Origin of the sequence: Nonomuraea sp. NPDC049028 (assembly GCF_043197735.1) — a bacterium.
In the GTDB taxonomy this organism is placed as follows: Bacteria; Actinomycetota; Actinomycetes; order Streptosporangiales; family Streptosporangiaceae; genus Nonomuraea.
In genome coordinates this window covers 395,399-856,771 of record NZ_JBICTR010000001.1, presented here as the reverse complement: position 1 = coordinate 856,771, position 461,373 = coordinate 395,399, and the positions used below count along the sequence as shown (strand labels likewise).

Below are 461,373 nucleotides of genomic sequence, written 5' to 3'. Positions count from 1 at the left end.
GCGACCCCCGAGGACAAGCCGTGGAGTGACCTCGCGGTCGCCGCAGCGGTCCACTCCATGCGCGAGGACCTCGCCCGGTCATGGACGCTGGCGGAGCTGGCATGCCTGTCGGGGTTGTCGCGAGCATCGCTCACCCGGCGGTTCGCCCGTGTGATGGGGGAACCGCCGCTGGGCTACCTGCGACGGCGACGCATGGAGCTGGCCGCGCGCCTGCTGCGGGAGGGCGGGGAGCCGCTGGTCGCCATCGCCAGGGAGGTCGGCTACACCTCGGAGTTCGCCTTCTCTCGTGCGTTCTCCCGAACCTTCGGCGTGGCGCCCGGCCGATACCGTACATCGGCCTCGCCCGATCTTCCCGCACCGTGAACGGGCTCGGCGACGATCAAGAGGGTGTGCCGCTCCGGGGAGTCGAACCCCGAACCTCCGCCTCCTGAAGGCGGCGCCTCTGCCAGTTGGGCCAGAGCGGCTTGTTAGCCCCGGGCTCGGCTGGCGTGGGCCGAGCCCGGGACTGGGGCTGTATCCAGCCGGGGGGCGCCATTCCCGTCGGCCAGACCGATGCCCGCGGCCCTTCGTTCCGTGGGCCGTCGTCCGTGAGATGAAAAAAGCCGCCTCGGAAGGCTTCCGGGCGGCGTCGTCTCTTTGCGAGGGATCACCCGGAATCCGGACCCAGGAGCTCAGGAAGCAGTTCGAGCAACTTCGCGTAGGTCACTGCGCTGCCTTCCTGTCGTGGTGGACGCTGTCCACGGTAGCCGGGTGATCGCGACGGGTGCCACGTATTTTCCGCCGGGGGATGTCGAGGCCGCGCGGACGGCTTCGACCTATTGGGGACCGACCTATTGGGGACCGACATATTGGGTATCGACGCGGACGCGACCACATGGAGGCCACCGGTGAAGTACCTCATCCTGATCTACAGCAACCCGACGAGCAGGGCGGTCTGGGAGACGCTGAACGACGAGCAGCGCATGAACTTCGGGCGCGGCCACATGTCCTTCACCGAGGAGCTGGCCGCGTCCGGAGAGCTGATCGTTTCGGAAGGGCTGGCCGATGTGTCGACGGCCAAGCGGGTCGCGGTACGCGAGGGCAGGACGATGACGAGCGATGGGCCGTTCGCCGAGGTCAAGGAGCATTTGGCCGGGTTCTATCTGATCGAGTGCGACAGCATGGAGCGGGCGGTGGAACTGGCCGCGAAGGTGCCCGACGCGGCCTTCAACGAGGTGGAAGTACGGCCGATCTTCGACATGAAGGGGCTTGAGCTGTAGGAGGAACCAGCGGCGTGGGTGGCGGCGGGCTGGGATGATGCTGAAGGTGACCAAGGAATCCCCGGCCCCGCGCCACCGGGTGCTGCTCGGCTCACTGGCCGGTGCCGCCGTGGTGGCCGTGCTGGCGGTCGCCGCGCTGACGAACCAGGGCGAGCCCGCCGGACGAGCCGCCCCGGCGGCCGCGAGCTCGCGTGATTCCGCAAACGCGAGCATGGGCACGGACCCGAGCGCGAGCACGGGCGGTTCACCCACTCCGGCGGGTCCCACCGGCGGAGCCGAAGCGACCGCCACGCCCACTCCGACGAGTTCGGTGCAGGTCTGGGAAGGGCCGACCCCGCCACCCGTCGACCCGAACCTGTCCAAGGGCTCAGCGCAGGCACCGGTCACGATCGTCGAGTTCGGCGATTTCAAGTGTCCCAACTGCCGCCGATTCGCCCAGCGAATAGAGCCCGTGCTGAAGAGCCGCTACCTCGACACCGGCATCGTGCGGATGTTCTGGCGCGACTACCCGATCAGGGGACGCGACTCCGTACGGGCCGCCGTCGCCGCCCGCGCCGCGTCCCGGCAGGGCCGGTTCTGGGAGTTCCATGATTCCCTGTACGCGGGCGAGCGACCCCGGCTCACCGACGCCGACCTGCGCTCCGTGGCCGCCAAGATCGGGCTCGACCTGGCCAGGTTCGACGCCGACCGCCGTGACGAGTCCATACGGCGGGTCGTGGACGGCGACCTCGGCTTCGCGACCGAGCTCGGCCTGCCCGGCACGCCCGCGTTCCTGATCAACGGTGAGGTGCTGTTCGGCGCCCAGCCGGTGGCCGCGTTCGAGAAGGCGATCGAGAAGGCCCGCCGCGGCGGATGAGCGGCATCGGCTATGCCGCCGCGTTCCTTGGCGGTCTGTTCTCGCTGGTCAGCCCGTGTGGGGCGCTGCTGATCCCGGCCTTCTTCGCCTACGCGTTCCCGGGCCGCCGCCAATTGGCCGGCCGCACCCTGCTGTTCTACGTGGGGCTGTGCGCCGTGCTGGTGCCGCTGGGGATGGGGTCGGCGCAGGTCAGCCGCCTGTTCTACGGCCATCAAGAGCTCCTGGTCACGGTCGCCGGCTGGGCGCTGATCGGGCTGGGTGTGCTGCAGGTGGCCGGTCAGGGCTGGACGATCGGGCCGCTGGAGCGGCTGAAGGGGCACGTTCGAGGTGATTCGGCCGGAGCCGTGCTGGTTCTGGGGGCGGTGTCCGGGCTGGCGGGGTTCTGCGCGGGGCCGGTGCTGGGGGCGGTGCTCACGGTCGCGGCGGCCTCCGGCGACGGGCTGCGCGGAGCGGTGCTGCTGGCCGTCTACGCGGCGGGCATGGCGGCCCCGTTGTTCCTGCTCGCGGGCCTGTGGCAGCGCTATGACCTCGGCGGCCGGCGCTGGCTGCGCGGTCGCGGACTGCGGCTGGGACGGCTGCGGCCGCACACCACCTCGCTGCTGTCCGGGCTGGTCTTCGGCGGGCTCGGCGTGCTGTTCCTGCTCTCCGACGGCACCCGCGGGCTGGCCCTGCCGATCCCCGAATCCTGGGAGGCCGGGCTGGAGGACCTCGCCGCGGCCGCCCAGGACGTACTGCCGGACCTGCTCGTCGTCGGAATCGCGGCGCTCACCGTGGCCGCGATCACCGCGTGGCGCCTCAGACGCCGCTGACGGGCACGGGGTCACTTGCCGCGCATCACCGCCGGCTCATGGCGGCGCAGCATGCGGGCGACCAGGAAAGCGCAGACGACCGCGAGGATGGCCAGGACGCTCATGTCCAGGAACCAGGTGCCGAAGTCCTGACTCCACAGAGGGTCCGGCGGATCCTGGACGTGCGGGATGAGCTGCCCCACGTCGAGCGTGCCCGCCAGCGCGGCCAGCGCCCAGCGAGCCGGTACGAGCCAGGAGATCTGCTCCATCACCGGCTTGCCGTCCAGGTGCACCAGCGCCCCGCAGAAGACCAGCTGGATCAGGGTGACGAGCACGAGCAGCGGCATGGTCATCTCGCTGGTCTTGGCCAGCGCGGAGATGAGCAGGCCCACGGTCATCGCGGTGAACGACAACAGCGCGACGGCGAGCGCGAGCTCGGTCATCGGCGCGGTGAACACTCCCTTGTCGTACGTCGCGACATTCAGCATCGCCACATAGGTCAGCACGACGCCCTGCGCCACGGTGATCACGCCGAGCACGAGCAGCTTGGAGCAGAGGTAGGCCGATCTGGACAGCCCGACCGCCCGTTCTCGTTGATAGATGGCGCGTTCCTTGACCAGTTCGCGCACCGAGTTCGCGGCGCCGGTGAGACAGCCGCCGATGCACAGGATCAGCAGCAGGTTGGCCGCGTTGCCGTTGCTGTTCGGCCGGCCCATCAGGTCACCGGTCGGGACGACGCGGGCCAGCAGGCCCATCACGATCGGCAGGGCGATGGTGATGCCGAGGAACAGCCGGTCCGCCACGATGCCCCGGCAGTAGCGGCGCACCAGCGTACTGAGCTGCTCGGGCCAGCTCTGCGGTTTCGGCGGGATCTCTCGCCGTACGGGACGTCCCGTCGAAACCGGCTCGATCATGTCGGCCGCGATGTACGTCTGGTACGGCGACGACCGCGCGTACTCGCCGGCCCAGTCCTTGGTCGCGTCGTCGAAGGCCAGGAAGACGTCCGCCCAGTCGGTGAAGCCGAGGAACGGCAGCGCCTCCCCGGGCGGACCGAAGTAGGCGATCTTCCCGCCCGGCGCCATCACCAGAAGCCGGTCACAGATATCCAGATTGGCGACGCTGTGGGTGACGACGGCGACAGTACGGCCGTCGTCGGCCAGACCCCGCAGCATCTGCATCACCGACTTGTCCAGCCCCGGGTCCAGACCGGAGGTCGGCTCGTCGAGGAACAGCAAAGACGGCTTGGTCAGCAACTCCAGGGCGACGCTGACCCGCTTGCGCTGGCCGCCGGACAGCGAGGAGATGCGGTTGTTCTTCCGATTCTCGAGCCCGAGCTGCTGGAGGACCTCGTCGACCCGCGCCTTCCGCTCGTGCTGCCTGGTGTCGTCGGGGAAGCGTAATTCCGCGGCGTAGATGAGGGCGCGGCGCACGGTGAGCTGGCTGTGCAGGATGTCGTCCTGCGGCACGAGGCCGATCCGTGAGCGCAGCTCGGCGTAGTCGCGGTAGAGATCGCGCCCATCGTACGTGACCATGCCCTGGTCGGCGGGGCGCAGCCCGGTGAGCGCGCGCAGCAGGGTGGACTTGCCCGAGCCGCTGGGACCGATGATCGCCAGGAGGCACTTCTCGCCGACCGGAAACGACACCTGGTCCAGGAGCACCTTGCCGCCCCCGACGGTGACGGTGAGTCCGTGCGCCTGGAGGCAGACCTCGCCGGTGTCGGCGTACTCCGTGAGCGTGTCGCCCACGAGCTGGAACGTCGACGTCCCGATGCCGATGAGATCGTCCGGGGAGACGCGGGCCCGCTGAACGAGCCGGCCGTTGACGTACGTTCCGAAGCGGCTCCCCACGTCGACGATCTCGTGGACGCCGCCGGCGATCCGGAGCTCGGCGTGCTGGCGCGATACCCGCAGATCGCCGACCACCACATCGTTCTCGGGAGCCCGGCCGATGCGTACGACCTGCGCGCCGTCGAGGCTCCTGACGGCGGCCGGCGCACGCCACTGCCCGCTGTGCGGGAAGCGGACCGTAGGCGTCGGCTGGATCTCGGGTGCGCCGCCCTTGTCTTCGGAGACGGTACGGAAGCTGACGAGCCCGCCCTCCGACGGGTGCCCGAGGCCGATCCTGGTTCCCGGACCGACGATGACCCGCTGGACGCGGTGGCCGCTCACGTACGTGCCGTTGCTGCTGCCCGAGTCCTCCAGGATCCACTGACCGCCCTCGAAGCGCAGCATGGCATGCGTACGCGAGACGTGATCGGCGTCGATGACCACATCCGACCCCGGATCACGGCCTAACCGGTACGAACGCCCCGGATCGAGGGTCACCGATGTGTCATGGCCTTCGACGACAAGCTGCGTCACGTGACCGCCTTCCCACAGGAACGAGAGGTGACGTGAGTGACTCTCCGTCGAGCCTCAAATGGTTCACCGTAGACAGGATCCCCGAAAAGCGGACCGCGCCGCGAGCCTGCGGCTGACCGGCCGCACGGGTCACGCCCGCTGCCGGGCGCGGAAGCCCGCCGCCTTGGCGCGGTTGCCGCACTCGTGCATGTCGCACCAGCGCCGCGACGACCCGCGCGAGGTGTCGACGTACAGGCGGGTGCACACCTCTCCCCCGCATTCCTTGATCTGTACGGCCCGCGGCCCCCCGAGCAGCTGGACCGCCTCCCTGGCGACGGTGGAGAGGGCGGCGGCGAGATCCCCCGCACGCTCGACCCGCCCGGCGTCGTTCAGCAGCACGGACGCCGGCGGCCCGGCGGCGACCCGGTTGACCAGCAGCCGATCGTCGGCCGCCACCCCGGCCCCACCGACAGCGGGCCGGTCAATGGTGTCCCCCGCCGCCGGCCGATAGAGCGCCAGCCGGTAGATGGCCTCCCGCAACGTCTTCCCCGCCACGAGATCGGCGTCCACGACCGTCGGCGGGACGTCGAGAATGCCCGCCTCGACCGTCCACCGCGCCAGGTCCGCCGGCTCGCGCAGCAGGTCACGCCGGTCGGCCCGGCGGTGCTGCAGGGTGCCCGCCAGGTCGAGCCCCAGATTGCCGCTGATGAAGGTGAAGCTCGTCACACCCTCATAGTAACCATGTTGACAGGTTATGCGAGGACACGGAACAGTGACATAACCGGGTTAAGGGGTTATGGAGGGTGTGCCGTGGCGGTCAGCGTTATGGAGGCCAGGAGCAAGGCGCCGGCCCTCATGCCGTCCCTGTTCGTGGTGATGTGGAGCAGCGCCTTCATCGCGGGGGTGATCGGCGTCGGGGCGGCGCCGCCGTTGCTGCTGACGTTCGCCAGGTTCGCACTGGCGGGGCTGTTGCTCGGCGCGTTCGCGCTGGTCGTGCGGGCGCCGTGGCCGCGCGGCCGGCGGCTGGCGCACGTGGTGGTGTCCGGGATCCTGGTCCAGGCGGTGCAGTTCGGCGCGTTCTACTCCGCGATCGGCCTGCATGTGCCCGCCGCGGTCGTGGCGTTGGTCCAGGGTCTCAACCCGGTGGTGATCGCGCTCGTGGCAGGACGGCTGCTGGGCGAGCGGGTGAGCCCGCGCCAGTGGGTGGGCTTCGGGCTCGGCGCGGCCGGGGTGGGGCTGGCGGTGGCGGACCGGTTGAGCTTCTCTCTGGCCGGGGTGGCGTTCTGCGTGGTCGGGCTGCTGGGGTTGAGCCTGGGCACGATCTACCAGAAGCGGTTCGCCGCGGACATGGACGTGCGGACGGGCACCGCGACGCAGTTCCTGGTCGGCGCGCCGCTGGTGGGGCTGGCCTCGCTGGTGTTCGAGACGCCTCGGGTGACGGACTGGGGCGCCTTCTCGGGCGCCGTGGGCTGGCTGGTGCTGGTCAACTCGATCGGCGCGTTCCTGCTGCTCAACACCATGTTGAAGAACGCACCCGCGAGCCGGGTGAGCACGATGTTCTTCCTCACCCCGTCGGTCACCGCGGTGATGGCGTGGCTCCTCGTCGGGCAGTCGCTGCATCCGCTGGCGGTCGCGGGACTATTGGTCGGCGGCGCCGGCGTGCTGCTGGCCAACCGGCGCTGAGCCTCAGCCCGGCAGGGAGCTGGTCCACGGTACCCCCGCGCGGGTCTCCGGCGTCTCGATGCGGAAGCGGGGCAGGGACTCGGGGAAGTTCTCCCTGATGTAGGTCACGAGATGTTCGCGTACGTCGCACTTGAGGTCCCAGGCGGAGGGCGAGTCGGCGGCGCTCATCAGCGCCCGCAGCTCGACCAGCCCGTTCGGCAGCACGTCGGTGACCTGGAGCGTCCAGTCCTTCTGATCCCACAGCGGGCTCTCCTGGATGAACCGGTAGAGCTCCTCGCGCAGCTTGCCGATCGGTATCGACCAGTCGACGCGCAGGAACACCACGGCGAGGACCTGGCTGCCGTGCCTGGTCCAGTTCTCGAACGGGTTCTGGGTGAAGTAGGACACGGGCAGGACCAGGCGCCGCTCGTCCCACAGGCGTACCACCACGTAGGTGAGCGTGAGCTCCTCGATCCTGCCCCACTCGTCGTTGACCACGACCACGTCGTCGAGGCGGAGCGCGTCGCTGAAGGCGAGCTGGAGCCCGGCCAGCATGTTGCCGATGGTCGGCTGGGCGGCGATACCGACGATGGCGCCGGCGATGCCCGCCGAGGCGAGCAGCCCGGCGCCCAGCGCTCGGACCTGCGGGAAGGAGAACAGCATGGTGCCGATCGCCAGCACGACGATGGTCACGGCGGCGACGCGGCGGACCAGCCCGATCTGGGTCATGATCCGCCGTGCCCGGCGATTGCGCTCCCCCTTGACGAGGACCAGCCGGTCCAGGACGACGTCGGTGAGGGCATAGCTGGCCTGGACGATCAGCCAGGTGACGCAGGCGATGGTGACCAGGCCGAGCACGCGGTCGATCGTGCCGCCGAGCTCGCGTAGGCGGACGCTCTCGCCGATCATCCCGGGCGAGAACACCAGGTTGGCCGCCACCACGACCCCCACCGAGTACGCCGCCCAGGTGCAGTGCTCCACCAGGTGCCGGGCGAGCGCCCATTTGCGGCCCGCCCTGACCAGCAGCCTCCTGACCACCTCCACCACGAGAATGGCGCCCGCCACCGAGATGGCGAGAATGAGCCAGTCAGTCGGCGACTGCACGTTCATGCCCCCTATGTCTTAAAAGATCTCGTCAAAAGTCACATTGCCCTCAACAGCCACTTGGTATGCGGAGACACGCCGTTCGAAGAAGTTGGCCAGCTCCTGGACGTCCTGCAGCTCCATGAACCCGAACGGATTGGCCGTGCCGTATCTCTGCGGCAGCCCGAGCCGAGCCAGCCGCTGGTCGGCGACATATTGAAGGTAGTCGCGCATCTGCTCGACGCTCATGCCGGGCATGCCGTCGCCGCACAGATCGCGGGCGAAGGCCAACTCGGCGGCGACGGCCTCCTCGATCATGCGGGTGACCTGCTCCCCCAGCTTGTCGTCGAACAGCTCGGGCTCCTCGGCCCGCACGGTGTCGACGACGCTGAAGGCGAACTCCATGTGCATGGACTCGTCACGGAACACCCAGTTGGTGCCGGTGGCCAGCCCGCCGAGCAGGCCCCGAGACCGGAACCAGTATACGTAGGCGAACGCTCCGTAGAAGAAGAGCCCTTCGATGCAGGCGGCGAAGCAGATCAGGTTGAGCAGGAACTGCCGCCGCTCGTCCGCGCTCTCCAGCCGCCGCAGGCCGTTGATCGAGTCGATCCACCGGAAGCAGAACTCCGCCTTGTCCCTGATGGACGGAATGTGCTCGACGGCGGCGAACGCCTTGACCCGTTCCTCCAGGTCAGGCAGGTACGTGTCGAGCAGCGTCAGGTAGAACTGCACGTGTACGGCCTCCTCGAACAGCTGCCTGCTGAGGTACAGGCGCGCTTCGGGGGCGTTGACGTGCTGATAAAGGTTGAGCACGAGGTTGTTGGCCACGATGGAGTCGCCGGTGGCGAAGAAGGCGACCAGCCGGTTGATCAGGTGGCGCTCCTGCGGCGTCATCCTGGCCAGGTCGGCGAGGTCGGAGTGCAGCTCCACCTCCTCGACGGTCCAGGTGTTGCGGATCGCGGCGCGATAGCGCTCGTAGAAGTCCGGGTAACGCATGGGGCGCAGGGTCAGGTCCATGCCGGGGTCGAGCAGCATTGGGGGTCTCCGTTCGAGGGGGTCTACTACTGGCAGGCTTCGCAGGTTTCCGGGTTCTCCAAGGAGCAGGCGACGGCGTCGAGCGCGATCGTCGTCTGCGCGATCGTCGTCTGGGCGATCCGGGTGGCCGGGCGTGAGCGCAGGTAGTAGGTGGTCTTCAGGCCCTGCTTCCAGGCATAGGCGTACATCGACGACAGCTTGCCGATCGTCGGGCTGGCCATGAACAGGTTGAGCGACTGCGACTGGTCGATGTACGGCTGACGGGCCGCGGCCAGGTCGATGAGCGCCTTCTGCGGCAGCTCCCAGGCCGTCCGGTACAAGGTCTTGAGGTCATCGGGGATGCCCGCGATGTCCTGGACCGAGCCGTCCGCCCGCTTGAGGTCGTCGCGCATCCGCTGCGTCCACAGCCCGCTAGCCTGGAGGTCGGCCACCAGGTAGCGGTTGACCTGGAGGAACTCCCCCGACAGCGTCTCGCGCTTGAACACGTTGGACACCTGCGGCTCGATGCACTCGTAGCAGCCGGCGATGGAGGCGATGGTCGCGGTCGGGGCGATGGCGACCATCAGCGAGTTACGCAGCCCGGTCGCGGCGATCTTCGCGCGCACCTCGTCCCAGCGCGGCGACGCGGCGGCGCCGTAGTGGTCGGGGTGCAAGACGCCGCCCGCCGCCCTGGTCTCCTCGTACGACGGATGCCGGCCGCGCTCGACGGCCAGATCGGCGGAGGTGTCGTAGGCGGCCAGGGCGATCTCCTCGGCGACGCGGGTCGACAGCCCCAGCGCCTCGGGCGAGTCGAACGGCAGCCGGAGCGTGAAGAAGACGTCGGCCAGGCCCATCACGCCGAGCCCGATCGGCCGCCAGCGCTTGTTGGCCGCCTCGGCCTCGGCGGTCGGGTAGAAGCCCAGGTCGATGGTCCGGTCCAGGAAACGCACCGCCGTACGGACGGTCGCGCGCAGCCGGGCCCAGTCGACGCCCTCGCCGGTCAGGTGGGCGGCGAGGTTGATCGAGCCGAGGTTGCACACCGCCGTCTCGCCGTCGCTGGTGACCTCGAGGATCTCGGTGCACAGGTTGGACAGGTGGATGACGTTCTCGGGCCGGGCCGTCTGGTTGGAGGTGCGGTTGGCGGCGTCCTTGAACGTCATCCAGCCGTTGCCGGTCTGGGCGAGGGTGCGCATCATCCGGCCGTAGAGGGTCCGGGCGGGCAGCTGCCGGGTGTAGCGACCGTCGGCCTCGTAGGCGCGGTAGGCGCGGGTGAACGCCTCGCCGTACAGGTCGGTGAGGTCGGGGACCTCCTTGGGGTCGAACAGCGACCAGACCTCGTCGGCCTCCACCCGCCGCATGAACTCGTCCGGCACCCAGTTGGCCAGGTTGAGGTTGTGCGTACGCCGGGCGTCCTCGCCCGTGTTGTCGCGCAGCTCCAGGAACTCCTCGACGTCGGCGTGCCAGGTCTCCAGGTAGACACAGGCCGCGCCCTTGCGGCGCCCGCCCTGGTTGACGGCGGCGACGGAGGAGTCGAGCGTACGCAGCCAGGGCACGATGCCGTTGGAGTGCCCGTTGGTGCCCTTGATGAGGGATCCGCGCGAGCGCACCCGGGTCCACGCGATGCCGATGCCCCCGGCGTACTTCGACAGCCTGGCCACCTGCCCGTAGCGGTCGTAGATCGACTCCAGCTCGTCGCGCGGCGAGTCGAGCAGGAAGCACGACGACAGCTGCGGCCGGCGCGAACCGGAGTTGAACAGCGTCGGCGAGCTCGGCAGGTACGACAGCGTGGACATGAGGCCGTACAGCTCGGCGGCCTCGGCGACCGTCTCCGACAGCCCGCAGGCCACGCGGAGCAGGAAGTGCTGCGGCCGTTCGAGCACGGTCCGCGACTCCGGGTGCCGCAGCAGGTAGCGGTCGTAGACCGTACGCAACCCGAAGTACTCGAAGCGGTCGTCCGCCTCGCCGGAGACGAGCGCGTCGAGCTCGGCGGCGTGCGCGCCGACGAAGGCGGCGAGCGAGTCCTGGATCAGCCCGGCGGCGTGGCTGGCGGCGATGGACTCGGAGAAGGTCCGCACGCCGTGCCCGGCCGCCTCGTCGGCGATCTCCTCGGCCAGGAGCCGGGCGGCGATCCGGGAGTTGGCCGGATCGGTGATCACTCGTGCGGCGGCCTCCTCGATCGCCAGCCGCCGGTCGACGGTGGTCGGCTGCCGATCGACGGTGGCCGGCTGGTGATCGGCCGTGGCCGGCTGGTGATCGGCCTCAATGATCTGCGTCACGTGCTCTCTCCTCGCGAGCTCATCCCCGTGAGGGCGCGTGAGAGCACGGCGGCCCTGGACTCCACGGCCGCCGACGCCCCCGGCCCTCCCTCGAGGCCATGGACACTTCGATGGGCGGAGCCGGCTGGCTCCCCCAACGTCGCCGGCAGGTCTTCGGGCTCGCGGGCATGGTCGATCATTCCTACTGGCCGTCGCTTCCCGGAGATCTCCAGTGCTCGTGACGGCGGTCGTTCCCGCTCACCGCTGCGGGGCAGCCCCGGAATCGCACCGGGTTCCCTTTTGCTCCGCCCCGAGGGGCGAACCAGCGACGAGCAGAATCCTACATCTAGTGGCCCTTGGCGCAACTACCCCAGCATGTTGTGTCAGCGGTGTCGAGCATGCCCAGATCGCGGAGCACGGCCCTGGTCCTGCCGATCTCCGAGGCCAGCCACTGTTCGAAGTCGTCGCCGCTGAGCGGGATCGAGGTCCATCCCTCCGCCCGGCAGGCCGCCCGCCACGAGTCGGACCCCGTGACCTCGTCGCAGAGCCGGATGGCGACGGCCTTGCCGTCATCGGTCATGCCTTCGGGCCCCACGGCCGCGCACCAGTCGGCGAAGTCCACCCGCACCCCGCACTCCAGCAGGCTCGGCGCCTCGATGCCGTCCACCCGGCGCGCGCTGGAGACGGCGAGCACCCTGACCAGGCCCTTGCCGATGGCGCGGCGCCAGTCCGCGAGCGTGCCGGTCGCCGCCGCGGCCTTGCCGCCGAGGAGCGCGGCCGAGGCCTCCTCGCTGCCGGGAAAACCGGTGTAGTCGACCTGCCGGGTGTCGGCGCCGAGGCCCTTGGCGATCAGCCCGAACAGCAGGTGGTCGGGCTCGCCCTGCGGGCCGCCCGTCAGGGGCGTGCGGTCGGGGTGGGCGACCAGTTGCGCGCCGAACTGGTCGAAGGTGGCGAACTTGGAGTGTGCGGGCACCACCACCACCTCGATCTGGCCGGTGAGCCGGGCCAGCGGCGTGGCGGTGTCGAGCAACGAGAGCCCGTTGTTGAGCTCGGTCGCGGCCAGCGCGGGCAGCCCGGTGACGGTGATCCGGGTGACGGGCGGCGTGCCGGAGACGGGGAAACCGGCGTCGCGGGCGGTTTTGACGAGCGTCTTGGCGACGCGGGCCCAGCGTCCGGCGCCGGGGACGATCGCGAACCGGCCCGAGAGGCCGGCCGCGTTGACGGCGCGTCCGCCGAGGCTCCCCTCCGTGCCACATCCTGTCGCGCAGGCCGCCACCGCCAGGCCGAGCGCGAAGAACCCCCGTCGGCGCATGGCGTCCTCCCCTCGCACCCCATAACTACCCCAGGTCACTGACACTTAACGCACTGTTACACATCAGGGTTGTCATTATCAGGGATCACGAAAAGTCGGGAAGAACTATGATGTTTTCTCGCCCACACCGACGAGCAGGTACGACGGCAGCGAGGGCTCGCTGACCAGCCTGGGCCGGTCGGGACGCCAGTCGGGGGCGTGCACCAGGCCCGGCTCGACCAGCTCGAAGTCCCCGAAGAACGCCCGAATCTCCCTCGGAGTCCGGTCGGTACCCGCCCCGGCCGAGGTGGGCCGGTGGAGCGGCGTGGCGCCCTCCTCGAACCGTCCCCGCGAGGTCGCGTGGGTGAGCACCAGGTAGCTGCCGGGCGCCACCGCCTCGCGCAGCCTGGTCACCATCTTGCCCGGGTCACGGGCGTCCGGGATGAAGTGCAGGATCGAGACCAGCAGCACGCCCACCGGCTCGTTCAGGTCCAGGAAGCGGGACGCCTGCGCCAGCACCTCGTCGGGGTCGAGCAGATCGGCCTGGACGAAGACGGCCCGGCCCGCCTCCTCCAGCAGCGCCCTGGCGTGGGTGGCGACGACCGGGTCGCGATCGACGTAGACGACTTTCGCCTCCGGCGCCACCTCGTGCACGTTGCCCTGGGTCGGCAGCCCGCTGCCCAGATCGAGGAACTGGCGGACGCCCGCGTCCGCCAGGTGGCGGACCGCGCGCTGGAGGAAGGCCCGGTTGGCACGCGCCAGCAGGACGGCTTGCGGGAGCAGCTCCGCAAGCCGGTCGATCGCCTCGCGGTCGACGGCGTAGTTGTCTGTGCCGCCGAGCATGTAATCGTACATTCGTGCGAGATTTGGCGGTTGACCATGAAACTCGGGCACAGTTTCGATCTTAAGTCCTGCCGGTCCGCTTATCACGGGCTATGTGCCTATTGTGGCCGCCGTGTCGTAGCAGTTACTCGACTGTGACGCTCTTAGCCAAATTGCGCGGCTTATCCACATCGCGTTCGAGCGCCACGGCGGCGTGGTACGCCAGCAGCTGCAGCGGGATCGTGAGCAGGATCGGGTCCAGCTCGATCTCGTTCTTCGGCACCACGATGACGTCGTCGGCCAGCTTGGCGTCGGGTTCGCGGTGGCCCACCATGAGCACCTTGCCGCCGCGGGCGCGGATCTCGCCGAGGGTGGTGAGGTTCTTGTCGAGCAGTTCGTCGTCGGGGACGATCGCCACCGTCGGCATCTCGGGGCCGATGAGGGCGAGCGGCCCGTGCTTGAGCTCGCTGGCCGGATAGGCCTCGGCGTGGACGTACGAGATCTCCTTGAGCTTCTGCGCGCCTTCGCGGGCCACGGGGTAACCGCGGACCCGGCCGACGAACATCATGCTCGGATAGTTCGCGTACTTCTTCGCCAGCTCGGCGATCTTGTCACCCTGCGCCAGGATCTCCTCGATCTGGCCGGGCAGCCTGCGCAGGCCCTCGCAGACGCGGCGGCCATCGGCGGGCGAGAGGTCGTGCACCCGGCCGAAGTGCAGCGCGAGCAGCGCGAACGCCAGCGACGTCGAGGTGAACGCCTTGGTCGAGGCGACCGAGACCTCGGGCCCGGCGTGCAGGTAGATACCGCCGTCGACCTCGCGGGCGATGGCGCTGCCGACCGCGTTGACGATGCCGATGACCCGGCCGCCCTTGCGCTTGAGCTCCTGTACGGCCGCGAGCGTGTCGTAGGTCTCGCCCGACTGGCTGATCGCGACGTAGAGCGTGTCGGGGTCGACGACCGGGTTGCGGTAGCGGAACTCACTGGCCGGCTCGGCGTCGGCCGGGATGCGGGCCAGCTCCTCGATCAGCTGCGCGCCGATCTGGCCGGAGTAGTAGGCCGAGCCGCAGCCGATGATCTTCACCCGGCGGAAGGAGCGGGTCTCGCGGGCGTCCATGTTCAGGCCGCCCAGGTGCGCGATGTGGAAGCGCTCGTCGAGGCGGCCGCTCATGGTGCGCGAGACCGTGTCGGGCTGCTCGGAGATCTCCTTGAGCAGGTAGTGCTCGTAGCCACCGGTGTCGTAGTGCCCGGCGTCCCAGTCGACGGTCAGCGGCTCCTTGGCGGTCTCGCGCGCGTCGCTGGCGAAGGTGTGGAACCCGTCGGCCTTGAGCACGGCCAGCTCGCCGTCCTCCAGGTGCACGACCTGGCGGGTGTAGCGGACCAGGGCGGCCACGTCGGAGGCGGCGAACATCTCCTTCTCGCCGATGCCGAGCACGATCGGGCTGCCGTTGCGGGCCACGACCACCTCGCCGGGCCGCTCACTGTCGACGACCGCGATGCCGTACGTGCCGACGATGCTCTTGAGCGCCTTGCGTACGGCCTCCTCCAGCGTGTCGGTCTCCTCGACCGTACGGGCGATCAGGTGCGCGAGCACCTCGGTGTCGGTCTCGGAGACGAACTCCGCCCCGTCGGCGGTCAGCTTGGCGCGCAGTTCGTCGGCGTTCTCGATGATGCCGTTGTGCACGACCGCGATCCGCTCGTCGGACGACAGGTGCGGGTGCGCGTTGACGTCGCTGGGCACGCCGTGCGTGGCCCACCGCGTGTGACCGATGCCGAGGGCGCCCTTGAACCTGGGGGGTACGACCTTCGCCAGGTCGGCGACCCGGCCTTTGACCTTGCGTACCTTGAGCCCCTTGTTGGACACGACGACACCGGCCGAGTCATAGCCTCGGTACTCCAGCCTTTGCAGCCCCTCCAGCAGGATGGGCGCCGCATCCTTCGACCCGACATAGGCCACGATTCCGCACATACGACGCTCTCCTCTGCTTTTGGGGCTTTTTCTATCTTTTGTCCGCTTTTATCCGTACACGATCCTGCGCAGTTGCCGGAGCGACAGCTCCGGCGGCGCCACCCGGCGCCCGCGCAGTTCCGCGGCGACCCTGGGGAAGATCTCGTCGTTGGTCAGACCGCGAGACTTCAGCTCCCCGTGACGCCGCCGTACGAACTCCTCGACCGGCTCGGAGAAGTACGACAGCACGTCGGCCACCACGCGCGCCGCCTCGCCGGGACCGAGACCACTGGTCCTGACGAGGTGGGCGACGAGGTCTTCGTAGGGATGCCGTGCCAGGGACACAGACGAGGACACTACGCAGCTGGGATGCGACACGCTAATATTCTGCCCGAAATCGGGCAGGATATTAGCTAAAGCACGGCCGACCGACCCCATCCCTTACTGAGACGACGGCAGGCGAAGGCTCCGGCCGCCGCGCCGAGGGCGATGAGGACGGCCGCGGGGCCCACCGTGGCGGCCACGTCGCCGCGCACGGCGGCCTGCAGCATGGTCGTCGCCCAGTAGCCCGGGGAGGCGGGCGCGATGGCCTGCGCCCATGACGGCATGAGCGCGTACGGCACCAGCGCCCCGCCCAGCGCGCTGACCGACAGGGCGCCGATGTTGCAGAGCGTGCTGAGCTCGCCATGGCTGCGCACCACCGCGGCGAGCGCCGTACCCACGCCGAGGAGAGCGAAGCACCACGCGGCGACGGCCAGCCCGAGCGGCCAGAGCGGCCCTGTGGGCCGCATGCCCACCGCGAGGACCCCATAGACCAGCAGGACGACCTGCTGGACGGCCAGGATGGCGAAGACCGGCAGGGTCTTGCCGATGATCAGCTCAGGCATGCGCGCCCGAGTCGCCCTGATCCGATCCCAGGTGTGCCAGACGCGCTCGGTCAGCACGGCGGTCGCCACGTCGGCCATCGACAGCACCGAGAACATCACCAGCAGCCCGGTCACCACCTGCGCGGGCTGGCCGATCATGGACTTGAAGACCAGCATGAGCACCATCGGCATCACCAGGTAGCTGACCAGGTGAGCGGGGTCGCGCCTGCGCAGCAGCACGTTGTGCCCGACCAGCACCGCGATGCGATGGAGCGAGTCACGCGACATGGGACAACTCCTTGTAGAGGTCGTCGAGCGACGGCTGGCGGATGTCGATGCCGCGTACCGGCCGGTCGAGGCCGCGCAGCAGCTCGGCGAGCGTGGCCGTCGGGTCGGCCGTGGTGACGGCCAGCTCCTCGTCGTCGTCGAGAACCACCCGCACCTCACCCGGCAGGCCCTTGAGCAGCTCCTCGCCGGTGCCTCTGGCGATCACCCTGCCGCCCTTCGCGACCGCGATCGTGGCGGCCAACTCGGTCAGTTCGGGCAGGTAGTGGGTGGCGTACACGACCGTGGCGCCGTTCTCGGCCCGGCTGCGGACGGCCGCGAGAAGGGCGGCCCGCGTCTCGGGGTCGGCGCCCACAGTCGGCTCGTCGAGCAGCAGAACGGCGGGGTCGGCGACCAGCGCGGTGGCGGCCTGGGTACGGCGCTGCTGACCGCCGGACAGGACGCTCACCCGCCGGTCCAGCTCGTTCGTCAGCAGCATCTCCTCGGCGATCCGGTCGATGGCCTGCTTGAGCGCCTGGCGGCGCAGCCCCGCGAGGCCGCCGAAGAAACGCAGAGTCTCGCGGACGGTGACACTCGGGTAGAGCGCGAGCTGCTGTGGCGCGACACCCATTTGGCCGTCGATCACCACATTTCCCGACTCGGGAGTGATGAGGCCCGAGGCGATCTCGAAGAAGGTCGTCTTGCCGGCGCCGTTGTGCCCGACCAGCCCCGCGATCTCTCCCGGCGCCACCTCCAGGCAGAAGCCGTCCAGCGCGGCCACCCCATTGAAGCTCTTGACCAGTCCCGTCGCCTTGAGCATGTCTCCCGCTCCTCCCCGGTCTACCTTGTAGACTGCTCTACACCGTAGACTGAGGCGGTGCGGAAACTCAAGACCGAGCGGCAACCGGAGATCCTGGACGCCGCCCTCGCCATCGCCGACGAACGCGGACTCGACGCCCTGACCATGCGAGCGGTCGCCGAACGCATCGGCCTGACGCCCATGGCCCTGTACGGATATTTCCGCAACAAGGATGAGCTGCTGGACGGACTCGTCGGGCGACTGCTGACGTCCCTCCCGACAGGCCCGCCCGGCGAGTCGTGGGACCAGCGGCTGAGCGCGTTTGCGTGGGCCACCAGGAGGCTGGCCCGGGAGCATCCCAGCGTCTTCCCGCTGCTGTTCGCCCGGCCCTCGGTCACGCCCGACGCGGTGCGGGTGGTGGACTGGATCTACCAGGCACTGATCGACGCGGGGGTGCCCGACGCAGAGGTGCCGCGGATCGAGCGCATGGTCAGCACGTTCGTGCTCGGCTTCGCGACGTCCGAGGCGAACGGGCGCTTCTCGGCGGCCAGTCACGACGTCCGGTCGCGCCGGGCCCGAGGCGACTTCCCTGCCCATCAGCGACTGATGCCCTACCTCGACGCGCCGGCCGACCTGGACGCGGAATTCGCCGCCGACCTCGCAGACCTCGTCCGCGTCATCCGCCCCGCCTGACCCATCTCTTTCGGCGACATGGTTACGCTCGGTGTTTTCACCGTCGCTTTCTGTTCCGCCGTGTGGAGGTCCTCTTGTTGCTGTGGGTCGTCGTCGGTCTCACCGCGTCCACCGTCGCCATGCCCGGATTGCCCGAACTACCGGACCTGCCGGACATGGGCGGCGTGGGGCATCGGGTTGACGCGAGCCGCCAGGGCGATTTCGCGGCGGCGGCGCGGGAGTTCGGGGTGCCGGAGAGCGTGCTGCTGGGTGTGTCGTACCTGGAGTCCAGGTGGAACGCGAACAGCGGAGCACCCAGCGTGGCCGGCGGCTACGGCCCCATGCACCTCGTGGACGCGCCGGGCGTACCTGGAGGCGCGCATGACGGGGTGTCCGCGCGGGAAGCGACGCTGCGGCTCGCGGGGCGCCTCACCGGGCTGGCGCCCGCGCGACTGCGCGCCGATCCCGCCGCCAACATCCGCGGCGGTGCCGCCCTGCTCGCGTCCTACCAGCGACGCCCCAGCGCGAACCCCGCCGACTGGTACGACGCGGTCGCCCGCTACTCGGGCGCGCACGACCCGAACGCGGCCCGCGCCTTCGCCGACGAGATGTTCGCGGTGATCCGCGCCGGAGCCACCCGCCGCACAGACGACGGCCAGCCGGTACGGCTGGCAGCCATCCCCACCCTCCGCCCACCGACCCATCTCCACCCACCGGGCCGCCTCACCTCAACTGCTCGCCTCCACCCAGCAACCGACCTCCACCCAGCGGCCAAGCACCACCCATCAACCCGCCCCAGCCCAGCCACTCATCTCCACCCAGCCGCTCACTTCCACCCACCAGCCCGCCTCGGCCCAGCAACCCGACTCACCCCAGCAGCCCCCCTTCGCCCAGCGGCCCGCCTCAGCGCTCTATCGGGTCTCACCCCGCTCGGCCCCAGCGCAACCCATGTGGCAGCAGCACGTGTGCCGGGAGGACACCCCTCAACCTCACCGAAGACCACTGGAGGCTCCTCGGCGTCATCCGAAATCACCGACGCCCACTACCCACCTCCATTCCCAATCCCGCTCCCGGCCCCGGCCCTGACCCCGGCCACGACTGACGTGGCACAACCCCAGCCCAACGTGGCACAACCTGTCGCCGACCAGGCGCAACCTGCGACCCCAGGAGACCAGCCGCCGGCACCTGGAACGAACACGAGCCATCCGGCACTCCCAGCCCCGAACACGGCGAACGTCGAATGCCCCGCCTCACTGGCCTGCGAGTGGATGCCCGCCGCCTACAAACGCACCGGCAAGGGCGACTACGGCAACCACGACACCCTGAACGGGCCGAGACGCATCGACTACATCGTGATCCACGACACCGAGGGCACCTACGGAGGCGTCCCGTCGATGGTGAACGACCCGGAATACGTGAGCTGGCACTACACGATCCGCTCCAGCGACGGACATGTCGCCCAGCACGTACGTACAAAGGACATCGCCTGGCATGCGGGCAACTGGGATATCAACTCCCGCTCCATCGGCATCGAACACGAGGGCTACCTGGCCAGCGGCGGCACCTGGTACACGGAGGCGATGTACCGTTCGTCAGCCAAACTGGTGAAATATCTGGCCGCCAAACACCACATCCCCCTCGACCGCGCCCACATCCTCGGCCACGACAACGTCCCTGGCCCGAGCCCCGAAACGCTCCCGTCCATGCACGAGGACCCGGGACCGTACTGGGACTGGGCACACTATTTCGACCTGATGGGCAGCCCATTCAAAAAGGCCAAGAAGGGCACATCGATCATCATCCGCCCCGCCTACGAAACCAACCAACCGCATTTCACCGGCTGCACCGCCAAGCCCACCAACTCCACCGGAACCACCGAGGACACCGAGCCGGCAGAGCCCGCCACTCCCACCAAGTCTGTCAACCCCACCGAACCTGCTGCCAAGTCCGCCAAGCCCGCTAAATCCGCCAAAACCGCCAAAGCCACCGGCCCCTGTCCCCCGCACGGCGCCTCAGCGGTCTTTCTGCGAACAGAACCGCGCGAGGACGCCCCCCTCGTGGACGACATCGGCAAACGCGTCGGCAAGCCCAGCACGTACAGCGTCTACGACCACAGCGCCCGCGCCTCGACCGGCCAGCGATACGCGGTGGCGGCCCGGAAGGGCGCCTGGACGGCCATCTGGTATCTGGGCAGCAAGGCCTGGTTCTACAACCCCGCCACCGCCCCCACCGCCATCCCGGCGCGAGGCCCGCTCGTCACCCCCCGCACGAAACACGTCAGGGTGTACGGCCGCGCATACCCCGAAAAATCCGCCTACCGCAGCACCGTCGCCTACCAGCCCTCGACCCCGCTCGACTACGTCATGCACCCCGGCCAGTACTACTCGCTCGGCCTCACGCTGCCCGGCTCGTACCACGCGACGAACTCCTTCAACCCGGCCAACCACGTCACCGTCACGGGCAAGGACCGCTACCACCAGATCCAGTTCGGCCACCGCGTCATGTTCGTCATGGCCAAGGACGTCCGTGTGACCCACCGAACCCCACCCATCCACGTGACCCACCGACCCCCGCCCGCCCGCGTAGCCCACCGACCCTCACCCGCCCATGCAACTCGCTGACCTCCACCCACCACATAACCCACCAGACCTCACCCACCAAACCCCACCCGTCACGTGACCCGCTGAATCTCGCCCCCACACCCGCTCACCGCACACGGGCACTCCCCGAAGGCGATATGGTTTTCCCGTGGCCGGTACGTCGCCGGAAACACGCGGAAGTGGCTCAGTGGTAGAGCATCACCTTGCCAAGGTGAGGGTCGCGGGTTCGAATCCCGTCTTCCGCTCGGAGTTCAATCTCCTGGTGGAGTGGCCGAGAGGCGAGGCAGCGGCCTGCAAAGCCGTCTACACGGGTTCAAATCCCGTCTCCACCTCGGTCGCTGGACAGCGGACCCTCCCGGGTCCGCTAAAGTTAAGTGTGGCACCACGCGGAAGTGGCTCAGTGGTAGAGCATCACCTTGCCAAGGTGAGGGTCGCGGGTTCGAATCCCGTCTTCCGCTCGGAGTTCAAGTAACTCGATAAGGACGATTAGCTCAGCGGGAGAGCGCTTCCCTGACACGGAAGAGGTCACTGGTTCAATCCCAGTATCGTCCACCAGGCTCCATAACAGATCAGGCCCGACTTGAGTTAAAGCCCTAGATCACGGCACATGCCGGGATCTTGGGCTTCTTGTCGTTCCGGGGCGACCATGGCTGCTATCAGCACCGGCGGCGACGGGGTGCCGTCGGCCACGCGTGAGACTCGATCACAGGTATCGACGCCGACCCCCTGATGGTTCGGACTGGCCGCTATCTGCTCCGGTCGCCGGGGATCGCCGGAGCAGCAGTGGCTGGGTGACGTGCAGAAGATAAACCGCCGAAGCCGAGCTGCCACCGCATGAAGGCGTACACGGCGACACGTTCGGCGATTCCCGGCGGCATCATCCCGAAAGCCGCCAGCCAGATCAGCGCGGCCGCGATTCCCACGATGCCCAGCACGACACCGCCGGTCGCGGACATCACCGTCGGCGACTGCGTGGAACTGGTGGACACCTTGCGTCGGGTTCATGTCCGTGGATGCCAGCGGTCTCGGCATGCCGATCGCCAGGAGCAAAGATCATTGAGCACTGAAATCGCACATACAACTCGCCTGCGGTGACATTACTGTGAGCGGATGAATGAGGAGTTGACGCCGCAGGTGTTCTCGAATCGCTGGGCTGACGCCGTTGGTTCCGGCGGCCAGGGTTCGCCTCGTGATCTCTGCGGGTGCATCGAGCAGACCAGCACCAAGCCGCAGCGAACGACCCGCTTCCACCGAGAACACCAGGACACCACGGCGCCCGGATGGATCCGCCTTCTCGAACTGATTGAAGAGGCAGCAGCCGACAGACGGGAGGTCTTCAAGCCGCTGGTCGAACTCACCGCGGAACAGCGGCGCCAGGTCGTCACGCTCCCGCCGACCATCGCCGAACTCACCTCGGTGAAGCACCTCGTGCTCTACGGCAGCAATTTGGTGCGTATCCCGCCTGAGATCGGCGCTATGCGAAGCCTCGAGGAGTTCACCCCGTACACCTCCTACCGCCTGCACTGGTTCCCGTACGAGATCACCCGGTGCCCCAACCTACAGCGCAGCACGGTGAGCACCCGCGCCCTCTACGGCAACTACAAGCGGCGGCCGCCCTTTCCGCTGTTGTCAGCCGCAGCGGCCAGCACCCAAGGCGTTGGCCTCGAAGACCTAGACCCCGGTGTGTGGGGTGCCGCCGCGATCCGTACGTGCAGCGTTTGCGATCAGCACATCGAAGGCGTGAACCTCCGCCAGGTCTGGATCTCCCTATGGACGTCGGGCGCTGACATTCTGCCCTTGCTGGTCAACGCCTGCTCGACGACATGCGTCGAGGCGCTTCCCGTGCCTGCCGAAGGCTACGTCCAGATGCCGCACACGGGCGGACCAAGCGTCGAGCAGCCCTCAGCCGGCCAACGGCCTCGCTGACGTGGCGCGGGCCCAGCAGAAGCCCGTAGTTCAGGGGCCACGGGCGGCATGCGGCCGTGGGCCTTGGCATCCGCACCACGCGTGGTGATCGATAAACTCGCGAAGGTGGGCTGCCGCGTGGCCGTCAACCAAGATCGAGAACAAGTTCAAGAAGTGTGCGTCAAACGCCCTTCAGAACACGATCCAGTGCCGCCCGGCCTGCGGGTCCCCAGTGCGGCTTGCCGCCGGGAAGGCCCCGATCTCGTTCTGCCCCATGAGCATCAGGACGAGGCTCTTCATAGCGGCCAGCCCGCGGGCGCGCCGGAGACAAGTCCGCTCCCGCACCGGCTCGGGGGTCACCGGCAGCTCAGGCCGACCGTAGGCAAAAGGGGTGTCCGGCCGGGCTGGCGTAGACTCTGCCGCCTTTCTCGGATGCGGGGTCGACGTCGTCCGTGGGCAGCAGTCGGCGCGCACCCGCCTCGAGCGCCAGCCTGTCGGTGGTTACGAGGTCGTCCGTCGTCAGATCGACGTGTATCTGCTGCGAGTTGCCCTGTGGCCACGTCGGGGGGACATGCCCCTGAGCCCGTTGGATGACGAACATAGGGAACCCGTCGGCCCGCAGGAAGTGGTGAGTTGCGGTCTTGGCGATCGAGCCGCCCAGCAGCCGGTGCCAGAACGCGCTCTCGGGCTCCAGTTCGGCGGCGTACAAGCCATGGCCCACGTGATCGCCGGCGCACTCCTAACCTGACGAAGCGCTACGACCACCGATACCCAGCGGTGGCGACGAACTGCTCTACCGAGCTCTAGTCGGCCTTCCGGACCTCGAGTGCGTCAGCGGCTGTCTCCAGTGCGGCGAGGTGCTCGTCGACCGAGCGGAGTCCCGCCCGCATGGTGTTGATGGCGACATGAGTGGCTCCGGACTCCTGCCACTGCCGGGCCGCCTCGCGTAGCTCCTCGGCGTCGCCCGTCCAGCTGACCCGGCCTTCCATGCCGAGCGTGGCGGGGTCGCGGCCCGCCTGTGTGGCGGCCTCCGCGACCATGGCCTTGGCCTCGTCGAGCTTCGGCCCCGGGGACATCTGCGGGAACCACCCGTCGGCCAGGCGTCCGGCGCGGCGGTACGCCGGGGGTGACTGCGCGCCGAACCAGACGGGGATCGGCCGCTGCACGGGCAGGGGCGCCAGCCCCGCGCCGGTCACCCGGTCGAAGGTGCCCTCGAACGTGAGCGACGGCTCGGTCCACAACCGGCGCAGCAACGCGACCTGCTCGTCGATGCGCTTGCCTCGGGTGCTGAAGTCCTGGCCGAGGGCTTCGTACTCCACCTGGTTCCAGCCCAGTCCCACGCCCAGCCGGAACCGGCCGGCGGTGAGCAGGTCGACCTCCGCGGCCTGCTTGGCCACCAGGGCCGTCTGCCGCTGGGGCAGGATGATGATGCCCGTGACGAGCTCCAGCGAGGTCAGCGCGGCGAGGTAGCCGAACAGGACCATCGGCTCGTGGAAGGTGGTCCGCACGTCGTAGGGGCCGTCCCAGCCCTGGTGGACCGCCGGATCGGCGCCTACGACGTGGTCATAGGCCAGCACATGCCGGAACCCGAGTTCCTCGACCCGCTGTCCGTAGGCCCGTACGGCGCCCACGTCGGCACCGAGCTCGGTCTGAGGAAAGACGACACCGATCCGCATGCGTGGCTCCCGTCAAGATCCGGCGACTCCTGACCATCATCGTGTACCGGTGTCGATCATCCAAATACGACACAGGAGTCGCCGGTCCCCAAAAGGATGGCTAGTCCACCTCCGCGACCGCCCGGCCGAACTGGGCCGAGTACAGGCGGGCGTAGGCGCCGTCCGCGGCCAGCAGCGACTCGTGCGTGCCCTGTTCGACGATCCGCCCGTTCTCCATGACCAGGATCAGGCTGGCGTCGCGGATCGTGGACAGCCGGTGCGCGATCACGAAGCTGGTACGCCCCTCGCGCAGCGAGCTCATCGCCCGCTGGATGAGCACCTCGGTCCGGGTGTCGACCGAGCTGGTGGCCTCGTCCAGGATCAGGATCGCCGGCTCGGACAGGAACGCGCGGGCGATCGTGATCAGCTGCGTCTCGCCCGCGCTGACCGTCGCGCCCTCCTCGTCGATCACCGTGTCGTAGCCGTCGGGCAGCGTGTGCGCGATGCGGTCGACGTGGGCGGCCTCCGCGGCGGCCTCGATCTGTTCGCGCGTGGCGCCCTCCGCCCCGTAGCCGATGTTCTCCGCGATCGTGCCGCCGAACAGCCAGGTGTCCTGCAGCACCATGCCCATGTTGGCGCGCAGCTCTTCCCTGGACATCTCCGCGATGTCGACGCCGTCGAGCGTGATACGACCGCCGGTCACCTCGTAGAAGCGCATGATGAGGTTGACCAGCGTCGTCTTGCCCGCTCCCGTGGGGCCGACGATGGCCACGGTCTGGCCGGGTTCGACGGTAAGCGACAGGTTCTCGATCAGCGGCCGGTCCGGATCGTAGCGGAAGGACACGTTCTCGAACGCCACACGGCCCCTGACCTGTTCGGGGCGCGCGGGCTTGGCGGGCTCCGCGGACTGCTCCGGGGCCTCCAGCAGCTCGAAGACCCGTTCGGCCGAGGCGACACCCGATTGCACCAGGGTCGCCATGCCGGCCACCTGGGTCAGCGGCTGGCTGAACTGCCTGGAGTATTGGATGAAGGCCTGCACGTTGCCCAGCGAGATCGAACCCGAGGCCACGTTGAACCCGCCCACCACGGCGACCAGCACGTAGTTGAGGTTGCCGATGAACATCATCGCCGGCTGGATGAGCCCGGAGATGAACTGGGCCCGGAAGCTGGAGTTGAACAGGGCCTGGTTGTGCTCGTCGAAGGCCTCGGCGACCTCCTTCTGCCTGCCGAACACCTTGACCAGCGTGTGCCCCCCGAACATCTCCTCGATGTGGCCGTTGAGCTTGCCCGTCGAGGACCACTGCTTGATGAACTGCGGCTGCGACCGCTTTCCGATGACCGTGGTGACGTAGACCGACAGCGGCACCGTGACCAGCGCGATGATCGCCAGGATCGGCGAGATCCAGAACATCATCACCAGCACGCCCACGACCGTCAGCACCGACGAGATGAGCTGGCTCATCGTCTGCTGCAGCGTCTGCGCGATGTTGTCGGTGTCGTTGGTGGCGCGGCTGAGGATCTCGCCGCGCGGCTGGCCGTCGAAGTAGCTCAGCGGCAGCCGCGCCAGCTTGGCCTCGATCCGCTCGCGCAGCCGGGACGCCGCCCGCTGCACGACGATCGTGGTCAGCCGGAACTGTACGATCCCGAGCAGCGCCGCCACCAGGTAGAGCGCCAGCACCCAGCCCAGTACCTGGGCCAGCGCGGTGAAGTCGATGCCCTGGCCGGGCACCACGCTCATCGCCGACACCATGTCGGCGAACGTGCCCTGCCCCCTGGCGCGCAGCCCCGCCACGGCCTGCTCCTTGGTGATCCCGGCGGGCAATTGGGCGCCGATGATGCCCGAGAAGATCAGGTCCGTGGCTTGGCCGAGGATCTTGGGACCCGTCACGGTCAGCGCGACGCTGGCCGTACCTAAAGCCAGGATGACCGCCAGCATCGCGCGCTCGGGATGCAGCAGCCGCAGCAGGCGGCGGAACGAACCGCCGAAGTCGTGCGCCTTCTCGGCCGGCCCGGACATCATCCGGCCCGGCCCGAAAGCGGGCGCGGGGCGGCGCGCGGGCGTCGGGGTGGTCATGAACCCTCCTTCCTTGATCGCATAACGCTCGGTCGCATGATCAAGGTGCTGTGCAGGTCGATGAGTTCGGGTTCGGTCATGCCGCGGCCTCCTGTTCGGTGAGCTGAGACAGCACGATCTCCCGATAGGTCGGGCAGGTCTCCATGAGCTCGGCGTGGTCGCCGCTGCCGACCACGCGGCCGTCGTCGAGCACGAGGATGCGGTCGGCGTCGCGGATCGTGTTGACTCGCTGGGCCACGATGACGATCGTGGCGTCGGTGATCTCCTCGGCCAGCGCGGCGCGCAGCCGGGCGTCGGTGGCGTAGTCGAGGGCGGAGAAGGAGTCGTCGAACAGGTAGATCTCGGGCCGGTGCACCAGCGTCCTGGCGATGGCCAGGCGTTGGCGCTGGCCGCCGGAGACGTTCGTGCCGCCCTGGGCGATCGGCTCGTCCAGGCCCTCGGGCATCGCCTCGACGAACTCGCGGGCCTGCGCCACGTCGAGGGCCCGCCACAGCTCCTCGTCGGTCGCGTCCGGCCTGCCGTAGCGCAGGTTGGAGGCGATCGTGCCGGAGAAGAGGTACGGCGACTGCGGGACCAGGCCGACCGCCCGGGAGAGCACGGCCGGATCGAGGTCTCGTACGCTGACGCCGTCGACCAGCACCTCGCCGGCGGTCGCGTCGAACAGGCGCGGGATGAGGTTGAGCAGCGTCGTCTTGCCGCTGCCCGTACTGCCGATGATCGCGGTGGTACGGCCCGGCCGCGCCGCGAAGCTCACGTCGCACAGCACCGGCTCGTCGGCGCCCGGATAGCGGAAGTCCACCGACCGCAGCTCCAGCTCACCGAGATGGCTCTCCGGGGCGACGGGGGTCGCCGGCGGGTGGACGGTCGGCTCGGTGTCGAGGACCTCCTCGATGCGCTCGGCGCAGACCTCGGCCCGAGGGATCATCATGAACATGAACATCGCCATCATCACCGACATGAGGATCTGCATCAGGTAGGAGATGACCGCGGTCAGCGCGCCCACCTGCATGCTCCCGTCGGCGATGCGATGGCCGCCGAACCACACCACGGCGACGCTCGACACGTTCACCACCAGCATGACCGTGGGGAACATCAGCGCCATCAGCCGCCCGACCCGCAGCGACACGTCGGTCAGCTGGTCGTTGGCCACCGCGAAACGCTCACGCTCGTGCCGGTCGCGGACGAAGGCCCTGATGACCCGGATGCCGGCGATCTGCTCGCGCAGCACCTGGTTGATCCGGTCGATGCGCTCCTGCATCGTGCGGAAGAGCGGACGCATGCGCATCACGATCAGGCCCACGATGACGAGCAGCACGGGCAGCACAATGAGCAGCAGCGACGACAGCGCCACGTCGTGGCGCAGCGCCAGCACGATCCCGCCGACGCACATGATCGGCGCGGCCACCATCATCGTGAACGTCATCAGCACGAGCAGCTGGATCTGCTGCACGTCGTTGGTGGTCCGGGTGATCAGGGACGGCGGGCCGAACCGGTTGACCTCCTGGGCGGAGAAGTCCTGGACCCGGTGGAAGATCGCGGCTCGTAAGTCCCGGCCCAGGGCCATCGAGGTCTGGGCGCCGTAGTAGACGGCCACGACCGAGCAGATGATCTGGATGAGCGTCACCCCGAGCATCACCAGCCCGACGCGCGCGATGTATCCGGTGTCACCCTTGACGACGCCGTTGTCGATGATGTCGGCGTTGAGGGTGGGGAGATAGAGCGTGGCCAGTGTCTGCACGAACTGGAAGAGGACGACGAGCGTGATCTCTTTCCCGTACGGCCTGAGCTGTGCCCGCAAGAGACGGAGCAGCATCAAGAAGTGCTTTCTGTCGAAGGAGTGGGGGAAGGCCGCAGGAGCAGCCCGTCGAGCAGAACGGAGACGATCTCCGCGTCGTCCATGTCGCCGAACTCGCCGCCCTGGCCGAAACCGCGATGCACACTCACCGCGATCAACATCAGGAGCAGCTGTGCCGTGGCCTCGGGAGAGCGGCGCAGCCGGTCGCGGTCGGGCTCGAGCAGAGCGGCGAGCGCGGCCAGTATCTGACGCCGGCTGTCCATCATCCGCTCGCGGAACTCGACGTCGTCGACCATCAGCTCCTTGGGGCTGGAGATGAGGTTGGCGTTGGCGTTCATTCCCGCCCGCAGCATCGTGACCGCCTCGCGCAGCCGCGCGCGCAGTTCGGTCGTCGTGCCGATGCCGGTCAGTGCGGCCACCGCCGATTTCGGGTCGAACGCGCTCATCAGCGCCGCCCGCACCAGCGAGGCCTTGTCGGGGAAGACCCCGAAGATCGTCCCCTCGGCCACGCCGGCGGCCTCGGCGATCTGGCGAGTGCTCACCGCGGTGCCGTACTCGCGCAGCAGGGGCAGCGTGGCGGCGATGAGTGTGGCCCGACGCTCTTCTGGCGCCATGGCCGGCACCCTGCGCCTCTTCGTCATGCGGACGATCCTAATGAGCGAGTACTCACTCGTTCAAATGGTTTTCCGCCAAACCCTTGGTGCGGCGTCACGCTTCCGTCTCAGCCCGAGTGACGGTCCGTGGTGGCTGGGGTCCTTCTGGAGGGACCCCCTGCGGGGGAGAGAAGAAAACGGTCCGTCGCGGCTGGGCCCGATGGCGGGATCCTCCTCCCGGGAGCGGAAGAAGACGGTCCGTCGTGGATGAGGCCCCAGGAAGGGGCTTTTTGCACGTTTTGTGGAACTCGCTCGGGTAGTGGGGTGTTTCGGAGACTTGAGGAAACATTGTGGAGATCGAACGTAAGTACGATGTCAACGGCCCCGTCGAGATCGCGATCGAGGACTTCGCCGGCCCGGACGGCAAGGTCACGGTGGACGAGCCGGAGACGTGGCGGCTGGTGGCCGACTACGTCGACACCCCCGCTCTGACGCTCGCCGCCCACGGCATCACCCTGCGCCGCCGCCGGGGCGGCCAGGACGCCGGGTGGCATCTCAAGTTGCCGGTGGCCAAGGGGGCCAAGCGGGAGGTGCACGCGCCGCTGGGCGCCGGTGTGCATCAGGTGCCCGCCCGGCTGACCGACCTCGTCGCCGCCCATCTCCGCGGGCGCGACCTCGTGCCGGTCGCCACCCTCCGGACCACCCGCACGACGCGCAAGCTGCGCGACCAAGAAGGCCGGGTGCTGGCCGAGGTCAGCGACGACGTGGTGGAGGGCCGCCGTCAGAACGCCGACCGGCCGCCCGTCTCGTGGCGCGAGATCGAGGTCGAGCTGGTCGACGGCCGCATGGACGTGCTCGATGCCGTCGAGAGCAGGCTGCGTGACGCCGGGCTGGCGCCGTCGCCGTCCGGCTCCAAGCTGGCGCGCGTGCTGGGCGCCGACCTGCCCCCGGAAAGCGGCCGCAATGACGGGCGGAGCGCCAGGGCGGTGCTGATCGCGTACGTGCGGCGCCAACGCGGGCAACTGCTCGCCAACGACCCGCTGGTACGCCTGGCCGACCACGACGACGACTCGGTGCACGACATGCGCGTGGCCCTGCGGCGCATCCGCAGCCTCCTGCGCACCCACGCGCGGCTGCTGGACGGCGACCGGATCGGCCCGCTCGACGCGGAGCTGAAGTGGCTGGCCGCCGAACTTGGCACGGTGCGCGATCTTGAAGTGCTCACCGGCCGATTCGCCCGCCGCCTCGCCGACCAGCCCGCCGCCGGTCCCCGGGATGCGGAATGGCCTGCCGTGCTGGCCGAGCGCGAGCACAAGGCCAGACGGGCACTCAAGAAGACGCTGCGGACACCGCGTTACTTCGCCCTCCTGGCCGCCGTCGACGATCTCATCGCCGACCCGCCCTTCCACGGCAAGGCGAACCACCGGCCCTCGGCCCTGGTGGCCAGGAGCTGGCGCAAGGTCCTGGCCAAATACGCCAAGGCCGAGCAGCTGCCCCCGGGCGAGGAGCGCGACCAGGCCCTGCACGCCACCCGCAAGGCGGCCAAACGCGCCCGCTACACCGCCGAAGCCGCCGCCGACGTGCTCGGCAAGCCCGCCGCGAAGCTCGCCAAGCACGGCGAACGACTGCAGGACGCCTTCGGCCGCCGCCAGGACGCGCTGGTCGCCCAGCAACAGCTCACCCAGCTCGCCACCAGGGCGAACCTGTCGGCGGCCGACGCCTTCACCCTCGGCCTGCTGCTCGCCGAGGAACGTCACGAGGCCGCCGAGGCGTACCGCGCCCTCGCGCCGATCTGGAAGAAGGCCGCCAAACCCAAGCTTCTGCGCGCCCTCGCGAAATGATCAGTCACGCGTATCGGGAGGCTCCCCGTCCGCGGCTCGGGCCCGTTCACCGACCCACACGGCGATCTGGGCGCGTGAGTTGAAGCCGAGCTTGTTCAGGATGTGCTCGATATGCCCCTCGGCGGTGCGCGGGGCGATCACCAGCGCGGCGGCGATCTGCTTGTTGGTCATCCCCTGGGCGACCAACTGGGCGATCTCCGTCTCACGGCGGGTGAGCCGCGCCGGCTCAGCCTTCGCCGCCTTCTCACCCTGAGGCGGCTCCTCCTGGAGCGCGTAGCCGAGCGCCTCGTCGTAGGAGAGCCGGGCACCCCGCTTGAACTCGGTGTCGAAGGTCGCGTCCCCCAAGGCGGCGCGCGTGCGACTCTCGCATTCGTCGTGGTAGCGGACCAGGTGCCCGAATCCGGACAATGCCGCGCCGATCGAGCTCCAGACCGTCTCCAGGATGCCCAGCAGCCGGGCGGCCCGCTCGTAGTGCTGCTCCGTCTCGGCGATCCAGGCCAGCACCTCGAGGTTGACCCCGACGCCCAGCGGATCGTCCAGCGAGCGGTTGAAGACCAGGCTCTCCTTCTCGAGTTCGGTCGCGCGGCGGAGGTCTCCCTGCCGCCACACCTCCACGCCGAGCGCCATCATCGTGTACGCCTTGTGCCACCCCTCCCCATAGGCGTCGCACACGGCCAGGCAGTCGTCGCCCAGGGCGATGGCCTGCGAGGAGTCACCCAGGTAGGAGTGCGCGAGGGACAGCCGGATGAGGGCCAGGGCCAGGCCCACGGGGTTCTCGGTGTTCCGGTGGTGTGCCACGGCCTCCTCGTACAGCCCGATGGCCATTTCGGTGTCGCCGCGGTACATGGCGATCATGCCGGAGTAGAGCGCGACGTACCCGCGGACCAGCTCATCACCCAGCCGCTCCCCCAGGACCCGGCTCTCCTCCAGCATGGCCGCGGCGGCGGTGATGTCGGCCTGGATGATGGCCAGCCAGCTGTTGGCCCACAGCGCCCTGGCGCGTACCTCACTCGGCTCGGTGTCCAGGGCCAGCCCTCGGTCCAGCCAGCGCCGGCCCTCGCCGAGGTAGTAACTGGTGATCCAGTGGTAGAGCAGGTCGGCGGCCATGCCCAGACCGGCCCTGATCTCCGCCGGGTCGCCGTAGAAGCTGTCGATGGCGGTGCGCAGGTTGGCGTGTTCGAGCTGCAGCCGGTCGAACCAGGCCACCTGCGAGGGGCCGAACAACTGCGCGTGGGCCCGCGCCGCCAGTGCCCGGTAGTAGGCGCGGTGTCGCCGTTGCAGCGCGGGCTCCTGGCCCGAGGCGGTGAGCCGTTCGCGGCCGTACTGGCGGATGGTGTCGAGGAGCCGGTATCTCACGCCCCGGCCATGCTCCTCCCGGAGGAAGACGGACTTGTCGACCAGGCCCATCACCAGGTCGATGACCTCCTCGCGGCTGATGCCGTCGCCGGAGCAGACCGCCTCCGCCGCCTCCAGGTCCAGCGTGCCGGCGAACACCGACGCGCGCTCCCACATCAGCTGTTCCTGCTCCGAACAGAGGCCGTAGCTCCAGTCGATCATCGCGCGCAGCGTCTGATGGCGCGGCAGCGTCGCCCGCGAGCCCGCGGTGAGCAGCCGGAACCGGTCGTCCAGCCGGTCGTGGAGCTGCTGGAGCGACAGCGCCCGCAGCCGCACGGCCGCCAGCTCGATGGCGAGCGGCAGCCCGTCCAGCCGGCGGCAGATCCGCAGCACGAGGTCCCGGTTCTCCTCGGTGACGGCGAACGCCGGCAGGACGGCCCGGGCCCGCTCGGTGAACAGCCGCACCCCGTCACACTGCATGAGCGCCTCGGCGGACATGCCCGGGCGGTCGGAGTCCGGCAGCGGAAGCGTCGGCACGGGCAGCATCTGCTCGCCGCTGATGCCCAGCGTCTGCCTGCTGGTGGCCAGGATCCGCAGCTCAGGGGCGGCCCGCAGGAGCATGTCGGCCACCACGGCGCACTCGTTGACCAGGTGCTCGCAGTTGTCCAGGATCATCAGCGTCTGCTTGTCGCGCAGGTGGCCGACGAGCACCTGCAGCGGCGGGCAGACGGTGTGGTCGCGAATCTCCAGGGCCTCGGCCACGACCTGGGCCAGCAGTTCCGGATCCTCCAGGGAGGCGAGCTCGACCAGCCACACCCCGTCGCGGAACGCCCGCCGCACCTCGAGCCCCACGCGCAGGGCCAGCCGGGTCTTGCCCACCCCGCCCACGCCGATCAAGGTCACCGCCCGGGATGCGGACAGCAGCGTTTTGACCTCGGCCACCTCGTGCCGACGGCCCACGAAACTAGTCACCTCGGCCGGCAGCCACCCACTCCGCTGCCGCCGGGACTCCCCTGTTGCCATGACGCGCCCTCGTGCCGGCTCGGCCAAGCAGGTCACCACCGTGCTGAATCCGGGCCCTTAACTACCTAGGTTATGCCCAGACCGTTTTCCGGTGCACAACGTGATGAAGTGGACATAGCCTGGTGGTGAGTGATGGCGCGATTACAGCAGCGCCACAAGGCAGGATGGACGCGGAGGTGACCGGTTCTCCGGAACGCCGGCGGGCAGAAGGACCCGGCATCGTCGGGCGCAGGCATGAGATGTCCGCCGTGCGGCGCATGTTGGGCCAGACCCGGTTGCTGACCCTGACGGGCACCGGTGGAGTCGGCAAGACCCGGCTGGCCGTGCAGGCGGCCGAGGCCCTGCGCGGGGCGTTCGCGCATGGAGCCGAGCTGGTCGAGCTGGCCCCTCTCGAGGATGGCGATCTTCTGGAGTCGGCCGTGGCCACGGCGCTGGGCCTGCGCGAACAGGGCCCCTGCTCCATGACCACGCTGGTGGACTACCTGGCCGACAGGCGGATGCTGCTGGTGCTGGACAACTGCGAGCACCTGCTGGAGGAGTGCGCCCTCCTGGTGGACCGCATGCTGCGCGGCGCCCCCCGCCTGCGGATCCTGGCGACCAGCCGGCAGGCGCTCGGCGTCTACGGCGAGCAGGTGCTGCACGTGCCGCCGCTGACGACATCGGATCCCGGCGAGGCGGTACGCGACATCGCCCGCCACGACGCGGTCCGCCTGTTCGCCGAACGCGCGGCGCGGGCACGACCCGGGTTCACGGTCGACGCGGCCAACGCCGCGACGGTGGCCCGGCTGTCACAGCGCCTGGAGGGGATCCCCCTGGCGATCGAGCTGGCCGCGGTGCGGCTGCGCACGACGCCCGTGGAGCAGTTGCTGCGTGAGCTGGACGAGCACTTCGAGGCGCCGGTCGAAGGCGCCCGTTCCGCCCTGCCCCGGCACCGATCGCTGCGCGCCACCCTGGACTGGAGTTTCGGGCTGTGCTCGCCGGCCGAGCAGCGGCTGTGGAGCAGGCTGTCGATGTTCGCCGGCGGCGTCGAACTGGAGGCCGCGGAGGCGATCTGTCCGGGAGCGGAGAGCGAGAAGGAGGATATCCAAAAAGAGGATATCCAAAAAGAGGATGTCGTCGATCTGATCGCCGGCTTGGTGGACAAGTCCGTACTCATCGCGACAGAGCGCGACACCGGGGTGTATTACCGCATGCTCGACAGCATCCGCTCATACGGCCGTGAGGAGTTGTCTCCGGCCGAGGTGAGGGCGCTGGGCCGGCGATACGTCGAGTATTACCGGGGTGAGGTCGAGCGGCACCGGTTGGATCGGCTCTCTCCCCACCAGCTTGTGGGGTTCAGGGCCCTGCAGCGTGAGCTGCCCAATCTGCGCGTCGCGCTCGACCTGTGCTTCGGCCGGGCGGGCGAGGCGTCCGTGGGGCTGGAGATCGCCTCGGCGCTGTGGGTCTTCTGGATCATCGCCGGCTCTCTCACCGAGGGCCGGCACTGGCTGGATCGTGGCCTGCGGCTCGTACCGGAGGCGAACTCCGCCCGGGCCCACGCCCTGTGGGTCGACAGCCTGCTCGCCCTCCATCAGGGCGACCTGAAGACGGCCCTGCCGCAGCTTGAGGAATGTCAGATCCTGGCCCGGCGGCTGGGTGACGAGTCGGCTCTCGCGTTCGCCACCCAGGTCTCGGGCATCGCCGCCTTCTCGGCAGGAGAGCCCCGGCGAGGTCTCGCGCTCCTGGAGGGGGCCCGCGCCGGGCACCTGGCCTGTGGAGACGTCGACGCCGCCGCCATCAACCGGTTCTACGCCGCCGCCTACGGCGCGGCCGAGGCCCCGGAGCTCAGCATCACCCTGGGCGACTGGTTCCTCGCGCTGTCGGACGCCCGGGGCGCCCAGTTGTCGCGCGGATACGCGCTGTTCGCCCTCGGCATGGCCGCGTGGAACCAGGGCGATTGGCGCAGGGCGGAGGCCCTGATGAGGGAGGCGGCCGAGTTGAGGAACATGCTCAACGACCGGTGGGGCCTCACGCAATGCCTGGAGGTGCTGGCCTGGACGGCCTGCGCGCAGGGCCGATACGAACGGGCGGCCACGATACTCGGCACCGCGCATCCGCTGTGGCGGGCGATGGGCGCCTCACCGACCCGGCTGTTTCCCCACGTACGGGGCCACGAGCAGTGCATGGCCCGCGCCCACGAGGAACTGGGCGGGCGGGCGTTCGCGGCGGCCTTCCGCCAAGGGGCGCGGCTGGGGCTGAAGCGGACGATCATGTACGCGATCGAGGGGGACGACGGCGAGTGACCCTGACCGGACCCCCACCGACAAGACGGGACGCCGGGGCCGATCTCAGCGGTGACCCGATCGGCTCCGGCGTCCCTCTGTTCAGGGGGTTCCGTAATGATCGTTTATTCAGTATGGCAACCTCCGTCCTGATGGCGTCCGCAGATCTGGCCGATCATCTTTGGTGCGGATAGGACTTTTGCGGACACGGATTTGGCGCATGGACTCTCTCTCGTAACCTTTCCGGATCATGGGCGAGTGGGCCCGGGTTTCAGCACTGGCGCGCGCCGACAGGCAGTTCGCACCAGACGACCTTTCCCCGATGGGTGCGGATGCTTCCCCAGCAACACGACAGCGTGTCGACCAGGTGCAGACCGTGCCCCCTCTCCTCGTCCGGGCGGGGCGTACGCACCTGAGGCAGCTCGGGATTCGTATCCTCGACCTCGAAGCGCAGCAACCCGTCCTCAGCGGAGAGGCTGAGATCGACGGTCCCTTTCACATATTTCAGCGCGTTGGTGACCAACTCGCTGACCAGCAGTTCGGCGACCTCACCCTGGCCGTCGAAGCCCCATTGGGACAGCAGCGCACGTGTCAGGTGGCGTGCCTTGGGCACTGAGCCGAGCTGGTGCGGGAGCCTCCATGAGGCAGCCCGCCGCGTGTCGGCAGGACAGTCGTTCTCGACCCTGGCCGCGAACCGGTGTCGCTCATGTGCACCATCCCCTTGCGACGCAGACCCCATCCCTGCTCCAAGCAGTAGGTGACGAAAGATTTCGCCTCGCGGTCGGGAACGAAGGGGGGTGGACTTAGGGGGCTGATGCTTGTACATGGCTCGCAGCCTCGATCCTCACTTTCGGCGGAATTGGTACTTTGGCGACTAGCCTTCCTCACACCCCGCGATGACGAGAGGTGAGAAATCCCCATACGACTACCTATTTCGACTACGTAGGTAGTCCCCGGGACACCTACCTACGCGACCTGACTGATCATGCCCAGCCGGTATCTTTCTGTAGTCGTACAGTTACGTTAGGTAGTTTTCGCTGATGGGCATCGGTGCAGAGGGTCCACTCCTGATCGAAAGGAAGCCGATGCGCATCCCCCTCACCGACCCCGCGAAGATCGAGCACGCCCGGCGGATCCTCAGCGGCGAGGAGCAGGAGGAGCTGCACGTCCTGGGCCGGATCATCAAGAGACCGGCCCCCTACAACCCGTACTGGAGCTTCCACTACGACCCGGACACGATCAGCTTCTTCGCGCTGGCCATCGAGGTCTGCGACGCCACGGTGACCTACACCGAAGAGCATCTCGATGAGGCGTGCGGCGCCTTCCTGCCCGGCTGCTTCTTCTGCCCCTGGACGTCCAGGCTGGTCCGCGAGGTCCCCGCCCCCTGAGAACCCAAGAGCCACTCCCCGCACCACCGAAACCTCCGCGGTCACGCCCGCGGAGGTTTCGGTGTGAACGGGCCCCTCAGCTTCGTTCGGCAGAAACTTGACCATGGTCACGGAAGCGCCTTACGTTCGAGCGATGAATCTCACAGGGAAAGCAGCCGCCACCGGTCGTACCGACTCCCGGTACGAGAACCCGGGAACCTCCGGACGTCCGGCATGAACGTCGACGAGCTCGTCGCGATCGACGTCCACACGCACGCCGAGGTGTCCAAGGACGGCCACGGCTCGCTGAGTCCGGAGCTGTTCGGCGCGTCGGCGGAGTACTTCAAGGGGCACGCGCGGCCGGGCATCCCCGAGATCGCCGCCTACTACCGCGAGCGGAAGATGGCCGCGGTCGTGTTCACCGTGGACGCCGAGCACGCCACAGGTCACCCGCGCATCTCCAACGAGGAGGTGGCGGCGAGCTGCGCCGAGCACGCCGATGTGCTGATCCCGTTCGGCAGCGTGGACCCGTGGAAGGGACGGGCGGGCGCCCGTGAGGCGCGCAGGCTCGTCGAGGAGTACGGCGTGCGCGGCTTCAAGTTCCACCCCAGCATCCAGGGCTTCGCGCCGAACGACCCGATGGCCTACCCCCTCTATGAGGTCATCGAGGAGCTCGGGGTGCCCGCGTTGTTCCACACCGGGCAGACCGGCATCGGCGCGCGGGTGCCGGGCGGGGGCGGGATCCGGCTGAAGTACGGCAATCCGATGCTGGTCGACGACGTCGCCGTGGACTTCCCCGAGCTGCGGATCATCCTGGCCCACCCGTCCTTCCCCTGGCAGGACGAGGCGCTCGCGGTGGCCACGCACAAGCCGTACGTCTACATCGACCTGTCCGGATGGTCGCCGAAGTACTTCCCCCCGCAGCTTGTCCAGTACGCGAACACGCTGCTCAAGGACAAGGTGCTCTTCGGCTCCGACTACCCGGTGATCACCCCCGACCGCTGGCTGGCCGACTTCGCCAAGCTCGACATCAAGCCCGAGGTCCGTCCGATGATCCTCAAGGACAACGCCGTGGGCCTGCTCGGGCTCCGTCCATAACTCCCGATCATGGGCGTCTCTAAATCACATTAAAGACAGCCGTATACATAAAAGGGCGGCATAGTGTCTTTTTGCCCTGTTTGTCATCATTGAGACAGAGCCTGTTTCGGACAGGCCAGCTCCCCGCCCAGCATCGGTCCCAATTTTCTGACCTGCCATTTTCCGAAGACGCTTCAGGACTCCTATATTCCCGCTGGTTCCATACCAGAAGTCAGGAAGCCCAGAAAATATTGCGGGTCCGGCCCGAAATATGATCGGTTACGATCGTGAGAAATTTTCTCATCGTGGGCGGCGGGGTGGCCGGCGCGAGCGCGGGATACTTCCTCGCCGAGTTCGGCACCGTGACGCTGCTGGAGATGGAGCACGCTCCCGGCTACCACGCGACCGGACGGTCCGCCGCGCTCTTCTCGGAGTACTTCGGCAACCCGGCCGTACGAGCGCTCACCACGGCGAGCCGATCGTTCCTCACCACGCCACCGCCCGGTTTCGCCGACGGTCCGCTGCTCACCCCGCGCGGCGTGCTGACGCTGTGTCCCGTAGGCGCGGAGGAGCAGTTCGCCGAGATGCTGGCCGACGGGCTGTCGGCCCCGACCCCGGTCCGTGAGATCGACCACGATGAGGTACACCGGCTCTGCCCGATCGTGCGGTCCGGCTGGTACAGCCGCGCCATGCTGAAACCCGGGGCGATGGACATCGACGTGGACGCGCTCCACCAGGGCTTTCTCCGGGGCATGCGGGCGCGCGGCGGCCAGGTGATCACGTCGGCGCGGGTGCGGGGGCTGTTCCGGCGGGACGGGCTCTGGCACGCGGTGACCGACGCGGGCGAGTTCGCCGCGCCGATCGTGGTCAACGCGGCCGGGGCGTGGGCCGACGAGGTGGCCGGGCTCGCCGGGGTCCGGCCCATCGGCCTGCGGCCGCTACGACGCACCGCCTTCCTCACCGACCTGCCCGAAGACAACAGCCTGCCCGAAGACAACGGCCTGCCCGAAGACAACGGCCTGCCCGAGGACAACGGCCTGTCCGAAGACGCCGAGCTCCCCCAGGGCCTCAGCGCGGCCCGGTGGCCGATGGTCACCGACGTGGCGGACACCTTCTACTTCAAGCCCGAGTCGGGGCGCCTGCTCGTCTCACCCGCCGACGCGACCCTGATGCCGCCCGGTGACATCCGTCCCGACGACCTCGACATCGCGATCGGCGTGGAGCGATTACAGCGGGCCACCACGTTGGAGATCCGCAGCGTCCGCCACGCGTGGGCCGGCCTGCGCAGCGTGGTGGCGGACGACACGCCCGTGGTCGGCGAGGCCCCGGACGCACCGGGCTTCGTCTGGCTGGCCGCGCTCGGCGGTTACGGCGTGCAGACCGCGCCCGCCGTCGGCCGGATCGTCGCCGCGGCGGCGACGCGCACCCCGCTGGACGTCGCGTACGACCACCTCTCACCAGAACGCACTCATCTGGAACGGCATGGAACGCCTACGAGTAGGGCGGCATTCCTAACGGAGAGGTGGAAATGACCGGACAGCCGACCGGCAACGACCAGGAAGGGTCCCAGGGGCAGCAATCAGCCCCTTCCGGATTATCGATCGAATCCCAGAGCTTCGCCGGCCGCGCGGTCGACTTCGGGGTGTTCCGCCCGATCTCCGCGTTGATCGAGGAGCAGACCGACCGCCATCCCGAGCGCCCCGCGGTGTCGTTCGAGGGCCGGATGCTCACCTACCGGCGGCTGGACGAGCTGGTGAACGGCCTGGCGGCCACACTGACCGGGCACGACGTGGGCAAGGGCGACGTGGTCGCGGTCCTGCTGGTCAACTCTCTGGAACTGCCCATCACATATCTGGCGCTGATGAAGCTGGGCGCGGCGTTCGTACCGCTGGACCCCTCGTGGCCGGAGGACCGGATCCGCGGCACCTTCGGGGTGCTGCCGGGCGGGCCGATCCTGTGCGCCACCGCAGACGCGCTGCCACGGGAGTTACGGCACCGCGCGGTCACCGTCGAGGTCGACCGGATCGTCCCGTCACCCCGGCGCCCGGCGGTGCCCGTGGGCCCCGATGACCTGATCTACGGCTATTTCACCTCGGGCACCACGGGCACGCCGAAGTGCGCGATGAACCGGCACGCGGGGCTGACCAACCGGTTTCGCTTCATGACGCGTTACTTCGCCGCGACGGGCGCGGACGTCGTCCTGCAGAACAGCAGGCACACCTCCGACTCCTCGCTCTGGCAGCTGTTCTGGCCGCTGACCACGGGCGGTCACACCGTGCTGCCCGTACAGGAGGAGTTCCTCAACCTGCGGCACACCATCGACCTGATCGCCGAGTACGGCATCACGACCGCGGACTTCGTCTCCAGCGTCTTCAACGCGCTGGTGGCCATCGTGGACAGCGACGAGCAGGCGCTTCGGAAGCTGTCGTCGCTGCGGCGGCTCGTCGTCGGCAGCGAGGCGGTCAATCCGCGCGCGGTGCACCGGCTGATGGCGCTGCTCCCGGGCCTCCAGGTGACCAACGGCTACGGGCCGACGGAGGCGTCCATCGGGATGGTCTTCCACCCCGTGTCCGCTGCGGATGGGGACACGATTCCGCTGGGCCGCCCGATCGACAACTGCTTTGCCGTGGTGGTCGACGACGACCTGCGCCCGGTGCCGCCCGGCACCACCGGCGAGCTGGCCATCGGCGGCGAGTGCCTCGGCGAGGGGTACTTGGGCGACGCGGCGGCCACCGCCAAGGCGTTCGTCCCCAACCCGTTTCCGGAGATCATCCCCGGCCCCCGGCTCTACCTCACCGGGGATCTCGGCCATCTGGACCACGAGGGCCGATTGTTCTTCTCCGGGCGCAAGGACTTCCAGGTCAAGATCCGGGGCGTCCGGATCGAGCTGGGCGAGATCGAGGTGGCCGCCGAGAGGTGCCCCGGGGTCCGGCAGGCGGAGGTCCTGGTGGCCGAGCAGCGGGGTACGAAGGCGCTGGCGCTGTTCGCCTCCGGCACCGGTCTCACCGAGGCCGCGCTCAGCGAGCACCTGCGCCGCACCCTGCCCAGGACCAGCATGCCCCGCTACTTCTTCCTGCTGCCGGAGATGCCGCTGAACGACAACGGCAAGGTCGACCGCGGCCGGCTCCAGGCGGTCCTCGACGGCAGGCTGGCCGAGGACACCGCCCGGCTGGCCGAGAGCGCGCCGACCACGAACCTGGCCGACCAGGTCCTGCGGGCGCTGCGCTCGGCGCTCGGCCGGCCCGGACTGACGGGCGACACGCACTTCGCGGAGGCGGGCGGCGACTCCATCCAGGCCCTGTCCGTCGTGCACATGATCACCGCGGAGTGCGGTGTGCGGGTCGACGTCAAGGATCTGTACGACCACCCGACCGCGAACGAGCTGACGCCCCTGATCGAGGCCCGGCGGCGCGACGGCGTGGCCATCGAGGACGAGTCCGTGCTCATGGCCCACGACTCGACGGTGCCGGAGGGCGAGCCCATCCGGCCCGCCGACAGGTCGGGCAGGCTGCGGACCGTGCTGGTCACCGGGGCGACCGGCTTCGTCGGCAGCCGCCTGGTCCATGAGCTGCTGGCCCATACCGATCTGCGGGTTCGCTGCCTCGCGCGGGCCGCCGACGACACCGGCGCGACCGCGCGGGTCGTCGGCGCGCTCCTGGAGCGGGGTCTGTGGGAGCCGCGGTTCGCCGACCGGCTGGAGGGGTACGCGGGCGACCTGGCGTTACCGGGCCTCGGGCTGACCGCCCGGACCTGGGAGCACCTGGCACGTACGTGTGACCTGGTGCTCCACAACGGCGCACTGGTGAACTTCCTGTTCGACTATCGCGCCCATCGTCAGGTCAACGTGCGCGGCACCATCGAGCTCGTACGGCTCGCGATGGCCTACCGGCCCGTGCCGGTGCACTACGTCTCGACGCTCGGGGCGCTCCAGGACGAGGCGCTGCGGCACGACGACCGCCTGCCGGAGGACTACGAACCGTCCCTCGCCAGGACGCCCGCCGGCGGGTACGGCCGGTCCAAGTGGATCGCCGAACGCTACCTCGCCGAGGCCCGGCGCCGGGGCGCGCTGGTCACCATCCTGCGGCTCGGCGAGGTGATGCCGAGCGCCGACAACGGATATCCGAATCCGGTGGCTTTCACCCATCTGCTGCTGTCGGCCTTCCTGCGGCTGGGCGTCATGCCCGAGGTCGCCACGCGCTCCGACTACACCCCGGTCGACTATGTGGCGGCCCGCGTGGCGGCGGCGGTGTGCGACGACGGCGCCTGGGGCCGTACGCTGCACATCTTCCGCGCGGAGAGCGTCAGCTTCGACGACGTCCTTGCGCGCGCCGGCGCGGTCATCGCGCCGATCCCGTGCGGGGACTTCGTGACGCTGGTCCGCGAGGCGGGCCGGGCCACCGCCGATCGCGAACTGGCCGCGCTCGCGTCCCTCCTGCCCGCTCCGGAGGGCACGAGCGAGGACAAGCTGAAGCGGGCCTTCGCCAGGCTGCTGACCGACAACCCCGCTCTGTTCCGCAAGGACGAATGCCGCCGGCTGGAGCAGCGCTGGCAGCTCGACGACGGCGGCCTGGACGGCTCGATCACCGCGTACCACGCCCGGCTGGCGAGCGGGAGCGGGGACGGTCGCGCGGTGAAGGGCCGCCCGCTGATCACCACGCGACAGAGAGGCTAGGGATGCGACACCGCAAGATGGGGAACCTCGGCTGGGCGGTCAGCGAGGTCGGATACGGCATGTGGGGCATCGGCGGCGGCCCCGGCAACTTCACCGGCTGGGACTACGACCTCGCCCCACGCTGCCTCGACGAAGCCGTGGCGCTGGGCTGCGACTTCTTCGACACGGCCTGGGTGTACGGCCGGGGCGTCAGCGAGCAGATGCTCGGCGCGCTGCTGCGCCGCCATCCCGACCGGAAGCTGTACGTCGCCACGAAGATCCCCCCGAAGAACCGCGAATGGCCGCCGGGACCGGACGACACCCTCGACGACGCCTACCCCGCGGATCACATCAGGGAGTACACCCATCGCAGCCTGGACAACCTCGGGGTGGCGCGCATCGACCTGATGCAGTTCCACACCTGGGAGGACCGGTGGGCGGCCGACGAACGCTGGCAGGAGGCGATCACCGACCTCAAGCGTGAGGGGGTCATCGACGCGGTCGGCATCAGCGTCAACCGGTGGGAACCGGCCAACTGCTTCGCCGCGCTCGACACCGGCCTCATCGACGTCATCCAGGTGATCTACAACATCTTCGACCAGGCGCCCGAGGACGAGCTGTTCGACCGCGCGCTGCGCGACGGCATCGGGATCATCGCCCGCGTACCGTTCGACGAAGGCACCCTCACCGGCACGCTGAGCGCCGACAGCAGCTGGCCGGAGGAGGATTGGCGCAGCACGTACTTCTGCGCGGAGAACCTCGGGCCGAGCGTCGAGCGGGCCGAGCGCCTCAAGGCGGCCCTCCCCGAGGGCACCTCGCTGCCCGAGCTCGCCCTGCGGTTCATCCTCAACCACCCGGCGGTCAGCACGGTGATCCCGGGCATGCGCAAACCGGCCCACGTACGGGCGAACTTCTCGGTCAGCGACGGCCGGCCGCTCGACGACGCGCTGCTCCAGGAGCTCCGCCGGCACCGCTGGGACCGCGTCCCGGCTTGGTGGTCCGGGTGAACCCGCTGATCGTCATGTGGGCGCACTCCCGCTCGGCCTCGACGGCGTTCCTGCGCATGATGATCGAGCGCGGCGACGTGACCGTTCTGCACGAGCCGTTCCTCGCCCTGACCGAGGAGGGCGCGGTGCCGCTCCCGTCCCTGCACGGCGGCCGGGCGGTGGCGCGCTCGGAGAAGGAACTCCTCATCGGCCTCAGGGAGCTGGCTCGCGTGCGGCCGGTGTTCGTCAAGGAGGTGCTCGACTACGACTACGGCTACCTCTTCGACCACCCCGAGGAGCTCGCCGGGATCGTCCACACCTTCATCGTCCGCGATCCCAAGCCGACCATCAGCTCGCACTACGCGATCAAACCGGCGGTGACCCGCGCGGAGATCGGCTACGAGCGGCTGTACCGGCTGTTCGAGCTGGCCTGGTCGGCGACCGGGCGCAGGCCGCTCGTCATCCGCACGGAGCGGCTGGTCGCGGAGCCGGCGAAGGTGGCCGAGGTCTTCTGCGCGTACGCCGGTCTGCCGTTCCTCGCGCACGCGCTCACCTGGGACTCCGGAGACCGGCCCGAGTGGCAGCGGACCCGCCGGTGGCATCTCGACGCGATCGGCAGCGCCGGCTTCGAGGACCGCCGCAACAGCTACCCGGACACCGTCGACAACCACTCCGCTCTGAAGGCCTTCTACGACCACCATCTGCCCTTCTACCAGCGGCTCATCCAGCACGACTTCTGACCGGGAGGCCCCATGTCAACGGACACCGCCCCAGCCCCCACCGCCGTGAAGCAATCTCCGGGCCAGGCGTTCGCGCGGGCGTTCGCGGCCGACCCCGGCCGCGCCGAGGTGACCTTCGACTACACCATCACCGAGGCACACGAGCCGACCAAGGACAGACCACGGCTGACCGTACGGAACCTGCTCAAGGTCCGCCCCACCGACGACATCGCCCGGTTCTGGACGGAGTCCCGGCCCACCCCGGAAGAGCAGAAGGCGGTACGCGGCTCCGACGTCCGCCGGGAGGCGGCCTTCAGGTTCGGCATGGGCGAGGCGGGGGTGCACCCGATCCGGGCGTGGGTGCAGATCCCCGACGGGCTGGCCGACGACCCGGACGCGCTGGCCACCTTCCTCGACTACCGATTACTGGTACGGCTCGCCACCGCCGAGAACCTCGCCCTGACCAACGCCCTGCTCGACCACCCGGAGATCGCCCGGCTCCCCTACGACACCGACTACGTCACCGGGGTCCTGACGGCCTGCGACGAGGTCGAGCAGTCGGGCGCCACCCCGCACGCGATGATCATCAACCCGAACGACTACTACCACCGGCTCGTCGGCCGCAACGGCCTGCTGGCCGACCTGGCGGCGGGCAACGGCATGAAGATCAGCCGCAACCGGTGGATCAGCCCGGGGTCCGCCCTCGTCGGCGACATCTCGGTGGCGGCCAGGCTGCTGGACGCCCGTCACTCGGTCATCCGGGTGGCCGAACCGCCGCCGGGCACGTTCGCCCGGCCCGGGGTGGCCGTGTGCGCGGAGGTGTACGAGGGGGTGGCGGTCCATCTCCCGGCCCTGTTCTACCTCGTCACCCCCGCCTCGTGACCATGGCCCCCTTCGTCGCACGACCGTCTCGGTTCCTGTGACGGTCCATGGTGGCTGGGGTTTCTGGGGCGAGGTACCCCCTCCGGGGGAGCAGAAGAGGACGGTCCGTGGTGGCTGGGGTCCCTGGAGAGGGACACCCCCTCCGGGGAGCAAAAGGGTGGCCTCCTCCGAGGGAATGGAGGATAAAACCCGTAGGCGATGAATTGCGGTAAATGCCGTACGTTGAATTTCGTGCAGATCAGCAGACGAGGGCGTCCGCGGGGCGCCTGATGGAAGGCGGGCGAGCGTGACGGACACACATGAGGAATATCGGCGCAACGGTTGGTGGCGAAGCGCGACTTTCCTGGATGACCTTCGGCATAACGTGGCGGCATTTCCCGGCAAGCCCGCGCTGATCAGCCGACGGGTCGCCGACGGCCGTACCGACGTCGTCACCTACGCGGAACTGGACCGGCTGACCGACCGGATCGCCCACGGCCTGATCCGGCTGGGCGTACAGCCCGGGGATTATGTCGCGATCCAATTACCCAATCGCCGGGAGATGCTGCCCCTGACGCTGGCCTGCATCAAAGTCGGCGCGCGTATCGCGCCGCAGTTCCCCATCTACCGGCATCGCGAGCTCGACTTCATGATCCGGCTGACCGAGGCGCGCGTCTTCATCACCGTGAACCGCCTCGGTGACCTGCCGACCGCCGAGACCGCGATGACGCTCGCGAGCGAGATCCCGGCCCTGGAGCACGTCGTCGTGCTCGGCGGCGACGGCCCGGCCGGGTCCATCGGATTCGAGGAGCACCTCCTCGACCCCGAACCCGGTGACCCCGCGGACCTGGCCGGGCGCGCGCTGGGTCCGGACGATCCCTTCCTCATCCTGTTCACCTCGGGGACGACCGGAGAGCCCAAAGGCGCGCTGCACAGCCAGAACACCCTGCATGCCGCCATCCGCGGCTACGGGGACGCGTACGGCCTGGACGACAGCCTGGTCATCATGACGGCGCAGACCTCCATGCACTATGTGGGCCTGGTGATGACGTACCTGCAGGCGTTGATGCTGGGCGGCACCGCGGTCACGGCCGACATCTGGAACCCCGGCGTCTACCTCGACCTCATGGCAGAGCACGGCGTCACGATGTATTACGGCACGCCGCCCTTCGCCCGGGAGATCAGCGAGGAGCAGAAGGCCAACCCGCGGAAGATCCCCACTCTGCGGATCTTCGTGTCCGGCTCGGCGCCCGTCCCGCCGCACCTGGTGGAGCAGGTGAGCGAGATCCTCGGAGTACGGGTGTACGCGCTGTGGGGCATGACCGAGAACGGCGGCGTCACCATGACCCGGCCCGAAGACCCGCCGGAGCGGGCGGGCGAGAGTGACGGCACCGTCGTCACCGGCATGCAGGTGCGCATCGTCGACGAGGAGAACCAGCCGGTCCCGGCCGGCGAGATCGGCGCGCTGCAGGTACGCGGCGCGGCCCAATGCCTCGGCTACTACCGGCGCGAGGAGATCTACGCCAACTCGCTCACGCCGGACGGCTGGTTCGACACCGGCGACCTGGCCCGGGACGACGGGTACGGCGGCGTGCGCATCTCCGGCCGGACCAAGGACGTCATCATCGCCAACATGTGCCTCAAGCTGCCGGTGAGCGACATCGAGGCGCTGCTGGGCAGGCACCCCGCCGTCCGCGACATCGCGCTCATCGGCATTCCGGATCCGAAGCTGATCGAGCTGGTGTGCGCCGTCGTGACACCGTCCGGCGAACCGCCCACGCTGGAGGATCTGCGGACGTACCTCAAGGACGCCGGCGTGAACAGCTGGTTCTGGCCCGAACGCCTCGAAGTCGTCGAGGCCATGCCACGGACCGTCACGGGCAAGATCCGAAAGGTCGAGCTCCGCGAGCAGTACGGCGCGGCGTCCAGCTGAGGTGCGCGGATCCCGGGCGCTCCCCCTGGCGGTGCTGTGCGGGAGCGCCTTTCTCGGTGCGATCGACGTACAGCTGGCCAACATCGCCTTCCCCGACATGCTCCGCAGCTTTCCGAGCAGCGGGCTGCCCGAACTCTCGTGGGTGTTCAACGGCTACGCGATCACGTTCACGGCGGCGCTGCTGCCGGCGGGCGGCCTGGCGGACCGGTTCGGCTATCGGCGGGTGTTCCTCGCCGGGCTGACGGTGTTCGTGGTCGGCGCCGCCCTGTGCGCGGTCGCCCCCTCGGCGGGCATCCTGATCGCGGCCAGGGTGGTGCAGGGCGTGGGCGGTGGCGTGATCACCCCGCTGACGCTCGCGCTGATCCTGCCGTACTATCCGCCGGAACGGCGCGGCACGGCGATCGGCCTGTGGAGCGCGACGCAGTCGGTGGCGACCGCCTCCGGGCCGTCGCTCGGCGGTCTGCTGGTCGCCGCCTGGGACTGGCGTACGGTGTTCTTCCTCCACCTGCCGGTCGGGCTCGTCGTGCTGTTCGGCGCGTGGCGGACCCTGGCACGGACGCCGCCGTCCACCCCGTCACGGATGCCGGACCTCATCGGTCTGTTCCTGCTGGTGGCGGCCATCGGCCTGCCCTCGCTGGCCATCGTGCAGAGTGACGCGTGGGGGCCGGGCAGTCCGGGTACGATCCTCGCCCTCGTCGCCGGTGTCATCGTCGGCGTGCTCTTCGTCCGGCGGTCGCGCTCCCACCCCGCTCCCATCGTGGACCTGAAGATCCTTCGGGCACGGGGCACCCAGCGGGCCAACCTCGCGATGTTCCTCCTCGGGCTGGTGATGTTCGCCCTTCCGCTGGCCAACATCCTGTTCCTCACCAAGATCTGGGGATATTCGGAGGCTCAGGCGGGGCTCGCCGTCACTCCCGGCGCGGTCGTACAGGTGCTCACCGCACCGCTCGCCGGGCGACTGGCGGCCAAGACCGGGCACCGCAGGCTGGCGTTGGGCGGGGTGGTGCTGCTCTCGCTCGCCACCGGCTACCTTGCGGTCGCGGCCGGGGGCGGTCAGGCGTACCTCGCGGTGGTCCTGCCCGCGGTCGTCGCCACCGGGATGGGCGTCGCCGTGCTGGTCAACGCGCTCAGCGGTGCCGCCGTCGCCGAGATTCCGCCCGCCCGGCTGGCCACCGGCACCGCCATGTCCGTCACCTCGCGCGCCTGTGGGGCGGTCATCGGCGTCTCCGCGCTCGTACTGGTGCTGTCGGGGGATCGCCTCGGCTCGACCGCCGCGTACCACGGTGTCTGGGCGACCATGCTCGGGCTCTGCGCCCTCATCGCCGTCGCCGCCTCGGGGCTGCGCAGCCCCGAGGCACCCGCCACGGCGGACGCCGGTCGGCGCGAACCCGGCTCGAAGACGCCGTGACGGACGCCGTCCCTCAGGCGGGCGGCGTCCCTCAGGCGCTGTCCCTCAGGTGCTGGTCCTCAGGTGCCGGTCCTCAGGCGGGGACGACCTCGAAGCGGCGGTTGGTGAGGCTGGGGTTCTTGGCGCGTACGGTCTTCACCCGCTCCGCGCCGATGACCGCGGACGCCACTCCCGGAGCCTCGCCCGCCGAGGCCGCTATCTGGCCCATCGGGTCCACGACGGCGCTGTGGCCGGTGCAGGTCGGGCCGGTCTGCCCGCAGGCGATGACGTAGGCGGTGTTCTCGATCGCGCGGGCGCGGGCCAGCGTGATCCAGTGGTCCTCCTTGGCGGGCCCGGCGACCCACGCGGCGGGTACGACGAGCGCCTCGGCCCCGGCGTCGACCAGGAACCGGGCCATCTCGGGGAAGCGGAGGTCGTAGCAGGTCATGACGCCGAAGGTCAGGTCGCCCAGGGTGAAGATCAGCGGCTCGGGCTTGTGCGCCTGGACCCGGTCGGACTCGCGGTAGCCGAAGGCGTCGTAGAGGTGGACCTTGCGGTAGACGCCCACGAGGTCACCACCGGAGTCCACGGCGATCACGGTGTTACTGGGCTTACCGAACCCTCCAGCCGACGCCTCGGTCGCGCCAGGCCCTCCGGTCTGCCCCTCAGCCATGCCGGACCCTCCCGCCGGTGCCTCGGTCATGCCGGCGACGACGGCGATGCCGTGCTTCTTGGCCAGCGCGCGGATCGTGGTCGCGAAGGGGCCGTCAAGGGGTTCGGTCTCCGAGACGATGTCGGCTGTGACGTCCGAGTTGGAGTACATGGCGTTCTCCGGCAGGACGATGAGCTGGGAGCCCTGGGCCGCCGCCTGCTCGATCAGTGCGGTGGCCGCTTCCAGGTTGGCGGACTTGTCGGTGGTGGCGCCGAACTGGCCGACGGTGACGAGCATGCTGTGTCTCCTAACGATTGCGGGTGAGTTCGCGGGTCTGGTCGAGAGCGGCCCGGAAACCGGCCATGATGGCGCCGTGCTCCATGGTCAGGACGAGTTGGTCGGCGCCGTTCGCCAGCGCGAACGCCTTCTCCTCCGCCGACCACGCGGGCAGCACCCAGGGCTTGCCGGCGGCGCGGGCCGCGTCCGCCACGATCTTGAGGTCGGCGAAGTCGCCTTCCGACCGGCTGTAGGCGCCGCGCTCCCGGCGCAGGGACAGGTCACTGGGGCCGACGAAGACGCCGTCGACCGTGGGGAGCGCGAGGATGTCGGCGATCTGCTCCAGCGCACCGGCGTCCTCGATCATGGGGTAGACGCGGGTCTCGCGGTCCTGCCGGGCGGTCCACTCGTCGTCGAAGCCGCCATAGCGCGTCGTACGGCCGCCCGCGAAACTCCGGTCACCCAGCGGCGGGAACTTCCCGAACGCGCAGATGGCGGCCGCGTGCGCGACGCCCTCGATGTGGGGCACGACGACGGCGGTGGCGCCGAAGTCGAGGGCCTGCTGGATCGGGCCCCGCTCCGGCCCCAGGACCTTGGCCAGCACCTCCAGGTCGAGAGCGCGCAGGAACGGGATATAGCGTTCCAGATCGGCCAGATCGAACGAGCCGTGTTCGATGTCGAGGACCACCGCCCCGTAACCCAGGTCCGCCACGATCTCGGCCGCGGCGAAGCTCGGACCGGACAGCCAGGCGGCGTATCTCCGGTCTTGCTGGTCCTGCAATGGATACTCCTAACAGAAACTGGTATACGCTGTGTATACACATGAACATGGGGGGTGGCATGGATTGGGAACCGGACAGGGTCCCGGCGACGACGGCCGGTGAGCGTGCTTACCGGTGGACGAGGGAGGCGATCCTCGGCGGCCGGTTTCCTGAGGGTTCCTTCCTGGAGGAGAAGCTGGTCTGCGACGAGGCCGGCGTGTCGCGGACTCCCGTCCGGGAGGCGTTCCACCGTCTGGCGGCCGAGAAGTACATCGACCTGCAGCCCAGGCGCGGCGCCCAGGTGCGGAGCGTCACGGCCGGCGAGCTGTTCGAGACCTACGAGATGCGGCAGGTGCTCGAGATCCACGGTTTCCGGATCCTGTGCGAGACGAAGACCGACATCCCGGCGGGCCTGTCCGCGCACCTGGACCTGATGGAGGAGCCCTCGACGCTGGCGCGGTGCCGGGCCGGCGACCGCGACGCGATCGCCGAGCACGCGAAGATGGATTTCTTCTTCCACTATTCGTTTGTGAAGGCGACCGGCAACACCGTCCTGACCGACCTGTTCACCAGCCTCCAGCCGCGCCACCAGCGGATCGGGGTCAGCGCGATCTCGCTGCGGCCCAACCGGCTGGCGGTCATCGGCCCGGAGCACCGCGCCCTGCTCGCGGCGCTGACCGAGCACGACTTCGAGGCCGCCGAACGTACGCTGCGCAACCATCTGCGCCCCGACGAGTCGGTGGTCTCCCGCCTGAAGTGAACACCCGATAGACAGCTCGATCACTTCGCCATGGCCCGCCACAGCTCGCGGCGCTCGGCCTGCTCGGCGGGATCGGGCACCGGCGCCGCCGCGACGAGCCGCTTGGTGTAGTCGGTCCGCGGCTGGTTCAGCACCTCACGAGCCGGGCCGTGCTCGACCAGCCGCCCGTGCTGCAGAACGGCGACGTCGTGCGCGAGCAGTTCGACGACGCCGAGGTCGTGGCTGATGAACAGGCAGGAGAAGCCGAGCCGGTCCTGCAGCTCCTGGAACAACCGCAGGACGGTGGCCTGCACCGAAACGTCGAGCGCCGAGGTGGGCTCGTCGGCGATGAGCAACTCGGGCTCCAGCGCCAGCGCGCGGGCGATCCCGACGCGCTGCCGCTGACCGCCCGACAGCTCATGCGGAAACCGGTCGGCCCAGCTCTTGGGCAGCTCCACCTGCTCCAGCAGGTCCAGCACCCGCTCGCGTACGGCGGCGCGACCGGCGTACCGATTGATGATCATCGGTGCCGCGATCGAGTCGCCGATCGACCGGCGCGGGTCGAGCGAGGAGCCCGGATCCTGGAAGACCATTGAGTACGTCCGGCGGAAGTCGCGCAGTTGCCCGGCCTTGAGCCCCGTCACCTCGCGCCCGCAGATCTCGATCGCGCCCGCCGAGGCCCGCGCCAGCCCGACGATCGCCCGGCCGATCGTGGACTTGCCCGAGCCGGACTCCCCCACGAGACCGAGGACCTTCCCCTTCTCGATGGCGAAGCTGACGCCGTGCACCGCTTTGAAGCCTTTGCGACCGAGCCGGCCCGGGTACTCGACCTCGAGATCGGTGACCCGCAGCGTCATGCCATCAGCGGGCTCGGCCGGGGCGCGGGCCGGTTCCGCCTGCCCGCGCCGGGGTACCGCGGCCAGCAGCTTGCGGGTGTACTCGTGGCGGGGGTCGGCGAACAGCCGGGCGACCGGCGCCTCCTCCACGACCTCGCCCTGCTTCATCACCACGACCCGGTCGGCCAGGTCGGCGACCACTCCCATGTCGTGGGTGATGACGATGACCGCCGAGCCGAGGTCCTTCTGCAGGCGGCGCAGGAGCTCCAGGATCTCCGCCTGCACGGTGACGTCGAGGGCGGTGGTCGGCTCGTCGGCGATGATGACCTCCGGCGAGCCGGAGATCGCCATGGCGATCATCGCGCGCTGCCGCTGACCGCCGGACAGCTGGTGCGGGTAGCTGTCGATCCGCGACTCCGGCTCCGGGATGCCGACCTTGCGCAGCAGTTCCAGAGTCCGCGAGCGGGCCTCGGCGACGGGCAGGCGCTCGTGGCACTGGATCGCCTCGATGATCTGCTCGCCGATGGTGTAGACGGGGTTCAGCGCGGTCATCGGCTCCTGGAAGATCATCGCGATCCGCTTGCCCCGGATGGCGCGCAGCGGCTCCTCGCCGAGGCCGATCAGCTCGGTGTCGCCGAACCGGATGCTCCCGCGGCGCCGCGCGTTCGGCGCCAGCAGCCCGAGCACCGACATCGAGCTGACGGACTTGCCCGAGCCGGACTCCCCGACCAGCGCCACCACCTCGCCCTTGGCGACCGAGAAGCTGACGTCTTTCACCGCCGTGGTCCACTCGCCCGCGATCTGGAAGTCCACCGAGAGCTGCTCGACCGAGAGGATCGTGTCGGTTGTCATGTGTCTCCCCAAATGCTCATGCAGGGCTACTCGGCTTTGGTGTTGCGGTCGTACTCCTGGATGGCATTGGTGTTGCGGTCGTACTCCTGGATGTAGGCGGAGCAGAAACCGATGACCCGCTCGATCCAGATCTCGCCGATCTTGGCGTCGCCGAGGCTCACGTCGCCGGTGCAGCCGGTCTCGCTCACCTCGGAGAAGTCCCAGAAGACGGTCCCGCGTACGGTCTGGCCGGGGATCGCCGTCTCGAGGTAGCTCGTCGGCGTCCAGCCGCTGCCGGACGCCAGGCCGCCCGGGACGGCCAGCTCACTGCGCACCTGCTCGGGGAACATCGCGAGCATCGCGGAGTGCTCGGGCTCGGCGCCGTGTCCGTACGCCGTGGTGGGGTCCTCGTACACGTCGCGCATGAGCGCGTAGCCGAGCTGCCACGGGTACAGGTGCCCGATCAGCACGCCGAGGTCGCGGCGCGCGTCGAGGGCGGCGCCGGTGACGGGCCCGACGTTGCCGCCGTTGTTGTCGACGATGATGATGCGCCGGAATCCGGACTGGACCAGCGCCTCGATGATCTCGTACGTGACGTTGCGCAGGGTCGCCTGGCTCAAGGAGAGGTTGCCGTTGTAGCCGCGGAAGGTGCCGGAGTGCCCGTAGTGGAGGGCCGGGGCGACATAGCACCCGTTCTCCGCCGCCAGCTTGTCGGCGACCCATTCGGCCACGATGGAGTCCTCGTGGATGGGCAGGTGCGGGCCGTGCTGCTCGACGGCGCCGATCGGCAGCAGGATGATCGGGTCCCGTTCCGCCAGCTCCTTGACCTGGGTCCAGGAGAGCTCACCGAGCCTGTGGGTGGAAGGGAGGGTCATGTGGTGGTTCCTTTCGGTTGGTGCCACGACTCGGTTGGTGCCACGACTCAGCTGGTGCCACGGCGGCGCGGGTCGAGCAGGTCGCGCAGGCCGTCCCCGAACACGTTGAGGGCGAGGACGACGAGGATGATGAGCACGGACGGGTAGATCAGCAGCGTCGGCTGGACCTCCAGGAAGTCGCGTCCCGAGCCGACCATCGTGCCCAGCGAGGGCAGCGGCGGCTGCGCGCCGAGGCCGAGGAAGCTCAGTCCGGCCTCCATCTGGATGGCGAAGCTGACCGACAGGCTGAGCTGGACGATGATGGGCGCGGCCACGTTCGGCAGGATCGTCCCGGCCAGGATGCCGGCCGGTTTCGCGCCCATGATCTTCGAGGCTTCGACGTACTCCAGGTTCCTGATGGACAGCACCTGGGTGTACACGATCCTGGTGAATCTCGGGATGTACAGGACGCCGATCACCAGGACGACGTTCACCAGGGCCGGTCCCAGGATCGCCACCACCGCGATGGCCAGCACGATCGGGGGGAAGCTCAGCAGGACGTCGATGCCGCGCATGATGATCGTCGAGACCCAGCGGCCGACGTACCCGGCCACGAGTCCGAGCGCGACGCCGATGACCGCCGCCACCAGGACCGCCGACAGGGCCACCCCGAGGGAGACCCGCAGCCCGATGAGCAGGCGGGACAGCACGTCGCGGCCGAAGTCGTCGATGCCCAGCGCCGCGCCGGAGGTCAGCGGCTTGCCGACGATGTCGCGGTAGTCGTACGGCGCGAGGAACGGGGCGAACACCGCGACCAGCGCGACCAGCAGCAGGAAGGCGCCCGCGACGGACGTCCTGCGGTTGGCCAGCAGCCGCCGCAGGAAGGTCTTCCTGTCGGCGCTCGTGATCGCCGGTGCGCCTGACAGCACAGTGGCCATGATCAGTTGTCCTCCGCCCGGGGGTCGAGTGCCCTGACGACCAGGTCTCCGACCAGGTTGACCAGGATGACGATGGTGGCCGCGGCGAGGACGACGGCCTGGATGACGGGGTAGTCGCGCTGCCCCACGGCGTTCATGAGCAGGGAGCTCATCCCCGGCCAGCCGAAGATGGTCTCCACCAGGACCGTGCTGCCGATCAGCGTCGTCAGCTCCACCGTCGTCACGGAGACCACGGACAGCATCGCCGTACGCAGGGCGTGCCGGTTGATGACGCGTTTCTCCACCAGCCCCTTGGCGCGGGCCGTACGGACATAGTCGGCGTTGAGGGTCTCCAGCATGGACGCCCTGGTCATCCGGGTGACCACGGCGCACGAGGCCGCCGTCAGCGTGACCACCGGCAGGATGAGGATGTGCAGGTGCGTGAGGGGATCTTCGAACGGTGAGGCGAAGCGCGCCGGCGGCAGGATCGGGATGAGGATGGCGAACACCAGCAGCAGCAGTGTGCCGACCACGAAGACGGGCAGGGAGATCCCGAAGATGGACCCGGCGACCAGCACGTGGTCCGACGGCTTGTCGGCGCGGGTGGCGGCCATCCGGCCTAGGACGATGCCGACCACCAGCGAGACGGCCAGCGCGATCAGGACCAGTTCCAGCGAGTTGCCGATGCGGGAGGGCAGGTCCTGCATCACCGGGCGCCCGCTGATCAGCGAGGTGCCGAGATCGCCCTGGAACAGCCGCGCCCAGAAGCCGATGAACTGCCCGAAGAAGGGTTCGTCGAGGTGCATCGCCAGCCGCGTCTGGGCGATCTGCTGCTCGGTGGCCGCCTCGCCCAGCACCGCCTTGGCGGGATCGCCCGGGATGAGGCGTACCAAGAAGAAGACGATGGTGCCGACGAGGAGCAACTGCAGGATCGCCTGCGCGAACCGCTTGGCCAGGAATCGCCTCACGCCGTCTTCTCCATCCAGGTCCGGCGCAGGGCCGTGGCGGTCCAGGCGCCCTTCGGCGGGTGCTCGTATCCCTTGACGTAGGTGTAGTGAGCCTCGCCCTGCTCGCGGCGGACGGTGTAGGTCATCGGAACCAGCTCCAGCGCCCGCTTCTCGATGTCGAGGTAGATCTCGTCGCGCAGGCTCTGCTCCGAGGTCTTGCGCCCCTGGGCGAGCAGCTCGTCGATCTTGTCGTCCGCGAAGTCGAGGTACTTGGCGAAGGTGCCCGTACTGCCGATGAAGTCGCCCAGCGACGCGGGGTCGCCGAACTTCGGCGCCGTCCCCCAGGAGTGGACGGGGAAGACCTTGTCGGTCACGCTGGCCCGGAAGGTCAGCCATTCCTGCTGCGTGAGGTTCACGTTCAGGCCGGCCGCGCGCAGGCCCGGCAGCATCGCCTGGGCGGGCCGGGCGATGACCGAGTAGGAGCTGGTGGTGACCACCGGCAGGGTCAAGCCCTCTTGCCCGGCCTGTTTCAGCAGGAACCTCGCCTGTTCAGGGTCGTACGGCATGGTCCCGTCGAGCCCGCGCGCGTACGGAGCGAACGTCTCCGACATCAGGGCCCCGTCCATCGGCCTGCCGTGCCCGAGCAGCGCGGTGTCCAGAACCGACTGCCGGTTGATCGACATGGCGATCGCCCTGCGGACCCGCACGTCATCGAAGGGCCGCTTGCTGGTCACGAACCCGACGAAGCCGAAGCCGAAGGTCTTGTCCGAGGCGAACCGCAGCCGGGGGTTCTCGGAGATGACGCCGACGTGGGTGGCCGGGACATAGTCGATCATGTCCACGGTCGCCGTGCGCAGGGCCATCACGCGGGCGTAGTCGTCGCTCATCGGCTGGAAGACGATGCCGTTGAGGTACGGCAGGCCGGACTCGAAGTAGTGCTCGAACCGGACGAAGGTGGTGCTCACTCCGGGTATGCGCTCCACGAACCGGAACGGGCCGGTGCCCATGACCTGCGTCTTGGTGTTCGCCCCCGCCTCGATCCACTTCTTGGAGACGATGTTGGTGGTGGGCGCGGCCAGCGCGAACGGGAAGGCCACGTCGGGCTGCTTCAGGGTGAAGGCCACGGTCGTGGCGTCGGGCGCCTCGACGGAGGTGACCTGCGTGAGCAGCGGGCCCGACGCCGCCGCGGTCTCCTTGTCCATCATGCGGCGGAAGGAGAAGACCACGTCCTCGGCCGTCATCGGGGAGCCGTCGTGGAAGGTGACCCCTGAGCGGAGCTTGACCTTGTAGGTCAGCTCGTCCGCCCAGCCGAACTCGGTCGCGAGGTCCCCGACGATCTCTCCGGCGCCGCTGTACTGCACCAGCCCGTTGTAGGCGAGTTGCCGCAGGTAGTCGGAGGCGCTGCCGGTGCTGAGATGCGGGTCGAGGTTGGCCGGGTCCGTGGAGAGACCGAAGTACAGGATTCCGCCCCGGCTCGGGCCACCGTTACCGGCGCGGACCACCTGCATGGATTCGGGCAAGGTCGTGGGATTGCCGCAGGCCGCCAGGGTGGTGGTACCCAGCGCGGCGGCACTGCCTGCGAGAAAGGTCCGCCTGCTGATTACTGCCATGACATCTCCACCTCGTCGGCGCTTGGAGGATGCATCAGGTATGGCCCAGGTATACATGGCGTTTACCTCAAGGGTCAACGGGTTGCGGGCTAGCCGAATGTGCGGTAGGAGCTGGGCGAAAACCGATCTTCAGAAAGGCCCGGATCGCCGATGCACTCGCCCATTCCCCGCCCGGAGTACCCTCGGCCCGCCCTGATGCGTACGGACTGGCTGAACCTGAACGGCGAGTGGCAGTTCGAGATCGACGCCGGCGACTCCGGCCTCGAACGCGGACTGGTCGAACGCGAGCTGTCGGGCCGGATCACCGTCCCCTTCGCCCCGGAGAGCGAGCTGTCCGGCATCGCGAACGTCGACTTCATGGAGTCGGTCTGGTATCGACGGACGGTCCGCGTTCCCGAGGCATGGGCCGGTCGCACCGTGCTGCTGCACTTCGGCGCCGTCGACCATGACGCGACCGTCTGGGTCAACGGGCACGAGGTCGTCCGGCATCGAGGTGGTTTCACCCCGTTCACGGCCGATCTCACCGGCGTGGCCGCGCCCAGCGAGGACGCCGTGATCGTGGTCCGGGCCCGCGACAGCCGCCACAGCCTGCAGGCACGCGGCAAGCAGTCGAGGGAGTACGCCAACGCGGGCTGCCTCTACACCAGGACGACGGGGATCTGGCAGACGGTGTGGCTGGAGCCGGTCGGCGGTGTACACGCCCGCGAAGTGCGGGTCGTGCCCCAGCTGGCGTCGGCCGGCTTCGACGTCACCGTCCTGCTGCCGGCCAACCGGCCCGGCCATCGTGTCCGGCTCCGGCTCACCGAGACCTACGATCACGACACGAACGGTCCGGCCGGCGCCGTCCTGGCCGAGGCGGAGGTGCGCGCCGATCTCGACCTCTCCCCCAGGCTCACCCTGCGGCTGCCGGAAGGCTCGGTCAGGACGTGGTCTCCGTCGGATCCGCACCTGTACGGGCTGAGTGTCCAGATTCTCGACGCGGCCGGGGTCGTGGTCGACGAGGTCAGGTCGTACGCGGGGCTGCGCTCGGTCTCGATCGACGGGAACCGGTTACTGCTGAACGGCCTGCCGGCGTTCCAGCGGCTCGTACTCGACCAGGGATATTGGCCGCAGTCACTGATGACGGCCCCGAGCGACCGCGCGCTCGCCCACGACATCGAACTGGGCATCGCGGCGGGTTTCAACGGGGCCCGGCTGCACCAGAAGGTGTTCGAGGAGCGATACCTCTACCATGCGGATCGGCTGGGCTATCTGGTCTGGGGAGAGTTCGGCGACTGGGGTGTCGACACCTCCGGACCGGCCGGGGACAACCAGCGACCGACGGCCTCGATGGTGACGCAGTGGCTCGAAGCCGTGCGCCGCGACCTGAGCCATCCGTCGATCGTCGGCTGGTGCCCGCTGAACGAGACCTCGCAGATCCTGACGGACCGGATCACCCAGCTCGACGACGTGACACGGGCGATGTGGCTGGCCACGAAGCTCGCCGACCCGACGCGCCCCGTCCTGGACGTGTCGGGTTACGCGCACCGCGTCGCGGAGACCGATGTGGTGGACTCGCACGACTATGAGCAGGATCCGGCGGTCTTCGCCGCGAACCACGCCGGCCTCGCCTCCGGGCGGCCGTTCATGAACACGAGCCCGGATGGCCCGATGTCCGCTGCCTATCGGGGGCAGCCGTACTTCGTCAGTGAGTTCGGCGGCATCTGGTGGGTCGCGGGCACCGACGAGGGTGGCGATGCGCTTGACCGGTCGTGGGGGTATGGGGTTCGTCCGGCCGGGGAGGAAGAGTTCTACGTACGGTTCGGCGGCCTTGTCAGCACATTGCTCGATAATCCGGACATGTTCGGCTATTGCTATACACAGCTCACCGATGTGTTCCAGGAGCAGAACGGCATCTATACCTTTGATCGCTCCATGAAGCTCGATGTCGAAAGGATCCGCGCGATCCAGGTGCGGCCCGCCGCCTGCGAACGGCGGTGACGCGTACACGAGGCAGCCTTGGCTGAGCGGGCGGCGTTCAGTCGGAGTAGCGCCGCTGTCTCACGCTGGCGGCCAGTGCGGCGGCCCTGGCCGCCTCTGTCGGGGTGAACGGCAGAGCGGGGCGGCTGACCAGGAGCGCCCGTTCTGGATGGACGGAAATCACCAGAGTGGTGCCGGACTCGCCGCTGTCGGCGAGGGTGTCTCCGGGGCGTCGCCACTGGACGTCCGGGGCGCGCAGCAGCTCCGCCATCGCATGGGGCAGCTGCTCCGGGTCGTCGCTGACGGCATGGGCCAGGACGAGGGCCTGGACCCCGGGGTCGACCAGGTCTTTGACGTAGGCGCGGACGATGACGATGTCGAGCCCGCCGGCCTTCTCGACCGCCGACCGCAGGTCCTCCTCGCTCAGCTGCGTAGGCGCCTCGACGACGAACTCGTCCAGGGCGTCGCAGCCGGACGGAGAGATCGCGCTGCTGCCGGTCGCGGCGATGTGCAGGGCCAGCACGTTGCAGTCCAGCCTGGCGAACGCCGTGGCCAACTCCGCCAGACGGCCCGGCCGGTCGACCACCCGCGTGCGGATGCGCCACAACTTCATCGGCCGGCCTCCCTCGATATCGATCACCTCAGCGGCTTGGCGCTCGGTTCCCCATCGTTTGTGGCCTTCGCGGCCCAGGCGTTTGCGGCCGGGTCGTCGGTGGGCCAGGCGTTTGTGGACGAAGGTGAACATGATGAGCCCCGCACCGAGGGTGATCAGCACCGCGGGGCCTGGGGCGGAGTGCCCCATAAGAGTGGCGAACAGGTGGGCCAGACCGACCGCGACGAAGAGCACCGCCAGTTCTACGACCTCACGCTTCCACGAGGCGGCGGCCTGCTCAGGAGTGTGCGCCCGATCTACGTCTTTCGCATCGCTCATGCGGGCAGGATGGCAGTCCGCTGTTTCGCAACCACGCGACGTGCGGTTTCACCGACATTAACCCTCGCCAGGAGCGGCCGGGCTCGCGACACATGCCCTCAATGCGACGAGCCGGGGCCCGCACCTCTTCAGGTGCGAACCCCGGCTCGTCGTGCGTGACCAGCGTCAGGCGGGAACGATGTTCTCGGCCTGCGGGCCCTTCTGGCCCTGCGTGATGTCGAAGCTGACCTTCTGGCCTTCCTGCAGCTCGCGGAAGCCCTGGGCAGCGATGTTGGAGTAGTGGGCGAAGACGTCAGCGCCGCCGCCGTCCTGCTCGATGAAGCCGAAGCCCTTTTCAGAGTTGAACCACTTCACGGTGCCAGTCGCCATGTCGATCTCCTTTAGGATAGGCGAAATAGACAGAACCCGCAGGTCACGGGCCCCACGTCGCCGAAATGACCCATCCGGAAATGACCGGCAAACAAAATGCGCCTGAGGGCTACGTCCCGTCAGGCGCACACAAAGTTCATTTGGGTACCAGAACTGCAACTGAGACCAGCCTACCATGGCCGCCACGCCGACGTGTCGGCCCCGCGTCGGCGTGCCGCTCACGATCGGCGAGGCGCCGGGGGCGGAGAGTGGGGACAGCGGGAGCGAGACCCCCGACCCACCGGTGCGAGCGGGTCAGGGCTTCCTGGCGATGCCGCCGTACATGAGGCGCTGGCCGACACTGAGCTCCTCGGGGACGGTGTCCTCGGGACGCCACAGGGGCAGCGGGACGACGCCGGGCTCGACCAGCTCGTACCCGTCGAAGAACGAGGTGATCTCCTCGGGAGTCCGGAAGCGGCCGGTGCCGAGCAGCGCGAGGAACTTCTTCTCCGCGTCACGCGCGTCCTGGGTGGCGGAGCAGAAATGGGTGATGAAGAGGTAGCTGCCGGACGGGACCGCGGCCATGTACTCCTCGACGATGCCCTTCGGGTCCTCGCCGTCGTGCAGGTGGTGCAGGATGCCGACCAGCATCACGCCTACCGGCTGGTCCAGGTCGATGAGCCGCTGGACCGTCTCGTCGGCCAGGATCGACTTCGGCTCACGCAGGTCGGACGTGACCACCCCGGTCCGGTCGTTCTCGGCCAGGATCGCCCGTCCGTGGGCCAGCACCATCGGGTCGTTGTCGACATAGACCACGTGCGCGTCCGGGTTGGCCCGCTGCGCGACGTGATGCGTGTTCTCCACCGTCGGCAAACCGGAGCCGAGATCGATGAATTGCGTGATGCCGCGCTCGACGAGAAAGCGCACGCCCCGGCCGAGGATCTCCCTGTTGTACGTCGCCACATCGTAGATCTCTGGGACGACTTTCACGATCTCGGCGACGAACGCGCGATCGACCTCGAAGTTGTCCTTGCCGTTGAGCACGACGTCATAGGCCCTGGCGATGCTGGGCCGGGTGGTGTCAATGCCATTTGCCCATAAGTCCGACTTTTCGGTCACGGTGGACTCCTCGCGAGATCGGGAACAGTCGAAATGATCATAAGGCCGTTGAATGATCATATGCCGGGCAAGGCGGGAGGCGGGGGTTCCTGGACATGCCATTTGAGGAATGTTGGGGTGATTGATGACTTATGTCGGATCTAGTCTGAGAGGGACCTGCGCCAAATGTCGACAGGAGGAATGTCATGACAAGGTTTATGGATGTCCACCACGACATGGTGGGCATCACTGACGAGCAACTCCGTGAAGCGCACGAGGCCGACCTCGCGATCCAGAGCGAAGAGGGCGTGTCCTTCATGCAGACCTGGGCGGACCCTGAGGAGGGCGTCATCTACTGCCTGTCCGACGCACCGAGCGCGGAGGCCGTGCAACGCATTCACCAGCGGTCGGGCCACCCCGCCGACGAGATTCACCCCGTGCCGCTGGCTCTCTGACCGCTCGCCGGGGAGCCGCCTCCACCGGGCATGCACGATCGAGCCCACTGCCGGCAGAATCACCTGCAGCAACGGCGGAGATCGCGTTAATTGTCGCGGCGGACTGATCCTGCCCGTTGAAGTCGAAGCCCCGTCCACGTACGCGTACAGCCGCCGGCTTTTCGAAGCGCCCGACCTGACATCCTGTACAGCCTGCCGCCGCTCGCCCTCGGCGCGGTCGGGGAGTGGCCGGAGCGGCACCGGTACAACGACATCTGGGACTCGTTACGGATGGAGTTCGACGCCGGCATCAAGATGGCGGAGGACCTGAGTGATCGGGTGTTCGCATCCGAGCGCCGCGGCGGAGGGCCGGGGCCGCGTCGCCGGGGTCGGGCGTCTGGAGTCGAGGCTCGCCAACCTGAGCGCCCAAGGTGACTCAATGTCCCGGAGGTGGCCGAAGGAGACCGCGCCGTTCCGGGAAGCGAGCCCGGACGGCTGGAAGCGGCACCTGGTGAATGGCTACGCCGGTACGGAGGAGGATCTGGCAGGGCCAAGTCCGAGCTGGCGAGCTGGAGCAAGACCACCGATGCCAACCTGAAGAAGGCACAGAGATTCAGTTGGTCCGCGGTGGCCGCCGGGCTCGCGTGGGCGGCGCTGGTCATCCCGTCCGACGAGACCCTGGACCGCGCGGTGCTCGGGTGGGAGGACCTCGCCTGGCAACTGGGGAGATCTTCGGCCAGGACACGGCGGCGGTGCGCGAGGCGGTGCTGAGCTCGTGGCAGGCGGCAAATCGGCTTCACGAGTCTGAAGGCCGCTGCCTGAGCAAACCCGGCCCAAGTGCCGGACCGGCGGCAAGCCCGCCTCCCCAGGGCGAGTGGAACATTCCTGTCCCTCGATGTCACGCCTCAAGGTCAGAGGCACGCGGAGGGCATCGGGAGCACCATGATCGATGAGACAGGGATCGATGGGACAGACGGCCGCGAGAGCAAGGTGCTGATCCGGCTGGTGGGCTCGTTCGGGGTCGAGAGGGACGGCCTGCGCGAAACGGTCGGCGGGCGAGCCGGGACACTCTTGAAGCTGCTCGCGGTCGAGCGCGGCCACACGCTGCCCACCGACCGCGTCGTAGATGTGCTGTGGCACGACTGCCCGCCGAAACGGCCGGCGGAGAACGTCGCCACGTTGGTGAGCAGGCTGCGCAGGACTCTCGGCCCGGAGGCCGTGACAGGCGGCAGGCGGGGCTACCGGCTGGGCCGGCCACCGGCGGTGAGCGTGGACCTCGACGAGGCCGCCGCGCTGACCGCGGAGGCGGAGGGCCGGCTGGCGGTGAACGAGGCGGCCGCGGCCGTCGCCGCGGCGACGCGGGCGATCGAACTGCTCGACGACGGGGTCATCCTGAAGGGCGACTGCGACGCCCCTTGGGCGGCGGCGGCGCGGGGCGAGGCGGCCGGGCTGCTCAGGCGGGCACTGCACGCGGCTGCGACAGGGGCGCTCCGGAACGCCGAGCCGGAGCGGGCACGGCGGGCGGCGGAGTCGGCGGTGGCCGCGGATCCGTTCGACGAGGCGGCGCACCGCCTGCTGATGCGGGCGCACGCCGAGGCGGGCGAGCCCGCGCGGGCGTTGCTGGCCTACGAGCGGCTGCGCGACGTCCTGGCGGCCGAGCTGGGCACGGACCCGGCGGCAGAGACACGGGCGGTGCACTTGGCGATCCTGCGCGAGCAACCCGCCGGCCCCCCGGCCGCGGAGAGGGATTCCGCGTTACCCGGGCGGGAGGAAGAGATGACCATGATCTCCCGGGCCTGGGCGGCGGCCACGACGGGGCGGACCGGGGTGCTGCTGATCGTGGGTGAGGCGGGCATCGGCAAGTCCCGGCTGGCCGCGGAGACGGTACGGATCGCGCGGGCCACCGGCGGGATCACCCTGGAGGCGCAGTGCCAGGAGATCGAGCGTTCGCTCTTCCTCCAGCCGTTCGCCGACGCGTTGACGCCGCCGGTCACCCGTCTCACGGAGTCCGTGCTCCTCGACATGATGGGTGATGCGGCGCAGGCGCTGGCCGAGCTGATCCCGGAGGCGGCGCTGCGGCAGGGGCGCTACGGCTCGGCTGGGCAAGTCGCCGGGCGCAGGTCCACCTATGAGGCGGTGGCCGCGTTTCTGCGGGCACTGGGGGCCAGGAAGCCGGTCCTGCTGGTGCTGGAGGACCTTCACCTGGCCGGCAAAGAGACCGTCGAACTCGTGCACTACCTGGCCCGCCGGGTCTCCGGCGCGCGCCTGCTGGTGGTCGTGACGGCACGCTCGGCGGAGAACACGGCGGCGCTGGAGGCGCTCGGGCATGCAGCCGTCCGGCTGGAGCTGGGGCCGCTGCCCGCGCGGTCGGTCGCGCGGCTGGCCGCAAGGAGCGGTCAGGGCAGGTGGGCGGACGACGTCTTCCGCCGGACACGCGGTCACCCGCTGTACGTCGTCGAGCTGCTGCGCGGCCTGGCGGCGGGTGAGCACGGGGTGCCGGCGGGGCTGAGCGCGGCGGTACTCGCGCGGGTTCACCGGACCGGCTCGCTGGTGGAGCGCCTGCTGCGGGCCGCCTCGGTGTTCCGGGGTACCTTCGAGCCCGCGCTGGCCGGGGAGCTGCTCGGCCTGCCGCCGCAGGTGGCCGCCGAGCTGTGTGAGCGCGCGCTGAGGGTGGGATTGCTCGTGGTGACGGGCAGCGGGTACGAGTTCGCCAACGAGGTGACGCGGGAGTCCCTGTACGCCGCCACGCCCGTCCCGACCCAGCTGGTCTACCGCCGCCGTGCCGCCGATCTGCTCGGCCACCGCGACAACAGGCCGGTGCTCAACGGCCGGAGCCACCACCCCGAACTCCGCTGAGAGGGAGCTCGTCGGCGTACATGCGGGCCTGCAGCTCGTACAGCTCCGCGTATCGACCGGATCGGGCGATCAGCTCGTCGTGCGTGCCCTGCTCCGCCAGCGCGCCCTCGTGCAGGAGGTAGATCCGGTCGGAGTTGCGTACGCTGGCCAGCCGGTGCGTGATCAGGATGACGATCCGGCCGGTGGCGAGGCGGCGCAGCGACTCGTACACGGCGAACTCGGCCTTGGCGTCCAGCGGCGCCGTCGGCTCGTCCCAGATCAGTACGGGCGCGTCGCGGAAGACGCCGCGGGCGACGGCCAGCCGCTGCCACTGACCGCCCGACAGTTCCTGTCCGCCGCGGAAGTACTTCGAGAGCAGCGTCTGCCAGCCGTTGGGCAGGTCGGCCACCACGGTGTCGGCGCCCGCCAGCTCGGCGGCGGCGCGCAGCGCCAGGTCGCCGGGGTCGTCGCGGCCGTGGCGGCCGGCCCGGACGTTGGCGCGGGCGGTGTGCGGCCATCGGATCGGGTCCTGGAGCACCATCATGATCCGGTCGCCGACGCTGTGCGGGTCCATCTCGCGGATGTCCACGCCGTCCCAGCTCACCTGCCCGTTCGTGGGCTCGTACAGGCCCGCGATGATCTTGGCGAGCGTGGTCTTGCCGGAGCCGTTCTCGCCGACGAGGGCGATGGTCTGACCGGTGCGGACGGTGAGGTCGATGCCGCGCAGCGCCTCGCGGGTCCCGCCCGGGTAGCCGAACTCGACGCCGCTCAGCGTGATCACCTCCGGCGCGACCGGCGCCAGACGGGTGCGGGTGGCCGCCGCTCGGCTCCTGGAGGCGGCGTCGTCGACGAACTCCTGGTAGTCCGCCACGTACATGCCCTGCTCCAGCAGCTGGTGCGCCGAGTGGACCAGCCGGCTGAGCGCGGCGTTCGCGGTCCGCACGGCTATCACCGCGCCGCCGGCCACCGCCAGCGGGATCCAGCCCGCCTGCAGCAGCAGACCGAGCACGGTGAACGTGATGGCGGACATGAGCCCGGTGAGCGCCCGGCCGACGGTGCCGACGCGTACCTGGCCCGCCTTCACCCGTACCTCCTGGTCGCGCAGCGGGTCGGCGACCTCGGCGTACTCCCGCAGCAGGAACTCCTCGGCCTGGCAGGCGCGGATCTCCGGCGCGGGGTCGCGCTGCGTGCCCAGCTCGGTGATCATCTGGACCCGGCGGTTCAGGGTGACCGTACGGGTCATGTGCGCGTACGCCAGCCGGGCCGAGCGCTGCACCGTCCAGGCCGACGGAAGTACGCCCAGCGCCAGCACCGGAAGCAGCGCGGCGTGCAGGACGGCCAGCCCGGTGAACGCGGCGGCGAACGCCAGCGCCGCGCCGACGAGGTCGACCAGGTTGTCCACGGCCCGCGCGAGGTGGAACAGGCCCCGATCCCGGGCCCGCTGCATCCGGTCGTAGAACCCGGCGTCGTCGTAGGCGGCCAGCTCGACGCGGAGCCCGGCCGCGAACAGCTCCCCCTCCGCCATCCGGCGCACCGCGGGCGTCAGCCGGGCGTACGCGGCCGCGATGGCCGTCTCGACCGCCCCCCGCAGCAGGTACGCCCCGCCGACGAGGAGAATCAGGGGCAGCGCGGCCGCCACCACCTCCACGGTGGGGCCGGTGGCGAGCAGCCGTTCCAGCGCCCCCGTGGTGGCCAGCAGGCCGAAGGCCGTGGCGGCTCCCGACACGACCTGGAGCAGGACGACCGTGACGGCCTGCCGGGGGGCCGCCCGCGCCACGATCGCGAGCACCGCCCGGCTGGTGGCCGGCAGCCGGCGGCACATCCGCCAGAACCCCATGTCGCCCGCGTCGTCGAGTTGCCAGTAAGGCGACACCATTTCATGGGCATCTTCATGGGCATCGGCGGACGCGCTCAAGACGGCTTCACTGTGCTGGAGACCGGGCCGGGGTCGGGCAGGAGCACCGAGGGCAGTGGGCATTCGGGATGCATACGGAGCAACTGGTACGCGACTCCGCCGAGCCCCGGCATCAGCCCCGGAACGAACGCGTCCCTGGCGAACCCACTGACCGGCCCATGCTCCTCGACGCTGCCGAGCAGGTGGGCCTCCAGCCGGGGCCGGTCCAGTCCGCCCGCGCCGAGCCCCGCGGTGACGGCGAGGTCCAGCACCTCCCAGGCCCCGAAGTCGCCGTGGCACAGGGTGTGGTTCCAGCCGATGCCGTCGGCCTGGCTGGACTGCGCCGCGCGCCGCAGCAGGTCACGCAGCCGTTCCGGGTCGCCGCGGCCCTCCATGAGCTGGTCGGCCGCCACGACCGCGATCCCGACGGACCCGTGGCACCACGCCGCCCCGATCTGGTCCGGGCCGCGCAGGTCGCGCCAGCTGCCGGTCTCGGGGACGTACAGGGTCTCCTCGTAGGCGAAGGCGGCCTCGGCGACGCTCGCGCAGTCGGTGTCGCCGGTGGCCGCCGCCAGCCGGGACAGCGCCCAGCCGATGCCGGTCGCCCCGTGCGCCAGGCCGCCGATGCCGTCGGGGAAGCCGTCGATCGTCCAGCACGCGGTGTCGCCGCGTACCTGTGCCGCCGACACCAGTTTGCGGCCGATCGTCCTGGCCAGGTCCCCCGCGTCGGCGTTGCCCGCGCTCTCGTGGAGCCGCAGCAGGGGCACCACCGCGCCCGCCATGCCGCGCACCAGGTCGAGCGACGGGTCGGAGTCCAGCGCGGCGGGCAGCTCGCGGACGAGGTTGGCCGACCGCGAGAACGCCTCGGCCGGCTCGATCACGCCGAGGCGTACCAGCAGCAGCCAGCCCCAGATCCGTGAGGCGAGCCCGAGGTAGCCGCCGGCGGGCGCGGGCCGGCGCGTCTTGATCTCGGCCCGGTCCTTGGCCCACTGCTCCTCCGCCATCCGCACGGTGCGCAGCACGTCGGCCAGCAGTTGCCCGACGTCCGGAACCGGGTCGGCCCGTCCCGCCTCCATCTCACGCAGGTAGCCCGCCAGCAGCACGGCGATGCCGGCCGCGCCGCCGTACATGTCGAGGCCGAGCGGCAGCACCGCCCATCCGGTCGGGTTGAGCACCGGCGCGATCCAGGTGACGGTGCCGTCCTCGGCGCGTACGGCGGCGTCGGACAGCGATCGCATGATGTCGGCCGCCAGCGCCCGCCGCCTGCGGTCCAGGTCGTCGGTGTTCAGTACGGCCGGGAGCAGGCGCCGTTGGTCGGGTACGCCGCCCTCGTTCAGGTACGCGCTGACCAGGGCGGACTGGATCACCTGGTGCTCCAGCGCGAGGTCGGCCGACCGCCACCGGTCCAGCGTCCCGGCGATCAGGTCCTGGGCGGGACCCCACTGGGTGCCGCGCGGCCCGGTGAGCCGGCCACGACGTGGCGTGGTGGCGAAGAACGGCACGTCGCCGTCCAGCAGCTCCTCGACCTCCGCCTCGATCACCTCGGGGTCGTCCGGCCGGCCGGGCGCGTTGGCCGCCTGCCTGGCCAGCAGGTCCGCCGCGCGCCGCCGGGCGGCGGGCTCGTCGTGCAGCGAGTGCGGGTGCCAGAGCATCCGCTGCAGCTCGGCGTAGCTCTCGGTGGACCTGAGTACGACCCGGATCGGCAGGTCGGCGAACTCCCCGAGCCACCCCGCCAGCTCGCCGCCCTCGTCGAGCTTCCTGAGCCGCCCGGTCAGCCGGGTGAACCCGTCCACCACCAGGTCCCAGTGCTTGCTCAGCACGGGCTCCGGGCTCGGGTGGTTGAGCGAGAGCGGGACGCGTACGGGCGCGAGGCCGATCCGCGCCTCGTCGGTGCCGACACCGAGAATGACCGGCAGCTCCGTGACCGGCTGCTGGCCGGGCAGTGAGCCGATGGCGGACATGTCGACGCCGCGCCAGCCGAGCGCCAGCCCCCGGCCCGGCAGCAGCCCGGTGCCCAGCACCGAACCGCCGATCAGCGCCCCCGCCCGGTCCGCCGCGAGCCCGTAGCCGGAGACGCGCGTAGGCGGCTGGGGCGTGAACAGCGTCTCGCAGTCCACGACGGTCGGGATCGGTCCTGCGGCGATCAGGTTCTCGGCGTGCAGGTCGGTGCCGCCGATCAGCCGCATCACGGCCAGCCAGTGCCCGAGGTTGCGGTAGAAACAGCGCATTTCCTCGTCGTCGGCGCAGTACCGATGGGCGACGTGCTCGGCCCAGCCGTAGCCGTCGCCGCTCACCACGTCGGGGACCCTGATCCGGGTGTCGGCGGGCTCGTCGGCCAGCAACCGGCTCAGCAGCCGCGCCGCGGCCAGGTCCACGGCGACGGATCGCGGCTTGTAGACGACCTTGCCCGCGGCACAGGTCAGGATCGCCACGCTCTGCCCGCCGCGATGGCTGTCGCCCGCGCCGAACTCGACGCTCACCAGCTCCCCCGGATCGCCCCCCTTGGCCTGCCCCGGCTCGCCCCCCTCGAGCGGCCGGAGCAGTGTCGTGAGCAGCGGGCGGTCGGCGGCGAAGCGGCAGGCCAGGCTCATCGCCGCCGCGCACCTGTGGCCGATCAGCCGTCGCAGGCGTGGGAGCAGGGTCGGGTAGTGGCCGCCCAGCGACTCCCAGAACTCCGGGTTCGCCGCCTGGGACTCCCAATCCCGCCACCTGGCCTCCGGGTCGGCGCCCGTGAGCCTGCCGGTGATCCTGGCCGCGTTCAGCTCCAGGAGCAGCACCCGGTTGGTCCTCATGCGCACGGTGTTCAGCAGCGCCGTGGCGGCGCCCGTGAGTACGGCCCGGCGCTCCGTTTCCGCCAGGCCCGCGACGGACCCGAGCCGGGCCGCCAGTCGCTCCAGTGAAGGTTCGAGCAGGCGGTCCAGCACGGTGTCGCTTACGGTGTATTCCCCCATGTCAGGTCAGCAGCACAAGCGCCCGGCGGAGGCGCTGCAGGCGGTGCCGCAGCCGCCCTCGGTGAGCGGAGGGGGAGGCGGGTTGCAGCCCGACGCGGCGAGGATGGATTCGAGGGTGATGTCCGCTTCCGCGTACTCACCGCTGGCGAACAGCGGGCCAGCCGGGTTGTCCCATCCTTCGACGAGCTGCGTGCCGCTCCGCCAGCCGGCCACGATCCGGTCGGCCTGCTCCGGGGTCAATTTGGGCATGAGATCGGTCCCTTCCTTGAGCCGAACAATCCGCTCAAGATGCTGCCAACCGACGTTGCAAATCCGTTGCAGCCGGGACATCGAGCGTGGGATCAGTCTTCTTCTGCCTGGACTTCCGCCAGGACGCGCTGGGCGACGGCGAAGGCGGCGTTGGCGGCCGGGACCCCGCAGTAGATCGCCGTCTGCAGGAGCACCTCGCCGATCTCGTCGGGGGTCAGGCCGTTGCGCAGGGCCGCGCGCACGTGCATGGCCAGCTCGTCCAGGTGGCCGCGGGCGACCAGCGCGGTCAGGGTGACACAGCTGCGGGTACGGCGGTCGAGGCCGGGCCGGTTCCAGATCTCGTCCCAGGCGTAGCGGGTGATGAGGTGCTGGAAGTCGCGGGTGAAGCCGGTGGTGGCGGCGACGGCCCGGTCCACGTGGGCGTCGCCGAGCACCTCACGCCTGGTACGCATCCCGGCCGCGTGACCGGAGTGACCGCCCAGATGGCCGACGATCGCGGATGTGACGGTGTCGGCCCGCTCCACACTCGCCAGGTGGGCCGCGCCGGGCACCACGCGCAAGAGCGCCCCGGGGATGCCTTGAGCCAGCGTGAGAGCCTGGTCCAAGGGCGTGGCCGGATCGTCGGCCCCCGCGACGATCAGCGTGGGGGCGGTGATGGCGGCCAGGCGTCCGGTCAGGTCGCAGGACGCGATGGCGGTGCAGCAGGCCGCGTACGACTCGGCGTCCACGCGTTCCAGCATGTCCGTCACCCAACGGCCGTCGTAGCCGGCGGTGAACCAGCGGGCCGCCAGCACCGGGGCGAGCTGGGTCACGCCGGAGGCACGTACCAGCGCCGCCCGCTCCAGCCACGGACCCGGCTCCCCGAACCGCGCCGACGTACAGCACAGCACCAGACTCCGTACCCGCCCCCGCCGACCGGCCTGCTGCCGACCGGATTGCTGCTGACCGGCCGCGATCGCGGTGGCAATCGCGCCGCCGAGGGAGATGCCACCGACCGCGAACTCTCCGTCCTGCGCGTCCTCCGTCTCGTCCACCAGGTCCAGTACGGCCCGCGCCAGGTCGTCGATCGTCAGGCCGGAGGTGGCGGGAGCCGAGCCGCCATGGCCCGGCAGGTCGTACCGGAGCACTCGCCACGACTGGGTGAGCGCGCTCAGCTGCGGCTGCCAGATGTCGAGCGTGGTGCCAAGCGACGGCCCGAGAACCAGCAACGGCGCGCCGGCGGGCCCGTCGACGCGGTGATGCAGCTTCATGCTCACGATCACTTCCGGTAGTCGTCCGGGACGCGGCGCTCGCGGTGTTCGGCCGGGACGCTGCGCTTGCGGTAGTCGGAGGGGACGCGACGCTCGCGGTAGTCGGCCAGGAGACGATCGACGAGTTCCGGCGCGGCGCCCAGGTAGCCCTCGGGGTCGAGCAGTTCCTCGGGTCCCTCCAGCGGGCCCGGACGGCTCAGCGCCTCGTCGAGCGCGTCGCGGCCGAGGTGGACCGCGAGCCGTTCCGACACGATGCGCCCGCCGGTCAGACAGGCGTTGTCCCGCATCCTTTCCGGGAACACCTGGAGCCCGGCGACCAGCTCGGCGGCCGTCTCCGCGGCGCCGCCGGTCAAGCGGAGGCATTCGCGCAGCGGCGACCACTCCGCCTGCCAGGCGCCCGCGGCCCGCTCGTGCTCCCCCGCCTGTCCCAGCAGTTGGGCGTACGCGGGCACCTGGAGCGCCGCCGACCGGATCAGCACCGACAGAGCCGGGTTGCGCTTCTGCGGCATGGCCGAGGAGTTGCCCCGGGACGACTCGGCCACCTCGCCGACCTCGGTCTGGGCCATGAGGATCACGTCGGTCGCCACCTTGCCGAGCGCGCCCGCCGCACCGGCCAGGGCCGCGCCCAACTCGCCGACCACGGACCGCTCGGCATGCCACGGCGCGAGCGGAGCGACCAGCCCGAGCTCCTCGGCATACAGCTCGACCAACCGAAGCACCCGCACCTGCGCACTCTCGCCACCACCGGGCTCAGCATCGGCGGCGCGGCCTGGTTCGGTGCGGGCGCCTTCGACGAGGGCGGCTAGAGTGCCCGCCGCGCCGCCGAGCTGGGCGGGCAGGCGTAGCGCGCTCAGCCGGTCGCGGGCATGCAGGAGGCCGGTCAGCCAGCCCGCCGCCTTGAGCCCGAACGTCGTCGGGACCGCCTGCTGGCCCAGCGTGCGAGCCGCCATCAGCGTGTCGCGATGCCGCTCCGCCAGCCCGGCGAGCACGTCCATGGCCGCGTCCAGATCCGCCACGATCAGGCTGATGGCACGCGCGGCGACCAGCATCGCGGCCGTGTCACAGATGTCCTGGCTGGTGGCTCCCCGGTGGACGAACACCGCCGCCCCGACGCTCCCGGAGGAGGCGGGGGCTTCGGAGGAGGTGCTGGTTTCGGCGGCGGTGACGGCAGTTTCGGAGGCCCCGGCTGCGCTGACGGCTTTGCGCAGGTCGGCGACCAAGGGGACGACGGGGTTGGCGGCCTGTCTGGCTCGCTGGGCGAGGTCCGGTAGGTCCGCCGTGAACCCCGAGGCCACCCGGTCGATCAGGGCGGCCGCCGCACTGGGGATCAGCCCGGCGCGCCCCTGCGCACGGGCCAGCGCCGCCTCGGCGTCCAGCATGGCGCGCAGCCAGGCCGCGTCCGACGTCACCGCCTCCACCCGGGTGCCCGCCCGCACCGGCGCCAGCAGCCCGCTGTCCGCAGCAGCCCCGCCGGCAGTCCCGTCAGAAGTCAAGGAACACCGTCTCCCCATCCCCCTGGAGCCGCACGTCGAACCGGTACCGGTCCCCCGACCCCGTCGCGATCAGTGTCCCCCGCCGTTCCGGCTCCAAGCCGTCCAGCAGCGGATCAGGCAGATCCTCCAGGTAGACGCGGGTCAGCAACGACCGCAGCAACCCCCGCGCGAACACCTGCAACGACAGGTACGCCCCCTCAGGCCGCGCCGTACGGAAGCGAAACGAACCATCCGGATCCGTAGCGCAACGCCCGAAGCCGGACACTTCCCCATCGCCCCGCAGCAGCGCGCCGCGGTCGCCGGTGCGGCCCAGCCAGAGTTCCAGCAGCGCGTCCGGCACCGGCTCACCGGCGCCGTCCAGGACGCGGCCGGTCAGCATGATCGCGCCCGCGTGTCCGGGAGGCACCAGCTCCCAGTCGTGCGGGTACGGCAGCGCATGGCTGAAGAACGGCCCCACGGTCTGCGAGGGCGTGAGCTTCATGAAGGCTCCCTCCTGGGAGGGCGTGAGGTTCATGACGACTCCATCGGGGTTCGGCCCAGCACGATGTCGAAGGAGTAGCCCAGCGACCATTCGGGCTCGGTCAGGTCCATGGAGAAGGCCGAGACGAGCCGTTGCCTGGCCGGTTCGTCGGGGATCGACTGGAGGATCGGGTCGAAGGGCATCAGCGGGTCGCCGGGGAAGTACATCTGCGTGACGAGCCGCTCGGTGAAGGCCCGCCCGAACACGGAGAAGTGCAGGTGCGCCGGCCGCCACGCGTTGTGGTGGTTGCGCCAGGGGTAGGCGCCGGGCTTGATCGTGACGAACCGGTAGCGGCCGTCCTCGTCGGTGAGGCAGCGGCCGGCGCCGGTGAAGTTCGGGTCGAGGGGGGCTGGGTGCTGGTCGCGTTCGTGGGCGTAGCGGCCGGCGGCGTTGGCCTGCCAGAGCTCCACCAGCGTGCCGCGGACCGGTTTTCCGGCGGAGTCCAGGATGCGGCCCGTGACGGAGATGCGCTCGCCGAGCGGCTCCCCGGCGTGCTGTCTGGTCAGGTCGGAGTCGAGCGCGCCGACCTCGTCCTGGCCGAAGACCGGGCCGGTCAGCTCGATCGCGTCGGGATCGCTCCTGAACGCCACCGGTGGCCGCGCGGGCGCGCGCAGGATCGTGCTGCGGTAGCCGGGGCTCAGGTAAGGAGGATGGGTCATGGCCGCCCTTCAAAGTTGATCATGGAAGCCCCACGTAGTTCTCCGCCAGCGTCGTGGCGGCCGCCTCGGAGGAGGTCACGTAGTCCAGGTAGGACAGCTGCAGCCGCCGCCCGTAGTCGTCGTCGGAGTCGAACGTGTGCAGCAGGGTCGTCATCCACCAGGAGAAGTGCTGGGCCCGCCAGACCCGCTTCAGGCAGGACTCGGAGTAGGCGTCGAGCAGGTCGGCCGAGCCGGTGGAGAAGAACCGGTGCAGCGCCTCGGTCAGGACGCGTACGTCGGCCACAGCGAGGTTCAGCCCCTTCGCGCCGGTGGGCGGCACGATGTGGGCGGCGTCGCCGGCGAGGTAGAGGCGGCCGTACTGCATGGGCTCGGCGACGAAGGCCCGCATCGGCGTGACGCCCTTGTCGAAGATCTCGCCGGTGTCCAGGACGAAGCCGGGTACGGTCTCCAGCCGCGTCTTCAGCTCGGCCCAGATCCGCTCATCCGGCCATTCCGCCACGGTGGCGTCGGGCGGAACCTGCAGGTAGAAGCGGCTGACCGTGGGCGAGCGCATGCTGTGCAAGGCGAAGCCGCGTTCGGTCCTGGCGTAGATGAGCTCATCGGACGAGGGCGCCACCCGGGCCAGGATGCCGAGCCAGGCGAAGGGATAGTCCCGCTCGAACAGCCGCAGAACGCCCGGCGGGATGGACGGCCTGGACACGCCGTGGAAGCCGTCGCAACCGGCGATCACGTCGCAGTCGAGCCGTTCGCCGCCGAACGTCAGGTACGGCTCGGCCTCCAGCGCATGCACGGCCACGTCCTCGATCTCGAACCGCACGTCGCCGCCCGCCTCCAGCCTGGCGGCGATCAGGTCCTTGACCACCTCCTGCTGGCCGTACACGGTGATGGACCGGCCGGGCACCAGCTTCTCGAAGGCGATGCGGTGGCCCTGCCCGCCGTACCTGAGCTCGATGCCCCGGTGCGGCAGGCCCTCGCGCAGCAGCCGCGCGCCGACGCCCGCCTCGACCAGCGTGTCCACCGTCCCCTGCTCCAGCACGCCGGCGCGCACACGGCGCTCCACGTACGCGCGACCGCGCTTCTCCAGCACCACGGAGGAGATGCCGCGCAGGTGGAGCAGGTGGGACAGCAGCAGACCGGCGGGCCCCGCCCCGATGATCCCTACCTGAGTGCGCATGAGGGAAGCATCGTGCTTCGGGCACCGATTGTTCGAGCTGACCCTTCCACTGAGCGGAAGAATTGTGCAGGATTTGCGGTATGTCAGGCGGATCCCAGGGACGGACGGTGACGTCCAAGGTGCTCGCCATCCTGGGCGCGTTCGACTCCGGGCACCCGCAGCTCACGCTGACCGACCTGGCCAGGCGCAGCGGCGTACCGCTGAGCACGGTGCACCGGCTGGTCGGCGAGCTGGAGGAGTGGCAGGCGCTGAGCCGCGCGCCCGACGGCCGGCTCCGCATCGGGCTGCGGCTGTGGGAGCTCGGCCAGCTCGCCCCCGCCAAGCTCCAGGACCTGGCCCATCCGTGGCTGCAGGAGCTGTTCGCGAGCACCGGCGAGAACGTGCACCTGGCCGTCCGAGACGGACTGGAGGTCCTGTACGTGGACAAGGTGGCCGGACGGCGGGCCGTGCCGATCGTGTCCAGGACGGGCGGGCGGCTGCCCATGCATCCGACGGGCGTCGGCAAGGCCCTGCTCGCCTACGAGCCCGAGTGGTTCGTCCGGTCGTACCTGGACCGCGTGCTCGAACGGCCGACCCCGCACACGATCACCGAGCCGGGGCGGCTGGCGCGCGAGCTGGCCACCGTACGCGCCCAGGGGTACGCGCTGACGTACGAGGAGATGACGCTCGGCTCCTGCTCGGCCGCGGCCCCGGTCCTCGTCGACGGCCGGGCCATCGCCGCGCTCGGCATCGTGCTGTCCTCCAGGCGCGCCCGCGAGCTCCCCCGGCTGGTCGAGCCCCTGCTGACCGCCGCGAACGGTATCGCCAGAGCGTGCGCCGCCACGCCGTAGCCCTTGCCCAGAACTGCCCGTGGGCCATAACGTGCTCCGGTAAGCGCTTTCCAAAGGTCTCCAAAGGAGGTCGCCCGTGCCGTCCCCCCTGCGCGTCGCCATCGTCGGCGGCGGCGCGATCGCGAGCTTCGCGCACATGCCCGCCTTCCAGGAGTTGTCTGACGACATCGAGGTGGTCGCCGTCGTGGACGCGACCGCCGAGCTGGCCCAGGCGTTCGCCGACCGGTTCGGCGTGCCGTACGCCTCGGACGACCTCGAAGGCATGCTCGCCGAGGTACGCCCCGACCTGGTCGACGTCTGCAGCCCGCCCTCCCTGCACGCCGCCCAGGTGGCCGCCGCGCTGCGCGCGGGCGCGTGGGTGTGGTGCGAGAAGCCGCCGTGCCTGTCGCTGGCCGAGTACGACGCCATGGTCGCGGCCGAGCAGGAGGGCGGGCCGTACGCGGCGATCGTGTTCCAGCAGCGGTTCGGCTCCGGCGCGCAGCACCTGCGGCGGCTGATCGAGAAGGGCGCGCTCGGCACCCCGTACGTCGCGCACTGCCAGACCACCTGGTACCGCGACGACGCCTACTACGCGGTGCCGTGGCGCGGGCGCTGGGAGACCGAGGGCGGCGGCCCGGCGATGGGCCACGGCATCCACCAGCTCGACCTGCTGCTGGAGCTGCTGGGCGAGTGGAGCGAGGTACGCGCCATGGCGGCCAGGCTGGCGCGTGACGTCGAGACCGACGACGTCACGACCGCGCTGGTCCGCTTCGAGTCCGGCGCCCTGGCCACGGTGGTCAACAGCGTGCTGTCGCCGCGGCAGGTCAGCCACATACGCATCGACCTCGCCGACGCCACGCTGGAGCTGACCCACCTGTACGGCTACACCAACGACGACTGGACCTGCACCCCGGCCGAGCACGCCGGCCCGATCGAGTGGCCGCCCGCCGAGGACGAGCCCACCTCCCACCTGAAGCAGCTACGGGCCCTGGTGACGGACCTGCGCGCGGGCCGGCGGCCGCGGGCCAGCGGGCGGGACGGACGCCGGTCGCTGGAGCTGATCACCGCCATGTACAAGGCGGCGCTGACCGGCGGTACGGTACACGCGGGCGAGGTGGGCCCCGGCGATCCCTTCTACCGCAGCCTGCACGGCGACACCCCCGGATGGAGCCCCTCATGAGCGCGATCGTCTTCGAGGCGCACGGCGTGGAGCTGATGCGCTACGTCCACGAGCCCGACCCGCAGCCGTTCGAGGCGCCCAAGCCGTACATCCACCCGATGCGTACGCTGGCCGGTGACGTGGTGACCTCCTACCGGCCGCACGACCACCGCTGGCACAAGGGCCTGCAGCTGACCGCCTCGCACGTGTCCGGCCAGAACTTCTGGGGCGGCGGCACCTTCGTCCGCGAGGAGAAGCGCTACATCGACCTGGACAACAACGGCACGATGCGCCACGACACCCTCGACGTACGCGAAGACGGCCTGTCGGGGCAGCTGACCTGGCGCAGCTCGCGCGGCGAGCCCTGGGTGGAGGAGCGGCGCGAGCTCACCGTCGAGGCGGTCGACCCGGCGAACGGCTCCTGGGAGCTGGTCTGGCACACGACCCTCACCGGCCTGCGCGAGGAGCCGCTGCGTTTCGGCAGCCCCACCACGCACGGCCGCCCGCTCGCCGGATACAGCGGCCTGTTCTGGCGCGGCCCGCGCTCGTTCACCGGCGGCGAGGTGCTCGGCCCCGACGGGATGGGCGGCGAGGAGATGATGGGGCAGCGGGCCCGCTGGCTGGCCTTCCAGGGGCGGCACGACGAGGTGGACCGGTCGTCCACGCTGATCTTCGTACCGGAGCCGGGGCCGGAGTCGCACTGGTTCGTGCGCAGTGGCCCGTTCGCCGCCGTCAACCCCTCATGGGCCTTTCACCAGGAGTTCGAGCTGGCGCGCGGCCAGACGATCGCCCGCCGCTACCGGATCGTGCTGGCGACCGGCTGGTGGGGCACCGAGCGGATCGAGGAGCACCTGGCCAAGCGCCGAGCCGCCGACTAGTCGGCGAGCCGCTGCCCACGCGGCGCAGGCGGCTGATCACCGGGCGCCTGGCTAGTCGCCGAGCCGCTGGATCCGGTCCTTGAACAGGGTGGTGGCGATGGCGGCCCGGTGCGGCTGGCCCTTGATGAACGCCTGGGCGAAGCTCTTGGCCTGGTCGTAGGAGACCTTGGCGGGCAGCGGCGGCTCGTTCGGGTTCACCTCCACGTCCACCAGCGCGGGCCCGTCGTAGGCCAGCGCCTCCTGGACCGCGGACACGAGGTCGCCCGCCTTGGTGACCTTGACCCCGAACCCGCCGCAACCCCGGGCCCAGCCGGCGAAGTCGCCCGCCGGCTCGGGGAAGCGCACGCCGTGCTCGGGGTAGCCGAGGACCATCTGCTCCCACAGGATCTGGCCGAGTGAGCGGTTGTTGTTGATGACGACCTTGACCGGCAGACGCTGCTGGGCGGCGGTGAGGAATTCGGCCATGAGCATGGCGAACCCGCCGTCGCCGACGTACGCGATCACCTGCCGGCCCGGGTAGGCGTGCTGCATGGCGTTCGCGTACGGCAGGCCGGGCGCCATGGAGGCCAAGTTGCCCGACAGGTAGAACGCGCGCCCGCCGCGGATCGTCCAGTGCCGGGCGGCCCAGGTGGCGATCGTGCCGCTGTCGCAGGTCATGATGGCGTCGTCGGCGGCCAGGTCGTCGAGGACCGACACCACGTACTGGGGCGCGATGGGGTCGCGGTCGGCGTTCTCCTGCGCGTCCATGTCCGCACGCCACTTGACCATTTTCTTCTGATATTTCGCCAGATGGGAGTTCCCGTCGCGGGCGGAGAGCAGCGGCAGGAGGGCACGCAGTCCCTCCTTGGCGTCGCACACCACCGGCACGTCGGTGGCGATCCGCGCCCCGGCCCTGGCGGGGTCGGCCTCCAGCTGCACGACCCGCGTCCCTCCCGGCTCCGGCAGGAACTTGGAGTAGGGGAAGTTGGTGCCCACCATGAGCAGGACGTCGGCCTCCTCCATCAGGTCCTCGCTGGGGCGGGTGCCGAGCAGCCCGATCCCGCCCGTCGTGTACGGCGATTCGTCGGGGACCACCGCCTTGCCGGGCAGCGTCTTGACCACTGGCGCGCCGAGCGTCTCGGCGACCGCCAGCACCTCATCCCTGGCGTGCAGCGCGCCCGCCCCGACCAGGATGGCGGGCCGTTCGGCCGTGTTGAGCACCTCGGCCGCCAGCTGGATGTCCTCCTGGCGGGGGATCCCGGCGGGCGCCAAGTAGACGGGCGCCGTCTGCGGGGTCCTGGCGGGCGCCACGTGCTGCCAGGGGTCGGCGTCCGCGTCGGCCACCTGCAGGTCGTTGGGCAACGTGAGGTGGGCGACCCCGCGCCGCGCGTACGCGGTGCGGATCGCCACGTCCACCAGCGCCGACAGCTGGGCCGGATTGGTGATCATCATGTTGTACTCGGCCACGTCCGCGTACAGCCGATCCAGCTGCACCTCCTGCTGGTAGGCGGTGCCCAGCACGGAGCTCTCCTGCATCCCGGTGATGGCCAGCACGGGAGCGTGGTCGAGCTTGGCGTCATAGAGCCCGTTGAGCAGGTGGATGCCGCCGGGGCCCGAGGTGGCCAGGCAGACGCCGATCTTTCCCGTCGCCTTGGCGTAGCCCGTGGCCATGAAGGCGGCGGCCTCCTCGTGGTGGACCAGGACGAAGCGCACCTTGTCGCGATGGCGTCGCAGGCCCTCCATGATGCCGTTGATGCCGTCGCCCGGCATGCCGAAGACGGTGTCGACGCCCCACTCGGCGAGCCGCTCTACCAGGGATTCCGCTGCTATACGTGCCATGACCCCGGCCCTACCCCCGACCGGGGTAGGCAGACCCTTTGACCAAGCATGCGCTGAATTTCGGTGTCATTTCGGGAGAATTCCCAGGCTGCGGGTAGGGGCGGGGAATGCACATTCTGGTCACGGGGGCAACCGGCACGCTGGGCAAGGCCGTGGTGCCCACACTCCTCAGGACGGGTCACACGGTGCGAGCGTTGAGCCGCCAGGCGCACTCGGGCCGGGACGTCGAATGGGTATGGGGTGACCTGACTGGGGGCAAAGGCGTCTACAGCGCCGTGCGGGACGTCGACGCGATCATCCATCTCGCCACCTTCGCCCGCAAGGGGCACCGGGCCGGCTCCGTCGACGTCGCGGGCACCGCGGTGCTGCTCGACGCGGCCAGGGAGGCCGGGGTGCCTCACCTGGTGTTCACCTCGATCGTCGGCGCCGACCAGGCCGCGACCGGGTATCTCGAGGACAAGCTCGAAGCCGAGCGGCTGATCAGGGAGAGCGGGATCGGCTGGACGATCCTCCGCTCCACCACCTTCCACCAGCACCTCGACCAGCTGCTCCGGGAGCTGACCGCCTCCTACCCCGCGATCCCGGTGGACCGCACGCTCCCCTGGCAGCCGGTGGACCGCTCCGAGGTCGCCGGGTATCTGACCGATTTGGTCGCCGCCGGTCCCGAGCGGGGCGTGATCGAATATGGCGGGCCCGAGGTGATCGGCATGGACGCGGTGGTCAGACTCTGGCTGCAGGCCAAGAGGCTGCGCCGTCTGCTACTGCCGGTGCGCTATCCAGGCGGCAGGTGGGCCGCCCAGCGGGCCGGCTGGCACACCACGGACGCCACGCCACTGGGGCGGATCACCTGGCACGACCACCTCTTCCCCGCACCGCCCGAGCCGTCGGACGACTTCGCCGTCGAGCACACCGCCTCGCCGACCAGCCCGGCCACCCAGCCGGACCTCGACCCGAACGCGCACGTCTACGGCGGAGACGACGGCTACGAGCGCCCGACCCGCGCCTGACCCGCCTTAAATGGTCCAGGGGTCGTAGTCGACCTCCAGCGGCTCCTGGGCGGGTCGCTGGGCCTCCGGGACGTGCTGGAGGTTGACCCGGATGCGGTACCACACGCTGCTGCGCCCACGCATGCCATCGACGAGCACATCGGCGGGCTGGAGGTGGCCGGCCACCTCGGTGTGCCTGGCCTTCCACCGCTCGAACCCCGCCAGCGCCTCGTCCTTGTGCTGCGCCCTGGCGATCTCGACGACGGGAAGATCCTCGCGCTCGGGGGCGGGCCCCTGCGACTCGGCCAGCTCCAGCAACGACTCCAGGCCGCCCGCGTGCAGGTCCATGTCCGCCCACGGGTCGCCCAGCTCGGCGAACCTCTTGGGGACCGTGTCGATCGTGTGGTCGCCCGGCCGGCAGCCCGGCACCTCGTCCCAGGTCAGCGGCGTGGAGACGCGGGCGTCGGCGACCGGTCTGACCGAGTAGGCGGAGGCGACCGTACGGTCATAGGCGTTCTGGTTGTAGTCGACGAACACGCCGTGCCGCTGCTCCTTCCACCACCGGCTGGTGGCCACCTCGGGGGCGCGCCGCTCGACCTCCCGGGCCACCGCCTCGGCCGCCCGGCGCACCTCGGCGAAGGTCCAGCGCGGCTCGATGCGGGCGTACACATGAAAACCTCGTGATCCCGACGTCTTCGGCCAGGCGGTCAGTCCGTGGTCGGCCAGCACCTCGCGGGAGACCTGCGCCGTGCGCAGCACGTCGCCCCAGCGCACGCCCGGCACCGGATCGAGGTCGATGCGCAGTTCGTCGGGGTGGGCCAGGTCGGCGGCCAGCACCGGGTGCGGGTTGAGGTCGACGCACCCCAGGTTGACCGCCCACACGATGTGGGCCGTCTCCGTCGCGACGACCTCCTCGGCGCTGCGCCCGGAGCGGTAGCGGAGCTCGGCCACCTGGATCCAGTCGGGCCGCTTGGCGGGCGCGCGCTTCTGGAAGAACGCCTCCTCCTCGATGCCGTGCACGAACCGCTTGAGCACCATCGGCCGCCCGCGGACGCCGCGCAGCGCGCCCTCACCGACCGCCTGGTAGTAGCGGATCAGGTCGAGCTTGGTGTGCCCGCTGGCGGGGAACACCACCTTGTCGGGATTGGTGACGCGGACTTCACGCCCTGCGACCTCGATGTCAGGCATGAGGGTCACGATACGTGGCGCCCCCGACAGATCAGGCTCGGCTCCTCGCCTCCCAGAAGGCGAGTCCGAGCCGCCGGTACGTGGCGATCGCCACCCGCCGGTGCTCGTCCGCCTCCCCGGTACGGCCCAGCCGTAGGGCCAGCGCCGCGAGGACGTCGCGGACCGAGCCCCAGGCACCGCTGCCCATGCCCATGACGATGAACTGGTCGGCTACCGGCAGCAGCCGCTCGTACAGCTCCTCCGGGTCAGGTGTGCCGAGCCGGGCGGCGATGAGGCCCCAGATCGGGAACAGGAAACCCCCCGACCAGTCGTCCCGCAGCTCCGTGCCCCACCGCGCGATCAGCGCCCTGGCCAGTTCCTCCTTGCCCACGTCGAGGGCGGCCAGGATGGCGAGCGGCCGCATCGGGGTCATCTGCGGGAGGTCGCTCGCGGCGATGAGGTCGTCGATGATCTCGGCCACCCGGCCCTGGCCGCGTCTGCACGTGTAGAGCGTGGCCAGTCGGCGGGCCTCCGCGCCCCACGGGCTGGCACCGTACTTGAGGTCCGGGAAGTCGGCCACCAGCGCCTCCGCCTCGGCCCAGCGGCCGTGCAGGGTGTGTCCGCCCGTCTGCGCGACCCGGACCATGGCTTCCAGCTCGGGGCGGCGTACCTCCTCCAGGACCCGCTCGCAGCGGGCGAGCTCGCGCTCCCACTCGGCCAGGTCCCCCGCGCGGAGCAGGCAGGACATTCGCAGGCCGCCGGCCACCAACCGGGCCTCCCTGGTCAGCCCTGGAATAGCCAGCATCTCGTCGGCGGCGCGCAGCCGGGCGGGGTTGTTCCCCATGACGAACCCGGCGATCAGATAGTTGTTCAGCGTCCTGGCCAGCAGTGCCGGGTCGCCCAGCGCGCGGGCCAGCTCCACGGCGTCCGCGGCGAGTAGTTCGCCCTCGGCGCGGCGCGGGCCGTAGTGGAGTTCGACGCCGAGCGTGCCCAGCAGCGTGGCCCTGGCGTGGTCGTCGAGCGGGCCCGCCAGCAGGTCCTCCAGGACCGACACCATCTGCTCGTCCACCACGCCGTACGGCCGCCAGTTCCACACCGACAGCCCGCCGAACGCCGATACCGCCGTCACCAGCGCGTCGCGGTCGCCGAGCCGCTTGGCCGCCGCGATCGCCTCCGTCAGGTCGTGCATGGCGCCGTCGGCGTCGCCCACGGTACGTCGAGCCTGGCCGAGCTCGGTCAGCAGGTGGCAGCGGTCGGCCGAGTCGCCGGGCGGCAAGTGCGCGACCGCCAGCTCCCAGAACGTGACCGACTCGGTGTAGCCGTGACGGGCCACCGCCTCCCGCGCCGCGGCGACAGCATAGGCCACCGCCCGCTCGGCGCCGCCCAGCTTCGCGGCCGCGGCGAAGTGGCCGGCGAGCTGGGCGGGGTCGGCGCCGGGCAGGGTCTCCAGGTACGTACCGGCCCTCAGGTGCAGCCGGGCTCTGGCCAGCCGGGTGAGGCCCGCGTCCAGCGCCTGGCGTACCAGGGCGTGCGAGAAGCGGTAGTCGGCGGGCCGCGCGTCCTCGGTCAGCAGGCCGACGGCGACGGCGGGCTCGGCGAGGGTCATGACCTCCTCGATCGGCCGCTCGGTGAGCGCGGCCAGCAGGTCGACGGTCACCTCGCGGCCGGCCACCGCGGCGGCTCTGAGCAGGTCCTGCGTGGCGGCGGGCAGCCGGGCGAGCCGCCGGTCGATGACGTCGCGGGCACCGGCCGGGACCAGGTCCCGCTCGCTCTCCGGCAGCAGGAGCAGCTCGGTCAGGTAGAACGGGTTGCCGCCCGAGCGGTCGAGCATCGCCACCGGATCCGCGTCCACGTGGCGCAGGCGCAGGTAGTCGAGCACCTCGCCGGCGTCAAACGGCGCCAGCGGCACCCGGTGGCTCTCCCGCGCCAGCGCGCCCAGCGTCTCGCGCAGCTGCTCGGGGTGGTCGCCAGGCTCGGGCCTGAGCGTGACCAGGACGAGTGTGGAGGTACGGGCGAGCTCACCGGCGACGTGGCCGAGCAGCCGCAGCGACGAGACGTCGGCCCAGTGCACGTCCTCCAGCACCAGCAGGAGCGGGCCGCCGCGCAGCCGCGACACCACGCCGTCGTACAGGTCGAACAGCTCGGCCTGCGGTTGCGCGGGGATCAGCCCGGTCTGGGTCCAGGGCCAGAAGGGCGGGGCCGTCTCGCCGTCCAGGCAGCGTCCCCAGGCCGTCTGGAAGCCGCGCGCGGCGGCCACCTCGGCGGCGGCGCGCGCCAGGCTCGTCTTGCCGATGCCCGCCTCGCCGGTCACCAGCAGCAGGCCGCCCCTCCCCCGGCGGGCCTCGGCCAGCAGCTCCTCGACCAGGTGCAACTGTCCGTCCCGCGCGATCAGCCGCTGACCGGCCGTGCCTCGGCCGCTGACCGAGTCGTCCGCCGACGCACCGCTTCGAGCGGCAGTGTGCGTAGTGAAGGCGGTCTGGGCGGTGAAGGCGGTCGGCGTGGTGAAGGCGGTCGGGGCGGTGAGGCCGGGTGCGGTGAGGGTCATCAGGTCGGGCGACTGGTCGAACACCGCCTGTTCCAGCCGCTTCAGCTCCGGCCCCGGCTCGATGCCCAGCTCGCCGTCCAGCAGCGACCGGACCCGGCGCAGCGCCCCGAGCGCGTCCGCCTGCCGGCCCGCCCGGTAGAGCGCCAGCACCAGCAGCGCCCAGGCCCGCTCCCGGTAGGGATGGGCCTCGACCAGCGCCTCCAGATCCGGCAGCCCGGCCTCGCCGAGTGCCAGCCGCGCCTCGAACCGGTCCTCGGCCGCCCCCAGCCGCAGCTCCTCCAGCCGGTGTACGGCCCGCCGCGCGAACTCCAGGTCGGCGAACTCCCCCAGCAGCTCACCCCGCCACAGCCCGAGCCCCCGGTCGAGCACCTCCAGCGCCTCGGCGTACCTGCCGCCTCGCAGCACCCGCCGCCCGTCCTCGGCCAGCGCGGTGAAGCGGCCCGCGTCGACCTGTCCCGGCGCGATGTCGAGCAGGTAGCCGGGCTCGCGGGTGAGCAGCAGGCGGGGCGGCGTACGCGGCTTCCTGTCAGGTTCCAGCACGCGGCGCAGGTGGGAGACGTACGCCTGGAGGGTCGCCGTCGCCTTGGCCGGCGCCTCCCCGGCCCACAGTTCCTCGATCAGCCGGTCGAGCGGCACCACCCGCCCTGGTGAGAGGGCCAGCACGGCGAGCACGGCCCGCTGCTTACGCGTGCCGAGATCGAGCCGAACACCATCGGCGGAGTCGACCTCAAGCCGGCCGAACAGACGGACATCCACAAACCCCAAGTCAACCCCAAATCCCCCTCAAATGGTAAAACGCACACTTGGTCCCATGAATGACATCAAAGTGAACGGCAACCTTCTGCTCCCCGGCGACGCGGGCTTCGACGCGGCCCGCAAGCCCTGGAACCTGGCGGTGGACCAGCCGGTGCGCGCGGTGGTCGAGGCGGCCGACGCCGACGACGTGGCCGCCGTGGTGAGCTACGCGAGGCTCAACGGCCTGGCGGTCACCGCCCAGCCGAGCGGCCACGGCGCCTCCGGCGACACCGACGGGACGATCCTGCTCAAGACCACGCGTCTGGGCGGCGTGCGCGTCGAGGACGGCGTCGCGCGGGTCGGCGCGGGCGTGAAGTGGGGCGAGGTGCTGGCGGCCGCGGGCCCGCTCGGCCTCACGGGCCTGGCGGGCAGCTCGCCGGTGGTGAGCGTGACCGGCTACACGCTCGGGGGTGGTTTGAGCTGGTTCGGGCGCAAGTACGGCTTCGCGGCCGACAGCGTGCGGGCCTTCGAGGCGGTCGACGCCGCCGGGGACCGCGTCAGGGTGACGGCGGAGTCGGATCCGGAGCTGTTCTGGGGGTTGCGGGGCGGCGGCGGCGACTTCGCCTTGGTCACCTCTCTGGAGTTCGGCCTGAACCCGGCCCCTGAGCTGTTCGGCGGGCGGATGATGTGGCCGGTCGAGCGGGCTCGGGAGGTGTTCGAGGCCTTCGCCGAGACCACCGCCGACGCGCCGGAGGAGCTGACACTCTGGTTCGACCTGCTGAAGTTCCCCGGCGCTCCGGTGGGGTACGTCGCCGTCGACGTCACCTTCCTCGGCGAGCACCCCGGCGCCCTGTTGCGCCGCTTCGACCGGATCGGCGGGCTGATCAGCGACACCCGGCGGCCGACGCCGGTGGCCGAGCTGGGCTCGATCTGCGCCGAGCCCACGGACCCCAGCCCGGGGTCGGGCCGGTTCGAGCTGCTCACGGGGCTGGAGGGCGTGGCGGACGTGCTGCTCGGCGCGCCGATCGACCCGCTGATCAGCGTGCAGGTCCGGCACCTGGGCGGGGCGCTGGCCCGGCCCGCCGAGGGTGGCGGCGCCGTGGGGCACCTGGCCGAGCCGTACTCCGTGTACATGTTCGGCCGGCCGTCGCCGGACACGGCCGAGCGCATCACCGACCTGACGAAGGCGCTCGTGCCGCACACGAGCGGACGTAAGACGTACACCATGCTGACTCAGGGCGAACGCGCCGCATCCGTCTTTCCCGCGAGCACGCTGGCCAGGCTGCGCGACCTCAAGCGGGCCCGCGACCCGCACGGCGTGATCCGCGCGAACTTCCCCGTGCTGGGGTAGTGACCGCGGGGATGGGACGTCGCGGCCTTCGGTCCGGTCGAGTCGGCCGGACCGCCCGGCCACAACCGGGGTCGCTAGAAGGCTCCGTGGCGGCCCGCGCCCGCCGCGAAGCGGGCGGCGCCGCCGACCGCGTCGGGCAGGGACACCAGCCCGTGGCGCAGCTCGTTCCGCATCGCCTCCCGCTCGGGCAGCCCGTCCTGCTCCAGCGCCGACAGCCGGTCGCCGCGCAGGCAGGTCTGCGGGAAGCCGGCGATCTCGCGGGCCAGCTCCTCCGCCTGGCGCCTGGCCGTGCCGGTGGGGACGACGCGGTTGGCCAGGCCCATCTCGTACGCCTCGCGGGCGCCGACCGGACGGCCGGTGAGGATCAGGTCCATGGCCCGGGAGGCGCCGATGAGCCGCGGGAGCCGTACGGTGCCGCCGTCGATGAGCGGCACGCCGAAGCGGCGGCAGAACACCCCGAAGACCGCGTCCTCCTCGGCCACCCGCAGGTCGCACCAGAGCGCCAGCTCCAGCCCGCCCGCGACGGCGTGCCCGGCGACAGCGGCGATGACCGGCTTGGACAGGCGCATCCTGGTCGGCCCCATCGGCCCGTCGCCGTCCTCGCCGACGTGATTGTCGAGCGTCTTCAGGTCGGCGCCCGCGCAGAACGTGCCGCCCTCGCCCCAGAGCACGGCCACCGCGGCGTCGGACTCCTCGAACGCCCTGAACGCGTCGACCAACGCGTCGGCGGTCTTGCGGTCGACCGCGTTGCGGACCTCCGGCCTGCTCAGTATTACGGTTGTGACCTGGCCTTCTCGCTCCATGCGTACGGTCATGGCTGCCTCCGTGATGGGTGGTCGCCGGAACGTGAGCGTACGGCGGCACCGGAGGTCACGCCAGCGCCGGATACGGCCACCCGTATCTGGATTTTATTCCCCCAAGCGGTCGAGGGAGTCGGGGCGGCCCGAGCACATCGTCGGTGACCAGGGCGCGGGCCGTGCCGCCCGGCCATCTGCGCGGGCAGACGAGCGACCGGTACGTCGCCACATGAGGGAAGCGCCGAGAACGGGCTGAGGAGCCAGATTCGCTCCTTTATGCACCGCGAATATATCCTCAGGGTATAGTCCGTCCACATGATCGACTCCCCGAACCGCGCCACGCCGGACGACGGCCATGGCGAGCTGCGCGAACCCCGGCGTCGTGGCCGGCTGGCCATCATCACCGGGCTCGTCACCGTCCTGGCCGCCACCGGACTCGTCCAGGCCCTGCCGGCCGCGGCGTCCCAGACGGTCACACCATTCCTGCCCGCGCCGACCGGCTCCCGGCCGGTCGGCACCACATCCCTGTACATGAAGGACACCTCGCGCCCCGACCCCTGGGTTCCCACCGTCAAGTACCGCGAACTCATGGTCTCGCTGTGGTATCCGGCCAAATCGCCAGGCCGCGAGCGAGCGCAGTACATGACGGCGAAGGAGTCCGAGCTGCTGCTCAAGGACGGAAAGATCACCACCATCCCATCCGACACGCTGAGCAAGACGCGCACCAACGCCTTCACCGACGCCCGTCCCGCCGGGCGCAGGCACAGCCTGCCCCTCGTGGTGCTCTCTCCCGGGCACAGCAAGCCCCGCAGCGAGCTCACGGGCCTCGCCGAGGAACTGGCGAGCCGGGGGTACGTGGTGGCGGCCATCGACCACACCTACGAGAACGTCGCCACGACCTTCCCGGACGGACGGGTCACCACCTGTGTCACGTGCGAGATCGCCAAGGGGCAGGGCTGGTGGGCGAAGCTGGAGAAGAGCCGGGCCGCGGACGTGTCTTTCGTGCTCGACCAGCTGACCGGCAAGCACCCGAAGTGGAAAGGCGCCGGCCTGATCGATACGTCGAAGATCGCCATGGCCGGTCAATCGGCCGGCGGCGCGAGCGCCGTCACGGCCCTGCTGGAGGATTCCCGGCTGCGCGCCGGCATCGACATGGACGGAACCGTGGAGAGCACAGTCCCCGCATCCGGGCTGTCCCGACCGTTCCTCTTCCTGGGCAAACCCGCGACCTACACGCCGGGCAAGAGTGGGGCCGCCTCGTGGGAGCACGTCTGGGCGGGACTGACCGGCTGGAAGCGCTGGCTGCTGATGTCCGGAGCCGTACACCTGTCCTTCACCGACCTGGGCGTGCTGGTCGACCAAGCCGGCATCGATGTCGGCGCCGACATACGCGGCGCCCGCGCCATGAGCATCACCCGCAAGTACGTCACGGCCTTCTTCGACCAGCACCTGCGCGGCAAGCCTCAGCCCCTGTTGGACAAGTCCTCGGCGAGCTACCCCGAGATCACGTTCTGCAGCCCGCCGGAGAAGACCTGCGCTTGACGCGCTCGCCGAGTAGCCCAGAGACGGACGTAGCGCGGCCTCTCACAGATCGATGACGAGGCGGGGCGACAGCGAGCGGGACACGCAGGCGTACATGCGACCGGGCGCGGCGCCGATGTCGTCGCGATGCTCCGGCTCGCCCTCCAGGACGGTGAGCTCGCAGCTGCCGCAGACGCCTTCCCGGCAGCCTGCGGGCACGGGGAGGCCGGCGTGGGTCAGGGCGGCCAGCAGCGACTCGTCCTCGGGTACCCGTACGGTCCGTTCCGATCGTGCGCACACCACGTCGAACGCGGTGTTGGCCGCGAACGTCCTGGCCGTCGGGCGGAAGCGCTCGGTGTGCAGCCGCTCGGCCGGAAAGACGGCCTCGGACGCGGTGAGCAGCGAGGCCGGCCCGCAGCAGTACACGACGGTCTCCGGTCCGAGGCCGGCACCGAGCGCGGCGAGGTCGGGGCGCCTGTCGCGCTCGGTGGCGACGATCGTCACCCGCTCGCCGTACGCGTCGCGCAGGTCGCCGGCGAAGGGCATGGTGGCGTACGTGCGTCCGGTGTAGACCATCGTGCCGGACGCGCCCTCGTCGACGGCCGCCCGCAGCATCGGCAGGATGGCGGTGATGCCGATCCCGCCCGCCAGGAAGAGGTAGTCGGGAGCCGGGACGAGCGGGAAGTTGTTGCGCGGCAGGGACACCTCCAGCGTGCGGCCCGGCCGGAGATAACGATGGATGTAGTCGGAGCCGCCTCGGCTGAGCCGTTCGTGGCGCACCGCGATGCAGTAGCGCCCGCGGTCCGCCGGGTCGCCGCACAGGGAGTATTGCCTGGTCAGCCAGTTCGGCAGGGCGAGGTCGATGTGCGCGCCCGGCTCCCATGGAGCCAGCGGACCGGTCGCGCCGCGCAGGGTGAGGGCGACGACGTCCTCGGCGACCCGGTCGATGCGGTCGAGAAGGGTGAGCTGCATAAGATGATCACTTCGGGTCTCGGTCAATAGAGTTTCCGGTAGTCCTCTTCGAGGCTCGCTTCGATGAGCCGCGGGTCGATGTCGAGCCCGAACTGCGCCGCCGCCACCTCACCGAGCGTCGGGAGCTCGTCCGCGAGTGCCTGACTGGCGGGATCCCACAGACGGGAGCGGATGAGCGCGCGGCCGCAGTGGAAGTAGGCCTCCTCGACGTCGACGACGAGGGCCAGTTCGGGCTCGCTGGCCTCGATCTGCATCCGGGCGAGCACGTCGGGCTCGTCGGTGGCATAAGCGCGGCCGTTGACGCGCAGACTCTCCCGCGAGCCGGGAATGAGGAACAGCAGCCCGATCCCGTCGTTCTCGGCGAGGTTGCGGAAGGAGTCGGCGATCTTGTTGCCGGACCGGTCGGGGATCGCGAGCGTGTGTTCGTCGAGGACCTTCACGAAGCCCGGATAGTCGCCGCGAGGCGAGCAGTCGGCCCGGCCCGAGGCGTCCGCGGTGGCCATCGCCAGGAAGGGCGAGTGCGCGATGAAGAGGCGGATGTGCTCGTCGATGCGATCTTGGATCTTGTTCGCGACCATCGCGTCGGGTTCGCCGAGCCGGGCACGGACCTCTTCCATGGACACCTCGCGGGGCCGCCGCCAGGGCTCGGCGAGTGGCGCATTTTGCCTGCTCATGGCACTATTATGAGCAATTATTCAGTTCTTGCGCTACTCGCTTTCGCACTCTTCGGCAGGAGGTCCGCGGTGTCGGAGAAGCAATGGCTTCACCCGCGCAAACAGCCACGGCAGGCCCGCGCCGAGCTGACCCGCCAGCGCATACTCAAGGCGGCTGCTCACGTTTTCGCCGAGTACGGCTACGCCGCCGGCACCACCAACCGGATCGCCGAGCGGGCCCGCGTGTCGATCGGATCGCTGTATCAGTACTATCCGAACAAGGACGCCATCCTCCTGGAGCTGATGGCCGGCCATTTCGACAGCGGCGCGGCCGAGGTCGCCCGCCGCCAGGCCGAGGAGCTGCCCGACACCATCGAAGGCGTCATGCGCGTCTTCGTACAGGCCGCCATCGCGAACCACCTGGACGACCCGCAACTGCTGCGCATCATGGTGGAGCAGGCGCCGCGCTCCCAGGACCTGATGAAGAAGGTCTACCAGTTCAAGGACGCGCGGGTCGCCTATGCCCGCGAGCTGCTGCGCCGCTATCCCGAGGTGCGGGTCTCCGACGTCGACACCGCCGCCCGGATCATCAACGCCTCGATCGAACTGGTCGTCCACCAGGTCATCGCGGAGCACGAGCCCATCGACCCGAAGCGCCTGGAGGACGAGCTCGTCGCGATGTTCACCCGCTACCTGACGTCGGCGTGATCAGCGCCTTCCGGCCGCGTCAGAGTGTGAGAGCGCCCGCGAGAAGATCGTCAAAACGGTCCAAACCCTCTGCCGGGCGGTCGATCCCCCGCAACGGACCATGATCCGCGAGGTGCGCGTCGGCGTAGAGCCGGGCCACCAATGCCTTGCGGTCGGTGCCCAGCTCCCGGGCCTCCCAGGCCGCCTGCTCCAGCAGCAGCGCCGCCGCGTAGACGTCCGCCATGTACGTGGCCAGCGCGAACAGCTGCGCCTCCGCCGCGACGGGGTCCAGGGAGGACCAGGCGGTGATCGCCTTTCGGAGGTCCTCAACGCGGCCGCGAACGAGAGACACGGTCTCCGGGCCGACGGACGAAGCCGGGTCGACGGCGGAGACGAGCCGGTCGAGGAAGGGCTCGTGGGCGTTCTCGCGCAGCATCGCCCGCCGCACGTCGAGGCACAGGATGTTGTCGCCGCCCTCCCAGATCGGGTTGACCTGGGCGTCGCGCAGCAGCCTGGCCACCGGCCACTGCTCGATGTAGCCGTTGCCGCCGTGCACCTCGATCGCGTCGCTGGCCGCCGTGACGCCGAGCCGGGCCGTCCGCAGCTTGATCAGGGCGGGGGCGATGCGCAGGCGTGGTCCGACGAGGCCGTCGAAGACGAGTGCCTGGGCCGCCTCGACCTCGACGATCAGCTCGGCCAGCTTGCGGCGCATCAACGGCTGTTCGATGAGCGGCCGGCCGAACGCCTCGCGAGAGCGCGCGTAGCAGAGCGACTCGACCAGAGCGCGTCTGGCCACGCCGACACCCATCATCGCCACGCCGAGCCGGGAGGCGTTGGTGAGCTTCATCATCGTGCCGAGCCCCGAGCCGGAGCCGGCCCCGGCCAGCAGGAACGCCTCCGCGTCGGCGAGCTCCACCTCGGCCGAGGCGACGGAGCGGGTGCCGAGCTTGTCCTTCAGCCGCCTGATCCGCACCCCGTTGCGCGAACCGTCCCGGCGCTCCCACAGCACCAGGAACGGCGCCACGTCACCCTCGGGAAGCCGGGCGAGCACGACGAAGGCGGAGCCGTTGGCGTTCGAGGCGAACCACTTGAGCCCGGACAGCAGCCAGGAGTCGCCGTCGGGCACCGCCGTGGCCTCCAGGGCGGCCAGGTCGGAGCCGCCGGTCCGCTCCGTGAACATCTGAGCGGCCTCGCCGGAGTAGAAGCCGTTGGCGAAGATCGCCCGCACCCGGTCCCGTACGTCCTCGGGCGCGTGCCGCTCGGCCAGGGAGACCACCATGTCCCCGCCCGTGCCGAGCGCGCAGCCCATCCCGATGTCGGCCTGGTCGAGCAGGTACGTCCAGGCGGCGGCGAGCACGGCGGGATTCGCGCCGTTCGCCCGGGCCTCCTCGGCGAACGCCGGTGCGGTGAAGTTGTTGGCCATGAGGGCGTTCCTGGCCGTGTGGAAGGAGGGCGGCATCACGACCTCACTGACGTCCCGGCCCCACTTGTCGTACTTCTCCAGCCGCGGCGGGTGCCGATCGGTCTCCTCCGCGCACTCGGCCACCGTGCCGCCCATCAGCGCGCCCAGCTTGTCCAGGTAGGGCGTGGCCCAGGCGAAGCCGTCGCCCAGGTGGCGCCGCATGAGCAGTTGCAGCGTCGGATCGCAGCTCCACCAGTTACGTCCCGTCGCGCCCTGATAGCGCTCGGTGGCGTATCGGTCGCTGCTGTCGAATGATTCGATGAGATAGCGCCCCATACCCCGGACATTACATATACTCGACACGCGATGGAAGAGCGTAACAATCTCAGTGCGAGGTCGGCTGTGCTGAGCGCGCTGCTCGGCAGCCATCCGCCCCGGCTGGCCGCCCGCCACCTGGTGCGCATCGGCGCGCTGTTCGGCATCGCCGAGGGGACCGTACGGGTGGCGCTGTCACGCATGGTGGCCGCGGGCGACCTGGTCCAGTCCAGCGGCCGCTACACGCTGTCCGACCGCCTCATCGAGCGTCAGGGCAGGCAGGACGAGAGCCGCGAGCCGCACACCAGGCCGTGGGACGGCACCTGGGAGATCGCGGTCGTGATGGCCGAGCGCCGCGCCCCCGCCGACCGGGCCGCCTTCCGGCACACGATGACCGCGCTACGCCTGGCCGAGCTCCGTGAGGGCACCTGGCTGCGCCCGGCCAACCTGCTGCGGCGGTGGCCCGAGAGCGTCACCGCCCAGTGCACGCTGATCGACGGCCGCCCGCGCGACGACCCCACACCGCTACTGTGGGACCTCGACGGCTGGGCGGGCGAGGCGCGCCGGCTGGAGAGCGCGCTCGACCGGGCCGAGGGCCTGACCGAGGGGTTCCTGGTGTCGGCGGCGGTGGTACGCCACCTGCTGGCCGACCCGCTGCTGCCCGAGGAGCTGCTGCCCGGCGACTGGCCGGGCCCTCGGCTGCGCACCCGCTACGACGACTTCGACCGCCACTACCGCGAGCTGCTGTACCGGCACCTCGGCGATTGACAGCACCTCACAGATTGACCGCGAAGATCACCCGCTTGTTCCTGAACTCGGTGACGCTCCACAGCCTGCCGCCCTGCACGGTCAGGTCCTCCGGCCCGATGGGATAGGGGCGGGTGACGAGCTTGCCCTCGGTGCTGACGTGCAGCTTGCCGTTGGTGTTGCCGTCGGCCGCCTGGCTCATGTACCACTTGCCGCCGCTGGAGAGCGCGCCCTGGATCTTCGGCAGGCCCATGACGTAGGCGTCCCTGGGCACGCCGCCGCTGAGCTCCAGGTCCCAGCGGGCGACGCGGCCGTTGGCGTCGTTCTCGTGGTATTCGCCGCAGATGAGGGTGTGCGGGGTGGTGCTGCGGTCGATGGAGGCGAACGAGAAGAGGGCGCCGGTCGTGGCGAGGCGCCAGGAGTCGCTCTGCGGGATGACGTAGCGGTAGCCGAAGGCGTTGTACTTGCCGCCCTGACGGCCGATCCGCGTCGGATCGCCCAGGTCGTTCTGGGCGGTGCGCAGGTCGAGCAGGTGGTTGAGGTCGAAGACGCGCAGCCCCTTGGTCGTGTCGGCCACGTAGAGCAGGTCGCCGTGCCAGGCCACGCCGCCCGCGTGGATGTTGATCGCCGCGTACGACCCGTCGGGCTTGGCCTCGACGAGGAGCGCGTGCTGGTACTTCAGCGTCTGCGGGCTGAGGAAGGTCACCCTGATGCCGCGTTCGACGACGGGCGGCGACGGCTTAAAGTACCAGCTGGCCACGAACACCGGGACCCCGGCGGAGCCGGAGTCCTCGCCGCAGGTCAGGCCCTGCGGATACCAGTCGGTCGTGTCCTCGTCCTTGGCGTCGAAGGCGTACCAGTCGACCGGTTTGGGGTTCATCGAGCCCAGCGCCCCCGTCGCCCCCTTGCGCTCGCCGGTCCGGTTGGCGTGGGCCAGCACCGCCTCCACGGAGACGGCGCCGATGCCGCTGGCCAGCTTGGCCGCCCCCTCGGCCAAGGTGCCCGTAGCCCTGCGTAAGGTGAAGGGCGTCTTGTCGATCGGAACCATCCCCGGTGCAGCCATACTTCCCTCGCTTTTCCGTCGATGTCTCGTGTATTCGACGGATCAGCGGCCGCGAAAGTTCGGCTAACTCCAGGTATGTACGGGTTGACCGGAAAGGGCGAGCTCGTGATAGCGCCGCACCAGCCGCTCCGCGTCGCCACCGAACTCGGCCAGCGTTTCGCGCTGCCACGCCGCTCCGGTACGGCGCAGCCGGGTCCGCTGCCTGATGACGTCCAGCGCGCCGTCGGCGTCCGACGGCGTGACCCCGGCCGCGAGCAGCCCCTCCCTGGCCTCGGGCAGCAGCTCGAGCACCAGGTCGGCGGCCGCGAACTCACCGTCCCGGCCGGGCCAGGACAGCTTGGCGTCGAGCCCGTGCATGGCTGCCCGGTAGAAGTTCTGGTACGCCTCGGCGAACGCGTACTTCGTGAGGTCCCGCTCCGCCTGCGACATCGTCAGTCCGATGAGGAACGCGGTGTTGGCCGCCATGTCCGCGCACGACGGCCCCGCGGGCAGGGCGCGCATCTCGATCCGCAGGTGGCCGCCGTCTGACGGGTCGTAGACGGGCCGGTTCCAGTGCCAGATCGTGCCCTGGTGCAGCCGCAGCTCGGGCACGTCCAGCGGGTCGGGGTTGTCCGTCATGTCGGGCAGGACCGGGTCGTAGTCCCGTACGTACCGCTCGAACAGCTCGTAAGCCCCCTCGCGCACCCAATCAGACCCGAACGTGACCCGGCCGTCCTTCCGATAGCGCCGTTCCAGGTCCCGGTCGTCGGCCGCCTCCTCCATCAACGCGATCCTGGTCTCCTCCCGCAGCTGCCTGCCCAGGAAGAACGGCGAGTTGCCGCAGGCCGCCAGCACCGGCCCGGTGGCCAGCTGCGCCGCGTTGAACAGCCGGGCGAACCGGTCCGGCGGCGTGCGGATGTGCACCTGCCACGAGGTGTTGGCGCTCTCCAGGATGACGTCCTCGACCGCCAGCTCCAGGTCGTCGATCTTGACCAGGAACGGCTCCAGCCGCAGCCGCCGCAGCCCCCGGCTCATCGCCCGGTAGCGGTTCTGGTCGCTGATCGCCTCCTTGGTGAAGTCGTCGGCGCTCAAGGTGGGCAGGATGCCGATGGGCACCGCGCCGCCACCCTCGACCGCCCGGTCCACGCTCGTCAGGGTCTCCTGCACCTCCGCGCCCAGCTGCTCGAACGGCCGCCCCTCCAGCGGCACCGGAGTCAGGTTGACCTCCAGGTTGAAACGGCCGAGCTCCAGGACCACGCGGGAGTCGCCGAGCGCGTCGCGCACCTCGGCGTTGCGCGGCAGCGGGCGGCCCGCCTCGTCGATGAGGAACAACTCCAGCTCCGCGCCGATGGTCGTCGGCCCCGCGCCGAAGCCCGGCCTGTCGAGCAGCTCGCGCAGGACGCCGAGCTGCTCGTGGAGACGCTCTCCGAAGCGGGTGTACTCCGCTTCGGAAAACCGCTCTTTGTCCAAATCTTGTCCCATGCCTCCTTACTGTCCGGACATATCCCTTCCACACCTCACCAAGTCAGCGGGCCGTCCTCATCCAGGAAGGCGCCGGTCGGGCCGTCGGCGTCGAGGGTGGCCATCCGTACGGCGATCGTCGCGCCCTGCTCCGGCGTGCGCGGACCGGTGTGCCCGTTGAGATCGGTGGCGCAGTAACCCGGGGTGACGGCGTTCACCTTGATCGAGGTGTCCCATAGCTCCTTGGCGTAAGAGACGGTGATCATGTTGAGCGCGCTCTTGGAGGAGTTGTAGGCCATGAGGTTGCGCTCCCAGAGGCGGCTGTCCGGGTCCATCACCATGGACAGGGAGCCGAGCTCGCTCGACATGTTCACGATCCTGGCCGCCTCGGCCTGGCGCAGCAGGGGCAGCATCGCGTTGGTCACGGTGACCACGCCGAACACGTTGGTCTCGTACACCTGCCTGAGCTCGTCAGCGCTGATGGCACTGGGGCGCGGGTCCTCCGTCCAGACCATGACCCCAGCATTGTTCACCAGGATGTCGAGCTTGCCGTACTCCTGCTCGATCCACTTGGCGGCGGCCTGCACGCTGTCGGCGTCGGTCACGTCGAGCCGCACGTACGGCTGGCCGATCCGCTCGGCGGCGGCCCGGCCGCGCTCCTCGTCGCGCGCCCCCACGATGGCGGTGACGCCGCGCTCGCCGAGCAGCCGCGCGATCTCGAAGCCGATTCCCTTGTTGGCACCTGTGATGAGGGCTGTTGTCGTCATGGTTCAACGCTCTCGTGGATCGGGCCGCAGCGTGAGAGACCTCCTTAGGCTGGGATCGGTGGTACCACCCAAGAGGCCACGATCTGCCCGAAGATAGAGGGATGGACCGCAACAAACTCGCCGAGTTCCTCCGCAGCAGGCGCGCCCGCGTCACGCCCCGTGACGTGGCGCTGCCCGAGGCCGGGCGCCGTCGTACGCCGGGCCTGCGCAGGCAGGAGGTCGCGCAGCTCGCGGGGATGTCGATCGACTACTACATCCGGCTGGAGCAGGGACGCGGGCCCCATCCGTCACGCCAGGTGCTCAACGCGCTGGCCAGGGCGCTCATGCTCAGTCAGGACGAGCGCGGCCACCTGTTCAACCTGGCCGGCCAGGCGCTGGAGACGCCGCGCATCAGGGCCGACGTGCCCGAGGCCATCCTGCACCTCATCTCCTTCCTGGAGGAGGTGCCCGCCTATGTGGTCGACGCCAAGTACGACATCCTCGCCTGGAACCCGCTCGCCGGCGTGGTCATGGGCGATCTCGACGCACGCTCGCCCGACGATCTCAACGTCATCCGCTGGGTGTTCCGCTCCTCCGACATCGGCGGGTACTTCGAGGACGAGGAGAGGAGCCGCTTCGCCCGCGGCTCCGTGGCCGACCTCCGCGTCGCGGCGGGTCGTTACCCGGATGACCAGGGCCTCCAGGCGCTGGTCGCGGAGCTGCTCGCGTTGAGTCCCGAGTTCGCCGAGATCTGGGCCAGGCACGAGGTGGCGGTCCGCCGGCACAACACCAAGCGCCTCGACCTCCCGGACCTCGGCGTCATCGACGTGACCTGCCAGGTCCTGGCCGTGCCGGACCGCGAGGACCTGCGCCTCGTCATCTACACGGCCGAACCAGGCTCACCCTCGCACCAAGCCTTGCGCAAGCTGCGGCAGTTGACCCTAAGCTCATGAGATGCGAGCCGTTGCGTTTGACCTGTTCGGTGGGGAGCTCGACCTGCGCGAGCTGCCCGACCCCTCGCCCGCGCCGCACGGGGCGGTGATCAGGGTCGAGGCGACGGGCCTGTGCCGCAGCGACTGGCACGGCTGGCAGGGCCACGACCCCGACATCCGCGTCCTGCCCCACGTGCCGGGGCACGAGCTCGCGGGCGTCGTGGAGGCGGTCGGCTCCGAGGTGCGCGGCTGGCTGCCCGGCGCCAGGATCACCGTCCCGTTCGTGTGCGCCTGCGGATCCTGTACGGCCTGCGCCGCCGGCCAGCAGCAGGTGTGCGAGCGGCAGACCCAGCCCGGCTTCACCCACTGGGGCTCCTACGCCGAATACGTGGCGATCGACCACGCCGACGTGAACCTGATCCCGGTCCCCGAGGAGATGGCCTACGTGACGGCCGCCGGGCTCGGCTGCCGCTTCGCCACCGCCTTCCGCGCCATCACGCAGGTGGGGGCCGTGCGGCCGGGCGAGTGGGTGGCCGTGCACGGCTGTGGCGGGGTGGGCCTGTCCGCCATCATGATCGCCACCGCGGCCGGGGCGCGCGTGGTGGCCGTCGACATCAACACCGACGCGCTCCAGCTCGCCGAGCAGGCGGGCGCCACGCACTTCGTCGACGGCTCGGCCGGTGACGCGGGCGCCCAGGTCAGGGAGCTGACCAGGGGCGGGGCGCATCTGTCGATCGACGCGCTGGGCAGCCCCCAGACCTGCGTGGCCTCCGTCGAGAGCCTGCGCCGCCGCGGCCGGCACGTACAGGTCGGCCTTCTGCCCGGCGCGGCCACCCCGGTGCCGATGGACCGGGTGATCGGGCATGAGCTGCGGCTGCTCGGCAGCCACGGCATGGCCGCGCACGACTACGCGCCGATGATGGAGATGATCAGGGCCGGGATCCTGCACCCCGACCAGCTCGTCACCCGGACCATCGGGCTCGCCGACGCGGGCAAGGCCCTTTCCTCGATCGGCAGCGTGCCCGGCGTGACGATGATCACCCCGCGCTTCCCCCTGTAGCGGCCGCTTGGTATGCCGCTGACCGCTTTGCAGGGGATGCCGGATACGTCAGACTTGTAGGCTCACAGGCTTGCTGGCTGACCGTGAGGACAACAGTGATCCGAACCTTGCTCGCTGAAGACATGCATCTGGTGCGAGGAGCGATCGTGGCATTGCTGGCCTATGAGGAGGATATCGAGATCGTCGCGGAGGTCGACCGGGGTGATCGCATCCTCCACGTCGCCCAGACGGTCCGGCCCGACGTCGCCGTGCTCGACGTCGCGCTGCCCGGCAAGGACGGGCTGGAGGCCGCCGGTGAGCTGCACGACAAGCTGCCGGAGTGCGGCGTGCTCATCCTCACCGGCGTCGGCACTCCCGGGCTGCTGAAGCGGGCCCTGGACGTGCACGTGCGGGGGTTCATGGCCAAGGACGCGCCGCCCGGCCGGCTCGGCGACGCCATCCGGAGAGTGGCCGCCGGGGAGCGGGTCATCGACTCCGAGCTGGCGATCGCCGCGATGAGCCCACCGGAGGCGCCGCTGACGGAGCGGGAGCTGGACGTGATCGGGGCCGCGGCCGAAGGGGCCACGGTGTCGGAGATCGCCGCGTCGTTGTTCCTCGCGGAAGGAACGGTCCGAAATTACCTCCACCGGAGTACGGCGAAGCTGGGGGCGCGCAGCCGGATCGACGCGATCCGCATCGCCCGCGAGTCCGGCTGGATCTGACCCCGCCCGCTGGAGACCGGCGACTTAGGGCATCGGTTCCAGGCCGGTGTGGGCGGCGGCGAAGGCGAGCACGTCGGCGGCCAGGGCGATCGATCTGCTGACCGCCCTGGCCCCGTGGCCGACGTCGCGCTCGTGGCGCAGCAGGATCGGCCGTTCTCCCGCCGTCGCCCATTGCAGGGCCGCGCACATCTTGCGGGCGTGCATCGGATCCACCCGCGAGTCGGCGCCGGAGACCGTGAACAGCGTCGCCGGGTAGTCGATCCCCTGGTGTACGTGGTGGTAGGGCGAATAGCCGAGCAGCCAGCCCAGCTGCTCGGGAAGGTCCGCGGAGCCGTACTCACCGGTCCAGGCCGCCCCGAGCCCCGACCGCTCGTACCGCACCATGTCCAGCAGCCCCGCGGAACACACGACGGCGGCGAACAGCTCCGGCCGCCGCGTCATCGCGGCCCCCACGAGCAGGCCGCCGTTCGACTCGCCCCAGACGGCCAGCTGACCGGGGGTCGTCCACCCGTCGGCGATCAGCTTCTCGGCGGCGGCGGTGAAGTCCTGGAAGACGTTCTGCTTGCGGTCCAGCATGCCGTCGCGGTGCCACGCCTCGCCTTCCTCCCCGCCGCCGCGCAGGTTGGCCACGGCCAGTACGCCGCCTGCCTCGACCCAGGCCAGGGAGTCGGCCGCGTACCCGGGGGTGAGCGACATCCCGAACCCGCCGTAACCGGTCAGGATGGTCGGACGGGGGCCGCCGGGGTGCGGGCCCGCCACGACCACCATGCGGACCCGGGTCCCGTCGGCGGAGACGTACTCGAGCTGGTGACTCTCCACCCGCGAGCCCGTCACCGCCGCGCCGCTCGCGGCCGGTGACCAGCGGGTCGTCGTTCCCTCGCGGGCGTCGTGGCGCCAGACCTCCGCCGGGGTGACCGCGTCCGTGTAGACGAACCACGCCTCGTGGCCGCCACCGGGACGCGCGGTCAGCGAGGCGATGGAGCCGCTGCCGGGCAGCGGGACGGTGCCGGTGCGCTCACCCGTTGCGGCGTCGTGGACCGCGAGCTCGCCGACCGCGTGGCGGGTCCTGGCGATCAGCAGCCGGCCGCCGTCGAGCAGCGTGAACGTCCCGAGAACGGCCGCGGGGTCCTCGGGCACGACCTCCTCCCACGCGGTGGGGGCGGCCGGGTCGGCGACGCAGAGCCGGCGGCGGGGCGCGTCCTGGTCGGTGAGGATGTACAGGCGGCCGTCCGGGCCCATCGCCGCCGCGGCGCGCGCCGCCACCCCCTCCTGGATCACCTTCAGATCAAGGTGCTCGGGCGGGCCGGCGGACAGGTCGGCGAGGTAGAGGTCGTTCCGGGCGGGGGTGCCCGCCGAGATCACCAGCCAGCGCCCGTCCGCGCTGATCTGCAGGCCGTACGAGAGCGCGCCCCGCGTGAAAACCTGGACGTCGCCGCCGTTTCGCCGGTGCAGGTGTACGCCCTGGTGGAAGCGGACGTAGAAGAACTCCCTGCCGCCGGGCAGCCAGGCGACCGGTGAGTAGCGGCAGCCGCCGATCGGGCCGTCGACGATCTCGCCGGTGGCGACGTCCATGACGTACAGGTCCGCCCGCTCGTCCCCGCTCCTCGACAGCTGGTACGCCAGCAGGCGCCCCTCCCAGTCGGGCTGCCAGTCGTCCAGCGTGGTGAGACCGGTGGCGTCGAGCTCCATGGGGTCGAGGACGGCCCGGTCGTCGCAGTACAGCACCGGGTGCTCCTGGCCCGCGGACTGGGACAGGTGGAAGCGCCGGTCGCCACGCCATACCGGCGGGGTGGTCATCCCGGTGACGCTGAGCTCGGTCAGGCGCTTCTGGAAGTGCTCGCGGAGAGGCAGGCCGGCGGCGTGGTGCCGCCAGAGCCGGTCCTGCTCGGCCTGCCAGCCTTGGGTGGCCGGATGGGCGGCGTCCTCCAGCCGGCGGTAGGGGTCGGTGACGAGGTGGCCGTGCAGCTCCTCGACGAGGGACAGACGCTCTGCGTCCGGATATTTCATGACACGGGCTCCGGTTGCCAGTGGCCGGCCAGGTCGGCGTAGGTGGGTGAGAGGCGCACCAGCTCGTCATGCGTGCCGACCACGGCCTGGCCGGCGTCCATGAGCAGGATGCGGCGGGCCCGCGTGGCCGAGGTGAGGCGGTGGGCGACGACGATCAGCGTGCCACCCCGCTCCGCGAACGCGGCCTCCACCCGCGCCTCGGCGGCGGGGTCGAGATGGCAGGTGGCCTCGTCCAGGATGACCAGGCGGGCCGGGGCCAGGTAGGCGCGTACGAGGGCGATCAGCTGACGCTGCCCGGCGGACAGGGAGCCTGGGTCGAGCTCCGGCCCCATGTCCGCCAGCAGGCCGGTGGCGCCGAGCGCGGTGACGGCGGCCTCGACCTGGTGGGGTGGCGCGTCGCTCAGGTAGGTGAGGTTCTCGTGCAGTGAGCCGCGGAAGACGTACGCCTCCTGGGGGATCAGCACCCGTGTGGCGGGGGGCACGTCGGCGGCGGGCACTCCGCCGATCCGGACGTCACCTGCGTCCGGCTGGAGAAGACCGCTGACCAGGGCCGCCAGAGTGGACTTACCGGCGCCGCTCGGGCCGACGACCGCCAGGTGGTCGCCCTCGGGGATGTCGAGATCGAGACCGTCGATCACCGCCTCGGAGTGCGGCCCGTACGCGAACGTGACCCCGCTCAACCGCACACCGCCCGCGTGTGTCCGCCTCGATCCGGCCGTGGGAGCCTCGGACGACCGCCCCGGCCCTCCCCCCAATTCCTCGGACGACCGCGCCGAGCCGGCCGTGGGGATCGATCCCAGGACTACGGGCGGGATCGGCGCTGGGGCCGGGGCTGGGAGGCCGGAGGTGGCGATGCGGCGGAGGGTGGCCACGAGGCTGACGCCGCTGACGCCGAGGCCGTGGACGAGGCCGTTCAGGGCGGGGGCCAGCGACTGGGTGACGTAGGCCAGGGCGCCCACGACGACCCCCGCGCCCACGCCGCCGCTGAGCAGCCAGGGCGTACCGGTCAGGAGGAGCACCACGGGCAGCCAGGCGCCGACGGCGAGCGCGATCGTGCGCGCGGCGGTCACGCGGGCCAGCGCGCGCGCCGCCGACGCCTGCGCCTCGACCCGGTCGGCCAGCGCCGCGCCCACGCGGTCCTCCGCCCCGCAGGCCACGATGTCGCGCAGCCCCCCGGCCATGCCGGTCATCGACTCGGCGAGCAGTTCGTCGGCCATCAGGAACGCCCGCTGCCGCCGCGCCAGAGCCGGCAGCGACACCAGGAACAGCCCCAGCCCGGCGACGAACGGCGGCAGCACCAGCACCGCCGCCTGCGGAGCCAGCGTGAGCAGCCCCAGCACCACGCTGACCACGGTGAACGCGAACCCGCGCACAGTGGTGACCACCGCCGCGAAGGCGTCCCTGGCCAGCTCCACCTGGAGACCGGCCCGGGTGACGGCGGCGGTGTCCGGACGGGCGGTCACCGATTGGGCGGCCCGGCGCATGGCTCCGCCGACCACGTGAGTGAGCAGGTCGTCCCGGAACGGCTCCGCGACCGCCGCCACGGCGAGAATGATCTGGCGGGCGGCGACGGCGGCGACCAGCCACGCACAGCCGAGCGCCGCCAGCCAGACCAGCCCAAGGGCGGGGCGACCCGCCGCGAAGCCGTCCTCGATGGCGCGGGCGACGGCGTGCCCGATGAGGAACGCGGGCGCCGCCTCCAGCACCGACCACAGACAGAGACGTAGCAGCGCGTACGGCCGCCGCCGCAAGGCCTGCCAGAGCAACTGCTTCATGAGACGTCTCCCGATTCCCGGGGCCCCTGGAAGACGGCCCGGTAGTGCGGGTTCGCCCACAGTTCGTGGTGCGGCGCGTGGCCGAGCACCCTGCCGTCCTCCAGCCAGACGACCCGGTCGGCGCGGGAGGCCGTGGTGAGCCGATGGGCCACGATGAGCCGGGTCCGTCCTCGGGGGTCGGCGGTGAGGGCGTTGCCGACCTGGCGTTCGGTGACGGTGTCGAGGCTGGAGGTGGCGTCGTCGAGCACCAGGAGGCGCTCTCCTTGCGCGAACGCCCTGGCCAGGCCGATCCGCTGCCGTTCGCCGCCGGAGAGCGGGGTATCGGCCATGGGGGTCGCGTACCCGCCGGGCAGGCGGCGGATGAACCCGTCGGCGCACGCCGCCGTCGCCGCCGCGGGTACGACCCCCTGGTCGTCCGCACCGAGCCCGATGGCCGCGCCGACGGTGTCGCCGACCAGGACCGGCCGTTCGAAGGCGTACCCGATGGCCCGTCTCAGCTCGGCGCGGTCCAGCTCCGGCAGCGGTACGCCGTCGAGCAGCACCGTTCCCCCGGCAGGGTCCGCCAGCCGCGCCGCGAGGGCGGCGAGCAGCGACTTGCCGGATCCCGAACGCCCCACCACGGCCGTGACCGACCCACCGGCGATCACCAGCTCGTCCACGGCCAGACCGGGCATCGTGACCCCCCGAAACTCCACGCCGCCGAGCCCGTCAGGTGGTCTCGAGGTGCCGTACCGGGTGGTGGGCAAGCCAAGGACTTCGGCGACGCGTTCGGCCGCCGCGCGTGCCCTGGCCAGGCCGCCGATGTAGCCGAGCGCGGTGCTCAGTGCCGCGCCCAGGACCGCGTACCTCGCCGCCGCGTACAGTTCGCCGATCGTGAGCTCGCCGGCGGCCAGCCGGAGTCCGCCCACGGCGAGTACGGCCACCTCCACCAGCGGCACGACGAGGCCCGCCTGGACACCGGCCGAGGCGTTCGCCCGCCACAGCGCCATGCCGTGGGCCCGCAGCCGGTCCATGGGCGCCAGGACCCGGCGCGTCTCGCGGTCGGCGGTCCCGGCGGCGGCGATCGTCCGGGCGCCGCCGAGCGCGTCCACCAGCCGGGCGGCGATCTCGCCCTGTACCTCCTGGTAGCCGCCCGCGATCGTGGTCGTGGCCCGGAGAAAGGCCCGCAGGACGAGCAGGATGAGCGCGATCCCGGCGACCAGCGTCGCGGTCAGCACGGGATCGATGAGCGTGAGCGCCACCAGCGCGCCGAGCGTGGGGACGAGCAGCGCCAGCGCGCCGGTCACGGATTCGGGCGCCCGACCGGCCTCTTCGGCGTTCAGGCCGGCGCGGGTGACCAGCTCGCCTTCGGGGAAACGGCGGGTCGTGGCGGGGCCGACGCCCAGGACGTGACGCAGCACCGACAGGCGCAGCCGGGCGGCCGCGTACGCGCTGCTCGCGCCGCGTGCCCAGACCCCGGCGCTCTCGCAGAGCATGATCGCGGCCACGATCACCGCGCAGGCCGCCAGCCAGGACGCGGTATCGGGCCGGGCGGAGACGAAGCCGTCGACGGTACGGCCGACCGCGTAGGGCAGTGCCAGCTCGGCGGCCGCGCCCCCGATCGCCGTGACCGCGAGGACGGCGGGCCATGGGCCGCTTCGCCGTACCGCGTCCATCACCAGCCGGTCTCCGGCCCGCACGACCGTCTCCTTCATCTGGCGCAATAGAGGAAATGCCAGTGACCAATCCCCGCGCCGCCGTAAGCGACGCGGGGATCGGCGCTAATGTGATCAGTGACAAAGTGCGACACTGAGGTTGCTCGGGTGGCCTGAGTGACACGTCAGAGCGGTCAGAGTGCTGCCGCCACTGGCGACATCGCTGCCGGCCGGGGTCTCGAGACCCTGCAGGTCGAGAAGTACCATGGTTTACACCTCCTTCTGGGACTGGTTGGAGACAGGCCGCCGGTCGGCGGCGGCCTCGAGGAAGGGCAGGCGTCCCGGCTGTTCGCCCATCACTGTGCCGAGGGCGAACAGGACGCCTGCCGTTCCGGTCGCGAAATCCATGGAGAGGCGCAGCAACTGGTCGCCGGGGAAGGCCAGGCCTCCGCCGTACGGCAACGCGTGCCAGCGCAGACCCTTGATCTGAGCCTCAGAAGGACCATCGAGCCCGCAGCCGAGCGCGGCGACGATGCCCGCGCGTCCGGTGAACAGCCCCGGCTGGACGAAGAACCCCGACCGCGCGACCAGTCGCAGATCACGCAGCGCGGTGGCGAACTCCTCGTCCTCCCGGTGCCTCAGGTAGCGGGCGAGCACCAGGCCGATCCCGACGGACCCCTCGTCCAGGTACGGCAGCAGCCGCCAGCCCTGGTTCACCTGGAGTGAGCCGTCCTCGGCCGCGCGGCAGCGGCGCAGGTCCTGCCGGAGCGCGACGGCGGCCAGGTCGAGCAGCGCCGCGTCACCGGTGCGCTCGTAGGCGTGCAGGAACAGCAGGGCGGGTCCGCAGGAGCCGTACATGAGCCCGGCCCGCGGATTCGTGCCGCCACTGAGCTCAGGGACGTCGTCGGCGCCGCCGAGCCGGTCCGCGCAGATGTCGACCGCTTTGAGCGCGCTCCGTTCCAGCTCGGGCTCGCCCAGGTGGAAGAGGTTCAGCCCGATGCCGGACAGGCCGGAGAAGAGGGCCGATTCCAGGCCGTCCCACTTCTCACGCAGACTGATCTCGACCACGTCGAGCGCGTCCTGCCGGTGGCCGAGCAGGTCGAGGGTGTAGGCGATGCCGTGCAGGCCGTCGTAGAAGCCGAGGCCGGAGCCGGACACCGGGCGCTTGGCCCGCGCGAGCAGCCAGCTCTCGTACTCGGGGAAGCGGCCGGCTCCGGTCGCGGCCAGGGCGTACAGGACGCCGGCGGCGCCGTAGGCGAGGTTCAGGCCGCCGCCCGGCTGGAACTGGGCCACGTCGCCGGGGAAGAGCCGGTCGTCGCGGCCGGGTGTCGCGGATGTCCGGATGGCCCGGCACATCGCGGCGCGCAGTTCGGGCCAGGTGGCGCTGCCGGGCATCGGCAGGGCGCGCATCTCGCCGTCGTCGCGGTCGTCGCCCGCGATCGTGGACACGGCCGGCGCGATCTCGCGGGTGAAGGTGTCCGCCACGATCTCGCCGAGGTGCGCGACCTTGGCCCGGTGTAATGGCAGCATGATGGTGCACTGCGGGGCGAACAGCCCGAGCCGCAGGCAGGCCATCGCGTACCTGTCGACGTCGGTGCCCCGTCGGTCGGCCGGCGCCGCGTACGCGGGGTGGGCCAGCGCGGCGCGGCCGCCCTCCTCGGCGAGCGTGGCCACCTCGTAGTCGATGAGCACGACCCGGCCGCTCTCGGTCAGCAGGATGTTGTCGGGATGCAGGTCGCCGAAGACCACGCCGCGCTCGTGCAGCGACGCCAGCGCCCGGTCCACCCGATCCAGGGTGTCGAGGGCCCAGTCGGTGTAGCCGGCGAGGTCGTCCGGCGTGCACGTCGCGCGGGTCAGCGGGTATCTGTGCACCAGGCGGCGTTGCAGCGTGGTCCCGTCGACGAACTCCTGCACCAGGAAGTGATGCTCACCGAGAGTGAAGTAGCCGAGCAGCTCCGGCGCCGCGGACAGCCCGGCCAGGCGGCTCAGTATGTCGCGCTCGTGCGTCAGCCGCGCCACCGCGTCCCGTCCCGCGTTGTCGAGCCCGGCGTACGGCCTGGCCTCCTTCAGCACGACCCGATCGCCGGTTCGCTGGTCACGGGCGAGGTAGACGCCGCCGCCGTTGGAGAAGTGCAGCACGTTCTCGATCTCGTACGGCAGGCCGGTCGTGGTCACGGCGTTGCGCGCGGCGAGATGAGGCTCAAGGAACTCGGGCAGCGTGGTCCAGGGCGGCACCGAGAACGTGGCGCCCCGCACGTCGGGCACGAGTTGTCCCCCGCCGTCCTCGACGGCCAGCACCCGCTCGCCGCCGGACAGGCAGTGCCGCTCGGCGAAGCCGCCGTAGCGGACGAACAGCGGTCCCTCGCCGTAGCGCAGGTCGCTCAGGATGTACGGGCCGCGTACGTCGCGCAGGAGTTCGTGCAGCTCTTTGAGAACGAGTTCGAGCTGGCTCTCGTCCCTGGGATAAATGGTGACCAGTTTGCCACTCGACGCCCTGGACGCGGCCTTGGAATTGAGCATGACCAGGACCGGCAGGCCGCGCAGGAACTTGAACGCGATCCCGCGGGGCAGGCAATAGTCCCAGACGGCCGCCAAGGCCCGTTCGGCGTCGTCCACGCGGGCCGAGACGTGAATCTTCCAGCCCTGGGAGGGCAGGGGCGCCACTCCACCCGGCGCGTAATAGCACCAGGTCTCCGTCGCCTCGTGCAGCCATCCTTCGGGGACCGGCCGGTGCGCGATGGGAAAGTCGGCGTCCTCGGCGGTGCTGTGCTCGAGGGTGTCGTAGAAACGACCGTCCGCGAGGCAGTACAGCTCATACTGGTCCATCCGGTGCGACCTCCCGTGCGTTGTCAATAAGAGAATGGCAACGCACGGACAAGGCGTCTAGTAACACACGACATTACCGAGGTGTGCTTACCTCATAGGCATTTGTGAATTTCACACGTTTGTTTATCTGGGGCACATATACCGAAAAGGTGAATTGCCCGCTGCGGACCGCGGTGATCTCCAGCCAGCCGCCCACATCGGCCATCCGCTCGGTCAGGTTCATCAGCCCTTGGCCCGACTCTCCCGCCCTGCGTACCGGGTGGACGCCGTCGTTCTTGATCGACAACCGGACCAGTTCGTCGCGTTCGAGCAGCTGGATGGCGCACTGTCGCGCCTCCGCGTGGCGCAGCACGTTGGTCACGCCTTCGCGCAGGGCGTGCGTGAGCGCGTCGGCGACGTCACCGGGCAGGTCGGGGCACGCCACCCGGATCTGGCACCGCACTCCCACCGACTCAAGCAGGGCGCGCGCCGAGCTCATCTCCACCTCCAGCGAGGAGCGCCGCCCGCCGTGGGCGACGGCCCGTACGTCCCCCGCCAGGGTGCGCAGCAGCTCGAGGGTCTCGCCGACCTCCAGCTTGGCCTTCTCGTTCTCCTCGTCCACCAGCCGATCGATGAGCTGCGTCTTCAGCACCAGGGCGGTGAGCCGGTGGCCCACCAGGTCGTGCAGGTCCCTGCTGAAGCGGCGGCGTTCGAGCGCCACGGTCGTACGGATGGCGTCGGTCCTGGCGCAGGCCAGCCACTGCGCCCGCACGGCCAGGCTCACCAGGGCGTACTCCATCAGGCCGAGCACCGGGGCGGCCAGCGCCCACCCACGGTCGGCGAGCCCCTCATGGGGAGCCGCGAGCAGGACCGGCCCGCAGCACACGGCCAGCGCCACCAGCGTGGCCGACCTGATGCGCCCGGCCACCACCAGCAGCGCGCCGGCCAGCAGCCCGCACATCGGCGTCCACGCCGCCCCGAACAGAGCCAGGGGCACGTACGTCAGCCAGGCCTGCACGCCGACCAGCCACCACCCCCCGGTCCTGCCGGCCAGCGTCCCCAGCACGAACTGGGCGTGCACGGCCAGCAGGAGGAGCAAGGCCACCGAGGCCGCCGGCGAGAATCCCGAGCCGGCGAGCTCTGCCTGCACCGGAACCGTCACGGTGAGCAGCCCCGCCATCAAGGTCAGCCAGGCCATGTCCAGAGGAGAAGAGGGAATGTCGCCGAGAAGACGCAGCCGAGGAGCCGGCTCGCTTCCTAATCCATTCACTTGTCCCCCGTCGCGCTGCGTCACGAGCACCGAACCGTCCGTTGTCCCTCTCCAATCGACCCGATGTACCGCGTTCTGTAAAGCGCAATGTCGGCTTCGAGCAGAACTTTCTGCCCGCACCCGCCTGACTTAGGCCGCGTGACGTCGTCATAGGGTTGCCGCTATGGATTACAGACGACTTGGTGACACCGGCCTGCGGGTCTCGCGCATCTGCCTCGGCATGATGAGTTTCGGGGATCCGGCCAGGCAGGAGTGGGCGCTGCCCGAGGACCAGGCCGAACCGCTCGTCCGCCGGGCAGCCGACGGTGGGGTCACGTTCTTCGACACAGCCGACGTTTACAGCGCCGGCGAGAGCGAGGTCGTGACCGGAAACCTGCTACGCAAGATCTTCCCCAGGCGCGAGGACTACGTACTGGCCACCAAGGTCTATTTCCCGATGGGCAAGGGAGGCAACGACCGGGGCCTGTCGCGCAAGCACATCTTCGACGCGATCGACGCCTCGCTGCGCCGGCTGGGCACCGACTACGTGGACCTCTACCAGATCCACCGGTGGGACGACGAGACGCCCATCGAGGAGACCATGGAGGCGCTGCACGACGTGGTCAAGGCGGGCAAGGTCCGCTACATCGGGGCCTCGTCGATGTGGGCGTGGCAGTTCGCCAAGGCCCAGCATGTGGCGCGGGAGAACGGCTGGACCAGGTTCGTGTCCATGCAGAACCACTACAACCTGCTCTACCGGGAAGAGGAGCGGGAGATGCTCCCGCTTTGCGCGGACCAGGGCGTGGGCGTGATCCCGTGGAGCCCGCTGGCGCGCGGCGTGCTGGCCCGCGCGGGCGCGGCCCAGTCGACGACCAGGGCCGGCTCCGACGCGCGCATCGACGCCCTCTACGACCCCGACAACGACCAGCTCATCCTTGACCGGGTGGCGGAGCTCGCGCGCGAGCACGAGCTGCCGGCCGCCCAGGTCGCCCTGGCCTGGGTGCTCCAGCAGCCGACCGTCACGGCCCCCATCGTGGGCGCCACCAAGCCGGGCCATGTGGACGACGCGCTCGCCGCGGTGTCGGTGTCGCTTTCTGACAAGGACCTGGCCTCCCTCGCGGAGCCTTACCGGCCGCGCGAAGTGCGTATGTAGCCCCGCGCCGCCGTCGCGCGCATCGGCCTCGCCGTTTGTCGGAGGGGATCCCTAAGCTGGCTCCATGGCTAGGGCTAACGATGATGCGGCGGCGGCGCTCTCCGAATACGCGGAGCTGTTCGCGCTGACCGGCGGCGACGCGTTCCGGGTGCGGAGCTACCAGAAGGCCGCCAAGGCGATCGCCGGGTTCCCCGAGGACATCTCGGTGGCCGACGTCCGGAGTGTGCCGGGCGTGGGCGAGGCGATCGCCAAGAAGATGGAGGAGTTCCTGCAGCGCGGGAGCTTCCGCCAGCTCGACGACCTGCGCGGGCGGGTGCCCGAAGGGGTGCGGCGGCTGACCCGCGTGCCGACGCTGGGGCCGAAGACGGCGATCATGCTGTTCGAGGACTACGGCATCGACTCGCCCGTGGCCCTCGGCGAGGCGATCACCTCCGGGCGGCTCGACGGCGTCAAGGGGCTCGGCCCCAAGACCCTCGCCAACCTCCTCAAGGGCATCGAGCAGCTCGAGCAGTCGGGCCGCCGGGTGCACATCGGCGTCGCCATGTCCCTGGCCGAGCAGGTGATGGCCTCGCTGAAGGCCGAGCGGATCGCCTACGCCGGGTCACTGCGGCGGATGAAGGACACGATCGGCGACATCGACATCCTGGCCGTGGCGCCCGAGTCCATCATGGCGGACTTCCGCGCCCAGCCCTATGTCGCGGAGATCATCGCGGCGGGCGACAAGAAGACGTCGATCCGCACCATGTCGGGCCTTCAGGTGGACCTGCGCGTGGTGCCGGCCCAGTCGTGGGGCGCGGCGATGCAATACTTCACCGGCTCGAAGGAGCACAACGTCGCCATCCGGGAGATGGCGGTGAAGAAGGGCTGGAAGCTCTCCGAATACGGACTGTTCGAGGGTGAGACGGTGATCGCCTCGGAGTCCGAGGAGGACATCTACGCCGCGCTCGGCATGCAGTTCGTACCCCCGCCCATGCGCGAGGACGGCGGCGAGGTGAAGGCCGCGCTCCGCCACGAGCTGCCGGATCTCCTCCAGCTCCCCGACCTCAAGGGCGACCTGCACACGCACACCAACCTGACGGACGGCATCGCCTCGCTGGCCGACATGGTGGCGGCGGGACACGCCCGCGGCTACCTCTACTACGCCGTCACCGACCACGCCCCCGACCTGGCCATGCAGCGGATGACCCTGGACAAGGCGCTGGAGCAGCGGCAGCAGGTCGCGGAGCTGCAACAGAAATATCCCGACATGCGGATCCTGCACGGCACCGAACTCAACATCGCCCCCGACGGCTCCGTCGACTGGCCCGGCGAGATCCTCCGCGAATTCGACGTGTGCGTCGCCTCGGTCCACTCGCACTTCGGCATGTCCCGCGACGAGATGACCCACCGCTTCATCGCCGCCTGCGAAGACCCGTACGTGGACATCATCGGCCACCCGACCACCCGCAAGATCGGCAAGCGCCCGCAGGTGGACGCCGACTGGGACGCCGTCTTCCGCGCGGCCGGCCGCACCGGGACGGCCATGGAGATCGACTCCTTCCCTGACCGCTCGGACCTGCCCGCGGACCTGGTCCGCCTGGCCAAGCACCACGGGGTGAAGTTCTCGATCGACAGCGATTCACACGCCATCCCTCACCTGGCCAACCAGCGGTTCGGCATCGGGATCGCCCAGCGCGCCTGGCTGACCACGGATGACGTCATCAACACCTGGCCGCTGGAGCGCCTGCTCACCTTCCTCGGCCGGTAGGCGCGGCCATCGCCTGCTCGCTTTCGTCGCCGACAGGCGCGGCCATCACCTGCTCGCCTTTCTCAGCCGACAGGCGCGGCCATCGCTCGATCGCCCGCGCGGAACGGGCTCAGGCGCGGTGATCTCTCAAGACACCCCCTGAGCCGCCGCGCCGCGCGACTTCTTCGCCACCTCCAACCTCAGGTGTGTGGCGAACGGAGACCCCAGCACCTGGGTCCGGTGCGGCCGGACCTGCTCGCTCCCGACCTCGAACAACCTGATCCCTTCCCCCATTGGTACGGGCGCCAGATGGATACGCAGGTCTGGATGCGCAGGTCGTCGATGAGCCCGGCACGTAGAAACCCGCCGTCCGATATCGGCCCCGCCACCGATCGCGACGCCCCGATCTCCGGCCACCGCCCGAGCCCGCGCCAACGCACTTTCAACACCATCGGTGAACACGCCCTCAACACCGTCAGTGACGAACGTGAACGGAGCCGTCCCTGACCCACTCCTCCGGCGGCTGAGTCATCACAAGACGGGGCAGTCCACCCGGAGAATGACCACCCACAGGTGGATGTGGCCACCAACGGATTACGCGAAAGTAGTCCCACCTTCACCCCACGAAAGGACGGCGATCATGCCACCGGCGCCCAAGCGATCGAGAGCCCGCAAGATCTGGACCCGGGCTCTCGCAGCACTGGCCGTGCTGCTCGTCGCCGCCGTCGCCGGCGTGGCGGTGGCCTACCCCTCCGTGGCCGCCACGACGTGCCCCGGCTGCTACGGCCTGACAGAGCTCCGCCCCGGTGTCTACATCGAGCGTGACCTATCGCCCCAGCAACGTTCACAGGTCAGCCAGACGGTCGACGCCGCCACGAAGAGGGTCGACACCTTCTACGGCGGCAGAAAGAGCTCACCCAGCCTGCTCATCTGCGCCACCGAGGAGTGCTACCAGCACATCGGCGGCCACAACGAGCGTGGCATCGCCGTTCTGAACCGCTCCGTAATGCTGTCGCCTCGCGGCCTCGACGCAGTGATCGCTTCACACGAGATGTCCCACGTCGAGCTCCACACCCGCCTCACCTCCGGGGCAGAGGTCCCGCAGTGGTTCGACGAGGGCCTCGCCGTAGTCGTCTCCGACGACCCCCGCTACCTCGCCCCGCGAACGACCGGCGACCGCTGTCTGGTCCTACCGACCGCTCCGTTGCCCGTCTCTTTAGACGAGTGGCTGAGTACGGCCAGCAAGGATACGAACACGTATGCCAAGGCCGCCTGCCAAGTAGACCGCTGGCTCCGAGCCAACGGGGATCGGCAGGGCTTGGAGTCCCTCATTCGGCACCTCAACACCGGCGAGACCTTCGACTCCCTCGTCCCCAATCGAGCACCCGATCATTCACCCTGAGCTCAACCTCGCCCATCAGCGTCCCCGAACGGCGGACCCGGAGAGCCTGCGCAAGCAGCCCATCAGCCACGCCCTGCGGGAAGCTCAGGCGGCCTGTGGGGGCGAATACAGCCACGGGCCGCGCAGGTCGAAGTAGGTGAGTTCGCCGTCGAACAGGTCCTTCCACTGCTCGAAGAGCTCCCGCATCTCGGCCGGGAGCTCCTTGCCCTCGCCGTCCCTGGCTGCCTGCTCAGAGGTGAAGTACGCGACCTCGGTGTATCCGCCGTCCCCGTGCAGCGCGGCGAACCCGCCGATGAGGTCGGGCCGGAATGCGGCCATGTCCCGCTCGCTCTGGGCGGTGATCTCCCGCATCCGCTGGAAGTCCCGGACCCGGCCCTGCATCACCTGGACGAACCCCGCCGCATCGGACCCGCCCTTCAGATACGTGTACGCCTCGGCGCAGTCGTGGAAGGTGACCTCGCCGCTGAAGAGCTTCTGGGTCTCGGCCCACCACTGACCCTGCTCCGGCCGCTCGCTGTTGCGCCGCGCCGCCTCCTGCGACTCGAAACGCACCGTGTTCACGAACATGCCGTCGTCCGTCACGCCGGCCGTCGTACCGAGCCAGCCGTCCACCCCTGGCGCGAGCTCGGCGTGCCATCGGTCCAACGCCGCCCGCATCTCGCCAACGTCCCCGACCTGTCCCTGAATGACCTGGATGAACATCGCGGCCCCCTCGCTGTGTACCTGAAATCCACGCTAGGAGTCCGCCCGTGAAGGTCGAGATGTCGAGGCCCCATGCCATGCCCAAAACTTGCCGCCGCTCCGTTGACCTCGGCCAACGGGACTCCAACCGAGGGGGTACTGCCAGTACACCTTTCGACAGGACCTGTTTGCCTGGACGTAAAGCCGGTTACCTGAAGGGGCACCGAACTCCTCGCGCAGGTCGACGCCGCCCGGCCTGGCCCACACCTGACACAGCTCACAACCTCGTACGTCTGAGAGAAACACCATGGAATTCGTCAAACAGCAGGCCACCACCAAGGCCCCCGCGGACTGGTTCACCGGCGACGTCTGGTTCGACGTGATCTACGCGGGCCAGGAGCCGTCCCGGATGCGTGCCAACATGGTCCGTTTCTCCCCCGGCGCCCGTACCCACTGGCACTCCCACGTACTGGGCCAAACCCTGCACGTCGTGTCCGGCGTCGCGCTGATCGGCACTCGCGACGGCACCGTCTTCGAAGCCCATCCCGGCCAGACCGTGCGCTGCCCCCCGAACGAGGAGCACTGGCACGGCGCCACCCCCGACCGCTTCATGGAGCACCTGGCCATGTGGGAAGGCGCGGGCGACGGCAGCACCGAAACCACCTGGAACGAGCCGGTCACCGACGAGCAGTACAACCGCGCCCGCAGCCACTGACCAGGTAAACCCGTCCTTCTTCCCGCTCCGACAGCAGCAGTGCCGAGGTACACCGGCGATCCCGGTCCCGGAACCCAGACCCGGTTCCGGGTCTGGGTTCCGGGACCCGATCTTGGTTCCGGTCTCGGTTCCGCAGCGGCCGCCGCGCCGCAGGGCCGAAGGACGGCCAGCGAAAGGATCTTCGATGACCGAGCAACCCCGGCAGATCGGCGGCGGACGCCGCATGATCGGCGATTTCGCGCCGAAGCTCGCCGAGCTCACCGACGACGTCCTGTTCGAGGACGTGTGGAATCGTACAGAGCTGGCCGCCCGCGACCGCAGCCTGATCACCGTCGCCGCCCTTGTCGCCGGCGGCGACGCCGATCAGCTCCGCTTCCACCTCGGGCGCGCCAAGGAGAACGGCGTCACCGAGACCGAGCTCATCGAGGCGATCACCCACCTCGCCTTCTACGCCGGCTGGCCGAAGGCCATGACCGCGATCACGACCGCGAAGCAGGTCTTCTCAGGTTGAGCCCCGAGACGAAAGCAGGTGGTGAACTCTTGAGCCGGATCCTGGTGACCGGTTCCGCGGACGGTCTCGGGCGTGCCGCAGCGGATGCGTTGTTGTCCGCGGGACACGACGTGGTGGTGCACGCCCGCAACCGGGAGCGTGCGGCCGGCCTCGACGCGCTGGTCGAGCGTGGGGCACACCTCGTGGTGGGCGACTTCACCGAGCGTGATGCCGTCCGGCGCATCGCAGCCGAGCTGAACGAGGCGGAGCCGCTCGACGCGGTCATCCACAACGCCGGCGTGTGGAGCGGACCCGCGGTCATGCCGGTCAACATCATCGCACCGTATCTGCTCACGGCCCTGGTGCGTGGGCCGCGCCGCCTGGTGTACCTGAGCAGCAGCTCGCATTTCGACGGGCGCCCGTCGCTCACCGGAGTCGACTGGCGAGGCCAGAGCGCCGGCTCGTACTCCGACAGCAAGCTGTTCGTCACCACGCTCGCGGCCGCCGTAGCTCGCCTGCGTCCCGGGGTGCCGAGCAACGCCGTGGATCCGGGCTGGGTGCCGACGAGGATGGGCGGACCGAGCGCACCGGACGACCTCGAGCTCGGCCATCAGACACAGGAATGGCTCGCCTCCAGCGGCGAACCCGAGGCCCTGACCACCGGCGGCTACTGGTACCACCGTCAGCGGCTGCAGCCGCATCACGCCGTCCACGACGAAGCGTTCCAGGACCGCCTCCTGCAGAGGTTGGCCGAGGAGACCGGCACCGCGCTGTGAAAGGCGACACGAGCTGGGCGAGGGAGCTGGGCGACGGAGCTGATCGACAGAGCTGATCGACAGAGCTGATCGACAGAGCTGATCGACGATGTCAGGCTCGACGGCGGCCCCCGCCCAGCGCCGAACCTGGCCCGGTTCATCTTCCTTGTCCCCCGTGCCCGCTTATTCCACGGGATAAGCGGCTTACCGCGAGCAGATGCGCCACGCCGGCCTGCACGGAAACCAGGCGACCTCCCCCGCGACCTCATGACGCCTCCTGCGCGATTCACCATCACCTGGAAAGGTGGTGGCGCCAGCCTGGCACGGACTCCGCCACAGCGATTAAATGGTTTCCCTGTAGGAAATACATGCTGTGGAGGTAGCGGCCCATGGAGCAAGCTCTTGCGACGATCGTCAAACTGCTGCCGGCCCAGCTGTTCACCGTGCACGACGGCAGCGCCGAGATGCGGTGGGAAGCCATGGCCGGGCAGGGATACCACACCCCTATAGACCGATTTTTCGTGCGAAATCATACGTACACGCCCCGCATCGACCCCACGACCTGGCGGCTGCGGCTCCACGGACCCGGGCTGCGATGTCCGGGCGAGTACGACTACGACCAGCTCCGTGCCATGCCGTCACGCACCGTCGACGTCGCGATCGAGTGCGCCGGGAACGGCCGACGCCTGTACGCGACGCAGCAGCGCAACCCCGCCCCGGGCACGCAGTGGGGACTGGGCGCGATCGGGGTGGCGCGGTGGCGCGGGGTGCCGCTCAGTTACCTGCTCCGGCACGCGGGACTGCGGCCCGATGCCGTGGACCTGCTGCCGAGCGGTCTCGACGCGCCGTTCGAGGACTACGGGCACGTACGCCGGCCGCTCCCGGTCGACAAGGCCATGGCCGACGTGCTCGTCGCGTACGAGATGAACGGCCGGCCGCTCCCGCCCGACCACGGATTTCCGGTACGCCTGGTGGTGCCGGGCTGGGTGGGAATAGCGTCGATCAAATGGCTGGGTGATATCGAGGTGGCGACCCGAGAGCTCACTTCCCCGTGGAACACCGTCTTTTACCGCGACGTGACGACCCAGCCGGTGAAGAGCGCTTTCGAGCTGGCGTGGAATGCGCGCCTGGTGGTCGGCCGGCCGCACATCCTGCACGGCAGATCGTGGTCGGGGCGGGGACGGATCGTCCGGGTCGAGGTCAGCGTAGACGGCGGACTGAGCTGGCGGCGGGCCGTACACCACGGCCCGCACCTGGTCAGCGCCTGGTTGCCGTGGCACATCGGCTGGACGCCCCGGCGGCCGGGGCCGTACGAGCTGATGGCGAGGGCGACCGACGAGACGGGCGAGACGCAGCCGCCGACGACGCCGCACCACCCGTTCGGATATCACTTCGACGCTGTCGTGCGGCACCCTGTTTCCGTTGTCCACGGATAGGGAATTGTCACCTATCGGGGGTGAGCTGCGTATTTACTAAATGATGGCACAGCGCATCCGAATTCATCTGGAAGACTCTCGCGGAAACGTCGCGGCAATCCTCGCATGTGATGGTGGCCAGATTCCGTGAGAAAGGGAGAGCAGATGCGCCAGCTCACCGCGCTCGACGCCCAGTTCCTCAACGTCGAATCCGCGACCACCGCCGCCAATGTGGCGGGCCTGGCGATCCTCGACCCCTCCAAGGGCCGTGTCACCCGTGACAATCTCGCGGCCCTGCTGCTGGAGCGGCTGCATCTGTCGCCGGCGCTGAGCCTGCGGCTGGCGGAGGTGCCGTTCGGGCTGGACCGGCCCTACTGGGTGCCCGACACCGAGTTCGACATCGGCAACCACCTGTTCGAGACGACACTGCTCCCGCCCGGCGGCGAGCGGCAGCTGGCCGAGACGGTGGCGGCGATCCACGCCCGGCGGCTCGACCGGGCCCATCCGCTGTGGGAGATGCACCTGATCAACGGGCTGGCCGACGGCCTGGCCGCCGTCTACACCAAGGTGCACCACGCGGCCATCGACGGCGTTTCCGGCGCGGAGACGCTCGCCACCCTGCTCGACCTCTCCCCCGACGCCCGCGACCCGCTGCCGGCCGGCTGCCGATCAGGCCGGACGCCGCACCAGGCGAACCGGCCGGACCAAACACCACACGAGACGGACCAGACGCCGGGCAAGGCGCTGGACCTGGTCCCCGAAGGGCAGGCGCCCGGCCTGGTGGGCATGCTGGCCGCCGCCGCCGTACAGACCGCGACCCACCCCATGCGCGCCATGCGCTCGGTGGTCAAGGCGGCCGGTGACCTCGACGCGATCCCCCTGGCCTCCGCCCTTCCCGGCTCGCGGCTGATCGCCAGGGCGGCCAGGTTCGTCGTCGGCGACGACACGCGGCGCCCCGAGCTGCCCGGCCTGACCGTCCCGCGCACGCCGTTCAACGGGCCGATCAGCGGGCGGCGCCATCTGTCGTTCGGGTCGGTCTCGCTCAAGGATGTCAAGAGCGTGGCCAAGGCCAACGGGATGAGCGTCAACGACATCGTGATGGCCCTGTGCACGTCGGCGCTGCGGTCGTGGCTGGAGGAGCGGAACGCGCTGCCCGACGAGCCGCTGGTCGTCGCGGTCCCCGTCGCGGTCCGTACGGCCGGCGCCGGGGAGACGGTGGGCAACCAGATCTCCGCCATGATCGCCCCGATGCCCACGAACGTCGCCGACCCGGTGCGACGCCTGCGGGCCGTCGGCGCCACGATGAGCGCGGCCAAACGGCGCTTCGCCCTGGCGCCGCCCACCTGGGTGAACGAGCTGTGCTCGCTGCTGCCCGCGCCCATCACCAGCCTGGCGACTCCGGCGATCTTCCGGCTTGCCTCGGTGACGTTCCCGCCGATCAACCTGATCATCAGCAACGTGCCCGGTCCGCAGTTCCCGCTCTACCTGTGCGGGGGACGGGTCCTGTCGTACTACCCGCTGTCGGTGCTGACCGACATGAGCGGCGGCGTGAACATCACCTGCTTCTCCTACGACGGCATGCTCGACTTCGGCGTGGTGGCCTGCCCCGAGCGGATGGACGACGTGTGGGGGCTGCTCTCCCACCTGGAGACGGCCCTCGACGAGCTGTCAGACGAGCGAGTGGGCGATGAGTTCCGCGACCGCGTCGGGATCGATCTGGTGGCCGGTTAGCTGACACAGGTTCTCCTGGTAGAGCAGTACGGCCGCGAACGTGGCCGCCGCCACCTCCAGCCGGGCCGCGTCGCCCCGAGCGCCCGGTAGCGCCAGCTCCAGCGCGAACCTGGCCCGGCTGATCAGCTCGCCGTTGAGCCGGCCGAGCCGTTCCTTGACCGAGCCGTGCGTGTCGGCCTCGCGGAACAGGATGCGGCGCATCGCCGGCGAGGCGCGCAGCGGCAGCCTGCGGGCCAGCCGCGACAGTGTGCCCGCCGGGTCGCCGGGCACCGCGTCGACCTCGTGGCCCTCCTCGACCAGCGTGCGTTCGTCGATGAGCGCCACCAGGACGTCGATCTTGCGCGGGAAGTAGTGGAAGATCAGCCCCTTGGGTACCGCGGCCAGCCGAGCGATGACCGCGGTCGGCGTGGCCTCGTAACCGCCACCGGCGAACAGCTCCTCCGCCGCGTCCAGAATGCGCGTCCGCGCGTCACCGACCTCCACAGCCGCACCCTAGCGTCCCCCTGTAGCCCCTGGTAAGGGCACGGAAGTCGACGACATCCTCACTGGGCGCCGATGGCCCGGCTGAGCATGGGGTAGGCCCGGTGCAGCTCCCGCTGCCAGGACTCGTGGTTGTGCCCGCCGCGATAGAAATGCGTCCGTACGGGCACACCCAGCCGCTCAAGCCGCCCCGCGAACGCCCGTGCGGCCCGGTTGGCGAGGTCCTCGACCAGGTCGCCCGCGCCCGCGGCCACGTACAGCTGAACCCCCTTGAGCTTCCCGGCCTGGTCGTAGGGGTTGTGGGCGCGCCAGACGGAGCGCTGCGCGGCCGGATCCCCCCAGACGCGCTTCCAGTCGGTGCCGAAGCAGCCGATCGTGGTGCCCGCCATAACGGCCTGCGGTACGCCGGGTTCGAGGATGTGCACGGCTCCGCTGAAGGAGGCCGCGGCCTTGAAGTACCCCTTGGCGGCGTACAGCATCGCGCCCTGACCGCCCATCGAGTAGCCCGCGACGGCCCGCTCCCGCCCGGCGCGGTAGCGGGATTCGAGCAGCGGCAGCAACTCCTTGAGGTGGTACGTCGCCCAGCGCGGCGGGCCGCCGTCGCCGCCGTTCCACCAGTCGGAGTAGCTGCCGCACTTGCCGCCGTCGGGCATGACGACCATCAGCCCGGAGTTGCGGGTGAGCGCGTCGACGTCGGTCTTGGCGGTCCACGAGGCGTAGTCGTCGAGGCCGCCGTGCAGCAGCCAGAGCACCGGCCAGTCGCGCCGCGACTCCCATCCCGAGGGCAGCAGCAGCCGTACCTTCGTGATGCCGGCCAAGGCCGGCGACCTGATCGTCAGCTCCATCCTGCGCTCGTCGAGCCGCTTCTCCTCGACGACCTCGGCCACCTCGCCCGCCCGCGCGCCGCTCGACGGAGCCGGCCGGGAGGCGGGCTCACGACCACGATGGAGCAGTACGGCCACCGCCACCACCACGAGAAGGCCGCCGACGACCAGGCAGCCGCGTAACCGGGGTGCCATCGAAGCCTCCCCTTTCGATGCGCGGATAATAGCCGGATGAGATCTTCTGAGTTGAGATCAATCGCCACCACGGACCTGTCCGTGTTCCCGATATGCCTGGGCACCAACGTCTTCGGCTGGACCGCCGACCGGGCGGCGTCCTTCGAGGTGCTCGACGCGTACATCGAGGGCGGCGGCAACTTCATCGACACGGCCGACGTCTACCCCTACTGGGCCACCGGCGAGTCCACCTCCGAGACGATCATCGGTGAGTGGATGGCGGAGCGCGGCAACCGCGACTCGATCGTGCTGGCCACCAAGGTCGGCATGCTGGAGGGCGTGAAGGGCCTGGCGCCCGCGACCATCCGTACCGCCGTCGAGGACTCACTGCGCCGGCTGCGTACCGACCGGATCGACCTCTACTGGGCGCACGTCGACGACAAGGACACCCCGCTGGCCGACACGCTGGCCACGTTCGGGCAGCTGATCGAGGAGGGCAAGATCCGCCACATCGGCGCCTCCAACTACGGCGCCGAACGGCTGGCCGAGGCGCTGCGGGTGGCCGACGACGAGGGTCTGCCGAGGTATGTCGCGCTGCAGCAGCAGTACAGCCTGATGGAGCGCGACTACGAGGGCGGGCTGCGCGACGTCGTGGCCGCGGAGGGGCTGTCCAGCACCCCCTACTCCACGCTGGCCCGCGGCTTCCTGACCGGCAAGTACGCCCCGGGGGTCACGGTCGACAGCCCGCGCGCGGGACAGGCGGCCAAATACCTGGAGACGGAGCGCGGGCCGCGGACGATCGAGGCCCTCACCAAGGTGTCCGCCGAGCACGACGTCGAGCCGGCGGCGGTGGCGCTGGCCTGGCTCGCCGTCCAGCCCACGATCACCGCGCCGATCTCCAGCGCCCGCGACGCCAGGCAGCTCCAGCCGCTCCTCACGGCGGCCGCGCTCACGCTGACCGCCGACGAACTACGCCTTCTGGACGAAGCCTCCCGCCCCTGACCACCTCACGACCGCCGGGTCGCTCGACAAGCCTCGGACCGGCCGAACCGGATCGAGCAGCGGGCGACCACGTCGCCGACCGGCCTGACCACGGGGAACCGGCCACAACTCATCGGGAGCTCCCACCTGGCTTCGATCTTGAAACTTCCCTGACGATCATGTGATACTTCACGCGATAGCTTACTTTTGTCAGGAATGTCCGTCATGTGAGACGGGGCGATGGAGGAGCACGTGCCAGCCAGCGCCCCAGGCCGCGCAGCCAGAACCCTGCCCTTCCTCCGCTCATTGGCCAGGCACGCGCGCACCCCCGTCCGCGCCTTCCAGGAGGCGAGTGACCGGGCCCGTGGCGAGCTCGTCCGGCTGAACATGGGCCCGTTCCGCCCCTACCTGGTGACCCATCCCGACCACGTCCAGCATGTACTGCGCCGCAACCAGTCCAACTACCTGCGCGAAGGCATGTTCTGGGACCCGCTCGCCCCGCTCATCGGCAACGGCATCCTGTCCGACGGCCCCACCTGGGCCGACAGCAGGGCGATCCTGCAGCCCCTGTTCACCGCCAAGTACGTCGACTCGCTGGCCGGGCGGATGGCCGGGATCATGACCGAGCTGATCGAGACCGTCATGGTCCCCGGGCGGCCGTTCGACATCGCCGAGAGCGTGTCGGCCATCGTCCACCCGACCATCGTGCGACTGCTGCTCGGCGCCAAGCTCCCCGCGGCGGACGTCGACCGGCTGGCGCCCGCCTACGACACCGGCGTCACCGCCAGGTCCATCCGGCTGCTGCTGCCGTTCGTGCCCCAGGGATTCCCGCTGCCCGGCGACCGGGCGTTCAAGCGGGCCATCAGGACCATCGACGACGTCGTGTATCCGACGATCCGCCACGCGCGGACGCAGGCGCAGGAGGACGGCGACGTCGTCTCGGCGTTGTGCCGGGCCCGCCACGGCGACGTGGGCGCCGACGGCGACCGGCGGATCCGCGACGACCTGGTGGCCATCCACGGGGCCGCCACCGAGACCTCCGCCACCGCGCTGACCTGGGTGTGGCCGGTGCTCGACGCCCATCCGGAGGTGGCGGCGAAGGTGTACGAGGAGGTCGAGCGGGTCGTCGGCGCCGGGCCGGTCACCACGGACCACCTGCCGCGGCTCACGTACCTGCGGATGTTCCTGGAGGAGTTGCTGCGGCTCTACCCGCCGGGCTGGATCCTGCCGCGTACGGCCCGCGCGGACGACGTCATCGACGGGATCAGGATCGAGGCGGGCAGCACCGTCGTGCTCAGCCCGTTCCTGACCCATCGGCTGGCGGACTGGTGGGAGCGGCCGCTCGACTTCCTGCCCGAACGGTTCGCGCCCGCGGACCAGGCTCATGGCGGGGGCAGGCGGCACCGCTACGCCTACTTCCCCTTCGCCGCCGGGCCGCACGTCTGCCTGGGGCCGCACCTGTTCATGATGGAAGCGCTGCTGCTGGTGGCGGGGGTCCTCAGCAAATACCGGCCGGTGCTGGACGCCGGCGGACCGGTCACTCCCCGGCCGGCCTCCACGCTGCGGCCGGCCACCGGCCTGTCGATGACGCTCGTGCCGGTCGGCCGCCGATGACACACTCCCCCACCGGCGTCCAGACGGGCGCCGGCTTCCGAACGGGCTCCCCAACCGGCTCCACGACCGGCCTTCCGGCTGACCCACCGACCGGTCCACCAACAGGCGCCGAGCTGGGCAGAACGTGCGCGCTGGCCGTGGAGTGCGCCCGTGACCTGTCCCGTCATGCCCGGCGGTACGGCGAGCTCTTCCCGGCCCGGCCGTTCGACGCGGGCTTTTTCCACTCCCTCGGGCTCGTCAGCGCCTTCGGCTCGCCCTGGGCCAGCACCGCCGAGCTCCGGGCGGTCAGCCGGGCGGCGCTGTGGGTGTTCGCCGTCGACCTGCGCATCGACCACATCGCCGAATCACGCGCGGAGGTCACCGCCCTGGTCGGCGACTGCCTGGACGTGGCCGGCGGCGCCACGCCCCTGAGCCCGATCACCCGCTTCCTCGCCGACCTCCGCGACGGCCTCCGGTACGGCTTCCCAGACGATCCCGAGGAAGCCGGTCGGCGACGCGACAGATCCCGTGACGGTTTCCAGAACGAACCGGCAGACGCCGCCTGGCGCGACCAGCTCGCGCGGATGCTGACCGCGATGGCCAAGGAGTGGGACTGGCGCGCCGCCGGAGCCCGGCCCGGCCTGGAGGAGTACCTGGACAACGCGGCCGGCACCGGCTCGTCCTTCGTCAACCTGTCGCACTGGATCTCCACCGGCGAGCCACTCGAACCGGCCAGCCGGGCCGGCGAAGAGGTACAGCGCTACCTACGGCTGCTCAACGACCTGGCGACGGCCGACAGGGAGGCCCGCTGGGGCGACGCGAACGCGCTCACGCTGGGCATCAGCCCTGCCGACGTGAGCGAGCGCATGGCCGGGATCGCCGCCCGGGCCGCCGAACTGATCCGGCCACTGCGGGCGACCGGCCCGCGCGCCGCGTACTACCTGGAGCGGCAGCTGACCTTCAACACCGGCTTCTACGGCATGTCTGACTACTGGGGTGAGCTGTGAACTACGCCCGCGAAGCCGACGAGCTGGTCGCCACGCTGATGGCCAGACCGTGGGGGCAGGTCTCCGCGTCGATCTACGAGACAGGACGCCTGGTCACGCTGGCCCCCTGGCTCACCGGCCACCGGGAGCGGATCGACTACCTGCTGGCCACGCAGCGGGCCGACGGCTCGTGGGGGGCACCCGACGGCTACGGCCTCGTTCCCACCCTGAGCGCCACGGAAGCGCTGTTCAGCGCACAGGCCGAACGCCCGGAAAACGGTTCACGACGCGAGACCCCGCCGAGCGGGGAACACCTCGGCCAGGCCGCGCGCAAGGGGCTCGACGCGCTGCGCGGCTGGCTGTCGCACCCCGTCGAGGTGCCGGACATGCCGGCCGTGGAGCTGATCGTCCCGTTCCTGATCACTCTCATCAACGCCCATCACCCCGGCGAACCACTGCCGTTGCCGTCGGGGATGGACTACTCGCGCGTCGAGCGCATCAGGCAGGCGGTCGCGTCGGGCGCGGAGTTGCCGCAGAAGCTGCTGCACGCACTGGAGGTGGCCGGTCCGGACGCGGGCGGCGCCCGCGCGGTGCGGCCGACGGCGATCGGCACGATCGGCGCCTCGCCCGCCGCCACCGCCGCCTGGCTCGGCAGCGTCCTGCGGCACGCCCCCGACCGGCCGGGTGGCGCGCTCCTGGACGCCACCCAGGCCCGATCCCACCTGGAGGCCGTGGCGACTCGCTACGGTGGCCCGGTCCCGGTGGGGCTGCCCATCACGGTCTTCGAGCGCGGCTGGGTGCTGAGCTATCTGGCCAGGGCGGGCGTCCCGGTCGAGGTGCCGCCGGAGATGGTGGCCGACCTCAGGGCGGCGATGGGCCCCTCGGGCACGCCCGCCGGTCCGGGGCTGCCGGCCGACGCCGACACGACGTCGGTGGCGCTGCACGCGCTGGCCCGGCTCGGCATGCCGTACGACCCGGAGATCCTGATGGCGTTCGACACGGGAGCGCATTTCTGCACCTGGCCGGGCGAGGACGGTTTCTCCATCAGCGTCAACGCGCACGTGCTCGACGCGTTCGGGGCGTACACGACGGCCCGGCCCGAGCGGGCGGGCTCCTATCGGCCGGTCATGGCACGCCTGGGCGCGCTACTGGCCGAGCGTCAGCAGCCCGACGGGAGCTGGGACGACCGCTGGCACGCCTCCCCTTATTACGCCACGCTGAGCTGTGTGCTGGCCCTGAGCGAGTATGGCGGGCAAGACCGGGCCCGGCCGGTGGCCAGGGCGCGTGACTGGCTGCTGGCCACCCAGCGGAGCGACGGCTCGTGGGGCCGCTGGGAAGGCACGCTCGAGGAGACCGCCTACGCCGTCCAGGCGCTCCTGCTTCCCGGTTCGGCCAGGAACATCGGCTACGAGCAAGCCGCCTCTCGAGGACACGCCTACCTGGTCCACGCGAACAACGGGCCAGACTATCCGCCTCTATGGCATGACAAGGACCTTTACAGTCCTTTCGCCGTGGTAAGAGCTGCCGTCCTGGCCGCACTCCATCTGGGCAGCAAAGTGAATTTGATAGGACAATAAGGGCATATCAGCATTTCAACTGATTGCGCTGGCTTGAGTACACTTTGCGGCGTTGCTAAGGTATGCCGCGTGCTCGGGCATTCAAGAAGCTCATCAATGCTCTGACTCCGGGCTTTACGCAATAATTCCTGCAGGATGGCTTCATATGCGCTTCCGTAGCTCTAGCGTGCGGACAAAAGTGACCGCCCTACTGGTGTCGCTGGTCGCACTGTGGGGGTTCGCCGCCTGGGTGACGCTGCGCGAAGGTGTGAACCTGATCGGTGCCACCACTGTCGACAGCGGAGCGGTGCAGCCGGCCGAACGGTTATTGGCCGAGCTGCAACGCGAGCGACGCCTCACGCTGGTCTCCCTCGGCTCCGGCACACGGATGCCCGACCGGGCCGTACGCGAGCAGCGCTCGAAGACCACGGCCGCTCGCGCCGAGTTCATCGAGTCGGCCACCAGTTCCAGCGTCGAACTGGCCGCCGACGCCTTGCTGACCCAGCGTCTGAACGAGGCGTACCGCAGCCTGGCCGACCTGGAGAACGTCAGGAAGGCGATCGACGGCGGCCGGCCGGATCGCCGCGCGGCGGCCGCCTCCTACAACGACATCATCGACGCCCTCTACCGCATGTTCGACGGTGTGGCCTCGCTCGACGACAAGGAGATCGCCAAGGATGCCCGCACGGTCCTGCTGGTGAGCCGGTCGAGCGAGTACCTGGCCCGCGAGGACTCGCTCGTCGCCGGGGCCCTGGCCAGAGGCGCCTTCACCGCCACCGAACACACCGACTTCGTGCAGATCGCCGGCGTCTCCCGTTTCAACCTGGAACAGGCCGCCCGCCAGCTCCCCACCGAGGACAAGGCCGAATACGACGCGTGGCTCAAGTCCAAGTCCACCACGCAGCTGCGCGCGCTGGAACAGCGGCTCATCCAGCAGGTCGACACGGGCCTGCCGCCGCCCGTGACCGGCGCCGAGTGGCGGGCCGCGGCTGAACCGGCGCGCGCGGGCCTGGAGAAGGTCATCGCCGACGGCGGCGACCGGCTGGTGGCCAGGGCCATTCCCGGCGCCATCGGGGTTCTGCTCCGGCTGCTCCTGGCGGGCGGACTCGGCCTGGTCGCCGTCGTGGCCTCCATCGTCCTGTCCATCACCACCACGAGGCAACTGCTGGCGCAGCTCAAGAAGCTGCGTGACGCCGCGCACGAGCTGTCCGACGAGCGGCTGCCCCGTCTGGTGGAGCGGATCGGGCACGGCGAGGAGGTGGACCTGGCGCGCGAGGCCCCGTCGCTGGACTTCGGTGACGACGAGATCGGGCAGGTCGGCCAGGCGTTCAACACCGTGCAGCGCACAGCGGTCAGCGTCGCCGCCGAGCAGGCCGAGCTGCGGCGCAGCATCCGCGACATCCTGCTCAGCCTGGCCCGCAGGACCCAGGGCCTGGTGCACCGGCAGCTGACCGTGCTCGACGTGATGGAGCGGCGTGAGACGGACCCCGAGGAGCTGAAGGAGCTCTTCCGGCTGGACCACCTGGCCATCCGGATGCGGCGCAACGCCGAGAACCTCATCGTGCTGTCCGGCTCCTCCCCAGCCCGTGTCTGGCGCCGCTCGGTGCCGATGGTCGACGTCGTACGCGGCGCGCTGGCCGAGGTGGAGGACTACACCCGGGTGACGCTCATGCCGATGGGCGACGTCGTGCTGCTGGGCCGCGCGGTGGGTGACGTCATCCACCTGCTGGCCGAGCTGATCGAGAACGCGGCCTCCTTCTCCCCGCCCTACACCACCGTCGAGGTCCGCGGGCAGCTGGTGGCCAACGGCTACGTGGTCGAGATCGAGGACCGTGGGCTCGGCATGAAGCCGGAGGACCTGGAGTCCGCCAACGAGCGCATCGCGGACCCGCCGGAGTTCCGCATCACCGGCACCGCGCGCCTGGGACTGTTCGTGGTGAGCCGCCTGGCCGGGCGCCACGGCATCCAGGTCGTGCTCAAGTCCTCACCGTACGGGGGGACCACGGTCGTGGTCCTGATCCCCCAGGAGCTCGTCCAGCTGGGAGAGGCGCCGGAGGAGGGCGATGAGCCGGCGCGGCTGCCCCGCAGGAAGGCGGTCACGACGGCGGCGCGGACGGCCGCTCCGGAGAACGTGCGCCGGCTGACGGTGGCTCCGCCCCGTGACCCCGCCGAACCGGAGCCCGCACGGGAGCGCGTCCGTCCGGGGTCTGAACGGGAACGCGTCCGCCCGGAGTCCGAACAGGAGCGCGTCCGTCCGGAGCCGAGGCGCGCGCGACCGGAGCCCGCACAGGATCAGCCCCCCGCCGAGTTCACCCCTTCCGGCCTGCCCTTGCGGGTGCCACAGGCCAGCCTTGCCCCCGCCCTGCGTGACGAGGCGCCCGCCACGCGACCGAACCCCGAGGAGGACGATGACGAACGCTCGCCAGAAGAGATCCGCGCGATGATGGGATCTCTGCAGTCGGGCACCAGGCTGGGCAGGACCGAAGCGGCCAAAATCATGGACGGGCTCGAAGGAGAGCAACCGGGAGGCGAGACGTGACACCTGGTTCCGGCACGGATCTGAACTGGCTGCTCGATGATCTGATCGGCCGGGTCAAGGAGGCCGAGCACGCCATCGTCCTGTCTTCCGACGGGCTGCTGATGGCGTCGTCCGCGGCGTTGCCGCGGACCGACGGTGAGCATCTGTCGGCGGTGGCCTCCGGGCTGCAGAGCCTGGCCAAGGGTCTGTCGGAGCATGTGAGCGGTGGCGTGGTCAAGCAGACGGTGGTGGAGTGGCGCTCGCGATTCCTCATCGTGACCGTGGCGGGTGAACGGGCGTGCCTGGCCGTCCTGTGCGCGCAGACCGCGGACATCGGCCTGGTCGCCTACGAGATGGCCATGCTCGTCGCCCGGGTCGGCCAATACCTCACCTCGGGCGCCCGCGTCGAGGCCGTGGCCAGGGGTGATCGGTGAACACCCCTGGCCACGGCCCCACGGACGGGCCCGAGGACGAGCACTGGGTCGATCCGGAGATCATCCGGCCCTACGTGGTGACGCGGGGGCGGACCCAGCCCACCCACGGCAAATTCGACCTGATCTCCATGGCCCTGGCCATCGGCCCGACGCCCGGTCCCGAGGCCGGGCTCGACCCCGAACATCTGTCGATCCTGCGGCTCTGCCGCGAGCCCAAGTCCGTCGCCGAGATCGCCGCGCACCTGGACCTGCCCGCGGGCACGATCCGGGTGCTCCTCGGCGACCTGTTCGACAAGGAACTCGTCTCGGCCCAGGAACCGCAATCCGAGGTGGACATGAACGATATGAAGATGTACAGGGCGGTGCTCGATGGCCTTCGATCGCTCTGACCGCCCGCGCCTGCCGACCGCGATCAAGATCCTGGTCGCGGGTGGTTTCGGCGCGGGCAAGACCACGCTGGTCGGCGCGGTCTCCGAGACGCGCCCCCTGCGGACCGAGGAGATCCTGACCGACCGCGGCATCGGCATCGACGACATCTCATCCGTAGAGGCCAAGCGGACGACGACCGTGGCGATGGACTTCGGCCGCATCACGCTCAGCCCCGACTACGTGCTGTACCTGTTCGGCACGCCGGGGCAGGAGCGGTTCTGGTTCGTCTGGGACGAGTTGGCCGAGGGCTCGCTGGGCGCGGTCATCCTGGCCGACACCCGCCGCCTGGCCGACTGCTTCCCCTCGATCGACTACTTCGAGCGCCGTGGCACGCCGTTCGTGGTGGCGGTCAACTGCTTCGAGGGCTCGCGGACGTTCGAGCTCGACGAGGTACGGCTGGCGCTCCAGCTGAACCCGTCAATCCCGATCATCATGTGCGACGCCAGGAAGCGCGACTCGAGCAGGGAGGTGCTGATCACCCTGGTACAGCATTCCGCCAAACTCCGCGCGGAGCCTGTGGCTCCTTGACGCCGGTCGGAGCGCGGCGGTCGTGGCTGCTTGACGCCGGTCGGTGCGCGGCGGATCTTGGCAGGTAACCGCTGCTGAGGGGGGCCGCCCCATGACGACGTCCGGCGACGACCTGCTGTCCGAGCGGGTGGCGGGCGGGATCCTGCCGAAGGTGCTCACCACGTTCGACATGGTCGCCATCTTCGTGGCGATCGTGCTGTTCATCACGAACGCCGCGGTGATCCAGAGCGCCGGTCCGGCCGCGTTCGGCTGGTGGATCATCGCGTTCGTCTTCGCGGCCGGGCTCGCCTACCTGCTGCAGGGCAACGCGGCGGCGACGAACCCGTGGGACTTCGCGGCCTGGAGCCCGTCGGCCGAGCACGGGATCAACCTCGGCAACTGGAGCTTCTTCGGCCTGGCGGTGCTCGCCTTGCTCGGCGTCGAGGTGCCGCTGAACATGGGCGTGGAGATCCGGCAGGACCGCGCGGTCACCCGCTACCTGCTGTGGGGCGGCTGCCCAGGGCCATCTCGCACGTCAACGCGCAGGAGGTGCCGGACGTGGCGGTCTGGATCCGCTCGTGGTGGGGCCCTGCTGTACCTGCTCGGCGCGGGCGGCAGACGAAAGGGCCCGGCCTGAGCCGGGCCCCTTTGACCAGCGGGTGTCAGTGCTCGGTGGCCTTCTCGGCGCCGACACCGGTGAGCGAGCGGACCTCGATCTCGGCGTACTTGGCCGCGTTGTACTCCTTGCTCAGGATCGTGCCGAGGTAGCCGAACAGGAAGCCCAGCGGGATCGAGATGATGCCCGGGTTGCTCAGCGGGAACCAGTTGAAGTGCGCCGTCTTGAACAGGGCCGTCTCCGAGCCGGACACCACCGGCGAGAAGATGACCAGCAGCAGGGCGGAGATCAGGCCACCGTAGATGGCGCTGACCGCGCCCGCGGTGTTGAACCTCTTCCAGAACAGGCTGTAGAGGATCGCCGGCAGGTTGCCCGAGGCGGCCACCGCGAACGCCAGCGCCACCAGGAACGCGACGTTCTGTCCCTGCGCCAGGATGCCGAGGCCGATGGCGACCGCGCCGATGACGAACGCCGAGATGCGGGCCACCAGCACCTCCTCGCGCTCGGTGGCGTTGCCGCGCCGGAACACGTGCGCGTACAGGTCGTGCGAGAAACTGGAGGAGGAGGCCAGCGTGAGCCCGGCCACCACGGCCAGGATCGTGGCGAAGGCCACCGCGCCGATCAGCGCCAGCAGGATCGTGCCGCCCGCCGAGCCGAGGAACGTCTCACCGACTGCCTTGGCCAGCAGCGGTGCGGCCGTGTTGCCCGCCTTGTCCGAGGCGGCGATGGCCTTGCTGCCGACCAGGGCCGCCGCGCCGAAGCCGAGGACCAGGGTGAGCAGGTAGAAGACGCCGATGATGCCGATGCCCCAGAGCACCGACTTGCGGGCGTCCTTGGCCGTCGGGACCGTGTAGAAGCGGATCAGGATGTGCGGCAGGCCCGCCGTACCGAGGACCAGGGCGAGACCGAGGCTGATCAGGTCGATCTTGCCCGCGAGGCCCTGCGCCTCGGTGCCGTACTTGAGGCCGGGGATGAGGAAGTTGCCGTTCTTGCCGCTCTGCGTCGCCGCGTCGCCCAGCAGGGACGACAGGTTGAAGCCGTAGTGGCCCAGCACCAGGAGGGTGATCAGGGCGGCGCCGGTCATCAGCAGCACGGCCTTGACGATCTGCACCCAGGTGGTGCCCTTCATGCCGCCGAACACCACGTACACGATCATCAGGGCGCCCACCCCGACGATCGTCCACGCCTTGCCCGAGGGGCTGGTGATGCCGAGCAGCAGGCCTACCAGGGCGCCCGCGCCCACCATCTGCGCCAGCAGGTAGAAGATGCTCACCGTGATCGTGGACACGCCCGCGGCGGTCCTGACCGGGCGCGGGCTCATCCGGAAGGCCAGCACGTCGGCCATCGTGAACTTGCCGGAGTTACGCATCAGCTCGGCGACCAGCAGCAGCGCGACCAGCCACGCCACCAGGAAGCCGATGGAGTAGAGGAACCCGTCGTAGCCGGACAGGGCGATGATGCCGGCGATGCCGAGGAAGGACGCGGCCGACATGTAGTCGCCGCCGATCGCCAGGCCGTTCTGCACGCCGCTGAACGACCGGCCGCCGGCGTAGTAGTCGGCCGCGGTCTTCGTCTGCCTGCTGGCCCAGAACGTGATGACCAGCGTGAGCGCGACGAAGGTGAGGAAGAGGATGGTGGCCAGGGTCTCGGACTTCACTGGGTCTTCTCCTCGACCTCGTGGCGGAGCTTGTCGGCGATCGGGTCGAGCTTCTTGTCGGCGTGCCTGGAGTACGCCCACGCGATCCAGAACGTGGAGACGAACTGCAGCAGGCCGAAGATCAGCGCCACGTTGATGTTGCCGAACAGCTTGATCCCCATGAAGTCACGTGCCCACCCGGACAGCACCACGTAGAGCAGGTACCACACCAGGAACGCCGCGGTCATCGGGAACGTCCACCGCCGGAAGCGCCGCTTCAGGTCCTGGAATTCGGCGCTCCCCTGAATCTCTTCATAGACGGATGCGTCATGTTGTTTAGTCGTCACGAGTCCTCCACTGTGATGCGGATCACGCACAAGATAGGAGCGAAACCTATCCTTCGTGGAGGCCCCTGGGGAGGCTGTTCGGCGAGCCGCCGCAGCTCAGCGCCTAGTTGGGAGGGAGTTGCGGCGAAAGGTCGCATCCACGCGATGAACGGTCACGACGACTAGCACCGGCGCCGCGATGAACGGTCACGGCAATTCGCGCCTGCATCGTGAACAGCCAGCCACGGCGCGAACCGGCCCGGCTCCTTGAGCGAGCTGACATCTCACCACCAGTAACTCATCTGCCACCTTGCCTCCTTACAGCACACTCGGGGCGAAAGGCCATCAAGTTCATACTTACTCTGAGTGATCAAATGACTACCCTGAGAGGCGATTGTGGTGAGCCCTCCCGCCATGCTGATGTGATCGGCGTGATTCCATCGGAGGATCGGCTCTTCCGCGAGCTCAACGCGGCGATGGGGCAGGGCGCCGGCCCCGACGAGCTGGGTGAGGCGATCTCGCGCGCCGTCTCGCGGTGGGTCAGTCATGACGCGCTGCGGCTGGTCGGCACCAGCCCGGCGACCGGGCTGGGGCTCGGGTCCTTCAGCTTCTGGCACCGCTACGAGCCGGCGCTCATCCGCGCGCTCGCGATGAGCCGCTACCTCGACGACGATCCGTGCCGCCCGGCCGCGCTCGCCCGGCGGCCCGTGCCGGTGGGCCTGGTGGGCGCGGGATGCGACGGCAGCCGCTGCAAGCAGCACGGCGAGGGGCCGTGCGACCTGCACGGCGACCGGCTGACGCGGGAGGTGCTGCTGGCACACGGTGCGGGCTGCGAACTCCGGCTGCTGCTGCGCGACTCCCGCGGCGTGTGGGGGTTGCTCGGGCTGATCCGCTCGGAGGGCGGGCGGCCGTTCGGCGCCGAGGACGCGGACAGAGCGGTACGGCTGGCCCCGGCGCTGCTGGCCGCGCTGCGCCGCTATGTGACCGTCGCGCCGCTGACCCCGTCGTTCCCGGTGCTGCCCGCGGGCCTGATCGTGATAGGCGCCGACCACGCCGTCCGCGCGGTCACGCCGCAGGCCCGCGCGTGGCTGGCGCAGATGTGGACGCCCGGCCGGTGCGACCTGCCCGACTGGCTGGCCGACACGTCGATGATCGGCCTGTCACTCGACACGCGGACGTACGCCCGCGACCCCGACTCCTGGCGCCCGCTGATCTGCGCGCCGGCGGCCAGCTTCGGCCGCTGGACGGTGATCGAGGGCCAGCCCCTCTCCCCCGACGGCGACGGCGATGTGGCCATCGTCATCCAGGCGGCCACCGGCCCGCTGCTGCTCCCCTCCTTCTGCGACTGGTACGGCATCACGCCGCGCGAACGGTGCGTCGTGGAGTGCCTGTACGACGGGGCGGCCCCCAAGCAGATCGCCCGCCGCCTCGACCTGTCGGTGCACACGGTCAACGACCACCTGAAGGCGGTGTTCCGCAAGACCGGCGCCAGCGGCAGAGACGAGCTCATGGCCGCGCTCACCGGCTGACGGTCGTCACCCCTTGACCGCGCCGGCCGTGAGCCCTTCGACGATGTAGCGGCGGATCGCGGCGAACAGCACCAGCGTCGGCAGCACCGAGACCACGGTGGCGGCGGCCATCGAGCCCCAGTCGATGTCGTACTGGGTGATGAAGGAGTTCATGGCGACGGGGATGGTCTTGGCGTCCTCGCTGTCGATGAACGTGATCGCCAGGAACAACTCGTTCCAGCACTGCACGAAGGCGAAGATGAACGTCGCGGCGATGCCCGGCAGCATCACCGGGATCACCACCCGGACCATGGCGACCAGCCGGGAGGCGCCGTCGACCTGCGCGGCCTCCTCCAGGGCCACGGGGACGCGCTCGTAGAAGCCGCGCATGATGATCGTGGAGAACGGCACCAGCATGGCGACGTACACGAGCATGAGCCCGGCCAGCCGGTTGAGCAGGTCGAGGTCGGACATCAGCAGATAGAGCGGGCCGAGCGCGATGAACAGCGGGAGCATCTGGGTGACCAGGAAGGCCAGCATGAGCGCGCCCCGCCCGGGGAAGCTGAAGCGGGCCAGCGTGTAGCCGCTGAGCACGCCGATCATGGTCACCGCCCCGGCCGCCACCAGCGAGACGAGCAGGCTGTTGAGCAGGTAGGTGCCGAAGTCGGCGAAGGAGAACAGGTCCGCGTAGTGCTCGAACGTCACGTTGCCCGGCCAGTATTTGATCGGCATCGAGAAGATCTCGGCCTTGGGCTTGAGCGAGGTTACGACGATCCAGTAGAGGGGGAAGAGCGTGATCAGCAGCCAGACGCCGAGCACGATCGCTTTGGCCAGGCGTCTCATCGGGCCTTCTCGAATCGGGTGGCGTTCAAGTAGAAGACGCTGAAGGCGAGCAGCAGGCCGAGGACGAGCATGCCGACCGCGCCCCCTCGGCCGTAGTCGCCGCCGATCACCTGCTGGATGAGGAACGTGGTGATGATGTCGGTGCTCCCCGCGGGTCCGCCGCCGGTCATCGAGTAGATCAGGTCGGGGAAGTTCAGGATCCAGATGATGCGCAGCAGCACGATCAGCGCCAGCGTCGGCCGGATGTGCGGCAGCGTCACGTGCCAGAACTGCCTGAGCCGTGACGCCCCGTCCACGTCCGCCGCCTCGTAGAGCTCACGGGGCACCGACTGCAGGGCCGCCATGATCATGATGGCGAAGAACGTCACGCCGTACCAGACGTTGGCGACGATGACCGAGGTCATCGCCCACCCGGGCGTCGCGAGGAAGCCGATGCGGTGCTCGATGATCCCGCTCCTGAGCAGCAGGTCGTTGATCACCCCGAACTGCCCGTTGAACATCCACCGCCACAGCAGCCCGATCAGGAACCCCGACATCGCCCAGGGGAAGAACACCCACGCCTGGTAGAGCCCCCGGCCGCGGAAGTGCCGCCGCAGCAGCAGCGCCAGCCCGAAGCCGAGGAAGAACTGGAAGAACAGCGACACGACCACCCAGGTGCCGGTGTTGCGGAGCGCCGTCCAGAACCGGTCCTCGGCCAGCACGGCACGGAAGTTCTCCAGGCCCACGAACGGCGTCGAGGTCAGGTCGAACAGGTTGTACTGCTGGAAGGCGATGATCGCGCCGCGGATGACCGGGTAGTACGTGAAGAGCACCACGAAGACCACGCCGGGCAGCAGGCACAGGGCGATGAACCTGGCCTTGCGGGTGGTGAACGCGGGTCTGGCCGATCCCACGCTCACGAGACCTTCTTCGCCTGGTCCGTCCAGAACGCGTCCCACGACTTGAGCACCTCGGCCGTGGTCTTCTTGCCGGTGAGCAGCGCCTGCACGTCACGGTCGGAGTCGACCTGGAACTGGCTCCAGCCCGGGTAGTCGACCGGCCGGATCGTGATCACCTGCTTGGGGTCCTGCTGCGCCTGAAGGTAGGCCTTCCAGGCGCCCTGGGAGAACTGCGGGTCGCCCTGGGCCTGCTTGGAGATCGGGATGAGCGAGTTGCCCTTGGCGAAGGCGATGCTCTGCTTGGCCTCCGACAGGAACTGCACCAGCTTGACCGCCTCCTTGGGGTGCTGGCTGAAGGAGGTCGCGCCCCAGCCGGCGTAGCCGACCGGCTGGAAGGCGTAGCCCGACGGACCCTTGGGGATCGGGGCCGTGGACCAGGTCTTGACCGAGCTCTCCTCGACCGTCTTGATCACTTCGGGGTCCTGGATGAGCATGCCGGTGACGCCCGAGGTGAAGCCCTGGACCATCTCCGGGTAGCCCCACGACACCGAGTCGGGCGGCGAGATCTCCTTGAAGATCTTCACGAACAGGTCCGTGGCCTGGACGGCCTCGGGGGTCGAGAAGATCGTCCGCTTGTCCTTGAGGAAGAAGGATTTCTCGGGGTTCAGGGCCTCGCCGTTGTAGGCGCTGATCATCTGGACGACGTAGTCGGCGCCGCCCTTGCCGCCCCGGAAGGAGTAGCCGAACCTGTCGCCCGAGGTCATCTTCTTGCCGGCCTCGTAGAGCTCCTGCCAGGTCGTGGGCGGCTGGGTCATGCCCCAGTCGGTCCGGTAGAACAGCGTGCGCTCATAGAAGCCGTACGGGATGAGGTACGGCTTGCCGCCGACCTCGACCGCCTTCTTCTGGGCCAGCTCGGTCAGGTCCGACCAGCCCGGCCAGTCCGTGGTCGGCAGTACGGCCAGCCAGCCGTTGTTGGAGAAGGACTTGGCCGTGTGGTCGCGGACCTCCAGGACGTCCAAGCCCTTCTTCGTCTGCAGGATCTGGGTGATCTTCTGGTCGGCGCTGTCGAGCGGCGGCGAGATCAGCTCCACCTTGATCTTCGGGTTCGCCTTCTCGAAGTCCGCGATCAAGGTCTTGATCAGCTTCGTCCGCTCGGGGCTGGTCAGGCTCTCGATCATGCGCAGCCGTACCTCTCCAGAGGACGACCCGGAGCCGCAGCCCGCGAGCACCAGGGTTGCCGCGACGAAGGACGCGAGGAGGGGGGTTCTCATCTGAGCCTCCAGAGAGGAAAGACAGCGCTGTCAATCACGCTAGGGGACTGGCACCCTCCAGCGCTAGACCGAGGTCCTTGATCAACGTATCGGCGGGTTCCAGCCCGACCGACAGACGGACCAGCCCGATCGGGATGCCCATGGTCGCTCGTACGCTCTCCTCGGTCGAGAGCGCGGGCGCGTTGACCAGACTCTCAAAGCCTCCCCAAGACACCCCGATCCTGAAATATCGCAACAAATCGATGAATGCTGCGACCACCGGCCGGGAGTCGGTGTCCAGTTCCAGGCTGAACAGGCTGGAGAAGCCGGACATCTGGCGAAGCGCCTGCGCGTGACCGGGATGCGAGGGCAGCCCCGGATAGTTGACCCGCCGCACCGCCGGATGATCCGCCAGGAACCCGGCCACCGCCAGCCCGCGCTCCTGGTGCGCCGCCATCCGTACCGGCAGCGTACGCAGGCCCTTGATCACCTTGGCCGCGTCGTGCGGCGACATGGCCGCCCCGTAGAGCTGGTACTCGGTCAGCGCCAGCGGCCTGATGAGCCGCGACGGCCCGATCACCACGCCGCCGACCAGGTCGCTGTGGCCGCCGATGTACTTCGACAGCGAGTGCACGACCAGGTCCACCCCGAGCGTCAGCGGCTTCTGGAACAGCGGCGTGGACCAGGTGTTGTCCATCACCGTCACCAGCCCCCGCTCCCGCGCCCAGGCGGTCACCTCCGCGATGTCCACGACGGCGTAGGCCATGTAGGAGGGCGACTCGAAGTAGAGTAGGCGGGTGCTCGCCGTGATAGCGCTGTCACAGCCTTCGAGGTCATCGACGTGCGTATGCGTGACGCCGAACTTCTCCAGGTAACGCAGGAACTGGGTGGTGGGCCCATAGACCGCGCCCAGCACCAGCACATGGTCACCGGCCTTCACCAGCGAGGAGATGGTCGCGGCGATCGCGCCCATTCCCGAGGCGAAACACTTGGCCCGCTCCCCCCGCTCCAGCGCGGCAAGCTTGCGCTGCGCCAGGTCGACCGTCGGGTTGGTGCCCCGCCAGTAGACGTAGCGCTCGTCCTCGTTCCTGATCGCCTCACCCAGTTCGCCGGCCGTCTCGAAGGTGAACAGGGAGTTCTCGAACACCGGCGGGTTGACCGCGCCCAGCATCCACGGCTCGTCCTCGCCCAGCCGTCCGCAGATCCATTCATCATCCATGGGGGCACCATATGACAGGCCACAAGGGAGCCATCAACCCGACCATGGCCGACGTCGCCAGGCGCGCGGGGGTGAGCCTGAAGACCGTCTCGCGGGTGGTCAACCAGGAGCCGCACGTGAGCGCGCCGCTGCGGCAGCGGGTGCAGGAGGCCATCAGCGCGCTCGGCTTCCGCCGCAACGAGGCGGCCAGCCGGCTGGCCCGCCGCGCCACCATGCTGACCCTCGGCCTGGTCATGGAGAACATCTCCAACGAGTTCTACTCCCGCCTGGCCAAGGCGGTGGAATCGGCGGCGGCCGACCATGAGGCGCTGGTCGTCTTCGGCTCGTACGAGGAGCGTCCGGAGCGGGAGCGGATGCTCGTGGAGTCCATGTACGCCCGGGGCGTCGACTCGCTGATCATCGTGCCGTCGGCCGCCGACCACGGCTGGCTCGGCGAGCACGGCGGCCTGACCACGGTGTTCGTGGACCGGGTGCCGCACGGCCTGGAGCAGGCGGACGTGGTGCTGCTGGACGACGTCAGGGGCGGCCGGATGGCGACGGAGCACCTGCTGCGGCACGGACACCGGCGCATCGGGCTGATCTCCGACGACGACGGGCTGAGCTCGGTCCACGACCGCGCCTCCGGCTACCGCGCGGCGCTGCGGGAGGCCGGGGTGGCGGTGGACGAGTCGCTGGTGGTGCGGGAGGTGTTCGACCCGTGGCGGGCCGGACAGGAGGTGACGCGCCTGCTGTCGCTGACCGACCCGCCGACGGCGTTCTTCGCCACCAACAACCGGGCCGCGATCGGCATCCTCCAGGCGCTGCGCGAGCGGCCCGAACGCCCGGCGTTCGTGGGCTTCGACGACTTCGCGCTGGCGGAGGTGTTCAACCCGGGAGTGACGGTGGTGCGCTACGACGTGACGCGGCTGGGCCGCAGCGCGGTGGACCTGCTCCTGGACCCCTCGGACCAGCCGCGGCGGGTCAAGGTACCGGTCGAACTGATCACCCGCGGCTCCGGCGAGCAGCCTCCTTGAGACTCAGGACGAGCGGGGCCGCCAGTCGCCGCGGTCCAGGTCCAGGTCCTCCGGGGTGTGCAGGCGGACCATGGTCCGCGCCACTCCCGCCGGGACCCGGTGCGGCGTCAGGAACGACACCGACACCATCACCGCGAACGCGATCGGCACCGTCCAGGCGGCCGGCTGGGCCAGCAGGGCGCCCGCGAGCCCGTCGTACGGCCCGCCGGTGATCGTGGCCAGCACCGCCGCGCTGGCCAGGCCGCCGCCCACGAGCAGCCCGGCCAGCGCGCCCGTGGTGCTGAGGCGGCGCCACCAGATGCCGAGCACGAGCAGCGGGCAGAACGACGAGGCCGCCACCGCGAACGCCAGCCCCACCACGTCGGCCACCGGCAGGGCCCGCGCCCACAGCGCCAGGGCCAGCGGCACCGCGACCGCCATGAGCGTGGCGGCCCTGAACGAGCGGACACTGCCCTTGAGCAGATCCTGGGCGATCACTCCGGCCACCGACACGGTCAGCCCCGACGAAGTGGACAGGAACGCCGCGAACGCCCCCGCCGTGACGAGCGCGGTCAGCAGGTCGCCCAGGGTGCCGCCGACCATCCGCTCCGGCAGGGTCAGCACGACCGCGTCGGTCCCCACCAGTTCGGGTACGTACAACCGGCCCAGCCAGCCGTACAGCGCGGGCAGCAGGTAGAACGCGCCGAGCAGCGACAGGACCACGAGCGTGGTGCGGCGCGCGGTCCGGCCGTCGGGGTTGGTGTAGAAGCGGACGAGTACGTGCGGCAGGCCCATCGTGCCGAGGAAGGTGGCCAGGATCAGCGAGTACGTCGAGTACAGGCCGTACTCCTTGCCGCCGGCGAGCGGCACCTGCCAGGTGGCCGCGTCGGCCGCGCTCACCGCGGGCGCCCCGTCCGCGCGCCACGCCATGAGCAGGAACACCAGCGGTACGGCCAGCGCCGTCAGCTTGAGCCAGTACTGGAACGCCTGCACGAACGTGATCGACCGCATGCCGCCCGACAGCACGTTGACCGCGACCACGGCCGCCACCAGCAGCCCGCCCACCCACACCGGCGCCCCGGTGACCGTCCGCAGCACCAGGCCCGCGCTCTGGAACTGCGGCATCAGGTAGAGCCAGCCGATGAGCACGACGAGCACGCTGGCCGTGCGGCGTACGGTCATCGACTCCAGCCTGGCCTCGGCGAAGTCGGGCAGCGTGTACGCGCCCGAGCGGCGCAACGGCGCGGAGACCAGCACGAGCAGCACGAGGTAGCCGCCGGTCCAGCCGACGGGCAGCCACAGCATGTCGGCGCCGAACGACAGGATCAGCCCCGCCACCCCGAGGAACGACGCCGCCGACAGGTACTCGCCGCCGATCGCCGAGGCGTTCCACAGCGGGCTGACCGAGCGGGAGGCGACGTAGAAGTCGGAGGTGGTACGGGAGAACCGGATGCCGAACGCCCCGATGAGCACGGCCGCCACCACCACGACGACGACCGCGGTGAGGCTCATGGGCGTTCGACCAGGTCGGCGAAGTGGCGCTCGTTGCGTTCGGCCTGCCGTACGTAGAGCCACGCGCCCACGACGAAGGCGGGGTAGATGAGGCCGGCGAGCACCGCCCACGGGAGCGGGATGCCCAGCAGGTCCGCCTCGCGCAGCTCCGGGATGGCCAGGAACAGCAGCGGCAGACCGCCCACTACGCACGCCAGCACCGTGCAGACGAACAGGGCCAGCCGGAACTGGGTGCGTAGCAGCGAGCGCATGTACACCTCGCCGAGGTGCGTCTGCTCGTCGATCTCGCGGGTGGCCGGGTAGCGGGGGCGGCGCGCGGCGGCGGTGCGGGGGCTCGTCACCGTGACCCGGCGCGCCGTGTCGTGGCGGGCGAGCGGCACCCGGCGGGCGGGGCGGGGCTCCGGGCTCACTCCGGCCGTCCTCTCTTGGCCCGGCGGACGAGCATGTCGCGCAGTTCGCGGGTGTGGCGGCGGCTGACCGGGATCTCGGTGTCGCCGACCCGGACCGTGCACTTGCCGGAGTCGATGTGCAGCTCCTCGATGTGCTTGACCGCGACGAGGTGGCTGCGGTGCACCCGGACGAACCCGGCCGAGGCCCAGCGGTCCTCCAGCGTGGCCAGCGGGATGCGCACCAGGTGGCTGCCCGCGGCGGTGTGCAGGCGGGCGTAGTCGCCGTGCGCCTCGACGTACACCACGTCGGCGCTGGAGACGAACCGGGTCACGCCGCCCAGCTCGACCGGGATGGTGTCGGACTCGCCGAGCTCGACCGGCACGTCGGCCGAGACGGCCACCCGCCTGATCGCCTCGGCCAGCCGTTCGGGGCGCACCGGTTTGAGCAGGTAGTCCTCGGCCTTGATCTCGAAGGCGTCGACCGCGTGCTCCTCGTACGCGGTGACGAACACGACCCGGGGCGGATTGGCGAACTGCGACAGCAGCCGCCCGAGCACCACGCCGTCGAGCCCGCGCATCCTGATGTCGAGGAAGACGGCGTCGATCGGCCGGCCGTCAGCGATGGCCCGGTCGAGCAGCTTCAGCGCCGCGGCGCCGTCCCTCGCGGTGGCCACCTCCCCGATACGAGGGTCGGCGCGCAGTAAGTACGACAGGTCTTCCAGAGCGGGTAGCTCGTCGTCGACGGCGAGGACCCGGAGTTGTGCCATACACAGTGATAAAACCGACAACAAAGATCGAGGTCAACGGGCCGAGACGCCGGGGTGATACTTCGGCAACCTGATGTTGACCTTCGTGCCCGCGCCGGGGCCCGTCTCGACGACCAGCCCGTACTCGTCTCCGTACACCTGGCGCAGTCGCTCGTCCACGTTGGCCAGCCCCACGCCGCCCGCGGGGGCTATCTCACCTGCGAGGATGCGGCGCAGCTTGTCGGGCTCCATGCCGAGGCCGTCGTCCTCGACGCTGAGGCGGCACTCGGCTCCGGCGTCCTCGGCGACGATCGTGATGCGACCGACGCCGTTCTTGCTCTCCAGGCCGTGGCGGACGGCGTTCTCCACCAGCGGCTGCAGGCACAGGAACGGCACCGCGACGGGCAGCACCTCGGGGGCGATGCGGAGGGTCACCTGGAGCTGGTCGCCGAAACGGGCGCGTTCCAGGATCAGGTAGCGGTCGATCGAGCGCAGCTCCTCGGCCAGCGTGGTGAACTCGCCGTGCCGGCGGAAGGAGTAGCGGGTGAAGTCGGCGAACTCCAGCAGCAGCTCGCGGGCGCGTTCCGGGTCGGTGCGGACGAAAGACGCGATCGTGGTCAGCGAGTTGTAGATGAAGTGCGGCGAGATCTGCGCCCGCAGCGCCCGTACCTCGGCCTCCATCAGCAGGGTGCGGGAGCGGTCCAGTTCGGCCAGCTCCAGCTGCGAGTCCACCCAACCGGCCACCTCCTGGGCGGCCCTGACCAGCCCCGCCGAGGCGTGCGGGCCGTAGGCCGCCAGCGCGCCGACGACCCGGTCGTCGGTGGTGAGCGGTACGACCACGGCGTGCCGGATCGGGCATTCGAGCAGCTCGCACTCGATGGCGAGCACCTGGGTGCGGCCGTCCTTCAGCGTCGCGCCCGCGTGCTCGAACGCCTGACCCGCGTGGTGCTCCCCCGCGCCGTCGTAGACGAGCAGCCGCTTCCCGTCGGTGATCGCCAGCGCCGACGAGCCGAGCAGCGTACGCAGGTGCCGCGACGCCTTCTGGACGGCCTCCTCGGTCAGCCCGGCGCGCAGCGGCGGCCCGGCCAGGGAGGCGGTGTGCAAGGTCTCGAACGTGGCCCGCTCGGCCGGGCTGGTGCCCAGCTCGCGCCGCCCGCGCAGGACCCTCCAGAGCACGATCGCGGGCACGCCCACGAGCACGGTCACCACGGCGACTCCGACCAGGTATTCCACGCCGCCGGAGCCTAGTGCCCGCCTTGACGCTTCGACAGTCCCGATCTACGTTCCGACAAAGAGCAAGGAGTTCCTGTCATGGGCCTCGATCCGAAGAACTGGGCCGGCCTGAAACCGTTCGGGCTCGGCGAGCAGAAGCCCAACAACTACCTCGAGATCTGGAAGGCCGTCCGCGAGAACCGCGGTCAACGGCGGTATGCCTGGCGGATCCTGCGTGACGGCGCCTGTGACGGCTGCGCGCTCGGCACCACCGGCATGCGCGACTGGACGATGGACGAGGTCCATCTGTGCAACATCCGCCTGCGGCTGCTGCGGCTGAACACGATGCCGCCGCTGGACGGCGGGCTGCTTTCTGACGTGTCGCAGCTGGCCGGCAAGAGCAGCGCGGAGTTACGCGACCTGGGCCGGCTGCCGTACCCGATGCTGCGGGAGAGCGGCGAGGCCGGGTTCCGGCGGATCGGCTGGGACGAGGCGCTGAACCTGGCCGCCGACCGGCTCCGGCAGGCCGGGCCGGACAAGTTCGGGCTCTACATGACCAGCCGCGGCGAACCCAACGAGAACTACTTCGCCGCGCAGAAGGCCGTACGCGCGCTGGGCGGCAACTCGATCGACAACGCGGCCAGGATCTGCCACTCGCCGTCGACCGTGGCGCTGAAGGGGTCGCTCGGCGTGGCCGCCACCACCTGCTCCTACGCCGACTGGATCGGCAGCGACCTGATCGTCTTCATCGGCTCGAACGTGGCCAACAACCAGCCGGTCGCGATGAAGTACCTCTACCACGCCAAGAAGGAGGGCACGAAGGTCGCGGTGGTCAACACCTATCGCGAGCCCGGCATGGACAAGTACTGGGTGCCGTCGAACATCGAGAGCGCGGTCTTCGGCACCCGGATCACCGACCGGTTCTTCCTGGTGAATGTGGGCGGCGACGTCGCGTTCCTCAGCGGCGTGCTCAAGATGATGATCGACAACAACTGGGTGGACCATGAGTTCGTCGACTCGCACACCGCGGGCTACGCGGAGCTGGCCGAGTCCCTGAGCAAGCGCTCGTACGAGGAGCTGAGCGCGCTCTCCGGGGCGTCGGAAGACGACATGCGCGAGCTGGCCAGGATGCTCCACGAGGCGAAGACCGCCGTGCTGGTGTGGTCGATGGGCGTCACGCAGCACGAGTTCGGCGAGGACAACGTCCGGTCGATCATCAACCTGGGGCTCACCAAAGGCTTCGTGGGCCGCGAGAAGTCCGGGCTGATGCCCATCCGCGGCCACAGCGGCGTGCAGGGCGGCGCCGAGATGGGCGCCTACAGCACGGCGCTGCCGGGCGGCCTGGCCGTCACCCCGGAGAACGCCGCCACGTTCGCGGAGCTGTGGGGCTTCGAGGTGCCCTCGTCGCCCGGCCGTACCGCCCCCGAGATGCTGGAGGCCGACCTGGACGTGCTGATCTCCAGCGGCGGCAACTTCCTGGAGGTCCTGCCCGACCCGGCCGCCTGCCGCCGGGCGCTGGCCCGGATCCCGCTGCGGGTGCACATCGACATCTGCCTGTCGAGCCAGATGCTGGTGGAGCCCGGCTCCGCGGTGCTTCTGCTGCCCGCCCAGACCCGCTACGAGATGATCGGCGGGGTCACGGCCACCTCCACGGAGCGGCGGATCATCTTCTCCCCCGAGATCCCCGGCCCGCGCATCCCCGAGGCCTGGCCGGAGTGGAAGATCACCACCGAACTGGCCGCCCGAACACGTCCCGAAATTTCGGAACACGTGCGCTATACCGGCACGCCGCAGATCCGCGAGGACATCGCCCGGTCCGTCCCCGCCTACGCGGGCATCGAGAACCTCAAGGCCAAGGGCGACAACCTCCAGTACGGCGGCCCGCTGCTCTGCGCGGGCTGGAAGTTCCCCACCCCCGACGGCCGAGCGCGCTTCTCGGTGGTCGAGGTGCCGCCGCTGAACCGCCCCGACGGCACGTTCGTGGTCACCACCCGCCGGGGCAAGCAGTTCAACTCGATGGTGTACGAGAAGCGCGACGCCCTCACCGGAGCCACCCGCGAGGCCGTGCTGATGAACCCGATCGACGCCGACCGGCTCGGCCTGAACGACGGCGACCCGGTACGGCTGAAGAGCGACACCGGCGAGCTGACCGGGCGGGTCGTGCGCGCCCCCGTCACGCCGGGCAACCTGCAGGTCCACTGGCCGGAGGGCGAAGTGCTCATCGACCGGAACAAGCGCTCGCCACAGGCGGGCATCCCCGACTACAACGCGGTGGTGAGGGTCGGATGAATCGCTGGTTACTCGCGGCGGCCGCGGTACTCTTCCAGCTCGCGCTGGGCGCCGTCTACTCCTGGAGCGTGTTCTCCAAGGCACTCCAGGCCAAGGCGAGCGACTTCGACCTCACCAAGGCGGAGGCCGCGCTGCCGTTCTCGGTGACGATCGGCATGATCTTCCTGGGCACCTTCATCGGCGGCCGGATCCAGGACGTACGCGGCCCGCGACCGGTCGCCCTGGCGGGCGGCGTGCTCTACTCGCTCGGCATCCTGCTGGCCGGCTTCGCCGCCGATCACTCCCAGTTATGGCTGCTCATCCTCGGCTACGGCGTCATCGCGGGCTTCGGCCTCGGGCTCGGGTACATCGTGCCGATCGCCATGCTGCAGAAGTGGTTCCCGGACAAGCGCGGGCTGATCACCGGGATCGCGGTGGGCGGCTTCGGCTTCGGCGCCGTGGTGACCTCGCCCGTCGCGCAACGGCTGGTCGAGGCCAACCCGGCGGTGCCGACCAGGGCGTTCCTCACGCTGGGCGTGGCGTACCTGGTGATGACGCTGGTGGGCGCGTTCTTCTTCCGCAACCCGCCGGCCGACTACCAGGTGGCCGCGACCGGGCGGATCGCCGCCAGCGGGCGCGAGTACACGCAGGGCGAGGCGCTGCGTACGCCGCAGTGGTACCTGCTGGCCGCCATCCTCTGCCTCAACGTGACGGCGGGCATCGCACTCATCTCGGTGATCAGCTCGGCCGCCACGTCCATCGCCGGCTACACCGCGGCCGCCGCGGCCACGCTGACCGGCGTCATGGGGCTGTTCAACGGCGCCGGGCGGATCTTCTGGGGCTGGATCTCGGAGCGGACCGGGCGGATGTTCGCCTTCGCCGGGATGCTCGGCCTGCAGGGGATCTGCTTCCTGCTGCTCGGCCACGCCTCGCAGGTGGCCCTGTTCGCGGTCCTGTCGGCGGTGGTCTACCTCTGCTACGGCGGCGGGTTCGGCACCATGCCCGCCACCGCGGGCGACTTCTTCGGCCTGCGCAACGCGGGCGGCATCTACGGGCTGATGATCGTGGCCTGGAGCGTCGGTGGGATCGTCGGACCGCTGCTCGCGGCCGCGCTCATCTCGGGCGACAACTACACCACGGCGTTCACCGTGATCGGGATCATCGCGCTGGTGGCCCTCGTGCTGCCGCTCGTCACCCGGCCGCCGAAGGCCGAGCGGGTCGTCACTCCGCAGGAAGCGCTTTAGCGATCAGCTCGGCGTAGGACCGCGCCTCCTCCTCGGAGGCGTACTTGGTGCGGGGCCAGAAGAAACCGCGCAACCCGTCCTTCGGGTTGCGCGGCACCACGTGGACGTGCAGGTGCGCCACGCTCTGACTGATGCGGTTGTTCATCGCGACGAACGTACCGGCCGCCTCCAGCCCCTCCTCGACCGCGCGGGTCACCAGCTGGACCCGCTCGAAGAAGGGGCCGACGTCGCCGAGCTCGCCGAAGGTCTCGACATGGAGCCTCGGTACGACCAGGACGTGGCCCTTGAAGACCGGGCGGACGTCGAGGAAGGCGACGACGATCTCGTCGGAGTGGACGATGTGGGCGGGCCGCTCGCCCGCGACGATCTCGCAGAACAGGTCGTTGCTCACCGGCCGACCCTACCGGGCCTTATCGGGCGGACTTGTCGGCGAAAGCCGTCCAGCTGGTCACGTTGGGCGCCGACCACTCCTCGGGCGCGTGCAGGAAGTGCTCGCCCACGTGCGCGCGGAGCCGGTCGGGCACCTCGGTCGTCTTGTGGCCGCGGCAGTGGTAGACCAGCCCGCCCTGGCGCTGCCCCATCGCCATCCACGGCAGCCACGGCGAGACCCGGCACCACGAGAACACGCACGGCACACTCGGCTCGCCGGAGTCGAGATCCTTGGCCGAGGCGAAGAACTGGAACAGCTCCAGCGCCCGATAAGTGTCACTGGCCGAGTTGTCGGGATAGTCGGCGACCTTGAGCGGCGACGGGTAGGCCAGCCGGATGTCGGCGTTGAAGACGACCTGGTCACCGAGCCTGGTGGTGGGCACGGGGTAGGCGCCGAAGCGCTGGTTGACCGGGTCGTTGAACACGTGCCGGACCTCGACGGACGCCCCCGTGAACGGGTTGTCCCAGGTGTCGATGATCTCGCGGGACTTCGGGTCGAGGTAGGCCGCGGCCTCCCTGGTCAGCATCTGCCAGCCGCCGTCGACCTCGACCGCCCTGGCCACGTTGACGCCCTCGAAGCCGAACAGATGGTGCGGGCCGTCGTCCTGCTGCCAGCCGTAGACGTCACCGGTCCACCACGAGATCGTCTCCGCGCCGTCGGTCGAGGCGCGCACTCGCATGAAATCCACAGGTCTCCCCCACGGGTGCTCTATTTGACGACGACCGCGAAGATCGCTTCGCCCGACTGCGCCTTGCTCTGCTCGTCGACCGGGCTGGCACCGGCGCGGGGGCAGCGCCAGCAGTCGTACAGCCTGATCTCGGTGTTGCCCGGGTGCTTGCCGTTGAAGACGAAGTAGCTGGTGCCGCCCGAGCCCGTCCCGCCGCCTTCGCTCTTGTATTCCTTGCTGATGAACGAGGCCACCTTGGCGTCGGGCACCGCCACGAGGCGCCACTGGTCACCGACGGACGGGTTGTCGACCACGGCCAGCGAGAACCGCTGGCCCGCGCCGACCTCCACTGTGACCGTCGAGCCCTTGGCGCCCTTGATGACCTTGCCGTAGTCGCTGACGGCCGACCCCGCGCCACAGCCCGTGCCGGCCCCCAACATGAGGAGGGCCAGCAGGGCGGTGGCGGCCGTTCGACGAATCACTCAGGCAGGCTATCGGGATCGGGGCTCACTTGCTCCTGTTGCGCCTCATGATCCGGCGCAGGACCAGGGCCACGAGGGCGCCGGCGGCGGCGATGACCAGCACGGGGCGCTTCCTGGCCTCCGTGGTGACCTTGTCGGCCGCGTCCTTGACCTGGTCGGGGGTGACATCTCGTACCTTGTCGGCCACCTCGGCGGCCTTGTCCTTCGCGACATCCGCCACTACGACGGCCTTGTCCTTCGCCAGTTCGGCCACGGCGGCCGCCTTGTCCTTGGCGACCTCGGCCACTTCGACGGCCTTGTCCTTGGCGACCCCGGCCACCTCCGTGGCCTTGCCCTTCGCCGCCTCCGCCGCGTCGTTCGCCCGGCCCTTCACGTCCGCCTTGTCGGCCAGGGCCGCCACGGTGTCGCCAAGTTCCTGACGGGTGTCCTTGATGTTTTTGTGCACGTCGTCCTCTTCCTCATCCTCGTCGTTGGCGTGCTCCGCCCTCACAGACTCCGTCTCGCCTTCCCGGGCCCCTACCGCCTCGGTGCGCTCGTCCACCACGGGGGGTTCGGGGATGAAGGTCTCGTGCTCCTGGCGGGCGGCCTCCGCCTTCATCGCGTTCTCCACCGCGCCCGGCCTGGTCGGCGGTACGTTGACGGACTCGTGGTCCGTCGGCATACCGACCGTCGTCCGGCGGGCGCCCACGTCCCCGGCATGCTGCTCGCTATATCCCTGCTCGCCGTATTCGGGGTCCGTCTCACTCATCGCCGAGCCCTCTCCTTGACCACGTCGATATCGGCCTTGACGCTGGCGATCGTCTCTTCCGGCACCAGCGGCGCGGCCTGCTTCACCTGGTTCTTGCCCATGAGACCCAGCACGGCGGCGACAACGAACAAGACACCCGCCACTATCGCGGCAGCCGCCCAAGCGGGCATCACCAGGGCGAGCAGCAGAATGACGGCGGCCACCAGAGCGGCACCGCCGAAGAACGCGGTCATTCCCGCGGCCCCGAACAGGCCCGCGCCGAACCCCGCCCGCTTGCCCTTCCGCGTGAGCTCCAGCCGCGCCAGCCGCAATTCATCCCTGACGAGCCGGGAGACCTGCTCGGAGAGATCGTTGACCAGCTTGTGGGTGTCGTTCACGTCGCCTCCTCTGCCGAGGAGGCGACTACCCAGCGAAGTGGCTTTCTATCACCGCTTGGCGGCTCGCAGCAGGAAGCCGACGACGGACAGAACCGGGGACTTGGGAACGTCGCACCAGTTGTCGGGCTGCTTGGGCTTGCTCCACGGGGAGGGCAGCTCACACGAAGGAGCCGACGGCTTGGGCCGTTCGCACCACGATCCGGGAGGATTCATATTTTCACTGTACAACTTCAGCTGCGGGCGCCACCGGAATCTTCACCGTCGGGCGTCGCCGAAATCGCCGGGCAGCGCGATGATGCCGGGCTGCGCGATGACGTGGGTCAACGGGGCCACCCGCCGGTAGGGGTCGCTCGACCCGGCCCGCTCCTCGCACTCCAGCAGCAGGTCCAGGTCGTCGGGGAGGGGCGCGTCGTCGGCCGCCAGGTCCGTGAGCACCCGCACGCCGTACCACTGCCGGACGCCCAGCCCTCGTACGGCCAGGCGCCGCGTCAGGTCGTCGAGCCGGTCGGCCCGCGCCCGGACGCCCAGGCGGTTGGTGTACGCGTCCGCGTCGAACGCCTCCCTGGCCGCCGCCCAGTCCCCCGTCATCCCGGGCCGCATCGCCAGCGCGTCGCCGTTGCGCACGAGCAGGGACAGCACCCCGCCGGACGCGAGCACCGCCGCCATGGCGGTCAGGAGCGGGTCGGGGTCGTCGAAGTACATGAGCACGCCATGACAGAGGACCACGTCGAAGCTCCCGGGCCCGAACAGCTCCCCCAGCCGCTCGGCGGGCGCGTGCACCACCTCGATGGCCATCTCAGGCTCGACCCGCTCCTTCAGCAGCCCGAGCAGATCACTGGACGCGTCGAGCGCGGTCACGCGATGCCCCTGGGCGGCGATCCTGAGCGCCTGGGTGCCCTGCCCGCAGCCCACGTCCAGCACCCTGGCCGGGACGGACGGGAGATGGGCCGCCAACTGTCGGCTCACCAGCTCCTGCCTGACCACGTCACGCAGGCTGCCCAGCCGCTCCCGCCACCGTTCCTCGCCTGCTGAGAACCCCATCACGAAGACCTTTCACAGAGTAAAACCACGGTCACGCAGTGTAGTATTTCCGATGACGCGAGCGAGAGGATGACCGCCATGGCCACCGGCACCACGCGCAGAAAGACACGCAGGCGTGCACCCGCACCTGAGCCCGGCTGCGACTCCCGACCTTCGCCCGCGTGGGGGCCGGGCTGGGGACGGTCCGGACCGACCCACACCGAGCTCAAGCGCGAACAGCTCTGGCAAACCCTCATCGGAGAGGGTTGGAGAGCCGAGATCATCCGTGGAAGGATCATAGTGAGCCCCTGGACGAAGAGGCGCCATGCGCAGCTGGTCCATCGCGTTCAGATGCAGCTCTTCGAGTTCGCGCTCGACAAGGGCTGGGAGTTCTACCAGACCTGGGCCGTTCACATCCCGCCCGATCGAGGCGACAAGCGGCTTCCTGATCTGCTGGTCGCGCCACCGGACAGTCCGGAGTTCGACGAGAACCAGGCCTACGGCCACGGCACGCTCCTGGTCGTCGAGATCACCTCCTCCGACAATCGGACCGACGATCTGCAGGTCAAGCCCGCCGAATATGCCCGGGCAGGCGTACCCATCATGCTGATCGTCGACGAATTCTCCGAGCCTCGATCGGTCACCCTGCTGTCGGACCCACGTGATGGCGAATATCGCAACATGACCAAGGTGGACGAAGGCGAGCAGGTGAAGTTGCCGGAGCCGTTCGGGGTCGAGCTCGACACCGGCCTGATCTTCCGCTGAGCAAGGCACCCAGCCGGGGGCGCAAGTACGGGGCCTGAACAGCTTGATGACGCGAGCGAAAGGATGACCGCCATGCCTACCGGCAGCACGTACGGGAAGGCACACGGGCACGACCCCGCCCCGGGTCCAGAGCGCCCGCCGATCGCCGCACCCACGTGGGGCCCTGGATGGGGCGCCCTGGGCCCCACGGACGAGGAGCTCCGCCGCGAACAGGTGTGGGAGAGACTCGTCGGGCAAGGACTGAGGCCGGAGATCGTGGATGGGCGGGTCTATGTGAGCTCCAGGGCCAAGAGACGGCACTGTGTCCTGGTCGACCGGCTGGCGGACCAGCTCTGCGACGTCAAGCGGAAGAACGGCTGGGAGTTCTACCAGTCCTGGGCGGTGCACATTCCGCCGGGGCGCGGCGACAAACGGCTGCCCGACCTCCTGATCGCCCCGCCGGGGAGCCCGGAGTTCGACGGCAACCAGGCCTACGGATACGGCACGCTGATGGCCGTCGAAGTGGTGTCGTCCGACAGCCGCGATGACGATCTGGAGGCCAAGCCGGTCGCCTACGCGCGGGCGGGGGTCCCGATGATATTGATCCTCGACGACTTCTCCACCCCACCGTCAGTCAGGCTGCTCCACGGGCTGTCCGACGGCGCGTACGATACCTCGATCGTCGTCGAGGCGGGGCAGCCGCTGCCACTGCCGGAGCCGTTCGGGGTCACGCTCGAGACCGGGCCCATCTTCCGCTAGGCGAGATACGCTGCCGAGATGCTGGTCGTACACGGGGTCTGGGCAGGAGACGCCCTCGCTTTCTGGGCAGAGGACACCGAGGGCACCTCGCAATCCGCCGACGCGCCCACCACCGGGACGACCGCCCGGCCCGCCACCGGGACGACCGCTGGAGCCGCTCGGCCGGACACCGGGACGACCGCTGGAGTCGTCGTGCGGCCGCACCCGTTCGCCGCGTCCGCTGTCGCGCTCGGCGATCTGCTCGGGCTCGCGTCTGCCCTGGCCGTCACGCTCCGTGAACACGCCTCCTCCGCTGAGGGTTCGCAGGGGGGCCTCACGGAACGGCGGCCGGCCGATCGGCTGCCTGCGGTCCCGTTGGACGGGTCCGTGCGCGGTCTGCGGTTGCTCCTGCCCGGTTCCGCCAAGGAGCCGCTGGCCTCGCCCGAAGCCGGGCGCCTGTCGGAGATCGTCCGGCCGCGCCTGCATCTGTGGGAGGTGCCCGCTGTCGTCCCGGCCACCGAAGACGCGCTGCGGGTGCTCGCCGAACACCCCGGCGCCGCCACCGTACGCCACTGGAGCGTGGTGGCCGAGTTCGCGCGCGATCTCGTACGGCGGGGGCGGGTCATCCCTCAGCTCATCCCCCATGCCCACTCGGAAGAGGCCGGTGGGCGGGCCGTGTGGCGGGCGGTGCTGACCGGGGCCGACGCCGCCTACTTCCGAGACCTCGCCCTCGCCATGCCGCCCGCCTGCCGTACCTCCGAGGTCGAGCGCCCCTCAGTGGAGGTGCTCGGGGCGGCGCTGGACGGGTTCACCGACGCGCTCGTCCGGGCGGCGCTCACCGAACCGCTCGTGACCGGCCCCCGTACGGGCCAGGAGCGGTGGCTGGCGGCGCTGACCGGGGCCGACGACAGCTGCCCGGACAGCCCGGAGCTGCGCCGTGAGCTGGAGGAGTGGCGGGCTTCCGTGGCCGCCGCGGACGGGGCCGCCAGGGTGTGCTTCCGCCTGCTCGAACCCACCGGCGATCTCGACCTCACGCCATCTGCCGACGACCTCAACCACCTGGATAGCACCGCCCCCGCCGACCAGGCTGGCGGCACCACTGGCACCGGCGCTGACGATGGCCGTGGCTGGCGGGTCGAGATCGCGTTGCAGGCCGCCGACGATCCCAGCCTCTACGTACGCGCCGAACGGGTGTGGAGCGGCGAGCCGGTGCCCGGCCTGCCCAGGAGTCCGGAGCGCGAGCTGCTGGCCGGGCTGGGCCGTGCCGTACGCCTGTACCCCGAACTCGACCGGGCTCTTCGGGTCGCCGAGCCGACCGGGCTGGAGCTGGACACGGCGGGCGCGTTCGGGTTCCTGCGGCAGGCGGCGCCGCTGTTGCAGGCCGCCGGGTTCGGGGTGCAGCTGCCGCGCTGGGCCGGCCGTACGAGGCTGGGGCTGAAGCTGACCACCCGCACCAAGAAGCAGAGCGCGGCCACCGCCCAGGGGTTCGGGCTGCGCGAGCTGGTGAACTTCCGGATCGACCTCGCGGTCGGCGACGAGACGATCAGTGAGGCGGAGCTGGCCGAGCTGGCCAGGCTGAAGGTGCCGCTGGTACGCGTCCGCGGGCAGTGGGTGGAGCTCGACGACCGTCAGCTCAAGGCCGCGCTGAAAGCCGTCGGGGGCGAGCGCACCGGCGAGTTGCCCGCCGCCGACCTGCTGCGTCACGTGGTCCAGGGTGACGACGAGCTGCCGCTGCTGGAGGTCGACGCCGACGGTGTGCTCGGCGATCTGCTGTCCGGCCAGGCCGAGCGGCGGCTCCTGCCGATGGCCACGCCCAGCGGCCTGGACGCGACGCTGCGCCCCTATCAGGAGCGCGGGCTGGCCTGGCTGAGCTTCCTGTCGGAGCTGGGGCTGGGCGGGGTGCTGGCCGACGACATGGGGCTGGGCAAGACGGTCACCACGCTGGCGCTGCTGGTCCACGAGCGGGCCGACACGCCGACGCTGCTGGTGTGCCCGATGTCGCTGGTGGGCAACTGGGAGCGGGAGGCGGCCAGGTTCGCGCCGGGGTTGCGGGTCTATGTGCACCACGGCAGCGGCCGGGACGCCCAGGCGATCGGCGACGCCGACCTGGTGATCACCACGTACGGCACCGCGCAGCGGGACCTGGAGACGCTGCGGCGGGTCGAGTGGCGGCGGGTGGTCTGCGACGAGGCCCAGGCGATCAAGAACAGCGGCACCCTGCAGTCCCAGGCCGTCCGGGCGATCCCCACGGGCACGCGGCTGGCCCTGACCGGGACACCGGTCGAGAACCATCTCGCCGAGCTCTGGTCGATCATGGAGTTCGCCAATCCGGGGCTGCTCGGGCCGCGGTCGCGGTTCAGGACCCGGTTCCAGGAGCCGATCGAGGCTCGCCAGGACGAGCAGGCCATGCGGGCGCTCAAACGGGCGACCGGCCCGTTCGTGCTGCGCCGCGTCAAGACCGACAAGTCGATCATCTCCGATCTGCCGGAGAAGATGGAGGTCAAGGAGTGGTGCCCGCTCACGCCCGAGCAGGCCAGCCTCTACCAGGCCGTCGTCGACGACATGCTGGGCAGGATCGACGACAGCGAGGGCATCGAGCGCCGCGGCCTGGTGCTGGCGGCCATGGCCAGGCTCAAGCAGGTCTGCAACCACCCTGCCCATCTGCTCAAGGACGGCTCGCTCCTGTCGGGCAGGTCGGGCAAGCTGGCCCGGCTGGAGCAGCTCGCGGAGGAGATCGTGGCCGAGGGGGAGAAGGCGCTGGTGTTCACCCAATACTCGGAATTCGGGACGATGCTCCAGCCCTACCTCGCGCAGCGGCTCGACCGGCCGGTGCTCTGGCTGCACGGCGGCCTGCCCAAGAAGACGCGCGACCGCCTGGTCGAGCGTTTCCAGCATGATGACGAGCCGATGCTGTTCCTGCTGTCGCTCAAGGCCGCGGGCGTCGGTCTCAACCTGACGGCGGCCAATCACGTGATCCACGTGGACCGCTGGTGGAATCCCGCCGTCGAGGACCAGGCCACCGACCGTGCCTTCCGCATCGGGCAGCGCAAGAACGTACAGGTGCGCAAGCTCATCTGCGCGGGAACCCTGGAGGAACGCGTGGATGAGATGATCGAGCGCAAGAAGGCCCTGGCCGAGAGCGTGGTCGGCACCGGCGAGGACTGGCTGACCGACCTGTCCACCGGCGAGTTGCGCGAGGTCTTCCGCCTGACCGCCGAGGCGGTGAGCTGAAATGGTGTGGTTCGAGGCCGCCAAGCCGATCAGGGTCGAGGGCGGGCTGCGGGCGCGCACACAGCGGGGTTCGATCGGCTCCACCTGGTGGTCGCGGCGCTTCATCGACATCCTGGAGCGCGTCTGCGACAAGGGCCGCCTGTCCCGGGGCCGCGCTTACGCCCGCGCGGGCCAGGTCCTGTCGATAGACCTCGCCCCCGGCCTGGTCACGGCGGCCGTCCAGGGCTCGCGGCGCAGGCCGTACGACATCAGGATCGAGATCGAGGCGTACGACGAGGCGCGCTGGACCGCCATCGAGGAGGCGATCGCGGCCCAGGCCGTCTACCGGGCGAAGCTGCTGGCCGGTGAGATGCCGACGGAGATCGAGGAGCTGTTCGCCGCGCTGGGCATCGACCTGTTCCCCCGGGACCTGGACATGGAGTGCTCGTGCCCTGACTGGGGTCTGCCGTGCAAGCATCTGTCGGCGGTGCTGTACCTGCTGGCGGAGTCGTTCGACGACGATCCGTTCCTGGTGCTGGCCTGGCGCGGGCGCAGCCGGGAGCGGCTGCTGGGGTCGTTGGCCGATTCGGAACCGGAGCCGATCGCGGTGCGGGACGTGCCGTTCGCCGACCGGCTGGCCGACTTCTACGCCCCAGGCGCCACCGCCCACCGGCCCGAACGGCGTCCCGGTGCGGCGGCGTCCGATCTCCTGCCCCGCGTCTTTCCGCCGCCGCGCGATCTGGCGGACCCGCTGGCCGCGGCGTACCGCCGCCTCGGCGAGCCCCCGCATGATGAGAGCCAACGGGGGGTATCGCCACCGGATGGCATGCCGTATCAGTGAATTGGTGATCGACTGTCGAGACCCCGAACGCCTTGCCGCGTTCTGGTGTGAGGTGCTTGGCTACGTCATTCTCGATCGGGAGGAGGACGGCAGCATCGAGATCGGTCCCGAGGCCGAAGGCTTCGGCGGCCTCCAGCCGACGCTCGTCCTCAGCCCGGACGACCATCCGAAAACCGGAAAACTGCCGCTGCACATCGACGTGAACCCCACCGACCGCGACCAGGACGCCGAGCTCGAACGCCTGCTGGCCGTCGGCGCCAAGCCCGCCAACGTCGGACAGACGGGCAAGGAGTCCTGGTACGTCCTGGCCGACCCCGAGGGCAACGAGTTCTGTCTTCTGCGCCGACGCCTGAGCGGCTAGTCGCCAAGCCTTAACGATCGTCGAAGTCGGCGGGCACCATGACGCGCACCCCGTTGGGCACCACGCGGAGCCGGATCGGGGTGCGCAGGCGCACTTCGCCGTCGACGTCGGCCGCCATCGGCGGGTCGGTCTCCAGCAGCATCTCCTGACCCATCACGAACGGGCCGCCCGCCAGGCTGCGCCAGCGGCCGGTCGTGGCGCGCACCAGCGTCTCGCCGAGCAGGCGCAGCTTCTTGCCCGAGCCGAGCTGGTAGGCGACCAGCATGCCGTTGTCGATGCTGACGTCCTTGGCCAGCTGCCAGCCGCCGTGGAAGCGGCCGTTGGCGATGTTGAGCTGGTGGGTGAACAGCTCGTGGCGCGTGCCGTCGACCGTGATGTACGCGCGGAACGGCCGGTGGCCGGGCAGGACCCGCAGAGCGGTCAGCGGGTAGGCGGGACGGCCGAGGATGCGCTTGAGCCACGGCTTGACCGTGCCCGCCACCTCGACGGACACGCCGAAGCTGGCCAGGTTGGCGAACGGCCGGTCACCCGCCATGCCGAGGTCGATGTCGGCCACCTTGCCGGTGGCGAACACCCCGACCGCCCCGGCCAGGTCGAGCGGCAGGCCCAGGCTGCGGGCGAAGTTGTTGGTGGTGCCCAGCGGCAGCACGCCGAGCGCCACGTCACGGTGGGCCACGTGGCGGACCGCCGAGGACAGTGTGCCGTCGCCGCCACCGACGATCAACAGGTCGGGCCGGGTCTCGAGAGCCTGGTCGAGCAGGGCGCGCAGCCGCTTGGGGTTGGAGACCGACAGCTCGGCCTGCGGCTCGAAGCCGAGGGCGTGGATCTGGTCGATCACCTCGAAGTAGTGCCGGCGGCCCCGGCGCGAGCGAGTGTTGACCACCACCGCCACCCGGCGGTCCTGGAGGATCGCCTCGGTGTGCTCGGTCTTGGTACGCAATTCGCTCATGGTCATCAATGGTAGGCGCGCGGAGCCCCCTCTGGGGCCAGCCGAAGGGGCCGCCGGATGACCCGGCGGCCCCTCGATTTACCTTTTCGGCCTTACTTCTTCGGCGGAATCACCTGGACTATGGCGCCCAGGTTGCCCGGCAGCGGCGAGACCAGCTTGAACTGGACGCCGAGCGCCTTGCCCTCGTCACCCGGGTTCCCGGTGCCGGCCACATGGCCGCCACCCAGGTCCGTTCCGTACAGCTCGGTGGCCGGGGTTCCGTCGACGTTCACGACGCGGGTGCTGTACGGCTGGTCGCCCTTGGACGGGACGACCACCGACGCGTCGAAGTCGCGGTAGAACAGGCTGCCGTTCTGCAGTTCCAGACCCGGGTACCAGGTCTTGGCGTCGGTGAAGTTCGGCACGCCCTTCAGCGCCGGGATGTCCGTGCAGTACTCGCTGAACGGCTCGTCCGCCGCCTCCAGGCACTCCTTGAGCGGGTACGTCTTCCCGAAGGAGAACGCCGCGTTGGACGACTGGGTGCGGCCTTCGAGGTTCTTGTGCCGCGTCGGGTCCTTGGTCGCCGCGGTGCCGGTGCGGCGCAGCGGATCGAAGTGCGAGTCCACGACCAGCAGGCTGCCCTTCGACCCGATGCTCGGCTGGAGATCGAGGTTGTTGGACAGCGAGTTGTTGGTGAACGTCGAGTCGCGGTACCACACCAGCAGGCCGGGGGCGTTGTACTTGACCTTCTCCACCTTCCACGCCCCATCACGGGAGTAGTTGGTGTCGTAGGCGTACTGCAGGCCCTGGTCGAACCCGTCGAAGTTGCGCCACTCGGCCAGGTAGAAGCGGGACACCTCGCGCGAGCCGTTGTTGATCGTCCAGCCCTGGCCGCTCGTGTTGGTGTGCGTGCCGCCGATGGCCTTCCAGCCGTTCTCGCCGCCTTCGACGTCGTCGCTCCACACGGCGGTGCCGCCGTTGGTGAGCTGGAAGTCGTCGGCGTGCCAGCCGCGCGGGGTGAAGGCCGCGTCGGTGTTGTACGCGAGGCGCAGCTTGATCGTCTTACCGGCGAACGCGTTCAGGTTGACGTAGTCGTGCCGCCAGCCGTTGGTGTTGCCGGTGAGCCCGTACTTCTTGTCGCCGAACGTCTTGAGGTTCTTGTTCGGGTCCGGGTAGCCGTCGGGCGTGGTGACCTCGTTGCCCGCCTCGTCGTAGACCTTCTGCTGGGCCCAGGTCTCGCCGCCGTCGGTCGAGACCTCGACGAAGCCGAAGTCCCAGTCCTGCTCGATCTCGTAGTTGTTCCACATCCAGAACCGCAGGTCGGTCCCGGCGGGCACCGCCACGTCACGGGTCAGCTTGACGTCCGCCCATTCCTGGTCCAGGCCGGACCACCAGGCGTTGGCGCCGCTGTGCGGGTCGACCATCTTCAGCGGCGTGGAGGCCAGGTTCACCCGGACGCCGTCCTGGGTGAGCTTGGGCGTCCGCGACGACTGTCCGACGGTGACCAGCTTGGCGGCGTCGCCCGGGTTGAACGTCTTCGGGTTCGCCCAGCCGAGCACCCACTTGTCCCACAGGCCCATATGGGTCGGCATCGACTGGAAGATCGGCCCGGAGTGCGAGCCGCTCGACATCAGGTCCCAGAAGTCGACGGCGGAGCTGGCCTGGCCCGAAGTGTCGTACAGGTCGGGCAGACCGAGGTCGTGGCCGTACTCGTGGGCGAAGACGCCGACGCCGGAGTCCTCCGGCTGCACGATGTAGTTGGAGATCTTCTTGTCGGTGCCGGGGATCTTGTAGCCGCCGGCCACCGCGCTGGAGTGCGCCCAGATCGCGTACGTGCCCTCGGCGCCGCCGTTGGACGACTTGTCCTTGCCCGCGTGCACCATGACCAGGTGGTCGATGACGCCGTCGGGCTCACTGAAGTTGCCGTCACCGTCGACGTCGGAGACGTCCTCGACGTCGTAGTCGGCCCACGGGAAGTTGGGCTGGCTCTTGGCCAGCGCGTCCACCGTGTCGATGGCGAGCTGGCCCGCGCCGAGCGGGTTGTCCGGGCTGCCGGTCATGTCCTGGGGAGCGCCACCGCAGGCCGCCGCGCCGTACCAGGCCTCGGAGTGCGGCGCCTTGATCCAGCCGACCGCGGAGCCGGTGACCGAGTAGGCGCCCTTGGACATCTCCTCGTACATCTTCTTCATGGTGAAGCCGGAGATGTCGATGCCGGGGCGGCCGTCGCGCGGGTCCTTCAGGTCAGGACGTACGCGCTGGGTGATGCCCTTGTCGGTGTAGAGCATCGTGTTGAAGTGCGAGGTGCTGAAGTCCTTGACCCAGAAGCTGTTGTTGTCCTTGTGCGGCAACGTCGCGGGGTCGGGGATGTTGTTGTGCAGCGGGCCGTTCTTGACCGTGCCCGCCGGCTCGACCACGCAGTCGTCGGGCGCGCTGTTGACCGTGCGCAGGCGGTTGTAGCCGGAGAAGTCGTCGTTGGCCTGCTCGTTGAACTCGACCAGGACGGTCAGCAGCTTGGCGACGCGGGTCTGCTTGGACTTCTTGAAGATGAAGTCGGCGGGGTTGCGCCCGGTCTTGATCGCCTCGTTCTCGCGGGCCGCGAGCACACGGGCGGCGGCCGGGTTGCCGCTGGTGAACTTCCTGTCGACCTTCTGCGCCGGGCTGAGCGAGCGGGCCTTCTGGTTGGGCAGGAGAGGCTCGTCGGGCGTCTCTTCGACGCTGGGCGGCGCATAGTTGATGTAGAAGTCGGACGCGCCCGGCTCGTACCTTGCGGCAGAGGCGGGGGCGGCGGGGACCGTCAACGCGGCGCCGAGGAGGGCGACCGCGGGTAATGCGGCTAACAGACGCTTTGTGCTGGGCACTGATAACCCTCTCTGCCCGGGATCGCCGGGCGCATGGCCACAGGGTGTGCAATGCCGGAATTTAGAGGGTTAGTAAAGCAAACGTAAAGAGCCCGGTTGAAATGTGATGAAACTAGAACAAAAGCAGCGCCCCAGTCACACCACCCACGATCGCCCCGCCGTAGCAGAGCACCGCGATCAGCGAGTCGTACCGGGCGATGCCGAACAGCTCCTCGCTGGTGAACCGGATCCGGTGCGCGGCGTGGAACAGGCAGAGCACGATGACCACGAGCAGCGCGAGCCGTACGAGGACGTTGCCCAGGAGCGCGCGCAGGTGCGCGACGGTCGGCCAGTCGATCACACCGAGCGGCATGAGCACGCCGAACAGCAGGACCAGCACGGGCAGCAGCAGCGCGGCGGCCACTCCCCCGCCGCTGAAGAGCAGCCACAAGTACGGCTCCAGCGTCCGCTTCACGGTGACCTCAGGATGAAGTAGGCGATCAGGACGGACAGGGCCAGCCACGCCGAATGGTTGCCGCCCTGGATCATCCAGGCGGGCACCCGCCAGCCGTCGAGCCGGACCACGGTGGCCTTCGGCGCCAGGTTCAGGAACGTGACGGCGTGGAAGACGGTCGCGACCAGGGCCACCACGTTGACGACGATCATCCAGGGCTGGGCGGCCAGGGCGGTGAAGTCCTGGAAGGTGCCGCCCAGCAGGGCGCCGACCAGCAGGAGCAGGAAGACGATCGTCCACGCGACCAGCACGCTGGTCAGCTCGCGCAGGACGAAGATCGTGTAGTTGCGGGTACGGGCGAACCAGAACGCGTCCCGCGGCGGCCGGTATGCGCTGGTCATCGCTTGCTCCAGGGCAGTACCGAGCGCAGGGCGGCGGTCAGCTTGCCGCGCTGGATCGCCTCGGCCGGGTCCACGTGCTTGGGACAGACCCGCGTGCACTCTCCGACGAACGTGCAGCCCCAGACCGCCTCCTCCAGGTTGAGCACGTCGAAGCGGTCACCCATGTCCCGGGAGTCGAGGTTGTAGCGCTGGGCCAGCGCGATCGCGGCCGGGCCGAGGAAGTCGGGGTTGAGCACGTACACCGGGCAGGCCGAGTAGCAGAGCATGCAGTTGATGCACATGCTGTACTGCTTGTAGGCGTCGAGCTGCTCGGGCGTCTGCGCGTACTCCGTGGTCAGCGGCAGCTCCTCGCCCTCTCTGATGAGCCACGGCCGCACCAACGACAGCTTGGCCAGGAAGTCGTCGATGTCCACGACCAGGTCCCTGATCACCGGGAAGCCCTTGAGCGGCTCGATCCTGATCGGCCCGTCGCCGTACTCGGTGAGGAAGGTCCCGCAGGTCAGCCGGGGCTCGCCGTTGACGGTCATGCCGCACGAGCCGCAGATGCCCATCCGGCACGACCAGCGGAACGACAGGCTGCCGTCGAGCCGGTCCTTGACGTAGTTCAGGCCGTCGAGCACGGCCCAGTCGGCCGTCAGCGGCACGTCGTAGCCCTGGAACACCGGCTCGCTGTCCTGACCCGGCCGGTAGCGGGCGATCTCCAGCCGGATCGTGCGGGTGGCCGCCGCCTGCCGTACGGACTCTTCGGTGTCAGTCACGTCCATAGACCCTTTCCCCCGGAGGCCAGCGGGTGATCGTCACGGGCAGCAGGCCGACCGACGGCGTGCCGTCGGGCGCGCGGTGCACCAGCGAGTGCGCGAGGTAGGTGCTGTCGTCCCTGGCGGAGAAGTCGGTGCGCTGATGCGCGCCGCGCGACTCCTTCCGGTTGAGCGCGCAGGCGACGATGGCCTGCGCGACGTCGAGCATGGTGTGCAGCTCCTGCAGGTTGATCAGCTCGGTGTTGAACGTCGTGCTGGCGTCGTCGACGCGCGCCTCTTGCGCGCGTTCGCGCAGCTCGGCGAGGGTGTCGACGGCCCTGGCGAGCACACCGCCGGTCCGGTAGATCCCGGCCGCGCCCTCCAGGGTGTGCTGCATCTCCTCGCGCAGGTCGGCGATCCGCTCGCCCTTGCCCGACGCGTCTCGCGCGCGCTCCAGCCGCCGCCGCTCGTCGTCCCCCTGTGTCCGTACGGCCTGGGGCTCGCCCTGCTCTTTGTGCTCTTTCGCGAACCTCGCGGCGGCCAGGCCCGCCCTTCTGCCGAAGACGAGGATCTCCGGGAGCGAGTTCGAGCCGAGCCGGTTGGCGCCGTTGATGCTGACGCACGCGGTCTCACCGGCCGCGAACAGCCCGGCGACCGGAGTGGCGCCGTCGAGGTCGGTGTGGACGCCGCCCATCATGTAGTGCACGACCGGGCGGACCGGGATGAGGTCGGTGGCCGGGTCGAGGTTCTGGTAGCTCTTGCACAGCTCGCGGACGAACGGGATGCGGGCCTCGATCTTGCCCTCGCCGAGGTGGCGCAGGTCCAGGTAGACGACCGGCCCGTACGGGGTGTCGACCGTGCGGCCGAGCTGCTGTTCGTGCACGAACGCCTGGGAGAGGCGGTCGCGCGGGCCCAGCTCCATGCTGCGCAGCTTGGGCGTCGGCGTGGGTTTGCCCAGGTCGTAGTCCTGGAGGTAGCGGTAGCCGTCCTTGTTGATCAGCCAGCCGCCCTCCGCCCTGGCCGCCTCGGTGATGAGGATGCCGGTGAACGGCAGGCCGGTCGGGTGGTACTGGACGAACTCCATGTCCTTCAGCGGCGCGCCCGCCCGGTAGGCCAGGGCCATGCCGTCGCCGGTCTTGATCGCGGCGTTGGTGGTGAAGGGGAAGACCCGGCCGCAGCCGCCGGTGGCCAGGATGACGGTCCTGGCGGCGATGGTCTCGACGCGGCCGGTCCTGATTTCGACGGCCACGACGCCGTGGACCTGGCCGTCGTCGACGACGAGCTTGGTGACGTACCACTCGTCATACCGCACGATGTCCCGATATTTCAGTGTTGTTTGGAACAAGGTGTGGAGAAGGTGGAAACCGGTCTTGTCGGCCGCGTACCAGGTGCGCATCCGCTTCATCCCGCCGAACGGACGGACGGCCACCCGGCCGTCCGGCTCGCGGCTCCACGGGCAGCCCCAGTGCTCCAGCTGGATCAGCTCCCGGGGCGCCTCCTCCACGAACGCCTCGACCGCGTCCTGGTCACAGAGCCAGTCGCCGCCGGAGATCGTGTCGTAGCAGTGCTCGTCGAGCGTGTCGCCGACGCCGATCACCGCGGCGGCGCCGCCTTCGGCGGAGACCGTGTGGCTGCGCATCGGGTAGACCTTCGACACGACCGCCACCGTGAGCGCGGGGTCCGTCTCGGCGACCGCGATGGCCGCGCGCAGACCCGCTCCGCCTCCTCCGACGATGAGCACGTCGATCATGTGCGATCAGCTCCCGTGGTCGGGTTGTATCGGGTCCTTCACCCGCTTGCCGTCATGGCGGATGGCGGAGAGGTGGATGCTGCCGTCGTGGTACTCGTGGCGGATCCTGCGGCAGCCGCAGTCGAAGAGCTGGTCGCGGATCACCAGGCCGTAGCCGTCGTCGTCGACGAGGCGCTCGCCGGCGGACTTCTTGCCGCAGGGGGCCGTCTCGGGGGTGAAGGGAGTCTTCGTGCCGGTCATCGCCGATCTCCTTAGATGGGCGAAACGTCATCTCCACACAAGCACCCGGACCTGCTTCGGAGAAGGCCCGGCTTTGGGCTGGCTTTCGAAGCGGCTCTTTGGCACGTGCCGGTCAGCCGGGCTGCTCCTCGGTCTCTTTCGAACCCTCTTCCCCAGTCTCCTCTTCCCCGCTCCCCTCTTCGAGTTCCTCCTTCAGCAAGTGCGGATAGTGCAGATCGAACGCGGGCCGTTCGGACCGGATGGGCGGGAGGAAGGTGAAGTTGTGCCGGGGCGGCGGACACGAGGTGGCCCACTCCAGGCTGTTGCCGTAGCCCCACGGGTCGTCGAGCGTCACCTTGGGCGCCCGCCTGGCCGTCTTCCAGACGTTGTAGAGGAACGGCAACGTCGAAGCGCCGAGTAGGAATGCCCCGATGGAGGAGATCTCGTTCATCCCGGTGAAGCCGTCGGCCGCGCTGTAGTCGGCGTAGCGCCTGGGCATGCCCATCGCCCCGAGCCAGTGCTGGATCAGGAACGTGGTGTGGAACCCGATGAACAGCGTCCAGAAATGCACCTTCCCCAGCCGGTCGTCGAGCATCCGCCCGGTCATCTTCGGCCACCAGAAGTAGAACCCCGAGAACATGGCGAACACCACGGTCCCGAACACCACGTAATGGAAGTGCGCCACCACGAAATACGTGTCGCTGATGTGGAAGTCGAGCGGCGGTGAGGCCAGAATGACCCCGGTCAGGCCGCCCAGCAGGAACGTCACCAGAAACCCGACCGCGAACAGCATCGGCGTCTCGAAAGACAGATGGCCCCGCCACATCGTGCCGATCCAGTTGAAGAACTTCACCCCTGTCGGCACCGCGATGAGGAACGTCATGAACGAGAAGAACGGCAGCAGCACCTGACCGGTGGGGAACATGTGGTGCGCCCACACGGTCATCGACAGTCCGGCGATCGCGATCGTCGCCCCGACCAGCCCGCCATATCCGAAAATCGGCTTGCGACTGAACACCGGGATCACCTCGGTGATGATCCCGAAGAACGGCAGCGCGATGATGTACACCTCGGGATGCCCGAAGAACCAGAACAGGTGCTGCCAGATCAACGCCCCGCCGTTGGCCGGGTCGAAGACGTGCGTGCCGAATTTACGGTCCGATTCGAGCACGAGCAGCGCCGCGGCCAGCACGGGGAACGCCATGAGGACGAGCATGCTGGTCAGCAGGGTGTTCCAGGTGAACAGCGGCATCCGGAACATCGTCATGCCGGGGGCCCGCAGTCCGATGATCGTGGTGATGAAGTTGACGGAGCCGAGAATCGTCCCGAGGCCCGACAGCGCGAGCCCCATGATCCACAGATCGCCGCCTATGTGCGGCGTGAAGGTGGCGGTGGAGAGCGGCGTATAGGCGAACCACCCGAATTCGGCGGCCCCACCCGGCGAGATGAACCCGGCCAGCACGATCAGGCCGCCGAACAGGAACATCCAGTACGCCACCGCGTTGAGCCGGGGAAACGCGACGTCAGGAGCCCCGATCTGCAAGGGCATGATCACATTGGCGAATCCCGCGAACAGCGGCGTGGCGAACAACAGCAGCATGATCGTGCCGTGCATGGTGAACAACTGATTGTAGAGCTGCTGGCTCACGAGTTGCATACCGGGCTGTACCAATTCGGCCCTGATCACCATGGCCATAATGCCCGCGACGAGGAAGAACCCGAACGAGGTGATCAGATAGAGATAGCCGATGACCTTGTGATCGGTCGTCGACAGCCAGGACACAATGATCTTACCGGTGCGCCGGCGTCTGACCTGCTCGATCGAGGTCTCGCGAACTGCCGTCACGAGTGCTCCCTCCTTTGCGGAGTGTGCTCTGCCCCCGATCCTCCAATTTCACGCCAACGATCGCCATACGGGAAGCAATTTTCAACATTCGCCGCACACGTCTTTGCCTGGCGCCCCTTTTTCGGTCCTTATGGCATGCACGCGGCGCATGGATTCCATGCGAGATCGTCGCTGGTGGACCAACCTCGGCCCCCGTAACGTTTCCCAATATGTCCCCCACCCCACCCTCCACTGACCCCTCCGTGAGACCTCCCACCGGCCCCTCCGTGGGACCTTCCACCGGACCTTCCGTGGGACCCTCCCCCACAGCTTCCGTGGGACCCGCCACCGGGCCCTCCATCGGCCTTCATATGCCGAACGGCTTCGCAGCCGCCGATCGCCAGGGCGCCGCCCGGGTGGCAAGGCTGGCCGAAAGCCTGGGCTACGAGTCGCTGTGGACCGCCGACCACATCGTCCTCCCCAGCCCCCGACCCGACTCCGCCCCCCTCGAACCGGACGCGCCGCTCCTGGACGCCGTGGTCTCGCTGGCCTTCCTGGCCGCCCACACCGAGCGCATCCTGCTGGCCACCGGCTGCGTCGTACTCCCCCAGCGCGACCCGCTGATCCTGGCCAAGCAGCTGGCCAGCGTGGACGTCCTCAGCGGCGGCCGCCTGATCTTCGGCCTGGGCGCCGGCTACCTGGAGCCCGAACTCCGCGCTTTGGGCGTCCCCATGTCCGACCGCGGCTCCCGCCTGGAGGAGTACCTGGCGGCCATCCGCTCCCTCTGGCAGGACGAGAAGCCCGCCTTCGACGGCCGGCACGTCTCCTTCAAGGACGTGGACGCCCACCCCCGCCCCCTGCAGCGCCCAGTCCCTGTCGTCATCGGCGGCCACACCCCGGCCGCCCACCGCCGAGCCGCCACGCTGGCCGACGGCTGGTACGGCTGGATGCTGGGCCTACGCGCCACAGCCGCCCAACTGGAGTCGCTGAGAGCCGTGTCGACGAAGCCCCTGCACATCTCAGTCACCCCCGCCCGCCGCCTCGATGCCGCCACCGTGAGGTCGTACGCGGACCTGGGCGTGGACCGCCTCATCGTGGCCACCCCACCGGGCCTGTCCTTGCCCGAGCTGGAATCTTTCATCCAACGAAACGCCCCAGCCGAATTCCTCACATAAGTCCCGAACCTTTCCCCACTCCCCGGCATCCAACTCCGCATGAACATAAAGAAGATCACCTTGCTGACCGGCAGCGCCCTGGTTACCGCCCTGCTGCTCCCGCCGGCGGCGGCCCTAGCCGGCCCGTCCATCCCGAAGAACTTCCTCCTGTACGAAAAGGAGGCCCGCAAGGACACCAAGCACGAGCACTGGCTCCTCTCCCAGAACGACAACCTGATCGAGGTGGAGAACATCCAGTGCTCGGGCGCCAAGCTGAAAAAGGACTGGATCGCCCGCCGCGACCTCACCTATGACCCGCACATGGGCGGCGGTGAGAAGACCAGCGCCGAACGCGGCGAACAGGTCTTCCTCTTCGCGAAGGCAAGCGCCGCCGAGAAATTGATGACCGAGTTCCGCACCCGCCTGACCAAGTGCGGCAAACTTGTCAAGGTAATCGACCCGAAAATCGGCGACGACTCGGTAGGCGCCTCGAGGGCCACCAAGTCGACGAAGTCCAATCCCGTACCTCAGACCCAGCAGTTCATCGCGGTCCGCAAGGGCGCGGCCATAGCCATTTATTGGGACCTGCACAACGACACCCCGGCCATCAGGACCCTGGCCAAGCACCAGTCGGACGCGACGAAGATGGCCGCGAAACTCTGCCGCATCGGCGGCTGCTGAGCCCCGCCCGTTACCCATTTGGGTGGTTAACCAGCTGATGCCCACCCCGGGCACAACGGGCTTCGCTTCATCAGCGCTCCGCGCTTTCGGGGCTCAGGCGCTTCTTCCAGTCGAGCCAACGGCTCGACCCCTGTAGGGCCTCGCGTTGCTCGGACTGCCTTCCTCAGGCGCGCCTTCGGCGCGCAACTCCCCATGGCTGGCTCTTCGAGAGAGTGGGCAGTTTATTGTGGCTGCTCACGCAGTTTGCTGAGTCGGCCGCCTTTCCATACGCCGCGACTCCGGTCCTTTGCTTCCAGCAGGCCCGCCGAGCCGATCATGTCTCTCAGATCATCACGGCGGGGCCTGACCATAGCCGAGTAAGGCCCGGCGTCCTTGGCCATGGCTCTTGCTTGCATCGACGGTGGTGTTTCAGGAGCCCTTCCCAGACCGGCCGGGCGCCATTCGGCATCACGATCTGGCTCCGTCCCACCCTAATCGCCAGTGGCGATCACGGTCGGCGAGCTGGCCTTGATGCGGCGCAGGCGCAGCAGGGTCCTGCCGTAGATGTAGGAGGGTTGCCGCGCGTGGCGGTCGAGACGCACCAGCCGGACCGTCCCTGTGGCACCAAGAGCCAACAAGCCGAGCGCTTCGGTCAGCAGTGCGGCAGCCCGTTCGGACTCAGCGGTGATGCCGCACGCTCCCCGGCCGGAGTGGTCAGTTGTTCGGCACCGTCATCAAGCCGGTCCCCGCCCTCGCCCTTCCGTCGCTGGCGCCCGACCCTGACCTGTACGAGCGCATCACCCGCGCCATCAAGAACCCGCCACGGGTCGATCTGGAAACAGTGCGATGGCTGGAACACTGCCTGGCCGAACACCGCCGCGTCGAGGACACCATCGGCAGCCGTCCGCTGCTACCACTCGTCCACGCTCAGTTGTCCACCGTGGCAGACCTCGCGAGAGGCGCCAGAGGACCGCTGGCGGACCGCGCGGTCGCCGTCCTCGCCCAGTACGCCCAGTTCATCGCATGGATGTGCCAGGACTCCCGTGACCATCCCGCCGCACTGGCCTGGTACGACCGCTCCCACGCCTGGGCCCTCGAAGCCGGAGACGCCTGCCTCGCTTCAACCACCCTGAACATGCGCGCCCACCAGGCATGGAGCCTCGGCGACGCACATCGCTGCGTACGCCTCGCCGAGGCCTCCCGCTGGCAGGACGGCCGGACAACGCACGGTGTGCGAGGCATGGCTGCCCAGATGGCCGGCAGGGGACACGCCCAGATGGGTGAGGCGAACCAGGCACGCACCAGACTCGCCGAAGCCGAAGACCTCATCAGAACCGCGGCCGAACACCCCGACGACGAGCCGCCCTGGATGTACTTCTACGGCGAGGGCTGTTTCCTCATGCAGTGCGGCATGGCCGAACTGGAACTCGGCGACGGCCGCCGCGCCACCGACTACATCGAACGCGGGCTATCGACCCTGCCCGAGTCTTATCGGCGCGATCGAGCATGGTTCGGGGCCTGCCTGACGCGAGCCCACATCATGCAGGGCGATGCCGAGGCCGCAACCGCCATCGCCTTGAACGTGATTCCGGATGCTGTAGCAGTCAACGCCTACGCCGTAGCCGAGTTCCGACGTGCCGCGCACGAACTGGCGGAGGCAAGCGCGTCCGGTGGACAGGCGATCAAAGACTCGCTTCTCGCCACATAGCGTGGGATACGTCGGCTAAGCGGTGCCTGCTTGGACTACTCAGGCCGCGTTGGTGCGGTGTCCGGAGAAGCTCACCCGGGTGTCGTCGTTGTCGAGGGCGATGTTAAGGGTGGCGTCAAGGGCCTCGGCCAGCTTGGCGAGAAGCGGCAGCGTGGGAACGGTGTCAGAGCCTTCGATCCGGGAGACCTTCGCCTGGGTGAGGCCCGCGCGGTCGGCCAATTCCAGCCTGAGTGAGCCCGAGTTCGGTGCGCCGATCGTACACCGCCTTCGCCAGGGCCATGGACAGCCGGATCTCGCGACGAGCCTCGGCCACGTCCTCCGGCTCGGTGAAACCCGCGGCGAGCTTGCGTTCGCGCAAGGTCTTCCAACGGCTGTGACCCATTGCTCCACCTCTCTTTCCTCAATGGCGCGGATGAACTCCTCGTGTGCTGGACCGTGTTCGGCCTCGCAGACCTTCTGAGCGAGCTTGGCGCGCCTGACTTCGGCGTCCTCCCGCATTCTCGTCTTGCGGAAGACGGTTAGCAGGACCGCGGTGCGGTTCGGCGTAAGCCAGTACGTAATGCGTATGGCAGCACCGTCGAGGGTGGGCCGCAGCTCCCGAACTCCGTCGCCCAGCTCATCTGGCGGAAGCAAGCCCTGGTTCCCAGACAACCGTGCCTCTCCCCGCAGCGGTCGGGCCCTCTGATCACCGGGCCTCGCCCCGCAGGATCTGCTCGAAGACATGCCTGGCGATCGAGGTCAACGTCCACGGGGTTTCGCGGACGGTTTGCTCCGTACGGTCGGTACGGCGGACGAAACTCTGACCAGCGGCGGCGCACAGTTCGTACGTCGTTTCACGGCATTCACAGGTGTGGGAGATCACCCGGATGCGTGACGCCCGGGGGGTGGGTTAATGCCAGGTCAGCTTGACGTGCTCCGGCGTGGGTGGCGCGACATGCGGGCCGTGAAAGTCAGCAAGCTCGTCGGCCGTCATGTCAGCGGGTCCTTCCCTCGAAGACCTCGACGAGGTTCTTGAGAGCGAGAGTCACACGGGTCATGACCAGGTCGTGGATGTGATCGCCGCCTGGCGGCAGCCGGTAACCGTGCTTCTCGAGGACGGCTTGGATCTCGGCCGTCAGGCGGGGTTCGAATCGTAGGTCCGTAACGGGGTTGGCCATAGGTCGGGCCTCCGGCATCCGATCAGGGTTCGCGGGCAAACTCAAGATCTCGGCGGCGTTGAGCGCACCATTACGGTCGTGTCGGGGTAGGTGCGGTATCTAACCGGCACGTTGGTCCCCTGGCGCGATCTCGGCCCAAATGACTTTTCCACCGCATGGGACGGGATAGCTGTTCCAGCGGCGGGCCAGGGCACCCACAGCGGCGATGTGCAGGTCGAGTGGCAGTGCGTCGGGTGCTGTGGGGTCGGTGTCCCACACGTCGATGATCAGTGCGTCGGCACGGCGGTGTACCCGGATGCTGACCACGGCGAGGGTTGTGGGGTCGATGTCGCTGTACCGGAGGTTCGCGTTGGGATGGCCGGTGCTCTCAACCGCGCGGGCGATCAGATGCGCGGCGACCTGCTCGGCGACATGTTCGAGGTACGGCAGGCCCCACAGCCGGGCGGCGATCCTCGCAACTTGTCCGCCGATGGTGATGGCGGTGTGCAGCGCCAACAAAGTGACCTCCGAGGCTGGGCCTACGGTGGGCGGCAGTGGCGTGAACCGGCCGCTCACGACACCCCCAGATCCCCGGCAGGAAACACCAGCGGTTCGGCTTGTCGAAGGTCGTGAGCGAGGGTGGGTTGCACGATGCACATGGAGCGCGTGGACCAACGCCGCCAGCGCCGAGCCCGCAGGCATGCGGGGCGGCATAGCCGACACCGGCCGCGCGTGTCGACGCGGTGCGGCCCATTGACCGCCAGCAGCGCCCAGGTAAGGCGCAACAGCCATCGTTCGGCAATGGCCTGCTCAACGATGATCGCGGGCGCCTCCGCCGCGATCACCTGACTCAGCAGTTGTTCCAGCTTCCAGCCGTGGACCGCATGCAAGCTCGGTGTGGTCATGGTGCGGTCCCGTCGTCCATGATGACCACCTCGCACCGGGTCTCTACCTCGATCAGCATGCGCATGCCTCGGTAGATGCCGTCGAACTCCGACAAGTGCCCTGGGGTGGGGATCACCACGGCGGTGATGTCCGGGCTGCGTAGTGCGTGGAGGAGGGCCCCGAACGCGGACCGGCGGAACGGGTGGCGGTCGGTGTAGATACCGACCAGGTCCAGCCCGGACCGGGTCGCGAACGCCCACAAATGGACTGTGACCTGGTCACGGTCAGCGGCGTTGGTGACGGGCCGAAGCCGCACGTACCCCACCGCCAACCGTTGCGTTGTGGGCAGGAGGGCAGATCCGAGCAGCGTTCCCGGCTGCGCGACCGGACCGGCCCTGACAATGGGGCGGCTGTCCCCCGCCGTGATCCCCTTGCGGGTCGCCGGCTCCGATGGTTCCAGGTGTGTGGCCACTGTGCCTCCGTACTCGTCGGTGAAGGTGCTCCCACAGTGACCAGCAGCCCACGCAGGGGCCATGATCGATGGCGCATACCGGCATGTGCCCGGCGCATATCTAGCTTCAGACAGTGAGCACGCGGTTACATTCGATGTGCAGGGATTCGCGGATCCGATGTGGCGGTGATCCCAAATGGCGGACACGAATGCTCGACGCTGTCGCGCATGTGGCACAACAAGGCTTGCGCGGGACAACACAAGCGGCCTGTGCGCGGCATGCACGACCGGCACGCGTGACACCACCGGTGTTCCCGATGGGCCGCCGAGGGTTTCGCCGGAGTTTTGGGATCACCCCGATATGCGGGCGGCGCTGGGCCGGTGGCATATGGGGCGGGTGATCGCGGCCTACCGGGCCCACCCGTACCACGGCCGCCCGCTACGACAGGAAACCGTGGCGGCGTGGGTGGGCATCACACAGCCCCAGCTCTCCCGGATCGAGAACGGCCCCACCATGGTCGACTTGGGCAAGCTGACTCAGTGGGCGCGGCTGCTCGACATCCCGGCGAAGCTGTTGTGGTTTCAGGTGCCCGAGCAGCGCGCCCTCCGCCCGGCGCATGTCCCCACTCCGGCACCGGCTGCGGTGGTGGAGGTACAGCCTGGTGAGGGGCCGGCCGGTGATGACATGGCGGCTATGCAGGGATGGCGGGTCATGGACGCCCAAATCGGGGGCGCGTATCTGTACGGCACCGTCACGGCGTACCTGCGTGACCAGGTGGCCCCCCGGTTGTTCGGCGGGGCTGGTGGCGCTGATGGTGTGGCAGTGTTCACCTCCGCCGCCGCGCTCACCGAAATGGCTGGGTGGATGGCGCATGAGGCCGGGCGCGATGAGGACGCCCGGCGGCACTTTCACCGGGCCTGGGATCTGTCCACGGTTGGGCGAGACCGGCATCTCGGCGTTCACGTGCTGAACAGCATCGCGCACCTGGCCCACCACCAGGCCCGCCCCGATGAGGCGATCAGCGTGGCTCAGGCGGCGGCGCGGGCATTGGCCGCCGGGCCACGTAACCCCGAACTTCAGGCGAAGCTATTGGCCACGCGGGCCCGATGCCATGCCAGCCTCGGCCAATCGCGGGAGGCGCGGGGGCTGCTGCACGACGCTGAGGTAGCCCTTCAGAGCACCCATGATGAAGCCCCGTCGCCGTGGGTGTCCTCCTTCGATCAGGGAGCGCTGGCCTGCGATGCCGCACGCTGCATGCGGCAGCTCGGCGACCTCCCCGCAGCCCAACGTCACGCCGAGCGCGTCCTGGAGCTTCGCCCCGCCGGTCGTATCCGCTCCCGCGCGTTCGGGAATCTCACCCGAGCCAGCGCCCTTATCGGACAGGGGGAGTTGGACCGGGCGTGCGCTGTCGCCAACGACGTGATCGCCTCCACCCAGGCGCTCGGCTCATACCTGGTCGTCCAGCAACTTCGTGAACTTCGCACTCTAATGAAACCCCACACCGCCCCCATCGCGCGCACCGTCGTTGAGTCTCTGACCGAGGCATTGCGGCAGCGCGTCTGGTGGTATCAATGGCTCACCGACACCCACCCCCGGCCTTACACACCAAAGGCACACCACCATGACCGATCCTGACCTCCGACCGCTGTATGAGCGTGACCCCGCCGTATGGCACGAGCACCTCGCCGAAGGCAACGCCCGTCAGGCGCGTAAACGGGTGGCGGCTGACGCGCTGATCCGCGACCGCTATGGCCGCGTCCTGCTGGTCGACCCCACGTACAAACCGGACTGGGACACCCCCGGCGGCATGGCTGAAGCCAACGAACCACCCATAGACGCGCTACGCCGCGAACTCGCCGAAGAACTCGACCTTCAGCTCCCCGAACGTATGACGCTGGTATGTGTCGACTGGGTAGCCCCGCACGGCCCGTGGGACGACCTATTGACATTCATTTTCGACGCCGGAACCCTCACGTCAGATGAAATCACCACGCTACGCATCACCGACGCCGAACTGGCAGCGTTCGATTTCTGCACCTCCGACCAAGCACAGAAACGGCTCCGCCCTTACGTCTGGGCGCGCCTGGCCGCCGCCATCACCGCCGCCGACACTGGCACCGTTGCCTATCTGCACAACGGCCGCCCCACCCCATAGGGTGTGTCCAGTTAACCGTACAGTCCTGTATCTGGTCGGCTGGACCATCACCGACGTCGATGAGCAGGCCATCGCCCGCCTGCCCGCTACCGCCTGGGCAGACCCACTCGATCAGGACGGCGGCCTCCAGCAGGGCTATCACGTGGCGGAGCTAACCGGCCTGAACCAGCGCGCCGACTGGCCGGACGGCATGCGACTGCTGGTACGCCGGGTGCGCCCCTCAGCCCGCCATCGCAAGAACCTCACCGCGTTCGAGACTCGGACCGGATGGAAGTACTCGATCATCGCGACCAACATCGGCCGCATGTGGGGCATCGCCGGCTCCCACCATCCGCAGTGGCTGGACGCTCTGGCCCGCGCGCACGCGGTGGTCGAGGACCGGGTGCGCGCCGGTAAGGCGATGGGCCTGCGCAACCAGGACTGGACCGTCAACCAATGCTGGATACTGGCCGCCAACCTCGGCCACGACCTGGACTGCTGGGTACGCCTGCTGACCCTGCACGATCAAGACGACTTGGAGTGCGCCGAACCGGACACCATGCGCTACCGGCTCTACCACCTGCCCGCCCGCCTGAGCACCCATGCCCGCCATCGCTACCTGCGGATCGACCGCACCTGGCCCTGGGCCCAGACCTTCGTCCTGGCCTGGCAGCGCCTCATCGACCTGCCCGCCCTCGCCTGAGGGCCGGACCCCATCTCAACAATTCAGAAAGGAGCCTCGTCCGGGACCGTGGAACACGGCGCCACCATTCGTTATGCGAGCCGCCCTTGGCTGATGCGATGTTGCGATGGGATCGACACAACACTCAATGATCCATCTGCCGCGACCTAGGAAAAGCATATAAATGCTCATGCGCATACGGCTACATGGAATCCTGCCCCGGTAGGTTGTCATCGAAGGTACGGTCCAAATTTCCCTTATTGTTTATGAGAGGACAGCGAAGTCGCCCCCGATTTGCTTGAGTCAGAAAATCTAGAATGCCGCCGCTATGTCTCCACATGAACACTCCATCCGAGGAGACTAGTACTTTCCACGAATCGGGATCACCGTCGGCCTCCCACAGGCATAGTTGCCCATTTTGCGTGGAACCCCATGGAATAATTCCGCCAGGGTCAGGATAGTGGGAGAAATAACGACTTTCGATGACGCTCCCGTCGTCGTCAACTACTTCTTGCGCTTCGTCGTCATCCGGCGCCACGTCGTGCAAGAGGCCCAGAATACCGTCACGCATCGATTCATCTGGGTAATCACCCGGATTTGGTACGAACAGACCCAGGAACGCATCGAACGTCAGACTGGCGTACCGATCCATTAGCTCCTTATAGTCGCTTGGAAGCCGCAGACCAAGATCCGCTTCAATCATACTCCAGTCATTCGCAGGCGCAGGCCTGACTGGAGGGCCAATAAGGCTCTCCAGATCAGCAAGTGTAACCATCTGTCACCGTTTTATTGAGATCGTTGTGAATGCACTCGTCGGAGACAGTTTCCCCGTCGATCGACGTTACCATTCGAAACCTGCTCGGAATTGTATTTCGGCCATCGTATTTGACCTCCACCCGGTAGTCAACCACCCCTCTTCCATTGACCTCCTGAACCGTTCTTCGTGCAGTATTTTCCACTCGCCTCATTGGCCCTCTATTGACGGTCGCTATGCAGGGGACGAGGTTATCTGGATCATCTCCAGAACCGCCTAGAAGTTTTCCAGCGACGACGTGGCATCTATCGTAAAGGTTAATTCTTGGGCGATGGGGATGGGGAGGATTATTGCTGGGCCAGTACCTTGGATCGACACTGGCGTCCTCACCTCCATCGAGATCGGTTGGTCTACAGTACCGCGCGGATCCGACAATGGGACGCCCTACTGGGTCGGTATCGTACCTTTTGAATGGTTCACAGTCAGGTTCCGGTTCGCCGCCGGGCGGGGGGTTCTCTGGTTCGGGCTCAGGGTCAGGCGTCGGTGCAGGTTCTGTCGTTGGCCGGTCTTCCGGAAGCTCGACGAAATCGGCAGAATCCAATCCCACAGGCTGCGCGATAGAATCAATTCCTACCACGATGATCAGGATCTCCTCGTCATCCTTCGCGGGATGGCCTTCGATCATGCATTTTTTACCACAGTTGTGCTTGTGTATTATCGGCCCGTATTCAAAGGCGGGGGACTTTGGACCGAGGTGCTTCGAACCGGGGTGCTTCGGATCGGGATGCTTAACGGGATTGCCGGTGGGCTTATAGCCCGTAGGCTTGACTGTCGAATTTGGTTGAGATGTGACGCTAACTTTGGTTGACTTCGGTTTCTTGACCTTCTCGGGTTTGACGCCTGAACCGCTATCGGTGTGGGGAATACGGCAGCCGTTAGAAAACTCTGCGCATTTTCCCGGGTTGCAAGTGTTAGTCCTGCCGGCACCGTCTTTGCACACGTCGTCGTCCGTGACACCTGGGTTACAAAGGATGGAGCCCGGAAAATACCTACAGACGGGATCGGGTCCGTGTCCCGAGGGGTCTGTATGGATGAGCGGGCTGGACTGTCCGTACCCGTAGCGGTTCATCCTGGCCGATGGGTTCGGTTCCAGGGTCCAGCTGTCCCGTGAGGTAAATGTGCCGGTGCTGGGCTGGTACCAGCCGGCGTGCATATTGGTTTTGCCGGTGTCCGGATCGGTGTATTCGCTCTGATAGCCCAGCCTGGGTTGGGTGCCGGTTTGGGCGGTGACTTCGCCGTAGGGGTTGTAGGCCGTGGTGCTGGCCAGGGCGGTTCCGGAGAAGGTACCGATCAGGTCGTCGTGAATGTCGGTCATGACCCCGAGGGCAGGGCCGCCGCCTTCTTGAGTGCTGACGAGGCCGCCGGAGGGGTCGCGGCCGTACTTGGCTTGGGTGGCGCCGTTCTGGTCGGTGATGGCGACGATGTCGTTGTCGAGTCCGGCGTAGGCGAAGCGTTGCTGGCCGCCGCCGGACTTTTGGCGCGTGGCCATGCGGTCGAAGGCGTCGTAGGTGTAAGCGGTGTCGCCGTCGTTGATGAGCCGGTCGAAGGCGTCAAACGTGAGGTTCCGGGTGGTGCCGTTCTTGGTCTCAGTGGCGAGGGTGCCGCGCGGGGTGTAGGTGTAGTCGGTGCCATCGCCGCTGGTCAGGCGGTTGCGCTCATCGTAAGCGTAGGTCTTGTTACCGACTTTGGTGCGGTTGCCGGACTTGTCCCATTCGTAGGCGGTGGTGGTGCCGTCGGGGCCGGTCCAGGAGGTGAGGCGGCCGGCGTGGTCATAGCCGTAGGTGTTGTTGCCGGCTCCTGCCGTCCCTGCGGTGATCTTTGAGGTGAGGTTGTCGTCTTTGTCCCACCCGTAGGTGATCTTGGCGAGTTGGCCGCCGGTGCTGTTTTTGAGGGTGTGGGTTTCGAGGCGGTCGGCGGCGTCGTAGGTATAGACCTGGGTGTTGACGGGTTGGTCGAGGTGATGGTGCTCAGCCGGTCGACCGTGTCGTAGGCGTAGGTGTTGGTGCGGCCGCTGACCCGGTCGGTGACCGTCTTGAGGTGGTTGTCGGCGTCCCAGGTGTAGGTCTTGTCACCGGCCACGATGCCGGCGCCCGAGCCGCTGACCTTGGTGACTCGGTTGAGCTGGTCGTACTGTCGGTCGAGGCGGACGCCGCCCGGCTGAATGAGGGCGGTCTCGTTGCCGGCTGCGTCGTAGGTGTGGGTCCAGGTGCGGTCGGCCAGGTCCGGGTGGGCGGTGGTGGCGGGCTCGGTCAGCGTCTCGATCAGGCCGAGGGTGTTGTAGCTGGTCCAGGTGGCGTTGCCGCGACCGTCGGTCAGGCGGGTGCGGGCGCCGGTGGCGTCGTAGCCGAAGCTGGTGGTGATCGAGTCGGTGGCCGAGACAGGCTCGACGAGCTGGGTGAGCAGGTCGGTGGCGTCGAAGGTGCGCCGGGTGATGTGGCCCTCGCCGGAGGTGATCTGGGTGAGGTTGTCGGCGGCGTCGTAACCGAATCCCTGGGACTTGACCGTCGCGCCGGCTTTGTTCAGGTATTTGAGGCTGGTCAGGCGGCCGGCCAGGTCGTAGTCGGCGGTGATGGAGTTGTCGAGCGCGTTGGATCTCTTGGCGGGCCGGCCGGCCAAGTCGTAGCTGTAAGTGTTGATGTGATTCAGCGGGTCTGTCTCGGTGAGGACCTGTCCAGCAGCGTTGACCTTGTAGTTGGTGGTCTTGTTGCCGGGCAGGGTCACCTTGGTGGGCGCGCCGGCGTCGTTGTACTCGAGCTTGGTGACGTAGGCAGCTGTGGCGGGTTTGCGTTCGATCGTGGTCTGGGTGACCTGGCGGCCGAGATCGTCGTAGGTGGCCTCGGTACGTGCCCCAGTCGGGTCGATCGCGGTCAGCATCTCGCCAAGCAGGTCGTACTCTCGAACCCATCGTCCGGCGGGCTGGCCCGGCGCGGATGGCGGGTCGGTAATACGGACGGGGTTGTCGAGCGCGTCGTATTCCAGGGTGGTGAGCTGGCCGCGCGGGTCAGTGGTCTTGATCACCCGACCGGCTGGGTCGTAGCCGTAGCTCGTCTGGGGAGTGAGCGTGCTGCCGCCGGGCGGCGTGTAGGGCGCGCCGGTCACTGAGGTCAGACGTCCGGCCCGATCGAAACCGGAGGTGGTGGTGCGGCCCTCCCCGTCGACGGCGTGGGTCTGGCGGCCCGCGCCGTCGTAGCCGAAGCGGGTGATGACGCGGCCCTGCTGGGCGGTGCCCGCCTTGTCGATCTGTGCGGGCGGCGCCTTGACTTCGACCAGTTGATTGGCGAGGTCGTAGCGCAGGTTGGTGGTGTAGGCGGTCGGGTCTGCACCCGAGGCGTTGCCTCGCCCGTCGGTCGTCTCGATCACTAGGCCGATCGCGGCCTGGCATGGCCGGGCCGGCGGCTCCGGTCTAACGGTGCCGCCGGCCGATGAGATCGTTCCCTCGACTCGCTAGAACGCGGTGATGATCTGCGTGAACTCGCAGTTGACGAAGGTGTCGGGTGGCCCCGACACGAGCCGGATATCGGATATGCAGTGATCGGTTCCGGCGCCGCCGTCAAGGGTGCCGCCGCCGTTCTTGCCGGTGAGCTGATCGGCGCCGCCCAGGCCCTGGATCTGGTCACGGCCGCCGCCACCGTCGATGACGTTCGGGCCCGCGTTGCCGATGAGCACGTCGTCGGCGGTGCCGCCCTCCAGGTTCTCGACATCCGCGGCGATGGTGTCCCGTGCCCCTTCGGGCCCGTCTTCGGGACCGCCGTCGTCGCCGGTCGCGCCGTCCAGGTCGGCCCGGATGGCGAGCCTGCCGCCTGTCTCGCCGTAGGAGACGGTGTCGGAACCGCCGCCGCCCTGCAGGACGTCGCCGCCGAATCCTCCGTCCATGGTGTCGTCGCCGGAGCCGCCGACAAGCTGGTCATTGCCGGTCTCGCCGAACAGGTGCGCGGGGATGCCGGTGGAGTTCGTGATCACGTCGTTGCCGTCCAGGCCGCGGATGCGGATGGACGGGGAGGCCCCGACCTGGCAGTGCGCTTCGTGCGGGGTCACCAGGGTGCATCCGGTGCCTGCGATGAGTGTGGCGGTGGGGTCGGTCAGTACGAAGGACCCGTTCTCGACGCGGACCGTGATCTGGTCGTCCACGCCAACGGGAGCGTCGTACCTGAGGTCCCCGAAGCCACGCACCACACCAGGTTGGCAGTCACCGTAACAGGGACGTGCCGCCATCGCGGGCTGCACGGCCACGACGGCCGGGAGAATGGCGAGCGCCGCCGCACCGCCGAGCAGCCGCATCATGCGGCGCGGAACCCGGTACGTCCGATCACGAATTCGTGTACGTGTCATCTGTCATCACAGCCCTTGGCATGGCTTGGGCGATGTTGCGACATGTGCGTGACCCTTCGTCGTAGGAGACGGCGCCTTTATTGGCATCCACCCAGTAGGCGTTCCACCGGGTTCCATCACCCGCCGCCTCGCCCAGCCCCACCGCCGACGGTTCCGCCTGCGGCCTTCACCTCGGCCTGGTCGTCGGCGGAGACCTTCGCGACCACGTTGCGGCGCGGTGAACGAGACACCTTTGGCGCAGCGGTCCGTGATCGGCGATGCGCGGGTGCGGGCCCTGGGCCCCCACCGGAACCGCACCCGGACGGGGAAACCGTGTGGATCAGCGAGTGCAGTGGACGATGCCCGCCAAGTTCCAGACGCCGAAGCCCGGCGGGGCACTGGCGGCGAAGTCGAAGGAGACAGGCGAAGAGGTCACGTTCGGCCGGAAGAACAGCAGGTGCGCCCCGAAGCCGACGCTCGAGATCGCACCGCCGGTCGCCTGGTACCCGCTCGGGCAGGTGGTCGTCACCTTCTTCTGGGCTGCGGCGTCGTTGCTCGTCTGATTCTCAACGACCAGGAAGTCGAAGAGGCGGTTCTCCCGTGCGCAGATCGCGTATGAGGCCACCTGGTAGGGGTCGGTGGGCGCGACCGAGAAATCGTCCTTCGCGGCCTCAGCGCCCACACCCGACGCGACGCCGTTCAGGTGGTTCGGCCCCATTGTCAGATCGAGCTGCCCGTGGGCGCCGATGAGCTGTCCACCCGACCCGATGACGTTCTTGCCGGGTGAGCAGTTGGCGAGCACCGAATCTGACGGCCTCGTCGTCGGCGGATTGACCTGCGTGATCACCTCGTATCCGGGCGGCGCGACGGCGCAGGAGACGAACGTCGACACTGCCCATGGTGCTGTCACCCCGATCTGGTCCACCTGGACCGTGACGACGAAGCCGGCCCCGGCCGCGTCAGAGATCGGGCGAGCCTCGGTGATGATGAGGTGTTGCCCCCCGGAGGTCTGGGCCCCACCGCCGAGCGGGACCTTGCCGGGCGAGCAGTTCACCCGCTGGGACTTGTTCACCAGGCTGAACGGCGACAGCACCGTTTTCACCTCGATCGACCCTGCCGGGATCGTCGCCGCCGCCGCAGGTTGCACCGTGAGGACCTGCGCGGCCAGAACGACCATGCCGAGCCAGATCGCTGCGTACCAGACTCGTTTCATGCACTGATGTACGGCTCTTGCCGCATTGGTTGTCATGTCCTAAAGACGTTCCGTCCCGTTCCATGACGGCCGGTCGGCAGCTTGCGGCGAGTAGACACTGCGCCGGTCAAGCATTCAGGCGCGCGCGGCGGGCACCTTTCGGCCGATCCGTGCCGCGTCCCGGACCTGTTCCAGCATGCGATGCCGTCGGGCGTCGTTCAGGGAGTCGGGAACGCCCTCCGCGTCCGGCGCAATGCGCCCGGTGATCTGCTCGCGCAGAAGCGCGTACTGGTGGACGACGTTGTAGGAGGGCTCGGCGGATCGCCCGGTCCACGTCAGCGACCGCTCGTAGCGGACGGGAACCGGAAGTTCGGTCAAGGTGCCGTCGCTTCCCCGGGCGGCGGACAGTACGCCCGTCGAGCCTCCCGGCCACGTCGTGGCCTGAACACTCAACGTGGGTTCCGTGGTCATCAAGTGGATGCCATTGCCGGGAGACATCGACGTCACCGTGGGCGGCGGCGCCTTGGGACAATCCCCGATCAGCAACCAGCCGGTCCCCTGCTCCTCAGGAGGATAGACATTGAGTTGGCAGGAATGTTCTGAACCACGCAGGGCGCCCCAAAGCGCCGGACGAAGCCCGCGGACCCCCTGCCCGGTCGGCCATCCACATGGCGGACCGATTCCTGCTCAGGGCCCCGCGTCTTCTATCCTTCGTATCCGACCCGATCGGAGGAGTAGATCCAGTGAACGCTCAGCGCGACTACGCCGAACTCGTCCAGCGTGGCCTTTCGCTCGACCTGACCCGGGGGAAGCCGTCGCCGCGACAGCTGGATCTCGCCAATGACATGCTCAAACTGCCGACGTCCTACAAGGCAGCCGACGGCACCGACGGGCGTAACTATGGCAACCTGCAGGGGCTCAGCGAGCTGCGGGAGCTGTTCGGGCCGTTGCTGCAGGTGCCGGACGAGCAGTTGGTCGTTGGCGGCAACTCCAGCCTGGCCGTGATGCACGACACGATCGTGCACGCGCTGCTCACCAAGGTGCCCGGCGCCGAGCGGCGGTGGGTGGAGGAGCCGGAGATCACGTTCCTGTGCCCGGTGCCGGGGTATGACCGGCATTTCACGATCTGTGAGCGGTTCGGGATCAAGATGGTGCCCGTGCCGATGAACGGCGAAGGGCCCGACATGGACGTCGTCGAGCGGCTGGTCGCCGAGGACGCGAGCGTCAAGGGCATCTGGTGTGTGCCGAAGTACAGCAACCCGTCCGGGGTCACCTACAGCGACGAGACCGTGCGGCGGCTGGCCGCCATGTCCACGGCGGCGTCTGATTTCAGGATTTTCTGGGACAACGCCTATGCGGTGCACCACCTCACCGACACCCACGCCGAGCTGGCCGACCTGCTGGCCCTGTGCGCCGAGTACGGCAACGCCGACCGGGCCTTCGTGTTCGGGTCCACGTCCAAGGTGACCCTGGCGGGCAGCGGGGTTTCGTTCTTCGGGTCCTCGCCCGCGAACGTGAAGTGGTTCCTGGCCAACACCGGCAAGCAGTCCATCGGGCCCGACAAGATCAACCAGCTTCGGCACGTCGAGTTCCTGAAGGACGCCGACGGGGTGGCCGCGCACATGCGCAAGCACGCCGAGCTGGTGTGGCCCAAGTTCGAGCTCGTCGACCGGGTGCTGGCCAAGGAACTCGGCGACCTCGGCACCTGGACGAGCCCGCAGGGCGGCTACTTCATCAGCCTCGAGGTGTCGCATGCCGGTGAGGTTGTGGCCAGGGCCAAGGCGGCCGGGATCGCGCTGACCCCCGCCGGGGCCACGCACCCCTACGGCCAGGACCCCGACGACCGGACGATCCGGATCGCACCCACCTATCCCGATCTGGAGGAGCTGGAGCAGGCCATCACCGGTCTGGCCGTCTGCGTCCGCGCGGTGGCCGAAGAGCGCGCCTGATCCCACAGTTCTCTCTAAGCCCGCGTACGCCTGACGCATCTGCGACTTCCGGTACGGCGACCCGTCGTACCGGAAGTGTGGGGCTAGCTAGCGCTGTGACGGAAACGATCAAGCCGGGACGGGCTGGGCGGCGCAGGGCGAGCCGGACCGGCTGCCGGCCACCTACCACCGCACCCACGGTGTCACCTACTTCCACGGCTGCTACTGCGTCGGCGACGACTTGCTGTGGGCCGTCAATCACCGGCGCAAGGGCAGCAACATTGGCTTCCCGGTCGTGTACCGCGGGGATTCTCCTCGAATGGGGATGGGGCGTTCGCTTCCCCTCTCAAGGATGAGTCGTCCCCCGAGTGGTGCACGCAGCCGGACATCCACGGTGTAGGGATGACCAGCCGCGGAACTCCGCACCCTTCCCCAGGACATGAAGGGAGCGCACTCGTTGTATACCTGTACGCCCACCGCCACCCGGGCGGCCGACTTCTCCTCCACCACCGTGTCCACCACCCGCTCGCAGAAGGTGCCATCGGGCCTCGGCCTGCTGAACAGCAGTTCCGCGCGCAGAGTGCGCCCGTCGGCCAGCGGTTCCACCTGGGCGATCCACTGCCAGTGCGGTTTGTTGATCTGCGCGGTTGCGAAGAGGACGGCGAAGGCGACCAGCAGCATCGCAAGGATGATGCCAAGCTTCCTACGGCGAGTGGCGAACATGAGGTGGTGTTGGGCGTTCCTGGTCAGCGAGATGACGGCTGTTCTAGCGCTGGGATTTCGCTGGTTCAACGCTTTCGTCTTCTGGGTGGTCATGGTCTCCGTGGCAGGCATGATCGTGGCCGGTGCTTTTATCCCCATGATTCGGCTGTTCTACAAGCCTATGGAGGGGATAGGGCTGATAAGGGGCCAGACTAACCGCGGGGCACGCAACTGCCGGTTGAGCATGGCCGTGTAGTCACGGAGCCGCTGCGCGGCGTCGTACACGACGGCTTGGGCCTGCTCAACGGGCAGCGTCCAGTGCGCAGTCGGTGGAGTGCCACTGCATGCCGCCGCCACGGGTACGCCCTTCAACGCGGGTGACCTGCTCGGGTACGGGTTCTACTGTGCCGCACGGATTACCCGGCTGGTTGGAACGCTGCGCAGTGTGATGGCGATTACCCGACATGGGGACGGAAGCGTTCTACACCACTGCCGCGCAGGTCCTGCCGACAATGTTGATAGCCCTGTCAGTCGAACTACTCCTACTGACGCAGGGGCGGGTACGTGAGTGGAAGGAGAAGGTCGCGAAGTGGGATAAGGAGAAGGTGTCGAAGAGGGGGCCCATGCCGTTTGAGGGTAGCGATGCGGCGCTCGGGCCGTTCTGGATCTATGTGCTACTGGCAGTGGTGTTCGTGGTTGGTGAAGTCGCAGCCTTCCTTGCGATTGGGGCGGGCTGGCGCAATGCGGGGACGTTCTGGACGGTTGGATCGTGCTTGCTGATCATGATCGTTGGCGCAGCGGGAGTACCGATAGCGCGCCTGGATGCCGCGCTGAGGTGGCGCTGAGGTGGAAAGGGCGCTGGACCGGCTAGCCGGTCCGTGCGGGGCCGAGCTCGACGGCCGGTGGCTCCGCGAGTGCGGCAAGCCGGACTGCGAGCGCGTCGTACCGCCGCCATCCTGGCCGGCTTCGTCAAAGAGGTGGGCGCCGAGGACACGGTGATCGTCGGACGGAGCCTGGGCGGTCGCGCGGGCGGATCCGGCGGGCGAGCCTGACCCTCCACGCGGCGCCGGACCCGGTGATCGCCCTCAAGCCACCCGGCCACCACGACGCGCCCCGCCCCCGGCCTGAGCACGGAACTCCCCGGAACCTCCCGGCACAGCACGGAACGCCTTCAGGGCAGACATGCGCTCCGCGTGTCACAAGATCCCCGAACGCTCAAGGAGCGAACGTGCGTCGAATCCTCTTCTCCGTACTCACCGGAATGGGCCTGATGCTGGCCCTGGTGATGGCTGCCACCGCGGCTCAGGCCGCGGCTTTCCCGTCCACGATCATCCGCAGCAACGGTGTCGTCTCACCCGCCAGATGCATCGGCCCGCTCAACGGCGGCACGGCTGACAACACCCCTGTGGTGCTGATGGACTGCAGTCAGGTCTGGCACGGCTTCGCGCCCGTCGGCGTGTCGATCGACAACTCGATCCGTCACTCCAGCGGCAAGTGTCTCAGCCTGGCCAACACCCAGAACCCGACTCCCCTCGGCACCCGGCTGATCCTGCGGACCTGCGCCGTCGGCGTCACGGGCGACCAGCAATGGACCTTCCGCGCGCTGACCCCCGGCGCCCCGGACAACGTCTGGATCCTGGGACAGCACTTCAGCTTCAACTGCGTGGCCCCGGTCGGCAACAGCACGGCCAGCGGTACCCCGCTGAGTGTGCAGAGCTGCAACTTCGGCCCCCTGCAGCAGTGGGTGATGCCGCCGAACCCGGGCAGCTTCGGTTTCTCCTTCGATGACGGAACGACTCCCTGACCGCCTGTAGGGTGAATGATCGGCCGTCCGCCTTCGCGTACTGACGATCACGAGAGCACCGCGTCCTCGGCTTCAACCCGGTGGCCGGCTCGACTAGCTAGATGGTGCGGGTCTGGCTCTGGCGGAAGCCGAAGATGTACTCGCGGGTCTCGCTCGGGTGGAACGACACCCCGACCCCCGGCTCGAACACCACGTTGTCCCGCGGGCAGTAACACAACCTCTCCCAAACGGTGAGCGCCTGCACCCGGGCGGGCGCCTCCGCCGTGTCCCGCTTGCGGGCCCCGTACGACCCCAGCACGAACAGCAGCCCGAACCCCCAGAACAACCCGGTCAGGCAGAACGGCGCGAGCAGCACCTCGGTCCAGTTCGCGTCCTTGCCCATCGCGATCACCAGCGCGGTCACCAGGTGGACCAGGGCGGCGACGCCGAGCAGGATGTAGCCCTGGTTCCTGGTCCACGCCGTGTAGTGGCGGCTGGGGAACGACAGCCAGACCGCCAGCTGCGTACGGCTCATGAGGTGTTTCGAGGCGCCCAGCGAGGCCGCCGTCGGCAGGTCCACGATGTCGCGCGTGGCGGCCATCCGGGCGCGGCCGATCCGGTACGTGGTGCCCGCCGCCACCACTCCAGGGACTGCGGAGACCTGGTCAGATCGGCTGCATACCGGACACGTGACTTCCACCTGGGCAGTCTGGCCTTTAGCCGCTGTCGGCGCAAACCGTAGAGTTTCCCATGTGAGACCCATTGATGCCTTGGTGAACGCCCTGCCCGAGGGGCGCGTCCTGACCGACCCCGACGTCATCGACTCCTATGCCCGCGACCGTACGTTCCTGGAACCCGGCAAGCCGCTGGCCGCGGTGCTCGCCACGTCGCGTGACGATGTGGTGACGACGCTCAAATGGGCGACCGAGCACCGGGTCCCGGTGGTGCCGCGCGGCGGGGGCACAGGGCTGGCGGGCGCCGCCACCGCCGGCGACGGGTCGGTGATCCTCTCCGTGGCCAGGATGACGGCGATCAAGGAGCTCTCCCCCGCCGACGAGATCGCCGTGGTCGAGCCCGGGGTGATCACCGCCGATCTCGACCGGGCGGCCAGGGAGCACGGGCTGATGTACGCGCCCGACCCGTCGTCGTACGAGATCTCCACGATCGGCGGCAACCTGGCCACCAACGCGGGCGGGCTGCGATGCGTGAAGTACGGCGTGACCCGCGACTCCGCGCTCGGCCTGGAGGTGGTGCTGGCCGACGGCCGGATCCTCGAGACGGGCCGCCGCACGATGAAGGGCGTCACCGGGTACGACCTGACCGGCCTGTTCGTCGGCTCGGAAGGCACGCTCGGCGTGATCACCTCGGCGACGGTACGGCTGCGCAGGGCACCGGACAAGCCGCCGGCGACGTTCGCGGCGGAGTTCGGCTCGCTGCGCGACGCGGGCGCGGCCGTGTCGGCGATCATGGCCGCCGGGTGCCAGCCGTCGCTGATGGAGCTGCTCGACCGGGCGACGCTGGAGGCCATCGACGACTATCGCAACATCGGCCTGGAAACGAGCACGATCGCCATGCTGATCGGCCAGTCCGACGCGTCGGACAGCGAGTCGGTCGTCAAGCGCATGGAGCAGCTGTGCGTCGACAACGGCGCGTCGTTCGTGGCGGTCTCCTCCAGCCCTCAGGAGACCGAGGAGCTGATCGGGCTGCGCAGGATGGCCTACGACGCCAAGGAGCGCCTTGGCGCGTGCCTGGTGGAGGACGTGTGCGTGCCGCGTTCTGCGCTGCCCGACATGATCATGGCGATCGAGGCGGCCGCCGTACGGCATGGCGTGAAGATCTGTACGGCCGCGCACGCCGGTGACGGGAACATTCACCCGGTCTTCATCTTCGAGCGTGGTATGACCGAGCCGCCGCCCGAGGTGTGGGCCGCGGCGGACGAGGTGTTCAAGCACGCTTTGCAGCTCGGCGGCACGCTGACCGGCGAGCATGGTGTCGGCGTCCTCAAGCGGCGCTGGCTCGGCCTGGAGTTCGGACCGGTGGCGCAGGAGATGCAGCAGGGCATCAAGGCCGTCTTCGACCCGCTTGGCCTGCTCAACCCAGGCAAAGCGATCTGAGTTCATCAAGCCGTGACCTAGCCCGGTCAATGGGGACACGACCTGCTCCGAAACGCTGACATCTTGCGTCAAAAGATGAAACATCTGATGGGTCCGGGCAACGCCCCAAGGGTCACGCTGGTAGCGTTTCGCACCATCTGTCGATTTGTTATACGTGGTCTTGGGGGTACGGCGTGAATCAGCACCAGCCGCTGGCGGCGGACGACCCGCGGCGGCTGGGGGCCTACGACCTCGTCGCCCGGCTTGGTGAGGGCGGCCAGGGAGTCGTGTACCTCGGCCAGAGTGACACCGGTGAGCAGGCGGCGGTAAAACTGCTGCACAACGCGCTGGTGGCCGACGCCGACGCCAGGAGCAGATTCCTGCGCGAGGTCGCGGTGGCGCAGCGGGTGGCCAGGTTCTGTACGGCTCCGGTGCTGCACGCCGACCTTGAGGGCAGCCGGCCGTACATCGTGAGCGAGTACGTACCGGGGCCGTCCCTCCGGCAGCTGGTGATCAACGAGGGCCCACGCCGGGGAGCGGCGCTGGAGCGGCTCGCGATCAGTACGGCGACCGCGCTGGCGGCCATCCACCGGGCCGGGATCCTGCACCGAGACTTCAAGCCCGCGAACGTCCTCATGGGGCCCGAGGGCCCCGTCGTGATCGACTTCGGCATCGCCCGAGCGCTGGACTCCCCCGGGGCGACGGCCACGGGCATGGCCATGGGGACGCCGTCGTACCTGGCGCCCGAGCAGCTCAGCGGGGCGGCCGTGTCCGAGGCGGCGGACGTGTTCGCCTGGGGCGTCACGATGGTGTTCGCGGCGACGGGCAAGCCCGCCTTCGGCGCCGACTCGATTCCCGTGGTGATGAACCGGATCCTGAACGAGGAGCCGGAGCTGGGCGGGATGGAGGGGGCGCTGGGCCAACTGGTGGCGGCGTGCCTGTCCAAGGACCCGTCGCAGCGGCCCAGCGCGGACCAGCTGATCGTGCAACTCACAGGGCAGCCGGCGCCGCCCGCGGCCGTGGACCCGCTGACCACGGGCCCGAACCGCCAGGGCACCGGTCCTCAGCCTGACATTCAGACGGGCGCCGTCATGGGCGCACCGGCGGGTACGGGGCCACAGCCGGGCGCGAACCCGCAGGACTCCTACCCCGGCCCCTGGATGCGGCCCGGCGCCGCCTCCCAGACGGGTCCGACCGGTCAGACCGGTCAGACCGGTCACTTCGGCCTTCCCGGCGCGACCAAGGGCGGCGCCCCGGCTCCCATGGCGGCGGCAGGTCCCTCGGCCGGATCACCCGGTATGCCCCAGGGCAGCCCCCCGAGCGGCCAGAACATGCCGCACGGCAGCGGGCCGGCCGCCCCCGGGATGCCCGTCGGCGGCCAGGGAGCACCCGGCGGTCCGATGCAGCAGCAGGGCCCCATGGCCCAGGGGGCAGGCGCTCCCGGTCAGCCCATGGGTGGCGCTCCGGGACAGCCCATGGGTGGCGTGCCGGGACAGAGCGGCGCTCCGGGGTTCGGCGCAGGCGGACCGGGCGGACCGGCATACGGTCCTGGCGGCCCTGGCCCTGGCGGTCCCGGCGGTCGTGGGCCTGGCGCGAGTGGGCCCGGTGCGAATGGGCCCGGTGCGAATGGGCCCGGTGCGAATGGGCCGGGGCAGGGGCCACAGGCGGCTGACGCCGGGTCGGCGAAGCAGCGCCGTACCCTGACCTTCGCCCTGACCGGCGCCGCCGCGGCGGCCCTGCTGGTCGTGGGCGGCGCGGTGATCGTGCAGGCCAACAGCGGCGGCATCCAGAAGGTGGTCGCCGTCGGCAACACCTCCGAGGCCACCCCCACCGACGGCTCCGGGGGCGGACAGCCCGTCGAGCCGCCCCTGACGGAGGACAGCCCGGTCGTCTCGCAGCCGGTCCCGACGCTGAGCGTGGAGCAGCCCGAGCCCACCAAGACCAAGACCAAGGAGCAGGTGATCCAGGACCCGAGCAGCCAGGTCCCGGTCACCGTCCCCACGGTCCCGCAGACGTCGAAGCCGACAACGCACAAGCCGGAGTCGGATCCCAAGCCCACCAAGCCCAAGCGCACCGACACGGTGGCCCCGGACCCCGGCCCCACGACCTCGCCCACCGAGGACAACACGGACGACCCGAACCCCCAGCCGACCACCAAGCCCACGACGAAGCCGACCGTGAAGCCGACCGTGAAACCCACGGTGAAGCCGACCGCCAGCCCCAAGCCGAACACCTTCAGCGCGACAGCAGTGTGCGGCTCCGGCTTCAAGGTGATCGACAGCCACGCGCTGGGCAGCTCCGCGACGATCTACCTGCTGTACGGCAACGGCAAGAACTGCGTCGTGACCATGTCCAAGCTGGTGTATCCCGGCAAGGTCTCGATGAACGCCACCCTCCAGGTACAGAACGGCGGCAGCGGCAGCAACCCGGGCAAGTTCACCGCCTACGCGGGCCCGGTGCGAGTGGCGGCCGTCAAGAAGTGCGTGATCTGGGGCGGCTCGTGGGGCACCGCGTCCTGGAAGTCCGGCTGGAGCCACTGCACCTGAGACAGCGGAACCCAAGCCCTCCACGACAGAAAGGATCGTCGTGGAGGGCTTTTCGCGTGCCGGACAAGCGGGTTACCCTAGTTGACGTGATCGTCAAGTCCGAGCTGACCGCCCGAGGACGGCGTACGAGGGACGCGCTCGTACGGGCGGGCCGGGAGGCGTTCGACGAGCACGGCTACGAGGCGGTGCGCATCGACGACGTGTGCGCCCGCGCCGGCGTCTCCCACGGCACCTTCTACACCTACTTCGACGCCAAGGAAGCCCTGTTCCGCGAGGTGGCGGCGGCGGCGGTCGGGGAGATGTTCACGGCGAGCGTCGTGGGTCCCGGCGTTCCCGGCGACCCGTACGCGCGCATCGAGGCGGCCAACCGGCTCTACCTGCGGGCCTGGGCGGCCAACTCACGGCTGGTCAGGATGCTCGAACAGGCCGCCACCGCCGAGGAGGGCCTGCGTGGCCTGCTGCTGGAGCTGCGCGAGGTGTTCGTCCGGCGCGGCGCCGAGGGGCTGCGGCGGTTGCAGGAGCAGGGACTGGCCGACCCGGCCCTCGATCCCCGGCTGACGGCGGTCATGCTGGGCGGGATGGTGGAGCACTTCGCCCACGTCTGGCTGGACCTGGGCGAGCGGGCCGACGAGCGGACGGCCGTGGAGCTGCTCACCAAGCTCTGGGCCAGGGCCATCGGATTGACATCGGCGTCAAGTTGGCAACAGGAGGGCGTGTGATCCGGAGCAGGCTCGATCCCAGCGGCGCCGACCATCAGGAGCGGCGCGCGGCGATGCTGGGCAAGCTGGAAGAGCTCGAGGCCGAGCAGGCCAAGGCGGTCGCGGGCGGCGGCGACAAATACGTGGAGCGGCACCGGAAACGGGGCAAGCTGCTGGCCCGCGAGCGGATCGAGCTGCTCCTCGATCCCGACTCCCCCTTCCTGGAGCTGTCGCCGCTGGCCGCGTGGGGCAGTGAGTTCCCGGTGGGCGCCAGCATGGTCACCGGGATCGGGGTGATCGAGGGCGTCGAGTGCGTGATCACCGCGAACGATCCCACGGTCAGAGGCGGCGCGTCGAACCCGTGGACGCTGAAGAAGTCGCTCAGATCCGCCGACATCGCGCTCCAGAATCGCCTGCCGTACGTCAATCTGGTGGAGAGCGGTGGCGCGGACCTGCCGACGCAGAAGGAGATCTTCATCCCGGGTGGGCGGATATTTCGGGACCTGACGCGAATGTCGGCGGCGGGGATCCCGACGATCGCGCTCGTGTTCGGCAACTCCACGGCCGGAGGCGCCTACGTGCCCGGAATGAGCGACTACGTGGTGATGGTGAAGGAGCGGGCCAAGGTGTTCCTCGGCGGGCCGCCGCTGGTCAAGATGGCGACCGGCGAGGAGTCCGACGACGAGTCGCTCGGCGGGGCCGACATGCACGCGCGCACCAGCGGCCTCGCCGACTACCTGGCCCTCGACGAGCACGACGCGCTGCGGATCGGGAGGCAGATCGTCCGGTCGCTCAACTGGCGCAAGCTCGGCACGCAGCCTCAGGCCGTACAAGAGCCGCGATATCCGGTCGAAGAGCTCCTCGGGATCGTGCCGCAGGACCTGAAGGTGCCGTTCGATCCGCGCGAGGTGATCGCGCGGATCGTGGACGGCAGCGAGTTCGAGGAGTTCAAGCCGCTGTACGGGGCCTCGCTGGTGACGGGGTGGGCGCGGCTGCACGGCTATCCGGTCGGGATCCTGGCCAACGCGCGCGGGGTGCTGTTCAGTGAGGAATCGCAGAAGGCGACCCAGTTCATCCAGCTCGCGAACCAGTCGCGCACTCCGTTGCTGTTCCTCCAGAACACGACCGGTTACATGGTCGGCAAGGACTACGAGCAGGGCGGCATCATCAAGCACGGCGCGATGATGATCAACGCGGTGTCCAACTCGACGGTGCCGCACCTCACCGTGGTTATGGGCGCCTCCTACGGCGCCGGAAACTACGGGATGTGCGGCCGGGCCTACGATCCGCGGTTCCTGTTCGCGTGGCCGAGCGCGAAGTCCGCGGTGATGGGGCCCGCGCAGCTCGCCGGGGTGCTGTCGATCGTCGGGCGGGCCTCGGCCGAGGCGCGCGGTCAGGTGTACGACGAGGAGGGCGACGCGGCCATGCGGGCGATGGTGGAGGCGCAGATCGAGGCGGAGTCACTGCCGTTCTTCCTGTCGGGGCGGCTTTATGACGACGGGGTGATCGACCCCCGCGACACCAGGACCGTGCTGGGGCTGTGCCTGTCGGCGATCAACAGTGCCGCGGTGCCCGAGGCGGCGGGATTCGGGGTGTTCCGGCCGTGATCACTCGTCTGCTCGTCGCGAACCGGGGTGAGATCGCCCGGCGCGTCTTCCGTACCTGCCGCTCGCTCGGCATCGAGACCGTGGCCGTCTTCTCCGACGCCGACGCCGGGTCGCCGCACGTGGCCGATGCCGACTACGCGGTACGGCTGCCCGGCGCCAAGCCTACGGAGACATATCTGGACATCGAGCGGATCGTGGCGGCCTGCCAGGCGGCCGGCGCCGACGCCGTGCACCCGGGATATGGGTTCCTGTCGGAGAACGCGGACTTCGCCCAGGCTGTGCTGGATGCCGGGCTGGTGTGGGTGGGTCCGTCGCCGGAGTCGATCGCGGCCATGGGGTCGAAGATCGAGGCCAAACGGCTGATGGGCGAGGCCGGGGTGCCGGTGCTGCCGTCGCTGACGGCGGCGGTCACGGAGTTCCCAGTGACAGCGTTCCCAGTGACAGGGTTCCCAGTGACAGGGTTCCCAGTGACAGGGTTCCCCGTGCTGGTGAAGGCGTCGGCCGGTGGTGGCGGGCGGGGTATGCGGGTGGTGCGCGACCCCGCCGAGCTGGAGCGGGAGATCGCGTCGGCGCGGCGCGAGTCCGAGTCGGCGTTCGGCGACGGGACCGTGTTCGTCGAGCCGCTGCTCGAAGGCGCCAGGCACGTCGAGGTACAGATCCTGGCCGACCGGCACGGCACCGTGTGGGCGCTCGGCGAGCGGGAGTGCAGCATCCAGCGCCGGCACCAGAAGGTCGTGGAGGAATGCCCCTCGCCCGGCATCACCCAGCGAGTCAGGGACGAGCTCTGCGAGGCGGCGGTCAGGGCGGCCGGGGCCATCGGATACGTCGGTGCCGGGACCGTGGAGTTCCTGGTCAAGGGCGATCAGGTGGCCTTCCTTGAGATGAACACCCGGCTCCAGGTCGAGCATCCGGTCACCGAGCTGGTCTATGGGGTGGACCTGGTACGGCTGCAGATCGAGGTGGCCGAGGGGCTGGCGCTGCCGGGCTCTCCGCCGCCGCCTGATGGGCATGCGGTAGAGGTACGGCTGTACGCGGAGGACGGGGACTATCTTCCGCAGACCGGGGTCCTGCGGCGGTTCGAGGTGCCCGGGGACGTACGGGTTGATTCGGGGGTGGAGGCCGGGTCGGTCGTCTCCGCTCATTACGACGCGATGCTCGCCAAAGTGATCGCTCATGGCTCGTCCCGGGATGAGGCGGTACGGAAGCTGACGACCGCGCTGCGACGCGCTCGAATCCACGGGCTCACCACAAACAGGGATCTGCTGCTTAGCGTCCTGACAAATCCTGACTTCAGGGCCGGAGACACGCACACCGGGTTCCTGGACGGACACCAGCACGGCCTGAGACGCCTCGATGAGCTGGCCGTGCTGGCCGCCGCCCTGGCACAGGCCGCCGCCAACCGGGCCGCCGCGCCGGTCCTGCGCAGCCTGCCCTCCGGCTGGCGCAACGTCCGGTCGCAGCCCTCGCGCGCCGTCTTCGACGAGGCCGAGGTCGTCTACGAGCCACTCCCCGACGGAATCGAGCTGGTCCATGCGGACCCGTCCAGAATCGTCCTGGAAAGCGGGGGCGTACGGCACACGTTCGACATCGCCCACTACGACGGGAAGGTCTGCGTCGACTCCCCCAGCGGTTCCGTCGAGCTGACGCTCGTACCCCGGCTGCCCGAGCCCGTCGAGCAGGTCGCGCCGGGCTCACTCCTCGCCCCCATGCCGGGTAGCGTGCTGCGGGTCGAGGTCGAACCGGGTGACCGCGTGACGAAGGGCCAGGCGGTGCTGGTGCTGGAGGCGATGAAGATGGAGCATCAGATCGCCGCGCCCGCCGAGGGCGTCGTCTCCGGCGTACACGTCGAGAAGGGGCAGCAGGTCGAGGCGGGCGCCGTGCTGGCGATCATCCGGGAAGGGGACTCATGACGAGCCTGGTCCACAAGGAGCTGGCCGGCGGCATCGCGACCATCACGCTGGATTCGCCGGCCAACAGGAACGCGCTGTCCGTGCGGCTGCTCGGCGACCTGGAACGCCGGCTGAACTGGGCGCTGACCGAGCCGGAGGTCCGGGTGATCGTGCTGACCGGCGCGGGCCCGGTGTTCTGCTCGGGCGCCGACCTGAAGGAGCAGCGCGTCGAGCCCGCTTCCGGGGTCGGCGACGCGCCGGTGACGGCGTCGTTCCCGGAGATCCTCTCGTTGATCTGGGAGAGCCCGAAGCCGGTCATCTGCCGCCTGAACGGCACCGCCCGCGCGGGCGGGCTCGGCCTGGTGGCCGCGTGCGACTTCGCCATCGCGCCGGTGACGGCCTCCTTCGCGTTCACGGAGGTACGGCTCGGCGTGGTGCCCGCGATGATCTCCGTGCCGGTCCTGCGCAGGCTCGATCCCCGGGCGGCGGCCGAGTACTTCCTGACCGGCGAGGTGTTCGACGCGGCCAGGGCGGTGGAGATCGGGCTGCTGACGCGGGCCGTACCCGCCGAGGAGCTCGACGCGACCGTGCGGCACTATGCCGGGATGCTGCTCAAGGGCGGCCCCGAGGCGCTGGCCATCACGAAGCGGCTGGTCAGGGAGCTGCCACAGGTTTCGTTCGAGGAGGGGCTGCGGCAGATGACCGCGCTGTCCGCCCAGCGCTTCACCTCTGAGGAGGGTCAGGAAGGCATCGCGGCCTTCATGGGCAAGCGCCCGGCCAAATGGGTTCCCGGCGTATGACCTTGCGCATCGCCAACTGCAGCGGCTTCTACGGTGACCGGCTGTCGGCCGCGCGGGAGATGGTCGAGGGCGGGCCGATCGACGTGCTCACGGGTGACTGGCTGGCGGAGCTGACGATGCTCATCCTGGCCGGCAACCGCCTCAAGGGCCGCCCCGGCTACGCGCCGACGTTCCTGACCCAGCTCGAAGAGGTCCTCGGCACTTGCCTCGATAAAGGCATAAAAATCGTGACCAACGCCGGCGGGCTGGACCCGGCCGGGTGCGCCGCCGCCGTACACGAGCTCGCCGCCCGCCTCGGCCTCTCCCCCAGGGTCGCCCACGTCACCGGCGACGACCTCACCGGCCGCGACCTGGACCTGACCAACGCCGACACCGGCGAGAAGCTCACCGCGACGCCCCTGACCGCCAACGCCTACCTGGGCGGCCGCCCGATCGCGGCGGCCCTGTCGGCCGGCGCCGACGTCGTGGTGACCGGCCGCGTCACGGACGCCGCCCTGGTCACGGGTCCCGGCATCTGGCGGTACGGCTGGGCACCCGGCGACCTCGATCCCCTGGCGGGCTCGGTGGTCGCGGGCCACATCATCGAATGCGGCTGCCAGGCCACGGGCGGCAACTACGCGTTCTTCCAGGACGTACCGGATCTGGCGCACTGCGGCTTCCCCATCGCCGAGCTGCACGCCGACGGCTCCTCCGTGATCACCAAACACCCGGGGACGGGCGGCCTGGTCTCGATCGGCACGGTGACGGCCCAGCTCGTCTATGAGATCGCCGGCCCCCGCTACCTCGGGCCCGACGTCGTGGCCCGCTTCGACACCATCATGCTGTCGGACGACGGCCCCGACCGGGTGCGCGTCTCCGGCGTACGCGGCGAGCCGCCGCCCGGCACGCTCAAGGTCGCGGTCAACTACCTGGCCGGCTACCGCAACACGATGACGCTGGTCCTGACGGGCCTGGACATCGAGGCCAAGGCCCGCGTGGCGGAGGAGGCGATCTGGGCCAGGGTGCCGAAGGAGTCGTTCGACTCGGTGGACGTCACGCTCGCGGACGGGGGGCTGCTGCGGATCACGGTCATGGACGCCGACCAGCGCCGGGCCGGCCGCGCCTTCTCCTCGGCCGTGGTGGAGACGGGGCTGGCCGGTTATCCCGGCTTCTACGGTCTCACCCCGCCGGGCAACGCGTCGCCGTACGGGGTGTACTGGCCGGTGCTGATACCGGCCGCGGAGGTGCGGGCCCGGGTCTTCCTGGACGGCGAGGAGGTGCCGGCAGTCACGGACCGTGAGTCAATGGCTCCCACCGCCTCCCCGTCTCCGCGGTCACAGCGGGCCGACGACGTGCGGCGGCCCCCGGCGCGGGTCTCAGGCGCCCAGCCGGCGGTTCGCACCCCGCTGGGCCGCCTGGCGGGTGCCCGTTCGGGAGACAAGGGCGGCAACGCCAACCTGGGGGTCTGGGTCGACACGGCGGAGCGGTACGACTGGCTGGCGGCGCACCTGACTACGGACCGCCTAAAGGAGCTCCTCCCCGAGCTGGCGGCCCATCGGATCACCCGTTATGAGCTCCCGAACCTCCACGCGCTCAACTTCGTCGTCCATGGCCTGCTGGGTAGGGGCGTGGCGGCCAGTCCTCGCATGGACCCCCAGGCCAAGGCCCTTGGCGAGCAGCTACGCGCCCAGCCGGTCGACGTGCCGGCGATGCTGCTGGCCTGAAAGCGGAATCCACTTGCCTGATCACAGTCCGTAGTTTTATTGTTACCGGCGGGATGACTATGCGGAGTCGCTAACTAGGCGACGGAGATCGTCATGGGTAAGCACGAAGGCGACCCCAAGAAGTACAAGCCGTACATTGCCCCCAAGGCCAAGGACGAAGACACCTTGTGCGGCGGAAACGGCAAGCACAGCGGCGGAAAGGGCGACAACAAGGACAACAAAGACAACGGGGACAAGAAGTGAACGCCCCCGGCCGAATCGAGCGGATGCTCGACGAGATCATGGCCGTTTCCCCACGCAGCAAGTGGGTGCTCAGCGCGCTGCGAGCCGTTCCCCGTCACCTGTTCATCCCGTCGATCGCTCAGGCGTTCGTCGGGCTGGAGGAGCGTGAGAGCATCATCGACCGCGACGCCGACCCCGATACCTGGTGGGAGGTGGTCTACTCCGACAGCGTGCTCGTCACCCAGCTCGATGACGGTGCCACCGAGATCCAGCTCGGCGCCAGAGGCTCCACCTCGTCCAATTCCGCGCCCAGCACCGTAGCCGACCTGCTCCAATGGCTGGACCCCGAACCCGCCCATCGGGTGCTCGAGGTGGGCACCGGCACCGGCTGGACCGCCGCTCTGCTCTCCCACGTGGTCGGCGCGACCAACGTCACCTCGATCGAGATCGACAGGGCCAACGCCGAACAAGCGGCCAAGAACCTCGTCGCCGCCGGAGTACAGCCGCATCTTCTCGTCGGCGATGGCGCGTACGGCTTCCCCGGCCACGCCCCCTTCGATCGGGTGCATGTCACGTGCGGCATCCACACCGTGCCCTACGCCTGGATAGCACAGTCCCGGCCCGGCGCGGTGATCGTCGCCCCATACTGTCCCGGCTTCGGCCTCAACAATGCGCTGCGGCTCGTGGTCAGGCCGGACGGCACGGCGATCGGCCGCTTCCCCGGCTTCGCCTCGTACATGATGATGCGCTCCCAGCGGTTGGTCGAAATCGGCGACTTCGACCCCGACCAGGCGCAACTGTCCACCACCAGGATCGACCCGCGCACCCTCGCCTACGCACCGGCCGGAGCCGACCTGGCGATGTCGACGCTTACCGGCCTGCAATCTCGCACCTACCGCGAGGCTGATTTCTATCGCATGTGGGTTATCGACGACAGCGACCGGTGGGCGGCGGCGACCTGGGAGCTGAAGGGGGACGACTACGAGGTCTTCCAGATCGGCGACCGGGCCGTGTGGCAGGAGGCCGAGGACGCCTACTTCCGGTGGGTGAGCTGGGGCGAGCCCGACCGTGACCGGTTCGGCATGACGGTCACCCCCGAGGGCCAGCACATCTGGCTGGACACGCCGGAGCGTGTCATCAGCCGATAGGTCAGAGTCATACGTGAGCCTCCTGGGCGCGCCAGCCCAGGAGGCCCGCGCCCAGGAGACCCGCGTGGACGCCGAGGGCCGAGACGCGCAGGGCCGGTGGACGACGGAAGGTGAGCAGGTCCGGCAGCCGTTCTCGGAGAGGCCCGATCAGAGTGTCGCCCGCCAGCGAGAGGCCGCCGCCGATGACGACCAGGTCCGGGTCGAGCAGCAGCGTGTACGTGGCCAGGGCCAGGGTCAGCGCCTCCACCGCCTCGTCCCAGACCGCCACGGCCTGGGCGTCGCCCGTCAGCACGCGGGCGACCACGTCGGCGGCGGAGTTCTCGCCGCAGCGGGCCGCGATGGCCGAGGCCGAGGCGTACGCAGCCAGGCAGCCGCGCTGGCCACAGGCACAGAGGAGACCGTCGGGCCGTACCGGGATGTGGCCGATCTGGCCGGCCCAGCCGGCGGCTCCGCCGTACAGGCTGCCGGAAAGGACCACCGCGCCCGCGATGCCGGTGCCGATGGGGAGGTACAACACGTCTCCCGACCCGCCGCCGTACGCCAGTTCGGCCTCCCCCGCCGAACGGACGTCGTGGCCGAGCGCGACCGGCAGGTCGACCTCGGTGAACGCCTTGACGGGCACGTCGCGCCAGCCGATCGCGGCGGAGAACACCGCGTGCGTCGCCGTCACCAGCCCCGGCACGGCCAGCCCCACCGCGACCGGCTCCAGAACCCCACCACCGGAAGAGCGTGCGCGGGACAGGTCCGTGACGAACGCCGAGATGGCGGCGATCACCCTTTCGGGGCCCTCGGCGCGCGGCGTGGCCCGGCGCTCCACGTACAGCGGAGTCCCGTCGCGGCCGACGAGGCCGCCCTTCAGCGTCGTCCCACCCACATCGACCGCCACCACGCATTCCACACGCCTAGTAAATCGTTTTGAACGAGCGGCCGAGGACCAGGAAAGATGTGCGGCATGAACCCGCGCCTGCTGTCCCGAGCCGACCTCGACGCCTGCACCCGCCTGGCCCAGGACCGCGAGTGGCCGCCCGAGCGGCACAAGTGGGGGCTGCTGTTCGAGGTCGGCGAGGTGTACGGGATCGACGCGCCCGACGGCGACGGCCTCGCCGCGACGACCATCCTGACCCGCTACGGCCCCGACCACGCCGTGATCAGCATGGTCCTCACCGCCTCCAGGTACGGCAGGCAGGGATTGGCCGGCAAGCTGATGGAGCATGTGCTGCGGCAGGCGGGAGACCGCGTCGTCTGGCTGCACGCGACCGAGAACGGGCGCCCGCTGTACGAGCGGCTCGGCTTCCGTACCGTCGGCAGGGTCGCCGCGCATACCGGTGTCTTCCAGGGCGAGCGTTCCGGCCGGACCAGGCCCGCCACGCAGGAGGATCTCGGCGCGATCCTGGCGCTGGACGCGGAGGTGTTCGGCACGGACAGGTCGGCGCTGCTGCGCCGCATGTTCGGTTTCGGGGAGCAGGTACGGGTCGCCGAAGGCGGGTTCGGGCAGGCGTGGCGCAACGACGGCAACGTGGTCATCGGCCCTGTCGTGGCACGCGACCAGGCGACCGCCGAAGCGCTGATCGGCGACCTGGCCCTGGACGTGGGCGGCGTCGTGCGACTGGATATCGACCTGGCCAAGGACGGCCTGATCAAGTGGGCGGATGCGCACGGGATCGGCAACCCGTGGCCGGTCTCGCTCATGGTGCTGGGCGGCGAGCTTCCTGGCGACCGGGCCCGCCAGTTCCTGCCGTACATGCAGGCGCTCGGTTGACCGGCCGAACGTGCCTCTCATAAGGTACTAGAACTTCATTCTACTAAAGGGCAGCGATGACCTCCACCCACATCGACGTCGGCGCCATCGACTTCGGCGCGCTCGGCGCCTGGATGGACGCCCAGGGCCTGCCCGGCGGCGACATCGGCGACGCCGTCCCGGTCCTCGGCGGCACGCAGAACGTCATGGTCCGCTTCGAACGCGGCGGCACCCCGTACATCCTGCGCAGACCGCCCCTGCACGCGCGGCAGCAGAGCAACGAGGTGCTGCGCCGGGAGGCGCGGGTGCTCGCGGCGCTGCGCGACACCCCGGTGCCCGCGCCGAGGCTGGTGGCCGCGCAGACGGCGGACGAGCCGGTCTACTACCTGATGGAGCCGGTCGACGGCTTCAACCCGTCGAACGGACTGCCTGAGCCGCACGCCTCCGACCCGGCGATCCGGCACCGGATGGGGTTGGAGGCGGCGGGCGCGCTGGCCGAGCTGGGACGCGTCGATCCCGCCGCGCTGCCCGGCTTCGGCCGGCCTGAGGGGTTCCTCGAACGGCAGGTGCCGCGCTGGCTCAGGGAGCTCGACTCGTACGGCCGGCTCGACGGCTATCCCGGACCCGACATCCCGCGTCTCGCCGAGACGGCCGAGTGGCTGGAGTGGCACCGGCCCGCGACGTTCACGCCGGGGGTCATGCACGGCGACTACCACTTCGCGAATCTGATGTTCGCCCACGACGGCCCCCGGGTGGCGGCGATCGTCGACTGGGAGATGTGCACCATCGGCGACCCGCTGCTCGACCTGGGCTGGCTGCTGGCCACCTGGCCATCGAACAACGAGCACGTCCCGGGCCTGCCACCGCCGGGAGAGCTCGTCGCCTACTACGCGGCGCTGTCGGAGCGCGACCTGTCGGCCATCGACTGGTACGCCGTGCTGGCCTGCTTCAAGCTGGGCATCGTGCTGGAGGGCACGCATGCCAGGGCCTGCGCGGGCCGGGCCCCCAAGGACATCGGGGATCGGCTGCACGCCACCACGCTGGCCCTGTTCGCGAGGGCCCAGGAGTTCATGGGAGGGCTGCTCTAAATACCGATTTTTCCCAAAACGATCACTTGTGTCCGCCCGAGTCATACAATTGCGCGCAATTGCAGTTGATGCTCGGGGAAGGATAGATATGCGGATGCGGTTCCTCGGCTCCACCTCGGAGGCGGGCGCCTGCCCCACCCTGTACGAGACCGATCGGGGCACGATCGTCGTTCAGGGCCTCGAACTCACCGACAAAGAAGCACTCGCGGACCTTCGTGACATCCTCGATGGCGAGACGGCAGTGGAGGTACCCCGCGAGCTCATTACCGAAATAGCCCGCCGAGTCCTGGCCGAAACTCCGGTAACCGCTTTCCCGAGCAGGGACGGGACACCCCCAGCGACCGATTGATCACAATTGCAGACCGGGTCTGGCATGATCCACGCAACCCGGTCTAGCCTCATGCGGTGACGTCGTTTCAGCAGGCGCGCGTCGACCTCGGCAGCCAGCTCCGCCAGTTGCGCGAAGCCGCCCACCTTTCGGGCAAAGAGCTCGCCGAAAGGCTGCGGTGGCAGCCGTCGAAGGTCTCACGCCTGGAGAACGCCCGGCAGACCGCCACAGAGGACGACGTGGTCGTCTGGGCGGCTGCCGTACAGGCGTCTTCGGAGACGGCCGACGACCTGATCCGGCAGTCCATCGCGCTGCTGGAGCGGCACGACGACTGGAAGCAGCGGCACCGCAGCGGCCTGGCCGCGCTCCAGGAGGACATCCGCGACCTGGAGGCCCGCACCAAGCTCTTCCGGGTGTTCGAGCCGGCGATCGTCATCGGGCTGCTGCAGACCTCCGAGTACGCAAGGCACGTCTTCCGCAAGGTCAAGCGCCTCTACAGCGCCGCCGACCAGATCGACGCGGCCGTTCGCGTACGGATGCAGCGCCAGGAGATCCTCTATGACCGCAGCCGTACGTTCAGGTTCGTCGTGACGGAGTCGGCGCTGCGCACCCGGATCGCGCCGCTCGACGTCATGCACGGCCAGCTCGACCGGCTGCTGGCGGTGAGCACGCTGCCGAACGTGGAGTTCGGGGTCATCCCGTTCAGCACCGAGATCCCCTCCTCGCCGATCAACGGGTTCTGGATCTACAACGAGGCCATGATCGGCCTGGCCACCATGACGAAGGACCTGGTGCTGCGCGACCCCGACGACATCGCCTTCTACGTGCGGGCGTTCGAGGACTACGCGAAGTGCGCCGAGTTCGACGAGGCCGGTCGAGACGTCATCATCCGCATTCTTGACGACTATCGGAAACAATCCTCACATTAACCATCGCAATTGCTTGCCTCCCACCACAAGATCGTGCAATTCTGTCGCGAGACGTTGCGGAGGTGATGCATGATGCTCGACACCGCGCTCAGCCTCGAGCGGTTCGCGTGGTATGCGCGACGACACGCCGACCTGGCGATTCAGAACGTCGCTCTTTCCAGCGACCCCGCTTATGTGTCCGTGCGTAATCGCTTCTCCGCGAACCTGGCCGAAACCGTCACTCTCTCCGAGAGTGGAAGTTTCATCACCTCATGGGGCTATCGGCTCGGCACGACGGACGACGTCGAGGGCGCGGCCGCCCGGCTGGCTTTCCTCCTGGCCGCACTGCCCGCGTAGCCCCTTTTTTAAGGCCCGTCGGGAAAGCGCCTTCCCTACTCGAACGACGAAGGCTCGATCCCGGCCTCTCTGGCCGCCGCCGTGTGCGCGTGGTCCAGCAGGCGGGAGCGGGTCAGGACCGCCGGGTGGAGGGTGTAGCGGATGACCAGGCCGTCCAGCATGGCGTCGATACGCTCGGCGGAGGCCGCCGGGTCTTCGCAGCTGAACTCGCCCGACTCCGTACCGTCCGCGAGGACCTGAGTGAGGGCCCCCAGCCACGCCGACTCGAGCTCCAGCATGATCTCGCTGACCGCCGGCTCGCGGAGGGCGGTGTTCCAGGCGTCGATCCACAGCAGCCAGCTCTGGTCGGAACGGGACTCCGGGATGTAATAGCGGAGAACCCGGTCCAGGCGCTCGACCGCGGTGCCGGGGCCGGCCGCCAGCTCCCCCAGGCGGGCGCCCTCGATGTCGAGGGTGGCCCGCAGCATGGCGGTGATCAGCTCGTCCTTGGTGGCGAAGTGATAGTGGATGAGGCCGCCGCTGACGTTCACCGACTTGGCGATGTCGGCGATCCGGGTATGGGCCAGGCCGCGCTCCAGGACCACCTTGCGGGTGGCCTCCAGGAGCTCGGCCCTGCGCTGGTCTGCCTGCTCGGCCCGGTTCGTACTCCGCACCGGGTCAGCCTATCCGCCCTCAGCAGCCCGCCTTGTAGAGGACCTTCTGGATCTCGGGGGTGTTCAGGTTCTGCTTGGTGACGATCGTGGCGTCGGTCGGGATCGAGGCGGTGACCGGCTGGCCCTTCACCGCGGCGACGGCCTGCTCGACACCCTTGGCGCCGATCTCGCCGGGCAACTGGGCGATCAGGGCGGACACGACGCCGTCCTGGAGCTGCTTGACCTGTGCGGGACCGGCGTCGAAGCCGACCATCTTCACCTTGTCCAGCTTGCCCGCCTGCTGGAGCGCGGAGCCCGCGCCGGTGGCGGAGTTGAGGTTGGTGGCGAAGATGCCGGCCAGGTCCGGGTCCTTGGCCAGCGCGGCGTTGACGATCTTGGAGGCTTCGCTGACGTCGTTGTGCGAGTACTGGACGCCGAGGTAGGAGATCCCCGGGTGGCTCGCCTTGATCTCCTGCTCGAACCCCTTGATCCGGGCGTCCACTGAGCTGACACCCGGGTCGGTGGAGATGACCAGCGCCTTGCCCTTGTCGCCGATCTGCTCGGCCAGCGCCTTCGCGGCGGCGGCGCCGCCCTTGACGTTGTCGGTACTGATCCGGGACAGCCCGATGCTCGGGTCCTCGACCACCGTGTCCACCAGAATGATCTTGATGTCCTGCTGCTTGGCCTGGGTGAGCGGCGCGATCAGCGCCTTCACATCGGTCGGCGCGATCAGCATGGCGTTGGGCTTGCTGGCGATCACCGAGTTGACGATCGGCGTCTGCAACGTCGGATCGAACTTCTGCGGCCCCTGTACGTCGAGCTGCACGCCCAGCTCCTTGGCCTTGGCCTTGGCGCCACAGGCCATGGTCTCGTAGAACTCCTCGCCGGCCAGCCCCTGGACGAGCGTTATCTTGGTGGGCCCACTCTGGGTTGATGTCCCACCACCACCACAGGCCGCGACGGTGAGCAAGAGCGTCGCGAGTGCCAGAGCCTTACGCATGACTGTCTCCTTACTGGTCGCGCCTGCCGCGCTGCCACTGGTCGACATAGACGGCGGCGACGAGCACGGCGCCCACCACCACCTGCTGCCAGAACGGCCGCACCCCGAGAATCTGGAACCCGTTCTGCAGCACCACCGGGATGAACACCCCGATGACGGTCCCGACCACGGTCCCCACGCCGCCGAACAGCGAGGTGCCGCCGATCACCACGGCCGCGATGGCCTGCAGGTTGTCGGTGGAGTGGGCGGAGACGCCGGTGATCCCGTACTTGGCGAGCGACAGGTACCCGGCCAGGCCCGCCAGCAGCCCCGCCAGGCCGTACACCTTGATCAAATGTTTGTTCACGGCCACGCCGCCACGGCGGGCCGCCTTGGCGTTGGAGCCGATCGCGTACGTGTGACGGCCGAACCGGGTGCGTGTCAGCGTGACGCCGAGCACGAGGGTGATCGCGGCGCAGATCCACGCGATCAGCGGCACGCCGAGCCAGCGCGCCAGCCCCAGGCCGAGGTTGAGATCGCCGGGCGCGCGCAGGTCCACGCCGCCGGTCAGCAGCAGCGCGCCGCCGAGCGACATGCCCAGCGTGCCGAGCGTCACGATCAGCGCTGGAATGCGGCCCTTGGCGATCAGAAAGCCGTTCAGCAGGCCCCAGGCCAGACCGGTCAGTACGGCGGTCACGGCGCCGAGCAGGAGTGAGCCGGTGGCGTCCATGAGTTTGGTGGCCGCGACCGCGCTGAACACCAGCACACCGCCGACGGAGAGGTCGATGCCCGCGGTGATGATCACGTAGGTCATGCCGGTGGCGAGCAGGAGCAGGATGGCCGCGTCACTGACGAGGTTGAGGAGGTTGAAGGAGGTGGCGAAGCTGGTTGGGCGCAGGATCGAGAAGAGGACCAGGAGGGCGGCTAGGACGGCGGCGATCCAGATGACTTGGCGGTCGCGCAGGCGGGTCTTCTCGGGGGCGCTCGCTTCGGGCGGCGTTTCAACTACGCTCACTTGGGCCTCCGCACAACGCTCACCTTTGTATTTCCGGCTGGTCGGTCGTCGCTTGCTCAGCGGCTTGGCCCTCCGCTGGCTCAGCGGCTTGGCCTTTGACCGGCTCAGTCGCTTGACCGGAGGCTTGCTCAGCGCCTTGACCCGAGAGCGCTTCCTCAGTGGCTTGTTCGATGGCGCCCGTCATGGCGCCGACCAGATCCTCCATCGAGACCCGCGCCGTCTCGAACCTGGCCACCCGCCGCCCGAGCCGCAGCACCTCAACCCGATCAGACACTGCCTTGACGTCCTGCATGTTGTGACTGACCAGCACCACCGCCACCCCGGTGTCCCGCACCCGGCGGATGAGATCGAGCACCTTCTGCGTCTGCACCACCCCGAGCGCGGCGGTCGGCTCGTCCATGAACACCACCCTGCGCGCCCACGTCACCGCCCGCGCGACCGCGACCCCCTGCCTCTGCCCACCCGACAACGTGGAAACAGGCGCACTCTGCGATTTGAGCCGCACCCCGAGCGTTTCACAGGCCTCTCTGGTACGGGCGCGCATGGCCGCGTTGTCGAGCAGCCCGAGCCGACCGCGCAGCCCCTTGTGAAGCAGTTCCCTGCCGAGAAAGAAATTGGCCGCCGGGCTCAGATCAGCACACAGCGCGAGATCCTGATAGACCGTCTCGATCCCGGCATCCCTGGCCTCCTCCACCGACCCGAACTCCACCGGCTCGCCATCCACGACGATCTCACCGGCGTCCGGCCCTTCGGCGCCCGAAAGGATGTTGACCAGCGTCGACTTCCCGGCGCCGTTGTCACCGACCAACGCGACGACCTCGCCGGGGAGCAGCGCGAAGTCCGCGCCGCGCAGCGCCTCCACGTGGCCGTAACTCTTGACGATCCCGCGGGCTTCCAGCAGCGGTGCGGACATAGAACTATCAAGTGCCGCGTATGACATCGTTGTCAACCCCGATCTTCACACGGCTTGGCATGGCCTCGTACGAAGTGCGCAACCATGCGTGACGATGACGATCGACCTTAGTGAAGATCATCGCCCGGGCACTCATCTCCCAGCTCCGTCTGCCAGGATTCGAGCTACCCGATCTATTCGATCTAGGAGAAGGGAGTCTCGACATGGCAGTGACCGACACTGGGATACGCCGATTACTCGCGGACTCGGGAGAGCAGCGCGGGTGGGTGTCACCCAGAACGGACCTGGTCACCGCGCTGCTGGGCGTCTGGTTCGGCATCGGCTTGATGATCGACGCCTGGGCGCACTCGAACCTGACGCAGCTGGAGACGTTCTTCACGCCTTGGCACGCGGCGTTCTATTCAGGGTTCGCCGTGGTCTCCGGCTGGATCATCTGGCAGGTATGGCGCAACGTCCAGACCGGCCGCCAGGGGGTCGCGGCGGTGCCCACGGGCTACCTGGCCGGGCTGCTCGCGATCCCCGGGTTCGCCGTCTTCGGGCTCCTGGACATGATGTGGCACACCTTCCTCGGCATCGAGACCACCATCAACATCCTGTTCAGCCCCTCGCACCTCGGGCTGATCGTGACGATGCTCCTCATCATCACCACACCGCTCCGATCCCTGTGGAACGCCCCCGGCCTTGGCCCGAGCCCTTCGCTGGGCCGGATGCTCCCGGCGCTGATCGGGCTCGCGTTCGCCACCACGCTGGTGTCGCTGTTCCTGGGGTACGCCGATGCCCTGCAGTGGAGCCCGGAGGGCATCGTCAGGGCCTTCTCCGACATGGAGGGCCAGGGCGCCGACCGGCTGGCCGCCGGCATGGTCATCAGCAACGTCGTCACGCTCGCCCCCGTACTGCTGCTGGCGCGTCGCTGGCATTTGCCGTTCGGCAGCGTGACCATCCTGCACGCTGTGGGCATCTTGATGTCGGGCGCGCAGACCGCGTTCGGGAACCTGCCGGTGCTGCTGACGTTCGTGGCCGCGGGCCTCGTGAGCGACCTGCTGATTCTGTGGCTGAGGCCCTCGGGCGAGCGACGGGGCGCTTACTGGGCGTTCGCCGGGTTGTCGGGCTTCCTCACCTGGTCGCTGTACATCGGGGCGGCGTCGGTGGCGGGCGGCGGGCTGCCCACTGTCACCGAGTTGTGGACCGGCGCGCCGGTCGTGGCCGGACTGGTTGGGCTCGCGCTCGGGGCGCTGTTCCTGCCCAACGCGGTCACTGCCGAGGCTGTTCGGCCCAGCGCGGCCGACGCGGAGCCGGTTCCGCCCAGCGCGGTCACTGCCATGCCGGTTCAGCCCAGCGCGACCGACCCTGACCCGGTTGCGTCCAGCGCGGCCGACGCCGACCGGGCATGATCCGAGTCCTCCGGGTCCTCTGTCTGGCCGCCGTACTGATGCTGGCGGGCGCCGCTCCGGCCGCCGCGCACAATGTCACGGTCGGAGCGGATCTGCGGATCGCCCAGACGATCGCGGGCACGGAGCTCACCATCGTGATCAAGGGTACGAAGCGGGTGCCCGGGCCTTTGCAGGTCGGTGTCATCGCCTTCCAGCCGGTGACCGACCTGCCGGTCGCCCTGGAGCTGCGCTCGGTCGCGGACGGGCGTACGGTGACGGGCGTGGCGCGGGCCGCGTACGAGCCTCAGTACACGCAGCTCACGGTGGACCGGACGGGCCCGCACGAGCTCACGCTACGGGCGGGGAACGAGACCGCCGTGGTGCCGTTCCGCGTCCTGGTGGACCGCGGGTCGGCGATAGAGCTACTGATCTACGGCGGCCTGCTGGTGGCGGCCCTGCTGATGATCGGCGGCCTGCTCACCGGGGCACTGGCCCGCCGCAATCAGGCGATGCTGCTGACCGGCGGCGCCGCGATCGGTTTGACGGTCGCCGCCATGGTCGTCATCTTCGAGCCACTACTCCCCGCCGCCCCACCCGACGGCGCCCCACCCACGGTGGCGCCGACGGTGGGAGCGGGTGCGGGAGCTGGGGCGGCGTCGGGGGCGCAGACCGGCGGCCGCCCGTTCGCGCAGGGCCGGATGGCGACGCTCCCGGCCCGCCCGGCCGCCGGAGAGGAGTTCACGTTACGGCTCGACCTGGTCGACGGCTCCACCGGCAGGCCCGTGGACGACCTCGTCCTGCACCATGAGGCCCTCGCCCACATGATCGTCACAAGCGAGGACGGGCGCTATTTCCGCCATATACATCCGCTGCGCACGGCACCGGGCCGGCTGGAGGTCAAGATGCGAGCCGACCGGCCGGGCCGGTATCTGGCGTACGCCGAACTGGAGCGCGAGGATTCCGGCGGGCAACTCATCACCGGCGAGTTCAGCATCAGCGGCGACACTTCTGTTGGGGCGGAGACGCCCGTTGAGACCGTCACGCCGCTCATGCAGCCCGCCGCTCCCGTCGCGGGCCGCCCAACGACGATCGGACTCAACACCTCCGGCACCCCACGCCCCTGGTTGGGCATGACCGGCCACCTGATCATCCGCAGCCAGGACGGCACCTTCCTCGGCCACGTACACGAGATGGGTACGCCCGGCCCCCGGCTCCGCTTCACCTTCAGCTTCCCGTCGCCGGGCCGCTACCTCGCGTGGACCCAGTACGCGACCGGCGACCACATCGTGACCGCGCCTTTCACCATCAACGTCACGGCATCGGGAGCCTCACAGTGAAGCGGGCTGCGGTGGCCGTCGCCGTTCTCGCGGTGGCAGTAGTGACGTTCCTCATCGTAGGAAGAAACTCGGCCCCCGACCCGCTCCAGGTGACCGCCAGAGGAACGCATTACGCCGCCACTGTCTCGATCGAACGACCGACCACGGGACGCGTCGTCGTGGACGTGCGGCTGACTTCAGGTGACGCGGACAGCGCGGCCCTGTCCGCCGTGATGCCCGCCATGGGCCACGCCATGCCGGAGATCGCCGCCCGGGAGCCGGAACCCGGCCACTTCGTCGCCGAGGGCGAGTTCTTCCAGATGACCGGCGTCTGGGAGCTCTCGATCCGACTGACCGGAGCTGCGGGCGAGGAGGTGCTGACCGTGAACGCGCCGATCACCGGCTGATCGGCGCGCGACCGGTCAGCCGCTACGTCAGGGCTTCAGCTCCTGCTCTGCTGGGCGCACGAGATCACCTTATTGTCCGGCGGATGACGCGAGCTGAATTACCTTGTTCCACTCAGATCGGTAAAGCGCGGCCGGCAATGAAAACCAATGATCGTACTCACCTTCCACCGCCTCTCCTTGCGCGATATAGACACGTTCATCGGACTGCCAGATCAAAATATGCCAACCTTGATCCATATCCCAATAGAGCGACTCAATCGATCCGGTTGGAATATCAGCCAGAGTCCATTCGCTGATTTCTGCCTTTACATTTTCCACCACGGAAACCGGACAATAATATTAAGCCCAGGGGCGAGAAAGCGAATTAATGACTCCATTCCCTCGCCAGCCAGCTCGATAGCGAAGTCCGCCGCGATGGGGAGCGCCTTAAGATCAAGGTAGCGGAGCTCGTCAAAGCTGTTGACCTGAAGTTTTGTCGCGCCTGCCATGAACATCCTTCAATTTCAGCGCCTCACGGATCAACGATCGTCTAACCGGATCTACGAATTCAACCTGGGCGCTGCCGCCATCGCCGCCTCAACGCGATATCCTCGCCACAAGGAATCACTCCAGCGCATGTTCGATGCACAAGATAATATCTTCCAGATCTTCCATAGAATCCCGAGAATAATCTGGGCGGCTTTCCGCAAAGTACAGAATGGCTTCCGAGTCGGTCCGCCGGCCTCCGCGACCAACCGCCTCTGACACTTGTTTTGGGATCAGAAACCAGTTGCGATCAGTCCGCTCCAATAGCCAGCCGACCCGTCCGCGGAAGGCGTTTACCGCGAGAGCCAACTGTTCTTCAAGAGGCTTGTCCCCTTGCTTGAATCGCCACACCAGCAACGGCGGACGCGGTTTTCCGTCAAGCGTTGGCCCAACTGCAATTCGCGCCCACTCCACTTCGCCTACCAGACCAAGAAGAGCCATGATTCGCGCTACAGCAGATCGATCATCCGCTTCCATTTTCGGATCATACCAAGGTTAGCCTCGATTCTTCAGTGGGCTTTGTTCTCTGAGTCGCTCCGCGGTTTACCTGGGCGACGAGCCGTGGTCGGCGGTCGGGTAGTGCGCACGATCGTCTCACGAGCGTGAGGAGCGCGGAGGCGACGAAGTCGCCACCGGCCCGTGTCGTTCACCCCTACGGGCCTGGAGAGCACCTCCTAGGCCAAGGAGGACGGCAAATGCGGGACTGCGGCGTCGGGACCGTTACGTTTTACAGTCCCTCGGACACGTCCTCTTCTGCCACCAGACTCTTACGTAGAATTTGGTGGCGGGGATGCGGGTTTTAGACTGCGGCCGAACCAGATGGTTTTCCCCATACCGCAGGGGACCGGTTCGTACCACCATTCGTCCGTGAGAGCAGCCACGATCGACAGGCCGCGGCCGTGGTCTGAGTCGTGTCGGGCCATGAGACATCGAGGTCTTCCAGCACCCTGGTCATAGACGTGCCCAGTCAACGCCTCGGGGGTTAAGCCCAAGTACAGCCTGATCGGAGGGGCTCCGTGGATCAGCGCGTTGGTGACCAACGCGCTGATGACCAGAGTGATGTCGTCGATCAGCTCGTGCAGATTCCACGAGGTAAGGGTGTCGCGGACCAGAGCGCGAGCCTGCCCGACGATTACTGGATCATCAGGCAGGTCCCAGTGCAGGTCCTGCTTGACATGCGCGGTGCTCGCCATCAAGCCGCCCGAAGACCACGTCGGCGGATGGTAGCGGTACTTGGGCGCATCATCTGACCTGCGGAAAGACCTACGGAAGCGCCTGAGGAAGCTGAGCGTGAACGCCATGGACACGTACCGTTCGGTATCGGTGACTGTGAATGGGTGTACTGATAGCCCCGCCCGGCATACGGGGCATCACGGGGCGGCATCCGCGTGCCCAACGACGGGGGCTGCCAGCGCCTATGGGCGCGGGTTGTGGGCGAGATAAGCGGGTCCGCGCCATATCTCCCTGCCAGTACCAGGTAGCAACTCGGCCAATGGGCGACTGCCCAGTTCGTGGGAGTGGGCGGCGAGCCGTTCTGCTGCGGCCTGCACGGTGGCGGCATACGTCCATAGGGGCGCGGGGCGCTCACGAGTGTTGGGGACGAGCCACCAGAACCACGTCCCGTCGGTGTGAACCAGCAGGCTGATGTAGATCGAGATGGTGACGTGGTCGCCTCGTAGTGGCAGGGCGAACGCAGGGATGTTGTGCTGCCGAGCAAGGGCCTGGATGAGCTCCGCGGCACACTTCTCCGCGAGTGAGGAGGTCGGCTGCGCGCTCACGGATTGGACGGTGGGCTTGTGGGCGTTCACGTTCTTACCTCGCTCTCCGGCCGGGTTGGCCCTCACCAGAATGACGAGCGCGAGCAGAGAGTGACAGCTGAATCACCCCACAGTCACACCACACCCTCTGTACGCTTGCGGTGTAGTAGTTCCAACACGAAGAGTTACGGTTGGATGTCTATGTCCAGATCAGCGGAGATTGACCCGGACGAGAGCCCGCGGGCCGCGTTCGCCTACCTACTTCGGCGGCTCCGCACCTCGGGCGGGCTGACACAGCGCGATTTGGCCCACCGGCTCGGCTACTCCGAAAGCCAGATCGGCATGGTCGAGCAGGGCCGGCGCCGCCCAACGCAGCATCTCGCCGATCTCCTCGATACCGAGTTCGGCGTCGAGGACTTCGGTCAGCTGTACGTGCGTACGACTTGGGCGGGCAGCCCGGAGCATTTCCGCGCGTGGCTCGATGAGGAGCAGGAGGCGACAGCGCTCCGCAGCTGGGAACCGATGCTGGTAACCGGACTCCTGCAGACCGAGGCGTACGCGCGCGCCCTGTTCGCCGCTGAACCCGGGATCACTCCCCAGGAGGTGGACGAACGCGCCGGGATGCTAATCCTACTTGTTCCATGATATTTATAAGCAAGGAAAGCCTGTCGAGTCAAACAATATGACATCAAGGTGCAAATTCTATTATAATGTCGAACACAGAGCTCTCTTGCGTTTCCATAAAGGCAACTTCGATAGACCTGCCATTTATTCGAGCGGTAGCACCGGCAATACACTTCGGGCATTCATCGCGTTTTTGCAAATCCGCTATAGGCTTCCACCCTCCTTCTACAAACTTATGGATTAGCGCCTCGCCATCCACGGCCCGATATACGGTAAAAGATAGCCACCCGCCTTCATCACCGGAATCGCAGCCGTCTAACTCCTCAACAGTGGCCGCTATTGAAGCAGGAACAAGGCCAGAAACGGCATCTTTAAGCTCGCTGGCCTGTCGGCGCGCTTCTTGTCGACAATTCGTTTCTGACGACAAGAACTGACAGCCCGCCAGCATTGCGGCCATTAAAATGCCCGCCAGCAGCACAGCCAAGCTTCTCGCGATATAAGTCAATGTTTAACCCACTTCTTGCAGAGTCTTATGCAGAGATGAAACCGACCATTCAAGATAGCATACCCGCAAACGATCGTAGGGTACTTGATTCATGCACAAGTCGGAACCTGACCCACCCTGTCTCGACACTCCCGAACCCTTGTATCATGAAGCAATCCCACGTTATACAAGTCAACTGCAATAGGGTAAAGCTGATCAAGCCATTTATCCATATCGAATCGCTGGCCACGCTGGAAGCTGAACTTATCCGCCACTATTGAATTCTTGCGATATGTACCTAGTTGCCCCTTGTGGTCTTTTGCCCACTCGCGAGAAAATGCATTATTATACTTATCAGCAGTCGTGTCACATTTTTTGGCCATTCTCCCGCAAGCCTGGCTGCCCTCATGTGCCGCCCCAAGGCCTTTCGCCACTCGTTCAGACATAAGATAGGCAAGGCTAACCTGCCACAAAAAATGGCGAATTGCATTCTTTTCGCTATTCATACTTTTCGTCCACTTTCGCTTATTCTCTACATAATCATCCACAGCATTGCTTATAGTAAAGGCCTGGGCACAGTCTGCGGCATTAGCAGCACACCACTTCGCCTCAGGAGTGCTAGGTCCTCCGCTCGACGCCCCATTACGGGATGGCCTTGAGTTCGATTGTCCCCCTTGCTGAGAGCCACTTGCGCCTTTAGATGAATATCCATCGATTACTTCCCGAATGAACTGCCAACGCTCAAGAAGAACAGCATTGGTGGCCGTTGGCGTATAGGTACGCATGTAAAGATCCCGCGCCAGCGCGCTACCGTCCCGGAACCCATCAGGCGCTTCCCTGCCGTTCGGCATGATCTTCCAACCAAGCCTGGCCAACTCTTGCTCACCAAAGTGGGGAAGATGCTCATATTCCCATCCAGGAGAGGTCACAAATGCATCCCACCACTGCTGATGTGTGGCCGTTTCCGAGCAGATGTTCCCGATACACACGTATCCACCGCCGCTAACGCAAGTACCCGCCCATGCACACATGTCACCGATTTCGTAATCGTCGCGGACGGAGCCGTACGGGGCACCCCGGACTCCTCCGACTGCCGACCCGGTGTAGGTGGGAGTATCCCAGGTCGAGCCGACGCCGTCAGTGATGACAGTGGCGTGCCCGGTTGGATCGATGCCGGTGAGAGGGGAGGCGTTTGCGTAGGTGTATCGGTTGGCTTGGACGGAGGGGTCGGGAGTGAGGGTGGCGATGTCGCGGCTGGTAAAGGCACCTGTGCTGGGTTGGTACCAGCGGGCGAGCATATTGACTTTGCCAGCGTCTGGATCGGTGTAGGCACCCTGGTAGCCAAGGGTGGTTTTCGGGCCGCTCTGGGCTGTGATGGTGCCGAAAGGATCGTAAGCGGTGGTGGTAGCCAGCGCGGTGGTGCTGTAGGTCGCGACCAGGTCGCCGTGCAGGTCGGTCAGCGTGGACAGGGCAGGGGTGGTGCCTTCTTGCTGGCCGAGCAACACTCCCCCAGCATCGCGGCCGTACTTGGCCTGCACGCCGCCGCTGCTGTCGGTAATGGCAGCCAGGTCGTTGGTCAGCCCGACGTAAGCGAAGTTCTGCTTGGTGGTGCTGCGGGTACGGGTGGCGACCCGATCGAGGGCGTCATAGCTGTAGAGGCTGTCGCCGTCGGCGATAAGCCGGTCGAAGGCGTCGAAGGTGTAGCTGGTGGTGGCGCCCGCCTTGGTTTGGGTGGCGAGGGTGCCGCGGGGGGTGTAGGTGTAGTCGGTGCCGTCGCCGTTGGTCAGCCGATTGCGTTCGTCGTAGGTGTAGGTCTTGGTGCCGGCTTTGGTGCGGTTTCCGGCCTTGTCCCACTCGTAGTTGGTGACGCTGCCGCCAGGGGCGGTCCAGGACGTTAAGCGTCCGGCGTGGTCATAGCCGTAGGTGTTGGTGCCCGCTCCGGCCAACCCTGCGGTGGTCTTGGTGGTGAGGTTGTCGTCCTTGTCCCAGCCGTAGTTGATCTTGGCGAGTTGAGTGCCGGTGCTGCTGCCCTTGCGCAGCGTCTGGGAGTCCAGCCGGTCGGCGTAGTCATAGGTGAAGATCTGGGTGTCGACCGTGGTGGTACCGGTGGTGGCGGTCAGCGAGGACAGGTTGTCGGCCGCGTCGTAGCCGTAGGTGAGTTTGCGGCCGGTGACCGGGTCGGTGGCGGTGGCCGGGCGGTTGTTGGCGTCCCAGGTGAAGGTGGCGGTACCAGCGGCGTCCACGCGTTGGGTGGGTTGGCCGAGGCCGTCGTAGGCGTAGCCGGTCAGCTGGGTTGTGCCACGCTTGATCGACAGGGGCAGGGTGCGGTCGTTGTAGTCGACGGTCAGGTCGCCGATGGTGGTGGGGCGGTCGGCCAAGTCGTAGCCGAAGGTGCGCTCGGCGGTGGCGACACCGCCGCCAGCGCCGCTCTCCTTGGTGAGCCGTCCAAGGTGGTCGAAGGTGCGGTCGATGCGCACCCCGCCGGGCTGGATGACGGAGGTCGGATTGCCTGCCGCGTCATAGCCGGTGGTCCAGGTACGGTCGGCTGCGGCCGGGTGGGCGGCGGTGGCCGGTTCGATGACCGTTTCGGCCAGTGCGAGGCTGTTGTAGGTGGTCCAGGTGGCGTTGCCGCGACCGTCGGTGAGCCGGGTGCGGGCGCCGGTGGCGTCGTAGCCGAAGCTGGTGGTGATCGAGTCGGTGGCCGAGGTCGGCTCGATCAGCGAGGTGGCGCGGTTGAGGGCGTCGAAGGTCTGCTTGGTGGTGTGGCCCTCGCCGGCAGTAACGCTGGTCTGGTTGCCGGCCAGGTCGTAGCCGGCGCTGGTGGTACGCCGGACCGTCGCGCCTTCCAGGTCCTTGGCGGCGATCTTGCGGCCGGCCAGGTCGTACTCGGTGGTGGTGGAATTGCCTCGCCCGTCGGCGCTCTTGATCAAGCGGCCGGCCAGGTCGTAGCCCATCGTGGTGGTGATCGCAGTGGCCGTGCCCTGCGCGACAATCTGCGTCTCGACTTCACCGGCCGCGTTCGGCGAGTAGTCGATGGTCTTGTTGCCGGGGGCGACCGTCTTGATGAGGAAGCCGGCCTGGTTGTAGGTCAGGTTGGTGGTGTAGGCGGCCGCGGCTGGCTTGCGCTCGATCTGCGTCTGGGTGACCTGACGGCCCAGACCGTCGTAGGTGGCCTCGCTGCGGGCGCCAGTGGGGTCGACGGTGGCCCGCTTCGCGCCGTCCATGTAGTACTCGATGATCGAGCGGCCTGGGGTCTGGCCGTCTGGGGCGGGGTCGGTGATGCGGACCTGGCGGCCGAGCTTGTCGTACTCAAACGTCGTGACGTAGCCGCGCGGGTCGGTGGTGGTGATCAGCTGACCGGCCAGGTCATAGGTGTGCGCGGTGGTGGGGGTGACGGCGCTGCCGCCAGGCGGGGTATAGCTGGGGGCGCTCTTACTGGTCAGCCGTCCGGCCTTGTCGAAGACCGAGGTGACCGTGCGGCCTTCGGCGTCGGTCTCGTGGGTCTTGGCGCCGAACGCGTTGTAGCCGTAGTGGGCGGTGGGGTGCGCGTCGCTGGATGTGCCGGCCTTTTCTACCTTCACTTGTGGGCCGCTCGCTTCGATCAACCGACCCAGCGCGTCATAGCGCATGGTGGTGGTGAAGTCGGCCGCATTCGCGCCGGTGGCGTTGCCGCGCGGGTCGGTGCTGGCGACGGCCAGACCGCGCTCGTCGTACGTGGTGGTGGAGACCAGGTCTTGGTCACCGTTCTCCACGGTGGTCTTGTTGGGCTGGTTGACCTTGTTGTAGGCGTACTCAGTGACCTCGGCACGGGTGGAGCCAGCGCCGGTACGGGTGGCCTTGAGCATGTTGTCGTTGGCGTCGTAGGTGAAGACCGTCTTGCGGGCCAAGTTGGCGGGATCGAACGTCTGCGAGGTCACACGGTTTGCGGCGTCATAGACGGACTCGGTGGTCGATTTTCCGCCGCCGGTCACGAGCTTGGTCTGGTTGCCCGCCTTGTCATAGGTGTGATCCTCTAGCACCACGTCCGTAGTGCTCGTGGCGTTGTTCAGCTTGACGTCATCGGCGATCTTCTGGGCCAGCCGACCGTCGGCGAAGTAGGTGAAGGAGGTTTTGCGGAGCATCACGTCCAGCTGCGCGGCCAGCCGGCCCCCAGGGTCATAGCTGAACGACTCCAGTGGCACATCCTTGGCCGGCTTCGGATTGACCGGGCTGTCCGTCCACCCCTTCAACGTGCGCGAGGCCAGCTGGCCGCGCTCGGTGTAGGCGTAATCCACCACCGCACCCCGCGCATCGGTAACCGTGGCCAGCAGGCCGAGGCTGTTCCAGCCCTGGCGGATGACACCGCCCTCGGGATCGGTGGTGGTTTCGAGCTGGCCGTGACTGTCATAGGTGTAGACCGTGGCGCGCTGAGCGTCACCGCCGGTCAGGTCGGCGATGGTGTCGCTGAGCTTGTTGCCGTCCGGGTCGTAGGCGAACGTGGTCCGCTTGGTGTGTGTGACCTGAGAGACCTCGTTCTTCACCCCCGGTTCCGTCTGCGTCGCGGGGCGGCCCAACGTGTCATAGGTGAAGGTGGTCTTCACCCCATCCGGATAAGCCTGTGACACTTGTGACTTCTCGCCTACCCGACCGAGAGCGTCGTAGCTCAGCTTGACCAGCAGGCCCGCCGGATCGGTCTGCTCGGCCAGATCTCCGGCAGCGGTGTAGCGGTAGGTCCATGTGTTGCCCCGGGCGTCGGTCTGCGACGCGGCCAGGCCTGCCGGGGTGGTGCCACCGCCGATGGCGGGCTCGCTGCCGTCGGTGTAAGTGGCCGTGACAGATCGGCCGTTGGGGAAATCCAGGGTTGCGGGGGTGGTCTGCTTGGTCTGCTCGCCGTACTGGTTGTACTCCAAGGTCGTGGCGTAACTGTTGTCTGCGTTGGAGGAGGAGCGGCCGTCGCGGACCGTGGTCAACCGGTCATTGCGTGGGTCGAATTCGTTGTCTTTGTTGACGTAGTAGTCGTAGTGCATCTCGTTCACCACGGGCGGGTCTGCTGGTGACGGGAATCCGTAGCACGCCAGTGGCAGGTTCGGGTTTTGGGGCTGGCATTGTAGGGAGGCGAGCAGGTTGCCGCGCTTGTCGTAGGCGAGCCTGGTGAAGATGCCGTTCGGGTCCTTGATCAGGAAGGGGTAGCCGCCGCTGTCGTATTCGTAGGTGGTCTTCAGGAGCTTTTGGTCGGTATAGGTTTTGGTGCGGTAGCCGCGCCAGGCGTCATGCTCGTTGCTGATCTTCTGGTTGGCGGGGTCGGTCACGGTGACGGTCGTGGAGCCGGTCTCGGTGTTGATCGGGGTGGGTTCGGCGAGTGTCCAGGTGCCGCCATGCTCATCGGTGTGGGTCAGCAGTCGGTCGCTGGCGGTGTTGTAGGTGTTGTTCGCCCAGACGCGGCCGGATGGCAGGGTGACCTTCGACAGCAGGTGCGGGGCGGCCAGGCGGGCCCCGTAGTGCTCGGTGACCTCGCCCACGCCGAGGGCGCGGTCGTAGAGGGCGACCTCGTCGATGTTGCCGACGAATCCCCACTTAGTGAGGTGATCATGCGATTCTGACGGTTTGCTGGCCGGCCAACTGGAGGTCACGCCCGTACCGATGGCCGTGTACGCCATCCAGTTGTGGTCGATCTTTCCGGTCAGGGAGCCGAGGGCGACCCCATCCAGATAGAGCGTCTGGCTGGTACCGGTGCCGCTCAGCACCGCGTGGTGCCATTGGCCGTTGTTTACCGCAGCGGCCGAGGTGATGGGCGAGTCGATATCAGCGCCACTGGTGTCGAGAGTGCGGAACTGGCCCCGCAGCTTGCCGTCGGTACCGACGGTAAGCAGCGGCGTACCGCCCTTGAAGAGAAAAGGATGTAGAACGTATGAGGGCTTCTCCCGCGCGGTGTAGGCCAAGGTGCCTGACGAAGTGGTCTTGAACCACAGCTCCAACGACAGCGGGCCAGACAGCCGAGCGAGGGCGTTGGCCGGAAGCTCAATCTCCGACTCGCCGTCGAGTGTGGCCGAAGTGTCGGTCGAGCCGATCAGCGCGCCCGGCTGATCCAGCGTGATCCGCGTGTAGGGAGCCGGCCCCAGACCCCAACCCAGGCTAGGGACCTCGTTTGTTCCCTGGGGCCCGCAAAGCGGGGGAAGGGGGCAGGGTGCCGTCGGCGTCGGAGTGGGCTGGGGGGCGGGTGCGCCCAGCCGCCAGTAGCCCACCGGCTCGTCGTCTTCAACCAGGCCCCGATACAGGGAGCCGGTGTTGTAGGCATAGGTCGTGCAATTGGGTGTCGGGCCCGGATTGCAGGTGGTGGTGAGCTTGTCCCCTTCATAGGAGTAGCTCCAAGTGAGCGGCGCGCCGTTGACGGGATCGGTGGACACGGTGGAGACGTGTGCCCCGTTCCAGGTGAAGTTCAGCGATCGGCCCACGGAGGTGGCCTTGGACAGTTTGCCGTCACTACCGTAGGTGAGCTCTTGAGCCAGCCCGCGAGCGTCCACGATGCGCGTCAGCCGCCCCTGACCGTTGAAGTGGTAGACGGTGGAGGACTTGTCCATCAGCTTCCACCCGCCGCCCGACACCGCGGCCAGCGTCGCATGCATCCCGGGCGGCGGCAGGTAGGAGCCATCACCCTTCGGCGAGAACCGCAGCCGCCGCCCATCGGGATAGGTCACCAGCAAACTCGTGCTCGGCTCCGCCTCAACGCGCATATCGAAACGGGTCGACCAACCGGCGCCGAACAGGCCGTCTCGGCGAGTATCCAGGCTGTTGTACGAGCGCACCACCGACAAAGCCGGACCCGCCGCAGCCACCGAGGCATCGACCACCGTGGTGGTGTAGTTGCCCGACACCGCCTGGAACTCTTGCCCACTTTTGTCACGGGTGGCCAGTTGCGAGCCGACCGAAGGCTGCCGTGTGCCGGTCACGAACGTCCGATAGGCCGAGGCGACCGTCTCTCCTGTCGCGTCGGTGGCTTCCACCTTCCAGGCATAGGTCCAGTCCCACTTGAGCGAGTCCGCCGGGACCTTCCAGGTATTCACCCCGGCAGCGAGTTGCCCGGAGTACGCCACCGGTAGACGCAACGTTCCGTCGGGCTCTGTCCAGTAGCACCACAGATCATAATTCGAACTTGACTGCTCGTCCTCGCTGGGTGCCTTGCAGACGGTGAATTCATACCGATACGGCGACTCGCCGCCATCGGCATGCGCCACCAGCGTCGGCGTCGCCGACCCCGACAGAGCCCCATTCAGCGGCCACATGTCATCGATCTCGGGGCCATCTTCCGACGCGTCCCTCGCCTCGGCCCGCGCCACACCCGACGGCAACACCGCACTCGCAGACTTTGTGCTCTGCGTTCGCGCCGCGATATCAGGAACAAGAGCACCCTTCGGGGGCTTGATCTTGCTTCTAGCTGCCTTCCCCGTCACGGGAGCCGTCGTCACGCTCGCGGGCACCAACGACGGCAAATCCTTGGTCACGCCCATCTGCTGCCGCGGCGTATCAGGCGTGCCCTGCGCCGCAGCGGCAGCATCCCGCGAGTCCGCAACGGCAGGTAGCACGGCAACCTGCGCCAGCCCCGGCATCAGCGCCAGGAAGACCGCGACACGCGCGATCAGCAAACGACGCCGTGCACGATCCCATGCCAAATACCGGCGCATACGCCGTCACACTCCGAACCACGCGGGGCGCCTCACAGCGCCGGACGAAGCTCCACCCACCCGGTACGAACCCGAAGGTTCTTGGCCCATGCGGCTCGGAGCAAGATTGCCAAACGGGCAAAGCGTAAGCTGCTCATAAAACGGACACAAGATCGATTTTCGCGATCAAGGATCACGGAACGCGACTTACCGCATGATCAGTCCTGCATGATGACATGTATGCGCATGACGGGCTAAGGAGTTATAGATCGCTCAGGTTTGCTGGACAGGAGAGGCGTTCAGGAGAGGCCGAGTCAAGTGCTGACCCTCATCGGCCTGCTGAACGAAGCCTGTGGGATCGCTCGCCTGCATACGCCAGAACTTCGGTTCCCTGGAAGCCCTGCCGCCCTTGAAGGCGCGCTTTTGGGGCGCCGCGTTGCTATTGATCGCGACGCCCCTTGGCTAGATCATGAGGAGCAGTCGTACAGCCCGTCCTGGCCGGTTACGGCCTTGCAGTTGGCCTGGACCCAGGTGGTGACCTCGCTGTTGCCCCTGCCGGGGCCGCCCCTGTCGTCGCCGCCCGCCAGCACGTAGCGGAGCTTGCCGGATGCCACTAGTTCCTTGAGGCGGGTGACGGTCATGGCGGGGTCACTGCCGGTGAAGCCGCCCATGGCCATGACCGGCTTGCCCGTGGACAGGATGATCGATGACGCCTGCATGGCGCTACTCACCGCGACGAGCCACTCGGCTTTGCCCTGGTTGGCCTCCAGGTAGGAGACCATCGAGCTGCTGACGTTGCCGTCGGGACCGCCGCCGCCCATTCGCCCGAACCGCCGCCCCGCGTCCTGCCCCTCCTGAGTCTGACCGTTCGGGGTCTGGCCGTTCGGGGTCTGGCCGTTCGGGAACTGACCGTTCGGGAACTGACCGTTCGGGAACTGACCGTTCTGCGGCTGGCCCTGGCCCATTGTCGGTGGCTGACCGTCCTGGCCGGGGCGCATCTGGCCGCGGAAACCGCCGCCAGGGCCGAAGCCCATTCCGCCCGTGTACGGTCCCGCTGTCGGGTTCGAGCCGTTGACCTGCGAACCCAAGGGCGACACCGCGTACGCGGCCGGTCCCGCGAGTCCGGCGATCACTGCCGCCGCCAACCCGACCGCGACCAGCCGGACCGCGATCTCGCGCCGGAATCTGGCCAGTACGAGTCCGGCCGTCGCAACCACGGTGGCGGCGAGCACCACCCAGGCCAGCCATGGCAGGAAGTCGGGAGTACGGCGGAGCACCGTGAACGACCACCCGCCCGTGACGGCCACCCCCAGAGGCAGCGTCCAGCCCCACACCCCGGACTGCCGGTACGCGTCCCACATGGCCAGTCCGCCGAAAGCGGTGGCGGCGGCGACGGCGGGTGCCATGGCGGTCGTGTAGTACGGGTGGAAGGTGCCGCTGGCGAAGCTGAACACCATGAAGTGCACGACGAGCCACCCACCCCAGACCAGCCACGCGGCGAGGCTTGCCCCAGGCTGAGCAGCGTACCCCGGAGCGCCAGCGGCTATGGGCGGGGCAGTGGCCTCGGACGCGATGCCATCCTTGGGCGCGGTGCCGACCTCGGGCGTGACCAGGCCGACCCAAGACGGGGTCGCCCCAGGTTTGGCGGCGGCGACGGAGCCCGAAGCGGCCCCAGGCTGGGCGGCGGCCACGGCATTCGTGCCCGTCTCGGCCCCTTGCGGCGCGGAGGGCTTGGCGCGCCGCCATCTGGCGGTCAGCGCGAACACCAGAGCCAGCCCGCAGAACGGCAGCAGCCACGAGATCTGGCCCGCCATCGTCTCGTTGAACAGCCGGCCGGCCCCGGCGGCACCGCCGAACGAGGCCCCACCCCCGCCGCCGAACCCACCGCCACCGCCACCGCTCTGGCCGAAGATGCGCCCGAGGCCGTTGTAGCCGATGACCAGGTCCCAGACAGTGTTGTCGGTCGAGCCCCCGACGTACGGCCGCGAGTCCGCAGGCCACAGGTCGACGATCACCATCCACCAGGCGCTCGACACCGCCATCACGGCCCCCGCCGCCAGCAGATGCCCGACCCGCTTGACCCCCGAAACCCGCGCACACAGCAGATAAGCCAGCGCAAAGGCGGGCACCACCAGATACGCCTGCAGCATTTTGACGTTGAAGGCCAGCCCCACGAACAGCGCGCCCACCAGCAGCGACCGCAGCCGTCCGGTCCGCAGCGACTCCAGGCAGAACCAGGCGGCCAGCACGAGCAGCAGCACCAGGATCGTGTCGGGGTTGTTGTCGCGGTTGATCGCCACCGTGATCGGGGTCAGTGTCATGACCACGGCCGCGATCAGGCCCGCCACATGTGCCTGCCGTACCTCCGAGTGGGCAGACACGACGACGGGGTACGCCCGTCGGACGGCGGAGAAGACCAGGCCAACGGAGGCCACGCCGGCCAGTGCCTGCGGGATCAGCATGCTCCAGGTCGAGAAGCCGAAGATCCGTGCTGACAAGCCCATCACCCACAGCGCCAGCGGGGGCTTGTCGACCGTGATGTACGAGCTGGAGTCGATCGCGCCGAAGAAGAACGCCTTCCAGCTCTTGGTGCCCGACAGGATGGCGGCGGAGTAGTACTCGTTGGCGTTGCCGCTCAGTGCCCAGGTGTAGAGGACGAGGGCGACGGCCAGGACGGCCCAGAGCGCGGGCCGGGACCAGCGGGGGTCCTCCGGGGCGCCGCGCCAGATCTGGGCTGGACGGGACATACGGCGGTGACTCGGACGGTCGAGGGTCGTGGTCATGACGTCCTCCGGCGAAGGTTGGCGAACGCGATGCGCATCGGTCATGACGTGCTCTGGCGCGGATGGAAGATCCGGACGCGCATCGGTCATGACGTCCTCCTGCGAGGGTTGAAGACCCAGACGCGCAGCAGCAAAAAGCGGACCAACGTGGCCAGCGCGTTGGCCACGACGACCGCCACCAGCTCCACCCCATGAGAAACCCCGTCCGGCAGCAGCGCCAGCACGCCGCTGGTCAGCGCCAGCCCCACGAGGAACGCGATCAGCCCCTCGAACTGGTGCCGCATGGCCCCCGCCGACCCCGTCACCCCGAACGTGAAGCGCCGGTTGGCGGCGGTGTTGGCCACGGCCGTCACCAGCAGCGCGATCGCGTTGGCCGCCAGCACCGGGATCGCCTGCCGCAGCCCCGAGAACAGCAGCAGGTACGCCAGCGTGCTCACCACGCCCACGACCGCGAACCTGGGCAGCTGCGCTGCCATCCCGCGCGGCAGCCGCGCCTGGGAGACGCGGGCGGGCACCGGGATGCGGGCCGCGCCGGACAGCGTCTTGCGGGCCACCCTGACCAGGCCGCGCAGGTCGTCCATGGCGGTCTGGAAGACGTCCACCCGGCTGTCGGGGTCGTCGACCCAGTCGACGGGCACCTCGTGGATGCGCAGCCCGTGCCGCTCGGCCAGCAGCAGCAGCTCGGTGTCGAAGAACCACTGTTCGTCCTCGACGGCGGGCAGCAGCGCCTGCGCGATCTCGGTGCGTACGGCCTTGAAGCCGCACTGCGCGTCGGAGAACTTCGCGCCCATGACCGAGTGGAGCAGCAGGTTGTACGAACGGGAGATGAGCTCGCGCTTCGGTCCGCGCACCACCCGCGACGACCTGGCCAGCCGGGTGCCGATGGCCAGGTCGCTGTGGCCCGACAGCAGGGGGGCCACCAGCGGCAGGAACGCGTCGAGGTCGGTGGACAGGTCGACGTCCATGTAGCTGACGACGTCCGCGTCGCTGTCCGACCACACCTGGCGCAGCGCCCGCCCGCGTCCCTTGCCGTCCAGGTGTACGGCCCGTACGTGCGGCAGTTCGGCGGCCAGCTCTATGGCCAGTTGCCAGGTGTCGTCCGTGCTGGCGTTGTCGGCGATCGTGATGCGGTAGTCGTAGGGGAAGGTGCCTGAGAGGTAGGCGTGCAGCCGGCCGATGCTGTCACGCAGGGCCCGCTGCTCGTTGTAGACCGGGACGACCACCTCGACCAGCCGGGTCTTGACTGTTGTGTGCATGACCCAGATCCCATCGTGGGGGTCTTTAACGGGACTTAGCCGATTATGAGTGAGGGGTGAGATTCCCGGGCAGTTCGACGATCGCGATCGCGCCGCCGCCGGGGGCGTTCTCCAGGCGTACCTTTCCGCCCGCCTCGGCCACGGCCTGCGCGACGATCGCCAGGCCGAGCCCGGAGCCGGGCAGGCCGCGCGCGGCCGGGGAGCGCCAGAAGCGCTCGAAGACGTGCGGCAGGTCCTCTTCGGGGATGCCGGGCCCGTGATCGCGTACGGTCAGCTCGCCCTGCCGCAGGCTCACCTGGACCTCGCCGTCCGGGCTGAACTTGGCGGCGTTGTCGATGAGGTTGAGTACGGCACGTTCCAAGGAGGCGGCGTTGCCGACGACGTACCAGGGCAGGAGGTCGATCGTGACGTCGGCGCCGCGCAACCTGGCCCGTTCGACGGCGGCGGTGACCACCTGGTGCAGGCCCAGTTCGACGTGCGGCTCGTGGTCGGTGTCGCCTCTGGCCAGCTGCAGCAGGTCGCCGACGAGCGCGGTGAGCTCGGCGAACTGGGCCTTCACGTTGATCAGCAGGCGTTCCTTGGCGCCGGGGTCCAGGCTGCGACCGGTCTGCTCGCTGCGCAGCAGCAGGTCGATGTTGGTACGCAGGGTGGTCAGCGGGGTGCGTAGCTCGTGCCCGGCGTCGGCGACCAGTTGCTGCTGGCGCTCGCGTGACCCGGCCAGAGCGGTGATCATGCCGTTGAACGCCAGGCTCAGCCGGGCGATCTCGTCGCCGCCCTTGACCGGAATGCGGGTGTCGAGGTCCTCGGTTTGGGCGATGTGCTCAACAGCCCTGGTGAGCCGGCCGACGGGCGCCAGAGCCGTACGGGAGATGGCCAGGCCCGCCCATCCGGCACCGAGCACGCCCAGAGCGGCGACGGCCGCCAGCGCGAACGCGGTGTCGCGCAACGTGTCCTGTAGGTGGAACAGCGGCCTGGCCTCCAGGACGGCCACGCCTGGCGAGAAGTTCACCGTCACGACGCGCAGCGGTATGCCGTCCTTGGTGACGCCGTAACGGTAGATCGGCTTACCGGGGTGGGGGATGGCCCGCTTGTCCTCCTCGGTCACCACGATCGGCGAGCCCAGCGAGCAGGTGGTACCGGTCCCGTCCAGCAACGTCACCAGGCCGGCGGCGTATTCGGCGGGGGTTCCCTCCGCCGAGCAATGGTCCCTCAGCCACCTCTGGTCCCCTTTGCCCTCGGGGTCCATGATCGTCTGGTCGAGCTGGCGGACCATCTGCTCGCGCACGATGAGCCAGGACAGACCAGCGCAGGCCGCGATGGCCAGGGCCACGGCGACCGTGACGAGGAGGGTGAGCCGGGAGCGCAGGCTGTAGCGCCTCACGGCGCGGCCCGGAGGGTGTAGCCGACGCCGCGGACGGTGTGGATCACCCGCGGCTCGCCGCCGGCCTCGGTCTTGCGGCGCAGGTACATCACGTACACGTCGAGCGAGTTCGACGTCGGCTCGAAGTCGAACCCCCACACCTCGCCCAGGATCTGCTCGCGGGTCAGCACCTGGCGCGGGTGCGTCAGGAACAGCTCCATCAGCAGGTATTCGGTCCTGGTCAGGTCCAGCCGCCGCTCGCCCCTGGTGACCTCGCGGGTGTCGGGGTCCATGCGCAGGTCGCCGTAGGTCAGCGTGACCTCCGGGGCGGCGGAGTTGAGCGCGCCCCGCCGCAGCAGGGCGCGGACCCTGGCCAGCAGTTCGTCCAGCTCGAACGGCTTGACCAGGTAGTCGTCGGCGCCCGCGTCGAGCCCGGAGACCCGGTCGCCGACCGCGTCGCGCGCGGTCAGCATGAGCACGGGGATGTGGTTGCCCGTGGCCCTGAGCCGGCGGCAGGCGGTCAGCCCGTCGAGGCGCGGCATCATGACGTCGAGCAGCACCGCGTCGTACGCCTCGCGCCCCAGCTCGTCGAGCGCCGCCTGCCCGTCGTTGGCGGTGACGACCTTGTAGCCTTCGAACTCGAGGCTCGACTGCAGCGCCTCGCGCAACGCGGGCTCGTCGTCCACCACCAGCAACCGTGCGGGCTCACTCATAATCTTTACGCTAAGGCCCCATCATGAGAACGCCATGAACGGTTCCGAGGCTGTTTCATGAGTGCTATAGCAGCTACCACGTGACGGGCATGGCGTTCGCCCCGAAGATGACCTGACTGTACTTGAACGACACCTCCTCCTCGTCCACCGCGAGACGCAGCGACGGGATCCGCTCGAACAGCGTCCGGTAGGCGATCTCCAGCTCGGCCCTGGCCAGGTTCTGGCCGAGGCACTGGTGCACGCCGTAGCCGAAGGCGACGTGGTGGCGGGCGCCGCGGTCGATGTCGAAGTCGTCCGGCCGCTCGAAGGCCCGCTCGTCCCTGTTCGCCGAGGCGCCGAGCACGAAGATGCCCTCGCCCTTCTTGACGAGCTGCCCGCCGATCTCCTGGTCCTCGATGGCCACCCGGTCGAAGGCCACCCAGTCGACGATCGACAGGTAGCGCAGCAGTTCCTCGATCGCCATCGGCCACAGTCCCGGGTCCTCGCGCAGCCTGGCCAGCTGGGCGGGGTGGCGCAGCAGGGTGAGGACGCCGAGCGGGATCATGTTGGCGGTGGTCTCGTGGCCGGCGATGAGCAGCAGCGAGATCATGCCGACGATCTCGTCGTGGCTCACCTGTCCCGCCGAGATCAGCCGCCCGAGCAGGTCGTCCTTGGGCTGCTTCTCGGCCTCGGTGACGAGGTCGTCGAGGTAGCTCTTGATCTCCACGATCGCGGCGAAGCTCGCCTGCGGGTCGTCGCTCGACACCATCATGCGGGTACGCGACTGGAAGAACTCGTGGTCGCTGTACGGCACGCCGAGCAGCTGGCAGATGACCAGCGACGGCAGCGCCAGCCCGAAGTCGGCGACCAGCTCGGCCTCCGGGCCCTTGGCGAGCATGTCGTCGATGAGCAGGTCGGCGGTCCGCTGGATGCCGGGCCGCATCTCCTTGACCCGCCTGACGGTGAACTCGGGGATGAGCAGCCGCCTGAATCGGCCGTGCTCGGGCGGGTCCATGTCGATGAACTGGCCGACCCTGAACCGTTCCATGAACTCGCGCTGCTCCTGGGTGGGCTCCTCCGTGGTGAAGGCGTTGTTCGGATGGCCGGGGGTGGCCGGGCTGGTGCTGATGCCCTGGCCGTTCAGCACCTGCCTGGCTTCGGCGTACCTGGTGACCAGCCAGACGTCGCCGTTGGGCAGCGACGTCCGTACGAGCGGCGCCTCCTCGCGCATCCGCTCGTACTCGGGCGGCGGCGCGTACGGGCACGTGCGCGGGACAGGGAAGGAGGGGGTCATAGTCTTGCTCCCTACGAAGCCGGAATCGCATTGCTTACTTACGCGAAAGTAAGCAATGATGGGCCCGGCCGTCAAGCGAACGGAGTGAAATGGCAGGGCGGCGGACCGATACACGTGAGCGGATCCAGCGGGTCGCGATGGAGCTGTTCGCCGAGCGGGGCTACGACAAGACCACGTTGCAGGAGGTCGCGGAGCGGCTGGAGATCACCCGGCCGGCGCTGTACTACCACTTCCGGACGAAAGAGGAGATTCTCGCCAGCATCGCCGACGGGTTCATCGCCTCGCTCGACGAGCTCGCGGAGTGGGCCCGTACGCAGCAGCCGGACACGTTCGAGGCCCGGCAGGAGATCCTGCGGCGCATCTCCGAACTGCTGGAGGACAAGTGGCGGCCACTGATGCGCTTCGCGCAGATGAACCAGGGGGCGTTCGCCCAGTCGTCGGTGGGCGACCGGATGCAGGAGCGCATCGTCACGCTGGTGTCGGTGCTGAGCAGGCCCGGGGCCGACGCGATCACGCAGTTCGAGGCGCGGCTGGCGGTGTTCGCGCTGATCCTGGGCGGGGTGCCGGAGCTGTTCGGCATGGACCTGCCGCCGTCCGAGCTGGCCGCCGCCGCCATGACCGTGGCGGTCCGGCTGGTCTCAGACCACGAGTCCTCAGGTCAGTAGGGCCATCGCCGCGTTGTGGCCGCCGATGCCGCTGACGCCGCCGCCGCGCCGGGCGCCCGCGCCGCACAGCAGGATCCGCTCGTGCCCGGTCTCCACCCCCCAGCCGCCTTCCTCCGCGTACGGCCAGCTCAGGTCCCGGTGGAAGATGTGGCCGCCGGGCAGGCCCGCCTCGTTCTCCAGGTCCACCGGCGACTTGGCCTCGACGCAGAGTGTGCCGTCAGGGGCGCGCAGGATGCAGCTCTCGATGGGCTCGGCCAGCACGCTGTCGATGGAGGCCAGGGTGGCCTTCAGCGCCTCTTCTCGCGCCTTGTCCGGATTCTCGCGGAACAGCCGGGCGGGCATGTGCAGCCCGAACAGCGTCAGCGTCTCCGCCCGGCCGCGCAGTTCGGGGCCGAGGATCGACGGGTCGGTCAGCGAGTGGCAGTAGACCTCGGCGGGCGGCAGGTCCGGGATCCGGCCCGACACCGCCTGCGCGTGGGCCCGGGCCAGTTGGTCGCGGCTCTCGTTGATGTGGAACGTACCGCTGAAGGCCGCGCGCGGGTCCACCGAGTCGTCCTTGAGCCGCGGCAGCCTGCTCAGCACCATGTTGACCTTCAGCTGGGCGCCCTCGGGCACCTCCGGTGTCGCGCCGAGCAGCCGGTCGAGCACGGCCGGCGGCAGGTTGGCCAGCACGTGCCGTCCGGTGACCGTGTGTTCACCGTCGTCCGCGCGGAACGCCACCTCCCCCGATGGGGAGATCCCGATGATCTCCGCACCGGTCCTGATCTCGGCGCCCGCCTGCCTGGCGGCCGCTTCGAGCGCTCCTGACACCGCGCCCATCCCGCCGACCGGCACGTTCCAGTCGCCCGTCCCGTCGCCGATCACGTGATAGAGGAAGCACCGGTTGGCCAGCAGGTCCGCGGCGGGGTCGGCGAACGTCCCGATCAGCGCGTCGGTCAGCACCACGCCGCGTACGGTGTCGTCACCGAACCGCTCGTCCACCGTCTGCCCGATCGGCCGCTGGAACAGCTCCCGCCACGCCTCGGCGCCCACCAAGCGCTCGATCTCGGCGGGGGTACGCAGGGGTTCGAGCAACGTGGGCGCCAGGACCCGGGCCACCTCGGCGGTCAGCCCGTAGAACTCCCGCCACGCCCGGTGGTCGGCGTCGCCTCCGGTGACGGCCCTGAACGAGGCGGCGGTCGCCCCTTCGTCGCCGTCGTCCACGAGCAGGCCGGTGTCGCCGTGGGGCGTGTAGGAGGAGTAGCGGCGCCGGCGCAGGTCTAGACGGAGCCCCAGGTCGCGGACGATCTCCGTGGGGAGGAGGCTGACCAGGTAGGAGTAGCGCGACAGCCGTACGTCCACGCCAGGGAAGGGCCGCGCGGAGATCGCCAGGCCGCCCACGTACCCGAGCCGCTCCAGCACCAGCACCCGCCGCCCCGCCCGCGCCAGGTAGGCGGCCGCCACCAGTCCGTTGTGCCCGCCACCCGCGACAACGACGTCATAGGACCCCATACCGGCACCATACCTAGTGATCGCTCTCGTAGAGTCCGGGGCATGACGAGCGAGCACCCGGCCCGCTTCAGCGGAGGGGACGGACGACGTCGGCCAGCGGGGTGGCGGGGTGGCCGGTCAGGCGAGCGATGGCGTCGCTGACACCGTCCATCTCGCCGTTGGCGATGGCGGTGTAGGTGGAGACCCAGGCGTCGAGTTGCCAGTCCGGGGCTCCGTAGGAGGCGCGGGACCGGTAGGCCTCTTCCACGCCCTCAGGGTGGTAGGTGATGGCGCGCCCCGTGGTCCGCGACAGGATCGCGGCGACTTCGGCGAGCGTGAGCGATTCTGGTCCGGTCAGGTCGTAGGTGGCTCCGGCGTGCTCGGGAGCGTGGAGCAGTACGCCGGTGGCGGCGTCGGCGATGTCGTCCTGCGCGACGACCGCGGCTCGCCCCTGCCCGCCGGGACCGCGGATGACGCCGTCGTCGCCGACCAGGGCCGGCGTGAAGTCGGCGTAGAGGTTGTCGCGCAGGAAGGTGAAGGCCAGGCCGCTGGCGCGGATGTGCTGTTCGGTGGCCCAGTGGTCGCGGGCCAGCGTGAACGTGGCGTCGGGGGCGGCGCCGTAGAAGGAGATGTACACCAGGTGGTCGACTCCGGCCTCGGCGGCGGCGTCGACGAAGGTGCGGTGCTGCTGGAGGCGGTCGGGGGTTTCCGAGGCCGACACCATCAGGACCCGATCGACGCCGTCCAGGGCCCGCAGGACGGCGTCACGGTCACCGAAACCGCCGCGGACCGCGGTGGCGCCGGTCAGCTGAGGGGCGCGGTCCAGGTCGCGTACCACCATGGTCTGCGGGATACCGGCGGCGGCGAGCCGCCGGACAACGCGCCCGCCGAGGCGGCCGGTGGCGCCGGTCACGGCGATCCTCGCTTGGCTGATCATGGATGCCCTTTCCTGTCGAGGGCTCTCTATGGTGTCAAAGATCGGTGAGCCAGTCGGTGATCGACCGGTGCAGCGGGCGCCAACCGAGGAGATCACGGGTACGGGTGCCGCGCACGCGGCTGTTGGAGCCCAGCGCGTGGCGGGCGAACTGGGGATCCCAGACGTTGTCCGGCGAGCCAGGGTCCCAGGGCCGCGGGCCGGGCAGACCGAGGGAGCGGGCGATGGCGCCGGTCATCGCGGCGAAGGACTCCTCGCCGTTCTCCACGAAATAGAACGTGCCAGGGGGCGTCTTCTCCAGGGCGAGGAGATAGAGGTCGGCCATGTCGTCGATGTGGACGTTGGACCAGATGTTGCCGCCGCTCCCGACGTGGCGGACCACGCCGCCGGAGCGCGCCTGGTGGACCAGCGCCGCGATCAGGACGCTGTCGCGGCCCAGACCCCGTCCAGGTCCGTAGATCAGGCTGTTGCACAGGACCGCGGAGCGCACGCCCTTCTCCGCGGCGCTCAGGACCAAGCGGTCGATGGCGAGGCGTGCTTTGCGGATGGGATGGTCGGGCTCCCATGCGGAGTCGGCGTCGAGGATGTCCTCGCCGAAGATCTTCCCGGATGCCTCGCCTTCGGTGCCGACGCCCACGATGCTGGAGCCACTGGTGTGGATCAGCGGCTTGCCGGACCCGGCCAGCGCGGCGACGAGTGCTTCGACGGCCCCGCGATGGTCGCTGCTGGCGGCGTTGACGACACCGTCGGCGCGGTGGGCCTGCTCGGTGAGCAGCGCCGCGTCGTCAAGGGTGCCCACCACCGGCCGGCAGCCGAGCCGGGCGAGGTCCTCGGCTTTGGCCTGGTCGCGGATCAGGCCGGTGACGGTATGGCCTGCCTGAATGAGGCGGGCGGCGACGGAGCCGCCGATGTAGCCGCTCGCGCCGGTGACGAAGACATGCATGGCGGAAAGGATCAGCCTGCGCTGGATGGAATCGCAAGCTGCTTTGCCGAAGCGGCAAAACCATCGGTCAGGGTCGGCTGGCGATCGCCAGGAGGGTGGCGGCGGGAGCGGCGAGTGAGCGGCCGCGGCGCCACACCGCGCGTAGGCTCCTGACCAGGTTGATCCCGGCCAGCGGCACCTCCACCAGCCGGCCCGTGGCCACCTCCGCCTCCACGGCGTACCCGCTGAGCACCGCGGGCGCCGCCCCGGCCTGGGCGGCGCCCTTGACGGCCGAGTTCGAGCCCAGCTCCAGGCGCGGGCTGGCCCGGTGCAGGCTCTTGAACGCCACGTCCAGCGTCTCCCGGGTGCCCGAGCCGGGTTCGCGGACGACGAGCGGCGTGGCGGCCAGCTCCGCCCCCATCAGCGCGGTACGGCGCCGCGCCCAGGCGTGCCCCGGCGCCACCACGACCACCAGCCGGTCGGTGCCCACCACCCGGCTGGCCAGCCCCTCGGGCACGCTCGGCCCCTCGACGAAGCCCAGCTCCACCTCCTCGGCCAGGACCCGGGCGGCGACGTCGGCGGAGTTCACCACGTCGAGGCCGACCTGCACGTCAGGCTCGCGGTTCTGCAGCTCGCCCAGCCAGCGCGGCACCAGGTACTCGGCCACCGTCATGCTCGACGCCACCCGCAGATGAGCCGCCTCGCTGCGCCGTACCGCCTGGGCGGCGCGCATCAGCTCCTGGGCGGCGGCCAGCACCTGCGCGGCCCAGCCCGCCACCATCTTGCCCTCGGCGGTCAGCGTGGACCCGCGCGGCGTACGCTCCAGCAGCGGCAGGCCCAGGCGGCGCTCCAGGTGGGCGATCCGCTTGCTGGCCGACGGCTGGGCGATGCCCGCGACCTTGGCCGCCTGCCCGAGGCTGCCCAGCTCGCCCACGTCGACCAGGAGTTTGAGCGAGTCGAGATCCGGCAGCGTACTCATAGCCCAAGGCTATGACCTCCCAGGCAACGCGTGGCTACCGAGCCCTCCAGGCGCTCAGAACACTGGGATCATGTACTCCACCGCGCGTGTGCCGCACGATCGTCCGCCTGGTGATCGTCTGCGCGACGATCGCCTGCCTGGTGTCGGCGCGGCGGCGCTGGCGGTGGTGTTCGCGCTGGTGGTGAACCGGTTCGTGCCGGTGCTCAGTCCCGCGGCCATAGCCGTGGTGTCGGGCGCGGCGCTGGCGAACCTGGTGGGCGTCGGCGAGCGGCTCAAGCCCGGTCTGCGGTTCGTCGCCAAGCGGGTGCTGCGTATCGCGATCGTGCTGCTCGGCCTGCAGATCGCGGTGCCGCAGGTGCTGGCGCTGGGGTGGCGGACGGTGGCCGTCGTGGTGGTGGCGACCGGCGTCACGTTCACGCTCACTCCGCTGATCGGCCGCCGCCTGGGCCTCACACCGGGCGCGTCACTGCTGGTCGCCACCGGCGTCTCGATCTGCGGCGCCGCCGCGATCGCGGCCATGCGCGAAAGTACCGACGGCTCCTCCGACGAGGACGCGGCCGGCGCGCTCAGCGTGGTGGTCCTGTACGGCACCGCCGCCATCGCCGTGGTGCCGCTGGCGGCGTCCTGGCTCGGTCTGTCGGCGACGCAGCTGGGAGTGTGGGCCGGGGCGGCGGTGCACGAGGTGGCCCAGGTGGCCGCGATCGGGGCCGCCTCGGGCGTGCTGGCCACCGCCGTCACGGTCAAGCTGGGCCGCGTCATCCTGCTCGCCCCGATCGTCGCCCTGACCTCATACCGTCACCGCGTTGACTCCCCCGGCCGGCTCAAGCGCCCGCCGGTCATCCCGCTCTTCGTGGCCGGATTCCTGGCCATGGTCGCGCTCCGCAGCAGCGGCCTGGTCCCCGCCGCCGTGACCACCGTGATCCCCCAGGTCACGAACGTTCTCATGGCCGCCGCCCTGTTCGGCCTCGGTACGGGGATCGACGCCCGCGCGCTGATCAAGGACGGGCGCACACTGCTGCTCGGCGCCGTGGCCACCGGCTTGATCGGGACCATCTCGCTCGCGGGTGTCATGCTTCTCGTGTGATCACCGGCGGACGTCCTCCTCCGTAACGTGCTTGTCCGGAACAAACTTCGTAAAATAGACCGTTCCACCAAGCCGTCCTACGAAGGAGCACGAAACCCACATGCGCAGCGCCGCCGACCCCATCCTCCGGCCGTCCGACGAGGTCGCCGAAGCCCTTGCCACCGGCGCTCCGGTCGTGGCCCTGGAGTCCACGATCATCTCGCACGGCCTGCCGCAGCCGCGCAATCTGGCGGTCGCCCGGGAGCTGGAGGACATCGTCAGGGCGGCGGGTGCCGTACCGGCCACGATCGCGGTGCTCGACGGCGTCGCCCGCGTCGGCCTGGACGAGGTGGAGCTCGAACGCATCGCGACCGAGTCGGGCCTGCGCAAGCTGGGCCAGCGCGACCTGCCGGTGGCGGCGGCGCTGAAGGCGAGCGGCGCGACGACCGTGTCGGCCACGTCGTTCCTGGCCGCCCGCGCGGGCATCCGGATCTTCGCCACCGGCGGGCTCGGCGGCGTGCACCGGGGCTGGACCCAGGCGCAGGACGAGTCGGCCGACCTCGACACGCTGGCGCGTACCCGCATCACCGTCGTGTGCGCCGGGGTCAAGTCGATCCTGGACGTGCCCGCGACCCTCCAGCGCCTGGAGACCCGCGGCGTGACCGTGGCGGGATACCGTACGGACACCTTCCCGGGCTTCTACCTGCACTCCTCCGGCGAGCCGATCGACTGGCGGATCGAGTCGGCCGACGAGGCCGCGGCCATCATGCGCGGACAGGACGGGTTCGGCGCCCAGGAGACCGCGCTGATCGTCGCCAACCCCATCCCGGTGGACCGGCAGCTCGATCCGGCGCTGCACGACCGCGTGCTGGGCGAGGCGCTGGCCGCCGCCGACCGCGAGGGCGTGACCGGGCAGAAGATCACCCCGTTCCTCCTCGACTACCTGGTACGCGGCACCGGCGGCGCCTCCCTGGAGGCGAACCTGGCCGCGGTCCGCGGCAACGTCGCCCTCGCGGCGCAGATCGCGCTCGCCTGGTCCCGAGCGTGAGCGGCGGCGGCCTCCTCGTCATCGGCGACGTCGTCACCGATGTGGTGGCCCTGCACGACACTCCGGTCATGTCGGGTACCGACACGGCCGCCGACATCGCGCTCCGCCCCGGCGGCTCGGGCGCGAACACCGCCTCCTGGGCCGCCCACCTGGGCGCCGACGTACGGCTGCTGGCCCGGCTCGGCTACGACAGCAGTGAGTGGCACACCGCCGAACTGCGCAAGACCGGGGTACGCCCGCACGTACGCGTCGATCCCCATCATCCGACGGCGATCGTGATCGCCATGGTGGACCGGACCGGCGAACGCTCGTTCCTCACCAACCGGGGCGCGGGCGGCCGGATCTCCGCCGAGGACTGGGACGGCTCGCTGCTCGACGGCGTGGGCCGCCTGCACCTGTCCGGCTACACGCTCTTCGCGGAGGCGGGGCTGGCGCTGGCCAGGCTCGCCATGGCCGAGGCCCGCGCCGCCGGGGTGACCGTCAGCATGGATCCCGCCTCGACCGGCTTCCTGCGCGAGTTCGGCGTCGCCCGGTTCCTGCGCGAATCCGCCCCCGCCCACCTCATCATCCCCAACCGGGACGAGGCCCTCCTGCTCGCCGGCGCGCAGACGCCCGAGCGGGCCGCCGAACTCCTCAGCGAGAGGTACGGCACCGCGATCGTCAAGCTGGGACCCCAGGGAGCTCTGGCGGCCACGGAGGGCACTGTGACGGAGGCGGCAGCGGGGGTTCCAGCCGAGGTCGTCGACTCGACGGGAGCGGGCGATGCGTTCGCTGCGGGATATCTCACAGCGAGGTTGAACGGCGCCGGTGAAGGGCAGTCTTTGGACGCCGGATGCCGGGCCGGAGCGGAGTGCGTGGCCCTGGTGGGCGGTCGGCCACGGTACGGTTTGGAGCTGAACCTTCTTTACCCTATTCACACCGATTGATAGCTTGCCGCGTAGGCTGCACCAAGAACCACATGCGTATTGAGTGGCATCACGCGGCTCACTGGGGAGGATAAGGTCCGCCGATGGAAGTCGAGTCATCGATCTGCCTGAGCGACCTGGTCCCTGCCTTGCGCTGGAGCCGTCCCCAGCAAGTCGCGGAGGCGCTGGGCGATCCGCGCCTGCCCGCCGGGTGGTGGTCGTCCGTCGCCCTGTCGAGGGCGCTCGGCACGACCGGACTCGACTGGATCTGCGACCGGCTCGCCCTGCTGGCCTCGGCCCGCTGGGACCACCTCGCCCTCTCGGACGTGCTGCCCGCGCTGACCGTGCACCCCATCGACCCGGCGCTGCCCGGCTGGCCGGAGGCCACCAGGACGGCGATCGCTGGCCTGGGGGGCTGGCAGCGGTTGCGCCGCCTGTCGCCCGGCGACCTGAGCACGCCGTCGGCCACGCCTGAAGTGGTGATCGGCTCGGTGTTCCGCGAGGTGCTCAGCCGCATCCCGGTCCAACGCGAACCCGGCCAGCCCGCCGCCCAGCCCGCACAGCAGGGCCACCCGGCACAGACCCGGCCGGGCCAGCCCGCCGCCCATCCGGGACAGGGCCACCCAGAGGTGACCCGCCCGCTTCAGCGCGGCACGGTCCCCGGCCAACGCGACGGAGGCCCCGGCCAGCGTGACGGGGGTCCGGGCCAGAGCCCGGCGCACACCGGCCCGCAGCCCGCCGTGGCCCAGGACAACGGCGGCTCACCCCGCCAGACCGGCTCCTTTCCCGTCCAGGGGGCCCCGCGGTCGGGTTCCTTCCCCGACCAAGGTGGGCCGCAGACCGGCTCCTTCGCCGCTCTGGGCGGGGCCGCCCGCCAGACCGGCTCGTTCCCGGCGCAGAACGAAGGCGCCCCGTCGCCCACGGCCGGTCGGCAGCCCTTGTCCGCCCCGCAACCTCAGTCCAGCCCCCAGGCCGCCCGCCAGGACACGAACTCCCCCGGCGCCAATCCCCCCGGCACCGCCCAGCAGGGCGGCCTCTTCCCCGGCACCAACGCCCCGGGCACTGGCCAGCAGGGCGGCGGCCAGCAAGGCGGCGGGTTCCCGAACACCGGCCTCCCGGCCGCCAACGGTCCAGGCACCGGCTCCTTCCCAGCGGTCGGGTCCGTCTCGGGCACCGGGCTTCCGGGTGCCAACGTCCCCGGCAACGCGGATCCCGAGCGCACCGGCCCGCACACCGGTCCCCATCCCACCGCCGGCTCGCACACGGGCCCGCACCCCACCGCCACCGGTCCGCACACGGGTCCGCACTCGACCGTCGGCCCGAACACCGGTCCGCACCCCACCAGCGGCCCTCAGGCCGGTACGTCGCCCAGTGCCCCGCACACCGACCCCCGGTCCGGTGCCGACCGACCTGGCGGGACAGCCCAACCGGGCGCCCAGCCGAGTGCCCTCCCGGGCGCCGACCGCCTCCCCGGCGGAACACCCCACACCGGACCACGCCCCGCCACCGGACCGCTCGCGGGCAACGGAACGCCCGCGGGCAACGGGTCCGTCAGCGGCACCGGCTCCTTCCCCGCGGTCGGGTCCGTCGGCGGCACCGGCTCGTTCCCGGCCGTCGGGTCCGTCACAGGCACCGGCTCGTTCCCCGCTGTCGGGCCACTCGCCGGCACCGGAACACCCGCAGGCAACGGATCATCCGCCGGAGCCGGCACGGGATCGCGCCCCGGAGGCGCCTTCCCAGGCGACCTGGGCACCACGCCCCGCACCCCGAACGCGGACCCCTCCACCCACACCGGCGACGTCTCTCTCCCGCCGACAAGCGTTCCGGGCCTCGGCGGCGCGTACGACACACCAGCACCGGCGGCGACGCCCGCGCCCTCCGAGACCGATCACGCCATGGTCCGGGTCGTCGACAGCCTGTTCCGCAGCCTGGACAAGCTGGCGCTCGCGGTGGCCGTACACCGCCTGTTCGCCGAAGACCCCGTCAGCCTGCGTACGCTCGCCCACAAGATGCTCGTCGACCGTGACGCGCTCTCCCAGGCGCAGCGGACGGCCGAGGAGCGCGTGCTGCACTGGCTGCGTTCGTCGGAGTCGGCGCCGGTCACCGGGCACATGTTCCGGCTGACGGAGTGGCTCGGCGCGGCCGCCACGCAGGACCAACTCATCGGCGCCGACCCGGCGCACCCGGTGATGGTGCCGTCGTTGCGCACTCCGCTCTGGCGGGTACTCGTGACGCTCATGCCCGACCGCCGTCTCCAGGACGGCTGGCTGGTGGTGGGCGACCTCCACGGCCTGCAGGCCCGTACCAGGCAGTTGCTGGCCGGTCAGCCCGCCGACGCCGACGTGGTGGAGCTGCTCAGCGAGCTGGGCATCCGCGCGCACTCGGCCAAGGCGTGGCTTGACGCGCTGCCGGACACGTCGGACCCTGTGGCCTCCGCCCCCTCACCGGCCCAGCCGCTCCCCCGCCGTACCCCCGGAGCCAACGGCCACCACCACAGGGGCGGCCAGCCCATCCCCTCGGCCGAGAGCAACGCCATCGACCCTTCGGCGGCCCTCGCCACGCTCTCCGCCTTGTCGGGCGGCCGGTCCGGCATGCTGCCCCCCACGCTCGCGGGCACTCCGGCCACCCCACCGCCGCCGCTGCCGAGCCCTTCCTCGGACCCGCGCCGCTGGCAGCGCATCGAGGTCACCAACGAGCACCTCCGGGGCGGCCCGGTCCCGGTGCCCGAGGGGTACGCCACGCAGCTCGGCATGCGCCCCGGCACCCTCCTGTCGGTGACCGGCCCGGGCGACAACGCGATCGTCCTGGTCTGGCAGGGCCACCAGCCGGTCTTCGACTCGCTCCAGCCGGTCCTCATGCGCCTCAACGCCCGCCCCGGCGATCAGGTGTACGTCACGGTCGACGGCTACCGCCTGGAAGCCCAGCTCACCGGCTGACCACAGCCGCCCGGGACACCGCTTGGCACCAGAGGCCAAGCAGCAACCGGCGTCTTGGCGTCGAAGGCCAGCGGCGGCCGCACCCTTGTGCCGTGGTCAAGCGGCGGACGAGGCCGGTCAGTCGTCGGCGAAGAGGCGGATCCGATGGGCCACCGCGGATGCCTCGCCGCGGGAGGCGACGCCCAGTTTGGCCAGGATGTTGGAGACGTGCACGCTCACGGTCTTGACCGAGATGAACAGCTCCCCCGCGATCTCCCGATTGCTGTGCCCCTCGGCCACGTGCCGCAGCACCTCCATCTCGCGCGCCGTCAGCCCCAACGGCAACCCGTCGGGCGCCGGCTCGTCGGCCACGGCGACACGGCCCCGCCGCGCGAGCGCGTCCAGCCGCTCGACCAACGGCGCCGCACCGAGGCGCTCGGCCAGCTCACGGGCTCTCGCCAGTCTGACCCCCGCCCCCTGCCGATCACCGGCCTCCAGCGCCGCACGGGCGGCACCTTCCAGGGTGCAAGCTTCGGAGTAGGGCTCCCGCAGCCCCGCCCAAGCCGCCACCGCCGCGTCCCACATCTTGAGCCGCCAGGCCGCGTCATCGAGACCGACCACGGAATCAGACTCGGATCCGACACCCGAGCCAACACCAGACCCGGAGCCCCGCTCCGATCCGGCACCCGACTCAGGACCAGACCTTAAACCCAGCTCGGACTCGGACAGCCCCGTCAAGGCCATGAACGTGAGCCGGTGCGCCTCCTGGCTGTCGCCCTCAGCCTCGAGCCGCCCCGCGACCGACCGCAGCTCCCCCACAAGATCCCCGCCCAGCTGCGCGATCACCACCAGCAGCGGCCAGGCGTAACGCGGGCTGGCCACCAGATCCTGCTCACGCAGTGTCCGGGCAGCCGCCTCCCGCGCCTCGTCGAGGCGTCCCCGCGCCACCAGAAGCTCGACCTCCCTGCAGGCGTGCGGCAGCACGCTCTGGTCGCGGAAGCGCCCGCGCGCCAGCACGCTGCGTGAGGCCGCGAACAGCTCCTCGGCCCGATCGACCCGCCCGCGCGCGAGCGCGATGTCGGAGGCCAACCCCTGCAGGCTGGCCCGGTAGGGCGGCGGCGGCATGAGCTCCAGGGCGTGCTCGATCACCTTCAGCGCCTCGTCCCAGCGCCCGAGCGACCACAGCGGCTCCGCCAGGTTGATCGACAGGAACGTGCCCGACGTGCGCGCCACGCCGTAGCGTTCGGCCTCGGCGATCCCGTCGCGGGCGACCTGCGCGGCGCGTTCGTGGCGGCCGGCGCCCTCCAGCACGTCGGATTCGGAGATGGCGCCGCGCAGCATCGCGTTGTGGGCGTCGGCCGTGGCCGCGATGCGGCGCGCTTCGGCGAACCCGTCCAGGTAGGCGTCGATGTCGGAGAACTGGCAGCGCGCCCAGGTAAGGCTGATCAGCGCGTGCGCCTCGGTGTTGGCGTCGCCCACCTCGTGGCCGAGCTCCATGGCCAGCCGGGCCGTCGAGATCTTCTCCTGCCAGTCGTCGTAGAGCATGCGCGCCAGGCTCTCCAGCACCTGGGCCCGCAGCTTGCTGGGCTTGTCGGCGGGCACCAGCGACGCCGCCCGGCGCAGGTCGTCGACATGGCCGGGGCGGCTGAGGTCGTAGCCGGTGAGACCGCGCTGGCGCAGCAGCCTGGCGGCCCTGGCCGGCTCGGCCGGCTCGTCGATCTCGGCGAGCCCGGCGGTGGCCAGGGCGATCGAACGTTCGTACTCGCCCGCCAGGTGGGCGACCGTGGCCGTCTGCCTGAGCACCTCGACGTGGTCGGCGCCGATGCGCTCCGCGGCGTCGGGCACCTGATCCCACAGCTCCAGCACCCGGGACAGCATCCTGAGCTGCTCGTCGTAGGCGGCGGAGCGGCGGGCGGCGGCCGCGGCGTGCCAGGCGCTGATCAACGCCCACGTGGTGTCGTGGGCGGCGTGCCAGTGGTGGGCCAGCTCGATCGCGCCGCGCGGGACGGGCAGGATCGACAGGTCGCGCTCCAGCGCCTCGGCGAAGCGCGTGTGCAGGCGGGTGTGCTCGCCCGGCAGCAGGTCGTCGTGGAGCGCCTCGCGGATCAGCGCGTGCCTGAAGGAGTAGCCCTCGCCGTCGACGACCAGCACGTTGCCGGCCACGGCGGGGCGCAACGCGTTGGACAGCGCCACGTCGTCCCGCCCGGCGACGGCGGACAGCAGGTCGTGCTCGATGCGCTGGCCGCCCGCGCTGGCCACGCGGAGCAACTCCTGGGTGTCGTCGGGCAGCCGTTCGACGCCGGCGAGCAGCAGGTCGCGCAGCGACTCGGGCAGCGACTCACCGACACCGGACTCGCTGAGCAGCGCCTCGACGAACAGCGGGTTGCCCTCGCTGCGCGCGTAGATCAGGTCCATGTCAGGGCCGGACGGCTCGCGCTCCAGGATGCTCGCCGCCTGCTCGACGACCTCCCTGCGGGTGAGCCTGCGCAGCTCCAGCCTGGCCACCCAGTCGACGCGGCCCAGCTCGGCCAGCAGCGGGCGCAGCGGGTGGGTGCGGTGCAGCTCGTCGGCACGGTAGGTGACGACGATCAGCAGCCGTACGCCGGAGCGCTGGTAGCGGACCAGGAACGAGAGCAGGTCGCGGGTGGATCGGTCGGCCCAGTGGGCGTCCTCGACGACCAGGACGACCGGCCGGTCCTCCGCCAGCCGCTCCAGCAGGCCGAGCAGCTGCTCGAAGAGCCGGGCGCGGGCCTCGGAGCCGTCACCGTCGGGCTCGCCGAACTCGGGCAGCAGCCGGGCCAGCCCACGCGTGGTGCCGCCGGGCACGAGCGCCGCGACGCCGTCGCGGCCGAGCTCGCGCACCAGCCCACGCAGCACCGCGGTGAAGGGCGCGAACGGCAGGCCCTCGGTGCCGAGCTCCATGCAGCCGCCGACGAGCACCATCGCCTCGCCCGCCCGGTCGGCGAACTCCCTGACCAGGCGCGTCTTGCCGACGCCCGCCTCGCCGCCGACCAGCACGGTGGACGCCGCGCCGGTCCGGACGCCGGCCAGCGCCCGCTCGAGCGCGCTCAGCTCGCCGGCGCGGCCGACGAAGCGCGGGCTCACCGCGTGGATGCTCACGCCCCAAGAATGCCATCAGGCGGCGACAGAAACGGCCCCGGGCCTGATCACCAGTACAGGTGACGCGCCTCAGGCGCGGTTCTCCCAGAACAACCTCTCGTCCTTGTCCGGATCGGTGACGATCTCGCACTCGGCGTCGAGCCACATCGTGGCACGGTCTTTCAGCGTGTAGGCGGGCCATCTCGGCACGTCCACGGCGGTGGGACGGCCCGTGCGGGCGAAGCCCGCCCACAGTCCGCTCATGTGCCGCGCGGTCGCCAGCCGCCCCGGCGATTGATCGGCGTAGAGGAAGAAGTCGAGGTTCTTGTCGGTGTTGGCGAATTTGAGGTTGATGTCTGATGCGTGCGGCGAGCCGATGGGGAAATCGGTGCCTGGCACCACGGTCGGGTTCTTGTAGGCGAGCTGGTACATGAACACGGGCGCGACGCGCTGCGTCACCTTGGCCTCTGCGATCTTGATCGCGTCGCGCCAGATGGGCGAGGTCGTGATCGCGAAGTAGAGCTGCGCGGGCGTCGCGTCGGGCCGCGACGCGTGGAAGGTCCTGATGATCTGGTCGAGCTCGGCACCCTGGTACGTGCGACTCAGCTCCCTGCGCAGGCCGGCCTCGTCGATGCGGAAGATGTCGGGCGGCCCGAAGAGACTGAAGAACACCGTTTCATCGCGGCATGTGCCGCACATCAGCGGCTTGCCGGCCGAGAAGGACGCGACTCCGTCGGCGAAGGGGTGCCGCGGGATGACGGTGCCATCGACGAAGGCGCCGAAGCCGGGGAGCGAGCCGGGGTCGCCCCAGGGTGCGACGCCGTTCGCGGCTTCGGACTGCTGGATCTCGAGCAGCCTTCCGGCCGGAATCTCATGCAGCTGGGGAATGTCCGACGTGGTCAGTCCCAAGAGCTCCAGCGTGCGCTCGGCCCGCGCGGTGGCGCCTTCGCGGGTGGGGAAGCGCAGCGGTGCGGCGCTTTCGATCGAGGCCTTGTGGAACAGCGACGCGGCATCCGGCATGGTGTAGACGGCCGCGGTCTTGGCGCCGCCACCGCTCTCGCCCCAGACCATGATGTTGTCGGGGTCGCCGCCGAAATTCTCGATGTTCTCCCTGGTCCAGCGCAGCGCCGCGAGAATGTCCAGCATCCCCTGGTCGGCGGCGTAGTCGCCGCCGGCGAGATCGCCCAGGAACAGATAGCCCAGCAGGCCCAGCCGGTGGTTGGACTCGACCACCACCACGTCATAGAGCCGCGCCAGATGGGTGCCGTCCTGCCCCGTGGCGGAACCGGAGCCGATCATGTAGCCGCCGCCGTGGTTGTAGAACATCACCGGCCGCCGCTCACAGTCGGCGGCCGGGGTCCAGATATTGAGGTAGAGGCAGTCTTCGGAGGGTGCCGGCATCCGGCCATTGCCGTTGGGGCCCATCTCGTTGCCCGCTGCCTGGAATGCCGGGTTGGGAAAGTCCACCGCGTCGCGCACGCCGGTCCAGCGCATGAGCGGCTTCGGGGGCTTGAACCGGAGCTTGCCGAGCGGCGGCGTGGCGTAGGGCACGCCGAGAAACTTGACGATGCCGTCCTCGCGTCTGCCGCGCACCCTGCCGTAACGGGTTGCCGCCTCGTCTGTTCGCCCAGTTCCCTGCGCGAGTGCCGGGGAGCCCTCACCCGTCACGGCGGCGACCACGGATAACGACGTGCCGATCATCGCCCTGCGGCTCATTCCCGACCCCACCATCAGGCTCCTCTCTTGGAGAGCGCACGCGCATGCAGGACCAGCCCGAATGAGTAACGTTTTTCACATTTTCCCGACCATAGACGTCGATGTCGTCACTGGTCAAGGCACAACGAAGCAGGAGAGCAGGCCAATAGCTCATCGCAAATGTGGGTAACGTTACCCATTCACATGCCAAGGCGCCGGGGACGGTACGACGCCGCCGGCGCTAGCGGAGGATCTTCCTGAACATCGTCGCCGACGCCTCGTAGCCCAGCGCGTGGTAGAACTCGGGCGCTCGCCGCGTGGCCATGGCCACGTAACCGGCCTGCCGCGAACGGGCCCACGCCTCGAACTCCACCAGCAGCGCCCGCCCGATGCCCTGCCGGCGCGACCCGCTCTGCACCATCGCCTCCTCGACCCAGGCGACAGGCCCGTTGGCGAAGAGCGTCAGGTGGACGAACCCCAGCAGATAACCGTGCACCCGGCCGCCCACCACGGCCGCGATCAGCATGACGTCGTCATCGCGCAGCAGTTGCGGCAGCGCCGCGTCGAAGGCCTCCCGTTCGGGCCTGAAGGTCAGCCCGAACTCCATCGCCAAGGCGAACAGCTCGTCCGCGTCGGCCTTCTCCGCTCTCCTGATGTGGAGATCGTCTGACGTCATGTCGTACGACCTTAAGTCGTGGCGTGGCCGCCGTCCACTCAGGTCAGCCCGTCAGCCCGGTCATGTCGGCTCGTCAGCCCGCTCAGGACAGCGGGCCGGCGCGGTCAGGTCAGCTCGTCAGCGCCTTGACGGCCTGTTCGGCGACCTCCTGGGCGCCCTTCATGAGCACGTCCTCGGCGACCGGCTCGGTGTCCTTGCCTTGGGCGAGGATGTCACCGTTCTTGTTGTCGGTGCCGAAGTAGCGGACGTTGATCGTCGTGTTGCCCATCACGATGTAGGCCCAGACGTTCGTGGTGCCTTTGAGGTTCTGGGTGTACATGGCGTGGGTCTCGTCGCCGACGCCGTCGAAGTCCTTCATCTCACCGTACGTGCTCAGGAACCGCAGGCCGGGGTTGTCCTCCTTGGTGCCCGCCATGTCCTTCATCGAGCCGAAGTTGAACTCGGCGTCGTCCCTCGCGGCCGCGACGCTGGGCCAGACGTTGACGGCCAGGTGGATGGTCCGCGATTCCAGGGTGCCGTTCTTGATGTTCTTGGACGTCTGGGTCCACTCGCAGCCCTTGCGCAGCGCTCCGTACCCGTCCTTCTGGACGCCGGGCGCGGACTGCGATTTGGGCGCGAGCCGCCTGGTCAGGCTCGCGGGCAGCAGGTCGCACACCTCCGGCACCGCCTTCAGCGGCGGGAAGGTGGAGGTGGCCGCGGGCGTCTCGGCCGGATCCGACGAAGCCGCCTCCGACGGCAGCCCGGACGACGAAGGCAGCCCGGACGATGAGGGCAGCGACGAGGGAAGGGAGGACGGCAGTGTGGACGGCAGGTCGAACGAGGGCGACGGCAGCGCGACCGGAGGCGCCTCCTGGCCGACGTTGCGTACCGCGATGAGCGCCCCGCCCAGCACCGCCACCGCCGCGGCCCCCGCCAGCACGCCCTTGGCCCAGCCGGGCGCCTTTGACGAGACGGGCCGCTCGCCGCCGCCGTCCGGCCAGTACGAGGCCGGCGGAACGGGCGGCGCCTGCGGTGCCTGTGGGCCCTGGATCATGGCCACCCCTCATCGCGGCGGATCATTACGAATGGGATGCTGTTGACGCGTCCGGGATGGAAATATAGCGAACCGAAAGTCTTGCACACTATGGTCTCCAACGTGCCTGGTCTGGGGGATTCCAAAATCGCAGGCCGCTATCGGGTGCTACGGGCGCTCGGTCAGGGTGGCATGGGCACCATCTGGCTGGCTCACGACGAGCTGCTCGACCGCCAGGTCGCCATCAAGGAAGTACTGCTCCCGCAGTCCCTCGCCCCGGCCGAGCGGGCGGAGGCGCTTCAGCGGGCCATGCGCGAGGCGATGGCGGCCGCCCAGCTGCGGCATCCGGGCATCATCACCATTCACGACGTACTGTCCGAGGACGGGCGGCCGTGGATCGTCATGGAACTGCTCCGCGGCCGTGACCTCAAGGACGCGGTGGCCGCCGAGGGCCCGTGGTCGCCGGAGCGCACGGCGGCGATCGGGTTACGGGTGCTGGAGGCGCTGTCCGTCGCTCACGCGCACGGCATCCAACATCGCGACGTCAAGCCCGCCAACGTGTTCCTGACCGACGACGGCCGGGTGGTGCTGACCGACTTCGGCATCGCCAGGCTGGAGGACCAGGCGACGATCACCGAGTCCGGGCTGCTGATCGGATCGCCCGGGTTCATCGCCCCCGAGCGGCTGCGCGGCGAGCGCGGCGGGCCCGAGTCGGACCTGTGGTCGCTGGCCGCCACGCTGTACGCGGCCGTGGAGGGCCAGGCTCCGTACGTCGGCACCTCCCCCATGTCGGTGCTGCGTGACGCCCTGACCCTGCCGCCCCGGCCGCCCCAGCGCGCCGGGAATCTGGGGCCGGTGCTGATGATGATGCTGGCCCGCGACCCGTACCAGAGACCCGCCCCGCAGGCGGCCGAGCAGCTGCTGCGGCGGGTCGCGGAGGGCGGCCCGGCGCTGGCGGTCACGCAGCCGATGGCCGGGCGCGCGAACCGGCTGCCGATCGTCGTCGGCGGCGCGGTGGTCGCGGCGGCGGTGCTGGCGGGTACGGTGGCGTTCGTGGCCCTGCGGCCCGCGGACACCCCCGCGACACCCGTGGCGGAGACCGTGAAGCAGCAGCCGCACACCACGTCCCCCACTCCCACCCCCAGCAAGGAACCCGAGCCGGCGAAGACCCCCAAGTTCACCGCCGCCGTGAACCTGTGCACGCTGCTCACCCCCGCGCAGGTCGCCAAGCTCGTGCCCGGCGCGGGCAAGGGCAAGGGCAAGCGCGACGGCGACAGGTGCGAGTGGACCACCCGCGGCAAGGGGCTGTCCGCCGAGGTACTGACCAACATCGGCGGGCCCGACAAATGGAGCGCGGTCCCGGAAGACGCCGAGGAGGAGTACATCGGCCGGCGCAACGGCGCAAGCGAGGGCTCGGAGTTCACCTGGACATGGCCGGAGGTCGGCCTCACCAAGGGGATCAAACAGCAGCGCCGCCACGTCGAGGACATCGACGGCATCGGCGATGAGGCGTACGGCTACGAGTTCGTCAGCCCGAAGGGCAACGCCGAGAACATCACCGTGGTCTTCCGGCTCAGCAACGTGAACGTCCAGATCGGCTACGTCAACGTCAACAAGATCGGCGACAACGCCGCCCTGCGCAAGGGGGCGCGTGACGCCGCGCGATGGCTGGCCGAGGCATTGAACCGCCAGGAGTGAGGCAATGAACCAACCGCGACTCGTGGGCGGCCGCTACCAGCTGCTCGAACAGCTCGGCCGCGGCGGCATGGGCATCGTCTGGCGCGCGCACGACACCATGATCGGCCGCGAGGTGGCGGTGAAGCAGGTACTGCTCCCGCCGAACCTCTCCCCCGCCGACCAGGCCGCGCTGCGACACCGTACGCTGCACGAGGCCCGCGCGGCGGCCGGGATCCGGCACCCCGCGGTGGTCGGCATCCACGACGTGATCGACGACGGCGGCCAGCTGTGGATCATCATGGAGCTGGTCCGCGGGCGCTCGCTCGACCAGGTCGTCAAGACCGGCGGGCCGATGGGGGCGCCGTGGGCGGCCTCGATCGGGCTGTTCGTGCTGTCGGCGCTGGCCTCGGCGCACACGCGCGGCCTGCTCCACCGCGACGTCAAGCCGGGCAACGTGCTGCTCGCCGATGACGGCCGCATCCTGCTGTCCGACTTCGGCATCGCCGCCCCGACGGGTGCGGCCCAAGCGGGTCCCCAGCAGGGCGGCGTGCCGGTGGGCACAGCGGGGTTCACCGCGCCCGAATGCCTCACCGAGAGCGTCGCGCCGGGGCCGCCGTCCGACCTGTTCTCGCTCGGCGCGACGATCTACACGGCGGTGGAGGGCGTACCGCCGTTCCAGCGCAACACCGCGATCGCCACGCTCGGCGCGGTGATGACCGAGCCGCCCAGGCCGGCGCAGCGGGCCGGCACGCTCACCCCGCTCCTGCTCGGCCTGCTGGCCAAGGACCCCGCCCACCGGCCCGACGTACGCACGCTGCGGCGGGGACTGGAGCAGGTGGCGGGCCACGCGGTGCCCACCGTCAGGACGCCCGCGCCCGCGTGGGTGGTCTCGCGCACGGCCGCGTACGGCTCGGCGGCGGCCGTGGTCGTGGCGTTCGTCGTCGCGGTCACGCTCATCCTGACCATGGGGTCGTCCGCCGCCCCGCCGCAGGCCACGCCGTCGGCGGCGGCACGGACCACGAAGCCGGCGCCGAGCAAGGCCGCCCCGACGAGCGCGGCGCCCACGGCCTCGGTTTCCGCCAGTCCCTCGCCCGCGGTCACGCTGCCGGCCGGCAAGTTCTCCAAGGTCCCCCGGCCCTGCCAGCTGCTCACCAGGGCGCAGGCCACCCAGCTCGTCGGCGCGTTCATCACGTCCTCGACCGACCCGACGTTCAGATGCGCGTGGTCAACCACGGGCCTCCCCCCGGCGGGCAAGGAGCTGAGCGTCTTCCTGACACTCTGGCTCTACGCGCCGCAGGGCGACGGCTACGAGACCACGCTCGCGCAGGAGCACATCGCCGGGGCGCGGAAGGAAGCCGAGGACAAGGCGGGCAGGGGCGGCTCGGGCGAGAAGCAGGGCGAGGTCTTCGAGATCCCCGGCGCGGGCGAGGAGGCCATCGCGTACGAGATCTCCCGGGTGAAGTTCAACGACAAGGCGGAGGCCGAGGTACACGTACTCTTCCGCACCGGCAACATGGTGGGCGAGTTCCGCTTCGTGCACGACGTGGCCAAGGACGCCACGCTGCGGGACAAGGCCGCGCGGGCGGCCAAGTTCCTGGCCGCGAACCTCGACGCCAAGGCCTCCTGACCATGCGCGTGATCGCCGGACGCTACCAGTTGCTCGCCCCGCTCGGGGCGGGCGGCGCGGGCACGGTGTGGCGGGCGCGTGACGAGCTGCTGCACCGCGAGGTCGCGGTCAAGGAGGTACGGCTGCCGCGCGGCCAGGACCAGCAGCGGGCCCTGATCGACACGCTGCGCGAGGCCAGGGCGGCGGCGGCGCTGAACCACCCGTCGATCATCACCGTGCACGACGTGATCTCCGAGGGCGGCCAGCCCTGGATCATCATGGACCTGCTCGCGGGCACCTCGCTGGGCGATCTGGTCAAGACGCGCGGCCCGCTGCCGCCCGGCCACGTCGCCACGATCGGCCTGCGCGTACTCGACGCGCTGGAGGCCGCCCACCACCGCGGCATCCTGCACAGGGACGTGAAGCCCGGAAACGTGATGATCACCGATGTCGGTGAGGTCGTGCTGACCGACTTCGGCATCGCCGCGCACACGGGCGACGCCCCCGGCGCGGGTACGGCCGCCGCCGCGGCGCACGCCGGCGACGTCGCGGGCTCCCCCGGCTACATCGCGCCCGAACACCTGCGCGGCGAGCCCGCGGGCCCGATGGCCGACCTGTGGTCGCTCGGCGCCACCCTGTACCTGGCCGCGGAGGGCCGGGCGCCGTTCGAGCGCGACTCGGCGATGGCGATCGTCGCGGCCGTGCTCACGCTGCCACCACCGCCGCCCGTCAACGCGGGCCCGCTCGGCGGCCTGCTCCTGGCGATGCTCGACCGCAACCCCGCCGCCCGGCCGCACCCTCGGGCCATCAGGGCGCACCTGGAGTCACTGGCGATCCCGCTGCCCGTCCGGCCGCGCGAGACCGCGCCCGCCACGATTCCGATCCGGGCGGGGTCGCGCCGCCGTACACCGCTCGTGCTGGGCGGTCTCGCGGCGGGTACGGCCATCGCGGTCACGGCGGTCGTACTCGTCAACAGCTCCGGAGGCTCTCCAACCGTCACGACGTCGGCCACCCCCGTCGCCCAGCCCGCCTCGACCACGGCGCCCCCGACCCCGGCGCCCTCTCCCACCACGGCGCCCCCGACCGCACCGGCCAGGGGCGACGGCCAGTTCGGCCAGCCGCCGAAGGCGTGCTCCCTGCTCACCGACGACCAGGCGCAGACCGTCCTGCCCGGCTCCCATTCCAAGCAGCCCGCCCTCTACGACGAGAGCGAATGCTACTGGTCGGTCGGCACGCTCGGGCTTCTCGACCGCACGTCCATCAACCTCAAGGTCAAGTACTCCGGCACGGTCAAGGCCGCCGAACGTGCCTTCACCCAGACCGTACGGTCCCACGACACCAAGGCGGGCAGCCAGCAGACGGTGACGACCTCGCGCACCAGGACGGTGCGCGCGGGCGACGAGGCGGCCGCCCAGGACAACGAGGCCGGCATCACCCACACCTCGACGACCACCATATGGATGCGGGTCAGCAATGTGATCATCCAGGTGGAGGCCAGCCATCCGAAGCGAACGAAGGTGACCCCCCAACTCCGGGACACCGCTCTCAAGACCGCCCGCGCGGTGGCCGACACCCTCCAGAAGGCGCGATGAACCAGCAAAATGACTTCCCGACCGCGGCCGTGCCGCGCACCGCTCCCACCCAGCAGTCCCGCCCCGGGCTGCGGGTGACGCCGGCGATCCTGAGCGTGGCGGCGGCCGTGGTCGTGCTCATGCTGTTCACCGTCCTGTTCCTGCTGACCCGGCAGCCCGACAAGTCGGCGGCCGTGGCCATACCCGTCAAGACCACGCGGACGGTCGAGCCCTCAGTCAGCCCGCCTTCGCCCAGCGAGCAGGCCGGCACGAGCGAGCCCGCGCCGACCGGCGCCGCCACGTTCACCAAGACCGTCGACCCATGCACGGTCACGGACGAGGACCTGGTCAAGAAGCTGACGTTGTTCCCGGACAAGTCGCAGATCAAGGCCGAGGAGTGCGAGTGGTCGACGCTCGCGCCCGGCTCGGGGATGCCGGGCAACATGCAGTTCCGGCTCCAGGTGTACGTGAAGGTCTTCCCGGGTGACGTGGCGGCGGCGCACGAGCAGTTCGTCGCGCAGCGGCAGGAGGCCGTCCTTCTGGCCAAGACCTCCACCCCCGCCGAGCCGCCCATCGGCGACGCCTCCTGGACCACCCTCTACACGCTGCCCGGCGACACGGGCAAGGGGCCGACCATCGCGACCGCCGGCGTCCGGGTCAGCAACGCGGTGATCCAGGTGACCTACCAGCGGCACGTCACCGAGGACCCGACGGGCAGGCTGACCAAGGGCGCCCTGGACGTGGCCAGATCGGTCGCCGAGAAGCTCGGCACGTCGAACTGATCGGTTTACAGGTCGCCCAGGCCGAGCTGGCGGGCGATCAGCATACGCTGGACCTCGCTGGTGCCCTCGCCGATCTCCAGGATCTTGGCGTCGCGGTAGAAGCGGCCCACCGGGAACTCGTTCATGAACCCGTAGCCGCCGAAGACCTGCGTCGCGTCGCGGGAGTTGTCCATGGCGGCGTTGGAGGAGACGAGCTTGGCGATCGCCGCCTCCTTCTTGAACGGCACGCCGGCCAGCATCTTCTCGGCCGCGTGGTAGTAGGCCAGGCGGGCGGTGTGGGCGCGGGCCTCCATGTCGGCGATCTTGAACTGGATGGCCTGGTAGTGGCCGATCGGGTGGCCGAACGCGCGTCTGTCCCTGACGTAGCGCAGGCATTCGTCCACGCAGCCCTGGGCCAGGCCGACGCCGACGGCGGCGATGGCGATGCGGCCCTCGTCGAGCGTCTGCAGGAACTGGGCGTAGCCGCGGCCGCGCTCGCCGAGCAGGTTCGCGGCGGGGACGCGGCAGTCGGAGAAGGACAGCTCCCTGGTGTCGGAGGCGTTCCAGCCGACCTTGGAGTACTTCTTCGAGACCGTGAATCCGGGCGTCCCGGACGGCACGAGGATGGTGGAGATCTCCCGCTCGCCGGTCAGCGCGGCGACGCCGACCACGCCGGTGATGTCGGTGCCCGAATTGGTGATGAACGCCTTGGTGCCGTTGATCACCCACTCGGCGCCGTCGAGCGTGGCCGTGGTACGCATGCCGCCGGGCACGTCGGAGCCGCCGCCGGGCTCCGTCAGGCCGAACGCGCCGAGGGTCTCCCCCGCCGCCATCCCCGGCAGCCAGGTCGCCCGCTGCTCGGGCGTACCGAATCGGTAGATCGGCATGGCGCCCAGCGACACCGCGGCCTCCAGCGTGATCGCCACGCTGGAGTCGGCGCGCGCCAGCTCCTCCAGGGCGAGGCAGAGCGCGAAGTAGTCGCCGCCCATGCCGCCGTACTCCTCGGGGAAGGGCAGGCCGAACAGGCCCATGGCGCCCATCCGGCGCACGATGTCGTACGGGAACTCCTCCCGCTCGTAATAGTCGCCGATCACCGGCGCCACCACGTCGCGGGCGAACGCCTCGACGGTCTTGCGCAGCTCTTCGTACTCGTCGGTCAGCATGGCGGGTCAGCCTTTCGCGAGGGCCTGGACGACGCGGGACGGGCTGGGGCGGCCGAGCCGCTCGGCCAGCCAGGTGCTCGTGGACACGAGCTTGTCGAGATCGAGGCCGGTGTCGATGCCGAGCCCGTGCAGCATCCACACGAGGTCCTCGGTGGCGAGGTTGCCCGTGGCCGACTCGGCGTAGGGGCAGCCGCCGATGCCGCCGGTGGAGGCGTCGACGACGGTCACGCCCGACCGGAGCGCGGCCAGCGTGTTGGCCAGGGCCTGGCCGTAGGTGTCGTGGAAGTGCACGGCCAGCCGGTCGGGATCGCGGAACGACTCGATCAGCGCGGTCACATGCCCGGGGGTGCCGACGCCGATGGTGTCGCCGAGCGACAGTTCGTGGCAGCCGAGGCCGAGCAGCCGCTCGCCGACCGCGACGACCTGCGCGATGGGCGTCGGGCCCTCCCATGGGTCGCCGAAGCACATCGAGACGTACGCGCGGACCTTGACGCCGTTGTCGATCGCCCTGGCCACGACCGGCTCGAACATGTCGAACTGGCTCTCCAGGCTCCGATTCAGGTTCTTGGCGGCGAAGGTCTCGGTGGCGCTGGCGAAGACGGCGATCTCCTCGACGTCGTGGGCCAGCGCCCGGTCCAGGCCGCGCGCGTTCGGGACGAGCACCGGGTAGCGGACGCCGGGCCGCCGGTCGAGCCTGGTGAGCAGCTCTTCCGCGTCGGCCAGCTGCGGCACCCAGGTGGGGTGGACGAAGCTGGTGGCCTCGATCACCCGGTGGCCCGCGTCGGCGAGGCGGTCGATGAACTCGGCCTTCACCTCGACCGGGACGATCGCGGATTCGTTCTGCAGACCGTCGCGCGGGCCCACCTCGTAGACGGTGACCTGGTGCGGAAGGCCCTCCATCGGGTACGGCCTGCGCATCAGGACTCCCCGGCGGTGACGACGGCCAGGACGGCGTCCATGTCGACCGGCTGGCCCGCCTGCACGGGCAGCTCGGTGACCCGTCCGTCGCAGGGGGCGGTGACGGTGTGTTCCATCTTCATGGCCTCCACGATGAGGAGCGGCTGGCCCGCGCTCACCTGGTCGCCCGGCTGGGCCTTGACGACCAGGACGGTGCCGGGCATGGGGCTTCTGACCACGCCGTCGCCCGCGTGCGCGGCGCCCGGGCGGTCGCCGGGGTCGCCGATGCGGTGACGGGTCAGGGACCAGGACTGTCCGTCCCTGCCCAGCCAGAGGGTGTCGTCGTGGCGGGCGTGGGTGTAGTGGTGGGTACGGCCGGCCAGGGTGACGGTCAGCTTGGCGCCGTCGACCAGAAGCCTGGCCGGAACGGCCTCCCCGGGCACGACCCCGCCGACCCCGCCGACCGCGCCAGCCGCACCGGTCGCACCGGTCGCACCGGTCGCACCGGTCGCACCGGTCGCACCGGTCGCTGGGACGGTGGCAGTGGTGGCGGCGGTCTCTCGGGTTGCGACCTCTGGGGGAGTTATGCGGATTTCTGCTGATTTTTCGGGCAGGCCGCGTACCTGGACCGTGTGGACGCCGTCCCGCGACTCCAGCCGCCAGGCCGTCCACGCGCGCTCGCCGACCCGCCAGCCGTCCGCGACCTCCCACGGGTCCGTACCCTGAGGCACGGTGTGGAAGGCCAGCGCGGCGGCGGCCAGCACCTCCTCGGGCGGTCCGGCGGCCGGGACCAGCGCGGGCAGGACCCGCTCGACCAGCCCGGTGTCGAGCTCGCCCGCCCGCACCTCCGGGTGCGCCGCGAGCGCCCGCAGGAACGGGACGTTCGTGATCACCCCGAGCACGACGGTCTCGGCGAGCGCCTGGTTGAGCCGCCGGAAGGCCGCCTCCCGCGTGGGCGCCCACGCGATGACCTTGGCCAGCATCGGGTCGAACTCGCTGCCCACGACACCGCCCTCGACCAGCCCCGAGTCGACCCGGACGCCGCTCTCGGCGAGCCCCGAGTCCGCCCGGACGCCACCCGGCTCCGCCAGCCGCAGGACCCGGCCGCCCGTGGGCAGGAAGCCGCGCGACGGGTCCTCGGCGTAGACGCGGGCCTCGACGGCGTGGCCACGGAGGTGTACCTCGTCCTGGGTGAAGGGCAGCGGCTCGCCCGCCGCGACCCGGAGCTGGAGCTCCACCAGGTCGAGGTCCGTGACCAACTCGGTGACCGGGTGCTCCACCTGGAGGCGGGTGTTCATCTCCATGAAGTGGTATTCGCCGGTCGTGCCGTCGACGATGAACTCGACCGTGCCCGCGCTCACATAGCCCACCGCGCGGGCCGCCTCCACCGCCGCGGCGCCCATTCGCTCGCGCATCGCGGCGTCGACGAAGGGGGACGGCGCCTCCTCGATGATCTTCTGGTGGCGGCGTTGCAGGCTGCACTCGCGTTCGCCCAGATGGACGACGTTGCCGTGGGTGTCGGCCAGCACCTGGATCTCGATGTGGCGGGGGTTCTCGACGTAGCGCTCGATCAGCAGGGTCTCGTCGCCGAACGCGGAGCGGGCCGTACGGCGGGCCGACTCCAGCGCGTCGGGCAGCTCGGCGGCCGAACGGACCAGCACCATGCCCTTGCCGCCCCCGCCCGCCGACGGCTTGATCAGGGCGGGGAAGTCCGTCCAGGACAGCAGCGAGTCGCCGGGCTCGGCGCCGCCCGGAACCACGGGAACCCCGGCGGCCGAGACGGTGGCCTTGGCGCGGATCTTGTCCCCCATGGCGTCGATGGCCGCGGGCGGCGGGCCGACGAAGACCAGCCCCGCCTCGGCGCACCGGCGGGCGAACTCGGCGTTCTCCGCGAGGAACCCGTATCCGGGATGTACGGCCTGCGCCCCGGACGCCTCGGCCGCCGCCACCATCGCCCCCATGTCCAGATATTTCGGTATCTGGAGAGCGATGTCGGCCTCGCGGACGTGCCGGGCGTCCGCGTCCGAGGCCGTGTGGACGGCCACCGACGTGATGCCGAGCGCACGCAGCGTGCGGATGACCCGGACGGCGATCTCGCCCCGGTTGGCGACGAGGACACGGGTGAACATGGGCAGCGTGGTCAACGTGGTCACATCCGGAAGACGCCGTAGCCGACGGGGTCGAGCGGGGCGTTGGCCGCCGCGGAGAGTGCCAGGCCGAGGACCGTACGGGTGTCGAGCGGGTCGATCACGCCGTCGTCCCACAGCCGGGCCGTGGAGTAGTAGGGGTTGCCCTGGTGCTCGTACTGCGCCCTGATGGCCTCCGCGTCGGCGTTGCCGACGGTGGTGAGCACGTTCGCGGCCTGCTCGCCGCCCATGACCGAGATGCGGGCGTTCGGCCACATCCACAGGAACCTGGGAGAGTACGCCCGCCCGGCCATCGCGTAGTTGCCCGCGCCGAACGACCCGCCGATCACCACGGTGAACTTCGGCACCCTGGCGCAGGAGACCGCGGTGACCATCTTGGCACCGTGCTTGGCGATGCCGCCCGCCTCGTACGCCTTGCCGACCATGAACCCGCTGATGTTCTGCAGGAACACCAGCGGGATGCGCCTGCGGTCGCACAGCTCGATGAAGTGCGCCCCCTTCAGGGCGGACTCGCTGAACAGGATGCCGTTGTTCGCGATGATCCCGACCGGGTGCCCATGCAGGTGGGCGAAGCCGGTGACCAGCGTCGCGCCGTACTCGGCCTTGAACTCCAGGAACCGCGAGCCGTCGACGAGCCGCGCGATGATCTCCCGCACCTCGTACGGCCGGCGGGTGTCGGCGGGCACGATGCCGTAGAGGTCGCGCGGGTCGTGGCGGGGCTCCTCGGGCTCGACCCGGTCCCAGGGCCGCTCGGTTCTCGGGGCCAGCGTGGAGACGATGTCGCGGACGATGGCCAGCGCGTGCGCGTCGTCGTCGGCCAGGTGGTCGGTGACGCCGCTGACGCGGGCGTGCAGGTCGCCGCCGCCCAGCTCCTCGGCCGTGACCTCCTCGCCGGTGGCCGCCTTCACCAGCGGCGGGCCGCCGAGGAAGATCGTGCCCTGGTCGCGCACGATGACGGCCTCGTCGCTCATGGCCGGGACGTACGCGCCGCCCGCCGTACACGATCCCAGCACGGCGGCGATCTGCGGGATGCCGCGCGCGGACATCGTGGCCTGGTTGTAGAAGATGCGGCCGAAGTGCTCCCGGTCGGGGAAGACCTCGTCCTGCTTGGGGAGGAACGCGCCGCCCGAGTCGACCAGGTACACGCACGGCAGGTGGTTGTGCAGCGCCACCTCCTGCGCGCGCAGGTGCTTCTTGACGGTGATCGGGTAGTACGTGCCGCCCTTCACGGTGGCGTCGTTGGCCACGACCACGCACTCGCGCCCGGCGATCCGGCCGACGCCGGTGATGATCCCGGCGGCCGGCGCCTGGTCGTCGTAGAGGCCGTTGGCGGCCAGCGGCGACAGCTCCAGGAAGCGGGAGCCGGGGTCGAGCAGGCCGTCGACGCGGTCGCGTGGCAGCAGCTTGCCGCGTTCGACGTGGCGCTGCCGCGACCGCTCGGGACCGCCCGCGGCGGCCACGGCGAGGCGCTCCAGCAGGTCGGCGGCGAGCCGCTCGTTGAGCTCGGCGTTGTGCTTGTACGCCTCGCTGCCGGGGTCCGCGGCCGAGTTCAGCACCGGCCAGTCGCTCATGTATCCCCCTCCGTTATGAGGCAGATGTTAGTCATCATTAACGTAACCGTCTACCATGTGAGACGTGACGACGACGCGGAGCCGGGGCAGCCGGCGCCTGGAGATCCTCGGCGCGGCCGCGAACCTGTTCGCCGCGCGCGGCTTCCACGGCGTCTCGATCGAGGACATCGGCGGCGCCGTCGGCGTCTCGGGCCCGGCGCTCTATCGCCACTTCAGCGGCAAGGAGGCGCTGCTCGCCGAGATGCTGCTGGGCGTCAGCTCGCGGCTGCGCGAGTCGGCCGCCGCGGCGGTCACCTCGCCCGGCGGGCCCGAGGAGACGCTCGACGCGCTCCTGAACGTGCAGATCACCTTCGCGCTCGAACAGCCCGCGCTGATCACCGTGCACGACCGGGAGCTGGGCAACGTGCCCGAGCCGGAGCGGCGGCAGATCAGGCGGCTGCAGCGGCTGTACGTCGAGGAATGGGTCACCGTGCTGGCCGAGCTGCATCCGTCGTGCCCGCCCCCGCGCCTGCGGGCCGCCACGCACGCCGTCTTCGGGCTGCTCAACTCCACGCCGCACAGCGCCGGCGAGCTGCCCGCGCGCGCCATGCGCCTCCTTCTGCACGCGATGGCCCGGGCCGCCATCGCGGCCTCGGTTAACGCTCACTAACACAGCGCCACAACACCCAAAATGGGGCTATTCATGCCAACTATCTAGATATATCGTCACGCTATCTCGATAGTTGGAGGCGTGATGCGTGATCCACACATGTGGGAAGGGCCGCCCGGCGCCCCACCGCCACCGCACCCCCCGCTTCCCCCGGGCCCGCCTGGTCCGCCGGTCTTTTCGGGCGGCGGGCCGGGAATGGGAGGTGCGCCGGGGATGGGCGGCATGCCCGATGTGCCGCCGATGGGCTGGGAGGGCGGCGCTCCGCGCGTACGGCGGGGAGACGTCAGGGCCGCGCTGCTGAGCCTGCTCGCCGAAGGGCCGAAGAACGGCTACCAGATGATCCAGGACATAGAGGAGCGCAGCCGCGGAGTGTGGCGGCCCAGTCCCGGCTCGGTCTATCCGGCACTCCAGCAACTGGAGGACGAGGGCCTGGTCACCGGTGACGACACCGGCGGTTCCCGGCTCTACAGCCTGACCGAGCAGGGCCGTGAGCGGGCCGTACGTCATCTCGACGGCGAGCCGCCCTGGGACGAGGTGGCGCGCTCCGTGCCCGAGGACCGGCACGAGCTGCGACTGCTGTGGGCCCAGCTCAACGAGGCGTTCAGCCACCTGGCGCGGACGGCCAACGACCAGCAGGTCGTCCGGGCCAAGAAGCTGCTCAGGCAGACGCGCAAGTCCGTTTTCCAGATCCTCGCGGAGGACTGAGCGATGACAGACGCGGCGGTGGCCGTACACGGCTTAAGGAAGGACTACGGGAAGATCGAGGCCGTCAAAGGCGTCGACTTCGACGTGGCCCCCGGCGAGGTCTTCGGCTTCCTCGGCCCGAACGGAGCCGGGAAGACCACCACGATCAGCATGCTCTGCACACTCGTCAACCCGACCGGCGGCAGCGCGACGGTCGCCGGGTACGACGTGGTGCGCCAGCGCGACGAGGTACGCCGGAACATCGGCCTGGTCTTCCAGGACCCGACGCTCGACAGCTACCTGAGCGCCGAGCAGAACCTGCGCTTCCACGCCGAGCTGTACGGTGTGCCGAAGAGCGTCGTCGGCGACCGGATCCGGCAGGTCATGGAGATGGTCGCGCTCTGGGACCGCAAGGACGCCAAGGTCATGACGTTCTCCGGCGGCATGAAGCGGCGGCTGGAGATCGCCCGCGGGCTCCTGCACTCACCCCGGGTGCTGTTCCTGGACGAGCCCACGGTCGGCCTCGACCCGCAGACCCGCTCGGCCATCTGGGGCTACATCAACCAGCTCCGGCGCCTGGAGGACATCACCATCTTCATGACCACCCACTACATGGACGAGGCCGAGTACTGCGACCGGATCGCGATCATCGACCACGGCGAGGTCGTCGTCATCGACTCGCCGGAGGCGCTGAAGGCCAGCGTCGGCAAGGATCGGGTACAGATCCACACCGGCGACGACGCCGCCGCGATCCGGGCGCTGCGCGAGGAGTTCGGCCTGGAGGCGGCCGTACACGAGGGCGCGGTGACGTTCGCCGTGGCGTCGGGCGAGGAGTTCGTGCCCCGGCTGTTCGCCGAGTTGGGCATGCCGATCAGGTCGGTGAGCGTCTCACGGCCCTCACTCGACGACGTGTTCATGAACTACACGGGTTCCACGATCCGCGACGCCGAGGAAGGCGGCGAGTCGGGCGGCCGGACGTGGATGAGAGCGATGGCGAGGCGGTAGTCATGGCCTGGATCAACGCGATGGCGGGGTGGTAGGGATGGCGACAGAGGCGATCGGCGTCCGGGTGCCGGTGCAAGGCGCCGGGCACGACCTCCGGGCGGTCAAGGTGGTGCTGCACCGGGAGCTGCTGCGGTTCGTCAACGACCGCACCCGCATGCTGTCGATGCTGCTGCAGCCGGTGCTGTGGCTGTTCGTGATGGGCACCGGGCTCGGCTCACTGGTGCGCGGCGCCATCCCGGGCATCGACTACCGCACCTTCATGTATCCCGGCATGATCTCGATGACCGTGATCATGACCGGCATGTTCTCGGCCGGGTCCATCGTGTGGGACCGCGAGTTCGGCTTCCTGCGCGAGATGCTCGTCGCCCCGGTCTCACGCGGGGCGATCGTGGTCGGCAAGTGCCTGGGCGGGGCCGTGGTGGCCACCGGGCAGGGCGTCATCATCCTGGCGATGGCCGGGCTGGTCGGCGTACCGTACTCGCCGGCACTGATCGTGACGATGCTGGCGGAGATGTTCCTCGCGGCGTTCACGATCACGGCGTTCGGGGTGATGCTGGCGGCCCGGATGCGGAACATGCAGACGCTCTTCGGTCTCATGCAGATGGCGATCATGCCGATGCTGTTCCTGTCGGGGGCCATGTTTCCGCTGGCCAACCTGCCGTCGTGGCTGCACCTGCTGACGGTGATCAACCCGATGACGTACGCGGTGGACCCGATGCGGCACGCGGTGTTCTCCTACCTCGACGTGCCCGCGCAGGTGAACGCGGTGCTCAATCCCGGGGTCCGGTGGTTCGACTTCCAGGTGCCGGTGGGGGTGGAGCTCGGGGTTGTGGCCTTGCTGGGGGCTGTTCTGCTGGGGGTTGGGATCGCGCAGTTCAGGCGGGCGGAGTAGGTCGTACAGGTTTTCGTATCTGGTTGCGACGCTCCGGTCACGGAGGGTAACTTCTGCGATGCAAGCGCAATCCCCCCTTCAAAGGAGCGCCAGAGTTGGACTTGCACGCGGCAGTGATTGAGCTCGAGGGCCGGGTCTCCGTACTCGAGAGACGTACAGTTAGCGGTGTGCCTGACATGACGGTCGCCGAACGGTTCAACACCCACCATGAGCGCGCGGACGCCATGGGCAAGAACATCCTCGACAAGATCGACAAGCGGACCAAAGAGCTCAACCAGAAGATCGACAGCCGGGCGAACCAGCTCGACGAGAAGATCTACACGCTCAATAGCGACACATTGGATGGCTTCGACCGGGTCAACCAAGACATTGCAAAGGTCAATCATCGCCTCGATCAGCAGAACACCAGGCTCGACAACCTCGAGTTGTCCATGGCCCGTCGATTCGAGGCCGTCGACAAGGACATAGCCGAACTCAAGACCGATGTCAGTGAGCTCAAGACGGGAGTCGGTGAGCTCAAGACCGATGTGGGTGAGCTCAAGACCGATGTGGGTGAGCTCAAGACCGATGTGGGTGAGCTCAAGACCAATGTCGGTGAGCTCAAGACCGGGTTCGGTGAGCTCAAGTCGATGCTCATCAGCCTCGGCGCGAAAGCCCCCGAGTCCTAGCAAAGACGCATGAGGCCCGGAGCAACCTGCCCCGGGCCTCAAACCAGCGATTCCGACGTGTTACCGCTTCACGCGGACATAGTCACTACGGCTGCTGTCTCCGTAGAAATCGTCGTCCCCGCCGAACACGAACTTCCACGAGCCCGACTTCCACGCCTTGACCCTGACGTACAGCTTGCCGCTGTCACCGGACCGCGTGGTCTTCACGTACTGCCACTTGTGCGAGCCGACCGGCTTAAAGTACAGCGCGACCTTGCCCGCGTACCCCTCCCAGGATCCGCTGTCATCGATCTGCAGCACGCCCCTGGCCTTCAGGTACCTGCCGCGCTTGACCGGCTCCGGGTAGGCGTTGAACTTGATCACCCGGCTGGCCGACTTGTCGGCCGTCGGCGGCGGGGTTGGCTCGAGGACCTTGACCCAGGCGGCGTCGGAGACCGAGCCCTTGACGCCCCTGGTCCCCGCGAACGCGGCCCGCCACCAGCCCGAGGACTGCGCGGTCGCGGTGGCCCAGAAGCGGCCGTCGCGGTTCGTCACGTCGCTGGTGACGTACTCCCAGCGGCGCGAGCCGTCCTGCCTGAAGTAGATCGAGACCCGCTGGCCGGGCAGGGCCTGCCAGCGCTCGGCCTGCAGGGTGCCGGTGAAGTTCAGCCGGGCGCCCTTGTCGGCGGGCGCGGGGGTGACGTCGAAGCCGACGATCCTGCTGTCGGAATTGTGCCTGATCCGGACGTCGACCCGGTCGCTGTCGCTGACCGATGCCCTTGCTTCCTTGTTCCCGCCGAACTCGGCCCGCCACCAGCCGGTGGCATCGGCGCGCACCCTGGTGCTGAACCAGCCGTCGCGGCCGCTCGTGACCGTGGCGACCCGGCGGTAGGCGTCGGCACTCCGCTCACGGAAAGTAATCGCCACGACCCCGGTGTATCCCTTGCCGTCGGCCAGGAGTCGGCCGGAGACCTTGATCATGTCGCCGCGGTGCACCTGGCCGGGGCTGGCGCCGAAGTCCACGATCTTGGTGACGAGGGCCTTCTGGACGTCGAAGGTGCCGCTGGCGGACTTGTCGCCGTCACCGTGGGCGATGGCGAGGAAGCTCCACTTTCCGGCGTCCTTCGCCTCGAAGCTCTTCGTACCGGTCCACTTCGTCCACACGCCGAACGGCGCCGACTTGAGGTCGATGGGCGTGCCGACGCTCAGGCCGGGCGGCTTGAGCTGGAGTTCGGCTTTTCCGGCGTCCTTGGTGGTGAACGTGAACGTCACCGTGACCGGCTTGTCGAAGACCACGGCCGGGGAGCCCGGACTGAGGTCCACATTGGAGATGGCGGGGGCCTTGGCCGCGGCCGACGCCGATGGTGCCAGGGCGAGAAGCCCGGCGGCCGTCGCGAGCGCGACGGCGGCGACACGGATGCGTTGTAACATGCGGGTTCCTTTCTGGATCCCCTGGTGCTCAACGCGGCATTGAGGGTGCCACGCTTATCTTTCCCAGTAGACATTCAGGTTGGCCAGAAAGTTGCGGAATCTGACAACTTGTTATAGATCGGGGTCAATCGGACCGGTCCACAACATGTCACTCCCGACGGGCAGACGAACCCGGGATCGGGGCGACATAATCGCCTTGTGGCGCGCGACACTGTTGAGACTCATTTCACCCAAGCCATTGCGACGCTGAAGGGGGGCGCGGCCCGTGATCCCGGCCGGCCCGTCCGCGAGGGCACGTCGCTGACCGGTGAGCAGTGCCGCACCCTCTTCCAGCGCCAGCTCGACAGCCGCCTGCTCGACATCGCGGCCCGCTGGCTGCGCGCGCAGGAGCAGTCTTTCTACACGATCGGCTCGGCCGGGCACGAGGGCAACGCGGCGGTGGCCGCCGCGCTGCGGCCCGGCGACCCCGCGCTGCTGCACTACCGCTCCGGCGCTTTCTACCTGACCCGGTCCGAGCAGGCCGGACGGCTGCCCGAGCAGGGCATCCGCGACGTGCTCATGGGGCTGGCCGCCGCGGCCGACGAGCCGATCGCGGGCGGCCGGCACAAGGTGTTCGGCCATCCCGACCTGGCGATCATCCCGCAGACCTCGACGATCGCCAGCCACCTGCCGCGCGCGGTGGGCGTCGCCTTCGCCATCGAGCGGGGCCGCGCGCTGGGCGTCCCCACGCCGTGGGCGGACGACGCGATCACCGTGTGCAGCTTCGGCGACGCCTCGGTCAACCACGCCACGGCGCTGACCGGGTTCAACACCGCCGCCTACGCCACGCATCAGGGGCAGGCGCTGCCGATCCTGTTCGTGTGCGAGGACAACGGCATCGGCATCAGCGTCCGCACGCCCAAGGGCTGGGTGGCGGCGAGCGCGCGGCGTCCCGGCATCGAATACTTCGCCGCCGACGGCTGTGACCTGGCCGACGCCTACGACACGGCCGTCCGGGCGGTCCAGCACGTACGCGACAACCGCTCCCCCGCGTTCCTGCACCTGAGCACGGTCCGGCTCATGGGCCACGCCGGGTCCGACGTCGAGTCCGCCTACCGCACCCAGCGGGAGATCCGCGCCGACATGGAGCGCGACCCGCTCCTGGCCACCGCCCGGCTGCTGGTCGAAGCGGGGCTGGTCACGCCCGACGAGCTGCTCATGCAGTACGAGTCGTCGCGCGAGCACATACTGCGGATCGCCCTGGAGACCACCCGCAGTCCGCGCCTCGGCTCGGCCAAGGAGATCATGGAGCCGCTCGCGCCCCGCCGGCCCGAGATGATCGCCAGGATCAGCCCGGTGGCGGCCGAGGCGTCGGTCAGAGAACGCGCCTTCGCCGGTTCCCTGCCCGAGGCCGAGAAGCAACTGACCCTCTCCCAGGCCATCAACCGCACCCTGACCGACGCGCTCGCCGTCTACCCGGAGATGATGGTCTTCGGCGAGGACGTCGCCAAGAAGGGCGGCGTCTACGGCGTCACCCGGGGGCTGCAGAAGCGGTTCGGTGGCGGGCGGGTGTTCGACACGCACCTCGACGAGCAGTCCATCCTGGGGCTCGCGCTCGGGTCGGGGGTGTCGAAGCTGCTGCCCGTGCCGGAGATCCAGTATCTGGCGTACCTGCACAACGCGCTCGACCAGCTCAGGGGCGAGGCGTCGACGCTGTCGTTCTTCTCGCAGGGGGCCTATCTCAATCCGCTGGTGGTGCGGGTGGCGAGTTACGCCTACCAGAAGGGGTTCGGCGGCCACTTCCACAACGACAACGCGGTCGGGGCCCTGCGCGACATCCCCGGCCTGGTCATCGCCTCGCCGTCGCGGCCCGACGACGCGGCGGCCATGCTGCGTACCTGTCTGGCGGCGGCCCGCACGGAGGGTTCCGTGTGCGTGTTCCTGGAGCCGATCGCGCTCTATCACACAAAAGACCTGTTCGAGGAGGGCGACGCGGGCTGGCTGGCGCCCTACGCGCCGCCGTCGCGCTGGCCGGAGACGCACGTCCCGATCGGGCGGGCGCGGTCCTATGGCGACGGGCGCGACCTCACGATCGTCACCTTCGGCAACGGGCTGCGGATGAGCCTGCGCGCCGCCGTACGCCTGACGCAGGAGGGCTACGGCTGCCGGGTGCTAGACCTGCGCTGGCTGGCGCCGCTGCCGGTGGAGGACCTGGTGCGGGCGGCGGAGCTGACCGGCAAGGTGCTGATCGCCGACGAGACCCGCCACACGGGCGGGGTGTCGGAAGGGATCGTGGCCGAGCTGATGGACGCGGGGTTCTCCGGGCAGGTGGGGCGGGTGACGTCGGCGGACAGCTTCATCCCGCTGGGCGAGGCGGCCGCTCACGTCCTGATGTCCGAGGAGGAGATCGAGCAAGCGGCGCGGAAGTTGCTTGGATGACTTAGTACGGCGAAGCGCCGCCGAACATCTCTCCCACCCGGGAGGCCAGCGTCACGTCGCCCGTTATCTGGAGGCGGCCCGACATCAGCAGGGCGGCCGGGTTCGCCGTACCTGCGACGATGCGGAGCAGGTCGGCGGCCGGGAGGGTGAGCGTGATGGACGGGGCGCGGGCCGGGCCGGGGAAAGCGCGGGCCCGGCGGCCTCGGATGGCGATGGTCCAGGTGGCACGGGGTTGGAGACGGAACTCGAGGGCGCCCTGGAAGCCGAAAGCCCTGTCCGGTCTGAAGGAGCGGGCCATGAGGGCGAACAGGAGTCGCTGACGGCCGGGGCTCAGCCAGCGGGTCAGGTCCTCGTCGGAGCGGCCCGCGACGAAGCGGGACAGAAGGTGCTGGCCCGTGAGGCGGGCTCGCTTGCGGGCCGCGGCGAAGACGTCCGCCGGGGTGAGCGGCGGGCGGTGGGTGACGCGGGACAGCTCCGCGTCCTCGTCGATCACGTACGGCTGGGAGAGCTTTCTGGCCGGAGAACGCCTGGACAGGGCGGCTTCGATGACCGGAGCGAGCCGGGCGGACTTGGCGCGCTCGCGCTCTTCACGGCCTTCGGTGAATGCGGGCAGGACCTTTTTCCCGAACAATTCAAGACTTTCGCAAATGTGCTCATGGCGATTCGGACCGGCCTGGAGTACGAAGATCATTTGATCCACGCCCGCCACCTCGTAGCGGCTGATGAGGTCGATGAGTTGCTGCGGACTCCCCAATGCGCCCGCGAGCGGATCCCTCCCCTGCGCCCCCACCTTTGGCTGATCTTTCGTGAAATTTCCCCAAATGCTGCTATGGCCGGGAGTGTGTTTCGACGGCCCGTAATAATGCGCCAGCGCATAGGCGAAGAAGGCCGCCCCCTGAGCGCCCCGATGCCGAGCCTCGGCGGGATCCTCGTGGCACATCATCGGCAGCACGACCGCCAGGTTGGCGTTGACCGCGAACCCGGCCGGCACGCACTCCGCCGACTCCAGCAGCTGGTAGTAGTCGCGCGACCACTTCCCCGCGTCCTCCGGATGCACGAACGCGAACGACAGCGCCCCGATCCCGTTCCGCGCCGCCAGATGGATCGTCTCCCGCCGCGAGCAGGCCACCCACAGGGGCGGGTGCGGCTTCTGCACGGTCTTCGGGATCACGTTGCGCGGCGGCATCCGCAGGTACGGCGAGTGCCACCCGGCGAACGGCTCCTCCACGAACATCCGGGTGATCGCGTCCAGCGAGTCCTGCCACATGGCCCGCTTCCGCTCCCGATCCACGCCGAACCCGCCCAGCTCGGCCGCCGAACTGGCCTCCCCGGTGCCGAAGTCGACCCGGCCACCCGAGACGAGGTCGAGCGTGGCGACGCGTTCGGCGACCCTGGCAGGGTGGTTGACCGGCGGCGGCACCTGCACGATGCCGTGGCCGAGCCGGATGTTCCTGGTGCGCTGGGAGGCGGCGGCGAGGAACACCTCCGGGGCGGACGAGTGTGAGTACTCCTCCAGATAGTGGTGCTCGACCTCCCACACATAGTCGAACCCGACCCGGTCGGCGATCTCGACCTGCTCCAGTGCGTCGGCGTACAGGCGCTGCTCGCTGTCCGGCTCCCAGGGGCGGGGCAGCTGATGCTCGTAGAAGATTCCGAACCGCACCTCAAGCCTCCGGTCTCAGAGACGATGCTTCCCACCATACGGCGGCGACATCACCGAGTCCCGGCTCAGATCTCGCGGCGCAGTGGGCTGAGCCAGATCGGTATCCAGCTGCACGCCATGATCGACGCACCTGCCCACATCGCCGCCCCCGTACCCCAGAGCTCGCCGAGGAGGCCCGCCAGCAGGCCGCCGACACCGACCGCGCCCATCAGGATCAGGCGCATGGTGGCGTTCATCCGGCCGAGCATCGAGTCGGGCGTGACCCGCTGCCGGAAGCTGACGAGCAGCACGTTGTTCAACCCGGGGCTTGAGCTGACATTCACCGCGCAGGATGCGGCCCATGTCCGTTTCGCCGTTTCTCCTCTGTGGGAGGTCGTCGCCAGCGTCCGGGTGGTGAAGAACCCGGCCGCCCATGCCGTACTCAAGCCCTGGGCCGAGCGGGTACGCCGGCGGCTCGCCGATGTCGACTGGCGGTTGCTGTCCGACCTGGTGCCGGTGCCCACGACCTCGATCGTCGGCTTCGTCAGCCCGCCACCCTCGACCTCCGTGCCCGACCTGGAGGTGGAGCTGGCCACGATGGTGGCGATGGCGCCCCTGGTCCGGGAGGGTCTCGACATCTGGGACGGTCCACCCACCAGAGCGCTCCAGGCGCTCCATGCCGACCCCGCGGGCGGTCTCGAACGGCTGGCCGAGGAGATCCGCGGCTACTGGGACGCGGCCATTGCGCCTTACTGGCCCCGGATCAGCAGCCTGCTCGACGGCGACGTGCTCTATCGCGCCAGGTCGCTGGCCGAGGGTGGCCTGCGGCACATGCTCAGCGACCTCGACACGGCCGTGACGTGGGAGGGAGAGACCCTGCGCCTGCCGAAGACGGCCTGCGAAGGAGTGCGTCCGCTGGGCGGGCTGGGGCTGTTGCTCGTGCCGTCGGTGTTCACCTGGCCGCGGGTCTTCTCCATCACGACCGCGCCCTGGCAGCCCACGATCCGCTACCCGCCGCGGGGCGTCGCGACGCTCTGGGAGCACCGCGAGAGCGACCCGCCACAGGCGCTGGCCGCCGTGCTCGGCCGGACCCGCGCCCGGCTCTTGGCCGAACTCGACCAGCCCGCCTCGACCAGGGAACTGGCCACCCGCCTCGACCTGTCGGAACCGGGCGCGAACCAGCATCTCACCGCGCTCCGCAAGGCCGGACTGACCAGCGCGCACCGTACTGGGAGATATGTGCTCTATGCCCGTACGGCCGTCGCCGAGGCACTGCTGGCCGGAGAACGGCAGGATGGGAGCTCGTCCTGAGCGGGCGTGAAAGCGATCGGGCGGATCGGGGGATAAGAGATATCCGCTGATCGCCGACGAGACCCGCCACACGGGCGGGGTGTCGGAGGGGATCGTGGCCGAACTGATGGACGCGGGGTTCTCCGGGCAGGTGGGGCGGGTGACGTCGGCGGACAGCTTCATCCCGCTGGGCGAGGCGGCCGCTCACGTGCTGATGTCCGAGGAGGAGAACGAGAAGGCGGCGCGGAAAGCTGATTTCTAGTCCGCCTTCGGTGAATGCGGGCAGAACCTTTTTCCCGAACAATTCACGGCTTTTGAAAATGTGCCCATGGCGATGGGGACCGACCTGGAGCACGAAGATCATTTGATCCACGCCCGTCGCCTCGCAGCGGGCGATGAGGTCGGCAGACTACCAAATGCGCCCGTGAGCGGATCACTACCCTGCACCCCGACCTTTGGCTGATCTTTCGTGAAATTTCCCCAAATGCCGCCGTGGCCGGGAGCGTGTTTCGACAGTCCGCCGCCGATGCCACGGCCAAGGGCTCCAGGTGGCCGTGGAGCTACTCCGACTGACCAAACCGACATGACATCCACCTTTCCGCAAAGGTCTCTCATCGAAATATCGCCGAATGTAGAAAACAAGATAGTGAGCGGTCAATTAACCCACCGCCATCTGGACTCCAGTCCTCCACGACATGCATATTTAAATGATGTGCACCTTTTAGTGGAATCGTTGGAGCTCAGAGCGGCGGACCGCTATGGATATATCAACAGCAGTGCAGGAAAATAAAGGCAGGCATACCAAAGCCGCCGCCAAACGGTATCGCTGGAGCGGCTCCGATCGTTATGAAGCCGCGCGAAGGCAAGAGCAGGGTGAGGCGTTCCCCGACTCGCCAGAGATGCTCGCAGCCCGCACCGCCCGCCTCATCCAGCGTAACGGGGTCCCGGTCGAGGCAGCGATCGAGGCCACCCGGGGCGAGAGCCTGGACCGGACCAGGATGTACGAACGCATCCTCGGGGTGGCCAAAGAGCTGCAAGCCTGGAGCTTCCTGCCTCGGGGCGCACGGGCCGCGCGGACCGTCGCACGGATCTCGGTCAGCGAGAACGGCCGCGAGGTCCCGATCGGCACCGGCTTCCTGGTCTCACCACGGCTGCTGTTGACCAATCACCACGTGTTTCCCAGCGTCACGGCGGCGCGGTCGGCCTTTGTGGAATTCGACGCCCAAGTCACCGTCGACAATCTCCCTGACGTGTCCAGGCGGTTCGCCCTCGTCCCGGACACCTTCTTCATCGCCGACTACGATCTCGACTTCGCCCTGGTCCTGGTGAGCCCTGATGCCGACGGCCAGCCCCTGGGAGAGACATTCGGGTGGAACAGGCTCAGTGTTCAGACGGGCAAACTGGTCATCGGAGAGCCGGTCAACATCATCGGCCATCCCAGCGGCCGGCTGAAGGAGATCTCCATCCGTGAAAACCGGCTGGAGGCACGGCTGGACAACTTCATCCAGTACCAGACCGACACCGAGCCGGGCAGTTCCGGCTCCCCGGTGTTCAACGACCAGTGGGAGGTGACGGCACTCCACCACAGTGGCGTGCCCAAGACCGACGGCCAGGGACGGATCCTGCGGCGCGACGGGCAGATCTGGCAAGAGGGAGACGGCGACGACGCCATCGACTGGGTCTCCAACGAGGGCGTGCGCATCAGCGTCATCCTCAAGCATCTGGCAAAGCTGACGCTCGACGACGCTCATCTGGCGCTCTTGGCCGAGATGGGGCCGGAGGCCGGGCTCCAGGACAGGACCGCCGTGCGGACGGCCGTCACCGGCACAGTCTCGCCTCCCGCCCCTTCGGTCGACGGGCTACCCGTCGAATCAGCCGTACGGGTCGGCGTCGGCCTGGCCGCCGGCCCGGGCGCGTTCGGCGGGTCCAGGCATCTGGTCTTCCTGCACGGCCGTGCCCAGCAGGACCATGACCCGGAGCAACTGCGCCGGTACTGGACCGCTGGGTTGAACGGCGGGCTCACCCGAGCGGGGCTGGCCACGATCGCACCGGCCAACGTCTGGTTCCCCTTCTACGCACAACAGCTCGTCCAGGCCATGCGAACACGGGGAGAAGCCCTTCCCCGCTCACCGCGGGAGATGGTCGACGATCCGGTCGATGCGGCCGCGCCGGGATCCGGCGCCACGCGTCAGCTGTACGAGCAGATGATCATTGAGGCGGCGGACCGGGCAGGTATGCCCGCCGAGCGGCTGGTCCGGAGGGAAGGGCTGGGCGATGCCGTACACCAGGGCTTGAGCTGGCTGGCCAACACCACCAACCTGGATCGGCTGCTCATAGCCGCGATCTTCGCGGATGTGGCCGCCTACCTCGACGACCAGCGAATCCGGGAGGCGGTTCTGGACTGCGTGCTCCAGACGATGCCGCAGACCGGCCGGTTGGTGCTGGTCAGCCACAGCCTGGGCACGGTGGTCGCCGTGGACCTGCTCACCCGGCTCGACCCGAGGGTCGAGGTCGAACTACTCCTCACCGCCGGCAGCCCGCTCGGTATGGACAGCGTCTACCAGCGCCTGCTCACCGGCGGAGCCCAGCGTCCAGACCGAGTGGCCCACTGGGTCAACGTCTGGTGCCCCATCGATCCGGTCGCCATCGGCTGCCCGCTGCGCGACCGTTGGCAGGGTGAGCTGACCGAAGTCCCCGTCGCCAACCCCGCAAGCCGGGCCCACGACATCGAGGAGTATCTCGCTCACCCCGAGGTCGCCCGTGTGATCGGGACTCCGCTCACGTCACCGGCCCCGGTCATCATGCGTTCGATGAATGGAGGGACAAAGCCATGGCCACACTCAAGGTCGCGACGGTCAACGGCGAGTGGATGAACGACTGGTTCACCCTCGACGCGCAGCCGGCGGCGTTCAAGCCGACATTCTCCCGCGATGGCGAGCAGGGAGTCACCGCGGAGGCCGCCGGCCGCTTGGGCGGGCTGATCTCCGCCGTCGACGCGGACATCGTCGCGCTGGTGGAGGCGCCGAGCCGAGCAGCGGAACTGGCGCTGTTCATCCACGACTATCTGACCGTTGGCGGAACCGCCACGTACGACTTCGTGCTGGGCGATTCCGGTGGAAGTCAGAAGCTGGCCCTGTTGTTCAAACCCGATCGTGTCGCGGTCACTCTCACTCCTTCGACGGAGGCGGCGCCGTTCATCGAGCCGTGGCTGGCCGACGTCGACGGCGACGCGGTGCTCGACGAGTACGCGTTCACCAGGAACCCGCTGTGCTGCACCGCCGATGTCTCCGGTACCCGATTGGAGGTAGTGGTCGCGCATCTGAAGTCGAACTTCATCAACCAGGGCCGTGCGTTGTGGCAGGACCCTGCCCGGCGCCCGGATTTCATTCGCGCCTCGTTGCGAAACCGGCGACGGATCGCCACTGAGGCGATGCGGATCCGCGGAGCCATGGAGCGGCGCTTGGACGCCGATCCGGCCTCGGCGTTCATCGTGCTCGGAGACCTGAACGACGGCCCTGGCCAGGACTACTTCGAGGAGTTGTACCTCGCGCACAACGTCACCGACATCCTCGTCGGCTCACCGTATCGGCCCGAGCGACTGTTCGGCCATGCCCAGGCCGATGTGGCTGAGGACAAGCGCTACAGCGCCGTGTTCGACGATTTCGTCACCGACGAGCCGCACCGGCACATGCTGCTGGACCACATCCTCCTCTCACCCGCCCTGACGAACGGCGGGGCAGGCGGGGCATCGCTGACCAAGGTGCCGGGGTCCGGTCGCATAGAACATGACGCCTGGGAAGCCCAGATCTCCGGCGACGGATCCGCACGGGACCGCCGCGCGACCGATCACCGCCCGGCCAGCGTCACCCTCACTCATCCCTCATGAGCGGGTCGGTCATTTGGCGATGGTGAGCACGCCGTCCGCGCACGAGACGACGGTGAGTTCGAACGGCGTGCCGTGCCCCTGGGGAAAGGTGATCTGGATGCGGCCGTCCCCCAGAGATTGCCAGCGACCGGTCACCGCCGCCCCGATGTACCCGACCACGAGCCCGCTGATGATCCGGATGACGGTCAGTTTCCTGTCGGCCTGCCAGGTCGAGCGGGGGGATCTCGCGGTCGCAGTGGCTTTGGGCTCACCATCAACGGCGATCGGCTGGCCAGGGGCTCGCTGCGGGTCATGGGGACCGCCTTCGCCACTGGCCACGCGGCGGGCATCGCCGCGGCACTGGTCGCCAGGGGCGGGAAGGCGGAGGCGCGGGAGGCACGGGCCGTACGGAAGGAGCTCGTCCGGGCAGGATGGGTATCTGCCCTGAGCGGGCGTGAAAGCGATCGGGCGGATCGGGGGATAAGAGATATCCGCTGATCGTTCGAAGGGTGGCACATGACGGGGCAAGCATTGTGAAGGGGCGACCGTGGTGACGGCACTGTCCTGGATCTCCGGCCACGCCGCCCAGGGCTCGGTCGAGCGGGAGCCGGAGTCCCTCGACCGGGCCGGGGGCGTGCCCGGGTCGCTCGTGGACGCCGAAGTGTTCGGGGCGGTGTTCGACGCCTGTTTCAGTGACATCCACGGCTATGTCGCCCAGCGCCTCGGCGCGGACCATGCCGAGGACGTCGTCTCCGACACGTTCCTCATCGCGTTCAGGAAGCGCGCGCAGTACGACCCGGCGCGCGCCACCGTGCGGGCCTGGCTGTTCGGGATCGCGACGAAGCTCATCGGCAAGCACCGCCGCCTGGAGGCGCGGACACTGCGCGCGCTGGGACGGTACGGCCCCGACCGGGACGCGCCGGGACACGAGGACCGGGTGACCGCACGGGTCAGCGCCCAGAGCCTGCAGCCGAACCTGGCCTCCGCCCTGGCGGCGCTGGATCAGCGCGATCGCGACGTCATCCTGCTCGTCGCGCTGGCCGGGCTGAGCCATGAGGAGATCGCCACGGCGCTCGGCATCCCGTACGGCACGGTCGGCTCCCGGCTGAGCCGGGCCAGGAAGAAGCTGCGCGGCTCCCTGGGCGACACCAATCCGCTGCTCGCCCTCGAGGAGGCCGACCATGGATGAGCTGTCGTCGATCCGCGAGCTGTACGGCGAGCCGCCGGCCGACCCGGCGCTCAAGGCCAGGGTCCGCGAGCGGCTGGACGCCGAGCGCTCCTCGCGTACGTCGTGGCTCTCCTGGAGAGGGGTCGTGGGCAGTCTCGCCGCGGCGGCGGTCGCCGTGACGGCCGTGGTGGCGCTCGCTTCGCCCCGTACGCCCGGCTCGGCGGTCTCCGGGCGGTCGATCCTGCTGGCCGCGGCGACCACGGCGGCGTCGGGTCCCGCCGACAAGGGGACGTACTGGCACATCGAGAAGCTCCACGACGGCACGAAGGTCACCGACCTCTGGGCGACCCCCGACGGGAAGGCGTGGACGGGCGAGCGGGTGACGGGCCGGCCCTCGAAGGTCGTCGCGGTCTCGGGACGGGCGCCGTTCAGCATGGCGGGGAAGGATCTGACGGTCGAGCAGATCCAGCGGCTGCCGTCCGACCCGGCCGCGCTGAAGGAGTGGGTGATCGGGATGCTGCCCGCCGGGTCCGGCGACGATGTCCTGGCGGACGCGCTCAGCGGGCTGCTGTGGAGCAAGCCGTCACCACCGGCCGTCCGGGCGGCGGCCTATCGGCTGCTCGGTGACCTGCCGAACGTCCGGTACCTGGGGCGGAAGACGGACCAGCGGGGACGTACCGGTGACGCGTTCACCTACAGCCTGGCCGGCGATCCGCCGGTCCAGCGGACGCTGATCATCGATGTGACCAGTTCGCAGGTGCTGGCCAGCTCCAACACCACGGGGACGAGCGGCCCGCAGACGTCCGAGGTGGTCCTGGGCGCCGGTTGGACCGACAAGGGTCCGGCGGAATCCGCAAGCACCCGTCCATAACCCCATAGGTCAGGGCACACCTGTGCCTTGACCTCACCGCCGCGCGGGCGTCTGTGCCGCGCTCGCACCGCCGCGCTCGGTTCTCGCGCGCCGCGGCCCTCCCCCGCATGTGAAGCTCGCGCGCCGCCGTTCGCGCCGCGTGTGGGTTTCGCGCGCCCGAAATCAGGAGTCGCCACGTGTTCTGGCGTGCCCGTACGACGCCCGGCCGGGCCATCTGCCTGGCCCACCAGTTCCCCAAGATCAAGCTGCCGGAGGTGATGGCCGGGCGGGTGACCTTCGTCGGCCTGCCCCCGGTGGACCTCGGCCAGGACATCGACTGGCGGCTGAACCCGCACGGCAACCGCTCCTGGGCGCTGAACCTGCACACCCTGCGCTGGATGGGCGGCCTGGTCGCCGAGTACGAGGGTTCGGGCGAGCGGGCCTACCTCGACCGGGCCGAGACCCTGGCCGACGACTGGATCCGCAAGAACCCGCGCGACCATGCCGACATCAGCCCCTGGGCCTGGGCAGAGCACGCCGTCGCGCTGCGCGCCCCCGTGCTGGTGTGCCTCAGCGCCCACGTCGACAGCCGCCGCCTGCTGGACAGCCTCGCCGAGCACGGCGAGATCCTGTCCGACCCGGCGCTCTACCGGCAGGGCCACAACCACGGCCTGGACCAGGACATCGCGCTGCTGGTGGTGGGCTGCCGCCTGGGCCGGAACGAGTGGCGTGACCTGGCGATCCGCCGGATGCTCGCCTCGGCCGAACTCGCCATCGACGAGCAGGGCGTCCTGCACGAACAGGCGCCGAGATACGGGCTGTACGTGCACCGGCGGCTCGGGGTGGCATTACGGGCGATCGAGGAGAGCGGCGCCAAGATCCCGAACCGGCTGACGGCACGCCGGACCGCCCTCGAAGCGTACGTGGCCCATGCCACGCAGCCCGACGGCTTCCTGGCACCCCTCGGGGACAGCCCGGCGGACACGCGGGCGGCCGGGTTCGCGCACGACGGGGCGACGGTGCGGGTCTTCGACGGCGGGTACGTCTTCGGCCGGACCGCATGGGACGATCCGGGCTCGGCGTTCTACTCGATCAGGTTCGGGCCGGGGCGGCGGCTGCACGGGCACGAGGACCATCTGGGCGTCACCTATCACGCGCAGGGTCGCCCGGTGCTGGTCGAGGCCGGTTTCCACTCCTACGAGAAGACGGACTACGTGGAGTGGACCAAGTCGCCCGACGCGCACAACGTACCCTCCGTGGTGGGCGCGGGCTTCCGAGCGGGTACGGCCACGCGCCTGGACGCGTCGGACATCGGCCCGTCGCGGCAGTCGTACCGGCTCAGCGACGAGGCGTATGGCGTGCGCCGTACGCGCGAGGTCCTGGTCAGTCACGGAGCGGACCTGATGGCCGTACTGGACTCGGTGCCGGAGGGGCACGCGGTGCGCGACCTGTGGCACTTCGACCCGTCGCTGCGGCTGATCGACCAGCGTGACGGCGTCGTGGTGCTGGGCGACGACGCCCGCCGCGTGACGCTCCTGCAGCTCACGACCGACGGCAGGCCGGTGGGCGGTCAGACGGTACGGCCGGGCACGGTCTCACCGGGGTACCTCCGGACGGCGGAGACCGTGACGGTGACGTCCCCGGAGGCTTCCCGGCTGCTCACCGTGATCGTGCCGGGCACCGAGGACCCGGCGGTCTCGACTAAGGGCCACCTGATCACGGTGCGTACGCCCGGCGGCCCGGTCACCTTCGGCGGGTCGACACTGTGCCCACTGCGATGATCAGGCTATACCCATGGGTTCAAAAACATGAACCACGTGGTTTGCATATGAACAGTCCGGATAACTATGTTGAACCCATGAGTTCAACTCGGAAGACCTTGGTCATCACAGGTGGCACCGACGGGATGGGCAAGGAGCTCGCCCGCACCTACCTGCGCCGCGACGACACCGTCGTCATCGTCGGCCGCGACAAGGACAAAGCCCTCCCCGGCGCCCGTCTCATCGCCGCGGACCTGAGCCTGGTCAGCGAGAACAGGCGGGTCATCGACGAGATCAACGCCGCCTATCCGGCCGTTGACGCACTCGTGCTGTGCGCCAGGTACTTCCGCTCCACCCGGTTCGTCACCGCCGAGGGAATCGAGGCCACCTTCGCGCTGGAGTACCTGAGCCGCCACCTCCTCAGCCACGGCCTGACCGATCCCGGAGTCATCATCAACGTGTCCGGCCCGGGCGTCCCCATGGGCCGCGTCCACTGGGACGACCTGATGCTGGAGCGCGGCTATGACGGGGTGGCGGCCCAAATGCAGGCCGGCCGTGCCAACGACCTGCTCGGTACCGCCTTCGCCGCCGAGCGGCCGAGCGGCCGTACCCGATATGTCCTGATCAACCCTGGGCCCGTGTCCACCGCCTTCCGCGGCGAGTACGACGCCGCGACCGCCGCCCACGTCGAGCAGCTCAAAAGGCACGGCGCGCCGGTCGCCGAAGGCGTCAAACCCGTCATCGCCCGCGTCGATGCCCCGCCCGCCGCCCCGCTCAGCGCCTTCACGCGGAGCAAGCCGATCAGCCTGGACCACCCGTCATTCTCGGCTGAGGCCGCCGCGAGGCTCAGCGACGTCACCCGCCACCTGCTGCGCTCCCTGGAGGGCTGAACAACATGACCACATGGACGGCGGCCTTCAGGTCAGCCCCGGTCAGCGCGTACGAGTCGATGACGCTCATCCACCCCTCGCGGGCCTTTCATGACCAGACTCTGCGTCAGATCGTGCGCGTCCGCGGGGCCGGTGATCGTCTACGGATCCGTCTCAGCAACCAGTACGGCAAGCAACCCCTGACCATCGCCCGGACCAGCGTGGCCGCGCACGACACCCGATCCTCGATCATCGCGGGCACCGACACCGCGGTCACCTTCGGGGGGACGGCGCAGGTGACGATCGACGCCGGTGCCGAAGCCGTGAGCGATCCCGTCGGCTTCGTCACAGCGGGCGAGAGCGACCTGGCGGTCAGCACGTATCACGCCTCAGACGCCGGTCTGGCCACCTACCATCCCTTCGCCCTGCAGACCGGTTACGTGGTAGCGGGCGACGCCGTCTCGCGGACGCGCCTGACGGCTGCCGAAGAGGTGGAATCCCGGTTTCACCTGGGCGGCATCGACATCGGGGGGCCCGAGGGACGCCGGGTGATCGCGGCCTTCGGCGACTCACTCACCGACGGAGTGGGCACCGCCCACGGCACCCACCGTCGCTATCCCGACCTGTTGGCCGGCAGACTCGCCGACACCTCTGTGCTCAACCTCGGCATCGCCGGCAACAGGCTGCTCAGTGACGTCTTCGGCGAACGCGGCATCGCCCGATTCGAGCGCGACGTGCTCGCCGCGCCAGGGGTGACGCACGTCGTCCTGGAGCTGGGCCTCAACGACATCGGCATGCCGGGCATGCTGGGTCTGCCCGCCGTACCGGCGGACGACCTCATCGACGGGCTCGGCTCGATCATCCGGCAAGCCGCGCGAGCGGGGCTGACGACGGTCGTCGCGACCATGACCCCCTTCGGCGGAGCGAACGGTGTCAGCCCCGGATTCGACACCCCCGAGGGGGAACGGACACGGCAACGCGTCAACGAGTGGATCCGCGCCCACTCGGACGTCGTCGCAGACTTGGATCACGGGCTGCGTGACCCGGCCGCGCCGGCTGTCCTGCGGTCCGAATACGACAGCGGCGATCACATCCATCCCAACGACGCGGGAGCCGAGGCCATAGCCGACATCGTCGCCGGAGCGGTCCTTAGAGCCGGCGGCCGAGCGCGGGCGCCGCACGGTCAGCAGTCGCGTGCCGTGACGTCGTTGAACACCGAGTAGCCCGCGACGGCGGCCCGCGCCTGTTCGGGCGAGTCGATCGCGGAGCCCTCCACCCGGTTCGGCGGGGATCAGGTGGAGGTGTTCGCGAGGGAGCTGAGACGCGCGGTCGCCGAGGTCGAGCAGGCCCTGACCGACTTCGCCGACTGATCACAGTGGGGTGACCGGGCTGGCATGCGGCACGTACACCAGGGCGTCGTAGGCCTGGGCGGGCACCGTCTTCACCGTGTACGTCCAGCTCAGGGAGCTGTAGATCGACCGGAAGCCGTCACCGACGTTACCCATCGGGACCTCCGAGGTGAGCACCTCACGGTTGCCGGGTTGCGACGAGGCCTGCGCGAGGTTCACGTAGCCCAGCGGCTGGTCGCCGAACAGCTTGGCCAAAGGCGAGGTGTGGCTCACGGTGAACCGCTTGCGTTCGCCGGAGCCGTCGTCCCTGCTGACGAAGGTGCTCGTGCCGAACTCGGTGCCGATCGTGAAGTAGTCCTTGCCGTACGCCTTGGCCAGCCGCCGCCCCATCGACTCGTAGGAGAACGCCGCACCGCTCTTGTCGATGTGGCCGTTGTGACCGCCCACTATGACCTTCTTCCGTCCTTGGGCGGCCTCCGCGTCGGCGATCCACCTGACGTTCTCGGCCATCCAGGCGTCCCGCTTGCTGTTGTAGTCATTGCCGGAATTCTGTAACTGCGCACCGCGCTGGATCGTCTCGGCGTGGTGCACCGCGAGGGCGAACGACTCCTGGGAGCTGAGGCTGACGTACTTCTCCCGATTCGCCGTCATCTGGGCGACGAGCCGCCCAGCGGCGGTGGTGGCGGCGGCGACCTTCTCCTGCTCCTGTTCGGACCTGGTGGCATCGGTGAGAGCGGCCAGCGACTCCTGGACCGGGCGGACCCGAGCGGGGTCGACCGTGGCGAGATAACGCAGCAGCCGCTCCTTGTTCCGGTCGTAACGCTGCATGTCGAAGCCGTACAGACGCACCTTGTCCGCGTCGGGGACGGCGGCGTTGTGGTCATGGATCCACTTGAGCAGATCCGCCATCTCGCGGGTCCGGTAGATGTCGAAGCCGAGCGCCCTAGCCGCGTCCTCCGCGCTGCCCCGGCCGTTCATGACATAGTCGTTGGCCGTGGCCGTGCCGCCGAAATCGGCCTCCAGGGCGACGGTGCGGAAGCCGTACTCTCGTACCAGCTTCTGGATGATCAACGCGCGGGTCTGGACGAACTCCTTGTTGCCGTGCGTGGCCTCGCCGATCCCGACCACCCGTTTGCCGGCGGCGTCGGCGAGCGGGGCCTGGTCGAGAGGGACCACGGCGTCGGACGTCACTCGCGAGGTGTCCACACCCGCGCACCCGGCCGCCGCCAGGCCGATCAGGGCGATGCTCAGGACGAGCTTGCGCCTCATGTCAGTTCACTTCCTTGCGGAGCACGCGCATGACGCCGAGCGTCATCGGGATGACGATCCAGAAGATCATTGACGCGGCCAGCCGAGCGGCGTCGCCCCCTGTCATGTCGCCGACCATCAGAGGGGTGGCGGCGCTGCCCAGGTCGAGCCACTCGGTCAGGGCCGCGCCGGTGGCACCGAGCCGGGCGACGACGCTCCACAGCATCGGGGTCGCCAGGCAGATCACGATCGCGGCCGGCGCGTTCAGGAGCAGCATGCCGACGGACAGTCCCATCGCGACCACCAAGACGTTCGTCGCGGTCCAGCCCAGCAGGGCGAGAGGGGTGATCTCCCAGCCCGCCGGGACGTCCTGGGCGCTGGCGACGGCTGCCGTCACCGGCACCGCGACCAGCATCGCGAACAGGGAGGCCGCCATGGCGGTGATCAACGGAGGCAGGCACTTGGCCGCCAGCACCCGCAGGCGCCGAGGTTCGAGCGCGAAGGTGGTCAGGGCGGTGCGGTGGCTCCATTCGCCGGTCACCGTGAGAATGCCGATGACGGGGAGCAAGGTGCTGAATCCGATTCCGGCGGTCCCGATCAAGGTGCCCAGCTGCGGACCATCGATGACGCTGCGCGCCGTAATGGACATCAGGGTCAAAACGATCAGGATCACCGTCATGATCTTGCCACTGCGGGTGTCGAAGAGCTTGCGAGCCTCGACCGACAGCAGCCGGTAGAAGGGAATCGATGTGGTCATGCCGCACTCCGGTCCGCGTTCGCCGTCAGTTCGAGGAAGGTCTGTTCGAGGTCCCGGCCCCGGCCGAGCTCGTCGACGGTCCCCTGGGCGAGGACACGGCCGCGGCCGATCATCACGATGTGGTCGGCGACCCGCTCCACCTCGTGCAACAGGTGCGAGCTGAGCAGCACCGTACGGCCCGAGTCGGCGAGGTTGCGCAGCAGCCCGCGTATCCATTGGATGCCTTGAGGGTCGAGACCGTTGGCGGGCTCGTCCAGGATGAGCACCTTGGGCCGGCCGAGGAGCGCGTGAGCGATGCCGAGCCGCTGCCGCATGCCGAGTGAGTAGCCACCGACCGTCCGCCGGCTCTCTCTGGCGGACAGTCCGACCAGGTCGAGGACCTCGCCGACCCGCGACTTCGGCAGTCCGAGCAGCATCGCGCTCAGGGTCAGGATCTCCCGGCCGGTCCGGCCGGGATGCTGGGCAGCGGCGTCGAGAAGCACGCCCACCTGGGAACCCGGGCAATCCAACTCGATGTACGGTCGGCCCAGCACGGTGGCCGAGCCCGAGGTGGGACGGGACAGCCCGGCCAGGATGCGCATGGCCGTGGACTTTCCGGCGCCGTTGGGCCCGAGGAAGCCGGTGACGCTGCCCGCTTCGGCGGTGAAGGACACGTCGTCCAGTGCCTTCACGTTCTTGTAGAACTTGCTGACGTGGTCGAACTCGATCATGGATCAAGTTCACCGGACGCGACGCCGCCGGTCATCGAACCCAGGTCGAGTCCGGTTCTAGACCTTTGGCCACCTGGATGTGGACCTGGGTCGCTAAGGCTTCGGCCAGGAGATCTCTAGGCTGTAGGGCGTGCACGACCTGAAGGAGAGCCGGGCGGCCCTGGACCCGCAGAGCATCACACTGCGCTATGTGTGCGCCCTGCTGCCGATGCTGTTCCATGGAGCCACCTTGATCGCGGTCGTTTCCCGCGACCCTTACCGGTTTCCGTCGGCACTGGTCGATGTGGGGCTCGGCGTGATCGCTCTTGTCCTGATGGGGTGGCGGCGTCGCTGGCCGTGGCAGATCGCCCTGGTCACCGCCCTGCTGAACGCGTTCTCCAGCACGGCGAGCGGCCCGGCATACGTCACGTATGTCTCCTTGTGCATGCATCGTCGGTGGCGTCAGATCGTCCCCGTCGCGGTCGTGTCCTGGCTGAGCGTGGTGGCGTTCGCCGCCCTTCCGGCCATCACCGAGGCGACCGATGTGTCCATCATGACCGGAACCGCCATCCTCGGCGGACTGACCCTCTTCGGCCTCTACTTCCGCGGCCGCCAGGACCTGGCCGCCTCACAGCAAGAGACGGCCCTGCTCGCCGAACGTCAACAGCTGCAGCTGATCGAGCAGGCCAAGCTGGCGGAACGGCTCAAGATCGCCCACGAGATGCACGACGTCCTGGCTCATCGGATCTCCCTGCTGTCCATGCTCGCCGGCGGCCTGGCGTACCGGAAGGACCTCAGCGCCGAGGAGACCCGCGAGGCCGCACTGGCCATCCAGGAGAACGCGCACCAGTCACTGAACGAGCTGCGCACCGTGCTCGGCACGCTCCGGCACGACGAATCCCTGGAAGCCCCGCAACCGAACCTGACCCATCTCGATGCCCTCTTCGACGAGGTGCGCACCGCCGGTCAGCAGGTCGAGGTGGACGACACCATCGGTGACCGGGAACTGCTGCCGACGCCGACCGGGCGGCACGCGTACCGGATCGTGCAGGAGGCTCTTACCAATGCGCGCAAGCATGCGCCGGGCAGCCGGGTGATGGCCGAACTCGGCGGGCGGCCGGGCGACGGCCTGCGCATCCGGGTGAGCAACCCGGCGCTGTTCGCGACGGCCGCGGGACCGGGCTCGAGGCTGGGGCTGGTCGGCTTGGCAGAACGCATCCGGATGGCCGGCGGCACTCTCAGCCACGCCGTACGGGACGGACGCTTCATCCTCGACGCCACGCTGCCATGGGAGACTTCACCCCGTGACTCGACTGGTGATCGTGGATGACGACCCGATGGTACGCACCGGCCTGCGCCTGATTCTCGGCGGCGAGCCCGACCTGGACCTGGTCGGCGAGGCCGGGGACGGCCGGCAGGCCATGGATGTGATCCGCGACCTGCGGCCCGATGTCGTGCTCATGGACATCCGGATGCCCAACCAGGACGGGCTGACCACCACCGAGCTGCTGCTGGCCCAGCCGGACCCGCCCCGGATCCTCGTACTCACCACCTTCGACGCCGACGACATGGTGCTGCGCGCTCTGCGGCTCGGTGCCGACGGCTTTCTGCTGAAGGACACGCCACCACCGAAGATGATCGAGGCGGTCCGCACCGTGGCGAGGGGTGAGCCGGTACTGTCGCCGAGCATCGCCCGGCAGGTGATCGCCGCAGCGACCGGCGCGGGCGAACCGCAGCGCGCGGAGGCGCCGCGGGAGCTGGCCAGACTCACCGACCGCGAGCGAGAGGTCGCGATCGAGGTGGCCCGAGGCAGATCGAACGCCGAAATCGCCGGGCAGCTCCACATGAGCGTCGCGACCGTGAAGGCGAACATCACCCGGATCTTCGCGAAACTGGGCAGCGACAGCCGCGTCCAGGTCGCCATGAAGGTACGCGACGCCGGCCTCCTCTAGGAATCCGCTTATCTGGCAGGTAATCGACAGGCCGCACCAGGCTCGGACAGGCTTGCGGCATGACCCATAACGCCAGTGCCACCCGTGACATCGTGGAAGCGCTGATGCGGCGTATCGCCGAGGGCGATCACGACCGTGTCGCCGAGTTGTTCGCCGAGCCGATCGACTGGCAGCTCGACTGGCCCGCTGAGGGGCATCCGGCGGTGCCGTGGATCCGGCCGCGATCGAGCCGAGCCGACGTGGCCGACCATTTCCGTACGCTGGAGGCTCATCACGTGCCCGAGCTGAACGGCACGTCGGTGGCGCGAATCCTGGTCGACGGGGCGGACGCCGTGGTCCTCGGGGAGATCGTGCAGACGGTACGGAGCAGCGGCACCGCTTACAGCTCACCGTTCGCGCTGCACCTCACGGTCGAGGACGGACTCATCACCCGATACCACATTTACGAGGACAGTCTCACGGTCGCGCGTGCCCTCAGCGCCCGGGGAACGGTGCACGCTCCGGCATCGGCGAGCCGCTAAGAACAACCGCTCTTATCAGGCGATTCCCCATGGCTTCGGGCAGGGCTTCATGGTGGAGGCACACGAATGACCATCACGTTCCGTGCTTGTACTGCAACAATGAGCGACATGCCGTCTCCCCCACATGACACCCTCGTCAAGCTGTTCACCGACCGCCCTCAACTGGCGGTGGAGATCCTGCGCGATTTCCTGGGAGTGGACCTGCCCGCCACTCCGCTGGTCCGGCTGGAGAAGACCACCTTCAACACCCGCCCTTCCGACGACATCGAGTCCGACGTGGTCCTCGTGATGGGGCCACCGCAAACAGCCGTCCACGCCATCATCGTGGAGATCCAGCAGGACAAGACCAAGGATCCCAAGCAGATCGCCCGCTACGCAGCCGCGCTGTGGCTGATGCTGCGCTGCGACGTCTCAGTCCTGATGATCTGCCCCGACCGCAATGTCGCCACCCACTACGCACAGCCGATCGATTCGGGGCTGACCGGCTACCGCCTGCGGCCCTGGGTACTGGGGCCGGACGACGTCCCGGTCATCACCGACCCCCAGGAGGCCGCCGCCCACCCGGACCTTGCGGCCATGTCGGTCATGATTCACGGTCTCAACCGCAAGGTCGTCGAGGCGTTCGCCGCCGCGCTGGCAGACGTGACCGATGAACACGCTCCGAAGTATTATGAATACGCATACAGCATGTCCGCGCCCGCGATCCGCTGCCTCCTGGAGGAGATCATGAAGTCCGCGTCTACCGAATGGCCGGTCTACAGCCCCTTCGCCCGCGAGCACTTCGGCCGCGGCAAAACGGAAGGCAAGACAGAAGGCAAGGCGGAAGAGGCTGCCAGATCGGTGCTGCTCGTACTGGACGCCCGCGACTTCAACGTCCCCGATGACATTCGCGCCCAGATCACCACCTGCACAGACCTCGCCCAACTCGAAACCTGGCTCACCCGCGCGGCCACCGCCCAGACCCTCCAAGACCTCTTCACCGAAAACGAATCGGACTGAGAGCGACCTCGAAGCCGAAGGGTCGCACGGATGGCGAGGAGATCGCCCAGCTGAAGGCGGACGTCCAGGCACGGGTGGGTTATCCCCACTGTGGGGATCGGACGCATCCGCCGGCGGGAGTTCCGGATTCAGCGGACGACTGATTCGGCGCTCGCCTGTCCGAGTTCGGCCAAGCGGGTTAGGGCCGGGAGGGCGTCGGTGATCGCCTGGCGCTGCTCGGGGGTCAGCTGGGCGATGAGCGGGACCAGGTGGCGGGTGCGGTCGTCGTGGCGGGAGCGCCCGATCTGGCGTCCGGCCTCGGTGATGTGGACCAGGACGGCGCGCCGGTCGCTGGGGTCGGGGCGGCGTTCCACGAGTCCGTCGCGCTCCAGCCGGGTGACGAGCTGGGTGATGCCGGGCTGGCTGACCTGCTCGGTCTTGGTGAGGTCGGTCAGCCGCATGGGGGCGCCGCGGGTGGCGAGGGTGTCGAGCACCGACAGTGTCGTGAACGACAGCTTCTCCAGCATGGGGAGGCGGATGTAGAAGCGGTTGAAGTTCTCGATCGCGGTGGCGAAGGCATTCACGTCCAGGTCGCCGTCGCGGTCAGCGTCCTGGGCGGGGTCGCGGTCCGAGTCGCGGTCACCCGGCGTCTCGCCCGATGTCTGGTCCGGCGTGGTGTTCACGTCGGAAATATATCGCAAACTTATTTAAGTTGCTTATGATGTCCGGTATGACACTTCGATTGGGCATCAACGGGTTCGGGCGGATCGGCCGGAACGTCTTCCGCGCGGTGACCGCCCGCGCCGACGCCGACATCGAGATCGTCGCGGTCAACGACCTCGGCGACGTGGCGACCATGGCGCACCTGCTGGCGTACGACTCGATCATGGGCCGCTTCCCCGGCGAGGTCGCCGCCGAGCCGGGCGCGATCCGGGCCGGGGACGCGACCATCAAGGTTCTGGCCGAGCGCGACCCCGCCGACCTGCCGTGGGGTGACCTGGGCGTGGACGTGGTGATCGAGTCCACCGGGATCTTCACCAAGGCCGAGCAGGCCCGCGCGCACGTGGACGGCGGCGCGAAGAAGGTCGTCATCGCCGCACCGGCCAGCGGGGAGGACGTCACGATCGTGCTCGGCGTGAACCACGACGTCTACGACCCAGCGCGCCACACAATCATCTCCAACGCCTCGTGCACCACCAACTGCCTGGGTGTGCTGGCCAAGGTGCTGCACGACGCGGTCGGCATCGAGTCGGGCATGATGACCACCGTCCACGCCTACACGCAGGACCAGAACCTGCAGGACGCGCCCCACAAGGACCTGCGGCGGGCCCGGGCGGCGGCGCTCAGCATCGTGCCCACCTCCAGCGGGGCGGCCAAGGCGATCGGTCTGGTGCTGCCGGAGTTGCGGGGCCGGCTGGACGCGTTCGCGCTGCGAGTGCCCGTGTCCAACGGCTCGGTCACCGACCTGACCGTCACCACCAGCCGCGCCACCACCGTGCAGGAGGTGAAGGACGCCTACGCCGAGGCCGCGGCCGGTCCGTACAAGGGTCTGCTGACCTACACCGACGCGCCCATCGTGAGCAGTGACATCGTCGGCGACCCGGCCTCGTGCGTCTTCGACGCCGAGCTGACCCGCGTAATGGGCTCGCAGGTCAAGGTCGTCGGCTGGTACGACAACGAGTGGGGGTACTCCAACCGCCTCATCGACCTGGCCCTCATGCTGTAGCGAACAGAATCGTTTGATAGAGGGGCAGACCGGATCTATGGGCAGGGGTTGGTGTGGATCTTCGCCCACACCCTGTGGCCCACCTCCTTGTCGCCTTCACACCCCACCTGGTCGGCGATCGCGGTGACGAGGGCCAGCCCACGGCCACACTCCGCAGTGGTCCGGCAGGCCATGCCGAAGCGGGGGCACCCACCCCAGCCGCAGTCGTAGACAGCGACGGTGGTCGTGACGGTCGTGCGGGTGAACTCGACGATGAAGGTCCCGCCGTGGCGGCCGCTGCCGGTGTGCTGGAGGGCGTTGGCGCCGAGTTCGGCGACGATCTGCTCGGCGTCGTCCTGGCAAGGGGCGTCGGACAGGAGGTATCGCGTGAAATGGCGGGATTCTCGCCGAACCAGACCGTAAATCCGGCAAGGGCGGCATCCTCTGGGCCAACGAATCCGACTGGCTGTCGAAGTCTCCCGCCGAAGGCGCGGCATCGGCCAAGACCCTGGCTACGAAGTTAAGGGATCAGATCGAGAGCCAGGCGAGCCAGCGCGATCACGTCATTCGCATGCTGATCGCGTAGCTGTTCGATCTGCCGCCTGGCGGCGTCGATCTGTGCCTGCGTCGCCATCATGGCCTGATCTCGCCCGATCTCGTGGAGGCGGGGTCGATTGGATGGTAACCAGAGAGAAGAAGATGTTGAAGCGGAATAGCTAGGTATGCGCGCAGATTCCGAGTGAATGGCCTAGAGCCAATCGCGGCGCTTGAAGACCGTGTAGAGGATCAGGCAGACCAGGCCCATCAGCAGCATCGCGAACGGGTAGCCGAACACCCAGTGCGTCTCGGGCATGAAGTCGAAGTTCATCCCGTAAATGGTGCCGACCAATGTCGGGGCGAACAGGATGGCCGCCCACGCGGAGATCTTCTTGACCTCCTCACCCTGCCGGATGCTGGCCTCCGTCATCCTGGCGATCTCCTCGTTCTGCGCCTGGGTCACCAGCGTCGAGTTGACCAGCAGGATGTCCTGGAGCATCTGCCGGAAGGAGGCCACGCGTTCGTTGACCGTGATGGCGTGGTCGGCCACGTCACGCAGGTAGCTCTGCAGCTCCTCGTTGACGCCGTACTTGGTCGCCCCGGCGATGAACCCGTCGATCATCCGTACCAGTGGCGTGGTGGCCCGCTGGAACTCGATGACCTCGCCCGACAGCTCGTAGACGCGCCGGGAGACGGACGGGTCGCCGCCGAACACCTGGGCCTCGATCTCCTCGATGTCCTTCTGCAGCCCGGCGACCACCGGGGCGTAGCCGTCGACCACGGCGTCGAGGATGGCGTACAGCACCGCCTGCGGGCCCTGGCGGAGCAGGTCGGGGTCCGATTCCATGCGCTTGCGTACGGCCTGCAGGTCAGGCGCCTCCGCGTGCCGTACGGTGATCACGAAGTTGGCCCCGACGAAGACGTGCAGCTCGCCGAACGCGACCTCCTCGACGTCGTCGAGGTAGCGGGCGGCGCGCAGGACGACGAACAGCATGTCGCCGTAGCGGTCGGCCTTGGGCCGCTGGGAGCCCACGATGGCGTCCTCGATGGCCAGCGGGTGCAGCTGGAACTCCTCGGCCAGCTTGGCCAGCTCCCAGTCCTTCGGCCGGTAGAGGCCGATCCAGGCGAGACTGTCGGGCAGTTCCTTGAGACGTTCGAAGGCGTCGGCCAGCGAGGCGGGGTTGTCGACCCGCTTGCCGTCCTGATAGATCGCGTTGTCGATGACAGTGGGCTGGTAGGGAGCCTCTTCGCCGGGGCGCGGGTCCATCGAGTGCTCAGGCGCAGGCTCGCGGGCGCTGCCGCCTCCGCGTCCGAAACCCTTCATCCGTGCCATTGCGCGCCCCTTACCCAAATCTCTACTCGAGTTCGTCGAGTGCCCGCGTCGCCCGGTCCCTGATCGACTTGCGCCACATGGGCGTCCAGCCGAACAGCAGGCCGTGCGGCCTGCCCAGCGCCATCCGGGACCAGCGTTTGAAGTCGAAGTCGTCGTGGTGCCTGACGATCAGGCCGTCCTCGAACCTGAACAGCGCGTCGATCTCGTTGACCACTTCGCGACCCGTACGGGAGAAGGTGTAGCGGGAGGTCCAGCGCGCCGTACCGGTGAAGTCGTCGGCCGTCACGTCCCTGAACTCCGACTTCAGCCCGTCGCTCACGCCCAGCTGCAGCCGCCACATCGCCATCACCCGCCGCCGCCCCTCCACTTCCAGGAAGACGGGGTCGCCGAAGCTCACCTCCGGGTGGTAGCAACTCTCCATCGCCGCGTAGTCGGTGCGGCCGAGTGCCTCGTAGAAGGCGCGGATCAGCGCCACGTGCTGGTCGTTCACCTTGCCCATCAGATCATGGTTGTACCGTTATGCCAGCATACGGCCCCCGGCCAGTCGCCTCCCAGATCGAACGAGTGAAGAGCGGCCAGCCGGTGCGCGTACGAGTGGGGAATTGTCGGGAAATCTGTGCCGAGCACCACCTTCCCCACAGGAACCAGATCAAGCGGCGACTTGGCGGAAAAGACGCGCAGCGTCAGAATCTTGTTCTGTGAGCACGAGCGGGTCTTTACCTGGATAGGGTCATACCTCGATGGACAAGCTCTGGGCCCACCTGATCGAGGTTCAGCCTGCCCCCGACCCGTGGGTCGTGGTGGTCTCGGCACTCGTCGCGCTCGCGATCGTCAGTTTCGGCATGTCCTGGCAACTGTCCAGGGGCCTGATCACGATCGCCCACGAAGGCGGCCACGCGCTGATGGCGCTGGTCACCCGCCGGAAGCTCGAAGGCATTCGCCTGCATTCCGACACCTCCGGCGTAACGCTGACCAGAGGCCGGCCCACCGGCCCCGGCATGGTGCTGACCGCGCTGGCGGGCTATCTGGCGCCGTCGTTGCTCGGGCTGGCCGCCGCGTGGCTGACCGAGCAGGGACGCATCACGTTGCTGATGTGGACCGTGCTGCTGTTCCTGGTCTGCATGCTGCTACTGATCCGCAACCTGTACGGCGCGCTGATCCTGCTCGCGACGGGTGGCGCGGTGTTCGCCCTGTCGATGTACGCGCCGGACAATGTGCAGCAGGTCGTGGCGCTGGTGGCGGTCTGGTTCCTGCTGTTCGGCGGGGTGCGGCCGATCATCGAGTTACAGCGCAAGCGGCGCAGGCGGCAGGCGCGTGACTCCGACGCCGACCAGCTCGCCAGGCTGACCATCCTGCCCGGCGGCTTCTATGTGTTCTTCTTCCTGGTCGTGGCGGGCGCCTCCGTGGTGGCCGGCGCCTATCTCATGAATCCGCTCTAGTCCGGAAAAATCACATTAAACTCGCCCGTGACAGGGGGGAGTACTGTGCTGCCAGTCGAGGACGCGCCCGGCTACCGGGTACTCGATCAGGCCGGCCAGGGCGGGTTCGCCATAGTCTACCGCGCCTACCAGGAGCGCCTCGATCGGATCGTGGCGCTGAAAGTCCTGTCCGTGGACCGGGTCGACCAGCGGACCATGCGCAGGTTCCAGCGCGAACTCCAGCTCACCGGCCGGCTCACCGGCCATCCGAACGTGGTCACCGTGTTCGACACCGGCGTGACGCGCTCCGGCAAGCCGTACATCGCCATGGACTTCTTCGAGAACGGCTCGCTGCGCGACAAGGTCCGCAAGGAGGGGCCGCTGCAGGTGCCCGACGTGCTGCGCACCGGCGTGAAGCTGGCCGGGGCGCTGGCCGCCGTACACGAGGCGGGGGTCCTGCACGGCGATATCAAACCGCAGAACATCCTCATCTCCCGGTACGGCGAGCCGGCCGTGGCCGACTTCGGCGTGGCCAGGGTCGTCGACTCGGCGGAGATCTCGGCCACGGCGCAGGCGTTCACGCCGCTGCACGCGGCGCCGGAGGTGCTGACCGGGCAGCCGCACTCCGCCTCATCCGACATCTATTCGCTCGGCTCGACGCTCTACCATCTGCTCGCCGGGCAGCCCGCCTTCCACAGCCCGACGGACCCGTCGATCGCGCCGCTGATGTACCGGGTGCTGAGCGCGGATCCGCCGCCGATCAACCGCGCCGACATGCCACCGGTGGTGTTCGAGACGGTGCTGCGGGCGATGGCGAAGCAGCCGGAGGTACGGTACGGCTCGGCGCGCGAGTTGGCGCAGCGGCTGCGGCAGGTGCAGGCGGAGCTGGGACTATCGGTGACGGACCTGGTCGGGCAAGATGCCGGGCCCGTGCCTTCGACGACTCCCCGGCGAGCCGACAGCGGCGAGCCCCCGGTGCCCGGCCCCTCGACGGGCGCGCACTTGGCCGGGCCCGCGACCGGTGCGTACGCACCGAACCCGGCGCGCCCGGCGAGCGGCCCGCTGCCGACGGGCTACAGCCCTTTCGCGCCGCAGCCCTCGGGACCTCAACCGCCTGATCAGAGCCCCTTCGCGCCGCCCCAACCCTCGGCGCCTCAACCGCCTGATCAGAACCCTTTCGCACCGCAACCGTCCGGCCACCACCCCGCTGGGCTCCAGCCGTCGGGTCCGCAGTTCGGCGGCCCGCACGCGACCGGTTCCCAGCTCGGCACGGACGGGTCGAGCGCCCCCGCCACGGTCCCACCGGCGCACCCGGCGCAGACCGGCTCCTCGTTCGGCGCCGCATACCCAGCCGGTCCCGCGCACGCGTCGAGCGGAGTTCCGTCCGACGGTTCGAGGACGCCTGGCAGTACGAGGACCCGGGTGATGGCGATCGGAGCCGCCGCCACGATCGTGGCACTAGCGGGCGCCGGGTTCGCCGTATACCTGTCGATACAGAACGAAGCTCCCCTGGCCGACCCGCAGCGGTCCCAGCCCCCCTCGACCGCCGCCAAGCCGTCCGAGAACGTCGGCAAGGAAGCCCTGGCCGCACTGGCCCCGCGCCGGGTACGCGTGGTGGCCGACCGCAGCACACTGGTGGAGCTGCGGTGGGCGCTGCCGAAGGAGTCCGCCCGCTACCCGGTCGTGGTCCAGCGCTCCCCGGCCAAGCAGGGCGAGCAGGCGATCACCGCCCTCCAGCCCGGCACCACCTCGGCCCGTGTGAGCGGCCTGGACCCGGACACCGGCTACTGCTTCCTGGTGGGCGTCCCACTGCAGATCTCGAAGACGAGCAAGGTCGCCTGGTCCAAGCCCGTCTGCGTCAGAGGCGCGGTGGCCAAGAACGGCTAGCGCCGGCGATGGCGTAGCGGGCCAGCGCCGTACTCCAGTCCTGGCTGCGGGCGGTGTCGGCCCCGGAGTCGCGCAGGAGCCGCGTGGTCAGGCCGTCGCCGTTGGCCAGGGCGAGATCGGCGAAGCACTGCTTGAGCAGGGGGAGATCGAACAACACCCGGCCCCGATCGTGGACCACCTGACGTCCCCGCATCCGCAACGCGGCCGCCAGCCGCCGTGAATCGGGGAAGCTAGCTGACAGGCCAGTCTCCGCGCCTCGCCAGATGTAGCACGAGGGCAGCGATGTTCCACGCGTCGTCGTCGCCTCGGTGGTGGCGGCCCTCCAGCGGGAGGCCGGCCATCATCAAGGCCTGGGCCATTCCAGGGCGTCGTCGCAGGCCGTTAGAGACGGTGAAGGCGACCTTCGCGTTGGTGTGACGCTGGCAGAAGGGGTACTCCGTACCCGTCTGGCGGCACTGGCGGGTGAACTGGTTACGATCGTAGTCACCCCAACTGGCCCAGGGCAGCAAGCCCGTCTGATGCTGGGCCGCCAGCGCTCGGCACGCCTCAGCAAAGGGAAGACCCCCGTCTACCTCGGTCTGCGTCAGCCCCGTCAGCTCCGTACAGAATGGGCTCACCCTCGATCGGGCTGGGCGTACAAGCAGCCGGTGCTTGGCGAGGCGCTCGCCCGCGCGCAGATCAACGACAGTGAGCCCGATTTCGATGATTTCGCTCACCTGGCCGGGCGGCGGCTGTCCCTCCCAGCATGTCGCTTCGACATCGACCACGTTCAGCAGGTGCTCGTTAGCGTCCATGAGGAGTGAGCGTAGAAGCAGCCTTGCCCCAGGTCATCAGGATTTCGCCTGATCACCCCCGCGCAGAGTTTCTGACACACCCGGTTGTGGTCCGGCGTTCCCGGTCAGGAGGGCGGGGCCCGAGATGAAGCTTTCATCGCGTCCGCGATGTTCGCGCTGGTCGTCGGGGCCGGGCGGGGGCGGATCTTGCGGCGGTGCGGTGCTTGTCGTCCAATTCACGGTGATCGCTCTTCGCGATTTCCGGCCCTTCATGAGGGGAGAACTGGTGCGTCGCCGAATCACCGCCTTGTCGCTTCTCGCGGTCACCGCTCTGACGCCGATCCTGGCCACGAGCACGCCAGCGCACGCCTCGTCCACACTCCAAGTCGTCTACAGCAACCTGCCCTATGACGTCTGCATCAGCTTCGGCCGGTCAGGACAGGAGACCGGACGCTGGCAGACCTGGTGGTGCAGCACCCACCAGCCCGAGAACCCGATGTTCTACACCTACGACCTGTGGGCGTACGTGAACTGAGGCAGTTCCCCCGGCACGGGTGCTGCCGTCGTCCCCATGAAGCAGCACCCGCGTCCTCATGTGATCCCGTCTTGAAGAAATCTGACCGGGATGTAATGTTCTGCGCCCTTGCTCGCCAATAAGGGGAAAGCCCCGAGCAAGCGGAAGGCGCACTGGATGGCAGACACATCATCGGAGGGCCTCCTGCGGACGATGCGGGATCCTGAGGCCTTCGAGGTCTTCTACCGAAGACACGCCGAACGCGTGAGCCGCTTCGTGGCCCGCCGGGTGACCGATCCGCACACGGTGGACGACCTCACCACCGAGATCTTCCTGGCCGCCATCGACACCGCGGGCACGTACAAGGCCGAGCGGGGCGGCGAGGTGGCGTGGCTGTTCGGCATCGCGCGCAACGTGGTGGCGTCCGAGCTGCGCAGAGCGGCCAGAGAGTTGCACAAGAGCGGCAGGGCGGCGGGACGGCGCACCCTGGACGCCGACGACATCGCCCGCTTGGAGGAGCGCATCGACGCCGAGCGGGCCGCCCGCCCGCTGCTGTCGGCCATCGCGAAGTTGCCCAAGAGCCTGAGGGCCGTGGCCGAACTGGTGGACATCGACGGCCTGTCGGTCGCCGACGCCGCCATGGCCCTGCGCATCCGCGTCGGCACCGCCCGGGTGCGGCTGCATCGCGCGCACCGCCGGCTGATGATCGAATCCGGTCACCGCCCGGAAGCCATCTTGAAAGGATCGTCATGAACGGGTCTCTCGCCGGTTTCGAAGAGCGCCGGCTGGCCGAGCTGAAGGAGCACGTGGCGGCGCGGGCGGCGGCCGAGCGGGCCGGACGGCCGCACGCGGTGGCCGAGCGGGCCGGATGGCCACGCCGCCGGATGGTCCTGGCCGTGGCGGCGGGGGCGGCGATCGCCGCCGTGGCGAGCGTGGTCACGGTCTCGTCCATGGGCGGGGCCGACCGCGCCTACGCCGTTACCAAGGACTCCGACGGCATCGTGTACGTCACCGTACGCGACTTCCGGGACGCGGCGGGACTGACCAGGCAGCTCAAGAGCCTCAACGTGCCCGCCATCGTGGACTTCGTCCCGGCGGGCCAGAAATGCAAGGAGCCGCGCGCCGAACCCGTGACGGACATCCCCCGCGGCCTGTATTACGCGCCCAGGAACATCCCCGGCGACGACGCCGGCTCGGGCTGGCAGATGCAGATCAACACCAAGCTGTTCAAGCCCGGCCAGACCTTCGTCTGGACCCTTGCGGTCGATCCCGTCTACGGAGGGAGCGACACCAGCACGATCCTCATGCGGGACCCGGTGGCGCCCTGCGAGCTGGTCCCCGACGACGTACAGCACGTCGTGCCGAAGATGCCCTTCCCGGAGGTCACGTCGCTGGGCGGGTACCGGGTGGAGGGCAAGACCGTGGGCGAGGTCCTGCCGGAGATCGAGAAGCGCGGCCTCAAGGTCACCTACCTGATCACCGAACCCCCTCCCGAGCGCTATCCGGGCGACCCGTACCTGATGTACCCCACCAAGCAGGGCACTCCGGTGGGTGCGGACTGGTTCGTCTGGCAGGCGGACGAGCCGGAGAAGGGAGTGATCCGCCTGATGGTCACGCAGAAACTCCAGAAGCCTTAGCGATCAACCCGTCATGGTTCGCTCCGGTGGGTCAACGTAGGAGCAGTCGCCTGCGGAGACGGGTCTTGAGGGGTGTTCTGGCGCGTACGGCCTGGCGGACGGCGTCGCTGTGGCGCCAGGCCGCGTCGGCGGCCTCGTGGGCGACGTCGTCGGGGGCGTAGCGGACGAAGTTGGAAATATCGGCGAGTGGTCGGAGATGGGTTGATATGTCGGCTGGGTGCCGGGCCACCACGTCCTCGGCGGTCAGTGCCCGCTCCCCCTTCAGGCCGAGGTCGTCACAGGTCTGCGACCACGCGCCGAGCACCCGCCGCTCCGCGCCCGTCACGCTCCTGCGGGCCCGCCTGCGCCACCACGGCAGCACCATCGCAGCTCCCGCGTACACCACCAGGATCCCCGCCCCCACCGCCGGGACGATCACCCACAGCGGCGGCCCGGCCGAGGTCTCGCGGCCGCCACCCGCCGTGGGCTTCTGACCGGCCTTCGGCTTGTTCACCGTGCCCTGGGTGAACTCGCCCTCCAGCTCCTCGCTCTCCTTGAGAGCGGAGGACACCACCTCGTGGTCGTCCTTCGCGCCGCCGCGGCCGGGCGTGGGGTAGAACGGCCGCCAGCCGAGCTTGTCGAACTTGATCTCCGCCCACGCCATGACATGACCAGATTTAACGTGGTAAATCCCGTCGGACGCCTGCCCCGGCCGGAACCCCACCACGACCCTCGACGGCAGCCCGAGCGTCCTGGCCATGAGCGCGAACGTCGACGCGAACTGCTCCGAGGTCCCCCTGTGCGTGGTCTCCAGGAAGAACTCCAGGCCCTTGAGCGAGTGCCCCGGCGGCGCGGTGACGTCGTAGGTGGCGCTGGTGCGCAGGTAGCTCTGCAGCCGGTACGCCTGCTTGATCGGCACGTCCGCGCCTTTGGTGGCCTGCTGGGCAAGCTTGTGGAACAGCGCCTCCTGAGGCCCGGCCGGGAACGCGGTCAGCGCCCGATCGTCGACCGGCGTGGCCGCGAGCAGGTCGGCCTTCGACGGCTCCGCCACCCGCGAGGTCACCTCGTACGTGAACCCCTTGGCCGGCCGGCTCGCGGCCAGCAGCGCGCCGCTCCCGGGGTCGACGGCCAGGCCGCGTACGCCGTCCACCTCGACGGGACGTTCGGCGCCGGGCAACCAGGTGCCGGGCAGGCCGCTGAACGTGATCGTCTGGCGTACGGTCTGCGCCTTGCCCGTCCAGTCCCCCGCGGGCACCCGCCCGCCCGTCGGCTGGAAGCGGGCGCCGGACGTCCAGCGGACGCCGTCATAACGGTCGAGTACGGCCAGCCGCCAGTTGAGTGGCTTGGCCGCCTTGACGGTGAACAGGTCACGGTCAGGGATCTGCAGCCAGGCGGACACGCGGTCGAGCGGGCTGACGCTGTCGACGCGTACCGGGGGCGGGAGTTCGGCGTCGTCGCGCGGGTTGTACGGCTCGGCGGCGATGGGCAGCAGCGGCCCGGCGACCAGGGCGACGGCGGCCAGCGCGGCGGCGGCCGGGATGCCGGCGAGCAGCCACAGCGCCGGCCGGTCGTCCCGGAGCAGGGCCAGTGCCGCGATGAGCACCACGAGGGCCGCGGCGACGGGCAGGTTCGAGCCCTCCCCGTCCACCCCGAACAGCAGCGCCACCCCGTACACCACGAGTCCGGGCACCGCGGCGGCCACGCGGGTCCTGGTGCGGGTCAGCGTCTCGGCGCCGACCACGGCGGCGGCCCAGACCAGCGTGTGCACGAGGACCAGCAGCCGCGGCTCCGGCTGGGCGGGCAGGAGCGTGGTGAGCAGCGCCCGCCACGAGTCGGCCAGGTCGCCGAGCAGGCCGGGAGCGATGCCCTTGTACAACGGCACGGTCCCGGCGAACCACAGGACCAGGTCGAGCACCAGCGCCAGCCAGAGAGGCCGCCGCCGGCAGAGCGCGGCCACCAGGGCGGGGACGGTCGCGGCGGGCACGACGGCCAGGAGCAGCTCGGTGCCGGGGAAGACGCGATGGAACCCCCACCCACCGGCCCCGGTGACGGCCGCCACCAGCGCCAATCCCCCTAACCACCGCCACACAGGCTGCTTCATCGCCTGCCCCAGGCCAGCGGCAGCGCGGCCAGGTCCGCGATGGGGACGACCGTCACTCCGGGCACGCTGAGCGGACCTGTCCCTATATATACGCAGATGATGCGGTCGAACCGTCGTCGTGCCCCCGCCACTCGGGCGGCCTCGGCGGGGTCCCCGGTGATCACGACCAGCGAGCCGCCGCGGGCCAGCCGGACCGCCTCGCCGACGCCGGACGTACCGGATCCAACCAGGGCGAGGCGATCCAGCAGCAGCTCGGGGTCGGTCTTGGTCTCGGCGAGCGGCCCGTCGCCCGTGAGCACCCGCACGGGGAAGCCGGACCGTGCGGCGGCGACGGCGGCCGAGGCGGCGGCGTCCACGGCCAGTTCGGTGAGGTGACGGGTGTCGAGGACGACCGTCGTGGTGGGCAGGCTGGCATCGATGAGCTGGCGCACCATGAGCGTGCCGGTGCGCGCGCTGGACTTCCAGTGGACGAGGCGCAGGTCGTCGCCGACGACATACTCGCGCAGGGTGTGGAAGGTGACCGTGCCGCTGGGGGCGTTGTCGCTGGTGGGGCCCTCCAGGTGGTGGGCCTTGCCCGACGCGGGCACCGGCAGCGCAACCGTGCGAGGGCGGACCAGGAGCGTGACCGTCTGGCCGTACCGCCTGATCCAGCGTGTCAGGCCGAACGGGTCGGCGCGGACGAGCAGGAGCGGGCCGACGGGGATCTCGCCGCGCACGCCGGTGGGCAGCGGGTACGACACCGTCCTAGTGGCGTTCCGGGGCAGGCGGGGCAGGTCCACCGTGTGCTCGGCCGTACCGATCCGGTCCTGCGCGCGCAGCCCTGACAGGCCCCGGCGGCCGAGATTGCGTACGTGAAGGACCGCCACGGCCGCGTCCCCGCGCGGCACCTTGAGCGGAGTGACCTCGCGGTGCACCTCCAGCCTCGGTCTGGGGGCGGTCCAGACGAGGGCGGCGGCGAGCGCGAGCAGCCCGCCGGTGGCCAGCACGACGGGCTCCGGGTAGCCGAGCGCGAACCCGGCCGCGTACAGGATCACGGAGCCGGCGAGCGTGCCCCACCCCAGCGGTGTCAGCACCTAGGCCGCCTGCGGCACCGGCATCCCGGCGAGGAGCTCGCCGAGCACGTGCGCCGCGGTGACCTCGCGTAGTTCGGCCTCCGGGGTGAGGATCAGCCGGTGCGCGATGACCGGGACGGCCAGGGCCTTGACGTCCTCCGGCACGACGTAGTGGCGTCCGGCGGCGGCGGCCTTGACGCGGGCGGCCCGCAGCAGCGCGAGACTGCCGCGCGGGGAGGCGCCGAGCCGCAGGTGCGGGTTGGTGCGCGTGGCGCCGCAGAGGGCGACGATGTAGTCGTAGACGGGGTCGGCGACGTGGATGCGGGTCGCGAACTCGATCATCCCGGCCACGTCCGACGCGCGGGCCACCACGGGCAACCGCTCGACCTGCGGCCCGGTCGGCATGCCCTTGAGCACCTCGACCTCCGAGACGTGGTCGGGGTAGCCGACGGAGATCCGCATGAGGAAGCGGTCGAGCTGGGCCTCCGGCAGCGGGTAGGTGCCATCCATGTCGACGGGGTTCTGCGTGGCGACCACCAGGAACGGCCTGGGTACGGGATGCGGCTCGGCGTCGACCGTGACCCGGCGCTCCTCCATGACCTCCAGCAGCGCCGACTGGGTCTTCGGGGAGGCGCGGTTGATCTCGTCGGCGAGCACGATGTTGGCGAACACCGGCCCCTGGTGGAACTCGAACTTCTGGTGCGCCTGGTTGAAGATCGACACACCGGTGATGTCGCTGGGCAGTAGGTCGGGCGTGAACTGGATGCGCCGCCACTCGGCGTCCACACTGGCGGCGATGGACCTGGCCAGCGTGGTCTTGCCGGTGCCGGGCACGTCCTCGATCAGCAGGTGTCCTTCGGAGAACAGGCAGATCAGGGCCAGCTCGATGGCTTCGTGCTTGCCGCGGATGATGCGCTCGATGTTCTGGGCCAGCATCTGGAAGCGCTGGGCGAACTGTGCCGCAAGCTGCTGCGGTTGCTGCGTCTGCTCGTTGTACAACTGAGGTCCCCTATCTCAGTCGGTGCATTCGAAGAGCGGAGCCTCCGGGAAGCCGCCCCCGTCCGGTGTGGCCACCAGCGTGTCGTTGAGGTAGCCGTTGCCCGCCGACGACTCGATCCGGTTCCAGATGTCACTGGACTTTCCGGTGGACTTGTCGGTGTAGGACGAGCCCTTGACCTGGCAGATCACTGTCAGCGTGATGTACTGGCCCTGTGGGATCCTTCCGGCCTCGCCATCGGCGGACGGGCCCGGCCGAATGAGCGTGTTGGTGTCGTTGTTGCTGGCGTTCTGGTACTGCTGTTTCGGATAGGCCAGGTCCACGTCCGCTGTGGCGGCGTCCTGGCTCTCCCCCGCGTCGTTCTTGGCCTTGAGCTTGAACTCGTGCTTCTGGTTGTTCTTGAGCCCTTCGGCGGTGAACGACGTGCCCTTGACGCTGTCGTTGCTCACCGCGCCGGAGAGCACGTACGTGATGCCTTCGCCGCCGCTCTCCGGGGCGTCCCAGGTCAGCTCGGCGCCGCGGTTCTTGGGCTTGGCCGCGAAGTTGGCCGGTTTGCCGGGGGCCACGCAGGGCTTGACCCCGGCGCTGGGCTCCGACTCGACCTGGCCGCCCGACCAGTGGGCGACGACCGTGAAGGTGTACTCGGCGCCGCAGCTCCCGCCCGAGAACTCGAACTGGAACGGCCCGCCGGCGTCCACCGACTGCGGCGTGGTCCTGCCGTCGCCGCCGGACACCTTGAGCGTGTAGCGGTCGACCTTGCCGCCGCTGGACGGGCTGAAGTTCACGCTGACGTGGCCGGGGCCCGACTTGGCGCTGACGGCGCCCGGTTTGGTGGGCGCGCTGGGCGTGGGGGTGGGAGTGGGGCTGCGGGTGGCCGAGGAGGGAGTCGGGGTCGACGTCGGGGTCTTGGTGGGCTTGCGCGACGGCTCCGGGGCGTCCGTCCGCGTCGGCGCCGGGTCGTCCGTCCTGGTCGGGTCGGGCCTGGGGTCGGTGTTCGTCGGCTCGGGCCGTGGGGTCTGCTTGGGCTTGGGGGTGTTGGTGGGTCCCGGTACGTCCGAGTCGTCCTTGTCGACGTCGTGCTTGCGGCCTTCGGTGTCGACGACGACGGCCTTGTCGCCGTTCTCGTCGTTCGCCCAGAGCAGGCCGTCCTTGACGAACACGTCGACCGGGCCGGGCCCCTGCGCCACCTGGAGCTTGGTGGGCTGACCGCCCGCCGCGCTGTCCCACACGATCAGGCCGCCCGTGCTGCGGTCCGGGACGTACACCTTCGAGCCGAGTATCTGCGGCACGCCGAGCGCGGCCGGGTCCTTCACCGCGAACTTGGTGTTGAGCACCGAGTTCGACTCCGTGTCGACCACCACGAGGAGCCCGGAGTCGCCGGGCGTGAGCAGCGGAACCAGCGAACCCTCGGTCGAGGCCGGCGCCAGCACGCCGCCTTTGGCGGCCTGGGCGACCTCCTTGGGCAGCGTGATCTCGCCCACGCCGCCGTCCGCGCCGACGATCGTGGCGGTCGCGGCGCGGGTGTTGACGATCACCGGCAGGCCGCCCGCGATCGTGACGGCCAATTCCTCGCCCGGCTCGCCGACCTTGACGGCGCTCGCGGCGACGCCCTTGGTCACGGGTACGACCTCGCCTTTGGCCGTCACCGGCACCCAGAGCCGCCCGCCACCGTCGATGCGGGCCGAGCCGAGCGGGCCCGGCAGCGACAGCGGCGCGCCGACCGAGTTGAGCGTGGCCGGGTCGATCTGCTGAACCTTGCCCTCCGGGTCCACCGCGTAGCCGGCGGCGCCCGAGACGACGATCTGCAGACCGGCCGTGCCGAAGTTGCGGGTCTGCGCGACGCTGAGCTGGCCGGGCTCGATCCGGCTGACGTAGCCGCTGCCGTCGTCGACGAGCAGGACGTTCGAGCCGTCCTGGACGATGCGCAGCCGCTGGGCCGACTTCTTGTCGAGGTAGCCGTCGACCTCGCCGGACAGGCCGTTGACGTGCACGATCTTGCCTCGGGCCTGGGTCCAGAGCCAGGCGCCGACGTCGGCCAGTTTGGGTGTGGCGCTGGAGACGCCCACGCCGAAGACGGCCGCCAAGGCGACCAGGATCACGGCCACCGCGCCGGCGATCACGGCCGTGGCACGGTCTCCGCGGAGTACGCGGATACGCAAGGCGTCACTCACCCCGTACGTATGATTACTTAACGTTTGCCCCCGTATTACCCTGGATCACCCTAGCGTGCGGCGCGACTACTCGCAGGTAAGCACGCCAGGTTGGGCACTACTCGCAGGTAAGCCCGTCAAGTTGGGCACTACTCGCAGGTAAGCCCGTCAAGTTGGGCACTACTCGCAGGTAAGCCCGTCAGGTCGGGCCGAGATTGTCGGCGCGAAGCCGTACCTTAGTCCCCGTGTCCGAACAGCCCTTGACCCTCGACGCCGCCCTCTCGGAGGAGGCGGTGCTGTCGACCTACCGCCGGATGTTCGCGGCGCTGGCCCGCGACAGCGGCGCGGTCGTCGACGACCCGGCCCTGGTCGACATCGCCGAGACGCTGTTCGCGGCGTTCGCCGAGGCGGGCGAGGAGTGGCTGACGCACGAGCAGATGCGCTTCGCCTGCCGCGCCTATCCCGGCGACCAGTTCGACAACCGGCTGCGCGTGCTCAAGGGACTGGGCGCGATCCGCGAGGTGTTCCCCAAGCCCAACCAGCTGCGCTATCGGGCGTCGTTCACCAGCGTGGTCGGGCTGATGTTCATCAGGCGGATGATGGACGACGGCGGCCAGTCGGAGATGCACCGGCTGCTCGCGCTCGAAGACCTCAACGTCGCCGACCCGCGCACCACGATGGAGGAGGCCAGGCAGAGCGCCGCCAACCTGGCCAGGGCGTTCCGGCTGTGGGCGCTGGAGCTGATCACGCTCACCATGGGCACGATCGAGGAGCTGCGCGAGCAGGCGCCCAAGCTGTGGGGCACCGAGGAGATCGCGCGCCGGGCGCAGAGCCTGCACGGCACGATCCTGACCCGCTGGCCGGCGCTCGACCGGGTCTGCACCGACCTGCGGGCGGCCATCTACGCCTACAGCGACGCCTCCCGGCGGGCGGCGGGGCGCCTGGCCGACTCGGCGGGCACGACCCGCAACCTGACGCTGCTGCCCACCGAGACGTGGCGCACGTTCTCGCAGACCGCTTCGCGTGAGCGGCTCGCGGCGGTGCTCGATGGCTTCGTGTTCGACGCTCCGGCGCCCTGGCACGACCCGGCGGCTATCGCCCGCGCGGTCGACGAGGCGCCCCGCCCGGCTCCGGTCCAGCCCACTCCCCCGCGCTCCAACCTCGCCGACGCGGGCCCCGAAGGCTCGCTCGACTCCGCGCCCAACGCGGCGATCGAGCGGCTGACCGAGGTGGCGGAGTCGCTGCTGGGGGCGTCGTCGCGGGTGGCACTGGCCGACGTACTCCGGTCCGACTGGCCGTCGGCCCGCCGGCTGCTGGCCGACCTGACGACGGTCGATCTGCGGCCTGAGCTGCCTTATCGGCTCGTGTGGGCCGACGACCTCACGATCTCGCCAGGAGGCGAACCGGCCTGGCTGTCCCACGGCTACCTGGAGCGCACCGCATGACCCGACTCTCATCAGAGGCCGCGGGCCCGGACCTTCCCTCCTCGGAGGTCGCTGGTACTCGCGGCTCCTCAGGGGGCCCGGCTGCGGGTCGCACTTCAGCGGGCGTCGGTGGGGGTCGCTCTTCGGCGGGTACCGGTGGAGGTCGCACTTCGGGAGGCGTTGGTGCGCGGCGCGCGCTCGGGGACGACGCGGTCGCTCACGTGCGGGCGCGGTCGGGCGGGCCGCTGCGGCTGGGGGCCGGTGTCGCGGCGCCACCCGGGATGCTACGGCTCACGCGCCCCGACTCCACCGGCCAGGCCCTGCCGGTGTGGCCCGACGCGGCAACCCCGTCGCTCCTCGACGAATACCAGGTGCCCCCGGTCCCGGTCGAACGCTCGGGCGAGACCCGGCGGGTGCTGGCGGCGACGCTCAAGTGCTGCTGGAGCGACCTGTCCGTCGACCCGTGGCCGGGCACACCGGCGCCGGTCGAGCTGATCCTCGACACATACCGGGCACTGATCGGCCGGGCCGACGACCTGATGCGCAACTGGGCCATCGGGGCACTGCGCCGGCTGCACGACTCGGCGTGGATCGTCATGTCCGACGGCGTGGTCTCGCTGGGCCCGCGCTGCGCCCTGTGGCCGGTCGAGTCGCACGCCCAGCTGAAGGAGCTGGTCCGGCGCATTCCCACACCGGAGCAACGGGGCCTCACGGTGGTCGCGGACGCCGACATCGTGGCGGCCGCCACGCAGGAATCCCACAGACTGCAGGAACCACCCGCTGCGGAACAACCTTCGGCCGCGCAAGGGCCGCTGGACGTTCAGCAGTCCCCCGCTGGGCCAGGATCGCCGGTCGTACAGCAACCCGCCGCCGCGCAAGAACCACCCACCGCAGAACAGCCCCCTACGGAACAAGGACTGGGCGTTCAGCAGCCCTCCGCCGTGGAAGGACCGCTCACCGCACAGCAGCCACCCGAGGCGCGGGTGCGGGCGCAGGATCCCGCAACCGCGACCGCGATGACAGTGGCGGCGGGCCGGGTCGAGGGCGGTGCGGCGGAGTTCGACGAACTGCTGGGCGGCTATGACGAGCGGCGGCGGGCCGAGTTGGTGGCGGCGTTCATGGCGGTGGAGCATGGCGCCGAGCCGGTGCTGGAGGCCCGGTTCGGTGGGCTCCGCGATCCCGCGCTCCGCCACACTCTGGGCGAGATGCTCGCCCGACGAGGCCGGACGCTGATCCAGCACCGCGAGCGATGGACCTCGGGCTACGACGACGCCTACCGCGCCGAGCCGACGCCCGCGACCACGCCCGCGGCCGCCGGGTCCGGGTCCGCCGGGTCCGGGTTCGGGGCCGGGGCAGCGGCGGGGCTTGGTGAGAGTGAGCGGGCGGTGTTGACGCTGGTGCTGGTGCATTCGGTGGCGATTCCGAGGGCGGAGGGGCTGCTGCCCGACGACACCTGGCTCTCGCCGCATCCGACTCCCGTCGACGAGCTGCGCCGCCACACCCAGTTGCCGATCGGCGAGCTGGAGGCGGCGCTGCGGATGCTGCGGCACGCCGGGCTGCTGACCCAGGTCAAGGCGGGCGAGGAGGCCGGCGGTTACGCGCCGGGACCGCAGTTCCACCGGCTCACCCCGGCGGCGCGGCGACGGCTGCAGGAGGAGCTGATCCTGGCGGCCGGACCACACAGCCCGCTGGCCGCGGCCGTACGCGCGCGGAGATCGACAGGGTAGGCACCCGGACCTGCCGGGCCCGGATTGCCACCCGGGCCTGGCAGGCGCCAAGCGTCAGACGCGGTCGGGGTAGCGCGGTGAACAGGAACTAAGCGTCCCCAACCGGGCGGCGCGGCGAAGAGACAGCAACAGCCCACGCGGCGCGGCAAACAGACAGTAAGCGTCAGCCCCGCCCGGGTCGGCGCGGTGGAACGGAAGGACTACGGGGGTCACAGGTGTCGCAGGTGGAGAACGTCGTCGGGGACCGGGTGCTGATCGCCATGCAGGCGGTCAACATCTCACGGCTCTCGACCCATCCGGTGCCGACCGTCCCCGGCACGCTCATCGTCGTCGCCGGGGCCGGGCCCAAGGACTCCAATGGCGCGGGCAAGTCGTCGTTCATCGCGTCGATCACGGCGTTGCTGGGTGACGAGCAGTGGCGTTTCGCCTCGGGCGCGAAGGCGGTGTCGGAGCTGCTGTTCAACGCCGAGCTCGCCAGTGGCGCGGGCGCCCGCCAGTGGGCCAGCGCCGACCACGGCTACATCGTCGGCGTGTTCGGGCGGCCCGGCGCGTCCTACGACCTGCCGCTACGCGCCACCGGCCCAGTTCCCGGCGCCGCCGCCTCAGAAGAGACCGCCGGATCGGAGCCTGGCACCCCAAATGCGGACCAAACCGCCAAAAATGGGCATGGCACCTCCATCGCTGACCAAGTCACCGAACCGGAGCAGATCAGCGTGGGCGTGGAGCCGGCCGTACCGGATGACGGTGAGTTGTTCTCCGTGCCCGACACATCCGGCGGGGCCGTCACCGTGTGGCTCAAGGTCAATCAGGAGGCTCCCCACCTGGAGATCCGCTGGCGCGAGGGCGTGCACCTGGCCTCCGCCGCGTCCGAAGCCGAGCGCGTGGTACGCGCCGACGAGATGTGGGCGACGCTGCCCAAGTCCGCCGGACGCCGCGACGTGGTCGCCCGCGACCTGACCAAGGTGCTCTACGGCGACCGCATCCGCTGCGTGTCGTTCCTGTCGACCTCGGTCCGGAGCAAGGTCGCCACCAACCTGCTCTCCCAGCCGCTCAACGAGATCTCGCCGGAGCGCGTGTTCGAGGCCATCGCGGCTCTGACCGGCCTCGACGCCGAGCTCGAGCAGGAGCGCGAGGCTCGCCGGGACGAGCACGCCAAGCGCGTACGTGCGGCGCAGGCGGCCGATCGGCTGGCCGAGTTCGAGGCGGAGTCGCGGGCGTTGCTGACCACGTTCGACCGGCGCGATCAGGCCCGGATCCGGCTGGCCGACGCGCTGCGGTGCTGGCGGGGGCGCCAGGCTCGCAAGCTGGACGACGCGGCGGCCAAGGACGAGCTGCTGGTCGCCGAGCTCGAACGGCACCGGGCCGCGGGCGAGACGGCGGCCGAGGCGCTCTCCATGGTGAAGGCCGAGATCGCCACCCTGAAGGACGACACGCTCGATCGGAGGGTGGCGGAGGCGCGCAAGGAACTGGCCGCGATGCAGGCGCGGGCCGCCAAGCTCGACGCCGACCGGGCCGTGGCGGAGAACTCCGCCGACGAGTTGCGCGGCCTGATCCCGGCGTTGGAGGAGACGCGCCGGTTCTCGGACGGCCGTGATGTGCCCACGGCCGAGCGGGAGCTGCGGGAGGCGCGGCTGCGGCTGAACGAGGCGCTTAAGGCGCTGGGCGTGGCCGATCGCGAGGTGGCCTCTGCCCAGGCCGCGCTGGACGACGCCGAGGGCGGCCCGGCCGCTGCCCAGCTCAACGCGCTGGCCGCGGCGGGCGTCGTGGCGACGGGTCTCCTGGACGCAATGGACGTGGCCGAACAAGCTCGCGACTACTCCCACGCCCATGGTGATTCCGCCGGCCGACCATCCCCCAAGGCAGCCGGGAGAGCGGCCGGTCAAGCAGCCGCTGGGGCGGCCGGCGGAGCGGTCGCGAACGCTGGTGGGGCCGGGCTCGGGTTGGAGCAGTTGCGGGGGTGGCCGCACGAGCATGCCGTGATCGTCGACGCCGGCCAGCTCGAAGCGGCCGCCGCGGCCTTGGTCGAGCTGCCCGGTTCGGTCCTGGTGAGTGCCGCCGGGGTGAGCGTGGTGGGGGCGTTCGACGGGGAGGCGACCGGCCGGGAGGCGCGGATCAAGGCTGCCGAGCACCGGCTCAACCGGGCCAAGGACACCCAGGAGACCGCGGCGCAGACCGTACGCGATGGGGAGGAAGGTGTCGCGGAGGGACAGCGGCGGCTGGAGGGGGCGCAAGCGGGAGTACGGCTCGCCGAGCTGGAGACGAAGCTGGCCGGGCGGCGGGCGCGGCTGGGCGAGCTGACGACGGCGCTGGAGGAGCTGGCGCCCGCGGTGGCGGAGGCCGAGCGGCAGGCGGCCGCGCTCGACTTCCGGGCCCGCACGAAGGACATAGAGATCGAACGCCTGGAGGGGCGGCGGCAGCGGCACGAGGGCGAGCGGGCCCGGTCGCGTCAGGACGAGACGAGGGTGAGCGGCGAACGGGAGGCGCTCAAGGTCGAGGCGCTGGCCGCCGACTGGGGCGGCACCGCCGAGGGAGCGCGGGAGTGGCTCAATGCGCTGCCCGAGGGCGAACGAGCGCGCACCGCCGAGGAATGGTGGCGCGTCGCCGAACGGCATTTCGACCAGGCGTTGCGCGACACGTTCCCGGAGGAGGACGCGGAGATCCCGGAGGAGCTGCGGTTCCTGCTGTCCGAGCGTGGGGGGAGCACGGCGCGGGAGCAGGCGACGTTCGCGGCGGTGTGCGGCTCGCTGGCCTCCTACCTGCGCGGGCAGGAAGAATACGAGAAGCACCAGCGGCGTCAGATCGAGGCGCAGGTCGTGTCGAGGCAGCGTGACCTGGCCGCGGCCGACAAGGGGGCGGAGGAGGCGGCCAGTTCGACGGCCGTGCACCGGGCGGCGCTGACGGCGGCGATCAAGTCCCGGCTCACGCGGGTCGCCGAGGAGTTCGAGCAGCTCGACACGTCCTACGGAGGTTACGGGGCGACGCTGGAGTTCCCGGTGCCACCGGCGCCCGCGGATCCGGAGCAGCGCTGGCAATGGCGCGTCACGCCCAAGTGGCGGCGCGGCGAGGGCCAGGGCTTCGTCCCGTACAACCGGCGGGCCAACACCGCGCTCATGGACGAGAAGGCGGTCAAACTGGTGTGCGCGGCGGCGATCGCGTCATCCGGGGGCGGGCATCTGTGCCTGGTGCTCGACGAACTGGGCCGCAACCTGGGCAAGGAGCACCGGCGGGAGGCCGTGGCGCTGTTCCGGCGGATCGGCGAGACGTACGGGATCACGGTGATCGGGGCGCTCCAGGACGACATGGAGCCGTACGCGATCGACGCCTGCGGGCAGTACATCAAGCTCAGGCGATCGTCGGACGCGATGCCGTACAACGAGCCACCGGTGATCGTCGGGCACGACGAGCACGCGGAGCGCGTGCGGGCATTGGCCGCCTATGTGGACAGGAGCGGGCACTCCCCTGTGGCTGCCACCTGATCACCGGGTCCGCTCCATCCGTGCGGACCCGACGTGATCACGTGCGGACCCGACGTGATCAGCGGACGCGGCCCCATACGCGGGGGCTGTCATCTGATCGGCGGGCCGACGTACGAGGCGCGGAGGCGGAGGAGGGAGCCCTTGGCGTATTCCTCCATCGCGTGGGCCAGCCACCCGGCGGTCCTGGCCACCGCGAAGATCGCCTCGCCGGAGCCGGGCACCATCCCGGCGACTGCGGCGAGGGTGGCGAGCGCGAAGTCGACGTTCTGTTCGGGCAGGCGTCGCCGACGGACTTCAGCCAGTACGGCCTGGACCACGGCGATGCGTTCGTGGTCCGGCGCGGCCTCCTTCACCAGGTCGAGCAGGAGGCCGCCGCGGGCGTCGCCGTTCTTGTAGACGCTGTGGCCGAAGCCGGGGATGCGCTCGCCCCGACGTACCCGATCGGTGATCACGCGCGGGGCCTGGCCGGGTTCGGTCACCTCGGCCAGCAGCCGTTCGGCCGCGTGGGACGCGCCGCCGTGCAGGGGGCCGCCGAGCACGCCGAGGCCGGTCAGCACCACGGCGTACGGGTCGGCGCGAGCGGAGGCGGCGACCCGGGCGGCCAGCGTGGAGGCGGCCAGCTCATGGTCGGCGAGCAGCACGAGCGCGCCCCGCAGTGCGGCCAGGAGAGCGGGGGTTGCGGGCCGCGGGCACAGGCGGGACCAGAGCCGCTCGGCGATCGACTCACCGCCGGGGGCCTGGAGCGCCGGCAGGGCGTCGACGAGGCCGGAGATGAGGCGACGGCCGGTGGCGGCGACGGAGGCGGGATCGAGCTGGTAGCGGAGGGAGTCGGCGGCGCCGAGGACCGTGGTGATCACCTGGAGACGGTCCAGAAGCGGCAGACCCTCGGGAAGGCCGCGCTGAGCCGCTATTGCGACCTGCGACGTGTCCGGATCGCGCGCCCAACCCCTCGCCCCGCTGTCGGACATCTCTGGACCACCTACCCGATCCCGCGTCGCGCGGTCCGAGGCGAAGGCGTCGGGGTCGCCTGTCCACAGCCACTCGGCCACCGTTTCGAAGTCGGCGGTTCGGGCCAGGGTGAGGGCGTCGCGGCCGCGGTAGTACGGGCGGTCCAGACCGAGCGCGGTGATGCCGGACTCGATGACCAGCTCCGGTGGCTGGCCGCGTGGCCGCCCGCGACGGGCCAGCTGCTCGATCTCCGCCGCGTCGAACAGGCTGCGCCGGTCCTCACTGTGACGTCGCTTGAGCACGCCCCGGCTCACGTACGCGTAGAGAGTGGCGGGCTTCACGCCGAGCCGCTCGGCTGCCGTCGCCGCGTCGATCCACTCCACGCCCAAGCCTCCCATATTGATGAAAATCAATATTGATACACATTGAGCAGGCGTGTCAACGTGTGCACATGCCCAAAGTTCACTTCCTTGACGTGACCAACCGAGACGGCGTGCAGACCGCGCGCACCGGCCTGTCGAAGTTCGGCAAGACCATGGTCAACTTCTATCTGGCCAAGCTCGGGGTGGCTCAGTCCGAGATCGGTTTCCCCTTCCTGTTCCACGAGGTGCCCTACGTACGGGCGCAGACGGCGCTGGCCGAGGCGGGCGCGTTCGGCGAGCTGCGGCTGTCGGGCTGGTGCCGTGGTGTGCCGCAGGACGTGGAGAAGGCGGCGCCACTCGGGCTGAAGCACTACAACCTGTCCATCTCCACATCGGACTACATGATCCAGAACAAGTTCCGCGGCCGCCTCGACCGCGGCGCGATCATGCGGGAGATGACGGCGGCCGTGCGGGCGGCCAAGGCGGCGGGCGCGCTGACCGTGGGCGTCAACGCGGAGGACGGGTCGCGGACGGATGACGGGTTCTTGCTGGAGTTCGCGCTGGCGGCCAAGGAGGCGGGCGCCGACCGGGTCCGCTATTGCGACACGATCGGCGGCGACACCCCCGACCGGATCCGCGAACGCTTCGCCAAGCTGGCCTCGGCCGTCGGGATGCCCGTCGAGACGCACTGCCACAACGACCTCGGCCTGGCTGTGGCCAACTCCATCTCGGGCGCGCTCGGCGACCTGGAGGCCGGGCAGGACGCGTGGATCAACACCTGCGTGAACGGCATCGGCGAGCGTTCCGGCAACGCCGACCTGCTGTCCACGATCCTCGCCTTCGAGCACGGTTTCGGGCTCCAGGCGGAGATCGGTGACGCCATCGACCTGTCATGGGCGCGCAGGTTCGGGCTGTGGGCGAGTTACGCGTTCGGGCAGCCCTTGCCGTACAACCAGGTGGGGGTGGGACGCAACGCGTTCGCGCACGAGTCGGGCATCCACGCCGACGGGGCGCTGAAGGATCATGGCAACTACGAGCTGTACGACGAGGCGACGCTCGGGCCGTTCCCCGAGGATTGGCACGCGCGCGGCGGGCGGGTCGTGCTGACCGGCGAGTACGGCGGGAAGGCCGGATTCCGGCACGTCATGGACGGGCTCGGCGTGGACGTACAGGAGGCGGACCTGGCGTTCCGGCTGGTGCAGCTCTGCAACGCGATGACCGGCCGACCGCTCACGGACGACGAACTGCGGCTGATCGCGGCGTATCCGCGGGAGCTGGCACTGCTGTTCCCGGAGTACGAGTGAGGCCCCGGGCGCTCCGCCCGGATCCGGCAGGAGTGGCGGCTCATAGCATGAGCGCATGCAGATCGAGGAACGGACCGTCGCCGACGCCGACCTGACCGCCCTGCTCGCCGCCGCCTTCGACGAGCTGGTGAAGCGCTACGGGCCCGAAGGGCGTTCCGTCGTCAAGGCGCAGGCCCGCTACCTCGTCGCCTACGCCGGGGAGCACGCCGCCGGATGTGGTGCCATCCAGCCGGTGGGTCCGGATATGGGGGAGCTCAAGCGGATGTACGTGGATCCCGCGTTCCGAGGTCAGGGGATCGCCAGGCGGCTCTTGGCGGCCTTGGAGGATCTGGCTCGGGACATGGGCTACGAGACGGTGCGCTTGGCGACCGGGGTCAAGCAGCCTGAGGCCATAGCTTTGTACGAGAGCAGCGGGTACGTGCTTGGCGAGTCGTACGGCATGTACGTGGATCAGCCGCTGACCCGCTGCTACCGCAAGAAGCTGGGCTCGGTCTGAACGACGCGGGCGAGCGCGTGGACCCGTGTCCCGGGCGGGTAGGCCGTAAAACAGGCGGCACGACCACCGGGAGAGACCACGATGCGGACCAACGCGACACCGGTAGGCGGGCCCACCGCATGGACCCGGTCCACTCTGCGCGAACAGGACTGGCTGCGCCACATCGACCAACCACTCAGCCGGACCCAACCCGAGTTCCACGTCCCGGCATTGACGCTCCTGGCCGAAAAAGCCAAGGCCGCGCTCGAAGCGGGTCCCGGCCTGGTGGTGATCCGGGGATGGCCGATCGCGGACTGGCCCGAGGAGCGGATCGATCTTCTGTGCTACACGTTCGGCTCGCTCATCGGCACCCCGCGTACCCAGAAGGCCGGTCTGGTGACCACCGGCGAGAACTCCCGCAGGGGCATGGACGACCAAGGGCTGGCCCTCCACACCGACCGGGCCGGGCCGCCCGGACCGCCGCACCTGCTGGGCCTGCTCTGCCTCCGCGCGGCCGTGCGCGGCGGGGAGTCCCTGCTGGTGAGCGGCCACGCCGTACACGACCGGCTGCTGGAGGAGCGGCCCGACCTGCTGGCCGAGCTCTATGAGAACTTCCATTTCGGCGCGGGCACGGTCTCGAACTTCGACCGCGTCTACCCCGTCTTCGAGTGGCGCGCGGGGCGGCTTCGCGTCCAGTACAACCGCCACTGGATCGAACGCGGCCAGGAAGCCGCCGGGAAGCCACTGACCGCCGGCGCCGTGGCCGCCCTGGATGCCTTCGACGGGATCCTCGCCGACCGGGACATGGTCCTGCGCTTCCCGCTGCGCCCCTGTGATCTGCTGCTCGTCAACAATGACGTGGTGCTGCACGGCCGTACGGCGTTCACCGAAGACCCGCGCGCCCGTCGCCGCCTGGCCCGGATCTGGCTGGACTGAGCACTCTGAAGACGGATTGACCATATTTCGTTTAACGGAGTATGGTCTCCCGCATGCTCAAGAGATCAACTCTTGCCGTGACCATGCTGTGCGCTGTCACGCTCGCCGGCTGCGCCTCCAGCCCTGAGGCTCAGCCCGCCAAGACGACGACCGTAAGCGGCAAGTCGGACAAGCCGCAGAGGATTCAGTCGGCCATCGCCGACTGCATGAAGCAGAAGGGCTTCCGTTACGTCGCCTGGGTCCCGCAGCCCAAGCCGGAGACGGACACCGAAAAGGCCGTCAGCGGCGACTACGAGGTCATGAAGCGGGTGCGCTCGAAGCAGGGCTTCAATGTCTTCTACCCGGTCGCCGACCCCGCCTCCTTCAAAAAGCAGGCCGCCTACAGCCGCGACGACGATCCCAACTCCCCGATCAGGGACTCGCTGTCGAAGGCACAGTTGGTCAGCTACAGCAAGGTCCTCGACAGCTGCAACGTCAAGGCTCTCAAGGATGTGACCGGCAAGGTCGTCAAGAGCATGGACGACGAGTACGAGCAGTACGAGAAAGCCTACAAAGCCGCCAGCGACCGTGAGCTGAACGGCGACCCCAAGCTGATCGAGCTGGCCGCGACCATGGGTGACTGCGTCAAGGGCAAGGGCTACCGCGTGGACTCCGTCAGCCCGACGAGCATGGCCGATCGCGGCTGGCGAGAGTTCTCGGCGCAGATGAACGCCATCGCCAAGAAGCAGGGCCAGGCCGAGGAAGACGCCGACGAGAACACCGTCTACCAGCCAAAGCTGCCGCAGGCGGCCGCGAATCAGTACCTCGCCAAGGAGATCAAGGCCGCGCTCGACGACCTCGAGTGCGGCAAGGACTTCTACCCCGCCTTCTACCCCAGGGCCGGGCGCATCGGCGACCGCCTCGACTCCGAGTTCGGCCGCTGGAAGCTCTGATCGCCCAGCACAATTCGCGGCTTGCGGGGTGATACGCAGACGCTGTCAGCTGGGCTGCCATGCGACCTCTTGACTCATTCTCGCTCCGAGTGAGAACGTTATCAACGTCTGACTGAGAACGTTCTCAAAGGAGTCCTCTGTGACCGACCTGCTGCCGCTCAAACCGATCGAGTCCGACCTGGCCGACAAGATCCGCGCGACGCTCGACCAGCGACCCCAGTTGGCGGAGCTCGTCTCGGACGTCATCGACAAGGGTCTGCGCAATGTGTTCTTCGTGGGCGCCGGCGGCTCGCTCATCGCCGCCTACCCGGCCCACTACCTGCTCGAACGCGAAGGCACCTGGCCCGTCTACAAGCTGCAGAGCGACGAGCTCAACACCGCCCGGCCGCGCCGTATGGGCGAGGGCTCCCTGGTCTTCCTGGCCTCGTACACCGGCAAGACCAAGGAGACCGTCGCCGCCGCGCAGTACGCCAGGAGCACCGGCGCGACCGTGGTCGTGGTGACCCAGGAGGGCGGCCCGCTGGCCGATGCGGCCGACGTGGCCTTCACCGGCAAGAGTGATCTGTTCATGCAGCTGGCGGCCTATGCCCTGCTGCGCAGGTCCGGGGTGGAACGCGACTGGGCGCTGCTCGACCAGGCACTCGACGCGCTCCCGGACGCCCTGGTGTCCGCCGCGCACGAGGGTGAGGAGCGGGCGCGGGTCATCGCCGAGACGCTGAAGGACGAGCCGATCACGTACGTGCTCGGCTCGGGTCCCAGCTACGCGTGGGCGTACGGGCTGGCCATGTGCTTCCTGCAGGAGATGCAGTGGAAGCACGCGGCGGGCTTCAACTCGGGCGAGTTCTTCCAGGGCGCGTTCGAGGTGGTCAACGACGACGTGGCGGTGATCAACCTGCTCGGCGAGGACCCGTCGCGGGCCATGGCCGAACGGGCCAGACGCTTCCTCGACACGTACGCGACCAAGAAGACCTTCCACATCGACACGGCGGACCTCACGCTGCCCGGCATCCCGAAGGCGTTGCGCGGCGAGGTGTCCCCGCTGGCGATCGCCGTGCTCATGGACCGGCTGGCCCGCCACTACGAGGCGGTGCGCGGCCACGACCTCGACAAGCGCAACTACATGTTCCAGGTGGACTACTGATCTACCCGTTCCAGGAGCGTCGCCGGGCGGCACTCCGCCGCCCGGCGGCACCGACCTTCTGCCTGAGCGCCGCTCTCTGTTTCCTGCCTAAGACCTCCTTTTTGTACGGCAAGCATGGGCCGGCCCCACCCACCGCACGCGGCTGAGGGCCTCCAGGAATACGCCCGCTGAACCCGCACGGGGCGGGCCGCCGCTACGTGCGCCCCCTGACCCGGCAACCAGGAGGCGCATCGGGGGGACCTATCAGGAAGGCAGCTCTTACCCGCTGGATAGATCGAAACTGAGTTCGAGCATGGAAGCCTCTCCATACCCGGGCGCACGGGGGCCCACGACGCGAGGAGACTTGCCATGCCCGTTCTGATGTCCTTACGCGCGGCAGCGCTCACCTTGGTGACCGCCGCCGCGCTCGCCTTACCCGTCACACCCGCCCATCCGGCGGCGACGGCGCAACCCAACGTGGTGGTCAGGTGGAACACGGCGCTGCTGGCGGCGGTGCGCGGCGGCACCCTGGGGCCGCCGCTGGTGGCCAGGGCGCTGGCCACCGTGCACACCTGTGCCTATGACGCCTGGGCCGCCTACGATCCGGTCGCCGTCGGCACCCGTCTGGGTGGCACACTGCGGCGGCCCGCCGCCGAACGCACGGACGCCAACCGGGCCCAGGCGATCAGCTACGCGGCCCACCAGGCGGCCGTCGACCTCTATCCGGCGCAGCGGGCGGTGTTCGACGGGTTGATGACCGAGCTGGGCTATGACCCGGCCGACCAGTCCAGCCAGCCGGCCCAGACCGGTCTGGCCGCCTGCACGGCCGTGCTCGAATACCGGCACGCCGACGGCTCCAACCAGCTCGGCGGCTACGCCGACACCACCGGCTACGCGCCGGTCAACGCTCCGATGGTGGTCGCCGATCCGCTGACCACGGTCAACGACCCGAGCCGCTGGCAGCCGCTCACTTTCCGCAACAAGGCAGGCGTGGTGGTCACGCCGCCGTTCCTCGCGCCGCACTGGGGCGGGGTCGCCTCCTTCAGCGGTCACGCGCGCGACCTGGCCGACAAGGTGCCCGCGCCGGCGACGTACGGCTCGGCCGCCTACCGTACCCAGGCCGCCGAGATCGTGTCGGGCACCGCCGCGCTGACCGACCGCCAGAAGGCGATCGCGGAATACTGGGCCGACGGGCCCAACAGCGAGACGCCGCCCGGCCACTGGTGCCTGTTCGCCCAGCAGGTGTCGGCGCGTGACCATCATGGCCTGGACCAGGACGTGAAGATGTTCTTCGCGCTGGCCAACTCGGTGCAGGACGCCGGGATCGCCTCGTGGGAGGTCAAGCGCGTCTTCGACTCCGTACGCCCGATCACCGCGGTCCGCTTCCTGTACCAGGGGCAGCAGATCGCGACCTGGGGCGGCCGGGTGATCGACGGCGCGACGTGGGTGCCCTATCAGGTGCCGACGTTCCCGACGCCGCCGTTCGCCGAGTACGTCTCGGGCCACAGCACGTTCAGCGCGGCGGCGGCCGAGGTGCTGCGGCGCTTCACCGGCGGCGACACGTTCGGCGGCGAGGCGCTGATCGCCAAGGGTTCGTCGCAGGTGGAGCCGGGGGTGAGCCCCGCCAACGACCTGACGCTGCGCTGGCGCACCTTCAGCGACGCCGCCGACGAGGCCGGGATGTCGCGGAGATATGGCGGCATCCACTTCCGGGCCGGCGACCTGCAAGGCCGTGCCCTCGGCCGGGCGGTGGGCGGCGCGGCGTGGCAGCGCGCGGCGGCCTACTGGTCGGGACGCGGCTGAGAGAGCACCACACGTACGTGGTGTGGCACGCCACACCACGTACGACGTGGAAAGCTGCAAATCCCGCCGTGGCCTTCCTCGCCTCCGCCGGCAGCAGCTTCATGCTCGGCACCACCCTGTACGTCGACGGCGGCGAGAACCAGTTCTGACTATGGGGCCGTCTCGGCGGGCGGCCGAACGGATCTGGCCGACTCGCGCTCGACGAAGCGGGTGGGCAGGCGGCGGTGTACGGGGCGGCGGTCGGCGCCCTGGACGCGGTCCAGGAGCAGGCGGCCCGCCTCCGCCCCCAGCTCGTACACCGGCTGGGCCACCACGCTGAGCGGCGGGGAGATCGCCTCCGCCCAGTCGGCGTCGTCGAAGCCCACCAGCGACACGTCGGCGGGACAGCGCAGCCCCAGCCGTCGCAGCGCCTGGAGCACCCCCAGCGCGAGCAGGCTGTCGAGGGCGAGGATCGCGGTCGGCGGGTCGGGCAGTCCGAGCAGCCGGGTCGTGGCCGCGGCGGCGTCCTCCCTGCGGAAACCCTCGGCGCTGACCAGCTCGGGCCGGGGCTCGATGCCGCTTTCGACCAGGGCGTCGCGGTATCCGGCCGCGCGGGCGCCGACCGTGGTGGCGCCCAGGCGTTCGACGCCGCGCAGCCCCGGGCGGGCCAGCCGGGGCCGCAGCTTCTCATCGCCGCCGGTCAGTAAGGCGATGTTGCGGTGTCCCAGCGCGAGCAGGCGTTCGGTGGCGTCCTTGGCGGCGGCGCGGTTGTCGATGCCGACCGTGTCGGCCTCGAGCCCGGGAACCCGCCGGTCGAGCAGGACGACGGGAATCCCGGCGTCGATGACGTCCTTCAGGGCGTCGCGGTCGGCGGTGTCGGTGGGCGCGACGACCAGACCGTCGACGCGCCGCTCGGCGAGCACGCCGAGCGCCTTGCGTTCGAGCGACAGGTCCTCGTCGGTGTTGACCAGCAGCACCTCCCAGCCGCGCTCGTGCGCCACGTCCGCGATGCCGCGCAGGGCGCGGGAGAAGAACGGGTTCTCGATGTCGGGTACGAGCACGCCGAGCGTGTGGGTCAGCCCGGTGATCATGCTGCGCGCCAGGCTGTTGGCCCGGTAGCCGAGGCGTTCGGCCGCGGCCAGCACCGCCTCGCGGCTCTTGCCGCTCACCGAGCCGTAGCCGCCGAGTGCCCGCCCGGCCGTCGCGGTGGAGACCCCTGCCTCCTTGGCGACGACCTCGATCGACGGCATGCTCCGCCGAGCGCTGCCGCTCATCCGCACCCCCGGTGCTGCTAGATCGTGTCCACACCATCATGCTCCCACTGACGGGAGGCGATCACCGTAGCGGATTTACCGAGGGCTATTGACATGCGTCTCAGCGATTGAGAACGTTCTCACTCAAGCGAGTGAGAACCTTCCCATTCTCAGGAGAACGTGTGCAGCCACGCTTGATTCGCCTGGTGGCCGTCGGGGACAACGTCGTCGACCGCTATCCCGATCTCGGCGTCATGTATCCGGGCGGCAACGCCGTGAACGTCGCCGTGCACGCCCGCCGTACCGGCGCCGAGTCAGGCTACCTGGGCGCGGTCGGCACCGACGAGGCCGGGCGCGTGGTGCGCGACGCGCTGGCCGCCGAGGGCGTGGACCTGTCACTGCTGCGGACGGTGGACGGGCCGAACGCCTTCGCCACCGTCCGTCTCGTCGCGGGCGAGCGCAAGTTCACCGGCGGGCGCGAGGGCGTCTCGCGCTTCCGCCTCTCCCCCGCGGATCTGGTACGGCTGGCGGCGGCCGACATCGTGCACACCGGCGAGTGCTCGTTCCTGGAGGGCCAGCTCGACCAGCTGGCCGCGCACGCCAGGCGGCTGTCGTTCGACTTCTCCGAACGCCCGTGGGACTACGTCGAGGAGCATGCCCGGCACGCCGGGATCGCGATCCTGTCCAGCCCGTCCGGCTCGCGCGACGAGGCGCTCGCGCTGGCGCGGCGGGTACGGGCGCTGGGCCCGGCCACGGTGGCGGTCACCCTCGGTGCCCACGGCGCCGTCCTGGTCTCGGGAGCCGCCGGAGCGGGCGACAGCGCCGCTGAAGCCTTAGCGGACTCCAGAGACGTGGTCGCCTGGGGTGCCGCCGAGCCCGTCGCCGTGGTGGACACGCTCGGCGCCGGTGACGCGTTCATCGCCCGCCTGCTGGTCGGCCTGGCCCGCGGCGAGGACCTGCCCGCGCTGGCCGTCGCGGCCACCGCCTACGCCTCCCACGCCTGCACCTCCTACGGCGCCTTCGGACACGAAGCCCCCCTGCCAAGCACCAAGGAGAGCCCATGAACACGCATCGCTGGACCGCCCTACTGCTGGGCACGGCGCTGGTCACCGCCGGTTGCGGCGGCGGCTCGGCCGGCGCGCCCGCCAAGGCCGACCTGTCCGCGCCCAAGGACAGGTCGGGCACGCTGACGATGGTCACCAAGTTCGCCGATCCGAAGTACGCGCCTTACTTCGAGAAGGTCGTGGCGGCGTACAAGGCGGCCAACCCGAAGGTCGACATCAAGCTCGAGCAGGTCGGCGACCAGCCGTACAAGGACAAGATCCGGGTGCTCACGGCGTCGAAGGACCTGCCGGACATCTACTTCTCCTGGGCCGGCGACTTCGCCAACAAGTTCGTCCGGGCCGGGCTGGCCGCCGACCTGACCGGTGTCATCGGGCCCGACACCCCGTGGGGTTCGACGTTCGCGCCGGCCGCGCTGAAGGCGTTCCAGTACAACGGCAAGTACTACGGCATGCCGGTCGACCTCGACGGCAAGTACCTCGCCTACAACAAGGCGGTCTTCACCAAGGCGGGCGTCCAGGTGCCCAAGACGTTCGAGGAGTTGCTGACCGCCTGCGACACGCTCAAGTCCGGAGGCGTGCAGCCGATCGCCTTCGGCAACCAGTACGGCTGGGCGGCCATCCACTTCATCACCCAGCTGAACACCTACGACGTGGCCCCCAAGACGCTGGAGACCGACTACGCCCCGGCGACGGGCGCCTTCACCGATCCCGGCTATGTCACGGCGCTCAAGCAGTTCGGCGAGCTGGTGTCCCGCTGCGGCACCAAGGACGCCAACGGGCTGTCGCACGAGACCGCGCAGGCGCAGTTCCTGTCCGGGAAGGCGGCCATGCACTATCTGGAGTCCGTCGAGTTCGACGTGCTCGACAAGTCGGAGCTCGACTGGAGCTTCCTGCGCCTGCCCGCCCCGGCCAGCGCCCCCGGCGACACGAACGCGCTGACGGGCGCGCCCGACGGCTTCCTGGTCAACGGCCAGAGCAAGAACGCGGGCCTGGCCGTGGACTTCGTCAACTTGACCCGGCCCTAAAGGACCGGGCTTGGAGGTAGGACACCACTGGCTGTGGTGTGGCCTCCTCCGTCCAGACCACCCTAGGAGGTGGCTGGGACGCGTGACTCACGCCCCGCAATCCACGCAGCCTCGCCGCGTGCGGCGATGTTGCGGGAGGCATTCCGATCGGCGTGGGCAACGACCCCGCACCTCCGGCAGATGAACAGCGCCTGGTTGACCCGGTTGTTCTTCTCGATGTGGTGACAGTCGGCGCATTGCCGACTGGTGTACGCCGGATCGACATACACCAGCGGGACGCCCGCCCGCCGCGCTTTGTAGGCAAGGAAGGTCCCGAGCTGGTGGAAAGCCCAGGAATGGAACGTGACCCGTTGGGGCTTGCGGAGCCGTACCCTCTCCCGGATGGCGCCCAGGTCTTCCAGCGCGATACCGGAACAGGTGCGTGCGGCCTCGGTCACGATCTCCTTGGAGATGATGTGGTTGACGTTCGCGGCGTGCCGCGACTCTTTGCGACGGCGATGCTTGAGCCGCCTTCTGGCGGACTTGGTGGCCTTGGCCTGGAGCTTGCGGCGAAGTTCGAGCTGCCGTCGGCGGTGCCGGTTCAGCCCACGTCCAGTGAAGGGCGCCATGCCGTCCACGGTGGCGATGTTGATGATGCCCAAGTCCACGCCGAGCCAGCCGCCGGGCTGCTCGTTGAGCGGCGCTTCAGGCACCTCGCACACGGCGATCAGGTAGAACACGCCATCGCGTTCGATCAGATCGGACTCGCCCTCGCGGTGCTCACGCAGCGTCTTGAGCGCGCCGGCGGAACACAGGAAGCGGACGTTCTTGATACGCCCGGCGGTGGTCCAGATACTGACCGTCTGAGCGTCGTACTGCCAGCTCAGACACCGGTCGTCAAAAGGATGCGCCGCCTCGGGACGGAAAGTGATCGGCTTGGATTCGGCCTTGGTCCGACGCTTGGAGCCCTTCTTGCCGAGGTTGCCCGCACGGATGTTCGCCGCCAACGTGGTGTAGGCGTCGCGGACCTTCTTGATGGTGTGCTGAGCGGCCTGCGCCCCCAGCCCCCGCGCCTTTAACTCGGCGTAGGTGTGCTTGCGCAGCTCATACTCACGCGGCACGCCATGCTCGAACGCCACAGCCGACACCCAGTTCGCGGCCTCGTTGACCGCCCGCAGCGTCGCCGACAGCGCGGCGGCCTGAACGGCCAGCGGCATCAGCTTCACCCGCACGACGACCTTCACAGGGAAGACCGTACCGTTACTCTCCGTCACCGCGCGTGCGAACTCCTACATTCGCAGGGCCCTACGATCGTCTCCACTTTCCACCCTCCACACGCACATGGCCTGCACACCCCAGTACCGGCGCGGACCGTAGCTGTACCGCAAGGCGTTCATGGAGGACGACATGGGCTACGCGGCCACCGTCGCCACGGTGATCTTCGTAATCACGTTCGCCATCGCGGCCGTACAACTGGCCGTGTCCCGCCGCCGGAGGTACGACTCGTGATCTCGACCAGCCTGACCCGCCCGGCCGTGGTGCACACGGAGGCCCCCATACGGCTGCGGGCGGTGGTCGGGCGGCTGCTGGGATGGAGCCTGCTGGCCGGGTTCGGGATCGCCGTGCTCTATCCGGTGCTGTGGATGGTGCTCAGCGGGTTCAAGGACAACCAGGAGATCTTCAACCAGCCGTGGGGGCTGCCCGGCGAGCTGCGCTGGGACAACTGGGCGCGGGCCTGGGACCTGGGTGTCGTCCGCTACTTCACCAACAGCGTGATCGTCACCTCGGCGTCGATCGTGGCCACGACGCTGATCAGCGCGTGGGCGGCTTACGGGATGTGCCGGTTGCGGCTGCCGTTCGGGAACGGGGTGGCGCTGCTGGTGCTGGGCGGGCTGCTGCTGTCGCCGACGGTGGCGCTGATCCCGCTCTTCCGCCTGCTGACGTCGATCGGGCTCTTCGACACGTACTGGGCATTGATCGTGCTTTATACCGCTTTTCGGGTGCCTTTCACGATTTTCCTGATCCGGGCGTACATGATCGAGCTGCCGCGCTCCGTGGACGAGGCGGCCACCATCGACGGCGCGTCCACCACGCAGATCTTCTGGCGGATCATCCTGCCGATGTCGCGGCCCATCCTGGTGTCGGCGGCGCTGCTGCAGGCGCTGTTCGCGTGGAACGAGTTCGCGTTCGCGCTGGTCTTCGTCAGCGACGACGCGCTGAAGACGCTGCCGGTCGGGCTGATGGCCATGCAGAGCCGCCTGCTCACGGACTGGCCGGTGATGATGGCGGGGCTGACCATGGCCGCGCTGCCGACGATCGTGCTGTTCCTGATCGGGCAGCGCCAGTTCCTGCGCGGCCTCACGGAAGGGGTGGGCAAGTGACCCAGGGCCGCCTGGCGCGGCCCTGATCTCTCTCAGGTGGTTCGTCGAGGGCGGCCGATGCGGAGAACACCTTCTTCGTGGGGGAGGTGATGCGGTTCTCTCGCTTCCGCTATTGACGAGGGCCTCAAGGCCAATGGACGATCGGCGCGAATGGAGAAACTCTAAGAAATCCGATCAAGGAGCGGCCATGCGCCTGCGATTCCTCGGAAGCAACAGCGAGCAAGGCACCTGTCCCGCCGTCTACGAGACGGACCGCGACACGATCGCAGTCCAGGGAAAGCTGATCACCGATCCCGAGGCCCTCGGCGATGCCGTCAACCTGGCCCCCGACGAGATCATCATCGAGATCCCCAAGGACCTCCTGCCACACTTCCCCCAGGGGTGACCGTGCTTCTGTCCGAGGCGGAGCTGGGCAACCTGCTCGCCACCTTCACCACCAGCGCATTCCGGTTCGAGCTCCGCGAGCGCTACAACAGCACCGTGGGCGCCGAGCCGTTCCGCAAGTGGCAGGCCGGCGAGTCGGACGACTACGCGTGGCATCGGTCTTGGATGGAGAAGATCAGCTGCGACGTCGCATCCGGGAAGACCTGGCAGCGAGTCCGCATCGTGTCCGTACCGCCGTCCGACTACACGAGGTACGGCATGAAGGTGGCTCAGCTCAGCGTGCGGGCCGGGGAGGACATCCGCTATCTGCGCCGCGATGTTGCCGAGCGGCTTGGCCTCGACCCGTACGACGCCTGGCTGCTCGACGGCTCCCGCCTGATCTGGTTGCACTTCGACGACGCCAGCGACACGTTCGCCGGCGCCGAACTCGTCACCGATCGCGAGGTTGTCTCGCGTCACCTGGCATGGCGGGATCTGGCCCTGAAGCATGCCCAGTCGCTGGACGAGTTCGCCGCGCACCTCCGGTGAATCAACCCCTTCTCGGGCAGCAAGCCGTTCAAGCGCTCGGCATCCGCCTGCGAGACCTGAGGCGCGATGCCGGGCTGACCGGCCGCGAGCTCGCCACCTCGTGCGGATGGGTGCCGTCCAAGGTGTCGAAGATCGAGCTCGGCAAGCAGGTTCCCTCTGAAGACGACATCCGGGACTGGTGCGTTGCCTGCCAATTCCCCAGCGAGATCAGCGATCTGGTCGCGGCTGTCCGCTCGATCGACGCTCAGTACATGGACTGGAGGCGGTCCCTCAAGACCGGTACGCGGCGTCGCCAGCGTGCCAACATCGACGCCTACGAGAAGACGCGGCTCATCCGGGCCTGGGAACCCACGGTCATCCCTGGGCTGCTCCAGACGGCCCCGTACGCGCGCGGCATCCTGACGACGGTCATCGATTTCCACGGCATTCCTGACGACATTGAGGAGGGCGTACAGGCCCGACTGGAGGCCCAGCGGGTACTCGGCCGCGCCCATCGCCGGTTCCTGTTCCTCCTTGGCGAGGCAGCGCTGTACACCGCCGTAGGTGACCGCGAGGCGATGACGGAGCAGCTGCGCCGGCTGCTGGATGTCACTCGTGCGCCGCGTCTCAGCCTCGGCATCGTGCCGCTGGCGGCGCCGTACACGGTGCCCAGGAATAACGCGTTCACCATCTACGACAGCCGCATGGTGACCGTGGCCACGTACACCGCCGAGCTGACGCTGCGACAGCGCCACGAGGTCACGATCTACGAGAAGGCGTTCGACCGTCTTATGGCCTTGGCAGTACGCGGCGAGGAGGCACGCCGACTGGTCGGCCAGGCACTGAACGATCAAGGAGAAATCTAAAGCAACTTCGTTGAGCTCCATGCTCCTCGATCCGTAGCGTTCCGTACATGGACAGTCACGGGTCCGAACCCCCTCGCAAACGCCCGCCCCGATGCCGGACACAGGCGCCACAAGCGTGACCGCCCTTATCGACGCCGTGCACCGCACTCGGGGCGGCTGGCGGATCCCAGACCAGAACCTCTGGACCGGCGAGGTCGAGGAGCACGCACTCGCGTTCGCCTTCGACCCCGCAGCCGGAGCGCTGTTCCTGACGTACGAGAACCCACGCCCGGCCGACTGGGAACGCGGCCTTCTCTGGTTGCGGCACGGTCAGGACCGGTCCGGGGCGTACAAGTGGCGGGCGATCAACACACCGCGCACCCGCCGCATGATGAACGAGCACCTGTGCATGGTGTGCAGCGGCTCGTGCCGCCAGAAGAAGGACGGCCGGACCACGTGGCTGTTCGTGGACGACCCGCCGACCACACCGGACGGCACGCCGATCACGAACCTGCCGCCCACCTGCCCGGACTGCGTTCCCGAGTCGCTGGCGACGTGCCCGCGCCTGAGCGAGCGGGCCCGGCTCGTCACCGTGGCGAAAACCAGGCCGTTCGCGGTCACCGCCGACCTGTACGAGCCGGCCGAGGGTTTCCCGGCCCCGGCCGTGAAGGTGCGACACGAGATCCACATCCCGTACGGGCCGGAGACGGCGTACTGGCTGCGCTTCGCCCTCGGCAAGCAACCATGGCTGGCCTTGGACGACGTGAGAGACCAGCCCAAAGGCCGCTTGCGCCGTCAGACCCCCGCACCACGAGAGGAGACAGCAGTGGGCCGACACGAGGACGCGAACAGCCCCACGGAGAAAGAGGTCACCGGCAAGGAGGGCGGCACCGGCAGTACCAACGACCAGCAACAGAAACCCCAGGGCGACCACGCCGATGGGAAGGGCAAGGGGAAGTGAGCGTCACGCCCGAGCGCCTCGCACGACTGAGCGCCGCCCTGGATCCCGAGGGATCCGGAGACATCAGCCCATCCATCACGGACGCCGTGCACGCCGTGCCTCGCCACCTGTTCATTCCCGCCGTGGGCCTGGTTGTCGAAGAGGAGGGGGCGCCGTACCTGATCGACCGCGACGCCGACCCCGCCACCTGGTGGGACACCGTCTACTCGGGCAGCATCATCGTCACCCAGCTCGACGACGGCGCGAGCGGCCTCGACGCGTTGCACAGCAACTCCACGTCGTCGGCGTCCGCGCCCAGCACGGTCGCGGACCTGCTCAACCACCTGGCCCCCGAGCCCGGCCACCGCGTGCTGGAGATCGGTACGGGGACCGGATACACCGCCGCGCTGCTGTCCCATCTCGTCGGAGATCAGGGGGAGGTGACCTCCATCGAGGTGGACCCACAGGTCGCTGAGCAGGCGGCGAAGAACCTCGCCGCGTCCGGGACCCATCCGCGGCTGCTCGTCGGCGACGGCGCGCTCGGCTGCGCAGACGGGGAGCCGTACGACCGGGTGCATGTCACCTGCGGCATCCGCACGATTCCGTACGCCTGGGTGAAGCAGACCCGCCCCGGCGGCGTGATCGTGCTGCCGTGGCATCCCGGTTATGGCACCAGTCACGCGCTACGCCTGGAAGTGCGGGACGACGGCACCGCCATCGGGCGGGCGGTCGGGTACGCCAGCTACATGATGATGCGGTCGCAGCGGCTGAAACCGGGCGAGGACCCGCCGCCGGGCAAAGGGCGTCGGCATTACCGGACGGCGCTCGACCCGCGAGCGCTCGACCGGCTGGGCGCGGGCGCGGATCTGGCCATCGGTGCGCTGACGGGTCTGCGGTCGCACACCACCGAGGGTGCCGATGAGGACAGCGAATACGTGCGCACGTGGATCTACGATCCCGACGACGGCCGGTCGTGGGCGGTGGCCACCTGGCGGCCCGGAAGTGTGGGTCACGGGGTTCAGCAGGTGGGCGACCGGCCTGTGTGGGATGAGGTCGTCCAGGCGTACGCGCAGTGGGTGAGCTGGGGCGAGCCGCACTGGCGCCGCTACGGCCTCACCGTCGCGCCGGACGGCCAGTCGATCTGGCTGGATACACCGGAACGGGTACTGAGTAGCACCTGAGTCCTGAGCAGGCGCGCGGAAGCGTCTGCGCCACAGTTGGGACTCCTCCGTGCCATCCGGCCTCAGGAGTGCCAACCTTTCGCCGCGCCCACAGCGTCTGGAGGGTATCGACATGAGGAGAGACGTTGGATCGCGATGCCAGTTTCCAGGCGTTCGTGGATGCTCACCAACGCTCGTTGATGCGCCTGGCCTATCTGCTCACCGGAGAGGTCCACCTCGCGGAAGACCTCATACAGAGTGTGCTGGTCCGCATGATCGGGCGGCAGGCGTTACGTTCGGCTCCTATCCCGCCCGGCTGGACCTGACAGAATTCCAGCGGGTCGCCGATCTGACCCGCGCCTAAAAGTTGATCAAACGCCCGGTAGACGTCAGGAACACCGTTGCGAAGGGCGGGTGAGCCCGGCCGGGTGCCGGGCGCAGGCGGCGTCGACTCTCGGCGCTCGGCTCCCGCCGGGCTCCCGGCTCTCGGCTGCTACGGCTCGGGGAACAGCTCCGGCAGGGCCGTCCTGGCGATCGGGCGGAGCCGCTCGGCGTGCTCCTCCTCCACAAACCGGTACGGCCAGCGGACCCGGGTACCGATGTCCGCCCAGCCACCGACATGGGCGAGGAACTTGTCGAGCGCCGGATTGGCGTAGCCATCGGACGCCAGCGGCTGGACGTGCTCGGCGAAGAACAGGCCGATCCGGCGCTCCACGTCGCGCGCCGCCGCCGGGTCGGTGCGCATGAGGTGCTGCCAGGCCATGGCGCCGGTCGGGCTGAACGCCGCGATGTTGGAGTAGGACCCCGCCGCGCCCAGTTCCGTACCGGTGGCGAGGGTGTGCCCCGCCACGAACACCGGCAGCTCGGCCGCCTCGTTCCCCATCTCGCGATACCAGCCCGCATCGCCCCCCGCGACCTTCACCCCGACCAGCGCGGGAACCCGTGCGGCCAGCATGCCGAAGTCGGCGGGCCTGAGGCGGGTCTTGGCGTGCGGCGGGTTGTACAGGACCAGCGGCACCGGGTCGGCGACCTCGGCGACCCGCTCGAGGAAGGCCACCACCTCGGCCAACGACGGTGGCGCCCAGTCCGGCAGGATCACCTGGATGGCGCCGGGGTGGAGCTCACGGGCGAGCTCCACCCGCCGCAGGCAGGTGGTGGCGCTCATGTGACTGGCGCCTATCTGGTACGGCAGGCCGGCGCAACGCTCCGCGAGCAGCTCGTTGACCTGCTGGTATTCCTCGTCGGTTATGGCGTGGAACTCCCCCGCCGTGCCGTGGGCGTACACGCCGTCCAGTCCCGCCACGGCCAGCCGGTCCAGCTCGTCGGCCAACCGGGCCATGTCAATGGAGTCGTCAGGGCGGAGCGGCAGCAGGACGGTGCCCCACGTACCACCGAGGGTCTTTCGCGTAAGAAGTGGCGTCATAGGCCGAAATACCATCAGATATCGGTGCGACAGGGATAGGCGATCCAGGAAGCAGGACCGGCCCGACCGCGTACTGCCGATTCCCCGCTGAGACAGCGCGCAGCGGGCCAGGTCGGCGCGCGCGCTGCCGGAGCGGGGGTCGGCTTGGGCCGGTCGTCTTTCAGCGGGCGTCGGCCCGGACCGGCCGTCTGGCAGCGGGGTGCCAGCCCGGACCGGTCGTCAGCCCACCCCGACTGCCGACAGCGTGGAGCCGGTGCGCGCCTTGGAGACCCTGAGCTGGGCCGGGATCCTCGAACGCAGCTCGGCGACGTGGCTGATGATGCCGACCGCCCGCCCTCCGTCGCGCAGCCCGTCGAGGATGTCGAGCACGCCGTCGAGCGTGTCCTCATCGAGCGTGCCGAAGCCCTCGTCCACGAACAGCGTGCCGATCTCGGCGCCACCCGCTTCGGCGGTCACCACGTCGGCCAGGCCGAGCGCGAGGGCCAGCGAGGTGATGAAGCTCTCCCCACCCGACAACGTGGCCGGGTCGCGGTCGACACCCGTCCACCCGTCGGCCACGCGCAGCCCCAGCCCGCCACCCGAACGCCCTCTGGCTCCGGCCGTCTTCCGCAGGTCGTGCCGCAGGAGGTAGCGCCCTCCCGACATGTGGTCGAGGCGCTCGTTGGCAGCGTCGACCACCTGCCGGAGCCGTTCACCGAGCACGAACGACGACAGGCTCATGTTCCACTGATTGTCGCTCGACGTACCACTGGCCAGTGCCGCCAGCCGCTCGGCCAGCCGGTGCCGGTCGGCGGCGGGCTGCCACCGCTCTATGCACGCGGCCAGCTCCGCGCCCAGCTCGGCCACTCGCTGCTCCCGCTGCGCGGCCCGGTCCCTGGCCGACGCCAAGGCCGTGTGCGCCTGTTCGGCCTCGTCGCGCGCCGCCTCGGCGGCGGCCAGATCGGGTACGTCCTGCCGCGCGGCGGCCACCAGCTCGGGATCGGCCAGCGTACTGGTCACGGCCGCGTGCTGCGCGTCAAGCCGCCGCAGCAGCTCCGCTTTGCCGTCTCGCTCGTACTCGCTCCTGGCGGCGGCCTCCACGTCGGCCACGTCGCCGAACCCCGCCTCCAGAGCCGCCCGTACGGCCGCCTCCATCGCGCTGACCCGCTCAGCCTCGGCGGCGACGGCGGCCTGCGTGGCTTCCAGGGCCTCCCGTAGTAGTTCGGCCTCGTCGTTCAGCCTGGACAGGCGGGCGGTGAGCGTGGGGTCGTCGCCGCGCGCGCTGTCGAGCCGCGCGGTGAGCCGCCCCGCGTCACCACTGAGCTCCTCTTGCCTGGTACGGCAGGCGGCCAGGCGGGCGGTGACCCGGCGCGCCCGCTCTTCCAGCGCCACCCGCTCCTGGCTGAGCGCGGCGGCCTCCCGCGCCAGCCCGGCCTCCCGCCCGGCCGACTCCCGAAGCCGCATCACTGCCTCCTCGGCCACAGCCAGCACGGAGGGCGCCGACTCGGGACCGATCGTCGCTCCATGGTCATCTACTGGAGCCGCTCCGTCGGGGGCCGCGCCCCGATCAGCCAGAGCGAGCGGCCGCTCGTCGTCCCCGTCCTCAGCCCTGACGTGCGCCTCGGGATCGGTCTGGACGGACTGAGCGAACCGCGTATGGCGGCGGATGTCGGAGTCAGGAAACAGGGTATCGAGGTGCCCGGTGTCAGGGACGTGGGTTTCGAGGAGGCCGCTTTGAAGGAGGCGGGTGACGAGGCGGGCGCGTTCGGCCTGGTAGTGGGTGTGGTGGGTGCGGTGGGCCGTGAGTAGTTCGCCGAGCTCGCGGGCCTGGTCCCGGACGCGGTCGCGTTCCGTCTCGATGCGGTCCAGCTCGGCGGCCAGTGCGGGCTCGCGTTCGGCGATCGCCTCCAGGCGGGACAGCTCCTCCTGAGCCTGGAGCGCCGCGGTCTCGGCGGTGCCGGTGTCGAGGCCGCCCGCTGCCGACACGGCGTCGGCGTGGCGGGATTCCAGGGAGGCGAGTGTGCGTTCGGCCGCCTCACGTTCGGAGAGGGCCGCCTCGTGGGCTTGCTCCGCCGCCAGCTCGTCGTCGGCGGACGGGGCGCTGGGGGCGGGCGAGGCCGGGTGGGGGTGGTGGTCGGAGCCGCACACGGCGCACGGGCTGCCGTCGGACAGGTCGCGTGCCAGCTCGGCGGCCATGCCGTCGATGCGTGCCTGCCGTACGTCCAGCCAGTGCTCGCGCAGGCCCTGCGCTCGGTCCACAAGCGATTGGTGGTCGGCGGTGGCGGACTCCAGCTCGGCGGCCAGCGTCTCGGCCCGGTGGGCGGCATCTCGTACGGCCCTGGCCGCGTCGAGTGTCGCGACGGCGGCGGGGATGGCGGCCGTCTCGGCCCGTACCTCCGCAAGGCGGGCATTGACCTCAGCCAGCCGTACGGGCAGCTCCGCGTCGGCGGCGGCCACCTCGGCCTCGCGCTGGATGAGCCGGTCTAGCTCCACGGTCAGGCCGGCCAGCTCCCGGTCGACGGCGATCAGCTCGGCCGCCGCGGTCCGTACGGCCTCGGCCGCCGGGATCCTGGCTGCGTCCAGGCGGGCCCGCGCCAGCTTGCGTTCGGCCTCCTCGACGAGCGCGGGCAGGGCGGCGAGCCGGGTGGCGGCGGTCTCGTCCTCGGCGGCCAGCCCGGTCAGCTCCTGCTCGACGCGCTGAAGGTCTCGGCGGACGACGAGCAGCCTGGCTTCCTCGGTGAGCAGCTCGGACAGGCGGGCGATCTCCGCCTGGCGGGCTCGCTCCATGGCGTGAAGCCGCTCGGGCTCGACCCAGCCGACCAGACTCCCCACCCGGGCCGCCGCACCGCCGTGCCGGGACCCGCCACCGTCGTCGGAGAAGTCGGACAAGTGGTGGGAGGGCTCGATAAGCGGCCAGTCAGCGGAGTAGGCCGCAGGCGCGTCGGTGGGAGTGGGAAGTCCGGTGGGGGTGGCTTTCAGGAGGGGGTAGGCGCGGGCGACGGCGTCCGTGGCCAGGGAGTGGGCCTTGGCCGCGGCTTCGGCGCGCTGGCGGGCGGCGCGGATGAGCGGAAGCACGCGGTCAGCGCGGGCGGCGTCGTCGAGGATGGCCTGGAGTTCGGCGCGTTCCTCGGCTCGCTCGTCGAGGGTGCGGCGCAACGTCAGGGCCTCGGCGTGGCGGCGCTGGCGGTCGGCCAGCGACGTCGCCTGCTCGAAGCGGGAACGTGCCGAGCGCAGGGCCCGCCCGGCCGCCGCCTGTTGCTCGGCGGTCCGGACGACGACGGCGCGGGCGGCGGCGAGCAGCGCTCCGGCCCACCCCAGCGGGTCGGTGTCCGAATCCCGGGCGGCTGTAGCAGTGGCGGGCCCGAGGGCGGCGGGAGTGAGGTCGCCTGCCGCCTCCTCCAGGCGTTGGATCGCGAAGTCCACCTGCTGCCGCAGCTCCTGCTGGTCCCGCCAAGCCGCCTTGCGGTGCTCGGCCAGCCAGGCCTCCGTCTGGGTGAACACCTTCACGGTGAACAGCCGCTCCAGCAGCCGCCGCCGGTCATCCCCATCGGCGCGCAGGAACCTGGCGAAATCCCCCTGTGGCAGCATCGCGACCTGGCAGAACTGGTCGGCGTTCATGCCGAGCAGCCCGCCCACGAGGTCACCGGCCTCGTCGGAGCGGGTCGTCAGGCCGTGCCAGGCGGAGCCGACCCGTTCCTCGACGATGACCTTGGCCTTCTCCTCGGTGAACCCGGACCCGCGCAACTTGGGCCGCTGCCACACCGGAGAACGCTGGATGCGCAGTAACCGGCCCCGCAGCGACACCTCGAGCGAGACCGAAGGCCCGACCGAGGTCGGGGCGTGGTCGCAGCGCAGCGCGCGGGCGCTGTTGCGCTGGCCCGGGACCTGGCCGTAAAGGGCGAAACAGAGGGCGTCGAGGATCGTGGTCTTGCCCGCGCCCGTCGGCCCGTGGACGAGGAACAGGCCCGCCTCCGCCAGAGCGTCGAAGTCGACCGTCTCCGAACCGGGGAAGGACCCGAAAGCCGTGAGCGTGAGCCGGTGCGGCCGCATCTACGCCATCGTCTCCTTCACCCTGGACGCCTCGATCGCCTGTCTTAGCAGGTCTTCCTCGTCAGGTCCGGCAGGCTCGCCGCGTACTTCCCGAATGAAGTCGAGCGCCACCTCCGCCTCCGGCCGGCCGCTGAGGCGGGCGGGCTGGGCGACGGGAGCGCCGCCGGAAGGCTCGAAGGACAGCGCCAGCGTGTGGGGGAAGCGGGCGCGCAGCCGATCCATGGCTGATTTGGGGCGGATCGGATCGGTCAGTACGACCTGCAGCCAATGGTCTTCCACGTCGTCATATGCGGAGGAGGTCAGCAGGTCCTCCAGCGGACCGCGTAGACGGCCGATCGGCCGGGGCACCGGGGCGGGTACGAAGTCGACCTCCGAAGAGCCGAGTGTGACCAGCCACGACCCCTTCTTCTGGTTGACCTCCGAGAAGGAGTAGGCCAGGGGGGAGCCGGAGTAGCGGACCGTCTCCGACATCCGCTGGCGGCCGTGCAGGTGGCCGAGCGCGACGTAGTCGACCCCCTCGAAGGCCGACAGCGGCACGTGCGCCACCCCGCCCACGCTGATGTCGCGCTCGCTGTCGCTGGCCTCTCCCCCGGTGACGAAGGCGTGGGCCAGGACCACCGAGCGGCGGTGTCGCGGGGCGTCGGCGCGGATGTGCGCCATGGCGTGGGACAGCGCGGCGGTGTGGCTGCGGTCGGGCAGCTCCCAGGGGCCGCGTACCAGCTCGGGCTCCAGGTAGGGGATGCCGTAGAAGGCGACGTCGTCCACCAGAACCGGCTCCCAGGCGCGGGACGGGTCGGTGCGCAGGTGGACCCCGGCGGCGTCGATCAGGTCGGCGCCGAACCCGAGCCGGCGCGCCGAGTCGTGGTTGCCGCTGATCAGCACGGTGCGGGCGCCGGTGCCCATCAGGCGGCGCAGCGCGTCGCCGCAGAGCGCGACCGCGTCGACCGGTGGCAGGGCGCGGTCGTAGACGTCGCCGGACACCACCACCACGTCGACCCGCTCGGCACGCACCGTCTCGATCAGGTGGTCGATGAACGCGGCCTGGCCTTCGAGCAGGCTCTCGCGGTGGAACGAACGCCCCAGGTGCCAGTCGGAGGTGTGCAGGATCCGCATTCGCAGGAAGCTAACAGGTCTCACCGACAAATGCGGTCCCCTGCGTCACACGTCTCAGGAGTAGGCTGAAAGATCAGCGGGCAATTCAACCCACATGGGGAGGCCGATGCGCACTGGCCGTGGCACCGTGAGCGTCGCCGCAGGTTTGGTGCTGGTGGCCCTGGCCGCGGTCGGCTACGTTCTGCCACCCGCGTTCAACCCTCCGCCACTCCAGGCCGATCACGCGATGCAGGCACTCCCGCCCCAGCCCGCGAACGAGCTGCGGCCCGTGGTCGCGGTGACTCCCGTGCACCGCGAGGAGATCTCGCTCCCGGCGGAGGGCCAGACATTGTTCGGAACGGTCCGCGCCCCCATGACGCCGGGACGGCATCCGGCGATGGTGTTCGTGTCGGGGTCGGGCAACGGCTCGCGGACGGAGTTCACGCCGCAGGCGGAGTTCCTGGCCAAGGCGGGCGTGGTGACGCTGGCCTTCGACAAGCGGACGGTCGGCTACAACTTCCGCGACCGGGACTTCGGGCTGCTCGCGGACGACGCGCTGCGCATGGTCGAGTACATGCGCACGCGCCCCGACGTGGACCCCGACCGCACCGGGCTGTGGGGGGTCAGCGAGGGCGGCTGGGTGGTGCCCATCGCGGCGGCCAAGAGCCGCGACGTGGGGTTCGCGGTGCTGGTGTCCTCGCCGAACGTGTCGCCGCTCAGGCAGGTGGCCTGGGCGCTGAACGAGCAGTTGCAGCGCCTGCGCGCGCCGATCGGCGTACGCGACCTGCTCACCAGGGCGATGGGCGGGGTGGGCTTCAACTTCCTCCGCTACGACGCGATGCCCGCGCTCCGGCAGATCAGGCAGCCGGTGCTGGCGTTCTACGGGACGATGGACCCGTCCATCCCGTTCGTGGAGTCGTCCCAGTCCCTGATCACCGCGCTCAAGTCGGCGGGCAACGACCAGTACACGATCCGCTTCATGGACAAGGCCGACCACGCCATGCGGATCAACGGCGGCCCGTTCGCGCACGGCTACCTGGAGACGCTGGCGAACTGGATCATCGGCCTGCCCGGCACGGCACGGCCCCAGCTGCACGTGGCGGGCACGACGCCGGTGCAGCGCTTCGAGGCCAGCGACGTCCCCGCCGCCCCGTGGTACGCGGGCGGCACGATGCTGGGGCTGACGATCTGCCTGGCCGCCGTCGGCTACGTGGCCGGCCCCGTGGCCGCGATGGTGGTACGCCTGCGCGGCCGCCGGCAGACCCCGGCCGACACCAACGCCCGGCTCTGGCCGCCGATCAGGCGCAGGCTGCGCCGCATGGCGTGGACGGGGCTGGGGCTGCTGGTCTCGGTGCTGGCGTTCATCACGGTGCTGGTGCTGTTCTCGGTGAACCAGGCCGGGGCCTGGCCGGCCGTGCTGGCCGGCTGGCTGGTGGTGCGGGTGCTGGCCGTACTGATGCTGGTGCAGGAGGTCACGGCGGTGGCGGCGGTCGTGGCGGGGCTGCGGGAGGGCATGCGGCCGAGCCGCTGGCAGCACGTGGCGATCGCGGGCGTGCTCGGCGGCACGGGGCTGCTGCTGGTGGCGGCGGCCTACTACGGGTTGTTCGCGTTCCCCTGGTGAAGGAACGCGCTCAGCCTCCGGTCTGGTAGACGAAGGCGTTCAGCCAGCGGTCGATCTCGGCGAACACCTGCTTGCGTACCGGCTCGGCCGACAGCACCAGGTCGTGCATGCCGTCGGGGATGCGTACGCAGGTGACGTGCGGGCCCACGCAGGTGGCCCAGCGGGCGATGTGCCGGGGATCGAGTACGGTGTCGGCCGAGCGGGCTTCGGGCACGAAGTCGCGTACCCGCAGGCCCGTGGTCGAGGCGAGCACGAGGACCGGCACGTCCACGGCCAGCCCGGCGTGCAGTCGCCGCTGTGCCCGGCGGATGGCGGCCAGCCAGGTGGCGTGCACGGAGAAGCCGCCGAGCGGCTTGAGCTCCAGGTCGTAGTCCCATTCGCCCTGTTCGGTGCGGTGCAGGCTCTGGCCGTACGCGAAGCTGACGCCCAGCGGCAACGCCCGGCTGGAGTACGACAGCGGCGTCTTGAGCAGGTCGGCGGCCAGGCGGAGCGGCGCGGGCACGTTCAGGTCGAAGAACGGGCTGTTGAGCACGAGCCCCTGCACCAGGCCCCGGCCGCGGACGCGGTCGGCCCACAGCGGCGCGACCAGGCCGCCGGTCGAGTGCGCGTTGATCGTCAGCTCGTCGTGGTCGCGCCTGATGACGCGTACGGCCTCGTCGATCTCCGGGAAGTACTCCGTGACGCTCCTGACCAGGCCCCTGGTCTGGTGCGGCAGCAGCGACCTGCCGTACTTGCGCAGGTCGAGGGCGTAGAAGTCGATGCCGCGGCCGAGGTAGTGGTCAGCGAGGTGGTCCTGGAAGAAGTAGTCGGTGAACCCGTGAAGGTAGAGCACCGCCCTGCGGGAACCGGCTCGGCGGGAGATCAGCGTCGCTACGACGTCGCCTTCGTAGTCGGGCGGCATGGACAGAACGGTGGTGTCGTACATGCTAGACACGATAAGGATTTACGGGCCATGACGGCACACCGCCCGGCAGGTCCTCACTGATCTTCATCGGGAACTCGGCCGGCCGCTTCTCCAGGAACGCCGTCACCCCCTCCACGGTGTCCGGCGCGGACCCGAGCTCGGCCATCAGCCGGGAGTCGGCCGCGTGCGCCTCCCAGGGCGACGAGGCCGACAGCCCTGACCACATCAGCCTGCGGATCGCGGCGACCGACACGGCGGAGGTGTTGTCGGCGATCTCCCGGGCCAGCGCGTAGGCGGCGGGCAAAAGCTCCTCGGCGGGCAGTACGCGGGACACCAGACGGCCCTCCAGCGCCTCGGAGGCGGGGAAGACGCGCCCGGTGGCCACCCACTCCATGGCCTGCGCGATGCCGACGAGCCGGGGCAAGAACCAGCTCGACGCCGCCTCGGTGACGATCCCCCGGCGGGCGAAGACGAAGCCGAACTTCGCGGTGTCGGCGGCCAGCCGGACGTCCATCGGCAGCGTCATCGTGACGCCCACGCCGACGGCCGGGCCGTTGATGGCGCCGATGACCGGCTTGAGCGACCGGGCGATGCGCAGCGCGACCGTGCCGCCGCCGTCGCGCGGCACGCCATCCACGAGTTCGCCAGGCTCGCGGTGGCTGAAGGTGTCGCCGCCACCGCCCAGATCCGCCCCGGCACAAAAGGCCCGGCCCGCGCCGGTGACCACGATGGCGCGTACGTCGTCATCGGCGTCCGCGAGGTCGAACGCCTCTATCAACTCTCCGCGCATGGCAAAGGTGAAGGCGTTCAGCCTCTCGGGGCGCTTCAATGTGATCGTGGCGACCCGGCTGGTCACGCCGTAGTCGATCTGGGAGAAGGACATAGGCCGAATCTTATTCGGTTACTAATGTTCACTCTCCCCTAAAGACATATTTCGCATTCTGTCCGTAGGCTGCCGCCTCGATTCGGCCTACGGTGAAGTTCGCGGGGAAACGGGGATGGCGTGAAGCAGGCAAGGAAACCGGTGAGCGCCGTGGCGGTTCTCGGCTGGCTGGTGCTGGCCGCGCTCGCGCCGGGAGCTGCGCATCTGCGGGCCGGATGGCGCAAGACGGGTCTGATACTGCTCGGCTGTTACGCGGTGGTGCTGCTCGCGCTTCTCGCCGTCAGGCTGAGCACCGACAACCTGCTGGGCGATCTGACCCAGGACAGCTGGCTGACGGGCATCACCGCCGGCGCCGTCGTGCTCGGGGTGGCGTGGTTCGCGCTGATCGTCCACTCGTTCATCGTGCTGCGGCCCGGCAGTCTGCCGCAGGCCGGGCAGGTCGTGGTGGGCACGTTCGCGGGACTGCTCGCGGTGCTGGTCGTGCTGCCGTTCGGGATGGTCACGAGCTATGTCTGGACGTCCCGGAACGCGCTCAACGACATCTTCGTGAACGAGGGCACCCCCGAGCCCCAGGCCGAAGAGACGACGACCCGCCCCGAGGACCCGTGGGCGGGCCGTACGAGGGTGAACATCCTGCTCATCGGCGGCGACGCCGACGACAACCGGATCGGCGTACGCACCGACAGCATGAACGTGGCCACCGTCGACGTGAAGACCGGCAACACCGTGCTGGTCAGCCTGCCGCGCAACCTGGAGAACGTGCGGTTCCGTCCGGGCACGCCAATGGCCGAGCACTTCCCCAACGGGTTCCGCCTGCCGCCCGACCCGGGCGGCGGCCGCAGCGACCTGCTCAACAGCGTCTGGGAGTACGCCGACGCGCACCCCGAGATCTTCGGCGGCAAGCAGCACCAGGGCCCCAAGGTGCTGATGGACACGATCGGCTACACCCTCGGGCTCAAGGTCGATTGGTACGCCCTGGTCAACATGTGGGGGTTCGCCCGGTTGATTGACGCGATCGGCGGGGTCACGCTCACGGTCGAGCAGGACGTGGTGTTCGGCCGCTACAACGAGGGCCTGGTCAAGGCGGGCACGCGCAAGCTGAAGGGCGCCGACGCGATGTGGTACGCCCGCTCGCGTACCTTCAGCGATGACTTCACCCGGATGCGCCGTCAGCGGTGCGTGATCGGCGCGCTGCTCGACCAGGCCGACCCGGCGACGGTGCTGACCAGGTTCAACCGGATCGCCGGGGCCACCAAGGAGCTGATCAGGACCGACATCCCCCGGCCGATGCTCAAGCACCTGGTGCCGCTGGCGCTGCAGGTCAAGAACGCCAAGGTGACGAGCATCCAGTTCGTGCCGCCGCTGATCAGCACCGTCTCCCCGGACTGGGCGAAGATCCGCTCCATCACCGAGAAGGCCATCCGCGATTCGGCGGGCGACCGGCCCACCGCGGCCACGGCTTCACCGGAGTCTTCTTCGGCGCCGAAGTCCACCAAATCGCCCTCGTCCAAGAAGCAGAAAGAGAGCGACCCCACCAAGACCCTTACCGAGGGCTGCGGCTCGCTGTGACGATCCGGCCGACCGGCGCGCCGCCGCCGAGCACGGCCACGCTCTCGAACGCGGCGGCCGACGACACCTCACAACCCATCTCGCGGAGCACGGACAGGGCGATGACCGTGGTGGCGCGCGGGCTGCCGTCGATGACCTTCACCGCGACCGAGTGCCCGGACTCCATCGCCACGACCAGCACGCCTTCCGCGCCGCCCTTGACCAGGGCGCCGGGCAGGGCGCGCATGAGCTCGGTGTTCTGGTGGCCGGTCCCGCCGACGTACTCGGGGTGCTCGCGCATCGCGTCGGCCACCTGGCGCGGCGCGCTGCCGGGCGCGGCCAGCACGAGCCCCTGTACGGCCCGCGCCAGGCCGGTCAGCGAGAGCCCGAACAGCGGCGCCCCGCAGCCGTCCACGGCCACGTGGGCGGCCTTCTCCCCCGCCAGGTCCTCGGTGACCGAGCGCACCCGGAGCTGCACCGGGTGCTCGGCGGCCAGGTAGGAGTCCACGTCCCAGCCGTTGGCCACGGCGGCGGCCAGCATCGCGGCGTGCTTGCCCGAGCAGTTCATCCGCTCGCGGGAGACGCCCTGGTCCTGCCTGATCAGCGCGTGCATGGTGGCCTGGTCCTCGGGCCAGGTCGCCGGGCAGCCGAGTGCACCGAAGTCCAGCCCGTAGTCGGCCAGCAGCTCGCCGACCAGCCGTACGTGGAAGTCCTCGCCCGTGTGGCTGCCCGCGGCGATCGCCAGGCTCGGCCCGCTCAGGGCGGCGCCCGCGACCAGGCAGGCCAGCGCCTGGAACGGCTTGGCCGACGAGCGGGGCAGCAGCGGAGCCTCGACCCGGCCGAGCTCGACCACGGCCCGGCCCGACGGGTCGAGGCCGACGGCGCTGCCGTAGTGGACGCTCTCGACGAATCCGGAGCGCACGACCTCGGCGAGGAGGGCGAGTTCAGGCACGAGCGAATCTCCTTCTGGTTCTGGGGATGGCGGGGGTAGCGCGCCGGCGGGCCTCCAGCGTACGGGCCAGTTTGGACAGCGACGCGTTGACCACCAGGTAGACCAGCGCGACGACGAGGTAGGTCTGGATGAGATAGCCGTTGTAGGCGGCCAGGACCTTGCCGCTGTAGAGCAGCTCCGCGTAGCTGACGACGAACCCGAGCGCGGTGTCCTTGAGCAGCCCGACCGACTGGCTGACGATCGACGGCAGCACCCGGCGGGCGGCCTGCGGCAACACGATCAGGCGCATGGTCTGGCCGTGGGTGAGGCCGACCGCCAGGCCCGCCTCGCCCTGGCCGCGCTCGATGGAGCGGATCCCGGCGCGGAAGATCTCGGCGAACGCCGCCGCGTTCGACACCGACAGCGGCACCACGAGCTTCCAGAACAGCGGCAGGTCCAGCCCGTACTTCGGCAGCGCGAACAGCACCACGTACACCAGCAGCAGCGCCGGGATGGTCCTGACCACCTCGACGTAGACGGCGGCGGGGACGCGCAGGAGGCGGTGGCGCGACAGCCGGCCCAGGGCCAGCACCAGCCCGAGCGCCATCGCCAGCGCGGCCGAGACCACCGCGGCCAGCGCGGTGGACCACAGCCCGGTCAGGAGATAGCGCCACATGGGCCAGGTGGCGTACGGCTGCCAGCGCGCGGCGTCCAGCTGCCCGTTGGCGGCGAACTGCCGGACGGCCAGGGCGAGCAGCGCCAGGGCGGCGAGTACGCCGACGACGGTCGCGATCCGGATGCGCCGCCGCGCCCGGGGGCCCGGCTCGTCGAACAGAGCGGTGCTCATGGCCTTACTCCCAGCGCTCTTTTGAAATCGCCCAGCGCTCTTTTGAAATCGCCAGTGCTCATCGCAGGATCGCCAGTCGTCGTTCGAGCCGGCCGGTGACGAAGCCCGCGCAGGCGGCGATCAGCGCGTACGCCGCGCCCGCGCCGACGAAGATCGGGATGGGCTGGGCCTCGAGGAGGTTCACCCGGTTGGCCGCCGCGGTCAGGTCGACGACGCCGACGGCCGCCGCGAGCGCCGTGTTCATGGTGAGCGCGATGAAGATGTTGCCGATCGGCTGCACCACCGTACGCAGTGCCTGCGGCAGGATGACGTGCCGCAGCGACTGGGCGAACGTCAGCCCGATCGCGCGGGCCGCCTCGCCCTGCCCCTTGGCCACCGAGTTCACCCCGGACCGCAGCGCCTCGCCGATGTAGGCGGCCTCGTACACGGCGATCACCGCGATGGCCGTCACCCGCAGGTCGGCCTTGATGCCGATCTCCGGCAGCCCGAAGAACGCCAGGACGAGCAGCACCAGCAGCGGCAGGTTCTGGAAGGTCTCCACGTACGCGGTGCCGAGGGCGCGCAGCACCCGTACCGGGCTCACCCGCAGGGCGGTCACCAGCACGCCCAGTACCGCCGCGCCGAGGAACGACGCGGCGGTCAGCTGGAACGTCACGAGCAGCCCCTGCCACAGCTCGGGCAGGTGGTCGAGGAGGACGGACATCAGGACCCCGGCACGGAGCCGATCTGGGGCGGCTGCGGAGCGTCGCCCACGACGACCGTGCCGATGGAGTTCTTCCAGATCTTCTGCCAGGCCCCGGCGTCCTGCATCTTCTTCAGCCAGGCGTTGGTGAACGTCTTGAACTGGTCGTCACCGTGCTTGAGCCCGATGCCGTAGGGGTCGACGGTGAAGGGCTTGGTGACGATCTGGATCGACGGGTCCTTCTTGGCGTCGGCGATCAGCAGCGTCTCGTCCTGGACGTAGGCGACGCCCCGGTCCTGCTTGAGCGCCTGGAGGCACTCCGGGTCGCTGCCGAACGTGATGATCTCCGCCTGCGGCGCGAACTTCTTGATCGCGGGGATGGCGGGCGTGTTGGCACCGGCGAGGACCTTCTTGCCGTTCAGGTCCTCGGGCTTGGCGATGCCCGTCGCGCCCTTCTTCACCGCGATGGTCAGGCCGGAGGTGTAGTACGGCCCGGCGAACGCCACCTGCTTCGCCCGTTCCGGCGTGATCGTGTACGTCTGGAAGACGACGTCCACGGTGCCGTTGGCGAGCAGCGCCTCGCGGGTCTCCGAGGCCGAGTTGACGATCTTCACCTTGGGCTGGCCGATGATGTACTTGGCCAGCGCCTTGCCCAGATCGGCGTCGAAGCCCTCGACCTGGCCGGTGGCCGGGTTCTGCTGGGAGAGCAACGGCGCGTCCAGCGAGCCGCCGACGATCAGCTCGCCGCGCTGCTTGATCTTCTCCATGGTGGAGCCGGGCAGGATGTCCGCGGCGGCCGCGACCGGCGCCTGCGCGAGGACGTCGTCCTTCTTGGTCTCTCCTCCGGGCACGGCGGGGCTGCTCGTCTCGCCGCAGGCCGCCAGGCCTAACAGGGAAACGGCGACGGCAGCGACAAGTCTCTTCATGACCATCCACTTCCTTCGAAATCGAAGATGAAGCGGAACGTAGTGGGAGATTTCGTACGAAGTCAATACGTTGTCGCAGGAAGTCCGGACATGATATTCCTCTCAGCATGAACCAGCGGCTGCCCGTGAGCGGGGCACAGGGAGACCTGCTGCGTCTCGTGGCCACCGGCCGGGCCGAGTCGCGGGCCGACCTCGCCCGCTTATCCGGGCTGGCCGCCTCCAGCGTGTCGCTGCGGGTCGAGGAGCTGATCTCGCTGGGCCTGCTCGGCGAGGAGGGCTCAGGTACGTCGCGGGGCGGGCGGCGACCCAGGCGGCTGCGCCTGTCGCCGTCAGCGGGGGTGCTGGCGGTCGCCGACCTCGGCGCGCACCATGCCCGGCTCGGGCTGCTCGACCTCAGCGGCGCCCCGCTGGTGATCGAGGAGCGGCCCTGCGAGATCGCCCGGGGTCCGGAGGCCACGCTGGACCTCCTGTCGGACGCCTTCGACGAGCTGTTGGCCGTACATGTGCCGAATGACGTGCCGCTGCGCGGGGTCGGGACCGGCATCCCCGGCCCGGTGGACCCGGCCACCAGCCGGGTGGTCACGCCGTCGCGGATGCCGGGCTGGAACGGCTTCCCCGTCGCCGAGCACCTGGGCCTGCGCTACGACCTGCCGATCCTCGTCGAGAACGACGCCAACCTGATGGCCGCCGGTGAGGCCCGGCACTGGCCCGGCTGCGACAACCTCATGGTCCTCAAGGCCGGGACCGGCATCGGCTGCGGCGTGATCGTCAACGGCCACCTGCACCGGGGCCGGGGCGCGGCGGGCGACATCAGCCACGTACGGGTACGTTCCGACTCGTCCGTCCTGTGCGCCTGCGGCCACCCCGATTGCCTGGAGGCGTACGCCAGCGGGGCCGCCCTCATGTCGGCCCTCGCGGACGCCGGGATCACCGTGGCCCGTCCCGCGGACATCGTGAGCCTGGTGGACGACGCGATCCCCGAGGCCACCAGCCTGGTCCGGGGCGCGGGGCGACGGATCGGCGAGGTCCTCACCGTGCTGGTCAACTTCTTCAATCCGGACGTGATCGCGGTGGGCGGCAGTCTGTCGGCGGCCGAACCGCTGATCACTTCCATCAGGGCGGCGGTGTACGAGCGTTGCCTGCCGTTGGCGACCCGCGACCTGGAGATCGTCCCGGCCAGGGCCGGCCGGGACGCCGCCCTCCTGGGCGCCGGTGCGCTCCTCTTGGAAGCGGCGCTGGTTTAGGCGGCCATTCTCGCTCGCGATGCGACACACCCGAAGCGCCCGTCACCACGGTGGCGGGCGCTTTTACGCTAACGTACCTCTGATAAATCGGGGTCCCTGTCGTCGCACCATGCGAGGTCCTTTGTCGCCCATCCCGTTACGACTCGTTTTCCTCTTCACCTCCGTGCTCCTGATCGCCGGATGCACCACCACTTCGCCACCGGCCGAGCCCGAAACCGCTAATCCGGTCGCCGAACAACCGGTCCCGGAGAATTCGACGTCAGAAGAAAGCGATGACGACGCGGGCTTCGTCGAAATCTGCGTCAACAAGAAGACGCGCCTGCGGATCAACTATCGACCGTGTGACGACGCGCGGCCCGGCGCCGCCTGGTACTTCTTCTCGCTGGACGCGCGGGTGACCGCCACCGGCTCCAAAGCCGAGCACGGCTCGTTCAAACAGCCACGAGGCGACTCGTACCGAGCTCCCGCCAAGGGCGGCAGCGGCTCGGACGCGATGATCGCCGACGTCGACGACCGCGTGAAGGTCTGCGTGCGAAAGGCTACTCGGATCCGGTTCGCGAACATCAGGTGCGACGACGGCGAGAAGGGATACGGCTGGTATTACATTCGCATCGACGGCACCGTACCGGCGATGGGCAAGAAAGCCGACAACGGCTCTTTCCGTGAGCCGTACGCGGAGGCGTACAGCGCGCGCAGCAAAGGCGGCGACGCCGCCAAGGCAGCGATCGGTTACGAGGATCCGGACGCCCCCGAGCCCGAGCCCGATGACGAGGAAGAGTACTGCACCACGACCGTCAACAATGAATGCGTCGCCACCAATGAGTGCACAGAAACGGTGAACGGCGTCTGTACCAGGACCGAGGACGGTTATCTCGGAACGCCATCAAGAAAGTGCCGCAACGTCTGGGCCCGCAAGCACTGGACCCGCCGCTGCTGACACGGCCCGCGGACGGCTTGAAGTCGGCTGGCCCGTCCGCGCAGTGGGCCGTCTACTCCTCGCCTCGGGGATGACAGAACCCGTTCTGCATGTCGACGACAAGGACGGCGGCGGCGTTCATCGGCGCTTCCTTCGAGATTGGCTTCGAGATCGGCGAGGAGATCTCGCGCGGCCAATGGTCGGCCCCGCAAGAAACAGAATCCACTCTCACCATGAAGATCGTCCAGCGGGCGGTCGGCCCCATGACCGACCACCAGCGCCAGGTCATCTGGGTCGTGATCGGCACGGCCGACGCCGCCATCCAGCACTGGATGGCCGGCATCCTGACGCCCGGCGAGGTGCGCTTCCAGATCCTCTCGGCATGCAGCCTGCTGGACCTTCCCGCCGACCAGATCGCGGCGGACCGCCGGCTCGCGGACCAGGAACCGACCTGACCGCGGACCGCGAGCCCGCCCGATCTACGCGAGTGCGCGGTCGAGCAGCGGGGCGAGCGTTTACACGCCAGTAGCCGGAGAGGGCGATTTCCAGAATCGCTTCTGTTTTTCGACGGGATCAGCCCCCGGACGTCGGCCTATCGCGGGATCAGCCCCCGGACGTCGGCCTATCGCGGGATCAGTCCGCGGACGTCGGCGAAGAGCCGTTCGTGCGCGGCCGCCGCCTCCGGGCTGGTCAGGTCCATGCCTTGGATGAATCCGTGGACGAGGCCGGGTTCACACCGGTGCGTGACGTCGACTCCGGCTTCAGCCAGGCGGCGGGCGTAGGCGTCGCCCTCGTCGCGCAGCGCGTCGTGTTCGGCAGTCACCACCAGGGCCGTCGGCAGACCGGACAGGTCCGGCTGGTGCAGGAGACTCGCCGACCGGCGCCCAGACGGGTCCGGCATCCACTGGGCGACGAACCAGCTCAGTATGTCGGCGTCGAGCCCATAGCCTGTGCCCTTCTCGGCGACGCTCGGCTGGGAGAGCGTGAGATCGGTGTTCGGACATATCAAGATTTGTACGTCGGGCAGCGGACCGCCCTCGTCCCGCAACCGCAGGCAGGCCATGGCGGCGAGATATCCCCCCGCGCTGTCACCCGCCACGGCCACCGGCCCGGCCCAGCGGAGCACGTCAACGACGTCGTCGATGGCGGCTGGGAACGGATGCTCCGGAGCCAGCCGGTAGTCCACCGCCAGCACCTCGACATCGCACTCCTTGGCGATGCGGCGACAGGTCCTGTCGTGCGTCTCCAGGTCACCGAAGACCCATCCGCCACCGTGCACGAACACCAACAGGGGACGCGGCTCGGCGGCGGGCCGATAGTGGCGCAGCGGCAGGTCCGAGGGGCCGGTCACGTCCGCGACGTGCGGCAGGCCGGGCCCCTTCGGTCGAGTGCCGTTCCGGCTCCGCGCGCTCTCACGGAGTTCACTGGCGAGATATGGGGACACGCCAACGAATGATAGGGGCCACCCCTAAAGGGGAGGAATGCCACGGTCTTCCTCGCTGACGCTGCCGCGGTCTTACTCGCTGACAGCGGGGCGGTGGAAGGTGGCGCGGCAGCGGTGGCGTTCCGGGTCGCGGAGGTCTTCGATGTGGTCCGCGACCAGGCCCTCCGATGCGAAGGACGCGATCTCGGACGGCGTGAGAGGCCACGGCGGCGCGAACACCGGGCCGCCCTCCTCACGGGCCGAGGCGATCACCAGGAGCGTGCCGCCCGGCCCGACGAAGCCGGAGACCGAGTCGATGGCCTGCGCGTGGAGGTGCTCCGGCAGAGCTTGGACGGTCATGATCTCCACCACCAGGTCGAACGCATGGCGCCACTCGGTGGGCGGGTCGAGCAGGTCGGCTGCGCGATAGTCCACCGTGGAGTCCGGAAAGCGCTCCTGGGCCAGGCGTACGGCCGACTCGCTGACGTCGAAGGCAACCGTGTCGTAGCCGAACCTCGCCACGTACTCGGCGTCGTCCCCCAGCCCGCACCCGACCACCAGCGCTCGCCGACCCACTCCGGGGCCGGTCCCCGACGCCGAAGAGTGCCACTCGACGAGCAGTGGGTGGGGTGTCTGTGAGTCCCACGGGACGATCGCCTGACCCGTCGCCGACTCCGCGTACAGGCGCTCGAACCACCCCGTCGGATCACCGGCCGCCAGTGACTCCGCCGCCAGCCGCCGGGAGTCCTCGTCCCGATCCCGCTCCGCCAAAGGTCCTCCAAGTTCGAGTCCGTACGGCAGGCCGCGCCTCGCCCTGTCGGCCAGTGCCACCAAGTCGACCGTATCGCCCATCGGCCCGACAAAGCTGCGTTGCTGGAGAACCGGGCAACATACCCCAAACGCCGCAACTCGATGTCGAAGAACGGGATCAGCACGCAGACGGCCGGGCTGGGGTGAGGGCACGGGAGGTCGGCGTGCCACCAGGAGAGCTCCCCCGCCCGGCCGTCGACGGCCAGTTGGACGACGTCCCGCGCGGTGGCCTCCCGCCCGAGCAGCTTGCTCGCGGCGCCGATGACCGCAGAATGGCGACAAGTGTCCGCCACCTGGTTAACGCCGATACATCCCCTACGGCAAGCCCCTTTATCGCGAAATTTCGGGATAAAGGTAGAGGGGCTAGATCACATAGCCGTCACGCGAGAAACGAATCCTTGGCCATCCGGCGTACCCGGGCCTCGTCGATGACGTGCCCCAGCCCCGCCTGCGTCAGGGGCACCGCCACCACCCCGCCGTTCGCCCCCACGATCGGCGTCACGATCTGGTTGTTGCGCGGCGGCTGCGTCACGTCGCACGGCAGCGTGCACCCCGGCAGGCTGGCCAGCGCCACCGTGGCCGCCCGGGCCAGTCCGGCGCCCTGGCCGCCCGCGCACTGGATGTCCCAGCCGGCCGCGGCGGCCCGGTCGTGCGCCCTGCGGGCCTCGCTGAGCGACGGGAAGGCGGTGGGCCGCAGGATCAGCACCCGCGCGGCCCTCAGTGTCAGGTAGTCGTCGAGCTCCGCCGACGAGCGCACCTCGACCGCCACCGACGCCGCCACCTCGTCCTGCAGCGAGGCGTGCGCGTAGACGTCGCCGACGGGGAAGGGCCGTTCGATGACCTCGATGCCGTACGAGTCCAGCGCCGCGAGCTGGCCGCCCTCGGAGTAGGCGCAGCCGCCGTCGACGGCCAGCGTCAGAGCCGGATAGGCCAGGCGTACGGCGCGCACCGGCTCGACGTCCCAGCCGGGACGCACGTCCAGCGTCACGTGGCCGTAGCCCGCGCATACCTGCTGGTTGACCCGTGAGACCAGGCTTTCGAGTGACGGGTCGGGTTCGAGCCGGACGGTGGCCACCAGGGAGGTGCGGGTGCCGCCGATCGCCTCGGCGAGCGGCACGCCGCGCATCCTGGTCCACAGGTCCCAGCAGGCCATGTCGACGGCCGGGTCGCCGCTCAGTACGGCGTCGGGGTGCTCCCAGTCGACGCCGATGAGCTGGGCGGCCAGCGACTCCTCCAGCCGGGCCCAGGTCTTGGGCTGGGGATCCAGCGCCTCACCCCAGCCGGTCATGCCGGCGTAGTCGGTGAGCTTGACGAGCAGGCTCTCCGACCGCCTGCCGTACGGCAGGACCAGCCGGAAGACCTCTAGCTCCCGCACTCGCGGCATGTACCCCCCTCTGCGACGAAGCTACGAAACGACTCCTTCCAGTGTGCCTGCCTTCGTGTGCTGGGCAAAACGCGGGGCGATGACGGCGGCCAGCACGGCGAGGGTGAAGGTGAAGGCGAGGCCTACCAGATAGGTCTCGCCGGTGGCGGTGAATAGGGCCCCGGTGACCGCAACGGCGACGACGGTGAACACGGACTCGCCGACGCCGAGGGCCGCGGTGTTCTGGCCCGCCTCTCCGGGCGCGGACATCTCCAGCACCAGTACGGACACCGTGGGGTGCAGCGCGCCGATGCCGAGGCCGGAGATGGCCATGGCCACGTACGCGAGGGCGATCGGCACGGAGTCGATCAGCACGAGCGACATCAGGGCGATGCCGGTGGCGATCATGATGGCGCCACCGCGCAGCGCGGTGAGGTGGCTGATGCCGCCGCGGCCCTTGATCCAGGATCCGGTGGACCAGCCGAGCGCGCCGACGGTCAGGACGATGCCGGCGCCGGTGGGTGTCAGGCCACGCTCGCTGATCAGCATGAGCGGGATGAGAACCTCGGCCGCCATCAGCGAGCCGTAGGCCAGGCCGCGGAGCACGGGCGCGCTCGGCAGCCCGCGGGCGGCCCTGAGCGAGCCGCGGGGCAGCAGTCTGGGCAGGGACACGGCCAGCAGGACGATCCCGGCCGCGAGCAGGGGCAGGCCGCGGAGCTGGAGCGCGCTGCCGTACTGGATGAGCGCGGCGGCGACGGCGGTCAGCGTGGCCCAGACCAGCTTGCGCCCGAGGCCGGGGGCGGGCTCGGCCTCGCCGCCGCGCAGGCCCGCGCCGGCCGTGCCGCGCCACAGAAGCAGCGCGCTGGGCACGACGATCAGGGAGACGCCGAGGAAGATCCACCGCCAGTCGGCGTTCTCCACCACGAATCCGGCGATGGCCGGGCCGACCATGGACGGCACCACCCATGCGGCCGAGAACAAGGCGAACACCCTGGGATGCATCTCACCCGGATAGACCCTCGCCACCAGCACATAGAGGGCCACCTGGATCAGGCCCGCGCCGAGCCCCTGGATGAACCGTCCGGCGACGAACACCTCCATGTTCGGCGCGAACCCGGCCACCAGCAGTCCTGCCACGAAGCCCGCCACACCGGCGCCGACCGCCGGCAGCGGGCCCTTCACATCGCTCCACCTGCCGCCGAGCACGGTGGCGATCACGCTGGCCGCGAGGGTGGCGCTGAAGGCCAGGTTGTACAGGTGCATGCCGCCTAGCTCGCGCGCCACGACGGGCATCGCCGTCGCCACCGCCATCGCCTCGAACGCCACCAACATGACGAGCGCCACCAGCCCCACGCTGAGCGCCCGGTACTTCGCCGACACCACACTGACGGGAGGTGCTTCAAGAGTTGCGGTCATGTCCGGCAAACTATGCCGAACCCCCTGCTCAGCACATCGGGCGCCAGCCCTAGGCCCTTGGACTTAGGGAATCCGGGGCCGGTCGGCCTAAGGCATCCGGGCCTCGAGACCGTCGATCATCAGATCGAGGCCGTACTCGAAGCGCGCCCGCCCGTCGTCGGCGATCAGATCGTCGACGTGCTCGGCGATGTGCGGGAACCGCTCGGCAGGCAGGGCGCGGTAGTGGCTCTCGATGTGGCCGACGAACGACTTGAAGTATTCCTCCAGGCCGAGACCCGTGGCCCGCATCCTGCCGAAGTGCAGCGAGCCCTCGAAGGCGTCGCCGGTGATGTAGAGGGAGATCCGGTCGACGGCGAGCGAGGCGTCACGCGGTGCCATGCCCGCGTCGATGAGCAGGCCGAAGACGTATTCGGCGATCCGCAGCGCGTTCGGGCCCACGGGGATGCTGGCCAGCGCGGCCCTGGCCACGTCGGCATGGCTGCCCAGCACCCGGTGGCACTCGATCGCGTACTCGCGCAACTGCTCCTTCCAGCGGGCCGGATCGGGGTCGGCCAGGTGGATCTCGCCGAGCACCCGGTCATAGATGAGCTCCAGGAGCTCCTCCTTGTTGGCGACGTGCGCGTAGAGCGAGGCGGGCCCGGTGTCGAGCTCCTGCGCGACGCGGCGCATGCTCAGCCCGTCGAGGCCCTCGGCGTCAAGGATCCGCAATCCCGTCTCGACGATCAGGTCCTGGCTCAGCTGCCGCCTGAGCTGAACCGGCTTACGCGCCTTGCGCCACGGCGGGGTCGGGACATTCTCGCTGCTTCCCATGACGAACACTGTACTTGACACGAACGCTGTTCGCCACTAAAACGGTGTTCGTAGCGAACGGTGTTCGTAGTAAGAAACGGTGTTCTACCAAGGAGTCCTCATGACCGTCACCGCCCCCCAGGCGGACTCGGAGGTCCAGCCCTACCGCTGGCGCTGGGTCGCGCTGTTCGTCATCCTGGCCGCCGAGGTCATGGACCTGCTGGACGCGCTGGTCACCTCCATCGCCGCACCGACCATCCAGAAGGATCTGGGCGGCTCGTCGAGCCTGGTGCAGTGGCTGGTGGCCGGTTACACGCTGGCCATGGCCGTCGGCCTGATCACCGGTGGCCGGCTCGGCGACCTCTACGGCCGCAAGCGCATGTTCGTGATCGGCGCCCTGGGCTTCACCGCCGCCTCATTGCTGTGCGGGATCGCCGCGAACCCGGAGATGCTGATCGCCGGCCGCGTTGTGCAGGGCCTGTTCGGCGCCGTGATGCTGCCGCAGGGGCTCGGCCTGATCAAGGAGATGTTCCCGCCGCGGGAGATGGGCAAGGCGTTCGGCATGTTCGGCCCGGTCATGACGATCTCGTCCGTGGGCGGCCCGATCCTGGCCGGCTGGCTGATCGACGCCGACCTGTTCGGCACCGGCTGGCGCATGATCTTCCTGATCAACCTGCCACTCGGGCTGGCCGCCGCACTGGCCGGGATGCGGTTCCTGCCGGAGTTCAGGCTCTCCAACGCCACCCGGCTCGACCTGGTCGGCATGCTGCTGGTCTCGGCCGCCGCGTTCCTGCTGATCTTCCCGCTCATCCAGGGCCGCGAGCTGGACTGGCCCGCCTGGACGTTCGTGTCGATGGCCGCCTCGATCGTGGTGTTCGCCGTCTTCGGCCGGTACGAGAGCCGCCGCGCCGCTTCAGGAAAGGACCCGCTGGTCACGCCGAGCCTGTTCCGCAAGCGCGCCTTCTCCGGCGGGCTGGTGGCCGGGCTGGCCTTCTTCTCCGGCATGATCGGCCTCAGCCTCGTTTTCACCCTCTACACCCAGGTCGGGCTCGGCTACAGCCCGCTCAAGGCCGGCCTCACCGGTCTGCCGCAGGCCATCGGCGGCGTGATCGGCTTCGGCCTGGCCATGTCGGGCCTGCAGGAGAAGCTCGGCCGCGGCCTGCTGCAGATCGGCACCGCGGTGATGGCGGTGGGCGCGGGCGTGCTGGGCCTGACCATCCACCTGGTCGGCACCGACGTCAGCCCCTGGCAGCTGTCCCCCGGCCTGGCCTTCGTGGGCATCGGGATGGGCCTGACCATGGCGCCGTTCTTCGACATCGTGCTCTCGGGCGTCGAGCCGCACGAGTCCGGCTCGGCGTCGGGCACGCTGACCGCGACCCAGCAGCTCGGCGGCGCGCTCGGCAGCGCCCTGCTCGGCACGCTCTTCTTCAACCTGCTCAAGAGCCAGTGGAGCTTCGGCTCGGCGATGCAGGTCACCATCTGGGTCGAGATCGGGCTGCTGGTGCTGACCTTCCTGCTGGCGTACCTGCTGCCGCGCAAGTCCAGTGTGGAGCAAGCGGGGCACTGAGGTTCTCAAGGGCCGCGACCTGGCGTCGCGGCCCTTTCGCCACGTTTCAGGAACCCATGCCGACATGCCGTTCGGCCCACTGGGCGATGTCGCGGCGCTCGATCGCGGCGGCCATCAGGTCCGGGAACGCGTCAGGCGTACACGCGAAGGCCGGGACCCCCATCGCGGCCAGCGCGGCGGCGTTCTCGTGGTCGTAGAAGGGCGCGCCCTCGTCGGACAGGGCCAGCAGCACGATCACCTGGACGCCCGCCTGGGTCATCGCGGCGACCCTGCGCAGCATCTCCTGCCGCACACCGCCCTCATAGAGGTCGCTGATGAGGATGAAGATCGAGTTGGCCGGCCGCGTGATGAGACCCTGGCTGTAGGCGATGGCCCGGTTGATGTCCGTACCGCCGCCCAGTTGCGTACCGAACAGCAGCTCGACCGGGTCGTGCAGCTGATCCGTCAGGTCCACCACGGCCGTGTCGAACACCACCAGCGACGTCTTGAGCGACCGCATCGAGGCCAGCACCGCGCCGAACACACTCGAGTAGACCACCGAGGCCGCCATCGACCCGCTCTGGTCGATGGCGAGCACCACCTCGCGCTGCACGGACCGCTGCCTGCGCGCGTAGCCGACGAGCCGCGAGGGGACGACCGTGTTCTTCTCGGGCAGGTAGTTCTTGAGGTTCGCCCTGATCGTCCGGTCCCAGTCGATGTCGGACACCCGCTTGGGCCGGTGGGTCCTGGCCGAGCGGTCGAGCGCGCCGGTGACGGCGGCCCTGGTCTTCTGGGCGAGCCGGCGATCGAGCTCCTGTACGACCCTGCGCACCACCGCCCTGGCCGACTCGCGCGCCTGGTCGGGCATGACCCGGTTGAGCGCCAGCAGCGTGCCGACCATGTGTACGTCGGGCTCGACGGCCTCCAGCATCTCGGGTTCGAGCAGCAGCCTGGTGAGGTTGAGCCGCTGGATCGCGTCCTTCTGCATGACCTGGACGACGGTCGAGGGGAAATAGGTTCTGATGTCGCCCAGCCACCGCGCCACCCGGGGCGCCGAGGCACCTAGGCCGCCGTCGCGGTCGTACACGGCGGCCAGCGCCCGGTCCATGTCCGCGTCGGCGCCCTCAAGCCCGCCTGCCCCGCCCGCGCCTCCTTGGCGGCCCGCGCAGATGCCGTCGGCGTCGCCGCCGCCCAGCACCAGCCGCCACCTGCGCAGCCGCTCGTCCATACGCTCAGTCATGCTCTCTCCCGCCGATCCGCGCTCTCCCCAAGATCGCCAGCACGCTCAGCCATGCTCTCCCCCGCCGATCCGCGCTCTCCCCAAGATCGCCAGCACGCTCAGCCATGCTCTCCCCCGCCGATCCGCGCTCTCCCTAAGATCGCCAGCACGGTCCGCTCGGCCGCCGCCGCCCGCTGTTCGTCCACGGCCTGCTCCCCCGCCCGCTCGGACCACTCCGACCGCTCCGCCGATCGGACGCGCTCGCCGATCGCCCGGCGTTCGGGTGCGGCGAAGCTCCCGAACGTACGGCGGAGCAGCGGCAGCACGTCGACGAACTGCTCGCCGTCCAGCCCGGTCAGCCAGGCGTCGACCAGGCCGAGCAACCTCGGGTCGTGCACCAGCAGCAGCCCGCCACCGCCCAGGAAGCCCTCGATCCAGGAGGCGGCCCTGGTGGGCGCGTGGCCCCTGGACATCGCCCGCGACATCCGATCGTCGGCGTCGTCGAGCTCGCCGGCGTCGAGCAGGATCCTGGTCAGCCGTCCCTCGATCAGCCCGTGCAGGTCGGGGCGGTCACTCATCCCACGCAACGTGACCAGCCACCGGCTGAGCGGCGACGCCGCCTGACGGGAGGTCGGCGCCGCTGGCTCCTGCCCGACGGCCTCCGGCGCTGAGCCGATGGCCTCCGCCGATGTCGACCCGGCGGCCCGCTCTAGCGGCGAAGTGGTCGGTTCCTCTGACATCAGCGCGACGGCCGTGTGGACGGCGTCGACGCCGCTGAGCAGTGCGGCCGCTGCCTCGTCGTCGAGGCCGGTGACCGCGACGGGCAGGCCGACGCAGATGCGGTCGAGCATGGATCGGACGATCACCGCCAGCCCCTCGGCCGAGGTGCCGCGTACATCACCGTAGCGGTGGGCGCGGACCATCGCCGGTAGCGCGGCCATCAGGTGGGTGACGTCGGTGTCGAGCGCGGCCTTGGCCGAGAGGGCGGCCAGGACCTCGGGCAGCGCCTGCGGCAGGTCGGCCAGCAGGCAGCGTTCGACGAGCCCGGTCAGGTCGGCCAGCGTCACCGACGCCGCCGAGGCGAGGTCGCGGGCCCGCTGGGCGGCGGCGGAGGCGACCGTGATGCCGAGGGCCGCCGCCTCGACCAGCGCCAGGTCGAACTCCGGCCGCCACTGCAGCGTCCACGTCTCCCTGAACGTCCCCTTGCCCCTGGCCTCCCCTAGCACCCCCCACTCCACGTCGAGCAGCCGCAGCCGGTGCAGCAGGTGGCTGCGGTCGAGGTCGAGCGGCTTGCGCAGGTCGAGCCCCAACGCGCGGTCCAGCGCCTCGGGCTTCAGCTTGAGCCGTCGCTGCTGCTCACGCAGGTCGCGCTGGAGCGGCACCATGGGCGTGCCGTCGGAGACATGGCCGAGCCGGTCGCCGACGACCAGGCGCCGCTGGATCAGCTCCACCGCCAGGTCATCGCCCTCGCACAGCACCGCCCTGGCCGCCTCGGTGACCTCGCCGAGCCCGGCCAGCGGGCGTCCACGCAGGGTGGCCAGGCTGTGTGCGAGGCGTACGGACTCGATGACGTGCGCGGACGACACCGCCAAGCCCTCGTCGCGCAGCACCGCCGCCGCTCCGGCCAGCCACCGCTCCACGGGCCGGTCGGGCGCGGTGAACAGGTGGTGGTACCAGCCGGGCGAGGAGATGCCCGCGCCATAGCCGCTCCACGAGGCCAGCCGCCCGTACGTCCACGGCACCCACGTCAGCTGCGCCTTCACCTTGGGCAGGCCACGCAGGAGCGCGTCGTCGGCCTTGGCCGGGGGCAGCGGGGCGGTCAGGGCGGGGACGTGCCAGGCGCCGCAGATCACCGCGATGCGGTCGTGGCCCTGTCTGATGGCGGTGCGGAGGGTCTTGCGCATGTACGCCTCGCGCCTGGCCTCCCGCTCGTCGGGCTCGTGGCCCTCGCGAACGGCGGCCATGGCCTCGGCGATCACCTCGAACGGGGTGTCGCCCCGGTGCTCGACGACGTCCTCCCACCAGCGCTCGGGATCGTCGTAACCGGCTGCGGCGGCCAGGGTGCCGATGGGATCGACCCGCAGGCGCTCGGGGTCGGAGCCGGGCACAGGCTCGGAACCCGCCTCGGGGCCGGGCTCAGGATCGGGGCCCGCCTCGGAGTCGGGCCCAGGCTCAGGACCCGCCTCGGAGCCGGGCCCAGGGTTGGCGGGCCGAGGGGCGGGGGTGACGGCGTTGGGGCCGTGGGCGTCGGGGTTGTTGGCGTCGGAGGTGCCGGGAGTGACAGCGTCGGGAGTGACGGTGCCGGGAGCGTCAGCGTCGGAGGTGTCGGAAGTGTCGGCGTTGGGCGGGTCAGCCAGGCTGTGGGCTGCCGGGAGGTCGCAGAAGCGTACCGGGATGCCCGCCGCCGTACCGTACAGGATGGCCTGCCACTCGGGCGAGAACCCGGCGAACGGCCAGAAGGCCGCGCTGGACGCCTGGCCGGGCACGTGCGCGAGCAGCGCGACCGGCGGTTCGAGCTCGGGCGCGAGGGCCACCAGCGCGTCGGCCTCCGGCGGTCCCTCGATGAGGATCAGGTCGGGGCGGAGGCGCTCGAGCTCCGCCCGTACGGCGCGCGCCGAGCCGGGGCCATGGTGCCGGACACCCAGGATCGAGACGGTCATCAGAACCACCCGTGGATTCCCCGGCGTTCACGCCGGAGAGGAAACGGGAACGGAAAGGCCCGCGAGGGCCTGAGCGTGCCCTGAGGTTCACCGTTCAATGGTGGTCTCCTGACATGTGGTGTAGCCGTAGCCGTCGGCCCTCTGGAGCAGACGGATGTACTTATGGTTGATGCCTTGCCGGGTGCCGGTCGCGGTGGTGACGTTGAAGGAACCTGTGGTGCGGACGGCGACACGTCCGGTGTGGACTCCGGTGTTCTTGCCTTTGGCGAGGGTGGCGCGAACGAGGTCGCCGGTGGCGAACCCGTGGACGTGCTTGATTCGGGGAAGTCGCAGGCGGGGGAACCCGTACCGGTCGGTGCGGGTCCGGCAGTAGAGGCCGCGGCCGGTGGCCCTGACCACCAGGACGCGGCCCGGCCACCCGGTCACCTGCGCGAGTTCGCCGACGTGCAGGGCGTCCAGGGTGTGGGACTTCGGCGCGTTCGTGCGAGAGCGGTTCCACTTGGTACGCCCGCCCGAACCAGTGGCCACGGGCAGAGTGGTCGCGGTCAGCGCCCGCCACAGCGCCCCGCGGGTGGCGTTGACCGCCGCGGCGTCCCGGAGCGGGGCCTTGGCCTGCTGGAGGATGCGCGCCAGCCGTGCGGGGTTGCCTTGTAGGAACTCTTCGACGGGTGTGCTGTTCTTGGCCTGGTTGCAGGCTCGGCACGCCAATGTCAGGTTGGCGATTCGGTCAGAGCCGCCGCGCGCTTTGGGGTGGATGTGCTCGACCTGCAACGGCGTCCCCGCCGCGCCGCAGTACGCGCAGGTCCGGCCCCATTTCTCCAGGAGGTACTGGCGGACCTCGTATCCGGCCAGTGTGCCCTGCTGGTAGTCGATGCCTTCCAGCGGCTTGCCCGCCGAGATGGCGTGGGTGTCGAAGGCGACACGTTCGACGTGGACGGCCCGCACCGGTGCCCACCGCCGCAGCCGGGCCACCCACGACATGGTGGTGTCCACGCGGTGCCGCAGGGACGGCGCGAGCCAGCCCTTGGGCCGGGTGCGGTTGAGGAATCGAGAAGCGCGGTAGCGCAGCTTGCCCGATCTCCTGCTGCGCCGGTAGTTCGAGCGGGCGGCGAGCTTGTCACCGATCGCCGCGCCCCGATGGTCGAGTTGAATACTGTATTTTCCGGTGCGGCTGCCGTCGCGTGCGGTGAAGATGGCGATGCCGGTGTGCTTGGAGCCGGGGTCGAGGCCGACCTGCACGCCGTGCACCGTGGAGTCGGACAGCGTGCGGTCGGTCAGGCGGATGACGAACGGGGTGTGCCGGACCACCACCGCCCGGCCCGCTTTGAGGAACTGCCGGGCCCGGCCGGGCCGGCAGGGCTGCAACGGTTTCCCGTCGCGATCGAGCACGAAGACGTGTGGGTCTGTAAGGACCCTTCCGCCCTTCCCGGACTGCTCCGGGTCGGGGTGACGCCCGCCGCCCGGTGCGGTACGGCGGATCTCCCCTCGCCCAACTTCCACACCGGGTGCGCGGCCTGCCGCGCGTCCGTGAGCCGTTTCGTGCCCACCCTCGGGCGTGTCTGCTCCCACGGATTCCAGAGCAGCGAACTGAGGAAGCATTCGCTGGTGGGTCTGCGGTCCTGCGTGAAAGGTAGCCATCTGGATCACACCTCCAACGGTGATGACTAGGGCTGGTCAACGCGGGGCTTCAAAGCACCTGACGGCACTCAAGCCCCCTCCATCAGGAGGGGGTCGTTGACGACACCTCACGGCACGCGCGGTAGAAGTCGCGCCAGTCGGAGCGCTCGCGGACGACCGTTTCGAGGTATTCGCGCCACACCACCCGGTCGGACACCGGCTCCTGCACCACCGCGCCCACGATCCCGGCGGCCACGTCGGAGGGCCGTAGCACGCCGTCGCCGAAGTGGGCGGCGAGGGCGATGCCGCTGGTCAGCACCGAGATGGCCTCGGCCGTGGACAGAGTACCGCTGGGGGATTTGACCTTGGTACGGCCGTCCTCCGTCACACCCGTACGCAGCTCCCGGAACACCGTCACCACGCGGCGGATCTCCGCCAGCCCCGTGCTGGTCTCGGGCAGCTCCAGCGAGCGGCCGAGCTGGGTGACGCGGCGCGAGACGATGTCCACCTCCTCCTCGGCGGTGGCCGGCACCGGCAGTACGACGGTGTTGAAGCGGCGGCGCAGGGCGCTGGACAGCTCGTTGACGCCCCGGTCGCGGTCGTTGGCGGTGGCGATGACGTTGAAGCCGCGTTCGGCCTGGACCTCGCGGTTGAGCTCGGGGATCGGCAGCGTCTTCTCCGACAGGACGGTGATCAGGGCGTCCTGTACGTCGGAGGGCATGCGGGTGAGCTCCTCGACGCGGGCGATCCGGCCCTCGGCCATGGCCCGCATGACGGGCGACGGGGTCATCGCCTCGACGGACGGACCCTCGGCCAGCAGCCGCGCGTAGTTCCAGCCGTAGCGGATGGCCTCTTCTGCCGTCCCGGCCGTACCCTGCACCAAAAGGGTCGAGTCGCCGCTGATCGCGGCGGCCAGGTGTTCGGACAGCCAGGTCTTGGCCGTGCCGGGCACACCGAGCAGCAGCAGCGCGCGGTCGGTGGCCAGGGTGGCGACGGCGACCTCGACGATGCGGCGGGCGCCCACGTATTTCGGGGTGATCTGCCGGCCGTCGCCAAGGATGTATGTGGTCACGGCCCACGGTGACAGCTTCCATCCGGGTGGCCTGGTCCGGTCGTCGTCCTTGGCGAGTACGGCCAGCTCCTCGGCGTACTGATCTTCCGCATGGGGGCGCAGGACGGTCATGAGAGCTCCTTCATCAGGTCGGCACGGAAGCGCAGCAGGGCGGCGACCTGCTGGATGGGCTGAACGGGCGAGTAGTTCTCGGCCAGCTCGGCGAGCGCCGGGTCGATGTGCTCGCCGGCCAGTTTGATCAGCTCGCCGAGGTTCCACGGCTGGGTGGTGGCCACCTTGGTGATCTTGCGGAGGACGGCCGTCGCCAGCTTCTCCCGCCAGTGCGAGGACACACCGCCCAGCACCATGATCAATTGGCTGTCCAGATCATGCTTTTTCACGAAATCGGCGGCAAGCTGTTGCTGCTCGTCCGGCCCCAGCGCCTCCAGCAGATCCGCGATCGGGTCCCACGCGAACATCGCCCGCGCCCACTCCGGATCCCGCTGCAGCACCGCCGCGCGCACCCAGGCGGTCTTCACCTCGCCGTCCCAGTCAGGGATCTTCATCTTGAGCAGCTTGGCGGGGCTGCCCCAGAGAGCGAGGGGCGCGCGGGCGATGACCTGCTGGAGCCACCAGGCCCGCTCGCCGGTGCCTCGCGGGGGCTTGGCCCGGATGCCGTCGCGCTCCATCGCCTTGTCACACGCTGTGGGCGCCTCGACGATGATCGTGCGCTTGGTGACGGTCAGGCAGCTTCGCGCGCGTACGGCCATGCGCTGGGCCAGGCGCGACTCGGGGAGGCGGGTGAGGAGATTGGCGGCCTGCTGGCGTACCTCTCGCCTACGGTCGTCGAGGGCCTGCTCCAGGAACGGCTCGTCGTCCATCGACAGCCCATCGGCCAGCACCTCGACGAACGCCGCCCGGTCGTCCGGCCCCTCACGCTCCCAGCCCGCCTCCAGCAGCGCCCTGGCCTGCTTGGGGTCGTGCCTTCGGAGGTGGCTCAGGTAGGCGCGGCGGTCGGCCGAACTGCCCAGCTCCCACGTCTCGCCGGTCGGCTCTTCGAGCAGGTACGCCCAGTCGGGGTTCAGGGCTGCCAGCCACCTGCCGCGCTGCCCGGCGACCAGGCCGAGATTCGCTCTGATCGACTGGTCGCGTCTGCCCCGGTCGAGGAGTTCGGGCAGGACGTACGGGGGCACTCTGCGGCCTGCGGTGGAGGCGGCGGCCAGCCATTCGGGGAGCAGGCGGTCGTACTCGCCGCCCAGGATCCTGGCCAGGCGCTCGGCGGCCTGGGCGGTCACGGCGGGCAACTCCTCGTCTTTCGCCCACCCCTGCTCGGTGGCCTCACCCGCTGCCGCCTCACCCGCCGGTGCCTTGCTCTCGGCCCCCTCACCCGCTGTCGCCTGGTCCTCGGTCCTGTCGGCCTTGGTCGTCTCGATGAGTTGCTGACCGGCGCGGCGGCGCACCACTTCTACGGCGGCGCTTTCAAGCAGGTCTCCCTCGTACGGCCTGCGGTCGGTGCCGACCAGTGCCGTCGATGCCAGGTCGTCCCAGGTCACAGGATCACCGCCGTTCCGTCGTCGGCCCAGGTGGTCAGCGGGCGCAGGCCCGGTGGGGTCCACTCGGCGGCCACGGTCACCGGCCGCCCGCCGGAGACGGCGATCAGCCGCCACGGGTCACGTGACCTCGGGTGCAGCGGGAACCCGCCCACAGAAGTGCGGCCGGGAACCACGCCTGCCAGCACGACGGGCCAGGAGTCGGTCCACGGGTCGGCGGCCACGGCGGCGGCGATCTCACCGAGCGCCGTCTCCGGCGAAACCCCAGGCGGAACACGACCACCGAGATCTCTCCGACCGCCGAAATCAGCCCCACCGTCGAGATCCGCTCGATAGTCGGGGGCGCTCCGGCCTGTGGCTTCGCCCTGGTCGGCGAAGGTAGTCCGGTCGGTGGGAAGGCTTCGAGGGGTGGCGTGGCGGGTGGCCACCAGGGCGCGGAGGGGTGCGGCGCCCGGGTAGAAGGCGACGTCGGCGTCGATCGTGGTGCCGGTGACCAGCGAGGCGTCGAGTGGCTGGCCGGAGGCGGCGAAGGACAGAATCAGCGCCGCCCGGCCGGTGTCATGGCCCCGGAGCCATACCCGGCGGGCGGTCAGCCGGTCGTGTTCCTCGTCGCGTCTGCCCACCACATGCCACCGGTCGCGTACGACCGGCCGGACCAGCACGTCCTCCCGCGCGACGGGGAAGCCCGCGCGGATCAGGACGGTCTGGCGCAACGGCCCCGGCAGCTCGGCGCGCCGCCGGTAGGCAACCGCCAGCAGGTTGATCAGCGAGTATTCGGCCAGCAGCCGACTCGGCCAATCGTCGGCCATGCGCACCTCCCGCAACCGGGAGAGCGCGTTGGCGACGCCCGGCGCCTGGGCATCGACGAGGCGTTTGGCCAGGTCGTCCCATTCGTCGGCGTCGGTCCCCGCCAGGCCCTGCCGCACCTGGTCGGCCAGCCACCGTTCGAGCTCGGCCAGTCCGGCACTCACCCGCGCATGCCGAACGGACTCGACCCCCGCAGCCCGCCCACCGCCTGACCTACCAGCGGAGGACGGCCCAGAGCCCAGGCCGGAACCACCGCCAGCCGCCGCGCCCGAGCCTTGCCCACCTTCCGAGCCCGAGCCCAAGCCCGAGGACGTGCCCGATTCACTGCCCAGGCCCATGCCCCTGCCCGCCGCCGTACCCGATCCGCCGTCCGAACCAGACCCCACGCCCGTGCCCGTGTCCGACGCCGTGCTTGGGTCGGCGCCCGACTCGGCGTTCGGCGTCGGATCCGATTCGGGCCAGTCGGCCAGTTCCGGGTCGCTCTCGGCTTCCGCGGCGGCACGGGCGCGGGCGGCCTCGAGCTTGGCCGCCGCCTTGGCGGCACGTTCCGTACGCATAGCGACCCACTCCGCCGCCCACGGCGGCAGCGAATCGGCGGCGGGAACCCCGTCTGCCGACCACATGAGCAGCAGCCCGAGCGCGTGCTTGCACGGGAACTTCCGGCTGGGACAGCTGCACCGATATGCGGGCTCGGAGAGATCGACACACGCCATGTAGGGCGTGGCTCCACTCCCCTTGCACTCACCGAACAGCACGTCGTCAGTCGTGCCGCGCAAGCTCCATTTGCCAGGTGTCGCCACGCCCTGCGCCGCCTTCTGGGACGAGGCGTCGGGGGCGAGAGCGAGCACCTGATCACGGCTCCACCGTTCGATCACTTGCCGCAGACTAGCCAGCTCGACCGACAATTACTGCCCGCTCCGACCGATCCACCAAGAAGATCCACACGGCTACTGGTCAGGGTGAGATGACGTCGCTCCACCCCACTCCTGTCAGTCGCTCCCCTGCGCTCCTGTCAGTCGGTCCACCCCACTCCTGTCGGTCGGTCCATCCCACTCCTGTCACTCGGTCCACCGCAGTCGTCGGCACACCGGCACCCGGGCGATCCGTTCGCCACCCAACCGACCTCACCGCCGCCGCGCTCCCCAGCACGTAGGATCACCCACGTGGAGCTGACGATCTATCCCAGCGGCCCGGCCATCGAGGTCGCCGACGAGGCTGAGGCCCTGGCCAGTGAGCTGGACGGCCAGCTGGTCCTCGACGGCACCCGCTTCCTGCGCCGTGACGTCACCGGCGCGGCGATCGCGTTCGTGGAGCGCCCGCCCATCGCCCGCGCCCTCGACCTGCTGCCCCATCCCGAGGGCGGCTGGTTCCGCGAGACCTGGCGGAGTCCCGTCACCTTCCTGCCCGCCGGTTATCCCGGGCCTCGCGCCTCCGCCACCGGTATCTACTTCCTGCTGGGTCCTGGCGAGGAGTCGGTGCCGCACGTGGTCCGGTCCGACGAGGTGTGGCTGTGGCATCGGGGCGGCCCGCTGGACCTGACCATCGGCGACGAGAGCGTCATCCTGGGCCCGCTGGTCGAGGACGGCCAGGTGCCGCAGGCCGTGGTGCCGGGCGGCGTGTGGCAGTCGGCCCGGCCCGCCGGCGGCGAGGAGGTGCTGGTCAGCTGCGTCGTCTCACCGGGATTCGACTTCGCCGACTTCACCGCGCGGACCGAGTAGAAGCCATGGACAGACTTCACCGCGCGAACCGAGTAGGAGCCATGGACGTACGACCGGACAGCGAACACCCCATCAGGCGCCTCTCGACCGAGGTCGTGTACGAGAGCCCGTACCTGCGCATGCGCGAGGACCGCATCCGCCGCCTGGACGGTTCCGAAGGCATCTACTCCTACGTCGAGAAGCCCGACTACGCGCTGGTCATCCCGGTCGAGAACGACGGGCTGCACCTGGTGGAGCAGTACCGCTACCCGATCCGCGCCCGGTCGTGGGAGTTCCCGCAGGGCACGTTCCCGCAGATGCGGACCGGTGACCCCGAGCACCTGGCACGCGAGGAGCTGCGCCAGGAGACCGGCCTGACGGCGGCGGACATGCGGCACCTGGGACGGCTGAGCTGCGCCAAGGGCATGTCGTCGCAGAGCTTCGACGTGTTCGTGGCCACCGGGCTGGAGCCGGGGCCCAACGAACTGGAGGTCGAGGAGCAGGACCTGCTGCATCGGTGGTTCAAGCGCACGGACTTCGAGGCCATGATCCGCGACGGCGAGATCACGGACGCCGCGACTCTGGCGGCCTACACGCTGTTCCTGCTCTCGAACCAGTAGGTCATCCCGCTCGAACGACACCAAGGGCAAATCGGCTTAAAGATGGGATCATCGAGAATCCCCGCTGGGTCCTCGGATTCGATAGGACGATGCTAAAGCGCCGTGTGCAGAGCACTGCGCCTTTTCGCCCTGCGGCTTCCACGGCTTCCTCGCAGGGGAGCCACCGTGAACGGCTCCCGGATCCGCGCGGCCACGCCAGGGTTACCCAGGCGGCCGTGGCGTTGAGCAGCAGCGCGTGCTGGACGGCGGGGGCGATCACCCGGCCGTTGAGCGGGCGACGGGACAAGCCGTGGAGACGGACAGTGGCCATCGTCGCCCCACCTGTCGCACACGCCACGGCGCATTACCCACTTGTCCAGCTCCGAGTCGGACCGAATGTCAAGATGCTGCGCCCCCTAGAAATCCCTGATTTCGCGTGTACATCCCCGGCGTAACCGAACAGATGTGACATGCTGCCCACAAATCACGGAAAAGAGTTCGCATGTGCGGTGCGTCACTAAGAGTGATTATCTGTGATAAATACGCGATCACGCGGTTCGGCCTACTGTCGATCCTGGCCTCCCGGGACGACGTCAACGTGATCGAGACCACCGACAGCGGCGTCCATGCGATCATGCTCGCCCGCAAGCATCATCCCGAGGTCGTGGTCACCGGGCTGACCCTCGGCGGGCTGTCCGGGCTGGAGCTGATCCAGCGATTACGGGCCGAGAAGCTGGACCCCGAGCCTCGGGTGGTCGTGTTCACCGTCGACCATACCGACCAGACGGTCACCGACGTGCTGCGCGCGGGCGCGAACGGGCTGCTGACCCAGGATTCCACGCAGGACGAGGTCGTCGCCGTCATCAGGGCGGCGGGCCGGGGGCAGACCATGCTCTCGCCCGTCGTGACGCAGCGGCTGGTCGACTGGTTCAGGCAGCGGGAGCCCCCTCCCGCCGAGCTGGAGCAGCCCACGCTGGCCGGGTTGACGCCGCGCGAGCAGCAGGTGCTGCTCCTGGTCGCGCAGGGGCGGTCGACCGAGGAGGTGGCGGGAGAGTTGTACATCGGGGTCAGTACGGTACGCACCCATTTGCACCGCCTCCGCGCCAAGTTGAAGGCTAAGGACCGGGCCCAGCTGGTCTCCTTCGCCTACCGCTCCGGCCTCATGTCAACCTGACCGCCGCGCAGGGATCTGGCGCGTCGCCAGCGGCCCGAGGGCGAGTGAGCCGAGTACGACGGCCGCCGCCAGCGCGAACGTCCCCGGGTAGCTGATGTCCGCGACCACCCCGCCGACCAGCCCCGCGAGCCCGAAGAAGATGTCGTACAGCGAGCTCAGCGCCCCCAGCGCGGCCCCCCGCTCCGCCTCCGGCGCCCGGCTGATCGTGATCATCGCGAGCGACGGGTAGAGCAGGGTGAACCCGGCCCCCGACAGCACCGCCCCCGCCGCCGCCACCCACCAGCCGGGCGCGAAGCCGATCATGGCCAGGCCGGCGGCCTGCGCGAGGCTCGACGCGACGATCACCGGCATCGGGCCGAGCCGGTCTGGGAGGCGGCCGGCCACGAGCCGGGTCACGATGTACGCGGCGCTGAACACGCTGAGCAGTACGGGCCCGTTGGAGATCCCTCTGGAAGACAGGGCCAGCGCGCCGAAGCCCACCAGCACGCCGTACCCGAACGCCCCCATGCCCAGCGCCAGCCCCGGCAGCACCGCAGCGCCCGGGATGAGCTTGCGCGACACGACCGGCAGCCGCGCGCCGGACGGCAGCAGGCTCAGCACCGCGACGGCGACGAGCGGCAGGGCCACGGCGGCGGCCCACACCGCCGGGTAGGAGCCGAGACGGTACAGCGACTCGCCCAGGGCGGGCCCGGCCATGAAGCCGCCCCACATCGCCAGGCCGTACCAGCCGACGATCTGGCCCCGGCGGTTCTCGGGCGCGAGCTGGACCGTCCACACCGAGCCCGCCGTGAACAACAACGCCTCGGCGACGCCCATGACGAGCCTGGTGGTGATGAGGCCGGGCAGGCCCCACGGGAGCGCGTACAGGGCGCCGACGACGGCGGCCAGCGCCGAGCCGGCCAGCATCAGCCGGCGACCGCCGAAGCGCTGCGCGAGCTGGCCGCCGTAGGGGCGCAGTGCCAGGGTTACCGCCGCGGTCGCGGTGAAGGCCGCGCCGACGGCGAACGGCGTGCCGCCCAGCTCCTCGGTCACCAGTCGCGGGATCACCGGCACCGCCGCGCCGAACGCCGTGAACGTGACGAACAGCGCCGCCACCAGCCCGGCGAACGTCCGCGCCCAGGGGGTCACAGGCCGCAGGCGCCGTCGCCGGCCATTAGCAGGAACGCTCACAGGCCGCGGGTGTTGCCGCCGTCCACCAGCAGCACCACGCCCGTGATGAAGGAGGTGTGCTCACTGGCCAGGAACGCGGCGATCGCCCCGAAGTCGCCCGGACGTCCGATCCTGCGCATCGGCAGTCCCTCGGCCACCCGCGCCAGCGCCGCGTCCGCCTCGTCGCCGAACTGGTGGTCCAGCGCGGGCGTGCGGTGGAAGCCCTGGGCGAGGACGTTCACGGTGATGCCGCGCGGGCCGAGGCTCGGTACGAGCCCCTTGGCGAAGCCCAGCACGCCCAGCCGGGCGACGGCCGACAGGCCGGTCAGGGGCAGCGGCTGGCGTACCGCCTCCGAGGTGAGCATCAGCACCCTGCCCCAGCCGGTGTCCAGGTGCGGCAGGGCGGCCAGGACGACGCTCACGTGCGGGATCGTGTTGTCCTCCAGCGCCCGCCGGTACACGGGCACGTCGAACTCCTCCAGCGACCCGTGCGGCACCCCGCCCGAACTGCTGACCACGATGTGCAGCGAGCCGAACTCGTCGGCGGTGCGCCCCACCCATTTGGCCACGGCCGCCTCGTCGCGCACGTCCACGCTGGTGCTGAGCACCCGTCCCGGACCCGCGGCGTCGATCTCGGCGTGCGCCCGCGCCAGCCGGTCGGGCTCGCGCGCGCAGATGGACACGTGCGCGCCCTCGGCCGCCAGCGTGCGGGCCACGGCCAGCCCGAGTCCGCTGCTGGCCGCCGCCACGAGCGCGACACGTCCGTTCAACCCAAGGTCCATGACCAGACACCTCTCAGGAGAGCAGCAGGAAGTGCTGCGGCAGATGTACGGCCAGGCCGACGCGGGTGCTCGCCTCGATGACCTCGGTGTCCCGGTGCAGCCGCAGCGTGGACTGCGCGGGGTCGAGCAGCGTCACGGCCGCGCGGAAGTCGCCGAGCAGCGCGTCCCCCGCGCCGATCATGCGGGTGCGCGAGACGCGGATGCCGGCCGTCGCCAGCCGGTCGAGGGTCCCGTCCCGGACCAGCTTCCAGTACAGGCCGGGGTGGGTGACGATCCCGTCGCACGAGCCGCCGGTCTCCTCGACCTCGGCCGCCGCCGCGGTCAGCACGTCCTCGGGATCGCCGTCGAACGGCGCGTGCCGTGACTCCGCCAGGTGCAGCAGCCCGTCGATCGCGCCGTCGCCGGAGCCGTGCAGCAGGATCTGGTTCTCGACCGTGGACAGCCGTACGAGCACGCGGTAGTCCACGAAGGCGGCGAGCAGGCCGGGCTCGTCAAGGACCCCCTTGGGCACCGGCACCCCGACCTTGACCTCGGTCAGGCCGGCCACGCGGACGCTGGCGGCGAAGACGGACTCGGGCGTCTCGGCGTACGACGTCCCCGACGGCGCCAGCTCAGCCGGTGGCGCCTCATGGACGTAGGGCACCTGCCCGTCGCCCACCTTCGCGCTCTTCAGCAGGTGCCGGACCGTGTAGCGCGGCCGGGTCTTGAACAGCGGGAACGCCTCGGTCAGCGCCAGCCGGTACGGTACCTCGACGTCGCCGCCGTTCCGCGAGCCCGCCACCGCCCACGCGAACTCCTCGCCAGGAGACATGCCGGTCCCTCCGTTGAAATGGCACAAATGGTTGTCAACGCTGAGCTGATTTGGTGGCTACAAACCGTCCGAGCACGAGGTAATCCATCTCGGTCTTCAGGAAGCAGTCCATGGCGTCGGCCGGAGAGCACACGATGGGCTCGCCGGCCACGTTGAACGAGGTGTTGATGAGACAGGGCACCCCGGTCAGCTCGGTGAAGGCACGCAGCAACTCCGCCAGCAGCGGGTTGTCCTCCTCGCGGATCGTCTGAATCCTGGACGTGCCGTCCACGTGCGTGGCTCCGGGAATCAGGTCGCGGTAACCGGGCCGTACGGGGAAGACGAACGTCATGTACGGCGAGGCCCGCTTCTTCCCCATCTCGAACACCTCGGGCGCCACGTCTTCGAGGACGACGGGCGCGAACGGCCGGAACGGCTCCCGGTGCTTGATCCGGTCGTTGATGATGTCCTTGATATCGCCGAAGCGGGGATTGGCGAGAATGCTCCGGTTGCCCAGCGCGCGCGGCCCGTATTCGGTCCGGCCCTGGAACCAGCCGAGCACGCACTTCTCCCGCAGCAGCGCGGCCGTCTCCCGCGCCACGTCGCCGGGTGCCAGCTCACGCCATTCGACGCGCCCCGCGTGAGCGTCGAGCGTGGCGAGGATCTCGTCGTCGCCGTACGCGGGCCCCAGGTACGGCGAGCCGGAGACCCGCGGCTTGTCGCCCGCCTCCTGACTGGCGTAGAAGGCGGCGCCGATGGCCACACCCGGGTCGCTGGCGCCGAAGCTCACCTCCATCTCGGCGAACCTGGAGCCTTCGAGCAGCTTGGTGTTGTTGACGCAGTTCAGCGCCAGGCCGCCCTCGAACAGCAGTCGCGGGAGCGCGCTGCGCTCCTCCAGCGCGCGCAGCTGGTGGGCCGTCACCGCCTCGACCATCTCCTGGGCGGCCGCGGCGACCCGGACCCGCACGTCGAAGTCCTCCCGGCCGTCCGGGTCCGTGTCGAAGATCCGGTCGAACAGCGCGTAGTAGGCGCGTACGGCCCGCGGCGCGTAGGGGATGGTGTAGCGGCCGTTGTCCGTCAGCGCCACCACGTGCTTGAGCAGCGGGTTGGGCTCCGGCGGCGGGCCGTGGCCGGCCAGGCCCATGACCTTGTACTCGTCGTTGTTGGGCATGAAGCCGAGATACCTGGTCAGCACCGCGAACAGCAGGGCCAGCGAGTTGTCCCCGTCCACGGTCGCGTCGTCGAACAGGCGCACCTTGCCGTCGCGTACCTCGCCGAGGATCGCCGACAGCCACTCCGCCCGGCCGTCGCTGACCACGAAGGCCGCCTCCCCGCCCCCGGACAGGTGGTATCCCGTCATCAGGTGGGCGAGGTGATGCGGCACCGTGACCAGCTTCTCGGCGGTCAGCGGGTGGCCCGTGTGCTCGTGGAAGTCGGCGAGAATGGCCTCCTGGCTGAAAATCCTGGTATAGGTGTCGTCGAGCCGCCGCAGCCTGGCGAATTTCTTGTCCACCGGTGCGTCGGCGTCCACGATCTCGGCGATCATGTTGTTCATGACGTCCTGGGAGAAACGCCAGGAATGCGCGAAGACATCGACCTCGTCGTACGTTTTCCCGGCCGCCTTTAAAACCCATTCGATGGCCCGGGCCGGAAACCGGGCGGTCTTCTTCTCGCGATTGAGCCGCTCCTCCTCGACGGCCGCGACCAATTCCCCGTCTACCATGAGGGCCGCCGAGGAATCGTGGCCGTAGAGCATGTGACGGTCGATTCCCGTCGACCCGTAATAACGCGCGAAGAGTTCGGCGACCTTACCGAACCCGTTGTATCCGAGGACGATCACGAGAACTCCTTGCGGTGAAGGACTCGGGTCCCACCAGTGAAGGTCATGCCGCCCTGGACGGCGTCCACCTGGTGATGACCCCGGGGGCGACGCATCGTTGAGCCGGTGGACGCGGCTCAGCGGACGGGTGAGGGCGCGACGTTGTAGTTGGCGCGGAAGAAGTTGTCCGGGTCCAGCCGCCGTTTCACCGAGGTCAGCCGGTCGAAGGCCGTCTCGCCGAAGGTCTTCCTGGCCCGGTCGCCGGTGGACGCATAGTTGATGTAGCCGTCGCCCCAGCGGCTGTACGGCTCGGCGGCGGCCGAGACGGACCGCGCCCAGGCGATCCGCTCCTCGTCGGCGGCCGGGTCGGCCCAGATCGCCGTGCCCGTGACGTTGAAGGCGGCGCCGCGGAAGGGCACGGCCGTGGCCTCGGCGGGCACCCGCCGCACCGCGCCGTGCAGCGCCTCGACGAGGATTCCGTCTCTGAAGGGCCCCAGCCAGCGGCCGGCCAGGAACCGCTCGACCAGCGCGTCGGCCAGCGCGTCCGGCAGGGCCTCGGCGAAGCGGGCGCTCCAGTAGTGCCGGAGCCCGAACGCCAGGCGGCCGAGCGCGGCCTGCAGCGACAGGTACGACCTGGGCATGAGCTGCCAGTCGAGGATCTCCGGCCCGCGCAGCCGCTTCTCCAGCGCCGCCCGGTAGCCCTCGTCGTCGCCGCTGTAGGCCACGCAGATCACCGCCGCCGGGACGTGCGTGGGCCCGTACCTCTTCAGGAACAGCGTGCAGTTGAGCTCGTCGGGCGCGTCGAGCATGAGCTCGCGGAACAGGCGCACCGCCCGGCCGAGCTCGGCGCGCGGATAGGCCACGCAGCCCCCGTACAGCAGGCCCACCGGGTGCGTACGGAAGCGGAACTCCGTCACCACGCCGAAGTTGTGGCCAGCGCCGCGCAGCGCCCAGTCGAGCTCGGGATCGCGCTCCGCGTCCACCTCGACCACCTCCCCCGCGGCCGTGACGAGCCGATAGGAGAGCACGTTGTCGCAGGTCAGGCCGTATCTTCCCATCAGGTGTCCGAGGCCGCCGCCCAGGGTCAGGCCGCCGACGCCGGTGGTGTCGAAGGTGCCGCCCGTGGTGGCCAGCCCGTACGCGGTGGTCGCCAGGTCCATCTGGCTCCAGGTGGCGCCGCCGCCGACCGTGGCGGTGCGCCGGCCCGGATCGACCGTCACCGAGCTCATCAGCCGCAGGTCGATGACCAGCCCGTCCTCGACGGAGGCGTACCCGGCGACGTTGTGCCCGCCGCCGCGCACCGCCGTGACCAGCCCGGCCTCGCGGGCGGTACGGATCACCGCCCGCAGCTCCGCGACGTCACGCGGCAGGCAGATCAGCCGCGGCCGCAGATCGTGCATGCCATTGAAGAGCAGCCGCACCTCGTCATAAGCGGGGTGGCCGGGTCCGACCACCCGATCGGGACAGGCGGCGTTCAGGGCGTTCAGCGTGGAGACCGTCACTGGCTCGTTCCTTTCTCGGGCCGAGGTTCTTCGACGGCTTATCACGCATTTGTGACACACGCGAGGGGGTTGTCTTTCCGGGGACTTGCCGCGATAGTCGGCTCTTAGGTCCAGCGCGTAATTCACTACCCGACCAAATAGCTCACGTTATTTGTACCAACAGATTCGAGGGACCGGTGAATCCACCCCTGACCACCTGGCCCACTTATGACAAGGGAGATGTCTTCCTCAGCCCGGAGGACATCGCCGCGGCGATCGAGGCGCTGCGCGCCCGGTTGTTCTTCCGTTACGATTTCCGACCGCACGAGGAGACATTTACCGGGCTCTTCGAACGACGGCTGTGCGAGGTGTTCGGCGCCGGGCACGCGCTGGCCTGCGCCAGCGGCACCACCGCGATCACCCTGAGCCTGCTCGCGCTCCAGCTGCCCGCCGGCTCGCCGATCGCCTGCCCCGCGTTCACCTTCGCGGCCACGCCGAGCGCGATCCTGCTCGCCGGGCACCGGCCGGTGCTCGTGGAGTGCGACGAGAACCTGCACCTGGACGTGCGCGACCTGCGCCGGGTGTTCGACGAGGGCGCCAAGGCGGTCGTGGTGGTGCACATGCGCGGATTCGCCAGCGACATGCCGGAAATATGCCGACTGGCGGAGGAGTACGGCGCGTTGGTGGTCGAGGACGCGGTGCCCGCCCTCGGCGCGCGGCTCGACGGCCGCTACCTGGGTACGTTCGGCCACTTCGGCGCCTTCAGCACCCAGTCCGACAAGTCGCTCAACACCGGCGAAGGCGGGTTCCTGCTCACGGACGACCCCGAGGCGTACGCCCGCGCGGTGGTCTACAGCGGCGCCTACGAAGGCCGGATGGCCCGCCACTTCCCCGGCAAGGTCCCCGACGTCGACGACCGCGCGTACCCCATCTTCAGCTTCCGCATGGACGAGATCAGGGCGGCGCTGGCCGGAGCCCTGCTCCAGCGGCTGCCCGACCGGCTGGCCGCCCATCGCCGCAACTACGACTACGTGGCCGAGCGGCTGGCGGACCTGGACGGGATCGCGCTGCGGCAGCCGGTGGCGCCGGGCGCTTACCTCGGCGAGGCGCTGGTCTTCCGGCTGCCGGGGGCCACGCCGCGGGAGTGCGTCGCGTTCGCCGAGGCCGTCGCGGCCGAGGGGGTCGACGCCCGCGCGCTCGGCGACCGCGACGACGTCAACGTACGCGCCTTCTGGAACTGGCGCTTCCTGCTCGGCGACAACCCGGAGGCCGCGCGGAGCCTCTTTCCGACGTCGGCGCGCTATGTCAGCGAGGCGATCGACATCCCGCTCTCGGCGAACCTGGACCTGGCCGACTGCGACCGTCTGGTGACCGCCGTCAGAAAAGCCGCCGCCGGAAGAGCACCCGCCACAAAGCCCGCCGCCACAAAGCCAAGCAGTGAGAGCGCCGTCGCCGGACGGACCGCGAGCCGATGACGCCCACAGCGCCGCGAGTGCTCTACGTCACGGGCTGGTGCAGATCGGGCAGTACGCTGCTCGGCAACCTGCTCAACGAGCTGCCGGGCGTCGCGCACGTGGGCGAGCTCAACTACCTGTGGTCCAACGGCGTGCTCGGCACCGGCACCAACAGCACCTGCGGCTGCGGTAAGGACCTACAGGACTGCGACGTGTGGCGGCGGGTGCTGCGTGAGCTGGACGGTCACACCCTCGCGACGGAGATGATCGGCCTGCACAACGCCCGCCTGCGCACCCGCTTCACCCAGGAGCGGCTGCGCGAGGCACGGGGCATGGCCCGGCCGCCGCGCGACGTGCGGCGCATCAGCGAGGTCAAGCGGCGCCTCTATACCGCGATCGGCGCGGCGCTGGGCGCCGAGGTGATCGTCGACACCTCCAAGTTCCCCGCCGAGGCGGCCCACCTCATGGGCCTGCCCGACCTGCGGCCCCAGGTGCTGCACATGGTGCGCGACCCCAGGGCGACCGCCTACTCGTGGCACCGCGCCAAGGGCTACATCCCGGCCATGAGCCCCCTGCGCAGCAGCGCGTACTGGACCTGCTTCAACGCCGCGTCGGAGTGGATCGCGCGCGCCTACCCCGGCAGGTGCCTCAGGCTCAGGTACGAGGACTTCGCTGCGCGGCCCGCCGAGACGATCGGCCAGGTCATGGCGTGGGCGGGTCTACCCTCCCCCGGCCCGGTGATCGACGGGAACACCGCCCGGCTCGGCGTCAACCACACCGTCACCGGCAATCCCGACCGGTTGCGCACCGGGCCCGTGGCCATCAGGCCCGACGACGCCTGGCGCACCGCCCTGCCGGCTTCGAGTGTCGCGCTCAGCACCTTCGCCGCACTGCCGCTCATGGGCAGGTACGGCTACCACCTGAACAGCCGATAGGAGCAGGAGCACCCATGGAGTGGCGAAGCGACGCCGAGCACTGCTACCGGGAAGGCTGGTGGCGGGACGGCACGCCCCTGGACGACCTCCGGCGGGCCGTGGAGCGCTCACCGGGCCGCGTCGCGATCACGGCGCACCAGGCGGGCGCCTCCGACCTGGTCAAGCTGACGTACGCGGATTTATCGCGACTCGTGGAGCGGTTCGCCGGGGCCCTGACCGAGCTGGGCGTCGGCCCGGGTGACGTGGTCGCGCTCCAGCTGCCGAACTGGTGGCAGTTCCCGCCGCTCGCGCTGGCCTGCATGCGGGTCGGCGCGGCGGTCAACCCCATCATCCCGATCCTCCGCAAACGCGAGGTCGGCTTCATGCTGGAACGTACGGAAGCGAAGGTCTGCGTCGCGCCCGCGTCGTTCCGCGGCTTCGACCACGCCGGGATGCTCGCCGAGATCGCCAAGGAGGTGCCGACGCTGCGGCACGCGGTGACCATCGGCGGCGGCCCGCTCGACTTCGACGACGTCTTCATGTCCGGCGGCGACGTCCGGCTCGGCCGGCCGGAGGCGGGCCCCGACGACCTGGCCCAGGTGATGTTCACCTCGGGCACGACGGGCGAGCCCAAGGGCGTCATGCACACCCACAACACGCTGTACGCCGGCATCCGCACCGAGGCGGAGGCTCTCGGGCTGGATGAGGATCTGGTCGTCCACATGGGCTCGCCGCTCACCCACCAGGCCGGGTACCTCTACTGCTTCCTGATGCCGCTCCAGCTCGGCGGCCGGGCGGTGTTCCAGGACGTGTGGGACCCGGACGTCATGCTCGGCCTGGTCGAGTCGGAGGGCGTCAACTTCGGCATGGGCGCCACCACGTTCGTGGTCGACGCCATCGCCGCGCAGCGGGCCCGGCCCCGGGACCTGCGGACCCTCGACTCCTTCGCGTGCGGCGGGTCGCCGATCCCGCCGAAGGTCGTTGAGGAGGCGGGCGAGGTGCTGGGCGTGCGCATGTACGCGCTGTGGGGCATGACGGAGAACGCCACGGTCACGATCACCCGCCCCGAGGACCCGCCGGATCTCGCCGCGCGCTCCGACGGCCGCCCCGCCCCCTGGATGCAGGTCCGGATCGCCGGCGACCGCCTTCAGGTACGCGGCGCGAACCAGTGCGTGGGCTACTGGAAACGCCCCGATCTGTACGCCGAAGCTCTCACCGGCGACGGCTGGTTCGACACGGGCGACCTGGCCAGGGATGACGGCGAGGGCGGCATCCGGATCACCGGCCGGGCCAAGGACCTGATCGTCAGGGGTGGGGAGAAGATCCCCGTGGTCGAGGTGGAGGCCGCACTCTGGCGGCACCCGCGGATCAAGGAGGCCGCGCTGGTGGCCTACCCCGATGAACGTCTCGGCGAGCGGGCGTGCGCCTTCGTCGTCCCGGACGGGGAGCCGCCGTCACTCACCGACGTACAGCTGCATCTGGAAGGACTCGGCATGGCCCGGCAGTTCTGGCCGGAACGCCTGGCTGTCGTCGCCGAGCTGCCGAAGACGGCGTCGGGCAAGGTACAGAAGTTCGAGCTGCGCGAACGGATGGGCTGAGCATGGACTTCGCGTTCGACGACGAGCAGGAGCGGCTGCGCGCCCGGGTGCGCGACTTCGCGGCCGAGCGCCTCGCCCCGCACTACCAGTCCGACGATCGGGCCGCGGCCATGCGCCCCGAGCTGCCCGGCGAGCTGGCCCGCATGGGGCTGCTCGGCCTGCGCGTCCGTAAGGAGTACGGCGGCGCGGGCGCCGACGCCGTGACCACCGGCCTGGTGCTCGAAGAGCTCGCCCGCGCCGACGTGAACAGCTGCTACCTGGTGCTCAACGCCGCGCTCGTGGCCGACATCCTGCAGGCCAACGCCTCACCGGAGCAACGGGGAGACTGGCTGCCCGCCCTGGCCTCGGGTGAGCTGATCCCGGCCATCTGCCTGACGGAGCCCGAGCACGGCTCGGACGCCGCCGCCATCGAGTTCCGCGCCACTCTCCAGGACGGAGCCTGGCTGCTGCACGGCGAGAAGACCTCGATCATGCTCGGCATGACCGCCACGCACGGCCTGGTCTTCGCCAGGACGGGCGGTCCTGGCGCCCGCGGCGTCACCGCCTTCCTCACCGACCTGGCCGCGGCGAAGCGGGAGGAGTTCACCGACCTCGGCAACCGCGCAGTGGGCCGCGCCCACCTGACCTTCGACGGCCTGACCACCGGGCCCGAGACGATCGTGGGCGGCGAGGGCCTCGGCTTCGTCCAGGTCATGCGGGGCTTCGACTACTCGCGGGCGCTGATCGCGTTGATGGCGACGGGCACCGCGCAGGCGGCGATCGACGACGCGCTGGAGCGGGCGCGCACCCGCACCGCCTTCGGCCGCCCGCTCGGCGCCTTCCAGGGGCTCAGCTTCCCCCTGGTGGAGTACGCCACGCAGCTGCGGGCGGGCAGGGCGCTCTGCTACGAGGCGCTGTGGCGCAAGGACCAGGGACTCCCGCACACGACCGAGGCGAACATGGTCAAGTGGTGGGTGCCGAGGATGGCCGCGGACGCCGTCCAGCAGGCGCTGCTCACGTTCGGGCAGGCCGGCTACTCGGAGGAGCTGCGGCAGGCCCAGCGGCTGCGCGACGTGATCGCGCTGCAGATCGCCGACGGCACCGCCCAGATCACCAAGCTGGTGGTCGCCCGGCAGCTACTCGGCCGCGACGCCGCGCCCTGAGTCCACCGTTACGATGCCGCCTTTACGAGGCCGCCTTCTCCGGGGCGTACGGCGGCAGGTTGAGGCGGTCGCGGATGTTGCGCTGGACAGTGGCCTTGTCGTCGCGGGCGTCGACCGACACGACGTACTCCTTGCCGCGGAACAGCTCCACGACGGGGTCGATCTTGTCGTGGTATTCGCGCAGCCGCGTGGCGAGCGCGTCCGGGGCGTCGTCCTCGCGGGTGACGAGCTCGCCGCCGCACACGTCGCACCTGCCCTCGGTCGCGGGCCGGTGGGCGATCAGGTTGTAGTCCATGCCGCAGCGCGAGCACAGCCGCCTGGCCAGCACCCGGCGCCGCACCTCCGCGTCGGGCAGGTCGAGGTGGATCACGCCGTCGATGTCGTAGCTCTCCAGGAAGAACTCCGCCTGCCGCCGGCTGCGCGGGAAGCCGTCGATGATGAAGCCGTAGTTCCAGTCGTGCTGCTGGAGGCGCTCCCTGACGACGTCCTCGACCAGGTCGTCGCCCACGAGCTCACCGGCCGCGACCAGGCGGCGGACCTGGGCGCCGAGCTTGGTGTGGACCTTGACATGCCAGCGGAAGATGTCGCCGACGCTGATGTGCACGAGGTCGAGGTCGGTGGCCAGCAGGGTGCTCTGGGTGCCCTTGCCGCTGCCCTGCACGCCGAGGATCACGTATTTCCGCATGTCTCATTCTCCCCCGGAGACGGGCAGCATGATCTCAGCGCCCGCCGCACCGCGATCGACGAGCTCCTGAACCCGCTGGGGAGCGTAGATCCCGTCCACGAGGAGCTGCGCGAGCCCGAGTATGCCCGCGTTGGGGTCGAGGTCGCTGCGGACGATCTGGAGATTGCGGGTGGCCAGCGGCAGTGACCGCCGGTAGACGATCTCGCGGATGCCGGCGAAGAGCTGCTCGTCGGTGTGCGCGAGCTGGCCGCCGATCGCGATGATGCGCGGGTTGAACAGGTTGACGGTGTCGGCGATGGCGCCGCCGAGGATGCGGGCGGCGCGCCGCGCCAGGCGTACCGCGGCCAGGTCTCCTGAGCGGATCAGGCGTACGGCGTCGTCGACGGTGGTGATGTCGTGGCCCGCCGCCTGGAGATCGCGCACGAGCGCCCAGCCCCCGGTGTAGGCCTCCACGCAGCCGAGGTTGCCGCACCGGCAGAGCGGCGGTTCGGCCACGTCGTCGACCACGACCTGGATGTGGCCGATGTCGCCGGCCGCGCCGTCGGCGCCCCGGTGCACCTGGCCGCCCGCGATGAGGCCGGTGCCGACACCGGTGCCGATCTTGACCATGAGCAGGTGCGGGACGTCGGGGTAGCGCAGGCGCTGCTCGCCGAAGGCCATCGCGTTGACGTCCTTGTCGACCAGCACCGGGCAGTTGTAGCGGGCGGTGAACCAGCCCGGGATGTCGAAGCGGTCCCAGCCGGTCATGATCGGCGGGCTGACCACCCGCCCGCTCGCGAAGTCGACGGGACCGGGCACGTCGATGCCGATGCCGAGCACGTCGCCCGGCTGGTGGCCGCGCTCGTCCAGTAGCTCGGCGAACAGCTCGGACACGATCGTGAGGATCGCCTCCGGACCGCTGGTCACCTCGGCGCGGACGTCTCGCTCGGCCCGCACCACCCCGCCCAGGTCGCACACGGCGGTGCGCAGGCCGGTGGCGCCCACGTCGGCCACCAGCAGCACGCCCCGGTCGCGGTTGACGACGAACTGACCGGCGGGCCGGCCGCCCGTGCGCGCCTCCGTGGGCGCGGGGATGAGCAGCCCGGCGGTGAGGAGACCGTCGAGGCGCTGGTTGACCGTGGTGCGCGACAGGCCGGTATGCCGCATGACGTCGGCCTTGGTGAGCCCGTCGGGGATGTCGCGGAACAGGCTGAGGATCTCGCCCGAGCTGACTCCCATCCGCAGCGCGGACACACCGGTTATGGCCATTAACCCACTCTATCGGCGACCAGGAGCGCTCGTAAGTCAAGAATGTTTCGACTTAAAAAGTCGAAACATGGGTTGTCAGAGTTCAGAAGTAGTCATACGGTCGTCCCATTGACGCCGAAAGGGGCATCCGATGCACATGACCTCGCATGGAAGGCGAGCGACGACGGTCACCGCCGTACTGGCGGCCGGGACACTGGCTCTGGGAGCCTGCGGCTCCAGCGTGTCCGCCGGTCCGTCCGGCAAGAGCGCCGCCGCCGAAGCCCCGAGCGTCGCCGCGGTGATCAAAGGTCTGGACAACCCCTTCTTCCAGACGATGAAGCAAGGCATGGACGACCAGGCCAAGGCGGGCGGCCTGTCTCTCACGGTCCAGGCGGCCACCTCCATCACCGACACGACCGGGCAGGCGGACAAGCTCAACGGCCTGGCCGGGCAGCCCTTCTCCTGCTTCGTGGTCAACCCGATCACCGGCACCAACCTCATCCAGGGCCTGGCCAAGATCGGCGCGCAGAACAAGCCCATCGTCAACATCGACAGCCCGGTCGACGCCGGTGCGGCCGGCAGCGCCAACGTCAAGCTGGCCACCTACATCGGCACGGACAACGTCGAGGCCGGCAAGATGGCAGGGAAGCGGATGAGCGAGCTCGTGCCCGCAGGTGACGTAGCGGTCATCGGCGGCATCGCGGGCGACGTCACCAGCGGCGCCCGGGTCGAGGGGTTCCAGCAGGGCATCGGGCCCAATCTCAAGGTCGTCCAGACCGTCGCCGCCAACTGGGAGCGCCAGACCGCGCTCACCGCCGCGACCGACGTCATGCGCGCGAAGCCGGATCTGCGGGGCTTCTTCGTCGCCAACGACGACATGGGGCTCGGCGTGGCGCGGGCCATCGCCAACGCCGGCAAGGCGGGACAGGTCAAGGTCATCAGCGTCGACGGCATCAAGGACGCCCTCGAAGCGGTCAAGGCCGGCACGCTGGACGGCACCGTCGCCCAGTACCCGTACGCGATGGGCCTGATGGGCGTCGAGGCGTGCCAGGCCGCCACGAAGGGCAAGACGCTGCCGGCCAAGGTGAAGTCCCCGGTCGAGCTGGTCACCAAGGACAACGCGGACAAGGCGCTGGCGGCCACCCCCAAGCCGTTCGGCACCTACACCGACCCGTTCAAGAGCCTCATCCAGTAGGACAGAGATGGCAAACACCGCAATCGCCGCGCCCAACCACGAAGCCTGGACCGCGCGCCTGAAGGACGTCGGCTTCTGGGCCGAGTGGGCGGCCCTCGTCGGGCTGATCGCCCTGGTGATCGTCTTCCAGGCGCTGAACCCCACCTTCCTCAGCGCCGGCAACATCGCCTCGATGCTGGTCGCCGCGGCCATTTTGATCATCCTGAGCGTGGGCCAGACGTTCGTCATCGCCACGGCGGGCATCGACCTGTCGATCGCCTCCGCGATGACCTTGGGCGCGGTCGCCTTCGGCCAGGCCTACGCGATGGGCTGGGGGCTGACGCTGTCGTGCCTGGCGGCCATCGTCGCCTCGGGCCTGGTCGGCGTGGTCAACGGGGTGATCATCGCCCGAGGCAAGATCACCGACTTCATCGTGACGCTCGGTACCCTTTCCGCGGCCTCCGGGCTGGCGCTGATCCTGTCCGAGGGCAAGCCTGTGACGATCATCGACGCGGCGCTGCTCCGCCTGTCGACCGGCGGGATCGGGATCTTCGGCTGGTCGTTCATCATCGCGGCGGTCGTCGCGGTGGTGGGGCACGTTTTGCTGTTCCACACCAGGTTCGGCACGCACGTGCTGGCCACGGGCGGGGCGGCGGAGTCCGCGACGGCCATGGGGATCAGCACCCAGCGCGTCAAGATCGCCGTCTACACGATCTCCGGCGTGCTCGCCGGGCTCGGCGCCATCCTGCTGGTGGCCCGGATCGGCGCGGCCGAGCCCGCCGCCAACACCTCCTTCCTGCTCAACTCCGTGGCCGCGGTCGTGCTCGGCGGGGTGAGCCTGTTCGGCGGGCGGGGCAGCATCATCGGCCCGGTCATCGGCGCGCTCCTGCTCGTCGCGCTGGTCAACGGGCTGACGCTGCTCGGCGTCTCGCAGTTCTACCAGCCTCTCGCCGTCGGCATCGTCGTGGTGCTGGCCGCGCTCCTGACAAGGTTCCAGCGATGACGAACACCCTGCTCGACTGCCAGAACGTGTCCCTGTCGTTCGGCAACGTCCGCGCCCTCGCCGACGTCTCGCTCTCCCTGCGCCAAGGGGAGATCACGGCGCTGGTCGGCGACAACGGCGCGGGCAAGTCCACGCTGGTGCGCTGCATCTCCGGGATCCACCGGCCCGACAGCGGCCACATCCTCTTCGAGGGGGAGAAGGCCGACTTCCACTCCCCCGACGAAGCCCGTACGGCGGGCATCGAGACCGTCCACCAGAACCTGGCGCTCGTCGAGGACCTCACCGTGTGGCAGAACCTCTTCCTCAACCGCGAGCTCGTCCGCGGGTTCGGTCCCATCGCGTTCCTGGACCGGCGGGCCATGCAGGCCCGCGCGCGGGAGATGGTCTCCACGCTCGCGGTCAACGTCCCCGCGGTGAAGTCCCGCGTCCGTCGGCTGTCCGGCGGGCAGCGCCAGGCCGTCGCCATCTGCCGCGCGGCGGGCTTCAGCTCCCGGCTGGTCATCATGGACGAGCCGACGGCCGCGCTCGGCGTCCAGGAGACGGCCCGGGTCGAGGAGCTCATCCTGCGGCTGCGCGACGAGGGGCACACGGTGCTGCTCATCAGCCACAACTTCGCGCAGGTCATGCGGCTGAGCGACCAGGTCTGGGTGATGCGCGCCGGCCGCTGCGTCGGCGGACGCCGTACGTCCGAGATCACCGGCGAGGAGATCGTCTCCCTCGTCACCGGCGCCACCGGCCAGTGAACCCCGTACCGAACCACCAAGTAGAAAGCACCACAATGACCACCACGACCAACCCCATCGGCGTGCACGCCCTCGTCTGGGTCGGTGACACCACGCCCGCGTCGGTGGAGCACGCGATCCGCAAGACGAAGGAGGCCGGGTTCGACCTGCTCGAACTGTCCCTGCACGACTCCGCCAACCTCGACGTCGCGGCCGCCCGCGACGCCCTGCGCTCGGCGAGCCTCGGCGTGGCCTGCTCGCGCGGCCTCGCCTTCGACGCCGACGTCTCCAGTGACGACGCCGACGTGGTCGCGCGTGGCGAGAAGCTGCTGCACGACTCGCTCGTCGTCACCCACGAGCTCGGCGGTACGCACTTCACCGGCGCCCTGTACAGCGCCCTGGGCAAGTACGACCGCCCGCTCACCGACGCCGGCCGCCGCAACGTGGTGACGGTGCTGCGCGGCCTGGCGCAGGAGGCGCGGGGGCGCGGCATGACGCTCGGCCTGGAGATCTGCAACCGCTACGAGACCAACGTCATCAACACCGCGCGCGACGCGCTGCGGCTCGCCGACGACATCGGGGAGGACAACGTCCTCATTCACCTCGACACTTACCACATGAACATCGAAGAGGACGATCTCGTACGCCCGGTGCACGACGTCGGCGACCGGCTCGGCTACGTCCACATCGGCGAGAACCACCGGGGCTACCTCGGCTCCGGCCACCTGGACTTCACCTCGTTCTTCCACGCGCTGGCCGACATCGGCTACCAGGGACCGATCACCTTCGAGTCCTTCTCCTCGGCCGTGGTGATGCGCGGGCTGTCCAACGACCTGGCCATCTGGCGCAACCTGTGGTCCGACGGCGAGGACCTGGCCCGTCACGCCCACGGCTTCATCACCGGCCAGCTCCACGCGAGCCGGGCTCGATGATGACCCTCCACGATCTGGCGGCCCGAGCCCGCTCCCTCGTACGCGACGGCCACCGCGCGGTCCTGGGCATCACGGGCAGCCCCGGAGCCGGCAAGTCCACGCTCGCCGAGAACCTGGTCCAGCTGCTGCGACAGGACCGGCCCGCGCTCGACTGGGTGGCGCACGTGCCGATGGACGGCTTCCACCTCGCCGATGTGGAGCTGGAGCGGCTCGGCCGGCGCGACCGCAAGGGCGCCCCGGACACCTTCGACGCCGCCGGATACGCCGCGCTGCTGAGCCGCCTGCGCCAGGACGAGGACGACGTGATCTACGCCCCCGCGTTCGAACGCGACCTGGAACAGCCGATCGCGGGCAGCATCCCGGTCCCGCGCACCGCCCGCCTCATCGTCACCGAGGGCAACTACCTGCTGCTCCACGACGGCGACTGGGCCCGGGTCCGGCCCGAGCTCGACGAGGTCTGGTACTGCGATCTCGACGAGGACGAGCGCGTACGGCGGCTCGTGGCCCGCCACGAGCGGTTCGGCAAGGAGCATGACGCGGCCGTGGCCTGGGTGATGGGCACCGACCAGCGCAACGCGAACCTGGTCAACGGCACCCGCCCGCACGCCGACCTGGTGATCTCCGACCCGACCCTGCGCACGCTGAAGGCCTGACGCCCGTCATGTGCTCCGGCTGACCCGGACGACGCCCGCCTGGTGCAGGCTGCGCAGCAGGGAGAGGTCGTCGGCCGGGTCGAGCCAGACGATCTCGCCCTCCGGCCTGGGCCGCGGCCCCGCCGGCTGGTAGTGGGCGGTGACGAGCACCAGGGGCACCGGCGCGGTCCAGCGCTCCAGGACAGGCGGTTCGGCCCGGTCGGCCAGGATGACCGCCTGCTCCTCCGGCGTGCACGCGTCGAGGTCGCCCGCGATGGCCAGCCGTGCCTGCAGGCGTACCTCCACCTCGGTCGCGTGACGCACCCGCTGCTCCAGCTCGCCCGTGTAGCCCTCGATGAGGTCGGCGACCAGCTCGGCCGGGTCGTCGCTGTAGCTGCGCCACCATCCGTGCACCAGCTCGTAGGCGTACGGCGTGCCGTCCTGTTTGAGCGGCTGCGGCGGCGGTGCCTGCGCGGCCGAGGTGTTCCTGACGCGTGGGCTCACGGCGTCAATTGTCCCGCCATCGCGCGCATGACGTCGTCGGAGGGCTGCCAACGCGTGATCGCGAACAGCGCGGCGAGCTGCTGCCGGTCGACCTCCCGTGGAAACAGCGTCTCGACCAGGTCGCGGAAGGAGGCGGAGTCCTGTTCCGGCGTGCGTTCGCCCTGGTCCCAGTGGTGGCCGAGCCGCTCCATCGGCGGCGCACCGCCCGGATCGCGAGTGGCGGCCTCCGCCAGAGCCACCGAGAGCTTGATCCTGGCCTGGATGATCGAGGGATCCAGGTGCCCGTCCCACAGCCGGAACTCGACGTGATCGCTCCTGCCGCCGCGGACGTAGCCGAAGTTCACGGCCGCCGCCCGGTGGTTCAGCAGACGTACCTCCTCCAGATCGGCGCGCGACAGGTCGACGTCGGCGTTCGGCAGGCACTCGTCGTAGGCGCGGTGCAGGCCGTCCGGGTTGCGCGGGTCCTGCGCCAGCCGGTACAGGACGTCCTCGAAGGCGTGGTAGAGCTTCAGCAGGCGTACGTGACTGACCACCGAGGTGCGGAAGTCGACTCCGACGTGGATGTGGCCGCCGGTGGACGTGGTGATCTCGCCCCCATGGGACCGGATGACGTCGACGACCGTCGCCAGGTTCGCCCACGTCTCCGGGCTGTCGCGCAGGATCGGGGAGATCACCTCACCCGCCACGAGATGGTCGCTGAACTCCAGCTCCACCCGCCAGCCCTGGTCGTAGCCCTTGTCCGAACCGTGGTGGCCGTACACCGTCGAGTCGTCGGCCAGCCCCTTCTCGTGCAGCTCACGGGCGATCTCGTCCACCACGGCGCGCCAGGTTTCCGGTGGCCTGCCCGGCAGGGCGAACTCCAGCTCCACCCCGAACGCGCGCGGCACACCGATCGCGTCGGCGGTCATGTACGGCACGATCATGCCGGGGTCCTCGCCCTGTTCGAGGCGGTGGACGGCCTCATCGTAGGCCCTCTGGAAGGCGTCGAAGTCCCAGCCGAAGTGGTGCTCCAGCCGGACGCCCGGGCCGGCGTCGACGGCGATGAGCGGGGTGCGCCCTGTCGCGTGGTCGGCCACCTGGTAGAGGCGGTCCATCATGACCTCGTACTCGGCGTGCAGGCCGTGCCGTTCGAACTCGGGCCGCAGCGCCTGCAGGCGTTCGGTGATGAGGTCGACGTCCTGCCTGGTGAGCGGGTTGTCGACCCAGCCGAACAGGCCGTCGGGCCGCCGCCGGATGAAGTTCGAGGCGAACGGCTGGTCCCGGTGCATGGTGATCCGGTCGCCGTCGAACGAGCGCGCGTGGTCGATGGCGAAGAACCGGCCGTCGTCGGTCAGCATCAGGTTGCGGGCGGCCCGGTCGGAGTTCGCCGTCAGCACGTCGAGCAGGCCGATGAGGATCGCGTCCCGCCTGCCCTTGAAGCCGGACAGAACGTGGGCCACCTCGTGGGCGCCCGAGGCGTCGATGAAATCGGCGAGCACGGCGCCCTTGGCATAGGGATCCAGCATGACGCGGGCCACGTTGGCCCCGATCGCCTGCCCCACCTGGGAGACCACCACCTCGATGCGCGCCGGGCGCTCCACCCTGCCGTGCATCTCCTTCCTGATGGCCTGCGGCACGTCGTCCAGCGTGATGATGTCGACTTTCCCATCGGATCCCCCTCGGATGGGGACGTGGGTCGCCTCCTCCGCGTCGATCGCCGCGCGCAGTGACTCGGGAGCCGCCGGTACGCCCGCCCTCGGCGGCTTCACCTCGGCGGCCACCGCCGGCCGTTCGACCCGGGCCTCCGGCACGGCGATGTGCCAGGCGCCGTCACCCCGGTGGGGGAGCATCGGGCGGCCGTCGGCCGTGTAGCCCTGGATGTTCGCGGTGTGCGCCTGCCGGTCGGCGCCGATGTAGACGTACCTGTCGCCCGCGATCACCTCGCGGCCGGTGGTGTTGGCCAGCTCCTGCAACAGGCCGTGGTTGGCGGCGGTCTCGCAGCCGAGCACCCGCAGGGCCGCGTCGGGCGCGGCGATCAGCCGGGGGTCGTGCACGAGCATGGTGCCGAGATCGCCGGCGGTCAGCCGGTGCTCGCCGATGAGGAAGTGGGTGCCGTCCGCGGCGACGCCGACGTCGATGATGCCGGAGGTGGGCCGCAGCAGCCGCGGGTCGGCGGTGGGCATCGACATGGACCCTCGGTCGCGGTACCACACGCCCGCCGCGACCTCCTCCCGGAAGCGGCTGATCATCTCCGCGTGCCGCGGTTCGAGGTGCGGCGCCGGGTGTACGGGTAACGGTTCGTTCCCGACCTCGACCAGGTAGAGCCTGGTCCCGGCCTGGCCGTCCGGCGCGATGTAGGCGCCCTCGTGCGCGCCGAGGACCCGCATCCTGGTGCCCGGCGCCTGGGCCACCTGGCCGTCGCCGAGGTCCCGGCCCGTTCTGGAGTAGGTGACGATCTCCGTGGGGGCGAGGTGATCGGCGGTGTACGACCGCGTGTTGAGCACCGTGTCGGGCAGCGTGAACTCGGCGCCCGGCCGCATGTCCCTGACCGGGAAGTCGACCCTCCGGTAGACGGTGCCCGCCACCTCGGTGTCCCGTCCGACGTGGTTCTGACCGTTCGGTTCGCCACCGTTCCGGCCGAAGTGGTGCACCAGCGCGTCGGCGACCGGCCGAGAGCCGGGGGCGTGCGCGGCTTCCGGGTGCGGCCGAGCCGTCTCCTGGGACGCTCGAAGCACGTGCGCATCTCCGCCCCGGTTGATCAGCTGGTCGATGCGGCGGCCGTCGGTGCCCTCGCGTACCTGGGCGAGGTCGGTGTGGGGCGCGTCCGCACCCCGCGCCACGTGCGGTCCGGGCCCCTCAGGTGCGGGCGCCGGCTCCTGCGGCCGGGGATCATCGTCCCCGATGCGGGCCGGCCGTTCGGCATCGGGCCGGGCCGCCCCGCCACCGTCGGCGCGGGGACCGTGCGGACTCCAGCTCGCCAGATGGCCGTCCGCGACACTGACCACACCCGAGGTGAACGCCTCGGCCACCACCTTCAAGCTGACCGGCTGACCGCTCAGCAACGCACCCGCCACCGTCGCACCCGCGGACGCCACCCCCGTGTGCCCCATCAACATCCACAACGACCGCGTGGGGAGCGCCCACGCCAGCCCCGTGAGCAACCCGCCGTTCAGCGCCCCCATCCCCGCCGACGTGCCGACCTGCTTCCAGTCGATGGCGTCGCGCCGCGACTGGGTCCCCTGCACGTACAGGTCCATAGTGCCCATCAGGAGCCCGAAGCAGGCCACGTTGACCGCCAGGCGCTGCCCGAACTGCCGGACCGTCCACCGCGCCACCTGCGCCCGTGCCTTGAACAGCCCCCGTACCGTCAGCCGGCCGGCGGGATGCAGCAGCGCCCATGTCAGCCACAACATCTGCACCACGAACAGCAGCACGGTCAGCTTGATCATCCGCTTGGTGTACTGCACCTGCACACCCAGGTCGTTCAGCCCGATGGCCATGGTGACCAGCTGTTCCACGAGATCGGCCTGCCGCCCCCCGACGACCTCTCCCACCCGTTTCACGAACGCCTTCAGCGCGCCGCCGTCCCACTCCCCCCGCACCCCGCCGGTCAGCCACTGTCCCGACCCGTCGGCCGTGGCCACGATCCGCCGCGCGGCCCGCACCAACGCGTCGGCCATCCGGAACAGCGCCCGCTCGTCGGCCTGCGGCCAATCCGAGCCCACCACCCAGCCGACCCACGGCCGCAGCCACCCGGGGATCTCCATCCCGTCAAGCCACATGGAACTCAGCCCTCGGGATCCTCTTCTTTCTCCGGCACACCAAGATCTCTCCTACTATGCCGAGATTTTCCGCACCTTGCAGGAAATGTCAGCTCTTTGACGCCGGATCTGTCAGCTCGCGCACGGTCTCGGTGAGGGCCTCCCACGCCTCCCGGGTGTCGGCGCTCAGCTCATGGGGAGAACGCAGATCCTCGACATAGATGGCCAGGTCCTCGATGGCCCAGCGCAGGCGGAAGAGCTCCATGACCTCCGGGTCGGGCCGCCGCCCGGTGAGCTCCGCGTAACGCGCCAGGTCATCCGGCCCGTCGGCGACCAGCCACAGGTCCCGCTCGGGCGGCGCCAGCCCCACCGTGTCCCAATCCACCAGCACCGGGCCGCCTTCGACCATCACCACGTTGCCGGGATGCGGCTCCCCATGGGTCACCACGAGGTCCGCGCCGCCCGCCTCATCGACCCGCCGATCGAACTCCGCCAGCCGCTCCCGCAACCGCCCGGCGGAGTCGGCCACCAGAGCACGGGCGGGCTCCGCGTACGGCCCACCCCGCCAGACCCCGCCCGACGCCTCGATGGCCTCCTCCAGCCGGCCCCGCATCGGAACGCGCAACGGCCGGACGGGAGTCGACGGCGGCGGCGACGTACGGTGCAACTCGGCGAGCATCTCCACGGTCTTCCGGCGCTCGCCGGCCGTCAGGCGGTCGCCGAACTCCCCGGGACGCCCGTTCACCAGCGGAAAGACACTCACCGCATGCCTGGGCCCGAGCAGCTGAAGCGTCTCACCCCCAGCGGCCGCCAAAGGCGCGACGACGAAGTCGAGGCCCTGCGCACGCAGGGCGACGGCGGTGTCCATGGCCCGGCGTAGCGCGCTCTCCCCGTCCCCGGCCTGGCCTTTCTGCGTCAGGTCCGCGACCGTGACGAACCACCGCGGCCCATCCGCGTCAGCCGCGATCCAGTGGTAGTCCCCGAACCCGACCGGCGCGTACTCCAGCGAGACGGCCCCGATCCCCCACTTCTCCAGGGCATCCCGCAACGCCCGCTCGTCAACTCCCGTCGGCCGGTCCTTCATGCCCGCCAGGTTATCGACCATGATCGCGCTTCACTATTCATTCAATGTATAGTGCTCGCCATGTCGACCGGACATGTGATACTCGGGCTGCTCGTGGAGCGCCCGAAGCATGGATACGAACTCAAACGCGAGCACGACCGGCGCCTGCCCGGCGCCAAACCGCTCGCCTACGGCCAGGTGTACGCGACGCTGCAGCGCCTGCAGCGCGACGGGTTCGCCGAGGTCGCGGAGACGGTGCAGGACGGCGGCCCGGAACGCACGGTGTACGCCATCACCGAGGAGGGGGTCTCCGAGCTGACCCGGTGGCTGGACGGGGTGGAGGCGCCCGCGCCGCACCTGTCCAGCGCGCTGCTGTCGCGCGTGGTGGTGGCGTCGGTGGCCAACGGCGCCGCCGACGGCTACCTGTCCCGGCAGCGGGCCGCGCACCTGGCGCGGATGCGCGAGCTCACCGCGGAGCGCTCGGCGGGCTCTCCCGCCCAGGCGCTGGCCGCCGACTACGCGCTCCAGCACCTCGACGCCGACCTGCGCTGGATCGAGACGGCCATGCTACGGCTGGCCGATCTGAAGGAGGACTCTCATGCTTGAAGCGCGCGCGTTGCGCAAGACGTTCGCCTCGACCGTCGCGTTAGACGGGGTCTCCCTGGAGATCGGCGCGGGCGAGATCGTGGCGATCACCGGGCCGAGCGGCTCGGGCAAGTCCACGCTGCTGCACTGCCTGGCCGGGATCATCCGTCCGGAGTCGGGCGAGGTCCTGTTCGACGGCAAGCGCATCGACACGCTCGGCGAGAACGACCGTACGAACCTGCGCAGGCAGAACTTCGGCGTCGTCTTCCAGTTCGGCCAGTTGGTGCCCGAGCTGACCGCGACGGAGAACGTGGCGCTGCCGCTGCTGTTCGACCGGCACGGCCGCCAGGAGTCGCTGAACACCGCCCGCTCCTGGCTGGAACGCCTGAACGCGGCCGACTGCGGCGACCAGCGGCCCGGCACCCTGTCCGGCGGCCAGATCCAGCGCGTCGCCATGGCCCGCGCGCTGGTCACCGGTCCGCGCGTGGTCTTCGCCGACGAGCCGACCGGCGCGCTCGACTCGCTGGCCGGCGAACAGCTGATGGACGAGCTCACCCGTACGGCCCGCGCCGACGGCATCACCCTGGTGATCGTCACGCACGACAACCGGGTGGCCGCCTACGCCGACCGGGAGCTCGTGCTGCGCGACGGCGAACTCGCGGCGGAGGTGGCCGCGTGATCGCCGTGATGCGCATGCTCGCCATGGGCGGGTCGCGACGCGAACGGATTCGGGGGCGCCTCATGACCACGGGGGCGGCGCTCGCGACCTTCCTGTTCTGCGTGGCGGTGAGCCTGCTCCAGGCGTGGGACGCCCGCGTCGACGCCGTCTTCAGCGACGAGGGGCGCGCCCTCACCTCGCTGGGGCTCGCCCTGCTGATTCTCCCGGCGATGGCCTTCCTCTACCAGGTGAGCCGGTTGGCCGGCGCCACCAGGGAGCGGCGGCTGGCCGCCCTCCGGCTGGCCGGAGCCACGCCGCGCCACGTGCGCCTGCTCGGGGCGTACGAGAGCGGGTGGCGGGCGGCGCTGGGCGGGCTGATCGGCATCGCGGTGTACCTGGTGATCGACCTGGCACTGTCATGGCCGCTGCCGCTGAACCGCCCCCTCCTGATGCCGGCGATCCTCGCCGTAGTGACCTTCAGCGGCACGTACTCAGGACTGAAGGCGGGACGGCACGTGGTGTCCTCTCCGCTGGGCGTGGTCCGGCGGGCGCAGCCGACCGGCCCGAGGGTGCTCGACCTGGTGCTCGTCGCGGCGGGACTAGGGGCGTTCGCCACCGTAGGGACGAACGAGGGCCGAGACTTCCTCGGCAAGTACGTCGAACTGATCGTGCCGTACGGCGGGCCGCTGATCATCGCCATCGGCATGGTGCTCCTGCTGTTCGGCCTGGTCCTCGCCACCGCCTGGCTGATCAGGGCGGCCGCACGGTGGATAGGGCGGCGCGCACGGACGGCCGAGACCCTGCTCGCGGCCCGGCTCGTGGAAGCCGACCCACGGGGCTGGGCCCGCGCACTGTCAGTGGTGGGACTGACCGTGTTCTTCGGCGCCGCCGAGGGCGCCAACCAGGGGATCATCTTCTCGCATGGCGCCGACGTCGTCCCTTCTTACTTCATGACGGCCTACCTGCTGATAGACATCGCCCTGCTGATCGCGCTGGCCACCTCGGCCGCCGCCCTCATCGTGCATCAGGCGGAGGCATTGCTGGATCATCGACGCTCGTTCGCGGCCCTGGCCGGCGCCGGCGTGCCCGTGCCCGCCTTGGGCCGGGTTCTCATCCGCCAGGCGCTCACCACGTCGATCCCGGTATGCCTGATCGCCGCCCTCACCGGGATGGGCGTCGTCCTTGTCCCCGTCTTCCTCGTCCCCGACCCCTACGTCTCCCAGGAACTACCGAAAGCGATCCTCTGGGGGACGACCCGCGCGCTCCTCACGGTGCTGATCGGCGTATTGACGGCTCTCCTGGTGGCCAGAGCCGCCCGTCCCCTCCTCCGCCGCACCCTGCACCCGGACGAACTCCGCACCGAATGACGGGCAGAGGGCTACGTCAGGACGAGCCAGGTTCGGCCATCGGTCAGCTCACGGGCCGCGTCGAGGTGCCCGGCATGACACGCCGTCTCGGTGATCACATGCAGGATGACCGTGAACAGGTCCCGGGGCGGCTGGTCTCCGAAGAGGTCGTCGGGCCACCAGGCCGGTCCGGCGTCGAGCGGGGTGGCGCTGATGATGGCGTTCGCCAGCTCGATCTCCCGCCGGTACAAGCCCAGCACGGTCTCGACCGGCTCGTCGGGGGCGACCTGCCAGGCGGCGTCCCCGCTTTCGAGCTCGACCGATTCGCCTGCCACGACGGCGCGGAACCAGAACCGCTCGACGTCGAGGGCGAGGTGGCGGACGAGTCCCAGGCACGTCCACCCCGACGGCAGCACCGGCCGCCGCAGCGCGTCCGCCGGAAGGCCGTCCAGTATTCCGAGCACGTGCTCACGCTGGCTGTTCAGGGACGCGAGGAGCGTCTCCGTCTCCTTGGTCATGATCGGTCCTCCACCGTTCGAGGTGGCGCCGATCTTAGCGTCCGCCCGCGAAGTGATGACAGACCGCCTCATTCCGCCGTTCGGGGGCGCGGCGGATGTCCGATCATGAACGGCCCGGTGGTCTCGGAGACCGCCACGGGAGAGAGCCCGGCCGCGATGAGCTGGGCGCGCAGCGCGATCACGGTACGCTCGAGGGCGCGGATCTGGGCCTGGAACTGGCGGATCTGCTCGCGCATCGCGGCCGCGCCGGTCTGCTCGCTGACCAGGTCGGCGCTGACCTGGGCGGCCTGGCCCTGCAAGCGGGCCACCTGCTTCTCCATCTGGGTCAACGCGTCTTCGTAGATCGTTTTGGCGCGGACGAAGGCGTCGGCGTCCACCTTGGAGCGTTCGAGCTCGGCGTGGCGTTCGGCCTGCATCAGCGCCGTCTGCTGCGTCTTCTTGTTGGCGTCGGTGGCCGAGCGGAAGGCGAGGTAGGCCACGCCGAGCGGGACGATGCCGACGGAGAGCTGGATGAGGATGTTACTCAGGTTGGACACTGCCGCCTCCGACTGGCCGCACCACGCCGGTATAGGTGACGCCGTCATCGCTGTGCCAGGCGTTGACGGTCAGGGCGATGGCGAATTCGCTGCCGTCGCGGTGCAGGCCGACCAGCGGGATGTCCCGCCCGGCCAGGTCGGAGCGGCCGGTGGAGCCGACCCGAGCCAGGCCGGCGGCGTGCTGGCCGCGGAAGCGGGGCGGCATCAGGATGGTCAGCGACCGTCCGACCGCCTCGTCGATGGTCCAGCCGAACAGGGTCGCGGCCTGGGGGTTCCACGACTGGATGACTCCGGCGCCGTCGGCGACGATGACGGCCGCCGCGTCGGCCCGGCCACCCGGGAAGCGGCTCACCACGACGGCCTCGGGCCAGGTGGCGATCAGCGCGATCCAGCCGCCGAAGGCCAGCCAGACCGCGCCGCCTACCCACCCGCGTGGGTTGACGCCGGTGAACGTCGAGAGCAGGTAGACCAGGCCGTACATCATGAGCAGCGCGGTGGCGGCGGCGAAGGCCACCCGGTCCGAGCGCATGAACATCTGCACCAGGCACAGAGCGCCGGTGGCGCACCAGACCAGCGCCCAGACGGTCAAGGGGGCGATGGAGGCCAGCATGGCGTATCCGGGGGCGACCCGCTGGTCGGCCGGCACGAACGCGAGGGACGCGGCGATGGCCATGCTCAGCAGACCGACGAACGCCAGGGAGGCGCCGCGCCGCCCGATGCGGTGTAGAACGCGAGCGATCGTACGGCGAAGGAGGGGGGCGCCGGCAGCGGCTCTGTTACTCACGGTGGTTAGGTTAATGCACATAGTTAGGGATCGAGCGGTTATCCACACCCCACCCGCGCGGCCCCCTCGGGCATCTGGTCCAGGGAGCGTCAGGCCAGCTGAGAGTGCCGGCGGCTGTAGGTGAAGTAGATGATCAGCCCCAGCACGAACCAGACGGCGAACCGCAGCCACGTCAGCGGGTCCAGGAACGTGATCAGCCAGATCGAGAAGAGCGCCCCGAGGGCCGGCACCACCGGCATGCCTGGTGTGCGGAACGTACGCGGCAGCTCGGGCTGCCGATAGCGGAGCACGATCACCGCCACGCACACGACCACGAACGCCAGCAGGATCCCGATGTTCGTCAGCTCGGCGGCCTCCCGGATGGGCAGGAACCCGGCGATCACCCCCGACGCGACCCCCACGATCCACGTCACCCTCGTGGGCACCCGGCGTACCGGGTGCAGCTTGGCGAACCACTGCGGCAGCAGCCCGTCGCGGCTCATCGAGAACCAGACCCGGGTGACGCCGAGCATGAAGGTGAACATGACCGTGAGGATGCCCACCACGGCGCCGGCCGCGATCAGCGAGGCCAGCCCGGACAGCCCGACGGAGGCGAACGCCGTGGCGAAGCCGCTCTCCGGGTCGATGTCGCGGTAGTTCTGCATGCCGGTGAGCACGAGCGTGGCCAGCACGTAGAGGATCATCGAGATGGTCAGCGAGTAGATGATCGCTCTCGGCATGTGCCGCCGGGCGTCCCGCGACTCCTCGGCCGCGGTGCTCATCGCGTCGTAGCCGAACACCGCGAAGAACACGGTCGCGGCCCCGGTGATCGCGCCGCCGATCCCGAACGGGAAGAACGGCGTGTAGTTGGCGGGCTTGATGTAGAAGAACCCGACCACGATCACCAGCACCACGACGGCGATCTTGATGGCCACCACCCACGTCTCGAACCTGGCGGCGGCGCGGATGCCGAGGTTGAGCAGGTACGCGATGAGCAGGCACAACAGGACCGCGAACAGGTCCACCACGTGCCCGGTGCCGGTGCCGGGCGCGCCGAGCATCCAGGCGGGCAGCGTGAAGCCGAGTTGCTGGACGAGGAAGCCGAAGTAGCCGGAGATGCCGATGGCCACGACCGCGACGATGGCGGTGTACTCCAGCAGCAGGTCCCAGCCGATGAACCAGCCGACGATCTCTCCCAGGACCGCGTACCCGTAGGTGTAGGCGGAGCCCGACTTCGGGATCATGCCCGCGAACTCGGCGTAGGAGAACGCGGCGGCGGCGCTGGCCACCCCCGCGATGAGGAAGGACACCAGCACCGCCGGCCCCGCCGTCTGGTTGGCGACCGCGCCGGCCAGGGCGAAGATCCCCGCGCCGATGATGCCGCCCACTCCGATGGCGGTGAGCTGCCACAGACCGAGTGACCTGGACAGCTCCCCCTCGTGCTCGGTGGCGATCTGCTCCACCGGTTTGCGCCTGAAGACACCTTGCGAAGAGACCATGACGCCCCCATCAATGGCTACATGCGTCCCTCTTTCCCCTCTGAACTGGCACTATGCGTGCCGCTGGCCCGCAGGGCGCGGATGAACCAGTCGAGCGCCGGCGCCAGGCTCTCCGGGGCGGGCCAGCCGTTGATCACCGCGAGCAGCCGCAGGTAGCGCTCCCAGCGCGGGTTGTTCGCGCTCTCCAGCCGTACCAGCAGGCGGCGCCGGAGATCGGCGTCGTCGGGGCAGTCGTAGACGTGCGCGTATCGGGCCGTGACCGCCGCCACGACCGCCTCGGCCCGGGGCGAGGCGGGGTCGATGCCGGCCGCCAGGGCCGGACCCGCCTCGTCGCGGACCATCGCGGCGGAGTCGCGGCTCGGCAGCGTGGTGTCGCTCTGGGCCCGCTCGGCCGCGTACTGCTCGGCCAGGTGCCGCACGCCGGCCCGGAAGTCCGGGTCCTGGGACAGCTCGGCGAGCTCCACCCACGCCTCGACCTGCTCGGGTTCGGGATTGTCGGGCAGTTCGGGGGTCATCGAGCGCATGACTCCCGCGAACCCGGGGTGGGCGTCCAGGCCGCCGAAGGCGGTGTCGAGGAAGTCGCCGATCAACCGGCGGCGTTCGTCCTCGGAGAGCTTGGCCAGCTTGTGCATGAGATCCGTCTCCTCAGGGGTGGACCCGCGCCTGGCCACCGCCGTCAGCACCGCGCGCCGCAGCCGCAGCGTGCGGATCTGCACCGCCAGCGCGTCGGCGTGCGCCGCGGCGACCTCGGCGAGCGAGACCTCCCGGTCCACGACCTTCCGGATCGTGGGCAGGTCCAGCCCCAGGTCGCGCAGCGTCCGCACCAGTTCGAGGCGGGCGAGGGCGTCGACGTCGTAGCGGCGGTAGCCGGCCGGGCTTCGGCCGGTCGGCGGCACGATCCCGCGGTCGGAGTAGAACCGGATGGCCTTGACCGTCAGGCCGGTCCGCCGCGCCAGTTCGCCGATCGAGTAGAGCGTGTCGCCGTCCATGCCTTCCACCCTTGCGCCTCCCCTAAGTGGAGACTCAAGCCCGCCCTTACTCCCAGACGACGACGTTGCGGCGGACCGGAGCCGAGCCGGAGTCCGTGGCGAACAGCTCCGGGGAGTGCTCCCGGATGCGTTCGACGTCGTTGAAGACCGCCCTCAGGTGGGTGCGCATGGCCGTGCGGGCCAGCACCACGTCGCCGCGGACCACCGCGTCGAGGATCTCGACGTGCTGGGCGGCGAAGCTCGTCGGGGAGGTCACATGGAGGCCGAGCCGGCGCGCGCGGTCCAGATGCCCCTTGGCCGAGGCCACGGTCGTCCAGGCGCTGCCGTGCCCGCTCAGCCGCAGCAGGCCCTGGTGGAAGGCCTCGTCGAGGGCGAAGAACCCCTCGATGTCGAGGTCGGGCCGCTGCTGGTCCCTGAGGTTCTGCCGCAGCTCCTCGACCAGGTCGGTGTCGAGCTCGGCGGGCAGGTCGTCGAGTGAGGCCAGCTCCACGGCCTCACGCAGGAACTGCGCGTCGGCCACCCTGGCCGGGTCGACGCGGGAGACGAACGAGCCGACCTGGGGGAAGATCTGGACCAGGCCCTCTTCGGACAGCAGGATCAGACTCTCCCGGACCGGCGTGCGGCTCACCTTGAGCGCGGCCGCGAGCTCGTTCTCGGACAGAGCCGTCCCCGGCGGGAGCTCAAGGGTCAGGACCTTACGGCGCAGGGCCTCGTAAACAGTGCGACGGCTGGTCCGCCGCTGGTTCGATCCGGCCACACGCTCACCCTACCCGGTCATCGCACAACTAGTATTGCGCATCTGTGCGACAGATGCTTGTATATCAGTACTGCTCGACTACAGAGTGTCGGAGATCGTCCGAAGGAGTGGACCTGTGAGCAAGATCGAGCGTGCCGAGGTGTTCGTGGCCTCCCCGGGGCGGACCTTCGTCACCTTGCGCATCACGACCTCGGACGGTGTGACCGGCCTCGGCGACGCCACGCTGAACGGCCGCGAGCTGGCCGTGGCGAGCTACCTGCAGGAGCACCTCGTACCGCTGCTGATCGGCAAGGATCCGGCGCGGATCGAGGACATGTGGCAGTACCTCTACCGCGGCGCGTACTGGCGCCGCGGCCCCGTCACGATGACGGCCATCTCCGCCGTGGACACAGCCCTGTGGGACATCAAGGGCAAGGTCGCCGGTCTGCCGGTCTACCAGCTGCTCGGCGGACGCTCCCGTGACGGCGTCATGGTCTACTCACACGCCAGCGGCATGGACGTCCCCTCCCTGCTCGACGACGTCGAGCGGTTCCTCGATCTCGGCTACAAGGCGGTCCGCGCCCAGGCCGCCGTCCCGGACGTCGGCGGCACCTACGGGATCCGCAAGGGCAAGGTGTACGAACCGGCCGCGTCCTCGCTGCCCGACGAGCAGCCGTGGGACACCGAGGCTTATCTCGGGTTCGCGCCGACCTACCTCGAAGCCGTACGCGAGCGCTTCGGCTTCGGCTTCCACCTCCTGCACGACATCCACCACCGGCTCACGCCGATCGAGGCGGCCCGCTTCGGCAAGCGGGTGGAGGACTGCCGGCTGTTCTGGATGGAGGACCCGACGCCGGCCGAGAACCAGGAGTCGTTCCGGCTCATCCGTCAGCACACGACGACGCCGATCGCGGTCGGCGAGACGCTGACCTCGATCTGGGACGTCCAGCACCTGATCACCGAGCAGCTCATCGACTACGTGCGCACCACCGTCGTCCACGCCGGCGGGATCACGCACCTGCGCCGGATCTTCGACCTGGCCGCGCTCTACCAGGTCAGAACCGGTTCCCACGGGGCGACGGACCTCTCACCGATCACCCTGGCCGCCGCGGTGCACGTCGACCTCTCGGTGCCGAACTTCGGCATCCAGGAGTACATGGGCCACCCCGACGAGGCCGCGGAGGTCTTCCGCAGCGGGGTGACGCTGGCCGACGGCATGCTCAACCCGTCGGAGGAGCCCGGTCTCGGCGTCGAGTACGACGAGAAGGAGGCCGCGCGCTTCCCCTATGAGGCTCGCTACCTGCCCGTCGCGCGGCGCCTCGACGGCTCGGTGCATGACTGGTGAAGACCTCGATCCTGCCCTCGCTGAGCCTCGCCACGCTCGACCGGATCGCTCCTGACCTGCGCCCGGCCGTCGATCCCCGGGAACTGCGCCCGAAGGTCGTCCACTTCGGCCTCGGCGCGTTCCATCGGGCCCACCAGGCGGTCTACACCGAGAGCGCGGCGGCCCGGAGCGGCGAGCCGTGGGGGATCGTCGCCGTGGCCCCACGCTCGACGCGGGTGGTCAAGGCGATGCGCGTCCAGGACTGCCTGTACTCGGTGGCCGAGCGCCGCCCCACGGCCACCACCACCCGCGCGATCGGGTCCATCGTCGGCGCCCTGGGGATGCGCCAGGACGCCGAGCGGGTCGACGAGCTGCTCGCCGATCCCGGCGTCACGGTGGTGACCCTGACGATCACCGAGGCCGGCCACTACCGCCGCCCCGGGGCCGACGGGCTCGACACCGGCGCCCCGGAGATCGCGGCGGACCTCGCGGCGGCGCGGACCGCGGACATCACCACGGTCGTCGGCCGGCTCGCCGTGGGGCTCGCCGCGCGGATGCGCGCCGGTGGTGCCCCGATCAGCGTCGTGTCCTGCGACAACATGGCCGCCAACGGCGCCGCGCTCGGCACGGTGGTACGCGGCTTCGTCGAAGCCTCGTCGTGGCCGGACCGGCGGGCCGTCCTCGACTGGATGGCGACGTCGGTGGCCTTCCCTTCGACGATCGTCGACCGCATCGTGCCGGCGACGACCGACGCGGACCGGGAGGCGGCCCGCGCCGCGCTCGGCGTGTGGGACGAGGTGCCGGTGGTCGGCGAGCCGTACCGGCAGTGGGTCCTGGAGGACTCCTTCGCCGGGCCCCGGCCGTCATGGGAGCTCGACGGCGCCCTGTTCGTCCCCGACGTCGTGCCGTACCAGCTCACCAAGCTGCGGTTGCTCAACGGGTCCCACTCGGCCCTGGCCTATCTCGGCGCGGCGGCCGGCTGCGCGACGATCGCCGACGTCCTGGAGACCGGCTGGGGTGAACGGCTGGTCCGGGCGCTGAGCGCGGAGGTCGCGCCGACGCTGCCCGAGGGCGGCCCCGACCCGGTCGCCTACGCTGATGACCTGGTCAAACGGTTCCGTAACCGCAAAATCCGGCACCTGCTCCGGCAGATCGGCTCCGACGGCTCCCGGAAGATCCCGGAACGCTGGTTCGGCGCCCTGCGCTCGCTGCGCGCCGCCCGCGCCGCCACCCCGGCGCTCGAACTAGCGCTCGCCGCCTGGGCGAACGCCACCCGCCCCGCCGACGACGGCCAGCTGTTCGGCACGACCGATCCGGCCGCCGCGCAGCTGGCGGCCTGCTGGCATGAGGCGGCCGACCACGAAGACACCATCCGCCGCCTGCTTCACGTGCTCGGCGCGGCGGACCTGGCCGGTGACGGCGCGCTCGTCGCCGGCATCGCCGACCGGCTGCCCGCTCTGCGGGCCGGCCACGTCGAAATCTGATCCGGAGTTCACGATGACAGGTTCACGATGACAGACAGCACCCACATGGAGCCCGCGGGCGCCGTGACCAGAACGACCCGCGACCTCGTCAGGGCGGCCATGTCCGGCTGGCTCGGCACGGCGATGGAGTTCATGGACTTCCAGCTGTACTCGCTGGCGGCCGCCATCGTCTTCAACAAGATCTTCTTCCCGGACGTCAGCCCGGCCATCGGCCTGATCGCCGCCATGGCCACCTACGGCGTCGGCTACGTCGCCCGGCTGGCCGGCGCCATCTACTTCGGCCGGATGGGCGACCGGATCGGCCGCAAGAAAGTCCTGATCATCACCATCCTGCTCATGGGCGCCTCGACCACACTGATCGGCGTCCTGCCGACCTACGCGGTGATCGGCATCCTCGCCCCGATCCTGCTGGTCGCCCTGCGGCTCATCCAGGGCTTCGGGGCCGGCGCCGAGATCGCCGGGGCAACCGTCATGCTCGCGGAGTACGCCCCTGTAAAGCGTCGCGGCCTGATCTCCTCGCTGGTGTCTCTCGGCACCAACACCGGCACGCTGGCGGCGTCGGGCCTGTGGGCGATCCTGCTCGCCGTCCTCAGTGAGGATCAGCTGCTCACATGGGGCTGGCGGGTGCCGTTCCTGCTGAGCTTCGTGGTCATGGTCTTCGCAGTCTGGGTACGCCGCAATCTCAAGGAGAGCCCGGTCTTCGAGGAACGCCCCGACGTCGTGGACGGCGTCGCGATGTCCCGTACGCAGGCCGAGGCCGTCTTCCAGAAGAAGGATGAGGGCGTGCTCGAGGCCGGGCTCCGCCAGCGCAAGGGCAAGGCGTTCTTCCTGGCCCTCGGCCTGCGGTTCGGCCAGGCCGGCAACTCGGGCCTGGTCCAGACCTTCCTCGTCGGCTACATCGCCGCCACACTGCTCGTCGACCGGTCGATCCCGACCAGCGCCATCGTCTACGGCTCGCTGGTGGGCTTCGTCACCGTGCCGGTGGTCGGCCTGCTCGGCGACCGCTTCGGCCGCCGGCCGATGTACATCGCGGTCACGCTGCTGACCATCGCCTTCGCGTTCCCGATGATGCTGATGATCATCTCCGGCAGCACGGCGGCCCTGATGCTGGGCATGATCCTCGGGCTGAACGTCGGCGTTCTGAGCCTGTTCTCGCTGGAGAGCGTCACGATGGCCGAGCTGTTCGGCTCCCGGACCCGCTTCACCCAGCTCGCCCTGGCCAAGGAGATCGGCGGCATCCTGGCCACCGCCATCGGCCCGGTCGTGGCCGCCACCCTCACCGCCGTCACCGGCAGCTGGTGGCCCATCGCGGCGATGCTCGTCGTCTACTCGCTCATCACCCTGCTGTCCGCGGTCCTCTCCCCTGAGACCCGCGGGCGCGACCTGGTCCGGTTGGAGGACGCGGTATGAAGTCGGCCGTCGTACACGGTCCCGGTGACCTCCGGATCGACGAGCGCCCCGATCCGGAGCCGGGCGAAGGGCAGGTCCTGCTCGCCATGGAATGGGGCGGGATCTGCGGCTCCGACATCTCGTACTGGAAGAACGGGGCGTCCGGGACCGCCGTGCTCAAGCACCCTCTGGTGCTCGGGCACGAGGTCGCCGGCCGGATCGCCGGGATCGGCGCGGGCGTCAGCGGACTGACGGTCGGGCAGCCGGTCACCGTGCACCCGGCCGAGCTGGTCGGCGACGGCCGCCTGCCCGAACGGCTCGCCGGCCGCACGAACCTCTACCCCCGGGTCCGCTACTTCGGGTCGGCCGCCTTCGACCCGCACACCGACGGCGGGTTCAGCGAGTACCGGGTGGTCCGCGCGGATCAGATCCGGCCGCTGCCCGAGGGCGTGGACACCGAGCGCGGCGCCCTCGCCGAGCCCCTCGCCGTGGCGATGCACGCCGTGCACCGCGCCGGGGACCTGCGCGGGAAGACCGTGCTGGTCAACGGCTCCGGCTCGATCGGCTCGCTGGTCGTGGCCGCCGCGAAACACCGCGGGGCGGGCATGGTCATCGCCTCGGACATCGCCGCGACCTCGCTCGCCGTCGCCCGCGCCATGGGCGCGGACGAGACCGTCCAGGTCGGCGGGGACGCCACGCTCCCCCAGGACGTCGAGCTGGTCTTCGAGGCCTCGGGCAGCCCGGCCGCGCTCGGCTCCGTCCTGCGGGCGACCGCCCGTGGCGGCACCCTCGTCCAGGTCGGCAGCCTGCCCGGCACGGCCGTCTCCGCGGCCCTCGGCGACCTGGTGACCAGGGAGATCACCTGGATCGGCTCCTACCGCTTCGCCGAGGAGATCGACGAGGCGCTGAGCGCCATGCGGGACGGCCTCGACGTCTCCCCGATCATCAGCCACCGCTTCGACCTCGACCGGGCGGCCGAGGCGCTCGCCATCGCCGCCGACCCCGCGAGCGGCAGCGGCAAGGTGATGCTGCGGCTCGGCGGGGCGGCGCGATGAGCGCGGGCCAAGCGGCCTCGGCCCGCGCGGTGAACAGGGGTCAGGCAGGCTCGGCCCGGGCGATGAACAGGCGTCAGGCGGCCTCGGCGGCGCGGAAGGTCTTCAGCGCCTCGGGGCCGAAGTAGGCGCCGTAGCTCGTGGTGGTGTTGCGCAGCGCGTGCGCGGAGATCTGGTAGCCGGTGCCGGTGACCTTGTTGAAGTCCTGGAACCACGGCCCGCCGCTGGAGCCGCCGCCCATGTCGCACACCATCGCGTACTTCATGCTGTAGCTCGGCGTCACCGAGGCGCCGCTGCAGTACTGCAGGGTACGCCCGCCGTTGCCGTTGCTGGGGTAACCGAGCAGCAGGTTCGAGGCGCCGGCGGCGGTCGCGTTGAACCGGATGCCCTGCGCCCCCACGGTCTGCTGGACCTTCTTGCCCTTCACCGGATTGACGACCAGCATGCCGAAGTCGAACGGCGGATAGTGAGCGTTGTCCTTGATGTACCCGGACCAGATGTACATGGTCCGCGCCGCGAACTTGCCGTACGGAGCCGCCCCGTTCTTGTAGGCCGGGACGAAGACGAGGTTCTTGCTCCACCGGCCCTGGCCGTCGACGAGCGCGTGCCCCACGGTGACGACCACGTCGCCGTCCTTGCTGCGCACCACGTTCCCGGAGGCCACGAAGTCGTTGCCGTTGCCGCCGGTGCCGAAGACCTTGCCGGCGGTCTTGGCGATGAGGCCGCCGGAACGCCACGTCTGCTGCTTGGCGGCCGAGGCGGCGTACGGACGGACCCAGCTGTTGGTCTGCGCGACGACCAGGGGAGGAAGGTCCACCTGCTCCCCGGCGGCCTTCGGGACCGCGGCCGCTGAGGGGCTCGCGCCCTGCGCTGGCTCCACCAGCGGCTCGGCGTCACGCATGCGCTCCGGCGTCCAATACGCCCCGGCCGCGGCGAACGTCGTGGGCGCCGCGTGACCGACCGGCCCCTCCTCGGGAGCGGGATCAGCGAACCCCGCCGGAACGCTCAATCCCAGCACAAGGCTGGTGATACCGGCGATGGCCAAGATACGTATGCAAACCTCCGTGACAACCGTGACTACGGAGATTTACCAAAGAAGTTGACAAAGCGAGCAATTACCGCAGGTCCGCCAAGATCCGCCGCTGTCCGCCGCGCGGCTCGCCGCCGATGATCCGTCGCGAGTAGCATGGCGGTCCTGACGATGACGCCCGCTGAGAGGACGAATCCCCGAATGTCGCAGCTGGATCCGTTCCGGCACTGCCTGACGTCCCTGCGCTATGAGGGGGACGGGCCGGGCGAGCCCATCACTCTGGAGCAGCGGGCGGCGGACCTGCGGCAGCGGCTGGCCGGCGATCGTGGGCTCGACGACCGGCAACCCGGCGAGCCGGCCCGCAACGTGACCGTCACGGAGCTCCAGGCGATGATCATCGCCGACCTGCTGGACGAGCTGGCCGCGCGCCTGTCCCCCGGCGCCGCCTTCGGGCCGGGCGACAGCGGGGAGGCGCTCGCGGGTCTGGCCAGGGACCTGTCTCAGGAGTTGCTCGGCCAGACCTTCATCGGCAGGCGGTGAGTCAGTCGCGGTCAGCCAGCCGTCGGTGAGTCGCCTGCTGGGCGTCAGTCGCGCGGCGCGTCACTCACCCGCTGCGCGTCAGTCGCGCAGGAACTCGGCGGCCTGACGGCGTAGCCGGTCCGGGGCGGTGGACCAGACGGGGGCCCGGGTCATCGCCGCCAGCTTGACCTTCTTCACCTCACGGGGCGCGTCGTCGCGCACTCCGAGGTGCTGCCATAGCTGGTCCAGCTCGTCGTACGGCAGCTCCCACGACTCCCCGATCGCGCCCTCCGGCGGGGTCGGCGTCAGGAAGACCTCGTCAGCGGTCTGCGGCGGGTCGACCTGGACGATCGTCAGGCCGAGGCGTTCGGCGGCGTCGCGGAGGAGCCGACGGTGGCTCTCGACGGTGTCCGGCGGCGGCGCCCCGTCGGCGAACAGGGCCAGCAGCCAGCCCGACTCGCCGACCCTCGAGAGGTCCAGGACGAGCCGCGCCCCGGCGCCGTCGGTGAAGGTGCGGTGTGCCAGGCTCGCCTCCTCCCCCGGCCCTTCGGCGCGCGGGACCTCGTCCAGGTCCAGGGCGCCGATCAGCTGCCGTACCTGATCGGCGGCCAGGTGCCCGTGGGCCAGGACGCGGAGTGCCGGCCAGAGCATCGTCACTCTCCCTCTCATCGGGTTGACGGCCCGTCGGTGAACGGTCCATCGGTGAACGGTCCGTCACCGGACGGCCCGCCCGTGTCGGGTGACCCCCAGGTGGTCAGCCAGGCTCTCGGGTTGGCCGGGCGGTGGATGATCCAGTCGGTGTCGCGGAAGTGCGACGAGAGCTCGGAGCCCATGCTCGTCCCGTCGAACGGCCCGCTGGACTCGAACAGACCCAGCGATATGGGCCGCCCCAGCGCCGTCTCCCAGTCATTCTTCCACGCCGCCAGCTCGGGAAAGGCTCTCATCAGGCTGTCCTTGTCGATGTAGCCGTGGCCGCCCATGAAGTCGCCCGGATAGCGGCCGGGCGGCCAGTGCGAGCGGGCCACCTGCACCATCGCGCTGCTGGAGATGTCCATGTCATAGTCGCTGGGCGGCTGCTCCAGGCCGAGCCGGTACATCGAGTCGAACGGGCGGCGCAACGGACGGTTCGGGTCGTCGCCGAACCATTCCCGGAGCCTGCGCAGCGCCTCCGGGTTGCCGGCCAGCTCGTCCTCGGCGGGAAACGTCTTGTGCAGCCCGGCGAAGAACTCGGCGCCGGTCCCCTTGAGCCGGATGTCCACTTCGGCCGGTCCGATGCCGTCGCGCCCGATCGCGTCGAGCAGCTCGCCGGCGTAGCGGTGATACCGCTCCGGTGTCATGCCCATGGGGGCCTGCCGGGTGACGAGCCACTTGAGCTGCATGGGGGACATGCCGAGGAAGTCGAGATCGCGCTTGGTGACGTGGTAGCCGGAGTCGTCGTGCGGCCACCACGACGGATAGGGTTCCTGCCCCTTGAGCACCCGGTCGATCCGGTGGCTCAGCGGGTCGGTGAGGTCGAGTTCGCCCGTGGTCACGGGGGTCGGCCGCAGGGACCAGCCGCCGTGGTCGCCGACGGCCACCGGTGGTTCGGCCTCCCCGAAGAACCCGCCGATCCCCGCGGAGATGTGGTCCAGCGTCGCCAGCCGATCGCCCGGCAGCGAGACGAACTCGCGCTGCCCGAAGAAGCCCATCCCCGTGAGCGGCACGGAGATGATGTCCCGCGCGGGCTTCCTGTCGATCAGGAGCACGCCGCGGCCGGGGAGGGAGTCCAGCCAGTCCATGACCACCTGGCGGTCGGCGGACCAGCTCGCCAGCGGCCGGTGCCGCATCTCGAACATGTCCCCCGGACGCAGCCCGGCCCACGCCGAGTGCTCGCCCTCCGGCCACGCCATGCCCCGGTAGGCGATCACTTCCTCGATGCCGCGCCGGGCCAGCTCGGCCTGGGTGAGCTCGTACTGGCGGCGGATGAACTCGCGCAGCGTCTTGCGGTTGTACAGGAGCTCCATGTCGACCGCGCTGCGCGTCTTGCCGTCCATCGGCCAGGACATCGCCTCCGTGAGACCGAACTCCTCCTGGACGACCTCCTGCAGCGCCAGCACCCGTACGTTGCTGTTGGCGTTGCGATGCGCCCAGGCCCCGAGGAGCTCGCTCACCGCGATCCGCCGCACCAGGATTTCGGCGAACGTATCGTCCATCCGTACCACCCTGTCCGGCGCGTGTGCCGGGTCGGCGGGGTCGAGCGCGTCGACGTGCAGGACCCGCGCGCCCATGGACGGATACCGCTCGTTGAACGGCGCGAGGACGTAGTCGCCGTCGCCCAGGCGGTTGACCATGTCGGAGCCGACGTGCAGGCCGACGGCGGCCAGGACCAGCTCCGGCGTCGAGGACCGCATGCTGCCCGCGAGGGCGTTGATGGTGTGCGTCTTGGCGGGGCTGGTGTCGGTGAACGCGCCGTCCCCGGTCAGGAGCGCCTCGGCGACCTGGCGGTGGTGCGTGCGCTCCGGGGAGCCGGGCGGCGGAGGCGGCGCGTAGTGCCCGACCGGCTCCGTCACGGGCAGCGTGACCGCGTGGTCCGCCGCCCTGGGCAGCAGCGGCCCGGTGCCCCGCGCGTGCTCGGCGACGTGCCAGAGGCGCTGGAGGATCGCCTCGTGCAGGTGGAGCCGGTTCATGCGCTCGAAGAGCGGGCGCAGACCGTCCAGCTGCCGCTTGATGATCGCGATGTCGTTCGGCGGGATCGGGTTGTCGACCCATCTGAACACGCGTGGCTCGGTCTCGCGGAAGAACGTGCGGACGAACGGGTTCGCCGCGTCGGGGAGCAGCAGGTGGGACGCGGCCCCGTCGCCGACGCCGAGGAGGGCGCCGCCCCGGCCGAGCGCGAGATCCTGGAGGGTGACGCCGTGCTTGGCGGTCACCGCGTGATACAGGCCGAGGAACACGCCGTCACGGGTGGCGGCGCGCTGCCAGGACTGGTCCGTCGCCTGCTCGCCGGGCATGTGGTCGCTGTAGACGTCCCGGCTGCCGAGCGCGTACGACAGCGGGACCCGCGCGCCGACCGCGCGGCCCACATGCGAGTCGAGCACCTTGACCGTGGCGTCGCCCGCGCGCGCGTACCGCTCGTAGGTCGAGTGGGTGCCGTCGTCGAACGTGACGAGCTCCCGGTTCAGCAGGCCGTCGCCGTGGGCGAGCGGCTCTCTCCTCGTCACCCGGGCGCCGGTGACGGGATGGGCGGGCAGGGTCAGGGCCGGGGCGTCGGCGAACCCGTACCTGGCCGCCGCCGGATAGACGGGCTCGCTCTCCGCCGGGGCGGGGGACTCGCCCTCCAGCGCCGCTCGGACGCGCGGCCAGCTGGCGGCGAAGCCGGGGTGCAGGTCGAGCTCCGTGACCCTGGAGATCGGGATCCAGGCCATCGCCCCGGACTCGCTCCCCTTCACGGCGACGGGCATCCGCTCGGCGACAGAGGCGATCACCGTGTCGTACGACCAGCCGCCGTGGTCGTCCCTGACGACCTCCTCGACGTGGACCTCGCCCGGCGGCAGGTCGCTCTCCTCGACGGTCTCACGCAGGGCCGCCTCAGCCGCCGACTCGTGGCTGTCCCGCGCGCCGCCGGGCAGGGACCAGGTCCCCCCTTGGTCGACGGACGGATCCCGCTGCTGCATGAGTACGTGCGTCTCGCCGCCGGGGGCGCGGTGGTGGACCAGCAGCCCGGCCCCGCCGAAGAGTCCCCAGTGGGCGTGGCCCTGCGCGCAGTTCACCCACCCCTCCCCCGGCATCGGCGGCAGCTCGGGCGCCGCCGCGTGCCCCGCCGCGAGTCCCTGCCGGGTCGCCAGGTCCTGCACCGCGGCCACCAGGGACTCGCCGGCGCCCTTCCACGTGGCGTTCGCCTCGCGCAGGAGTTGCTGCAGCTGACGAGCCTTCTCCTGCGCCCTGGGCAGGTCCCCCAGGATCTCCTTCAGGTGCGTGGCCCAGCGCTCGACCGGCACCCTGTCCTCGAACCCCTGCTCGACCAGGCTGGCGCGGGTGAGCTCCGGCGGGAAGCGGCCGGGATCGCCGAGCAGGGCGCCGACGCCGCTCGACCGGGGCACCAGGATGGGCACCGCCGCGCCCGCCGCCTCCAGCCCGACCAGCCCGAACCCCTCGCCCCGCGACGGCATGATCACCACGTCGGCGTTCCGCATGTCCGCCAGGATCTCCTCGCGGTCCAGCGTGAAGGGCTTGATCTCGACCTCACGGCCCGCCACGTTCGACAGCCGTTCCTTCACCTCGGGCACGGTCTCCGGGGCCGCGCCCCGGATGACCAGCCGGACGTCCAGGTCCTTCTGCAGCTCCCGGATCATCAGCGCCGCCTCGTGCCCACCCTTCTGGGCGGCGTCGGCGCGGCCGATGAGCAGGACGGTACGGGTCCGCTCCCCGAAGAAGGGCCGCTGCCGGGACAGCTCGAACGGCACGCCGGGCAGGAGCTCATGGACGGGCGGCACACGATCGCCGGGGTTGGAGTCCGCGAGCCGCCGCGCCTCCGTGGCGAGCACCGGGCCGACGCCGGCCAGCATGTCGGCCTCGGCGACCAGCGCCCGCTCGATGCCCTCGAAGTCGCGGCCCAGCGCCTCCATGTCCGCGATCCGGCCGAGCGCGCCGGTCACCATGTGCAGGACGTGCACGAGCGGCGCGTCCGGATACAGCTGGTCACGCGCCCGCAGGGCCGCCGGGCCGGAGTAGCGGCTGTGTCCGATGACCACGTCCACGTCCGGTGGCAGCTCTTCGCCGTCGAACGCCAGCTGGTCCATCTCGCTGCGCCCCGGGTCGTACTGCCGAGGACCGATCACGTGCAGCCGCTCGCCGCCCGTGCCGCTCGGCACCTCGTGCCCCACGCGGACGTACACCTCGTGCCCCGCCTCCGCGAGCCCCTCGACCAGCTTGCGGTTGACGGCGATGATGCCGCCCTTGTGGGGGTCCCATTCGGTGCAGTACGCGAGCACGCGCAGCCCGGCCCGGCCGAGCTCATGCTGCTCGGCCAGGCGGTCCCACTCCTCGGCGAGCTCCCGGCTCAGCCGTTCCCGCTCGGCGGGCGCCGCCTCGGCCAGCCGGCGCTGGTGCTCCTGCCAGAGCCGCTCGCGCTGCTCGACCTGCTCATCTCGCAGGACGCCGTCCGCCTGGGCCGTGTAGCGCTCCCGAAGCCGCTCCGCCCGGCCCTCCGGATCGAGATCCACGCCGTGCGCGGCGGCCATGTCGGCGATCTCGGGCAGCTGGGCCCGCAACTCTTCCGGCAGCCTGCCGTCGAGGTCCGCGTACGTCCTGCGGAACCAGTCGGTCTCCTCCTGGGTGAACGGGCGCTCACGCGCCTCCCGCAGGATCTCCTCGGCTCTGGCCGGGCCGCGCCAGTGTCCCGTGTCGTCGAGGGAGTTGCGGTACACGATCTCGCCGCCCCATTGGTGGAGGGTGATCGCTTCCAGGTACCTGGCCCGGTCGATGGCTCGCATGGTGTCGGGGATGCCGCCGTAGCCCTGGTCGTGGATGTCCTGGGAGACGAGGCGTCCGTGTCCGTCCCGGTCGCGCATCTGCTGGTAGCGGTTGAGCACGGACAGGCGGCTGATCGGCGCCGGAACGGCCATGACGTGGGCCTCGGCGCGGTAACCGAGGGCGTGGAACTGGGCGGCCTCGGCCTCGACGCCTTCGCTGCTGTTCATCGCGCCTTCGCGGATGAGGTTGACCCGCAGCTCGGCGGCCAGGGCGATGACCTTCTTCATCCACGCGTACGCGTCGCCGCCGGCCTGTTTGGCGGCTATTCGGTCGTTCTCGGCCATCAGATGGGCGTACCTCGGGTGGTACTTCAGCAGGCCCTCGAAGTCGGCGATGAGGGCGCGGTCGGGACCCATGCCGTCCATGGCCGACTGCTGCGCGGTGGTCTTGCCCGACGCGGCCTGGCCGTCGATGAACACGATGCGCGGGTGCTCCGGCCGTCTCACGCCCGCCATCAGGTCGGGGACGATGTCCCGCCGGAAGATGAGGTCGTTGTCCTCCTCGGTCAGCTTCCACTGGTCGGGGCCACTGGTCTCGTACTGGTACGGCCGCCCTTGGCTCGGGTCCTCGGCCGGGCCGTACATCTGCGGTGGGACGGCGTCCTTGCCGCTCAGGAGGTCGAAGAAGCTCCGGCCACCGGTCACCGGATCGGCGGCGCTCACCTGCGGGCGCCGGGTGGGGGTGTCCTCGGCGGTGCGCGGGCCGTCGCTCGGGGTGCCGCCCGGGATGTCCGCCTGCGCCGTGGCTGTCGGCTCGGCCCGATGAACGGCGTCGGTCTGGGTGGAGCTGAGGTTGTCGCGGACGTGGTCGAACGAGGGATCGTCGTGGACGGGGGTGTGGTCCGGCGGGACAGAGGGCGCCTCGGCCGGTCTGGCCTGCGGGCTGACCGTAGGATCCGCTACCTCGGCGGGAGCTAGCGGGTCGGCGGGAGGTGACGGCTCAGCGTGCTCGCGCGTGTCCGCGTGCTCGGTCGTGTCCGCCTGGCCCGCCGGATCCGTCGGGTCCGTCGGGTCCGTCGGGTCCGTCGGGTCCGCCTGCTGTCGTGGCTCCTGTCGGGGCTGCTGTCCCGGTTCCCGGTGCTCTGGTGCCTGTTGTGCCGGTTCCGGGCGGTGTGACGTCCTCGTGCTACCGGCCGGTTCTGGCCTGGACGTCGGCACCTTGGTGTCCGGTACGCCCCGGGGGACCTCCGCACGTTCCCGGGTAGCGGCCACGTCCTGCGCCGGGAAGCCCCTGGCCTCGACCGGCCCACCAAGACCAGCAGGTGTGTCCGGCGGCGCCGAGACGGGCGACGCCGGAGCGGGCGGCGCGGCAGTCGCGGCGGCGCGGGCCGTGTCGCCGGCCAGTGCGGCGGTGGTGGCCGTGTCGAGGGCCTGGCGCGGGTGGATGATCGCGCTCATGACGTCGACGCTGAACGGGCTGATCGTGTTCGTCCGCCCCACGCCCGCCACGACGCCGCCGAGCAGCGATTCCGCGGTCGGCATGTCCCACTTGCCGTACACGATGCCGTTGGAGACCAGGCCGGCCGGCGTCGAGATCACCGCGTTCGTGAGGCCGGTCTGCAACGCCCTGCCGGGAAAGCGCATGACGGCGTTGAGCGCTCCGGGAGCATCGCCCGCGGCGGCGTTGAGCGATCTGATTCCGGGCAGCCGCCCGACGAGCCCCGCCACCGGCCCGGCCACCTTCGACGCGAGCACCGCGCCCGAGGCGTCGCCCAGGATCGTGGAGGCGGTCTTCTGCCCGTCCCACTGGGTACGGGTGCCCCGATCCATCTGCTCCTTCTGGGCGACATAGTCCATCAGGAAGCCTTCACCGATCTCCTCGGGAATCTCCCTGAGCATGTGGCTGGCCGCCGCCCTGGCCAGCAGCCCCTTGCCGGCCTGCCGTCCGCCCAGCGCGGCCAGCCTCGGCGCCTGCTTGATGGCGGCCGACCCGGCGTACCTGCCCTTCGCCACCCGTTCCAGCCAGGTGAACACCTTGTCCATGAACGTCCGCAGCCGTCCGGCGAACTTGCCGATCAGCGGCGTCAAAACGCCCGCGCTGGCCGCCGTCGCGAACGCGGAGATGGCGATGGACGAGACCGTGATCCAGAATCCGGCGTTGATCAATAACTTGGCGTACTGCGTCTCACGCGCGTAACTGTCGTGCTGGAGGGCGTACGCGTGCGCCAGCACGGCGAGGGCCGGGATGCCCTTCCCCTCCGCGAGCAGCTGGTCGGCCTGCCTCTTGAACTCCTCGGCCGCCGAGCCGAAGTAGCCCTGCATGATCAGGTCACGCGCCGTGCCCCCGGCCGCCGCGAACTCCAGCGCCGCCTGGCTCCAGTCCTCGAAGGCGACGGCCAGCGCCGCCTCGCCGGACTCGCTGGCCTCCGGCCACATCTGTCCGGAGGACAGCAGCGCGATCAGCGCGTCGCACCACGCGGGCAGACTCGTCCCCCACGCGGGCGTGATGTCCGTGGCATAACCGCCGCTGCCGATCGTGTCGTCCTGCCCGGCCAGAGGGCTGGTGACCGGGGTGCTGACGTTTCGGGTCACGCCTTCCCTTCCCCACGCATGATCAGGACGGCATCACGCGTCTGGGCGCCACCAGGTCGGCGTCGGCCCCCGCCGAGTTGGCCACGTTCTCCGTCACCGCGGGACCGGCCGCCACCGCGAAGTCCGCCGACTCGGCGCCCGCCCGGAGCATGGCGTTGGGGCCGTCGTCGGCCAGGTACGCCTGCTCGAACTCCCGGCCGGCCGAGTCGTGCCCCCACGGCGCGGCGGCGTGCAGGCTCTCGATCCTGCCCCTAGCCTCGGCCAGCTTGTCCCGCAGCTGGACGGCCGCGTCCGTCCAGCGCGCCACCCCGCCATCGACCACGTGCCGATGGATTTCCAGCCGCTCCCCCATGGGCCTGTCCTTTACGCGCGTACGCCTGTACCGCGAATAGACGCTAGTGCGCGACGGACCCGACGGAACCACGCTTCACCGATCGTCGAAACGATCTGCTGACACCTCAGAGGCGGGTGACGAACCAGTCCGTGGCCAGCCGGGCCACCTGCTCGAGCGTGCCGGGCTCCGCGAACAGGTGAGACGCGCCCGGCACGATCTCCAGGCGGACCTCGCCGGGCATCCGCCGCATCGCCCGGAGGTTGAGGTCGATGACCGCCGGATCCTCGCCGCCGACGATGAGCAGGGTGGATTGGCGTACCCGGGTGAGGACGTCGTCCGCCAGATCGGGACGCCCGCCTCGGGAGACGACGGTCCGCACCGCGTCGGGCCGCTCCGCCGCGGCGACCAGGGCCGCCGCGGCGCCGGTGCTGGCGCCGAACAGGCCGATGCCGAGCTCCGCGATCCTGGCGTCGGCCCTGGCCCAGTCGGTCAGCGCGGCCACGCGGTCGGCGAGCAGGCCGATGTCGAACCTGAGCTCGCCGGTCAGCGCGTCGCGCCGTTCCTCCGCCGTGGTCAGCAGGTCCGCCAGTACGGTGACCAGGCGAGCAGCCTGGAGCCGCCCCGCGACGTAGCGGTTGCGCGGGCTGTGGCGCCCGCTGCCGCTGCCGTGGGCGAACAGCACCGCTCCGCGCGGCTCGGCGGGCACGGCGACGTCGGCGTCCAGGGCCACGTCACCGATCGGGATCCGCACGCCGGCTTCCGCGATGTTCATGATCCCTCCCGAGGCTAGACCGCGAACGGGTACGTCTCGGGCGCCTCGCCCCGCTCCCAGACGGCGGTCCGCTCGAGCGGTTCCAGCGCGCGGGTGTCGTCGATATGGATCAACGCGTCGAACTCGTCGGCCACCCGGGCCTGGAAGTAGTGGCTCTGCCGCTCGGTCTGAGGCCGGTAGATCACCCCGATGGCCCGTTGCAGCCGCGCCGTCCGCAGCACGTCCGCGGCGGGCTTGGCCACGTCGAACCAGAGCAGGAACTCCCCGCTGCTCGCCTGGTGCAGCAGCTCCTCCACGCTGCCGGGCAGCGCCGGCCGGACCATCTTGCGCTCGGCCGGACCGCCCCAGTCGTCGGCGGCGGTGACCGTACCCGAATAGGTGGTGAAGCCGATCAGCCGGCATTCGCCGGGGTGACGCTCGCGGATCAGCCGGCCGACGTTGAGCTCGCCCCGGGCGCCCATCTCGGTCGCCCGCGCGTCGCCGAGGTGGGAGTTGTGCGCCCACACCACCAGCTTGGCGGGCTCACCACGGACGCGGCCGAGATGGTCGGCCAGTGCGTCCAGGGCGTCGGCCATGTGCTCGTCGCGCAGGTTCCAGGAGGAGATCCGGCCGGTGACCATCGAGCGGTAGTAGCGCTCGGCCGACCGTACGCTCACGGCGTTGCGCTGGGCGTGGAACAGCTCGTCCTCGGCCGGCAGACCGTCTTTCCTGGCGTAGTCGTACGCGTGCCGCTGCAGGTCGGCGAGCTGGGCGACCACCTCTTCCTCGCACGACTCCCCCGCGCCGAAGGCCGCCGCCAGCCCGTACGACTGGGCGTCTCCGTCGGCGTGGTCGAAGCACGCGTACCGCTCGCGGGCCCGCGCCGCGGCCTCAGGGGAGACCCGATCGAGGTAGTCGATGACGTCCTGCATGGACCGGTACAGGCTGTACAGGTCCAGCCCGTAGAAGCCGGCCTTGCGCGTCTCGTCGCCGACCCGGTCGTTGTGATCGCGCAGCCAGCCGACGAAGTCCACGACGGCCGTGTTCCGCCACATCCAGGTCGGGAAGCGCTCGAAACCGCGCAGCGCCTCCTCCACCGTCTCGTCCTCGCCGCGATCGCGTACGTAGCGGTTCACCCGGTAGGCGTCCGGCCAGTCGGCCTCGACCGCCACGCCGTGGAAGCCGCGTTGTTCGATGAGCTTCCTGGTCATCTCCGCCCGTGCCGCGTAGAACTCGGCGGTGCCGTGCGAAGCCTCCCCGATCAGCACCAGCCGGGCATCCCCGACCAGCCCGAACAGGGTCTCGTCCGGGGGCACGCCGTTCTCGACGACCGCGGCGGCCATGCGGATGATCGCCGCCTCGGACCGCCCGCCGCCCGCGCGCGTACTGTTCGTGTTCCCGGGTCGTGCCGCGGCCCGCAGCAGCTCCCGGACCTCTTCGTCGGTGACCTGGTCGAAGTCCCAGTAGGCCTGCCCGACGGCGAAGAACGGGGACGGCGTCGTGGCGCACACGACCTCGTCCACCTCCAGCCGCAGCTCCTCGCAGGTCGAGCTGGGCGCGGCCGGCACCGCCACCACGATGCGCTCCGGCCGCAGCCGCCGCACCGCGAGCAGGGCCGCCCGCATGCTCGAACCAGTGGCCAGGCCGTCGTCGACCAGCATGACGGTCCGTCCGCTCAGCTCCGGCATCGGCCGCCCCTCGCGATAGGCCAGCTCCCGCCGTACCAGCTCGCGGCCCTCCCGCTCGGCCGCCCGCCGCACGACCGACGGTTCGATGCCGAACCCGCGGACGACCTCCTCATTGAGCACGATCACCCCGCCGCTGGAGATCGCCCCCATCGCGAGCTCCTCGTGCCCCGGCACGCCGAGCTTGCGCACGAGGAACACGTCCAGCGGGGCCTCCAGCGCGGCGGCCACCTCGTAGGCCACAGGTACGCCGCCGCGCGGCAGCCCGAGCACGATCACGTCGTCACGATCGCGGTATTGAGTCAGTAGACCGCTCAGTGCCCGTCCGGCGTCCCGGCGATCACGAAAGGTGTGATCTGCCATAACCGTCCCACCCGTCTCGTGCCGGAGCATGTGACCTGCTCCCTGCCCCTCCCCTTCCCTCCCGTGGACAATCAGTCCCCCTCGAACCCATCATTCGCCGGGCAGCGGTCCGAGCTCGCCGGAAGGCTTCCGGCGAGCTCGGACCGGGGATAAGCCGGTGGGTCGTGGGCCCTATACGGCTGAAATGCTCAGCACGTTACGCGGTCGCACCCATTGGCAGATCTCTGTCTCCCATGCCATTCTCTGACCGTGGTGTCCGTGAATGGGAACCAGGTGATCGCGAGGTCGAGTCCGGCAAGGCCTAATTCACCAGCCTTATTACCCTTGAAAAAAGTTTCGCCGAGTAGGAAGGTCGCTGCGCTCAGGGAGCCCCCTAAACAGGCGATGTCGTCCCCACGGAAACACCCGATAACGCTGTCCGCCGTTCCGAGTGCCCAGAGAGCTTTTGACGCGAGGCACACCCAGCCGAAAACACACAACGCACTGGCGATCGCACCGAGCGTGCCGAGGATCTTGCCGCGGTTCTCCCACACCCACCCGAAGAAATTGCCCAGCCTGTCGAGACCCTGTCTGATCGCATTTTGGACCAGATGTTGCCAGTCTATCTTCAGGAGGATCCCATACCAGAAGCTTTTGTCCAGCAGGATCCGCCAAGGGTAGTCGCCCTTGTAGTCCTCGTATCCCGGCCCGTGCGGGCCCGAATAGTCCTCGTATCCCGGGCCATGGGGGCCGTTATACGGGACGTACTTACCGAGATTCGGATGGGTTCTGCCCCAGGAACGTAGACTCCGGGCGAGTTTCTTCTTCAGCTTGATCTGCTGCTCGGTGTGCTTCCGCAGGGCACTTATCATCCGCTTCTTGGCAGCGGTGCGGTGCTTCGTGAGTGCCTTTTTGAGGCGATCCTTGGGAGAGGAGTAGCTCAGCCCGTCGGGGTCGCTCATCGTGGCCGGGTTGTTGTTGCTGTAGGCGTAGGCGTTCATCTGTTGCGGGTCGTACGGGTCGATGATCGGGTCGACCGAGAGGAACCTGCCCATCGCCGGGTCGTATTCGCGGGCGCCCAAACGAGTCAGCCCGGTTTCCGGGTTCGCCGTGCCGCCGACGAAGCCGCGGTCGCCGGCGGCCCATGCGGTGGCCGCTCCTCGGGGGTCGCCGAACAGGTCCAGCCGGCGGGATGTCGCGGCCAGGGTGGTGGCGTTGACAGCGGTCTGGGAGGTGCCGTGCTGGTCGGCGACCGTCCAGGTGAAGCCGTCACCGGTGCGGGTGCCCAGGTCGTCGTAGTAGCGGGTTCCGGTGGTGGAGCCGGTGGCGGTGTTGAGCCGGAGCTCGCCGCCACCGACGAACAGCGTCACCGAGCCGGGATCACGCCGGATGAGCTGCCCTCCCTGAGCGTCGTAGAGGTAGGAGGTGACCTTGCCGCCGGCGGCGATCGATGCGAGCAGTCCCTCCTCGTCCCAGGTCAGGGTCTGCGGGCCACCGGGCCCCGGCCGGCTGGTGGTGTTGCCGGCCGCGTCGTAGCCGTAGGTCGTGGCCGTCGAACCCGTGGTCGTGGCGGTCACCGCGTGCGGCCGGGCGACGCCGTCGCCGGCGTTGGGGTAGGAGTAGGCGGTAACGGTGTCGGCGGTGCCGGCGACGCCTTTGACGGTCTTGGTCTTGCGGTTGCCGGTCAGGTCATAGCCGTACTGGTGCCAGTAGGGCGCCGGGCCGCCGATGGCCGACGCGGACGGTGTGGTCGCGCAGGTGTCGGTGCCCTGGGTCCAGGCTTCGGTGATCCGGCGCAGGTAGTCGACAGTGAAGCACTGGGTGTCCTTGGTGGACCCGGCGGTGCGGTCGGTGATGCGCGTGACGTTGCCCGCGGGGTCGTAGCCGTAGGTGAGGTCGTTCACCATGACGCCGTTGACCTGTTCGCGTTCGGTGAGCGCCTCGGTGATCCGGCGGGTGCCTTCCTCGTAATAGGTGGTGCGCCACAGCCGTTTCGCGGCGGGACCGAGCTCACGCTGGGCGACCTCGCCCAGCTCGTTGTACTCCGTGTCGGTGAGGTAGGTCAGGTCGCCGCTCACCGTGTCCGGCCGGCCGAGGTCGTCGTAGCCGTAGGTCAGCGTCTCCTGCTTGAGATCGCCCAGCTTGGGCACCGTCTTGGTGGCGGGGCTGCCGTCGACGGCGTACGTGAGCGTCGTGGTGTACGTTCCGGCGAGCTGCTGTTCCCTTGGGGGGATGGTCACCGACGCGGCTTCCGGGCGTCCGGCCTCGTCGTAGCCGGTGACCTCGTTGAGGTAGGCCTGCCCGTCCACGTACCGGGTGGCAGAGGTCAGCGCGCCCTTGGCCAGCGTGTCGTAGACGGTCTTGGTCAGCAGCGGCCCGGTCGCCGAGTCCAGATGGGTCTCCACGGCGCGCCCGAGCGTGTCGTACACCGACGCGATGGTCTTGCCGCGCGCGTCGGTGGTGGTCAGCAGCTGATCGGCGTCGTCGTAGGTCATGGTCGAGGGGCCCTTGTCCGGGTCCTCCGCCTTGGTCTTGCGGCCGAGCACGTCATAGGTGTTGCGCCACACGTTGCCCGCCGGGTCGGTGACCTTGGCCAGGTCGCCGGCCTTGGTGTAGGCGTAGCGGGTCACGTCGTTCGGGCCGCTCAGGGTCCTGCCCTGCCACTGCACCAGTGCGTAGACCTGGTCGCGGGCGTCGGTGTACGTGGTGGTCACGGTCCCGCCCTGGGGTGGGATGACGCTGACCCAGTTGGCGCTGTACGAGGTCTCCGTGCGCCATCGCTCGCCCATGGTGCCATCGGGCTTGAGCGTCATGGTGATCTCGGCCCGCTTGCGTTCCGCGCCGTCGTAGGTGGTGACCAGCGCGTTCGGCACGTTGCCGCCCTCCGGCTGGTACAGCGTCGTCCCGGGGGCGTCGGCGTGGTGATAGGGGGCCCGTTTCACGCTGACGAGGCCGCGCGAGTCGTACAAGGTGTCGGTCAGGATCCGGCCCCCGCCGGGGCTGACGGCCTGGGTCTGCCGGGGGCGTAGGAAGCCGTCGTACAGCGCGTACGTCACGACGCGGTTGCCGTTGGGGCCCAGCGTACTGGTGAGCACCCAGTTCGGCCCGCCGCTCCGCCGCAGGCCGTACTCATAGCGCGTGTTCGGGGAGTCACCGCCCGCCTCGGTACGGCCCGGCTGGTACACCTTCACCAGCCGGCCGAGGGCGTCGTAGGTCAGCGAGGTGATCCGATCGTTGGCGTCCTTCTCCTGGACGGTGCTCCCCCACGCCGGGTCGAGGGTGGTGGTCACCGTGTGGCCGAGCGGGTTGGTCACCTTGGTCTCGGTGGTCAGCCCGTTGACCTCGGTGTACGACGTCGTGGTCAGCCGGAGCAGCGCGTCGCGCGCCTCCTTGACCCGGCCGTAGGAGTCGAACGTGGAGGTGTCGCTCACCCGATAGGCGGGCGTGGATCCGTTGTAGGACTTGGCCTCCTCTGTTTTGGTCACGTCTCCCCGGAGCGGCGGCATGCCGAACTCCTGCCCGTCGTACGACAGCCGCGTGTCGGAGATGGCGTCGGCCGGGTAGGACGGGTCGGTGCCGCAGGCCACCCCGACCGTCGTGGTCCTGCTCGGCAGCTCCACCAGCATCAAGGCGACATTCTGCGCGTACGTGGTGACGGTGCACTGATCATCGGAGGTCACGGCGACGTCGCCGAGGTCGTTGACCTTGGTGGGGTTGCCGTAGTCGTCGTAGGTCGTCTCCACGCGGGTCACCCGGTAGGTGCCGGTGGTGTAGCGATCGCGGGTCTCCGTCCGGGCGGTCTCCACCTGATTGGCCTGGAGACTGCCCTGGGTGGCGGTGAGCCGGGTCCACGGGTCGTTGATCGCGCCGGTGACCTCGTTGACGCCGTCGTAGGTGATCTGCTCGCGCAGGAAGCCCTTCAGCGGCTCGGCGTCGGCCAGCGCCACGCCCGCGGAGTCGGTGACGTTGGCCTGCTTGGCGCCGCCGCCGGTGTTGAGCCGGTCGCCGTTCATGCCGCGGAAGTACAGGTACTGGGTCTTGGACTCGGGTTTGTTCTCGTCGTTGGCCGGGTCGCCCTTGCGGACCACGACCTTCTGGAACCCGCGCCAGTCCGACCAGGTGCGTTGGTTCTCGGGCACCAGCGGGTTGTCGTTGTACGCCCAGGCGCCGCCCCCGACGTAGTCATAGCTGGTCACCATGTCCTTGGTGTCGGTCACCAGATCGTCCTGGACGACCTTGCTCACCACGTATTTCTGGAACCAGTCGTTGACCGGCGTGGTCGCGGGCGGCATCGTCCACCGCTGCGGGAAGCAGCGCTTGATGTTGGTCTCCGCCGCCGCCGGCAGGGCGCCGGGGGCGCAGTCGGGCGGCGCGTAGCTCACGTTGATCGCGCCGCCGGACTCGGAGACGATGCTGGTGATCCGGGGTTTGTTCAGGGCGGGCAGGCCGTCGGCGACGAAGTTGACCCGGTTGGCCATCATCGTGCCGTCGAACGTCACCGCGTCCAGCTTGATCGCCGTACCGGCCAGTCCGGTCTGGGTGACGCTGTTCAGCCACAGCGCCTTGTCGCCGGTGCCGTCATTGGCCGGCGGATAGGTGTAGGCGAATTCCCACTGGTCGACGCCGCGGTAGTTCCCGCCGCCGGTCGACACCTGGGTGGTCACCTTCGCCAGGCGCTTGGTGGACCAGAACGTCGGCGAGTACCTGTCCGCGCAGGCGATCGACGCGCAGTCGGTGTCCCACGGCACGTCCGGCCAGACAGCGGTGGTGTGGGTGGCGCAGTTCTGGTCGGGCACGCAGCGGTCGGCGGAGTCGAGCACCACCCGGGCCGGCGCCGGGCCGGAGTACTCCTGACCGGCGCGGGTGCCGTAGTCGATGCGCGCCAGGGTGCCGCCACGGGTGTAGGTGCCCGTGCTCGCGCCGTTGTTCTGGGCGTACCGGTTGCTCTCCTGGTTGTAGAAGTAGCTCATCGAGTCGCCGTGCGCGTCCACGACGTAGTCGAGGTTCCAGCGGTAGGCCTGCTGGCACGCCGAGGCGGCGAACGTGGTCGCCTTGCACGGCTCGTCGGTGTCGTTGCCGTACACCGGCACCGTCCAGGCCGACTGCGTGATCTCGCGCCCCGTCGCCCAGCCGGGCAACCGGTTCAGGCCGAAGAAGTACTGCGTGCCGTCGCTGGTGGTGACCTTCCAGTACTCGCCGTTGTCGTCGCCGTTGGCCTGGGGATCGGCACGGAACAGGTGCTCGACCCGGGTGCCGTCGTCGTCCTCCGGCCGCCACACGCCGTTCTGGTAGACCAGCGGCCCGGACTGCTCGCCGAAGGACAGGGTGGCGTTCTCGGTCTCCCAGCACAGGTCGCCGGTCTTGGTCTGGCCGTTGTTCCCGCCGAGATCCTCCGCGCAGCTCTTGTACGACCGCTCGATGAACCCGGGCGCCAGGTTCCAGCCCTCACCCACCCACGACGGCTGGTTGTTGGTCGCCACGGTGTGCCCGTCCACCGCGCCGGAGGAGTAGGAGAGCGCCAGGGGCGGGTCGAGCTCTCCGGGCACCGGTGGCGTCCGCATCGGGTACGACCAGGCGAAGTCGCCGCTCTGGGTCGAGACCTGCCACTGACTCGACGGGGACAGTGAGGTGGCCTTGTAGTCGCCCTTCGGCCCGTTCGGCGCCGCGGTCAGCGCCAACGTGCCGCCCGCGTCGCCGACCGACACCTCGGCCGACACCGTCGCGGCTTTGAGGTCGTTGCGTACGGCGGTGACCGGTGTCTGATCGCCTGAGGCCGGGGCGAGCCGCAGGCGGGACGCCCAGTCAGCGCCGTACGCGTCCTTGAAGGCCGAATAGTCGACCGTGACCGTCACCGGCCCACGCTCGGCCTTGCCATCCGATCGCTTGATGGACACGAGCAGCCCGGACACGCCGGCCTTGTCGGCGGCGCTCCTGTCGAGCACCTCGACCTTCACCCGCCCCGGCCCGGGCCGCCCCGTGGCCGCCACCCACACGGGCAGCGACCCGGCCCTCGTCTTGGCGGCCGCCGCGGCGCGACCCGACAGTGTGACCTCGGCGGCCCCCGCCTCCGGCCAGTCCGCCTTGGCGGCGGGCCGGCGGCCGGACGCCGCCTCCGGGTCGGGCCGGGCGGCCGGCGGCGCGAAGTCCGCGCCGGGCACGGACTCGACCTTGTCCGGCTCGCTCGGCTTGATCGGCCCTTGGAGGGCCATGACATCCACGACCTGGGCCGGTGTCGCCCCGGCCGGAGTGCTCGCCATGAGCACGACGAACAAGCAGGCCAAGGCCGTGATCGGCCACAGCCGCCATCGGTTACGGCGCATCAGTCGAGATCCCTTTCCGGGTCAGAGTCCAGTGACGGCGAAACCGAGGGAGCGGTCCTGCGTCTGTCCCTCGCACTTGGGATCACGTGAGTCGAACAGATCGCCCCAGCTCGCCCGGCAGCGGAACAGCTCGACGCCGACGGCGTTCGGCGCCCCGGGCACGGACTGCGGCGCGCTGGTCCAGATGAAACCGAGCCTGCGCACGACCGTCTTGCCCTCACAGGCGGCGTCGGCGGAGGTGAAGGTGTCGGTGCCGTCCTGGCAGCTCATCAACGCCGTGGTACCGGGCAGCTGGGTCATCGACAGGGTCCCCATGTTGCCCTCCGGACGGTAGTTCGCCGGCAGCCGGGCGGTATCGCTGGCGTGGTCGTACGGATAGCCCGTCGTGTTGTGCCTGATCAGGTGGGTGTAGGCGCGCGTGTAGCCGAGCTCGAACTCCTTCGTCTGGCCCTCACACCCGGGGTCCGTGGAGGCGAAATGTCCCACGCCGGGGAACTGGCACCGGTAGACCAGGCGCGTGGGCACACCGGCGGGCGGCGTGATGTAGAAGCGCCCGACGCTGCCGAGGTTGAGGTAGGTGCCGCAGTTGTCCGGGTTGAGGAAGTAGTCCGCCGTCCCGCTACGGCACGAATAGATCACGCGGGTGTTGGGCTCGTCCGCCCCGGCCGGCAGGCCGAGGGAGAACTCGAAGTGCGAACCCGCCGGCACCGGCCCGTCCGTCACGATGTGCGGCCCTGCGAGGTTGACGTACCGGGCGATCTGGCTCCCGTAGAGGCTGCGTCGCTTGGTGACGGGCTGCGCCTTGTCCGCCTTGATCTGGTCGGCGGTACGGACGCCGGTCCACGCGTGCACGTCGTCGACGTCTCCGGCGAACGGTGTCGCCGCCGCGCTGTTCTGCCGTCCCCGGCCGATCTGGAAGGCGCCGGTGGCGTTCACCGTGGCCGTGGCCTTCTTCCAGGCCACCTTCGCGCCGTCGACATAGAGCTGGATCTCCTGGGCCGCCGGGTCGTAGACCCCGGCCAGATGCGTCCACGCCCCGGCCTGCGCGCTCTCGCCCGAATCGGCGCTGAGGGCGGTCAGCTGGGTGTCGGTCGCCGACTGCGGCAGCGCGAACGACCACTTGTGGGTGTCACCGCGATAGCGCAGCTGGAAGCCGCTCCCCTGGCCGGCGTCCTGGCTCAGGACCGTCCGCCACTGATCGTCGGCCGCGTCCAGCCTGGCCCACGCGGTGACGGTGAAACCGGCGTCGGTACGGAGCACCGGCACGCTGGTCGCCAGCGTCTCGGTGCCGCCGCCGAACCGCACCGCCCCGGTCCCTACCTTGCCGGTGGTCCAGGAGGCGGCACTGCCCAGGGCGCCGACCCGGTAGCCGCCGGACACCTCCTGCGCCGTCGTGCCCGTCCCGTCGTCGAGCGGCAGGAACAGCTCCTCGGCCGCCGGGCTGCCGGCCAGGTCGTGAATCTCCTCGGTGGCCAGGGTCCGGTCGTAGATGCGCACCTCGTCCAGCGAGCCCGGCCAGTAGTCGACCGGCCCGGCGGCGTATCGGGCCCGGCCCAGCTGCACCGTCCCACTCGCGCTCCACGGTGTGGTGTGAGCGGCGGGCGCGCCGGCGACGCCGTCCACATAGAGCTTGATCTCCTTGGCGGCGGCGTCGTACTCGCCGACCAGATGGGTCCACCGCCCGGCGACCGCCGGGCCCGCCGATTCCGCGACGTGACGCGCGGCGGCGTCGGCGTCGGAGGCCGGCATCATGAAGTTCCACTTCTTGGTGTTCGGGTTGTACTGCAGGAAGAACCCGCTGATCCGGGTGCCGTCCTGGCTGAGCGCCGTCCGGTAGGCGGTGTCGAGCCGGTCCAGCTTCACCCAGGCCGAGACGCTGAACGTCTTCGCCGTGTCCACGGTGGCGCCGCCCGTGGTCTCCGCGTAAGCGGTGCCGCCGTCCAGCCAGAGCGCGTCACCATGGCGGCCGGTCCGCCAGCGCGCCGCTGCGGAGAGGGTCGCGTCGTGCTGGGCGGGCGACTCGTCGACGGCCTTGGTCTCGACGTACCCGTCGAGCTTCCAGTGTCCCCTCGGCGGCGTGCCCGGCCCGACGATGAAGTGGTAGCGGTACAGCGGCCCCAGGTTGTCCGCGCGGTCGACGCTGCGGGCGTACAGGTCCAATGAGCCGTCTTCCGGCGGTGTGACCAGTATGTTCGCGCTGCCCGAACTGGCGGTGACGGAGGAGAAGGTGTTCTCCTGGCCGTACAGGGAGTACTCGAACCCCTTCACGTCACTGACGCCGTCGGCGCTCAGCGTGAATCCGCCGGTGCGTCCGATGCCGCCGCCTCTGGGGCAGGGGTCGTAGTCCGGTGGCGGGCATTCGGGGTAGGTCACCGAAGTGACCTTCGGCGCCTTGTCCGGGCCCTTTCTGTCGATGGTGACGTCACACCACTGTCCCCACGGCCCGAAGTCGACGCCGTCGGCGCCCCGTACGCGATAGGCCAGATTGGCGCCGTCCGCGGCGTTCGCCGTCGGCACGTCCATGGTGAAGGTGGAGCCGGACGCCTTGTACTCCGTGGCGGCCACCCCGAGCCGCGCGCCGAACCTCGTGTACCACTCGAACTGGGCCTGCACCGGGCCGCCGTCAGGGTCGGAGACGACCGCCGACATCTGCGGCCCGCGCGGTCCCTTGTTGGGGTCGTTGTCGATGTAGGGGTTGATGTACGGCTCGTTCGGCTGCACGGCGCACGCGGTGTTCTCCACCGTCTGGCCGGTCGGCGGGCTGGGGTAGCTGTTGTACGTGATGACCAGGCTGGGGTTGGTGTTGAACTTCTTCCAGCCGTACGCGTCGCCCTCGTTCGCCGCCTTCAGCATGATCGCCGTGAGGCCGTTGTTGTACGTCACCGCCGCGTTGACCGCGGCGGTCGCGTCGAACCCGACCCAGTTGCCGGGGCAGGCGGAGCTGTAGCCGTAGGCGACGTTGACCGTCCCCAGGCCGATCGGGCCGCCACCGGGGAAGGGCTGGTTGTTCCAGGTCGTCCCCGCGCTGACGGGGTTCGTCCCCCACGCCTCGACCGGCCGGGCCGAGCATGAGGGGGCGTAGTTCTCGAAGGCGTTGAACTCCGCCACCTGTACGTGCTTGCCGACCATGAACGACGCGTCGTACTGGAAGTATGAACGGGACACCCCGATGCCGTTGCAGCCCGCCCAGTTGCAGTAACCGACCTTGGCCAGGTTCTCCCCGTCACCGCCCCAATAGGCTTGCGACGGATGGCCGGACAGCACCATGGCGAACCCCGTCTGGCCGGCGGCGAAGTCCGGATCGATGTACATCGGGAACGTCGCCGCCGGATCGGTCAGCAGCTTCTTGTCCGGCCGCAGGACCAGCGTGTCCTTGCCCAGCTCGAGCTCGCCCACGGCCCGCCTGGTGGCCGACGGCGTCGAGTCCCACGTCATCGGCGCGCCGGACCCGAAGACCTGCTTCCCCTTGTCGTCGTAGGCGCCGATGTTCCCGTGCCCGTCGTCGCGTACCGACACGCCCTTCGCCGCCAGGCCGAACGTCAGCTCGGCCAGCTTCGGATTCGCCGCCGCGGCCTTGTCCTTCACCACCAGCACCTCGGTGAAGCCCTGTGCGGTGGCGGTCATGCGCAGATCCACCCCCGGGATGACGTCGGGGTACGTCGCGGAATCGCGGCTCACCACCGGCTTCGGCAACGGCGCCGGCCAGCGCAGCTCGACCTGTGCCTTGCCCTGCCCGAGTCGTACGAGCGGCTGGTCGCCGCCGCCGGAGAAGACGACGGGAACCGTGGTCGCGCCCGGCTCCACCCCGCCGTCGGCCCGCTGCCGCAGCGCCGTGTCGACCGGCACCCACCCGGAGTCCCGCTTGACGCGGACCGGGATGGTCCGCAGCTCGGCCGTGAACGATCCGTTCGGGTTGGCGTAGACGTCCCGGCTCTCGGCCTGCTCCGCGGTCACCGCGACCCGCTTACCGGACCGCTTCGCCTCACCGACCGCCCAGGACGCGGAGCCCACCGGATCGTTGACGGTGAAATTTGTTGAACTCGCCGTAACCGCCGACGCGCTCGCGCCAGCCGGTGCCGCCACGGGTAATAAGCCGGCGCATACGGCCGTCAATCCCACGAGCGGAGCACGCAAACATCGCCACACTGTGTCTCCAAAAGGTAATCGGGGGCAGCCTGAAACGGCCCTGTTGAGCTGCCGGTTCGACAGAAGAGGCCGCACGTTTCGGCCAGGCTCAGTGTCAGCCGCCGAAGATCCTTGAGCCAGGGCATACACCGGACATTTGGCGGACTTTGTCCTGCCTCATGCACCAGGTCTGGCCGGGGGCCGTGACATCACTCGCGGTGATCTCAGGACGTACGGGACACGTCGTGTCCCGGTAGCCGCTTTCCGGCTCGGCTGGTGGCTCGGTTGGTGGCCGTGGTTACGTCCAGTCCGGCTCTGATCACCATTCGCTGACGCTCGCGACCCGATCCCTTTACTATCTGATGTGCCCGCGCTGAGCCGGATATCGACAGGAGACGACGGATGGTCGGAAAGTCCGGAACGTCGGCAATGGCACTGTGAGGCGGCTCGCGGGTCGCTACCGGCTGCTGTCGCAGCTCGGCCAGGGCGGCATGGGCACGGTCTGGCGGGCGACGGACGAGCTCCTTCGTCAGGAAGTGGCCATCAAGGAGGTGCGGCTCCCGTCGGACCTCGACGAGGCATCGCGAGCCGAGCTGACCGAACGCACACTCCGTGAGGCGCGCGCCGCGGCGACGCTGCGTTCCCACCCGTCCATCGTCACCGTGCACGATGTGGTCCTCGACGACGACCGGCCGTGGATCGTCATGGAGTTGGTCCGCGGCCGCTCCCTCGACCGGGCCGTACGCGACGACGGCCCGCTGCCGCCGCACCGGGTGGCCGAAATCGGCCTGCGGATGCTCGACGCCCTCACGGCGGCGCACGCGTCGGGCATCCTGCACCGGGACGTCAAACCCGCCAACGTCATGCTCACCGACGACGGACGGGTGCTGCTGACCGACTTCGGCATCGCGACCGTCGCCGGAGACACCGGGCTCACGCAGACGGGGATGCTGACCGGCTCGCCGGGCTACATCGCCCCGGAGCGTCTGCGAGGTGAGGCCGACGGCCCGCTCGCCGACCTGTGGTCGCTCGGCGCCACCCTGTTCACGGCGGTGGAGGGCGGCCCGCCGTTCGCCCGCCCGAACGAGGCCGCGGTGCTGGCCGCGGTGCTGATGCAGGAGCCTGCCCCCTTCCGTCTGGCCGGCCCGCTCGCCCCCGTGCTGGCCGCGATCCTGGACAAGGACCCGGAACGCCGCTGTCCCCCGGACGAGGTGGCCGGGTGGCTGGAGGCCATCTCGCGCGGAGATCCCGCGACGGGCCCGGCTCCGAGACAAGAGCGGACCTTGCCGGGCCGCTCGCCTCAGCGCCCGCCTCGACTCGTCCGACCCCAGGTCCTCGTGGGGGCCGCGCTGGCGGTGGTGCTGACCGTGGCAGCGGGGGTCGTGGTCGTGCCGATCCTGTTTCCGAACATCGTCCGCCTACTCGGCTACGCGCTCACACCCCGGACCACCTACTCCGCGACACCGAGGTTCAGCCCGTCGTCGCCGACGACGGCCACACCGCTGATCACCCGCGACTTCGAGGCATGTGACCTGCTGACCAACGCCCAGACGCGCTCGCTGTTCGGCACTGCGATGAAGCGCCAGTACGTGCTCGACTCTTCCTGCGGCTGGTCCGCGGCGGACGGCACCGGCCTGCGCGTCATGGCGTTCCGTCTGCCCAATGCCTCGGCAGCCGGTCTCTACTACGAGGGCCTGGTCAAGTACATGAAGGACGAACCGAAGCGCAACCCGGGGACCAAGCTCCGCAAAGGGCCGAAGGTCGGCGACGAGGCGTACAGCTATTCCCAACGGCGCACCTGGGGGTTCGCGCCCTACCAAACCCACACCGCCTTCCGCCTGTTGAACGTCTCGGTGGTCATCGACGTCTCTGCCCGGCAGCCCGGTCACGCCACTGCCGATCGAGCGGCCAAGCTCGTCGCGGCGTCCGTCAACAGATATCGGTAGCCCGGTATCCGCACGTCCAGTAGCCGATTCTGTCGACCTGCCGCTTCTCACTCGATCACCACACGTCGACATCCACGCCGATCGCGATGGTCCGCAGGGCGACCCGTTGCGGCGAACGGCCACAAAAGCCCGCTGCTGATATACTAATTCTGATTCGTATATACAGGCGAGGTGGTGTCATGACCAAGACCCTGATCGACCTCGACGACGAAGCCTTGGCCGAGGCCGCGAAGCTCCTCGGCACCTCGTCCAAGAAGGACACGGTCAACGCCGCCCTACGAGAGATCGTCGACCGACGCAGACGGGCGGCGGCCGTGGCTCGCATGCGCGAGATGGTGGCCGCTGGAGAGATCGACTTCTCCGTCATCGACAAGGGTGACAGCGCGCAACAGGGCGTGGCGTGACGGAGCTCTACCTCATCGACACCAGCGCATTGGTCCGCTTCTACCGCCGCCAGGTCGGGACAGAATGGGACCAGACCGTCTCCGCCGGGCTCGTCGGCATCTGTGAGCCGGTCAGACAGGAGTATCTTCGCGCCGTCGGCGGCCGACCCGCCTTCTATGAGGTCGGCAATCTCCTCCACGAGACCTTTCCGTACTACTTCATCCCCGAATCGGCCTGGAACGAGACCGGCGAGTTGCAGCGCGAACTCGCCGACAAGGGCTGGCACCAATGCGCCTCGCCGGTCGATCTGCTCATGGCGGTAACGGCCCGGCACCACAAGCTCACCGTGCTGCACGCGGACGCCGACTTCGACACCATCTCCCGCCTGACCGGACAGCCGGCGCGCTGGATCAGCTGACCGATCGTCCCCTGTCGCCGCGAAACCGCCCTATATCGCCCTTCGCCGGTTAATTGATCGCGCCCCGGACCCGTTCCGGGACATGCGCCCGCATCCGCGACGAGGCCGGCGAATCGGGACATGTAATATCCCTGATATGTTCATGGGCGAGGGCGTCGAGTGGGGCCTGCACTGCTGTCTGGCACTGGCATGGCTGGAAGAACAGGCTCCCGTGGCCACGAGCCAACTGGCGGAGATCTTCGAACTCCCGCCCGCCTACCTCAAGAAGCGGCTACAGCCGCTGGTCCGGGCGGGCATCCTGGCGTCCACCCCAGGCGCGCGCGGCGGCTACCGCCTGGCCCGTACGCCCGAGCGCATCACGCTCATGGACGTCGTGAGCGCGATCGAAGGCTCGGCCGAGGCGTTCCGCTGCACCGAGATCCGGCAGCGCGGCGCCGGCGCGGAGACCCCGGCCCGGGAGTTCGAACGCCCATGCGGCATCGCCACCGCGATGCGCCGCGCCGAGCTGGCCTGGCGGCGAGAGCTGGCCGCTCAGACGCTCGCGGACCTCATCGCCGCCAGCCCTGCCGGCGCCCCCCGCCGAGTACAACGCTTCCACCAGCGGCTCGGCAGCTGACGGCTCGGCCCGGTCAATCGGCCGGGCTCTCTTACGACTGACAACACAGCCTGGCCGATCGGCCAGGCTCTCTTACGAAGGAGAATCGGGATGCCAAATGTCTCGATAATGGGCGGCCAAGCCGCCGCACCTACCGATCGTGTCGGCCGGGGCAGGGCGGCCCACCAGCGCCCATTCCGGCAGGGCGGACTGGGCCCGGTCCTGGTCCTGGCCCTGGGCACCTTCTCCGTGGGCACCGACGCCTTCGTCATGGCAGGCTTCCTGCCCAGCACCGCCGCCGACCTCGACATATCCACCGCCACGGCCGGACAGGCCGTCACGGTCTTCGCCGCGGCCTACGCCTTACTGTCCCCGCTCCTGGCCACCGCGACCGCCCGCACCCCACGCCGCGCGCTCTTGGTCACCGCCCTACTCATCCTGGGCTTGGCCAACCTCGGCTCCGCCATGGCCCCTGACTTCGCGCTGCTGATGGCCTCCCGGATCGCCGCCGCCGCAGGAGCCGCCGCGTTCACCCCGAACGCGGGCGCCGTCGCCGCCACCCTCGTACACCCGGAACGACGAGCCCGAGCACTGGCCGTGGTCATCGGCGGGCTGACCATCGCCACCGCACTCGGCGTGCCGCTCGGCGACCTGGCGGGCCACTGGCTGGGCTGGCGCTCCGCCCTCACGCTGGTCGCCGGCCTCTGCCTGATCACCGCGATCGGCGTGGCCCTCCTGCTGCCCACCCTGCCCGCCAACCCGCCGGTCCCGCTACGCACCCGACTGTCCGTCCTGGGCAACCCCGCAGTCCGCGCCATTCTCCCGCTGACCGTGCTCGGCATGGCAGCCGCCTACACGGTGTACGCCTACAGCGTCCCCGCCCTGTACGCCGTCGGGATCAGCCCCTCGGCCACCGTCTGGGTCCTGGCCCTGTACGGGGTGGGCGCCGTCGCCGGCAATCTCACCGCCGGATACGCCACCGACCGCTGGGGCAGCGTCCGCGTCCTGACCACCGGCTACCTGACGATGGCCACGGGCCTGGGCCTTCTCGGCGCGATGGCCGCCACCCACACCACCTCCCTGGTCATGGTCGGCCTACTCGCCATGGCCTGGGGCGCGGGCAGTTGGTGCCAGACACCGCCGCAACAGCACCGGCTGATCGCCGTCGCCCCCCAAGAGGCTCCGCTGGTCGTGGCCCTGAACTCCTCCGCCATCTACGTGGGCATCGGCGCCGGAACCCTCCTCGGCGGACTGACTATCTCCTCGGGCACCACGACCATGTACGCCACCGCCACCGCCCTGGCCATCCTCGCCCTGACCTACCTCCTGGCCACCGCCGGCAGAGCTCGGGGGAAGAAATCCGAAGACACCCCCTGACCGGCTTGGTGCTCAGTCTGTGGGCGCTTGGTTCTCGGCGCGCTCGGTGCGGACGATGGCCGGCTGTGATCAAGTACCTGTCAGGAAGGCCAGCGCGTCGGGGGCGAAGCGCTTGTCGGTGAATGTTCCGCTATGGCTGCGGCCTGGGTAGACGACGAGTTGAGCGCCGGGGATGCCCTCGACCGTCCGCCGGGCCAGCTCCAGCGGGTAGACGAGGTCCTTGTCGCCCTGGATCAGCAGCGTGGCCGCCTTGATGTCGTGCAACCGGCCGCACAGGTCGAAGCCGTCCTCGGCGTTGAGTACGGTGACGGCGTCCGCGTGGTCTTTCTGGCCGCTGTCTGACAGCCACAGCAGGCCTTTGAGCAGTCTTTGCCCAGTGGCCGATTCGGTGACGATCTCGGCCAGCGCGGGGCTTGGCCGCCTGCCTTGGCGTGCGCGTTCGATGTAGGCGCGCTGGGCTCGCTTGCCGACCGGGCCGAGAGTGCAGGCCGTGCCCGCGAGGACCAGGCGGTCAACCAGGTCGGGATGGTCGGCGGCGAGTTGCAAGGCGATGGAGCCGCCGGTGGAGATGGCCAGCATGTTCACCGGGCCCTCGAAGGTGGTTTTGATCGCTTGCGCATAGACGGCGGCGAGGTCGGGCATCGTCGTGGTCGGTGGCAGCCCTGGTGGGCGGTTGACAACATAGACGGTGAATTCCTTGGTGAACGGTCGTACCATCCGCATCGTGGACCAGCGCGCCAGGCCCGTCGGGTTGGCCGCTTGCGGGGTGTAGAGCAGGACGACCAGGGGCGATCCTTCACCGGCCGACAGGTAGGGCAGGCCGTTCAGCATGTGGTGATCCCTTCTGTGACCGCGTCGATCAGGCGGTCCATCACGGCCGGGTACATCTCGGCGCCCAGCTGTTCGGCGTGCAGCGGGGTAAGCAGGACCGCGCGCAGGACGCCTAGCAGTATCTGAGGGTCGCCTTCCAGATGGGCGTTGAGGAACTGGAGCAGGTCGGCCATCGGGCCGCCCGCCGCGGCGGCCATGCGCTCAGGGGTGAGCTTGGCCGCGACAGCGGCCATTTCCTGGGGGTGGGACATCAAGCGGCGGTAGAGCGGATTGGTGTCGAGTTCGGCGACGGTGGCGTGCAGGAAGCGCCGCAGCGCGTCGCGAGTGTCACTGCCGCGGTTGAGGCCTTCGTCGATCACGCGCCGCCGTACCTCCTCGCTCTGCCTCAGCATCGCCTCGAAGTACAGGTCTTCCTTCGAGGCGAAGAAGGCGTACAGCGAACTCTTGGCGATGCCCGCAGGAGCGGTCAGCTCTTCCAGGGACGTCTTGCGCAACCCTTGGGTCGAGAAGAGGCGGGTGGCGGTGTCGAGTAGCTGCTCGGTGATCCGCGACCGCTCTTCTGCGGAGAATGCCGATGGCACAGTATCTCCATATGAACAGATTGGTTTTTTGTTCACAGTGTAGCGCTCGGCGGGCAGCCCGACGCAAGCCGCCACCTGCGCCCTGAGAGGGCCCGCCGGTCAAAGGACGTGCTGATGACCTTGCCAGGCACTTCCTGGCCCCAGACGGTCAACCCCCGGGGAGCACGAGGGGCCGGGGCCCCTCGCCGGGGCGGAGCCCCAATGAGCACAGTCTGAGCGCAGCGAAGCCCATGCTTGTGAGCAGGGGAAACAGCCTGAGCGCAGCGAAGTCCGTGCTTGAGGGATGATGGGCTGTGGCTGAGGACCAAATGAGGAGGCTCCGGTGACTCGTCAGATCGTCTCCGTTGTGGGTGGCAAGGATGCCGCCGGCACCGACACGTACGAATCGACCAACCCCGCACGCATCGCCGAGGTCGTCGCCCGCGTCGGCCTGGTCGATGCCCAGACCTTCGCCGACGCCTGCCGCACCGCCAAGGAGGCGCAGCGGGAGTGGGCCAAGGTGCCGGCTCCGGTGAGGGGGCGGGTGATCGCGTCGATCGGGCGGCTGGTCGAGGCCAATGCCGAGGCGCTGGCCCACCTGGTCACCCGGGAGATCGGCAAGCCGTACGCCGAAGCCCTGGGTGAGGTGCGGGAGATCGTTGACACGTGTGACTTCTTCCTCGGCGAGGGCCGCCGGCTGTACGGGCAGACCGTGCCGTCGGAGATGCCGGACAAGAAGCTTTTCACTTTCCGTAACCCGGTAGGCGTGGCGGCGGTGATCACCGCCGGCAACTTCCCGGTCGCGGTGCCGTCCTGGTATCTGGTTCCGGCGCTGCTCTGCGGCAATGCCGTGGTGTGGAAGCCGGCCGAGTACGCGGCGGCCTCCGCGCATGCGATGTACCAGCTGTTCGCCGCCGCCGGGCTGCCCGACGGGGTGCTGAACATCGTGTTCGCCGACGGCGTCCAGACCTTCCAGGGGCTGGAGCTGGCCCTTGAGGAGGGCACGGTGCACAAGGTCGGGTTCACCGGGTCCAGCGAGGTCGGCAGGAAGATCGGGGAGCTCACCGGGCGGCATCTGCAGGCGGCCTGCCTGGAGCTGGGCGGGAAGAACCCGATGGTGATCATGCCGGACGCCGATCTCGATCTGGCCGTCGAGGGGGCGCTGTTCTCCGGCTTCGGTACGGCCGGTCAGCGCTGCACCAGCCTGGGCACGGTCATCGTGCATGAGAGCGTGCACGATGAGTTCGTCGAGCGGTTCGCCCAGGCCGTACAGAACGCCAAGATCGGTGACCCGGAGCAGGACGTGCTGGCGGGCCCGCTGCTGGACCAGAAGTTCGCGGATCGGTACGAGGAGTACCTGACCTGGATCCAGCCCCACCACCGCGTCGTGTCCGGAAATATCGGGAAAATCACTGACGACGCCCCGCGCCGCGACTTCACCGGCGACGGCGGCCTCTACTACCACCCCGTCGTGGTCGATGGCGTCAAGGCAACCGACCAGCTGTTCCTGGAGGAGACGTTCGGGCCCATCGTGGGCGTGACGACCTTCGAGACGATCGACGAGGCCATCGAGCTGGCCAACCTGCCCGGCTACGGCCTGTCCAGCTCGATCTACACCACCGACGCCCGGCACGCGTGGAAGTTCCGCGAGGGCATCTCCGCCGGCATGGTCAGCGTCAACAACTCGACGTCCGGCGCCGAGGCGCACCTGCCCTTCGGTGGCAACGGCAAGTCCGGCAACGGCAGCCGCCAGTCCGGCATGTGGGTGCTCGACCAGTTCACCCGCTGGCAGGCGATGAACTGGGACCACTCAGGCCACCTGCAGAAAGCCCAGATGGACGTCGCGGACATCGCACCGGATATGAACTTCCGGCTCTAGGTCCTTCTACTTTGAGGGAAGAAAACCACCCCGCCGGGAAGCACGCGCTTCCCGGCGGGTGATGGTCGTGTCACGATGACGGCGCCTTCGATTACAGGGAGAAGCCGATGCGTGACGATCCGACACCGTTAACCGAGGCGCCGACCACCCCGGCGTCGTCGACCAAGGCGCGGACTGCCCGACGGACGACCCAACGGGCTGCTCAACAAATCGCCCAGCAGACCGCGCAGCGGACGATCCGGCTGCGGGCCGGCTTCCCCTGCCGCTGGAGCGTCTGGAGCGCCGACGGCAAGGGCTGGTTCCCGCGCGACACCCCGCCGGCCCGCGACCTCGACGGCCTGCCGTACTTCCACGGCGACGACCTGGTGCTCGACGTCCCACGCGAACCGCTGACGGTCAGGGCGGCCAGAGGCATGGAGTACGACTGGGCGGAGACGACCCTCGTGCCGGGCGACGGCGAGACGCTGGTCGAACTGGCGCCGCGCCGCATCTACGACGCGGCGGCCCGCGGCTGGTACGGCGCCGACCTCCACGTCCCCCTCAACCAGCCGTGCTGGTACGGCGCCGACCTCGACGTCCCCCTCAACCGGCCGTCCCAGTGGGTGGCCGACTCGCAGCACGGCGAGGACCTGCACGTGGTCAACCTGCTGCCGGGTGACCAGGACGCCGTCGAGCGCTGGTCGGGGCGCGATCTGCCGTGGTCGGACGAGACGCACGTGGCCAGGGTGGATCTCGCCCACCACGCGCTCGGCCCCGAGGAGGGCTACGACAACGTCCGCAAGCTGCGCGAACGAGGCGCGCTCATCGGCTACGCCAACGCCTTCCGCGGTCCGGTCGAGACACCCGAGCAGCTCGTCGGCGACGGCGATCCGGGCTACGACGCGCGGCTGTCGGTGGTCGACGCGGCGCTCGGCCTGGTCGACAGCTTCTGCTCGGCGATCGGCTCGGACCGCGCCTACCGCAGGCTGATCGGCGCGGGCAACCGCGTCGCCGCCGTAGCCGGTACGGGCCATCGGCTCGGGCCGATCGGCCGCGAACGCACCTATGCGCACGTAACCGGGCCGCTGACCGCCGAGTCCTACGCCGACGCGGTACGGTGCGGCCGCACGTTCGCCACAACCGGCCCCTTCCTCGAGCTGTCCATCGAGGGCCACGGCCCCGGCGCCACCCTCGACCTGGCCCCCGGCAGCAAGGTGCGCGTCGTCGGGCGGGTGATCGGGCCGCTGGTGGAGAACGTACGGCTGCTGACCGCCGACGGCGAGCTGGCCGCGGGCCCGACCGGTGAGGTGGCGGCGGAGCTGACCGTGATCTGGCCGACCTATGTGGTGGCGGTCGCCGAGGGCGGCGGGCAGGTACGGGCGCACACCAGCCCGGTCTACCTCGACGTCGAGGGCCGGCGGGTGGCCAGGGAAGAGGATGTGACGTTCTGCCTGCGCTGGCTGGAGCTGCTCGAAGAGCTCATCAGGAACCGGGTGAGCGCCGGCTACCTGGCGGTCGTGGAGGAGGCCCGCAGGGTCTACCAGTCCCGCCTGGCGTGAGAGACGGAGGAACGCGGGCCCCATATCGGGGGTGCCCGCGTTCCTCTCTACTCGCTTACCGAGATCAGACCTGGCCGGCCTTCTCCAGGGCCGAGCAGCAGGTGTTGACCAGCAGGCGGGTGACCACGTAGGGGTCGACGTTGGCGTTGGGGCGGCGGTCCTCGATGTAGCCCTTCTTCTCCACCTCGACCTGCCACGGGATGCGTACGGAGGCGCCGCGGTTGGAGACGCCGTAGCTGTACTTGTTCCACGGGGCGGTCTCGTGGGCGCCGGTCAGGCGGCTCTCGATGCCCACGCCGTACTGGGTGATGTGCTCCATCGGCTTGTCACCCTCACCCAGGGCCTCGCACGCGGTGATGATGGGCTCGTAGCCCTCACGCATCGCCTTGGTGGAGAAGTTGGTGTGCGCGCCGGCACCGTTCCAGTCGCCACGGGCGGGCTTGGCGTCGAGGGTGGCCTCCACGCCGAACTCCTCAGCCGTACGGTAGAGCAGCCAGCGGGCGATCCACATGTGGTCGGAGACCTCCAGCGGACCGGCCGGGCCCACCTGGAACTCCCACTGACCCGGCATGACCTCGGCGTTGATACCGGAGATCGCGAGGCCGGCGGCGAGGCAGCGGTCGAGGTGGAGCTCGACGATCTCGCGGCCGAAGATCGCGTCGGCGCCCACGCCGCAGTAGTAGGGGCCCTGCGGGGCGGGGAAGCCGCCCTCGGGGAAGCCCAGCGGGCGGCTGCCCTTGAAGAAGGTGTATTCCTGCTCGATGCCGAACCAGGAGTCCTGGTCGGCGAACTGCTCGGCGATCGGGCGGAGCAGGGCGCGGGTGTTGCTCTTGTGCGGCGCGCCGTCGATCTCCTCGACCTCGCACAGGACCAGCACGCTGGAACCGCCACGGATCGGGTCAGGACAGGTGAAGACCGGACGGAGCACGCGGTCCGAGGAGTGACCCTCGGCCTGGTTCGTGCTGGAACCGTCGAAACCCCAGACCGGCGGCTCGGCTCCGTCAGCCAGGATTCTGGTCTTCGAGCGCAGCAGGGCGGTGGGCTCGGTGCCATCGATCCAGATGTACTCAGCCTTGTAGCTCACGTCGGTCCTTTCAGGGTGTCTCACAGCCACGCCGAGTCTTGCGGTCAACCGTTTCCCGGTTTTTGCCCGAATGTGAACGTCGTGTTAATCAGTACGGAGAGTCAACCGGGCTATAAGATCATTTATTACAAAATGGGGGGATCTTCATGTACGACCTGTGGTCCGCGCCGGAGGCCGCCGGGCTGGAGCGCCAGTGACAGTGACCGACCTCGACGAGGCGCGCAGGCCACGCGGCCACAAGCACGATCCCGAGGCTCTCACGCCGGGACAGCGGCAGCTCGGCCGGCACCTGATCGACGTGCACAACGGCTACCGCCAGGAGATGCGGCAGGTCCTGGACGCGCTCGACCAGGTCGCCGCGGGCGCCCTCGACGCGGCCGCCCTGCGCTCGGTGATCAACCAGCTGACCATGCGCCAGAACTACTGGACGCTGGGCGCGTTCTGCGCGACGTTCTGCCGGCTGCTGACCGTCCATCACACGATCGAGGACGAGGCCATGTACCCGGCGATACTCGAGCGCGACGGCTCACTCGGGCCGGTGATCGAGAAGCTCAAGGAGGAGCACGAGGTCATCGCCGGGCTGCTGACCCGGCTCGACCAGGCGTGTGTGGACCTGGTGGCCGGCGACACCGGCCTCGACCGGGTACGGGCCGAGGCCGAGCAGCTGGCCGCCGTCTTGTCCTCGCACTTCACCTATGAAGAGGAGGAGCTGGTCGAGCCGATCGGCCGGCTGGATATACGGGTCTAGGGCCTCCTGTCCGTTCCTCTGCCGTCGTAGCCGAGCAGCCGCATGGCCGTGTCGGGGTCCATCGCGGCGGCCAGCAGTTGCGCCCTGGCGTGGGCCTGGTCGCGTTCGTGTTCCGCCTTGGTCTGCGCCGCTCGTACGGCCTTGATGGCGATGAGCGCCAGGCCCGCGCCCACGATCACCGCCACCACGACCACGAACAGGACGAGCAGCAGTCCGGGCGAGGCCATCCCGGCGACCGGGGTCGCGCCCGTCAGGACCAGGCCGGTGAGGAGCGCGAGCACGACGAGCGCCAGCAGGCTGGCGACGACGACCCACGCCCGGCGCCTGGGTGGCGGCGGCTCGACCGGCTGGGGCGACGGCGCCGCGTAGACGGGCTCGGGGTCAGGCGCCCACGGCACGAACTCGGGCCGGCCCGGCTCGGCGACGATCTCGGCGGTCACCACCACGGGCTCGGCGGCCAGGACAGTCCCTACCGGCTCGGGTTGAAGAACCGGCCCGACCGGCCACCCGGCGGTCTGGCCGTTGGGCTGGTAGGCAGGCTCTTCCGCCTGCCCAGGCAGGTCGCGCTCGATCCGGCTGTGCTCCTTGTGCGCCCTGGCCGCGTCCCGGTGATACTCCTCCAACTCCTGGTACAGCTCGTCGGAGGCGTAGATCGTGCCGTCGATGAGCGGCCCGGTCGCCCGCTCGATGATCGCCACCACGTCGTCGCCGTTGAGCGTCTTGTGCGTCTCCAGCGCGTGCGCGAGGCAGAGCACGTCCCGGCGATGCTCCTCCAGCAGCCGCTCGGTCTTCTCCAGCAGCCGGACCAGGTTGAACTCGATCCGCTCGCCCAGCACGTCAGGCGCCAGCTCGGCCTGGCCCCGGCTCGGCTCCCGCTCGGTGATGCCGATCGGGCCGCCACCACCGCCGCGCCGTGGCATCGCCTTGCCGCCGTGGATCTCCAGTTCCTGCAGCGCGGGAAGGGAGGTGACGCCCGAACCCATCCCCCAGTACGACTCCATGAGCGCCGTCAGGAACGTCGCCGAGTGCAGGTCGCTGGAGACGCCGGAGGAGTTGTCCTCGCCGAAGAACATCCGCTCCCCCGCCAGAGAGGCGAGCGAGACCATGATGTCGGCCTCGTACTCGGACTTCCACCGGGTGAACTGGTCCTCGGGCTTGATCGAGGCGACCATGCCCAGGTAGTCGGCGCCCTTCTCGATCGTGGCGATGTCGATCTCCAGGTGGAAGCGGGTCACGTAGGCCACCACGGCGTGGCACGCCTCGTGCACGGCCACGGCGTGCCGCTCCCGCTCGATGTACTCGACGTCCTCGGGCGGGCCGAGCTGCTTGAGCCGCTTGGCCCGCAGGACGTCCGACCAGGAGATGATCTCCCGGCCGTCGCGGATCGCGGTGATCAGCGACTCGTTCACCAGGTCCTTGATCGTGGCGCCCGTCGCGTACGGGGTGATGGTGGCGAGCTTGTCGATCTGCTCCTCGGTCAGCTCGTGGTCGACCTTGTCGAAATAGCCCTGGTATGTGCGGACCCGTCCGGCCTTGGAGGGGTAACCGACCTTGTAGATGCGGTCGATGCGGCCGGGACGCAGCAGCGCCTCGTCGAGCGCGTCGGGCCGGTTGGTGGCCATCATGACCAGGATGCGGAACTTGGGCGGCGGCTTGGGTCGCATCCCGAGCAGCCGTCTGACCAGGCGGTTGAAGAAGCCGCGCGGCTTCTTGAGCCCGGACAGCTCGGTGAGCAGGGCCTGCAGGGTGCCCGGGTCGCCGCTGTTCATGCCGCCGCCGCCCATGAAGAAGCGGTTGCGGGTCTCCGGCTCCTCCACCTCCCGCCGGGCGCGGAAGGCGAGCACCGAGCGGGTCTCCTCGGACAGATAGTTGGCACCGTGACAGCCGGAGAAACCGCCGCCGCCCTGCCCCTGCGGGCCCTGCTGGGCGAGCCGGCCGCGCTTGCCGAGCGAGTCGGCCTCGTCGAAGAAGACGATCACCCCGCCGTACCTGAGCGCGAGCTTGCGCAGCTTCCTGAAGAGCGTCTTGACCTTGAGGATGCCGATGCCCATGAACATGTTCGTGAAGGCGCCGGGGTCGACGAACACGTACGGCTTGCCGGTCTCGCCGGCCACCGCCTCGGCCATCAGCGTCTTGCCGGTGCCCGGCGGCCCCCACAGCAGCAGGCCGCTGGGCACGTACCCGCCGCGCTTCTCGATCTCGTCGGGCCGCTCCAGGAAGACGATGTTCTCCTGGACGCGTTCGACGACGTGGTCCTGTCCCCAGACGTCGGAGAAGCGGGTCTTGATGTCGTCGGGGAAGTACGTCTCGACGCCGCCTCTGGACAGGAACCAGAACAGGCCGACGAACTGGATGATGACCACGAAGAACAGGAACACGATCTGGATCAGGAACGGCATCGCCTTCCAGATCAGCGCCGGCGCGCTGAACAGGGCGAGGAACGGGCTGGTTTCGAGCACCGCCCCGAGCACCAGCGCGATCAGCACCACCCAGAAAACGATCTTCGCGGCGCGGGAGAAGCGATACCTGGTCCAGTCGTCGAAGCGCCGGTGGGACCAGCGCTCGAACCCGCCGAAGACCCGGTGGCTCCAGAAGCGGTGGTAGGCCGACCACCGCTCGCTGACGAAGAAGTGGAGCTGCCGCAGCGCCTCGACGCCCAGCAACCAGAAGATCCACTGATAGGCGTACGCGATGGCCCGCATGGCCTCGCCGAACGACACGATGCCCTCGTAGTCGGCCATCACCTTCCAGGTGAGGACGAGGAAGGCGAGGACCAGCCCGATGAGGAACTTGCTGCGATCCCAGAACCGCATCTTCTTCCTGGTCACGGCTTCGGGATCGGATGGGCCGCTACCGGGCGCGCGCAGCCCGCCGTGATGCGTGGTCGTGGTCAATGACGCTCCCTCATCCGGGCAGCCGGAGCAGCTTGAAGGTTTGCTCGATCTTGTCGAACTCGGCCGCGCGCGCTCGGAAGCAGATCGCCTGGCAGCCGATGAGCATCACGGAGACCGTGGCTCCCTGCTCGTCGAGGATGGCGGTGTGGTCGAAGGTCTGGACGTCGCCGCCGATCTGGTAGTTGAAGCGAACCCGTACTCCCCTGGCACCACGGTCCAGCTGGAGGATCTGATCGCTGATCGACTCGAACCGGTTGAACAGCGGCTGCCGCCCGGCCTCGGTCGCCTTGGACAGGTACATCGCGCGGATCTGCGCGGTCACCGGCAGGATGAAGTCACGCAGCCGATCCAGCGACATCCCGTCCCGCTGCTCGTCGGTGAGCTTGTGCACGGTGGCGTAGATGAACGGATCCGTCGAGCTGAGCAGGTGCGCGACGGACGGCTGCGCGGACTGGTCGAAGGCCGTGGACCAGACCCGCTCGCGCCGCAGCCGGGCCGCCTCCGAGTTCGGATGGTCGCCCGACAGGGAGAGTTCGATCGGATAGGCGTTGAGCTGGCTGAAGGAGGACGGCACCTTGAAGTAGGTGGTGCCTTCCCTGTCACGTACGTAGGTGAAATCCGGCTGCCCGCACGCTGACAGCATGACGATCGCGGTCATGAGCGCGATCCAAGCCCGTGTCTTGTTCACCAGGGCTTACCTCCGCTTTACGGACCAACGGAGTTGTTGTGCCCGCTTTCATGCGGAATGAGGCCGAGTGTACGGTGATAAATCTTGACCAAATCTTGGCCGTACCTTGGCTTCAGTTGTTACAGATCCGCTCGGAGCGGACGTCCGTACTACGTTGGCGTGCCCCCATTGGTTCACCCGGCAAAGTAGCGAAAGATAGAGGGATCCCCTGCTACCCGGAGCGGACAATGACAGAACCGGCCATGGAGACAGTGGACAGCTTCGGCATGACGGCGGAGCGGGCGTTCGCCGACCTCTGGTCGCGCGGCGTCCTCTCGGCCAAGGAGCGCCACCTGCTCTTGCTCGGCCTGCTCGTCGGGCAGGGCATCGACGACCAACTGGAGGTGCGACTCGACGCCGCGTTGCGCGCGGGCGACCTGAGTGAGAGCGAACTGCGGGAGGTCGTGGTCTTCCTCACCCACTACGCGGGCTGGACCCGTGGCTCGCGGCTGAACAATCAGGTCGAGGATCTGATCGAAGCCGTCAGACGGGGTCGATCCGATAGACGGGACCTTGACGGCTGAGCGCGTAGAGCTCCTGTCCATCTCTAACCGGACATATCACCGCGCATAACCCTCTCCGCCATCGATCGGGGCGCTTGGTCGTACGATGGCGGTATGAGGCGTAAAGCCATCGCACTTGTGGCAGCCGCCGCGGCCCTCGTGGCGGCGGCGACGGTGGTCGTGATTTTCCGTTCTCCCGCTCCCGACGAAGCGGCGACGGGGGTCCAAAATACGCGCGCTCCGCAGGACATCGCGTCCCACTGGACCAAGGAGCGCATGAATGAGGCCAGCCCGGGATGACGAAAAGCGAGGGGCCGTTAAGCCCCTCGCTTCTTTTATCGTGATTAGTGGGCTGTTACATCGTTATAAACGTTGACAGCCCCGTCACCGTGGTAGGGCGACTTGTAGACGATATTGGTGGGGTTCTGGTTGGCGTCGACGTCCCGGTGGCTGTTGGCGCCGATGATGTAGCCCCAGCCTCGGCTCAGCTGGAGGTCCTGCAGCCAGGGGCCGCCGCTGGAGCCGTGGAACATGTCGTTGTTCATGTGCATACGGTCGTCGGAGGAGCTGGCGCGGGTGACGTTGCCGAAGCAGTACCACAGGTCGTTGCCGGTGAAGTCGGTGCGCTGGTAGCCGTCCTGCGGGAAACCGAAGGCGTTGATGCCGGTCCACGCCTGGCCCTGGTTGAACTTGTAGCCCTGCGAGCCGGTCCAGTCCTGGAGGTTGCCGTGGGCCGGCTGCGGGTTGAAGGCGATGGCCGCGATGTCGTAACTCCAGTTGTGGTTGTTGAACCAGCCGTTGGTCGTGTTGGCGTATCGCCAGGTCCAGCGGCCCTGAGGCTCTAGACCGTTGTCGGCGTCGGGGACGAAGATGAAGTCGCGGAACCAGCCGGACGCGCCACCGCTCCCCGCGTGCACGCAGTGGCCGGAGGTCCAGACCGTGTTCTTGTTGGCGGCGTTGATCACGCTGCCGGTGCAGTAGCCGGAGCTGTTGTCATTGCGCGTGTAGTAGATCTTGCCGATCGTGAGGGCGGGCATGCTCCCCTGACGCCCCCAGCGCTCGGCCCGCTGGCCGGCGAGCAGACCGGCCGACGGGCCGGCGGACCGGCTGATCTTCCTGGTCGGCAGCGACCCCTCGGCCGAGCGGCTGGGCAGGACGTTCTTGACCTGCTCCGGCGCCGCTTTCGCGTCCGGGACCGCCACGACCGGCTCCGGCGTGGCCGCGCGCATGCGTTCGGCGGTCCAGTGGGCCTGGATGCTCTTGCTGTCGGACTTGTTCACCGCCCCCGTGGCGGATGCGGCAGGGGAAGGTGCTGCCGTCGCAGTCGCGGTCGCGCTCAACCCCGAGACTGCCAGCAATGTCGCAAAAGCGACAATTGCGGCGCGCCTTGAGCGTGCACTCATGAATCTTCCCTTCCATGAAGCGATTCTGGCGAACTTTTTCATCTTGAGAGGTCGCCGCTTCAATGTGAAGGGGTAAGGGAATTAATTTTCGCCGACGTCCGAATGACGACGCTGATTTTGATATCTAACATTTCACATGACAATAAAGGGTATTTGTGACAGTGCTGGTGGCTGGCGAGTCAATAGCGGTGTTTGTTACTCCGGCGCCCCCTGGGTCAGCCATTCCCGGCCCCCGCCCGGGCAGGCCCCATCGAGACGACGCACAGTGAAGGAACGGATACAAAGGAATTGATGATGCGAAAACACGCCAGCGGCCCTATTGTCACCCCTCGTGAGAAAATTTCCGATCATGGCGCTGACCGTCGCGTCGATGCTCTCCTTAACCGGTACGGCCACCGCCGCGACGACCGCGGCCGACCCCGTCAAACACCCCAAGCTGATCGCCAACCCCCTCTACGAGGCCGGCGCGCTGCCCGCCACGACCTGTGACGAGCCGCCGGTCAAGCGCAACAACCGCAAGCTGGCTCGTGCCTATATCGACGCGATCGTCGCCTGTCTCGACACCACCTGGGAACAGCACCTCACCGCCGCCGGCCTGCCCTTCAGCAAGCCCAAGGTGCGGCACGTCGACAAGATCCCGAAGACGTACTGCGGCATCAAGACAGACAACGAGGACTCCACGACCTACTACTGCGACCGCACCAACACGCTGATCTTCCAGGTCGGTAAGACGTGGCTCAAGGACCCGTCCGACATGTGGCTGCTCAGCACCGTCTCCTACATGTACGGCTGGCACGTCAAGAAGCTCGTCGGGATCGCCGACGCCTATGACGTGCTGTCGGTCCATAGCAAAGCCGAGGATCGCGAGCTGAGCCGGCGCAGCAAGCTCCAGAACGAGTGCCTCTCCGGAGCGTTCATCAAGAGCGTCTGGCCGCTGAAGGGCAGGACCACCAAGGACTGGAACTACCTGCAGAGCATGCAGAATGGCGACGAACCCGGCGAGGCGCGCTGGTACGGCAAGACGGCCACCATCGTCGCCTGGAGCAAGCGCGGCTTCGCCACCGGCGACCCTGGCTCGTGCAACACCTGGGCGGCACCCTCCTCGAAGGTGGCCTAGCTCTTTTCCGCGGGGGGCGTCCGACCGGTCGCCCCCCGGCGCTCGCCATGAAGGCCGTCCGTCGCCGAGGCAGGCGGTCGGACGCGGCAAGCACGACAGCGGCGGTGGGGGTCGCGGCGAGAAGTGATCGGGGGCCACTGACCATCGGCGCCGCCGCAACCAGTTGACAACTTCACCCGGAGGAAACTTATAATTCCAGCTGTAGGTTTCCTCTTGGACGGAGGATAGGTAATCCGGGGGACCGAGGAGCCCCCGGGCGTTCTTCGGAGGTGAAGCGCGATGCTGCTCACGTCGATCGACCCGTTCATCCAGGAGTTCGAGCGTCAGTTCGACCGTCTCGCCCGCCAAGCCGGCGCTCAGGGCAACGGGGCGACGATGCCGATGGACGGAATCCGCCGCGCCGACGATGTGGTGCTGCGGTTCGACCTGCCCGGCGTCGACCCCGACTCCATCGAGGTCACCGTCGACCGCGGCGTCCTGTCGGTGACCGCGCGGCGCGAAGAGGAGTACGAGCAGGACGAGCGTGTGTTCGTACGGGAGCGAGTGATGGGCTCCTTCACACGCCGGGTCTACCTGTCCGAGCACCTGGACGCCAACGCGATCGAGGCCGCCTACAACAACGGCGTGCTGGCGGTGCGGATCCCGGTCCTGGAGCAGGCCAAGCCACGCAAGGTGGCCATCCAGCGCACCACGACCGAGTCGCACAAGGCGATCAAGAGCTGACCGCCCACGCAGCGCCCCTGCACCTGGACAGGCTACGGCCCCGCCCCGGTACGGCCCCTACGTGCGCCACCGGGCGGGGCCGACGCATTCCGACAGGAGGAACGGTCATGAAACTACCCATGGACGACGAACACGCCGCCCTGTTCACTGTCGGCCAGGTGGCGAGCATGCTGGACGTACAGCAGGCGTTCCTGCGGCGCATCGACGACAACCAGGTCGTCTCCCCCCAGCGCTCGGCGGGCGGACAGCGCCGCTACAGCCGCCACGAGATCGGCCGCGTCCAAGAAGTGGTGACGATGATGGACCAGGGCATGACGCTGCCGGCCATCCGTCGCATCATCGAGCTACAGCACGAACTCGCCGAGATCACCCGCGAACGCGACGAACTCGCCCGGCGCCTGGCGGACGCCCAGTCCCAGCCAGGCGCGACCCCGCTCAATCCTTGATGTTCGCCTCGGACTGATACTTGTCCGCCATGTGCGCGACCGCCGCGAGCTGCGCCTCGGCGTGCTCTTCCCGGACGGCGCTCGCGCGGTCCCGTGCGTCCAGGGTCGGCTGTGCCTGGCCCTGGAACTCCGGGCCATGAATACGCCGAATCGAAGCCTGCTCACCGCTGCTCCTCGTGATCTGGGCTGTGGTCTCAGTCCACTCGAGAATCCCCACCACGGCAATACGCCCCCACCGGACGGTGACGGGAGAGGCGTTAAGGTGCTGCCATGCCTACCGCATTGATCACGGGCGCGACCGCCGGCATCGGCGCCGCCTTCGCCCGCCGGCTGGCCGCCGACGGGTTCAGCCTGGTCCTGGTGGCCCGCGACGAGGCCCGGCTGGGCGAGATCGCGGGCCAGCTCAAGCTCAGGTACGGCGTCAGCGTCGAGTCGCTGCCCGCCGATCTCGCCACCGACGACGGCCTCGCCCGGGTCGAGGCGCGGCTGCGCGACGGGGTCGATCTCCTGGTGAACAACGCCGGCTTCGGCCACCCCCAGAAGTTCCTGGAGGTGCCGGTGGAGGACGAGCTACGCATGCTCAAGGTCCACTGTGAGGCCGTGCTGAGGCTGACGCTCGCCGCGCTACCCGGGATGAGGGAGCGTAACCGGGGCGGCGTGATCAACGTGGCCTCCGTCGCGGCGTTCTTCGTCCACGGCACCTACAGCGCGTCCAAGGCGTGGGTGGTGAACTTCAGCGAGGCGACCGCGGCCGAGGTGGGCAATCCGCGTATCAAGGTGATGGCCTTGTGTCCCGGCTTCGTACGGACGGAGTTCCACGACCGGGCGTACATGGACACCTCCCACATCCCCCGCTTCCTGTGGCTCAAGGCCGACAACGTGGTCAACGCGGCCATGCGCGACCTGGCCCTGGGCAAGCGGGTGTCGATTCCGGACCTGCGGTACAAGGCGGTCGCGGCGATCGGCAGATTCGTCCCTCGTACGGTGGTGAGCAGCGCGGCGGCGAAATTCAACCGCTGAGGTCGTACAAGCAAGCGGGCCCCCGCCGCGGGAGGGGGTCGCGGTGGGGGCCCTGTCCGGGTGCGGGATGATCGCACCCAGGCGGGTGTGAGGGGGACTCACGCCCAGTCCGGTCGTGAGCGGGCTCACGGCCGAGATTCGGTGGAGATCACTTGCCGACGTTCGCCTCGTGGCCGATGGCCAGGCCGGAGGTCGGGTCGAAGAAGTGCAGGTTGTGCGTGTCCAGCACGAGGTCGAGGCTCGAGCCCGGACGGGCGTGGCTGCGGGCGTTCACGCGGGCGGTCCACAGCGACTTGTCGCCCACCAGCGGCAGCGCCGCCTCCTCGTCGTCGCCCGTGTCGGCGGCGGCGACGGTGTCCTTGTGCTCGACCGGCGGGGCGTCGATCAGGAACAGGACGTTGATCTCGGAGCCGAGCTCCTCGGTGACCTCCGCCTTGACGGCCAGCGTGGCCCAGCCGTTGGCGTTCTGGCCGGCGGACGCGGCGTCCTCGAAGTCGGACGGGCGGATGCCGAGGATGACCTGCTTGCCGATGTACTGGTCGAGGCCCGGCTTGTCGCTGAACGTCGACTCCGGGATCTCCAGCTTGATGTCGGCGAACGTGACGGCGGTGCCGCCGTCACGGACCAGCTCGGCGGTGACGAAGTTCATGGCGGGCGAGCCCATGAAGCCGGCGACGAACAGGTTGACCGGCTTGTCGAACAGGTTCTGCGGCGTGTCGACCTGCTGCAGGATGCCGTCGCGCAGGACGCAGACGCGGTCGCCCAGCGTCATGGCCTCGACCTGGTCGTGCGTGACGTAGACGGTGGTGACGCCGAGGCGCTCGTGCATCTGGTTGAGGGAGGCGCGCATGGAGACACGGAGCTTGGCGTCGAGGTTCGACAGCGGCTCGTCCATGAGGAACGCCTGGGGCTCGCGGACGATGGCGCGGCCCATCGCGACACGCTGGCGCTGACCACCGGACAGGGCGGCCGGCTTGCGCTTGAGGTACGTCTCCAGGCCGAGCATCTTGGCGGCCTCGTTGACGCGCTTCTGGATCTCCGGCTTGGGCATCTTGCGAAGCTTGAGGCCGAAGGCGAGGTTCTCCTCGACCGTCATGTGGGGGTACAGCGCGTAGTTCTGGAAGACCATGGCGATGTCGCGGTCCTTCGGCGGCAGGTGGTTGACCACCTTCTCGCCGATCGCGATCTCGCCACCGCTGATGTCCTCCAAACCGGCGATCATCCGGAGCGCGGTCGACTTACCGCAACCGGATGGGCCGACCAGCACCATGAACTCGCCATCCTTGATCTCAAGGTTGAGCCCGTTCACAGCCTTAACGCCACCGGCGTAGATCTTGTCGACATTGGTCAGAACGATGGATGCCATGACATTCCTTCGCGCTCCCGGGCGGGTGACCCGGATGATGTGCGGGGGGTATCCATTTGCATGGATACGTTTTCAAGCATCTCACCCGAAACGGACATGTGTGTCAAGAGATCAGCGCATGTCAGTGTCCTGGTCTTCCTGCGCGGCGGAAACCATGATGGAATCGTTTCCATGGAATCGAGGCGGGCCACCATCAAGGATGTGGCCGAGGCGGCGGGCGTCGGCGTCGCGACCGTGTCCCGGGTCCTGTCCGGCGGCTCGGCCAGCCCTGAGACAAGGGAACGAGTGCTGGCCATCGCCGCCCACCTCGACTACCGGCCGAGCGCGCTCGGCCGCAACCTCCGCCAGCGGCGCACGGGCGGCATGGGGCTGTTCGTACCCGACCTCACGGACACCTTCTACGGCCAGCTGGCCGAGGGCGTGCTGGCCTGCGCGCGCTCGGCGGGCGAGCCGGTCGTGCTCGGCTCGACGGGCGACGATCCCGAGCAGGAGGCCGAACTGGTCGGCATGCTGCTGGAGCAGAGCGTGGACCGGGTGATCGCGGTCCCGTCGGGCGGCGCCGAGACGTGGGCCCCGGCGATCAAGGCGGGCATGACGGTCGTCTTCGCTGACCGGTTGCCGTCCGACGCGGCGTCTGATGTGCCGTCCGACAGGGACTCCGCGTCGCGTGGTGTCACCGACCTCATGCTGCTGGACGGCCTGCCGCCCGCCTCGCGGGCCCGGCCGCTGGACGTTCCCGCCGTACTGGCGGACGACCGGGCCGGCATCCGTACGGCGGTGCGCTACCTGAGAGGGCTCGGCCACCGGCGCATCGCCTTCCTCGGCGGCCCGGGGCACGGCAGGCGGGTGACGGCCTTCCGCGAGGCGGTCGGCGCGCCCGTGGACGAGGACCTGGTCGTGTTCGCCACGGGCAGCCGCGACTCGGCCTACGCGGCCGCGTCCGGGCTGTTCCAGAGCCGCCCCGACCTGACGGCCGTGGTGACCGGCGGCAACGTCCTGGGCGAGGCGGCCGTCCTGGCGGCCAGGGAGCTGGACCTGCGGGTGCCACGGGATGTGTCGCTGGTGATGTACGACGACGTCCCGTGGGCCGAACTGTGCTCCCCACCACTGACCGTGATCGCCCAACCGGGCCGCGACATCGGCTACCGAGCGGCGGAGCTGGTGCTGCGAGCGGGAAGCCGCCGACCCCGGAGCGTACTGCTCCCAACGGAACTCATCGTCCGAGGCAGCTGCGGCCCCCGCCACTGACCCCCAAACGTCCGCAGCGGCCGGGGCCACGCCACTGGCCACCCCCGCCGACCGACTGCCGCCACCCCCTGGCACGGTGTCCACGCACGTTCGCCGGGCATCCGTCCTTCCCCTCCCCCGAAGGGGCATCTCTCTCAAGGAACCCCAGCCACGACGGACCGTCCTCTTCCGCTCCCCCGCAGGGGGTTCCCTCCCAAGGGACACCAGCCACCACGGACCGTCACAGGGAGCGAGGCGGTCGCGTGACGGGCCATCCGGGGAACCCTCAGACCACCTTCTCGATCGCCGCGATGACCGCCGGGTCGTCCGGGGTGGTCCTCGGACGGAAGCGAGCGACCACAGCCCCCTCGCGGTCGACGAGGAACTTCTCGAAGTTCCACTGGATGTCGCCGCCCGTCCCCTCCGCGTCGGGCGTCTCCACGAGCGCCTCGTAGAGCGGGTGCCGGCCGGGCCCGTTCACCTCGGCCTTCTCCAGCAGCGGGAAGTCCACGCCGTACGTGGTGGCGCAGAACTCCTGGATCTCCTCGGCCGAGCCGGGCTCCTGGCCCATGAACTGGTTGCACGGCATGCCGATCACGCTGAACCCGCGCTCGCCGTACTGCCGCTGCAGCTCGACGAGGCCGGTGTACTGCGGGGTGAGGCCGCACTTGGAGGCCACGTTCACGATGAGCACGGCCTTGTCGCCGACGAGCTCGGCGAGCGTGGTGGGGGCGTCCGCGAGGGTGCGGACAGGAATGTCACGAAGACTCATGAGCCGACCCTACAGAACGCCCCGTCTCCCGGTTTGTGATGCACTCCACATTTTCCCGACATTTCCCCTGAACAGCCCTAAAGAGTGATCTTTGCCAACGATCTACCTTTTCATGGTCAATTCGCGGTAAATCGGGCGGATAGGGCAGGGTGGCGCGGTCCCCCGAACCCATCGAAAGGGAACCCGCATGCCCATGCTCCGCCGTACGAGCGCCTTGATCCTGTCCGCCACGTTCGTGGTGGCAGGCGGCGCGACGGCCGCACAGGCGCAGAGCTCCCAGGCAAGCTCCGAAACAAGCACGCAACGCGCCATCAGCAAGAACAAGACCATCGCCAAGCACATGGTCGCCAAGCGCGGCTGGACCAAGGCCCAGTACCGCTGCCTGGTGCGCCTCTGGTCGCGAGAAAGCGGCTGGAACCACCGGGCCGGCAACGGCTCGGGCGCCTACGGCATCCCGCAGGCGCTGCCCGGCCACAAGATGGCCACCAAGGGCCGCGACTGGCGCACCAACCCGCGCACGCAGATCGCGTGGGGCCTCGGCTACATCAAGCAGAGGTACGGCTCCCCGTGCCGCGCGTGGGCGCACTTCCAGTCCCGCCACTGGTACTGATCCGCCGTCCCCTGCCTGTCCCTGTTTTCACGAAAGGCCAGGTCAACGCGCGAGCGGGCCGCGCCATGGCGGCCCTGCGAGCAGGCTAAATATCTCTAGCGATCACGCCATCGTCTTCCCAAAGCCAATCACCGAGAGTGATTGACGGTGACTGTGCGTAATAGAAACCGGGCTAGAGAAACGTCGTGGAGCCCTCCGGGCCGCCCAGCACCATGGGGCGTCAACGGAAGCCCGGGGGGCCGCGCGGACCCTCCTCGTCCGAGCCACGGACGCGGACCGGCAAGGGCGCCGGGGAAGCAAGAGCGCCTGTCCGCACGCGACCTGGCAGCAAGGATCGACATGGACAGCAACCGCGCCCTGCGCTACACGTTCATCACTCTGACCACGCTCACGGCCGTCACCGGCAGTTCAACCCTCGTCTGGGCCGAGGCCGGACCGCGAACCGCACAGCCACGAACAGCCCAACCAAGAGCAGCACAACCGCGAGCGACCGCACCGCGGATACCCGAGCCCCGGATCATCGAGGGCTCATGGCACGCCCCCGTGATCAAGACCCGTTCCTGGACCACCTCCGCGCGGCCGAAGATCAAGATCAAGGCCAAGGCGCCGAAGAGCCGGAACAAGGGCATCGCGCTGAACCAGGTCGTCCAGCGAGCCTGGTCCTACCAGGAGTTCCAGTGCCTGGACAACCTCTGGACCAGAGAGAGCAACTGGAACCACCACGCGTACAACAGCTCCTCAGGCGCCTATGGCATCCCGCAGGCGCTCCCCGGAGGAAAGATGCGGGGAGCGGGCGAGGACTGGAAGTCCAACCCTGAGACGCAGATCCGCTGGGGCCTGGGTTACATCAAGGGCAGATACGGCAAACCGTGCGGCGCCTGGGGCCACTTCAGAGCGCACAACTGGTACTAGAGCAGGAGGGCATCCGGGATCACCGGGTGCCCTCCCTCTTGCGCTTCGGCAGCACCGCGATCGCCTGGATCAGCAGCTCGACGCCGAAGTCGAAGTCGGCGTCGTGGTCGCAGCTGGACAGCAGCGGAGCCAGCCCGTTCACCTCGGGGAACAGGGTGGGATCGACGTCGTCCGGGTTGACCATCTGCCCGCGCGGCGGGGCGAACGTGGGCGTGACCCCGACCTCGCGCAGCAGGGAGCCCACGATGTAGGCGATGAACATCCGCAGCACCCGTACCGCGTCCGGCCCGTCGAACCCCGCGCTGCGCAGCGTGGCGAGGGCCCGCTCGACCGGCAGCAGCCCGGCGTTGGAGTGGAGCTGGCGGCTGACGACGAGCATCGTGCAGCGCGGGTGGCCGTGCGCGATCTGGCGGAAGGCGCGGGCCTGCATCCGCACCCGGTCGGTCCAGTGGGCGTCGGGGTCGTCGGTGAACTCGATCTGGCTGAGCACCGCCTCGGCGACGCCGTTGAGCAGGGCGTCCTTGTTCGGCACGTGGTTGTAGAGCGACATCACACCGACGCCGAGGTCCGCGGCGATGCGTCGCATGGACACCGCGTCGGCCCCCTCGCGCTCGATGAGGTCGATCGCCGCGGCGACGATGCGGGTCCGCGAGAGAGGCTCGGTGGGCATAGCTCATTCTATTGACGTACGTACGCCGTACGTGCAAGCCTCGACAGTGGACGTACGGTGTACGTAGCCCCCCTGCGGAGGACCCCATGTCGACGCACGATCTCTACACCATCCCGGCCGAGCTCTCCACGTGGGACGTGGAGATGTCCGGTGCCAGCAGGTTTACGTGGGAGTACGACGACGGCAGGGATCGGATGCTGGCCCTGTACCAAAAGGGCAAGGACAAGCAGTGGGACTCCACCAAGCGCATCGACTGGGATCTCGAGGTCGACCCGTACAACGTGCTCGGCATCCCGGACCAGACGATCGCCATCTACGACACGCCGCTCTGGCACCGGATGGACGAGAAGCAGCGCCAGGACGTCCGCCTGCACGGCGCGGCCTGGCAGTTCTCGCAGTTCCTGCACGGTGAGCAGGGGGCGATGATCTGCTCGGCCAAGATCGTGGAGTCGGTCCCGGATCTCGACTCCAAGTTCTACGCCGCCACCCAGACCATGGACGAGGCCCGGCACGCCGAGACGTACGCCCGATTCCTGCAGGAGAAGGTGGGCCTGGCCTACCCCATCAACGAGCACCTCAAGTCGCTGCTCGACTCGACGCTCAGCGACTCGCGGTGGGACATGCCCTACCTGGGGATGCAGGTGCTGATCGAGGGCCTGGCGCTGGCGGCGTTCGGCGTCATGCGCGACATCACCACCAAGCCGCTGCCCAAGCAGATCCTCGCGTACGTCATGCAGGACGAGGCCAGGCACGTGGCGTTCGGCCGGATGGCGCTGCGCGACTTCTACGGGAACTTAACCGAGGCCGAGCGGCGCGAGCGCGAAGACTTCGTCATTGAGGGCTGCTACCTGATGCGCGACCGGCTCAGGGGCCGGGAGACCTGGGAGAACCTGGGCCTGTCGAAGGCGGAGGTCGAAGAGGCCGAGGTGGCCACGGAGCACTCGGAGTATCTGCGGCTGTTCCGGTCGCTGCTGTTCAGCCGGATCGTGCCGTGCGTGAAGGACATCGGGCTGTGGAGCCCGCGGTTGCAGCAGGCGTACGCCGACATGGGCGTGCTGGAGATGGCCGGCCAGTCGCTCGACGCGCTGATGCGGCAGGACGAGGACATCGCCGACAAGCTCGACGAGGCCCGCTTCGCCGAGGAGGAGGCCGAGCGGCACGCCGAGGTCGCCGAGACCATCGAGATGGGCGCCAACTGAGAGAGCTCCGGCGAGTGGTTTAAGAGTTGCCTCCTGTGCCATATGCACCCTATGAGCATCCGCCGGAGGGGGCATCTCGCCATGGTCCAGGAACCAGCACGGTCCACCAGGCCGCATGTCGTCGTCGTGGGCGCGGGCTTCGCCGGGCTGAACGCCACCAGGGTGCTGGCCCGCGGCGGCGCGCGCGTCACGCTCGTCGACCGCCACCCCTACTCCACCTTCCAGCCGCTGCTCTACCAGGTGGCGACGGCCGGGCTCGCCGCCGGGGACATCACCTACCCGACGCGGGCGTTCGCCGCCAAGTATCGGCGGGCGCGGGCCCGGCGGGGCGCGCTGACGAAGCTGCACCCGGCCGAGCGGCGGGTGGAGTTCGACGACGGCACCTCGCTCGACTACGACTACCTCGTGCTCACCACCGGCGTGACCACCAACTGGTACGGCATCGAGGGCGCGCGGGACAACGGCTACCCGATCTATTCGGTCCAGGACTCGATCGTGCTGCGCAAACGGCTGCAGACCCTCCTGGAGCAGGTCGCGGGCGGCAAGCGCGAGAGCGCGCACGCCGTGGTGGTCGGCGCCGGCGCGACCGGGGTGGAGATGGCGGGCACGATGGGCGAGCTGCGCCAGCGGACGCTCCCGGTGACCTATCCGGAGATCAAACCCGATCAGACGAGTGTCACCCTGGTCGAGCGCTTCGATTACGTGCTCTCGCCGTACAAGCCGCGGCTGCGCGACGCGGCCGCGAACGCGCTGCGCAGGCGCGGCGTGCGCCTGCGGCTCGGCAGCACGGTGGCCTCGGTCGAGCCCGACGCGGTCGTGCTGAGCGACGGCACCCGGCTGCCGAGCGACGTCACCGTGTGGGCGCTGGGCGTCGCCGCGCCCGCCGAGGTGTCGAACCTGGGCCTGCCGCAGGGCAAGGGCGGCCGGATCGAGGTCACCCCGGCGCTCAACGTCGCGGCGTACCCCGAGATCTTCGTCGCCGGCGACCTGGCCGGGCCGCCCAATCCGCTGCCGCAGCTGGCCCAGCCCGCCATCCAGATGGGCGAGCACGTGGGCAAGCAGATCCTGGCGCTGGCCCATGGCCGTCCCGCGGCGCCCTTCTCCTACAGCGACCCCGGCATCATGGCCACGGTCGGCCGGGGCTCGGCCGTGCTGCAGCTGTCCAACGGCATGACCATGCACGGCCCGCTCGCCTGGCTGGCCTGGATCGGGCTGCACCTGACCTACCTGCTGGGCGGGCGCAACCGGCTGAGCGTCCTGGTCAGCTTCTTGGCGCGGTACGCGGGGCCGCGCCGCAGCGCGGCCACTGTCGTCGAATAGCGGATATCACTTCGTTACGCCCGTTAAGCCCTATCGAGGCTCTGCTGCTATAAATCTGCAAAGTGATCAAGACCAGGGAGGGGAGCATTTGGACCGGTCCTTCCTGCACGTTCTGGCCGAACGGATGCTGAAACGCCGCGTCCGGCGAGGTCGCCGATGAGCCCGCTGGAAGACCTCATGCGGCACCGGGTCGGCCAGGACTGCCTGCATGTGCCGTCGGCCCGGTTCGGCCTGCTGCTGGCGTTACGCCACTGGTTCGACCCCGGTGACCGGGTGCTGATCGCGCCGACCACCTCCGAGGCCGTGCTGTTCATGGTGCTGGCCGCCGACCTGGAGCCGGTGATGGCGCCGGTGTCGTGGCGCGACGGCAACATCGATGCGCCGCGCGTCAACTGGAGCGGCCTGGCCGGCGTCATCACTACCCACCTGTACGGCCAGCCGGACCGGATAAGGGATCTGATCACGCAGTGCGAGCGGCGCGGCCTCGTCCTCATCGACGACGCCGCCCACGCCTTCCAGACGATGGTCGGCGGGCGCCTGGCCGGCACGTTCGGCCAGGCCGGTGTGTACAGCCTGGCCAAGCACGGCCGGGCGTCCGGCGGCTTCCTGACCACGCCCAACCCCGGCGCGCTGGCGGCGCTGGCCGAGGCGAGAGACGCGTTGCTGCTGCCCGGCGAGCCGCGCGACCAGCTGGCGGCCGTGGTGCAGCCGATGCTCCGCGAGACCCTCCACCGCACCGGCGCGGTCCGGCTGATGTGGCACCTGTCGCGCCAACTCGGGATCGTCAAGTGGAGCGGGCACCGCCCCGCGCCCCATGAGGACGCCCTCATGGCCGTCAAGGGCAACCTGTCGGCCATGGACCCGTGGCTGGGGATCGACCACGACGGCTGGCGGATGCGCCCGGGCCCCGCGCTCTGCCGCTACCAGCGCGCGCGCCTGCGGGCGATCGACCGCGAGCGGGAGCTCCGCCTGGCCGGGGTCGAGGTGCTGCGCAGGACCCCGTGGGTGGCGGCGGGCGTCCGCGAATCCCCCGTACGTCCGCTCCTGCGGGTGCCGCTGCTGGTCGAGAACCGCGACGAGATCGTCGCCGGGCTGGAGCGGCTCGGCGTGGTGCCCGGTTTCGTCTACGATCCGCCGCTGGACGACTATCTGCCGATGATCCAGCAGGGGCCCACACCCGAGATCGCCCGCTGGTGGACCGGCCACGTGCTGCCGGTGGATCCGCTCGACGCCCCGCGCATGGTACGGCTGCTGACCAGGCTGGGTGCCCGCCCGGCGGAGGGCGCCGGATTCGCCTGATCGGCCGGGGATCACTATCTCGCAAAGCAGGACTTATCCCTTTATATCGTCAGATAAGGTCGTTCAACGCATGAAGCGGGCTATCTCGCTAACCGCCCGCCGAAGCGGAACAGTGTCGTTAGCATCCCCGGCAGTGCCGGTGAAATTTCCTCCCAGGAGTGACCTTGACCGTCGATGCCGATGTCGCCAGGCGACGTATCGAAGAGCTGCTCCGCGAGAACGAGACGCAGATCCTGCACCGGTGGACGCTGATCTCCAAGGCGTCGAGCGAGGAGCTGAACGACATCTACCGGGCGCTGCTCACCTCCCTCGAACAGGGCGGCGACCTCGCCGACATGCGCGGCCTGCTCGCCGAGTTGTCACGTTCCCGGGCCCGCCAGGGCTTCACCCCGGCGGACACCGCCAGGGCCGTCTTCGGCCTGAAGGAGGCGATGTACGAGGCCGTCGAGAGCGACGGCGGCGCCGAGGCGCTGCGCGGCTTCATCTGGTTCTCCAGGCTCGTCGACGACCTCGGCCTGTTCACCTTCGAGACGTACACGACGGCCCGCGAGCGGATCATCCTCGACCAGGCCGAGCAGCTGCTGGAGCTGTCGACACCGGTCGTCAAGCTGTGGGAGGGCATCGTCGCGGTGCCCCTGGTCGGCACGCTCGACTCCGCCAGGACCCAGGTCGTGATGGAGAAGCTGCTGCAGACGCTGGTCGACACGGGCGCCGAGCACGCGGTGATCGACATCACCGGCGTCCCGGCCGTCGACACCCAGGTCGCCCAGCACCTGCTGAAGGCCGTCGTCGCCGCCCGCCTGATGGGCGCCGAGTGCGTCATCTCCGGCATCCGCCCGCAGATCGCGCACACCATCGTCACGCTCGGCATCGAGTTCGGCGACATCGTGACCAAGGCCTCGCTGGCCGACGCGCTGGCCCACGCGCTCAAGCGCAGCGGCATCGAGGTGATCGCGCCGAAGGCGACCCGCCTCGCGGTGCGGACGGAGAACGTCTGATGGACCGGGTGCCCATTCTCAAGCTCGGCGACATCCTGATCATCTCCATCCAGATCGATCTGGACGACCAGAGCGTGCTCGCCCTGCAGGAGGACCTGGCCGACGCCGTGGTGACCCACGGAGCGCGCGGCGTCATCATCGACATCACCGCGGTGGAGATCGTCGACTCCTTCATCGGCAGAATGCTGGCCACCATCGCCGCCACGTCGCGGCTGCTCGACGCCCAGACCGTGGTCGTCGGCATGCGGCCGGCCGTCGCGATCACCCTGGTCGAGCTCGGCCTGTCGCTGGGCGGCGTACGCACCGCACTCAACCTGGAGAAGGGAATCGCGCTGCTCGACCATGTGAGAGGCGCGACATCGTGACCGGCGGCTGGGAACTGCCCATCGCCAGCAACTCCGACGTCGTCATGGTCCGCCAGCGGGTCCGGAGTGTCGCGGTCGAGGTGGGACTGTCCCTCATCGACCAGACCAAGGTGGTGACCGCGGCCAGCGAACTGGCCCGCAACGCCCTGGTGTACGGCGGCGGCGGCCTGGCCCGCATCGAGATCGTTGAGAACGGGACGCGCCGCGGCCTTAAACTCACCTTCAGCGACGAGGGGCCGGGGATTCCCGACATCGAGCAGGCACTCACCGACGGCTGGACCACCGGCACCGGGCTGGGGCTGGGCCTGAGCGGATCCCGGCGGCTGGTCGACGAGTTCGACCTGGTCTCGGCTCCCGGAAAGGGCACGACGGCGACGGTGACGAAATGGGCTCGATGACATGGTGCCGGTGAGCTACACACGTGACGACACCTGGGTGCGAGCGGACAACTCCAGCGCGGTGGGCGCCGTACGCCGGATGGCCGTCGAACTCGCCGAGTCCGCCGGGTTCGACGGCGAGCGTACGGGGCAGACGGCGGTCGCGGTCACCGAGGCCGTCTCCAACCTGGTCAAGCACGCGGTGGAGGGCGTCGTCATGGTCCGTTCCCAGCCCGGGGACCCGGCCATCGTGGAGCTGATCGCCATCGACAAGGGACCGGGCATGCCCGACATCGCCCGCGCCCTGCGCGACGGCTACTCCACCTCCGGCACCCTCGGCATCGGAATGGGGGCGATGGCCCGCATCTCCTCCTGGTACGACGTCCATTCCCTGCCCGGCAAGGGCACCGTCCTGGTCATGCGCTTCGCCGCCACCGGCGCGCCCACCTCGGCGCCGTACGCCAGCGGCCTGCGCCGCCCCATCGGTGAGGAGGCGGTCTGCGGCGACTCCTTCGCGATCGCCGCCACAGGTGACGGCGGCACGCCCGAGACGACGATCCTGCTGTGCGACGGCCTGGGCCACGGCGAGCCGGCCGCCCAGGCGTCCAGGGCGGCGGTGGAGCTGTTCCTGCGGGCGGCGGACGAAGAGCCGCTGGCGACACTCGAACGCCTGCATCGGGGCCTCGTCCATACCCGGGGAGGCGCGGTCGCGGTGGCCCGCGTCAGGGCCGCCACGGTCTCCTACGCCGGGCTGGGCAACATCTCCGGCTGGATCGTCGACGCCGACGGCCGCCGGGGGATGATCTCGGTGCCCGGCATCGCCGGACACCAGGCCCGGCAGCTGCGCCAGTACGAGTTCGAGCTCCCCGAGCACGCCACCGTGGTGCTGCACTCCGACGGTCTGACCGAGCGGTGGAACCCCTCCGCCATGCCGGGCCTGTTCGCCCGCTCCCCCGCGGTCATCGCCGCCGGGCTGCTGCGGGAGGCGGGCAGCCGCCGGGACGACGCCTGCGTGGTGACCGTGAGGCCCGGCGATGACCGCGACTGAGCTGGCCAGGACTGCGCTCGAACACGACCATGACGTCTTCGTGGTGCGCCGCCTGGGCAAGGCCGTCGCCGAGCTGGCCGGTCTGGAGGCACAGGACCAGGTCAGGGTGGCGACCGCGCTGAGCGAGGTCTGCCGGGAACTCCTCGGCACCGGGGCGGCCGTCGTGTTCTCGCTCGAGAAAGGGAAACTGCTCATCACCATGGATCACGCAATGGGCGCGGATTTCGCCCGATCCGAGGGGTTGGCACTGGCCGGCCGCCTGGTCGACGTGGTCACCCTTGACGCCGAACACGGTCGCGTCACCATAGCCAAGCGGCTGCCACCCCACTCCCCACGGCTCCCGATCGACGAGATCCGCGAGCGCCTGGCCGGGATGGCGCCGGTCAGCGCCCTCGAAGAGCTGCGCCAGCAGAACAAGGAGCTCGCCGCGACCCTGGAGGACGTCCTGCAGCTCAACGCCGAGCTGCAGGAGACCAACACCGGGGTGCTGGCCCTGTACAACCAGCTGTCGGCCGAGCTGGAGGAGACCAACCGCGGCGTGGTCGCCCTGTACGGGGAGCTGGACGAGAAGTCCTCCCAGCTCCGACAGGCGGCCGAGGCCAGGAACCGGTTCTGGGCGACGGTCAGCCACGAGCTGCGCACCCCGCTCAACTCCATCATCGGCCTGGTCAGGCTGATGGTCGGGCCCGGCAGCGAGCCGCTCAGCGAGGAGCAGTCACGTCAGGTGCGCTTCATCGGCGACTCGGCGGAGACGCTGCTGGAGCAGGTCGGCGAGCTGCTCGACATGGCCAAGGCCGAGTCCGGGCGGCTCGACCCCCAGTCGTCGGTCGTCCACCTGCCCACGCTGGCCGAGCACCTGCGCCTGACGATGCAGCCCACCAGCGAGCCCGGCGACGTCACGCTGCGCGTCGACATCGCCCCCGAGGTCACCGACGTCTACACCGACGAGGGGATGCTGATCCGCGTCCTGCGCAACCTGCTGTCCAATGCCCTGAAGTTCACCCAGAAGGGCGAGGTACGGCTGAGCGCGCACGCCGACGCGGCCACCGACGAGGTGGTCATCACGGTCACCGACACGGGCATCGGCATACCCCAGGAGTACCTGGCGAGCGTGTTCGAGGAGTTCTTCCAGGTGCCGAGCGCGCTCCAGGTCAAGGTCAAGGGCACCGGGCTCGGCCTGCCGTACGCCCGCCGGCTCACCGAGGCGCTGGGCGGCACGCTGGAGCTGGCGAGCGACGTCGGACGGGGCACCACGGTGACGATGCGGCTGCCCCACCACGACGGCACGCCCGAGATCGCGCGGGTGCTGGTCGCCGACGACGACGAGGCGTTCCGCGCCGCCGCCCGCAGGATGCTGTACGGCTTCGCCGTCGAGGTGGAGGAGGCGGCGGACGGCGTCGCCGCGCTGGAGATGATGACCGCGCGCCCGCCGGATGTGATCCTGCTGGACATGCTGATGCCGCGGCTGGACGGCACCGCGCTGCTGCAGCGCATGGCCGAGGACCAGGCCCTGGAGCGGGTCGGCGTCGTGGTGGTGACGATCCGGCCCGACGCCGCGCCGTCCGGCCACCCGGTGCTGTCCAAGCAGGGGCTGCGCCGCGACCAGCTGCTTCAGGCCATCCGGGGCGCGGCGGGGACGGATCATGACTGAGCACGTGGCCGGGGCGGTGATCGAGCCCGCCGGCGGCGCCGCGACGGTGCTGGTGGTCGACGACACGCCGACCAAGCGCTACATCCTGTCGAGCTGGCTGCGCAGGGCGGGCCACATCGTGGTCGAGGCGGCCGGCGGCGAGGAGGCGCTGGCCATGCTCGCCACGAACCGCCCCGACCTGGTCGTGCTCGACGTACGGCTGCCCGACATCGGTGGCTTCGAGGTGTGCGAGCGGATCAAGGCGAACCCGGCGACGACCTCGATCCCGGTCATCCAGGTGTCGGGCAACGCCATCACCTCGGCCGACCGTACGGAAGGGCTCGAACGCGGCGCCGACGCCTACCTGTCGGAGCCGATCGAGCCGGCCGAGTTCGCCGCGACGGTTGAGGCGACGCTGCGCTACTACCGCGCCAGGCGGCGGGCGGAGCTGATGGCCGAGCGCCTGGCCAAACTGGCCGACGTCACGCTGCGGATGAACGGCGCCGACTCCTTCGACCGGCTGCTGGCCGTGGCCGTGGAAGGCACGGTCGGCGTGCTGGGCCGCCACGCGGGCGCGCTGGCGCTGCCGCCCGACGGCCGGATGCGCCGCTTCCGCGCCCGGCCCGGCGAGACGGCCAGCAGCAGGTCCGCCGCTCCCCAGCTGCTGGACCGGCTCAGCGCGATGTCGCTGGGCGAGCCGGCGGGCGCCAAGGTCTTCACCGTGGAGGCCGCCGAGTGGCTCACGCTGGTGAGCGACGTACAACTCAACGCACCGGTGACGGGCGTGCTGTGCCGTACCAAGAGGGGCCAGCCACCCGTCTACCTGGGGCTGGAGGCCGACCCTCCGCTGGACGCCGACGAGCTGAACGTGCTGCGGCAGCTCGGCCAAGGGCTGGCGCTGGCCGTCGACGCGCTGCGCGTCTACACCGAGGAACACACGATCTCGCTGACCCTGCAGCGCAGCCTCCTGCCGACGCGCATCCCTGAGGTGCCGGGGCTGAAGGTGACCTTCCGCTACCAGCCGGCCGTGGACAACATCGAGGTCGGCGGCGACTTCTACGAGGTGCTGCGGGTCGGCGACCGGGTGCTGGTGGCGATCGGCGACGTGGCCGGCCACTCGCTGCACGCGGCGACCATCATGGCCGAGCTGCGGCACGCGCTGCGCGCCTCGCTGATCGACTCGGTCGACCTGAGCGCCTCGATGGACCTGCTCAACAAGGTCCTGCGCCGCTATCACCCCGGCATGACGGCCACGGTCTGCCTGCTGCTCATCGACCCGGAGAGCGGCGAGGTCGAGATGGCCAACGCCGGGCACATCCCGCCGATGCTGGCCGGACCCGGTGCCCACTACCTGGGGCTGGGCAACCTGCTGCTGGGTGTGGCGCACGAGGAGTACAAGGTCAACCGGCTGGAGCTGCCCGCGGGCGCCACGATGCTGCTGTTCACCGACGGGCTGGTGGAGGACCGCGGCATCCTGCTCGACGACAGCCTGGAGCAGGCCAGGCAGGTGGCCGAGACGGTCGAGGACGACCTGGAGGAGTTCTGCGACCGGCTGCTGGCAGCGTTCGGCTCGCGGGAGGACGACGTGGCCATCGTGGCGATCCGCCGCGGCGCCTGACGCCGATGGGTCAGCCGGATTTGCGCTTGCGGTAGGCGCGCTGCTGGCAGGCCCGGGAGCAGTACGCGCGCGGACGTCCCGACGCGGCCCGCTCAACCGGCGCACCACAAATCTGACAAGTTTCATCACGCGTTTCATCACGCTTTTGGACCAGCATCTCGATGCCGTCCAGCACCCGGCGCAGGCCGAACTCGAACGGGTCCTCCGGCTCGTCGTAACCGCCCTCCTCCCACAGACGCGTGAGGGTCGGGTAGCGCTCGAGCCGCGCGTAGAGCGTGTCGCGGGAGCCCCACCACTCCTCCTCGCTCACCCCGCTGAGGCGCTCGGTACGCGCCACCTCCGCCAGCCGCAGGGCCTCGGAGTCGACGAACCGGGCGACGAGCCCGACGACGGCGATCATCTCGGCCGGCGTGAGACCGGTGCCGGAGACCGCGCTCAGCATGTACTCGTAGTGGGCGACCGCGTTGGGCCCCGGCACCCGGCGAGTGCCCCGCACCTCGGCCAGCCAGGGATGCCGTTCGCGCAGCCGCCACCCTTCACGCGCACACGCCTCCAGCCGCGCCCGCCACCCGCCGGCCTCCTCGGCGCCCGCGCCCCGCACCTGGCCATCCGCCTTCTCGGCGCCCGCGCGCCACCCTTGGCCGCCCCTCTCGGAGGGGACCGCGCCCGGTGAGCCCATGACGGCGTCGCGCATGAGGTCGAGCAGGTGATCGCGGCTGGGCACGTGACGGTAGAGCGACATCGTGGTGAACCCGAGCCGGTCCGCGACCTTGCGCATCGACAGCCCTTCGAGCCCCTCGGCGTCCGCCAGCTCGATCGCCGTCCGGACGATCCGGCTCAGACTCAGCCCTGGTCGCGGCTCGACGTCACCCTCTCGCCACAGCAGTTCCACCCCGTCGTCGGGATCTCCAGTGCCGCTTCTCGCCATGGACACCTCCCTTGTTTATGGTGTAATACCTCGTGTACACCATAAACTGCAAAGGGGCGGTACATCATGACCGAGTTCCACGTCGATCCCTCGGGCGACGACTCCTGGCCCGGCACCGCGGAGCGCCCGTTCGCCGGCCTGCACCGCGCCCGCGACGCCGTACGAGACCTCATACGGGATCCCGCCGGGACCGCGACCGGGGATGTCGTCGTCCAGTTGCGGGCCGGCACCCACGTGCTCACCGCGCCGTTCGAGCTCACCGAGGCCGACTCCGGCCGTGACGGTCACCGGATCGTCTACCAGGCCCACGGCTACGGAACCGCCGACCAGGAGGAGGTCGTCGTCAGCGGCGGCCGCGAGATCACCGGCTGGCGGATCGAGGACGGCGTGTGGCTGGCCGACGTGGGCGACCTGGACACGCGCCAGCTGTACGTGGACGGCCGCCGGGTCGAACGCGCCGCCATAGACGGCCTGCCGGGCACCGTGACCATGACGGAGACCGGCTACGAGAGCGACAGTGCGGCCCCGCGAGCCTGGCACAACCCCGCCGACGTCGAGTTCGTCTACCGCGGCGTCTACCCATGGACCGAGGCCCGCTGCGGCGTCGCCGCGGTCACCACCAGGACGGACAGTGGCGGAGCGACCGTGATCACCATGGCTCAGCCCGGCTTCGGGTGGGCCCTCGACCTCTACAACTCCGCGTGGGAAGGCAACATCAACCGCGGCCCCGGCCTGCCCACCCGGGTCGAGAACGACGTCACCTTCCTCACCGAGCCCGGCACCTTCGTCCTGGACCGCTCGCGGCCCGGCCACCACGTCCTCCGCTACCTTCCCCTCACGGGTGAGGCGCCGGACGGTACGCGCGTGGTCGCCCCGGTTCTCGAGACGCTGCTGCGGGCCACCGGCACGAGCGGGGTGTCCTTCCGCGGCCTGGTCTTCGCCGACGCCACCTGGCTGCGGCCCGGCCGTGCGGAGGGCTTCCTGCACTACCACGGCAGCGGCTACTACGAAGGCGGCCCCGTCGACAAGGTGGAGCTCGTCGAAGGGCAGGCGTGGGTGACGGTGCCGCGCGAGTCGGCCAGGATCCCCGCGTGCGTGGTGATCGAGGACGGTGTACGCGTGGCGGTCGAGCACTGCCGTTTCACCCGCATGGGCGCCGCGGGCCTGGAGCTGACCGGCGGCACGGACGTCAGCGTGCGCGGGTGCGACTTCGACACGCTCTCAGCCGGCGCCGTCTCCGTCACCGGCGCCGCGAATCCCCTGGTCGAGGACAACTGGATCCATCACACCGGCCTGGAGTTCACCGGCTCCCCGGGCATCGCGGTGCTGGGCACCAAGGGCTGCACGGTCGCCCACAACCAGGTCGAGGAGGTGCCCCACTGCGGCATCGTGGCCGGGCCCGCCGAGGGCACCCGCATCCTGCGTAACCTCGCCGTCGGCACCATGGGGGTACTGGCCGACGGCGGCGGCGTCTACCTGTCGGGGCCGCAGGGCGACTCGCACGAGAACGGCGCGGTGATCCGCGGCAACGTCATCAAGGACACGCGCACGCCGTACAACTTCGCTCTCTACACCGACTACGGCGCCGCCTGGGTGACCGTGGAGGAGAACGTGGTCACACGCGCCGACAACACCACCGTCCTGCAGGTGGCGCCGCCGCTGGACAACGTGATCTACCGGGGCAACTTCTGGGACGCCGACCCGGTCGGGGTGGACGACGTGCCGGCGGGCGTCACGTACGAGGACAACACCACGCTCCCCGACGAGGAGAAGCTGGCCGCCGCCACAGCCGCCATCCAACGGGACGCCGGCCTGCTCAACCCCCGCTCCCGCTGAACGCGAGCACATGAACGCCGGACGCCCGTGAACGCTGGACGCGGGCGTCAGCGGACGCGGCGCCAGCGTGACTCGCCGAAGCAATAACCCGCGAACAGCACCAACCCCAGGGCGACCACCACGAGCAGCCAGGGCCCCACGGGCGTCGCGGCGAACGCTCTGAGCGTCGCGTCCAGCCCGCCCGCCTTGTCCGGGTCGTACGTGATCGCCGCCTCGACGACGAAGACCCCGGCCAGGCCGGCGATGACCCCGCGGGCGACGTACCCGGCGAGGCCGAGCTTGTCCATCGCCGAGCGGGCCCGCAGGGACATCTGGCCGAGGTTCAGCTCGTCCCGGAACCTCTTGGTGACGCCCTGGTGCCCCCAGCGGACGCCGAGCGCGACGAGGCCCAGCCCGATCGCGCCCACGATGAACGGCCCGCCCGGCAGGCCGAGCAGCGCCTCCGTCGCGTCCCGCGACTTCTCGTCGTCAGAGGTGGCCTTCCCGGCTCGCAGCACGCTCAGCAAGGTGCCGCAGATCAGCGCGTACACGCCGGTCCGGCCGACCGTTTCCAGCCGGTCCGCCACGCCGAGCCCGCCGAACAGCGCCTCCGACAACTGCCAGAGCGTCAGCGCGACGAACCCCGCCACCATCACCCACAACACCACCTCCCCGAACGGCAACCGCGCCACGGTCGAGATCGCGCCCGCCTTGTCCGCCTCCCGTCCCCCTCCTTCGCCCAGCGCGATCCGCACGGCCACCACCCCGATCAGCGCGTACAGCACTCCCCGGCAGGCCAGCCCGACCCTGGCGAGCCGGTTCATCGCCGGATGCGCGGTCGCTTTCCTGGCGGCGGCCCGAGCCTGCCGCCCCGCCTTGTCCGTTGCGGTCACCGTCTCCTCCTTTGCGCAAGGACCCTGCCAAGTGCCCTGACGGCGGCCGTCTAGGCGCTCCACCCCGCTTCTCCACCCGTATCTCCACCATCTGGCGGTGCCGCTCCACCCGCCCCGATCCGTAGTTTCGCGGTCATGGACAGAAACGAACTGCTCAGGTTCGCAGCCGACAAAGCGCAGGAATCGCTCAAGGGAGGCAAGATGCACGGCAAGACGTGGGTCGGGATCGCGGTGGTGGCCGGTGTGGTGCTGGTGGGGTTCATCGCCTACCGGCTTCTTCTCATCGAGCTCATCACCCGCCTGCGCTGACCAGCCCGTACCTGGTGGAATCAAGCGCATGGAACAGAAGCGGTCGCTGCCGGACACCATCGCACCGGGCTGGCTGGTGGTGCAGGTGTTCGGCACGCTGTTCGTCATCATCACCCTGGTCACCGCGCGGGAGAGCGCGCTGTGGATCTGGGCGCTGTACGGGGTCAGCGCCGCGTGCTGGCTGCTGTTCGTGGCGCTCGACCGGTCCCGGCCCCGGCTCACGGCCGGGCTGCTGGCCGCCGCGACGCTGCTGCCCGCCGTGGCGCTCGGAGCCGCCGAGGACAGTACGGCGCTGCTCCTCACGGCGATCGTCCTCGGCCGGTTCGCCGCGCTCGCCACCCCGTCCGTGGCCGCGATCGTGGGCGTCGGCGCGGGGACGATGGCGCTGGCCATACTGACTTGGCCGATCTCCGGGGAGACGCCGGTCGGCGCGTTCGGGCAGGCGCTGGTACTGCTGGCGATCACGCTGGTCGGCGTCAATCACCGACAGCACGTCGTACGACGGGAGCAGGCCGAACGGCTCCTGGAGCAGACCCGGCTCGCGCAGGCCGAGCAGGCGCGAGCCGCCGCGCTGGACGAGCGCACCAGGATCGCCCGCGAGATCCACGACGTGCTCGCGCACTCGCTGGGCGCGCTGGGCGTGCAGCTGGAGCTGGCCGAGGCCCTGCTCGCGGAGAAGAACGACGTGACCGGCGCGCTGGCGACGGTGCGGCGCTCGCGCGGGCTGGCCGCGGACGGTCTGGCGGAGGCCCGCGCCGCGGTGGCCGCGCTGCGCCAGGACATCCCCTCGCTGGCCGACGCGCTCGCCACGCTGGCCGAGGTGCACCGGCGCGACCACCGGTCCCCGGTGGACTTCCGCGCGGACGGGATCCCCCGTGGGCTGTCGTCGGCGGCCACCGTCTCGCTGGTCGGGACCGCGCGGGAGGCGCTGACGAACGCGGCCAAGCACGCGCCGGACGCGCCCGTGTCGATGACGCTCGACTTCACCGCTGATGTGGTGCGATTGCGGGTACGCAACCCGCTGCCCGCCGAAGTCCCGGCGAAGGGCGGGTTCGGATTGACGGGCATGCGCGAACGGCTCGCACTGGCCGGCGGCACACTCGACTCCGGCTACGAAGAGGGGATTTGGCAAGTGACCGCGGAAGTGCCGGAGTGAGCAGAGCGGTGGGTGTGGAGCGATCGATCGTGGAGGTGCGGAAGTGATCAGAGTGGTCGTGGTGGACGACCAGCAGGTCATGCGCGAGGGCCTGGCCGCCCTGCTCGGCCTGGTCGAGGACATCGAGGTCCTGGGTACGGCCGGAGACGGCCGCCAGGCCCTCGACCTGCTGGCCGCCAACGCCGCGGCCATCGCGAACGGCACGGACGGCGCCCACCCCGCGGACGTCGTACTGATGGACCTGAGGATGCCCGTGATGGACGGCGTCGAGGCGACCGGCCGGATCGTCGGCGAGCATCCCGGCATCGCGGTCATCGTGCTCACCACCTACACCGACGACGAGTCGATCGCCGGCGCGCTCCGGGCGGGCGCGCGCGGCTACCTGACCAAGGACGCGGGCCGCGCCGAGATAGCGGCGGCACTGCGCTCGGCCGTCGCGGGCCAGTCGACTTTCGCCGCCAAGGTGTCAGACCGGCTGGTGGAGGCGATGCACTGCGCGCCGCGCCCCAGAACCCGGCAACTGCCCGACGGCCTGACCGCCCGCGAGGCCGAGGTGCTGGGCCTGATCGCGAGCGGCCTGAGCAACCCGGAGATCGCCGAGGCATTGTTCATCGGCGAGGCCACGGTCAAGACGCACATCAACAACACGTTCACCAAGATCGGCGCCCGCAACCGCGTCGAGGCCACCCACTACGCGACCCGCCACGGGTTAACGGGCTGAGCCGGACAGGTGGGTCGTCAGGAGTGCAGGAGGCGGCTTCTGGTGGTGTCGTGGAAGCCGGGGCCGCGATACAGCCGCGCCGGGGCCGGGTAGGCGTCGTCTCCACGAGGCCCGACCACAGCCTGCGTCGCGCCCGCGTTCCGGGCCGCGCGCAGGGCCGCCCAGCACCTCATCAACGAGACCGTGCCCGTCGTACGCGGGATCGACCGCCAGGTTGAGATGGTCGGGCAGCTCGATCCAGCCCCACGCCACGACCCGCTCCCCCGCCCGCCACAGCTCCTGCATCGCCCGCAGATCCGCCTCGGCCGCGTAGTCGCTCACCGAAGCTTTCATGCGGGGCAGTCAACTCCATCGGCGGCTCGCGCCGCATCCGGATATATCACCTCATGGGTCTCGGACCAGGGCACTCAATGGGCTGGGCGGATGCAAAACTGTTCCGCTTTGGCCGCAGGGAGCAGGCGGTGGGCGCCAGAAAATCGGTTGATCCAACGTATTAGCCTGGATGGGATGCCTCCCGATACGCGTTCTCCTCGCCGTCCCCTGCCCATCTTCACCTCTCTCTCCTCCAATGCCCTGTGGCGGATGAAGCCCTATCTCCGCCCCTATGTCACCAGGTTGGTCTTCATCTGGCTGGCCGCGATCATCGGCATCGGGGCGAGCATCGCCCTGCCTCTCGTCGGCAAAGAGGTCGTCGACGGTCCCGTGCTCCACGGCGACTCCGGCGCCCTGCTCCCCCTCGGCCTCGTCGCTCTGGGCGTGGGCGTGCTCGAAGCGTTCCTGATCTTCTTCAGGCGCTGGACGCAGACCGGCCCGGTCCTCGGACTGGAGACCCAGATCCGCGACGACCTCTACGCGCACCTGCAGCGCCTGCCGATGGGCTTCCACGGCGACTGGCAGTCGGGCCAGCTGCTGTCGCGGGCCACCACCGACCTGTCGACGATCCGCCGCTTCCTCGGCTTCGGCATGCTCTTCCTGGTCATGAACATCCTGCAGCTGACCACCGTGACGGTGCTGCTGCTCAACATGTACTGGCCGCTCGGACTGCTGGTGGCCGCCTCGGCGGTGCCGATCATCCTGGTGTCGCTGAGCTTCGAGAAGAAGTACATCAGGATCTCCCGCCAGGTGCAGGACGAGCAGGGAGACCTCGCCACGGTCGTCGAGGAGTCGGCGATCGGCATCCGGACGATCAAGGCGTTCGGCCGCCGTCACCACGTGTTCGACCAGTTCGACGACTCGGCGCGCAAGGTCTACGGCACCTCGATGGACAAGGTGCGGCTGTCGGCCCGCTTCTTCACCTTCCTCGAGGTGATCCCCAACTTCACCCTCGCCCTGGTCCTGCTGCTCGGCGCGCTGGCCGTCGGCGGCGGCTCGCTGACGCTGGGCACGCTGGTCGCCTTCACCACGCTGATGCTGCAGCTGGTCTGGCCGGTCGCCAGCCTCGGCTACATCCTGGCGATGGCCCAGGAGGCGATGACCTCCGCCGACCGGGTCATGGAGGTCATGGACACGGTCCCGGCCATCGAGGGCGGTTCCGGGTCGATCGAGCGGCCGCGCGGCCACCTGCGCTTCGAGGGGGTGGAGTTCCGCTTCCCCGACTCCGACCAGCCGGTCCTGCGTGACGTGTGGCTCGAGGTACGCCCGGGCGAGACGGTGGCCATCGTCGGCGCCACCGGCTCGGGCAAGACGACGATGACCTCGCTCGTACCCCGGCTCATCGACCCCACCGCGGGCCGGGTGACGATCGACGGCCACGACGTACGCGACCTGTCGCTGCCCGCGCTGCGCGAGGTGGTGGCCACGGCGTTCGAGGAGCCGACGCTGTTCTCGATGAGCGTGCGCGAGAACCTCACGCTCGGCCGCCAGGACGCCACCGAGGAGGAGCTCGACGAGGCCATCCGCACCGCCCAGGCCATGTTCGTGTACGACCTGCCGTGGGGCCTCGACACCCGGATCGGCGAGCAGGGCATGTCCCTGTCCGGCGGCCAGCGGCAGCGGCTCGCCCTGGCGCGGGCCGTGCTGAGCAGGCCACGGATCCTGGTCCTCGACGACACGCTGTCCGCGCTCGACGTCGAGACCGAGGCGCTGGTGGAGGAGGCGCTGCGCCACGTGCTGCGCGAGGCGACCGGCATCGTGGTCGCCCACCGCGCCTCCACGGTCCTGCTGGCCGACAAGGTGGCGCTGCTCAGAGACGGCACGATCACGCACGTCGGACGGCATCACGACCTGCTGGACGAGGTGCCCGAATACCGCGAGCTGCTCGCCCAGGACGCCGACTTCGACCCTTCGGAAGGAGCCCTGCGATGACGACCACCACGACGACGTCGAGCGCGGCCGACTGGCGGGGTGTCGCCTCCGAGAACCAGGACGACCTGTCCGAGACGGTGACGGTGTTACTTCGGGAGCGCTCCCGAAGGCTGCTCGGCGACCTGCTCACGCCGCACCGCAAGGCGATCGCGCTGCTCACCGGGATCATCATCGTGTCCAACCTGGCGGGCCTGGCGATCCCCTACCTGGTGAAGGTGGGCATCGACGCGGGCATCCCGCCGATGCTCAAGGGCACCGGCCCAGGCACGCTGCTGACCGTCGTCGGCGTCATCCTGGCGGCGGCGGTGACGCAGGCCCTCACCCGGCAGGTGTTCCTGCAGATGGCGGGCCGCATCGGCCAGAACATCCTGCTGGAGCTGCGCAGGCGGGTCTTCGACCACTTCCAGCGGCTGTCGCTGAGCTTCCACGAGAAGTACACCTCCGGCCGCGTCATCTCCCGGCTCACCTCCGACATCGACGCCATCGCCGAACTACTGCAGTCGGGCTTCGACGGCCTGGTCACCGCCGTGCTCACCATGTTCGGCACGGCCGCGCTGCTGCTGGTGCTCGACGTCCACCTGGGCCTGGTGGCGCTGATCCCGCTGCCGTTGCTGCTGCTGTTCACCCGGTGGTTCCGGCGCCAGTCGGCGATCGTCTACCGGCGTACCAGGGAGAC

At 69.7% G+C, this 461,373-nt stretch carries 400 protein-coding genes, 5 tRNA genes, 4 pseudogenes and 1 riboswitch (2 of these 410 only partly in view); of the genes and pseudogenes, 205 read left to right on the top strand and 204 right to left on the bottom strand.

Features of this window, described 5'->3' with window-relative positions; genetic code table 11:
• A protein-coding gene (locus ACGFJ2_RS03870) for an AraC family transcriptional regulator (protein ID WP_393464331.1) crosses the window boundary here: on the top strand, positions 1–363 show its end. 564 nt of this gene lie to the left of the window's left edge; the window shows 363 of its 927 coding nt (coding positions 565–927); its start codon lies beyond the left edge, outside the window; it ends in the stop codon at positions 361–363.
• A gap of 27 nt (positions 364–390) precedes the next feature.
• Here ACGFJ2_RS03870 and ACGFJ2_RS03865 read toward each other — a convergent pair.
• Positions 391–464 (bottom strand) — tRNA-Leu (locus ACGFJ2_RS03865).
• Between the two features lie 423 nt (positions 465–887).
• On the opposite strand from ACGFJ2_RS03865, the gene ACGFJ2_RS03860 reads away from it, so the two are divergent.
• The 3 genes from ACGFJ2_RS03860 to ACGFJ2_RS03850 are packed head-to-tail and all read left to right on the top strand — an operon-like array spanning position 888 to position 2,924.
• Positions 888–1,259: a YciI family protein gene (locus tag ACGFJ2_RS03860; protein ID WP_357951351.1), complete on the top strand. Its 372-nt coding sequence runs from the start codon at positions 888–890 to the stop codon at positions 1,257–1,259.
• Positions 1,260–1,305: 46 nt separating this feature from the next.
• Positions 1,306–2,115, top strand: coding sequence for a thioredoxin domain-containing protein (locus ACGFJ2_RS03855; protein ID WP_393464328.1), 810 nt, complete (start codon positions 1,306–1,308; stop codon positions 2,113–2,115).
• On the top strand, positions 2,112–2,924 hold the full coding sequence (locus tag ACGFJ2_RS03850; protein ID WP_357951347.1) for a cytochrome c biogenesis protein CcdA: 813 nt from the start codon (positions 2,112–2,114) through the stop codon (positions 2,922–2,924). The genes ACGFJ2_RS03855 and ACGFJ2_RS03850 overlap by 4 nt, the downstream gene beginning before the upstream one ends.
• A gap of 11 nt (positions 2,925–2,935) precedes the next feature.
• Here ACGFJ2_RS03850 and ACGFJ2_RS03845 read toward each other — a convergent pair whose 3' ends face one another.
• Positions 2,936–5,263 carry an FHA domain-containing protein gene (locus tag ACGFJ2_RS03845; RefSeq protein ID WP_393464325.1) on the bottom strand — a complete coding sequence of 776 codons (2,328 nt, stop codon included), beginning with the start codon at positions 5,261–5,263 and terminating at the stop codon, positions 2,936–2,938.
• A 129-nt stretch (positions 5,264–5,392) separates the two neighbouring features.
• Positions 5,393–5,968 carry a CGNR zinc finger domain-containing protein gene (locus ACGFJ2_RS03840; protein WP_393464322.1) on the bottom strand — a complete coding sequence of 192 codons (576 nt, stop codon included), beginning with the start codon at positions 5,966–5,968 and terminating at the stop codon, positions 5,393–5,395.
• Positions 5,969–6,052: 84 nt separating this feature from the next.
• Here ACGFJ2_RS03840 and ACGFJ2_RS03835 point away from each other — a divergent pair, with 84 nt between their 5' ends.
• Entirely contained in the window at positions 6,053–6,925 is an 873-nt protein-coding gene (locus ACGFJ2_RS03835; protein WP_357951342.1) for a DMT family transporter, read from the top strand.
• A gap of 3 nt (positions 6,926–6,928) precedes the next feature.
• Here ACGFJ2_RS03835 and ACGFJ2_RS03830 read toward each other — a convergent pair whose 3' ends face one another.
• The 9 genes from ACGFJ2_RS03830 to ACGFJ2_RS03790 all read right to left on the bottom strand — a co-directional run bounded on the left by ACGFJ2_RS03830 (position 6,929) and on the right by ACGFJ2_RS03790 (position 17,264).
• Entirely contained in the window at positions 6,929–8,014 is a 1,086-nt protein-coding gene (locus ACGFJ2_RS03830) for a mechanosensitive ion channel domain-containing protein (RefSeq protein WP_357951340.1), read from the bottom strand.
• Positions 8,015–8,026: 12 nt separating this feature from the next.
• Positions 8,027–9,022 carry a ribonucleotide-diphosphate reductase subunit beta gene (locus ACGFJ2_RS03825; RefSeq protein WP_357951338.1) on the bottom strand — a complete coding sequence of 332 codons (996 nt, stop codon included), beginning with the start codon at positions 9,020–9,022 and terminating at the stop codon, positions 8,027–8,029.
• Between the two features lie 26 nt (positions 9,023–9,048).
• On the bottom strand, positions 9,049–11,277 hold the full coding sequence (locus tag ACGFJ2_RS03820) for a ribonucleoside-diphosphate reductase subunit alpha (protein ID WP_393464318.1): 2,229 nt from the start codon (positions 11,275–11,277) through the stop codon (positions 9,049–9,051).
• 126 nt (positions 11,278–11,403) lie between these two features.
• A riboswitch (cobalamin riboswitch) is annotated at positions 11,404–11,598 on the bottom strand.
• A 4-nt stretch (positions 11,599–11,602) separates the two neighbouring features.
• Positions 11,603–12,568 (bottom strand): tripartite tricarboxylate transporter substrate-binding protein, encoded by a 966-nt coding sequence (locus ACGFJ2_RS03815; protein WP_358182923.1) that lies wholly within the window; start codon positions 12,566–12,568, stop codon positions 11,603–11,605.
• Positions 12,569–12,673: 105 nt separating this feature from the next.
• Positions 12,674–13,441 carry an SAM-dependent methyltransferase gene (locus ACGFJ2_RS03810; RefSeq protein ID WP_357951332.1) on the bottom strand — a complete coding sequence of 256 codons (768 nt, stop codon included), beginning with the start codon at positions 13,439–13,441 and terminating at the stop codon, positions 12,674–12,676.
• A gap of 73 nt (positions 13,442–13,514) precedes the next feature.
• Positions 13,515–15,335 carry a glutamine--fructose-6-phosphate transaminase (isomerizing) gene (gene glmS / locus ACGFJ2_RS03805; protein ID WP_357951331.1) on the bottom strand — a complete coding sequence of 607 codons (1,821 nt, stop codon included), beginning with the start codon at positions 15,333–15,335 and terminating at the stop codon, positions 13,515–13,517.
• Between the two features lie 48 nt (positions 15,336–15,383).
• Positions 15,384–15,659: a hypothetical protein gene (locus tag ACGFJ2_RS03800; protein WP_225289808.1), complete on the bottom strand. Its 276-nt coding sequence runs from the start codon at positions 15,657–15,659 to the stop codon at positions 15,384–15,386.
• Positions 15,660–15,727: 68 nt separating this feature from the next.
• Positions 15,728–16,468: an ABC transporter permease gene (locus ACGFJ2_RS03795; RefSeq protein WP_393464313.1), complete on the bottom strand. Its 741-nt coding sequence runs from the start codon at positions 16,466–16,468 to the stop codon at positions 15,728–15,730.
• Positions 16,458–17,264: an ATP-binding cassette domain-containing protein gene (locus tag ACGFJ2_RS03790; RefSeq protein ID WP_393464310.1), complete on the bottom strand. Its 807-nt coding sequence runs from the start codon at positions 17,262–17,264 to the stop codon at positions 16,458–16,460. Before ACGFJ2_RS03790 ends, ACGFJ2_RS03795 begins: the two co-directional genes overlap by 11 nt.
• 57 nt (positions 17,265–17,321) lie before the next feature.
• On the opposite strand from ACGFJ2_RS03790, the gene ACGFJ2_RS03785 reads away from it, so the two are divergent.
• From ACGFJ2_RS03785 to ACGFJ2_RS03760, 6 genes are all read left to right on the top strand, one after another.
• Positions 17,322–17,936, top strand: coding sequence for a TetR/AcrR family transcriptional regulator (locus ACGFJ2_RS03785; RefSeq protein WP_393464307.1), 615 nt, complete (start codon positions 17,322–17,324; stop codon positions 17,934–17,936).
• A gap of 74 nt (positions 17,937–18,010) precedes the next feature.
• Positions 18,011–20,536: an N-acetylmuramoyl-L-alanine amidase gene (locus ACGFJ2_RS03780; RefSeq protein ID WP_393464304.1), complete on the top strand. Its 2,526-nt coding sequence runs from the start codon at positions 18,011–18,013 to the stop codon at positions 20,534–20,536.
• A gap of 152 nt (positions 20,537–20,688) precedes the next feature.
• Positions 20,689–20,760: transfer RNA gene (locus tag ACGFJ2_RS03775), tRNA-Gly, on the top strand.
• Positions 20,761–20,776: 16 nt separating this feature from the next.
• A tRNA-Cys gene (locus tag ACGFJ2_RS03770) sits at positions 20,777–20,847 on the top strand.
• A 54-nt stretch (positions 20,848–20,901) separates the two neighbouring features.
• Positions 20,902–20,973, top strand: a tRNA-Gly gene (locus tag ACGFJ2_RS03765).
• A gap of 22 nt (positions 20,974–20,995) precedes the next feature.
• Positions 20,996–21,070: transfer RNA gene (locus ACGFJ2_RS03760), tRNA-Val, on the top strand.
• 191 nt (positions 21,071–21,261) lie between these two features.
• On the opposite strand, the gene ACGFJ2_RS03755 is transcribed toward ACGFJ2_RS03760, so the two are convergent.
• A complete protein-coding gene (locus ACGFJ2_RS03755) occupies positions 21,262–21,504 on the bottom strand; it encodes a hypothetical protein (protein ID WP_393464301.1) in 243 nt (80 codons plus the stop codon).
• A 121-nt stretch (positions 21,505–21,625) separates the two neighbouring features.
• Here ACGFJ2_RS03755 and ACGFJ2_RS03750 point away from each other — a divergent pair, with 121 nt between their 5' ends.
• Complete coding sequence (locus tag ACGFJ2_RS03750) at positions 21,626–22,441, top strand: hypothetical protein (RefSeq protein ID WP_363997884.1); 816 nt, start codon at positions 21,626–21,628, stop codon at positions 22,439–22,441.
• 346 nt (positions 22,442–22,787) lie between these two features.
• Here ACGFJ2_RS03750 and ACGFJ2_RS03745 read toward each other — a convergent pair whose 3' ends face one another.
• The 5 genes from ACGFJ2_RS03745 to ACGFJ2_RS03725 all read right to left on the bottom strand — a co-directional run bounded on the left by ACGFJ2_RS03745 (position 22,788) and on the right by ACGFJ2_RS03725 (position 28,585).
• Positions 22,788–23,141, bottom strand: a complete 354-nt coding sequence (locus ACGFJ2_RS03745) for a VOC family protein (RefSeq protein WP_363997887.1) — start codon at positions 23,139–23,141, stop codon at positions 22,788–22,790.
• 82 nt (positions 23,142–23,223) lie between these two features.
• Positions 23,224–24,096 (bottom strand): LLM class F420-dependent oxidoreductase, encoded by an 873-nt coding sequence (locus tag ACGFJ2_RS03740; RefSeq protein ID WP_357951322.1) that lies wholly within the window; start codon positions 24,094–24,096, stop codon positions 23,224–23,226.
• 100 nt (positions 24,097–24,196) lie between these two features.
• Entirely contained in the window at positions 24,197–26,149 is a 1,953-nt protein-coding gene (locus ACGFJ2_RS03735) for an ABC transporter ATP-binding protein (RefSeq protein WP_357951320.1), read from the bottom strand.
• A gap of 76 nt (positions 26,150–26,225) precedes the next feature.
• The gene (locus ACGFJ2_RS03730; RefSeq protein ID WP_357951318.1) at positions 26,226–27,962 is read right to left on the bottom strand and encodes an ABC transporter ATP-binding protein; all 1,737 of its coding nucleotides are present in this window, start codon (positions 27,960–27,962) and stop codon (positions 26,226–26,228) included.
• Positions 27,962–28,585, bottom strand: coding sequence for a helix-turn-helix domain-containing protein (locus tag ACGFJ2_RS03725; RefSeq protein ID WP_357951317.1), 624 nt, complete (start codon positions 28,583–28,585; stop codon positions 27,962–27,964). Before ACGFJ2_RS03725 ends, ACGFJ2_RS03730 begins: the two co-directional genes overlap by 1 nt.
• A 302-nt stretch (positions 28,586–28,887) precedes the next feature.
• On the opposite strand from ACGFJ2_RS03725, the gene ACGFJ2_RS03720 reads away from it, so the two are divergent.
• Positions 28,888–30,378: a CHAD domain-containing protein gene (locus ACGFJ2_RS03720; RefSeq protein WP_393464294.1), complete on the top strand. Its 1,491-nt coding sequence runs from the start codon at positions 28,888–28,890 to the stop codon at positions 30,376–30,378.
• Here ACGFJ2_RS03720 and ACGFJ2_RS03715 read toward each other — a convergent pair whose 3' ends face one another.
• Positions 30,379–32,673 carry an ATP-binding protein gene (locus ACGFJ2_RS03715; protein ID WP_393464291.1) on the bottom strand — a complete coding sequence of 765 codons (2,295 nt, stop codon included), beginning with the start codon at positions 32,671–32,673 and terminating at the stop codon, positions 30,379–30,381. It abuts the gene before it with no gap.
• 320 nt (positions 32,674–32,993) lie between these two features.
• Between ACGFJ2_RS03715 and ACGFJ2_RS03710 the strand changes: the two genes are divergently transcribed.
• Positions 32,994–35,018, top strand: coding sequence for an ATP-binding protein (locus ACGFJ2_RS03710; RefSeq protein ID WP_393465288.1), 2,025 nt, complete (start codon positions 32,994–32,996; stop codon positions 35,016–35,018).
• Positions 35,019–35,268: 250 nt separating this feature from the next.
• Here the strand turns inward: ACGFJ2_RS03710 and ACGFJ2_RS03705 are convergent, their stop codons facing one another.
• Positions 35,269–35,736 carry an ATP-binding protein gene (locus ACGFJ2_RS03705; protein WP_357951311.1) on the bottom strand — a complete coding sequence of 156 codons (468 nt, stop codon included), beginning with the start codon at positions 35,734–35,736 and terminating at the stop codon, positions 35,269–35,271.
• Positions 35,737–36,082: 346 nt separating this feature from the next.
• On the opposite strand from ACGFJ2_RS03705, the gene ACGFJ2_RS03700 reads away from it, so the two are divergent.
• The 9 genes from ACGFJ2_RS03700 to ACGFJ2_RS03660 all read left to right on the top strand — a co-directional run bounded on the left by ACGFJ2_RS03700 (position 36,083) and on the right by ACGFJ2_RS03660 (position 47,999).
• Positions 36,083–36,385 (top strand): calmodulin, encoded by a 303-nt coding sequence (locus ACGFJ2_RS03700; RefSeq protein ID WP_357951310.1) that lies wholly within the window; start codon positions 36,083–36,085, stop codon positions 36,383–36,385.
• Positions 36,386–36,598: 213 nt separating this feature from the next.
• Entirely contained in the window at positions 36,599–37,462 is an 864-nt protein-coding gene (locus ACGFJ2_RS03695; protein ID WP_357951308.1) for an amidohydrolase family protein, read from the top strand.
• 266 nt (positions 37,463–37,728) lie between these two features.
• The gene (locus ACGFJ2_RS03690; protein ID WP_393464286.1) at positions 37,729–38,973 is read left to right on the top strand and encodes an NAD(P)/FAD-dependent oxidoreductase; all 1,245 of its coding nucleotides are present in this window, start codon (positions 37,729–37,731) and stop codon (positions 38,971–38,973) included.
• Positions 38,970–42,113: an amino acid adenylation domain-containing protein gene (locus ACGFJ2_RS03685; RefSeq protein ID WP_393464283.1), complete on the top strand. Its 3,144-nt coding sequence runs from the start codon at positions 38,970–38,972 to the stop codon at positions 42,111–42,113. The genes ACGFJ2_RS03690 and ACGFJ2_RS03685 overlap by 4 nt, the downstream gene beginning before the upstream one ends.
• A gap of 2 nt (positions 42,114–42,115) precedes the next feature.
• Positions 42,116–43,099 carry an aldo/keto reductase gene (locus ACGFJ2_RS03680; RefSeq protein WP_357951304.1) on the top strand — a complete coding sequence of 328 codons (984 nt, stop codon included), beginning with the start codon at positions 42,116–42,118 and terminating at the stop codon, positions 43,097–43,099.
• Positions 43,096–43,818 carry a hypothetical protein gene (locus ACGFJ2_RS03675; RefSeq protein WP_393464280.1) on the top strand — a complete coding sequence of 241 codons (723 nt, stop codon included), beginning with the start codon at positions 43,096–43,098 and terminating at the stop codon, positions 43,816–43,818. The genes ACGFJ2_RS03680 and ACGFJ2_RS03675 overlap by 4 nt, the downstream gene beginning before the upstream one ends.
• Before the next feature lie 12 nt (positions 43,819–43,830).
• A complete protein-coding gene (locus tag ACGFJ2_RS03670; RefSeq protein ID WP_357951301.1) occupies positions 43,831–44,679 on the top strand; it encodes a family 3 encapsulin nanocompartment shell protein in 849 nt (282 codons plus the stop codon).
• Positions 44,680–44,965: 286 nt separating this feature from the next.
• Positions 44,966–46,591: an AMP-binding protein gene (locus ACGFJ2_RS03665; RefSeq protein WP_393464277.1), complete on the top strand. Its 1,626-nt coding sequence runs from the start codon at positions 44,966–44,968 to the stop codon at positions 46,589–46,591.
• Position 46,592: 1 nt separating this feature from the next.
• On the top strand, positions 46,593–47,999 hold the full coding sequence (locus tag ACGFJ2_RS03660) for a DHA2 family efflux MFS transporter permease subunit (RefSeq protein ID WP_393464274.1): 1,407 nt from the start codon (positions 46,593–46,595) through the stop codon (positions 47,997–47,999).
• Between the two features lie 73 nt (positions 48,000–48,072).
• On the opposite strand, the gene ACGFJ2_RS03655 is transcribed toward ACGFJ2_RS03660, so the two are convergent.
• A complete protein-coding gene (locus ACGFJ2_RS03655) occupies positions 48,073–48,927 on the bottom strand; it encodes a carbon-nitrogen hydrolase family protein (protein ID WP_357951295.1) in 855 nt (284 codons plus the stop codon).
• 10 nt (positions 48,928–48,937) lie between these two features.
• A complete protein-coding gene (locus ACGFJ2_RS03650; RefSeq protein ID WP_357951294.1) occupies positions 48,938–49,687 on the bottom strand; it encodes an aldolase/citrate lyase family protein in 750 nt (249 codons plus the stop codon).
• Positions 49,688–49,746: 59 nt separating this feature from the next.
• Between ACGFJ2_RS03650 and ACGFJ2_RS03645 the strand changes: the two genes are divergently transcribed.
• Entirely contained in the window at positions 49,747–50,427 is a 681-nt protein-coding gene (locus ACGFJ2_RS03645) for a GntR family transcriptional regulator (RefSeq protein ID WP_357951292.1), read from the top strand.
• A 20-nt stretch (positions 50,428–50,447) separates the two neighbouring features.
• Here ACGFJ2_RS03645 and ACGFJ2_RS03640 read toward each other — a convergent pair whose 3' ends face one another.
• From ACGFJ2_RS03640 to ACGFJ2_RS03620, 5 genes are read right to left on the bottom strand one after another with little or no spacing between them, the layout of a single operon-like run.
• Entirely contained in the window at positions 50,448–52,094 is a 1,647-nt protein-coding gene (locus ACGFJ2_RS03640; RefSeq protein ID WP_357951290.1) for an ABC transporter ATP-binding protein, read from the bottom strand.
• Between the two features lie 26 nt (positions 52,095–52,120).
• Positions 52,121–52,948 carry a creatininase family protein gene (locus tag ACGFJ2_RS03635; RefSeq protein ID WP_393464269.1) on the bottom strand — a complete coding sequence of 276 codons (828 nt, stop codon included), beginning with the start codon at positions 52,946–52,948 and terminating at the stop codon, positions 52,121–52,123.
• Positions 52,949–52,995: 47 nt separating this feature from the next.
• On the bottom strand, positions 52,996–53,865 hold the full coding sequence (locus ACGFJ2_RS03630) for an ABC transporter permease (RefSeq protein ID WP_357951287.1): 870 nt from the start codon (positions 53,863–53,865) through the stop codon (positions 52,996–52,998).
• 2 nt (positions 53,866–53,867) lie between these two features.
• Positions 53,868–54,812 carry an ABC transporter permease gene (locus ACGFJ2_RS03625; protein ID WP_357951285.1) on the bottom strand — a complete coding sequence of 315 codons (945 nt, stop codon included), beginning with the start codon at positions 54,810–54,812 and terminating at the stop codon, positions 53,868–53,870.
• Positions 54,809–56,401, bottom strand: coding sequence for an ABC transporter substrate-binding protein (locus tag ACGFJ2_RS03620; protein WP_393464266.1), 1,593 nt, complete (start codon positions 56,399–56,401; stop codon positions 54,809–54,811). Before ACGFJ2_RS03620 ends, ACGFJ2_RS03625 begins: the two co-directional genes overlap by 4 nt.
• 195 nt (positions 56,402–56,596) lie before the next feature.
• Here ACGFJ2_RS03620 and ACGFJ2_RS03615 point away from each other — a divergent pair, with 195 nt between their 5' ends.
• Positions 56,597–58,381: a glycoside hydrolase family 2 protein gene (locus ACGFJ2_RS03615; protein WP_393464263.1), complete on the top strand. Its 1,785-nt coding sequence runs from the start codon at positions 56,597–56,599 to the stop codon at positions 58,379–58,381.
• Between the two features lie 37 nt (positions 58,382–58,418).
• On the opposite strand, the gene ACGFJ2_RS03610 is transcribed toward ACGFJ2_RS03615, so the two are convergent.
• The 3 genes from ACGFJ2_RS03610 to ACGFJ2_RS03600 form a co-directional block, all read right to left on the bottom strand.
• Positions 58,419–59,291: an ACT domain-containing protein gene (locus tag ACGFJ2_RS03610; RefSeq protein ID WP_357951281.1), complete on the bottom strand. Its 873-nt coding sequence runs from the start codon at positions 59,289–59,291 to the stop codon at positions 58,419–58,421.
• Between the two features lie 165 nt (positions 59,292–59,456).
• Positions 59,457–59,660 carry a cold-shock protein gene (locus ACGFJ2_RS03605; RefSeq protein WP_086663560.1) on the bottom strand — a complete coding sequence of 68 codons (204 nt, stop codon included), beginning with the start codon at positions 59,658–59,660 and terminating at the stop codon, positions 59,457–59,459.
• A 294-nt stretch (positions 59,661–59,954) separates the two neighbouring features.
• A complete protein-coding gene (locus ACGFJ2_RS03600; protein ID WP_393464259.1) occupies positions 59,955–60,758 on the bottom strand; it encodes an SAM-dependent methyltransferase in 804 nt (267 codons plus the stop codon).
• Positions 60,759–60,943: 185 nt separating this feature from the next.
• On the opposite strand from ACGFJ2_RS03600, the gene ACGFJ2_RS03595 reads away from it, so the two are divergent.
• The 3 genes from ACGFJ2_RS03595 to ACGFJ2_RS03585 all read left to right on the top strand — a co-directional run bounded on the left by ACGFJ2_RS03595 (position 60,944) and on the right by ACGFJ2_RS03585 (position 64,027).
• Positions 60,944–61,192 (top strand): SCO4226 family nickel-binding protein, encoded by a 249-nt coding sequence (locus ACGFJ2_RS03595; protein WP_357951277.1) that lies wholly within the window; start codon positions 60,944–60,946, stop codon positions 61,190–61,192.
• 429 nt (positions 61,193–61,621) lie between these two features.
• Positions 61,622–61,942 carry a hypothetical protein gene (locus ACGFJ2_RS03590; protein WP_393464256.1) on the top strand — a complete coding sequence of 107 codons (321 nt, stop codon included), beginning with the start codon at positions 61,622–61,624 and terminating at the stop codon, positions 61,940–61,942.
• A 171-nt stretch (positions 61,943–62,113) separates the two neighbouring features.
• Positions 62,114–64,027, top strand: coding sequence for an ATP-binding protein (locus ACGFJ2_RS03585; protein ID WP_393464253.1), 1,914 nt, complete (start codon positions 62,114–62,116; stop codon positions 64,025–64,027).
• Here ACGFJ2_RS03585 and ACGFJ2_RS03580 read toward each other — a convergent pair.
• The 8 genes from ACGFJ2_RS03580 to ACGFJ2_RS03545 all read right to left on the bottom strand — a co-directional run bounded on the left by ACGFJ2_RS03580 (position 63,993) and on the right by ACGFJ2_RS03545 (position 74,196).
• Positions 63,993–65,882, bottom strand: a complete 1,890-nt coding sequence (locus ACGFJ2_RS03580) for an ABC transporter ATP-binding protein (protein WP_358182979.1) — start codon at positions 65,880–65,882, stop codon at positions 63,993–63,995. The two genes, ACGFJ2_RS03585 and ACGFJ2_RS03580, sit on opposite strands and share 35 nt — an antisense overlap.
• Before the next feature lie 35 nt (positions 65,883–65,917).
• Positions 65,918–68,851, bottom strand: coding sequence for a type 2 lanthipeptide synthetase LanM family protein (locus ACGFJ2_RS03575; protein ID WP_393464250.1), 2,934 nt, complete (start codon positions 68,849–68,851; stop codon positions 65,918–65,920).
• 6 nt (positions 68,852–68,857) lie between these two features.
• Positions 68,858–69,100 carry a DUF6229 family protein gene (locus ACGFJ2_RS03570; protein WP_357951270.1) on the bottom strand — a complete coding sequence of 81 codons (243 nt, stop codon included), beginning with the start codon at positions 69,098–69,100 and terminating at the stop codon, positions 68,858–68,860.
• Between the two features lie 92 nt (positions 69,101–69,192).
• On the bottom strand, positions 69,193–70,350 hold the full coding sequence (gene pcaC, locus ACGFJ2_RS03565; protein WP_393465285.1) for a 4-carboxymuconolactone decarboxylase: 1,158 nt from the start codon (positions 70,348–70,350) through the stop codon (positions 69,193–69,195).
• Positions 70,351–70,358: 8 nt separating this feature from the next.
• Positions 70,359–71,843 carry a lyase family protein gene (locus ACGFJ2_RS03560; RefSeq protein WP_393464247.1) on the bottom strand — a complete coding sequence of 495 codons (1,485 nt, stop codon included), beginning with the start codon at positions 71,841–71,843 and terminating at the stop codon, positions 70,359–70,361.
• Positions 71,833–72,357 carry a protocatechuate 3,4-dioxygenase subunit alpha gene (locus tag ACGFJ2_RS03555; protein ID WP_357951266.1) on the bottom strand — a complete coding sequence of 175 codons (525 nt, stop codon included), beginning with the start codon at positions 72,355–72,357 and terminating at the stop codon, positions 71,833–71,835. The genes ACGFJ2_RS03560 and ACGFJ2_RS03555 overlap by 11 nt, the downstream gene beginning before the upstream one ends.
• Positions 72,354–73,022, bottom strand: a complete 669-nt coding sequence (gene pcaH, locus ACGFJ2_RS03550) for a protocatechuate 3,4-dioxygenase subunit beta (RefSeq protein ID WP_393464244.1) — start codon at positions 73,020–73,022, stop codon at positions 72,354–72,356. The genes ACGFJ2_RS03555 and pcaH overlap by 4 nt, the downstream gene beginning before the upstream one ends.
• A gap of 19 nt (positions 73,023–73,041) precedes the next feature.
• Entirely contained in the window at positions 73,042–74,196 is a 1,155-nt protein-coding gene (locus ACGFJ2_RS03545) for a 4-hydroxybenzoate 3-monooxygenase (RefSeq protein WP_393464242.1), read from the bottom strand.
• An 80-nt stretch (positions 74,197–74,276) separates the two neighbouring features.
• Here ACGFJ2_RS03545 and ACGFJ2_RS03540 point away from each other — a divergent pair, with 80 nt between their 5' ends.
• The 3 genes from ACGFJ2_RS03540 to ACGFJ2_RS03530 all read left to right on the top strand — a co-directional run bounded on the left by ACGFJ2_RS03540 (position 74,277) and on the right by ACGFJ2_RS03530 (position 77,042).
• Complete coding sequence (locus ACGFJ2_RS03540; RefSeq protein WP_357951262.1) at positions 74,277–75,026, top strand: IclR family transcriptional regulator; 750 nt, start codon at positions 74,277–74,279, stop codon at positions 75,024–75,026.
• A 76-nt stretch (positions 75,027–75,102) separates the two neighbouring features.
• A complete protein-coding gene (locus tag ACGFJ2_RS03535) occupies positions 75,103–76,185 on the top strand; it encodes a Gfo/Idh/MocA family oxidoreductase (RefSeq protein WP_358182992.1) in 1,083 nt (360 codons plus the stop codon).
• The gene (locus ACGFJ2_RS03530; protein WP_357951259.1) at positions 76,182–77,042 is read left to right on the top strand and encodes a PmoA family protein; all 861 of its coding nucleotides are present in this window, start codon (positions 76,182–76,184) and stop codon (positions 77,040–77,042) included. The genes ACGFJ2_RS03535 and ACGFJ2_RS03530 overlap by 4 nt, the downstream gene beginning before the upstream one ends.
• A gap of 51 nt (positions 77,043–77,093) precedes the next feature.
• Here the strand turns inward: ACGFJ2_RS03530 and ACGFJ2_RS03525 are convergent, their stop codons facing one another.
• Positions 77,094–78,860 carry a thiamine pyrophosphate-binding protein gene (locus tag ACGFJ2_RS03525; RefSeq protein ID WP_393464238.1) on the bottom strand — a complete coding sequence of 589 codons (1,767 nt, stop codon included), beginning with the start codon at positions 78,858–78,860 and terminating at the stop codon, positions 77,094–77,096.
• A 107-nt stretch (positions 78,861–78,967) separates the two neighbouring features.
• Here ACGFJ2_RS03525 and ACGFJ2_RS03520 point away from each other — a divergent pair, with 107 nt between their 5' ends.
• On the top strand, positions 78,968–79,867 hold the full coding sequence (locus ACGFJ2_RS03520; protein WP_357951255.1) for an NAD(P)H-binding protein: 900 nt from the start codon (positions 78,968–78,970) through the stop codon (positions 79,865–79,867).
• Positions 79,868–79,873: 6 nt separating this feature from the next.
• On the opposite strand, the gene ligD is transcribed toward ACGFJ2_RS03520, so the two are convergent.
• A complete protein-coding gene (gene ligD / locus ACGFJ2_RS03515; protein ID WP_357951253.1) occupies positions 79,874–81,034 on the bottom strand; it encodes a non-homologous end-joining DNA ligase in 1,161 nt (386 codons plus the stop codon).
• Positions 81,035–81,065: 31 nt separating this feature from the next.
• Positions 81,066–84,314, bottom strand: coding sequence for a BTAD domain-containing putative transcriptional regulator (locus ACGFJ2_RS03510; RefSeq protein ID WP_393464235.1), 3,249 nt, complete (start codon positions 84,312–84,314; stop codon positions 81,066–81,068).
• Between the two features lie 55 nt (positions 84,315–84,369).
• On the opposite strand from ACGFJ2_RS03510, the gene ACGFJ2_RS03505 reads away from it, so the two are divergent.
• On the top strand, positions 84,370–85,644 hold the full coding sequence (locus ACGFJ2_RS03505; RefSeq protein WP_393464232.1) for an FAD-binding oxidoreductase: 1,275 nt from the start codon (positions 84,370–84,372) through the stop codon (positions 85,642–85,644).
• Positions 85,645–85,718: 74 nt separating this feature from the next.
• Here ACGFJ2_RS03505 and ACGFJ2_RS03500 read toward each other — a convergent pair whose 3' ends face one another.
• Entirely contained in the window at positions 85,719–86,459 is a 741-nt protein-coding gene (locus tag ACGFJ2_RS03500) for a crotonase/enoyl-CoA hydratase family protein (protein WP_393464229.1), read from the bottom strand.
• A gap of 297 nt (positions 86,460–86,756) precedes the next feature.
• Between ACGFJ2_RS03500 and ACGFJ2_RS03495 the strand changes: the two genes are divergently transcribed.
• On the top strand, positions 86,757–87,983 hold the full coding sequence (locus ACGFJ2_RS03495) for an alpha/beta hydrolase family protein (protein WP_393464226.1): 1,227 nt from the start codon (positions 86,757–86,759) through the stop codon (positions 87,981–87,983).
• A 42-nt stretch (positions 87,984–88,025) separates the two neighbouring features.
• On the opposite strand, the gene ACGFJ2_RS03490 is transcribed toward ACGFJ2_RS03495, so the two are convergent.
• Together ACGFJ2_RS03490 and ACGFJ2_RS03485 are read right to left on the bottom strand one after the other, a co-directional pair.
• Positions 88,026–88,934: a PDR/VanB family oxidoreductase gene (locus ACGFJ2_RS03490; RefSeq protein ID WP_393464224.1), complete on the bottom strand. Its 909-nt coding sequence runs from the start codon at positions 88,932–88,934 to the stop codon at positions 88,026–88,028.
• A 23-nt stretch (positions 88,935–88,957) separates the two neighbouring features.
• On the bottom strand, positions 88,958–89,608 hold the full coding sequence (locus ACGFJ2_RS03485) for an MSMEG_1061 family FMN-dependent PPOX-type flavoprotein (protein WP_357951241.1): 651 nt from the start codon (positions 89,606–89,608) through the stop codon (positions 88,958–88,960).
• A gap of 69 nt (positions 89,609–89,677) precedes the next feature.
• Here ACGFJ2_RS03485 and ACGFJ2_RS03480 point away from each other — a divergent pair, with 69 nt between their 5' ends.
• The gene (locus ACGFJ2_RS03480) at positions 89,678–90,295 is read left to right on the top strand and encodes a TetR/AcrR family transcriptional regulator (protein ID WP_393464221.1); all 618 of its coding nucleotides are present in this window, start codon (positions 89,678–89,680) and stop codon (positions 90,293–90,295) included.
• Between the two features lie 19 nt (positions 90,296–90,314).
• Here the strand turns inward: ACGFJ2_RS03480 and ACGFJ2_RS03475 are convergent, their stop codons facing one another.
• Complete coding sequence (locus tag ACGFJ2_RS03475) at positions 90,315–92,012, bottom strand: acyl-CoA dehydrogenase family protein (protein ID WP_393464218.1); 1,698 nt, start codon at positions 92,010–92,012, stop codon at positions 90,315–90,317.
• A gap of 30 nt (positions 92,013–92,042) precedes the next feature.
• Here ACGFJ2_RS03475 and ACGFJ2_RS03470 point away from each other — a divergent pair, with 30 nt between their 5' ends.
• The gene (locus ACGFJ2_RS03470) at positions 92,043–92,759 is read left to right on the top strand and encodes a PaaX family transcriptional regulator C-terminal domain-containing protein (protein WP_393464215.1); all 717 of its coding nucleotides are present in this window, start codon (positions 92,043–92,045) and stop codon (positions 92,757–92,759) included.
• Between the two features lie 7 nt (positions 92,760–92,766).
• Here ACGFJ2_RS03470 and ACGFJ2_RS03465 read toward each other — a convergent pair whose 3' ends face one another.
• The 3 genes from ACGFJ2_RS03465 to ACGFJ2_RS03455 form a co-directional block, all read right to left on the bottom strand.
• Positions 92,767–93,786 (bottom strand): hypothetical protein, encoded by a 1,020-nt coding sequence (locus tag ACGFJ2_RS03465; protein WP_393464212.1) that lies wholly within the window; start codon positions 93,784–93,786, stop codon positions 92,767–92,769.
• A gap of 78 nt (positions 93,787–93,864) precedes the next feature.
• A complete protein-coding gene (locus ACGFJ2_RS03460) occupies positions 93,865–95,262 on the bottom strand; it encodes a glutamate--cysteine ligase (RefSeq protein ID WP_357951229.1) in 1,398 nt (465 codons plus the stop codon).
• Positions 95,263–95,297: 35 nt separating this feature from the next.
• The gene (locus ACGFJ2_RS03455) at positions 95,298–96,008 is read right to left on the bottom strand and encodes an SDR family oxidoreductase (RefSeq protein ID WP_357951227.1); all 711 of its coding nucleotides are present in this window, start codon (positions 96,006–96,008) and stop codon (positions 95,298–95,300) included.
• A gap of 101 nt (positions 96,009–96,109) precedes the next feature.
• Between ACGFJ2_RS03455 and ACGFJ2_RS03450 the strand changes: the two genes are divergently transcribed.
• The 3 genes from ACGFJ2_RS03450 to ACGFJ2_RS03440 all read left to right on the top strand — a co-directional run bounded on the left by ACGFJ2_RS03450 (position 96,110) and on the right by ACGFJ2_RS03440 (position 98,680).
• Complete coding sequence (locus ACGFJ2_RS03450) at positions 96,110–96,940, top strand: helix-turn-helix transcriptional regulator (RefSeq protein WP_393464208.1); 831 nt, start codon at positions 96,110–96,112, stop codon at positions 96,938–96,940.
• Between the two features lies 1 nt (position 96,941).
• Entirely contained in the window at positions 96,942–97,979 is a 1,038-nt protein-coding gene (locus tag ACGFJ2_RS03445) for a zinc-dependent alcohol dehydrogenase family protein (RefSeq protein WP_357951221.1), read from the top strand.
• Between the two features lie 83 nt (positions 97,980–98,062).
• Positions 98,063–98,680, top strand: a complete 618-nt coding sequence (locus ACGFJ2_RS03440; RefSeq protein WP_308016075.1) for a response regulator transcription factor — start codon at positions 98,063–98,065, stop codon at positions 98,678–98,680.
• A gap of 24 nt (positions 98,681–98,704) precedes the next feature.
• Here the strand turns inward: ACGFJ2_RS03440 and ACGFJ2_RS03435 are convergent, their stop codons facing one another.
• From ACGFJ2_RS03435 to ACGFJ2_RS03410, 6 genes are all read right to left on the bottom strand, one after another.
• The gene (locus ACGFJ2_RS03435) at positions 98,705–100,687 is read right to left on the bottom strand and encodes a prolyl oligopeptidase family protein (protein ID WP_393464204.1); all 1,983 of its coding nucleotides are present in this window, start codon (positions 100,685–100,687) and stop codon (positions 98,705–98,707) included.
• Entirely contained in the window at positions 100,684–102,462 is a 1,779-nt protein-coding gene (locus ACGFJ2_RS03430) for an ATP-binding cassette domain-containing protein (protein ID WP_393464201.1), read from the bottom strand. Before ACGFJ2_RS03430 ends, ACGFJ2_RS03435 begins: the two co-directional genes overlap by 4 nt.
• Positions 102,459–104,156, bottom strand: a complete 1,698-nt coding sequence (locus tag ACGFJ2_RS03425; RefSeq protein WP_393464198.1) for an ABC transporter ATP-binding protein — start codon at positions 104,154–104,156, stop codon at positions 102,459–102,461. Before ACGFJ2_RS03425 ends, ACGFJ2_RS03430 begins: the two co-directional genes overlap by 4 nt.
• A gap of 75 nt (positions 104,157–104,231) precedes the next feature.
• Positions 104,232–104,363: a SapB/AmfS family lanthipeptide gene (locus tag ACGFJ2_RS03420; RefSeq protein ID WP_225289749.1), complete on the bottom strand. Its 132-nt coding sequence runs from the start codon at positions 104,361–104,363 to the stop codon at positions 104,232–104,234.
• A gap of 3 nt (positions 104,364–104,366) precedes the next feature.
• On the bottom strand, positions 104,367–106,922 hold the full coding sequence (gene lanKC, locus ACGFJ2_RS03415) for a class III lanthionine synthetase LanKC (RefSeq protein WP_393464194.1): 2,556 nt from the start codon (positions 106,920–106,922) through the stop codon (positions 104,367–104,369).
• 73 nt (positions 106,923–106,995) lie between these two features.
• Positions 106,996–108,099 carry a histidine kinase gene (locus ACGFJ2_RS03410; RefSeq protein ID WP_357951208.1) on the bottom strand — a complete coding sequence of 368 codons (1,104 nt, stop codon included), beginning with the start codon at positions 108,097–108,099 and terminating at the stop codon, positions 106,996–106,998.
• Positions 108,100–108,334: 235 nt separating this feature from the next.
• Here ACGFJ2_RS03410 and ACGFJ2_RS03405 point away from each other — a divergent pair, with 235 nt between their 5' ends.
• The 3 genes from ACGFJ2_RS03405 (at position 108,335) to ACGFJ2_RS03395 (ending at position 112,431) form a co-directional block, all read left to right on the top strand.
• On the top strand, positions 108,335–109,303 hold the full coding sequence (locus ACGFJ2_RS03405; protein WP_393464190.1) for an aldo/keto reductase: 969 nt from the start codon (positions 108,335–108,337) through the stop codon (positions 109,301–109,303).
• A gap of 64 nt (positions 109,304–109,367) precedes the next feature.
• On the top strand, positions 109,368–111,050 hold the full coding sequence (gene polX, locus ACGFJ2_RS03400; RefSeq protein WP_393464188.1) for a DNA polymerase/3'-5' exonuclease PolX: 1,683 nt from the start codon (positions 109,368–109,370) through the stop codon (positions 111,048–111,050).
• Positions 111,051–111,735: 685 nt separating this feature from the next.
• Positions 111,736–112,431, top strand: a complete 696-nt coding sequence (locus ACGFJ2_RS03395) for a hypothetical protein (RefSeq protein ID WP_393464186.1) — start codon at positions 111,736–111,738, stop codon at positions 112,429–112,431.
• An 84-nt stretch (positions 112,432–112,515) separates the two neighbouring features.
• On the opposite strand, the gene ACGFJ2_RS03390 is transcribed toward ACGFJ2_RS03395, so the two are convergent.
• A complete protein-coding gene (locus ACGFJ2_RS03390) occupies positions 112,516–113,133 on the bottom strand; it encodes a hypothetical protein (protein ID WP_393464184.1) in 618 nt (205 codons plus the stop codon).
• Between the two features lie 286 nt (positions 113,134–113,419).
• On the opposite strand from ACGFJ2_RS03390, the gene ACGFJ2_RS03385 reads away from it, so the two are divergent.
• From ACGFJ2_RS03385 to ACGFJ2_RS03365, 5 genes are all read left to right on the top strand, one after another.
• The gene (locus tag ACGFJ2_RS03385; protein ID WP_357951195.1) at positions 113,420–113,827 is read left to right on the top strand and encodes a cupin domain-containing protein; all 408 of its coding nucleotides are present in this window, start codon (positions 113,420–113,422) and stop codon (positions 113,825–113,827) included.
• A 184-nt stretch (positions 113,828–114,011) separates the two neighbouring features.
• A complete protein-coding gene (locus tag ACGFJ2_RS03380; protein ID WP_357951193.1) occupies positions 114,012–114,338 on the top strand; it encodes a carboxymuconolactone decarboxylase family protein in 327 nt (108 codons plus the stop codon).
• A gap of 29 nt (positions 114,339–114,367) precedes the next feature.
• Positions 114,368–115,093, top strand: a complete 726-nt coding sequence (locus ACGFJ2_RS03375; protein WP_393464181.1) for an SDR family NAD(P)-dependent oxidoreductase — start codon at positions 114,368–114,370, stop codon at positions 115,091–115,093.
• Between the two features lie 368 nt (positions 115,094–115,461).
• Positions 115,462–116,508: a sulfite oxidase gene (locus tag ACGFJ2_RS03370; RefSeq protein WP_393464178.1), complete on the top strand. Its 1,047-nt coding sequence runs from the start codon at positions 115,462–115,464 to the stop codon at positions 116,506–116,508.
• Between the two features lie 144 nt (positions 116,509–116,652).
• Positions 116,653–118,218 (top strand): wax ester/triacylglycerol synthase family O-acyltransferase, encoded by a 1,566-nt coding sequence (locus ACGFJ2_RS03365; RefSeq protein ID WP_393464175.1) that lies wholly within the window; start codon positions 116,653–116,655, stop codon positions 118,216–118,218.
• On the opposite strand, the gene ACGFJ2_RS03360 is transcribed toward ACGFJ2_RS03365, so the two are convergent.
• The gene (locus tag ACGFJ2_RS03360; protein WP_357951183.1) at positions 118,156–118,701 is read right to left on the bottom strand and encodes a helix-turn-helix domain-containing protein; all 546 of its coding nucleotides are present in this window, start codon (positions 118,699–118,701) and stop codon (positions 118,156–118,158) included. The two genes, ACGFJ2_RS03365 and ACGFJ2_RS03360, sit on opposite strands and share 63 nt — an antisense overlap.
• A 59-nt stretch (positions 118,702–118,760) precedes the next feature.
• Positions 118,761–119,717 (bottom strand): alpha/beta hydrolase, encoded by a 957-nt coding sequence (locus tag ACGFJ2_RS03355; RefSeq protein ID WP_393464172.1) that lies wholly within the window; start codon positions 119,715–119,717, stop codon positions 118,761–118,763.
• 36 nt (positions 119,718–119,753) lie between these two features.
• Here ACGFJ2_RS03355 and ACGFJ2_RS03350 point away from each other — a divergent pair, with 36 nt between their 5' ends.
• From ACGFJ2_RS03350 to ACGFJ2_RS03310, 9 genes are all read left to right on the top strand, one after another.
• Positions 119,754–120,698 carry an aldo/keto reductase gene (locus ACGFJ2_RS03350; protein WP_393464169.1) on the top strand — a complete coding sequence of 315 codons (945 nt, stop codon included), beginning with the start codon at positions 119,754–119,756 and terminating at the stop codon, positions 120,696–120,698.
• 231 nt (positions 120,699–120,929) lie between these two features.
• The gene (locus ACGFJ2_RS03345) at positions 120,930–122,291 is read left to right on the top strand and encodes a cytochrome P450 (RefSeq protein ID WP_393464166.1); all 1,362 of its coding nucleotides are present in this window, start codon (positions 120,930–120,932) and stop codon (positions 122,289–122,291) included.
• Positions 122,288–123,277 (top strand): terpene synthase family protein, encoded by a 990-nt coding sequence (locus ACGFJ2_RS03340; RefSeq protein ID WP_393464163.1) that lies wholly within the window; start codon positions 122,288–122,290, stop codon positions 123,275–123,277. Before ACGFJ2_RS03345 ends, ACGFJ2_RS03340 begins: the two co-directional genes overlap by 4 nt.
• Positions 123,274–124,833 (top strand): prenyltransferase/squalene oxidase repeat-containing protein, encoded by a 1,560-nt coding sequence (locus tag ACGFJ2_RS03335; protein ID WP_393464160.1) that lies wholly within the window; start codon positions 123,274–123,276, stop codon positions 124,831–124,833. The genes ACGFJ2_RS03340 and ACGFJ2_RS03335 overlap by 4 nt, the downstream gene beginning before the upstream one ends.
• Before the next feature lie 178 nt (positions 124,834–125,011).
• Complete coding sequence (locus ACGFJ2_RS03330) at positions 125,012–127,351, top strand: nitrate- and nitrite sensing domain-containing protein (protein WP_358183053.1); 2,340 nt, start codon at positions 125,012–125,014, stop codon at positions 127,349–127,351.
• The gene (locus ACGFJ2_RS03325; protein ID WP_393464157.1) at positions 127,348–127,764 is read left to right on the top strand and encodes a roadblock/LC7 domain-containing protein; all 417 of its coding nucleotides are present in this window, start codon (positions 127,348–127,350) and stop codon (positions 127,762–127,764) included. Before ACGFJ2_RS03330 ends, ACGFJ2_RS03325 begins: the two co-directional genes overlap by 4 nt.
• Entirely contained in the window at positions 127,761–128,153 is a 393-nt protein-coding gene (locus tag ACGFJ2_RS03320) for a DUF742 domain-containing protein (RefSeq protein WP_357951163.1), read from the top strand. The genes ACGFJ2_RS03325 and ACGFJ2_RS03320 overlap by 4 nt, the downstream gene beginning before the upstream one ends.
• Complete coding sequence (locus tag ACGFJ2_RS03315) at positions 128,134–128,721, top strand: ATP/GTP-binding protein (protein WP_357951161.1); 588 nt, start codon at positions 128,134–128,136, stop codon at positions 128,719–128,721. Before ACGFJ2_RS03320 ends, ACGFJ2_RS03315 begins: the two co-directional genes overlap by 20 nt.
• 91 nt (positions 128,722–128,812) lie before the next feature.
• Complete coding sequence (locus tag ACGFJ2_RS03310; RefSeq protein ID WP_393464153.1) at positions 128,813–129,337, top strand: hypothetical protein; 525 nt, start codon at positions 128,813–128,815, stop codon at positions 129,335–129,337.
• A 25-nt stretch (positions 129,338–129,362) separates the two neighbouring features.
• Here the strand turns inward: ACGFJ2_RS03310 and ACGFJ2_RS03305 are convergent, their stop codons facing one another.
• Together ACGFJ2_RS03305 and ACGFJ2_RS03300 are read right to left on the bottom strand one after the other, a co-directional pair.
• Positions 129,363–130,973, bottom strand: coding sequence for a cation acetate symporter (locus ACGFJ2_RS03305; RefSeq protein WP_358551462.1), 1,611 nt, complete (start codon positions 130,971–130,973; stop codon positions 129,363–129,365).
• Entirely contained in the window at positions 130,970–131,299 is a 330-nt protein-coding gene (locus tag ACGFJ2_RS03300; protein ID WP_357951155.1) for a DUF485 domain-containing protein, read from the bottom strand. Before ACGFJ2_RS03300 ends, ACGFJ2_RS03305 begins: the two co-directional genes overlap by 4 nt.
• A gap of 410 nt (positions 131,300–131,709) precedes the next feature.
• Between ACGFJ2_RS03300 and ACGFJ2_RS03295 the strand changes: the two genes are divergently transcribed.
• Positions 131,710–132,807 carry a helix-turn-helix transcriptional regulator gene (locus tag ACGFJ2_RS03295; protein WP_393464150.1) on the top strand — a complete coding sequence of 366 codons (1,098 nt, stop codon included), beginning with the start codon at positions 131,710–131,712 and terminating at the stop codon, positions 132,805–132,807.
• Positions 132,808–132,813: 6 nt separating this feature from the next.
• On the opposite strand, the gene ACGFJ2_RS03290 is transcribed toward ACGFJ2_RS03295, so the two are convergent.
• From ACGFJ2_RS03290 to ACGFJ2_RS03275, 4 genes are read right to left on the bottom strand one after another with little or no spacing between them, the layout of a single operon-like run.
• Positions 132,814–133,629, bottom strand: coding sequence for a carbohydrate ABC transporter permease (locus ACGFJ2_RS03290; RefSeq protein WP_393464147.1), 816 nt, complete (start codon positions 133,627–133,629; stop codon positions 132,814–132,816).
• The gene (locus ACGFJ2_RS03285; RefSeq protein WP_358175945.1) at positions 133,626–134,528 is read right to left on the bottom strand and encodes a sugar ABC transporter permease; all 903 of its coding nucleotides are present in this window, start codon (positions 134,526–134,528) and stop codon (positions 133,626–133,628) included. The genes ACGFJ2_RS03290 and ACGFJ2_RS03285 overlap by 4 nt, the downstream gene beginning before the upstream one ends.
• Entirely contained in the window at positions 134,525–135,778 is a 1,254-nt protein-coding gene (locus ACGFJ2_RS03280; protein WP_357951144.1) for a sugar ABC transporter substrate-binding protein, read from the bottom strand. Before ACGFJ2_RS03280 ends, ACGFJ2_RS03285 begins: the two co-directional genes overlap by 4 nt.
• 34 nt (positions 135,779–135,812) lie before the next feature.
• Positions 135,813–136,976: an aminotransferase class I/II-fold pyridoxal phosphate-dependent enzyme gene (locus ACGFJ2_RS03275; RefSeq protein WP_357951142.1), complete on the bottom strand. Its 1,164-nt coding sequence runs from the start codon at positions 136,974–136,976 to the stop codon at positions 135,813–135,815.
• An 11-nt stretch (positions 136,977–136,987) separates the two neighbouring features.
• On the opposite strand from ACGFJ2_RS03275, the gene ACGFJ2_RS03270 reads away from it, so the two are divergent.
• On the top strand, positions 136,988–137,989 hold the full coding sequence (locus ACGFJ2_RS03270) for a LacI family DNA-binding transcriptional regulator (RefSeq protein ID WP_393464142.1): 1,002 nt from the start codon (positions 136,988–136,990) through the stop codon (positions 137,987–137,989).
• Positions 137,990–137,992: 3 nt separating this feature from the next.
• On the opposite strand, the gene ACGFJ2_RS03265 is transcribed toward ACGFJ2_RS03270, so the two are convergent.
• The 4 genes from ACGFJ2_RS03265 to ACGFJ2_RS03250 are packed head-to-tail and all read right to left on the bottom strand — an operon-like array spanning position 137,993 to position 141,848.
• On the bottom strand, positions 137,993–139,480 hold the full coding sequence (locus tag ACGFJ2_RS03265; RefSeq protein ID WP_393464139.1) for a cation acetate symporter: 1,488 nt from the start codon (positions 139,478–139,480) through the stop codon (positions 137,993–137,995).
• A complete protein-coding gene (locus ACGFJ2_RS03260; protein WP_357951134.1) occupies positions 139,477–139,890 on the bottom strand; it encodes a hypothetical protein in 414 nt (137 codons plus the stop codon). The genes ACGFJ2_RS03265 and ACGFJ2_RS03260 overlap by 4 nt, the downstream gene beginning before the upstream one ends.
• Positions 139,887–140,636: a LytTR family DNA-binding domain-containing protein gene (locus ACGFJ2_RS03255; protein WP_357951131.1), complete on the bottom strand. Its 750-nt coding sequence runs from the start codon at positions 140,634–140,636 to the stop codon at positions 139,887–139,889. The genes ACGFJ2_RS03260 and ACGFJ2_RS03255 overlap by 4 nt, the downstream gene beginning before the upstream one ends.
• Positions 140,637–140,669: 33 nt before the next feature.
• The gene (locus ACGFJ2_RS03250; protein ID WP_357951129.1) at positions 140,670–141,848 is read right to left on the bottom strand and encodes a histidine kinase; all 1,179 of its coding nucleotides are present in this window, start codon (positions 141,846–141,848) and stop codon (positions 140,670–140,672) included.
• A gap of 78 nt (positions 141,849–141,926) precedes the next feature.
• On the opposite strand from ACGFJ2_RS03250, the gene ACGFJ2_RS03245 reads away from it, so the two are divergent.
• Both ACGFJ2_RS03245 and ACGFJ2_RS03240 read left to right on the top strand, forming a co-directional pair.
• Entirely contained in the window at positions 141,927–144,116 is a 2,190-nt protein-coding gene (locus ACGFJ2_RS03245) for an FdhF/YdeP family oxidoreductase (RefSeq protein ID WP_393464134.1), read from the top strand.
• Positions 144,113–145,339: an OFA family MFS transporter gene (locus tag ACGFJ2_RS03240; protein WP_357951123.1), complete on the top strand. Its 1,227-nt coding sequence runs from the start codon at positions 144,113–144,115 to the stop codon at positions 145,337–145,339. Before ACGFJ2_RS03245 ends, ACGFJ2_RS03240 begins: the two co-directional genes overlap by 4 nt.
• On the opposite strand, the gene ACGFJ2_RS03235 is transcribed toward ACGFJ2_RS03240, so the two are convergent.
• The 7 genes from ACGFJ2_RS03235 to ACGFJ2_RS03205 are packed head-to-tail and all read right to left on the bottom strand — an operon-like array spanning position 145,317 to position 149,084.
• Positions 145,317–145,730, bottom strand: coding sequence for an HIT family protein (locus ACGFJ2_RS03235; protein ID WP_357951120.1), 414 nt, complete (start codon positions 145,728–145,730; stop codon positions 145,317–145,319). The two genes, ACGFJ2_RS03240 and ACGFJ2_RS03235, sit on opposite strands and share 23 nt — an antisense overlap.
• Positions 145,731–145,749: 19 nt before the next feature.
• On the bottom strand, positions 145,750–146,448 hold the full coding sequence (locus tag ACGFJ2_RS03230; RefSeq protein WP_357951608.1) for a DUF1838 family protein: 699 nt from the start codon (positions 146,446–146,448) through the stop codon (positions 145,750–145,752).
• Positions 146,449–146,477: 29 nt separating this feature from the next.
• Positions 146,478–146,918 (bottom strand): protease inhibitor I42 family protein, encoded by a 441-nt coding sequence (locus tag ACGFJ2_RS03225; RefSeq protein WP_393464130.1) that lies wholly within the window; start codon positions 146,916–146,918, stop codon positions 146,478–146,480.
• 25 nt (positions 146,919–146,943) lie between these two features.
• Complete coding sequence (locus ACGFJ2_RS03220; protein WP_393464127.1) at positions 146,944–147,666, bottom strand: DUF3618 domain-containing protein; 723 nt, start codon at positions 147,664–147,666, stop codon at positions 146,944–146,946.
• Entirely contained in the window at positions 147,663–148,043 is a 381-nt protein-coding gene (locus tag ACGFJ2_RS03215) for a phage holin family protein (RefSeq protein WP_357951113.1), read from the bottom strand. Before ACGFJ2_RS03215 ends, ACGFJ2_RS03220 begins: the two co-directional genes overlap by 4 nt.
• Before the next feature lie 48 nt (positions 148,044–148,091).
• On the bottom strand, positions 148,092–148,256 hold the full coding sequence (locus tag ACGFJ2_RS03210; protein ID WP_357951111.1) for a hypothetical protein: 165 nt from the start codon (positions 148,254–148,256) through the stop codon (positions 148,092–148,094).
• Between the two features lie 42 nt (positions 148,257–148,298).
• Positions 148,299–149,084: a class I SAM-dependent methyltransferase gene (locus ACGFJ2_RS03205; RefSeq protein ID WP_393464123.1), complete on the bottom strand. Its 786-nt coding sequence runs from the start codon at positions 149,082–149,084 to the stop codon at positions 148,299–148,301.
• 78 nt (positions 149,085–149,162) lie between these two features.
• On the opposite strand from ACGFJ2_RS03205, the gene ACGFJ2_RS03200 reads away from it, so the two are divergent.
• From ACGFJ2_RS03200 to ACGFJ2_RS03180, 5 genes are all read left to right on the top strand, one after another.
• Positions 149,163–149,828 carry a Uma2 family endonuclease gene (locus ACGFJ2_RS03200; RefSeq protein ID WP_357951106.1) on the top strand — a complete coding sequence of 222 codons (666 nt, stop codon included), beginning with the start codon at positions 149,163–149,165 and terminating at the stop codon, positions 149,826–149,828.
• A 72-nt stretch (positions 149,829–149,900) separates the two neighbouring features.
• Positions 149,901–150,566, top strand: a complete 666-nt coding sequence (locus tag ACGFJ2_RS03195) for a Uma2 family endonuclease (protein WP_357951103.1) — start codon at positions 149,901–149,903, stop codon at positions 150,564–150,566.
• A gap of 18 nt (positions 150,567–150,584) precedes the next feature.
• Positions 150,585–153,776, top strand: a complete 3,192-nt coding sequence (locus ACGFJ2_RS03190) for a DEAD/DEAH box helicase (RefSeq protein WP_393464118.1) — start codon at positions 150,585–150,587, stop codon at positions 153,774–153,776.
• 1 nt (position 153,777) lies between these two features.
• A complete protein-coding gene (locus ACGFJ2_RS03185) occupies positions 153,778–154,596 on the top strand; it encodes an SWIM zinc finger family protein (protein ID WP_393464115.1) in 819 nt (272 codons plus the stop codon).
• Positions 154,577–154,957 carry a VOC family protein gene (locus tag ACGFJ2_RS03180; protein WP_393464112.1) on the top strand — a complete coding sequence of 127 codons (381 nt, stop codon included), beginning with the start codon at positions 154,577–154,579 and terminating at the stop codon, positions 154,955–154,957. Before ACGFJ2_RS03185 ends, ACGFJ2_RS03180 begins: the two co-directional genes overlap by 20 nt.
• A gap of 10 nt (positions 154,958–154,967) precedes the next feature.
• On the opposite strand, the gene ACGFJ2_RS03175 is transcribed toward ACGFJ2_RS03180, so the two are convergent.
• The 8 genes from ACGFJ2_RS03175 to ctaD all read right to left on the bottom strand — a co-directional run bounded on the left by ACGFJ2_RS03175 (position 154,968) and on the right by ctaD (position 164,129).
• A complete protein-coding gene (locus ACGFJ2_RS03175; RefSeq protein WP_225289703.1) occupies positions 154,968–155,906 on the bottom strand; it encodes a diacylglycerol kinase family protein in 939 nt (312 codons plus the stop codon).
• A gap of 92 nt (positions 155,907–155,998) precedes the next feature.
• On the bottom strand, positions 155,999–158,743 hold the full coding sequence (locus tag ACGFJ2_RS03170; protein WP_393464109.1) for an immune inhibitor A domain-containing protein: 2,745 nt from the start codon (positions 158,741–158,743) through the stop codon (positions 155,999–156,001).
• A gap of 112 nt (positions 158,744–158,855) precedes the next feature.
• A complete protein-coding gene (gene frdD / locus ACGFJ2_RS03165) occupies positions 158,856–159,197 on the bottom strand; it encodes a fumarate reductase subunit FrdD (protein WP_357951090.1) in 342 nt (113 codons plus the stop codon).
• A complete protein-coding gene (locus tag ACGFJ2_RS03160) occupies positions 159,194–159,577 on the bottom strand; it encodes a hypothetical protein (RefSeq protein WP_393464106.1) in 384 nt (127 codons plus the stop codon). The genes frdD and ACGFJ2_RS03160 overlap by 4 nt, the downstream gene beginning before the upstream one ends.
• Entirely contained in the window at positions 159,574–160,335 is a 762-nt protein-coding gene (sdhB, locus tag ACGFJ2_RS03155) for a succinate dehydrogenase iron-sulfur subunit (protein WP_393464103.1), read from the bottom strand. The genes ACGFJ2_RS03160 and sdhB overlap by 4 nt, the downstream gene beginning before the upstream one ends.
• Positions 160,328–162,064: a fumarate reductase (quinol) flavoprotein subunit gene (frdA, locus tag ACGFJ2_RS03150; RefSeq protein WP_393464100.1), complete on the bottom strand. Its 1,737-nt coding sequence runs from the start codon at positions 162,062–162,064 to the stop codon at positions 160,328–160,330. Before frdA ends, sdhB begins: the two co-directional genes overlap by 8 nt.
• Before the next feature lie 6 nt (positions 162,065–162,070).
• Positions 162,071–162,304, bottom strand: coding sequence for a hypothetical protein (locus ACGFJ2_RS03145; protein ID WP_357951079.1), 234 nt, complete (start codon positions 162,302–162,304; stop codon positions 162,071–162,073).
• 112 nt (positions 162,305–162,416) lie between these two features.
• Positions 162,417–164,129 (bottom strand): cytochrome c oxidase subunit I, encoded by a 1,713-nt coding sequence (gene ctaD / locus ACGFJ2_RS03140; protein WP_393464097.1) that lies wholly within the window; start codon positions 164,127–164,129, stop codon positions 162,417–162,419.
• Positions 164,130–164,479: 350 nt separating this feature from the next.
• Between ctaD and ACGFJ2_RS03135 the strand changes: the two genes are divergently transcribed.
• From ACGFJ2_RS03135 to ACGFJ2_RS03125, 3 genes are all read left to right on the top strand, one after another.
• Entirely contained in the window at positions 164,480–165,283 is an 804-nt protein-coding gene (locus tag ACGFJ2_RS03135) for an LLM class F420-dependent oxidoreductase (protein ID WP_393464094.1), read from the top strand.
• Positions 165,284–165,322: 39 nt separating this feature from the next.
• Positions 165,323–165,943, top strand: a complete 621-nt coding sequence (locus ACGFJ2_RS03130) for a hypothetical protein (protein WP_393464091.1) — start codon at positions 165,323–165,325, stop codon at positions 165,941–165,943.
• A gap of 697 nt (positions 165,944–166,640) precedes the next feature.
• On the top strand, positions 166,641–167,630 hold the full coding sequence (locus ACGFJ2_RS03125) for an XRE family transcriptional regulator (RefSeq protein ID WP_393464088.1): 990 nt from the start codon (positions 166,641–166,643) through the stop codon (positions 167,628–167,630).
• Positions 167,631–167,669: 39 nt separating this feature from the next.
• On the opposite strand, the gene ACGFJ2_RS03120 is transcribed toward ACGFJ2_RS03125, so the two are convergent.
• From ACGFJ2_RS03120 to ACGFJ2_RS03095, 6 genes and pseudogenes are all read right to left on the bottom strand, one after another.
• The gene (locus ACGFJ2_RS03120; protein WP_393465282.1) at positions 167,670–167,849 is read right to left on the bottom strand and encodes a helix-turn-helix domain-containing protein; all 180 of its coding nucleotides are present in this window, start codon (positions 167,847–167,849) and stop codon (positions 167,670–167,672) included.
• A gap of 276 nt (positions 167,850–168,125) precedes the next feature.
• Positions 168,126–168,353 (bottom strand): annotated as a pseudogene (locus tag ACGFJ2_RS03115) (type II toxin-antitoxin system RelE/ParE family toxin); the annotation flags it as partial.
• 251 nt (positions 168,354–168,604) lie between these two features.
• The gene (locus tag ACGFJ2_RS03110; protein WP_393464085.1) at positions 168,605–168,787 is read right to left on the bottom strand and encodes a hypothetical protein; all 183 of its coding nucleotides are present in this window, start codon (positions 168,785–168,787) and stop codon (positions 168,605–168,607) included.
• Between the two features lie 99 nt (positions 168,788–168,886).
• Positions 168,887–169,282 carry a hypothetical protein gene (locus ACGFJ2_RS03105; protein ID WP_393464083.1) on the bottom strand — a complete coding sequence of 132 codons (396 nt, stop codon included), beginning with the start codon at positions 169,280–169,282 and terminating at the stop codon, positions 168,887–168,889.
• 56 nt (positions 169,283–169,338) lie between these two features.
• Entirely contained in the window at positions 169,339–169,671 is a 333-nt protein-coding gene (locus ACGFJ2_RS03100; RefSeq protein ID WP_393464080.1) for a hypothetical protein, read from the bottom strand.
• A complete protein-coding gene (locus ACGFJ2_RS03095) occupies positions 169,668–170,123 on the bottom strand; it encodes a hypothetical protein (RefSeq protein WP_393464077.1) in 456 nt (151 codons plus the stop codon). The genes ACGFJ2_RS03100 and ACGFJ2_RS03095 overlap by 4 nt, the downstream gene beginning before the upstream one ends.
• 340 nt (positions 170,124–170,463) lie before the next feature.
• Between ACGFJ2_RS03095 and ACGFJ2_RS03090 the strand changes: the two genes are divergently transcribed.
• The 3 genes from ACGFJ2_RS03090 to ACGFJ2_RS03080 are packed head-to-tail and all read left to right on the top strand — an operon-like array spanning position 170,464 to position 172,940.
• Positions 170,464–171,738 carry a helix-turn-helix domain-containing protein gene (locus ACGFJ2_RS03090; protein ID WP_393464074.1) on the top strand — a complete coding sequence of 425 codons (1,275 nt, stop codon included), beginning with the start codon at positions 170,464–170,466 and terminating at the stop codon, positions 171,736–171,738.
• Positions 171,725–172,258 carry an NUDIX domain-containing protein gene (locus tag ACGFJ2_RS03085; RefSeq protein WP_393464071.1) on the top strand — a complete coding sequence of 178 codons (534 nt, stop codon included), beginning with the start codon at positions 171,725–171,727 and terminating at the stop codon, positions 172,256–172,258. Before ACGFJ2_RS03090 ends, ACGFJ2_RS03085 begins: the two co-directional genes overlap by 14 nt.
• Position 172,259: 1 nt before the next feature.
• On the top strand, positions 172,260–172,940 hold the full coding sequence (locus ACGFJ2_RS03080) for a transposase (RefSeq protein WP_393464068.1): 681 nt from the start codon (positions 172,260–172,262) through the stop codon (positions 172,938–172,940).
• Positions 172,941–173,121: 181 nt separating this feature from the next.
• Here ACGFJ2_RS03080 and ACGFJ2_RS03075 read toward each other — a convergent pair whose 3' ends face one another.
• From ACGFJ2_RS03075 to ACGFJ2_RS03045, 7 genes and pseudogenes are all read right to left on the bottom strand, one after another.
• Entirely contained in the window at positions 173,122–173,622 is a 501-nt protein-coding gene (locus ACGFJ2_RS03075) for a hypothetical protein (RefSeq protein ID WP_393464065.1), read from the bottom strand.
• Positions 173,623–173,677: 55 nt separating this feature from the next.
• Entirely contained in the window at positions 173,678–175,222 is a 1,545-nt protein-coding gene (locus tag ACGFJ2_RS03070) for a DNA/RNA non-specific endonuclease (RefSeq protein ID WP_393464062.1), read from the bottom strand.
• 234 nt (positions 175,223–175,456) lie between these two features.
• A pseudogene (locus tag ACGFJ2_RS03065) lies at positions 175,457–175,549 on the bottom strand (hypothetical protein); the annotation flags it as partial.
• A 143-nt stretch (positions 175,550–175,692) separates the two neighbouring features.
• Positions 175,693–177,093: pseudogene (locus ACGFJ2_RS03060) on the bottom strand (hypothetical protein); the annotation flags it as partial.
• An 84-nt stretch (positions 177,094–177,177) separates the two neighbouring features.
• Complete coding sequence (locus ACGFJ2_RS03055) at positions 177,178–178,062, bottom strand: calcium-binding protein (RefSeq protein WP_358175911.1); 885 nt, start codon at positions 178,060–178,062, stop codon at positions 177,178–177,180.
• A 319-nt stretch (positions 178,063–178,381) separates the two neighbouring features.
• Positions 178,382–179,254: a hypothetical protein gene (locus tag ACGFJ2_RS03050; protein WP_393464059.1), complete on the bottom strand. Its 873-nt coding sequence runs from the start codon at positions 179,252–179,254 to the stop codon at positions 178,382–178,384.
• 114 nt (positions 179,255–179,368) lie between these two features.
• Complete coding sequence (locus tag ACGFJ2_RS03045; protein WP_393464056.1) at positions 179,369–179,704, bottom strand: hypothetical protein; 336 nt, start codon at positions 179,702–179,704, stop codon at positions 179,369–179,371.
• Positions 179,705–179,976: 272 nt separating this feature from the next.
• On the opposite strand from ACGFJ2_RS03045, the gene ACGFJ2_RS03040 reads away from it, so the two are divergent.
• Together ACGFJ2_RS03040 and ACGFJ2_RS03035 are read left to right on the top strand one after the other, a co-directional pair.
• Complete coding sequence (locus ACGFJ2_RS03040; protein ID WP_393464053.1) at positions 179,977–181,182, top strand: aminotransferase class I/II-fold pyridoxal phosphate-dependent enzyme; 1,206 nt, start codon at positions 179,977–179,979, stop codon at positions 181,180–181,182.
• Positions 181,183–181,294: 112 nt separating this feature from the next.
• Positions 181,295–181,435 (top strand): annotated as a pseudogene (locus tag ACGFJ2_RS03035) (IS630 family transposase); the annotation flags it as partial.
• On the opposite strand, the gene ACGFJ2_RS03030 reads toward ACGFJ2_RS03035, so the two are convergent.
• The gene (locus ACGFJ2_RS03030) at positions 181,420–181,977 is read right to left on the bottom strand and encodes a hypothetical protein (protein ID WP_393464050.1); all 558 of its coding nucleotides are present in this window, start codon (positions 181,975–181,977) and stop codon (positions 181,420–181,422) included. The pseudogene ACGFJ2_RS03035 and the gene ACGFJ2_RS03030 sit on opposite strands and share 16 nt — an antisense overlap.
• A 350-nt stretch (positions 181,978–182,327) precedes the next feature.
• On the opposite strand from ACGFJ2_RS03030, the gene ACGFJ2_RS03025 reads away from it, so the two are divergent.
• Together ACGFJ2_RS03025 and ACGFJ2_RS03020 are read left to right on the top strand one after the other, a co-directional pair.
• Entirely contained in the window at positions 182,328–182,708 is a 381-nt protein-coding gene (locus ACGFJ2_RS03025) for a hypothetical protein (protein ID WP_393464047.1), read from the top strand.
• A gap of 383 nt (positions 182,709–183,091) precedes the next feature.
• A complete protein-coding gene (locus ACGFJ2_RS03020; protein ID WP_393464044.1) occupies positions 183,092–183,667 on the top strand; it encodes an RICIN domain-containing protein in 576 nt (191 codons plus the stop codon).
• Positions 183,668–183,764: 97 nt separating this feature from the next.
• Here ACGFJ2_RS03020 and ACGFJ2_RS03015 read toward each other — a convergent pair whose 3' ends face one another.
• Positions 183,765–184,286: a hypothetical protein gene (locus ACGFJ2_RS03015; protein ID WP_357951031.1), complete on the bottom strand. Its 522-nt coding sequence runs from the start codon at positions 184,284–184,286 to the stop codon at positions 183,765–183,767.
• A 112-nt stretch (positions 184,287–184,398) separates the two neighbouring features.
• Here ACGFJ2_RS03015 and ACGFJ2_RS03010 point away from each other — a divergent pair, with 112 nt between their 5' ends.
• The 9 genes from ACGFJ2_RS03010 to ACGFJ2_RS02970 all read left to right on the top strand — a co-directional run bounded on the left by ACGFJ2_RS03010 (position 184,399) and on the right by ACGFJ2_RS02970 (position 196,352).
• A complete protein-coding gene (locus ACGFJ2_RS03010) occupies positions 184,399–185,760 on the top strand; it encodes an FAD-linked oxidase C-terminal domain-containing protein (RefSeq protein ID WP_357951028.1) in 1,362 nt (453 codons plus the stop codon).
• Positions 185,761–185,933: 173 nt separating this feature from the next.
• A complete protein-coding gene (locus ACGFJ2_RS03005) occupies positions 185,934–188,285 on the top strand; it encodes a serine/threonine protein kinase (RefSeq protein WP_393464040.1) in 2,352 nt (783 codons plus the stop codon).
• A gap of 86 nt (positions 188,286–188,371) precedes the next feature.
• Positions 188,372–189,004, top strand: a complete 633-nt coding sequence (locus ACGFJ2_RS03000; RefSeq protein ID WP_393464037.1) for a TetR/AcrR family transcriptional regulator — start codon at positions 188,372–188,374, stop codon at positions 189,002–189,004.
• Between the two features lie 53 nt (positions 189,005–189,057).
• Positions 189,058–190,590 carry an acyl-CoA carboxylase subunit beta gene (locus ACGFJ2_RS02995; protein WP_393465279.1) on the top strand — a complete coding sequence of 511 codons (1,533 nt, stop codon included), beginning with the start codon at positions 189,058–189,060 and terminating at the stop codon, positions 190,588–190,590.
• Positions 190,587–192,500: a biotin carboxylase N-terminal domain-containing protein gene (locus ACGFJ2_RS02990; RefSeq protein ID WP_393464034.1), complete on the top strand. Its 1,914-nt coding sequence runs from the start codon at positions 190,587–190,589 to the stop codon at positions 192,498–192,500. The genes ACGFJ2_RS02995 and ACGFJ2_RS02990 overlap by 4 nt, the downstream gene beginning before the upstream one ends.
• The gene (locus tag ACGFJ2_RS02985; protein WP_357951017.1) at positions 192,497–193,279 is read left to right on the top strand and encodes an enoyl-CoA hydratase-related protein; all 783 of its coding nucleotides are present in this window, start codon (positions 192,497–192,499) and stop codon (positions 193,277–193,279) included. The genes ACGFJ2_RS02990 and ACGFJ2_RS02985 overlap by 4 nt, the downstream gene beginning before the upstream one ends.
• On the top strand, positions 193,276–194,982 hold the full coding sequence (locus ACGFJ2_RS02980; RefSeq protein ID WP_393464030.1) for an acyclic terpene utilization AtuA family protein: 1,707 nt from the start codon (positions 193,276–193,278) through the stop codon (positions 194,980–194,982). Before ACGFJ2_RS02985 ends, ACGFJ2_RS02980 begins: the two co-directional genes overlap by 4 nt.
• Positions 194,983–195,075: 93 nt before the next feature.
• Entirely contained in the window at positions 195,076–195,225 is a 150-nt protein-coding gene (locus ACGFJ2_RS02975) for a hypothetical protein (RefSeq protein ID WP_357951012.1), read from the top strand.
• Entirely contained in the window at positions 195,222–196,352 is a 1,131-nt protein-coding gene (locus tag ACGFJ2_RS02970; RefSeq protein ID WP_393464028.1) for a methyltransferase domain-containing protein, read from the top strand. The genes ACGFJ2_RS02975 and ACGFJ2_RS02970 overlap by 4 nt, the downstream gene beginning before the upstream one ends.
• A 7-nt stretch (positions 196,353–196,359) precedes the next feature.
• Here ACGFJ2_RS02970 and ACGFJ2_RS02965 read toward each other — a convergent pair whose 3' ends face one another.
• On the bottom strand, positions 196,360–197,238 hold the full coding sequence (locus ACGFJ2_RS02965; RefSeq protein WP_393464025.1) for an ROK family protein: 879 nt from the start codon (positions 197,236–197,238) through the stop codon (positions 196,360–196,362).
• A gap of 66 nt (positions 197,239–197,304) precedes the next feature.
• Here ACGFJ2_RS02965 and ACGFJ2_RS02960 point away from each other — a divergent pair, with 66 nt between their 5' ends.
• The 5 genes from ACGFJ2_RS02960 to ACGFJ2_RS02940 all read left to right on the top strand — a co-directional run bounded on the left by ACGFJ2_RS02960 (position 197,305) and on the right by ACGFJ2_RS02940 (position 200,771).
• On the top strand, positions 197,305–198,111 hold the full coding sequence (locus ACGFJ2_RS02960; protein ID WP_393464022.1) for a GNAT family N-acetyltransferase: 807 nt from the start codon (positions 197,305–197,307) through the stop codon (positions 198,109–198,111).
• 56 nt (positions 198,112–198,167) lie between these two features.
• On the top strand, positions 198,168–199,178 hold the full coding sequence (locus ACGFJ2_RS02955) for a phosphotransferase family protein (protein WP_393464019.1): 1,011 nt from the start codon (positions 198,168–198,170) through the stop codon (positions 199,176–199,178).
• Positions 199,179–199,266: 88 nt separating this feature from the next.
• Positions 199,267–199,527 (top strand): hypothetical protein, encoded by a 261-nt coding sequence (locus ACGFJ2_RS02950; RefSeq protein ID WP_357950999.1) that lies wholly within the window; start codon positions 199,267–199,269, stop codon positions 199,525–199,527.
• A gap of 56 nt (positions 199,528–199,583) precedes the next feature.
• Complete coding sequence (locus ACGFJ2_RS02945; protein ID WP_357950997.1) at positions 199,584–200,435, top strand: helix-turn-helix transcriptional regulator; 852 nt, start codon at positions 199,584–199,586, stop codon at positions 200,433–200,435.
• Between the two features lie 69 nt (positions 200,436–200,504).
• Positions 200,505–200,771, top strand: coding sequence for a hypothetical protein (locus ACGFJ2_RS02940; protein ID WP_357950995.1), 267 nt, complete (start codon positions 200,505–200,507; stop codon positions 200,769–200,771).
• A gap of 35 nt (positions 200,772–200,806) precedes the next feature.
• Here ACGFJ2_RS02940 and ACGFJ2_RS02935 read toward each other — a convergent pair whose 3' ends face one another.
• The 4 genes from ACGFJ2_RS02935 to ACGFJ2_RS02920 are packed head-to-tail and all read right to left on the bottom strand — an operon-like array spanning position 200,807 to position 204,310.
• Entirely contained in the window at positions 200,807–201,424 is a 618-nt protein-coding gene (locus ACGFJ2_RS02935) for a TetR/AcrR family transcriptional regulator (RefSeq protein WP_357950992.1), read from the bottom strand.
• Positions 201,425–201,443: 19 nt separating this feature from the next.
• A complete protein-coding gene (locus ACGFJ2_RS02930; RefSeq protein ID WP_393464014.1) occupies positions 201,444–202,403 on the bottom strand; it encodes an ABC transporter substrate-binding protein in 960 nt (319 codons plus the stop codon).
• A gap of 10 nt (positions 202,404–202,413) precedes the next feature.
• Positions 202,414–203,397, bottom strand: coding sequence for an ABC transporter permease (locus ACGFJ2_RS02925; protein WP_393464011.1), 984 nt, complete (start codon positions 203,395–203,397; stop codon positions 202,414–202,416).
• 19 nt (positions 203,398–203,416) lie between these two features.
• A complete protein-coding gene (locus tag ACGFJ2_RS02920; protein WP_358175881.1) occupies positions 203,417–204,310 on the bottom strand; it encodes an ATP-binding cassette domain-containing protein in 894 nt (297 codons plus the stop codon).
• A 203-nt stretch (positions 204,311–204,513) separates the two neighbouring features.
• Here ACGFJ2_RS02920 and ACGFJ2_RS02915 point away from each other — a divergent pair, with 203 nt between their 5' ends.
• From ACGFJ2_RS02915 to ACGFJ2_RS02905, 3 genes are read left to right on the top strand one after another with little or no spacing between them, the layout of a single operon-like run.
• The gene (locus ACGFJ2_RS02915; RefSeq protein ID WP_393464008.1) at positions 204,514–205,701 is read left to right on the top strand and encodes a hypothetical protein; all 1,188 of its coding nucleotides are present in this window, start codon (positions 204,514–204,516) and stop codon (positions 205,699–205,701) included.
• Positions 205,698–207,017 carry a hypothetical protein gene (locus ACGFJ2_RS02910; protein ID WP_393464005.1) on the top strand — a complete coding sequence of 440 codons (1,320 nt, stop codon included), beginning with the start codon at positions 205,698–205,700 and terminating at the stop codon, positions 207,015–207,017. Before ACGFJ2_RS02915 ends, ACGFJ2_RS02910 begins: the two co-directional genes overlap by 4 nt.
• Positions 207,014–207,403 (top strand): hypothetical protein, encoded by a 390-nt coding sequence (locus ACGFJ2_RS02905; protein WP_393464002.1) that lies wholly within the window; start codon positions 207,014–207,016, stop codon positions 207,401–207,403. Before ACGFJ2_RS02910 ends, ACGFJ2_RS02905 begins: the two co-directional genes overlap by 4 nt.
• Positions 207,404–207,472: 69 nt before the next feature.
• Here the strand turns inward: ACGFJ2_RS02905 and ACGFJ2_RS02900 are convergent, their stop codons facing one another.
• The 5 genes from ACGFJ2_RS02900 to ACGFJ2_RS02880 form a co-directional block, all read right to left on the bottom strand.
• Entirely contained in the window at positions 207,473–207,724 is a 252-nt protein-coding gene (locus ACGFJ2_RS02900; RefSeq protein ID WP_393463999.1) for a hypothetical protein, read from the bottom strand.
• The gene (locus ACGFJ2_RS02895) at positions 207,709–207,891 is read right to left on the bottom strand and encodes a hypothetical protein (protein ID WP_393463996.1); all 183 of its coding nucleotides are present in this window, start codon (positions 207,889–207,891) and stop codon (positions 207,709–207,711) included. The genes ACGFJ2_RS02900 and ACGFJ2_RS02895 overlap by 16 nt, the downstream gene beginning before the upstream one ends.
• Positions 207,892–208,006: 115 nt before the next feature.
• Positions 208,007–208,405 carry a hypothetical protein gene (locus ACGFJ2_RS02890; RefSeq protein WP_393463993.1) on the bottom strand — a complete coding sequence of 133 codons (399 nt, stop codon included), beginning with the start codon at positions 208,403–208,405 and terminating at the stop codon, positions 208,007–208,009.
• Between the two features lie 290 nt (positions 208,406–208,695).
• Entirely contained in the window at positions 208,696–209,229 is a 534-nt protein-coding gene (locus tag ACGFJ2_RS02885; protein WP_393463990.1) for an ATP-binding protein, read from the bottom strand.
• Between the two features lie 114 nt (positions 209,230–209,343).
• The gene (locus tag ACGFJ2_RS02880; protein WP_393463987.1) at positions 209,344–209,706 is read right to left on the bottom strand and encodes a hypothetical protein; all 363 of its coding nucleotides are present in this window, start codon (positions 209,704–209,706) and stop codon (positions 209,344–209,346) included.
• 180 nt (positions 209,707–209,886) lie between these two features.
• Between ACGFJ2_RS02880 and ACGFJ2_RS02875 the strand changes: the two genes are divergently transcribed.
• Entirely contained in the window at positions 209,887–210,330 is a 444-nt protein-coding gene (locus ACGFJ2_RS02875; RefSeq protein ID WP_393463984.1) for a Scr1 family TA system antitoxin-like transcriptional regulator, read from the top strand.
• A gap of 43 nt (positions 210,331–210,373) precedes the next feature.
• Here the strand turns inward: ACGFJ2_RS02875 and ACGFJ2_RS02870 are convergent, their stop codons facing one another.
• From ACGFJ2_RS02870 to ACGFJ2_RS02840, 7 genes are all read right to left on the bottom strand, one after another.
• A complete protein-coding gene (locus ACGFJ2_RS02870; protein ID WP_393463981.1) occupies positions 210,374–210,793 on the bottom strand; it encodes a hypothetical protein in 420 nt (139 codons plus the stop codon).
• Positions 210,794–210,903: 110 nt separating this feature from the next.
• Positions 210,904–218,412, bottom strand: coding sequence for an RHS repeat-associated core domain-containing protein (locus ACGFJ2_RS02865; RefSeq protein WP_393463978.1), 7,509 nt, complete (start codon positions 218,410–218,412; stop codon positions 210,904–210,906).
• A 485-nt stretch (positions 218,413–218,897) separates the two neighbouring features.
• Positions 218,898–221,213: an ArnT family glycosyltransferase gene (locus ACGFJ2_RS02860; protein ID WP_393463975.1), complete on the bottom strand. Its 2,316-nt coding sequence runs from the start codon at positions 221,211–221,213 to the stop codon at positions 218,898–218,900.
• 86 nt (positions 221,214–221,299) lie between these two features.
• Entirely contained in the window at positions 221,300–222,469 is a 1,170-nt protein-coding gene (locus ACGFJ2_RS02855) for a glycosyltransferase (protein WP_393463972.1), read from the bottom strand.
• Between the two features lie 43 nt (positions 222,470–222,512).
• Entirely contained in the window at positions 222,513–223,850 is a 1,338-nt protein-coding gene (locus tag ACGFJ2_RS02850) for a sensor histidine kinase (RefSeq protein ID WP_393463969.1), read from the bottom strand.
• A complete protein-coding gene (locus ACGFJ2_RS02845; protein WP_393463966.1) occupies positions 223,847–224,542 on the bottom strand; it encodes a response regulator transcription factor in 696 nt (231 codons plus the stop codon). The genes ACGFJ2_RS02850 and ACGFJ2_RS02845 overlap by 4 nt, the downstream gene beginning before the upstream one ends.
• A 73-nt stretch (positions 224,543–224,615) precedes the next feature.
• Positions 224,616–225,815, bottom strand: coding sequence for a cytochrome P450 (locus tag ACGFJ2_RS02840; RefSeq protein ID WP_393463963.1), 1,200 nt, complete (start codon positions 225,813–225,815; stop codon positions 224,616–224,618).
• Positions 225,816–225,904: 89 nt separating this feature from the next.
• Here ACGFJ2_RS02840 and ACGFJ2_RS02835 point away from each other — a divergent pair, with 89 nt between their 5' ends.
• Complete coding sequence (locus tag ACGFJ2_RS02835; protein ID WP_357950939.1) at positions 225,905–226,480, top strand: helix-turn-helix domain-containing protein; 576 nt, start codon at positions 225,905–225,907, stop codon at positions 226,478–226,480.
• Here the strand turns inward: ACGFJ2_RS02835 and ACGFJ2_RS02830 are convergent.
• The 4 genes from ACGFJ2_RS02830 to ACGFJ2_RS02815 all read right to left on the bottom strand — a co-directional run bounded on the left by ACGFJ2_RS02830 (position 226,469) and on the right by ACGFJ2_RS02815 (position 230,785).
• Positions 226,469–227,971 carry a phytoene desaturase family protein gene (locus ACGFJ2_RS02830; RefSeq protein ID WP_393463960.1) on the bottom strand — a complete coding sequence of 501 codons (1,503 nt, stop codon included), beginning with the start codon at positions 227,969–227,971 and terminating at the stop codon, positions 226,469–226,471. The genes ACGFJ2_RS02835 and ACGFJ2_RS02830 overlap by 12 nt on opposite strands.
• Positions 227,972–228,038: 67 nt before the next feature.
• Positions 228,039–228,887 carry an SDR family oxidoreductase gene (locus tag ACGFJ2_RS02825; RefSeq protein ID WP_357950933.1) on the bottom strand — a complete coding sequence of 283 codons (849 nt, stop codon included), beginning with the start codon at positions 228,885–228,887 and terminating at the stop codon, positions 228,039–228,041.
• 34 nt (positions 228,888–228,921) lie between these two features.
• Positions 228,922–229,827 carry an NAD-dependent epimerase/dehydratase family protein gene (locus tag ACGFJ2_RS02820; protein ID WP_357950930.1) on the bottom strand — a complete coding sequence of 302 codons (906 nt, stop codon included), beginning with the start codon at positions 229,825–229,827 and terminating at the stop codon, positions 228,922–228,924.
• A 67-nt stretch (positions 229,828–229,894) separates the two neighbouring features.
• Positions 229,895–230,785, bottom strand: coding sequence for a LysR substrate-binding domain-containing protein (locus ACGFJ2_RS02815; protein ID WP_357950927.1), 891 nt, complete (start codon positions 230,783–230,785; stop codon positions 229,895–229,897).
• Positions 230,786–230,855: 70 nt separating this feature from the next.
• Here ACGFJ2_RS02815 and ACGFJ2_RS02810 point away from each other — a divergent pair, with 70 nt between their 5' ends.
• The 4 genes from ACGFJ2_RS02810 (at position 230,856) to ACGFJ2_RS02795 (ending at position 236,737) form a co-directional block, all read left to right on the top strand.
• The gene (locus ACGFJ2_RS02810; RefSeq protein ID WP_357950924.1) at positions 230,856–231,869 is read left to right on the top strand and encodes a putative sulfate exporter family transporter; all 1,014 of its coding nucleotides are present in this window, start codon (positions 230,856–230,858) and stop codon (positions 231,867–231,869) included.
• A 100-nt stretch (positions 231,870–231,969) separates the two neighbouring features.
• Positions 231,970–232,896 carry a pseudouridine-5'-phosphate glycosidase gene (locus ACGFJ2_RS02805; RefSeq protein WP_393463955.1) on the top strand — a complete coding sequence of 309 codons (927 nt, stop codon included), beginning with the start codon at positions 231,970–231,972 and terminating at the stop codon, positions 232,894–232,896.
• The gene (locus tag ACGFJ2_RS02800; protein ID WP_393463952.1) at positions 232,893–233,822 is read left to right on the top strand and encodes a carbohydrate kinase family protein; all 930 of its coding nucleotides are present in this window, start codon (positions 232,893–232,895) and stop codon (positions 233,820–233,822) included. The genes ACGFJ2_RS02805 and ACGFJ2_RS02800 overlap by 4 nt, the downstream gene beginning before the upstream one ends.
• An 83-nt stretch (positions 233,823–233,905) precedes the next feature.
• Positions 233,906–236,737: a hypothetical protein gene (locus ACGFJ2_RS02795; RefSeq protein WP_393463949.1), complete on the top strand. Its 2,832-nt coding sequence runs from the start codon at positions 233,906–233,908 to the stop codon at positions 236,735–236,737.
• A gap of 117 nt (positions 236,738–236,854) precedes the next feature.
• Here the strand turns inward: ACGFJ2_RS02795 and ACGFJ2_RS02790 are convergent, their stop codons facing one another.
• The 4 genes from ACGFJ2_RS02790 to ACGFJ2_RS02775 all read right to left on the bottom strand — a co-directional run bounded on the left by ACGFJ2_RS02790 (position 236,855) and on the right by ACGFJ2_RS02775 (position 243,219).
• Positions 236,855–239,836: an AAA family ATPase gene (locus ACGFJ2_RS02790; protein WP_358175840.1), complete on the bottom strand. Its 2,982-nt coding sequence runs from the start codon at positions 239,834–239,836 to the stop codon at positions 236,855–236,857.
• A 69-nt stretch (positions 239,837–239,905) separates the two neighbouring features.
• The gene (locus ACGFJ2_RS02785; protein WP_393465276.1) at positions 239,906–241,516 is read right to left on the bottom strand and encodes a carboxylesterase/lipase family protein; all 1,611 of its coding nucleotides are present in this window, start codon (positions 241,514–241,516) and stop codon (positions 239,906–239,908) included.
• Between the two features lie 235 nt (positions 241,517–241,751).
• On the bottom strand, positions 241,752–242,186 hold the full coding sequence (locus tag ACGFJ2_RS02780; protein ID WP_225289643.1) for a GNAT family N-acetyltransferase: 435 nt from the start codon (positions 242,184–242,186) through the stop codon (positions 241,752–241,754).
• Positions 242,187–242,295: 109 nt separating this feature from the next.
• Positions 242,296–243,219 (bottom strand): hypothetical protein, encoded by a 924-nt coding sequence (locus ACGFJ2_RS02775; RefSeq protein WP_393463946.1) that lies wholly within the window; start codon positions 243,217–243,219, stop codon positions 242,296–242,298.
• 36 nt (positions 243,220–243,255) lie between these two features.
• Here ACGFJ2_RS02775 and ACGFJ2_RS02770 point away from each other — a divergent pair, with 36 nt between their 5' ends.
• The 4 genes from ACGFJ2_RS02770 to ACGFJ2_RS02755 are packed head-to-tail and all read left to right on the top strand — an operon-like array spanning position 243,256 to position 248,834.
• A complete protein-coding gene (locus ACGFJ2_RS02770) occupies positions 243,256–244,896 on the top strand; it encodes a serine/threonine-protein kinase (RefSeq protein WP_393463943.1) in 1,641 nt (546 codons plus the stop codon).
• Between the two features lie 4 nt (positions 244,897–244,900).
• Positions 244,901–246,502: a serine/threonine-protein kinase gene (locus ACGFJ2_RS02765; RefSeq protein WP_357950900.1), complete on the top strand. Its 1,602-nt coding sequence runs from the start codon at positions 244,901–244,903 to the stop codon at positions 246,500–246,502.
• Between the two features lie 2 nt (positions 246,503–246,504).
• On the top strand, positions 246,505–248,073 hold the full coding sequence (locus tag ACGFJ2_RS02760; protein WP_393463940.1) for a serine/threonine-protein kinase: 1,569 nt from the start codon (positions 246,505–246,507) through the stop codon (positions 248,071–248,073).
• A complete protein-coding gene (locus ACGFJ2_RS02755; protein ID WP_357950894.1) occupies positions 248,070–248,834 on the top strand; it encodes a hypothetical protein in 765 nt (254 codons plus the stop codon). Before ACGFJ2_RS02760 ends, ACGFJ2_RS02755 begins: the two co-directional genes overlap by 4 nt.
• 5 nt (positions 248,835–248,839) lie before the next feature.
• On the opposite strand, the gene ACGFJ2_RS02750 is transcribed toward ACGFJ2_RS02755, so the two are convergent.
• Genes ACGFJ2_RS02750 through ACGFJ2_RS02735 form a run of 4 tightly spaced genes read right to left on the bottom strand, consistent with a single transcriptional unit; the run spans position 248,840 to position 254,591 of the window.
• Positions 248,840–249,976 (bottom strand): acyl-CoA dehydrogenase family protein, encoded by a 1,137-nt coding sequence (locus tag ACGFJ2_RS02750; protein WP_357950891.1) that lies wholly within the window; start codon positions 249,974–249,976, stop codon positions 248,840–248,842.
• Positions 249,977–249,982: 6 nt separating this feature from the next.
• The gene (locus ACGFJ2_RS02745; protein ID WP_357642855.1) at positions 249,983–250,894 is read right to left on the bottom strand and encodes a hydroxymethylglutaryl-CoA lyase; all 912 of its coding nucleotides are present in this window, start codon (positions 250,892–250,894) and stop codon (positions 249,983–249,985) included.
• Complete coding sequence (locus ACGFJ2_RS02740) at positions 250,894–253,002, bottom strand: acetyl/propionyl/methylcrotonyl-CoA carboxylase subunit alpha (protein WP_393465274.1); 2,109 nt, start codon at positions 253,000–253,002, stop codon at positions 250,894–250,896. Before ACGFJ2_RS02740 ends, ACGFJ2_RS02745 begins: the two co-directional genes overlap by 1 nt.
• Before the next feature lie 20 nt (positions 253,003–253,022).
• Positions 253,023–254,591: a carboxyl transferase domain-containing protein gene (locus ACGFJ2_RS02735; protein ID WP_393463935.1), complete on the bottom strand. Its 1,569-nt coding sequence runs from the start codon at positions 254,589–254,591 to the stop codon at positions 253,023–253,025.
• Between the two features lie 64 nt (positions 254,592–254,655).
• Here ACGFJ2_RS02735 and ACGFJ2_RS02730 point away from each other — a divergent pair, with 64 nt between their 5' ends.
• The 5 genes from ACGFJ2_RS02730 (at position 254,656) to ACGFJ2_RS02710 (ending at position 258,489) form a co-directional block, all read left to right on the top strand.
• Entirely contained in the window at positions 254,656–255,240 is a 585-nt protein-coding gene (locus ACGFJ2_RS02730) for a TetR/AcrR family transcriptional regulator (RefSeq protein WP_393463932.1), read from the top strand.
• Between the two features lie 222 nt (positions 255,241–255,462).
• Entirely contained in the window at positions 255,463–255,945 is a 483-nt protein-coding gene (locus tag ACGFJ2_RS02725; protein ID WP_357950880.1) for a PadR family transcriptional regulator, read from the top strand.
• 3 nt (positions 255,946–255,948) lie between these two features.
• Positions 255,949–256,929 (top strand): ATP-binding cassette domain-containing protein, encoded by a 981-nt coding sequence (locus ACGFJ2_RS02720; RefSeq protein ID WP_357950877.1) that lies wholly within the window; start codon positions 255,949–255,951, stop codon positions 256,927–256,929.
• Positions 256,930–256,966: 37 nt separating this feature from the next.
• Complete coding sequence (locus ACGFJ2_RS02715; RefSeq protein ID WP_393463928.1) at positions 256,967–257,821, top strand: ABC transporter permease; 855 nt, start codon at positions 256,967–256,969, stop codon at positions 257,819–257,821.
• 95 nt (positions 257,822–257,916) lie between these two features.
• A complete protein-coding gene (locus ACGFJ2_RS02710) occupies positions 257,917–258,489 on the top strand; it encodes a hypothetical protein (protein WP_393463925.1) in 573 nt (190 codons plus the stop codon).
• A gap of 60 nt (positions 258,490–258,549) precedes the next feature.
• Here the strand turns inward: ACGFJ2_RS02710 and ACGFJ2_RS02705 are convergent, their stop codons facing one another.
• A complete protein-coding gene (locus tag ACGFJ2_RS02705; protein WP_393463922.1) occupies positions 258,550–259,899 on the bottom strand; it encodes a hypothetical protein in 1,350 nt (449 codons plus the stop codon).
• Positions 259,900–260,097: 198 nt separating this feature from the next.
• On the opposite strand from ACGFJ2_RS02705, the gene ACGFJ2_RS02700 reads away from it, so the two are divergent.
• On the top strand, positions 260,098–262,317 hold the full coding sequence (locus tag ACGFJ2_RS02700) for a thiamine pyrophosphate-dependent enzyme (RefSeq protein ID WP_393463919.1): 2,220 nt from the start codon (positions 260,098–260,100) through the stop codon (positions 262,315–262,317).
• 1 nt (position 262,318) lies between these two features.
• On the opposite strand, the gene ACGFJ2_RS02695 is transcribed toward ACGFJ2_RS02700, so the two are convergent.
• Both ACGFJ2_RS02695 and ACGFJ2_RS02690 read right to left on the bottom strand, forming a co-directional pair.
• Complete coding sequence (locus tag ACGFJ2_RS02695; protein ID WP_393463916.1) at positions 262,319–263,980, bottom strand: LLM class flavin-dependent oxidoreductase; 1,662 nt, start codon at positions 263,978–263,980, stop codon at positions 262,319–262,321.
• Positions 263,981–264,045: 65 nt separating this feature from the next.
• On the bottom strand, positions 264,046–264,216 hold the full coding sequence (locus tag ACGFJ2_RS02690; RefSeq protein ID WP_357950859.1) for a hypothetical protein: 171 nt from the start codon (positions 264,214–264,216) through the stop codon (positions 264,046–264,048).
• Here ACGFJ2_RS02690 and ACGFJ2_RS02685 point away from each other — a divergent pair.
• The 4 genes from ACGFJ2_RS02685 to ACGFJ2_RS02670 all read left to right on the top strand — a co-directional run bounded on the left by ACGFJ2_RS02685 (position 264,203) and on the right by ACGFJ2_RS02670 (position 269,135).
• Entirely contained in the window at positions 264,203–265,270 is a 1,068-nt protein-coding gene (locus ACGFJ2_RS02685) for a DUF5937 family protein (RefSeq protein ID WP_393463913.1), read from the top strand. The two genes, ACGFJ2_RS02690 and ACGFJ2_RS02685, sit on opposite strands and share 14 nt — an antisense overlap.
• Positions 265,271–265,364: 94 nt before the next feature.
• A complete protein-coding gene (locus ACGFJ2_RS02680; protein WP_393463910.1) occupies positions 265,365–265,511 on the top strand; it encodes a hypothetical protein in 147 nt (48 codons plus the stop codon).
• A gap of 637 nt (positions 265,512–266,148) precedes the next feature.
• Positions 266,149–268,122 carry a trypsin-like serine peptidase gene (locus ACGFJ2_RS02675; RefSeq protein WP_393463907.1) on the top strand — a complete coding sequence of 658 codons (1,974 nt, stop codon included), beginning with the start codon at positions 266,149–266,151 and terminating at the stop codon, positions 268,120–268,122.
• Positions 268,080–269,135 (top strand): endonuclease/exonuclease/phosphatase family protein, encoded by a 1,056-nt coding sequence (locus tag ACGFJ2_RS02670; protein ID WP_393463904.1) that lies wholly within the window; start codon positions 268,080–268,082, stop codon positions 269,133–269,135. The genes ACGFJ2_RS02675 and ACGFJ2_RS02670 overlap by 43 nt, the downstream gene beginning before the upstream one ends.
• A gap of 9 nt (positions 269,136–269,144) precedes the next feature.
• Here ACGFJ2_RS02670 and ACGFJ2_RS02665 read toward each other — a convergent pair whose 3' ends face one another.
• The gene (locus ACGFJ2_RS02665) at positions 269,145–269,453 is read right to left on the bottom strand and encodes a hypothetical protein (RefSeq protein ID WP_393465326.1); all 309 of its coding nucleotides are present in this window, start codon (positions 269,451–269,453) and stop codon (positions 269,145–269,147) included.
• Between ACGFJ2_RS02665 and ACGFJ2_RS02660 the strand changes: the two genes are divergently transcribed.
• From ACGFJ2_RS02660 to ACGFJ2_RS02635, 6 genes are all read left to right on the top strand, one after another.
• On the top strand, positions 269,427–269,612 hold the full coding sequence (locus tag ACGFJ2_RS02660; protein WP_393463901.1) for a hypothetical protein: 186 nt from the start codon (positions 269,427–269,429) through the stop codon (positions 269,610–269,612). The genes ACGFJ2_RS02665 and ACGFJ2_RS02660 overlap by 27 nt on opposite strands.
• A 49-nt stretch (positions 269,613–269,661) precedes the next feature.
• Positions 269,662–270,303 (top strand): RNA polymerase sigma factor, encoded by a 642-nt coding sequence (locus ACGFJ2_RS02655; RefSeq protein ID WP_393463898.1) that lies wholly within the window; start codon positions 269,662–269,664, stop codon positions 270,301–270,303.
• Complete coding sequence (locus tag ACGFJ2_RS02650) at positions 270,296–271,153, top strand: CU044_5270 family protein (protein WP_393463895.1); 858 nt, start codon at positions 270,296–270,298, stop codon at positions 271,151–271,153. The genes ACGFJ2_RS02655 and ACGFJ2_RS02650 overlap by 8 nt, the downstream gene beginning before the upstream one ends.
• Positions 271,154–271,329: 176 nt before the next feature.
• Positions 271,330–272,913, top strand: coding sequence for a heparinase II/III family protein (locus ACGFJ2_RS02645; protein WP_393463892.1), 1,584 nt, complete (start codon positions 271,330–271,332; stop codon positions 272,911–272,913).
• Between the two features lie 77 nt (positions 272,914–272,990).
• Complete coding sequence (locus tag ACGFJ2_RS02640; RefSeq protein ID WP_393463889.1) at positions 272,991–273,782, top strand: SDR family NAD(P)-dependent oxidoreductase; 792 nt, start codon at positions 272,991–272,993, stop codon at positions 273,780–273,782.
• 5 nt (positions 273,783–273,787) lie between these two features.
• On the top strand, positions 273,788–274,984 hold the full coding sequence (locus ACGFJ2_RS02635) for a GDSL-type esterase/lipase family protein (protein ID WP_393463886.1): 1,197 nt from the start codon (positions 273,788–273,790) through the stop codon (positions 274,982–274,984).
• Here the strand turns inward: ACGFJ2_RS02635 and ACGFJ2_RS02630 are convergent.
• The 4 genes from ACGFJ2_RS02630 to ACGFJ2_RS02615 all read right to left on the bottom strand — a co-directional run bounded on the left by ACGFJ2_RS02630 (position 274,945) and on the right by ACGFJ2_RS02615 (position 277,825).
• Positions 274,945–275,037: a fumarylacetoacetate hydrolase family protein gene (locus ACGFJ2_RS02630; protein ID WP_357950832.1), complete on the bottom strand. Its 93-nt coding sequence runs from the start codon at positions 275,035–275,037 to the stop codon at positions 274,945–274,947. The genes ACGFJ2_RS02635 and ACGFJ2_RS02630 overlap by 40 nt on opposite strands.
• Positions 275,038–275,131: 94 nt before the next feature.
• Positions 275,132–276,379: an erythromycin esterase family protein gene (locus ACGFJ2_RS02625; protein ID WP_393463883.1), complete on the bottom strand. Its 1,248-nt coding sequence runs from the start codon at positions 276,377–276,379 to the stop codon at positions 275,132–275,134.
• 1 nt (position 276,380) lies between these two features.
• Positions 276,381–277,115, bottom strand: a complete 735-nt coding sequence (locus ACGFJ2_RS02620) for an ABC transporter permease (RefSeq protein WP_393463880.1) — start codon at positions 277,113–277,115, stop codon at positions 276,381–276,383.
• Positions 277,112–277,825, bottom strand: a complete 714-nt coding sequence (locus tag ACGFJ2_RS02615) for an ABC transporter ATP-binding protein (protein ID WP_393463877.1) — start codon at positions 277,823–277,825, stop codon at positions 277,112–277,114. The genes ACGFJ2_RS02620 and ACGFJ2_RS02615 overlap by 4 nt, the downstream gene beginning before the upstream one ends.
• 130 nt (positions 277,826–277,955) lie before the next feature.
• On the opposite strand from ACGFJ2_RS02615, the gene ACGFJ2_RS02610 reads away from it, so the two are divergent.
• From ACGFJ2_RS02610 to ACGFJ2_RS02595, 4 genes are all read left to right on the top strand, one after another.
• On the top strand, positions 277,956–279,134 hold the full coding sequence (locus ACGFJ2_RS02610; RefSeq protein ID WP_393463874.1) for a sensor histidine kinase: 1,179 nt from the start codon (positions 277,956–277,958) through the stop codon (positions 279,132–279,134).
• Positions 279,109–279,756 carry a response regulator transcription factor gene (locus ACGFJ2_RS02605; RefSeq protein WP_357950818.1) on the top strand — a complete coding sequence of 216 codons (648 nt, stop codon included), beginning with the start codon at positions 279,109–279,111 and terminating at the stop codon, positions 279,754–279,756. Before ACGFJ2_RS02610 ends, ACGFJ2_RS02605 begins: the two co-directional genes overlap by 26 nt.
• Positions 279,757–279,815: 59 nt before the next feature.
• On the top strand, positions 279,816–280,277 hold the full coding sequence (locus ACGFJ2_RS02600) for a nuclear transport factor 2 family protein (RefSeq protein WP_393463871.1): 462 nt from the start codon (positions 279,816–279,818) through the stop codon (positions 280,275–280,277).
• A gap of 66 nt (positions 280,278–280,343) precedes the next feature.
• Positions 280,344–281,276, top strand: a complete 933-nt coding sequence (locus ACGFJ2_RS02595) for a hypothetical protein (RefSeq protein ID WP_393463868.1) — start codon at positions 280,344–280,346, stop codon at positions 281,274–281,276.
• Between the two features lie 128 nt (positions 281,277–281,404).
• Here ACGFJ2_RS02595 and ACGFJ2_RS02590 read toward each other — a convergent pair whose 3' ends face one another.
• The gene (locus tag ACGFJ2_RS02590; protein ID WP_393463865.1) at positions 281,405–281,938 is read right to left on the bottom strand and encodes a MarR family winged helix-turn-helix transcriptional regulator; all 534 of its coding nucleotides are present in this window, start codon (positions 281,936–281,938) and stop codon (positions 281,405–281,407) included.
• A gap of 47 nt (positions 281,939–281,985) precedes the next feature.
• On the opposite strand from ACGFJ2_RS02590, the gene gap reads away from it, so the two are divergent.
• A complete protein-coding gene (gap, locus tag ACGFJ2_RS02585; protein ID WP_393463862.1) occupies positions 281,986–282,981 on the top strand; it encodes a type I glyceraldehyde-3-phosphate dehydrogenase in 996 nt (331 codons plus the stop codon).
• Between the two features lie 35 nt (positions 282,982–283,016).
• Here the strand turns inward: gap and ACGFJ2_RS02580 are convergent, their stop codons facing one another.
• The 3 genes from ACGFJ2_RS02580 to ACGFJ2_RS02570 all read right to left on the bottom strand — a co-directional run bounded on the left by ACGFJ2_RS02580 (position 283,017) and on the right by ACGFJ2_RS02570 (position 285,329).
• Entirely contained in the window at positions 283,017–283,457 is a 441-nt protein-coding gene (locus tag ACGFJ2_RS02580; RefSeq protein WP_393463859.1) for an ATP-binding protein, read from the bottom strand.
• A 251-nt stretch (positions 283,458–283,708) separates the two neighbouring features.
• A complete protein-coding gene (corA, locus tag ACGFJ2_RS02575) occupies positions 283,709–284,830 on the bottom strand; it encodes a magnesium/cobalt transporter CorA (protein WP_393463856.1) in 1,122 nt (373 codons plus the stop codon).
• Positions 284,831–284,852: 22 nt separating this feature from the next.
• Positions 284,853–285,329: a nuclear transport factor 2 family protein gene (locus tag ACGFJ2_RS02570; RefSeq protein ID WP_358175781.1), complete on the bottom strand. Its 477-nt coding sequence runs from the start codon at positions 285,327–285,329 to the stop codon at positions 284,853–284,855.
• A gap of 241 nt (positions 285,330–285,570) precedes the next feature.
• On the opposite strand from ACGFJ2_RS02570, the gene ACGFJ2_RS02565 reads away from it, so the two are divergent.
• Both ACGFJ2_RS02565 and ACGFJ2_RS02560 read left to right on the top strand, forming a co-directional pair.
• Complete coding sequence (locus tag ACGFJ2_RS02565) at positions 285,571–286,269, top strand: M50 family metallopeptidase (protein ID WP_357950789.1); 699 nt, start codon at positions 285,571–285,573, stop codon at positions 286,267–286,269.
• A 45-nt stretch (positions 286,270–286,314) separates the two neighbouring features.
• A complete protein-coding gene (locus ACGFJ2_RS02560) occupies positions 286,315–288,135 on the top strand; it encodes a protein kinase (RefSeq protein WP_393463852.1) in 1,821 nt (606 codons plus the stop codon).
• Here the strand turns inward: ACGFJ2_RS02560 and ACGFJ2_RS02555 are convergent.
• Both ACGFJ2_RS02555 and ACGFJ2_RS02550 read right to left on the bottom strand, forming a co-directional pair.
• A complete protein-coding gene (locus tag ACGFJ2_RS02555) occupies positions 288,107–288,313 on the bottom strand; it encodes a hypothetical protein (protein ID WP_357950783.1) in 207 nt (68 codons plus the stop codon). The two genes, ACGFJ2_RS02560 and ACGFJ2_RS02555, sit on opposite strands and share 29 nt — an antisense overlap.
• A 52-nt stretch (positions 288,314–288,365) precedes the next feature.
• Complete coding sequence (locus ACGFJ2_RS02550; protein WP_357950780.1) at positions 288,366–288,929, bottom strand: 3'-5' exonuclease; 564 nt, start codon at positions 288,927–288,929, stop codon at positions 288,366–288,368.
• 265 nt (positions 288,930–289,194) lie between these two features.
• On the opposite strand from ACGFJ2_RS02550, the gene ACGFJ2_RS02545 reads away from it, so the two are divergent.
• The 3 genes from ACGFJ2_RS02545 to ACGFJ2_RS02535 all read left to right on the top strand — a co-directional run bounded on the left by ACGFJ2_RS02545 (position 289,195) and on the right by ACGFJ2_RS02535 (position 291,059).
• Complete coding sequence (locus ACGFJ2_RS02545) at positions 289,195–289,443, top strand: hypothetical protein (protein ID WP_357960150.1); 249 nt, start codon at positions 289,195–289,197, stop codon at positions 289,441–289,443.
• A 156-nt stretch (positions 289,444–289,599) separates the two neighbouring features.
• Entirely contained in the window at positions 289,600–290,175 is a 576-nt protein-coding gene (locus ACGFJ2_RS02540) for an RNA polymerase sigma factor (protein ID WP_357960153.1), read from the top strand.
• Positions 290,172–291,059 (top strand): hypothetical protein, encoded by an 888-nt coding sequence (locus ACGFJ2_RS02535; protein ID WP_393463847.1) that lies wholly within the window; start codon positions 290,172–290,174, stop codon positions 291,057–291,059. The genes ACGFJ2_RS02540 and ACGFJ2_RS02535 overlap by 4 nt, the downstream gene beginning before the upstream one ends.
• 31 nt (positions 291,060–291,090) lie before the next feature.
• On the opposite strand, the gene ACGFJ2_RS02530 is transcribed toward ACGFJ2_RS02535, so the two are convergent.
• Genes ACGFJ2_RS02530 through ACGFJ2_RS02515 form a run of 4 tightly spaced genes read right to left on the bottom strand, consistent with a single transcriptional unit; the run spans position 291,091 to position 297,359 of the window.
• Positions 291,091–293,139, bottom strand: a complete 2,049-nt coding sequence (locus ACGFJ2_RS02530; RefSeq protein WP_393463845.1) for a DUF3488 and transglutaminase-like domain-containing protein — start codon at positions 293,137–293,139, stop codon at positions 291,091–291,093.
• Positions 293,136–294,212 (bottom strand): DUF58 domain-containing protein, encoded by a 1,077-nt coding sequence (locus ACGFJ2_RS02525; protein ID WP_393463842.1) that lies wholly within the window; start codon positions 294,210–294,212, stop codon positions 293,136–293,138. Before ACGFJ2_RS02525 ends, ACGFJ2_RS02530 begins: the two co-directional genes overlap by 4 nt.
• Positions 294,213–295,190 (bottom strand): MoxR family ATPase, encoded by a 978-nt coding sequence (locus tag ACGFJ2_RS02520; protein WP_225289611.1) that lies wholly within the window; start codon positions 295,188–295,190, stop codon positions 294,213–294,215.
• A gap of 15 nt (positions 295,191–295,205) precedes the next feature.
• Positions 295,206–297,359: a hypothetical protein gene (locus ACGFJ2_RS02515; RefSeq protein ID WP_393463839.1), complete on the bottom strand. Its 2,154-nt coding sequence runs from the start codon at positions 297,357–297,359 to the stop codon at positions 295,206–295,208.
• A 224-nt stretch (positions 297,360–297,583) separates the two neighbouring features.
• Here ACGFJ2_RS02515 and ACGFJ2_RS02510 point away from each other — a divergent pair, with 224 nt between their 5' ends.
• From ACGFJ2_RS02510 to ACGFJ2_RS02500, 3 genes are all read left to right on the top strand, one after another.
• Positions 297,584–298,783 carry a hypothetical protein gene (locus tag ACGFJ2_RS02510; protein ID WP_393463836.1) on the top strand — a complete coding sequence of 400 codons (1,200 nt, stop codon included), beginning with the start codon at positions 297,584–297,586 and terminating at the stop codon, positions 298,781–298,783.
• A gap of 200 nt (positions 298,784–298,983) precedes the next feature.
• Positions 298,984–300,489, top strand: coding sequence for a hypothetical protein (locus ACGFJ2_RS02505; protein ID WP_393463833.1), 1,506 nt, complete (start codon positions 298,984–298,986; stop codon positions 300,487–300,489).
• Positions 300,490–300,704: 215 nt separating this feature from the next.
• A complete protein-coding gene (locus ACGFJ2_RS02500; protein ID WP_393463831.1) occupies positions 300,705–303,965 on the top strand; it encodes a chromosome partitioning protein ParA in 3,261 nt (1,086 codons plus the stop codon).
• An 89-nt stretch (positions 303,966–304,054) separates the two neighbouring features.
• Here the strand turns inward: ACGFJ2_RS02500 and ACGFJ2_RS02495 are convergent, their stop codons facing one another.
• On the bottom strand, positions 304,055–305,296 hold the full coding sequence (locus ACGFJ2_RS02495) for a citrate/2-methylcitrate synthase (protein ID WP_393463828.1): 1,242 nt from the start codon (positions 305,294–305,296) through the stop codon (positions 304,055–304,057).
• Positions 305,297–305,364: 68 nt separating this feature from the next.
• Here ACGFJ2_RS02495 and ACGFJ2_RS02490 point away from each other — a divergent pair, with 68 nt between their 5' ends.
• From ACGFJ2_RS02490 to ACGFJ2_RS02460, 7 genes are all read left to right on the top strand, one after another.
• Complete coding sequence (locus ACGFJ2_RS02490; RefSeq protein ID WP_393463825.1) at positions 305,365–306,579, top strand: LeuA family protein; 1,215 nt, start codon at positions 305,365–305,367, stop codon at positions 306,577–306,579.
• A 55-nt stretch (positions 306,580–306,634) separates the two neighbouring features.
• Positions 306,635–307,075 (top strand): GNAT family N-acetyltransferase, encoded by a 441-nt coding sequence (locus ACGFJ2_RS02485; protein WP_358175752.1) that lies wholly within the window; start codon positions 306,635–306,637, stop codon positions 307,073–307,075.
• A gap of 81 nt (positions 307,076–307,156) precedes the next feature.
• Positions 307,157–307,990, top strand: coding sequence for a TauD/TfdA family dioxygenase (locus ACGFJ2_RS02480; RefSeq protein ID WP_393463822.1), 834 nt, complete (start codon positions 307,157–307,159; stop codon positions 307,988–307,990).
• A gap of 53 nt (positions 307,991–308,043) precedes the next feature.
• A complete protein-coding gene (locus tag ACGFJ2_RS02475; protein WP_393463819.1) occupies positions 308,044–308,922 on the top strand; it encodes a hypothetical protein in 879 nt (292 codons plus the stop codon).
• Positions 308,923–309,061: 139 nt separating this feature from the next.
• The gene (locus ACGFJ2_RS02470; RefSeq protein WP_358175746.1) at positions 309,062–310,063 is read left to right on the top strand and encodes an SIS domain-containing protein; all 1,002 of its coding nucleotides are present in this window, start codon (positions 309,062–309,064) and stop codon (positions 310,061–310,063) included.
• Between the two features lie 348 nt (positions 310,064–310,411).
• Positions 310,412–311,845 (top strand): vanadium-dependent haloperoxidase, encoded by a 1,434-nt coding sequence (locus tag ACGFJ2_RS02465; protein ID WP_393463816.1) that lies wholly within the window; start codon positions 310,412–310,414, stop codon positions 311,843–311,845.
• Between the two features lie 17 nt (positions 311,846–311,862).
• Positions 311,863–311,994, top strand: coding sequence for a hypothetical protein (locus tag ACGFJ2_RS02460; RefSeq protein WP_393463813.1), 132 nt, complete (start codon positions 311,863–311,865; stop codon positions 311,992–311,994).
• On the opposite strand, the gene ACGFJ2_RS02455 is transcribed toward ACGFJ2_RS02460, so the two are convergent.
• On the bottom strand, positions 311,995–313,098 hold the full coding sequence (locus ACGFJ2_RS02455; protein WP_393463810.1) for a LacI family DNA-binding transcriptional regulator: 1,104 nt from the start codon (positions 313,096–313,098) through the stop codon (positions 311,995–311,997).
• Between the two features lie 161 nt (positions 313,099–313,259).
• Here ACGFJ2_RS02455 and ACGFJ2_RS02450 point away from each other — a divergent pair, with 161 nt between their 5' ends.
• The gene (locus tag ACGFJ2_RS02450; protein WP_393463807.1) at positions 313,260–314,141 is read left to right on the top strand and encodes a PfkB family carbohydrate kinase; all 882 of its coding nucleotides are present in this window, start codon (positions 313,260–313,262) and stop codon (positions 314,139–314,141) included.
• Entirely contained in the window at positions 314,138–315,166 is a 1,029-nt protein-coding gene (locus tag ACGFJ2_RS02445) for an ABC transporter substrate-binding protein (protein WP_393463804.1), read from the top strand. The genes ACGFJ2_RS02450 and ACGFJ2_RS02445 overlap by 4 nt, the downstream gene beginning before the upstream one ends.
• Positions 315,167–315,228: 62 nt before the next feature.
• Here ACGFJ2_RS02445 and ACGFJ2_RS02440 read toward each other — a convergent pair whose 3' ends face one another.
• Positions 315,229–316,389, bottom strand: coding sequence for an RNA-guided endonuclease InsQ/TnpB family protein (locus tag ACGFJ2_RS02440; RefSeq protein WP_393463801.1), 1,161 nt, complete (start codon positions 316,387–316,389; stop codon positions 315,229–315,231).
• Between the two features lie 261 nt (positions 316,390–316,650).
• Here ACGFJ2_RS02440 and ACGFJ2_RS02435 point away from each other — a divergent pair, with 261 nt between their 5' ends.
• The 7 genes from ACGFJ2_RS02435 to ACGFJ2_RS02405 all read left to right on the top strand — a co-directional run bounded on the left by ACGFJ2_RS02435 (position 316,651) and on the right by ACGFJ2_RS02405 (position 321,688).
• Complete coding sequence (locus ACGFJ2_RS02435; RefSeq protein ID WP_393463798.1) at positions 316,651–317,526, top strand: carbohydrate ABC transporter permease; 876 nt, start codon at positions 316,651–316,653, stop codon at positions 317,524–317,526.
• Positions 317,527–317,713: 187 nt separating this feature from the next.
• Entirely contained in the window at positions 317,714–317,911 is a 198-nt protein-coding gene (locus ACGFJ2_RS02430) for a hypothetical protein (protein ID WP_225289591.1), read from the top strand.
• Positions 317,908–318,438, top strand: a complete 531-nt coding sequence (locus ACGFJ2_RS02425; protein WP_393463794.1) for a DUF6879 family protein — start codon at positions 317,908–317,910, stop codon at positions 318,436–318,438. The genes ACGFJ2_RS02430 and ACGFJ2_RS02425 overlap by 4 nt, the downstream gene beginning before the upstream one ends.
• Positions 318,375–319,283 (top strand): helix-turn-helix domain-containing protein, encoded by a 909-nt coding sequence (locus ACGFJ2_RS02420; protein ID WP_393463792.1) that lies wholly within the window; start codon positions 318,375–318,377, stop codon positions 319,281–319,283. The genes ACGFJ2_RS02425 and ACGFJ2_RS02420 overlap by 64 nt, the downstream gene beginning before the upstream one ends.
• A 115-nt stretch (positions 319,284–319,398) precedes the next feature.
• On the top strand, positions 319,399–320,223 hold the full coding sequence (locus ACGFJ2_RS02415) for a hypothetical protein (protein ID WP_393463789.1): 825 nt from the start codon (positions 319,399–319,401) through the stop codon (positions 320,221–320,223).
• Positions 320,220–321,383, top strand: coding sequence for a methyltransferase domain-containing protein (locus ACGFJ2_RS02410; RefSeq protein ID WP_393463786.1), 1,164 nt, complete (start codon positions 320,220–320,222; stop codon positions 321,381–321,383). The genes ACGFJ2_RS02415 and ACGFJ2_RS02410 overlap by 4 nt, the downstream gene beginning before the upstream one ends.
• A 125-nt stretch (positions 321,384–321,508) precedes the next feature.
• Positions 321,509–321,688: a sigma factor gene (locus ACGFJ2_RS02405; protein WP_393463783.1), complete on the top strand. Its 180-nt coding sequence runs from the start codon at positions 321,509–321,511 to the stop codon at positions 321,686–321,688.
• 167 nt (positions 321,689–321,855) lie between these two features.
• Here ACGFJ2_RS02405 and ACGFJ2_RS02400 read toward each other — a convergent pair whose 3' ends face one another.
• The 3 genes from ACGFJ2_RS02400 to ACGFJ2_RS02390 form a co-directional block, all read right to left on the bottom strand.
• Positions 321,856–322,785 carry a dihydrodipicolinate synthase family protein gene (locus ACGFJ2_RS02400; RefSeq protein ID WP_393463780.1) on the bottom strand — a complete coding sequence of 310 codons (930 nt, stop codon included), beginning with the start codon at positions 322,783–322,785 and terminating at the stop codon, positions 321,856–321,858.
• A 219-nt stretch (positions 322,786–323,004) separates the two neighbouring features.
• Positions 323,005–326,814 (bottom strand): AAA family ATPase, encoded by a 3,810-nt coding sequence (locus ACGFJ2_RS02395; RefSeq protein ID WP_393463777.1) that lies wholly within the window; start codon positions 326,812–326,814, stop codon positions 323,005–323,007.
• Complete coding sequence (locus ACGFJ2_RS02390) at positions 326,815–327,927, bottom strand: exonuclease SbcCD subunit D (protein ID WP_393463774.1); 1,113 nt, start codon at positions 327,925–327,927, stop codon at positions 326,815–326,817.
• Positions 327,928–328,033: 106 nt separating this feature from the next.
• On the opposite strand from ACGFJ2_RS02390, the gene ACGFJ2_RS02385 reads away from it, so the two are divergent.
• Positions 328,034–329,527, top strand: coding sequence for a prolyl oligopeptidase family serine peptidase (locus ACGFJ2_RS02385; protein WP_357960248.1), 1,494 nt, complete (start codon positions 328,034–328,036; stop codon positions 329,525–329,527).
• A gap of 10 nt (positions 329,528–329,537) precedes the next feature.
• Here ACGFJ2_RS02385 and ACGFJ2_RS02380 read toward each other — a convergent pair whose 3' ends face one another.
• Together ACGFJ2_RS02380 and ACGFJ2_RS02375 are read right to left on the bottom strand one after the other, a co-directional pair.
• Positions 329,538–330,452: an alpha/beta hydrolase gene (locus ACGFJ2_RS02380; protein ID WP_357960251.1), complete on the bottom strand. Its 915-nt coding sequence runs from the start codon at positions 330,450–330,452 to the stop codon at positions 329,538–329,540.
• 1 nt (position 330,453) lies between these two features.
• Positions 330,454–331,314: an enoyl-CoA hydratase-related protein gene (locus tag ACGFJ2_RS02375; protein WP_357960254.1), complete on the bottom strand. Its 861-nt coding sequence runs from the start codon at positions 331,312–331,314 to the stop codon at positions 330,454–330,456.
• A gap of 141 nt (positions 331,315–331,455) precedes the next feature.
• On the opposite strand from ACGFJ2_RS02375, the gene ACGFJ2_RS02370 reads away from it, so the two are divergent.
• Positions 331,456–332,883: an LCP family protein gene (locus ACGFJ2_RS02370; protein WP_357960256.1), complete on the top strand. Its 1,428-nt coding sequence runs from the start codon at positions 331,456–331,458 to the stop codon at positions 332,881–332,883.
• Here the strand turns inward: ACGFJ2_RS02370 and ACGFJ2_RS02365 are convergent.
• The 4 genes from ACGFJ2_RS02365 to ACGFJ2_RS02350 are packed head-to-tail and all read right to left on the bottom strand — an operon-like array spanning position 332,858 to position 336,248.
• Complete coding sequence (locus ACGFJ2_RS02365; RefSeq protein ID WP_393463769.1) at positions 332,858–333,814, bottom strand: asparaginase; 957 nt, start codon at positions 333,812–333,814, stop codon at positions 332,858–332,860. The two genes, ACGFJ2_RS02370 and ACGFJ2_RS02365, sit on opposite strands and share 26 nt — an antisense overlap.
• Positions 333,807–334,640, bottom strand: coding sequence for an amino acid ABC transporter permease (locus ACGFJ2_RS02360; RefSeq protein WP_393463766.1), 834 nt, complete (start codon positions 334,638–334,640; stop codon positions 333,807–333,809). The genes ACGFJ2_RS02365 and ACGFJ2_RS02360 overlap by 8 nt, the downstream gene beginning before the upstream one ends.
• A gap of 58 nt (positions 334,641–334,698) precedes the next feature.
• Entirely contained in the window at positions 334,699–335,343 is a 645-nt protein-coding gene (locus tag ACGFJ2_RS02355) for an amino acid ABC transporter permease (RefSeq protein WP_357960264.1), read from the bottom strand.
• The gene (locus tag ACGFJ2_RS02350) at positions 335,343–336,248 is read right to left on the bottom strand and encodes a glutamate ABC transporter substrate-binding protein (protein ID WP_357960267.1); all 906 of its coding nucleotides are present in this window, start codon (positions 336,246–336,248) and stop codon (positions 335,343–335,345) included. Before ACGFJ2_RS02350 ends, ACGFJ2_RS02355 begins: the two co-directional genes overlap by 1 nt.
• Positions 336,249–336,355: 107 nt before the next feature.
• Here ACGFJ2_RS02350 and ACGFJ2_RS02345 point away from each other — a divergent pair, with 107 nt between their 5' ends.
• From ACGFJ2_RS02345 to ACGFJ2_RS02335, 3 genes are all read left to right on the top strand, one after another.
• Positions 336,356–337,492 (top strand): ROK family protein, encoded by a 1,137-nt coding sequence (locus tag ACGFJ2_RS02345; RefSeq protein ID WP_357960270.1) that lies wholly within the window; start codon positions 336,356–336,358, stop codon positions 337,490–337,492.
• Between the two features lie 163 nt (positions 337,493–337,655).
• Entirely contained in the window at positions 337,656–338,429 is a 774-nt protein-coding gene (locus ACGFJ2_RS02340) for a hypothetical protein (RefSeq protein ID WP_357960274.1), read from the top strand.
• An 89-nt stretch (positions 338,430–338,518) separates the two neighbouring features.
• Positions 338,519–338,863, top strand: coding sequence for a hypothetical protein (locus ACGFJ2_RS02335; protein ID WP_393463761.1), 345 nt, complete (start codon positions 338,519–338,521; stop codon positions 338,861–338,863).
• 167 nt (positions 338,864–339,030) lie between these two features.
• Here the strand turns inward: ACGFJ2_RS02335 and ACGFJ2_RS02330 are convergent, their stop codons facing one another.
• The 5 genes from ACGFJ2_RS02330 to ACGFJ2_RS02310 all read right to left on the bottom strand — a co-directional run bounded on the left by ACGFJ2_RS02330 (position 339,031) and on the right by ACGFJ2_RS02310 (position 344,230).
• Positions 339,031–339,852: an alpha/beta hydrolase gene (locus ACGFJ2_RS02330; RefSeq protein ID WP_393463758.1), complete on the bottom strand. Its 822-nt coding sequence runs from the start codon at positions 339,850–339,852 to the stop codon at positions 339,031–339,033.
• Positions 339,853–339,924: 72 nt separating this feature from the next.
• A complete protein-coding gene (locus tag ACGFJ2_RS02325) occupies positions 339,925–340,662 on the bottom strand; it encodes a class I SAM-dependent methyltransferase (protein ID WP_393463755.1) in 738 nt (245 codons plus the stop codon).
• Between the two features lie 358 nt (positions 340,663–341,020).
• Positions 341,021–342,025, bottom strand: coding sequence for an enolase C-terminal domain-like protein (locus ACGFJ2_RS02320; protein WP_357960291.1), 1,005 nt, complete (start codon positions 342,023–342,025; stop codon positions 341,021–341,023).
• Between the two features lie 21 nt (positions 342,026–342,046).
• On the bottom strand, positions 342,047–343,420 hold the full coding sequence (locus ACGFJ2_RS02315) for an MFS transporter (protein ID WP_393463752.1): 1,374 nt from the start codon (positions 343,418–343,420) through the stop codon (positions 342,047–342,049).
• 87 nt (positions 343,421–343,507) lie between these two features.
• Positions 343,508–344,230 carry a TetR/AcrR family transcriptional regulator gene (locus ACGFJ2_RS02310; protein ID WP_357960297.1) on the bottom strand — a complete coding sequence of 241 codons (723 nt, stop codon included), beginning with the start codon at positions 344,228–344,230 and terminating at the stop codon, positions 343,508–343,510.
• Positions 344,231–344,330: 100 nt separating this feature from the next.
• On the opposite strand from ACGFJ2_RS02310, the gene ACGFJ2_RS02305 reads away from it, so the two are divergent.
• Positions 344,331–345,776, top strand: coding sequence for an MFS transporter (locus ACGFJ2_RS02305; protein ID WP_357960300.1), 1,446 nt, complete (start codon positions 344,331–344,333; stop codon positions 345,774–345,776).
• A gap of 46 nt (positions 345,777–345,822) precedes the next feature.
• Here the strand turns inward: ACGFJ2_RS02305 and ACGFJ2_RS02300 are convergent, their stop codons facing one another.
• From ACGFJ2_RS02300 to ACGFJ2_RS02275, 6 genes are all read right to left on the bottom strand, one after another.
• The gene (locus ACGFJ2_RS02300) at positions 345,823–346,995 is read right to left on the bottom strand and encodes a VWA domain-containing protein (RefSeq protein ID WP_393463747.1); all 1,173 of its coding nucleotides are present in this window, start codon (positions 346,993–346,995) and stop codon (positions 345,823–345,825) included.
• Positions 346,996–347,093: 98 nt separating this feature from the next.
• Positions 347,094–349,634: a DUF5682 family protein gene (locus ACGFJ2_RS02295; protein ID WP_393463744.1), complete on the bottom strand. Its 2,541-nt coding sequence runs from the start codon at positions 349,632–349,634 to the stop codon at positions 347,094–347,096.
• Between the two features lie 87 nt (positions 349,635–349,721).
• Positions 349,722–351,023: an RNA-guided endonuclease IscB gene (gene iscB / locus ACGFJ2_RS02290; protein ID WP_393463741.1), complete on the bottom strand. Its 1,302-nt coding sequence runs from the start codon at positions 351,021–351,023 to the stop codon at positions 349,722–349,724.
• 331 nt (positions 351,024–351,354) lie between these two features.
• Positions 351,355–352,434: an AAA family ATPase gene (locus tag ACGFJ2_RS02285; RefSeq protein WP_358538006.1), complete on the bottom strand. Its 1,080-nt coding sequence runs from the start codon at positions 352,432–352,434 to the stop codon at positions 351,355–351,357.
• Entirely contained in the window at positions 352,431–353,855 is a 1,425-nt protein-coding gene (locus ACGFJ2_RS02280; protein ID WP_393463738.1) for a DUF5691 domain-containing protein, read from the bottom strand. Before ACGFJ2_RS02280 ends, ACGFJ2_RS02285 begins: the two co-directional genes overlap by 4 nt.
• Positions 353,852–355,534: an SWIM zinc finger family protein gene (locus tag ACGFJ2_RS02275; RefSeq protein WP_393463735.1), complete on the bottom strand. Its 1,683-nt coding sequence runs from the start codon at positions 355,532–355,534 to the stop codon at positions 353,852–353,854. Before ACGFJ2_RS02275 ends, ACGFJ2_RS02280 begins: the two co-directional genes overlap by 4 nt.
• A gap of 288 nt (positions 355,535–355,822) precedes the next feature.
• Here ACGFJ2_RS02275 and ACGFJ2_RS02270 point away from each other — a divergent pair, with 288 nt between their 5' ends.
• The 3 genes from ACGFJ2_RS02270 to ACGFJ2_RS02260 all read left to right on the top strand — a co-directional run bounded on the left by ACGFJ2_RS02270 (position 355,823) and on the right by ACGFJ2_RS02260 (position 358,129).
• Positions 355,823–356,377, top strand: coding sequence for a cupin domain-containing protein (locus ACGFJ2_RS02270; protein WP_358175684.1), 555 nt, complete (start codon positions 355,823–355,825; stop codon positions 356,375–356,377).
• 41 nt (positions 356,378–356,418) lie between these two features.
• Positions 356,419–356,976 (top strand): NUDIX hydrolase, encoded by a 558-nt coding sequence (locus tag ACGFJ2_RS02265; RefSeq protein ID WP_357960318.1) that lies wholly within the window; start codon positions 356,419–356,421, stop codon positions 356,974–356,976.
• Positions 356,977–357,478: 502 nt separating this feature from the next.
• A complete protein-coding gene (locus ACGFJ2_RS02260; RefSeq protein WP_225289552.1) occupies positions 357,479–358,129 on the top strand; it encodes a response regulator transcription factor in 651 nt (216 codons plus the stop codon).
• Here the strand turns inward: ACGFJ2_RS02260 and ACGFJ2_RS02255 are convergent.
• From ACGFJ2_RS02255 to ACGFJ2_RS02235, 5 genes are all read right to left on the bottom strand, one after another.
• Complete coding sequence (locus ACGFJ2_RS02255; RefSeq protein WP_393463730.1) at positions 358,121–359,257, bottom strand: MFS transporter; 1,137 nt, start codon at positions 359,255–359,257, stop codon at positions 358,121–358,123. The two genes, ACGFJ2_RS02260 and ACGFJ2_RS02255, sit on opposite strands and share 9 nt — an antisense overlap.
• Before the next feature lie 38 nt (positions 359,258–359,295).
• Positions 359,296–360,060, bottom strand: coding sequence for an SDR family oxidoreductase (locus tag ACGFJ2_RS02250; protein WP_357960323.1), 765 nt, complete (start codon positions 360,058–360,060; stop codon positions 359,296–359,298).
• A gap of 13 nt (positions 360,061–360,073) precedes the next feature.
• Positions 360,074–360,871: a family 3 encapsulin nanocompartment shell protein gene (locus tag ACGFJ2_RS02245; protein ID WP_393463727.1), complete on the bottom strand. Its 798-nt coding sequence runs from the start codon at positions 360,869–360,871 to the stop codon at positions 360,074–360,076.
• A gap of 34 nt (positions 360,872–360,905) precedes the next feature.
• Positions 360,906–362,690 (bottom strand): carbamoyltransferase, encoded by a 1,785-nt coding sequence (locus tag ACGFJ2_RS02240; RefSeq protein WP_393463724.1) that lies wholly within the window; start codon positions 362,688–362,690, stop codon positions 360,906–360,908.
• 116 nt (positions 362,691–362,806) lie between these two features.
• Entirely contained in the window at positions 362,807–364,171 is a 1,365-nt protein-coding gene (locus ACGFJ2_RS02235) for an FAD-binding oxidoreductase (RefSeq protein ID WP_393463721.1), read from the bottom strand.
• 176 nt (positions 364,172–364,347) lie between these two features.
• On the opposite strand from ACGFJ2_RS02235, the gene ACGFJ2_RS02230 reads away from it, so the two are divergent.
• The 4 genes from ACGFJ2_RS02230 to ACGFJ2_RS02215 are packed head-to-tail and all read left to right on the top strand — an operon-like array spanning position 364,348 to position 369,258.
• Complete coding sequence (locus tag ACGFJ2_RS02230) at positions 364,348–365,625, top strand: DegT/DnrJ/EryC1/StrS family aminotransferase (protein ID WP_393463718.1); 1,278 nt, start codon at positions 364,348–364,350, stop codon at positions 365,623–365,625.
• Positions 365,622–366,539, top strand: coding sequence for a sulfotransferase (locus ACGFJ2_RS02225; RefSeq protein WP_393463715.1), 918 nt, complete (start codon positions 365,622–365,624; stop codon positions 366,537–366,539). Before ACGFJ2_RS02230 ends, ACGFJ2_RS02225 begins: the two co-directional genes overlap by 4 nt.
• A 14-nt stretch (positions 366,540–366,553) precedes the next feature.
• Positions 366,554–368,116, top strand: coding sequence for an AMP-binding protein (locus tag ACGFJ2_RS02220; protein ID WP_393463712.1), 1,563 nt, complete (start codon positions 366,554–366,556; stop codon positions 368,114–368,116).
• Positions 368,117–368,118: 2 nt separating this feature from the next.
• The gene (locus tag ACGFJ2_RS02215) at positions 368,119–369,258 is read left to right on the top strand and encodes an acyl-CoA dehydrogenase family protein (protein ID WP_393463709.1); all 1,140 of its coding nucleotides are present in this window, start codon (positions 368,119–368,121) and stop codon (positions 369,256–369,258) included.
• A 22-nt stretch (positions 369,259–369,280) separates the two neighbouring features.
• On the opposite strand, the gene ACGFJ2_RS02210 is transcribed toward ACGFJ2_RS02215, so the two are convergent.
• Together ACGFJ2_RS02210 and ACGFJ2_RS02205 are read right to left on the bottom strand one after the other, a co-directional pair.
• The gene (locus tag ACGFJ2_RS02210) at positions 369,281–369,943 is read right to left on the bottom strand and encodes an adenylate kinase family protein (protein WP_393463706.1); all 663 of its coding nucleotides are present in this window, start codon (positions 369,941–369,943) and stop codon (positions 369,281–369,283) included.
• 3 nt (positions 369,944–369,946) lie between these two features.
• Positions 369,947–371,191: an ROK family protein gene (locus ACGFJ2_RS02205; RefSeq protein ID WP_393463703.1), complete on the bottom strand. Its 1,245-nt coding sequence runs from the start codon at positions 371,189–371,191 to the stop codon at positions 369,947–369,949.
• Positions 371,192–371,321: 130 nt separating this feature from the next.
• On the opposite strand from ACGFJ2_RS02205, the gene ACGFJ2_RS02200 reads away from it, so the two are divergent.
• The 5 genes from ACGFJ2_RS02200 to ACGFJ2_RS02180 are packed head-to-tail and all read left to right on the top strand — an operon-like array spanning position 371,322 to position 375,654.
• Positions 371,322–372,365, top strand: a complete 1,044-nt coding sequence (locus tag ACGFJ2_RS02200; protein ID WP_393463700.1) for a substrate-binding domain-containing protein — start codon at positions 371,322–371,324, stop codon at positions 372,363–372,365.
• Positions 372,366–372,372: 7 nt separating this feature from the next.
• Entirely contained in the window at positions 372,373–373,347 is a 975-nt protein-coding gene (locus tag ACGFJ2_RS02195; protein ID WP_357960355.1) for an ABC transporter permease, read from the top strand.
• The gene (locus tag ACGFJ2_RS02190; RefSeq protein WP_357960358.1) at positions 373,344–374,090 is read left to right on the top strand and encodes an ATP-binding cassette domain-containing protein; all 747 of its coding nucleotides are present in this window, start codon (positions 373,344–373,346) and stop codon (positions 374,088–374,090) included. Before ACGFJ2_RS02195 ends, ACGFJ2_RS02190 begins: the two co-directional genes overlap by 4 nt.
• A gap of 35 nt (positions 374,091–374,125) precedes the next feature.
• Positions 374,126–375,001, top strand: coding sequence for a sugar phosphate isomerase/epimerase (locus ACGFJ2_RS02185; protein WP_357960360.1), 876 nt, complete (start codon positions 374,126–374,128; stop codon positions 374,999–375,001).
• Positions 374,998–375,654, top strand: a complete 657-nt coding sequence (locus ACGFJ2_RS02180; RefSeq protein ID WP_393463695.1) for a nucleoside/nucleotide kinase family protein — start codon at positions 374,998–375,000, stop codon at positions 375,652–375,654. The genes ACGFJ2_RS02185 and ACGFJ2_RS02180 overlap by 4 nt, the downstream gene beginning before the upstream one ends.
• A gap of 6 nt (positions 375,655–375,660) precedes the next feature.
• Here ACGFJ2_RS02180 and ACGFJ2_RS02175 read toward each other — a convergent pair whose 3' ends face one another.
• The 3 genes from ACGFJ2_RS02175 to ACGFJ2_RS02165 form a co-directional block, all read right to left on the bottom strand.
• A complete protein-coding gene (locus ACGFJ2_RS02175) occupies positions 375,661–376,137 on the bottom strand; it encodes a hypothetical protein (RefSeq protein WP_393463692.1) in 477 nt (158 codons plus the stop codon).
• Positions 376,134–379,883 (bottom strand): amidoligase family protein, encoded by a 3,750-nt coding sequence (locus ACGFJ2_RS02170; RefSeq protein ID WP_393463689.1) that lies wholly within the window; start codon positions 379,881–379,883, stop codon positions 376,134–376,136. The genes ACGFJ2_RS02175 and ACGFJ2_RS02170 overlap by 4 nt, the downstream gene beginning before the upstream one ends.
• Before the next feature lie 103 nt (positions 379,884–379,986).
• The gene (locus tag ACGFJ2_RS02165; RefSeq protein ID WP_357960372.1) at positions 379,987–380,982 is read right to left on the bottom strand and encodes an aminoglycoside phosphotransferase family protein; all 996 of its coding nucleotides are present in this window, start codon (positions 380,980–380,982) and stop codon (positions 379,987–379,989) included.
• A 39-nt stretch (positions 380,983–381,021) separates the two neighbouring features.
• Between ACGFJ2_RS02165 and ACGFJ2_RS02160 the strand changes: the two genes are divergently transcribed.
• The 3 genes from ACGFJ2_RS02160 to ACGFJ2_RS02150 are packed head-to-tail and all read left to right on the top strand — an operon-like array spanning position 381,022 to position 383,550.
• Positions 381,022–381,546 (top strand): PadR family transcriptional regulator, encoded by a 525-nt coding sequence (locus ACGFJ2_RS02160; protein WP_393463686.1) that lies wholly within the window; start codon positions 381,022–381,024, stop codon positions 381,544–381,546.
• Positions 381,539–382,204 carry an ABC transporter ATP-binding protein gene (locus tag ACGFJ2_RS02155; protein ID WP_358175647.1) on the top strand — a complete coding sequence of 222 codons (666 nt, stop codon included), beginning with the start codon at positions 381,539–381,541 and terminating at the stop codon, positions 382,202–382,204. The genes ACGFJ2_RS02160 and ACGFJ2_RS02155 overlap by 8 nt, the downstream gene beginning before the upstream one ends.
• The gene (locus ACGFJ2_RS02150) at positions 382,201–383,550 is read left to right on the top strand and encodes an FtsX-like permease family protein (RefSeq protein WP_393463682.1); all 1,350 of its coding nucleotides are present in this window, start codon (positions 382,201–382,203) and stop codon (positions 383,548–383,550) included. The genes ACGFJ2_RS02155 and ACGFJ2_RS02150 overlap by 4 nt, the downstream gene beginning before the upstream one ends.
• 11 nt (positions 383,551–383,561) lie before the next feature.
• Here ACGFJ2_RS02150 and ACGFJ2_RS02145 read toward each other — a convergent pair whose 3' ends face one another.
• From ACGFJ2_RS02145 to ACGFJ2_RS02120, 6 genes are all read right to left on the bottom strand, one after another.
• A complete protein-coding gene (locus tag ACGFJ2_RS02145; protein WP_393463679.1) occupies positions 383,562–384,047 on the bottom strand; it encodes a DinB family protein in 486 nt (161 codons plus the stop codon).
• Between the two features lie 68 nt (positions 384,048–384,115).
• Positions 384,116–384,583, bottom strand: a complete 468-nt coding sequence (locus ACGFJ2_RS02140) for a hypothetical protein (protein ID WP_393463676.1) — start codon at positions 384,581–384,583, stop codon at positions 384,116–384,118.
• Positions 384,567–385,367: a PAS domain S-box protein gene (locus ACGFJ2_RS02135; protein ID WP_357941444.1), complete on the bottom strand. Its 801-nt coding sequence runs from the start codon at positions 385,365–385,367 to the stop codon at positions 384,567–384,569. Before ACGFJ2_RS02135 ends, ACGFJ2_RS02140 begins: the two co-directional genes overlap by 17 nt.
• An 89-nt stretch (positions 385,368–385,456) precedes the next feature.
• The gene (locus ACGFJ2_RS02130; protein ID WP_357941442.1) at positions 385,457–386,845 is read right to left on the bottom strand and encodes an amino acid permease; all 1,389 of its coding nucleotides are present in this window, start codon (positions 386,843–386,845) and stop codon (positions 385,457–385,459) included.
• Between the two features lie 17 nt (positions 386,846–386,862).
• A complete protein-coding gene (locus tag ACGFJ2_RS02125) occupies positions 386,863–387,834 on the bottom strand; it encodes a MerR family transcriptional regulator (protein ID WP_393463672.1) in 972 nt (323 codons plus the stop codon).
• Positions 387,835–387,880: 46 nt separating this feature from the next.
• Positions 387,881–388,591 (bottom strand): GntR family transcriptional regulator, encoded by a 711-nt coding sequence (locus ACGFJ2_RS02120; RefSeq protein WP_357941438.1) that lies wholly within the window; start codon positions 388,589–388,591, stop codon positions 387,881–387,883.
• A 115-nt stretch (positions 388,592–388,706) separates the two neighbouring features.
• Here ACGFJ2_RS02120 and manD point away from each other — a divergent pair, with 115 nt between their 5' ends.
• The 4 genes from manD to ACGFJ2_RS02100 are packed head-to-tail and all read left to right on the top strand — an operon-like array spanning position 388,707 to position 393,822.
• Complete coding sequence (gene manD / locus ACGFJ2_RS02115; protein WP_358175635.1) at positions 388,707–389,915, top strand: D-mannonate dehydratase ManD; 1,209 nt, start codon at positions 388,707–388,709, stop codon at positions 389,913–389,915.
• On the top strand, positions 389,912–391,378 hold the full coding sequence (locus ACGFJ2_RS02110; RefSeq protein WP_358175632.1) for a mannitol dehydrogenase family protein: 1,467 nt from the start codon (positions 389,912–389,914) through the stop codon (positions 391,376–391,378). Before manD ends, ACGFJ2_RS02110 begins: the two co-directional genes overlap by 4 nt.
• A 27-nt stretch (positions 391,379–391,405) precedes the next feature.
• Positions 391,406–392,788 carry an MFS transporter gene (locus ACGFJ2_RS02105; RefSeq protein ID WP_357941431.1) on the top strand — a complete coding sequence of 461 codons (1,383 nt, stop codon included), beginning with the start codon at positions 391,406–391,408 and terminating at the stop codon, positions 392,786–392,788.
• On the top strand, positions 392,785–393,822 hold the full coding sequence (locus tag ACGFJ2_RS02100) for an L-idonate 5-dehydrogenase (protein WP_357941429.1): 1,038 nt from the start codon (positions 392,785–392,787) through the stop codon (positions 393,820–393,822). The genes ACGFJ2_RS02105 and ACGFJ2_RS02100 overlap by 4 nt, the downstream gene beginning before the upstream one ends.
• Before the next feature lie 73 nt (positions 393,823–393,895).
• Here ACGFJ2_RS02100 and ACGFJ2_RS02095 read toward each other — a convergent pair whose 3' ends face one another.
• A complete protein-coding gene (locus tag ACGFJ2_RS02095; protein WP_393463669.1) occupies positions 393,896–394,864 on the bottom strand; it encodes a hypothetical protein in 969 nt (322 codons plus the stop codon).
• A 186-nt stretch (positions 394,865–395,050) separates the two neighbouring features.
• Between ACGFJ2_RS02095 and ACGFJ2_RS02090 the strand changes: the two genes are divergently transcribed.
• On the top strand, positions 395,051–395,389 hold the full coding sequence (locus ACGFJ2_RS02090; RefSeq protein ID WP_393463667.1) for a hypothetical protein: 339 nt from the start codon (positions 395,051–395,053) through the stop codon (positions 395,387–395,389).
• Positions 395,390–395,467: 78 nt separating this feature from the next.
• On the opposite strand, the gene ACGFJ2_RS02085 is transcribed toward ACGFJ2_RS02090, so the two are convergent.
• From ACGFJ2_RS02085 to ACGFJ2_RS02055, 7 genes are all read right to left on the bottom strand, one after another.
• Positions 395,468–396,019, bottom strand: coding sequence for a hypothetical protein (locus tag ACGFJ2_RS02085; protein WP_393463665.1), 552 nt, complete (start codon positions 396,017–396,019; stop codon positions 395,468–395,470).
• Between the two features lie 14 nt (positions 396,020–396,033).
• Positions 396,034–403,410: a zeta toxin family protein gene (locus tag ACGFJ2_RS02080; protein WP_393463663.1), complete on the bottom strand. Its 7,377-nt coding sequence runs from the start codon at positions 403,408–403,410 to the stop codon at positions 396,034–396,036.
• A gap of 22 nt (positions 403,411–403,432) precedes the next feature.
• Entirely contained in the window at positions 403,433–403,762 is a 330-nt protein-coding gene (locus ACGFJ2_RS02075; protein ID WP_357941413.1) for a hypothetical protein, read from the bottom strand.
• 106 nt (positions 403,763–403,868) lie between these two features.
• On the bottom strand, positions 403,869–404,516 hold the full coding sequence (locus ACGFJ2_RS02070) for a dienelactone hydrolase family protein (RefSeq protein WP_393463661.1): 648 nt from the start codon (positions 404,514–404,516) through the stop codon (positions 403,869–403,871).
• Between the two features lie 14 nt (positions 404,517–404,530).
• Positions 404,531–406,543: an erythromycin esterase family protein gene (locus tag ACGFJ2_RS02065; RefSeq protein ID WP_357941409.1), complete on the bottom strand. Its 2,013-nt coding sequence runs from the start codon at positions 406,541–406,543 to the stop codon at positions 404,531–404,533.
• A 188-nt stretch (positions 406,544–406,731) separates the two neighbouring features.
• Entirely contained in the window at positions 406,732–412,842 is a 6,111-nt protein-coding gene (locus ACGFJ2_RS02060) for an RHS repeat-associated core domain-containing protein (RefSeq protein WP_393463659.1), read from the bottom strand.
• A gap of 21 nt (positions 412,843–412,863) precedes the next feature.
• Complete coding sequence (locus tag ACGFJ2_RS02055; RefSeq protein WP_393463657.1) at positions 412,864–416,925, bottom strand: LamG-like jellyroll fold domain-containing protein; 4,062 nt, start codon at positions 416,923–416,925, stop codon at positions 412,864–412,866.
• 479 nt (positions 416,926–417,404) lie between these two features.
• On the opposite strand from ACGFJ2_RS02055, the gene ACGFJ2_RS02050 reads away from it, so the two are divergent.
• The 5 genes from ACGFJ2_RS02050 to ACGFJ2_RS02030 all read left to right on the top strand — a co-directional run bounded on the left by ACGFJ2_RS02050 (position 417,405) and on the right by ACGFJ2_RS02030 (position 421,687).
• Positions 417,405–418,913 (top strand): serine/threonine-protein kinase, encoded by a 1,509-nt coding sequence (locus tag ACGFJ2_RS02050; RefSeq protein WP_357941403.1) that lies wholly within the window; start codon positions 417,405–417,407, stop codon positions 418,911–418,913.
• A gap of 179 nt (positions 418,914–419,092) precedes the next feature.
• Positions 419,093–419,317, top strand: coding sequence for a type II toxin-antitoxin system VapB family antitoxin (locus tag ACGFJ2_RS02045; RefSeq protein ID WP_225289512.1), 225 nt, complete (start codon positions 419,093–419,095; stop codon positions 419,315–419,317).
• A complete protein-coding gene (locus ACGFJ2_RS02040) occupies positions 419,314–419,715 on the top strand; it encodes a PIN domain nuclease (protein ID WP_357941401.1) in 402 nt (133 codons plus the stop codon). Before ACGFJ2_RS02045 ends, ACGFJ2_RS02040 begins: the two co-directional genes overlap by 4 nt.
• Positions 419,716–419,851: 136 nt before the next feature.
• Positions 419,852–420,331 carry an Rrf2 family transcriptional regulator gene (locus ACGFJ2_RS02035; protein ID WP_357941399.1) on the top strand — a complete coding sequence of 160 codons (480 nt, stop codon included), beginning with the start codon at positions 419,852–419,854 and terminating at the stop codon, positions 420,329–420,331.
• A gap of 90 nt (positions 420,332–420,421) precedes the next feature.
• Positions 420,422–421,687 (top strand): MFS transporter, encoded by a 1,266-nt coding sequence (locus ACGFJ2_RS02030; RefSeq protein WP_393463654.1) that lies wholly within the window; start codon positions 420,422–420,424, stop codon positions 421,685–421,687.
• 69 nt (positions 421,688–421,756) lie between these two features.
• On the opposite strand, the gene ACGFJ2_RS02025 is transcribed toward ACGFJ2_RS02030, so the two are convergent.
• On the bottom strand, positions 421,757–422,518 hold the full coding sequence (locus ACGFJ2_RS02025; protein ID WP_393463652.1) for an alpha/beta fold hydrolase: 762 nt from the start codon (positions 422,516–422,518) through the stop codon (positions 421,757–421,759).
• Complete coding sequence (locus ACGFJ2_RS02020) at positions 422,512–423,099, bottom strand: TetR/AcrR family transcriptional regulator (protein WP_393463650.1); 588 nt, start codon at positions 423,097–423,099, stop codon at positions 422,512–422,514. The genes ACGFJ2_RS02025 and ACGFJ2_RS02020 overlap by 7 nt, the downstream gene beginning before the upstream one ends.
• Positions 423,100–423,421: 322 nt before the next feature.
• Here ACGFJ2_RS02020 and ACGFJ2_RS02015 point away from each other — a divergent pair, with 322 nt between their 5' ends.
• Positions 423,422–424,957: an aldehyde dehydrogenase family protein gene (locus ACGFJ2_RS02015; protein ID WP_393463648.1), complete on the top strand. Its 1,536-nt coding sequence runs from the start codon at positions 423,422–423,424 to the stop codon at positions 424,955–424,957.
• Positions 424,958–425,064: 107 nt separating this feature from the next.
• Positions 425,065–426,495 carry a CehA/McbA family metallohydrolase gene (locus ACGFJ2_RS02010; protein ID WP_393463646.1) on the top strand — a complete coding sequence of 477 codons (1,431 nt, stop codon included), beginning with the start codon at positions 425,065–425,067 and terminating at the stop codon, positions 426,493–426,495.
• A gap of 64 nt (positions 426,496–426,559) precedes the next feature.
• Here ACGFJ2_RS02010 and glnII read toward each other — a convergent pair whose 3' ends face one another.
• Entirely contained in the window at positions 426,560–427,579 is a 1,020-nt protein-coding gene (gene glnII, locus ACGFJ2_RS02005) for a glutamine synthetase (protein WP_225289502.1), read from the bottom strand.
• Positions 427,580–427,772: 193 nt separating this feature from the next.
• Between glnII and ACGFJ2_RS02000 the strand changes: the two genes are divergently transcribed.
• Positions 427,773–428,327: a hemerythrin domain-containing protein gene (locus ACGFJ2_RS02000; protein WP_357941385.1), complete on the top strand. Its 555-nt coding sequence runs from the start codon at positions 427,773–427,775 to the stop codon at positions 428,325–428,327.
• On the opposite strand, the gene ACGFJ2_RS01995 is transcribed toward ACGFJ2_RS02000, so the two are convergent.
• The gene (locus ACGFJ2_RS01995) at positions 428,324–431,221 is read right to left on the bottom strand and encodes an AAA family ATPase (RefSeq protein WP_393463643.1); all 2,898 of its coding nucleotides are present in this window, start codon (positions 431,219–431,221) and stop codon (positions 428,324–428,326) included. The genes ACGFJ2_RS02000 and ACGFJ2_RS01995 overlap by 4 nt on opposite strands.
• A gap of 10 nt (positions 431,222–431,231) precedes the next feature.
• Complete coding sequence (locus tag ACGFJ2_RS01990; RefSeq protein WP_358175575.1) at positions 431,232–431,909, bottom strand: hypothetical protein; 678 nt, start codon at positions 431,907–431,909, stop codon at positions 431,232–431,234.
• Positions 431,910–432,151: 242 nt separating this feature from the next.
• Between ACGFJ2_RS01990 and ACGFJ2_RS01985 the strand changes: the two genes are divergently transcribed.
• On the top strand, positions 432,152–432,472 hold the full coding sequence (locus ACGFJ2_RS01985; RefSeq protein WP_393463641.1) for a carboxymuconolactone decarboxylase family protein: 321 nt from the start codon (positions 432,152–432,154) through the stop codon (positions 432,470–432,472).
• A 323-nt stretch (positions 432,473–432,795) separates the two neighbouring features.
• On the opposite strand, the gene ACGFJ2_RS01980 is transcribed toward ACGFJ2_RS01985, so the two are convergent.
• Positions 432,796–433,731, bottom strand: coding sequence for a hypothetical protein (locus ACGFJ2_RS01980; protein WP_357941377.1), 936 nt, complete (start codon positions 433,729–433,731; stop codon positions 432,796–432,798).
• On the opposite strand from ACGFJ2_RS01980, the gene ACGFJ2_RS01975 reads away from it, so the two are divergent.
• From ACGFJ2_RS01975 to ACGFJ2_RS01960, 4 genes are all read left to right on the top strand, one after another.
• Positions 433,724–433,930 (top strand): hypothetical protein, encoded by a 207-nt coding sequence (locus tag ACGFJ2_RS01975; protein WP_357941375.1) that lies wholly within the window; start codon positions 433,724–433,726, stop codon positions 433,928–433,930. The two genes, ACGFJ2_RS01980 and ACGFJ2_RS01975, sit on opposite strands and share 8 nt — an antisense overlap.
• A 255-nt stretch (positions 433,931–434,185) precedes the next feature.
• Positions 434,186–434,971: a neutral zinc metallopeptidase gene (locus ACGFJ2_RS01970; RefSeq protein ID WP_393463639.1), complete on the top strand. Its 786-nt coding sequence runs from the start codon at positions 434,186–434,188 to the stop codon at positions 434,969–434,971.
• Positions 434,972–435,250: 279 nt separating this feature from the next.
• On the top strand, positions 435,251–435,694 hold the full coding sequence (locus ACGFJ2_RS01965; protein ID WP_357941371.1) for an Hsp20/alpha crystallin family protein: 444 nt from the start codon (positions 435,251–435,253) through the stop codon (positions 435,692–435,694).
• Between the two features lie 107 nt (positions 435,695–435,801).
• Positions 435,802–436,140 (top strand): MerR family transcriptional regulator, encoded by a 339-nt coding sequence (locus ACGFJ2_RS01960; protein WP_357941369.1) that lies wholly within the window; start codon positions 435,802–435,804, stop codon positions 436,138–436,140.
• On the opposite strand, the gene ACGFJ2_RS01955 is transcribed toward ACGFJ2_RS01960, so the two are convergent.
• The gene (locus ACGFJ2_RS01955) at positions 436,130–436,357 is read right to left on the bottom strand and encodes a hypothetical protein (RefSeq protein ID WP_357941367.1); all 228 of its coding nucleotides are present in this window, start codon (positions 436,355–436,357) and stop codon (positions 436,130–436,132) included. The genes ACGFJ2_RS01960 and ACGFJ2_RS01955 overlap by 11 nt on opposite strands.
• Before the next feature lie 53 nt (positions 436,358–436,410).
• On the opposite strand from ACGFJ2_RS01955, the gene ACGFJ2_RS01950 reads away from it, so the two are divergent.
• Complete coding sequence (locus ACGFJ2_RS01950; RefSeq protein ID WP_393463636.1) at positions 436,411–437,160, top strand: SDR family NAD(P)-dependent oxidoreductase; 750 nt, start codon at positions 436,411–436,413, stop codon at positions 437,158–437,160.
• Positions 437,161–437,308: 148 nt separating this feature from the next.
• Here ACGFJ2_RS01950 and ACGFJ2_RS01945 read toward each other — a convergent pair whose 3' ends face one another.
• Complete coding sequence (locus ACGFJ2_RS01945; protein WP_357941363.1) at positions 437,309–438,526, bottom strand: sn-glycerol-3-phosphate ABC transporter ATP-binding protein UgpC; 1,218 nt, start codon at positions 438,524–438,526, stop codon at positions 437,309–437,311.
• A 171-nt stretch (positions 438,527–438,697) separates the two neighbouring features.
• On the opposite strand from ACGFJ2_RS01945, the gene ACGFJ2_RS01940 reads away from it, so the two are divergent.
• Positions 438,698–439,774 (top strand): LacI family DNA-binding transcriptional regulator, encoded by a 1,077-nt coding sequence (locus ACGFJ2_RS01940; protein ID WP_358175560.1) that lies wholly within the window; start codon positions 438,698–438,700, stop codon positions 439,772–439,774.
• A 265-nt stretch (positions 439,775–440,039) separates the two neighbouring features.
• Here ACGFJ2_RS01940 and ACGFJ2_RS01935 read toward each other — a convergent pair whose 3' ends face one another.
• On the bottom strand, positions 440,040–440,525 hold the full coding sequence (locus ACGFJ2_RS01935; protein WP_357941359.1) for a glutathione peroxidase: 486 nt from the start codon (positions 440,523–440,525) through the stop codon (positions 440,040–440,042).
• 187 nt (positions 440,526–440,712) lie between these two features.
• Here ACGFJ2_RS01935 and ACGFJ2_RS01930 point away from each other — a divergent pair, with 187 nt between their 5' ends.
• Both ACGFJ2_RS01930 and ACGFJ2_RS01925 read left to right on the top strand, forming a co-directional pair.
• On the top strand, positions 440,713–441,135 hold the full coding sequence (locus ACGFJ2_RS01930) for a transglycosylase SLT domain-containing protein (RefSeq protein WP_357941357.1): 423 nt from the start codon (positions 440,713–440,715) through the stop codon (positions 441,133–441,135).
• A gap of 339 nt (positions 441,136–441,474) precedes the next feature.
• Complete coding sequence (locus ACGFJ2_RS01925) at positions 441,475–442,047, top strand: lytic transglycosylase domain-containing protein (RefSeq protein ID WP_357941355.1); 573 nt, start codon at positions 441,475–441,477, stop codon at positions 442,045–442,047.
• A gap of 19 nt (positions 442,048–442,066) precedes the next feature.
• Here ACGFJ2_RS01925 and ACGFJ2_RS01920 read toward each other — a convergent pair whose 3' ends face one another.
• Complete coding sequence (locus ACGFJ2_RS01920; protein WP_357941353.1) at positions 442,067–442,717, bottom strand: TetR/AcrR family transcriptional regulator C-terminal domain-containing protein; 651 nt, start codon at positions 442,715–442,717, stop codon at positions 442,067–442,069.
• 86 nt (positions 442,718–442,803) lie between these two features.
• On the opposite strand from ACGFJ2_RS01920, the gene ACGFJ2_RS01915 reads away from it, so the two are divergent.
• From ACGFJ2_RS01915 to ACGFJ2_RS01875, 9 genes are all read left to right on the top strand, one after another.
• Complete coding sequence (locus tag ACGFJ2_RS01915) at positions 442,804–443,916, top strand: ferritin-like domain-containing protein (protein ID WP_357941351.1); 1,113 nt, start codon at positions 442,804–442,806, stop codon at positions 443,914–443,916.
• A 51-nt stretch (positions 443,917–443,967) separates the two neighbouring features.
• Positions 443,968–445,236, top strand: a complete 1,269-nt coding sequence (locus tag ACGFJ2_RS01910) for an NAD(P)/FAD-dependent oxidoreductase (protein ID WP_393463632.1) — start codon at positions 443,968–443,970, stop codon at positions 445,234–445,236.
• A 156-nt stretch (positions 445,237–445,392) separates the two neighbouring features.
• Positions 445,393–446,535, top strand: a complete 1,143-nt coding sequence (locus tag ACGFJ2_RS01905; RefSeq protein WP_393463630.1) for a DegT/DnrJ/EryC1/StrS family aminotransferase — start codon at positions 445,393–445,395, stop codon at positions 446,533–446,535.
• 158 nt (positions 446,536–446,693) lie between these two features.
• On the top strand, positions 446,694–447,533 hold the full coding sequence (locus ACGFJ2_RS01900) for an STAS domain-containing protein (RefSeq protein WP_393463628.1): 840 nt from the start codon (positions 446,694–446,696) through the stop codon (positions 447,531–447,533).
• Positions 447,533–447,898, top strand: coding sequence for an STAS domain-containing protein (locus ACGFJ2_RS01895; RefSeq protein WP_358436944.1), 366 nt, complete (start codon positions 447,533–447,535; stop codon positions 447,896–447,898). The genes ACGFJ2_RS01900 and ACGFJ2_RS01895 overlap by 1 nt, the downstream gene beginning before the upstream one ends.
• On the top strand, positions 447,895–448,296 hold the full coding sequence (locus tag ACGFJ2_RS01890) for an anti-sigma regulatory factor (RefSeq protein WP_393463626.1): 402 nt from the start codon (positions 447,895–447,897) through the stop codon (positions 448,294–448,296). Before ACGFJ2_RS01895 ends, ACGFJ2_RS01890 begins: the two co-directional genes overlap by 4 nt.
• 1 nt (position 448,297) lies before the next feature.
• A complete protein-coding gene (locus ACGFJ2_RS01885) occupies positions 448,298–449,323 on the top strand; it encodes an ATP-binding SpoIIE family protein phosphatase (protein ID WP_393463624.1) in 1,026 nt (341 codons plus the stop codon).
• Complete coding sequence (locus ACGFJ2_RS01880) at positions 449,310–450,974, top strand: ATP-binding protein (protein WP_393463622.1); 1,665 nt, start codon at positions 449,310–449,312, stop codon at positions 450,972–450,974. The genes ACGFJ2_RS01885 and ACGFJ2_RS01880 overlap by 14 nt, the downstream gene beginning before the upstream one ends.
• Positions 450,967–452,571, top strand: a complete 1,605-nt coding sequence (locus ACGFJ2_RS01875) for a fused response regulator/phosphatase (protein ID WP_357941337.1) — start codon at positions 450,967–450,969, stop codon at positions 452,569–452,571. The genes ACGFJ2_RS01880 and ACGFJ2_RS01875 overlap by 8 nt, the downstream gene beginning before the upstream one ends.
• A 10-nt stretch (positions 452,572–452,581) precedes the next feature.
• On the opposite strand, the gene ACGFJ2_RS01870 is transcribed toward ACGFJ2_RS01875, so the two are convergent.
• Positions 452,582–453,499: a TetR/AcrR family transcriptional regulator gene (locus ACGFJ2_RS01870; protein WP_393463620.1), complete on the bottom strand. Its 918-nt coding sequence runs from the start codon at positions 453,497–453,499 to the stop codon at positions 452,582–452,584.
• A 66-nt stretch (positions 453,500–453,565) separates the two neighbouring features.
• On the opposite strand from ACGFJ2_RS01870, the gene ACGFJ2_RS01865 reads away from it, so the two are divergent.
• On the top strand, positions 453,566–455,335 hold the full coding sequence (locus ACGFJ2_RS01865) for a right-handed parallel beta-helix repeat-containing protein (RefSeq protein ID WP_393463618.1): 1,770 nt from the start codon (positions 453,566–453,568) through the stop codon (positions 455,333–455,335).
• Between the two features lie 47 nt (positions 455,336–455,382).
• Here ACGFJ2_RS01865 and ACGFJ2_RS01860 read toward each other — a convergent pair whose 3' ends face one another.
• Positions 455,383–456,207 (bottom strand): DUF1206 domain-containing protein, encoded by an 825-nt coding sequence (locus ACGFJ2_RS01860; RefSeq protein WP_357941331.1) that lies wholly within the window; start codon positions 456,205–456,207, stop codon positions 455,383–455,385.
• 135 nt (positions 456,208–456,342) lie between these two features.
• On the opposite strand from ACGFJ2_RS01860, the gene ACGFJ2_RS01855 reads away from it, so the two are divergent.
• From ACGFJ2_RS01855 to ACGFJ2_RS01845, 3 genes are read left to right on the top strand one after another with little or no spacing between them, the layout of a single operon-like run.
• The gene (locus tag ACGFJ2_RS01855) at positions 456,343–456,516 is read left to right on the top strand and encodes a hypothetical protein (protein WP_357941329.1); all 174 of its coding nucleotides are present in this window, start codon (positions 456,343–456,345) and stop codon (positions 456,514–456,516) included.
• Positions 456,517–456,544: 28 nt separating this feature from the next.
• Positions 456,545–457,672 carry a sensor histidine kinase gene (locus tag ACGFJ2_RS01850; protein WP_393463615.1) on the top strand — a complete coding sequence of 376 codons (1,128 nt, stop codon included), beginning with the start codon at positions 456,545–456,547 and terminating at the stop codon, positions 457,670–457,672.
• Between the two features lie 43 nt (positions 457,673–457,715).
• Positions 457,716–458,393 carry a response regulator transcription factor gene (locus ACGFJ2_RS01845; RefSeq protein ID WP_358175534.1) on the top strand — a complete coding sequence of 226 codons (678 nt, stop codon included), beginning with the start codon at positions 457,716–457,718 and terminating at the stop codon, positions 458,391–458,393.
• On the opposite strand, the gene ACGFJ2_RS01840 is transcribed toward ACGFJ2_RS01845, so the two are convergent.
• Positions 458,382–458,726 carry a hypothetical protein gene (locus tag ACGFJ2_RS01840; RefSeq protein WP_393463613.1) on the bottom strand — a complete coding sequence of 115 codons (345 nt, stop codon included), beginning with the start codon at positions 458,724–458,726 and terminating at the stop codon, positions 458,382–458,384. The genes ACGFJ2_RS01845 and ACGFJ2_RS01840 overlap by 12 nt on opposite strands.
• A 249-nt stretch (positions 458,727–458,975) precedes the next feature.
• Here ACGFJ2_RS01840 and ACGFJ2_RS01835 point away from each other — a divergent pair, with 249 nt between their 5' ends.
• Together ACGFJ2_RS01835 and ACGFJ2_RS01830 are read left to right on the top strand one after the other, a co-directional pair.
• The gene (locus tag ACGFJ2_RS01835; protein WP_357941321.1) at positions 458,976–460,697 is read left to right on the top strand and encodes an ABC transporter ATP-binding protein; all 1,722 of its coding nucleotides are present in this window, start codon (positions 458,976–458,978) and stop codon (positions 460,695–460,697) included.
• Positions 460,694–461,373: the start of an ABC transporter ATP-binding protein gene (locus ACGFJ2_RS01830; protein WP_357941319.1), read on the top strand. The gene runs 1,162 nt beyond the window's last position; 680 of the gene's 1,842 nt are visible here — the first part of the coding sequence; its start codon is at positions 460,694–460,696; the stop codon falls past the right edge of the window. Before ACGFJ2_RS01835 ends, ACGFJ2_RS01830 begins: the two co-directional genes overlap by 4 nt.

Coding starts and splice junctions, on each gene's coding strand:
- ACGFJ2_RS02780 (WP_225289643.1), bottom strand. CDS start 242,186: ATGACGTCAGACGATCTCCACATCAGGAGAGCGGAGAAGGCCGACGCG.
- ACGFJ2_RS02580 (WP_393463859.1), bottom strand. CDS start 283,457: ATGCCGCGCCTTCGGCGGGAGACTTCGACAGCCAGTCGGATTCGTTGG.
- ACGFJ2_RS03740 (WP_357951322.1), bottom strand. CDS start 24,096: ATGCGGATCGGTGTCGTCTTTCCTCAGACCGAGCTCGGTGCCGACGTG.
- ACGFJ2_RS02455 (WP_393463810.1), bottom strand. CDS start 313,098: ATGAGCGGCAGCGCTCGGCGGAGCATGCCGTCGATCGAGGTCGTCGCC.
- ACGFJ2_RS02215 (WP_393463709.1), top strand. CDS start 368,119: ATGGACTTCGCGTTCGACGACGAGCAGGAGCGGCTGCGCGCCCGGGTG.
- ACGFJ2_RS02160 (WP_393463686.1), top strand. CDS start 381,022: ATGTCGACCGGACATGTGATACTCGGGCTGCTCGTGGAGCGCCCGAAG.
- ACGFJ2_RS02195 (WP_357960355.1), top strand. CDS start 372,373: ATGGCAAACACCGCAATCGCCGCGCCCAACCACGAAGCCTGGACCGCG.
- lanKC (WP_393464194.1), bottom strand. CDS start 106,922: ATGGACCAGTATGAGCTGTACTGCCTCGCGGACGGTCGTTTCTACGAC.
- ACGFJ2_RS03750 (WP_363997884.1), top strand. CDS start 21,626: ATGAATGAGGAGTTGACGCCGCAGGTGTTCTCGAATCGCTGGGCTGAC.
- ACGFJ2_RS02755 (WP_357950894.1), top strand. CDS start 248,070: ATGAACCAGCAAAATGACTTCCCGACCGCGGCCGTGCCGCGCACCGCT.
- ACGFJ2_RS03180 (WP_393464112.1), top strand. CDS start 154,577: ATGGCATGCCGTATCAGTGAATTGGTGATCGACTGTCGAGACCCCGAA.
- ACGFJ2_RS03380 (WP_357951193.1), top strand. CDS start 114,012: ATGACCGAGCAACCCCGGCAGATCGGCGGCGGACGCCGCATGATCGGC.
- ACGFJ2_RS03410 (WP_357951208.1), bottom strand. CDS start 108,099: ATGGCCTGGCTGACCTTGATGGCGGGGCTGCTCACCGTGACGGTTCCG.
- ACGFJ2_RS02770 (WP_393463943.1), top strand. CDS start 243,256: ATGCTGTTGACGCGTCCGGGATGGAAATATAGCGAACCGAAAGTCTTG.
- ACGFJ2_RS02465 (WP_393463816.1), top strand. CDS start 310,412: ATGCCCGTTCTGATGTCCTTACGCGCGGCAGCGCTCACCTTGGTGACC.
- ACGFJ2_RS02250 (WP_357960323.1), bottom strand. CDS start 360,060: ATGGACCTTGGGTTGAACGGACGTGTCGCGCTCGTGGCGGCGGCCAGC.
- ACGFJ2_RS02445 (WP_393463804.1), top strand. CDS start 314,138: ATGAACACGCATCGCTGGACCGCCCTACTGCTGGGCACGGCGCTGGTC.
- ACGFJ2_RS02975 (WP_357951012.1), top strand. CDS start 195,076: ATGGGTAAGCACGAAGGCGACCCCAAGAAGTACAAGCCGTACATTGCC.
- ACGFJ2_RS02615 (WP_393463877.1), bottom strand. CDS start 277,825: ATGATCGAGTTCGACCACGTCAGCAAGTTCTACAAGAACGTGAAGGCA.
- ACGFJ2_RS03815 (WP_358182923.1), bottom strand. CDS start 12,568: ATGCGCCGACGGGGGTTCTTCGCGCTCGGCCTGGCGGTGGCGGCCTGC.
- ACGFJ2_RS03205 (WP_393464123.1), bottom strand. CDS start 149,084: ATGGGGTTCTCAGCAGGCGAGGAACGGTGGCGGGAGCGGCTGGGCAGC.
- ACGFJ2_RS03570 (WP_357951270.1), bottom strand. CDS start 69,100: ATGCCCAAATTGACCCCGGAGCAGGCCGACCGGATCGTGGCCGGCTGG.
- ACGFJ2_RS02165 (WP_357960372.1), bottom strand. CDS start 380,982: ATGGTCGATAACCTGGCGGGCATGAAGGACCGGCCGACGGGAGTTGAC.
- corA (WP_393463856.1), bottom strand. CDS start 284,830: ATGGCACGGATGAAGGGTTTCGGACGCGGAGGCGGCAGCGCCCGCGAG.
- ACGFJ2_RS02705 (WP_393463922.1), bottom strand. CDS start 259,899: ATGTTACAACGCATCCGTGTCGCCGCCGTCGCGCTCGCGACGGCCGCC.
- ACGFJ2_RS03240 (WP_357951123.1), top strand. CDS start 144,113: ATGAATCGCTGGTTACTCGCGGCGGCCGCGGTACTCTTCCAGCTCGCG.
- ACGFJ2_RS02625 (WP_393463883.1), bottom strand. CDS start 276,379: ATGAGGCGCAAGCTCGTCCTGAGCATCGCCCTGATCGGCCTGGCGGCG.
- ACGFJ2_RS03595 (WP_357951277.1), top strand. CDS start 60,944: ATGACAAGGTTTATGGATGTCCACCACGACATGGTGGGCATCACTGAC.
- ACGFJ2_RS02490 (WP_393463825.1), top strand. CDS start 305,365: ATGCCCAAAGTTCACTTCCTTGACGTGACCAACCGAGACGGCGTGCAG.
- ACGFJ2_RS01870 (WP_393463620.1), bottom strand. CDS start 453,499: ATGGCGAGAAGCGGCACTGGAGATCCCGACGACGGGGTGGAACTGCTG.
- ACGFJ2_RS03495 (WP_393464226.1), top strand. CDS start 86,757: ATGATCGACTCCCCGAACCGCGCCACGCCGGACGACGGCCATGGCGAG.
- ACGFJ2_RS03245 (WP_393464134.1), top strand. CDS start 141,927: ATGGGCCTCGATCCGAAGAACTGGGCCGGCCTGAAACCGTTCGGGCTC.
- ACGFJ2_RS03500 (WP_393464229.1), bottom strand. CDS start 86,459: ATGACCGTACGCATGGAGCGAGAAGGCCAGGTCACAACCGTAATACTG.
- ACGFJ2_RS01865 (WP_393463618.1), top strand. CDS start 453,566: ATGACCGAGTTCCACGTCGATCCCTCGGGCGACGACTCCTGGCCCGGC.
- ACGFJ2_RS03635 (WP_393464269.1), bottom strand. CDS start 52,948: ATGACCCTCCCTTCCACCCACAGGCTCGGTGAGCTCTCCTGGACCCAG.
- ACGFJ2_RS02385 (WP_357960248.1), top strand. CDS start 328,034: ATGCGCACTGGCCGTGGCACCGTGAGCGTCGCCGCAGGTTTGGTGCTG.
- ACGFJ2_RS03460 (WP_357951229.1), bottom strand. CDS start 95,262: ATGGGACAAGATTTGGACAAAGAGCGGTTTTCCGAAGCGGAGTACACC.
- pcaC (WP_393465285.1), bottom strand. CDS start 70,350: ATGAAGCTGCATCACCGCGTCGACGGGCCCGCCGGCGCGCCGTTGCTG.
- ACGFJ2_RS03430 (WP_393464201.1), bottom strand. CDS start 102,462: ATGAAGCAGTTGCTCTGGCAGGCCTTGCGGCGGCGGCCGTACGCGCTG.
- ACGFJ2_RS02315 (WP_393463752.1), bottom strand. CDS start 343,420: ATGACCGCAACTCTTGAAGCACCTCCCGTCAGTGTGGTGTCGGCGAAG.
- ACGFJ2_RS02200 (WP_393463700.1), top strand. CDS start 371,322: ATGCACATGACCTCGCATGGAAGGCGAGCGACGACGGTCACCGCCGTA.
- ACGFJ2_RS03580 (WP_358182979.1), bottom strand. CDS start 65,882: ATGGTGTCGCCTTACTGGCAACTCGACGACGCGGGCGACATGGGGTTC.
- ACGFJ2_RS02675 (WP_393463907.1), top strand. CDS start 266,149: ATGCTCGCAGCCCGCACCGCCCGCCTCATCCAGCGTAACGGGGTCCCG.
- ACGFJ2_RS02105 (WP_357941431.1), top strand. CDS start 391,406: ATGACAGACAGCACCCACATGGAGCCCGCGGGCGCCGTGACCAGAACG.
- ACGFJ2_RS03850 (WP_357951347.1), top strand. CDS start 2,112: ATGAGCGGCATCGGCTATGCCGCCGCGTTCCTTGGCGGTCTGTTCTCG.
- ACGFJ2_RS02565 (WP_357950789.1), top strand. CDS start 285,571: ATGGACAAGCTCTGGGCCCACCTGATCGAGGTTCAGCCTGCCCCCGAC.
- ACGFJ2_RS02180 (WP_393463695.1), top strand. CDS start 374,998: ATGATGACCCTCCACGATCTGGCGGCCCGAGCCCGCTCCCTCGTACGC.
- ACGFJ2_RS03605 (WP_086663560.1), bottom strand. CDS start 59,660: ATGGCGACTGGCACCGTGAAGTGGTTCAACTCTGAAAAGGGCTTCGGC.
- ACGFJ2_RS03435 (WP_393464204.1), bottom strand. CDS start 100,687: ATGAAATATCCGGACGCAGAGCGTCTGTCCCTCGTCGAGGAGCTGCAC.
- ACGFJ2_RS02600 (WP_393463871.1), top strand. CDS start 279,816: ATGACCCATAACGCCAGTGCCACCCGTGACATCGTGGAAGCGCTGATG.
- ACGFJ2_RS02635 (WP_393463886.1), top strand. CDS start 273,788: ATGACCACATGGACGGCGGCCTTCAGGTCAGCCCCGGTCAGCGCGTAC.
- ACGFJ2_RS02940 (WP_357950995.1), top strand. CDS start 200,505: ATGATGCTCGACACCGCGCTCAGCCTCGAGCGGTTCGCGTGGTATGCG.
- ACGFJ2_RS02300 (WP_393463747.1), bottom strand. CDS start 346,995: ATGACTGAGCGTATGGACGAGCGGCTGCGCAGGTGGCGGCTGGTGCTG.
- ACGFJ2_RS02840 (WP_393463963.1), bottom strand. CDS start 225,815: ATGACCCCCTCCTTCCCTGTCCCGCGCACGTGCCCGTACGCGCCGCCG.
- ACGFJ2_RS03310 (WP_393464153.1), top strand. CDS start 128,813: ATGACGACGTCCGGCGACGACCTGCTGTCCGAGCGGGTGGCGGGCGGG.
- ACGFJ2_RS02430 (WP_225289591.1), top strand. CDS start 317,714: ATGCGCCTGCGATTCCTCGGAAGCAACAGCGAGCAAGGCACCTGTCCC.
- ACGFJ2_RS02320 (WP_357960291.1), bottom strand. CDS start 342,025: ATGCCGCGAGTGCGGGAGCTAGAGGTCTTCCGGCTGGTCCTGCCGTAC.
- ACGFJ2_RS02685 (WP_393463913.1), top strand. CDS start 264,203: ATGGTGGCGTTCATCCGGCCGAGCATCGAGTCGGGCGTGACCCGCTGC.
- ACGFJ2_RS03620 (WP_393464266.1), bottom strand. CDS start 56,401: ATGGCAGTAATCAGCAGGCGGACCTTTCTCGCAGGCAGTGCCGCCGCG.
- ACGFJ2_RS03090 (WP_393464074.1), top strand. CDS start 170,464: ATGCGGGCGGCGCTGGGCCGGTGGCATATGGGGCGGGTGATCGCGGCC.
- ACGFJ2_RS02075 (WP_357941413.1), bottom strand. CDS start 403,762: ATGGGGGAGCGGCTGGAAATCCATCGGCACGTGGTCGATGGCGGGGTG.
- ACGFJ2_RS03730 (WP_357951318.1), bottom strand. CDS start 27,962: ATGCTGCTCCGTCTCTTGCGGGCACAGCTCAGGCCGTACGGGAAAGAG.
- ACGFJ2_RS02090 (WP_393463667.1), top strand. CDS start 395,051: ATGTCGCAGCTGGATCCGTTCCGGCACTGCCTGACGTCCCTGCGCTAT.
- ACGFJ2_RS02795 (WP_393463949.1), top strand. CDS start 233,906: ATGGAAGTCGAGTCATCGATCTGCCTGAGCGACCTGGTCCCTGCCTTG.
- ACGFJ2_RS03475 (WP_393464218.1), bottom strand. CDS start 92,012: ATGGGGCGCTATCTCATCGAATCATTCGACAGCAGCGACCGATACGCC.
- ACGFJ2_RS03470 (WP_393464215.1), top strand. CDS start 92,043: ATGGAAGAGCGTAACAATCTCAGTGCGAGGTCGGCTGTGCTGAGCGCG.
- ACGFJ2_RS03700 (WP_357951310.1), top strand. CDS start 36,083: ATGCGCATCCCCCTCACCGACCCCGCGAAGATCGAGCACGCCCGGCGG.
- ACGFJ2_RS03710 (WP_393465288.1), top strand. CDS start 32,994: ATGTTGGGCCAGACCCGGTTGCTGACCCTGACGGGCACCGGTGGAGTC.
- ACGFJ2_RS01835 (WP_357941321.1), top strand. CDS start 458,976: ATGAAGCCCTATCTCCGCCCCTATGTCACCAGGTTGGTCTTCATCTGG.
- ACGFJ2_RS03315 (WP_357951161.1), top strand. CDS start 128,134: ATGGCCTTCGATCGCTCTGACCGCCCGCGCCTGCCGACCGCGATCAAG.
- ACGFJ2_RS01940 (WP_358175560.1), top strand. CDS start 438,698: ATGGAATCGAGGCGGGCCACCATCAAGGATGTGGCCGAGGCGGCGGGC.
- ACGFJ2_RS01905 (WP_393463630.1), top strand. CDS start 445,393: ATGAGCCCGCTGGAAGACCTCATGCGGCACCGGGTCGGCCAGGACTGC.
- ACGFJ2_RS02485 (WP_358175752.1), top strand. CDS start 306,635: ATGCAGATCGAGGAACGGACCGTCGCCGACGCCGACCTGACCGCCCTG.
- ACGFJ2_RS03465 (WP_393464212.1), bottom strand. CDS start 93,786: ATGGTTCCGATCGACAAGACGCCCTTCACCTTACGCAGGGCTACGGGC.
- ACGFJ2_RS03545 (WP_393464242.1), bottom strand. CDS start 74,196: ATGCGCACTCAGGTAGGGATCATCGGGGCGGGGCCCGCCGGTCTGCTG.
- ACGFJ2_RS03100 (WP_393464080.1), bottom strand. CDS start 169,671: ATGACCACACCGAGCTTGCATGCGGTCCACGGCTGGAAGCTGGAACAA.
- ACGFJ2_RS03705 (WP_357951311.1), bottom strand. CDS start 35,736: ATGGGGTCTGCGTCGCAAGGGGATGGTGCACATGAGCGACACCGGTTC.
- ACGFJ2_RS02265 (WP_357960318.1), top strand. CDS start 356,419: ATGGACGTACGACCGGACAGCGAACACCCCATCAGGCGCCTCTCGACC.
- ACGFJ2_RS03265 (WP_393464139.1), bottom strand. CDS start 139,480: ATGAGCCTCACCGCGGTCGTCGTCGTGGTGGTGGCGGCCGTGCTCATC.
- ACGFJ2_RS01840 (WP_393463613.1), bottom strand. CDS start 458,726: ATGAAAGCTTCGGTGAGCGACTACGCGGCCGAGGCGGATCTGCGGGCG.
- ACGFJ2_RS03830 (WP_357951340.1), bottom strand. CDS start 8,014: ATGAACGTGCAGTCGCCGACTGACTGGCTCATTCTCGCCATCTCGGTG.
- ACGFJ2_RS03640 (WP_357951290.1), bottom strand. CDS start 52,094: ATGACAACCGACACGATCCTCTCGGTCGAGCAGCTCTCGGTGGACTTC.
- ACGFJ2_RS03075 (WP_393464065.1), bottom strand. CDS start 173,622: ATGATTGAAGCGGATCTTGGTCTGCGGCTTCCAAGCGACTATAAGGAG.
- ACGFJ2_RS02895 (WP_393463996.1), bottom strand. CDS start 207,891: ATGGCAGGCGCGACAAAACTTCAGGTCAACAGCTTTGACGAGCTCCGC.
- ACGFJ2_RS02760 (WP_393463940.1), top strand. CDS start 246,505: ATGCGCGTGATCGCCGGACGCTACCAGTTGCTCGCCCCGCTCGGGGCG.
- ACGFJ2_RS02670 (WP_393463904.1), top strand. CDS start 268,080: ATGGCCACACTCAAGGTCGCGACGGTCAACGGCGAGTGGATGAACGAC.
- ACGFJ2_RS03385 (WP_357951195.1), top strand. CDS start 113,420: ATGGAATTCGTCAAACAGCAGGCCACCACCAAGGCCCCCGCGGACTGG.
- ACGFJ2_RS03795 (WP_393464313.1), bottom strand. CDS start 16,468: ATGTCGCGTGACTCGCTCCATCGCATCGCGGTGCTGGTCGGGCACAAC.
- ACGFJ2_RS03585 (WP_393464253.1), top strand. CDS start 62,114: ATGATCGATGAGACAGGGATCGATGGGACAGACGGCCGCGAGAGCAAG.
- ACGFJ2_RS02960 (WP_393464022.1), top strand. CDS start 197,305: ATGAACCCGCGCCTGCTGTCCCGAGCCGACCTCGACGCCTGCACCCGC.
- ACGFJ2_RS03695 (WP_357951308.1), top strand. CDS start 36,599: ATGAACGTCGACGAGCTCGTCGCGATCGACGTCCACACGCACGCCGAG.
- ACGFJ2_RS03825 (WP_357951338.1), bottom strand. CDS start 9,022: ATGCTGCTCGACCCCGGCATGGACCTGACCCTGCGCCCCATGCGTTAC.
- ACGFJ2_RS01880 (WP_393463622.1), top strand. CDS start 449,310: ATGACCGCGACTGAGCTGGCCAGGACTGCGCTCGAACACGACCATGAC.
- ACGFJ2_RS03685 (WP_393464283.1), top strand. CDS start 38,970: ATGACCGGACAGCCGACCGGCAACGACCAGGAAGGGTCCCAGGGGCAG.
- ACGFJ2_RS02855 (WP_393463972.1), bottom strand. CDS start 222,469: ATGCACACAACAGTCAAGACCCGGCTGGTCGAGGTGGTCGTCCCGGTC.
- ACGFJ2_RS02335 (WP_393463761.1), top strand. CDS start 338,519: ATGTCGACGACAAGGACGGCGGCGGCGTTCATCGGCGCTTCCTTCGAG.
- ACGFJ2_RS03135 (WP_393464094.1), top strand. CDS start 164,480: ATGCCGAACGGCTTCGCAGCCGCCGATCGCCAGGGCGCCGCCCGGGTG.
- ACGFJ2_RS02010 (WP_393463646.1), top strand. CDS start 425,065: ATGCGTGACGATCCGACACCGTTAACCGAGGCGCCGACCACCCCGGCG.
- ACGFJ2_RS02420 (WP_393463792.1), top strand. CDS start 318,375: ATGGCGGGATCTGGCCCTGAAGCATGCCCAGTCGCTGGACGAGTTCGC.
- ACGFJ2_RS02170 (WP_393463689.1), bottom strand. CDS start 379,883: ATGGAGATCCCCGGGTGGCTGCGGCCGTGGGTCGGCTGGGTGGTGGGC.
- ACGFJ2_RS02225 (WP_393463715.1), top strand. CDS start 365,622: ATGACGCCCACAGCGCCGCGAGTGCTCTACGTCACGGGCTGGTGCAGA.
- ACGFJ2_RS02125 (WP_393463672.1), bottom strand. CDS start 387,834: ATGGACGGCGACACGCTCTACTCGATCGGCGAACTGGCGCGGCGGACC.
- ACGFJ2_RS02620 (WP_393463880.1), bottom strand. CDS start 277,115: ATGACCACATCGATTCCCTTCTACCGGCTGCTGTCGGTCGAGGCTCGC.
- ACGFJ2_RS02595 (WP_393463868.1), top strand. CDS start 280,344: ATGACCATCACGTTCCGTGCTTGTACTGCAACAATGAGCGACATGCCG.
- ACGFJ2_RS02750 (WP_357950891.1), bottom strand. CDS start 249,976: ATGCTGACCGACGAGTACGAAGAGCTGCGCAAGACCGTCGAGGCGTTC.
- ACGFJ2_RS02820 (WP_357950930.1), bottom strand. CDS start 229,827: ATGCATGTCTTCGTCACCGGCGCGAGCGGCTACATCGGCGGCTCCGTC.
- ACGFJ2_RS03610 (WP_357951281.1), bottom strand. CDS start 59,291: ATGAGCGATGCGAAAGACGTAGATCGGGCGCACACTCCTGAGCAGGCC.
- ACGFJ2_RS02775 (WP_393463946.1), bottom strand. CDS start 243,219: ATGATCCAGGGCCCACAGGCACCGCAGGCGCCGCCCGTTCCGCCGGCC.
- ACGFJ2_RS02535 (WP_393463847.1), top strand. CDS start 290,172: ATGAACGGGTCTCTCGCCGGTTTCGAAGAGCGCCGGCTGGCCGAGCTG.
- ACGFJ2_RS02060 (WP_393463659.1), bottom strand. CDS start 412,842: ATGCGCCGTAACCGATGGCGGCTGTGGCCGATCACGGCCTTGGCCTGC.
- ACGFJ2_RS01895 (WP_358436944.1), top strand. CDS start 447,533: ATGGACCGGGTGCCCATTCTCAAGCTCGGCGACATCCTGATCATCTCC.
- ACGFJ2_RS03280 (WP_357951144.1), bottom strand. CDS start 135,778: ATGAGAACCCCCCTCCTCGCGTCCTTCGTCGCGGCAACCCTGGTGCTC.
- ACGFJ2_RS01875 (WP_357941337.1), top strand. CDS start 450,967: ATGACTGAGCACGTGGCCGGGGCGGTGATCGAGCCCGCCGGCGGCGCC.
- ACGFJ2_RS03290 (WP_393464147.1), bottom strand. CDS start 133,629: ATGAGACGCCTGGCCAAAGCGATCGTGCTCGGCGTCTGGCTGCTGATC.
- ACGFJ2_RS03540 (WP_357951262.1), top strand. CDS start 74,277: ATGTCAGGCGGATCCCAGGGACGGACGGTGACGTCCAAGGTGCTCGCC.
- ACGFJ2_RS03195 (WP_357951103.1), top strand. CDS start 149,901: ATGCCTACCGGCAGCACGTACGGGAAGGCACACGGGCACGACCCCGCC.
- ACGFJ2_RS02145 (WP_393463679.1), bottom strand. CDS start 384,047: ATGACCAAGGAGACGGAGACGCTCCTCGCGTCCCTGAACAGCCAGCGT.
- ACGFJ2_RS01915 (WP_357941351.1), top strand. CDS start 442,804: ATGTCGACGCACGATCTCTACACCATCCCGGCCGAGCTCTCCACGTGG.
- ACGFJ2_RS03425 (WP_393464198.1), bottom strand. CDS start 104,156: ATGAAGGAGACGGTCGTGCGGGCCGGAGACCGGCTGGTGATGGACGCG.
- ACGFJ2_RS02810 (WP_357950924.1), top strand. CDS start 230,856: ATGTACTCCACCGCGCGTGTGCCGCACGATCGTCCGCCTGGTGATCGT.
- ACGFJ2_RS03655 (WP_357951295.1), bottom strand. CDS start 48,927: ATGCTCGTCACCGTCGGCCAGTTCGGCGCCACCACCGACAAGTCCGCC.
- ACGFJ2_RS02390 (WP_393463774.1), bottom strand. CDS start 327,927: ATGCGGATCCTGCACACCTCCGACTGGCACCTGGGGCGTTCGTTCCAC.
- ACGFJ2_RS02345 (WP_357960270.1), top strand. CDS start 336,356: ATGAACCAGCGGCTGCCCGTGAGCGGGGCACAGGGAGACCTGCTGCGT.
- ACGFJ2_RS03220 (WP_393464127.1), bottom strand. CDS start 147,666: ATGAGTGAGACGGACCCCGAATACGGCGAGCAGGGATATAGCGAGCAG.
- ACGFJ2_RS03575 (WP_393464250.1), bottom strand. CDS start 68,851: ATGGGGGAATACACCGTAAGCGACACCGTGCTGGACCGCCTGCTCGAA.
- ACGFJ2_RS03130 (WP_393464091.1), top strand. CDS start 165,323: ATGAACATAAAGAAGATCACCTTGCTGACCGGCAGCGCCCTGGTTACC.
- ACGFJ2_RS02155 (WP_358175647.1), top strand. CDS start 381,539: ATGCTTGAAGCGCGCGCGTTGCGCAAGACGTTCGCCTCGACCGTCGCG.
- ACGFJ2_RS01930 (WP_357941357.1), top strand. CDS start 440,713: ATGCCCATGCTCCGCCGTACGAGCGCCTTGATCCTGTCCGCCACGTTC.
- ACGFJ2_RS03490 (WP_393464224.1), bottom strand. CDS start 88,934: ATGCAGCTCACCCTTCTCGACCGCATCGACCGGGTCGCCGAGGACGTC.
- ACGFJ2_RS03230 (WP_357951608.1), bottom strand. CDS start 146,448: ATGCGAGTGCGCGCCTCGACCGACGGCGCGGAGACGATCTCGTGGTGG.
- ACGFJ2_RS02735 (WP_393463935.1), bottom strand. CDS start 254,591: ATGAGCGACTGGCCGGTGCTGAACTCGGCCGCGGACCCCGGCAGCGAG.
- ACGFJ2_RS02570 (WP_358175781.1), bottom strand. CDS start 285,329: ATGGGCAAGGTGAACGACCAGCACGTGGCGCTGATCCGCGCCTTCTAC.
- ACGFJ2_RS02550 (WP_357950780.1), bottom strand. CDS start 288,929: ATGGACGCTAACGAGCACCTGCTGAACGTGGTCGATGTCGAAGCGACA.
- ACGFJ2_RS02860 (WP_393463975.1), bottom strand. CDS start 221,213: ATGACCACGACCCTCGACCGTCCGAGTCACCGCCGTATGTCCCGTCCA.
- ACGFJ2_RS03485 (WP_357951241.1), bottom strand. CDS start 89,608: ATGAGCAGGCAAAATGCGCCACTCGCCGAGCCCTGGCGGCGGCCCCGC.
- ACGFJ2_RS02380 (WP_357960251.1), bottom strand. CDS start 330,452: ATGTACGACACCACCGTTCTGTCCATGCCGCCCGACTACGAAGGCGAC.
- ACGFJ2_RS02830 (WP_393463960.1), bottom strand. CDS start 227,971: ATGGGGTCCTATGACGTCGTTGTCGCGGGTGGCGGGCACAACGGACTG.
- ACGFJ2_RS03200 (WP_357951106.1), top strand. CDS start 149,163: ATGGCCACCGGCACCACGCGCAGAAAGACACGCAGGCGTGCACCCGCA.
- ACGFJ2_RS02765 (WP_357950900.1), top strand. CDS start 244,901: ATGAACCAACCGCGACTCGTGGGCGGCCGCTACCAGCTGCTCGAACAG.
- ACGFJ2_RS02355 (WP_357960264.1), bottom strand. CDS start 335,343: ATGTCCGTCCTCCTCGACCACCTGCCCGAGCTGTGGCAGGGGCTGCTC.
- ACGFJ2_RS02720 (WP_357950877.1), top strand. CDS start 255,949: ATGACAGACGCGGCGGTGGCCGTACACGGCTTAAGGAAGGACTACGGG.
- ACGFJ2_RS02890 (WP_393463993.1), bottom strand. CDS start 208,405: ATGGAAGCGGATGATCGATCTGCTGTAGCGCGAATCATGGCTCTTCTT.
- ACGFJ2_RS02785 (WP_393465276.1), bottom strand. CDS start 241,516: ATGATCGGCACGTCGTTATCCGTGGTCGCCGCCGTGACGGGTGAGGGC.
- ACGFJ2_RS02745 (WP_357642855.1), bottom strand. CDS start 250,894: ATGCGCAGGCCGTACCCGATGGAGGGCCTTCCGCACCAGGTCACCGTC.
- ACGFJ2_RS03025 (WP_393464047.1), top strand. CDS start 182,328: ATGGGGACGGAAGCGTTCTACACCACTGCCGCGCAGGTCCTGCCGACA.
- ACGFJ2_RS02100 (WP_357941429.1), top strand. CDS start 392,785: ATGAAGTCGGCCGTCGTACACGGTCCCGGTGACCTCCGGATCGACGAG.
- ACGFJ2_RS03680 (WP_357951304.1), top strand. CDS start 42,116: ATGCGACACCGCAAGATGGGGAACCTCGGCTGGGCGGTCAGCGAGGTC.
- ACGFJ2_RS02985 (WP_357951017.1), top strand. CDS start 192,497: ATGACGAGCCTGGTCCACAAGGAGCTGGCCGGCGGCATCGCGACCATC.
- frdA (WP_393464100.1), bottom strand. CDS start 162,064: ATGATCGACGTGCTCATCGTCGGAGGAGGCGGAGCGGGTCTGCGCGCG.
- ACGFJ2_RS03270 (WP_393464142.1), top strand. CDS start 136,988: ATGACAGGCCACAAGGGAGCCATCAACCCGACCATGGCCGACGTCGCC.
- ACGFJ2_RS02885 (WP_393463990.1), bottom strand. CDS start 209,229: ATGGCGTTCACGCTCAGCTTCCTCAGGCGCTTCCGTAGGTCTTTCCGC.
- ACGFJ2_RS02650 (WP_393463895.1), top strand. CDS start 270,296: ATGGATGAGCTGTCGTCGATCCGCGAGCTGTACGGCGAGCCGCCGGCC.
- ACGFJ2_RS02295 (WP_393463744.1), bottom strand. CDS start 349,634: ATGACCGTCTCGATCCTGGGTGTCCGGCACCATGGCCCCGGCTCGGCG.
- ACGFJ2_RS02980 (WP_393464030.1), top strand. CDS start 193,276: ATGACCTTGCGCATCGCCAACTGCAGCGGCTTCTACGGTGACCGGCTG.
- polX (WP_393464188.1), top strand. CDS start 109,368: ATGGCTAGGGCTAACGATGATGCGGCGGCGGCGCTCTCCGAATACGCG.
- ACGFJ2_RS03790 (WP_393464310.1), bottom strand. CDS start 17,264: ATGCTCAAGGCGACGGGACTGGTCAAGAGCTTCAATGGGGTGGCCGCG.
- ACGFJ2_RS02540 (WP_357960153.1), top strand. CDS start 289,600: ATGGCAGACACATCATCGGAGGGCCTCCTGCGGACGATGCGGGATCCT.
- ACGFJ2_RS02305 (WP_357960300.1), top strand. CDS start 344,331: ATGACCGTCACCGCCCCCCAGGCGGACTCGGAGGTCCAGCCCTACCGC.
- ACGFJ2_RS02395 (WP_393463777.1), bottom strand. CDS start 326,814: ATGCGGCCGCACCGGCTCACGCTCACGGCTTTCGGGTCCTTCCCCGGT.
- ACGFJ2_RS02725 (WP_357950880.1), top strand. CDS start 255,463: ATGCCCGATGTGCCGCCGATGGGCTGGGAGGGCGGCGCTCCGCGCGTA.
- ACGFJ2_RS02085 (WP_393463665.1), bottom strand. CDS start 396,019: ATGCTCTGGCCGGCACTCCGCGTCCTGGCCCACGGGCACCTGGCCGCC.
- ACGFJ2_RS02245 (WP_393463727.1), bottom strand. CDS start 360,871: ATGTCTCCTGGCGAGGAGTTCGCGTGGGCGGTGGCGGGCTCGCGGAAC.
- ACGFJ2_RS02310 (WP_357960297.1), bottom strand. CDS start 344,230: ATGGGAAGCAGCGAGAATGTCCCGACCCCGCCGTGGCGCAAGGCGCGT.
- ACGFJ2_RS03530 (WP_357951259.1), top strand. CDS start 76,182: ATGAGCGCGATCGTCTTCGAGGCGCACGGCGTGGAGCTGATGCGCTAC.
- ACGFJ2_RS03085 (WP_393464071.1), top strand. CDS start 171,725: ATGACCGATCCTGACCTCCGACCGCTGTATGAGCGTGACCCCGCCGTA.
- ACGFJ2_RS03525 (WP_393464238.1), bottom strand. CDS start 78,860: ATGGCACGTATAGCAGCGGAATCCCTGGTAGAGCGGCTCGCCGAGTGG.
- ACGFJ2_RS01910 (WP_393463632.1), top strand. CDS start 443,968: ATGAGCATCCGCCGGAGGGGGCATCTCGCCATGGTCCAGGAACCAGCA.
- ACGFJ2_RS02930 (WP_393464014.1), bottom strand. CDS start 202,403: ATGCGTAAGGCTCTGGCACTCGCGACGCTCTTGCTCACCGTCGCGGCC.
- ACGFJ2_RS01920 (WP_357941353.1), bottom strand. CDS start 442,717: ATGCCCACCGAGCCTCTCTCGCGGACCCGCATCGTCGCCGCGGCGATC.
- ACGFJ2_RS03275 (WP_357951142.1), bottom strand. CDS start 136,976: ATGGATGATGAATGGATCTGCGGACGGCTGGGCGAGGACGAGCCGTGG.
- ACGFJ2_RS03630 (WP_357951287.1), bottom strand. CDS start 53,865: ATGGCCACTGTGCTGTCAGGCGCACCGGCGATCACGAGCGCCGACAGG.
- ACGFJ2_RS01945 (WP_357941363.1), bottom strand. CDS start 438,526: ATGGCATCCATCGTTCTGACCAATGTCGACAAGATCTACGCCGGTGGC.
- ACGFJ2_RS03615 (WP_393464263.1), top strand. CDS start 56,597: ATGCGTACGGACTGGCTGAACCTGAACGGCGAGTGGCAGTTCGAGATC.
- ACGFJ2_RS02950 (WP_357950999.1), top strand. CDS start 199,267: ATGCGGATGCGGTTCCTCGGCTCCACCTCGGAGGCGGGCGCCTGCCCC.
- ACGFJ2_RS01925 (WP_357941355.1), top strand. CDS start 441,475: ATGGACAGCAACCGCGCCCTGCGCTACACGTTCATCACTCTGACCACG.
- ACGFJ2_RS02640 (WP_393463889.1), top strand. CDS start 272,991: ATGAGTTCAACTCGGAAGACCTTGGTCATCACAGGTGGCACCGACGGG.
- ACGFJ2_RS03255 (WP_357951131.1), bottom strand. CDS start 140,636: ATGGCACAACTCCGGGTCCTCGCCGTCGACGACGAGCTACCCGCTCTG.
- glmS (WP_357951331.1), bottom strand. CDS start 15,335: ATGTGCGGAATCGTGGCCTATGTCGGGTCGAAGGATGCGGCGCCCATC.
- ACGFJ2_RS02920 (WP_358175881.1), bottom strand. CDS start 204,310: ATGTCCGCACCGCTGCTGGAAGCCCGCGGGATCGTCAAGAGTTACGGC.
- ACGFJ2_RS03555 (WP_357951266.1), bottom strand. CDS start 72,357: ATGAACCTCACGCCCTCCCAGGAGGGAGCCTTCATGAAGCTCACGCCC.
- ACGFJ2_RS03365 (WP_393464175.1), top strand. CDS start 116,653: ATGCGCCAGCTCACCGCGCTCGACGCCCAGTTCCTCAACGTCGAATCC.
- ACGFJ2_RS03190 (WP_393464118.1), top strand. CDS start 150,585: ATGCTGGTCGTACACGGGGTCTGGGCAGGAGACGCCCTCGCTTTCTGG.
- ACGFJ2_RS03420 (WP_225289749.1), bottom strand. CDS start 104,363: ATGGTACTTCTCGACCTGCAGGGTCTCGAGACCCCGGCCGGCAGCGAT.
- ACGFJ2_RS03355 (WP_393464172.1), bottom strand. CDS start 119,717: ATGGCACCCCGGTTACGCGGCTGCCTGGTCGTCGGCGGCCTTCTCGTG.
- ACGFJ2_RS02210 (WP_393463706.1), bottom strand. CDS start 369,943: ATGCGGAAATACGTGATCCTCGGCGTGCAGGGCAGCGGCAAGGGCACC.
- ligD (WP_357951253.1), bottom strand. CDS start 81,034: ATGCCTGACATCGAGGTCGCAGGGCGTGAAGTCCGCGTCACCAATCCC.
- ACGFJ2_RS02030 (WP_393463654.1), top strand. CDS start 420,422: ATGCCAAATGTCTCGATAATGGGCGGCCAAGCCGCCGCACCTACCGAT.
- ACGFJ2_RS01850 (WP_393463615.1), top strand. CDS start 456,545: ATGGAACAGAAGCGGTCGCTGCCGGACACCATCGCACCGGGCTGGCTG.
- ACGFJ2_RS02815 (WP_357950927.1), bottom strand. CDS start 230,785: ATGAGTACGCTGCCGGATCTCGACTCGCTCAAACTCCTGGTCGACGTG.
- ACGFJ2_RS03445 (WP_357951221.1), top strand. CDS start 96,942: ATGCGAGCCGTTGCGTTTGACCTGTTCGGTGGGGAGCTCGACCTGCGC.
- ACGFJ2_RS03110 (WP_393464085.1), bottom strand. CDS start 168,787: ATGGCCAACCCCGTTACGGACCTACGATTCGAACCCCGCCTGACGGCC.
- ACGFJ2_RS03030 (WP_393464050.1), bottom strand. CDS start 181,977: ATGACCACCCAGAAGACGAAAGCGTTGAACCAGCGAAATCCCAGCGCT.
- ACGFJ2_RS02690 (WP_357950859.1), bottom strand. CDS start 264,216: ATGAACGCCACCATGCGCCTGATCCTGATGGGCGCGGTCGGTGTCGGC.
- ACGFJ2_RS03210 (WP_357951111.1), bottom strand. CDS start 148,256: ATGAATCCTCCCGGATCGTGGTGCGAACGGCCCAAGCCGTCGGCTCCT.
- ACGFJ2_RS01885 (WP_393463624.1), top strand. CDS start 448,298: ATGGTGCCGGTGAGCTACACACGTGACGACACCTGGGTGCGAGCGGAC.
- ACGFJ2_RS02065 (WP_357941409.1), bottom strand. CDS start 406,543: ATGGCAGATCACACCTTTCGTGATCGCCGGGACGCCGGACGGGCACTG.
- ACGFJ2_RS02205 (WP_393463703.1), bottom strand. CDS start 371,191: ATGGCCATAACCGGTGTGTCCGCGCTGCGGATGGGAGTCAGCTCGGGC.
- pcaH (WP_393464244.1), bottom strand. CDS start 73,022: ATGACCCATCCTCCTTACCTGAGCCCCGGCTACCGCAGCACGATCCTG.
- ACGFJ2_RS02400 (WP_393463780.1), bottom strand. CDS start 322,785: ATGACGCCACTTCTTACGCGAAAGACCCTCGGTGGTACGTGGGGCACC.
- ACGFJ2_RS02350 (WP_357960267.1), bottom strand. CDS start 336,248: ATGAAGAGACTTGTCGCTGCCGTCGCCGTTTCCCTGTTAGGCCTGGCG.
- gap (WP_393463862.1), top strand. CDS start 281,986: ATGACACTTCGATTGGGCATCAACGGGTTCGGGCGGATCGGCCGGAAC.
- ACGFJ2_RS03175 (WP_225289703.1), bottom strand. CDS start 155,906: ATGAGCGAATTGCGTACCAAGACCGAGCACACCGAGGCGATCCTCCAG.
- ACGFJ2_RS02530 (WP_393463845.1), bottom strand. CDS start 293,139: ATGAAGCAGCCTGTGTGGCGGTGGTTAGGGGGATTGGCGCTGGTGGCG.
- ACGFJ2_RS02805 (WP_393463955.1), top strand. CDS start 231,970: ATGCGCAGCGCCGCCGACCCCATCCTCCGGCCGTCCGACGAGGTCGCC.
- ACGFJ2_RS02070 (WP_393463661.1), bottom strand. CDS start 404,516: ATGAACATCGCGGAAGCCGGCGTGCGGATCCCGATCGGTGACGTGGCC.
- ACGFJ2_RS03645 (WP_357951292.1), top strand. CDS start 49,747: ATGGATTGGGAACCGGACAGGGTCCCGGCGACGACGGCCGGTGAGCGT.
- ACGFJ2_RS03070 (WP_393464062.1), bottom strand. CDS start 175,222: ATGGCCACGCGCCAAAAGTCCGGCGGCGGCCAGCAACGCTTCGCCTAC.
- ACGFJ2_RS02045 (WP_225289512.1), top strand. CDS start 419,093: ATGACCAAGACCCTGATCGACCTCGACGACGAAGCCTTGGCCGAGGCC.
- ACGFJ2_RS02995 (WP_393465279.1), top strand. CDS start 189,058: ATGCTGGGCAAGCTGGAAGAGCTCGAGGCCGAGCAGGCCAAGGCGGTC.
- ACGFJ2_RS03055 (WP_358175911.1), bottom strand. CDS start 178,062: ATGACACGTACACGAATTCGTGATCGGACGTACCGGGTTCCGCGCCGC.
- ACGFJ2_RS03340 (WP_393464163.1), top strand. CDS start 122,288: ATGACACACTCCCCCACCGGCGTCCAGACGGGCGCCGGCTTCCGAACG.
- ACGFJ2_RS01950 (WP_393463636.1), top strand. CDS start 436,411: ATGCCTACCGCATTGATCACGGGCGCGACCGCCGGCATCGGCGCCGCC.
- ACGFJ2_RS02375 (WP_357960254.1), bottom strand. CDS start 331,314: ATGTCCTTCTCCCAGATCGACTACGGCGTGACCAGCCGGGTCGCCACG.
- ACGFJ2_RS02915 (WP_393464008.1), top strand. CDS start 204,514: ATGGCAGTGACCGACACTGGGATACGCCGATTACTCGCGGACTCGGGA.
- ACGFJ2_RS02480 (WP_393463822.1), top strand. CDS start 307,157: ATGCGGACCAACGCGACACCGGTAGGCGGGCCCACCGCATGGACCCGG.
- ACGFJ2_RS03735 (WP_357951320.1), bottom strand. CDS start 26,149: ATGACCACCCCGACGCCCGCGCGCCGCCCCGCGCCCGCTTTCGGGCCG.
- ACGFJ2_RS02835 (WP_357950939.1), top strand. CDS start 225,905: ATGGCAGGGCGGCGGACCGATACACGTGAGCGGATCCAGCGGGTCGCG.
- ACGFJ2_RS02035 (WP_357941399.1), top strand. CDS start 419,852: ATGTTCATGGGCGAGGGCGTCGAGTGGGGCCTGCACTGCTGTCTGGCA.
- ACGFJ2_RS03185 (WP_393464115.1), top strand. CDS start 153,778: ATGGTGTGGTTCGAGGCCGCCAAGCCGATCAGGGTCGAGGGCGGGCTG.
- ACGFJ2_RS02475 (WP_393463819.1), top strand. CDS start 308,044: ATGCTCAAGAGATCAACTCTTGCCGTGACCATGCTGTGCGCTGTCACG.
- ACGFJ2_RS02955 (WP_393464019.1), top strand. CDS start 198,168: ATGACCTCCACCCACATCGACGTCGGCGCCATCGACTTCGGCGCGCTC.
- ACGFJ2_RS01965 (WP_357941371.1), top strand. CDS start 435,251: ATGCTGCTCACGTCGATCGACCCGTTCATCCAGGAGTTCGAGCGTCAG.
- ACGFJ2_RS01935 (WP_357941359.1), bottom strand. CDS start 440,525: ATGAGTCTTCGTGACATTCCTGTCCGCACCCTCGCGGACGCCCCCACC.
- ACGFJ2_RS02740 (WP_393465274.1), bottom strand. CDS start 253,002: ATGTTCACCCGTGTCCTCGTCGCCAACCGGGGCGAGATCGCCGTCCGG.
- ACGFJ2_RS01855 (WP_357941329.1), top strand. CDS start 456,343: ATGGACAGAAACGAACTGCTCAGGTTCGCAGCCGACAAAGCGCAGGAA.
- ACGFJ2_RS02285 (WP_358538006.1), bottom strand. CDS start 352,434: ATGACCGTCCTGCGCCCCCATGCGGAAGATCAGTACGCCGAGGAGCTG.
- ACGFJ2_RS03045 (WP_393464056.1), bottom strand. CDS start 179,704: ATGACCACGGAACCCACGTTGAGTGTTCAGGCCACGACGTGGCCGGGA.
- ACGFJ2_RS02190 (WP_357960358.1), top strand. CDS start 373,344: ATGACGAACACCCTGCTCGACTGCCAGAACGTGTCCCTGTCGTTCGGC.
- ACGFJ2_RS01985 (WP_393463641.1), top strand. CDS start 432,152: ATGGAGACAGTGGACAGCTTCGGCATGACGGCGGAGCGGGCGTTCGCC.
- ACGFJ2_RS03450 (WP_393464208.1), top strand. CDS start 96,110: ATGGACCGCAACAAACTCGCCGAGTTCCTCCGCAGCAGGCGCGCCCGC.
- ACGFJ2_RS02025 (WP_393463652.1), bottom strand. CDS start 422,518: ATGCTGAACGGCCTGCCCTACCTGTCGGCCGGTGAAGGATCGCCCCTG.
- ACGFJ2_RS03145 (WP_357951079.1), bottom strand. CDS start 162,304: ATGACCGGCACGAAGACTCCCTTCACCCCCGAGACGGCCCCCTGCGGC.
- ACGFJ2_RS02825 (WP_357950933.1), bottom strand. CDS start 228,887: ATGATCAGCCAAGCGAGGATCGCCGTGACCGGCGCCACCGGCCGCCTC.
- ACGFJ2_RS02130 (WP_357941442.1), bottom strand. CDS start 386,845: ATGGTCTCTTCGCAAGGTGTCTTCAGGCGCAAACCGGTGGAGCAGATC.
- ACGFJ2_RS03455 (WP_357951227.1), bottom strand. CDS start 96,008: ATGACGACAACAGCCCTCATCACAGGTGCCAACAAGGGAATCGGCTTC.
- ACGFJ2_RS03390 (WP_393464184.1), bottom strand. CDS start 113,133: ATGTTCATCCAGGTCATTCAGGGACAGGTCGGGGACGTTGGCGAGATG.
- ACGFJ2_RS02875 (WP_393463984.1), top strand. CDS start 209,887: ATGTCCAGATCAGCGGAGATTGACCCGGACGAGAGCCCGCGGGCCGCG.
- ACGFJ2_RS03670 (WP_357951301.1), top strand. CDS start 43,831: ATGTCAACGGACACCGCCCCAGCCCCCACCGCCGTGAAGCAATCTCCG.
- ACGFJ2_RS02910 (WP_393464005.1), top strand. CDS start 205,698: ATGATCCGAGTCCTCCGGGTCCTCTGTCTGGCCGCCGTACTGATGCTG.
- ACGFJ2_RS02715 (WP_393463928.1), top strand. CDS start 256,967: ATGGCGACAGAGGCGATCGGCGTCCGGGTGCCGGTGCAAGGCGCCGGG.
- ACGFJ2_RS02845 (WP_393463966.1), bottom strand. CDS start 224,542: ATGAGTGAGCCCGCACGGTTGCTGGTGGTGGACGACGAGCCCGCGTTG.
- ACGFJ2_RS03370 (WP_393464178.1), top strand. CDS start 115,462: ATGGAGCAAGCTCTTGCGACGATCGTCAAACTGCTGCCGGCCCAGCTG.
- ACGFJ2_RS03505 (WP_393464232.1), top strand. CDS start 84,370: ATGAATGACATCAAAGTGAACGGCAACCTTCTGCTCCCCGGCGACGCG.
- ACGFJ2_RS02220 (WP_393463712.1), top strand. CDS start 366,554: ATGGAGTGGCGAAGCGACGCCGAGCACTGCTACCGGGAAGGCTGGTGG.
- ACGFJ2_RS03405 (WP_393464190.1), top strand. CDS start 108,335: ATGGATTACAGACGACTTGGTGACACCGGCCTGCGGGTCTCGCGCATC.
- ACGFJ2_RS03160 (WP_393464106.1), bottom strand. CDS start 159,577: ATGACCAGCGCATACCGGCCGCCGCGGGACGCGTTCTGGTTCGCCCGT.
- ACGFJ2_RS03350 (WP_393464169.1), top strand. CDS start 119,754: ATGAGATCTTCTGAGTTGAGATCAATCGCCACCACGGACCTGTCCGTG.
- ACGFJ2_RS03520 (WP_357951255.1), top strand. CDS start 78,968: ATGCACATTCTGGTCACGGGGGCAACCGGCACGCTGGGCAAGGCCGTG.
- ACGFJ2_RS03050 (WP_393464059.1), bottom strand. CDS start 179,254: ATGAAACGAGTCTGGTACGCAGCGATCTGGCTCGGCATGGTCGTTCTG.
- ACGFJ2_RS01960 (WP_357941369.1), top strand. CDS start 435,802: ATGAAACTACCCATGGACGACGAACACGCCGCCCTGTTCACTGTCGGC.
- ACGFJ2_RS02360 (WP_393463766.1), bottom strand. CDS start 334,640: ATGAGCACCGCTCTGTTCGACGAGCCGGGCCCCCGGGCGCGGCGGCGC.
- ACGFJ2_RS03725 (WP_357951317.1), bottom strand. CDS start 28,585: ATGACGAAGAGGCGCAGGGTGCCGGCCATGGCGCCAGAAGAGCGTCGG.
- ACGFJ2_RS02185 (WP_357960360.1), top strand. CDS start 374,126: ATGACCACCACGACCAACCCCATCGGCGTGCACGCCCTCGTCTGGGTC.
- ACGFJ2_RS02660 (WP_393463901.1), top strand. CDS start 269,427: ATGGGGACCGCCTTCGCCACTGGCCACGCGGCGGGCATCGCCGCGGCA.